Raw genomic sequence first — 338,261 nt, 5'->3', positions numbered from 1 at the left:
ATTGATGTGATTGTAGGGTTTGTTAACCAAGTGAAAGGAGGCGGTGGCGTAAAAGGATATATTTTTGGAAGTTTGGATTTGTCTGGCATTCAAGTTGGACTTAATTCAAACGTTACTGTCAACAATACGCTTGGAAGAAGACTTGGAGATTGTACATCAGCCAACAAAACATTGACGGTTACATTTGAAGATGGAACGATAAAAAACATTGTTTTTGCTTCAAATTATACTAATACATCTAATGCTACAATTATTGCGGAAATCAATAGTGCCTTAGGAAGCTCAGGTATTTGTGATGAGTATAATCCTGCTCTTGAATATTATCCAGAGGTGCTTGATAAGCAAATTACGATTCAAAATAATACAACTCAGGGAATTGCTCGCTTTTCGGCAGTTGCGTATAATTCATCGAAACGTTATGGAAGGCAAATGACAACGACTGATTCAGCCGCCGATTTTGTTGGTATTGCACTGCAACAAATTGCACCTGGCGAATGTGGCAGAGTATTAGTTGAAGGAATAATTGAAAATATTCAATTGTATAATCTAAGTGGTACGATTAATTATGATTCTTCAGTTAGCATAAGTTCATCGGTTGCAGGTGGTTTTGTTGTTGATTCATCAAAACAAATAGGAAAAGGAGTTGCAACCAATTGGTTTGAGTTTCAAGGAAAAAAATAAACGCATAATTTTTAAAAGGCTCGAAGGAATTATTCTTCGAGCCTTTTTTTGTATAAAAGTTTTGTCCTGTGCGACTCTAATCGCTTCCCCTAAGTTCGTATCGTGATTTTCTACACAATACCGAAATGATAGCGAACTTAATTACAAAATCCTGGGCATTAGAGCCTACTTATCACGACCGAATTGCTGCACTCGTTTTGGCGGGTAAGGTTGATTTTGCTGTGCATACCCAAGGGCGAAAAACACCATATTTTGAAGAAATTGCTGACACAAAAGCTGTTGGAATTCATGCTGAAATAACTGCAGAAAGTTCAGGATATAAGTATGTTGTTGGTAAGGCTCGTGCTAAAAGTGGCTTTGTAGCTATCATTCCCATCATTGGCACTATGAGCCGATACGGTGATTATTGTTCGTGGGGGACGGAAGATATTGGCACTTGGATACTTGAAGCAAATGCCGACGAAAATGTTTCGGCGATTGTACTGGAAATTAATAGCGGTGGTGGTGAAGTTGATGGTACGGCCATGCTTGCCACGATTGTTAAGCAATCGAAAAAGCCTATCGTTGCGTATGTGGCAGGAATGGCGGCTTCTGCGGCTTATTGGGTTGCAAGCCAGTGCCGTGAAATCGTGATGGAGTCGAAAACTTCAAGCGAAGTTGGCTCAATTGGCGTATTGGCTACTCACATCGACGCCTCAGGATTCTACGAAAAAGAAGGCTACAAAATCACAATTATCCGCTCAAAAGGCTCAGAAAGCAAAGCTTTGTTCAACTCGGTTGAGCCGCTTACTGAACAAATTCTTGCCGAAACTCAAGCTACCATGGAACCAATTCGCAACGAATTTGAGGCCGTGGTTAGAGCTGGTCGCCCTGATATTTCTGATACTGTTTTTGAAGGAAAAATGTACAACGGTAAGGAAGCTTTGAAACTCAAAATGGCTGATAGAATCGGCTTTTTGGGCGATGCAATCGACCGAGCAGATTTCTATGCTCGCCAAGCCGCTTAATCTCGCACTAATATTTTTTCAATAATGAGCACTCAAAAAACTCCAACATTGGCATCGCTTAGAAAAGATGCACAAAATCCAAAGCCAGGCGAAAAACCTGCTGCTGAAACACCTGCAAAACCAAAAGGTGAAGAACCAAATGAGCCTGAAACGCCTGAGCCTGCTACGCCCGAAACACCTGAGCCTGCTACGCCCGAAACGCCTGAGCCTGCTGCTGCTGCTCCGACAACTCCAACAGCTCCAAATGCTTCGGTTGAAATGGTTAGTATTTCGGCAACTGAATTAGGCACACTGAGAGCAACTGAAAAAGAGCTCAGTATCATGAAGCCTCAGTTTGAAATGCTTGACAAGTGGCACAAAAACATGAAGGAAGCGGGTGCAACTGGTGGACAGGATGCTTCGGAAGCTACGCCGACCAAAAAAAGAGTATCAAAAGCCACTCAGAATGCAATTGATATGAAAAAATCGCAACAAGCTTAGTCTTTTTTGCTGCTAAAGCACACAATCACAATTATAAAAAATTCACTCAACTTTTAAATTTTAAGCAATGCCTCCTGCAACTGATGCAATTTCAATGGCCGATATTTCGACCGATTTGCAAAATTACTCTCTTGACCACCAAGAGCACCTGATTCGCTCGATTAGTTCGATTGGATTTGGAGCTGTGGCTGGTTCTCCCATCGCAGCTTTAGATAGCTACGTAAATTTCTTACCAACTTCGGGGGAAGTTGTCTTGACTGACTTGCTTGTGGGTGACCCTTTGCAGCCCGGTGGTAAGGATTCGTTCGACCCAAAAAACAATGTTGTGAAGTATAAAACTCGTAAAGCAAGCGTGCGACCGATTAAGGTTGACTTGAAGTTTGCTCACACGAAGATTTTGGCGATGTACAATACGTATTTGGGACGTGTGAAAACTCAGAAAATTGACCCTGAGACGTATCCTTACGAACAGTACGTGATTGAAAAGATTCTTGAATCTGTGAAAAAACACATGCGTTTGGGTATGTGGAAAGCCGTTGAGAATGCGAGTGACCCTTCGTTTTTGGGTTTGTTCAATGGTTGGATTAAGCAAATTACGGATACTATTTTGAATGATCCGACTCATATCAATGTAGTTGACATCAATCCGCTTACTGGAACTAATGCAGTTGCAGAGTTGGAAAAAATGGTAAAAGCTTTGCCAGAAGAAGTTCGCTATTCGGGTGAAGGTGTTATGATTTTGAGTACAGCTCACATGGATGCTTATAATGCGGACTACCGCACGAAGTTTGGAGCATTGCCGTATAATACTGCTTTCAACAAAAGTTTTGTTGATGGCTCTAACATCGAAATGATTGTTGAGCAAGGTGTTGCATCGTTCAACCGCCCAATTATCACTACTCGTGAAAACTTGGTTTATTTGTACGATGATGAAAACAAGCAAGCAAACATTGACTTTGACTATCAAAAACGTGACCGCTCGCTTGCGTATTTGATGGATTTCTTCTCAGGTTGTGGCATCTGTGCAACAGAGCAAATCTGGGTTGCTGACGCAGCTTAATCCACACAAACTATAATTGTTGCCCTGCTTCGGTGGGGTAACTTTTTTCAACATTTTAATTTTTACAAAAATGTCACAAAATTTTGCAAGCCTTGCGGCTGATAATAGCCAAGGAGGCAACCCAGCAGGTTCATTGAAAATCGTTCCGATTTTAGCAAAAAATTTTAATGGAAATTGGCCGATCGAGGCTGATATAACTGCGGGTGAAATTACAGTAGCCCCAAGATTGCCTGCCAATACTTTGCTTCCAGTTTATGAAATTCCAGTAAACACAATCGATATCAATTCTGAAACGGTTGGACCTGCTGGTTTTCACTCTGAAAAACATATGGTTGAATTTATGACTGCAGGTTTTTCAAAAACAATTACTGCAGAGTTGAGAAAGTATACAAATGCAGGAGCAGTCTTTTTATTCCTTACTCCAGATTTGAAATGGGGAGTTGCAGGCACTTCGTATAAACCAATTTTTGCCTCGAAAAGTCAAAAGTTTGGCAAAAAAGGTGGTGAGCAAAGAGGGACAACATTGAAAGGTGAAGAAGAAGGCTATTTGTGGGGCATTGTAAATTTAGCTGATAGCGTAGTATCAGAGCTTGATTTTGCAGCAGCTCAAGTACCTGCTTAATCAATTTTTCCAGTTTACAGTTATGAAAAAATTTCAATACATAGCAGGTTTTCGTGTTGGCAAAATACAAAAGTTTTTGCCCGGAATCGGCTTAACAATGTTGGATGAAAACGTTAGTGACGAGATAGCTGAGTTAGCTATTTCGTCAGGCGTTACCAATATTTTCGAGCCTAAATCTGCTGAAAATCAAAATCCTACAAATGGCAACGAATCAACAAACAGCACCGAAGCAACCCAAGGAGCCGAAGCAACCGGTGCAAAAGCAGTTAGCTCAGGAGCAACTCCAAGCAGCTCAAAATCAAAGTCAAAATCCTCAGGATCAACAGCCACAGGAGCAAACTCAGCTAACTCAGGAGCAGATCCAAGCAGCTCAGGATCAAAATAATGAGCAGCTCGGAGTAACTCAAGAGCAAACTCAGGAGCAGCTCGATGCGGCTCAGGATCAAATTAATGAGCTGCTCGAAGTAGATCAGGAGAAACCTAAATTAACTCAGGATCAGGTCCAAGCAGCTAAGAAATCCAAAGATGAGCTAATCAAATCAATTCAAGGTGATGAAAGAGTTAAACTTGTTTTAGATGTTATTAAAGAAATAAAGTCTAAATTGAGAGTGGAGCCTACTCCAGTTCGTACAGGTATTCAGGGTTTTTACGATAAAATGATGGCTGAAAGTGAACAACGTGCAGCTGATGCCTTGAAAGCAAAGGAAGAATCTGATGATTCTAATGTTGTTAGTCGAAGAAAGTAATTTGAAGAAATTTAAAAATCACCGCTGAACGTGGTGATTTTTTTTGTAGGTTTGTAACGCAGACAATTATTACAGTACATTTATAGCATACTCGACGGCAAAGATATTGCCGGTAGGGAGGGGTTGAAAGTGCCCTACGAGTATGCTATCTTAGTGTAATTGTCTGCAGCTACTACCGGCATTTATATGTATATCAGGCCTGCAAAAACACCCCCCGTTATTGAAGCCTTGCTGTTTGACTGCGAGGATGTTGACGTCTTGATTAATACTCTTCAAAATTACCTTCAAAGTTTCCCTGAAATAGATCATTTCAACAATCCATTAGATTATGTTGATGCCACTTTCTACAAAAATAAGGTAAAAGATTTTTATGAAATTTTGATACATGAACGAGAACGATATTAAGCGAAAGCAGGCAAAGCTAAGGCTTGAAATGCTTGAACAGGAATTACGCACAGGTCGTGCTACGCTTCAAGATATTGAAAATGCCAGGAAAGAATATGAAGCTTTGCGTGATGGCAAAGTGATTGAAACACCTGTTGCAGTTGTCGAGCCTACATCGAGCGTGCCAACACGGAAATTTGATGAACAGCCGGTGCAGTTATCCGATTCTACCAAATTGATTTTGGACGGACTTAATAAGGAGCTTAACACCTTAGATACAGATAAGGCAGCACTATCAAACAGTCTCAAAACTGTTCCGAAAGATGGTAATGCTAAGCATATTACTGACCAGATTTTGAACCTACGTGACCAGCGTGCAAATTTGATGGACACTATTAGGTATGTACAGGTGAAAGGTTGTTTGCCTTCTGCTCCACCAGTTGTCGAAGTCAATTTTGAAAGCTCACTTCCAAAAGATAAATTTACTCTCGATAGGATGATAAAAAATCTTAAAATCAACTTATCGAAATGGCAGGATAAAAGAAATGCTGCCAAAACCCTGGCAAAGATTCAAGAATATGAAACTAAGCTTGCTAAGGGTAGTATTGAACTTGAAACAATGATTAGATTGTTTCAATCGCTCTAATTTTTTGTCGTGTGTCATATAGATACCTCGTTGCATCTTGCAGCGAGGTATTTTTTTTGTACATAAATTAATTGTCTGCAAAATGATTAATGAATTATTCCGAACCGAAAAGGTTCGAGTGGCTGACCTTGTGCCATCGGTGAAAAATCCAAGAAAAATAAAGGCAGAAGAAAAACGCAAGCTGTGGGAGCGACTTCAAAAATTTGGGCTTATCTCTATTCCCGTTAGGGACTTCGATGGTACTATTCTCGGTGGCAAACAAAGGTGTGAATTGATGATGCAGTTTGGCATGGGCGACTCTGAAATAGATGTTCGTTGTGCTATTCGTAAACTTACCGAAGATGAACTTCGTGAGGTGATGATTATTGAAAACCATCATGCAGGTGAGTGGGATATGGATCAGCTCCGTCGGGAATTCGATAATGTTCTTAGCCTTGAAGATTTCGGGATACAGTTGCCTTCGCTTGATGATTTGCAAAAGCAGCTTGAGCCTGATGCAGAGCCTGAGTATCCTATCGTACCGAAATTTTCGGAAAAGTATTCGGCTGTTGTGATTGTGATTGAAAACTCGATCGACGAAAATTTCGTTCGTTCGGTTCTCGGTCTTGAAGTTTGTAAGGACTATAAGACCGAAAATGTTGGTGAAACCTATGTTTTGAACGCTAAACAATTCACCGAAAAATGGAACAACAGAACAGCTTAATTCCCGTATTGATTGCGAGCCACAAGAGAGCTGGCACCATCACCACCCACAAAAAGGTTGCTAATTCGATTATTTGTATTCCTGAATCTCAGTACGGTGAGTATCGGGAGCGATGCCCCGATACTGAAATTGTTTGCCATCCTGATAGCGTGATTGGTCTATCTTGGAAAAGACAATGGATGTTTGACCACTTCGGTGATGCCTTTCACCTCGATGACGATTTGATGTTTGCCAAAAGAATTTATACAGAACCTGGGGAAAAGGATAAGCTTACACCGACTGAAATCTACGACTTGATTCAGTCCACAGCTCGTGCGGCAAAGCAGGCTGGTGTTTACTTATTCGGCTATAATACGAGTGGTAAGCCTTTTACTTACAGCTCGCTGGCTCCAATACAAGTTTCAGGATATGTGAACACCTGTGCTTTTGGTCTTTTCAAAGGTTCAAAACTATTCTTTCGACCAGAGCAACGCTATCAGGAGGATTATTGGATTAGTGGTTTGAATGCTTATTACAATCGAAAAATTTGGCGAGATAACCGATTCTACTTTCATTTCGGTGAAACTTGGGTCGGAGCTGGTGGACTGGCTGAGTTCCGAAACCTTGAAACCCTTGAAGCTACATTGAAAGAGCTTCAAGGATTTTTCGGCAAAGAAGTGATTTCAGTTAGGAAAACAGGTACGAGGAATCACCAATTTCAGATGAATTATAAGACGCCTTTTTAGCCTTTAGCCTGTCAATAAGACAGGCTTTTTTTGTCATATTTTCTGTGGAAAACTTGCCAAAAAATTAAAGTTTCATGCTTTTGGCTACTTGGAAATCAGTCGTACGTTCGCATTATCAAATCACAATCAAACACCAAAAAAGATGTTTTATTTCTTACAAAAAATTCAGCTAAAAGGTAGAGAAGGCTACTTTATTTTTGTCAAAGAACTCAATGGAAATTTGATTTTCAAGCATGAAAATGGAATCATAGAGTTTGACAAAGAAAGTTTCAAAAAAGATGATGTAATCGAATTGTATGAAACCGTGAAACTATTCGGCGGTACACCAATCAAAAGAGTTTTAAGAGCAATTAATTAATTATTCATAGCAATCAATCACAAAAATCATGTCAAACAGAACAATCAAAATCGGATCAAATTGTGAACGCCACATTGGCAAGTATGGTACCTCAGTAGAAGATTATGTAGAGTTTTCAAAACGCACAGCTCGGAAAGTAACTATTAGCAAAAATGATACTGACATCTGCACAAAGTTCAGAATATACACTATTAGTCACTTGACTAATTTTCCAACTGAGCTTCCAGACCTCGGAATTTATGAGCAGGAGTACGCAGATTATTTGTTTAAGAATACCAAAAACCCCTACGAAATCGCAAAACTTTGGATACAGGTAAAAGGTGATTCAGAAGGTTTTGTAAGTAATGAAACAATAATTGCAGAGCATTTGCCAGCATTTCCGAAAGAAGATTTTGAAAGATGGGGTGACAAAAATTGGCTTACTGATGTTTCTAAGTCTTGGTTCAAAAAAGATTCAATCAATCTCGATGTAAAGGTTGAAGAAATCAATACTCAGGTTGGCTGTTCAATCACAATTGATGAATGTATTGAGTTTGTGAAGAAATATAGACCAAATACTTACAAAAATCCAATGCAGCTCAAAAAGGAGGAATTGGAAGCCAGATTTAAGGAAATAACTGGATTCAATATCAAAGATTATTATGCAGAGCATTTGATTAAGTCTTGTGAGTTTAGCATTCTTGATACAACCGAAGTTCCATTTTAAGCCATGCCCCGAAAGGGGCTTTTTTTGTTATGTCATATCTCTCTCAAGAATTGCCTCGTGAGCTCAAGGAGTTCGGCAAATTATTCGATAACATGGTTGGTCGTTTTAGTTATAACGATATTTTTTATGACTTCGTAGATTATCAAATTGCCTGTTGGTTGATTACAGGCGATAAAGAAGTTGGTGAAAGATTAGAGAAAAAATATGAGAAAAATTACCCTATGATTCGTGAGCTTTTTGTCAGCTTGATTCTCGCACATCAAAATGCCTTGCATCGCACCGAATGGTATGATGGTTTGGGAATTGTTTACGAAACGATAACCAGCAAATGGAAAAGTAGTGCAATGGGTCAGTTCTTTACTCCACCATCGTTGGTTGATGTAATGACTCAAATTACTCAAGGCGAACTAAAAAAAGGACAAGGAAAATTGATTACAGACCCTGCCTGTGGCAGTGGTAGGTTTTTGATTGCTTCTCATGCTCACGCACCAGGTAATTATCAATGTGGTCAGGACCTTGACCCTGTTTGTGCGAAAATGTCAGCTATCAATATGCTTATGCACGGTTGCATTGGTGAAATTTCATGTATGAACTGTCTAACAATGGATTGGTATTTTGGCTATGAAATCAACCCACATTTGACTTATCATAGTTTCCCAAGTCTGCGAAAAATAGAAAAATTTGAGGATAGCATTTTCTATGTTGATTATCAAAAATTCAAATCAAAGTCAGAAAATAAGAAGGAAACTTCTCAAAATTCAGAAAAAGTAAAAGTTGAAATCATCGAGCAAAAAATCAATAAGAAAGGTCAATATAGTCTATTTTGACTGTGGAAAACTTGCCCAAAAAATAAAGTTTTATGCTTTTGGCTACTTGGAAATCTGTCGTACGTTCGCATATCAATCAATCACAAAACAATAAGAAAATGTACACTATCAACGATTTACCGACAGGCAAGGCAATTATCAATTTAGCCGAAGGAATCTACATCAAAAAAGTTAAAGATGGCTATATAGCTGGCAAAAACGCTCCTAATATGTCTTTTTTTATCAAATCAATCAAATACATCGGCAAGGAGGATAAAGAGTCTCTAAGCTTTCAAAATGCCCAAAAATTCGATGATTCTGAATCACTTTTAAACTTCTTAAATGATATGTCAAAGCCTAAGAAATTCAATAAAAATAAGCATTTACAGAAAAGTTTGAATGCTCTTCCTGCCGACCAAAAGCAAGCAATTATCCAGGGAATTATGGAGCAGCCAACTTTGAAAATTGGAGTTCAAAAAAGTATGACCTTAGGATTTACAGACCTGCCACTTTTTGGAGGTCTTGAAGATAGACAACAAAAACTATTTTAGCAGAAAAGCCCTGATTGCTCAGGGCTTTTTTTCTTTCAGCAATCAATCACAATCAACTAAAAGAATGAAGCGTAAAAGTATGGAAAAATTAAGAAGAACCAAAATTTCTAAGAGGTATGTTCGAAGCACATGGAATGCTAAGTATGTACCAGCTCTCAATTTTCAAGGTGAATATTTGAGAAAAGCAGGTTTCAAAATCGGCACTGAATGCAGTGTAAAAGTAGAAGAAGGACAGATAACAATTTTAGCATTATGACACAGTACGAAAGTAAAACAACAAACGGCTACGACTTATTCGAGGTTGTCTCAGCCTTTCAAAAATGTATAAGAAGAAACCTCGAAGATGATGCAATTTTTTGGGCAGTTGAATTGAGCTTGAGTAATTATCAGGAATATGCTTGGAAACGCCTTAGAATAATAAGCAGTGAAGATATCGGTTTAGCTGAGCCAAATATAAGTAGCGAAATAGCTGCTTTATACGAAATGCACAAAGACTTGGCTAAAAAGAAGGACGATAAGCATTTTCCCGAACGACTTTTTCTGATTCATGCTGTAATTAAACTTTGTCGGGCCCGCAAGTCTCGGCACATAGATTGGCAAACGGTTTATGCTTTTGGTTGCCACTCTAATCGATTACGACCAATTCCAGATTTTGCATTGGATAAACATACAAGGAAAGGTAAAAAGTTAGGACGTGGTTTTGGTCACTTCATCGAGGAAGGTTGTAAGCTCGAACCATTCCACCCCACCGATGGAGAAGATGAATCACTCGAAAATGCAAAAAAGGCATTGACAGGAGAATGTCATGGAGGGTTATTTGAGTAGAAGTTTTGTCCTGTGAATGTGTGATTCCATGCTACAATTTCGTAGCATGGAAATCCACACAACTTATGAATCTTGCAAAGACAAAATTAAAATCTAAGATGGTTCAGAAGTTCCTCAAAATTGAGGAATCTGACATTGATGTCTATTATCGGTTTTATCTTAATGAGATTGCTTATACCGACCTTACGAAAATGCAACAAGAAAAATTGGAGCGTTATCGTAAGGCTTGGTCATGGTACTCTCAAGGTAGGACCAAAGAAATGATTATTTCTGCATTGACGAAAGATTATGATATAGAGGCTCGACAAGCAGAATATGATTACAATACTTCAATTAAAATTCACGGAGCCAAAGATATCGTTGACAAAGATGGTCGAAGAGTAGCATCAATGCACTATTTCGATATGCTAAGTCAAATGGCTCTTGCTGATAAAAACTTTCATGCTGCTACGATTGCCCGTGAAAAAGCGGATGATGCTGCAGGTCTAAATGACACAGAACTCGAAGGAATTAATCCACTTGATTTCATGAAGCCATCGAAAATTATGTTCGTGGCTGAGTTTGATAATGATTCTTCTCAAACTGTAACCTTTGAATTAGATGAGTAATACAAAGGCAGAAAAAGACATTTTTCTTAATAAGAAAGGTGAGAAGATAGTTAAGGTTAGACCAAACCGCAAGCAATGGAAATTACTCAAGAGTCGAGCAAAACGAAAATCTTTCATTGGTGGTCGTGCTTCTGGTAAGTCTATTAGCCTTGGAATGAAAGTCGGTGCTATATTCAACGATTTTCCAAGAGCTACTTTTGTAATTGCTGGTCTTACTTACGTTCAGCTTGATTCTATCGTAGTCCCATCACTTCGAGACGCTCTCGAAAAAATGGGCTATTACGAGTATGACCCCAAGGTTTGCCCTTGGGGTGTATATGTAATTGGAAAAGTTCCTCCTGAGCGATGGGCTCGGCCATACAAAAGACCAGGAAAAAAAGTTATGCAGTACTGCATGACTTTTATCAATGGTCTTACCATTCGTTTTGTTTCTCAAGATAATCCTGATAGCCATCGTGGTCTTAGTATTGAAGGCATTTTGATTGATGAATCTGCTACAATTTCTTACGAATTTGTCAAGCGTGTATTAATCCCTGCTCTTCGTGGAAATGTCATGGCTCCTTACCATGGACATCCTTGGCAATTTGGTTTCTTTGATTTCTCGTCAGCATCATGGACCACCGAAGGGAATTGGATATATGATACTGAGGAGAAATACAAAAAAATGCTTGAAGAAAGGTCAAAAATGACCAAAGAGCAATTGAAGGCTATTCCACCTGAGTTTCTATTTCTTGAGTCAACCTATCACGACAATCAAAAATACTTGCCAGCTGATTATGGCAAGATGCTACAAGATACACTCGACCCACTTGAATTCGAGGTTGAAGTTTTGAATAAACGTTTGGTCCAAATTCCAAACGCTTATTACCACGGTTTTTCTACTACAAGACATAGCTACAAAATAAGCTATGATTATAGACCGAATGACAAGGGCGTAATTACTTGGTCATCAAATGACTATGATCGTGATAAGCCACTCGAACTCTCTCTTGATTTCAATACCGATATCTGTTGGCTCTTAGTATGTCAAGAGCTTGGTCGTGAGTTTCGTGTGGTCAACAGTATGTATAAGAAACCTCATGGTACTAAAGAGCAACAGGAATCTAACATATTGATTCAGTTAGCTGATTGGTTCTGTGAAACATATCAGTCGCATGAAAAGAAAGATGTATTCATTTACGGTGACCCTGGTGGTAATTCAACATCTGCTACAACATCTGCAGATAACCTGCCATTCTTCGATCAGTTCTGTAACAAACTCAAATCGAAAGGCTTCAACATCTTTCGTCGTGAACTCGTGTCATATCCTAAGCACAAAGATAAGTTCATATTAGTAAACTATCTGTTAGGTGAATCGAACGAGCGTGCACCCAAGATTAGGATGAATATGATCAATAACAAAGCATTCATGATAGCCTTACAGAATACAAAGGTCAAGACTGATAAGACATTCAAAAAGGATAAGAGCAGTGAGAAATCGGCAAGGCAACGTGAGTATGCAACCGATGGCACAGATGCGTTTGACTATATCATTTGGGCTAAGTACAAAAACCTAATGCCTCGTGAAGGCTGGCAGAGTACTGGCGTCATAACCATCAGTCGCTAACTATATTCCTCTTTTTGGTATTGGCAACTGCCAATTCCGTTATGGTGCGGGGCAGAGAGTTGAGATAGATTTATAAAGTGAAAGCCTGATTTTTGGGCTAATGGATTAGTAATTAATTGATTAACGAAAAAAAAATTGCAAAACACTTAAAAACTTTTGTCCTGTGGTGGGGGCAGTTGGCAAATTATACTTGTATTATGATAGCAATTAGAGGAGTTCTTTCGGAAATGAATAGACCGAACTCGGTTTTTTCGCTTGAGTACTGGAAAGTTGACGGCACTTATGGCGAGAAGAAAAGGCTCGCTCTTCGGAGAAGTGGCAATGATTTGAGCGACCGCAAAAAAATGAATAATAGCGGAACACTTAAACTGGTTGACCTTTCGAGTGGTGTGCCGATTGAATTGTATATAGATTTTTTAGTTGGTTTTAATGGGGTTGAAATTAATCACGAGTTATGAGAAAAATCGGACATAATGTTTATGTGCATCAGAATACCAAGGGGGTTTCTACTGTAATCACTTTTGGCAAAGATGCTGATAAGGTGGTTGATGGCTCGGTGTATTCGGAGAATGAAGGGAAGGTAAAAGGTCAGTCAGCGAAATATATTAAGCGTGGAAATAATGACGACAAACTTTTGAAGATGCACTTGATTGCCAGCAAGAGCGTGAACAAATGGCAGTTGATTTCTACGAAAGCGAGTTTTATTGCTGGGTGGGGGCTTGGGATGTTTACGCCAAAGCTGAAAGACTTTCAGGAATTTTATGAGCCGTATTTATCTAACGAATTTCGTGATTGGTGTGATAACCTTGATTTGTTTGAATATCTGCAGGCGGCTGCCTATCAGTTGGCATTTAGCAACGAATTGAATGTGAGGGTTTCGATTGGAATGGATGGGAAGGTTTCGGGCTTGCAAGTGATTGACAATAACGAGATTCGTATTGATGAACTGAAAGGCAACGAAACGACTGTCAAACGATTTTTGATTTCGGGGAAGTTTGGTTTCTCGAAATCGGTTAAGCGTGAGGATTGTTTGGTTTTGCCTGCGTTTGACCCTAAAGACCCAACGAAATATCCTGAGTCGGTGATTCACTTGATCAAGCGAATACCGATGCAAAAATTCACTGGCCTTGCTGAATGGTGGGGGACGGAAGATTGGGCAAATATTACGAATACGGTGCCTGATTATTACGAGTCGCTTTTTGCTAATGGTACTTTTATTACTCACCAAGTGAGTTTTCCGGATGACTATTTTGAAGTTGAAGGATTGACAGAAGAAGAAAAGAAAGCAGAGAAGGAAAGGACTTTATTTGATTTGGCTGATACGCTGAGCGGTATTGAGAAAGGTAATAAGATAATTGTGACGTTTTCGAGGGTTTCGGCTGATGGGAAGACTACTAAGGAGGTGAAAATTACACCACTCGAAAACCCGATTAATGACGAAGCATTTATGAAGATGTTGGCAATTGCCAATCAGATGCAGGCAAGTGGACACGGTGTGCAGGGTGCTTTGGCGGGTGTGAGTTTTGGCAACGAGATGGGAACGAGTGGCAAAGAAATGATTGTTTCGGCTGATTATATGCAGGATTTCTTGACATTTTTTGATAGAGGTATTTTGCTCAAGCCGATTCGATACGCTCAGAAAATTGATGGTTTTGAGGTTGATAAGGTGATTATGGTTAAGCGTATTCAATCTTATACTTTTGATTCGACCCCAAAAAATAAGGACACAACTCAAAAATAATAGCAGCTATGTTGATCAAGGATATTGATGACTTCAAGTCGGTGTATGGTGGTGTGCAAACTACGATGTATTGGGATACTTGGAGTCCGTTTGTGAATGAAGCCGAATTGGGCATTATCATTCCGGCGATTGGTGAAGAATTTTATGACGAGCTGAATGAGCTTGTGATTACGAATGCTACATTGAATGGGAAGCAGGCTCGATTGCTTGGGCTTTTGAAAATATCGTTGGCGGCTTACGCTGATTTTGTTGGATGGTTTAGGATTTCGGCAAGCACTGGCGACGCTGGTAAGGTGATGAATACGCCTGAAAATACGCAAGCCCCTGCGAAATGGTTTACTGCGGCTGGCAGACGTGATGCCCAGAACCGTGGTGATAAGTTTTTGGAGCAGGCATTGGTGTATTTGGAAAAGAATGCGGATGAGTTTGAGACTTGGAAGGATTCGGATGCGTGTACGCTTTATGATGGTCAGTTTATTTCTTCTGCCTCGGAGCTTACGAAGTATTTTCCGCAAGCTAAGCACAGTAGAAGGGTTTTTCTGCAATTGAAAGAATACATTAGTTCTGCTCAGGAGTATTTGGCAAAAGTTGTGGGTAAGGCTCAGTGCAATGCTTGGATGGAAAAGATTAGTGATGCCAATGCTACTATTAGCCCATTGGAGGATGATGCGTTTTTGTTGGTGCGGGCAATGATTGCACGAAAGGCATTTGCGGATGCTTTGCCATACTTGAATATTTCGGAAGATTGGCGATTGATCAGCGAAACTGATGGTGTGGTGAATGAAGATATTTTGCCTCAAGACCGCAGAGATGAATTGGCGGGTTTGGAGTCGATGAATGCTGAGAAGTATCAGAATGAGCTTATCAGATTACTGCAGGCGAATGCTTCGGACAATGTTTTTCCTGAATACTTCGGTTCGGGATTGTATGAGTCTCGTATCGAGACGAAGAGTTTTTCAAAGTTTCAAAATAAACCAGAAAATAAATTTGCAGTACTATGAACTTCAGCACAACTTCGACATTGCCACCACCAAGTGGTATGCATGTCTTTAAAGACAATATTCCTGATTTGGATGCTCAGGAGCAGGAATTGAAACAAAAAATGAATGAGATTGCAGAGCAAAGACAAGCGGCAGCAGCTCAAGCAGCCATTGCAGAAAAAAAACGCTTGGAAGGGCTGAGAGCAAAACGCAAGGAATTGCTTGATAAGTCAAGAAAGTATGATGAGATGAGTTTGAAGGCAACGACTGCCGATGACAAAATCTTGTATGCTGACGAAGCTTTGCAGGCAAAACAGGAGGCGTACGAAATTGTATTGCCAGAAGATTCGCAGGAAGCACCGGTTGAGATTGCGGAAAAGCCTGGCGTGTTTGAATGGATTTTGAGTAGCGTTGGAACTGGTTGGTTTGCGATGATTTTGTTTGTGGCGTTGGCATTGCTTTCGTACCACAATGTGTTCAAGATTGCTGAAGAGATTAATGAAATCAACAAGATTGCTCAGGATACGGGCAATATGTCGCAGATGTTGCCTCCGAGCATTGGCAAGATGTCGTTTCAGAAAGGTTGGTTTAATTGGATGACGATTTCGCTTGACTTTTTGGCTTTGATACTGATTATGGCGGTGATATCGCCCGATAAGCTTTATTTCTTATTACCATTCACGAAAAACCCCGTTAAGGCATGGAAACCTTTCAACAATCAATCGGAAGAGCAAAAACAATGGCAAAGCTTTGCTTATGTTGCTTTAATCTTATTGTTTTTGTGTATTTCCCATCTTGGGGGCAAATAAACAAACGCACTGAGAAGGAAGCCAGGAAGGCGGTATTTGATACTGCATTTTATTACAGTGGTTTTGTGAGAGAGCCACTGAAAAAGGGCATGGGGAACAAACATTGGGCGATTGCGAAGTTTAATAAGGCTTTGAAATTGCCGCCCACGAGTGCGTATTGTAGCAGTTTCGGGGCTTATGTTTTTCGGGCTAATGGGTATGTGATGCCAGGAATAAATGGCATGGCTTATTCGTGGAAAAAATCGACACGGTTGGCGTGGCATCGGGGCTTGCTGCAGATTGATAGAGAGCTGTGGCCAAGGCTGAATTTGATGGATGCGGTGGTGTGTACGTGGTCGCATGTGGAATTTATTGGACCTAATGCAGATGGAAATATTGGCTACGGTTTGGATGGAATAACGACGATTGCGGGTAATACGAGAGGTGGGAAAAATAGGGGCGAAGGTGTCTATTATCCGATTTATCGGCCTTTTTGGATGGTTTCGGGTATTTATAATCATTTTTCACCATATTTTTCTACACTTAAATGAATCAGAATGAATTGAGCATTTGGCAGCGTTTGACGGCTCCAGCTCCCAAATTATTTGCTATTATTTCAAAACTTGCCATTGTAGTGGGTGCGTTGGCTTTCTCGTTGGCCAATTTTAATACGCAACTGGTAACGTTGGGTATTGTGGTCCCGGATTTTCTTGTGAAAGCTGCTTCGATTTTGCAATGGATTTCGGCGGGTGCGTTGGCGATCAGTCAGCTTACGGTTGATTTTGAGAAGTATAGGAAGGATAATGCACTTTAACCCCCAACCCCTAAAGGGGAGCTACTAATACTATGAAAGAATTTTGGAAGGCTCGGCGAAATGACATTGTATTTGTTTTGGCTCTGATTATTGGAATTTTCTATACGATTCATAATCACAGAGTTAGAGTGAGATACCTTGATGAGATTGAGGTTTTGAGTGATTCGCTTGATGAATATCAGGTTGAGCATCGAGTTTTGCGGAATCGGATTGATACGCTGACGGCTCGGAATGTGAAGCTAAATATTGAGCTTATTTTGAATGATTGTAACCAATATAAAATTCATGAAAAAATTAATTCTATACCTCGTGATAGCTTGTTGTTTTACGCTGACAGCATTTTGTCAAAGCCCATCAATCGAGAAACTGGAACCAAAAAAGGTAAAAATGGAGGTTTCGGAAGTGCAATTAAGAAATTGCTTGGAATACAGAGACCTGTATCTGGACCTAAGGGTGAAAGTTGTGGTGGCGACTGTGGGTAGGCAGACAGCTGATAGCTTGGTGAATGTGAAACAGCAGGCTTTGGTTGTGGCCGATACGAAATTCAAATTAGCCAGGAGCGAACTTTGGATTTGGCGTGGTACTGCTGCACTGGCGATGGTTTTGTTATTTTTTAAATAGATTTTATCGGATGTTACCAAAAAGCTACAAGGATTTAAGCGAAAAGCAGATTGTGAAGATATTGCCGGTGGTGATACAGATGCACGCACACAAGGATAATTTTGCCTACATAAGAAACTGTTGTAGGAAAATTATGGTGATTCTTGGCTTTGGTAATTCTGATTTTTTTGTTGCACTCAAGAAGTTATCTTGGATATGGACGAGTAAGATTGCACACAAGCCTTTTCGGAGCTTTCGTGTTGGTCTTACTCGTTATTATTTACCAGAAGAAAATTTTGAGAATACGAATGGTATTGAGTTGGCGATGGCAAACATTTATTATTTGAGGTTTGCGACGACTCAGGATACTGCGGCATTTAATGAGCTGATTGCGATTTTTTGCCGACCACGAAAATGGAACTGGTGGTGGTATAGACTGACTGGAAATTATAGTGGTGATGATAGGATTGCGTACAGCTCTATGAAAACGGCTAAGGTTGCGAAGGTTTTTAGGAAGAAGCTGCCAATTGGGTATTCGTTTGCGATGCTTCAGTATTTTGAGTCGATGAATAAGCAATTTATGGGCTTCTATAAGGAAGTTTTTGAGAAGGATGAATCTACGAAGCAGCTGTTTGCCAATGGCGAAGGCTGGATAGCGACATTGGAAGATGTGGCAAAAGATGGTGTGCATGGGGAGTTTGAGAAGGTTTGTGAGCTGAATGCCCACACGATTTGGATGTATTTGAAACATAATAAAATTAAGACTGACGAGCAGATTCGTCAGCTTGAGAGAAACAGAGACTAAGATGCTGCAGTCAGGAGATTTAGAAAATTATTTAGATTATTTTGAGGGTTGGGCGGATAATGACCCAGATGTGAAATTTTACCTGTATGGTGGGGTTGAATTTGGGATTGCTCATGCTACTGGAAATAAGAATTTCGGGTATCCGTTTGTTTGGCTGGAGCAGCCAACGATTGAGACCGAAGATAATGAGGCTGGACAGTATATTGAGCGATATATTACGGCTATTTGCTTTATTACGAAGGCAAAGCAGGATGATTTGGAGGCTCAGAAATTGGCTACGATTGAGATGTATAGGCTTGCTTGTAAGTTACAAAAGAAGCTATTGAAAGATAATAAGACTGGCAATTTTATTGATTTGTCGGTGAAAATGAGAAAAAATGAGGTGGACAAAGGTTGGGCGAAAAACCATTGTGGTTGGAAGCTTGAGTTTGAAGTTTGCCTGAATGGAAACCCTAATTTGGTATAATTATGCCTGAATTAATTGCACCTCCGGTTGTTTCGGAAGAAGCTACGCCAATAAAAGTTGATTTGGCGAATAACAAGATTGTTGTGAATATTCCGGCATACGACCCGGTGGCAGTTCCTGATAGAACTGGACTGGAGTACTTTTTGGAAGTTTGGGTGCCAGATACTTATCTATCAAATAATTATGTGCTATTGGATACGCTGGAAGGGCGTGAAGCACCAAAAAAAACTTATGGTGGGGCGGATATTTACCCTGGGGCTTTTTTTGAGATTGATTCGCTTTTGAGAGGCATGCTTGAGAGTACCGCTCCGGATTATAAGCAACAGGTGATTAGTGTTTGTGTTGGATTGATTACGCCCTATTTCTGTAAGGCCATTGTGAAAAATAATGGTGATATAGTGAGCAGTGCTACATATACGAGTAGATATGCGATGAAATCGGGTATTGCTGAGAGTGATTTTGAGGCTTACGGCTCGAATTTTTTTGATATGTATATTGGAGCTAACAAAAAGTTTTTGACTTATAAGCCAGATAATTTGATTGTGACGAAGAATCAGCCTGAGTATTTGTATTTTCTGACTAATTATACGAAGAATATCGGTGAGATTAGGTTGAAGTGCAAAAAGTTTGGGTTTGATGGAAATGTGTTGGAGTGGATGCCAAGAAAGCTTGAGAATACTTCGGCCATGCAGGTTTATTGTGTGCCGGTTGGCATGAGTGTGATTGGGATTGGTGATGATGTGAAAAAGTATAGTGTTTGGTTGGAGAATCAGGATGGTGATGTGATATCGGAGGTAAGGACTTATGTGGTGGAGCAGAAATATAGGCGATTTGAGAAGTATTTGTTATTTGAGAATAGCCTTGGGGTGTTTGATGTGTTGGTTGTTGGTGAGACTGAAACGAGTAAGAAAGTTACGAAGCAGAGCGGTGAAAAATTTACTGGATACGATTATTTGGCAAGTGCCAGCGAAACGGTAATTACTGAAAGATCGGCAGTTAAGGAACTGAAAGTTTCGTTTGGCTGGAGCAATAAGAGAGTTGCGAGTTATTTGACGGATTTTGTTTATAGTAGAGCGATTTTTCTGCAAACAGATAGAGGTTTTTTAGCTATGGAGTGCGTGACTGATACGCATTCGATATCGGACAAAAACGACTATTATGGGGTTTCGGTTAGCTTGAGGTATGGACAAAAAGAAACGAATTTTTCGGAATTGCCAGCGATTGGTAGTATTGTGGATAGACCGACTGGATGGCGGGCTTTGACAACTGCTTGTCAGCTTGATGAGCGGGGGCGAAGGAATGGTATGACGACAGTACTGACCTTGGAAAAGTATTATTTGGATAATAATACGCTGTTTTTGCCGAGAACGATTAAGCCAAATGTGGTTGGCAAAGAAGGGTATTTGCCACCGGCACCGACTGAATCGTGCGGGTTTGTGAGTACTCCTTTTTTATCGGCCGAGATTTCGAGAAAGGGTACTTTTGTGCGGCAGAATTGTGGTGATGCGTTGGTTGGGGGCTATGCTACGATTGTGATACCGGCGGGAGCTTGGGGCAGCACGATAAATCAGGCGGATGCTGATGCGAAGGCAGAAGCTGAGTGGCAGCAGCTTAATACTCAGGCGTATGCAAATGCTAATGGTACTTGCTCACCATTTCCGTGGGCGTATGTGGTGGCTGGGATTCCGGAGGGGAGATTTTGGGTTAGATTTCAAACAAGTAACCAACAGGCTACGAATAATAGTGGGTGGTCGTCGGGAGAAGTGCCTTATAGACCTGGCAATATGTGGTTTTGTAAGCCTGAATTGCAGCCTAACCAAACGGATGTTTATGCTCCTAACACTTGGGATGTGAGTTATCCAGTGCGGACGATTTGGACATTTTATGTGTATAACGACAATACGCCACGAACTTGGAGGTATTATTTGAATGGTGTGCTAAAGCAAACTGTGGCGATTACGGGTGTGAATACGACTATAAGTTTGACGGAGCTGCCTAAGAGTGGTGACCGTGTGTTTTTTTCGATTGAATAGCAGCTATGGAAGAAGAAGAAATACAAGCAGCTATAAAGGAGCTGACTCAGGAGCTGACGGCTGATGCTGTGATGTATTTTCGGAAAGCGATTGAAAAAGCCAACTTGGTTTTGACGGGAGATTTGATTGAAAGTATTGACTATACGGTACAGCAAGAAGTTGGAATGATGGGGGCGACGGCAGAGATATTCTTTCGGGAGTATGGGCGGTTTAAGGATATGAGACGGGTACAGTATCCGAATTATATGGACGTGGATGCGATATCGGAATGGGTTGAGAAGGTTGGAATTGAGAAGTTTGCTTGGGCAAATGGCTATGAAAATAAGAGCAGTGTGCCGACGGTGAAAAATGCGAAAGCCAGGATTGTGGCCAGTATTATTTTTGCGAGAAAGAAAGTGCCCGTGGTGGTGCAAAACTCGAAAAAACAATGGTATAACCGAACCAAAATGGCGTATTTTAATGTGATGGGTAGGCGGTTGAATTCGAGACTTGCTGAAATATTGCCGAAATACATGAAGGATATTATTGAAAATCAGGCTTGACGGCCTGATTTTTTTGTTTGATGGGGATTTAAAAGAAAATGTTTCTGTATATTTGATAAAACTAAGAAAATATTTCTTTTATGAAACCAATTTTTGTACTTGTGGCATTTTATGTCTTTGTGCTGTTATTGCTTGCTGGCACCAGCTATTTGGTGTTTATATTGAAAGTTACTCCAGAATGGTGGTTTTTTCCTGTCGCTTCATTAATTGTTTTTTGCAAACCTAAGATTGTAAATCATATAAACTTAAAATCTCCTGAATAATTTACCATAATTATGATAATTGCCCTAATTGTAATTCTGCTTTGTATCATGCTCGACGTGATGGTTTATGTTATTGGCTCGCTTGTTAGCCTGATTTTGAAAAAACATAAGTATTATCTGGAGCAAATTAAAGATGAAAGAAAGTTTCATAAGGCGGAATTGGCTTTACTGAGAAATGCTATGACTAATGATTTTTTGATGAAAGCTGAGTTGCTGGAAATGAACAAAGACCCGAAAATTGCGATTCCGCTTAGTAAAGTTGATGTTGTGAAGATTCCGATTGAGAATCCGTTAGTTATGAGGGCTTATTTTAGAGATTTACGGCCTGATTCTGTGAGCTTTTATGAGAGAACTTTGAGAGGAGAAACATTGGAAGGTAGCTTACAGGTTTCGCCTACTGTTCTTCGTCAGCCAAAATCAAAAGAACATTTTTATTCGGCTGTTGCTGATAAGGTAGCTGAATTTCTGATTAAGCATAGGTTGATTGAATGGGCAATTGATGAGCGTAATATGGTAATTAATTTTAGAATTAATGTTTTGGAATGATACCAATAAACCGATAGATAGAAAATAGCCTTCGTTGAAAATCGTGAGGTGTTTCGGCAAGTACAGTAGAGAGAATTGCCAAATTTGCTTAGGTTGGTCAGCTTGTGAGTCTGAGAATGTGGCTCTACCCGATTTGAAGGCGAACGATGACGACCGCCCGAGCTTTATGGCTCGGGCATTTATTGCCAAATTTTATTCTGTTCTGGAATTGTGGCTATACCAGGTTTTCCAAATTATATTTTGTTATGAACGAGACACAAGACCGACTACTCACTAAAATTGAAGAAGCAGCTAAGAAATTGGCTGAGTGTACTCAAGGAACTGATGCGATGAGAGATTTATCGAAGGCTTTTCGGCAGTTTGGAATTATTGGTGGTCGGGCATCGGGGAAAGCTTTTTCGATGCTTGATTATTTTATGAAATCATATCAGCCAAAACGGAAAATGCCTCGTAAGCAAAAGAAGGCATATATTAAGGAGCATGGTAGAGCTGCTTATTATAATTGGCAACGACCTAAGTTTAAACGGCCATCATTAAGCCCTTGGGCTATGCCTGTTTTTGAGCCACTACAGTTTACTTTCCCAGAGCCTCAGTTGCGAGAAAGAAATTTGTTGCTTTTGATGGATTTGTGGCCTGAAGAATATGGATTTGAGGCTGTAACAAATCGTATTTGGCAAGGCTATAAGCCTGTGGTTTATGTTAATCCTAATTCTTTACTATGAAAAACTTCAATTTTCTACTTTGGTGTGCCTTTGAGCTAAAAACTGTCAAACTATTTTAGTTGTATACGCTAATTATCTAATTACTTTTTCATCAAATAGCCTTTAGAATCAATATATTTCTCAATTAAGATTAGAATTTCATACATTAAATTTTCAACTAAAAGAGAAAACTCATCAATATCTTCCCTCTTTACTTTAATTGAATTTTCTCCATGGGCAATTTTGTTTCTAAATAATAACAATCTATCTAAAGGTTTTTCATATTTATTATCCATTGATTGAATGCAAAATCTTTCTAATACTCTGTTTGTTACTTTGAAATTTACATTTGATTCTGTTGGGACACCTTGTTCTATCCTAAAAGGTTCTTTATAAAATTGTGTTAAAACACCAACTAATTTCATTTTTTTATCAAAATGTTTGCGTTCATTTCCCAAATTGCATCTGTTCTCAATTGCATGCGTTAATAGGTTAACGTTTACGGTACTATAATCTAACTCTAATTTGTTTATATAATTTGTCAACAATTCAAATGAGTTCTTTAAATATCCTTCCCAAAGAGCATAATACGCAGGAATTGAATAAATAATTATACTATTTTGATGGTTATTTTGTAGATTATACCTCAAAGGAATTGTTTTAAGTGTTGTTATTTCATTAACTCTCCATTTGATGTCTTCTTGAATTTCAGATATTATAATTTCCATAAATCAATCTTTTTCAAAAAGTTCATTTGCTACTACAAGTCTTTTCAGAATTCGAGTTTTACTATTGGAAGCAGAACCAGATGCTTTTTTAAATTCATCATCAGATTTCAATTTATTAATTTTTTCAATTAGATATGGAGTTGGAAGAAGTTCAAGTTTATCAATATTTTGAGCTATTCCAATAGTAATACCGTCATATAAGCTTGTTGATAAGACATTATTTGTCCCTCTAAATGCTTCTTTCCCAATAGGCTTAATTAAGTTTATAGTTCTATTAAAAATATTTTTAAAATCATCTATTTTTTCAGGCTGACTAACTATATTCTTCATGAAACTAGTCATGTGTTGTGATATGTTCTCCCTAATATTATCAGAATTTTTATAGAGTGAACAAAATCTTAAAACTAACTCATCAAGATATAGCTCCTCAATTTGTTTTTCTGTTGGTCCTATTAAATCTATAAATCCTTGATTATGAGCTTCTTCACTTAGGAATAAGTTAAATTTGTTTGAAATACCTCTAAAAATACAATTTCTAATTTCTTGGTCTGTTAAACTTGCACCACCTGTGTTTAATCTATTGAATAGTTCATATCTCATATCATATTTGCTATTCCACTTAACTATTTCAATTCTACAAACTGCTCTTTTGATATTTAACTGTAATTTCAATGGTAAATCCTTACACGCAAAATTTTCAAATTCGGGAATTAGTTCACCTTTTTCTAAAATCCAGTCGTTTTTGTCAGGTAAACTTTTTAATATTCCAAAAAAAGAAAATATTGTTGAAATTCTCTGTAAACCATCAACTAATTCCCACCTACCATGTTCGTCTTCAGCAACAAAAATTGGAGGAATTGGAATACCTAATAATAGGGATTCAATAAATCTTGTTTGTTGATAAATGCTCCATCTAAATAGTCTTTGAAATTCTGGGTCGATAATTATTTCGTTTCTATCATACATACTCATTATCTCACCAAAAGACATATCAAGTCTATCTGTACTTAAACTGTTTCTAGTATATTCTAATTTGTTTAATAAACTTTCTTGACTATTCATGTATGTGTTTTATTGAAATTTATACTGCTCCTTTGCATTGTTCACTTCCAACGACCATTATGGTGTGATGCTGGGGTTTGATTTTTGTGTTAAATTTTATAATATCAAGTGTTTCCGCCATATTTAGCGTTGGAATTTCGGATTGTTGAGTACCACGATTTCTGAGTGTCACCAAGATAGAAAAGTGCTAAGGACAAAAAGATGCGTAGAATTTGCTCATTCATCCTGTCGGTGACCAAATCTGCAAACTAATGTCTGAAAAAAGAAATAGAAATGCAAGTAAATTTATTTGTCGGAACGAAGTTGATTGAATACCACGCATTGGAAATGTCGGCAAAAACTTGGCACATAATTCGCTAATTATAACAGTTTGATAGTTAGGTGTTAAATATTGTTATCATAAATCAACTAAAGAATGGTTTAATTTAACCGTTTACTAACATTTTCTCTTAATTTTAGTTAAATATTTTGCATAGTAGTTAAATTGTGCCTTAATTGCAAAGGCAAATATTAGGATTATTAATCTAATGAACAGAACGCCAAAAAAAATTACACCCGATAGAATCAAAGATTCTATATTGCTTTTAAATTATACTTCTAATATACCATATCAAATCTTATTGGGGAAATTCTATGATATTTTAACAAAGAAAAGTAATTACATATTACCTTTAACACCCCCTAATCCGCAGAATCCAGTAATTGAGTTTACAGAACAACCATCTGGTAACGGAGTTACATTAGGTTTTGGTTCAGAAGAATGGGTACTTTTTAACAATGTCATTAAAATACAACTAAGACCATATACAATTATTTTCAACTGCCTTGATTCATATCCTTCTTGGGATATTTATATGCCAGAAGTTAAAAAAGTATTAGAGCTATTTTCTGAATTAGGTCATATTATTAGATATAACAGTATTCAATTAAGATATATTAGTCATTTTCAGAATATTGATTTAACTGACATCGTAAGAGTTGATTTAACAAATCATTTCGACTTTCAAGATATTAGTTCAAATTACAGAAAAGTTTTACATTCTGAGGTGTATAACATTATCATTAATATTGCCAATAAGTTATCTAATGCCCAAAATCCAAATAGCAATGAATTTCTATCTGTAATAGACATTGCTGTTACAAATGACAAGATAAGAACAAATAATTTATATTTCCTTTATGAATTAATTGATAATGCACATACCTTAGAAAAGAAAACTTATTTTAAGACATTGACTCAAGCGTACATAGATAGTCTCAATCCTATTTATTAAAATCTATATACACAAATGATAGCAGCAGACATTCCTCAAACTTTTGATAATCTCGAAAGAGATTATTTTCGCAATACCATTAGTATTGCAAAGGTTTCCTGTGCAAGTAAAGAAGAGGTTTGGAAAGATAATAGTATTTTAAACTCTAAATATCCTGTCCAAATCAAAAATAATGACATCTTTGAAGAAGAGATTATCCATTATTTAAATGAAAGTAAGATTCATAATAAAGCTATTTCTTTAAGAAAGAAATTCGATTCATTATATAGCCTTAAAAGTAATTTTTTAAAGGGAATTGATTACGAAACTATTGAATTTTGTGTGTTAGCTGTAATTTCAAATATTGTTGAATGCGACCCACATGGAGTTAGTATTGAAATAACAGAAGATAAGAGTATTTTATTTACTGCAAAATGCACAGATTTTAATTTATACATTGATTTATTTTTTGAAAACGAAATAGATGATTACGCAGAAACAGTCATCAACATATACAAAGACAAGAAAAATATATATTCATTTGGTGGTAACTTTTCGGATACTATTAAAGACTTTAAGCAAAATTTTATTCAAAAAGGACAGCAAGCATAATGAATATCCTCAGATATTGTTACCAAAAAGAAGTTTCAAGAAAATAACATCATTAAGTAATTATTATTTAGTTCGTCATACAAAAACTTCGGATTATCTTGATACAGAAACAGGTCATTTAAAAAGCGAAGAAGTTCCGAGTGGACACATGCAAGATTTGTCCACTAACTTACTTGGGACTTTCAAAATAAAAGACTTGCAAATAGAATTTAAAAAAGAATGTGAAGATTTTTCTTACTTTATAGATTACTGGGTTGAGAATACCGATGTAAAGATGCCTGTTTTTGAGAAAGATTTTAGTTACAAAACTGATAGGAGCTATTTTTTTCTTAAAATTAGTGATTTAGATGGTCATGTAGTACCATATAAAAAGAGCAATGATAATTTTCAAGCCTTTTGTAAAGTTCTTCATACACCCACAAACTCAAACTTTTGGCATTGTTCCGTAAGATGGTTCGATGAAAACGGAATAGACATTTCCAAGCAAAGTGGACAATTCAAAAATCGTTTGTTCTCGCAAACACGCTCCACCATTTCAGAATTTATTAAGCAAGATATTCCAGAACACAAAGAAATTAGCAAAGAATTGTATATGTAGTTTTCTTTTTCCAACCAGTAGTTTGACGAAATTCAAGGGAGTGCGTGCTAACAACGTGAGCCGCTCCCGCAGACATTTCGGCTAACGAAAGTTGGAACCCCAGATATTTGAACGCCCTCCAAATATGACGTTGGAGGGCGTTTTGTGTATAAACTTCTGTCCTGTGAGACTTAAAAGGTACGGTGCAAATTCGCATCGTACCTTTTTTTGTAAAATCCACATGGCAGGTCTTAACGATGTAGCCCGATTACGGCTCGAAATTTTGGGCGATGAAGCCGAAAAATCTATTGTTTCTCTCAAATCGGGGCTAAAAGATGTAAACTCCGAACTCAAATTGCTCGAACTCAACGGTCAAAAAGGCACCGATGAATGGCGAGAATGGAAAAAACTTCAGCGTGATGTGAATGTAGAAATCAAGGACCAAACGAGAAATTTGGACCTTGCGAATGCTTCATTGAACGAAATGAAAGCTTTGAAAACTTACCTTACTCGCCAGTTGGGGGACTTGAAAACGGGGAGTGATGAATGGATTGCGAAGCTCAAGGAAATTGCGGATGTAGAAGTTGCCATGGATGCGACTTCTAAAAATATGGACAAAATAAAGGGGCAGGCAAAGGAGCAAGAAGGTGTTTGGACATCTTTCAAAGGTGCTTTTGCGGGTGCTTTTGCAGCTGTGACGCTCGAAAATGCAATTGAAGAAGTTGTAGATTTTGGTGTAAAATCAGTCAAAGCCGCAGCCGAAGCCAGCGATGCGATGAGCGATATTGAGAAGGCTGCAAACATGACAACCGATGAAGTAAAGGAGTTATCGGATAGTATAGATGATATTGATACTCGAACAGCCAAAGAAGCTTTGCTTGATATTGCAAAAGTTGGTGGACAGCTTGGTGTGGCAAAAGACGAAGTTTTGGGGTTTGTGGAATCTGTTGATAAGGCGGTTGTTGCCTTGGGTGATGAGTTTAAGGGTGGAGCAGAGCAGGTAGGAAAGGAATTGGGTACACTTCAAAAGTTATTCAAGGAAACGAAGGATATGAAGGCTGGTGAAGCCATCAACGATATTGGTTCAGCCCTTAATGCATTAGGGTCATCAGGCTCGGCAACCGCTCCAGTGATTTCGGATTTTACCGCACGTATGGGACAACTCGGTGACCTAAGCCCACAGATTACTGAAACGATGGGCTTGGGTGCTGCATTTGAGGAGCTTGGACTTACTGCGGATATTGCTGCCAGTGGTACGAGTAATATTTTATTGACAGCTTCAAAAAGTGCTAAGGACTTTGCTAAGGAAATGGACCTAAGTACCAAGGAAGTGAAGCAGCTCATTAATACTAATCCTAATGAATTTTTATTACAACTTGCTCAACACTTCAAAGGGCTTTCTAACACTGAATTGGCAAGTAGGCTTGATTCGATTGGTATTAAGTCACAAGAAGCTACAAAGGTTATGTCTTTGCTCTCGAATCAAACTGATATCGTAAGGCAAAAGCAGGAATTTGCAGCAAAAGCAATGGCCGAAGGTACGAGTTTGACAGAAGAATTCAACAAAAAAAATCAGAATGCTGCTGCCGAATTGGCGAAGGTGGAAAAGGTTGTGACTCAGTTTTCTGTGGAACTGGGTACAGCTTTATTGCCGATAGTTTTGGCAGTTGTGAAAGGTTTGATGGGGCTTGGTGCGGCTTTGGTTGCTTTGCCGAAATTTATCATCGAGAACAAAGAACTTTTCATCGGTTTTGGTGTGGCTCTTGTGAGTTTGAATGCTGCCAATATTGCTGCTGCGGCTTCGGCTCTTGCTCATGCAGCTGCCGAAGAAGGTCGGTCGATTGCTACTAAGGCATCGGCAGCGGCTCAATGGTTGCTTAATGCGGCCATGAGTGCGAACCCGATCGGGTTGGTTGTAGCTGCTTTGGCGGCTTTGGTTGGTGGGCTTGTCTGGGCATATAATAAATTTGAGAGTGTTCGGACCACGGTTGGATTTTTGTGGGGAGCTTTCAAAGGTTTAGTTTCGTTGATTTGGGATGTAAGTAAGGCAGTTTTGGACCTTGATTTCTCAACGGTTTGGAACAAAATCAAGAATGGTTTTTCGGATGTTGGCAAATCTGCGATGCAAGGCTATAACGATGCTCTCAAATCTGGACATAAGGAGGCTGAAACTCAGACGAAAAAGCATACCGATAATGTAACCAAGACTACTCAGCAAAGCACCGACCAGCAAAAACAGATGGCGGATTCGCTTACTAAAGAGCAGATAAAACAGGCAAAAAAGAGTGCTGACGAGCGGGCAAAGGCAAATTCTGAGCTCACTACTAAGATAGAAGATATGCAGATAGCTGCTATCAAAAACGAAACTGATAGGCAAGTTGCAGCAGAAAATGCCAGGTATAGACGTGAGGTTGCGGGTATAGAAAAATCTAAGGCAAATAACGCTTTGAAGCAGCAATATTTTGAAACTGCAGAAAAAAACCATCAAGCCAAACTTGATAAAATTAAGGAAGATGCTGATGAAAAAGAGCGTAAACGCCAGGAAGAATATCAGAAGTTTTTGGAGGAGCTGGACACTGATGAACGCACTCGTGAGACCAGGAGTTTGCAGGCGAAATATAATGCGAAGTTTGAGCAGCTCAAGAAGCTGACCACCGACCAAACGAAATTTGCCGAAGGCTTGAAAGTGATTGATTTGTGGTATGATGCTGAGCTGAAAAAGATTCAGGATACGGCAAAGGAGCGTGAGAAAAAGAACAGTGAGGATATAGAAAAGATGCTTACTGAGTCGAAAAAACGCACCATTGAAGATGCTTTGAAGCAAGAAAATCTTGGTAATACTGCTCGATTGATTTTGCAAAGGGAATTGCTTCGCATCGAGTATGAAGAAGAAGTGGCAAATCTTAGAAAGATTGCTACTGAAAAGCTCAGCAATACAAATCTGACTGCTGCACAGATTAAGCAAATAAAAGAATGGGAAATTGCGGAGAAAAAGCGACTTGATGAGAAGTACTCGGCGGATTCTAAGGCGATTGACAAAGATTTAGAGCAAAGTAAGCTCGGAGTTTTTGGCAATTTGAAAGCTGCTTGGAAATCGCTGATGGATGCGAATACCGAAGAAGCAAAAGCAAATGCCCAAGCCGCCAGTGCGGCCATTGCGGATTTTGCCTCGAATGCCTCGAATGCTATTAAGGCTATGCTTGAAGGGAATTACCAAGCTTTTAGTACGAGCATGGTGAATATGTTTGCGGGGACTGACGAGAAAATGAAAAAATCGGCGGCTGAGTTCAATGCTGTAGCTGTAGCAGTTATGCAGATTTTTGATTCAATGGTTGAAGCCGTTGGCAATTATTACAAAACTCAGAGTTTGGAAGCCGAAGTGGCTTTCAAGAAGGAAGAAAAGCGTATAAATGATAATAAGAAAAATCAGCTTGCGGCTTGGAAAGAGAAATATGACCAGGGTTTGATTTCTAAGGCAGAATATGAAAGTGGTGTTAGTGCAATTGAAGCTTCTGCGAATGAAGAATTGAGAAAAAAGAAACTTGAGCTTTGGTATCAGCAGAAAAAAGCTTCGATAAAAATGGCAAGATTGGAGGCTGGAGCTGCCTTTGTGAAAACCATGGGAACGATGGGTATTTTGGGTTTGCCTTCTGCTTATTTAGCTCAGAGGTATGCCGACGCAAAAATTGAATTGATGGAAGCCGAAGAACCACCCGCTGAATTGGCTGGTTCGGCTGCCCCTTCTTCTCCGCCTCAGGTGAATCAGGAGCCGGTGAATAATAGTGGTGGTGATGGTGGACCTCAGTTTGAAAAAGGTACGATTATCAAAAATGCGGGTGTGCCTGAGGGGTCGTCGCACGCTGATGGTGGAATTGGTCTTTGGGATAAACGCACTGGTGAATACCTGGGCGAAATGGAGGGCAAAGAACCGATTATGATTTTGAGCAAATTGACGTATGCTAATAATAAGGATGTGATTGATCAGCTGATGCACAGCTCGCTGCACAAAAACGGTGCAAGGATATTTAAGTCGGGTGGGGTGTTTGGCGAAGGTGGTTCGTACATCAATTATTTAGAGCCTTTTAGTTTGCGTGGATACTACGCAAATGGTAATGGCGACCCGAACTATAATTTTGGCTCAGGCATGGACGAAAGTAGGGCGGTGACGGCTCGGAGCTTTCAGCTATTTGAAGAAATGAAAGAAAATCAGGCAAATACTGCGATGGCAATTACGCAACTAATAGAGCTGATTGCGAGCACAACCAACCCGATTTTGAGCAGTATTAAGGAAAAACCTACGGGGGTTTCATTACATGAAATTCAGGATGCAGTTGCCGCAGCTTTTGATGCAGAAGAAAAATCTAACCTCTAATTATTATGTTCAATCTAACAATCGACGGTAAGACTGCAGTAATTAGCCAGGGAAAAAATTACTTACTGCAAAGGTATAATCCCATGCTTGATTTTGATAGCGTGCGTGGGGCAAAAATGCTTGATTTTGTACTGCCATGGTGCGATGCGAATAATAAGATTTTCAGTAATTATGGGCATCCGCAAGTAAGGTATAATTTCAAAAAATATTACGCTGAGCTGAGTTTTGCGGGGCGAGTTATCGAGAGAGGATTTGTTCAGCTCAAGAGTGTTTCGAGCTCAGGTTTTGTGGTATTCTATACTCAAAATTTGGGTGAGATTTTTGGCGATTATCAGAAAACGACTCTTAATATGCTGCCTTTTGGGAGCGAAGCAATACCAGGTGTTTTGAATGCCAATCCTGACCCGATGACGGCCAAATTTTGTTTTCCGACGATTGAAAATCCTGCATTTTATGGCACAAATGGTGGCTCTATTAGCTATTTGGGTTTTGTGAATAACTACGTTGATGGTGCCTATACGGCTGGCCCGAAAGTGCCGATGATGTTTTTGAGGTATGTTTTGAAGCGAATTGGTGAGATTTGCGACATAAAAATAAAGGGCAGTTTCTTTTCGGATTTGCGAGTTCAAAGGTTGATTTTGTATAATACTTTCTCGCTCGATGGAGCTACAAACATTAGTTATGCTAATCATTTGCCAGAAATTTCGATTCCTGATTTTTTGAAGGAGCTACGAAAGATGTTTAATCTTGCTTTGTTTTTTGATACAAACAAGCGAGAACTTTCGATTGAGTTTGTAGATGTAATGCTGGCTCAGGCGGTGGTAAGGGATTGGTCGAATAAGTTTCCGAGATTGACAAACAAAGCACCTGTGCTCGATAACAGAATTGAGCTTGAGTGTGAGTTGGACACTAATGATGCTTCTTTGAAGCCAGTTCCGACATTTTTTGAGAAGTACAGCTCGGCGATTGGTAGTGAAGGTGAGCAGCTGTTTCCGATTAAGACTAAGTTTTCGAGCTTGCTGATGAACGGAGCGGTGCCTAAAACTGAACAGGTTGGGATTTCTCCGCAGTTTAATCAAGGAAATAATAAGTTTGCTCCAAGGCTTTTGTTTTTTGAAGGCTTGGTTTCGGGAAGCCCGAAAGCGAGTAATACATACGGGGGTGTGAGCTTGAGCATGGCAAGTTTGGCGGCGAATTTCTATGCCAGATATGAGAGATTTAGGAGAAATACGCACTCGACGACCACTCCAGCGACGCTATCGGCTTATGATATTTCGGTTATAGATAGCCACAGAAAAGGCTTTGATGCGGCTTTTGCGATTCATGCTCAGGGGAATAATTATTTGATCGGGAATCAACAGATTCAGCTACCGAATAATAAAGTAATTTTGGATTTGTGGAAAATGTAAAATTGGTTGTGTAAATTGCCAGCTAACTAAAACTAAACACAATATGCAAAAGTTACTTTCTACGCTGCTGGTTATTTCTTTTTTAATTGGATGTAAAGGGGAACAAGGAGAAGTTGGACCGGAAGGTTCACAAGGTCCAAGAGGTGCTATTGGGCCGGCAGGACCAATAGGTCCTGCTGGTCCTGTCGGTCCTGCTGGTCCTGCCGGTCCTGCTGGTCCCGCCGGTCCCGCCGGTGTGAATGGAAAAGATGGCAGAAATGGAGTTGATGCACTTGGTGCTACTTACGAGGATTTTACGGAAGATATTAGTGTTATCGGAATTTATTCACCTAAAAGCAGAATAGCTCCTGATGAATTTGTATTTTTATTTATCAATAGTAATGGAATAATTTCACCATTACCATTTCGAGGATATTCATATACGACCGATAAAAAAGATTTCGTAAAGCTTGATTGTAGTTACAATTATTTATCATCTACACTGTATATTGAGAATGAGACTGTTGTTCCGCCGGGAGCTACGTTTTCATTCCGATTAGTGAAGGTAAAAGGAATAAAAGCTGGAAGGATAAGAAAGGATGTGTCTTGGGAAGAACTTAAATCACTTTGTAATTTGTAAGAAAAAGGGGCAATGATGCCCCTTTTTTATGCCGCTTTCAATTTTTCAATGAAATGTTTATATTCTTGATGCACAATATTAGTTTGTGTATCGGAGGCTTTAAACATTTCGTGGATAATTTTGCCACCTTGAACAGTACTGTAATTGTTTAGCTGCCTTTCGTGCTTGTGACCCATCATAAATTTTATGAGTTTACGATCAAGCATGAATTCGTTTTCGAGCATTGAAGCGAAGGTTTCACGAAAAACTGAGGATGAAAGTGAAAAACCAACTGTTTTTTCGTGTATTTTGGCAAAGTCTCCTAAGTGTTTCAAGCCCTTGTTTAGGTCTGAAATGTGGTATTTTGGGAGCTTGCTGATGCCTCCATACTTTTCGATGATTTTTGCAGCCTGCGGAAAAAGTGGTGGTAGGGCATAGATATCGGATTTGTCTCGTTGTACTTTCCAACATAGCCCATCAAGCGAGTCTTCGGTTAAAGCCATATAATCTACATAACTGAAACCAGTGTACATTAGGAAAATTGCAACATCTTTGATACGCTCGACTGAGGGAGCATCGCAGTTCTCAATTATAAGCCTTTCTTTTCTTCGTAAATAATTTGGTGGCTTTGGGGTGCTATACTCCAGCTGCAGTTTTGCGACTGGCATTGTGGGTAGATACTCACGGTTGACGGCAAAGTCAAGCACGGTTTTCATACATGTTGCGTGTTTGTTTCGGTGGTCTTGACCATAGAGCTGATTATTTTGTTCGTCAGTTTGGAGGTCCATCCAGTCGATCAGCTCTTCGATGTGTTTGTATTTTACTTCGGTGACGAGCAGTTTTGAGTACCTTTTTGCTTTGAAAAAGGTTTCGATGTTTTTTCTGCGGATTTGATAGTTTTTGAATGTGCCTTTGTCCCACCTGCGTTTTTTGTTGTAGGTAACAAGCATTTCGTCGAGCACTTCGAGGAATCTTGGTATAATCTTGCGTTTGACACCTCGGTTTTCGTGGTCGTACATTTCTCTGAGCTGATAATAAGAGGGGTTGTCGTTGCTGAGAATTTGCAGGGATGCAAAGATTTCTTTGTACGCCTGACGGATTTGCATCAACTTTTTGTTGATGTGTTCGGCCTCGAAATAGGTGTTGATGACGAATTGAGGCTGACCGTCGTCGCTGATGGGAGGTGCTTCGAGCTGGTTTGGTTTGTAGGCCCACCAAAATTTGTGAGGGATTTTGATACTTGTTGAGATTGAGGTATCTCGTTTTTGTCCTTCGATTTCGAGCTGATACTTGATTGTGAGGGCTTTGTCTGGATTTTGATTTGACTCGGCGTTGAGCAGAAAGAAATGCACATTTAGCATTTTTTTGTGTTTCATTTTTGTTGTATGTGTTTGGTGAGCCAAGTCCATTACAACATGTGAGCAAGAAGCCAAAAATGTGAGCAACTTTCGGATTTATTTATTAATCGGTACTATTGTGAAAAAATTGCTCAAAAACATAAAAAGCAGGCCGTTGAGCCTGCTTTTCCTACTAAATGACTTAGAATAAGATTTTTATTTGTGATTCCAATAGGATTCGAACCTATGACCCACAGATTAGAAATCTGTTGCTCTATCCAGCTGAGCTATGGAACCGTAATCATGGTGCAAAGATAGTGTTTTAGATTTTAAAAGTCAAATATCATCTGGAAAAAACATCAAGAAAAAATGAAAAATGCTGATTAGAAGCTAAAATGCTTTGAAACTTTAATATTTAAGCTGAACTTTGGATATAAAATCAGCAATCAGATACTTATCAGCATTCAATGTTATTCAATTCGCTACAATTTATTTTTTTCTTCATAGTTGTTACTTTGGCTTATTTTAGTCTGCCACATCGTGGACGAATCTGGCTTTTACTTTTAGCGAGTTGTTATTTTTATGCGGTTTTTCAACCAATTTACATTCTTATTCTATTTGTCACGATTGTAGTTGATTATTATGCAGGAATTTGGATTGAAAATGCCGAAGGTAGCCGAAGAAAATGGCTTTTGGTGCTAAGTTTAATCTCAAATATCGGTTTTTTGGCTTATTTTAAATATTATAATTTCTTCATCGAAAATATCAACAATGTTTTCTTTCATTTAGGGTCATCAACCCAACTTGAATTATTGAAGATATTATTGCCAATTGGGCTGTCATTTCATACATTTCAAGCCATGAGTTATACGATTGAGGTCTATCGTGGCAATGAAAAAGCTGAAAAAGATTTTGCGATCTATGCCCTTTATGTCATGTTTTACCCGCAATTAGTTGCAGGCCCAATCGAACGGCCGCAAAATGTACTTTGGCAGTTTCATAAGAAATTTGAGTATGATTTTGAAAACTTGAAGGCTGGTTTGATGCGAATGGCTTGGGGAATGTTCAAAAAAGTAGTCATTGCTGACCGCCTTGCGATGGTCGTTGATTATTCATACGATAACCCCTATGACCACAATGGACTTACGCTTTTGGTGGCCACAATTTTCTTTACATTTCAGATTTATTGCGATTTTTCAGGATATTCAGATATTGCCATTGGTGCGGCTCGTGTGATGGGCTTTAGGCTAATGGAAAACTTTGAAGCCCCGTATTTTGCCAAATCAATCAATGAATTTTGGCGTCGTTGGCATATTTCGCTGTCGGGTTGGTTCAGAGATTATTTGTATATTCCGCTCGGTGGAAATCGGGTAGGAGAGTTTCGCAAATACTTTAATCTTTTCTTTGTATTTATGATGAGTGGTTTGTGGCATGGTGCTGCTTGGACATACATTGTTTGGGGAGCATTACACGGAATTTATTTAGTTTTGGCACAAATTCGCAAGAAATATACTCCTTTCAACGCTGAAAAATATTTCTCAAAAAACATTATCAGTACCTTCAATTTAGCTTTTACTTTTTTATTAGTGATGCTGACTTGGGTATTTTTCCGTGCAAAAGGTATGAGTAATGCAAAGATAATTTTATCAAAGATTCTACATATCAATACTTACAGCTCAGTTGCAACGCCGTTTGGTGTCAACGAAATGGCATTTTGTTGGTTTTTGATTGCGGTTTTGCTCTTAAAAGATAAATTTATGATGCAAATACGCACTCAAAACACTCCTCAGTTTTACTTGAAATTTACAGTTTTATTAGTGCTTTGCTACTTTTTGGGTGTATTTACCTCAAATCAGTTTATTTATTTTCAGTTTTAATCTGTGGCAAGAATCGCAGTTTTCAATTCGATTTTTATAATGAAAAAGATATTTCGTTTAGGAGCATTAATAGTATTTTCGCTACTTTGGTACTTAGGGTTTTCGGGTTCTGTGGCTAAGTGGCTGCATGAAAACGGAATTACTCAAGATGATTACCGCTATGGTGATTTATACCGTATGTCGAATTTGGCACAGTTTAAAGCACCGTTGGAGCAATGCTCTGTTCCACAAAAAACGCAATCTGGAAATACTTCGCTGATAATTATGGGTGATAGTTTTACAGAAAAAGAACGCATCGAAAAGAATCATTTTAAAGGCTTAGACAACTACAATAGATATTTTATTACTGATACAGTTAATGTAAAATTGGATACTTCAAAACGAAATATTTTAATTATTGAAACTGTTGAACGCCATTTCCGAGAACGATTTGCAAAACCTTTTACTAATCTACAAGTATCTGTAAATCAACCTATTTTGAAAAAAAACAAAGAAGAAACTCTGAAAGAAAAGGTTTTAAATTATGAGGTGCCATATAATACCGAACGCCACGAATCAATACTTTTTTCATCAGATTTTTTCTTGACCTTTAAAGAATGGAAGGCTTGGCTAAACTGGAAATTATTTAACCGACTTGATGAAAAAGTGATGCTTTCAAAAGATGAAAAATACCTTTTATATAAAGTAGATGCCCAGCCTTCGGGGATCAATTCGTGTTTTGATGAAATTTCTGAGGAAGAAATAAAGTTGATGGTTCAGAACGTGAATGAAACTTATCAATTCTACAAAAAAACAGGTTTTGATGAAGTTTATCTATCTATTATTCCAAATAAAACTTCGATTCTCGGGACGGATTTAGGAGAATATAATCACTTAATTGAAAGAATACATCAACATTCAGATTTAAAAACTCCTTTTCTTGATATTTATACACCTTATCATAAATCAAAGAAAGTTCTTTACGAAAAAGGTGATTCGCATTGGAATTGTGAAGGAAAACAAATGTGGTTGGATTTGGTCAATGCCAAATTGTAGTTTTGTTTTGTAGAAATTTGGTAGAGACGTTGCATGCAACGTCTCCGTATAAAAGAAAAATTATTTCACAAAATCCAATATTTCCGAAATAACAAACGCTTGTTCTTCAGTAGTCAATGTTGGGTATATTGGAATACTCAAACAATGCTCATAATACTTCTCAGCATTCGGAAAATCTCCCGTTTTACTTCCCAAACCTTTATAATAAGGCATCAAATGAACAGGAATATAATGCACCTGAGCAAAAATTTGTTTTGTGCGTAAGTAATCGTACAAACCTTTGCGGTCTTCAATCTGAATCACATAAAGGTGATACGCATGACTCACATTATTAGGCGGAATAATAGTTTTTACACTCGTTCCAGCAAAGGCTTCATCGTATCTTTTGGCAATTGCTTGGCGTTTTTCAAGACCTTCTTCAGCTCTCTTTAGCTGCGAAATTCCCAAATTACACAGAACATCAGGCATACGATAATTATAACCCAACTCTTGCAATTCCATGTACCAACCACCGTGATTTTCAATCAAAGCAGAGTCGCCTTGATAAACCATTCCGTGTGAACGATATTGCTTAAGCTTTTTATATAGTTCTTCGTCATTGGTTGTCACCATTCCGCCTTCTCCAGTTGCAATGTGCTTCACAGGATGAAATGAAAAAATGGCTAAATCGGCCAAAGAACTATCTCCACATCGATGATTTTTGCCCGAATTATCAATAAAACTTCCGCCTGGAGCATGACAAGCGTCTTCTAAAATCCATAGATCATATTCATTGGCCAGTTTTCTAAATGCCTCTAAATCAACGGGATAGCCAGCAAAGTCAACAGGAATGATTCCTTCAAAAGTGCCTTTCGGATGTTGTTCGAGTATGTTTCTTACCTTGTCAATATCCAATAAAACTGTATCGGGATTAATATCAGCAAAGACAACTTCACCGCCACAATAACGCACACAGTTAGCAGAGGCTGAGAAAGTTATAGGTGTAGTTATAACTTTCGATGAAGCATTTACACCCAAAGCCATGCAGGAAATATGTAGGGCTGCTGTGCCATTTGCTACCGCAACGGCATATTTACAGCCGATATATTGGGCAAAAGCTGCCTCAAACTCAGCAACTTTTGGGCCTGATGTCAAAAATGGAGATTTGAGCGTTTCTATAACAGCGGCAATATCTTCATCGGTGATGTGTTGTTTTCCGTATGGAATCATTAATAAAGTGTTTTTTGCTGTAAAGTTACGAATTAAGTAGTCAATGGACAAAAAACGATTTGGCTTAGTTTTCGAGTGGGAAGTAAAATGCCTAAATAAGAATCGCCCGCTATATTTATCTTCATGAAAATATGGCGAGCGATTTCTAAGCTACTTGTCAACTACAAAAGTGTGCTTGGACAAACGTAAGCTGTTTTAGGAACATCGGTTTTTGAGATAGCAGCAAAGCCTCCACGAACGTCAACAAAATTATCCCAGCCTCTTTGCTTTAGAATTGAAGCGGCAATCATGCTTCGGTAGCCACCCGCACAGTGCAAAATAAATGGCTTCTCTTTTGGTATTTCGGCCAAATGTTCATTAATCGCATTGAGCGGAATATTGATGGCATCAATGATATGTTCGGAATCATATTCGCTTTTCTTTCTTACATCAATTACGAGTGGTTGTTCGTTTTTGTATCTTTCAACAAATTCATCTACCGAAATTCTATCAACAGTTTCAATATCTTTTCCTGCTGTTTCCCACGTTTCAAAGCCTCCTTTCAAGAAACCAATGGCGTGGTCGTAGCCCACACGAGCCAATCGAGTGATGGTTTCTTCTTCTTTTCCTTCGTCAGTCACAAGCAAAATTTCTTGCTTAATATCAGGAATTAATTCACCCACCCACATCGCAAAGTTGCTATCAAGACCGATATTAATGCTATTCGGAATAAATCCTGCCGCAAAATCATCGGTTTGGCGGCTATCCAAAATTAGTGCATCGGTTTCGTTGGCAACTACTTCAAACTCACTTGCTGAAAGTGCTTTTTCGCCTCTATCCAAAACCGTATCAATACTTTCATATCCTTTGATATTCATCAAAACATTTTTCGGAAAATAGGCTGGCGGATTGGTTAGGCCTGTCAAAACTTCTTTAATAAATTCCTCTTTGGTCATATTGGCACGTAAAGCATAGTTAAATCTTTTCTGATTGCCGAGTTTGTCAGTAGTTTCTTTGCTCATATTCTTACCACAAGCACTGCCCGCACCGTGATTTGGATAAACAATCAAATCATCAGACAAAGGCATAATTTTATTACGAAGAGAGTCGAAAAGATGGGCAGCCAGTTTTTCTTGTGTCAAATCGGCAATGACGTGCTGAGCCAAGTCTGGACGACCAACATCACCGATGAAAAGTGTGTCGCCAGTAATTAAGCCATGTTCTTTGCCATTTTCATCAATGAGCATATAAGTTGTACTTTCCATCGTATGTCCAGGTGTATGAATGGCTTTTACTTTACAAGCACCTACTTCAAAAATCTGATTATCTTCGGCAATTATAGCCTCGAAAGCTGGTTTGGCTGTTGGGCCATAAACAATCTTTGCTCCAGTTTTTTGTGCTAAATCAAGGTGACCGCTCACAAAATCGGCATGGAAGTGGGTTTCAAAAACAAATTTTATTTTTGCTCCATCTTTTTCGGCCTTATTGATGTAGGGTAGTACTTCACGAAGTGGGTCGAAAATAGCAGCTTCTCCGTTACTTTCAAGATAATAGGCCGCGTGTGCCAAACAACCCGTATAAATTTGTTCGATTTTCATTGTTTTAATATTTTTTGGATGATTGTTTTGAATGTTTAAATGATAATATTTTCATATAGATGGAGAAAATAAATTCATTTACGGGCAACGGTTAGAGCAAAGATTGTTCATCGTGATTCGAGTGTTTTGTTGAATTAATGAGTCAAAGTTTGCAGAATGTTACCACCAAAAAAATGATGAAAATCATGTTCGATGATTTATACTATAAATGCAGTAAAAAGTGAGAAAGAAAGAATAAAGTAGTTGTTAATGTTTTGAATATCAGTGTTTTATAAATAAGTAAGGAGCGTATTTTGTTTACACTCCTTTACAATAACATTATTTTGCCCCACGTTTTTCGGGGTCATAACTATTAAAAAAGTTAAGCCAAATTGTGCGTGAAAGTCGATAATAAACGGGCATTAAAATAGCAGTCAGCGAAACGTAAATTATCATAAGCGTAGTGCCGCTGATGTATTGGTCAAGTAAAATAAAATAAGCTACTACTGAAGTAACGAAAAGTGCAATGTTGAGCATATAACTCACATACATTGCTCCGTAGAAAAAGCCCATTTCCTTTTCATAACGAAGCCCACAGTGCGAGCAAGTTTCTTTAACTGCGGTCATTTTTTTATAAGGATTTTGGGTTTCAAAAACGTCACCCTCGTGGCATCTTGGACATTTCATCGCAAAAATGCTATATAATTTCGAACCTTTGCCAAACATATATTTAATGTGATTATTTACTATTAGAATTAAACTTCGGTGCAAATTTCGGTAGAATTATTTACTTTTTTGTAGGCTTTTCCATTTATTATGTAGTACTTTTTAGCTATTTTGGTATTTGTTTATCCGTAAAAAGTCCTAAATCTGATATTGGAAATGTACTATTTGCGAAATTTAACAAATAATGCTCTAAATAGAAGCACAAATGGAAATCCATGTTGAACTAAATCGAGCCAATCAATGGGTTTCATGCCTACTGCACCACCCATGAGCCAACGAAGTTTGCCAACTATATGAGGTTCAGGAACGAATGGGGCTAAACCGAGAGTAAGGCTTACAACGAGCCATAATTTCCAATTATCGAGGGTTGGTTTCATATTTTTAGCGATTAATTAAGCGAAATTGTTCGGGCGTTGAACCCACTTCTTTTTTGAAGACTCTGATAAAATAAGAACAATCGTCATAGCCCAAATGATAAGCCATTTCACAAACCGAAATCGAAGAGTGCAACAAAAGACGTTTTGCTTCGAGTACTATTCTATCTCTAATAAGTTCACCCGCCGTTCGTCCAACGGTTTTTGTACAAATGGCATTTAGGTAATTTGCCGTAATATTGAGTTTATCAGCAAAATCTTTTACTGATTTGTATTCCTTAAAATGCTTTTCGATGAGCATCTCAAAATTTCTAATTTTTGATACATTAAGCTCGGTAGAATCGCCTTTATAAAATGGCTCGTAAACTCTAATCGAATGTATCAAAATCATTTTGAGTAATGATTTTATAAGCGTGTCTCGGTGCGGTTGATTAGCCTTAAATTCGTAAATAATTTCTTCAAAAAGATTTTCAATGCGTTGGCTATATTCTTCCGAAAATACAATCATCGGAGCATCATTAGTGCTATTATTGAAAAATGGTAATGCTTGTAGCGAAAGCCCTTTTTCGATGACTTCATAAAATTCTTTTTTGAAAAAAAGTGTATAGCCGATGGTATCAGGGCTTAAATTCCATTCATGTACTTGCCCATCGTTCATGAAAAATAGTTGATTCGGCTCAACGATAAACCGCTTAAAATCAATGTCATGAGTGCCGCTTCCTTGTTTGATATAAATCAGATTATAGAAGTCATGCCTGTGCGGAAAGTCAGCCGAAGAAAGTGTTTTTAAATGGTCTTCTAATCGACGAATATCAAGTTTCATCAAGATATTTTTATCGCACGCATTTAGCTGTTCGATGGTGATGATTGGAATCGACTTTTGCATGATTTCTCTGTAATTTTCGTTCAAAACTGTTGAATGTGCTGAGTAAAGGCAATAAAAAAAGAGGTTAGACTAATCATTTCTCTAACCTCAATCTTTTAATGCTATTGCTCAATGAGGCAGTTTGTTTTTGAATGCACCATAAAGCCATGTACCAGCTACGGCACTGGCGAAAGTTACAGTAATGGCTAAAAATCCACTACCGATTTGAGCAAATAATGGCCCAGGGCAAGCTCCCGTAATTGCCCAGCCAAGTCCAAAAATCAGTCCACCGTAGATTTGTCCTTTATTGAATGTTTTGTCAGGAATCGAAACCGTTTCTCCAGCTAAAGTCTTGATATTGAATCGTTTAATCAGTTGAACTGAAATCAGACCAACCACAACGGCTGTGCCGATTACGCCATACATGTGAAATGACTGCAGACGAAACATTTCTTGTATTCTGAACCAAGAAATAATTTCGGCTTTAACGAATACAATTCCGAACACAGTTCCAACAATCAAGTATTTGATATTGCTCGCAAGACTTTCTTTTTTTACTTGATTATTCGGTGCTTCACACACAAATTCTTCGATTACGGTATTATCTATATTTGCTTTTGTCATGATTAGAATAATTTAAAGATGTAAGGCATAATTAAGTGCGTCATGGCGAAACCTCCAACCATAAAGCTGATAGTTGCAATTAATGAAGGTAATTGCAAATTCGATAAGCCCATGATTGCGTGGCCAGACGTACAACCGCCAGCGTAACGAGTTCCGAAACCGACCATCAAACCGCCCACAACGAAGAAAATCAAGCCTTTTAGCGTGAAAATATTTTCTACGCCAAAAATATCATTGGGCATCATGGCCGAAAAATCAGTCACGCCCAATGCTTTTAAATCCTTTACGGTATTTTCATTAACAATAAATTCATTCGGATTTGATAAGAATTGATTGGCGATGATTCCACCTAAAAGTACACCTACTACAAAAAACAAATTCCAGATTTCTTTTTTCCAATCGTATTTGAAAAAAGGAATATCAGCAGGAAAACAAGCGGCACAAATATGGCGAAGCGATGAAGAGATTCCGAAAGTTTTATTGCCAATGAGCAGTAAAATCGGAACTGTTAGGCCAATCATCACACCTGCTACTGCCCAATGCCACGGTTGTTTGATGAGTTCTATCATATTTTTTTGAATTTTAACTTTATACTTTTGATGTTGATGAGACTATATTTTATCATTAGGGCATTATAGAAAGGTAAGGTATAAAATTGACCTTACCTTTTTTGTTTATTCAACCCTAAGCATTACTTATAATTATTAAACTTTCAGCTTTGATTGACAAATAAAGTTTGAGCGAGGCACATCTGTCTTTGCTATCGCAGCAAAACCTCCTGCTATATCTACGATATTATCATACCCTCGGGATTTCAAGATTGATGCTGCAATCATTGAGCGATACCCACCCGCACAATGAATATAATTTGTTTCATCTTTCGAGAAAGCTGCCATATTATTGCTTAAATATGCCAACGAAACGCATTCGGCTTCTTCTACGTGTTCGGCACGGTATTCGGTTTCTTTTCTTACGTCTTTTACCAAAAGTTTTCCTTCATTTTCGACGTATTTATTAGCAAAATCTTCAGCAGAAATTGATTCGATTGTATCAACTTCTTGTCCTGCTGCTTTCCATGCTTCAAAACCACCAGCTAAATATCCTACAATATTATCGTAGCCAACTCTTGAAAGGCGAGTAATTACTTCATCTATACTTTCTTGGTCAGCAATAAATAAAATCGGTTGTTCAATATCGGTGATAAGCGTACCAACCCACGGAGCGAAGTCACCTTTGATGCCAATATTGATAGAATTTGGTATAAATCCATCTTTGAAAGTTTGAGCCGCACGAGTATCAAGCATTACAGCACCGAGTTCGTTGGCTGCCACTTCAAATGCTTCGGGCGAAAGTGCTTGAATGCTTGTTTTTACATCGTCAAGTGTTTTTGCCCCCGTTTTATTTATCATTACGTTTTTCGGGAAATAGTAGGGTGGCGGCGTAAGTCCATCCGTTACTGCCGCAATAAACTGTTCTTTGCTTTGTGGTTGAAGTGCATAGTTTACTTTTTTCTGGTTTCCGAGCGTGTCATAAGTTTCTTTGCTCATGTTTTTGCCACAAGCCGAACCCGCACCATGGGCAGGATAGACAATCAGATTATCGGGCAAGGCCATGATTTTTGTGTGTAAAGAAGTATATAGATAACTCGCTAAGTCTTCGATAGTAAGATTTGATTTTTGTGCCAAATCTGGGCGACCAACATCACCTATAAATAAAGTATCGCCAGTGAAAATGCAATTTTCAACACCATTTTCGTCGATTAGCAAATAACACGACGACTCCATTGTGTGGCCTGGTGTGTGAAGTACCTTTATTTTGATTTTTCCAACCTCAAAAATTTGTTCGTCTTCGGCAATAATACACTCAAATGATGGTGTGGCGTTTGGGCCATAAACGATGGATGCACCAGTTTTTTGAGCCAATTCAACGTGACCTGAAACAAAGTCAGCATGGAAATGCGTCTCGAAAATATACTTGATTCGGGCATTATTTTTTTCTGCTTTGTTTACATAAGAGTGAACTTCACGAAGTGGATCGATGATGGCTACTTCGCCGTCTGACTCGATATAATAAGCTCCTTGAGCGAGGCATCCTGTATAAATTTGTTCTACTACCATGGTTCTAATATACTTTACTAATATTGGTTCAAAGTGCGTTTAAATGTTTGGTGTACTTGCTGGAAATGTACTGTATTGTTGATTTACAACTAAATTTATGATATAAAAGTGCCTGTTTCTGCAATAAATTGCTTTTTATGGTTATATGATAATGTTTTCATATAGTTACTAAAAAAAATTACATATTGCAACTACAATTTTCGATACAAGTCAAGAGATTGGTAACCTCTCTTTCTTTCAGCGAATAATATACGTTTAGCCCATCTTTATGTGATTGGAGAATACCACGCAATTTCATGTTTATCAGGTGGTGCGAAATCAGCGATTGTTCACATTTGAGTGTTTCACAGATTTCGTTGACCATGAGATTTTCTTGTGCATCCAATAATTGAATAATAGCCAAACGGGTAGGATGAGCCACCGCTTTCAAAATATAAGCTGCTTTTTCAAACTTCTCTTTGTTGATTATTATGTCGTTTGCTTCTGCTATCATTTCTTGTTTTTGATTTCAATACAAATATATGATACTATTTTCATATAGTGCAAGTAGTTTTTGGGAAATCGGTAAATTGTTCGGTTTGTTTACTAAATAGTATCATTGAATTGTACATCAGGCATCAAGCATTTGTTTGGTAAGGGTTGTATAGCAAGCGAGCCAAGCTTCTTCGAGGCTGGGATTCCAATCTTTTCCAAGAGCGTTTTGCAAGGTCCAAATTAAAGCATTTCCCACTAAGGCATAGTGCTTGGGTTCAACACCATAGCCAACATGCCGTATGGCCATTGCTTTTATTTCATCCGTAAACTCGCTGAGGCGTTCGAGGTTGACGATAATTGAGTGAAGCATATCAATTAGTTTTTTTGCTTGTTCTTCTTTAGATGATTTAAACATTTTTTTTAGTTGAGGCGAATCTAAAAAAAGTTTGGTGTAGAATACATCACCGAGTAGGATAGGGCTTATTCCATCTAATTTTCTCCAACTTTGCCTAACTAATATTATTTGTGCTTGTGTCATTTGGTGGTTTGTTGAGTTGTGCAACAAAGGTTGCCAACTTAATACTTTTTTACAAAAAAATAAGGTTGAGATGTAAAAAAAACGATTTGAATAGTAAAAATTATAGAACCATTCGTTTTTGTTTTCCTACCATTCATTTTGAATAATCTGCTATTGAAATACGAATTTTTGCAATTGAGTGATTTTAAAAATAAATTTGATTAGTATTTTAAATCTACGACAGTAAACAAGAATTAGCCATGAATGCCATTATAATTGAAGACGAAAAGTTAGTTGCGAAGGAGTTAACCTTCAAAATAGCTGAAATTGATGCTGATATTAAAATTTTGGAGGTTTTACCAAGTGTAAAAACTACCCTTCGATGGCTGGGTGAAAATGCCGAACCTGATGTGATTTTTGCAGATATACAGCTGGCAGATGGAGTAAGTTTTGAGATTTTTGAAAAATTTACGCTTTCGTGTCCAATTATTTTTACTACTTCGTATAACGAATATGCAATCAAGGCTTTCAAGGTAAACGGGATTGATTATTTATTAAAACCTGTCGAACCCGAAGATTTAGAAAAAGCCATTCAGAAAGCAAAGAATATCAATAAAAGCCAGTCGAAATCCTCACTCGACATCAATCGCTTGGTTGAAATGTTGCAGTCGGGTGGCTCGGCAAAACCAGTGTATAAAGAACATTTTTTATGTAGCCATCGAAACGCTTGGGTGCCAATAAAAACTTCTGAGATTGCCTTTTTTAAGTATGACTCATTGGTGTTTATTCATACAAAAGCCAACGATAAGTATGTTGTAGATGGTGATACGATGGATGAAATAGAAGCCATGCTCGACCCCGACCGATTTTATAGAGTCAACCGTCAGTACATCGTAAATATTGATATAATTAGCCGTGTTTGGGGTTTAGAAAATTCTAAACTTATGCTAAAACTGAAAGAGCCTTATCAAAGTATTGAGATTGATATTAGTCGCCAAAAAGCCCCAATTTTTAAAAAATGGTTGGAAAAATGATAAAAGATTTCGGATTTCGGATTTCAGATTTTGGATTTAAAAATATTTACTTTCAACAAAGTCTAAAATTTAATTTTGGATTGGTAAAATGTACTTTTTTTATACTATTGGTTTTCAAAATATTCTCTACAAAAGGGCAGCAAAAACCTTTTTTCTTTTCGCATATTAAAGAAAAAGATGGATTGAGTTTTAACAATGTTAATTGCTTTCTAAAAGACAGTAAGGGTATCTTGTGGATAGGTACTTACAATGGGCTGAATCGCTATGATGGTAAGCACTTTTATACTTATTTCAACACCAAAGACAAAAACTCTCTGCCTCATAGTGCTGTTCACGAACTGTTTGAAGACGATAAAGGGAATATTTGGGGCGGCACAGATAAAGGCGTATTTTGTTTGAATACGGCCACTGGCAAATTCAAACGGTATCAAGTTCCGAAACAGCAAGAATATCCCGTAATATTTAATATTTGCTATGACAGTCAGAAAAGAATCTGGGCTACAAATGATTTTTATGTTGCAGTTTTAAATGAAAAGACCGATTCGTTTGAGCTACCTCCTGCCTTGAAGAATAGTTTTGAAGGCGGCATCAGGAAAAACGGTTTTGAAGAAAGTCCAGATGGAAAAGGGTTTTGGATAGCAACACGAAAAGGGCTGAAATACTACGACAAAAATGAAAAAAAAATTATTTCGGCAGTCAATTCGCCTAACTCTACACTTTTCAATAATCACAGTGTTTCTGCTCTCTGCAAAACCCCTTATGGACATTATTGGTATATGGATAATGAACTCAAAAAACTAATTTGTTTTGACCCAAATAACAAGAAAATTAAGTTTTTGATTGATTTAAGCACTCAAAATCCCAATCTGACCGGAGGCACGTTATTTGAAGATAAAGAGCACAATTTATGGCTTTCTACTTGGAGTTATGAATTGTATCTGATTGATTATTTGCATGGAAACAAAATCACTCGTTTCAAACATGATAATGGCGATATTACGACAATTGCAGGGGATTTCTTCTGGACAATTATGCAAGAAACTGACGGTACTTTGTGGTTTGGTAGTGTTGGTGGAATCTCAAAATCTAATATTTCTGGTTCTTTTTACAAGGTTTATAATTTGAATGTGAATACCGCCAATGAGCAAGCCAATTCGATAATTTATGTTACAGAGAATCCCAAAGATAGTACTTGGTGGTATGCTACTTCTGATAAAAAATTGGTAAAATTTAATAGTAAAACTACAAAATCAGAATCATGGGATTTGCAAAATTCTGTACCTAATAAATCAAAAAGCACACCAGAAGATGTAAATAGACTAATTTTTTTAGATAATCAGGTATTTCTTTTGGCTTCTAACGGTTTGTGGACGAAAAGAGGTTCGGGAAGTTTCAAACCAGTTGAATGGACACCCCCATTTGATAAACTGATAGTCAGCGATGCTGTCATTGAAAAAGGAATTTTTTATGGAATTGCACCAAAAAGTATCTTAAAATGGAACCTAAAAACACAGCAGTTAGACAGCATATTTTTTGAATCTGCTGAATTAAAAAAAACGGTTTCTCTTACAAAGCCTACATTTGTAAAAGATAAATTATGGGTGATTACTGACAATGGACTTTTATTTACTACTGATAAAAACAAACTCAAAAAGGTTCGGATGAAAAATAGTGATGAAGACGAATCAATTGATGCTTTTTATTCCAATTTTACAGCCGACCGAAAAGGCAATCTTTTGATAGCAAAAAAAGGAGATGGGCTTATTTATTATAACACCGTTAGTGATTCGAGTAAGCAAATCAAACAGCAAGATGGACTGATAAATGACCATGTGATGGCTGTAACTGAGGATAAAAACGAAAAAATATGGACTGCCTGCTACAATCAGTTTTCGATTTTCAATCCCAAATTAAATAGTTTTTACAATTTTACGTTGCCTTTAAGCGAAAATAATCATGCTTACATCAATCAATTAATGACTTTGAGCAATGGAAATATTATCGGAAACGTAAGAGACATTATTGTTGAGTTTTATCCGGATAAGTATAAATTCCGACCTCAAAAAGATAAACCTTTGGTAAGTATGATTGCCGTCAATGGCATAGAAACAAGCCTACATCATCAAAAAAATATTAACCTGCAACCCCACGAAAATAGCTTACAAATAAAATTTGGAATGCTAACTGATAACGCCGCTTCTCCGTATAACATCCAATATTTTTTAGAAGGAGCAGACGGAAAATGGACTGTTTCGAGTAGTTTTGAAGCAAATTACAACAGCCTTCGGTCGGGGAGTTATACGTTTAGATTGAAGGCAATAGCCAAAGATAAAAGTTGGGAAACCGAAGAAACATCGTTCAAAATATTTATTGCTACGCCTTTTTATAAGACTACTTGGTTTATTATTTTGTGTATTTTAGCTGTGGCTGGATTGATTTATGGCTATGTTCGGTCTCAGAATAATCAACGTAAAAAAATCCATCACCTTCAACTCCAATCTACACGTTTAGAAAAAGACAAAACCGAGATTCAGTACCAAAATCTCATTAATCATCTCAATCCTCATTTTTTGTTTAATAGTCTTACTTCGCTCAATAGTTTGATTATTACAGAACCCAAAACGGCATCGAAGTTTTTACAAAAATTATCTGCTATTTACAGATATATTCTTCAGAGCAAAGAAAAAGAAACTGTTCAACTTGAGCATGAATTAAATTTTGTAAAAAACTATATTGACCTCCAAAAATCAAGATTTGAGGATGGTTTACAGATTGAGATAAATATTGATGAAGATTATTTGACTTATGGAGTTGTACCTGTAACGCTCCAAAATCTCTTTGAAAATGCCATCAAGCACAATATAATAGAAGACGAAAATCCTTTGAAAATTGATGTGTTTATCGAAGAAGATTATTTGGTTGTTAAGAACAATCTCCAAAGGAAAGGTTTTGTTGAAACATCAAACAAACAAGGGCTTGACAGCCTAAAGAAACTCTATTCTTATCTGACTTTCAAGCCCTTTGAAACGATTGAAACGGAGACGGATTTTATTGTGAAAGTGCCATTGATTTGATACAAAAATGCGGAATGCTACATCTAAACTACCCTTGAAAATGCCAACTTTTTTTGCAAATCGTCAACTCATTAAAACCGTTGTTATTTTTCTGATATATCTTCTTTCTTACAAAGGATTCGCACAATTGAACCTCGAATTTAAGCACATTCAAGAGAAAGACGGGCTTTCAAATAATGTGGTAACCAATTTATTAAAAGATAAAAATGGGTTTGTGTGGGTTGGTACTTACGATGGACTGAATCGCTTCGACGGTAATCATTTTTTGAAATTTAAAAAAAAGCGAAACGAAGCTAACTCACTGATTGATAATGCTGTATATGATTTAGCACTTGATGCTGATGGTGATATTTGGTACGCAACCGCAGCAGGGCTTGGTTGTTATCATCAAAAAAACAACACTTTCGAAAATTTTGATACTGATGGAAAAGCTCCGTTAGGGCAAATATTTAATATCCTATGTGATAAAAAAGATGATGTATGGTTTACAGCTGGCTTAGGGCTTTTTAGGTTAGATAAAAAGACCCGAAAACTTGAATTATTCAAAAATGAAACCAACAAAGCCAGCTCTATGCTGGAAGGGATTGTTTCAAGAAATGGGATGATTGAAGATGCTTCAAGAAGTGGGTTTTGGCTCACTTCAACCGCTGGACTTATGTATTTTGACCTTCGTTCCAAGCAGTTTTTTCACCATAAAAATAATCCAAAACAATTAGAAATTTTTAAAAATGAATATACTTCGGCTATTGTCAGAAGTAGCCAAAACCAAATTGCTTTTGGTACAAATAAAGACCTAATTATAATTTTTGATGGTGCGACAGGTAAAATCACGAAGAAATATGAACTCAAAAGTAATCGAGTCGTAATGATGGGTATGACTGCGAGTTTGTTTTTTGATAATCAACAAAACCTTTGGGTGTCTTCGTGGGTTTATACGCTTTTTTTTATCAATACTAACACCCAGCAAATTACCGAATTCTTTAATGACAAAGCTGATAAAAACTCTTTTTCAAGCGATTTTTTCTTTGCAGGGTTGCAAGATAGTGATGGTACATTAATGTTTGGCACCATGAGTGGGATTTCGTACACAAATCCAGAAAGGGCATTTTATAAAGTCTATAAAATTAATAAAAAACAGCCAAATCTTGAGTTTAATTATGGCATTATGTGTGTTGAAGAAGACAAAGAACACTGGTGGTGGTTGGGTACACATAAAGATGGTCTTTTGCATTATAATACTCTTACTGACTCACTTGAAGTATATTCTTTTCAACATAGCGTAAATGCGGTTAAAGAATTGCAAAATCGGCTTTATATTGCCAGCAATGCAGGGTTTTATAGCTTTGACAAAAAGAGCAAAAAGTTTACTGAAATGCCTTTCCCAGAAGAAGTACTTAAAAACCAGCGTAATATTATCAGTTTTTTTAGTCCCAACGATTCCACATTATGGATTTCGGGGTATGGTAAATACGTTTTGAATTTCAATGTAAATTCGAAACATTTTGACTATTACGACCTCGAAAAAAATATCGGAACACAAAAGTTGAAAGGTAGTGTATCTATTTTTGCTGATAAAAATAAGGGTATTTGTGCAAGTAATTGGGGTGGCGTTTTGCTTCAGTTTTCCGAGAAAAACCAACAGTTTTTTCCTCAGAAAAGCTTTAATGATACCAAGTTTGAGGCAAATTTTAATTTGCCAGTAGCCGATAAAAATAATGATTTTTGGATTGCTGCTCCAAACAAAGGCTTGGTCAAATATGACTCAAAGCATCATAAATATGAGTATTGGAGTGAAAGTGAAGGTTTGGTTTCGGACATCATTTGGTCGGTGAATGTGGATAATTTTGGTCAAGTTTGGTCTGCAATCACTAACAAATTTTCTATTTTCAACCCTAACAAAGAGAGCTTTCTCAATTTCACCTTACCTATCAACGAAATCAATTATAATTATTATAATGAGCTTTTCCGCCTCAAAAACGGACATATCGTTTCAACACAACAATGGTATTTAGTCGAATTTTTCCCCGAACGAATCAACCAATATGCACTCACCAAAGCTCCGTTGATTAATCATATCTATTTTGCTGATGCACCGATGATATATACCGCAAACGGTCAATCGGTTAGCTTGGATGTGGGACAAAATGGCTTTTCAATTGGCTATGGCTATCTACCGCTTTCGCCCATCAATAAATATCAATATATGTACAAATTGGAGGGGTTTGACAAAAATTGGGTAAAAGCAGGAGAGGAAACTTCTGCCAATTATGCGAATTTGGAGGGGGGCGATTATACCTTTATGGTCAAAGCCATCAACGGTGATGCTGTGTCCGAAATCGCCCAAATTAAGATACATATTAGTACAGTTTTTTACAAGTCTTGGTGGTTCAGATTATTAGTGTTGATAGCATTTGCTACGATTCTCTATCTTTTTATTAATTATAGAGCGAGCCAAAGGGCAAAAATTCATCATCTGCAAATCCAATCAACACGCCTTGAAAAAGACAAAACCGAAATTCAGTACCAAAATCTAATTAACCATTTGAACCCACATTTTTTGTTTAATAGTCTTACTTCGCTCAACAGTTTGATAATCACAGAACCCAAGGTAGCATCAAAATTCCTGCAAAAATTGTCGGCAATGTATAGGTATATTTTGCAAAGTAAAGACAAAGAGACCGTAACGATTGAGCAAGAAATTAATTTCGTAAAAAATTATATTGACCTGCAAAAGTCTCGATTTGAGGAGGGCTTACAAATTAACATTGACATTGATGAAGACTACTTAGATTATGCGATTGTGCCTGTTACGCTCCAAAATATGTTTGAGAATGCTATCAAACACAACATCATAGAAGACGAACGGCCTCTTGTAATTAATGTATATGTTGAAGATGATTTCTTGATGATTAAGAATAATCTACAAAAAAAAGGTTTTGTTGAAACGTCAAACAAACAAGGACTTGACAGCCTAAAGAAACTCTATTCTTATCTGACTTCCAAGCCCTTTGAAACGATTGAAACGGAGACGGATTTTATTGTGAAAGTGCCATTGATTTAAGATTAATAAACCGAAAGTGTATTAAGAATAGCTTCTTGACAAGAAACCTTGAAGCTATTTACACATTGTTTGATGATTTTTAATACTTTCGACATTTCAACTTCAGTTCCGATGGTGATTCTGATACAATCTGTAATCGGGAAACTCACTGTGATATTTTTTGCAGCGAATATTTCTTTTATTTCATTCAATAATGAAGTATCATTGAAACGAAGTAGTAAGAAATTGGACTGGGAAGTATTCACACTAAAAGTGGTTTTATCAGCTATTTCGGAAAGTTCGTAGCATGAAAAGTCTCGAAGGTTTTTGATTCTTTCTTGATTGGTTTTGATAATGCGACTGAAAGAATTATTTGTCAGAGATTCACGAACAATCAATTCACTAAAAACATTGATGGTAAACGGGATGGTATGTTTTCTGAGCAAATCTATCAAAATTTTACTTCCTGCAACATACCCAAAACGCATACTTGGAAGGCCAAATCCTTTTGAAAAGGTTTTGAGAACCAATAAATTTGAATATTTATGAATTAATTCAATCGAAGATTCATTCGCAAATTCGCCGTATGCCTCATCAACTAAAAAAATACATTCAGGGTATGTTTGTAAAAGGGTTTCAAGCTCGTTTTTTGGCAAAACTGCTCCAGTTGGGTTGTTTGGCGAAGTAATGATGACGATTGATGGTTCGCTGACTGTGGGGAAATTTTCGATGCAGAACGAGCCATTTTCGTTTAAATGCCATTCTTTATAATTTAATCTTTCGTTTTGACAAATCTGATGATAAAGTGTAAAAGTTGGATTTTCTATAATTACTTCCGAAACAAACTTTGAACAACAGTTAATGATTTGTTGTATTAGCTGTGAAGAACCATTTCCAAGTAAGATATTTTCATTTTTTAACCCAACTGAATGGGCTAAAAGTTCGACCAAATCAGTTTGTTGAAAATCAGGATAACGATTCCACGATAATTCAGCCATTTTAGAGGTAATAGTATCTTTCAGTGTTTGTGGCAAATCGAACGGAGACTCATTGCAATTGAGTTTGATAGGTTTATCGGTTTCGAGTAATTGATGAAGTTGATTTTCAATGGCAGTTAAATTGGCAAGCGTTTTCATGTTAGCTATTTTGTTTAAAGGTATTTTGTAGGTTATTTTGCCCAAAAGAGGCTGGTTATTTCTTCGCCTTCAAACGCTGTCGAATAGCGATTCGAAAGGTTTTGTTGTAGAATGGTTCCGTTTAAGGTGGTATAATCGAACTTAGCTTCTTTTTTTTCGAGCGTAAAACCAGTTTCTTCAAAGAGTTCAATCCATTGCTCGGTGGCGTAATGTTTTTCTACTCTTACGTCTTCGGTATTGCCCAGAACATCATCAATTTCACGGCTGAAGAAAAGTTTTAATGCTGCTTTTTCTTTGTTTGTAATTACAAGTGTATCAATAATTTTAAATAATGTGCCGTAATGATTGACGCAGTTTTTGAAACGCTGAGCATAAGACTTTTCGTAGTGGTCTGAGTTGGGTTCGCTCAATGCAAAAGCATCAACTTTTAGACGTTTAATAGTTTCAAAAACTAATTTTCTGTCTTCGGCCGTTTGAATGTGATGCAAGGCAAATGAAGCATTGACATATAAGCCATCGTAAGTAGCTGGCAATAGTTGTTGAATTTCAGACAATGCCATTTTTTCAATAAAAGCTTCTTTCGTTATCAAACCAATGCTAAATGGTGCATTCGGGGATATTTTATTAATATTCTGCTCAGTAACTTTAAGAGCTTCGCCGTAGGGCTCAATGCCTACAATCGTAAGTTTTTTGATTTGGCAGTTTTGATTGCCAATGAGTTGCTCAATAATAGTACAAACTTGCATACCTGTACCTATACCAATATCCATCAATACTGGATTTGAGTGCTTGGCTAACTCGTTGGCCAGTAAGGTATTGATGCAATGTTGGCTAAGATTTGCCAAAGGAAATTGTTGTATAAGCAGCTCGAATAAGCGTATTTGCGGAATCTCGAATTTTTGAAGATAAATATGCTCTTTTGACTGGACGTTTTCAAAATGCTTTCTCATTGCTTTTGTAATTGAGTAGGTAAACATAGAATCAGCATCTTCTAAATCTTCAAGTGCTTCTGTGTAGATTTGGTTTAATAAGGCTTTATCTTCATCGTTAAGAAGATTCGGCATTTTGCTTGTTAAAGCATGAATTTGTGTAAGTGTATCAATTTCAATAGTTTTCATGTAGCGAATTTGTTTTTGTTTTGATGATTCAAATTTCAGCCTATTTATTCGATTCAAAAAATATGATTGAACAAATAGTATAAAAAAGGAACTGAATAGTATAAAATCTAAACTGAATAGTTTAAGCTGTGAAGTTACACTATGATACTTTTGAAAGATTGAAATAATTAAGAAGACAAATCAAAAAAAAATCGGCACTTTGAAAATTCTAAGCCACCGATTTTAATACTTGAACTTTGTTGAATACTCAATTTAACCAATTTGGTTAAATTGAGTATTCAACAAATCTTTTTATTTGGAGTGTTTGATTTAATAAAAACTCCAATTTTATTTTATTTGACTATCTCTTGTGTTTTTCTGAACTGCGATTGCTCCAAAAAGCGATAACAAAAAAGCAAAAGCATAAAACCCTTTTTCGCTTGGTAGAAGCGTCGCATTCCACAAGCCAACTGCTAAAAGAACGATTGAGACTATTGTACAAACCCAACAAATACTGTAATAAATATCTGTAACAGGTATATTCTCTAAGCGGTCTCTGACGCTTTTTTGAAGCGAAATTACGGCAAATAAGCCTAAAATAAGGATTGTAAAATAATAGCCTTTTTCGTTGAGAAGCATTTCCGAACGCCAAAGCCCTATGATGTAGCCGAGCATCCCTGCACCCATAGCTACCCAAGAAGCACCGACAAATGCGGCAGATGGTTTTTGATTCATGGTTATATAAAAATTAAAAATTTAAGCTAAATTTAGTTACATTTCAATGCAAAATCGTTTGAATTTTGATTGTTTTCACTATTTGCAATGCGAAGTTGATTAAATTTTCCCTTGTTTCTTGGTGTCGGGAGGTTAAATGCTGCTTCTATCCTGCTTCGCATGACGGTTACTTGGTCGTAGGTAAAATAACCTCTCAAATCGGAAGACATATAGTTCATCAGGTTTCTTTGTACAAACTTAATTCCATCACAACTTGTGTCATAATTGGCACTTACTTGTCGTGGAGTATCAAAAAGCCCATCTGAATGATAGCTATCGTTGCAATTCTCTTGTAAACCAAATGTATGCTGTAAGCCTAACGCGTGGCCAATTTCATGAGCTAAGGTGCTACTTACATACAATCTTCCATCAACTCCTGGGGTTTGAGTTAGCAGTTTGATGGCTCCTTGCAGACGAACGTGGTCTGAGAAAATGCGTGTATTTGTATTTCCCCAAGCCAATTTGTCAATGGTTGTATTGATATAAGGTAGGTTGAAAAATTCCTGTGGTACAAGCGATTTTCGGTTATTATCCATCATAGGCATTTTGGCGATTCCAGCATAATTCCAATTACCGAAGTTTTCAACAACGACATTGAAATACGCATTCGGATTCCATTTAGATAATTCATTAGCAAGTTTGATTTCATATTGGCGTTGAGCCTCATCGTACACGTATGGAGACTCAACAGGAATGTACGGACGAGTAAAGTTTAGGCGATTAATACCTTTTTCTTTTAATGGATTGCCTTGTGGGTCTTTGTCGGCTAAGTAAAATTCGATAAATGTATCGGCGGCGTTAGGGTCGAGTTCTTGTAGGTTTTTTACAAATTGATTGCGGAACATCGCATTGAGTTGCTCTAAGGCTTTGCCATTGTTGAGCTGTTCGATGCCTAATTCTATAAATTGAGCATCTGTCTGCTTGGTTGTAGGATGGGTATAGGGGCTTGGTTGACAAAAATGAAACATTATCGGAATTCTGACCACATCAAAAGTACGTGGCTGACGAACCTCAAAGGTGGTTTCTATTTGCTTTCCGTAAGCATTCATTACAATTTTTTGAGTACCTGCTTTCTGAAATGCGAAGTTTTCGAGGTTTACTGACTCGTTTCCAATGGTGGCTTTTAAACCCTTTTGTACAGGTATTTCGGTATTGTTTTTGTCAAACCCTTTCAATGCAAGATTCGGAGTTGTACCTACCAAAGCATGTAAAACTGAGTATTTTGAATAAAAAGTATTACTCAAAACCAATTTTTCTAATTCTTTCGCAGGGTTTTTAACTAAATATTTAGCTGAATTGGTGCTTTCGACCTCATTGATTTTGGCTTTAAATTCTACTTCGCCTTCTTGTGCAAAATCGTATTGATTGCTTGAAAGTTCTACACCATTGGCAAAATACGAAACCTTGCCCGAGTAGTTTGAATAAACCTTTCCTTGTTCGTCTTTGGCATCTACCGATAGTTCAAGTGCATCAGATTCATTTATCCAGAATGTACCTGCTGGTTTTGAGATTTTTAAACTAATCGAACTAATTTTAACATTTGATGGTACTATGCTTACGTTTTCTTTTTGGCAAGAGAAATTTAGAAAGATAATTGTTAGAAGAAATAGTTTGAAATTAGTTTTCATGGCTTAAATTTAGTTTTCTGGCGTTGACGATTTAAATTTCAATCTTTTTGCTTTTATAGTAAAAAATGATTGCATGAAGTGTAGAAAAGAGAATTTGAATGGCGGAGATTGGTAATTAAAATGAGTTTCCAATCGAAATTAACGAATAAGTAGTGCTATTAACGGATGTTCCTCCTCCTGTATGATTACAAAATCTTACAGTACCACCACTTGCTGTAACACCTTCGACTGTGATAACTATCCCTTCGTCTGTTCCGCCTCCTGAAGCTGTCTTCTGCCCAACAGCTACTGCTGGTGCTGAGCTAAAACTTGCAGCAGGGAATGTAAATCCTGTAGTACTACAAGCATTATTTGCAATAAAAAAAGTGCTGGGGGTTGTTACACTACTAATTACCAATTTAAGCTGAGGAGCTGTTGAATTATAGACAGTTCCCTTGCCTTCAATAGTTAAGTTTCCATTAAAATTTACATTGCCAATTACATTTAATTTATCCGAGCTTGGAGAACCTCCAATACTGACATTTCCGCCATTTGCAACTTGTATTTTCCCAGTTCCCGCCTCAACAAACTCAAACTTATCAGCAGCATCAATGTATCTAAAACGATATGAAACTGCATCTGCTGTGCTGCTAAATGCAATTTCTCTATCTTTCAATTCTACACTTTCTGTTGGGGTTGATGTACCGATGCCCAATTTTTGAGCGATAAAATTAGTTGATTTTAGTTTCCCATTGCCACTTATATCGAGGTCATAAGATGGAGTACCAGTTCTTATACCAACTTTACCAGTATAATTGATGGTATTTCCATTCAAATTCCAAAATTCTTTTGCCGATTCGGTACTGAATGTACCCTTACAGTACACTGCGTTGTTATCATTAGTATTATAAAATATTTTACCAATATCAGAAGCTGGACAAGGATAATTTGTTATTGTAGCTAACTGAAAAGTTTCGGGCTGTATAACAATAAATTGGGCCATCAGTTTTGATGAGAAAAAGAATATTACGAGGAATGTTTTTATGGTTTTCATGAGAATAATTAATTATTTACGCTGATTTTGAGGGGTTAGTCGGGATAAAATTAGGTTTTTGCATTACTAATAAACTTTACTTTTTGAACTTGCAATCTACAAAACCTCATCCTTGCTTTCCCTCTCCAATTGGAGGGAGGCTATTAGATTTGAAAATATAATTTTGAGTAAAAGTATAAGCCCTCCCTATCGGGGAGGGTTGGGTGGTGTTACTATTGCCCCACCACTAAAATATTATAGATGGCATTTGACAATGTGATATTGCTTGCGGTATTGTTGCAGAATCTGACAACTACCTGCGTAGCAGTTGTTGATTGTACCTGAGCTATCAACTGACCAAAATTGCCTGTACCCGAAACAAAATTACCCACGTAAGCAGTAGGTGCAGCCGAATAAGCAGCCGAAGTGATATTGACGTTAGAAGTTGCACAAAGACCCGTATTTACAGTAAAACTTGTACCTAAACTATGTGCTACCGTATGTAATTTCATCGAATTGGCGGAGGTTGTTCTGACAATTCCCTTGCCACTGTTTACGGTTAGATTACCTGTAAAATAACCTGTTCCATCCACCTGGAGTTTAGCGGTTGGGTTTGTACTACCGATACCTACATTTCCGCCATTCGCAATGACCATGCGAGTTGTTCCGTTTTCTTGCAAAGCCAACCAATTATTGGCATCTTCATAATTGAACTTCCATGTTTTGGCATCAGCCGTGCTCGTAATGGCAATATCTCCATCAGTAACTTGTAGGGCAAAACTGGGTATGGCGGTTGAGCCAATACCAATTTTAGTTGAATATAAATCTCCACTCACACGAATAGTACCATTCACATCTAACTCGTATTGGGGTGTTGTAGTATTGATTCCCACATTTCCAGAATAATTGATTGTATTTGGTAATGATTGGTTATCATTCCAAAGGCTTGAAGCTGGTAGCCATGTAGTGCCATTGCATATCATCATAGCTTTGGTGGTGGTATTGTAATACATTTTGCCCTTATCGGCTACTGTACAAGTAGGAGCCGTAGCTGAATTAGGAATGATGAATCCATCGGGGAGCATAGTGCCGGATTGGGCAAAAATATTTAACGAAATAAATGAAATGAGAAATAACGTAATTACTGTTTTCATGGTTTTATATAAATTAGTATAAATTATTAAGATGCCACAAATTTGAAAATTGAGACTTTATAATGAAATATTTTCTAAATGAATAGCTGAAAAACGCATTCGAAATGTTGTAGATGAAAATTGATTGGTTTTACTTAAAAACCGTAAATCTCATATTTAGATTTTGTAGTAATACTGTATTTGAATTTCCGATGTTGCAAAACTTCACCTCTACCTGATTTGCCCCCGAAGCTCGTACATTAGCAACTACAAGTGTTGAGAAGGCAGATTCCATATTCAAAATGACAGCATCGCCAGTATTTACGCCTGCTACTGCATAGTAGTTTAGGTCGCAGGTATTATTAACAACCCCAAAAATTTGCTGACCAGTCAGTGCCACTTCCAAATATTTATTGATTGTGCTGCCCCCTCCGATACTCAGTGTACCTGCCGATACCAAGCCGTCAGAGTCCATATTGCCTGTGATATAGGTATTACCAACTACATGGAGTTTTTGGGACGGGGTTATAGTACCCATACCAATTTGCCCAGCAGTGGTTATTGTCATGTGGGCAGGACCATTATTGGTAGAAAAATGCAATGGATGATTGGTGTGAGTTTGTATATAACCAGAAGCAGACTGGGCAAACGTACCAACTCCTACAAGTCCATTTGGATGGCGATGGTCCAAACCAATCCCGACTTTTGTAATTGATTGGATTGGATTTTCCACTAAAGATGTGGGGGAAATCGTAACCGACTGACAAAAAGTGATAGCTGATGAAAGCAAAAAAGAAAATGTAATAATAAGTTTTTTCATAGCCTTTAAATTGTTTCAATGATTTGATGATTCAAAATTGGCAGATGAAAATAAGTAGTAGAAAAATTTTCAAATGAAAAGTCGAATAAATAAAATGAATGGTTGAAAAGACTGTATTGACTTGTTTTTTCTATAAAAATGTCTAAAAATGCATAAAAAACGCTTCGTTTTTGATTTTATACCATTCGTTTTTGATTTTGAGCGGTTGGTCGAAAAAATATTGAAAGTTATTTTTCGATACTCCAAATTTGAAGCATCAATTAGCCAGAAAACACATTTGTCATTTATTTTATAAGCCATGAAAACTATAATTAGAAAACCTCATAAGCGTCACCAAAATTTATTGCAACGAGCTTCTACTGATATTATCAGATTGGAAGGAAATCTTAATTACACATCTTTTATTTTGCTTTCTGGCAAAAAAGAGTTGATGTCGTACACTTTAGCAATGTATTCTCAGATGCTACCTGAAGGTTTCATTCGTGTAAGTAAATCATGTATTGTTAATAAAAAATACATCAAGAGTCTCGACCAATTGGAGAAAAAGGTAATTATGACAGACAAAGTCGAACTAATAGTTTCGAGAAGAAGATGGAATATTGTTATTCAAAGCTATGCGGCCTAATACCATGAAACTATTTTGGATTTTCTTTATTGTAGATGTAATTACCACTGTAATATTTCTATATTTTTCTTTGTTGGAATCATCGATACATCGGTGTCAAGCACTAATATTGGCCTTTGGCTTCTGATTTTACTTATTTTAGGAGGTATTATGATTGCAGGATATTTCTTAAAATCAAACGGAAATATCAAAATTGCCAACCTTATTTTAGGTATTGAAGCTATTCCTGCCATTATTTTCGGATTATGGCTTTTGCTGATACTCATTACCAATCCTCGTTGGAATTAAACATTTTTAGCCATAAACATTTAAACTTACTCTTTTTAGCTATGGAAGCATCATTTTGGTTCAAATCTTGGGATTTAGGCGGTTTTTATACATCTTTTCATCGCCATGACATTCACCCTTATGTATTGCAGTACATGAGTCCAGAAGAAATTGAAGGGAAAAACATTCTTGTTCCACTTTGTGGGAAAACAGTCGATATGTTGTATTTATCGCAGTTTGCCAATAAAGTGATTGGTGTAGAATTAGTTGAAAAGGCAATAATTCAATTTTTTGAAGAAAATAACCTAAAATACGAGCAAATCGATGAAGAAACCTTTATTTCGGGAAATATAACAATTCTGAAAACTGATTTTATGGCTTTAACAAAAGAGCGAATCGGTAGAATAGATTGGGTTTTAGACCGTGCCTCATTGGTTGCTCTCCCATATGAGATGCGAAAGGATTATATTCGAACGCTTGATAGAATAACTGATGTAGGAACCAAACAATTAATAGTTACTTTAGAGTATTTTCCTTTGATAAACTCTGCTCCTTTTTCAATCCAACCCAATGAAGTAGAAGATTATTATGGTGCGGGCCATATAATAAACCATGTAGAGCAACCGAATTTGCCCAATCATGGAATGGTTAGAAAATGGGGTTTGGAGTATTTAATTGAGCATGGTTTTGTAATTATCAAATATGCCAATAACTTAGTTTTAGAAAAATTGAAAGTTGAGAATATACTTGTGTAAAACAACAAAAGCCTTACTGAAGAATCATCGGTAAGGCTTTTGCATTTTTTATGCGGTCAGGATTTATTTTCCTTGAGCTTCTACAACTGCAATTGCAACCATGTCCACAATTTCACGCACTGTACTACCTAATTGGAGTACGTGAACTGGTTTTTTAACACCCAATAAAATCGGTCCGATTTTATCAATATTTGCTACCTCTTTCACAATATTGTAAGCAATATTTGATGCCGACAAATTAGGGAAAATCAATGTATTGGCACGACCATCAACTAAATCGCTGAATGGGTGATTTTCTTTCAATAAATCAATATCAAATGGTAAGTGTGCTTGCATTTCGCCATCGACAATCATCGTTGGGTGTTTGTCTTTCAAAATGCTCACTGCTTTTTGCATTTTTACCGCATCTTCTCCATCGGCACTACCGAAATTTGAGTAGGTGAGGAGAGCAATTCTTGGCTTAATATTAAATTTCTCTACTTCTTTAGCTGCCAATTCGGTAATCTCAACGATTTCTTCGGCAGTTGGATTGAAGTTTACAGTTGTATCGGCCAAGAAAAGTGGGCCAAAACGACTCATCAAAATATACATACCCGAAACTTTCTTCACACCATCTTGACGACCAATGATTTGAAGTGCTGGACGAATAGTTTCTGGGTAATTTCGAGTCATACCGCCAATCATAGCATCGGCTTCGCCAGTTTCTACCATCATTGCACCGAAATAATTTCTGTTTTGCATCAACTGCATCGCCTCGAAATGATTATAGCCTTTTCGTTTGCGTTTTTCGTAGAAAATTGCACCAAATCTTGCCAAACGCTCTTCTTGGTCAGTTGAACGAGAGTCTATGATTTCGGCATAAGGTAAATCAATGTTATTTTCTTCGAGTAATTTAGTGATTTTAGCTACATTTCCGAGCAAAATTGGTGTAGCAATTTTTTCGTCCTGTACTTCTTGGGCAGCTTTCAGAACGGCTAAATTTTCGGCATCGGCAAAAACTACACGTTTTGGATGTAATTTTGCCTTATTTGTAATTACTTTTTTGAGCGAGTTATCTTGTCCTAAACGCTTTGCCAACATAGTATCGTAGGCTTCCCAATCGGTAATCGGGAATTTAGCCACACCACTATCCATAGCTGCTTTGGCTACTGCTGGAGCAACGGTTGTAAGTAAACGTGGGTCAACAGGCTTTGGAATGATATAGGTGCGGCTAAATGAAAGATTGGTTTCGCCATACGCTAAATTTACTACATCGGGCACTGGTTTTTTCGCCAAATCGGCCAACGCAAGCACGGCTGCCAGCTTCATTTCTTCGTTAATAACTTTCGAGCGAACGTCTAAAGCACCACGGAAAATATAGGGGAAGCCAAGTACGTTATTCACTTGATTCGGGTAATCAGAACGTCCAGTTGCCATGATAATATCTTCACGGGCGGCAATTGCATCTTCATAAGAAATTTCTGGAGTTGGGTTGGCCATTGCAAAAACAATTGCATCTTTTGCCATTGATTTTACCATATCTTGGCTCAAAATGTTGCCTTTTGAAAGTCCAACGAATACATCCGCTCCAACTAAGGCTTCGGCCAATGTGGTTTCGGCTGGCATATTATCGTTGGCAAATTCGATTTTCTTTCCATCCAAATTCGTGCGACTTGGGTGAATTAAGCCCTTACTATCGAACATGAAAATGTTCTTTTTATCAGCTCCCAACGAATTATACAAACGAGTACAAGAAATTGCCGAAGCCCCCGCACCATTGATAATTATTTTTACTTGCGATATATCTTTTTGTACTAATTCGAGAGCGTTCAATAATGCCGCCGACGAAATGATGGCTGTGCCATGTTGGTCATCATGCATTACTGGAATATTCAATTCTGCTTTTAGGCGTTCTTCGATTTCAAAACACTCTGGAGCAGAAATGTCTTCGAGGTTTACACCACCAAAAGTTGGTTCGAGAATTTTCACTGTTCGTACAAATTCGTCAACATCTTTGGTGTTTAACTCAATATCAAATACATCAATATCTGCATAAATTTTGAATAAAAGCCCTTTTCCTTCCATTACTGGTTTTCCAGCGGCTGGGCCAATATCGCCTAAACCCAAAACAGCCGTTCCGTTTGAAATTACAGCCACAAGGTTTCCTTTTGCCGTATATTTATAAACGTCTTCGGGATTTTCAAAAATAGCCATGCATGGGTCGGCTACCCCAGGAGAATACGCCAAAGATAAGTCTTTTTGGGTAGCATACTCTTTACTTGGAACTACTTCAATTTTACCTGGACGACCTTTTGCGTGGTAATGAAGTGCTTCTTCTTTTAAATTTTGTTTACTCATTTTCGAATAAAAGATTAGTTTGATGATGCGAAGGTAAGACTGAATACTTTTAGAGTTAAAGAAAAAAAGTCTTTTTTTGTGTAATTAACTGTTTTTGCTTAGGAAAATAGCTTTTTGCATACTTTCTTATTTGTTCTGCAAATTATCTTTCACAATATCTTCATAGTCAGCCACGTGAGCAAAGGCTGCTTCCATTTTAGCACGGTCGAATTCATTTTCGTTATTTGAAATCCAAATAGTTGCTACACCGTTTCCGATAAAGTTGGTAATCGCACGAGCTTCAGACATGAATCGGTCAACGCCCAAAAGCAAAGCCAAACCTTCAACGGGAATCACTTTTAAAGCCGTCAGCGTTGAAGCCAAAACAATAAAACCACTACCAGTTACGCCCGCTGCACCTTTCGATGTTACCATCAAGATACCGATAATTGTTAGAATTTGTTGAATATCGAGATGCACATTGAAAACTTGAGCTAAGAAAATAACTGCCATTGAAAGGTAAATTGTCGTTCCATCAAGGTTGAACGAATATCCCGCAGGAACAACCAAACCAACCACTGATTTTGAACAACCCATTTTCTCCAATTTTTCCATCAACGAGGGCAAACCTGCTTCTGATGATGATGTGCCAAGTACAATCAATAATTCTTCACGAATAAATTTTAGAAACTTCCAAAGACTGATTTTATAGTATCTCAGAATAAAATAAAGCACCACAAATACAAAAATAGCCATTGTTACATAAACCGTTCCCATTAATTTAGCAAGCGGGAGAAGGGTTTGAATACCATATTTGGCAATAGTGAAAGCCATACCACCAAACGCTCCGATTGGTGCAAAAAGCATGACTTTGTGTAAAGCCCAAAAAACTTTTTTGGAAATCGGTGCAAGAAAATTAACCACTTTTTGACGGCCAGAATAATTACTCAAAGCAATTCCCAGCACTATTGCCAGAACCAACACTTGAAGTGTGACATTATCTAAGAAAAACTTTAGCCAACTAAATTCGGTAGCACTTTTGGTGTATTTTGAAATATCTCCACCCTTGATAGCATCTGTGACAACGCCATCACCAGGGCGAATAACATTTGCTACTATAACACCCACAAAAAGAGCTATGGTTGTGACTACTTCAAAGTAAAGGAGGGCTTTTGCTCCAACTTTTCCAACTTTTTTCAAATCTCCCATCGAAATAATTCCGAGTGTAATTGTGAGAAAAATGATTGGATTGATGAAAAGTTTGACAAAACTGATAAATAAACTGCTCAGAAATTCGGCAAATGTATTTTTAATTTCAAATTCAGAAATGAAAAGATTTTGCTTGAAGCCTTTTTCAAAGATTTGTTGTAGGGCAAACTCGGGATTGTAATGGCCGAGCAAAACACCACAAACGATGGCCGTAAGTACCCAAAAAGTAAGGTTAGTAAAGAGTTTTTTCATTGTAAAGTTTTATTATTCGGAATTTTGTTAGGGCTATATTTGGAAAAGTGTATTTCAGAAAAAAATCAATAAATAGTGCCAAAACAGAACTGTAATCAACGATAATGGAATACTGATGCCAATCATTAAACTTGCCAGCGGCGGATTTAATTGATGATTGATGGCAATGATAGAAGCCGTATTCATCGAACCCAAAGCTGCTCCAACTACGCACATTTGGCCTATCCACGCATTTTCATGCACAAAAAAGTTTTGTTGAAGCAATATAAGGTATAATACAAAGATTATCAACGGGGCAACCAATAGTTTGAAAAATAAGCCTAACAAAAATGGTTTTTGTACAAGATTACCTTGAGATAAGTTGATTTGCAAACCAACTGATAATAAGGCCAGTATCGTAAATGGGCTACCCAGTTTTTGTAAAATATCGCTCACCGAACTCGGAAAATGAAAATCAAGGATATTTAAACATACAGCCACGCAAAAGGCTACGAATGGCGGAAAGGTAAAAATACTTTTAGCGATAGATTTTACCGATGGCTCGGACGATGAATAATAAGAGGCCGTCATGATTCCGAGCGTGCCACAAACAACAAATGAACCTGCCTGACTCATCAAAATACCCATCTGAACGCCTGCTTTACCATATAATAATTCAAAAATCGGAAATCCTACAAACGAAATGCTGCTGATTCCCGCCGTGATTGTTAAAGCTCCGGTGGTACTTCTGTCGAAGCGGAGACTTTTGGCAACGATTTTGAAAAATATAAACGAACTTATGAATAAAACGTAGGGTGTAAGAATTACGAGTAACTGATTTGGTTTAAACGAAATTTCGCTGGTATAAAGGAGTGTTAGTGCTGGTAAACAAATATTAATGATAACTGCATTCAGACCCAAATACGCATCTTTTGGAAAGCCTTTGGTTCGTTGGAGGAGTACCCCCAACGAAAGGCAAATTATCAATAAAAACAGGTTAGTCATTGCTTAAATAATTGACATGAGACAAAAGATACGAGATTTTGACAAAGTTCACGGTCAATAAAATTTCAACCAAATATTTTAAGAGATATTAGTAAACAATTTAATTTCTCTCGTCTCATATCTTTTGTCTATAATCTGCTAAAAATTAATGGTAGCATTAGCATAATAGAATGCTCCATTAAATCCAAATTGGTTAGCATTTCGGGTATATGGTATTTGTCCATTGGTATAACCCGCAAAGTTTGTCAAAACCTTGTCAGGATACACATCGGTTATGTTATTGCTACCCAAAGTAAGTGAAAACTTAGGAGAAAACGCATACGTTAATGCTACATCAATGAGTGTTTTTCCGCCAAATGTTTGTGTAATATGTGGTTTTCCAGTAGGTTTTTCCCATGCGGTTACTGGTCCAAAATACGATGCTCTCACATTAGCATTGAATTTATTGATTTGATAGCCCACCGATGCCAATATTTTCTGACGAGGTTGTGCTGTTTCAATCAGACTAATACTTACGGTATCAATCATCAAAATCTTGGCCGTTGTACCTGCCTGTAAAAGACTTGGTGTTGCTTTCTGCGAAGTAAATTTGGTTTCGTTGAAAGTCAGAGCAACACTGGCCGTTAGCTTACTTTTTGGAGTAAATTTATGATTGAAAGTTGTCACGAAGTCAATTCCTCTGGTGCGTGTATTGATATGATTCGTGAAAAAGCGAATCTCGCTAATGCCGGGAAACAAAGGCTTGAGCGAAGCAATGCTATTAACAATCATACGCTCTGAAAGTATAATACGGTCGGTAATATCAATCTGATATGCATCTAACGTAAATAAAAACTTATCGCCTGCCTTTGCTGTAATACCTAAATTATAGTTGAGCGAGTTTTCGGCTTTTGGTTTTTCAATGCCAAGTTGTGCCAGACGAGGGTCAGAGTTTGGTAATTGTTTGGTCTGAATAATTGCTCCTGCTTGCACAGTCGAAGTCGTAACGCTGTTATAAGTCTGCTGTAATGATGGTGCTCTAAAACCTTTATTTATCGAACCTCTGATTGAAATACTTTCCGAAAGTTTCAAACGAGCGGCTAATTTTCCCGAAACATTACTACCAAAATCGCTATAATTTTCGTAGCGAAGGGCGGCTGCTACTAAAAATTTGTTTGTAATATCGCTTTCTACGTCAGCATACAAACCAATGTTGCTACGAGTGGCATCGGTTTCGTCGGTAGGGGCAATTCCTGGGCGGCCACTCGAACCTGGTGCTTTGTTTTTGGTGGTTGCCAGCGGCCCAACTTGATACGATTCGGCACTGCCTTGTTTCAAGATAAACTGTTCGGCTCTGAACTGGCTACCAAAAGCGACGTTGGTATTTTTTGTGCCAAGTAAACCTTTATAATTCTTCGAAATATTGGCTTCAATGGTCGTTTGACCAACGGCACTACGGCCAACATAAAATTCGGTTGGAGAATTTGCTCCCATTGAAGGGTTTACAGTATTATTTGCCCATAAATCCAAGTAATTATGGCCATATCCTGCACTAAAATCAAGATTCCAACCGTCTGATACTTTTCTGTTGAGGCCCACAACTGATGAATAATCAATGGTTTTCCCCGGTAATTGAGGCGTAAAACCATCAGGGAAAATCTCTGGAGTTGAGTTGGCGTTTGATGGATTGGCTACTCTGAAAAAACCAAAAGCCAATACATCTTTCATCGAAACACCACCGAAGCTATACACATTCCATTTTTCATTTATCGGGTACCCAAAATTATAAAATCCTTGATAAGCTGTATTCTGATTACTACCATACTTTGTTACTTTGAAAGTACCATAATCTCCCCAAACTCCTCTTGTTTTGAGCGTTGCTTCATCGGTTGCCTGAGTTGATGAATAAATACCTGTATAAGTTCCACCAGCTACTGGTCTTGGATTATAAAAATCTGAGCGGTCGGTACCATTGGCGTGCTGGTAATGAAGCGTCAGATTAAGGTAGCTTTTTTCTTTACCCAGCTTAAAACCATAGTTTAATGCACCCATGTACGTTCCACCGTCACCCATTTTCGTGATTCCGTACTGAGTTTTGAATGTGCCTTTTCCTACGCTTTTATTTAAGCCTAAGTTTACAATACCAGCAATGGCATCAGAACCATATTGTGCAGCTGCACCATCACGCAAAACCTCAACACGGTCGAGTGCCAACGATGGAATCGAGTTCATATCGGTTACGACGGTTCCTAAACCAACGGTTACGTTAAGATTTAATGCCGAAAACTGATGACGACGCTTGCCATCGACCAATACCAACACTTGGTCGGGCGAAAGTCCACGGAGGGTGGCTGGGTCGGCATAATTGGCTACACCATTGATACCAGTTTTGGCCGAATTGAACGAAGGAGAGTTAAACTGCACCATTTGTCCAAGTTCAACTTGACCAGTTGCTTGTAATTCTTTCGCACTTAATACATCAACAGGTACTGGACGCTCAACATCGGTGCGGGGTTGCCCACGAGAACCAATCACTACCACTTCACTTAGTTGAGATGTTGCTTCGGCTAAGGTGATATTTACAATGTTATTCTCACCAACTGTAATTTCTTGATTTTGATAACCAATAAATGAAAACTGTAAAACTTCACCTTTATCGGCATTTATCTTGAAACTTCCATCTACTTCGGTGCTTGTTCCACGTTTTGTGCCTTTTACTACAATACTCACGCCTGGTAATGCTTCACCTTTTACTGAAACTACTTTTCCTGTAATTGGGTCAGCAACGGGGAGGGCAGGTATGTCTGTATCAATGGTTTGTGCTTTAGTTTCTTCGGTGGCAGCGTTTAGAACAATTTGATTGCCATATACTTTATAAGATATATGTAGTGGCGAAAATAATTTGCTCAGAACTTCCGAAAATTTCTGATTTTGTACTTGTAAACTGATTTTTTTGTCGGACAAAATGACTTTTGAACTGTAAAAAAACTTTGCATCAGCCACTTTCCCGATTTCAGAAATGGCATCTTGCATGCTTACATTTTGCAGATTGACCGAAACATTTTTTTCGAGTAAATCTTGTGCTTTGCCATCGTGGGCCAAAGACTGCAACACAAGTACAAGTGCAAGAAAGCATTGTGTTAGCGAAATTTTCATCATTTTAAGCAAAAATGCTTGATTGAATAGTGGTTTTTGCATAGGTTTACAAAGGTTTTGTTTGATTAACTAAACTGAATGTGTTGCCTCAGAAGACATTTGGCGATGGAACTGAGGTGATTGTAAGCCGAAAGTGTTTCCAGCACTCTCGGCTTTTTTGTAAAAAATTGGTTTTTGGTTTTATATGAAGTTTTGAAAATTAATAGTCCACGGTCGATGGTCAATAATCCACAGTTAAGATTTTATGTTTTATGAATTAGGTATTCAAATTATTCTCTGTTCTCATTCACAACCAGCTCCGCTGACTAAAATACTTGTTCCTTTAACTTGATAAGTGGCATTGAGTGAACGTGTAATGATATCGAGTTTGGTGAAAAGTGGCATTTCGGTTAAATCTCCGTTGAGCGTACATTTTCCGAGTGATTCTCGCTCTAAAACCATTTCTATGCCGTAGGCTTTTTCGAGAGCAGTTAGCACTTCATTGAGTGGGGCATCTTGAAAATTAAAACTCAGGTTTTCTTTATTGATAGTTGTAAGAACTTCGGGCTTTTCGACCAAACCAGTTACAAAATGCTCTTCTTCATCAAAGAATGTTACTTTTAAGTTCGGAGTCAGAATTACACCGTTGTTTTGTTTGTCTTCTGCATCTTTTTCAAAAACCGTTACCTTGCCCGATACTACTGAAACTTCCGATTTTTTCATGCTCGGATATGCCTTCACCGAAAAACTTGTGCCGAGAACCTTCGTTGTCATTTTTCCTGTATAAATCAAAAAGGGGCGAGTAGCATCGTGCATCACATCGAAGAATGCTTCGCCTATCAGATTTACTTCTCTAAATTTTGTATCTGATTGATTATAAGAAAGTTGTGTCTTAGGTTTCATCACAACCACGCTTCCATCAGGCAATGTAATTTTCAGTTCTTTTGCAGAAACATTCTCGTATTTTGCCCAACCCGAAAACGGAATCCCGCTTAAAGATTGAATATTTTTGGCCGATTTATTATAAGTCCAGATTCCAAAAGTCAATAAAAACATAGCCGCCGCACTGCTCAAATACCAAACCCAATTTATTTGTCGAGTAGGTGTTTTTTGGACTGGTGCTATTTTTTCTTTGATTTTGAGATAAAGTTCATTTTCTAAATCAAGCTGTTCTTCATCTGTCAGTTGGCTAATTCCATCAAGATTGTTTTCAAACGAGTAATACCATGTTTCTACTGCCCGACGTTCTTGGTCGGTGCTTGTGTTTTGTAAAAAACGTTCAATTATTTCTTTGTTTATTTTCATTTTTTATTGCTTTCATAGACTAAGTGAAACGAGCAGAAGATTTCCCCTACGTGAGAATGAAAAATATTTCAGAGAGTTTTTGTTGCGTGAACTTACCCCGAATAAATTCGAGGTCTAAGGTAACAAAGGATGTTATTTTATTCTACCAAACCGATTTAAATTGGTTTTACTGTACATCATTTCCGTTGTTCTTTAAGGCTGTGATTTTAATCACAGATTGGAATCAAATTTTGAGTAAGTAAGAGTTTAGTTTACCCGATTGTAAAAAATAGAATGCCCAGTGCAGTATAGTCTTTCAATGCCTCACGCAGAATTTTGAGGGCTTTGGTCATTTGATTTTCAACGGTTTTCTCCGAAATATCAAGTCTTTCCGAAATCTCTTTTTGAGAAAGTCCACTTCGTTTTAGTAAGAAAACTTCACGACATTTTTCGGGTATTGTTTGAAGAGCTTGCTGATAAGCATCATTCAATTCGTCGAAAGCAACGGCTTGTTCCGTAAAATTATCGTCATTCTCATCAAGCATTAAAGTTGATGAATATTTCTCAAAAAGTGTATTTTTTTTGAATTGAGCAATGACAAGGTATTTGATGGAAGTAAAAAGATAATTTTCGATATTTTCGATGGGAAGCGTTTCACGACGTTCCCAAAGCGAAACAAATAATTCTTGAACCACCTCTTCGGTCAGTTCTTTGTCTTGCAGGCGTTTGTAGGCAGCTCCATAGAGTTTTGAAAAGTATCTTCGATACAAAATCTCAAAAGCCCGACTATCACCAGTGGCAATATCAGCAAGGAGTTCTTGGTCAGTATCGAAGGGGAGTTTTTTCATTTTGGTACAAAAGAAAGATTTATTTGTAAGAAAACATAAAAAAAGCTGTTGCTTTTGTTGATATTCTGTTTTATACTGAACCCAAATCTTGATTCGGAAGTTAAATGAATGATAAATCTGACCGAAACCTAATGGCTCGACCAATTATTGATACATCTGAAACAAAACCCAATATCAAAGAACGTCTAAAAGCATTGGGTAATTTACCTGCTTTTTTGCGTGAAGTCTATCTTACTTCGCCCGTCTTGACTATCAGTAATACAGTTTTACGTCTCCTTCGTTCGGCTATTCCGATTTCTATTTTATACATTGGCAAACTTATTATTGATGAGGTTTTGGTGCTTAGTGCGAGCAAATCAGAAACCCTCAATCAAATTTATTTATTGATTGCCGCTGAATTTGGTTTAATGATTATCAGCGATTTGCTTTCTCGTGGTATTGCTTTGACTGATAGTCTTTTAGGTGATTTGTTTGCTAATAGAACGTCGATAAAACTAATGAATCACGCTGTTTCGCTTGATTTAGCTCAGTTTGAAAACGCCACTTTTTATGATAAACTCGAACGAGCCAGACAGCAAACTAACGGTCGAACAGCTCTACTTTCGCAGATTTTGGCACAAGGACAAGATGCCATCACGATGGGGCTTTTGCTCGTCGGACTCGTCACTTTTAATCCGTGGTTGATTGCCTTGCTTTTGGTTTCAGTCATTCCATCTTTTATTGGTGAATGGCATTTTAACGCCAAAAGTTATTCGCTACAAAGAGGTTGGACGCCGCAACGCCGTGAGTTAGATTATTACCGTTTTATTGGTGCGAGTGATGAAACCGCCAAAGAAGTAAAACTTTTCGGACTTTCAGATTTTATTATTGAACGATTCCGAAATTTATCAGACCGATATTTCAAGGAAAACAAAAAGCTGGCAATAGAAAGAGCATCGTGGGGAAGTTTATTGGTGGCAATCGGTACTTTGGGGTATTTTGCTGCATATACCTTAATCATTGTAGAAACCATCAAAGGAATCGTTACGATTGGGAGCTTGACTTTTTTAGCGGGTTCGTTTCGGCAGTTAAAATCTTTGTTGGAGGGTATTCTTGGGCGATTCACCAGCATTTCGCAAGGAGCTTTATATCTCAATGATTTGTTTGAATTTTACCAGATTGAGCCACAAATTATCTCGCCCACTCAACCCAAACCTTTCCCAAATCCAATTAAAGTAGGTTTTAGTTTTGAGAATGTTGGTTTCAAATATCCAAATTCTGATAAATGGGCAAATCGAAATCTGAATTTTACATTAAAAGTAGGAGAGAAGCTGGCTTTAGTTGGAGAAAATGGTTCAGGAAAAACAACTTTAGTAAAATTGTTGGCAAGATTATATGACCCCGACGAAGGCCGAATTTTATTGGATGGTGTTGATTTAAAGGATTATAATTTGGCAGAATTGCGTGAACACATCGGTGTCATTTTTCAAGATTTTCAGAAATTCAATTTTACCGCAGGCGATAATATTGCAGTCGGTGATATTGAGTCTCGTGAGGAACTTCCCGAACTTGAAAGAGCAGCTAACCAAAGTTTGGCCGATACCGTTATTGAAAAATTACCACTGAAATATGAACAGCCTTTGGGAAGGAAATTTGCTAAAGGAATTGAACTTTCGGGCGGAGAATGGCAAAAAGTTGCTTTGGCGAGAGCTTATTTGCGTGAAGCCGAAGTTTTGATTCTGGACGAACCAACGGCTGCTCTCGATGCCCGTGCTGAATACGAAGTTTTTCGACGTTTTGCCGAACTTACCAAAGGAAAAACTGCTATTTTGATTTCACACAGGTTTTCAACAGTAAGAATGGCAGATAGAATTTTGGTTCTTGATAAAGGAAATCTGCTCGAAATCGGCACACACGAAGAACTTTTGGCTAAAAATGGACGATATTCCGAGTTATTTTACTTACAAGCAGAAGGGTACAAGTAGTAAAATTTTCTGAATTCTGTAAAATTGCCACGCCTTTAAAGTTCGTGGCAATTTATTTAGCATAATTTTAGTAAATGAATAATGCATTGAGTTGTAATTCTTCCGAATCATAAACACCAGTTTCCCAATCTAATTCTTTATATGTAAGTTTTGATTTTTTGATAAGCGGAATCGTATCAAATCCTTTTTTGGGTAGTCGTAGAAGATAACTCTTTGGCAAGAAAATAGAATCAATGTTTTTCGACTCCATGAAATCTTCGATTAGTTTTATACGATACCCATGAAATATTTCATAACTAATTGACTTAATGCGAGTTTCGAATCTGTTTTTGAGAATCGAGAGGGCTTCATCAAATTCTTTTGTTCTAAGCGATTCGACAACTTTTTTTGGATTGTAGAAAAGTAGTTCTGTAATAGAGTTTCCCAAATCTTCTGAATACATTAAAACTACATCAACCTCATAGGTTTCTAAATGATTCATCGCCAATTTGAGCGTATTGAGAGATTCTACATGAAAATCAGTAGGTATTAATATTTTAGTTGTCATACTCCAATTATTTGATACATGAAAAATTAAAGTACAAAGTTGTTTTAGACAGATGAGAGAGGTTTAAGAGGTAGATTAAAATCGGATTAGAATTTTAAGATTTGCAGAAATTTGGCTTTTTGGCAGAAAATTGATTTTTTTTGAAGTATTTCTGTTGACTATCGACTGCTGACAGTGGACTATTTATGACTTTTGGATATTGGCCAGCGGGAGTTTAATCTGAACAGTAGTGCCTTCGTTCACAACCGAGGTGACGTTTAGTTGTCCATTATGAATCTTGATGATATTCCGGGTAAGTGGCAAACCAATGCCATAACCCTCGAAATGACGAGTATTTGATGCTCTAAAAAACGGGTCATAGATAAATGGCATTTCAGATTCTGGAATGCCTATTCCTTGGTCTTTTATTATCAAAAAAACTTGACTGTCGCTCGAAGCAATACTCACATTTACGGGTTTATTGCTTGAATATTTGCAAGCATTGCTGAGCAGATTCGTAAAAGCAAGCGATAAGAGCTGTTTATTACCCATAACTTTTAGTTTAAATGGGTTTTCGGGCAACAGACTAAAGTCAATGATAATGTTGTTTTTGGGGTTTAGCTTATCAATTATCCCTTTTGCTTGCCATAGGAGTTCATCCGTACGTAGAATTTCAAAGTTTACTTTTTTATTGCTATATCCAGTCTGAGCTAAGTAAAGCAATGTTTGAGTAATTTGATTGAGACGTTCGGCTTGTCCTAAAATACTGGTGAGCGACTGCTGATACTCTTCGGGCGTGCGTTCTTTCATGAGCATTACTTCGGCTTCGCCCATGATAGAGGTAAGCGGAGTGCCAAACTCATGCGAAGCATTGCTCACAAAGTTCTTCTGTGTTTCAAAAGATGTTTCAAGCCTGTTCAGTAAATCATTGAAAGTCGAAATCAACTGACTAATTTCGTTATCATTATATTTTTCTTCAATTCTTTGATGAATGTTTTCTGTACTGATTTGTTTTACGCTATCTGTAATACTCTTGATAGGGTCGAAAATATGTTTTGAGAAATAAAACGATAGCGAAGTAATGAAAATAACTATCAGAAAAACCGCTACCAAAATGATATTCCGCATGAAAATCAAGTGATGCGAAGCATAGTAGTTTTTTGCCGATACAATTACTATATATTGTTTGTCATTACTATTATATCTGATACCAGTATAAAATGTTTCGTTGAGTTGAAGTGTCGATTTTGTCTTGTTCAAAATCTCTTCCAAAAAACTAAGTGGCAAAGTGGTTTTCTGAGCAATTGCAGGCAAATCTTCTTCTGATTCAACTTCAAAACGATAATCTTTTTCTTCGCTGAGTTTTTCGAGGTTTTCTTCTCTAATTTTCTTAAACGATTGAGCATCAATTTTATCGGCATCGTAATTATACTTTGCCGAAATCTTGGCTCGGGTTTCTAAGCGTTTATAAAAGTCAGTGTATGAATAATTGTATAAAAAATAGTAGATGCTGCCACCCAAAAGTAATAACATTATTACGTTTGTCAGGATGAGTACCAAGGCTATTTTTAATTGAGTTTTCATGCTTCTTTTAATACATATCCCATTCCAATTACAGTATGTACGAGTTTAGGTTCGTAGTTTGAGTCTATTTTTTTACGCAAGTAATTTATGTAAACATCAACCACATTAGTTGCCAAATTAAAATTAATATCCCAAGCACTTTCGAGCAAATCGACTCTTGATAAAACTCGACCTTTGTTTTTAATAAGAGTAAATAGCAGGCGGTATTCGGTAGCTGTCAGCGATATTAACTCGCCATTGCGTTCAACGGTTTTGGCATCATCGTCCATTTTTAAGTTGGCAATCGTGTAGATATTTTCTTTGGTTTTTATCTCATTTCCTGTGGCTGAACTTCTACGGAGTAAAGCCTTGATTCTGGCAACTAATTCAATAAATTTAAATGGTTTTGCCAAATAATCATCCGCCCCAGAGTTTAGACCGAGAGCGATATTATCAGCAGTATTGAGAGCCGTCAGAAACAAAATAGGCGTTTGAATATTTTTATTGCGTAGAATTTTACAAACCTCAATGCCGTTTGTATCAGGTAGCATAATATCCAAAATAATCAAATCGAAATCATTGTCAGAAGCCATCTGAGTGCCACTACTGCCATCAAGAGCGACCGAAACCTCAAAATCTTCTTCGGTTAAGCCTTTTTTAATGAAGCTAACCACATTTATTTCATCTTCTACCAATAAGATTTTCTTCATTTCATTATCTACTTAAAAAGTACAAAACGATTTATTTGACAAATGTTGTACTATTTTCCCCAAATCGCTAAGGCAAGCCTTATTTTTCCATAATCATAAACTCCTTCGAGTGCTTCAAACAATGGTTTGATTGCATCGCCTTTTTGAACATTCAACTTCATGGCTTCGGCAATGATTTGGTTATATTCATAAGTGGCAATGTATTGTTTGAGGTCGATGTCTTGACCATCTTGCTTGAGTTTTACCAAATGACTAATAATCGTAACAGGATTTAGGGAGCGTTTAGCGGCCATTTCATCAATCGAAAGTCCAGCTTTATACATTTCAAAGGTTTCCAAAAATGTCATGCCTTTTTCTTGCTTTGCTCGCCCAATACCTGGGTTTTCGCCCGTAAATGATAGAATTTCATTGATAAATTCATCGCCATATTGCCTGAATTTCTGTTCACCAACACCCGAAACTGACATCATCTGAAAACGATTGATTGGTCGTTTCTGAGCCATGTCCGAAAGCGTAGCATCTGAGAAAATCACAAATGGCGGAACGCTTTGTTCATCGGCAATTTTCTTGCGGAGAAGTCGAAGTTTTTCAAACAAAGCATCTTTTATAATTTCTCGCTTCGTTTTTTCTTTCGGAGCGGCTTCTTCTTGTCGTGCTTTCTTAATATCGTAAGCCTCAAATCTTACTAAATTTACTTTTTTGCCTTCATATAATATCTGTCTTGAAACTGCATTTAATTTCAGAGCATGACGCTCATCATAGGCAATATCACAAATGCCCGAATTGAGCATTTGCGTAATATAGTCGGCCCATTCTTCGTATTTTAGTTCTTTGCCTACGCCAAATGTCTTTAAAGTCTGATAACCTCGGTCATAAATTGCCCTATTCTGCGAACCCCTCAAAATATCAATCACCATACCCATTGCTGCTTTTTCTTCGGTGCGAGAAATGGCCGACAATGCTTTTTGAGCAAAAATTGTGGCATCGAATTTTTGTGGAGGATTCTTACAAACATCGCAATTCCCACAATCGTTTTGGGCTTCTTCATTAAAATAACTCAACAAGATTCGTCTTCGGCAAATCTCTGACTCGGCATATTGTTTCATGCGGTCGAGTTTTGCAAACTGCACTTCTTTCATCTCATCGGGCAGTTCAGAATTTTGAATCATGTCTTTGCGGGTCATGATATCAGAATAACTATAAAACAACAGCGTGTCTGATTTCATACCATCACGCCCAGCACGACCAATTTCTTGGTAATAACTTTCAACATTCGATGGTAAACTATAATGAATCACAAATCGCACATTCGATTTATCAATACCCATTCCGAAGGCAATCGTTGCGACCATTACCTGAATCTCATCCTTTATAAAAGCTTCTTGAACCTCCGAGCGGGTTTTGGCATCAATGCCTGCGTGGTAGTGCATCGCTCTGATACCAACTTTGCGTAAACCTTCGGCAACGTCTTCGGTATTTTTTCTACTCAAACAATAAACAATTCCCGATTGATTGGGTCGCTTGCCAATGTACTCCTGCATTATTTTCAGTCTATTTCTTCCACCCAACACATTCAAACCTAAATTTGGTCGGTCGAAAGAAGAAATAAAAACCTTTGCATCTGGTACACCCAATTGAGTTAAAATATCTTTTCTCGTTACACGGTCGGCGGTTGCAGTTAGGGCAACCACAGGCACATTCGGAAACGTTTCTTTCAAAATATTTAGCTTGGTGTATTCTGGTCTAAAATCATGACCCCAAGTCGAAACACAATGAGATTCATCAATAGCAATCTGATTGACCGAAAGAGTTTTAATGAAACTTATATAATTATTATGAAAAAGTTTTTCGGGCGAAATGTAGAGTAATTTTATTTCACCAGACTTACATTTTTCTTCAAGCGTTCGTTGCTGTATCGAATCTAATGAGCTATTCAAAAAAGCCGAAGGAACACCATTGGCTTGCAAAGATTGCACTTGGTCTTGCATGAGGGCAATTAGGGGCGAAATAACCAAGGTAATGCCTTCCATAACCAAAGCAGGTACTTGGAAACAGATTGATTTTCCACCGCCAGTAGGCATCAGTACCATGCAATCTTGTTTTGACAGAATCGTATCAATAATCTCAGCTTGTAGTGGACGAAACTTATCGTAACCGAAGTATTTTTTTAAAACTTGCTCTTTAGTCATTTATGTCAGAAAAAGTAATTTAAGCAAAATTATGAGTAAAAGATGAATCTAAATTGAAAATCATTTATTTTTACTGAAATTATTTTCAACAAACCAACCATTATACATGAAAAAAACGCTGGTTTTATCATTACTTTTTTCCTCAAGTCTGTTTGCACAAGATAACAAATCTACCGAATTTGCTTCCACGATTTCAGCACAAGATTTAAGAAAACATTTGACTTACATTGCCTCTGATAGCCTCGAGGGGCGAGATACAGGCTCAGAAGGACAGCGAAAAGCAGCCGATTACATCGCCAAGCATTTTGCCAGTTTGGGTTTGCAAGCAATCGCACCGCAAAAAGATGGTAGTAAAGGTTATTTCCAAAAATTCAACCTTTATCAAAAAGGCTGGAAAGATGCCTATATAAAGATAGGTAACAAAAAGAAAGAATTCTTCAAAGATTACTATCCTAACGGGCTAATGAGTATTCCCGAAGAACAATCAATGTCGGTTGTTTTTGTAGGTTATGGAATAGAGCAAGAAGGAGGCGGTTATAACGATTATAAAGATATTAATGTAGAAGGAAAAGCCGTTGTCTTTTTTGATGGCGAACCAAAAGACAAAGAAGGAAAAAATCTTTTCACCAAAGCCGATGAAAAATCCGAATGGACTGAAAGAACAGGGCTTCAAAAGAAAATCAATATTGCGTTGAATCACGGAGCGAAAATGTTTTTTGTGATTTCGGCAACCGATGCTCAGAAATTCACTTCACTGGCTGCCGAGCGTAAAGCAGTTTTGTCAAGATTCAATCAATTAAGTTTTAATGCTGCATCATCGGCTGAAAAAGCAACTTCCAACCCAACCTTTTTCGTCTCTCAAGAAATGGCGGCCGAAATGCTTGATGTGAAGTCAAGTAAACTAACCAAAATAGTGGAAGAAATCAGCGATAAGAAAGAAAGTTCGGCAAGTAAAATAAAACCTTCAACGGTTTCGGTGAAAGCCGAGAGGGGAGAAGTGCCAGTAGAAACGGCAAATATTTTAGGATTTTTGGAAGGAACAGACAAAAAAGATGAAGTTGTATTAATAACCGCTCATTACGACCACGTAGGAATCCAAAACGGACAAATTCACAACGGAGCTGACGATGACGGTTCTGGCACGTGTGCGGTTCTCGAAATTGCTGAAGCATTTGCCAAAGCAAAGCAAGCAGGAAATGGTCCACGCCGCAGTATTTTGTTTATGACCGTTACAGGTGAAGAGAAAGGTTTGCTCGGTTCTCAATATTATACTGACAAAGACCCGATCATTCCATTAGCAAAAACAGTATGTGATTTGAATATAGATATGATTGGCCGAATAGACAAACAACATGCACCCAAAGAAGAATATGTTTATTTGATTGGCTCAGATAAATTATCTTCAGAATTACACCAAATAAGCGAAGACGTAAACAAAAAATTCATCAATTACGACTTAGATTATACCTTCAATGACCCTAAAGATCCTAACCGTTTTTACTATCGTTCAGACCATTATAATTTTGCTAAAAACAAAATTCCAGTCATTTTTTACTTTACTGGCGTACACGAAGACTATCATCGTCCGGGAGATGATGTCGAGAAAATTCTCTTTCCAAAATACCAGCAAATTACACGCTTAGTTTTTCAAACAGCTTGGGAATTGGTAAATCGTGAAGAACGAATAAAGGTAGATAGTAATAAGCAATAGACTATTTTGTTGAATATTGCCTTTTAAAGGCAATATTTAATAGAAAAAAAATATCAACGAAAACTTTAGTTTTATGGATATTAAGACTCAAATAAAAAAAAGGCTAAATACTTGATAGCTAAAATGTTAAGACACTCTATTGTATCACTTTGATACTAAGCAAATCTTAAAAAAGTTCAATAATTCAGTTTTTGAGTAAAAATTAATTGTATTTATACTTTTTTGTTTCACGGTTTTTCTATAAAATTGTCAAAAAATTAAAAAGAATACATTAACTGGATTGGCAGTATTTTCTTTTGAAATAGCTCGATTTTTTAATTTTTTAAACTTTTATTTAACAAAAAAACATTTTTAACTTTTTAAAACCCTAAAATTTTCTAATCTAATGGAAAAAAAGACAGCAGCCCCTGCAGCTAAACCAGCAGCAAAACAATCAACTGGTGGTGGATTAAATCCAGCGTTAACAATTCCTGTACTTCTTGCAATCGCAATCGCAACTTACGTTTTCATCTTAGGTGATGCAAGTCACTTCCTTGATGCCGAAAAACACAAACCAAAACCAGGTGACTTCTTTGGCCTTATCCACAGTGGTGGTGTTGTCGTGCCTATCTTGATGACATGTTTCCTTTGTGTATTAGTTTTCTCAATTGAGCGTTTCTTCACTATCAACAAAGCTTCAGGTACAGGTAATATCGATGCTTTCGTTCGTAAAGTTCGTTCGTTATTAGATTCAAACAATGTTGCTGATGCAATCAAAGAGTGTGACAAGCAAAAAGGTTCAGTAGGTAATGTAGTAAAAACTGCATTAGGCAAATACAGTTTGTTGACAACTGATGGTTCTTTAGACAAAGAACAAAAATTAGCAGCTCTTCAAAAAGAAGTAGAAGAAGCAACTTCATTGGAGCTTCCAATGCTTGAGAAAAACCTTACAATTCTTTCTACTTTGGCAACTGTATCAACTTTGATCGCCTTATTAGGAACTGTACTTGGTATGATTCGTGCGTTCTCAGCTCTTGGTGCTGGTGGTGGAGCCCCAGATGCAGCAGCTCTTGCAACGGGTATCTCTGAGGCCTTGATTAACACAGCCTTAGGTATCGGTACTTCTGCAATCTCAATCATCATGTATAACTTCTTTACATCTAAAATTGATGATTTAACTTACAAAATTGACGAAATCGGTTTGAGCATCCAACAAAATTTTGCAGCTCATAACTAATCTTAATTAGCAAGTTAAGATTGTTTCTAAAAATAAATTACATAATTAGATAACAATCTAAATTTGTTTTCGTTATATTTGTAAAATAAACTAAATCATTAAGGAGTTATGCCAGCAGTAAAACCTAAACGAAAGAGTCCTGTCATGGATATGACAGCGATGTGTGACGTGGCATTCTTGTTATTGTCGTTCTTTATCATGACTACCCAGTTTAAAGGTCAAGAATCAGTAACAATCGATACACCTTCGTCAATTTCGCAAACAAAAATCCCTGAAACGGGTGTGGCTACCATAAGTATCGACCCAAAAGGAAAATACTATTTTGGTATCGCAGATGCAAAGCAACGTGGTGAATTGCTTCAAAGAATGGCTCAAAAATATGGTGTATCAGTAACTACTACCGATATGAAGAGCTTCGAGAAACTATCAGATTTCGGAATCAGTATTGCTGGTTTAAAGCAATACTTGAATTTGCCGCCAGAAGACCAAATTAATGTAGTGATGGCAGGTATTCCGAATGATAGCACTAAAAGTGAATTAGGAGATTGGGTTTCGACTTATTTAAAAGAAGTAAATCCTTCAGCTAAACTGGCGATCAGAGGTGATGCCTCAACTAATTATCCAGCAGTAAAACAAGTACTTAATGAACTTGGAAAAAGAGACATTAACAAGTTTCAGTTAATTACTGGTGTTGAAAATGCACCTAACTAATATTTTAACGAATCATCTAAACATTGTAAAACAATGGCAGAAATAGACACCTCCAGTGGTGGTGGCAAAGGTGATGGTAAAGTACGGGCCAAAAAGCAATCCGCAAGAGTTGACATGACTCCCATGGTAGATTTAGGATTCTTACTGATAACATTCTTTGTTTTCACCACGACGTTCAGCAAGCCTAATATGATGAAACTGAATATGCCAGAAAAGGAGAAGGATGAAAATAAACCACCTGAGACGGCAGAAATCAAAGAATCGAATACGATTACGATCATAATGGGTAAAGATAATCGTGTATTCTATCACCAGAAGTCATCAAAAAACTTGACTCCTGAGTTATTGAGCGAAACTGATTACTCTAAAGATGGTATCCGTACCGCAATTTTGAAGGCAAGAGTTAATGCAATCGACCAAACTAAGTTCACTGTTGTAATTAAACCAACTGATGATGCTACTTACAAAAATACAGTAGATATTTTGGACGAAATGTCAATCACCAAGTCTGAGTTATATGCGATTGTTGACCCTTCGAAAGAAGAGTTGGATATCTACAAGCAGAAATCTGCTGCTCCGAAACAGTAATTAAGTAAACTCGTTAAGTATTCCATATTTAATGATAAAAAAAAAAAAAATGGACCCTAAAAATAATGTCAATATTACCTTAGATGACATGGTGTTCGAGACCCGTAACAAGGCCTATGGAGCATATGATCTAAGAAAGACATACAAAAAGACGGTAAACCGCTCACTTTTGTATGGTTCGATTGCATTTTTGGCTGCTGTGGGTGCTCCAATGCTTTATGCGTCTATTACGCCAAAGGCAAAGAAAGAAGTTGCGGTAGAAATCGACTTAGCTAAGTTGAAAGAAGAAAAAGTGGAGGATAAGCCCCTTGATCTTCCACCACCACCGCCACCTGAGCAAAAGCCACCTGAAGTTGCAACAATTAAGTTTTTGCCTCCTGAGCCAAAACCAGATGAAGAGGTGAAAAATGAAGAGCCACCACCACCTGCTGAGCAGATTGAGAAGGCGGTTATTTCAAACGAAACTAAAGAAGGTATTGAGTCTGACGAAATCGCAGCCGCTCCACCTCCAGTAGTTGAAGCTCCAAAAGCCGTTGAAATTGAACAACCAAAAGAAGATGAAATCTTTACAACTGTTGAACAACAACCTGAGTTTCCAGGTGGTATCAAAGAAATGTATGGCTTCATCGGTAAAAACTTGAAATACCCTTCGGCTGCTCAAAGAGCAAACGTATCTGGTAAAGTTTTTGCAAAATTCGTTGTTGAGAAAGATGGTAGTTTAGGTGATGTTCAAATTTTGAAAGGAATCGGTTTTGGTTGTGATGAAGAAGCACAACGTGTATTGAAATCAATGCCAAAATGGAATCCTGGTAAACAAAATGGACGTAACGTAAGGGTATTCTTTACTATGCCAATTTCATTCGTTCTTGAATAATGTTGCAGAATCGTAAACCAGAAGGTTTCAGTCAAATTACACTATATATTAGAGCATTTACTGCAATTGCATATATTGTAATGGGTATATATGTTTTTATGAAGCGTTCGCTTCTTCCAGTATCTGATGGTCTTGCCATGATAATGAGCGTTTTTATCATTATTTATGGTGTGTTTAGAGCTTGGGGAGCATATAATGCTTATAAAAATAGTCTATAAATGACTGATATTATTAAAAGGCCACTTCCGAAACGAAGTGGCCTTTTGATTTGATATAATTATGATTTTAATGATAAAAATATTTTTATATTTTTTGTAACTTAAAGAATTTATTTGAATATATTTGTGTTTATATATTTAGCAAATAGTCTAAATATTAATAAAGGGTACTTCCCCAAATAAAGTGTTGAGTAATCTTAACCACCAAAGAGATGAAAAAAGTAATTATTATATTAATAGGGGCAATAACATTGTGGCAATGCTCATCACAAGAAAAGCAAGATTTACCAAATGAAGGCGAAATAACCATAGCTGCTGATGAATCGCTGCAACCTATCGTTGACGCAGAAATTATGGCATATAATGCTCATTATCCCAAAGCAAAATTAAATGTAATTTACATGCCAGAACAACGAGCAATGTCGTTGATGATGAATGACTCAGTGAATATCGCAATTGTTACCCGTGAGGCAACCGCTGGAGAACAATCTGTTTACACGAGTAATAATATTCCATATCTTCCTGCGAAAATGGCTTTAGATGGAGTAGCAATTATAAGTAATCTGGGTAGTTCGATTAAAAACCTTTCGATTGCAGATTTGAAGGCAATGTTTGAAGGTAAAAAAAACACCGATATTAAATTAGTTTTCGATAATAGTAGTTCAAGTAATTTGAATTACATGATGGGTAAACTTGGTATCAGTGATATTAAGAAAGCTAATATTTTTGCAGCTGATGGCAATAAAGATGTAATAGAATACATTAAGAAGAATAAGAATGCTATTGGTGTAATTGGAGGAAATTGGATAAGTGATATCGATGACTCGAAAAGTCAGAATTTTATAAATAGCGTTCATGTTGTCGGAATTTCTGATGTTAAAACACCCAATGATTATTACACGCCAACAACTGCAAGTTTGAAAGCTCGAAAATATCCATTTGAGCGAAGAGTAATTTTACATACTAAGAAGGGGTATGGACTGACAAGTGCTTTTATCAGATTCTGTTGTGCCTACGTTGGACAATTAGTAGTTGAAAAGTCGGGTTTATTACCTTATTATGTGTACGAAAGAGAAATAATCATTGAGAAAAAACCGATTGGAAGTGTACAATAATTTTCTTTTTTCTTGTGAAGTTATCGAAAAATTTAACGAATTATTAACAAATTTTTAGATAACTTTCCAAACAAAAAACTGTCTAATCAACAAATAGCAAAAGAATAAATAGTTAAGAAGGAAAAATATTTTTTTATCTAAACGACATTTTATTTAACTTTGCTTACTTTTAATTAAAACAAAGGATCTGTAAACCTAACTTTTAGAGTGAAAATGAACAAGATTTTGAAATCTTTGGCAGTGGCAGCAACGGCTGTGCTGACGTTGTCGTTCCACACAATGGCACAAACTGTGCAGGACGGACTGAAAAATTTGGATGCTGAGCGATACAATGCTGCTGAAACCATTTTCAAGCAATTAGCATCTTCTGCACCAACGGCAGAAAATTACTACAATTTGGGTTATTATTACCTAAATCTACAAGATGGTCAAGTTGATTTAGCAAAAGCCACTGAGGCTTTTACAAAAGGTGCTGCAACTAACGAAAAGAAACCTGACCCTCTAAATCGAGTTGGTTTAGCAACCGTTAAGTTATTATCTGGTGATAGGGCTGGGGCGAAAGCAGACTTTGATTTGATTAAGAAAGATACTAAAAATAAAAATGCAGATGTTTTGTTTCGTATCGGAGAGGCCTATGCTTTATCAGAAAAAGTAAACGATCCTGCTGAAGCTGTTACAAATATTCAGGCTGCGTTAGATTTACAAAAAGTAAAGAACAATCCAGATTATTATATTGCGATAGCAAAGGCGTACTTGATCAAAAATGATGGAGGTGCTGCAATGACTGCATTGGAAAATGCCGCAAACATGGGTCAAAAGTTAGCGAAGATCAAAACTTTGATGGGTCGTGTGTGGTATCAAGGAAAGCAATATCAAAAAGCTGAAGGATTCTTCAATGAGGCAATTGTTGCTGATCCAGAGTATGCCCCAGCATATTATTATTTGAGTTTGCTATATACTACGTACGGAAAATTCAACAAAGCTAAAGAAAATGCATTATTGGCACTGAAAAAAAGTGAAGCAACTCCAGCAGAAAAACTACGTTATATTAAGTTAGCATTTGCGAGTAAAGATTATGACGGAGCATTAAGCGTTTTAAATGAAATCTTTGATGCAGAAAAAGACCCTATCAAGTATCGTTTGAAAGGTTATATTCAAACTGAGAAAGGTGATTGTGCGGAAGGCGTAAAGAATATTACAGAGTTTTTGAATAAAGCCGAGAAAGAGCGTCATTTAGCTTCTGACTGGGGAATGTTAGGTCGTGCTTATGGTTGTATCAAAGATGATGCGAACAAAAAGTTGAACGACTCATTATCTATCATCAACATGGATATTGCAATCGAGAAGGGTGATTCTACTTTTGATTACAATGGAGCTATCATTAATACGTATAAAGTAGCTAAAAACTGGCCTAAAGTTGCAGAGCGTTACGAAAAGTATATCTCTACTTCTAAAAAGGGTGGCAATGCAACTGATTACTATAACTTAGCTGACGCTTACATGCGTTCAAGAAATTTTGTGAAAGCTGATACTGTTTATTCAAAAGCGATAGAGTTATACAAAGACACATGGATGTTCCCGTATATTCAAAAGGCTCGTGCAAAACAATATGCTTTAGGAAATACAGTTGATAGTACATTCTCGGCAGCTCCAATGTATGAACAATACATAAATAAATCAACTGATGCGATGAAAGCCGATGTGAAAAATGCTAAGTATTTCTCAGAAGCTTACGGCTATTTAGGATACAAAGCATTATTAGTTGAGAAAAACCCTGCCAAAGCAACTGAATACATGAATTTTGCTTTGAAGTATGACCCAACTAATACAAAAGCTCAGCAAGTATTGCAAAGCATTAATGGTGGAACTACACCAGCAGCTGGAACTACAACACCACCAAATAATAACTCTCCAAATGGAGGAACTGGAGGTGGTGTCCAACCAAAAAATTAATATAAATTTCATAGTAATAAGAAAGCCTAACTGGAAATCGGTTAGGCTTTTTTGTTATTGTTTGATAATTTATTTACATGAAAAGATACAATTTCTAAAAATTGCTTTTATTTTTGCCGTTAATACTCTTTTAACTAAGAATTTTAATAGAACTAAACCTCTTAATTGTTTAAGAATCAGCAAATATGTTTAATTTAGTAATATTCGGTCCTCCAGGAGCAGGAAAAGGTACTCAATCGGCAAAGATTATTGATAAATACAAATTAGCCCATATCTCGACAGGTGACATGTTCAGAATGCATATTAGTCAGAATACGGCTTTGGGGCAAAAAGTAAAACAAATTTTGGCCGATGGGCTTTTGGTTCCTGATTCAATTACAATTGATATGCTGGAAGAAGAAGTGCAAAATAATCCAGATGCGACTGGTTTTATCTTTGATGGATTTCCACGCACAGTTGCACAAGCCGAAGCACTGGATAAATTTTTAGAAGGAAAGAACGAAAAAATTGATTTGGTTTTACAATTAGACGTTACAGAAGCTGAAATAAAAAATCGTATTGCTGAAAGAAAAAAAGTAAGCGGTAGAGCTGACGATGACGAAGATAAGTTAATCAAACGAATTGATGAGTATTTTACTAAAACTATTCATGTCTTACCTTTTTATCAAGGACAAGGTAAAGTAGTGAAAATCAACGGAATAGGAGAAGTAGAAAGTATATTTGGCATGATTTGTGCCGCAATAGATGAAGCAAAAAAGTAATTTTTTTCTTGTAAAATAGAGAAAATTAGGGTATTTTAAACTAATAATATCATTTAAAATACCCCATATTGTACATTGAGATATTGAATTAAGCTATGACGAGTAACTTTATTGATTACGTAAAAATAAACTGTGTTTCAGGAAATGGTGGTGCTGGGTCGAGACACTTTAGACGTGAAAAGCACGTGCCTAATGGTGGCCCTGACGGTGGCGATGGTGGAAGAGGTGGACACATAATTTTACGTGGAAATTCTCAGTATTGGACACTCTTACACTTAAAGTATCAAAAACACATTAAAGCCCAACACGGTGTTGCTGGTGAGGGTGGACGTAGGTCTGGTCGACAAGGAGAAGACCATATTATTGAAGTGCCACTTGGTACAATTGCAAAAGATGCCGAAACTGGCGAAATAATGGGAGAAGTTACCGAAGATGGGCAACAAATCATATTATTACCGGGAGGTAGAGGTGGTTTAGGAAACTGGAATTTCAGAAACTCAACTAACCAAGCACCCGAATATCATCAAACTGGCGACCCTGGTCAAGAGTTATGGATAATTTTAGAATTAAAAGTTTTGGCAGATGTGGGGCTTGTAGGCTTCCCAAATGCTGGAAAATCAACACTGCTTTCTACGGTGTCGGCTGCTAAACCAGAAATTGCCGATTACCCTTTTACAACTTTAACCCCAAACCTTGGAGTTGTAGCTTATCGAAATTTCAAGTCGTTTGTAATGGCCGACATTCCAGGAATTATCGAAGGAGCATCTGACGGAAAAGGACTTGGGCTTCGCTTCCTAAGACACATCGAAAGAAACTCAATTTTGCTGTTTGTAGTTTCGGGCGATGCTGAGAATCCAATGAAAGAATACAAAACCCTTCTCAAAGAATTAAAATTGTATAATCCAGAATTGCTGGACAAAAAAAGAGTACTGAGTATTTCAAAGATTGATTTGATTGATGAAAAGCAAATCAAGAAAATAAAAACTAAAATCCCAGAAGATTTGCCTTATGTTTTTTTCTCGGCGGTTACCAATCAAGGAATTGACGAATTGAAAGACTTGATTTGGCAAAACTTAGAAAGATAATTTAAATAAACATATATGAAGTCATATATGTTTTTGTTTGTTCAACACACAACTCCGATTAATAATCTGAGTGAACCTTTATTTAATGATTTCGCCATGAAAAAAACTTTTTTAAGTTTATTTCTCTTGGTGCATACAACTGTTTTTGCTCAAATAGCAATTTCATTTCCTGTAAATAGGGCGGTTTTCCAAAGAAATGCCTCAAATACAGGGATGATTCCTATTGCAGGAACGTTTCAGTCCCGAGTTGAAAGAATTGATGCACGACTAACTCCAATCAATGGTGGTAATTCCGTTGACTGGACGGCAATTGCCGTAAATCCCAATTTCGGCACTTTTACAGGAAATATCTTTGCCCAAGCGGGTTGGTATAAACTCGAAGTGAGGGCATTGAGAGGTTCTGAGATAATTGGTATATCTACCGTTGATAAGGTTGGAATTGGTGAAGTTTTGATTATTTCTGGGCAGTCAAATGCCCAAGGATATGAAAATAGAGGGAATCCGCCTGCGGTAGATGATAGAGTAAATTGTGTCACAAATTTCTTTTCTTATGGGCAAATAAAAGAACCTCCTTTTCCTGTTATAGCTCAGATTACTGAAAATGTTAAAATAGCTCCATTTGGCAACGGTTCATGGTGTTGGGGAAAACTTGGTGACTTATTGGCTGCAAAATTGAATGTACCAATTTTGTTCATTAATTCAGGTTTTGAATCAATGGGAATTGAGGCTTGGAGAAAAAGTGCTGATGGCGAAAGAGGACAGGACTTTTATTCTGGAAATTTTGCTCTGCCCGGTTATCCGTATGAGAATCTAAAAAAATCACTACATTATTACGCCAATATGTTTGGTGTGCGAACAGTTTTGTGGCATCAAGGCGAAACAGATAATGACAAACGCACAACAACTCAGAAGTATCGTGAATATTTGGAGTATGTAATTTCAAAAAGTAGAAGTGACACTGGAAAAAATATTAACTGGATGGTTTGTAGAGTTAGCCGAGTGAGTTCGGGAACTTACCAGCCTGTGATTGATGCTCAAAATCAAGTAATACAAAATTTTCCAAATACTTTTGAAGGCCCTGATACAGACCAGATTGGTGGTAGAACTGATGGGGTACATTTTTTTGGAAGTGGTTTGGTAGAATTGGCCCAAGCTTGGAATACAAAACTGGATTTGAACTTCTTTTCAAAGGCAACACCAATACCTCCATCGAGTCCGCTGTATTTTGATTTAAGATGTAATGTAGAAAACTCCCAGAATCCGCTCAGAATATTCATGCCAAATGGGTTTAAGGAATATTATTGGACAAATGGTTTTAGTGATTTATCAAATAATATTGCCCTTGAAACTTCAACTGGCTTTTATCGTGGACGAGCAGTCGATTATCTTGGAAATGTTTATTATACTCCTTTGGCTAATTACTCTTCACTTTCAATTAATAGTAGACCAAACATTCGAGTAGAAGGAGCGACCAGTTTCTGTGAAGGAGGGAGTGTTCGACTAACTTCAAATGTTGAACAAGATATTTTCTGGAGTACAGGAGCAAGTTCTAAATCAATTAATGTGAGTCAAAATGGTTTTTATACGGTAAGTCAGGTAAATTACTTAGGTTGTTTTGTACAGTCTGATGGAGTTTCAGTTAATATTTTGCCAAAACCAGATGTGCGTATTTCAGCGGAAGGAGAAACCACATTCTGTGCTGATAGGTCAGTAAAACTTACTTCAAATGTGAATAATAATCTAATATGGAGTAATGGTGAAACAAATACAACAATAACCGTCAATCAAGCTGGAGATTACTTTGCCCGTGCAAAAAATGAATTTGGTTGTGAGGGAATTTCACCAAGTATAAAAATAACTGTAAATCCTTCTCCAGCAAAACCAGTTATCATTCCAAACGGACCTATTGTATTTTGTTCTGATAAATCGGTTAGGCTTACATCAGATATAACAAACAACATAACATGGAATACTGGCGATAAAAATTTTAATTTGCAGGTAAGTAAGTCAGGTGAATATTTTGTCACTGCACGAAATGAATTTGGATGTCAGGCATCGTCAAATATTATTCCAATAAAAGTAAATCCTCTGCCGCCCAAGCCAACAATAATGGCAAGTGGTCCAACTATTTTTTGTGATGGAGATAATGTAAGCCTTTCCGCTCCTGAAAGTCAAGGATACCAATGGAGTAATGCTAAGACCTCAAAAGAGCAAACAATTTCATCTTCTGGCTTTTTTACAGTAAAAACGGTTGATCAAAATGGCTGTGTATCACCTCCATCAGATGAGATGGAAGTAGTAGTTAAGCCATCACCGATAGGAATTAGTGTTTTGCAGACAGGCACTTTTACACTTGAAGCACTGGCAAGTGGCCTTTTCGATGTCAAGTTTGAGTGGTATAAGGATAATGTATTACTTCAAAACTCAAATCGTACCTTAAAAGCAAAAACTGATGGTATTTATGCGGTAAAAGGTTCGATTTTATATCAATTAGGTGGTGGAAGAACCCTCCGATGTTTTTCACCTCTTTCGAATACCTATCGATTCAAGATAGACCCATCAATGCAAGGAATGAGTGTCTTTCCGAATCCAGCACCAAAGTCTATAATCAATATAGAGACCCAAGAAGACTTGAAAGATGCAGTAGTAGATATTTATGATTTGAAAGGTGTGAAATTGAAAAGCTTTGATGTAACAAGTTTTGAAACCAGAAAAACTTTCGATTTGTCAGAAATGCAAAGAGGGGGAATGTTGATTAACGTTAAAGCCGATAATTTTAATGTAATTAAACGAGTTTATATTGAATAAAACGTAGATTTTTGCCATTAAATAATTTTTTTATTCAAGATTATCTAATCCATATTGATTATAGCTGTTGTCTGTTGTAAATTTGTAAAGGCAATGAACCTTAATCCGTTTAAGAATGAATTATTTAAGGAATTGGTTAATTTTGTTGATGAATATTGTTCTTTTAGATTCTTATTCACAAATACAAATTACCTTCCCCGTTTCACGCATAGTTTTCCAAAGAAATAACCAGAATCAAGCCAATATCAACATAGCTGGCAGTTATTTCCAACAACTTGATAGGATAGAGGCAAGAGCAGTACCAGTTTGGGGAGGGCAAGGCTCTGAGACTGGCTGGAACGCTGTTCAAGATTTTCGTAATAATGGTATTTTTAGTGGAACTCTTCAGCTAAGTGGCGGTTGGTATAATATTGAAGTTAGAGGGTTTCTCAATGGTAATGTAGTGACGAGTACAACGCTCGAACGAGTTGGGATTGGAGAAGTTTTTATTGTAGCTGGGCAGTCTAATGCCCAAGGAGACCAGTCTTACTCAGGTGCAACAATCGGAGCATCAGATGATAGAGTTTCGGTTATTAACTATTATGACCCAAATCTGAATGAAGAGGCACTACCTTTTCAATTTTCTCAGATGGGTAATAATACCAAGATGGCTCCTTATAACTATGTTCCATGGTTTTGGGCCAAACTTGGCGATAAACTTGTGCAAAAGCTTAATGTCCCCGTTTTATTTTATGGTGCTGCTTTAGGAGGGTTGAGCTGTGAGGTTTGGCGACGCTCTGCTGATGGGCAAGATTTAAGAACCGAATTACCTACATTTGTAAGAGTAGAAGGTATGCCCTATAGAGGTATGAAAGCTGCACTTCAGCACTTTGCAACACGAACAGGAGTAAGAGGTATTTTATGGCAACAAGGCGAGAGTGATGGTAATTCAAGTGCAGAAAATTATTATAATAATTTACGGACTGTTATCGAAAAAAGTAGATCTGACTCAAAAAAAGGAGATTTAGCTTGGGTCGTTGCTCGTTCTTCAAGAAATCCTACACTTTTACCAACAGTTATTGAAGGACAGAACTTAACAATTCAACGTGTAGCAAATGTATTTGCTGGCCCCATGACCGACGAAATTGTTGGTTCAAATCAAAGAGCAGATGGCATACATTTTCATAATGACGGATTATGGTCGGCCGCAGATTATTGGAATAACTCTTTAGATGGTAATTTCTTTGCTAATTCACAACCGTTGGCTCCAAGAAATCTACCACCTGTCAATATTATTTGTAACCCAAATACTACTATTAATAAGTTTACTGTCACAACAAGTGGTTATTCTGCTTATAAGTGGAGTAATGGTGGCACTGCAAATTTTATAACTGTCACGAATGGAACATTTTCATTTAAAGCTCAAGATGATGTTGGGAATACCGTTTTTTCACAGCCTATCACCCTTTCAACCAATAATAATGTAAGTCAACCTACTATTACTGCGAATGGAAATACTACTTTCTGTGATGGACAAGGGGTTGTTCTGACTTCAAATGTAAATGGAGGAAACCTCTGGAGTAATGGAGAAAGGGGACAATCAATTGTTGTCCGTGGGGCAGGAAATTACACCGTAGTAAATTATTCAATCAACGGTTGTGTTTCACCAGCGTCTAATCCTGTGAACGTGAATGTTTTGCCATCACCCTTTAATGTCATTAGTGTAAGTAAATCTTTACCTATTTGTCCCGATGAATCGGTAGAACTCTTTACAACAAATAATGATGGTATTTCCTATCAATGGAGTACAAATGAAAACACAAAACGTATAACAGTAAATAAAGCAGGCTCATATAACCTACGCATAAGAGGACAAAATGGATGTGAATCACAATCTTTCATTGATATAAATTTTCGTCCACGCCCGTCTTCATCAATTGTAGCAGATGGTGAGACAACTTTTTGTCTCGGAAAGAGTGTGAACATTTTTCCTGAAAATGACTTTCCTTCTTACCTATGGAGTACGGGTGCTACAAGCAAAACAATCAATGTACGTACAGATGGTATATATACATTGCGTGTGAAAGATAGTTTTGGTTGCAGTTCGGAATTGATTTCGAAGAAAATTACTGTAAATGCACTCCCAATAGTGAAGATTAAAGCTGATGGAGTTGATAAATTTTGTGAAGGTAATGTTGTAGGTTTATCTCCTCAGGTTGAGTCAGCTCAAGGCTACCGATGGAGTACTGGAGAATCAACAAGAGAAATATTTGTTGTAAAAGAAGGTATATATAGCTTATCTATTAGAGATAGAAATGGGTGTGAATCCTCTCCTGATACAATTAAATTAAGTCATATTCCATCTCCAATTGCAATAATTTCAACAAGTGATGGAATTAGTACGATTTGTGAAGGTACAAGTTTATCCTTAATTGCGAATGATGCCGTAGCATATACATGGAGTACAGGTGCTATTTCAAAAGGTATTGCTGTTGATAAAGCAGGGATATATACTCTACGTATAAAAGACGATAAAAATTGTTTGTCTAAACCAACATCATTTGAGGTGACAGTCAAAGCAACGCCTCCGGTGCCAAGTATTAGTATTGATGGTACTTTTCAACTTTTAGCGACTTCGCAAAATAATAATTCAGCCCAGTTTTTCAATTGGAAGAAAGATAACGAAGACCTTTCTACGGTTTCAGCCATTTTAAAAGCCAGTACATCTGGAAATTATTCTGTTCGGATGGCAATGAAATATTCGTTAGCAAATAATAAAGAATTAGTATGCTATTCACAATTTTCAAATCCTGTAAATGTATTCGTCCCTTATCTCGATAAAGGATTCCGAGCTTATCCAAATCCGAACTCCAATGGACAATTTACAATTGAGACAATTGCTGACAACCCAAATGCCGAAATAGCGGTCTTTACACTTACAGGGCAAAAAGTGTATTCGGGGATAATCAGCGATTTAAAAGAAAAACGCCCGCTTGATTTACGACATTTAGAAAAAGGTATTTATATCATTCGTTTGGTAAGTGGTTCTTATGAAGCATCTTTACGAGTAATCATTAAATAAAAACGGGGGTGAAAATATTTTCGCCCCTTTTTTATTTTGTTTCTAAGCATAACAATAGTAATTTTGGAACATAAAAGATGGGAAGTAGTAAAAAGCCGTTAATAACAAATTTTGAAAACCTTTGACTACTGTTAATTATTGATTTATGAAAGAATATTTGCCTTCAGATTTCCTCCCAATTTTGGTGCTTATCATAGCAGCTATCGGGTTTATTGTCACAACGATGATTGTAACCCACGCAATTGGCCCAAAAAGAAACAGTGAATTAAAAGATGCTCCGTTTGAGTGTGGTATTGACTCCGAAGGAGATGCCCGTACACCGATTTCAATCAAATATTTCCTTACTGCCATTTTGTTTGTACTTTTCGATGTTGAAGTGATCTTTATGTATCCTTGGGCAGTAAATTTTAAAAAACTCGGCTGGTTTGGCTTTACCGAAATGGTTGTATTCCTAACACTTTTGATGGCTGGTTTTTACTATATCATTCGCAAAGGCGTATTAAGCTGGGAAAGAGATTAATAATTTGTTTTTACTAAAACAAATTAACTTAACACATAGTTGAAATAATAGCAATTGTAGGACTACAATTATACTATTGATAATCAGAAAACATGAGTAATCAAATAAAAACAATAGAAGCTCCCGAAGGATTTGAAGGTTCTGGCTTTTTTGCAACTTCATTTGAAAAAGTAATCGGAATTGCCCGTAGTAAATCATTATGGCCACTGCCATTCGCAACTTCTTGTTGCGGAATTGAGTTTATGGCAACAATGGGTGCTCACTACGATATTTCTCGTTTTGGTTCTGAGCGTCCAAGTTTTTCACCACGCCAAGCCGATTTATTGATGGTTATGGGAACAATTGCCAAAAAAATGGCACCTGTTCTAAAGCAAGTTTACTTGCAAATGGCAGAACCTCGTTGGGTGATAGCTGTTGGTGCTTGTGCTTCCAGTGGCGGAGTTTTTGATACATATTCAGTGTTGCAGGGCATTGACCGTGTAATACCGGTAGATGTATATGTTCCAGGTTGCCCACCACGTCCAGAACAAATCTTAGATGGATTAATGCAAATTCAAGAATTGGCTGTCAATGAGTCACTTCGCAGAAGAAATACTTCCGAATATCAAGCTTTATTAGAATCTTACAACATTCAGTAAAGTATAGATTTCTTATTGAAGAAAGTTTAAATTTTAGAATTAGAATGACTAATCAACAAATAGCTGAAGATATAGTAGCAAAGTTTGGAGAAAATACCCACTCTTTTGAAGAGCCTTGGGGTTTACTCACATTTACTACCAATCGTCAGAATATTATCTCGCTTCTTGAGTATTTAAAAAAGCACGAAACTTTTCGTTTTAACTTCTTGACAGACTTAACGGGTATTCATTTGCCAGATAATCAAGGAGCTGAGTTTGGAGTGATTTATCACTTGCATAGCCTCGAAAACAATGTACGAATCCGTATTAAAGTTTTCTTATCGCAAGATGATTTACATATCCCAACTGCCACTACTCTTTGGCCAACAGCCAATTGGATGGAAAGAGAAACTTATGATTTCTTCGGAATTCTTTTCGATGGCCACCCGAAACTTATCAGAATTTTGAACATCGAAGAAATGGACTACTTCCCAATGCGTAAAGAATATCCGCTCGAAGATGCCACTCGTGAAGATAAGATTGATGCTTTATTTGGAAGATAACACACCCCCAGTTAATGGGTAATATACAAAAATAAATACTTTTCATTATTAGTCTCATTCAGGAGATAGGGGTTTTATGGAAGACTTACTAATACCAAAAAATACATCTGATGCTTTGGCCTTAAATAGACCAATAGTTGAGGATACCGAATTTACTACATTAAACCTAGGGCCAACTCACCCAGCTACTCACGGTATTTTTCAGAATATTCTGAAGATGGATGGTGAGAAAATCGTTTCGGGCGAACAAACAATCGGTTATATTCACCGTGCGTTTGAAAAAATTGCCGAACGTCGCCCTTTCTACCAAATTACAACTCTTACTGACCGAATGAACTACTGTTCGTCGCCCATCAATAACATGGGATGGCACATGACAGTAGAAAAACTTTTGGGCGTCACCGTACCAAAAAGGGCAGAATATATTCGTGTAATTATGATGGAGTTGGCTCGTATTGCTGACCACATTATTTGTAATTCAATCTTAGGTGTTGATACAGGTGCTTATTCTGGTTTCTTATATGTTTTCCAAGAACGTGAAAAAATATATGAAATCTATGAAGAAATGTGCGGTGCTCGTCTAACAACCAATATGGGTAGAATAGGCGGAATGGAAAGAGATTTATCTCCAACAGCAATCGCTAAGATTAAGGATTTGATTTACAATAGTTTACCAAAAGTATTGACTGAGTTTGAAAAGCTTTTCAATCGTAATCGTATTTTTGTTGATAGAATTGTAAATGTTGGAGCAATTACTGGCGAAAGAGCATTAGAGTATGGTTTTACTGGGCCAAACTTACGTGCTGCTGGTGTTGATTATGATGTTCGTGTGATGGAGCCTTATTCTTCGTACCAAGATTTTGAGTTTGATATTCCAGTTGGTCACAATGGAGATACTTATGACCGATTCATGGTGCGTAACCAAGAAATGTGGGAAAGTATGAAGATTATTCGTCAGGCACTTGAAAACCTTCCAGAAGGACCATACTACGCCAACGAAAATCATTATTATTTGCCTCCAAAGCAAGATGTTTACAAAAATATGGAAGCCTTGATTTACCATTTTAAAATTGTAATGGGTGAAATTGATGCTCCTGCGGGTGAAGTTTATCATGCAGTAGAAGGTGGGAATGGTGAACTTGGCTTTTATTTGGTAAGTGATGGCGGTCGAGCTCCATATCGTTTACACTTCCGTCGTCCGAGCTTTATTTATTATCAAGCATACCCAGAAATGTGCAAAGGCGTGTCGATTTCTGATGCCATCGTAATTATGAGTAGCTTAAATGTAATTGCTGGAGAGTTAGATGCTTAATAAAAGATTATACAATGACTGAGAATAATAATATAGTTTTTACGCCCGAAAGACTGGCGAAAGTACAAGAAATAATAGCACGATATCCAGAAGGAAGACAAAAATCAGCCTTGTTACCCGTTTTGCATTTAGCTCAAGAACAATTTGCCTGGATGAGTCAAGGTGTAATGGATTATGTAGCAAGTTTATTGTCTATAAAACCAGTTGAAGTATATGAAGTTGCATCGTTTTATACGATGTTTCATTTAGAACCAGTTGGTAAGCATGTAATCGAATATTGTCGTACAGGTCCGTGTGTATTAATGGGTGGAGAAGAAGTATTCGGACACCTTCAACAGAAATTGGGTATTAAGAAGGGTGAAACAACGGCCGACGGTCTTTTCACTTTGAAAGAGGTAGAATGTTTGGCTGCTTGTGGTTGGGGACCATGTTTCCAAATTCGTGAAAAATATTATATGCACTTGAACAACCAGAAAGTTGATGAAATTATTGAAGAACTTTCTAAGTAACAAAGAGATATGTCACTAAAAATATTAACCGAACATTGTAGTACACCAGGAATTGAGACTTTTGAAGTTTATCGTAAGAAAGGCGGTTATACCGCCGTTGAGAAAGCCTTGAAAAAAATGACTCCTGATGAGGTTGTAGAAGAAGTCAAGAAATCTGGCGTTCGTGGCCGTGGTGGTGCAGGTTTCCCAATGGGAATGAAGTGGTCGTTTTTAGCTAAACCAGAGGGTGTGCCACGTTATTTAGTTTGTAACGCTGACGAATCTGAGCCAGGTACATTCAAAGACCATTATTTGATGAAAACCATTCCTCACTTATTAGTTGAGGGGATGATTATTTCAAGCTATGCTCTTGGTGCAAATAAGTCATTCATCTACGTGAGAGGTGAGTTGATGTACGTAATTCGTATTCTTGAAAAAGCCATCGAAGAAGCAAAAGCTGCTGGTTTCTTAGGTAAGAATATACTTGGAAGTGGTTATGATTTAGAATTAGTAGTACAACCAGGTGGTGGTGCATATATTTGTGGAGAAGAAACTGCCCTTTTAGAATCACTCGAAGGAAAGCGTGGAAACCCAAGAAATAAGCCACCTTTCCCAGCTGTAAAAGGGCTATACCAAAGTCCAACCGTAGTAAATAACGTTGAATCGATCTCAACGGTATCTTGGATTGTTAATAACGGTGGCGAGGCTTATGCCGCTGTCGGTGTGGGCAAAAGTACTGGCACAAAATTAATCTCAGCATCAGGTCATATAAACAAACCAGGTGTTTATGAAATCGAACTCGGACTTTCTTGTGATGAATTCTTAAACTCTGATGAATATTGTGGCGGTGTTCGCACAGGTCACCGTTTGAAAGCGGTTGTTGCTGGTGGTTCATCAGTGCCAATAGTTCCAGGTGCATTATTCTTGAAAAATGCGAATGGTGAAGATAGATTAATGTCTTATGAATCTTTGTCAGATGGTGGTTTCGCAACTGGTACTATGTTAGGTTCAGGAGGTTTCATCGCTTTTGACGAAACCGCTTGTATCGTTCGTAATACTTGGAATTTTTCAAGGTTTTATGAGCATGAATCTTGCGGGCAATGTTCACCATGTCGTGAAGGAACAGGCTGGATGCAAAAAGTATTAAATCGTATCGAACATGGTAAAGGTTCTATGAGTGATATTGATTTATTAGTTGATGTATCGAAAAAAATTGAAGGAAATACCATTTGTCCACTGGGCGATGCAGCCGCTTGGCCAGTTGCCAGTGCAATTCGTCACTTCCGTGATGAGTTTGAATGGCATATAAAACATCCAATAGAAGCTACTAAAGCAGGTGCTGTTTATGCAGGTGCAGTTTTAGTCTAATTCGATAACCAAAGCAGTTTATTTTTAGTAGAAAAGAAGTTTATTATCAGAAAAACTGATGGAAGATATAAAACCAGTAATGTTTAAAGTCACTGTTGATGGTGTGGAAGTAGAAGTTGCTCCAGGAACAACTATTATGCAGGCTGCTCGCCAGATTGGCCCAGAAGTGGCTCCACCAGCCATGTGCTACTACGAACCACTCAAAGGTTCGGGTGGAAAATGCCGTGCTTGTTTGGTGAAAGTTGCGGCTGGTTCAGCAAAAGACCCACGTCCGATGCCTAAATTGGTTGCTTCGTGTATCACACATGTACAAGATGGTATGGTGGTTGAAAACTTCACCAATTCACAAGTAGTAGAGGCTCGCAAAGGAGTAGTTGAGTTTTTATTACTCAATCACCCACTTGACTGCCCGGTGTGTGACCAAGCAGGTGAGTGTCATTTGCAAGACTTCGCTTTTGAAAATGGAACGAGCACTACACGTTATCAAGAAGAGCGTCGTACATTCGAGAAAGAGGATATTGGTCCGTATGTACAACTTCACATGACACGTTGTGTGTTGTGCTATCGTTGCGTTTACACGGCTGACCAAATCACTGATGGTCGTGTGCATGGGGTGATGGGAAGGGGTGACCATGCCGAAATTTCAACTTACATTGGTCGTGCCATTGATAATGATTTCTCAGGAAATGTGATTGATGTATGTCCAGTAGGTGCTTTGACCGATAAAACTTACCGTTTCAAAAACCGTGTTTGGTTCTCAAAACCAGTTGATGCACATTGTGACTGTGATAAATGTAGTGGAAACGTGCAATTATGGTATCGTGGAGACGAAGTAATTCGTGTAACAGCCCGCAAAAATGAGTGGGGTGAGGTGAAAGAATTCATTTGTAATACTTGTCGATTCGAAAAGAAGAAAACAAGTGATTGGGTAATTGAAGGGCCAACGAAAGTAAATCGTGCTTCGGTTATTTCGGCAAATAAATATGGAGCAAATTTGATTAAAAAGCCAGATTTTGCCTTGAAACTTGCTGAATCTCAATTTAAAAAGATTGATGATTCTCGTCCGTACGTCAATGAAATGGCCGAAATCAAGCAATCTGAAGATTACAAAGCATTACAGCAAAAAAATGAAAGTTATTTCAAAAAGTAATTTGGAATAATTTAATTGACTATTGATTTATTGGTAATGAAATCGAAATATTATTTCTTTGATAAAGGTTCGTATTTCGTAAATCGTAAATAATTTACTATGAGTTCTTTTGTACAATGGCTGACCGAAAGTATGTTTCTTTGGAAAGCTCTTATTATTATCGTAATTTTTGCAATTACACTTGGTATTGCAGCATATTCAACGTGGGCTGAACGTAAAGTTGCCGCTTACATTCAAGACCGTCGTGGTCCGAATCGTGCTGGTTGGGGTGGTTTATTACAACCGCTCGCCGATGCTGGAAAAATGTTTTTCAAGGAAGATTTTATTCCAGCACAAGCCGATAGATGGTTATTTATATTAGGGCCTTGTTTGTCAATGTTCACTGCTTTGATGTCAAGTGCTGTTGTACCTTTTGGCAATTCATTTATTATTGGAGGTAAAGAAGTTTTCGTTCAAGCTATCGAAATCAATATTGGAATTTTATACGTTTTCGGAGTTGTTTCACTCGGAGTTTATGGAGTAATGATTGGTGGTTGGGCTTCTAACAACAAATTCTCGCTGTTAGGTGCTATTCGTGCTGCTTCACAAAACATTAGTTACGAATTAGCTATGGGCATGTCAATCATTGCAATCTTGATGATGTCAGGTACATTATCTCTTCGTGAAATTGTCGCTCAACAACACGGTGGAAACTGGAATGTATTCTATCAACCGCTCGGATTTTTAATATTTACCGTTTGTGCTTTTGCTGAATGTAACCGAACACCTTTTGATTTACCAGAGTGTGAAACAGAGTTAGTGGGTGGATATCACACAGAATATAGCTCAATGAAATTAGGGTTTTATCTTTTTGCAGAATACATCAATATGTTTGCTTCTTCAGCAGTAACAGCTTGTTTGTTTTTCGGTGGATATAACTACCCAGGAATGGACTTTGTTGAAAGTCAGTTAATATCTGCTCTTGGAGCAAATGCTGGTCATAACGTAGCAACTTTGGTAGGAATTGGCTCAATGTTTACAAAAATCTTATTTGGTATTTTCTTCTTCATGTGGGTTCGTTGGACGGTTCCACGTTTCCGTTATGACCAACTAATGAATCTTGGTTGGAAAGGCTTAATTCCATTGGCTGTTGGTAATTTGGTAGTAACGGCAGGTGCTATTCTCTCAGGTTATAAATTAGTTGGAATTTGGATTGGATTAGCATTAATGGTTGTGCTTATTTCAGTAGGCTGGTCAATGCGTCCGAAAAAGAAAAACGCTATTATGGGAGCGTAAATCAATTAACAATTATCAATTAATGAGAGATTTTGAACAATGAGTTAAGATAAGCTCATTCGCTCATTCACTCATTCACTCATTAAAACTATGCAGTTAACTAATAGAGCAAAAAAAACTGATAAATCCGAATTAAGTTTGTTTGAGAGAAGTTATTTACCTTCTCTTGCTACAGGTTTAGGTATTACGATTAAACACTTTTTTCAAGCGAAACCTACAATCGAATATCCTGAACAAAAACGTTATTTGGGGCCAGTTTTTCGTGGACATCATATCTTAAAAAGAGACGAAGAAGGACGTGAGCGTTGTACAGCTTGTGGGCTTTGTGCAGTAGCGTGTCCTGCTGAAGCGATTTCGATGGTTGCACAAGAGCGTGTGAAAGGTGAAGAACATCTTTATCGTGAAGAAAAATATGCGGCGGTTTATGAAATCAATATGCTACGTTGTATTTTCTGTGGTCTTTGTGAAGAGGCTTGTCCAAAACAAGCTGTTTATTTACGTCATGATAAATTTGTGCCAGTATTTACTGACCGTTCAGATGTAATTTATGGGAAAGACCAATTGGTAGAAGACATGAATCAACGCTACCAGAGAGATGCTTGGACCAAAGAAGATGCCATGAAGCTTTGGAAGTAATTTTTTTAAGCCTTAGATTTTAACCAGAATATGCAAAATATACTTAGTTTACCTCCAATTTTTTATACATTCGCCATATTATCAGTATTAACTCTTTTTGGAGCTTTAGGTACTATAATGTCGAAAAATCCAGTGCATAGTGTCATTTATTTAATTGTGACATTCTTTTCAATTTCGGCTCACTATATCTTATTAAATGCCCAATTTTTAGCAGCGGTAAATATCATTGTTTATGCAGGTGCTATCATGGTATTATTTCTATTCGTGATTATGTTCTTGAATATGAAACAGGAAACGGATGAAATGAAGAATAATAAATTGATTACAACTGCTATCGTGACAGCTCTTTTGTTGGGAGGAATTTTGATTATTTTCCTAAGAAGAGCAGGAAAAGAGAAAATAGATGCTACGAGTTTTAATTCACAAACTGGTATGGTTGAAATTTTAGGACAGTCTCTTTATGGTGAATACTTATTGCCGTTTGAGCTTATATCTGTATTGTTTTTGGTGGCAATGGCTGGTGCTGTGATGCTGGCTAAGCGTGAACCTGGCGAAAGACATTTCTAAACAGAATTACTCTAAATATAAAAAGCGTCTCAAGAATTATTTTTTGGACGCTTTTTTCTTTATTCTAACTTAGAAAATCTCTTATTTACTATTAATAATAATTGGATTTTTTTTATTAAATCTCTCCATAAATTCATTAAACGTACTTTCTCTTTTCAAGAAATAGCGATAAAACCAAATAATGGTAGCACTCGGAATAATGTCTGTGAATGGAATTATTTCTTCTAAGAAACCTGCAATAGCACCAAATGTAGTTCGATGAACTGCATAAATTAAAACCGAAATAATCGGTGCAATTACCACATCGGCTGCTTCGCCCAATGCAGGAATGAGATAGGTTACCATCCCTAAAGCATCAATAGCCAAACTTGCCATTAAATCTTTACTTTTTTTTTCATCGAAACTCTGTGAAACGTTATCACTGTTATTTGTCATTGTTGATGCGAATGAAGGGTGTTTTTTCATTCATTGTATTAAACGTTAATTGAACTAAAAAGTATCAATTTTTATGAAGAATTTTATGAAAGGTCTAAAACAGTGCCAAAAGTCGCAAAATTTGAATAAATATTGGAAAATATTCAAAAAACAGTGGGTGTACTAACAAAATCTATGCCAAAAAATGGTTTAAATTAAAATTGATTGATAACTGATTGATATGATATGAAAATGTAGCGAATTTAAAAATTATCCATTCAGTAGCTATTTGGCACGATTTTGGTTTAAGTTAAGTGTTCGCAAAAGATGCACACAGATAAATAATAGCGTAAGAAAACACTTAGCTGTTATTACAAAAATATTCAAAAAGGTTCACTCAATAGACTTAAAGTCATCTGATATTATTGGATGACTTTTTTATTTTTATGGCATATTGAGCTAAAAAACTCTGATGAGATTGCTCCCCGCGAAGTCCTCGAAATCACTCAGTAATTTGTTGAATTAAAAGGTTCACTTTTCCAAACTATCATTTTAGGTGACTTCTAACTTTAGACTCCGAAAGCGTTGCTTCGGTCACAATTCATTAATTATTTTTTTCAATTTGTTTATTTTAACTCGTTTTATACAATATTTGAAACGAAACTGATATTTTTTACAAAAAAAGGTTTATTTTACCAAAAAATATGAGAATCCCAAAATTTCATCAATGATAAATTTAAGTGCTAATATAGTAAATGTGTTTGATGGTACTGTTTCCTATGGAACGTTGGTTATTGAAAATGGAAGAATCCATCAAATAAATCTACAAGGAGCAGAAAGAGAAGGAGAAAAATATATCCTACCGGGTCTGATTGATGCTCACGTACATGTGGAAAGCTCTATGCTTACACCCGCACAGTTTGCTCGATTAGCAGTTGTTCACGGTACTGTCGGTACCGTTTCTGACCCTCACGAAATTGCCAATGTTTTAGGGGTAAAAGGCGTAGAGTTTATGATTGAGGACGGGCGACGAGTACCTTTCAAATTTTGCTTTGGAGCTCCATCTTGTGTACCAGCAACAGGCTTTGAAACCGCTGGGGCCGAAATTACAGCAAAGGATATTGCTCATTTATTTACATATAAGGAGGTTGGTTATTTGGCCGAAATGATGAATTTTCCTGGGGTTTTGCATGAAGACCCATTGGTAATGCAGAAAATTACTTTGGCACAAGCATTCAATAAACCTGTTGATGGTCATGCACCTGGATTAAGAGGTGCGGCAGCAAAAAAATATATTGAAGCAGGTATAGAAACTGACCACGAATGTTTTACAAAGAGTGAAGCATTAGAAAAGCTTAAACTCGGCATGAAAATATTGATTCGAGAAGGTAGTGCTGCCAAAAACTTTGAAGAATTGATTCCATTAGCTGATGAACATTTTGCCAATATGATGTTTTGCTCCGACGATAAACATCCAGATAATTTGGTTGAAGGTCATATCAATCAACTTGTTAAAAGAGCAATAGCCAATGGAATAGATAGATTTAAAGTACTTCGGATGGCAACTATTAATCCGATTTTGCATTATCGAATGAATATTGGTTTATTGAGAGAAGGTGATTGGGGTGACTTTATTTTGGTTGATAATTTGGAAGATTTCAATGTCGAAACGACGTATATAAATGGTCAAAAAGTAGCAGAAAATGGTATTTCGTTGATTGAAAATCTACAAAGCGAAATAATCAATAATTTTGATTGTGAACTGATTCAGCCCAAGCAAATTGAAATTGTTGCTCCAGAAAATGTTCATCGGATGCGTGTAATACAAACCATTGATGGACAATTGATTACGAATGAAATTTTTGTAGAACCTAAAATAGAGAATGGTTTTGTAGTACCTGATTTAGAAAAAGATATATTAAAGATAGTTGTTCTGAATCGCTATAAAACTGCTCCACCAGCCATCGCTTTTATCAATAATTATGGCTTAAAAGAAGGTGCAATCGCTTCTTCAGTTGGCCATGATTCTCATAATATTATAGCGGTTGGAGTGGATGATTTTTCTATTTGTGAAGCGATTAACCTGATTATCAGAGAAAAGGGGGGAGTTTCTGCCGTAAGCAATACTAAACGTGGTGTATTAGGTTTACCTGTAGCTGGCCTGATGAGTAGTGATGATGGTTATAAAGTAGCAGAGAGCTATACCATGATTGACCGATTTGTGAAAGAGCAGCTCGGTAGCACACTTATTTCTCCATTTATGAGCCTATCATTTATGGCTTTGTTAGTAATTCCTGCTCTCAAAATCAGCGATTTAGGGCTTTTTGATGGAGAAAAATTTGAGTTTATAGATTTATTTGAATAATAACAAAAATAGGTAAGTTTCACAGACTTACCTATTTTTGTGTCTATTTAAAAAGGAAGTTTCCCTAAATCAATATTTCCACCTGTTAGAATAATACCTACTTTTTTTCCTGCAAATCTTTCTTTTTGTTTCAGCAAAGCTGCAAATGGAACAGCACACGATGGCTCAATAACAATCTTTAGGCGTTCCCAAATTAATCTCATTGCTGCAATTATTTCATCATCACTTACTAAAATAATATCTTTCACATACATTCTGATAATTTCCAGCGTTTTGTCGCCCAGATTTGTCATCAAGCCATCAGCAATGGTATTTATATACGGTGCTTTCTCAATTTTACCACTCTTAAATGATAAAATTGCATCGGCCGCTCCTTCGGGCTCACCTGCAATTACTTCAGCATTAGGTAATAGATAATGCGTTGCAAGAGCTGTTCCACTCAAAAGTCCACCTCCACCAACTGGAGCCATTATTACTTGCAAATTCGGAATTTCAGCAATCAATTCAACTGTCGCAGTTGCTTGTCCAGCAATTACATCATAATTATTGAATGGGTGAACAAACGTTGCTCCAGTGCGGTCAATTACTTGTTGAACTGTTGATTCACGTGCCTCAAGTGTTGGTTCGCACTCAATAATTTTACCATCAAGAGCTTTTACACCATTTTTTTTGATAATAGGTGCATTGCTTGGCATCACAATATAAGCTTTTGTTCCGACCGTTTTAGCTGCCAAAGCAATCGCTTGAGCATGATTGCCCGAAGAGTGAGTTGTGATGCCCTTTTCTTGCTCTGCTTTCGATAAAGACAAAACAGCATTCATACCACCACGAGCTTTAAATGCTCCAATTTTTTGAAAGTTTTCGCACTTAAAAAAAATCTCGCAACCTGCCAGTTGGTTGATACTTGTTGAAGTTAGAACAGGAGTTTGATGAATAAACGGTTTAATACGTTCGTGAACTTCTTTGATGTCGTCAAGGCTTGGGATATGATTCATATTTGTTGAATTGTTTTTCTTTAGCGTTAAAAATTTATCTTACGTAAAGAATAAAATCGGTTGTTGGTAATTCTTCTATTTTACCTTTAAGCAGTAAAACTACTTGTCCTCGATGATAGGAAGCGTGCAGAGCCAAATGGCTTAGAATTTGGTTGACTGTACTCGTAAAATGTTGACCAGTTGAATTTTGGTAAGCAATCAATTGCTCAAAGTCTTGATTATTAATGATTTTATTAATGTCGGCATAATTGATTTCCAAAAGTTCAAGCATAATTTTTGTGTCAAAAACTTCCCAAACTTTTAATTCAGTCACATTACCATTTATTCGATCAAGCCAAATGCGTTGAGCTGCAATTGTGTGCGAAAAGATCTCAATCACACGTTGTGGAATTTCAGAAGCACAAATCATACTTTCAAGTACTTTTAGATTTGCCCAATGTTCATGCTCAAAAATTTGTTTAAAATATTCTTTCATCTAAAATTTATTGTCTAACAAATCAAAAGCTGTTGACTGTTGAGCAGAACGCCGCCCACCATCGACTACAAACTACTTTTATCTTCTTAATTTTTCTACTTCGACCAAGACTTCAGCAATGCCTTTGAGCGGAATTTTTACCCAACTTGGGCGATAATTTACTTCATAGCCAATTTCATAAACTGCTTTTTCGAGTAAATGGAAGAGTAAAAGATAGTTGATTTCATTATTATCCTTAAATAGCGGGTGTGGATTACCGAAAACAGACAGATATTCTTCGAGATATGTATCTTTAATCAATTTATACCAACGGTCGGCTGCACGTTGGAGTTGTAGCTCATCTATTTCGCTGGTTTCGGCTGAGTTATAAAGTTTTGCAGAAACAGCATAGTGATAGGAGCGAATCATACCTGCTACGTCTTTCAGTGGCGAATGTTTTATTTTCCGCTCAGAAATTGTACTTTCTGGCTCTCCTTCAAAATCTATGATAACTAAATCGTTTTCGGTTGCCAAAACTTGTCCTAAGTGATAATCGCCATGAATACGAGTACGGTATGAAAAAAGTGGACGGGTAAGCACTTGATCAACGAAATCAAGAATCAAATCTTTAGCTTCCATAAATTTCCACGCCAAAGTTTGGGCCTGCTCGTCGAGACGTAGATAGTTGTCAGTCAATAAGTTATATCGACGTTCGAGCAGGTTTTCCATTTTTTGGTGCAAAAATCTCCGATATTGGCGGTCGAAAGGTTCAGCATTGAAGGCATCCGCTCCTCGCAAGGCAAAAAGAGCTTTGTGCATTTCGGCTGTTCGGTGGGCAAGCAAAGCAACTTTCCCGAAAACCGATTCTTTAATCTGAAAATTTCCATCGACAAAAGCCAGCAAGAAGTCATTCAGATAATCTCCCGTCATACTCCAATCGTCCTTTTCGCTCTTGATAACTTCTACCATCACGGCAAACGTAATTTCAGAAATATCGGCACGTTTCCAAGTGATACTACCCGCAAATCTCGGTATATTTCGGAAGTCAGAATGTTGAGTCATAAACTCAACCATTTCAGCCTCTGGATTTGTTTCGGTGAAAAGTTTACGGTAGAGTTTGAGGAAATACTTGCCTCCAAAAATCATTGCCGAATTTGAAGAGTCAATATTGGGCAAAAATGAATCAATAACATCAGATTCAGCTATGAAAGCTTTACCGTTGAAGAAAACAAGCTTATCATCATTGATTTGATTGTAAGATTTTTTATGGTAAATGCTTGAAAATAAAGTATTTCTGAAATTGACATCATAAATAGCATCTATCAAATGCCCGATTTTATCATCCATGCTGGCTTTACTCAAAATTCCTTTCGATAGAATTTCTTGTGTACCTTCTTCTACAAATGAGAGCGGCAAAAGATATAGTTCGTTATCACCTTCTTCGTATTTTGCTTCAAAAGTCATGAAGATAAAATCTTCTAAATGTACTGCATCTTTTACTTTTAATTGTTTGATTTGACGAGCTTTTCCCGCAAACCAACGACATTGAGCAATATATGGAGGGAGAATATTATCTTCTAAAACAGTGTGAACATACTTATCTTTTTCAAACCCTTGCCATTCAATCGCTAAAACAAATTCGGTCATCGTATTTTCGTTTTTTTGTTAGGTTACCGAATTTATAAACTCCCGATTGAATATGCAATGTTTTTGTAGTAAATGTTTTGATTGCAAGAAAAAAGCCCCAACTTATGAATCTAAGTCGGGGCTTTTTGGGCTGGCATTTTATTGGTTATTCTTACAAGATGCCATCAAAAACCTTTATGGCTGGCCCTATTAGATGCACATCTGTAAAATCTTCGTTGAAAGAAACTTGTAAATTCCCACCTTTCGTAATCACATTTACGGGACTTTTCATACCATGACGCAAGTAAGCTGATAGGGCAGAGGCTGTAACTCCTGTACCACACGAATATGTTTCGTCTTCTACGCCACGCTCATAAGTTCGCACATAAATTGTGTCATCACTCAAGATTTCTACAAAGTTTACGTTTGTACCACCACGAGCTACCCATTCGGCCGAATATCGGATTTTTTTTCCTGCTGTAAAGACATCAAACTTCTCAATATCCGATACATACGCCACATAATGCGGCGAACCTGTATTCATAAAATCATAAGCTTCATGACGCTCAAGGCTGTGAACTTCGCCCATTTTCAAAGAAATTACTTTTTTACTGGTTTGGGCAGTATGTTCGCCATCGACAGCTATAAATTTTGTAGTTTCTTTAAAAACACCTAAATCTTCGGCAAAACGAACGGTGCAACGTCCACCATTTCCGCACATACTTCCTTCACGACCATCAGCGTTGTAATAAACCATTCGGAAATCATATTCAGCATCATTTTGCAGTAAAATTAGTCCATCAGCTCCAATTCCAAATCGGCGATGGCAAAGGTGCTCAATGTATTCTTGGCTGGCAGGAAAACCACCGTCACGGTTATCAATCATCACGAAGTCATTGCCAGTGCCTTGATATTTATAGAATTTTATGTTGTTCATTCCAAGTAGTGATTAGAAATTGGTTACTTGTTATTAGTGAATCGGGTTGTGTAGATATAAAAAAAGCCGCTCCAATGGGGCGGCCTTTTCCTACACAAAATTATGAAAAAGCTATTACTTTTATCTTTAGACAATTTTGAGAGTAAAAAGTTAATTTTTTGTATAACTTTTTTTTCAAAATGTTCTTATTTTTTCTTTAATTCCTTGATACGTGCTGCTTTACCTTGTTTTCCACGTAAGTAGAACAATCTTGCACGACGTACTTTACCGTAACGCACTACTTCGATTTTATCAACGCTTGGTGAAAGAACAGGGAAAATACGCTCAACACCAACACCGTTAGAGATTTTACGAACTGTAAAAGATTCTCCGTTTGTACCAACGTTACGACGTTGAATTACAGTACCAGTATAAACCTGAATACGTTCTTTATTTCCTTCAACAATTTTAACGTGAACGCTAATTGTATCTCCAGCCTTAAATTCAGGCTGTGTTTGTCTCTTGCCAGCAAATTCTGCTTCGACTAACTTAATCAAATCCATTGGTTTGTTATTTACTTGATTATCAAATGTTTATACGGTTAGTGAAGCGGCTGAACCGTACAAAGCCCAGCATTCTCCTAATCGGACTGCAAAGTTAATAAATCTTAATCGTAAATCCCAAACAACGAATGAAATTTTCGTTTGTTGTATTTGCCGTGACTAAAGTATAAAAAAAATATTTACTTGTAAAGTTTTATTGTAAAATTTACGAAAATATTTTTATTCAGTCAACGATTCGCCTGCATACCATCTTTTCTTGAACCAAAAAGCCACATTGACTAATAAGATTAGAGCAGGTACTTCGACCAACGGACCGATTACACCCGTAAAGGCTTGTCCGCTATTAATGCCAAAAATACCGATGGCAACAGCTATCGCCAGTTCAAAATTATTGCCTGTTGCTGTAAACGAAATGGCTGTATTTTTTGAATAATCTGCTCCGAGTTTTTTGCCAAGAAAAAAACTTACCACAAACATTATCAAAAAGTAAATAACTAAAGGCACTGCAATTTTGAGTACATCGAAAGGAATTTGCACGATTAACTCACCTTTTAAGCTAAACATCAACACAATTGTAAAAAGCAAGGCAATGAGCGTAATCGGCGAAATAAATGAAATATATCTGGTATTGAACCATTCTAAACCTTTCCATTTAATTAAAGAGTACCGACTGACGATGCCCGCGAAAAAAGGAATTCCGAGATAAATAAGCACACTTTCTGCTATTTGACCAATCGTGATATTGATTTCGGTGCTTTTTATGCCAAAAAAAGGGGGTAAAACCGAAATGAACAAATAGGCATAAACGCTATAAAATAAGATTTGAAAAATACTGTTTAGGGCCACTAAACCTGCTGCATATTCTCGGTTGCCGTCGGCGAGTTCGTTCCAAACAATGACCATTGCAATGCAGCGAGCAATACCAATCAGAATTAATCCTATCATGTATTCGGGCTGGTCACGAAAGAAGATTATCGCTAAGAAAAACATCAAAATTGGCCCAATTACCCAATTAAGTAAGAGCGAAACGGATAATATTTTGGTGTTTTTGAAAACTTCACCCATTTGTTCGTAACGCACTTTTGCCAATGGTGGGTACATCATCAGAATTAGTCCAATTGCCAACGGAATATTTGTTGTTCCGCTGGAAAATGAATTGATGAATGCAGAAGAATCTGGTATAAAATAGCCAATACCGACACCAATAAACATAGCCAGAAATATCCAAAGTGTAAGAAATCGGTCGAGAAAGCTGAGTTTTTTTCTCTGCGTTGGGTTACAATTATTTGCACTCATAATGTTTTTTATTGTCCGTATTTTTTTATAATTGCCATTTGTCCTGCATGGTAAGTTGTATGCGAGACAATCCGACCAAAAGCTTCGGCTTTGGTTTTTGTTCCAAATTCTTGAGTCGAAATACTCGTTTCCCAATCTTCATTGCTTTGTTTTTCGATGATTGATTTTAATGTTGCGAATGATTGATTGACGTAATCAACTAACTCTGTCAAATTTGTCCATTCACCAGTATCTTTTTTGTCGATAACTGTTTTTGCAGTGACTTTTACTGTTCTATCGCCAAAGACATTTTTTGCAAAAAGCAATTCCACATCACCTATGTGTCGAATCAGAAAACCAATACTATTGGGCGAAGGATTTAGTTTTTTTGTTAAATCTTCTGATGTTAGATTTTGTAACTGATTCGAGAATCGAGTGCGGGCCTCTATCCATAATTCGAGTAAAATTGCTGTTTTGGTTTTCATGTCTTTGCTCTTAGTTTATTTCACCAACGAAAAAGCGTAAAGCGTTTCAGTGGCAATTTGTTTGAATCTTGTTAGATAAGTTTCATCTTGTTGCGGAGTTCCATCCGATTTCTTTGGGTCTTCGTAGGTTGTACCAATTCGTAAAGCAACTCCAGCAATAAAAGGACAATTTTGTTCGGCATCTGAGCAAGTCATAATGGCTGCAAAATCAGCTTTTGGATTGGCTTCGTGGTCGTAAACTTTTGAAAAACAAGTTGTACTTAGATTGTTCCCGAACTTAACTTGGTAAGTTGGATTCACCTCTTTTTCATCAGAAATTATATTGAAACCAAGTGTTTTTAGTGCATTAATGGCATTCGGATTGAAGGCCGTTGCTTCCGTTCCTCCCGAAAAAGTAGCCACTTTATCAATATTATAATAAGCCGCTGCAATGGCTGCCGCTACTTGCCCAAAATGGCTTCGTCGAGAGTTGTGGGTGCAGATATAAACAAGATTGATAGGTTCATTTTTATCGTATCTTGCTTGAATGTAATTGCTTATTTTTTGTAATAACTCCTTTCTTGCGTCTGGAATTGTCGCAAAATCTTGCTCAATATTTTTTAATAAACTTCTAATTGATTGATACATATTTGAATTTTGGGTCAAAAGATTAGCAACATCCACCACCTGGCGTGCAACAAGCACTCGCAGCCGCTACTTGCGAAAGGTTTACTTTTAATTTTTCGGCAGGAATACCGCACGAATCTTGTGCCAAGCAGGCAGTTTGTTTGCTCAAAAGCATGAAATCTTTGCCATTAAAGCCCAGTTCGTATTTTCCGATTGTTTCAGCTTGATATTCTACTTCGATTTCAAGGTCTTCCATTCCTAAAACTTTTTCTGAAAGTGCGATGATGTCGAGCAATTTCTTGGGTTTGAGGCGGTGTTCGGTATCATTGGCATTCCATAACTGGAAGTTAGCTACTTTTTCGTTGCGAACGGTTCCACCACAATCAATAAAATGTTTGGTAATTACACCAACTTCGGTTACATGAAAGTGTTCTGGAACTTGTGAACCATTTTCGAGTTCAAAATTTACGCTATCGAGTGTTGGGAGTAGTGATTTTACTTCTGAAAGTTTCATTGTATTTGAGATTTAAGTTTGATTAACAACAATTATTTTGAATAGGCTGCATTGGACCAAATAAGCCTTTGATTTTACTAAAAATTGGCTCATTGATGCAGTAGCAAATGGCATTTCCTTCGATATTACCTTTGATGATTCCTGCGTTTTTTAATTCTTTCAAATGCTGCGATATGGTTGGTTGTGCCAATGGTAGTTCGTTAACGATATCGTTACATATACAAGCATTTACTTTCAATAAATATTCAATTATCGCTACACGAGCTGGGTGAGCGATAGCTTTAGCAAGCATCGCTATTTCATTTTGGTTTTCGGTAAAAAGGTCGGTTTTTGTAAGCCCCATTTGAAAGTATATTTTTATATTGCAATATTACGATATAGTTTTTAATTAAAAAAGAGAAATTTACGATTTCTCTTTTTTAGTATAAGTTATCTCAATCTTTTTAGAATTAATAAGAGCTTTATTCATTCCATATAACTAATATCTTTATTTTCTATTTCTGACGTTTAGGTTCGCTTTTAAATGTCCAAGCCACAATTCTGCTAATTTTTTGCCCTTGTGCCATATTTATGGTTTTTACTTCAACTGCATTTACTTTTTTTAGGTAATAATAAATACTCGGCAAATGTTCTTTTTTGGCAATGAGGCTTGTAAACCATGTAATTTGCTGACCAATTTCTTTACTTTCAAAAATCATATTTCTGACGAATGCTACTTCTCCACCTTCACACCAAAGTTCAGCATTTTGTCCTCCAAAATTGAGTTTGTTTTTGTCTTTCAGACCTAAATTTTTAATTTTTCTTTGGCTTCCAGCCGCAGCTTCTTCAGCAGAGGTATGGAATGGCGGATTGCAAATCGAAACATCGAAAAATTCATTGGGTTTTAAAATACCCTCAAAAATATGTTTGTTTGAAGGCTGCAATCTACATTCAATCTTGTCGCTTAGAACGCTATTGCTTTTAATGATATTTTGAGCAGATTTGATGGCAATTGGGTCAATATCAGTTCCAACAAAATCCCAGCCGTAGGCTTGTGAACCAATGATTGGATAAACACAATTTGCTCCAACACCAATATCTAAAATCTTTATTTTTTCGCCAATTGGAATTTGCTTTTGATTTTCATCGGCCAATAAATCGGCGATGTAATGGATATAATCAGCACGCCCTGGAATTGGTGGACAAAGGTAGTTTCGAGGAATATCCCAAAGAGAAATTTGATAAAAATGCTTTAGAATGGCTCGGTTGAGCATTTTTACGGCATCAGGGTTGGCAAAATCAATGCTTTCATCGCCAAATCTATTGACTGAAACAAATTTCTCTAAATCGGAACATGAAGCAATCAAAGCTTTGAAATCATAGCGAAAACGGTGTGGATTTCGTGGATGAAGTCCTGATTTTTCGGTTGAATCTTTTGGCTTTTGCTCTTTTTGCTTTCCTTTTTCTTGCATACGCTCAATTTTTGAACAAAGTACGGCTATAATTTTCAGAAACAAAAATAGCACACTCCCTAAGATAGAGGTGTGCTATGCTTTTTTCACTAACCCTAAACTAATGAATTTTTTAACTTTTTATCTTTAATATGCTTGAGACTTATTCAAGTAAAAGCCGACTCCGCAGAGCCGACTTTTGGTACTTACTTATTTCATGGCTGCTTAGTAATTACAAAGTTAGTGGCTTTTAATGAACTTGCATAGCGTTAAAATACTTTAATCAATAGGGGTTTTTACTTGATTTTTAAGTTTAATGCGAAGCTGGGAAAATGTTTTTGGGACGAGATGATATATTCGTATATTCACGGATAAAAATAATATAAGCAGTGCAACAAACTAACGACTGAAAATGAATATTCAAGGAAAAGCAAAAGAGAAAATGTTCTATGATGCGATTGTGGTAGGTTCGGGAATTTCGGGGGGCTGGTCGGCAAAAGAATTATCAGAGAATGGACTCAAAGTTTTGATGCTTGAGCGTGGCCGTATGATTGAACACGTGAAAGATTATCACACGGCTATGACACCTCCGTGGGAGTTTCCGCATCATAATTTAAAGATGTCTGATAAAGAATTAGAAAAATATCCAGTTCAAAACCGCACAGGTTTTGCTGTGACGGAAGCCACTGCTCATCATTTTGTGAATGATTTGGAAAACCCATACATAGAAGAAAAGCCTTTTGATTGGATTCGTGGCTATCATGTTGGCGGACGTTCGTTGATGTGGGGAAGATACTCGTTTCGTTTTTCGGATTTAGACTTTGAGGCAAATGCCAAAGAAGGCGTTGGCGTAGATTGGCCAATTAGATATAAAGATATTGCACCCTGGTATGATCATGTGGAGCGTTTTGCAGGAATTGCAGGAAACCGTGATGGTTTGCCACAATTACCCGATGGGATTTTCCAGCCAGCAATGCCTGATAATTGTATCGAAAGCCATTTTAGAGGTACAATTAATGGTAAATTTAATGATAGAAAAGTGATTTCGGCACGAGCAGCACATTTGACTGCTCCAACCGAAGAACAGTTGGCTTTAGGACGTGCAAAATGTCAATACCGAAATCTTTGTATGAGAGGGTGTCCGTTTGGAGCTTATTTTAGTAGTCAGTCGGCTACTATTCCTGCGGCTCGCAAGACTGGAAATTTGACAATTCGCCCACATTCGATAGTAAATTCGATAATTTATGATGAAAAGACAGGGAAAGCTTCGGGCGTAAGGGTGATTGATGAGCAAACTAACGAATGGTTGGAGTTTGATGCAAAAGTGATTTTCTTGAATGCTTCGGCTTTAGGTTCGACCTTTATTTTGATGAATTCAAAATCTAATCGTTTCCCGAATGGTATGGATGACAGTGGGCAACTTGGCCATAATTTAATGGACCATCATTTTCATGTAGGAGCAAATGGCGATTATGATGGCGATTTAGATAAGGTTTATTACGGCCGTCATCCAGCGGGGCTTTATATACCACGTTTCAGAAATGTGAATGGTGATAAGCAAAGTTTCAAGCGTGGTTATGGATTTGAGGTTTATACTTGGCGAGAAGGTTGGGGAAGTGCCGCCGAAATGGAAGGTTTTGGGGTAAATTTTAAAGAACAAAATACCCAATTTGGCAACTGGAAGATGATTTTAGATGCTTTTGGCGAATGTCTGCCTTATTACGAAAACAAAGTTTCGTTGACTGATGAGAAAAAAGATAAGTGGGGGCAACCTGTTTTGAAATTTGATGCCCAACATCGAGACAATGAACTTGCGATGCGAAAAGATGCCCAAGAACAAGCAGTTGCGATGATGGAATCGGCTGGTTTTAAGAATATTGAAGGCTTTGATGCTAAAGCTACGATTGGATTAAGTATTCATGAAATGGGAACTGCACGTATGGGAAATGACCCAAAGACCTCAGTTTTTAATAAATTTAACCAACATCATGCCGTGAAGAATGTTTTTTGTACCGATGGTGCTGCCATGTCATCTTCGCCTTGTCAGAACCCATCTTTGACTTATATGGCTCTTTCGGCACGAGCGGCTAATTATGCGGTAGAGGAGTTAAAGAAGATGAATTTATGAGTTCAGTTTTTGAGAAATAAAAATGGGCGTTACAAAATGTAACGCCCATTTTTATTTCAGTGTTTTACAATTCGATAGGTTTGGGAAAACTTATCGGTATTGATTTTTATTAAATAAACACCGGAATGATATTGGCTAAAATCTAAACTTTGTTTTTGCTGTGTTTGGCTTTGCGTATAAGTTCTACTATCGAGTAGTTGGCCCATACTATTATAAGTTTCTACGACTGTTGAGGTGTTTAGACTTGTTAAATCAATATTTAATTGCTTAGCGGTTGGGTTTGGATAGATTTGAATGAAATTTTGAATGGGGTTTTCGTTGGCTAAGATTAAATCAACGGTGAATTCACCAGCGATTACTTTTCCAAACTCGCATGCCTCATTAAATACCTTTGAAATTCTATAAACATTTGATTTTTCTGGCTTGAGTTCTAAATTAAATTCGTTTGTGTAAATTAATTTAGGCTTATAGTTTGTAAAATTCTCAGTACTATCGATTTTAGTTGGTAATCCATTATAAGCAAAATTTCCATCTTTATCAATAACCGAAATCGCCCAAGGAGCATTGCCAGTGAGTTTTACGACAGCGTTTATCTTTTCACCGTTTGTAAAGGTTGTATTACCTGTTAATGATGCAGTAGGTAATTCGTTAATAATACCAGGAGTATTCAGTGGTGTACTAATAATGCTTGCATCATCGGCTACTCCTTTAATCAAATAGTTTGTTCCTGCAACGATGCTTTCTGGTAATTCATACCATAAACGGAGAATCTTGTATTCCTCAAGGTCTGATGATAGTTTAAACTTAGTTGTTTTTATAGGTGCATAGTTCTTTCCATCTTTATCAGATAAGAGTACTTTGTATTTTGAAAAATCACTTTTGCTATCAATACCAAATAGCCTAATGTCTAATGAATCTTTTGTGCCTGAACAAGCATACAAGTAATCCTCAAGGTAAGAGTTGTTTTCGCTTCGCTTTCTACTATATCCAATAGTTTTAATTCTTTTATCTGATTTTGGATAAACTACTACTGTGGCATTGCCTGTGGCTTTTCCTACTCCACAAGCATTTTTGGTGTTTGTGATTGTAAATGTTTCGGTTTTAAGTGGTGATACTATCAGTGACGCATAATTACTGCTGTAAGTATTGCCATCACTGAGTGTAAAATAATTAGTTACGCCGTAAATAAAGGAAATCGTATCTTGAGATATTTTTGGATCTTCTCCTTTTTGATTTAAGAGTTTGACTGTTAAGTTTGTCGAGTCTCCCACAAATATTTCGGAATTTCCGCTTAAATTTAACATTAGAGGAGTTGTGATACTTATTGTAATAGGCTCTGCATCTAAATTAAGTCTGGCATTGGTTTTTGTTAGTGAGTCTAATTCATGGAAATAACCTTTCGTGTAAATTTTACTTCTACTTTTTTTACGAGTTTGAATGTAGTAATAACCTGAATTGATATCGCTCGGAAGTTTGATTGAAATTTTGTTTGGTTTATTTTTGAAGGTAATTAATTCTTGGTTTAATGACGCTTTAGTGTATGAATGTAAGTAAATGCCCATGAGTGTATCTGTCGGGAATGCTCCTAAATAACTCAAATCTATGGTTAAGCTATCACCATTACAAAATGATTGACTAATAGTACTTGCTGAAATTTGGTTTTTAATCGAAGGTGGGATATTAATTGTAGCATTTCCTTCAACTGTACCCAAACCGCAGGTATTATACGCTGATTTTAGCGAGTAAGTGGTTGTTTGGTTGGGTTGAAACTCTTTTCCAAGATTCTTAACCTTTCGTTGTACACTACCATTATTATCAAGAAAAGCATCATAATATAGACCGAAGTTATATGAATTATGCTTTGTGCCGTCATTCATTACGATATTAAACTCTGTACTTTTTTCAAAGTTGGAAATTAAATAAAGATTGGCACCCGGTAAGCCAATTACATCTTTACCCGTTGCGGTACTAAGTTTTACATTAGGTTTTTGATAAAAATAATAATCGTAACCATCATAATTTATATTTGAAGTCAGGTTGTTCACTAAGGATTTTATACGATAGGCATAGTAACCAAAAAGGGTGTCAGGAATAGTAAATGTTAAAGCGGTTTCGTTTCTTATTGCTGGCACATCAAAAAAAGATAATTTTGTGAAGTCAATGCTATCTATATCGTCATATTTGGCGAGTTGAACAACCAAAGAATCTTTGCTTGGAGCTAATCCAAGATAACTATAAGTAATAATTCTTTTTGTGCCGACACATTGAGACTTTTTTATGAAATACTGTTCGGTTGTATTATCATTTCCTGTAAGGATGGTAGGTACTCTCACTACCTTTACTTTTCTATTTAATTCTACAAGACCACAGATATTTGAGTAAGAATTGATTGTAAAAAGGCTGTCGTTTTTTCTATTTAGAGTAATAGACGTTTCCGAGTAGTTGCCTGATTTATAGACATTTGTAATCTTCTTTCCATCTATCGTAAAGTCTAAATTTCCACCATATCCAGAAAAGTAGAGAGAGGCATCGGTTGTATTTAATAAGTAAACCGTTTCTTCATTATTTGTGTAGGTTACTGATTTCTCATTTGTACTTGCATTTATTTTGAAGCCATAAGGCAATTTTTCCAAATCAATAATAATACTATTCGATTTAATATTTGTTCCTACGGCTTCAACCCAAACTTCCATTTTCGCATCATAAACTTTGTTTGAAGCTATTATTGAAACAGTCGAACCTGTAATAACTTGCGGACTTAAATCATAGCTTCCACTACCATAGTAGTAAACTTTGCTTTGTAGTCTGAGGTTTGGCTCGCTGTTCCACTTTCCAAGTTTTTGAAAAGTGACATTTATTGTACTTCCTTTACAGGCTCTTTTAGCAGTTTTACTTTCATCAATTAATAGTGCTGGCCTATCAGTATTTACAATGATAGATGTTTCACCCTTGAGTGATGCCAAAGCACAAGTATTTTCGGCTGTTACTATTCTGATTAAACTATTTTGATCAGCCAAAACTCTTATTGATGTTTCGCCCCCATTTAATGGTGAACAGCTATAACAGGTACTCCTTTGATGGTTGATAACTCCAGTTTGCCCATTAGAAAGTGTATAACTAATTTCACTTCCCCCAGTAAATTTTACGGGAATATCTACATATCCACCGCCGCCATCAACTTCAATTTTAGGAGCAGTTAGGGTTAGCTTCGGAATGAGTTTTAATGGAGAAGAACTGAAATTAGAACCAACTGATAAAGATGAGTTGCCACTTCGATAAGCATACATTTTAAGGCTTAGTTCTTGTATGTTTACTCTACGATTACCAAATTGTTTTTGAAGTTGTTCATCTAAATCGCTCGGTATTGTTACCGAGACTGTCTTCTTATCTTGGTTGATTAAAGTTTTTAAATTGTAAACATAGGCTGTTACATAAGCTCCCGAAAAACTATTGTTAGCTTGGACATACTCTAATCCATTTGCCGATATATAGGCGTAAAATGCAACATCATTTGCCTTAATAGGATTTGAGATAGTATAACTAATTTCAGCCGTTTTGCCTTGGCAGGTAGCTTCGAGTTTATTCTGAAAGTTAATAAAAATAAAATTTTCTGCTTTAATACTGACTGAAGGGTTAGTTATTGATAAATTCCCGCACGAATTACTAATTTTACTGAACGTTAGTACGGTATCTTTTTTGGGAAAAGGAAATCTCCAACTCGCACCACTTATCTCATGACTAATATCTTTGCCGTTGACAATTACCTGAGAGAGATAAGTTGTATAGTTAATATTGTTCGCATTATATTGTTCAAATGAAATGTAGAGTTCATCAGCAGTATCTTGTATAAGCCTCGGAATAACCATCGTTGTTTTTTCGGTAGCATAAATAAACAAAACTTTGCTAACCATTTTGGGAGCTTCTGTTTTTACTCTAAAATAGACAGATTCACCTGTTTTTACGATTGAAGGTAAACTCACTATAATTTTATTGTTGTGAGTGAGCGTTGCATTTGTAGAAACAACGCCAGAAGTAAAGTCATAATTCTTTGAGAATTCTACTTCAAAAGTTGTCTTTGATGTCAATGATTTTGAAGTTACATCAATACTCAATTGTGAACCATCGCATACAGTAGGTACATTAGCTGTTAACGAAATATTCAGCATGTCAATAAATTCTTTACGAGTCACTTTTGCTTCGCCAATTATTTCTCCTTTAGTTCCGCATGAATTAACTATTTCAGTAAGTCTATAAACGTTTACCGAATCCTGAGGTACTACAGAAAATCCAGCATTTGTGGGCAAATTGTAGATGTATATGTTATCATTTATACCATTTGATGTTTTTATCTGATACCCAATGCCGTTTTCAATGTAGAGATTAGTAGCACCACTACCACTTTTTAAGTTTATTTCATACGAAAGTGAGACTTGTGGAGAGGACTGAAAAAAGGTCTTTTCTTGACTAAAATTTACGGTATATGGCACTAAACCTATACCAAATTTTAGCTTGTAAGGTGTTCGTGAAACCAAAGCTGGATTTGTAGAACTCATTCGTAACAAATAGTTACGTCCTATTTTTAGGGTGTCTGGTAATAGAAACTGTGCTTTGCCCGATACTGCAATGTCGATTTTCTGAGCCTGAATTCTTACATAGTTACTGGAATCATCCGTAGCAATTTCAAGAAAAAACTTATTATCTTCGCCATAAATAATAGTTTCGTTATGTGTTTGATTGAAATTATTGCCATCATACAAATGTCCTATTATTACATTACCACCGCAAATAAGGGAGGTATTGTCAATAGAATAGAATTTTGCAAAAGAATTAGGTGAAGAAGTTTGGGCAAGGAGAGAACTTGATACGATAAATAATAACAGAAAAAGTGTAGATTTTAATTTCATAAACAGTTGGATTGATTTTATGCCTCAAAGTTATGAAATAAAGGAATTTAAAAAAAGACGCCTCAAAAATTACTAAGAATTATTGAGGCGTTTAAGAGAATTTATTTTCCAATCTCCTCAACCTCCAAAACCGCACTTTTATTCAATCTACCAAATAAATGAGGGAAGTATTCATTATTTGTAGCCTGTTCATACTTCAACTCAGCTGAAAGCTTTTCAGTATCTACATGAAGTTTTAGTAAATCAGTTTGCCCAGAATAGTATCTTTCCAAAACTCCCGAAACTTGATCGACCGTACTTAGATGAATGAAGGTTTCTTCATTGAAAGTTGGACTTTCATAATAATCTAAATCTTCAAATTTTGCCCACCATTTTTTTGTCGTGATATGATATATTATTGCCATTTTTTTATTATCTATACAAAAAACGCCCAATTTTGGGCGTTTTTGCTTTATTTATTTTATGCTTTTACTTTTCCCCAACCCATCGTCGAAACCATCCAATCGGGTAGAGGTTTTTGAGTTTTACGTTTTTTGAGGTTCAGATACCAACCAATTTTCTTCAAAATCGGTACTCGGTGTGTTTCTACAAATTCAATCAAGGTGCCATCGGGGTCTTCTAAATAAGTAAAACGTCCGCCTGCTTCGCCCATATCGAAAGTTTCACCATTATCATTACTATCAACAGTAAATGGAAAACCACTTTTTGCACATTTTTCTTTCAAAATATTCATGTCAAGTGTATCAAAACACACGTGAATGAAACCTAAATCGCCCCAACTTCTACCTTCAAATATCGTATTTGTTGTGCCTTCGAGTGCTTGTACTAATTCAATTTCAACGTTTCCGAGTAATCTACTAAATGCACCAGTATTATTCATAGACTTTTTCAGTAAAACCCTGCGAAATTGCTTTTTATCGGCATTTAGTTCTTTCAAATCTTCAAATGTGCCAGTTTTATCATAAGCTAACTCATTTATTTCCAATACATCTCTATATAATTTGAGAGCTTTGTCAATATCGCTCACGCCAATGATTACGCCCAAAACTCCACCCGTGATACTCTCTTTGGGTTTAAACCATGAATCATCTTGAACAATTTGGAGTTGATTGCCGTAGCTATCTTTGAGCCAAGCGGTTGGTTTACCTTCGGGCGATTGTGTTGTTGAGATTTTCTGACTACCAGCAAATTGCTTTACATCAGAACATTTGATTTTTACGGCAAAAATACCCAAATCTCCAATTTGTGGTTCGAAATCTGCTGCTAATGGTTCGGGGCGATTCGATTGCCAGATTTCGGCACCACCACCACCAGCCATATTGAGTGCTAAAATTGCTCGACGTTGGCGAATATTGCCTTTTGTGTAGCGAGTCATGAGGGTTGCTTCTGCAACATCATCAAAGAGAGGAACATTCAGCCCCAGAGTTTTATTATACCAACTAAATGCTTCTTGGGCATTTCGCACACCAATTCCAACTTGCTGAATTCCACTAATCAATTCTGACATAAAATATTAAATAGGAGTTTTTAATGATTTTTACTCTATGACATCCTGAGAGTAAATTTCCCCTACACATATCATATTTCATCATCGGTAATCTAACATTTTGCGGTATGTTTCTGTCATTTCTTGCTGAGAAGCCTTTCCACTCAGAAACATTCGCATGACCTTAAAATTTGCTTTCTGAACCCGAAGATAGGAATTAGTTTTGTATTTTCGGGCAGAAACGATTACATTTTTAGGAATAATCTTAAATTTCAGCACTTTATTTGCTCGGATAATAAATTCATAATCTTCCATGATTTGGTAATCTTCTCTGAATTTTCCAACTTTCATGAAATCTTCTTTGCGAATAAAAAGTGTTTGGTCGCCACCCCTGCACCAAATAAATGGTAGGCGTGTAAAGAAAGCATTGACTTTTAATAGCCAATCATCGGCATCAAACTGATAGCGATAACAGCCAAAATCATAACCTGTGGAAATTGCCTTCGCAATATCTGAACAATAATCAGGATTTACTTTTGTATCGGCATGAACAAAATAAAGAATATCACCCGTTGCAACTGAAGCCCCAAAATTCATTTGAGCTGCTCTGCCTTTTTGTGGAGATTTTATTGAAATTGTACTTAAATTTTGAGCAATTTCATTGGTATTATCGGTTGAATTTGGAGAATCAACAATTATGATTTCATGCAGATTTGAGTCTCCGAAATTTTTTAGGGTTTCGATGAGGCAAGCTATATTGTCAGCTTCATTGAAAGTTGGTATGATAACGCTTATTTTCAATGTTTTGAAAATGGTTTATGTAACAAACAAAAAAGTTAATTACGATATTTACGAATTAAATACATTTTAAGATTTTAAGAAAGGAAATCCATGAAAATATTATCGGTTGAACAAGTTAGAGCGGCTGATGCTTACACGATTCAGCACGAACCAATCGCTTCGATTGATTTGATGGAACGAGCTTCAAGAGCATTTGTCAATTGGTTTTGTAAGCATTTTGAAACTGGAAACTTCAAAGTAAAAATCTTTTGTGGACTCGGTGATAATGGGGGAGATGGCTTGGCAATTGCCCGAATGCTTCAACCTTTGGGTTATGACTTGGAAGTTTTTGTGGTAAAATATTCCGAGAAATCTTCTGAAAACTTTCAGACTAATGTAAAACGTTTAGAAAGCCAATTAACGATTAATTATATTGAAAATGAACAATTTATGTTCGGTTTTGCTGAAAATGATATAATTATTGATGCACTTTTAGGCTCTGGACTTTCTCGTTCGATTGAGGGTTTGCTGAAATCAGTAATTGAAAAAATAAATTGTAGTGAAACGACTATCATTTCGGTTGATACGCCTTCTGGTTTGTTTGCAGATAAGTCAAATGATTCAACCGATGCTATTATTAAAGCTACTTACACAGTGGCTTTTCAATTACCAAAATTAGCTTTCATGTTGCCACAAAATGAAGAATTTGTAGGTGATTGGTACATTGTTGATATTGGTTTGCACCCAAATTTTATTCAAAGTACTGAAACGCAATTTTATTTTTCAACACCAAAAGAAGTTGAGAAGTTGATAAAGCCACGGAAGAAATTTTCTCATAAAGGAAGATTTGGTCATGCTTTGTTGATTGCAGGAAGTCACGGAATGATGGGTGCGGCTGTACTTGCAGCTCGTGCATGTATGCGTTCGGGTGTCGGGAAACTTACCGTACACTCTGTAAAATCGGGCTTGCCAATTATGCAAACGCTTTTGCCCGAAGCGATGTATTGGGAGGCTTGGAATAACAAAAGTGCTGATTTTATTGCTACCAACTTTCACGTTGATGATTTTAGTAATCATTTTCAAGCAGTTGGAGTTGGGCCAGGGATTGGAGTTAACGGAATCATTAGAACGTGTTTAGAAAAGTTATGCGAAATTTGTCGAGATTTAGCAATTCCGATGGTGTTAGATGCTGATGCTCTTAATAATTTTTCGACTGAGAAAGGGCGGTCAGCAATGAAGAAAATTCCAGAAAATTCAATTCTAACTCCACACCCAAAAGAATTTAGAAATCTTATTGGTAAATCTTGGAAAGACGATTATGAAAAGTTAGAATTTTTACGAGAGTTTTCTGTAAGAAATAAGCTAATTGTTTGTTTGAAAGGAGCAAATACTGCCGTTGCCATGCCCGAAGGAACAATTCATTTTAATTCTTCAGGAAATGCAGGAATGGCTACCGCAGGCAGTGGTGATGTGCTTACTGGAATAATAACGGCGTTATTGGCACAAGGTTATGAACCAAAAGAAGCAGCAATATTAGGCGTTTATCAACACGGAGTGGCAGGCGACCGTGCCGCCGAAAAATTTGGCATGACAAGCATGATGGCCAGCGATATTATTGAGAATATTAGATTTTAATAAAGAACAGGCTTCACAGTTTATCAAAGATACAAATTAAAGAATGTAGGTTTTAGCATTGCAGGTTTCTGTATCGAAAATAATAAATCCCTCAACTTTATTATCAAGTTGTATCATCATTTGTCCTTTGTTATTCCAAACAGCAGAGTTTCCTGTACTTACAAAATCATCAGCAGGGCCAACCGAATTTGCCATCAACACTATCATATTTAGATTTTTGGCAATTGTAGGGTAATGAAAATTAGCTTTTTCAACGCCTTTTGCAGATTTTGCTACACTTGCCAAGTATATATTTGCTCCATTAGTATTGGCATTTGTTGAATGTTCAATTTGTAGAGATTCATAACAAATTGCTGGAGCAATTTTGTGGTTTTTGTATGAAATAAAAACTTGCTGTTCTCCATTCACAAAATACGGATATTCATCAGCATGAAGAATTTGCTTTGAATAAGTTTGCTTTGAAGTGTGCGGCTGGAAAATTACCATACTGATACAAATGTCCTCTTTGTATTGAGTTGGAATTCCAACGCAAATGATAATCTTTTTGGAATCGCTCATTTCTTGAAAAATAGCGAGTCGGGTATCTTCTTGAGTAGTAGCCAACTCATTTGCCAAAGCAGGTTCGTAGCCAGTCAATGACAATTCAGGAAAGAAAATCAGGTCTGCACCATTTTCGAGAGCAAAATTAATGAAAACAATATGTTTTTGGATATTGCTTTCAATATCGCCTTTAATGGGTTGTATTTGAGCAGAGCAGAGTTTCATGAGTGTAAAAATATAAAGACATCACGAAAATAAGTATTTCGAGATGTCTTTATACATAATTATGATATTTTTCTACAAAATCACAAACTCAACTCTACGATTCATCTTGCGACCTTCTTCTGTATTATTATCGGCAATCGGTTTAGTATCGCCATAGCCTTTGAATTGAATTCTGAAACCTGCAATTCCCTTGCTAATCAAATACTCACGCACATTATAGGCACGCTCAAGCGAAAGACGTTTATTTTGAGTGGGGTCGCCTACATTGTCAGTATGACCTTCTACAACAATAGTCATTTTAGGGTCTTCTTTCAACAATTTCAAAAGCCCATCGAGTTGTTCGTACGAATCTGGTAAAAGTTTCGATTCACCAATTTCAAACAAAACTTTATCAAGTCTAAATTTATTTTCTTCAATTTTTACAGGACTACTTTCTTTGGGTTCTTCTTTCGTAACCTCAATTTTTGGTTCTGACTTCGGAGCTTCTTCTTTTACAGGCTCTGGTTTTTTGACTACTTTTTCAACTGGATTCAGATAAATGCTCTGCGAAAACTGTTGGCTTTTGCCTATTTTAGATAAATCCATGCTTTCTTGAGCATTCTCATAGCCTTTAGCTGATGCCACAAAAGTATAGGCTTCTGGTTTAATCTTGAACGAATACTCGCCTGTTGCACTGGTTTTTACTGAATCAGCTTTTTGTACATCAAAATCAAAACGATATAAAACTTTTCCTGCGATTGGTTTATTAGTTTTCGCATCAATTAATTTACCTTTAATTGTAACCAATATTTCCGCTTCTTTTTCTGGTTCTACATTTTTCTTAGCAACTGCTGGCGGAGGCGTTAGTGGATTGTTGATATGAACACCGTAGAAATTCCAATATTTATGGCGTTCTTCGGGGCGATTTTTCCCTTCAATCAAATTGAAAGTTTCGATACCAGCATCGAGTTTTTCGAAATAAACCGTAAAACGGTATTTTTCACCTGGAAATACTTGCTTTTCTTCGGGAAGTTCTGGAATACCGGTACATTTAATATATTTGAAGCGTTTACCGTTTCCATTCAAATAACTTTTTGGGTTAAATGAAATCGTGTAATTTGAGCTTGGTTGACTTTGATTAGGGAATGGAAATTGAAATTGATAAGAATTGTTTCTCTGCTGAGCAACTTGATAACTAAACGAAACAATGGTATAACTGCCACGAATTTCGACCTTCGTAATATCAGTTTCGTAGCTCGTTTGGTCGTCTATTTCGGGCATTTTTGTGATTAACTGACCAAAAGTATTCAAAAAAGATAGTGTAAAGATTGTTATGAATAAGTTTTTCATTGTGTTTAAAATTCGATTTTATTGCACCGAAAAAACGAATGTAGGTATTTTTTAGTTTATTTGTGGGTGTTAATTTTTGTTAAATCAATTTCGATGAAAAAACTAAACGACTTACTCCAACTCGGCGACCCTCGGTTATACGAAGTTTGTGAGCCTGTGTATGAGCATGAATTGCCTCAAGTAAAAGAATGGGTAGCTGATTTACACAATGTAATGGAAGAAATTCGGGCAAAATATCAATTTGGACGAGGAATTGCCGCCCCACAACTCGGAGTAATGAAACGCTTGATATATTTGAATCTCGACCGTCCGATTATAATTATCAATCCAGTTTTTGAAAATCTCAGTGAGGAAATGTTTGAATTGTGGGATGATTGTATGTCGTTTCCTAATTTACTGGTAAAAGTTAAACGCCATAAACAACTAACAATCAAATACTTAGACGAAAACTGGCAACCACAAACTTGGCAAGTGGAAGATGCCATTTCCGAACTTCTCCAACACGAATACGACCATCTCGATGGCATCCTTTGCACCATGCGAGCCATTGATAATCAGTCTTTTAAATGGCGACCAACACCTAATGGGAATTAAGAATTAAGAATTAAGAATGAGAAAATCCCCCTTGTGCGTTAGCCCGTGCAAAATCCGAAGGGGGCAGGGGGATGTCAAAACGACTGCAAAAGCACCAACCAAGCCTCCTTTACTTTATTTTCATTCAATAATTTAGCGGCTTCAGCGTGCAAAAGATTATCAAGAAATGCACAACCATACATTACTTGTTCGATGATTTTTTGCATTGTTGGCGTTGCTTGATATGCTTCAATTTCTGCTTGTGTTGGTAGGTTTTCTACATTGCCGAGTTGGCCTAAATGATTACCAGTCAATATTTTAGATAAACGAATACTTCCAGGAATAGCATCATAACCAATACCGATTTTTGTTGTAGGTTTTTCTACTTCAAACATTGAAATTTCATTTGCCCGAACATACCAATCTCCGCCCATGCGTGCGACCCAATCGGTTTTTTGTTGGTCTATTTTTCCATTTTCTCCGATAATTTCTTCCGAAAAATGAGCCAAAATAACCTCGCAAATTGCCAGATTCATTGAGCCAAACTGCTTGATTTCAAGAACTTTACATTCAAATTGTGCTTTTGATTCTTTCACTCTCGAAGGTTCCACAAAAACAGATTTTTCTTCCGTAAAACCCGCCTTGATAAATTCATTCGTGCCGCGTGGAAACTCCACACTCGAAAGCGACATTTGTTGCACCATTGCGTAATCTACCATATTGATGACTACTTCTGGCACTTCTTCTAAATTGAGAGTCGTATCTTTTTTTGAGCCATCTCGCCCTCGATTATTGGGTGCAAAAACCAAAATTGGAGGATTAATACCCATGATATTGAAAAAGCTAAATGGGCTGAGATTTACATTGCCCAGTTTATCAACTGTACTCGCAAAAGCAATCGGTCGAGGAGCAACTGTACCAGTCAGATAACTATAAAAAACTCTTGAGTCTAATTCTTTGGGATTGAGTGTTAGCATCTTATATAATGAAGAATGTAAAATAAACAATTAAAAAAAGAGTTTTTACAATCATAAAAATCTAAAAATCATTTAAATCAAAGTTTAGACAATCATTCCAGTAACCTCGCCAAAACCAACTTTTTTTCCATCTTTTTCACAGAAACCAGCTAAAGTTAGAGTATCTCCATTTTCGAGGTAAGTGCGGGTATCTCCGTTTTTGAGTGTAATTTGATTTTTTCCTGCCCAAGTAAGTTCTAAAAGAGAGCCATAAGAACCAACTTCCGAGCCGCTTATTGTTCCCGATGCCAAAATATCACCGATTTTAAGGTTACAACCGTTGACTGTGTGGTGGGCAACTTGCTGGGCGATATTCCAGTACATATACTTGAAATTTGTATTGGTAATTGTCGTTTCGTTAAGTTTGGCCGAAAGTTGAATATCAAAATTTCTAATTCCCTCAACTTGCAAATAGGGCAACGGCTGAGGGTCTTGTGTTGGGCCTTGCACTCTGAATGTCTCCAAAGCTTCGAGCGTAACGACCCACGGAGAAATAGAAGAAGCAAAGTTTTTGCCCAAAAAAGGCCCAAGTGGTAACGTTTCCCAACGTTGAATATCTCGTGCCGACCAATCATTGAAAAGTACCAATCCGAAAACATACTCTTCGGCTTCTGAGGTGTTTACACATTTTCCATGTTCCGAATTTTTACCGATGATAGCACCAATTTCTAATTCAAAATCTAATTCTTTGGTGAAACCAAAAACTGGATTTTGCGAGTCCGAAGGTTTGAATTGCCCTTGTGGGCGATGAATTAGAGTACCCGAAACTACAATCGAACTTGCTCGACCATGATAAGCAATTGGAATGTGTTTCCAGTTTGGATAAAGTGGGTTGTCGGGGCGGAAGATTTTTCCTGCATTAGTTGCATGTTCGATGCTTGAATAAAAATCGGTATAATCGCCAATTTTTACGGGTAAGTGCATTTTTACATTCTCAATTTTATGAAAAATGTGGTCAAAATGCTTTTTTAATGGGGAATTTTCTTGTGTTAGCCACTCTTGTAATTGAAGCCGAACTGTATTTGTCCGTTTTTTGCCAAGTCCGATAAACGGATTTAGGCTCGACTGATTACAAATATTTTGAGGAATATTCAGTAAGCCCAGCTTTCGAGTTTGTTCTAAATCGATGACATAATTACCGATTCTGACACCCACTTGTTGCTTTTTTTTGTGTGTACTAAAAATTCCGAATGGAAGATTATATATCGAAAAATCGCTATTTTCTGCTATTTCAAGCCAAGTATTCATTTTAATTTTGGTTTGCAAAAATGGTTTACAAAGTACAGTGCTGTAAACTGATTTTGCAAACCATCAATTATTTGTCGCTCACATTTTTGTGAATCGTATCCATGATTCTGACCAAATGGTCGTAGTCTTCATCGGTCAAACTACCCCACGATTTACGACGAATTTCGGCAATTACTACCAAGGCATTTTCGTGGAGTTTTTCGCCTTCTTCGGTCAGATAAATATTAAATTTTCGGCGGTCTTCGTCGGCCATTTGGCGTCTGACTAAGCCTTTTTCTACCAATAAATCTAAGATTCGGGTGATGGTTGGGGCATCTTTTGCGGTATCAACCGCCAAATCATTCTGACTAATTCCTGCTTTCGGTTTGATGTGGTCAATGACCACCCACTGGTCAACAGTTAGGTCGATACCGCCATCGGTCAAGCCTTTTTGCATAAAACTGCGAATACGCTTGATTGTAGTATCAATCTTGAAATAGTACGAACGTTTATCTAAGTGTGTCATTTATTTAAAATTCAGTCTTTATCTACTTTTTTGAGCGGTTAGCAATTGGCTATTAGCTTTTAGCAAAAGAATTTTGAAAAAAAATGGATTCTATATTCAGGTGAATTATCAACAGAATTTTATTGATAAAAGAAAAGAATGCCAAATTTATCTGATGCTAAAAGCTATTAGCCAACAGCTAAAAGCTTTTATATTACAAAAGTAGAAAAAACCTTCAATTATTGATACACTAATAATTGACGTTCTAAAATTTCTTCAAAATTTTTGAGTGATTGAAAGAGCTGTTCGTAAGATTCTATTACAAAATATTTTTTCTGATAGGCATCAATTTTTACTTCGGTTTTCAGGATTTCTTCGATTGAATACGGCACTCGTTCGGGTATTCCACTACAAAGACTATAAACACTTTCGCCACTTGAAGAAATGATTCCTCCACCATAAATTTTTAGTTTATTTCTTTCACGAATCAATCCAAATTCAACTGTAAACCAATAAAGTTTTTGTAGGAATTTTACCGCCTCTTCATCGTTGATATATTTGAGAGAAATTATACTAAACTCTGCCAAAAAATCACAAAAAGATTGATTGGTTAGCAACGGCACATGTCCGAAAGTATCATGAAACATATCAGGTTCTTCTAAATACTCTAATTGTTCCATCGTGCGAAGCCAAGTTGAGGCAGGGAATTTTTTGTCAGCTAAAAGTTCAAAAAACTCTTTGATTGGTACTAAACCCTCACAAGCTACCACCGACCAGCCCGTCAGTTCCTGCAAGCGATGGTTAGTTTCCCTCTCAAAATCTGGAATGTGGTCAGCCACAAAACCAGCTTTTTCAATCCCTTCCAGATAAGCCTCACTGGCAATTGCAGGTAACTTCTGCATTTGCCGCTCAAAAAGCACCTGCCAAACTTCATGGTCGGCAAGTGTGTATATGTTATAGTTTTGATTCATGGAATTAATGATTGAATGAGAGATTGATAGAATGAGTGAATGATTTATTACTTTATCATTCACTCATTCTATCATTGAAAATTAATTCAGAGCGTTCCTCTCAAAACTTGTTCACGTTCTATTGCTTCAAAAAGAGCTTTGAAATTGCCTTTTCCGAATGATTTTGCTCCTTTTCTTTGAATAATCTCAAAAAACATAGTCGGACGAGGTTCGATTGGTTTTGTGAAAATTTGAAGCAAATAGCCTTCTTCGTCACGGTCAACCAAAATGCCGAGTGGGCGTAATTGTTCGATTTCTTCTTCAATATCACCAACACGCTCTTTTAAATCTTCGTAGTAGCTGTCTGGAACTTGCAAAAACTCAACTCCGTGATTACGCAAGTGCGTTACGGTTGTAATGATATCGTCGGTAGCTACTGCCAAATGCTGCACGCCCGCACCGCCATAAAAATCAAGGTATTCTTCAACTTGTGAGCGTTTTTTACCTTCGGCTGGCTCGTTGATTGGGAATTTTATTCGTCCGTTTCCATTCGACATCACCTTACTCATTAGAGCCGTATATTCAGTCGAAATATCTTTATCATCGAAACTTACTAACTGATTGAAACCCATTACTTTACCGTAGAAATTTACCCATTCATTCATGCCGTTCCAACCCACATTTCCTACAATATGGTCAATGTATTTCAAGCCAACGGGTGCAGGTTTGTAGGCAGGGTTCCAAGCACGGAAATTTGGCAAGAAAACGCCTTTGTAATTGCTTCTTTCTACAAAAATATGCACTGTATCACCGTAAGTATGAATGCCCGAACGCACCACTTTTCCGAATTCGTCTTCTTCTTCAATTGGCTCGAAATATGGTTTTGCTCCACGAGAAATGGTTTCGTAATAAGCATCACGGGCATCATCAACCCAAAGAGCTACTACTTTTACACCATCGCCGTGCTGGTCGATGTGACAACCAATTTCTGTGCCTCCATGAAGTGGTGAAGTGAGTATCAAACGGATTTTTCCTTGTTGAACAACATAACTTTCACGGTCACGCAGACCAGTTTCAAGACCAGCATAAGCCAGCGGCTGAAAACCAAAAGCAGTTTGATAATAATGTGCTGCTTGTTTGCAATTTCCTACGTATAATTCAATGTAATCTGTGCCATTGATTGGTAGGAAGTCATTTTTTTGTTCGATAATATTTTGTGTTTCTTGAAGTAACATTGTTGTATTTTTTGAATGTTGATGTAATATTCTATGCACCGCTAAGTGAAACTACCTGTTCTTAGTGTCTTAGTGGTGACCGACTACTCTTTCCAACTCTGAAAATATTTTCCATCGTCGTATTTTAAAGCATTTTCTGTAATCATCAATGGACGGAAAGTATCGACCATTACTGCCAATTCGTGTGTTTCGGTTTTTCCAATACTGCGTTCCATTGCCCCAGGATGCGGACCGTGTGGAATTCCGCCAGGGTGGAGCGTGATGTGGCCTTTTGCAATATCATTTCGGCTCATAAAATCGCCATCAACGTAGTAAATAACTTCGTCGGAGTCGATATTTGAATGATTATATGGTGCTGGAATAGCTTTTGGATGATAATCATAAAGTCTTGGGCAAAATGAGCAAACCACAAAAGTATCGGTTTGGAAAGTCTGATGAACAGGCGGCGGCTGGTGGATTCGGCCAGTGATTGGTTCAAAATTATGAATCGAAAACCCCCATGGATAATTGTAGCCATCAAACCCGACGACATCAAAAGGGTGATATTGATAGATTAATTGATGAAGTTGATGTTGCTTTTTTATTTTTATCAGAAACTCGCCTTTTTGGTCGTAAGTTTCTAAAATTTCGGGAAGTTTATAATCTCTTTCGCAGTAAGGCGAACTTTCGAGTAATTGTCCGAAATGATTTCGGTAGCGTTTGGGCGTATATATCGGCGAATGAGATTCTACATAAAAAATCCGATTATCATCTGTGTCAAAATCAATTTGGTAAATCATGCCTCTTGGAATCACCAAATAATCGCCATATTCAAAACTAATATTTCCAAGTTGTGTGCGAAGCGTTCCTGAGCCTTTGTGAATAAACAATAGTTCATCAGAATCGGCATTTTTATAAAAATATTCTCGCAAGGATTGCTTAGGTGCGGCCACACCAATAATACAATCTTTATTGAACATCATCGGTACTCTACTTTCCAGAAAATCATCTTTTGGCTCCACATCAAAACCAATAAACTTCCGCATCATCATATTATGAGCATTGGCCGATTTTGGTGTAAGGTCTTGGCTTTCAAGAACTTGCATTACCTGCGTAGGGCGATGAATGTGATACATCAACGATGCCATACCATCGAAGCCAATTGTTCCAAAAAGCTGCTCATAATACAAACCACCCTCAGGTTTTTCAAATTGAATATGGCGTTTTGCTGGAATCTTTCCGAGTTTATGATAAATAGGCATAGATTAACGAATAATATATTTGTTGTACTAACTATTGTTAAGCATACAAAATTATAAATAATATTTGTTATGACAATTAAAATATGATTATTTTTTTGATTGATTGAATTAAACGCAGGGAATAGAACAAGTTTCAAACTTGTTCATAAGGAAAATGAGACTGAGGAAAGAAGGAATGGGCGTAAGCAACTACGCCCCAAGAAGAAATAAATTATGCTAAATTATTCAACCAAAGAATGATTTTCTTGAAAACTTCACGTTTTTCGGGTTCGTTGTGTGTTTCGTGATATAAGCCTTCGAGAGAAATAAAGGTCACGAGCTTACCTGCTTTTTCGGCAAAAAGCTCGCTACCATGATGCGAAGTAAGTCGGTCGGCCGTGCCGTGATAAAGTAGCGTCGGAATACTTAATTTATCAGCATTATCAATTGCCCATTGGCCTGTTTCTATCATTTCTATGCCCATTTTGGCAGAAACTTTGTCATGTACGAGTGGGTCTTCGTTGTATTTTTTTACTTCTTCTACATCACGAGAAATAGCCGAAGAATCTAAGCCACTGCTCAAACTCAACGAAGGAAAAATCCCTTTCATCATTCGACCAATAGTAAGCGTAATTGGTGAAGGTTGAAAAGCCAGTTGAAAATAGGGAGATGAAAGAATTGCTCCAGCTATTTTAGGTTGACGACGAAGCAGGTAATTTGATACCAAATTTCCACCCATGCTATGGCCGTAAAGAATTTGTTTCGCATCAGGAAAATGAGTGGAGACTGCTTTCAAAAGTGCATCTACATCATTCAAGAAAGTATCAAAATCGGAAAAATGCCCACGTTTCCCTTCAGATTTTCCATGTCCACGTTGGTCGCAGCCAATCACGGAATAGCCATTGGTCGTAAACATTTCCGCCACATGGTTATAGCGATTGATATGCTCGCCCATGCCGTGCATGAGGCAAATGACAGCTTTTGTGGGCATACTGGTTTCCCACTTTTTGCCGTAAATATTGAGTCCATCGGAGGTTTTCCAAGATAATTCGGTAGCGTTCATAAGGTTTTTGAATAGATTTTATGCCTAAATATAGCAAATTCTTATCATAAACAACCGAGAGTTTGTGGCTTGGGTTGGTTTCTTTATATTTGTGGATATGTTTAATAGATATAAAATCATATATCTAAAAATAAAGAGTAACATTTAGAAATGATTACACAAGAACAACTCACGAAAATGCTTTCTACTATTGAAACAGAAAGCGTTGAAAAAACAATATCAAAAACAGATACCAATAAATTGGGGGACGCGATTTGTGCTTTTTCCAATGATTTACCAGCTAAAGGACGACCTGGATATTTATTAATTGGTGTAAATGATAATGGTTCATTGAATGGTTCTACTTTTGACGAAGACTTTTTGCAGAAACTTTTATCTTTTAGAACTGATGGCCGAATTGTGCCTCCTCCAGCAATGGTTGTAGAAAAAATCGTTTTTCCAGAAGGAGAAGTTGCAGTGGTTGAAGTTCAACCATCAAGAGTTCCTCCTGTACGATTCAAAGGTAAAGTATGTGTAAGAGTAGGTTTGAGGGCTGATATTGCCAATGAAGCGGAAGAAAGAATATTAAGTGAGAAACGCTCAACATTTGCAAGGTCATTCGATACTCAACCATGTTATGGAAGCAACTTAAATGATTTAAGTTTAGATATTTTTAAAATTATATATTTGCCTACCGCAATTGATGAAGAAACCTTAATTGCTAATGGTCGAGAAATTAAGTCACAATTATCATCACTAAAATTTTATGATTTATCTGCCGACTGTCCGACAAATGCAGGAATATTGATGTTTGGCAAAAATCCAAGATTTTATATGGCTGGTGCGTATGTACAGTTTGTCAGATTTGTTGGTGAAGATGAAATAAGTAATTTTGAATATGAGCATAGATTTGAAGGAGATTTGACTACTCAAATGTCAGTTATGGAAGAGTTCATAAAGTCTCAAATTATTAAGAAAGTTCAATATAATCTTAGCGAAGAGTATCAGTATTCGTATCCGCTATCTGCAATAAAAGAACTTCTTTTCAATGCTATCATTCATCGTGATTATCAATCAAATGCTCCAATTAAGTTTTATGAGTTTAGTGATAGAATCGAAATTACAAACTCAGGTGGCTTATTTGGTGATGCAAGACCAGAGAACTTCCCCAATAAAAATGATTATAGAAATCCAACCTTAGCAGAGGCAGCTAAAAATTTGGGATTTATTAATAGTTTTAATGTCGGTGTAAAAAGAGCGATAGCCGCATTGTTGAAAAATGGGAATCCAGAACCCACCTTCATAATTGACCAACCAACCAGTTTTGGAGTTATAATCTACAAAAAATAATATGAAAACTATTGCATTTTTTAATAATAAAGGAGGGGTTGGAAAAACAACTTTAGTTTATCATTTTACATACATGCTTGCTGAACTTGGACATCGTTGTTTAGCAGTAGATTTAGACCCACAAGCTAATTTAACTTCGATGTTTCTAACTGATGAAAGGTTGGAAGATATCTATGATAATGAAAACTCAAGACCAACTATTTTAGAAGCAATTAAGCCACTAAATAAAGGAATAAGTGATATTTTACCAGCACATGTAGAAAGAATAAATGATAATATTGGCCTCATTGCAGGTGATTTAGAGTTATCATTGTTTGAAGACAAATTGAGTAGTAGTTGGGAAAATTGTTTGAATAGAGATGAAGCTGCATTTAGAATAGTTTCCTCGTTTTCAAGAATAATAAGCGAAGCAAGCAAAAGATTTAATGCCGATTACAATATAATAGACATTGGACCAAACTTTGGAGCAATTAATAGAGCTACATTAATTGCTGCAGATTATGTAATTGTTCCTATGTCCACTGATTTATTCGCTTTGCAGGGGCTGAAAAACTTAGGCAATAGATTGGAAAATTGGCATTCTGAGTGGGAATATAGGGTTAATCGTAATCCAGAGCCTTCATTAATTTTACCAGATGGCAAAATGGCACCTCTTGGCTACATCGTAATGCAACATGGAATAAAAGAGAGTCGACCTGTAATTTCATACTTAAATTGGGCAAATCGAATTCCAAAGATATTTAGACAATATGTTTTAAAGGAGTCAACTACCAATAGTATAACAGTTGAACATGATGATAATTGTATTGCATTATTAAAACACTATCATAGTCTGATACCAATGGCTATGGAAGCACGAAAACCTATTTTTTTATTAAAGCCTTCAGATGGAGCAATAGGGGCTCATTTGGGAGCTGTGAGGAGTTCATATGCTGATTTTAAACAGTTTACTCAAAGAGTTATAAATGATATAAGCATTCGAGAGTCCAAGTAATAAATACACTTCAAAAAAACAACAAAACCAATGAAACAAGTATTAAAAACACTTAAAATCAAGTCACTGAACAATGGCGTTAGCACGGGTGTTGAAAGCTGGGCAGGAGGCGGAAAAGTGCTTAGTTCCTATTCGCCTGTTGATGGGCAATTGATTGGAAAAGTACGTCAGGCAAACCGTGAAGATTATGATAAAGTAATAGAAAGTGCCAATGCAGCTTTTAAAGTTTGGCGAGCAGTGCCTGCACCAAAACGTGGCGAAATTGTGCGACAAATGGGTGATGCTCTGCGTGCCAACAAAGATGCTTTAGGTCGCTTAGTTAGCTACGAAATGGGCAAAAGCCTACAAGAAGGCTGGGGAGAAGTACAAGAAATGATTGATATTTGCGATTTTGCGGTTGGACTTTCTCGTCAATTATATGGCCTTACCATGCACTCAGAGCGTCCGCAACACCGTATGTACGAGCAATGGCACCCGCTGGGTATTGTCGGAATCATTTCAGCATTCAATTTTCCAGTTGCCGTTTGGTCGTGGAATAGTATGTTGGCATGGGTTTGTGGCGATGTTTGTGTTTGGAAACCTTCCGAAAAAACACCTTTAACTGCCATTGCTTGCCAAAATATCATTCAGGATGTACTACGCAAAAATGATATTCCCGAAGGCGTTTCTTGCCTAATTGTGGGAGATAGAAAAGTAGGAGAGTGGCTATCGAATGATACGAATGTTGCTTTGGTTTCGGCCACGGGTTCTACTCGCATGGGTAAAGCCGTTGGCCAAGCAGTGGCAGCTCGTTTTGGTAAAAGTTTGTTAGAGTTGGGCGGAAATAATGCGATTATTGTTACACAAAATGCTGATTTAGAGGTAGTTATTCCTGCGGTAGTTTTTGGAGCAGTCGGCACGGCAGGGCAACGTTGCACTACAACTCGTCGCTTATTCTTGCACGAAAGTATGTATGAAGAAGTGAAAAATCGTTTAGTTAAAATCTATGCTCAACTCCGCATCGGCGACCCACTCGATGTCAATAACCACGTTGGGCCATTGATTGATGTCGATGCCGTAAACAACTATAAAACTGCCGTCGCCAATATTCAAAATGAAGGTGGCAAGGTGCTTTATGGAAACGAAGTTTTAGCAGGAACTGGCTATGAATCCGGTTGTTATGTAAAACCAACGATTGTGGAAGTAGAAAACCAAAGCCCAACGGTTTGTCACGAAACATTTGCACCGATTCTTTACGTTAAGAAGTTTTCAACCCTTGATGAAGCCATCGAACTACAAAACGCCGTTCCGCAAGGACTTTCTTCTTCAATCTTTACACTCAATATGCGTGAAGCAGAGCAGTTTTTATCTTATGCCGGTTCAGATTGCGGAATTGCCAATGTAAATATTGGTACATCGGGAGCAGAAATTGGTGGAGCTTTCGGTGGAGAAAAAGAAACAGGCGGAGGCCGTGAAAGTGGTTCAGATGCGTGGAGAAACTACATGCGTCGTCAAACAAATACTATCAATTATAGCACTCAACTACCTCTCGCTCAAGGGATTAAGTTTGATTTGTGATTTTAGATACGAGATTTGAGATATGGGATTCGAGATTTTTTCTTAAAACTTTTCTCGAATCTCATATCCAGTATCTCATATCTAAATATCCAACCTCGTTTCGTTCTTAATCTCGCTCATCACAAAAGTGCTGTGAGTGCTGCCGATGTTTTCGAGTGAAGCCAATTTGTTCATCAAGAAACTTTGGTATTCACGCATATCTTCCACCACTACTTTTATCATAAAATCGTATTCGCCCGAAATATTGTGGCATTCAATCACCTCATCTAACTTCACAATTTCCTGCACAAATTTCTTGCCTGCCTCTTGGGCGTGTTCTTTCAGACGGATATTACAAAAAACCATCAAATCTTTGCCCACTTTCTCACGGTCGATGAGGGCTACGTATTTCTTTATCACTCCCTCATTTTCGAGTCTTCGCACACGCTCGTACACGGGCGTGGGTGAAAGATTTAATCGAGAGGCCAGTTCTTTAGTGGTCAGGTGTGCATTTTCTTGAAGCGACTTCAAAATTTCACGGTCAGTACTATCTAATTTTTGCATAGATAAAATGTCGTTTTTATCAAATATTTATGTCAAAATTAAAAATAAAAACCGTATCAAACAATCAAGTTTTAGATAATTTATCTATTTTTTGTAAATTATTTAAAAAATCAATCTTTAAATCGTACTTTTGTAAGATAAATTTTGTTGTTTGACAGTGCCGCAATTTTCTAAATTGCAAAATTATTATCACCAAAAAATAAGGTTAAGAAGTGGCTAACATCCGAGAAATACTAAAAGATAGAATCCTTGTGCTTGATGGTGCAATGGGTTCGTTGATTCAAGAATACAAATTATCTGATGCAGATTATCGTGGCGAGCGTTTCAAAGATTTCCCGCATGAAGTGAAAGGTAATAACGATATGCTTTCTATCACGAAGCCAGAGGTTATTAAAGAAATACATGCCAAGTACTTTGAAGCTGGGGCCGATATTGCCGAAACTAACACTTTTTCGGGAACATCAATCGCCATGGCTGATTATCACATGGAAGATTATGTGTATGAATTGAATTATCAATCTGCCAAAATTGCTCGTGAAGTAGCTGATGAATTTACAGCCAAAAATACTGCGGGCGGCGTTCCGCACAAGCCTCGTTTTGTTGCTGGTTCAATCGGGCCAACGAATCGTACGCTTTCGTTATCGCCCGATGTAAATGACCCAGGTTTTCGTGCCATTACTTTCGACGAACTCGTAGATGCTTACTACGAGCAAATTCAAGGTTTGGTTGATGGTGGTGCCGATGTTCTTTTGGTAGAAACTATTTTCGATACTCTAAACGCTAAGGCGGCTTTATATGCTATTGATTTGTTTGCTCATGATGTAAAAAACGGTACGGTTCGACCATTACAAAGTGGCTCGATACCGAAACAAACGAGAGCAAATTTATCGGAATTCGTGCAAAATAATATTCCTGTAATGGTTTCGGGAACAATCACCGATGCTTCTGGGCGTACGCTTTCGGGACAAACAACTGAAGCCTTCTTGACTTCGGTTTCTCATATAGATTTATTGTCGATTGGGTTAAACTGTGCTTTGGGAGCCGATTTGATGCGTCCGTACGTACAAATTTTGGCCAACGAAGCACCATTCATGGTTTCGGCTCACCCAAATGCTGGTTTGCCAAACGAAATGGGTGAATACGACCAGTCGCCAGCCGAAATGGCTGTAATTGTTGAAGATTTCCTACAAAATGGCTTCATGAATATTATTGGTGGGTGTTGCGGAACAACGCCAGCCCACATCAAAGCAATTGCCGAAGTTGCTTCAAAATACAAACCTCGTGTCATTCCAACATTCGAACCGATTCAAAAAGTATCGGGTTTAGAGCCTTTGAAAATGACAAAAGAAACAAATTTTGTGAATGTTGGCGAACGCTGTAATGTAACAGGTTCAAAGGCTTTTGCTCGTTTGATTCGTGAAGGGAAATACGATGATGCCCTTTCGGTTGCTCGAAATCAGGTTGAAAATGGGGCTCAAATCATCGACGTCAACCTTGACGAAGGTATGATTGACGGCGTTGAAGCCATGACAACTTTCTTGAATTTGATTGCTGCCGAGCCAGATATTTCTCGCTTGCCAATCATGATTGACTCTTCGAAATGGGAAGTGATTGAGGCAGGTTTGAAATGTGTGCAAGGAAAATCAATCGTAAACTCGATTTCATTGAAAGAAGGTGAAGCGAAGTTTAAGGAATCGGCCGAAAAAGTAAAACGTTACGGTGCCGCAACGGTCGTGATGGCTTTTGATGAAGTTGGACAGGCGGATTCTTATGAACGTAGAATTGAAATCTGTAAAAGAGCGTACGATATTTTAGTAAACGAAGTTAATTTCCCTCCGCAAGACATCATTTTCGACCCAAATATCCTGACCGTTGCGACTGGTTTGGAAGAACATAATAATTATGCCGTTGATTTTATCAATGCTACTCGTTGGATAAAGGAAAACCTTCCTTACGCTAAAGTTTCGGGTGGGGTTTCAAATATATCTTTCAGTTTCAGAGGAAACGAGCCTGTTCGTGAGGCCATGCACACGATTTTCTTATACCACGCCATCAAAGCAGGTATGGATATGGGAATCGTAAATGCTGGACAACTGGGCGTTTATGATGACATCCCGAAAGATATGTTGGAGCTTTGCGAAGATGTATTGCTCAATCGTCGCCCTGATGCTACTGAGCGATTGGTAACTTTTGCCGAAACCGTAAAATCGAAAGGAAAAGAACAAGTAATAGATAATTCGTGGAGAGAATTGCCAGTTGGAAAACGTTTGGAACACGCCCTCATTAAAGGTTTGACCGAGTTTATTGACGAAGATGTAGAAGAAGCTCGTCAAGGATTTGAAAAGCCTTTGCAGGTTATCGAAGGTCCTTTGATGGACGGTATGAACGTGGTCGGAGATTTATTTGGCGAAGGAAAAATGTTTTTGCCGCAAGTAGTAAAATCAGCAAGGGTAATGAAAAAAGCCGTTGCCTATTTATTACCATTTATTGAAGAAGAAAAATTACAAAATAGAGTTGAAGGTGACGCCGAAACTTCATCGAATGCTGGTAAAATCTTATTGGCTACGGTAAAAGGTGATGTGCATGACATCGGTAAAAATATCGTAGGCGTAGTTTTGGCTTGTAATAACTACGAAATCATTGATTTGGGTGTGATGGTTCCGACCAATAAGATTTTGGAAGAAGCCAAAAAGCACAACGTTGATATTATCGGTTTGAGTGGTTTGATTACCCCAAGTCTTGATGAAATGGTTGGCGTAGCCAAAGAAATGGAGCGTCAAGGTTTTAAAATTCCATTGTTGATAGGTGGAGCAACTACCTCACGTATTCACACGGCGGTGAAAATCGACCCACATTATTCTGGACCAGTAATTCACGTTTTGGATGCCTCGAAAAGTGTGCCAGTAGCTGGACGTTTGATGCAAAATGAGCAAACCAATCAAGAGATTTTTGATGAAATCAAGGCTCAATATGCTCAATTAAGAATCGACCATGCCAGCCGTCAGAAAGATAAAAACTTTATTCCTATTGAGAAAGCCAGAGAAAATCATGTAAAAATTGATTGGTCGAATTATAAAGCTAAGAAACCTAAGTTTTTGGGTACAAAAGTTTTTGAAGATTATGATTTAGCCGAAATTGCCAAATACATCGACTGGACACCATTCTTCCAAACTTGGCAGTTATCAGGAAAATATCCAAAGATTTTTGATGATGAAACCGTAGGAGCTGAAGCTAAAAAATTATACGATGATGCCCAAGCAATGCTCAAAAAAGTAATTACCGAAAAATCATTACAGGCTAAAGCAGTTGTTGGTTTTTATCCAGCCAATTCGGTAGGTGATGACATTGTTTTACATAATTTTGAAGCCTACGAATACGATGCTGCTGGACAAGGAGCGTTGAAAAATACTGGGTACAGAATTTTGAGCGAAACGGCTGTTTCAGAAACTGGTGAATTGGTAGAAAACCCTCCTTTGGCTATCTTGCATCACCTTCGTCAACAAAATTTAAAGGCACAGAATTTGCCAAACCTTTGTTTGTCAGATTATATCGCACCCGCAGAGACAGGGCATGATTACATTGGCGGTTTTGCTGTAACAGCAGGTTTAGGTATCGAAGCATTGCTCGAACAGTACGAAAAAGAACACGATGATTATAATTCAATCATGCTCAAAGCTATCGCCGACCGTTTGGCCGAAGCATTTACCGAATTGATGCACGAGCGTGTGAGAAAAGAGTTTTGGGGCTATGTTTCAGACGAAACATTGAGCAACGAAGAATTAATTGCAGAAAAATACCAAGGTATTCGTCCAGCACCAGGTTATCCTGCTTGCCCAGACCATACCGAAAAAACAGCTTTATTCAATTTATTAGATGCAGGCCGCATTGGAATAGAACTGACTGAAAGCTTTGCAATGTACCCAGCAAGTTCAGTGAGTGGTTGGTATTTTGCTCATCCAGAAAGTAAGTATTTTACCATCGGGAAAATTGCCAAAGACCAAGTGGTTGATTATGCCAAACGCAAAAATATGCCACTCGATGAAGTTGAAAAATGGCTCGCTCCAGTTTTGAATTATGATTGAGAATAAAAATGACATTCCCCAAGCGTGAAATAGCCGAATTTGCTACACTTTTTGTGGTAGCCTTTTTATTCAAAATAGTGTTTGCACAGGCATGGTTTTCTGTGCAAACACTTGCTGTTTTTATCACAATTTGGGCATTTTTGAAGAGTATTTACTTCATTTTTGAAAATTCTACCCAATTGCTCATTGCCACTTCTGAAGATATTGCCTATCACCGATTTTTGTTTCTAATGACCTACAATATCGGACAAATGACGCTTTCTTTTGCCGTAGATTTTTTCTGTTTGTATGAAGTTGATACACGTAGCTTTGTTGGTGTAATGCCCGAATTTGGCACTTTTGAAAAAGCTTTTGAGTTTTTTTATTTTAGTGTACTGAACTTCACATTTTTCGGCTACGGCGATTTAATGCCCGCCACAGTTCCTGCTAAAATCTTAGTTTTGATGGAAGTAATCATCGCTTTTTTGACGATAATTTTTATTCTTTCAGATTTTATTTCGATGAAAGATTCACTTAAAAAATTGAAGAAATAGGATGAACAATTCAGAGAATTGTTCTACAAAAAACGAGCGTGCTATCATTGATAACACGCTCGTTTTTTGTAGAACGTTTCTGATTTTAGGCCATTTTCAAAGCTTCAAAACGTTTTTGTAATAAAGCAAATCCACCAAACAATACTCCCGAAAAAAATAAATCACCTAAGATTTGGTTTTTCAAGAATGGCAAACCTGCTGTATATGAAGACATTAAGCCTTCAAATGTATGAGGATACGAAATCATTGTTGGGTCGATAACTTCTGGTACTGGGTAGAAAAAAGCACAATTAGTAATCAAAAAGAAAACCAATGAACTTGCCAATGCAGTTGAAATTACTTTCAATGGACTAACCTTTTTCAAAGCTACCATTCCCAGAATAGCTACAATTGCAAAAGCTCCATAGACCATTACTGTACCTGAGTGGAAGCCCATTTTACCTTGTAATTCGATAATAGTATCGCTCAAAAGCATTGCACCCATAGGAACTGCAATTGCTTGCCAACGATTAGTAAAATATGCACCACCAAATAATGCAATAGCTGCAATTGGTGTAAAATTAAATGGGTGTGGAATAAATCTCGACAAAGCTGCCAAAACCACAATTGCCACTAATGTTGAAAAACGTGTAATATTCATGTTATAATGCCTAATGTTAATTGCTTAATGATGAATTAATTAAAAAGTTGGTAGAATGAAATTTAATGCAAAAATACAACTCATTAACCATTCATCATTAATAATTCATCATTATTTTAAGACCCAAGTATCTTTACTTCCACCACCTTGCGAAGAATTTACTACTAATGAGCCTTTTTTCAAGGCAACACGAGTAAGTCCACCTGGGGTTACGTGAATTCCATCTCCATAGAGGATGTAAGGGCGTAAGTCAACGTGGCGACCTTCGAGTCCATCTTCAACCAAGCAAGGGCTGCGTGAAAGAGAGATAGTTGGTTGTGCAATATAATTTCTTGGATTTGCCTGAATCAAACCCCTAAATTTGTCATGTTCTTCTTTGCTGGCTTTCGGGCCAATCAACATTCCGTAACCACCTGCTTCGTTGGCTTCTTTTACAACTAATTTCTCGATATTTTCAAGAACATACTTCATCGAATCTGGTTCACCGCAAAGGTAGGTTTCTACGTTTGGAATGATGGCTTCTTCTCCTAAATAATACTTGATGATTCTTGGAACGTAAGCATAGACTACTTTGTCATCAGCCACACCAGTACCAGGGGCATTAGCCAATCCAATATTTCCTTTTCTGTAAACATCAAACAACCCTGGGATACCAATCAACGAGTGAGGATTAAATGTTTTTGGGTCGAGGAATGTATCATCAATTCTTCTGTATAGAACATCAATAGTTTTAAAACCTTTAGTTGTTCGCATTTTTAGATAATCGCCAACTACAACCAAATCACGGTAATCTACTAATTCAACACCCATTTGCTGAGCTAAATATGAATGCTCAAAGTAAGCTGAATTATAAATCCCTGGTGTTAAAACTGCCACAGTTGGGTCAGGTCGCCCAGAGGTATAACGCAAGACTTCAAGTAATTTTGCTGGATATTCTGAAATTGCTCTAACATTAGTTTGTGAAAGCACATCAGGAAAGGTTTGTTTGGATAATTCACGGTTTTCAAGCATATATGAAACTCCCGAAGGACAACGGAGGTTATCTTCAAGAACTGTAAAAACGCCATTATTATCTCTGATAAGGTCAGTTCCTGTTATATGAATCCATACACCTTTTGGCGGAGTTAGTCCTTTACATTCAGGCAAAAATCCTTTGCTTGATTCAATGATTTCACGAGGAACGATGCCATCACGAATAATTTTCTGCTCATTATAAACATCTTGTAAAAACATATTGAGTGCAGTAATTCGCTGTACTAAGCCTTTTTCAAGATTGTCCCATTCTTGAGAGTCAATTACTCTTGGCACAATATCAATCGGAATGATTCGCTCTGTTCCGCCATCTTCTGAGTAAACATTGAATGTAATACCCGCCGAGACCATCGAACGTTCTGCCGCTTTTTGTTTATTCTTCAGATTCTCAAAAGCAAGACTTTCTATTGTGTTTTTAAGTACTTGATTTCCTGTACGTGCATTAGCATCAGGAGTAATCATCTCATCGAAGAAATTATCGGTTTTGTAGGTACTAAAATTGTAATTCATGTGTTTTCTTTGGTCTTTGAGTAAATGAAATTCTAAAATAGGATTAATCTCTTTAAAAACAAAAGCAATTGAGTATAATTATTTACTTTTGTAGGCCGTTTATTTTAATTGAGTGAGCCTAATCCTAAACTGTCCTTTTCTACAAAAAAATGCGAATACTTTTTTCTCTTTTTTTTATCCCTTTTCTTTCCACTGCACAACAATGGCTCGGAATCTCAACGAGTAATTACGCAGGAACTTATACTATTGCGGCAAATCCTGCTAATATTGCTGATTCTCGCTATAAATTTTTCTTAAATGTTGCAGGAGTAAATACTGAATTTATAAATAATTATGCTGCTTGGGCCGCACCATATTCTTTTATTGGATTGACTACAAATACAGTCCCCAACCGTTATAGAGCTCCCAATGGCTTGCCGGGTTTTCGACCAAGCTATATTAAGGAAGCAATAGGAAAAACAAACAGTGTTGCTTTTGCGGCAGCTGATGTAAAAGGACCTTCAATGATATATACTTTTGAGAAAGTAAAATTTGCAATCGGTTTTACTTCTCGTGTGCGTGTACTAACGAACTTAGATAATACAAGCTCTGATGTTGCTCATATTATGGTCAAAGGAACTGTCATACCTGATTTATATGGAATTACGCAAGACAATAATAATTTATTGTTAAACCTTAATGGCTATACAGAACTGGGGTTTACACTTGGAGCAGTTGTAAGAGAACAAGATCAAGATTTTTTTAAAGTGGGCCTGACTGTTAAACGCCTGAATGGTTTATTGAATATTCATTACAAGGGCGAAAATTTAGACTTTACAGTTGATGCGAATGCCGTAAGACCACTTCGCCAAGATGTTTTTTTCAGAACTGCCAGTGGTACTTATGGAACTACAACAAGCGATGCAATTCGTTCGGCAAGTTTTAGTACTGATTGGATATTTGGAAATTTAGCAGCTGGCACTGGCTACGGTTTCGATATTGGAGCAGTTTACGAATTTCGCCCTGAATTTGATAAATATGATATGAAAATGAATGGGAAGTTGAGAATGGACGGCACTAAAAATAAGTATTTATACCGAATCGGAGTAGCTTTAATTGATGTTGGAAATATTAATTACAACAATCCTAATTATGTAAGTATTGCCCAGATTAATCAAACAAATATATTGGTTCAGCCAGGAACTTTCAATAAAATTGATTCGCCCGATAGATTATATAATCAAATGAATGTTGCTTTTAATTTGAATGATGCAGATTATCAGCAGTCATTCAGATCGGCTCTACCGATGGCTCTTTCTACCAATTTTGATTATAAGTTTTCTGAAAAAATCTACTTTAATGCTACTTGGATTCAGAGTTTGAGAAACCCAAAAGCAATTGGAATGAATCAGCCTTCGATGTTTGCAGTTACGCCTCGCTATGAGTCGAAAATGTTTGATGTGGCTGTACCAATTGCGTTACAAAATGGGTATCGAAATCTAACAATTGGACTTACAGGAAGGGCAGGCCCATTCTTTATCGGAACTGAAAATTTAGGTGGAGTCTTAAATATTGGAAATCCAAAAGGAATTAGTACTTACTTTGGATTATTTCTGCCAATTTTCAGAAAGCTTCCAGATGCTCCAAATGCTTGTTATGTTGAGCAAAAGACTACAATCCGAGATAATTTGCGAGATATTCTCAAGAAAAGAAATAAACGAAGACGCTGGAATGGAATTCGTTAGTTTGCGGTTGTTTTTAATCAAAATTTAATCTTATTTTTAAAACAGGCTATACTCTGTTTTTCAATTTTGCACTTGAAAAGTATAGGTTAGATTAAATGTTTTTAAAATGGCAGCAATTAAAGTTTTATTGGTTGAAGATGAATTACGATTGGCAGAATACGTAAAAAAAGGCTTAGAGGAAAGCGGTTTTGCAGTTGATGTAGCCTATGATGGGCAAGTTGGCAGAAGTATGGCTTTATCGAATATCTATGATTTAATGGTTTTTGATGTAAATCTTCCTAAAATCAGTGGTATTGATTTAACAAAAAAACTGCGTGGTGAACAAATCAAGACCCCTATTATGATTCTGACCGCCATGGGAACAACCCAAGATAAATTGCTGGGTTTTGATTCGGGGGCAGATGATTATTTAGTGAAACCCTTCGACTTCTTAGAGCTGATTGCTCGGCTTAATGCACTGTATCGTCGCTCACATGAGAGTGCCGAATTAAAGCGGAATCTTCAGGTGGCAGATTTAGTGTTAGACCTCAACGAAAAAAATGCTCGTCGAGATGGACAACTGATTCCGCTTACTTCCAAAGAATTTATGTTGCTTGAGTTTTTTATACGTAATAATGGAAAGGTAGTTTCGAGAACGGAGATAGCCGAGAAAGTTTGGAATCTTAATTTTGATACTGGTACAAATACCATTGATGTGTATGTGAATTTTTTACGCAAGAAAATCGACCAAAACTTCCCCATTAAACTCATTTATACGGTAGTAGGTAGAGGCTATATGCTGAAGGGTTAATTATTAAATGCCTTTAGTTTTAAGCTTGAGTAACAACTACTTATTGACGCTAATTCTGCTGTTTTTAATCAAAGTTTTAAAGCTTTATTAGAGTATTTTTGAAAGAATAATGAGAAATATAATCATAAAATATCTACTATTGGTGTGGATTCTTTTATTGGGTGTTGATAGTCGAGCGAATGAATTTATACAGAATGAACGTCCGATAGTTGCATCTTCTGAAAGAAACATCATTGTTGAGCATTTGTCTGATGTAACGACATCCTGCACACACAACGATAATTTATGTGCAATCGAGTTTTTTTTCGAAAATATTGAAGATGAAATTGAAGAATTAGAATCAAAAAAAATACATTATTCCACACAAACACAAAATTATAAACCATCCTTCAGCCACGCTGACTTGCTGTCAAATTCCATCTACTATTATTTATTTTATCAAAATCTTAAAGACAACAAGAAGTATATACTAAACTGTGTCTATCTGCTATGAGATAGTTTATACTTTATTGCATTCTCGAACCTGTCTAAATAGAGATTCAGTATATTTTGCTGAATATCTCGTTCATTCAGAATTATAATCAAACGCAAAATTTTATGCTCTTGGAATAGGCTTTTCGGCCTAATTGGCATCGCTTTGCCCGATTTTCAATAGCACTTCGACCATATAAATTTTAATCCGAAGAAATCTCATTATGAAAAAATCACTCATGTTTCTGGGTTTGACTGTTTTGCTATTCAACGCAAGTTGCAAGTCAGAGGAAAAAGAAGAAAAAAAAGAAGAGGGTAAGTTGGTTGTTACTTCGCCTATCCGTAAAGATACATTAATTACGACTGACTACGTTTGTCAGATTCGCTCCATCAACAACATCGAACTCCGTGCCTTAGAAAAAGGGTATCTACAAGGCATTTTTGTTGATGAAGGGAAGTACGTAAAAAAAGGCCAATTGATGTTTCAGGTTATGCCGAACCTCTATCAGGCAGAAATGAAAAAAGCAGAAGCAGAAGCCAATTATGCTGAAATTGAATACAAAAACACCAAATCGTTGGCTGATGGGAATGTTGTTTCGGCCAATGAGTTGGCATTGGCAAAAGCAAAACTTGATAAGGCCTTAGCCGAACTTTCTCTAACGAAAGTACATTTAGGTTTCACCGAAATTCGAGCTCCATTCGATGGTATCATGGACCGACTCAAGGTAAGAAAAGGAAGCCTCGTAGATGAAGGAGATTTGCTTACTACTTTATCGGATAATAGTAAAATGTGGGTTTATTTCAATGTGCCAGAAGCACAATATTTGAATTTTAAAACACACGCCAGTACTAATAATAGTATGTATCAAGTAAAGCTCAAAATGGCCAATAATGAACTGTTTAAACATACAGGTATTGTTGAAACCATTGAAGGTGAATTTGATAACGAAACAGGAAATATTGCTTTCAGAGCAACATTCCCGAACCCCGAAGGTCTCCTCAGACACGGCGAAACAGGAAATATTCAAGTGACCGTCCCTGTTAAAAATGCCTTGCTTATTCCACAAAAAGCAACATTTGAAGTGCTTGATAAAATATACGTTTATGTGATTGATAAAGACAATATCGTAAGGTCTCGCCCAGTGACAATTGCTTCCGAATTACCGCATTTATATGCCATTTCTTCGGGGCTTTCAGCTGGTGATAAAATTCTTTTGGAAGGTTTAAGAAAGGTCAAAGAAAACCAAAAGATTGAATACAAATTTGAAGAACCTTCGCAGGTGATTTCTCACCTCAGCTTATACGCCGAATAGTTTTTATCCACCAAAACCCCAGAAATCTATGTTTAGTAATATCATAAAACGACCCGTTTTAGCTATTGTTATTTCGGTATTGATAGTCTTTACAGGTACGTTAGCCATTAAGCAACTGCCAACATCGCAGTTTCCCGAAATTGCTCCGACCACCGTTAATATTTTTATTGCCTATCCAGGTTCAAGTGCCGATGTACTTGTAAAATCGACACTCGTTACTCTCGAAAATGCCATTAATGGTGTTCAGGGAATGCGTTATCTCGCCACTGATGCTACCAGTGCGGGTGAAGCAACCCTTCGTGTGATTTTTGAACCTGGAACTGACCCCAATCAGGCCGTAATTAGGGTAAAAACACGGGTTGACCAAGTAATGCCTCTGCTTCCCGAACTTGTTCAGCGAGAAGGTGTTGTGATTACTCCTATTCAGCCAAGTATGTTGATGTATATTAACCTTTACGGAACAGGTAAAAATTTTGATGAAAAGTTTTTGTACAACTATGCCAACGTCAATCTTCTGCCCGAAATCAACCGTATCAACGGAGTTGCCAGAACTCAAATTTTGGGTAGCCGCCAATATGCCATGCGTGTGTGGTTGAATCCTGACCGTATGCGTGCCTATAATATTTCGGCAGAAGATGTCATGAAGGCTTTGGCCGAGCAAAGTATCATTGGCCGTCCTGGGCGTATCGGACAAAGTTCGGGTATTGAGGCTCAATCGTTAGAATATGTTTTGACCTACAAAGGACGCTACAACAAACCCGAAGAGTATGAAAATGTGATATTACGAGCAAACCCTGCGGGTGAAAGTATTCACCTAAAAGATGTAGCCAAAGTAGAATTGGGCAGTGAATTCTTCGATATATATTCAAATCTTGATGGACATCCTTCGGCGGCAATCGTTTTAAAACAAAACGTTGGAAGTAATGCCAGCGAAGTAATTCAACAGGTAAAAGATAAAATGGAGGAATTGAAAGCAACTTTCCCTCCAGGGGTTGAATACAAATTAAGCTACGATGTATCTAAATTTTTGGATGCTTCTATTGAGCAAGTGCTTCATACGCTGAGAGATGCCTTTATCTTGGTGGCATTGGTTGTATTCCTTTTCTTGGGCGATTGGCGTTCGACCCTCATTCCGATTATTGCTGTGCCAGTTTCTTTAATTGGGTCTTTCTTCGTCATGCAACTTTTCGGCCTTTCTATCAACTTAATCACGCTTTTTGCATTGGTTTTAGCAATTGGTATTGTGGTCGATGATGCCATCGTGGTAGTCGAAGCTGTTCACGCCAAGATGGAAGAAGAACACCTCTCCCCATTCAAGGCGGTTAAAAAAGTAATGGGCGAAATCAGTGGAGCAATCATTGCCATTACGCTCGTCATGGTGTCGGTATTCTTACCCATTGCTTTCATGTCAGGGCCTGTGGGTACTTTTTATCGTCAGTTTTCAATTACGATGGCAAGTTCAATCATCCTTTCGGCCGTGGTAGCTCTAACGCTTACCCCTGTGCTTTGTGGTATGATTCTCAAAAACAATCACGGAAAACCACGTAAAAAATCGCCAATTGACTGGGTAATTGACCAATTTAATAAAGGATTTGATAAACTGACAGGTAGATATGTAAGTCTTTTAAGATTAATCGTCAACAAAAGATTACTCACATTTTTAATCTTAGTTGTTTTTGGCGTGGGCATTGTTTTCGAAAATAAAATTCTACCCGCAGGTTTTATTCCAAGCGAAGACCAAGGAACTATCTATGCTATCATTCAAACTCCGCCAGGCTCGACACTCGAAAGAACCAATGAGGTGTCAAAAGAATTACAGAAAATTTGTAAAGAAGTAGAGGGTGTAGAGTCGGTTTCATCGTTAGCTGGTTATGAAATCATGACGGAAGGCCGTGGCTCAAATGCAGGAACATGTCTGATTAACCTAAAAAACTGGTCGGATAGAGACAAAGACGTACATGAAATAATCGAAGAATTAGAAGAAAAAACAAAAGATTTAGGGGCAATCGTCGAATACTTCGAACCACCTGCCGTACCAGGTTTTGGTTCATCGGCTGGTTTTTCGATGCGTATGCTTGATAAAAATAATACGACTGATTATCAGGAGTTTGACAAAGTGAATAAAGAATTTATGGCTGCTTTGAGCAAGCGTAAAGAGCTAACAGGTTTGTTTACTTTCTTTGCGGCCAATTATCCGCAATATGAACTGGAGATTGATAATAGTGCAGCGATGCAAAAAGGTGTTTCTATCGGCAAAGCCATGGAAAACCTAAATATCATGATTGGTAGTACATACGAACAAGGCTTTATCCGTTTCGGGCGATTCTTCAAAGTTTATGTACAGTCTTCGCCAGAGTTTAGACGACTTCCGTCCGACATCATGAATATGTTTGTGAAGAACGACCACGGTGAAATGGTACCTTATTCGGCCTTTATGAAATTAGTGAAAAAACAAGGGCCGAATGAAATTACACGCTATAATATGTATAATTCATCGTCTATTCAAGGGCAGCCGGCCAAAGGTTACACCACTGCCGATGCCATTAAGGCCATACAAGAAGTAGCAAAAACACTACCAAAAGGCTATGATATTGCATGGGAAGGATTGTCTTATGATGAAGCCCGACGTGGCAATGAGTCCATTTATGTTTTTGTGGTCGTATTGATATTTGTTTACTTCGTTTTGGCAGCTCAATACGAAAGTTTCTTGTTACCAATGGCGGTAATCTTCTCGCTTCCAGTGGGTGTATTTGGTTCGTTTTTCTTGCTTAAAGCAATGGGCATGGCCAACGATGTATATGCACAAGTAGGTCTAATCATGTTGGTAGGACTTTTAGGAAAAAATGCTGTATTAATTGTTGAGTTTGCTGTGCAACAGCGACAAAAAGGTATGTCTATCCTCGATGCTGCCATTGAAGGTGCGAAAGTACGTTTCCGACCAATCTTAATGACATCGTTTGCTTTTGTGGCGGGGCTTATTCCGTTGGTACTTTCTCACGGTGCTGGGGCAATCGGTAATAAGACCATCGGTGGTTCGGCAATGGGCGGTATGCTTTTCGGAACTATTTTCGGGGTAATGATTATTCCAGGGCTTTATTACATTTTTGGCACTTTGTCAGATGGTAAGCATTTAATTAAAGACGAAGATGACTCTCCACTCTCTGAAAGTTTTGTTGAAGCCAGCGAAGAAAACAACAGAATCTTGAAGAATATCAGAAAAGCGAATGAAAAATTGAAGAAACTATTAAACCGAAGCGACGAAGATGAGACGAACTAACATAAAAAGGCATATTCTGTATATAGTTTTGGCCATTTCTCCATTAGTTTTCAATGCTTGTAAAACACCTGCCATTGTTGGGAAAAATGCAAAAAATGGCTTACCTGCGAGTTATTCGGCTACGCAAGACACCATAAATTCGGCTCAAAAAAAATGGAAAGTTTTCTTTGATGACCCCAATCTGAATGCACTCATTGATACTGCTCTTCAAAATAATCAAGAGCTAAACATCACGATGCAAGAAATCGAAATGTCGAAAAACGAAATCATGGCACGAAGAGGAGAGTACCTACCCTTCGTAAGATTAGGTGGTGGCACGGGTGTAGATAAAGTTTCTCGTTTTACGAGTAAAGGAGCAAGCGATGAAATTACTGAAATAAAACCTGGCAAGCATACGCCAGTAGTTTTACCCGATTCTTATCTTGGTGCTTTTGCAAGTTGGGAGGTGGATATCTGGCATAAATTGCGGAATGCTCAAAAGGCCGCTGCTGCCAATTATTTAGGCACGATTGAAGGAAAAAACTTTTTGGTAACCAATATCGTAGCCGAAATAGCCAACTCGTATTATGAATTGATGGCATTGGATACGCAATTGGATATTGTGAAAAAGAATATCGAAATTCTGAATTCAGCTTTATTGATTATCAAGCAGGAAAAAGAAGCTGCAAAAGTGACTGAGTTACCAGTTCAACGCTTTGAGGCTGAGGTATTTAAGACAAAAACGCTTCAATACGAAATTCAGCAAAAAATTGTTGAAACCGAAAATCGAATTAATTTCTTAGTTGGGCGTTTTCCAAGACCCGTTCAGAGAAGTTCGCAGCAATTTGCCACGCTCATTCCAACAAAAATATCAGCGGGACTTCCTGCTCAACTTTTAGAAAAACGACCAGATATTCGCCGAGCCGAACTTAGTATCGAAGCCGCTAAACTCAATGTAAGTGTGGCAAAAGCCAATTTTTATCCATCTTTGGGTTTATCGGCTTCGTTGGGAATTCGTTCATTCAATCCTCTTTTGCTGGCCAATATTCCGCAATCGTTGATAATGTCATTAGCAGGCGATTTAGCAGGGCCTCTGATTAATAAAAATGCAATCATGGCTACTTACAAAAATGCGAATGCTAAGCAAATTCAAGCAGTATATGACTATGAAAAAACGGTGTTGAATGCCTATATTGAAGTCACAAATCAATTATCAAATATTCAAAACCTCGAAAATAGTTATGCGATGAAGAATAATCAAGTTGATGCCTTAACAAAATCGACCGATATTTCATTAAAGCTTTTCAAAGCGGCTCGTGCAGATTATATGGAAGTATTATTAACTCAACGGGATGTGCTTGAATCGAGAATGGAACTGGTCGAAACTCGGATGAAACAATTGAACGCCGTTGTAAATACTTACCGAGCTTTAGGCGGAGGCTGGAATTAATGTGCCTGTTGCTTCATCGTTTCATTTAAAGAAAAGATGAGTTTTACCACCGAGAACACCAATGAAGGTTTACAAAGTTCACAACTATAAATTTGGAAACTTTGTATCCTTTTTAGTGTTCTTGGTGTTTATTGTAAATAGCCGTTAAGTTTATTTACTTTGTAGTATATCACTGCGAAGTATCGCTTGATTTGATTTATAAAACAGCTCTATGAAAATTGTTGATAAACAAACCATCCGAATTCCATCTATTTTGAGTGTTGCCCTCATTATATTTTCGGCCAATATCTATCTTTTTTATAGTAATTTCCGAGAAAACGAGTTTTATCTTTATCTCCGAAACAACGCCATTACCTTAGAAAAAATGATTATCGACAAAGGTCTGAGCGGCGAAGATGTTCAGACTTTAGATGATATGAAAGAAAACATCTATACCCAAGAGCAATTTATTATCTATGATTCGACAGGAGCGATAATTTTCAAATCGAGGTATGCCGTTACTCATCTAACTGATAAAATACGAAAAGAGCTTTTTAAGCACGAAATAGAATTTAAAAAAGATGGTTACGAGCGAACTTTGTTTTTAAGTAGAAATAATAAAAATAAGCAATTATTAATCATAGAAGCGGCTGGCTACGATTTGTCGGGGTTTAATAAACAACGAAATCTCTTATATATTTTAATCATCAGTTCAGGGCTGCTCATCACGCTCATCACACTCATTACTCGTTTTTATATTCGCAAAGACTTGTATCCGATTGGACAAATTGCCAAACGTATGAAGAAAATTTCGAGTAAAAATCTTCAATCCCGTATTCCAGAATCTAATTTAGATAATGAAATTGGCCAAATGGCACATACATTCAACGATTTGCTCGACCGCCTTGATTATGCTTACAAACAACAACGAAATTTTGTTTCTTATGTCACACACGAACTTCGTACACCCTTATCAATCCTGCTCGGAAATGCCCAAGTAACTCTTATGAAAGAGCGAAGCGTGGATGAGTATATACAAACCGTCGAGAATTTTCAAGTGGATATCAATAATATGATAAGTTTAGTAAACAGCTTGCTTGAACTGGCTCGAATGAACGCCGATGCTCAATCTGTGCCTTTTGCCGAACTCAGGGTTGATGATGTGCTTTGGGCAGCATCTGATTTGGTAAAAAAGAACCAACCCGATTACCATATTTCTATCGAGTTTCATGAAATTCCCGAGAATGATGAATTGATGATTGTCAGCGGAAATGCCGAACTATTAGTGTTGGTTTTTAGAAATTTAATGGAAAATGCCTGTAAATACAGCAGCGATAATAGGGTAGAAACCAAGATTTCGTTTAATAATAATAAAGTCAAAATAGATTTTATCGACAATGGTGTAGGAATGTCAAAACAAGAAACTGAACATATTTTTGAGGCATTTTATCGAACCGAAAAAACAAAAGAAATATCAGGACATGGAATCGGCCTACCACTCACACAGCGAATTGTAGAGATTCATTCTGGCACAATCACGGTTCAATCACAGGAAGGCTTTGGCTCGATATTTACGGTAGAGTTTCCCACAAAAACTATCTATTGAACTTTAACAGCGTTTTAATTTGGGTTTGAAATTCTTTTAAGCATCATAAAATACCTTTAAATCAGAAAGCCAAACAGGTGTTTGGACGAAAGAATTTTTAAACTTTTAAAGGTATGAAAAAGAAAATTTTGTTGGCAGCAATGATAGCCATTTTCGCTACAACCGCATTTGCACAAACTACTCCCGAAACTTCTAAAAAAGCAGCAAAACTTGCTAAAAAAGAAGACCGTATCACGAAACATCAAGCTGTTATGGAAGTGAAGAAAGAGCATAAGGCTTCCCAAAAAGAAGAAAACAATACTCGTCATGTAGCCGCAAAGCAACAAAAGAAATAAAGCAAACACACGAATACGTTTTTTGTTGATTAACTTTGTTGTTAGCTCACAAAACCCAGAGCAAGGTATGTCGCATGTACCTTGCTTCGTTTATTTTTAAGTTATGAAGATACTGATAGTAGAGGACGAACTTCGATTAGCTGAATTTATAAGACGTGGTCTTGAAGAACATGCACATTTAGTAGAGATTGCAAAAGATGGTGAAATAGGCCTAAAAATGGCTTTTGATAATGAATATGACGTCATAATTATGGATGTGAATATGCCGAAAATGAATGGTTATGACGTAACGCAATCAATTAGAAACGAAAATCAGAATACCCCGATTCTGATGCTTACGGCTATGGGAACACTCAACGATAAAGCATCTGGTTTTGATGCAGGAATTGATGATTTTTTGGTCAAACCCTTTCAGTTTCAGGAATTACTTATGCGGCTAAATGCCTTGCATCGCAGGAGTGCTTTAGTACAGCACCAATTAAAACGGAATAGTATGAAAGTGGCCGATTTAGAACTTGATTTGACCGCCCGTATCGTTAGTAGAGCTGGAAAAAATATACAATTAACTGCCAAGGAATATGCCTTACTCGAATACCTCATGATTAATCATAATAGGGTGCTTTCGAGAGTAGATATTGCTGAAAAAATATGGGATATCGACCTTGACCCTGCCAGCAATACGATTGATACGTATATTAATTTTCTAAGAAAAAAAGTGGACAAAGATTTTAGCCCAAAACTCATTCATACAATTGTTGGTATGGGATATATACTAAGAGAATGATTTTTTTAGATACTTATAATGTGATTATTACGAAGTTTTTGAGACGAAAAGTTAAATTTAATCACTATTTAATTTAATTTTAAGATACCATCAAGGTAATATATCTATTTTTATGTCAAGAAACAGTAATAGTGAATTTTCATAAAGGAATTTTAGGTTTTAAAGCTCTGGTTTCTAATTAACCAGAGCTTTTTTTATGACAAGGTTTTAATTCTCCAGTATAGGTTTAGTTAGGGTTTTAGTTCTCTGATTAAAACTTGATTTTTAATCAGAGACTTTTATACCAAAAGCTACTTTTCATTTGTATATTGAATCAAGTCAGCTACCAAGCCAGTCCAGCCGCATTGATGAGAAGCACCGAGTCCTTCACCCGTATCACCATTGAAATATTCATAGAAAAGATGCAAATCTTTGAAATGCGGGTCGGCATCAAATTTCTCGAAATCGCCTGTATTAGGTCTGCGATTTTCGGCATTTATCTCAAAAATATTAATCAAACGTTCGGCTACTAAAAGAGCGGCTTCTTTGATTGACATCACATTTCCCGAATTTGTTGGATATTCTACTTCAAAATCATCGCCATAATATCCATAAAACTTTAATAATGAGTCGATTAGCAAGAAATTAATCGGAAACCAAATTGGCCCACGCCAGTTTGAATTTCCTCCCATAATACTTAAGTCAGATTCAGCTGGCGTATATTTTACACTCATAATTTCGCCGTGAAGATTAAACTGGTAAGGTGTATCTTTATGAGATTTTGATAGTGAACGAATACCATAATCAGATAAAAACTCAGCTTCATCAAACATTCGCTTGATAACCATCTTCATACGGTGGCCACGTAGCAATGAAAGTAGATGGGTTTCACCTTTACCAGGTTCATTCCAACGAGAAATCAAAGATGCCAAATCTGGTCGATTGGTAAGTACCCATTCCAGACGACGTTTGAAATCAGGTAATTTTGAAAGCATTTCATCATCAATCACTTCAACCGCAAAAAGTGGAATTAAGCCCACATAAGAGCGAATCTTCATAAAGATGGTTTCGCCATTAGGTGCGTGAAGTTTATCATAATAAAACTGGTCTGCCTCGTCCCACAACCCTAAATCATTACCTTTGATTGGCTTATTAATGGCAGCCGCAATATGCAAGAAATGCTCAAAGAATTTCGATGCCATATCTTGATATACTGGTTTTTCAATCGAAATCTCGCACGCAATACGTAGCATATTGAGTGTGTACATCGCCATCCAACCTGTTGCATCTGCTTGTTCGAGTTTTACGCCTGGAATCTGTGCATTTCTGTCAAAGACGCCAATATTATCAAGCCCCAAGAATCCACCGCCAAAAATATTGTTTCCTTCTTCATCTTTCTGATTGACCCACCATGTGAAGTTAATAAGTAATTTATGGAAGATTTTTTCTAAGAAAGCTAAATCACCAACACCATTATTGTTTTTCTTGTCAATTTCATATACTTTCCAAGTGGCCCAAGCGTGTACGGGCGGGTTTACATCAGAAAAATTCCATTCATAAGCAGGAATTTGTCCGTTGGGGTGCATGTAATATTCTCGAAGAACAACCGCCAATTGCCGTTTCGCAAAATCGGCATCAATGCGGGCGAGTGTGAGCGTATGAAAAGCTAAATCCCATGCCGCAAACCACGGATATTCCCACTTATCGGGCATCGACAAAATATTGGCCATGTAGGCGTGTTTCCAAGTATTATTTCTGGGGAAAGCCCTTCCTTTAAACTCAAAAGGCATTTTTGGGTCGCCTTTGAGCCATTCGTTGATATTATAGTAGTAGAATTGCTTATTCCACATCATTCCAGCAAATGCTTGTCGCTGAATGTTGCGTTGCTCTTCTGACTTTATATCTTGCTGAATATGGTCGTAAAATTCATTGGCTTCTTTGATTCTTAAATCAAAAATTTCGTCGAAATCAACAAATGCCTTGTGGTTTTGTGAGTTCTGACTGAATCGAAGCCTTATTGTTTGGCTTTCACCGCCATCAATCTTTTTGGTATAGCGTGCCGAGGCTTTCGTGCCTATTTTGTTTGGATTTATCGTTGTTGGCTTGCCTGTCAATACATAATTGCTGATTCCATCCTTTACGAACATGGCTGTATTAGGTTTCCCGAAAATACGCTCCATATTGGTTTCATTTTCGCAAAAAACGAGTTCGTCAGCACCCTCAACATATAGTTTGTATTTGCCCAAAAGCTGATGCGAAACTTCAATTTGATTGTTGGCAATGCCAGTCATCATTGGACTTTTCTTATATGCTTCGTAGCCCCAACTCCAAGTATTTCTAAACCAAAGTGTAGGAAGCATCGTCAGGATTGCGGCTTTTTTATTACGGTTATGTGCCGTAATTTTTATCAATATGTCGTTTTCGTCAGCTTTGGCGTACTCGATAAAAATATCGAAATATTCATTATTGTCAAAAACTCCTGTTTGTTCAATTTCAAATTCCGTGTGTTGGCGGTTACGTTTTTGATTTTCCTCAACAATTTGGCGGTAGGGGAACTCATTTTGAGGATACTTGTAAAGCATCTTCATATAAGAGTGCGTAGGTGTGCTATCAAGGTAATAGTAAAGTTCTTTTACATCTTCGCCATGATTTCCTTCTGAGCCAGCAAGCCCGAAAAGGCGTTCCTTGATGATTTTGTCTTTATGATTCCAAAATGAAACCGCAAAACAGATATGTTGTTTATTGTCAGAAATTCCACCGATACCATCTTCCCCCCAACGATAAGCACGAGAACGAGCCATATCATGCGGTACGTAGTCCCAAGCATTTCCATATACACTATAATCTTCCCTTACCGTTCCCCACTGTCTTTCCGATAAGTAAGGTCCCCATTTTTTCCATCCTTTATTGTCTTTCCTTTCGCTAAGGCGAATCTTTTCTTTTATCTCGGTCATACTCGTAATATCTAATCTAAAAGGTTTAGGTTATAAGTATTTTGCTCAACTCTAATCAATCTATTTCACCTGATAATAAGCTCAATATAATTTTAGTTAAAGTTGTAAACAGGTTATTCGCAAAAATATGAAAAATAATAAACGATGAAAGTTGAATTAATGAATCGCTTATAATAGTAATAAAAGTTATTGAAATAATGATATTAAATTCTATGAAAATAAAAAGAGCCGCTCGAAGCTAATCGAGAGGCTCAAATAGACATAGATTTATTCTACTTACTTAATGCGAGTTTTTACTACGCTTGCTGCTTTTTGTTTTTCTTCGAGAGCAATGCGGGCATTTTCTTGGTCTTGCTTATTGCTTGTCTGGTCTTTCAAAAGTTTTTCGAGTTCTACTCTGTTTTCTTCGATTTCCTTTAAAAGTTTTTCTTTTTCTCGCTTATTTTTTTCGATGTCACGGGCAATTCTGTCTCCTGTTTTATTTACTCGGTCGAGGTTTTTCTGAGATTCTTCGGCATCACGCTCGGCCAATCTTACATCTTCGTTTTGCATTGCAAAAGCATAAAAATCTTTTAGGATTTTTTCTACACCTTTAAACTCTTTGTTATTGTCAGAAACCATATTTCCGCCGCCTAAGTCAAACGATGCAAAAACCTTAGTTTTCACTTTTTGGTCAGAGGTAATTTTAGTCATTAGATTAATCGGGTCAGATGATACTTCTGAAATATTTGCAGCTGCAATATTGAAAGTTTCTCTGTTTTGTGCTACACCACCATATTTTGAAATAAAAAGCGACCATTCTTTCTCAATAAATTTTTTCTCAATATTGAGCGTCATGTAGAATCCTTCTTTACGGTCTTTGCCGAAAACCTCTGAGCCACTCAAAATCGTTTGTGCAAAACTTGCAACGCTGGCTACTAACAAAATGCCTGTCAAAAGTACTTTTCTCATAATAATAATTTTAAATTGTCTGTTTATGACGCTGTGAATGGAAAATTGTAACGTGTTTAAAATCAAAAAAATCATGCCTGACCAATTTTTCTGCAAATCAACACAATCTTTTGTTTTTCAGAGCTTTCAGTAGCAAATAAATAGTATTCGCCGCCATCTTGCAAACCCAATTTCTTTTTTATTTCTTCGGGCTTCATCGGAAAGTTGCGTGTGCTGATATTAACCTTGGGGCTTGGTAGTTTTGAAAGTATTTCTTTCTTATCAAATTTACAAACTGCTTCACAAATAAAACTCCGACCTACAAAGTTTTCAACCAAACTTTCAGAAGTATATAAATGACTATTAGGTGCAATTTTGGCTAAATTAAAGTGTGTGGCAATGCTCTTAAAAGCACCGGCTTTCAGAATTGTGGCATTGGGTTCGTAGATGTAAGTACTTGGTTTTGAATATTTTACTGTACTTTTTTCTTCAGCTTCGAAGTCAAACTCGAAAACTTGTTGTACATTATTCGAGGCAAAGTTGATACAATGAATGACCGTTTTATTTATTATCAAGGTACTTGGCTTTTTACTCACAAAAAGTAATTCTTTTACCTCATTTTCAATAGCCACAATATGCACTTCCGCAATGTTTTGAATTTGTTCAATGGCCAGTTTTATATCAAGCATAGGTGAAAATTTTACCATAAAATTGGGTAATAAATGCTTGATTTCTAATAGATTAGGCTCACAATCTTCTATTTTAAAAACTTTATTTTTAGCATCATCTCGGCGGTGTGGGTCGATGTAAAAAGTTTTGAATGGTTGAATGAATGAATGATTGAGTTGTGTTGCATTTTCATTCAATACTTCAATGTTGTTTTGTGCTAAAACCTCAAAATTATACTTTGCTACGAGTGATAGAGTGGTGTTTTGTTCAATATATGTTACAGAATCAGTTACTTTTGCTAAAGCCCAACTATCAAGCCCCATACCGCCTGTAAGGTCGACACATTTTTCGTTTCCGAAATTTCTTGCAAAAATCTCGGCTTTATAAATGGCTGTAATCTCAGAAGAAGCCTGTTCGACCGAAAGCGGGGGTGGGAAAATAACTTTCTCGTTAGCAAACCAGGATGGCAATTTGTGTTTAGCTTTTTGTCGAGCAAGCCACTGGTCTGCCACCAAACGCAACATTTCTGCATCTAATTTTTGAGGATTCTTTAAAATGTATTTCTGAATCTCAGTTTCTTGAATTTGCTGGGCAATTTGGCTGGCTTGTTGTAGTTTTTCTAACATTATTATGGGCAAATGAAATTAATTTCATTCATCATTCTTGATTCTCCTTTCTTAATTCTAATTTTGCTCAATTAGAAACCACAATATTATGCTTAGTTTTTGGGAAAAGGATGTTTTTTTGAAAAAATATGATGTCATTGTAGTTGGAGCAGGGTTTTCGGGGCTTTGGTTAGCTTATTTTTTGAAAAAATATCAACCAAAAATTGAAATTGCTATTCTCGAAGCTGGGGTTTTACCAACTGGAGCAAGTACCAAAAATGCAGGTTTTGCATGTTTTGGAAGCCCAACCGAACTGATTGAAAATATCGAAGTTATGGGGCTTGACCAAGCGATGTTTTGGGCTGAAAAACGTTATAAAGGAATCAAGATGATTAGCCAATATTTCGGTTCGGAGATCGAATATGACGATTGTGGAGGTATTGAGTTATTCAGTGATAAAGCAATTTTTGAAGATACAATAGAGCAGTTAAATGCCCTAAATCAATCTATAAAGAGTATTGTAGGAAACGATGACCATTTTTTTGTCGATGAAAGTGTCATTCAAAACGCAGGTTTTTCGGGTTTTGAGTATGCCATCAAAAATACGGTTGAAGGTTCAATTCACAGTGGCAAACTCATCAGTGCGATGACTGAAACTGTGCAAGCCATGAAAGTACGCTTGTTTAATGGTGTTAAAGTGCAAAGGTTTGAAAATGAAGGTAATAGCGTGAAAATTTACGCCGAAAATGGTTTGGTTTTTGAAGCCAAACATTTGAGTATCACAACTAATGCTTTCACAAAACAGCTTTTGCCAGAAGTTGATTTATACGCTGGACGTGGACAGGTTTTTATAACTGAACCCATTGAAGGACTCAACTGGAGAGGAACTTTTCATTTCGATAAAGGCTATTATTATTTCAGAAATTATCGAAATAGGGTTTTATTTGGAGGTGGACGAAATTTAGATTTTCAGTCTGAAAACACCGATGAATTTGCCTTGACCGATTTAGTGCAGAATCGTCTTGAACAACTTCTTTACGAAAATATTATTCCGAAACACAAAAACATAAAAATTGACCAGCGTTGGAGCGGAATTATGGCTTTTGATGAAACTAAAACACCTCTAAGTAAATGCTTAAACCCCCATATTTCATTAAGTCTTAGAATGAATGGAATGGGTGTGGCTTTAGCTCCGACTTTATCGGAAAATTTGGCGAAAGAAATTATAGAATTAATTGATAATTAAAAATGGGAATTAATAATGTTTATTCTTGGATTCAAAGGCCTTGATGAAATTTTTTACTCCAAAAAAGCTTCTTTGTCGATAATAAATGGTTAATAGTAGAATTCTTGGAATCATTTATAGGGTATTAAGGTTTAATTATTACTTTTGCATTAACAATACTTATTATTTTTATAAAAATAACTTATTGATGCTCCAGCGAATCTTAGTATTAATACTTTTAATGATGGTTGAGTTTTCGACTGTAAGGGAGTGTTTTTCTGATTGCAAGCATAAAGTTGAAGTACAAGATATTGAAGATAATAATGAGACAGAGGATACTTCAAAAGAAGTTTCAATCGAAAAATATCTCGTTGAAAGTTTATATTTTCAATTTATTATTAGTCATATCCTGACAGAGAACATCGTATGTGATGAAGCTTCTACAAGCATCACAAATCCATTTCGGGTCATAGATGCTCCTCCTCCGAAACGATAATCTCTTTTATCTCTCTTTTAATCAAATCATTTTACTCCAAAATTGACAGTAAATACTGCCTTTAATGGCTAATACGTTTGTTTTTCAGTTTTTCCAATAATCTCGATTTCATACCGTTTGCTGTTTTAGGATATTTGCATGTCTTTTTAAATTATATTATGAAAAACTTTAATTTCAAGTATATTAAATCGGATATTTCTGCTGGTTTAGTAGTTTTTTTGGTCGCACTGCCGCTCTGTTTAGGTGTTGCTTTGGCCTCAGGAGCTCCGTTGATTGCGGGCGTTATTGCTGGAGTTGTAGGCGGAATTGTAGTGGGAGCATTGAGTGGTTCTCAGCTCGGAGTCAGTGGTCCTGCTGCGGGTTTAACTGTTATCGTTTTAAACGCTATTACCGAAATTGGTGCTTATGATTCATTTTTACTGGCTGTTGTTTTAGCTGGTTTTATCCAAATAATTTTAGGAGCTGTAAAAGCAGGCGTAATTGGCTACTATTTTCCATCATCGGTTATTAAAGGAATGCTTACCGCTATTGGTATTATTATTATTTTAAAACAAATTCCTCACGCAATGGGAATTGATTTAGATTATGAAGGCGATGAAAGTTTCTTTCAAAATGATGGTCAAAATACATTCTCTGAATTAGCGAGAATCTCTGAGCTGTTTAATGAAGGTGCTTTAGTTATTGGCTTGATTTCGTTAGCAATTATGATTTTGTGGGAACAAACGTTTATCAGACGAAATGCTGTTTTAGGGATGATTCCAGGAGCTTTGATGGCAGTAATTGCTGGTATTATTCTCAATAATGGTCTTACTGTATTGCCTTCTTTCTTTCATCTCGAAAGTAATCATTTAGTGTCATTGCCTGTAACAAGTTCGGTAGGCGACTTTGTTAATCTCTTCCAAATGCCTAATTTTTCGGCCATTACCAATCCTGTGGTATGGAAAATTGCGGTAGTAATTGCTATTATTGCGAGCCTCGAAACGCTTCTAAGCGTAGAAGCTACTGACAAACTTGACCCAGATTCAAGAATTACCCCAACCAATCGTGAGTTATTGGCACAAGGTGCTGGAAATATTGTGTCGGGTTTCTTGGGTGGGATTCCACTTACACAGGTAATAGTTAGAAGTTCGGCCAATATTCAGGCAGGCGGAAAAACAAACTTAGCAACCATTTTTCATGGTCTAATTTTATTGGTCTGTACACTTGCCATACCAAATGTTCTGAACCAAATTCCATTGGCTTCACTGGCTATTGTATTGATCATGGTTGGTTATAAATTGGCAAAACCTGCCATTTTTAAGGATGTTTTCAAGGAAGGACAAGACCAATTTGTGCCTTTTTTGGTAACTGTAATTGCAGTTGTATTTACCGATTTATTAAAAGGAATTGGCATTGGGGTTTTTGTAGCAATGCTTTATATTCTATATACTAACTATAAAGGCTCAATGTCGTTTATGCGTGATGGGAAAAATGTTTTGATTCAATTCAATAAAGATATTTTCTATTTTAATAAGTCAGAATTAAAGCAAAAACTGCTTTCACTTCAAGAAGGCGATTATCTTTTTGTTGATGGTGCAAAAGCATCTTTCATTGACCACGATATATTTTTGACCTTAGAAGAATTTCAAAAAGAGGTTAAAAACCGAAATATAACAGTAGAGTTTAAAGGAATTTCAAGAAAAAAAATAAACTATAGAAAAAGCAATGCAATCGTATCAAAAACTCTTACTGGCGAATAAAGCTTGGGCTGCCGAAAAACTACGTGTGGATGAAGGCTATTTTGAAGAACTGGCTTCACATCAAAACCCAGAATTCTTATGGATTGGTTGTGCGGATAGCCGTGTGCCTGCCGACCAAGTGACAGGCACTCAACCTGGTGATATTTTTGTTCATCGTAACGTGGCCAATCTGGTTGTGCATACCGATATAAATATGTTAAGTGTTCTACAATATGCTGTTGAAGTACTTAAAGTAAAGCATATTTTGGTGGTTGGTCATTATAATTGTGGGGGAGTAAAAGCCTCAATGGACAATAAAGACTACGGTCTTATCAACAAGTGGCTCAGAAACATCAAAGATGTAAACGTTAAGCACCACGAAGAACTAAGCAAAATCGAAGATTTTCAAGCAAAATTTGATAGACTCGTTGAGTTAAACGTAACCGAGCAAGTACGTAATTTGGCTAAAACAACAATCGTACAAAAAGCGTGGGCAGCAGGCGACTATCCGCATCTTCACGGTTGGGTTCTGGATTTGAAAACAGGGCTCATGAAGACCATCATGGAGATTTTACCTGATGATTTGGATTCGATTGAACCAGTCTATCGTTATGAAGTAAAACTACCCGAAGGTGTTTTATCAGAAACAATGAAGCCGTAAATTATTTTAAAAGTGAAGGCCATCAGTCGTGAGATTGATGGCCTTCTTTATATACTGTGTGGCTTAAATTGTATGAATTTAGTTAGTAAGTAATTATTTCTCTGAAATTGGGAAACTTACACCTACATTTAAGTTGAATGCTAAGTTATTATAAGTTGTGTTAGATGTTTTTGTGATATCTGCAAAGCCTCTATTAAAACCAGCGTCAACATTTAACCAAGTACGAGATTTTAGTCGGTAATTGAAACCTAAACCAGCCAAGCCGCCAAAATCAAGATTGTTATATGCTTTTTGTCCATCAGGTTGTATAACTATATCGCCATCGGCGTTATTAGCTTGTAGCAAAGCCCCTGCGTAAAGTCCAGCGAATAGTTTAGGCCTAAATTTATCTCCTTGCTCTCCAAAATAATAAACTCCTGTTACAGGTACTTGGATATAGTGCAATCTTGTGTGATTATCAACAGTTTTGCTCTTATCACCGAGTTGTGAATAAAGTAATTTTGCCGATAAACCCCAGTGGCTGTCAATACTATAATTTAAGAATCCGCCGAGATTTAAGCCTGGAAGATATTTACTCGTAGGGTCATCTACAATTGTTGAAACATTTACACCCACCATTGGGCCTACTGATAATGTTTGAGCTGAAACAAGCTTTACATTCATTAAAATTACAGCGAGTACAAAAACAATTTTTTTGGTCATTTTAATTAAGATTTTGTTTAGAATAACTCTTCAAAATCAAGCTACTGTTAAGCATCTGTAGATATTGAGAGACATTTGAAAACCTAAAAAATACGTACCTTAGGCATTCTGATAGCAAAGTGGGGAAGTTTGAGGAAAAATATCAACATAAAGCCCGAAAGAGAGATAATCGGGAATTGGAAAAACTTTTCTTCAATTTCAAAATGAATAAAACATCAACAGATAAATTTTTTTTGAAAATAAAGTGAAATAAAATCTTGAAATAATCTATATTTGCTAATAAAGTATATCTTTGCTAAAAATATATAGATACTATGAGCCTACCAAACTGCCCCCAATGTGATTCAAACAATATCTCACGAAATGGTATAATCAAAGAGCGTCAACGCTTTAAGTGTAAAGATTGTGGCTATAATTTCACCGTCGAAAAGATGGGAAAAAGCATTGAAAGTTATTATGTAATCAAAGCACTTCAATTATACATTGAAGGGGTAAGTTATCGAGAAATCGAGCGTTTATTGGGTGTAAGTCACGTTTCTGTGATGAATTGGGTGAAAAAATATCAAGTAAAGATACCTAAACAAACACTTTATCATCCGACATATAAAGTGATGAATCATAAGGAGTTAGCCGAATTTTATGCCAATCGAGATAACCTAAAAGGAGCAGGGATGGTAGTAACTGAGTTGGGCGATAAGTTTATGCTTATCAAATGGGAGAGATTCAAAAAATAGATAGATTATTGTTTAATTTTAATTAAACAATAATAAAAAATATTGAAATAGTGCAATTTTTATACAAATATCTCTACTAAAATAGTATTTTGAAAATATTCTGAATTTGTAGCATATTATTGTTTTGAAGTTATTTATTATTTTGTTTTATGTAAATTCATAGAAATAAAATTTCGTAAAATACAAGTTTAGTGTTCTAATATTGTGGTTTTTAAGAAATTTTAAAGTACAATGAATTCTATCTGTTATTAGCAAAGCTATATCAAGGATTTGCGAAACGTGTCTTTTTATGAAAGTTTTGTATCGTCTTAAACGGACGTACAACAAAACCATAATAAAAGACCTAATATGAAAAAATTACTATTCACCTTATCGCTTTTTTTATTTAGCTATAGTGTTATACAAGCTCAAGGTTCTGCTGATTACGGTGGTGGAATCAAATTGAATGTCAACCCAGAAGGGTCGAAATTTATTCGTTTGCTTACTTGGAATCAGATTTGGTTTAGAGGCACACAACTAAATCCCGGTACAACAATTGCTGGTGAAGCTGCCAAAACAAATTTTGATATTTCGGGCCGTCGTTTACGTATGTTGGCCTACGCACAAATCAGCAAACGCTACATGGTACTTGCCCACATTGGTATTAATAACCAAACGTTTATCAACGGTGGAGCTTCAGGAACTTCAGGAACTGGTGGCTACGGAAATGGTAAGAAACCTCAAATTTTCTTTCACGATGCTTGGAACGAATATCACGTGGTTTTACCAACCAAAGAAAACAAAAATTCGAGTTTGAGCATAGGGGCAGGTTTACACTATTTCATGGGAATTTCTCGCATGACAATGGCCTCAACACTCAATTTCTTGACAGTTGACTCTCCGATTTTCTCGTGGGCAACTATTGATAATGCCGACCAATTTGCTCGTCAGTATGGTTTTTTTGCCAAAGGTAAATTGAATAAATTAGAATACCGTTTGGCAATGAATAAGCCTTTCAGTACAAGTTTAGCTCCGACTAATGTAACCGATGCTTCAAAAGCTGCTGCGGTTGATAATAATGGAAAAAGTAATTGGGCAAAAACTGCTTATTTGGAATATCAATTCCTCGATAATGAATCAAATTTATTACCTTTCAAAGTTGGTACATATTTGGGTACAAAGCGTGTCTTTAATATCGGAGCAGGTTTTTACAGCCAAGGTAATGGTACTAAGTCTTCAGTAAACGGAAAACTCGAAAGCCATAACGTAAACTTGCTTTCGGTTGATGCTTTCTTAGATATGCCATTTGGCGATAAAGCAAAAAATACGGCTGTAACTGCTTACGCTGGATATTTCAATTATAATTTTGGGCCAAATTATATCCGAAATATCGGTATTATGAATGAAGGTGTCGTGAATGCCGCTTATGAAGGAAGTGGTAAATTGATGTCGGGTGCAGGAAATGCCCAACCAATGATTGGAACAGGTGATATTTTCTATACACAAGTGGGTATCTTGATGCCAAAAGGAAGCGAAAAACCTAAAATGAGAGTGCAACCATTTACAGCATTTACATATAAAAACTTTGATGCACTTCCAAAAGCAGTTACAAACTTTGACTTAGGCGTAAACTGGTTGATTGATGGCCATCATGCAAAAATCACAACGCAGTATTCGTTGCGTCCAGGAATTGAAACTGCAACAACTAAGCAAAAGCATTTTGGCGAATTTATTGCTCAATTACAAATCTATTTATAAAACTCAACTCTAATATTACTTAAACCCTTAATTGATTAGCACTATGTCTGAAAGTAAAAAAAGTTCGATGTTCTCCATTATTGGAGCATCATCAGTAGGAACGATGATTGAGTGGTACGACTTCTATATCTTCGGAAGTTTGGCGACCATTATCTCTACAAAATTCTTCCCAGCAGGCCCTGGAAGCGAAACACTCTCGTTTCTTTCAACCTTAGCAACATTTGCAGCTGGTTTTGTTGTTCGCCCATTTGGTGCATTATTCTTTGGTCGTCTCGGAGACTTAATCGGTAGAAAATATACCTTCATGGTAACTTTATTGTTGATGGGAGGTGCAACTTTCACCATCGGTATTATACCTGCCTACGAAACCATCGGTGTGGCCGCTCCCTTGCTGGTCTTATTGCTCAGATTATTACAAGGTTTGGCTCTTGGTGGCGAATACGGTGGTGCTGCAACCTACGTTGCCGAACACTCACCTGCCAACGAACGTGGGTACATGACTTCATGGATTCAGATTACGGCAACGGCAGGTTTGATAGTTTCATTGATTGTTATTGCACTTACCAAAGCAATTTTAAGCAAAGAAGATTTTGATGCCTATGGTTGGAGAATTCCATTCTTAGCTTCAATCTTGATGGTTGGTATTTCTTATATCATACGTCGTAATATGCACGAGTCGCCTTTGTTTTCAAAGGCAAAAGCTGATGGAAAAACTTCCACTAATCCTTTAAAAGAATCTTTCGGAAATAAATTGAACTTCAAATTTGTATTGTTGGCACTATTGGGCGTAACTATGGGGCAGGGTGTTGTTTGGTACACAGGACAATTTTATGCGATGTCTTTCATTGAAAAAATCATGAATGTACCAAAAGAGCAAGTTGATAGCATTATGATTTGGGGGTTGTGTCTCGGAACGCCTTTCTTCGTAGTATTTGGTTGGTTGTCTGACCGCATCGGTCGTAAGTGGATTATGATGGCGGGTATGTTGGTAGCTATTCTTTCTTACCGCACAATCTACTCAAAAATGTATGATACCGTTGACATCAAAGGCAAAACTGAAATCGTAGAAAAAGCAACATCAGTATCTGAATTGAAAGAAAATGCTAAAAACAAAAATGGTGGTGTTGACTCAGTTTATACCGTAACAAAAGCATATACTGACGGAACAACTTATAAAGAAGTTAAAACTAAAACTTTGAAAAATGGTGTAGTTGAAATCAGTGAAAAAGATGGTAAACCAATTGTTGAAACCAAAAAAACTGTTACAATCAATGATACCGATAAGTGGACACTTACTTGGTTAGTTTTTATTCAAATGTTGTTCGTAACAATGGTTTATGGTCCAGTTGCTGCATTTTTAGTTGAAATGTTCCCAATCAAGATTCGTTATACATCAATGTCGTTGCCTTATCACATCGGAAATGGTATCTTTGGTGGACTACTTCCTGCAATTGCAACTTTCTTGGTATCGAACGCACAGAAAATAAACAGTGTAGCGGCCGAGTCGGGTTTAGCTCCAGTTATCGAAAAACCTTATCTCGAAGGTCTTTGGTATCCGATAATTCTTGCAGGTATTTGTTTCGTTATTGGAACAATCTATTTAGATGGAAAAGATAACAAAGTAAATGATTGATTTTTACTCATATGAACGTCCAAATTGGACGTTCATATATAAATGTTGAATTTTTAATACATAAAAACATTAATACAATGAATGCTATAAAACGAATTTTAGGAATAGTTTGGATATTAATCGGAATTGGTGCGGTTTACTATCTAATTGTGAATCAAGCGATTATGCTCTGGAATAAAGGTGGCGAAAACGTAATTCCAGCAATTATTTACACAGTAATTCTTTGCCCGATGATTGCAGGAGCTTTAGGAACATTCGGTTTGTATTCTCTACAGGGAGAATTCGACTCAAAAGATTGATTTTTGAAAAATAGTTGATTTCTAAGCCATTCGACTATCGAAAAGATAATAAGTGAATTACCATAATAAGTAAGGCTTAGGGTTTAATAGAGCAATGTATGCCAGTTGAGGAAAACTCCCATTGGCATACATTCTTATTTTAGGGGTGTGTTCTTATTATTTCCCCCGTGCAACGGTCGCTCCTTTTTTCAAGGAGGGGCGACCGTCACTACGGTGTCCTGACGAAGTCGGACGGGGTGGTTCTTGGTCTATAATTGTTTTAAAATATGGATAGTTGGAACTAACCACCCCGTCAAAATTCGACTTTGTCAGAATTTTGCCACCCCTCCTTGAAAAGGAGAGGAATTTTTTCCCGAAGTAAATTTTTAACTATATTTATTTAGCAAAAATAGCTAAATAAATCTTTGAATAGTACCATGTTAGTCGTAGCTTAGTGCAATAAATCAGAAACCCTACATGAAGCAGCAAAGAGCCATTGCAATAACGATTTTCTTGGTCTGTTTACTCAATTTTCCGTTATTATCGTTGTTCAATAAAACCGTTTTTATATTCGGTATGCCGCTTGTTTATGTATATGTGTTTAGTGTTTGGGCGGTGGGAATTATCGTGATTGCCATCATTGCTGAATCTAAAAATGTAGAAGAAACACAAGAACATGAATAGCTACATTTTAGGACTTATCTCGATTTATTATTTGGCGTTTTTGTTTATCGTAGCTTATCAGGCCGAAAAAAAATCAAAGAATGCCAAGAGTATTGTTAGTAACCCTAACATTTATGCACTTTCGTTGGCGGTTTATTGTACAGCATGGACTTTTTACGGAAGTGTAGGGAGAGCTTCAACCGATGGACTTGATTTTTTAGCTGTTTATATTGGCCCAACTTTGGTGATGTTCTTGGCTTTTCCGATACTCTTGAAAATCATCCGTATATGTAAAACTCAACGCTTGACGAGTATCGCCGATTTTATATCGTCACGTTATGGCAAAAATCGTTCTTTGGGAGTCTTAGTAACCATAATATGCTTACTATCAGGGATTCCGTATATTGCATTACAACTAAAAGCCATTTCAAATAGCTTCGGAATTCTAACAAGAAGCCTTTTAAATAGCAATATTTTAGTTGACCATACTTTTTATATTGTCATTTTACTGATTCTGTTTACCATCTTATTTGGTACTCGAAACGTAGAAGCAACCGAGCGACACGAGGGAATGGTAACAGCTATTGCGGTGGAGTCAATTATTAAACTCATCGCTTTTTTAGCTATCGGAATGTATGTAACCTACTGGCTTTTTGATGGTTTTGAAGACATTTATAACAAAGCAAAATTACTTCAAGCTGCTAAAAAGAATTTTGTGGTCGAAAACGAAAGTGGAATGTCGATGTGGTTTTGGCATACGTTACTGGCCACAATGGCCTTTTTGTTTTTGCCACGCCAATTTCAGGTGACGGTCGTAGAGAATGTTGATGAAAAATACATCAATCGAGCGATGTGGATGTTTCCACTATATATGTTGCTCATCAATATTTTCGTAATGCCAATTACCCTTGCGGGAGGAATTATTTTTAATGGGCAAGCGGTCAATTCTGATATGTATGTCTTGTCGATTCCGCTGCATTTTTCTGATGAATCATTAGCGATTTTGACTTATATAGGTGGTTTTTCGGCAGCAACGGGCATGATAATCGTAGAAACGATAGCCATAAGCGTAATGGTGAGTAATAATTTACTGATGCCAATTTTCTTGGGAATTCCAGCATCAAAAGACCTTATCAATCTAAATCCGAGTCGAGTGATTCAGTTTATGAGACGTTTTTCGATCGCTCTCATCATATTTTTAGGGTATTTCTATTTCAAATTTATTACCGAAAAATACTCTTTAGTTTCAATTGGAATGACAGCCTTTGTTGTTGTAGCTCAGTTTGCACCGTCAGTTTTGGGAGGTATTTTCTGGAAAAGAGGCACACAAAAAGGTGCAATGGCGGGATTAGTTGGTGGAACAGTTATTTGGTTTTTTACCCTAATTATTCCATCACTCGTTAGTTCAGGAGTAATATCTGATAAAATTATGACAGAAGGTTTATTTGGTGTTTCACTACTAAAACCTTACGAATTATTTGGTATGACGGGCATGGATAATATTTCTCATGCCACATTCTGGACGTTGTTTTTCAATATAGTTCTTTATTTTTTCGGTTCCTTGTGCAGTAAACAAACCTCTATTGAGCATAATCAAGCCGTGTTGTTTGTTGATGTATTTCAGTACTCAAAAGGTATCGAAAACTCAGTCGTCTGGCGGGGAAAAGCATTGGTGAGTGATATTATGAATTTGCTCGAAAGTTTTCTCGGAACAAGCCGCACCGAAAGAATAGCAAGAGTTTTTGCCACTCGCAATAATATCAATCTAAATACTCGCTATGCCGATGCTCGTTTTGTGAATTATTCAGAAAAATTACTTTCGGGCATCGTCGGAACTGCCTCGGCCCGTATGATGGTTTCGTCGGTGGCAAAAGAAGAGGAAATTTCATTGAATGAAGTCGTTGAAATTTTGAAGAAATCGCAAGAATTGATGGCGGTAAATAAGGAGTTAAAACAAAAATCGCAAGAATTAAAATTACTCACCGAGCAATTACAAGCTGCCAACGAACAGTTGAAATTTACTGATAAACTCAAAGATGATTTTTTAGCTACAGTTACGCACGAAATTCGTACACCGTTGACTTCGATAAAAGCTCTGTCTGAAATTTTATACGATAATGAAGACATTGAGCATTCGGAAAGACAGCATTTTTTGAATACCATCATCAAAGAATCTGACCGATTGAGTCGTTTGATAAATCAAGTGTTAGATTTAGAAAAGTTTGAATCTGGAAAGGTGAAAGTAGCTAAGGAAACCCTCAACCTCGAAGAAATTATTATAGATTCTATAGAATCTATTGAGCAACTGGCTAAAGATAAAGGGATTTCTATCATAACGAAAATTGATAAAAAATTGCCCAAATTTGAAGGAGATAGAGACAGAATTATGCAGGTTATGCTCAATTTACTCTCAAATGCATTGAAATTTACTGAAGGTAATAAAGGTACAATTACCATTACAGCGTATAAGCAAGATGATAATCTGTACGTAAATGTGATTGATGATGGAGCTGGAATTGCAAAACAATATCAAGAGCTAATTTTTGATAAATTTTATCAAGCTCACGACCAAACCATTAAAAAACCAAAAGGCAGCGGACTTGGATTGGCAATTTCAAAACGGATTTTAGAGTTGCATAACGGAGAAATTTGGGTAGAAAGTGAAGTTGGGAAAGGTTCAAAATTCTCCTTTTCTATTCCCATTGAATAAATAAAACTAAGTAAAAAATAAGAGAAAGTCTATTACAACAAATACTACGACCATGAATATACAGAAAAATATAAAGGTATTAATCGTTGATGATGAACCAAATATCTTGCTTTCGTTAGAATTTCTAATGAAAAAAGAGGGTTTTATTGTCTTTATCGCCCGAGATGGCGAAGAGGCCTTTGACATCATCAAAAGAGAGCATCCAAAAATCGTATTGCTCGATATTATGATGCCCAAAGTAGATGGCTACGAAGTTTGTCGATTTATCAAAGGTGGAAATGAAACCAAAGAGACAAAAGTGGTCTTTTTGAGTGCCAAAAGCAAGGAGGCAGATATTGAAAAAGGATATAGTGTTGGGGCAGATTTGTATATCCCGAAACCATTTTCAACCCGTGATTTAGTGAAAAAAGTAAATATGATGGCTTCGGGGGTAGTGAGCCAATGATAGAATGAGTGAATGATAGAATGAATGAATGTTCGTTGAGTAAAAATTATTCTATCATTGAAAACGGGCCGCGTTCCGCTTCACTCATTCAAAATTAAAAATGTACAACAAAACTATAATAAAAGTAATGAATTATGACTCATTTTACAGGCGAAGCATTGACCAACCCGAAGTATTTTGGGCGGAACAAGCTGATAAAATAGCATGGTATGAAAAGCCGCAAACGATTCTTTCGCAGGATAAAAATGGTTTTTACCGTTGGTTTGAAGGCGGGTTGATGAATACGTGCTACTTGGCGATTGACTATCATGTCGAGCAGGGTAGAGGAGATAAAATCGCTATCATTTACGACTCGGCAGCTACAAATAAAGTCGTCAAATATACTTATTTACAAGTTCAAACGGAAGTTGCAAAAATTGCGGGAGCTTTAAAAGCTTTGGGTATAAACAAAGGCGATACCGTTGTACTGTATATGCCCATGATTCCCGAAGCTGCATTTTCGATGTTGGCTTGTGCGAGACTGGGGGCTGTTCACTCGGTAGTTTTCGGTGGATTTGCTCCACACGAACTCGCCATCAGAATCGACGATGCTCATCCAAAAGTAATCATATCTGCTTCTTGTGGTCTCGAATTCGACAAAGTGATTCCGTATAAACCTTTGCTCGATGAAGCCATTCATTTGGCAGAACATAAAGTTTCAAACTGCTTAATTTTTCAAAGACCGATGCTTCAAGTAAGCATGGTTGATGGTCGAGATATTGATTTTGTTTCTTATGTAAGTAATTCAAAATCAGCTGATTGTGTGCCAGTGAATGCCACCGACCCACTTTATGTACTTTATACATCTGGCACAACAGGAAAGCCAAAAGGAATCGTTAGAGATAATGGTGGACATGCCGTTGCCCTTAATTTTTCGATGGAATATATTTATGATGTGAAGCCTAATGAAGTTTTTTGGGCGGCATCAGATGTGGGTTGGGTTGTGGGGCATTCATACATTGTTTATGCTCCGCTAATTTACTGTTGTACAACAGTATTTTTTGAAGGAAAACCAGTCAGAAACCCAGATGCTGGAACATTTTGGCGAGTAATTGAAGAACATAAAGTAAATGTTTTCTTTACCGCACCAACTGCTTTCAGAGCCATTAAAAAAGAAGATGCTGAGGCAAAATTGAAAGAAAAATACGATACTTCCTCTTTGAAATCTATCTTTGTAGCTGGAGAGCGTTGTGACCCACCAACGCTGGAATGGCTACAAGAAATTGCTAAAGTACCAATTATTGACCACTGGTGGCAAACCGAAAGTGGTTGGGGAATTGTGGCTAATATGATGGGAGTAGAACAGTTTCCTGTGAAAGCAGGTTCGGCAACAAAGCCAGTTTGTGGTTTTGATGTGCAAATTTTGGGTGAAAATGGTCAACAACTCGGTGCAAATGAAGAAGGTTATGTGTGTATAAAATTGCCACTTCCGCCAAGTTGCTTACCTACGCTATGGAATGATGACGAACGTTTCAGAGCTTCATACCTCAACAAATTTGACGGTTATTATCTCACAGGAGATGGTGGCTACATCGACGAAGATGGCTATGTTTTTATCATGGGTCGGGTTGATGATGTAATTAATGTAGCAGGACACCGCCTCTCTACGGGTGAAATGGAAGAAATCGTTGGTTCTCATAAAGCTGTTGCCGAATGTGCCGTAGTTGGCATTGCTGACGAACTTCGTGGACAACGCCCAATAGGTTTGGTAGTGCTGAAAGATGGAGCAAATTTCACGCAAGATGAAATGGAACATGAGTTGGTTCAACTCATTCGTGAGCAAATCGGGGCGGTTGCATTTTTCCGCAATGCCGTGGTTATTAAGCGTTTACCAAAAACTCGTTCGGGAAAGATTTTAAGAAAAACAATTCGTCAAATTATTGATGGTGAGCAATTTACAGTTCCTTCAACGATTGATGATGTAAATATTTTAACAGAAATAGAAGAGTGCATCAGAAACAGAAAAATTGGAGTTTTTCAATCTGAAGCAAAACAAGCAAGATAAATAATGCCCAAAGTAATCTGGATTTCAAATTTGAGAGTTTTTGCAACCCTGACCGTAATCTTGCTTCACTGTGCAGCAGGAGGGATTTACTTAATGGGGAAAATACCGAATAGTTGGTGGTGGATTTGCAATGCTTCAAATGCTTTCGGTCGGTTCGCTGTGCCAGTTTTTGTAATGCTTTCGGGGTATTTGCTCTTAGGAAAATACAAAAATTTAACAGACTTTTTATCGAAAAGATTTTCCAGAATATTCATTCCTTTTTTGCTTTGGACAATCATTTTTATGCTTTGGGGAAATTATTTTGGACTCATTCCTGCCGAAAAAACAAAGTTTGAATTTCTTGATATTCTAAAAAAAATACTAACTGGTGGAGCTGGCGGTTCGGGGCATTTATGGTTTGTTTATATGCTTTTGGGGATTTATCTTTTCTCGCCAATTGTGAGTCGATGGATTACACAAGCAACTAACCAAGAAGTAAAGTTTTTCTTAATCATGTGGTTTGTAGCCTGTACGGTTTATCCATATTTTGATAAGTTTTTAGGTATCAAAATCAACTTTGAGATTCGGTACTTTTCGGGTTATTTAGGATATTTTGTTTTGGGATATTTCTTAGGAAACTTACAAATGAATTTTCCACCGAAAAAAGTTGGTTTAATTGCATTGGCAGTTTTTCTGATAAGTTGGCTGATAACTTTCGTAGGAATTTATTTCTCGACTGTATCCAACAACAAAGTCTATGAATCAAGTTTATTCGATTACCTAAGTCCGTCGGTTATTTTGATGTCAATTTCAGCATTTCTGACTTTTAAGAATTTACTGAATATTGAGATTTTACCAACATTAACGTCTCAATTAGATAGATTTAGTTACGGAATGTATCTGATGCACTTGATTCCGATGAAAACTTTATCTCGTCAGTTTCAGATAAATTTCAAATGGATTCATCCAAGTATCGGCATCGCAACGCAGTTTATTCTGACAACTATTATTTGTTATGTAGTCATATTTATATTAAGTAAAATACCCAAAAGTAGCTGGATTACTGGATAGATTTTGGTTAAATTTTATTGGCAGTCCGTCTATTTGACACTTCAAAATTGAAGTTAAATTACTCTTTACAAATTCATTGCCGTCTGCTTTAGCTGACGGATACTAAAAACATCCAAATAGGGCTTTAGCCTAAATCGAGTATATTTTGGCTAAAGCCAATTTGATTTTGTACAATTTTACCGTCAGCTAAAGCAGACGGCAATGAAATTAAAAATCAGTTTATTTAGAATTATATCATTTATTCAATTTTAGTACCTTTTTAATATTACCTCAAATGAAAATCAACTCTTTCCAAGAATACGAAGAAGCTTACAAGAAGAGCGTAGAGAATCCCGAAGATTTTTGGGGCGAAATTGCAGCCAATAATTTTGAATGGAGAAAGCCATGGAGAAAAGTGCTGAACTGGAATTTCAGCGAACCAAAAGTAGAGTGGTTTGTGGGTGGAAAACTCAATATTACAGAAAACTGTCTGGACCGCCATGTAAAAGATAAACCAAATCAGCCAGCTATTATTTGGGAACCAAACGACCCAAATGAAGAAAGCGTAACACTTACATACCGTCAATTATTTGAGCGTGTGTGTCGCTTCGCTAATGTTTTGAAGCGTAATGGCGTACAAAAAGGCGACCGAGTTTGTATTTATATGCCAATGATTCCCGAATTATCGATTGCGGTGTTGGCTTGTGCCAGAATCGGGGCGATTCATTCGGTAGTTTTTGGTGGGTTCTCGGCAACTTCAATCGCTGACCGTATCAATGATTCGCAATGTGTGGCAGTTGTAACGACTGATGGTGCAGTGCGTGGAAACAAAGCTATTCCGATGAAAGATACGGTTGATGATGCCATGATTGGTTGCCCATCGGTGAAGAAAGTCATTGTGGCTACTCGTACTCGCACGCCTGTAAGTATGATTAAAGGCCGTGATGTTTGGTGGGAAGAAGAAGAAAAACATGTAACAAGCGATTGTCCAGCCGAAGAAATGGACTCCGAAGACCCTCTTTTTATTCTTTATACGTCGGGTTCAACTGGAAAACCAAAAGGTGTGGTACAAACTTGCGGGGGCTACATGGTTTATGCGGCATATACTTTCCAAAATGTCTTCCAATATAAGCCAGGCATGGTGCATTTCTGTACGGCAGATATTGGTTGGATTACTGGGCACTCATACATCGTTTACGGCCCATTGGCATCGGGTGCAATTTCGGTATTGTTTGAAGGTGTTCCGACTTACCCAGACGCTGGACGTTTCTGGGATATTGTTGAAAAACATAAAGTAAATATTCTTTATACTGCTCCAACTGCTATTCGTTCACTAATGGGTTTTGGTTTAGAATATGTAGAAGGAAAAGATTTAAGCTCTTTGAAGGTGTTGGGTTCGGTGGGCGAACCAATCAACGAGGAGGCTTGGCAATGGTATTCAAAAAATATTGGTAAAGATAAATGCCCAGTTGTGGATACTTGGTGGCAAACCGAAACTGGCGGAATTATGATTTCTGCATTGGCGGGAATCACGCCATTAAAACCAGCTTGGGCATCGTTGCCGCTTCCAGGAGTGCAAATGATGTTAGTTGATGAAAATGGGAATGAGATTTTAGGTGGAGATGTCAGTGGAAACCTTTGCATTAAATTCCCGTGGCCATCAATTTTGCGTACTACTTGGGGCGACCATGAGCGTTGTCGTACTAATTATTTTTCGGCATATCCAAACCTATATTTTACAGGTGATGGTGCCATGCGTGATGAAAATGGCTTCTACCGAATCACAGGTCGTGTTGATGATGTATTGAATGTTTCGGGACACAGAATTGGGACTGCCGAAGTAGAAAATGCCATTAATATGCACACAGGCGTAGTTGAAAGTGCAATTGTGGGTTACCCGCACGACATCAAAGGTCAAGGAATTTATGCGTATGTAATCTGTGAAAGTATGATTCATGACGAAGATTTGACTCGCCGAGATATATTGGCAACGGTTTCTCGTGTTATAGGGCCAATTGCAAAACCTGATAAAATTCAGTTTGTAAGTGGCTTACCAAAAACTCGTTCGGGTAAAATTATGCGAAGAATCTTGCGTAAAATAGCTGAAGGCGAAACCTCAAATTTGGGTGACACAACAACTCTCCTTGACCCAAATATTGTAGAAGAGATTAAGAATGGGGCTGAGGCTTTGAAGTGATTAATGAAAAATGCAATGGCCAAGCTTTCTTTTGAGGGCTTGGCTTTTATTATATCTTCGGCTCAATCCACAAAGCACCTAAAGCCAAAACAAACATCAAAAACCATAACCATTCAGGAAACTCAACTGAAAGTTTCTGGGTTTCACCAGATTTTGTTGGACTGGCGTTTAAATAAGGTTGTAAGAGATGAGATTTAGCAAGCTGTGTCTCTGAATTTTCAACAAAAACCTCAACTGAATCACCCAATTTTTGCCAACCAGTTTCTCGGAAAGTATAATTGACTTGACTTGAAAATGGATTTATGGCTGATTTTTGAGCGTTAACTGTATCTTTTTCTACTATAATTTTTGCTAAAGATTCAGCACTATTAATGGTGATTTCAGTAGGTGAATCTTTGAAAACTGGTGCTGAAAGCGAAACATTTGTTGCGTTGGATGGGCGATGTAGATGCAATGCACCTTGCCAAATTTTCATGTAGCTGAGGCTATCGCCACTTAACATCAGCGGAAACGTTTCATTCAATAAACTAACGCCAACAGTTCCAGTTTTTTTCTGAATAGCAATCGGGAAATCTCCAATACTTTTCTGAAAATCATGGGCTTGAATCGAATACGGCAAGGCCGTTAAGTCTGCCGAAATAGGGATATTTTCTTGGGTGCTAATTCTTTTAAAAATCCAATTTGTGCCAAGTACTTGATTAATACTTTTAGCGGCTAAATCAGCCTGTGAAAGATTAATAAAAAATATACTTTTTCCTTCCGAATATGCTTTTTTTACAAGGCTATTTGCCGCATTCGATGGGTCAGTAATGATAATATCAGGTGTAAAATTAGAATCAATTTGGTTGATTGAAACTGCACTTTGTGTATTCTTGGCTACTGTACTAATTATTTTTACTTGAGTACCATTTCTGCCCAGCCAATCGGCCAAAGTTTTACTTTCAAAATCAGGGTTTGTGAGTATCATCAACACTCGAAACGCCTGGTTTTTTTGAGCAAAAAACTCAATACTTCGTAATTTATCTTCACTGAGAAATAAGTCAAAAGAACTTACTCCAAGTGTAAAAACTGGAACCTTTAGGCTAAAATTATTAAAACCTTTACTCAGTTTTACGCTATCAATAGTCTGTTTTCCCCATTTTAGATACAAAATACTATTTTCAGTAAGGTTTATCTTTCCCGATATTTCTTGCATATCACCTTTTCGCAAGACCGCCGACCAATGTAATTCTTGTAATTCATTTTCTTTAAAACTCGGAATCCACTCAATTGCATGACCAGCAACTTTACTCAATATTTCTGGCTTAGCTTCTTGTCCAACAAGATAAACTTTACCAATTTGATTCGCAAAATTCGGGTTTTCTATCAGACTTTTATCAAAAGATTTCCGAGAAAAACTTTCTTGAATTTTAAGGCTATCTTTCAGTTGATTAACAACGCTCAATGGCACATCAGTGCTATAAACCAAAATCCGATTACTATTAGTCGATATCTCCCATTTAGGATTGATGATGAATAAACAAATTGAAATCCACAAAACTAAGTTTAGTGCAATTTTTGTCTTGAATCGCTTACTTGATTTTTGTTTGCGTAAAGTGAAAAATTGAATACCTGACATAGCAATTAAAGCAATTGCCAAAAGCCAATCGTAAATCGTGAAATTTTGTATGTGTTGAATCAAGTTCATTTATAATAGTAGAGCGAAATTCTATTTTGCTCGTAAAAAAGGATATGTTTGTGCTAAAAATTCAGAACTATAAAGATATTATCTCAGTGAAAAATATTAGAACGCAGATGACACTGATAAATAACTTTAACGCAGATAATCGCTGATTTTTTAAAATCCGTATAATCAGCGTTGGTACATCCGTTTCATCAGCGAGCCATAAGATTGCGACACTATCCTTATAATCGCGAAAATTTATAGCTGCACATGCTTCCAATAGGCTTTTTCTAAGCGTTTTTCGCCTTTGTAAGATTGTGTTTTGGGATTTTTATTACTCGATAAAGTCTTATTAATTAGCCCAAATAATTTAGTTTTTAGTGTCAGTTTATCATCTTCCGATAAATCTTTACCATTGATAAGCTGTTGCAATGAACCTAAAATACTCCAATTGGATAAACTACTATTCACTACTTTATTACTAATGGCCGAACTCAGTTCCATTAACTTCAATTTTTGGGAATTATTTAATGCTTTATTATCGTCTTTGCTCGAAATAATACCCAAAACCTCGGCCATCAATGCCTCAATTTGTTGCTGACTGTATGATTTTTGATACTTGAAAGCAGTATTGAACTTGGTCAATTCACCCGTCATACGTTTTTCTTTTTCTTTAATTGGCGGCGGGTCAAAGCTTGTTTTTTTGACAAAAGTTCGGGCTTTTTGCTGTGCAGATTTCAGTAATTCCAATGCTTTTTTCTCGTACGGAATCGCTTTTTCGGGTTCGTAAAGTCTCAGATGTAATTCCGATTGCCACATTTGTTCCAAAGCACTTTTCAATAAGCTTCTTGTTGATTGCTCGTAAAAAGTATTGGCTTCTCCATCATCGTGCGAATGCACATAATCGGCCAAAAGGCTCGCAACTGGGTCACTTTCATTACTATTTTCCGCCCCGTGCGAGTGTTCGTGTTCGTCATGTTTTTCGCCATCTTCGTGGTCGCCTTCACCCTCATCGTGGTCATGTCTGAAACCTTTCAGCATATCACCATCGGTTTCTACATCGCTCGGTAAGGCATTCACACCGCCAATCGAACCTTCATTTTCTTCGCCTAAATATTGTCCGTAGCGGAGGCGGAGAGCCTTTTGGTCGAAGCCAATTTCGTTGGAAGTGCTATTAAATGCTTCCTTTGAAAGTTTTTTTCGTTGGGCAATCAGTTTTTCGGTATCAATAATTATTTGGCGTTGACTTCTAAAATATTCGGGCATGATATTCATAGCTATCGTTGCCAAATCAGCCTCTTCGGTTTGTGAAGTGTCTTTATAAACAATAAAATAAGTATCCGATTTCGTGAAATTTGGCGTTGGTCGTTTATTATCAAGGGCTGCCCAATAATAGTAAAGTTCATCGCCAGGAGTAAAGTTAAGTGCCTTTAAATCAATGTTTTTACTCACAGTGGTCGATTTGAAATTGGCCTGTGAAATAGGAAATTTCACTTCTCTAAACTTCACATTTTCGCCCGAACCACGAGCCAAAGTTGCCACAATAAATGCTTGATTTACCAAAAAATCATCGGAGATTTTGGCCGAAACCTGTATGTTTTTCGGGTCTTTCAAAAAATGTAATTGATATAATTCTTTTGAAGCAGGTTCAATTTTTGGAGCCAAATCAGGAATTGCTTCGAGTCGATAAAAATCAGATTGATAAATGAGCGAATCGTGCCAATAGGCTTTGAAAGCATACAACCCAGAGCTAATAAGTTGGTCGGAATATTCAAAATTTTCTCCCGATTTTTTGAAACCTACTTCATCTCCTCGATTATTGCTTAGTTTTACGGTCAAATCGTTTGAATGACTAAATTTTAATTGCCATTTTAGCAACGAACCGCTAATGGCCGAAATATTCATATTATCCGACTCATTGCTTGATAAACCTGTGTAAGTAGGAGGAGTGATGCTTAAAGTTGCTGATTCAAATTCGGGTTTTGTGATTGGATTAGTAGGCGAATTTTGTAATAAACTACTTATTTTGGCTTGATTCTGACCAAATTTTAATGATGGGGAGAAAATATAGAAAGCTATGCAACTGACGAAAAGGCCTAAAAACAAAAATAGTTTTTGGTCATAAACCAGCGGTGTTTGATAAGTATTTTTTGAAAAAAGGCGTTCGAGTTGCAGTTGTTCTGCCAAATTAGGTTGCTCGACATTCAGCAGGTCGAGACTGTATTCGGTATCGCCCAACTTTTGGTGAATGAGCTTGATAGCTTCCGTTTTTTTACTTTGAAAAAGCTTTTGTTGAAAAGCCATACCCACAAAGGCAAGCAGCATAGCCACCAAAGCCCAAAGTATAGAATGACTGACCAAAAGCACCAATAAATAAGCCGACCCAGCCACCAATAAACATATCAGAGCAGCAATGGCATAAAGCTGCAAATTAACTTTTGCTATGATTTGTCGGAGTTGATTCATGCGTTTTTCGTAATTGCGAGCCATCGCTCAAGGCCTACTAATAAAATAAAAATCAATAAAAGGCTTTTTGAAAACCACTCGTTCGATGATTTTTGTGGGTATTCCTGAATTTGAAAAATTTTATTTAACTCATTATCAGTCAATGGTTTACTTGATTGTAAGTTGTAAAATTCAATGATTTTGTTGCCTAAAAATTCGGGTAATTGCCCATTAAAAACCCATTCGTTGGTTTGGGGTTTCAATAATTCTTCGAGATAAATTGCGTTTTGGGTATTTTGAACGGTAATCTGTTTCCAAAACTTTGTTCCTGTGAAAATATATAAACTATTTTCCGAAGTTGGCAATGGTTTATCCGAGAAAACTATATCGTATTTTTTATCATTTTTTGCTTCATTGATAATCTCAAACTCCCATTCGTAAATTTCTTTTAGCGTCATTAAGGCGGCTAAAATTTGTTTTTTTTCGTTGGCATCAGCATTGAAAATACCGACTTTTAAAGCTCCATTATTTGCACTTTCTCCTGTTGGTTGAGTTGCATTTTTTGATGTTTTTAAGAGATTGGCTTCATCAACGTAGCTTTTTTTATTTTCTGAAAAAGATAAAAACTTTGTCTGTTTTGATGAGTCAATTACCGAATGAATCCTGAAATCTGTCGGAACAAATATGGCAGGTAATTTTGTCAATGATTGCTGATTGACAAAGTATAGTTCGAGTGTTTGGTTGTTTATTTCATGGCTTATTTCATTGAGTGCAATTTGCATATTCGTTGCGGCAATACTTTTTAATGCTTGCGATGGAATATCATTCATGTCATCAAACTGAACGGGTTTTGATGCTAACCAATAGCATTTTTCTCCTTTTTTGAGTGCTTCTTCAATCTCGAATTTATAATTTTCTACAACTAATTGATTGGGCTGAATAAGATGAATCTTTGCTTTTTCGGTAGAAGATTTTGCCCATTTAATTAAGGGTTTTGATAGAATAAAAACCAAAAGCAGCAATAGTAAACACCTGATAATCAGCAATAAAATATTATCCAGTCGGATTCCTCTCGACTGTTGAAGGTTTTTCTCGCTCAACCACTGAGTGGCCGCCCAAGCAATTACTTTACCTTTTTTTTGATGCCAAAAATGAATGACTATCGGAATAGAAATTGCTAAACTTCCCCACAATATGTATGGATTCAAAAACTCCATTTTTAGAAATTTCTCTTTTTAATTGATTCCAAAATTACGCTCGCTATTGGTGTTTCTAAATTTGCTCTAAACAAATGCACAAACGGCTTTTGCAGAGCAGTTTCAATGTTTTTAAGGTAAGTTTCAGCGTTTTTTCTTACCTCATCTTTTATGGCTTCTGCCTCCAGCTCAATTTCCTGCCCAGTTTCTAAATCTTTGAAGCGATAAAACCCTTTGAGGTTAAATTCCTGCTCATGCTTACCCAAAATCTGAAAAATCAGAATCTCTCGGTGCGGGTTTGCTAAACTCGAAATCAAGCGAATCCATTCATCATCTACTTGCAGTAAATCTGATGCCAAAATCAGTACCTCTTTTTGTTTAGCAGAACTCAATGCAGGAAATTTCGGGTCTTGATTTTGCCATTTTCCATTGGCCTCAGCCTTTTCGAGCGTATATAAAATTCTCTGAAACGATTGTTTACCTGAACTTACTAAAGTCTGTAATTCACCATTTTGAAGACCATATAAACTCATTAAATCTCCTTGTCTGTACCCCAGATATGCCAGCGATGCCAATAAAATTTTACAATATTGTAATCTACTTACATTCTTTTCGGTATAATTCATTGACCCTGATAAATCAATCATAAACTTGAGGTGAAAATTACTTTCGGTCGAAGATTCTCTTACCAAATGTTTATCGGTGCGGGCATATAATTTCCAGTCGATTCGCTTGGGGTCATCGCCAGGTTCGTAGTGTCGGTATTGCTCAAATTCAATGCCGTAGCCATAGCGTTTACTATGGTGAATGCCCAACATCAGTTGTTCACTCACCAGTTTTCCCGCCAATTGTAGGTTATTGAGTTTGATTAGTTCAGTTGTAAGCATGGTCGGATTTTATTTCTTCAACAAATCCTTAATTACATCGTCGGTTGAAATCCCTTCGGCTTCGGCTCGGAAATTTAGTGCAATTCGGTGCCTCAAAATCGGATAGGCGAGGGCTTCAATATCTTCGGGTAGCACCGAAAACCGTTCGTTTAATATCGCTCTGGCTTTTGCACAAAGTACCAATGCCTGACCCGCACGTGGGCCTGCACCCCATTCACACCATTCTTTTACGTAGTTTGAATTTGTTGTAGCTGGGCGAGTCGCTCTTACAATTTGATTGATTTTTACAATTAATTCTTCGCTGATATGTACTTGGCGAGTAAGTTTTTGCAAATCAATGATGTCATTATCGGTCATGATAGTTTGCAAAACTGGTTTGTTTGTGCCAGTAGTACTTTTCAAAACATCTAATTCTTCGTTTTCGGAAGGATACCCAAGCTTAATATACAACAAGAATCGGTCGAGTTGAGCTTCTGGAAGTGGATACGTTCCTGCCTGTTCGATTGGGTTTTGAGTAGCAATAATCAAAAATGGCTTCGGTAAATCATAGTTTGTACCAGCATACGTTACCTTATATTCTTGCATGGCTTCGAGCAAAGCCGCTTGCGTTTTTGGCGGCGTTCGGTTGATTTCATCGGCCAAAACGATATTGGCAAAAATTGGCCCTTGATTAAATTTGAAGAATTTTTTGCCAGTTTCGTGGTCTTCTTCCAAAATTTCAGTACCAACAATATCTCCGGGCATTAGGTCGGGCGTAAACTGAATTCGCTTGAATTTCATATCAAGTGCTTTTGATAAAGTGCTTACCATCAAGGTTTTGGCAAGTCCTGGTACGCCTTCGAGCAAACAATGTCCACCTGCCAAAAGGGAAATCAAAATTTCGTCAATGGCCGTTTGTTGACCGACAATAACTTTGGCAATTTCTTTTTTTAGTAGTGGTAATTTGGCTACTAATGTTTTGTAATGATGAAGTTCTTTGGTTTCCAATTTTCTTTGAATTTTTTCCGTAAGCTAAAGCAGACGGCAATGAATTTTAAATTACGGCTGAATTTTAGACCTAAACCGTCAAGGCATAATTAATAATATTTACTCCAAATTTAGTATTGTCTTCGGCGAGCCAACGTTTGTTTCTGAAATCGTAGTCCCATTCGCAGCCGTAATCTTTATTGCTGTATAAAACCCCGATTCTACCATTGATAATAATTGCTTTTAAGTAATCATGCACGAGGTCATCCCCCCAGCCATTTAGCTCAAAAGTGGTAGTAGGAGGACCATCAAACTGAAAAAAACAATTATAAATTGGATGCGTATTCGGAATTTTTTGAAGGGCTTTTGCTCCGAAAGTTCGAGACATTTCTTGCTCAAATGACTTCGCAAAAAGTCCATCAATATCGTGGTTACAATCATCCACAAATACAAAACCGCCATTTTCGATATATTTCCGAAAATGGTCACGTTCTTGACTCGAAAATTCAACCAATTTATGTCCACTCAAATAGCAAAACGGACTTTTGAAAAGCTCATTACTGCTCAAAAGCACCACTTTTTCTTTTTCATCAATCGGAATAGTTGTGTATTCGACCAAAGAATTAAGAATATTTGAAGGCATTCGCTGGTCGGTATCCCAATCTCCAGAGTTATATTGTATTCTTGTAAAAATAAATGGTTTCATAAAGCCCAGTTAACAGTTGGCAGTTGACAGTGGGCAGTAATATGGTGTGTACTGCCTACTGTTAATTGCCAACTGTGTTTTACACCGCATCAGATAAACTCGAAAATGTAAATTCTCGAATTTTCATGGGTGGTACCATATAATTTTGGTTCGATTCGGTGCTGACCACACGCTCAGTTTTTCCCAACATTTCGAGATTATTGAGCATGATTATTGGGCTTTCATTGAATCGGAAGTTTTTAATTGGATATTTGATTTTTCCATCTTCAATATAAAAAGTTCCATCACGGGTAAGACCAGTCTGTAGAAGCGTTTGTGGGTCAACTGAGCGGATATACCAAAGTTTAGTCACTAAAATGCCTCTTTTTGTGCTTTTTATCATTTCATCGAGTGTTGCATCGCCACCAAGCATAATAAAGTTTGTCGGCGAAGGAATTGGCTTAACACCTTTTTCTTTCGCCCAAAAACGAGAATATGATAAGTTTTTAACTACACCTTTTTCAATCCACATACGTTTTTCTTGAGCTTGTCCATCGCCCGACCACGGAGATGCTGGTAAATCGGCATAAGCAGGGTCAGAGAAAATCGTTACTCGTTCATCGACAATTTTTTCGCCCAATTTTGTTTTTCCACCTTGTTTGCTGAAAAACGAACGACCTTCGTCTGCACTACGGGCATCCATATCGAAATAGATATTTTCGAGCAAAACAGCCGCTGCGGTTGGTTCAAGAATTACAGTATATTTACCTGGTTCGAGTGCTTTGGCATTTTTCGACCCGACTGCTTTCTGAATTGCAATTTTGGTAGCGGCAGCAGTATCGAGTTTATTTACATCGCTAAAACCTTTGATTACATAACCCGAACCTGTGCCGTCTTCGGTGCGAACTGTTAGTGAATAATTGACGTTGGTGCTTTTGTAATAAGCAAAAAGACCTTTCGAGTTCATCATGGCCGAATAGCCTTTCGAGTCTTCCAAAAAACCTGCGGCTATTAATTTTTGCTCACGAGTAAGTTTCAGACTTTTCATCACGGCTTCGGCACGAACATCAGGATTGATATTGCCCGTTGAATCAAAATAACCTTCTGATTTCATGTAGGGTTGAGGCTCCAAAACGCCCATGTATTCAGGATTTTCGGGAGCAAGACGAGCTAATTCCTCGGCACGACGCACCACTTTTTCGAGCGAAGCATCATCAAACTCATCAATTGTAGCTACGCCTACTTTCTTCCCAAAAGCAGATTGAACTTGTAGGTTTTGATTGGTTAATGCACCGCTTGTCGAAACTTCGTTTCGTGCATAACGGATGTTTCCATTAATATTGCCTGATAAATTAATTTCACATTCATCGGCTTTTGAATAGCTTAAAACCTTTTTTAGCAAGATTTTAGCTTCATTTTCTGTTAATATGACTGACATAAATAATTAATGTTGAATGAGTGAATGATAGAGTGAGTGAATAGTGAATTAGTCAAGAATTGGAAATTTGGGAGATTTTATCCAAAATTTTCAATTCGTAACCTCGGCTACGCTCGGTTACCGAAATCGTAATTCGACTTTGTTACACTTTCCTTGCCGTATTAATAACGTTTACGCCATTAAAACGAGCGGTTGAACTTCCGTGCGAAACTGCACTTGATTGCGAAGGTTGTCCTTTGCCATCGAAGAATGAACCTCCCAAACGATAATCACGTTCGTCGCAAACTTTTACGCAAGAATTCCAAAACTCTTGGGTATTAGATTGATACGCCACATCTTTCAACATTCCTGCAATTTGTCCATCTTTTATCTCATAATATAATTGTCCGCCAAATTGGAAATTATAACGTTGTTGGTCAATCGAGAATGAACCATCACCGATAATATAAATTCCTTTTTTCACATCCTTAATCATTTCAGCTACCGAAAGTGGTGTTTTTCCTGCTGCCAACGAAACATTGGCCATGCGTTGGAATTGTACTGACGACCAACTATCGGCATAACAACAGCCGTGCGATTCTTTCTCGCCGATGATGTGTGCTTGGTCACGAATGGCTTGGTAATTGACCAAAGTTCCATCTTTTACCAAATCCCATTGCTTGGTTTTTACACCCTCATCGTCCCAGCCAACCGCACCGAGCGAGCCAACTTGGGTTTTATCAGCAAATAGTGTTACTTCTTTACTACCATAATTAAAGTTTTTGCTTTGCCATTTATCAAGCGTAGCGAAAGAAGTTCCCGCAAAATTTGCTTCGTAGCCTAATACACGGTCAAGTTCGAGTGGATGACCAACTGATTCGTGAATCGTTAACCAAAGGTGCGAAGGGTCAAGCACTAAGTCGTACTTTCCTGCTTCAACCGATTTAGCTGTTAGCTTTTCTTTGGCTTGTTTGGCTGCGGCGGTTACGTCTTCGAGCATATCGTAACCCTTGTTATATCGAGTCGTGATACCCGTAACTTTATCTTTTGGATTTGTCTGTAAATACTCATAACCCATACCAACTGGGGCAGAAAGTGCCTGACGAGTTTCAAATTTACCCGTTTTTGGGTCGATGGCAGTTACAGCGGCAATCGGCCAAATACGGTGAATATCTTGGTCGATGTATGAACCATCCGATGAAGCAAAGTACTTTTGCTCATTGACCATAAACAATACCGAATTGACATAATTTGCCCCATTTTTCAAGGCAGCATCATTTACTCCAAGAAGTAAATCAACTTTTTCTTTGATTGGCACTTCAAACGAATTTCGTTGAATTGGTGCTTTCCAACTTACCTCGCCGTAGCCACTTTGTGGAGCAAGGATTACGGGCTGAGACATAAGTTTTGCGTTGGCTTTCGCAATCGCAACGGCTTCTTCGGCAGCACGAGCAGTGTCAGCTTCAGACTTGGCATCAACTACTGCAGCAAATCCCCAACAACCATTGGCTATTACTCTTACACCTACGCCATAAGACTCGGTATTGACAATGTTTTGTACTTTGTCTTCACGAGTAACCACAAATTGATTGAGATAACGACCGATACGAACATCGGTATAAGTAGCACCTTTGGCTTTTGCTGCATTAAGGGCAGCATCGGCAAGGCGTTTTTTGAGGGCAATATCTATTGCACCATCAATTAATGCTTCTTGCGAAACAGCGTTTCCGATAATCGGAATACCTCCAGTTGGCATATTTGGTATCATGAGTCCACCAAAGCCTAAGCTGGATAACTGGATAAAATCTCTTCTTTTCAAAGCTTTTTCAGTTTTTGTGTAAAATAATAAGTTGATAAAATGAAGTCTAATATAAAAAATAATCTTTCAGCTTAAAAATTGTATTGTTGGATTTTGATAAATGGTAAAAGGTATTGTTGAATGGAAAGCGTTTTCTATGTTAGATGATGAATGTTTGATGTTAAATTTTAAGTTTCCTTAATTCAACATCAAACATTCATCATTCAAAACCTTACACTGCATCAGATAAACTACTAAAAGTAAAGTCTCTGATTTTTAATGGTGGAACTAAACACCCTCCAATTCGAGTCGGAACGCCCATTGCTTCAAGGTTATTAAGCATAATAATTGGGCTTTCGTTGAAACGGAAGTTTTTTACAGGAAATTTAATTTGTCCTTTCTCGATATAGAAAGTTCCGTCACGGGTAAGTCCTGTGTAAAGCAATGTTTGTGGGTCAACGGCACGGATATACCACATACGAGTTACCAAAATACCTTTTTCTGTGCCTTTTATCAAATCGGCCAAAGACTCAGTACCGCCAGCCATAATAAAACCTGATGGTGGTGGAACAGCCTTTACGCCTTTTTTATCTGCCCAAAATCTTGAATAATAGACATTTTTTACAACTCCGTTTTCAATCCAAGAGATTTTTTCTTGCGGACGACCGTCGCTTCCGCCGCCCCCCATTCGGCCTCCGCCGCCCCCACCAAAACCTGAAACTGGAATTTCGATATTACTTGGGTCAGAATAAATATTTACTCTTTCATCAAAAAGTTTTTCGCCTAAACGAGTTCCACCGCCTTTCTTGCTCAAAAAACTACGACCTTCGTCTGCATTTCGGGCATCCATACTACGCATCATGTTTTGCAATAAATCAATTGAAGCGGCTGGTTCGAGAATAACGGTGTATTTCCCAGGTTCGAGAGCTTTTGCTGCACTCGAAGCCAAGGCTTTTTGCATCGCAATTTCGGTAGCTTGTTTGGTACTAAGTTTCGATACATCATTGAAATCACGAATGGCATAACCAGAACCAAGACCATCTGCTGTACGAACTGTAATTGAAAAATCAACCGATGTTGATTTATTGTAGCCAAAAAGTCCTTTGCTATTACCAATTGCCGAATATCCTGCCGAATCTTCCAAATAACCTGCGGCAGTTAAACCTTTTTTCGAGCAAGGCTCGATGCTATCGAAAGCAGCCTTAGCACGATAATCAGGGTCGATATTGGCCGTTGAATCTGCAAATGTTGGAGCTTCAATATACGTTTGTGGCCCGAGCATTGGCATATATTCTGGGTTTTCTGGAGCAAGACGAGCAATTTCCTCGGCTCTTCTTACTGTTTTTTCGAGCGAAGCGTCATCAAACTCATTGATGGTGGCTGTGCCAGAGCGTTTGCCAAAAACTGCCGTAACTGCCAAAGATTGGTCGTAAGACTCACCGCTGGTCGAAACTGAATTTCGGGCATAACGAATATTTCCTGTGCGGCCTCCGCTGAGAGCCACACTCATTTCATCAGCCTTTGAAAATGCTAAAACCTTATCTATTATCTTTTTAGCTTCTTCTTTTGTTAATATTTTATTCATTTGTTTAGTTTTTTAGAAATGAGGTGCAAAGGTTCAAAGGCACATAGTTTTTTTTAATTAATCTTCATTACCATAATCCACTTTCAACTGAATTACTCTGTGCCTCTGTATCTTTGTCACTTTGTGCCTCAAATATGCCTCATAGTTTAAATCTTTCTTCCAGTATTGATTACATTGACACCATTGAAACGAGTGGTTGCACTTCCGTGAGAAACGGCACTAACCTGCGAAGGCTGACCTTTTCCATCGAAAAACGAACCAAAAGTACGGTAATCGTCTTTATCGCAAATCTGCACACATGAGTTCCAGAACTCCTGTGTATTTGATTGATAAGCCACATCATCGAGCATTCCTACGAGTTCTCCGTTTTTGATTTCGTAGAAAAGTTGTCCGCCAAATTGGAAGTTATATCGCTGCTGGTCAATCGAATACGAGCCACGACCGATGATGTAAATACCTTTTTCTACACCCTTAATCATATCAAAAACACTCAATTTTTCTTTACCTGGGCGAAGTGAAACATTTGGCATACGTTGGAATTGAACCGAGTTCCAGTTATCGGCATAGCAGCAACCGTGCGAAGCATTTTCGCCCAAGATATTCACTTGGTCACGAATTGCTTGGTAATTCACCAAAACGCCATCTTTTATTAAATCCCATTCTTTGCAAGGTACGCCTTCGTCGTCATAACCGACAGTTCCGAGCGTGTAAGGTTGAGTTTTATCCGCTACTATATTTACTTGTTTGCTACCGTAGTTGAAAGCTTTTGTTTTCCATTTATCAAGCGTTGCAAATGATGTTCCTGCATAGTTGGCCTCGTAGCCTAATACACGGTCAAGTTCGAGTGGGTGACCAACCGATTCGTGGATTGTTAGTCCGAGGTGATTTGGGTCAAGCACTAAATCGTATTTGCCCGCTGGAACAGATTTTGCAGTGAGTTTTTGTTGGGCTTGTTTCGATGCCATGATTGCATCTTCAACCATGTCGTAAGAGTTACGATACCCAATCAGACCATTTGGAGCGGAAATTTTTTCGCTGGCCAAACCATCCAAATATTCATAACCCATGCCCATTGGCGAGCTGATAGCATCACGAGTTTTGAATTTTCCAGCGGCTTTATCAACGGCCGTAACGGTGAAAGTTGGCCAAATACGGTGTACATCTTGGTCGATGTATGAACCATCAGAAGAAGCAAAATACTTTTGTTCGTTCACAAAAAATAGGTTTGATGTTACAAAACCAGCACCATTTTTCATGGCTTCGCCGTTTACGTTCATCAATAAATCTATTTTTTCTTTGATTGGCACTTCAAACGCATTTTTTACGATCGGAGTTTTCCAAACTACTTCACCAACACCTTTTTGTGGAGCAAGAATGACTGGCTCTTTCTGAATTTTGGCGTTTGCTTTAGCGATTGCTACGGCTGTTTCGGCACATTTTGCGATACCTTCGGGCGTAACATCGCTGGTTGCGGCAAAACCCCAAGTTCCGTTGGCAATTACTCTGATACCTACGCCGTAAGATTCGGCATTGGTGATGTTTTGTACTTTAGTTTCACGGGTGAAGATAAATTGTTGCAAATAGCGACCGATACGAACATCGGTGTAGGTTGCACCTCGTGATTTGGTGGCATTGAGAGCAATGTCGGCCAACCGCTTTTTGGTAGCAATATCAGCTCCAGGCTCAAGAAGATGCTCGGCAGATACCATATTCCCCAATACGGGAATCGAAGAACCCATCATTGCACCCAAACCCATACCCGATAATTGGATAAAATCCCTTCTTTTCATGTTAGGTTGTTGATTGAATTAAAAATGAAATTTATTGTAAAAATGAACAAATATTCGGTGATAAGAAATTTTTTGTCGAAAAAACGATTCATACAAGAACTAAAACTAATGAATAGCGTAGATGTTTGAATGGTTTGATAGACAAATCGGAGTTTTTTAGCGACTTTCTTGAAAGAATGTTTGGTTACTTATATCAAATACCGAAATTTTTCTATAACTCATTTTTACCACGGAGTTAAAATTGAGTATTTCACGGAGTTGCACGGAGTTAGTTAGTCCGTATAACTCCGTGCGAACTCCGTGGTAAAAATTAAAGTCTAACATGTTCATTCCGAAAGTATTTTAAAAAAGATTACGTAGTTTTGCCGAATCAAATCTTTACAATTCTACAAATAATCAACTATAATGAGTATCGAAAAACAATCTTTTGGGAAACTTCCCGATGGCCAAGAAACAAGCCTTTATACCTTAAAAAACACCGCAGGAATGGAAGCCCGAATCACTGATTTTGGTGGAATAATTGTATCATTAACCGCACCCGACCGAGATGGGAATTTTGCGGATGTTGTTCATGGCTGCGATTCATTAGAAGTTTACCTGAAAGGTGTGCCATATTTTGGAGCAATTATCGGTCGTTTTGGCAATAGAATTGCTAAAGGTAGCTTTGAGTTAGATGGTGTAACGTATTCATTACCAATTAATAACGGTGTAAATGCTTTGCATGGTGGCTTGAAGGGTTTCGATAAAAAATTGTGGAATGCAAAGCTAATTGAAGGCGAAGAACCAGCTCTTAAATTAAGCTATTTAGCAGCCGATATGGAAGAAGGTTACCCTGGGAATTTGAGTATTGAAGTGATTTATACTTTACAAGCCGATAATACACTAAGAATTGATTATAAAGCTACTACCGATAAAGCTACGGTTTTGAACGTAACCAATCACTCCTATTTTAATTTGAGCGGAGCAGCCGACGTTCTTGACCACGAGGTAATTTTGCACGCAGATAAATTTTTGCCAGTTGATGCGACTGTAATTCCAACAGGTGAGTTGCGACCAGTAGCAGGAACGCCTTTTGATTTTACTGAAAAACACACAATTGGTGAGCGAATCAATGATACTACCTATGAGCAAATCGTTTTGGGAAGTGGCTACGACCATTGTTACGTATTGACAGATACAAGTTCAGATTTGAGACTCGCTGCGGAGGTGTATGAACCAAAAACTGGACGAGTGATGGAGGTTTTTACAACCGAGCCAGGAATGCAATTTTACTCAGCTAATCACTTAAAAGGTGATATAATTGGCAAAGGTGGAGCTACTTACGGTCGTCGTTCTGCTTTTTGCATTGAAACCCAACATTTTCCAGATTCGCCAAATAAATCGCATTTTCCAACTACGGTTTTAAGACCTGATGAGGTTTATCAATCTACTACTTCGTATAAATTCTCTGCGAAATAATATAGTTTGGGTGGTCAGAATTTACTTGGCCACCCAAAAATCACTTTCTCTTGATAATGCTTTCAGATGCTTCACATAAATTGCTTTTCAAGCAAACCGTTGACGGAATTTATTCGTTATCTGAGGATGATTTTGATGCCTTTTTTGAGTTATTCAAGCCTTTTTCTGCCAAAAGAAAGGAAATATTGACATACAACGGTGCGGTCGAGAAAAACCTATATTTTATTATTGATGGTTTGCAACGAATGTATTTTTCTGATGAAAATGGCCGTGAAGCAACCATTTTGTTTTCTTATTCGGGGAATTTTGGTGGCGTTTTAGATTCGATGATGAATAAAACACCATCGAAGTTTTATTACGAAGCACTGAGTCCATCAATCATTTTGCGAGCGTCATTTACCCAAATCGAACAGTTGATAGAAACAAATCCTAAGATTGAAATTTTATTGAGGAAAGGCCTTATAAGTGCATTTTCGGGCGTTTTAGAAAGGTTGGTCGAGCTTCAATGTTTTTCTTCCGAAGAAAAATTTCGACAATTACTCAAACGTAGTCCACATATTCTGCAAATCGTTCCGCATAAATATCTCGCCAACTATATAGGTATTGATGCCAGCAATTTTAGCAAACTAATAAACTCGGTGCAGATATAAATCTTGGTATTTACCAACATTTTCTAAGTTAATTTAGTCCAATTTTGCGAATGAAAATAAAACATTCTTAGCATCATGGAAAAGCTATTATTACTCAATCAATTAGAAAATCAAGTTGAACGCCATTTACAACAGGCTATTCAGAAATATCAAAATCTTCCTGATGAAATTTTATTAAAGCCTTCCTCATCAGGCGGTTGGAGCATTGCCCAGTGTTTAGAACATTTGAATACTTACGGAGATTATTATTTGCCCTTATTTGAAAAAGGTTTAGTCGAAGGCCAAGATGATTTGAGTATCGAAACAATAAAAAGCACTTGGTTGGGAAAATTGGCCATTGATTCGATGAATCCCGAAAAAGGCAAGAAAAAGTTTAATGCCATGAAAGGGCATATTCCCGAAGTTTCATTAGATGCAAAAGCGGTTGTTGCCGAATTTATCAATCAACAAGAGCAGTTATTACAGATTTTGAGAACGGCCAAAAACAAGCGTATTCAGCAAATAAAAATTCCGATTTCGATTGCTAAGTTTTTGAAATTGCATTTGGGTGATGCCATACGGTTTTTGATAATTCATAACGAACGCCATATTCGGCAGGCAAATCGAAATCTGTAAAGAATAGTTGTTTTTGCAGATTTTTACTCATATTTGTAGTCAATACCGATTTCAAATATGAAAAAAACTATCCTAACAAGCATCCTCATTTTGCTCATTTCTTCACTTTGTATCGCTCAAAGCAAAGTCGATTTAGCAATTACAAATGCAAATATTATTGACATTAGGACAGGGAAACTGACTAATAATAAGGTAGTTATTGTCGATAAAGGCGAGATTATTAATGTTTGCTCATCTTCCGAACTGAGTAAATACAAAGCCAGTCAGACGATTTCGGCAAAGGGAAAATTTGTAATGCCTACACTTTGGGATATGCACGTGCATTTTGGTGGTGGCGATAGCCTGATTCAAGAAAATAAAGATTTGATGAATCTGTATATTGCGATGGGAATCACGGCCGTACGAGATGCAGCGGCTGATATTTCGCCAAGTGTGCTGGAATGGCGTAAGGCAGTGAATGATGGCAAACTTCTGGGGCCAACAATTTTTACTTCTGGGCCAAAACTCGAAGGCTATAAGTCGATTTGGTTGGGTGATATTGAAGTTGGCACAATGGATGAAGTAAACAAAGCACTTGATTCACTGGATATGCTAAAAGTCGATTTTGTGAAGATTACCGACAATACTATCAAGCCCGAGATTTATCTGGGTAGTATTAAAGAAGCCAGAAGAAGAGGATACAAAACATCGGCTCATATTCCGCCTGTATTTACGATTGAGCAAGTGAGCGAAGCGGGTTTGAGCAGCGTTGAGCATATTACATATTTATTGCGTGCGGGACTCAAAAACCAGAAAGAACTAAGCGACCAAGTTGCCAATGGCACATTAACTGCCCGAGATTTATCATTAAAAGCCCTCAACGAATTTGATGAAGCAACTGCCGAAGCTGCATTTAAGGTTTTAGCAAAAAATAAAACTGCCGTAACTCCAACATTATCCATTAGTTATGCAACGGCATTTTTAGATGTAAACGACCATCAAAATGATGAGTTTCTGAAATACATTGGGCCTGGTTTACGCAAAACTTACGATTGGCGAGTGCAAAGAGCTGCCAAAGATTCAAAAGAGGCTATCGAAATTCGTCACCGAACCATCGAAAAAGCAGCGTCTTTACTACCATTATTGCAGCGTTCGGGTGTGAAGATTTTGGCGGGTACTGACGCTGGATATTTAAATAGTTTCGATTACCCAGGTTTGGGGCTTCACCAAGAATTGGAACTGATGGTTAAAAATGGACTTACGCCTTTACAGGCTTTGCAGGCATCAATCATCAATGGCCCTGAATTTTTGAATAAATTAGAAAAATATGGAAGTGTAAGTAAAGGCAAGAAAGCAGATATTTTATTGCTCAACGAAAACCCGTTGCTCAATATTTCGGCTACACAAAATATATATGGTTTAGTAGCTCACGGAGAATATTTGGATGCTGCCAAACTTAAAAGTCTCCTGATTGCGAAGTAATTGATAATGGAGAATTGATAATGGAGAATTGAAAAATCATTATTCATTTTCAATTCTCCATTCTCCATTATCAATTAAAAATTATACTTATTTCTATACTCAATCGGTGACATTCCGACCAGCTTTCTGAAAACATCACGGAAGGCCTTTAAATCGGTATAACCCACATCATACATTACTTCGTTGACGGTTTTTCTGCCGCCTTCGAGTTGTTTTTTTGCGGATTCTATTTTTACTCTTTGTATGTATTCAATAACTGTATTTGAAGTCGCTTTCTTAAATCTTCTTTCAAATGTTCGTCGGCCAATGCCAAATCTATCTGCCAAGTCTTCAACACTAAGTTTTGTTTGGTAGTGTTTTTCGATAAACTCTTGTGCGTTCAAAATCTGCGTATCTTCATGGTCTTTTTGCCCTTGAAACATCACAAATGGAGATTGGCTGTTTCTGCCCATTTCGAGCAAAAAGAATTTTGAAGCCATAATTGCCATCTCACGATTCGTGTATTTTTCTACCAAATAAAGTAGTAAATTCCAATACGAAGTAGCTCCGCCGCTCGAATAAATGCCATTTTGCTCGGTAATAACCTTGTCATCAGCGAGATACACTTCTGGAAACATCGTTCTGAATTCATTCGCATAAAGCCAATGAGTTGAGCATGATTTTCCGTTTAAAAGCCCAGTTGAGGCCAATAAAAATGCTCCCACACACAGACTGGCAATTTCAGCTCCTTTACGATGTTGGTCTTGAATCCACGGAATAAATCCTTCGTTTTGTTTTATGGCCTGTGCCATATTTCCGCTCAAGGCAGGAATAATTATCAAATCAGCTTTCTTGACTTCATTCAAGAGAAAATCAGGGTGAAACGAAATCAAACCATCACTTAACTTGACTTCTTTGCTCATTCCTACTAATTTTATGTTGAAAGCGGGTTGGAGTTCCATACTTTTATAGAACTCATTAATGGCGGAAAACATATAGCGTGGGTCAACGATGGCCGCAGGAATAGCTGTTTCGGGAACTAATATCATGACGTTTTTCATGGCGTAAAACTATAAAAAAAGTTTGTCGCAATCAACCCACTAAATTGTCGTTTTTACATATTTCTAATCTCAACTATTGCCCGTAGTTTTGTGGCATTAAATCTTACAAAAATTATGAGAAAGCTAAAATTACAAGTTCAAATGTCGGTCGATGGTTTTATTGCTGGTCCAAATGGTGAAATGGATTGGATGGTTTGGAACTGGGATGATGCCCTAAAAAATTATGTTTCAGCCCTTACTGATGATGTCGATTGTATCGTTTTAGGCCGAAAACTGGCCGAAGGTTTTATTCCACATTGGGCAGGTGCAGCACAAATCGAAAACGAAGAGCAAGGGTTTGCCAAAAAAATGAGTGAAACTCACAAAGTAGTTTTCACAAAAACACTTGAAAGTGCTGATTGGTCGAATGCTATTTTAGCGAAAGGAAATCTTGTTGATGAAATCAATGCCTTAAAAAATCAAGAAGGCCAAGACATAATCGTATATGGTGGAGGGTCATTTGTTTCTTCTCTAATAAAAGAAGGCTTGATTGATGAGTACCATCTTTTTGTAAATCCTTCGGTTTTGGGCAAAGGAATGCCTATATTTCAAAGTTTATCTGCTAAACAAGGACTTACATTGAGAAAAGCACAAGGTTTTGATTGTGGAATTACACTTCTTTGTTATGAGTTTAACAAAGATTAACCCAGTTTTTAAATTATATTAATGACCATAAAAATGAAACTGGGCTTTATATTTCTACTAACTTTTTTCTTTACAAATGCTTTTGGGCAAACAATTTCACAAAAACCGTTTGAAAGTTTTTCGTTAAAAGGCAGTACAACAATTTTTGACCTAAAAAACAAAAAATGGTTGTATTCGGATAGCTCTGACACGGAAAAAGAAACTTTACCCGCTTCGACTTTCAAAATCTTAAATTCATTAATTGCTTTAGAACAAAAGGTTGTAATCGACGAAAGCCAAGTGATTAAATGGGACGGTACGGAAAAAACATTTTTTGGAGCAAGAGTTGAAAGTTGGAATAAAGACACCGATTTAAAAACTGCCTTTAAGAATTCTACCGTTTGGTTTTATGTAGAAATGGCGAAGAGAATTGGAAGGAAAAACTACAAGAAATACTTTCGAAAATGCGATTATGGCAATGGTAATTTAACAGAAAAAGGAGTGGATTTTTGGAATTATGGCAATTTTGCGATTACTCCGAGAAATCAAATCGAATTTTTAGTGAAATTGAACGAAAATAATTTGCCTTTTTCTAAAGAAACCATTGAAAAAGTGAAGAAAATAATGATTTCTGAGGAAACAGAAAATTACATTTTAAGAGACAAAACAGGTTGGACAAAGCACAACGGAGGTGATATTGGTTGGCACGTGGGCTATTTACAGACCAACGAAAATGTCTATTTTTTTGCGACCCGAATAACCAAACCAGTCGATGAAAGTAATCCAAACTTTTCAAAGGCAAGAAAAGAAATTACAAAAGCTATTTTAAAAGAGCTAAAAGCATATTAAAATTATGAAAAACTATGAATAATGAAATTTCTCTTTGCCTTTGGTTTGATGGTCAAGCTAAAGAAGCAGCCGAGTTTTATTGCTCGGTTTTTGAGAACTCAAAAATCACTTCCGCAAATCCTATGATGGTCACTTTTGAGTTGAATGGCCGAAAAATGATGGGACTCAATGGCGGCCCTCAATTCAAATTCAACGAAGCGGCTTCACTCGTGGTTAATTGCGAAAGTCAAGAAGAAATTGATTATTATTGGGCAAAACTCACCGAAGGTGGCGAAGAAAGTCAGTGCGGTTGGTTGAAAGATAAGTACGGACTTTCGTGGCAAATTGTGCCTACAATTTTAGGAAAATTGGTTTCAGACTCTGAAAAAGGGCAACGAGTTGTAAAAGCCTTTATGAAAATGAAAAAATTTGATATTCAAACACTCCTAAACGCATAAATCGAAATGAAAAAAGACAAAATTATTTATTGGATTAGCACGGGCATCATCGCACTTTTCATTATTCCTGGAATCTTTTACTTAAATAGCCAGATGGCACTTGATGGTACAAAGCATTTGGGTTTACCAATGTGGTTTCACTGGGAATTAGGGATTGCTAAGTTTATAGGTGCTATTCTAATTGTGTTACCTTTTACTCCAAAACGTATCAAAGAATGGGCTTATGTGGGTCTTGGAATTGATTTTCTTTCAGCCACAATCGCTCATATTGCGGTCGATGGTGTTTCGGGAATGGCATTTTTTCCGCTCTTAATGTTTGCTATATTAGCTGTTTCATACATTTATCACCATAAGTTGGTTAAAGAATGACTGATGCCGAAAAAGTAGCAACTTATATGCAAGAATTGGAGCATCCTTTGAAAGCCGAAATTGAAGCTTTGAGAGTAATTATCAAAGAAACAGATGCCAGAATTTCGGAACAAATCAAGTGGAAAGCTCCAAGCTATTATTGTAAAGAAGATTTTTTGACATTCAATCACCGAATGCAAGATAAAGTACATTTAATTTTTCATAATGATGCCATTCCGAAAGTAAGTTCTGCCATTTTGGAAGGCGATTATAAAGACCGTAGAATGGTATATTTTAAAGATATGGCTGATATTTTGGCTAAAAAAACTGAATTACAGAGAGTTATAGCCGAGTTATTAGAATTGATTGAAAATTAAGGATTTACCAAAGATGCTAAAGATTTGCGAGAAAGGTCATCAATTTTTCAAAAGTAGCGAATGTCCAACTTGTCCAGTTTGTGAGCAAGATAGTAAGCCTAAAGATGGCTTTTTAAGCTTACTTCCTGCTCCTGCACGGCGAGCGTTAGAAAACAGGAACATTCATACTTTAGACGAATTATCAAAATTTAACAAGATTGAAATTCTGAAACTTCATGGAATGGGTAAGACCTCTATTCCCAAACTTCAAAAAGCATTGACCGAAGCAGGATTAAGTTTTAGATAAGAGTTAATTGTATTAGGTAAACAAAAACATGATTGAAGTTTTTAAGACTGATATTAGGAATAAAACTACGGCAAAAGCCATTTTAAATGTATTGAAACTAAGCTTTCCATCTGCAAACTTTAATTTTGACCTCAATGATTGTGATAAGATTTTAAGAACAGAAAGTAGTCAAAGTATTTCGAATCAAGTCATTGAAGTTGTTAATAGTCAAGGTTTTAGATGTGAGTTTTTAGAAGAGTAGCTTATTCGGTAAGCTACTCTTTTTATTTCGATGGATTAATAACAAAAAAATAATGCTCTAATTTTTAAAAATATTTAATAAAGCAGTATTTTCGGTGAAAATTCAGAGACTATTCAACCCTAACATGGAATCCAGAAGAGACTTCATCAAGAAAGCAACTTTATTAGCCAGTGGAGCTGGTCTGATGGGCGTTTTGCCTCCATCAATTCAAAAGGCATTGGCCATTAATCCTGCCGAGGGCAGTACCTTTTGGGATGCCGAACACGTAGTAATTTTAATGCAGGAAAACCGCTCATTCGACCACAGTTATGGCACACTTCAAGGCGTGCGTGGTTTCAATGACCCACGAGCCATTAGTCTGCCAAACAAAAATAAAGTTTGGTTGCAATCAAACCCCAAAGGAGAAACTTTTGCCCCGTTCAGACTCAATTTAAAAGATTCCAACGCTACTTGGATGAGTTCGTTGCCGCATTCGTGGGAAAACCAAGTCGATGCCCGCAATAATGGCAAATATGACAAATGGCTGCACGTGAAGCAGTCGGGCAACAAAGCCTACAAAGAAATGCCACTGACTTTGGGGTATTATAACCGTGAAGATATTCCGTTTTATTATGCTTTGGCCGATGCTTTTACGGTATGCGACCAAAATTTCTGTTCGTCATTGACAGGCACAACGCCCAATCGCTTGTATTTATGGACAGGAACAATTCGTGAAAAAGCTGATTTTGGTGCAAAAGCCAACGTAAAAAATGAAGACGTTGATTACGGAAAATGGGCAAAATGGAAAACTTTCCCCGAAAGATTGGAAGAAAATGGTATTTCTTGGAAAATCTACCAAAACGAAATCAGTTTACCAGTCGGTTTTGAAGGTGAAGAAGAAGGTTGGCTTGCTAATTTTACCGATAATCCGATTGAATGGTTTGAGCAGTATGCCGTGAAATTTTCGCCCGAATATTACAAATACATTCAGAAAATGAATGATATTTTGCCGAAAGATATTGCTACGCTCGAAAAAAATCTGGCCTCGCTCAATGGAGCGGAACTTGAAAAAGCAAAAACAGAATTGACTCGTAAGAAATCATATTACGAAATTTTGAAGCAAGATTTGGTACAATATACGCCCGAAAACTTCGAGAAATTGAATGATTTTAATAAAAATCTACACCGAAAAGCTTTTACCAATAATCGCAACGACCCTCATTATCATGAATTGACTACGCTCGAATACGATGATAATGGCACACCAAGAAAGGTAGAAGTTCCCAAAGGAGATGTTTTGTATCAATTCAGAAAAGATGTTGAAAATAAGCAATTGCCGATGGTTACGTGGTTGGTTGCTCCCGAAAACTTCTCTGACCACCCTGGGGCCCCGTGGTACGGTGCTTGGTATGTTTCGGAAGTGATGGATATTCTGACAAAAAATCCAGAAGTTTGGAAAAAGACCATTTTTATTTTAGCTTATGATGAAAACGATGGCTATTTCGACCACGTTCCGCCATTTGTGCCGCCACATCACACAAAACCAAATACGGGCAAAGTTTCTGCTGGAATTGATACTTCAGTTGAGCAAGTAAACTTGGTTCACGAAAAACAACGTAAATACAAAGACCCTGAAAAAGACGCCCGTGAAGATGCAATAGGTTTAGGTTTTAGAGTACCATTGGTGATTGCTTCACCGTGGAGTAGGGGCGGAAACGTCTGCTCAGAAGTCTTTGACCATACATCGATTTTACAGTTTTTGGAGAAGTTTTTAAAACACAAAACCAAGAAAGAAATCACAGAAACCAATATCAGCGATTGGCGTAGAACCGTTTGCGGTGACCTCACTTCAACTTTTAAACCATATAACGGTGAAAAGATTGCCTTGCCAACTTTTGTTGCCAAAGAGCCATTTATTCAAAGTGTTCATAAAGCAAAATTTAAGAAATTACCATCTAATTTTAAACCACTAACTGCCGAGGAAATTAGTAGCGTAAACTCGCAAAATGCAGATTATGAATGGCTTCCGAAACAAGAAAAGGGGATTCGTAAGGCAACATCAATTCCGTATGAATTGTACGTTGATGGGCGTTTGAGTGATGATAAAAAATCTTTTGAAGTAAGTTTTGGGGTTGATAATAAAGTATTTGGAAAGAAAGCCAAAGGTTGTCCTTTTGTGGCATACTTTACTGATAATGAGCTGAAAACTCGTAATTATGCTGTAAAAAGTGGCGATATGCTTATTGATACTTGGGCTTTAGATGCATTTACTAATAAAAATTTTAAAGTAGAAGTTTTTGGCCCAAATGGCTTTTACCGCTCGTTTGCTGGTAACGAAACTCAGCCACAACTCGAAACCAAATTGAAATACCAAGCCAGCGATGCCGCCAAAAAAAGTTTGACTGGTAATGTGGTGATTGAATTACAAAACAAAGATAACCGAAGTTTGAAAGTTGAAATCAATGATTTGTCTTACAAAACGGGCAAAAAGGTGCTGGACTTACCAAAAGGCGGAACGGCAAATTTGGTTTTAAACTTACAAAATAGCCACCAATGGTACGATTTTTCGGTGAAAATTGAAGGAAATGATACCTTTGAGAAAAGATATGCTGGCCACGTAGAAACGGGCCGAGAAAGTTTCACCGACCCTGCGATGGGGAGAGTTATTTAAGAGTTGTTTTATAAGGAAGTCTTCGTTTCAAACGAAGACTTCCTTTATCTTTAAGGTATTTGAAATATGATTTTGCTCAGGTTTTAGTTTATAAAATTAAAATGTTTTATACTCGAAATTCATGGTTTGAATTACGTTATAGGTAAAATAATTTCTAAGTACTTTGGTTGGTAAATTTTGATTATTCGTACTAACCTCATAATCCCAAGTGGTATTTCCGCTTACTGTTTTCTTTGGATAAAATTTACTGATCAAACCAAAGCCAAAAAGATAAGGGTCTTCAATTATTCTGCTAACAATTATTTTTTGAGCATTAGAAAAATTAGCTATAGGGTTGAGTACATTTTCTTGATACAACACTTCAGTTTTTGATGTAGCAAAAAAGTTTGTTGAAATGTGGACGTCATTTGTGTAATTATAAGAAGACCTTACTATATTCTCCATTGAAGTTGAAGTTAGTTGGCCTTTATTATTATAATTAAAGATAAGTATTTCTGAGGATGCTTTCTCAATTCCATTCTGCAATGAAAAAGACCGTATTTCTGCAACTTTATCTTTATCATATATAAATCTATCAATATTTATACTTTCGGTTCCATCACTGATTTTATTTAGCGTTTTCACTTCTGATGCTAAATTTTCAGAATTATAAGAGATAAAGGCCGTAGATTGATTTTTACTTGAAACTGCTCCTGTGTTTAAATCATAATAGATATGGGTCTGAGCAATGCTCTCAAGTCTTCCTTTGGAATCGTATGAAAAACTGAATTCTTGGTCACGAGTTTTTTTATTATTGTAGATTTCGTTGACTGTCAATTTTGAAATATAACTTTTGGGAGTTGGAGGAGGTGCTGTTGTAGCATCTATTTCGGTTTCTTTCTTACACGAAATTATAGTCAATGTGATGGCTATAGTAATTATAATGAGTTTTTTCATTTAGTAGTAAAATTTCAAAGTGTTTATTTTCTGCGAATTACTTGTGATAATTGCCTCAACGGGCAAATTGGCTTTGTTATATTTGTAGCTAATGATGTAATCTTTTTTGTCTTGCGAATAGCTTTTTAATGAGTTTTTAGAAAAACCATTATAGTAATTTAAGAAAATTGAATTTCCGAATTCGGACATTATAATGAGTTTGACGTCATCTGGTAAATAGTAAAATGGATTATTAGTTGTGTCAAATTCATTTTTTTGAATATTACCAGACCTATTTATCGAAACCATGTTTTCATCTTTAACTTCAAAATCGTAAAAACTACTAAAACTAAATCTAATTCCACTCACTTTTAGGGCGGTATTGTATCGAATGGAAAATGTGCTATTCGGAGATACAATACTTTTTAGAAGATTATCACTATCGTATTCTACGGTTATGGTTGAGGATGTATTATTTTTGATGGAACTTACTGATTGAATTTTATTTTTGTTATAAACAAAATTTAAACTCTTAACAGGACCTATGCTGTTTAGGTCATATTTGTAATGGGAAGTTGCTCTACTTATTAGACCATTGTTATATTCAAGTAAAACCGAGTCTCGTACATTTGAAATATTAAACTGATTTGCCAAAATTGTATAGGATTTCAACGGGTATTTTGCTGGATTTGTACTTTCTTTTTTACACGAAGAGATAAACAAATAACAGCCTAATAGATATAAGATTACTCGTTTCATTATTTATTGTTGTATGAAAAATTGAATTTTCTGTAAAAACTCGAAGATGTATCTCCAATTGAAATTTCAGTTACATAACCAGCTTGATTTGCGGTAGAACTTAAATCAATAGTGGTGTTCATTGCACCCGAAGATATAATTTTAGAAGGCACATTTTTACTCATGATATTTAGATGTTCAATCGAAAAATTGAAAATCTGAATAATATTTTCGGTGCAGTAAAATACCTTCTGCATATTTGTTGGCAAGGCATAAAATGGACTTAATTTGGTCGCACTATAGCCTTGATATTCAAATGTTATAGGAGAGTCTTTTTCGAAATACTTACTTAGATTTTCATCAATAAATGTATTCTCTACTCGTAAAAAACCATTTCTTAATTGATTAAATCCTTTGTCTGTATCTTCTAATTTTGTAATAAATTCTGAATAATTGCCGCTTTGATATGCACCATTAACTTTATTGAGTTTATTGGTAGCCTCATCATATTCAAACTTAAATGTTGCAGTAAACTGATACTCAAGGTCAATAGTTTTACAGTCAGTTAAATTACCTTTACTATCATAGATAAAAGTGGTTTCGTATTTTTTTATGAACCGATTTGTTGCACTTGAAGACCCTGAGCGGAACTGGTAATTTGTGGTATTAACTATTTTTTTATTGACATCGTAGTTTACTAACAAAGAGTCTTTTTGTAGATAACTGTAATTTTTGAAGGTACTAATTATTTTTGTTAAATATTGATTGTCTCTTTGTGAACCATTATAGCTAAGTTTTTGTACGGTTGGAGTTGTACCAGTTGGTTGTGGTTCGGCAGCTTGCTTTTTTTTACAGCCAAGAATGCAAAGTAACAGTGAAAATAAAACAAATAGTTTGTTCATTGAAGAATTGAATGGTTGTATGAATACGCTTTTTGAAACTCAAATATAATAAAAAGGGCTTTGAAAAAACAAATTTTCAAAGCCCTTTAAACTTTTTTTTATTCAATTCTTCAACCGCTTCAATTTCTCCAAATTCAAAATCGTAATTTTTCCAGATTCAATTTCTATAAGCTTTTCGTCTTTGAAGTCAGAAAGTGTTCGGATGGCAGTTTCGAGCGAGGTGCCAGCTACGTTTGAGAGGTCTTCACGACTGATTTTCATATTATTGCTGGCCGTACCTTCTTTTACTAAATGGCTATGGAATTTCAATAATGCTTCCGAAATACGTTTTCTTACCGAATTATAGGCCAGTTTGAGTAGCTGTTCCTCGTTGGCTTTAACATTGTTGGAAAGTAGTTGTATAAATTTCTGAGCAACTTGGCGGTTTTTATGAACGAGGTTATAAAAATCATTTTTCGGAATGAGGCAAATTTCACAATCTTCCATCGCTGCTGCTGATTCGGTGTAGTTGCTTTCTTGTAGCAAATCTACATAACCTAAATAATCATTTTTGTCGTAAATATTAATTATTAGTTCTTTACCATCATCGTTGGTTTTGAAAGTTTTGATTTTGCCTTTGATAATGCAGAATAAATAAAGTGGATAATCTCCTTCACGATAAATCTCACTTTTCTTTTTGTAGCTTCTCACCTCACGACTTTCGAGTAGTTTTTTTAGTTCTTGGTCGCCACCTGCATCACTGATTAGTTCGTCGAGTCCGCCTAAATCTTGTGTGTAATTTTTTTGTAAAAGCTCCACTTTTTTCAATCTACTTTCGATGGCATTCAGCAATTCTACATCATCAAAAGGTTTGGTTATGTAGTCATCGGCACCCATTTCCATGCCTTTTCTGAAATCTGATCGGTCGGCTTTAGCAGTCAGAAAAATAAACGGCGTGTTTGCGGTATCGGGCGTTTTTGAGAGTAAATGTAGTACACTGTAACCGTCCATGATTGGCATCATGATGTCGCAGATGATTAAATCTGGTTTTTCAGCGTGGGCTTTTTCAACGCCAACTCGGCCGTTTTCGGCAGTTACTACCTGATAATCAGCCAGTTCGAGAATCTCAGCTGTGTTTTCTCTGATTTCGGTATTATCTTCAATGAGCAATATCTTTTTCATGCGATTCTAAAAATTTCGAGGAAGGTTTATAAAAAATGTTGTGCCTTCGTTTTCTTTGCTTTTAAATGTGATTGTGCCTTTCAGCAGATTTACGTAGTGAGCCACTATGCTTAAACCCAGTCCTGTACCTTGAATTTCTCCTGCATTGCTCGAACGGAAAAAACGCTCAAACAAATGTTTTTGGTCAACTTCGGGAATTCCAATGCCTTGATCGGAAACGCTTAGTTTAATTTCATTTTCTGATAAATTGGCACTAATTGTAATATTTGTGTTTTCGGGCGAAAACTTAATGGCGTTTGATACTAAATTTATGATAATGTTTCGGATAAGCGTTTTATCGAGGTTTACCAAACAACTGCCGTTATTTGAACATAAAAGAATAACTTTCTGCTCTTTTTTTGTGATTCCCTGTAATTCTTGCAGCAGATTTTCAATCAAATCATGCAGATTGAAGGCTTCGATGTTTAGCATTACTTTGCCCTCTTCGAGTTTATTCAATGACAAGAAATCATTCAAAATGTCAGTCAGATTTCGTACCGAAGATTTGATTCGACCTATGTGCTTCATTCGTTTTTCTTCTTCTTGCAAAGTAGAGTATTTCTCAACCAACGAAAGCGAAGACAAAACCGTGGCCAATGGTGTGCGAAATTCGTGCGAAGCAATCGAAATAAATCTTGACTTCATCGAATTTACTTCTCGTTCACGTTTCAATGAGTTATCGAGTTCGTCTTTGGTTTGTTCGAGTTTCTGAATCGCTTCCTTAAGAATCATTGTACGTTCTTCCACTTCTTTTTCAAGCTCTGCCTTATAGGCAATGAGTTGATTTTCAGCCTTTTTCCTGATACTAATATCAATAATAAAGGCAATTACAAAACTTCCTTGACTATTTGTATATGGACTCAGACTCACTTCAACAGGAAATTCTGAATTGTCTTTCCGTTTCGCAAACAAATCGAAATTTGCTCCCATCGAACGAGCGTGCGGACATTCAGAAAATTGTTGTCGATGTTTTATATGCCTTTCAGTCAGGCGGTTAGGTATTAATATTTCAATCGGTTGACCTATAAATTCATCTGCTGCGTAGCCAAACATTATTTCGGTGCTTGGATTTACTTTGATAATTTTCCCTTCGTTATCCGTAATAAGAATGGCTTCTGTAGCAAATTGAAAAATAGCTTCTACCTGATTCAGCATGTCGTTTTCAGCAATTGAAATATTGGTTGCAATCATCGGGCAAGTTAGGATAATAGTGAGGTGCGAAAATATGACTTTCGTCATTATTTGCAAAAATACTTAGGGTCAAAGATAAAAATTTCTCTTCGGAAGTGTAGCGTTTTATTAATATCATATTTGCTTATGACAAATGTCATAATAATTGATTGATAAAACCCCAAAATTTGTATCGTAGAAATTATAGAATCAATATCTAAAAACAAGCTACGTTATGAAAACCATCGTATTTGCAACTGATTTTTCGAGAGGTTCAAGAAAAGCTGCCCAAACGGCCGCCCAAACTGCTATTAAAACTGGAGCAAAACTTATTCTTTTTCATGCGTATCGCTATTTAATGCCGCTTGATTCGGAAATGAGTATGTTGGCGGTTTCGGCTCAAGATTTAGAAAAACATAGCTTGTATATGCTCAAACGCCTAAAGACTCGCTTGATCAAGAAGTTTTCGCCAGTCTTAGAGATTGATATTTTAGTAAAAGAAGGTTTAGTTATTGATGCTCTTTGCGATGCTTTGACAGAAACGAGTGCCGATTTATTGATTATGGGAAGTGTGGGTGATTCGCCATTGGGAAGTAGATATTTTGGCAGTTTAGCAACTTCGATGGTTCATCATACCAAAGTTCCAATGCTGATTGTACCGCCCAGAGCAAAATATTCTACATTTCAGAATGCTGTTTTAGGACTTGATTTTAGGTATGATATTGATGCTGAAGTTTTGGGTAAAACTGTAAGTATTCTCCGAGATTTAGATGCAGTTGTAAATCTTTATACTGTTACTGAAGAGTCAGATTTTGCCAAAGATAGTGCCTTGAAAATCAGAGAGTTACTGAAAAATGTGCCGCATACTTATACAATTGTCGAAGGTGGAGATTTCTCGAAGGCTGTTTTAGGTTTTTCTAAGTCAACGCATGCCGATTTGATAATTACGTTTCCGAGAAAACACAATATTTTCGAGCGATTCTTTACCGATACCAATACTGAACGGTTGGCAAAAAATGATACTATTTCGATTCTGACGGTTGTCTGATATAAATTACATAAGTGCTAAGAACCAATCCATTGTAAAATTAAACTATTGTAATTTGTTGATAATCAGCATTATCCATTTTTAATTATACATTCTCAATTGTGCGTAGCACTTAGTTCCCCAACTTTCAATCTCTAATAATGGAACACCGATGATACTTTTTGTAAAACCTGACATAAATGCAACTGATTTGATAAGGCAGTTCAATGAAATCTATCCATTTCTTCGCCTCGAAATTTATTATCGTGGCGAAGAGATGAGCGATGCCTATCATAATTGTCAGTTGAGTGATATTGTGCATAAAAAGACAGTTGAAAGTTTTTCGATTTCGCCTGAAATGAAAGTTTCAGAGGTGGAAAGGCTTTTTTGGGATAATATGGGAATCCAAATCTCAATATTTAGAAAGTCAGGCAAAACTTGGCTCGAATCGTCTTTTACCAATTATTGGTCGCTCGAACGACAAAATACGTTGGGAAAAGGTATGAATGATTTTATGAATAGCGAACCACAAAAACTGATGCAATGAATATGATAGCCGAGGTTGAAGAAAAATTGGTGTGTTATCATTGCGGAGATGAATGTCCTGATGATTCGATTGCTTTTGAAGACAAACATTTTTGTTGTCATGGTTGTCAAACGGTGTTTGAAATTTTGCAGGATAATAATCTTTGTGCCTATTACGACCTCAACAATAACGCTGGAATTAGTCTAAAATCCAAAAACTTCGAAGGGAAATATAGCTATCTCGATGAAAGAGATATTGTTGCTCAATTGCTTGATTATCAGTCGGGTGAGTTGAGTAAAGTTACTTTTTATGTGCCAGCCGTTCACTGCAGTTCGTGCGTTTGGTTGCTTGAAAATTTTAATAAAGTTAAAAAAGGTGTAATTACCTCCAGGCTTAATTTTATCAAGAAAGAACTTTCTTTGAGTTATAATCCTGTTGAGGTTAGTTTGAAAGAAATTGTTGAATTGTTGGCTACATTGGGTTATGAGCCATTGCTTAATTTGGAAAGCTCCGACAAACCCCAACAAAAAAACACCGCACAGCGAAGTTTGATTCTGAAAATCGGTGTGGTTGGTTTTTGCATGGGAAATATCATGATGATGAGTTTTCCTGAATATTTTCACCTCGACCTCAAAAATAGCATTGATGCTACTTACCAAAAGTTTTTTCTCTATTTCAATTTCATGCTTTCGTTGCCCGTTTTCTTTTACGGAGCTTATGATTATTTGAACGGTGCGTGGATTTCAATCAAAGAGAATTTCAAGAAAACCACTGATGTTTTCAGTGTCGATATTCCGATTGCGGTTGCTATCATAACACTTTACGGACGTAGTATTTACGAAACATTCGTTAATAATTCGGCGGGTTATTATGATAGTTTGGCGGGTTTAGTTTTCTTTTTATTGGTCGGGAAATGGATGCAACAAATTACTTATAACTATCTTTCTTTTGAGCGAAACTATAAGTCATATTTTCCGTTGGCTGTTAAGGTTTTACGTGGAAATGCAGAGTCATTTATGAATGTGATGGAACTCAAAAAAGGTGATACTATTTTTATTCATCACCAAGAGTTGATTCCTGCCGATGCCATCATTTCAAAAGGAAAAGGAATGATTGATTATAGTTTTGTAACTGGTGAATCTGACCCCCTAAGCAAAAATGTTGGCGATATACTTTTTGCGGGTGGACGCCAAAAAGGCGAACGTTTGGAGTTGATTGTGCAGAAGCCAGTTTCGCAGAGTTATTTGACCCAACTTTGGAATAATGAGGCATTTATGAAAGAAAAAGTAATGCCTACAACCGAATTAGCTAATTTGTTTAGTAAATATTTTACAGCTATCACTTTTACAATTGCAACCATTGCAGGTGTATATTGGGCGTTTTTTGAACCAAGTCTTTTCTGGAATTCGATAACTGCTGTTTTGATGGTGGCTTGTCCGTGTGCCTTGACGCTCTCGATGCCCTTCACGATGTCAACAACGATGGCAATTTTCGGGCGAAATAAATTTTATGTAAAAAATCAAGGTGTAATTCAACTGCTCAACGAAGTAAACGAAATCGCCTTTGATAAAACAGGAACTTTGACCGAAAGTAACTCTGAGAAGGTGATTTTTATTGGTTCTGAATTAAGCGAGTTTGAACAAAAACTCGTAAAAACTCTAACCATGCAATCGGCTCATCCATTGAGTAAAATGATTGCTAACTCGTTGAATATCAAAGAATTCAAAGCTTTGCCGATTGTTTATTTCCAAGAATTTCAAGGAGAAGGAATTGAAGCAAGTATAGCTGAAAATTTGGTGCGACTCGGAAAAGGAGGTTTTGTGAAATCCGCACTCAATAAAGAAGTAAAACATACACATTCATTTCTCGAAATTAATGGCATTTTGATTGGCTATTTTGTAGTTGAAACTGTTTACCGCAAAAACTGGCAAACGATTCTGACAAACCTAAGCAAAAGTTTTACACTCTTCATTCTTTCGGGCGATAACGATGCCGATAAAGATAAACTCGGACCTTATTTCAAAGAAAATGCGGTTCATTTCAAGCAAAAACCGCAAGATAAACTCAATTTTATCAACCAAGAGCAACAAAAAGGCAATCACGTTTTAATGATTGGTGATGGCCTAAATGATGCGGGTGCTTTGCGACAAAGTAATGTTGGAATTGCCATCAGTGAAGATATTAAAGTGTTTTCGCCCGCTTGTGATGCTATTTTGGATGCTTCAAAATTCGGTCAGTTAGCTGATTTTCTGAAATTTAGCAAGACATCACTCAATATCGTGAAAGCAAGTTTTGTGCTATCGTTGGTTTATAATTTTATTGGTATCGGTTGGGCCGTAACTGGCGAACTTTCACCAGTTTTAGCAGCTATTTTTATGCCGTTAAGCTCGATTTCGGTGGTACTTTTTGCGGTTGGGCTTACGCATTTATTTGCACGTTTTAGGAAACTTTAGTGGAACAAGTCTCCCGACTTGTTTGGACAAACCGTGAACAAGTCGGGAGACTTGTTCTACATTAAATACAACTATGAGCATTATCTTATTTTTAGCAATAGCCGCAATTTTAGTTGCAGGTGGTTTTTTAGGAGCATTTATTTGGGCAACCAAAGATGGGCAGTACGACGATACTTACACGCCATCGGTCAGAATGTTGTTCGATAACCCTGTTCAGAGTCCTGAATCGAAAAAAAAGAAAGATGAGTAAGGTCATCTTTATCTGTGATATTTCTCAATAAATTTTGTTCGGCTTTTGAAGACTTTTGTTTCATAAATCAAGGCTATTTATGAAACAAACAGGTTCGAAGTGCGTTTACACGATAGCACTAACCACTATGATGTTAGTGCTATTTTTTTCTTATTCGGAAGCATCGGCACAGAAGCACAGTGCATTTTTGAATGTTCCCGAAACTCAAATCTTCAAGAATAAAAACACATCAATTTCGGTCAAAAACGTAAAATATACCGAGTATTACAAAGAATTTGACTGTAAATGGGAAACCAGCCATGCAGTTATTAGTGGTTTGAGTGATACTACGGTTCAGAATTATATAAATGATTGGCTTTCAGGAATGACTTTTTTTGGTACGTGTGATGGCGACAACGAATGTCTTGATATTGCATCGTTTCATTATTTCTACAAAATGACGTATGTCACGGCTGTTCAAAACGACCTTCTCGGATTTTTTCAGAAAGCAGGAAACTGTAAAACCTCCGAAACGCCTTGTTGCGAAACTCAAGATTGGGAAATTTATGATTTGAAACAAAAACGTTTTCTGCTCGAATCAGATATTTTCAAGCAAGATGAGGCTTCTCAAAAACTATTCTTTAAGGCAATCGAAGAAAAAGTTTCACAACGACACTTGAAATTGATTGCAGATTGGAAAGCATTTGATCGCCAAATTGGTATTGAAAGCAAAGCAGGAACTACCAAAGTGATTATTTTCCTGCTTGAAGATGTTGTGGGGCAACCCAAAGGCTTAAAACTCGAATTTTCTGCTCAAGAAATAGCCAGAACGCTCAATAATGAGATTGCAAAGAGGTTTTTTTAGGTTTCATTTCAACAAACTGATTTCTATCATATTGTCCCCAAATGCAGGTCATGCTTTGAGTAGAAGTTGATATTTAAATTTGTTTAATCAATCTAAAATTAGCTTCACCATGAAAAAGATTCTGCTTCCAACTGATTTTTCCAGAGCATCTGAAAGAGCTATTCACTATGCCTTGGCAATGTTTAGCGATACAGCCTGTGAGTTTACGTTGTTAAATACCTACACAACCAATACTCAACCCGAAATAGCCATGTATGTCTTAGATGATTTGAAAGTAAATGCCGAAAATCTGATGGGAGGTTTCATGAAAGGGTTGAAACAGTTTGATAATGAGTCTCTTCATACATTTCGGGCAGAGTATATGCCAGTTTCAACAGCGAGTGCTATTGAGATTTTGAATCAGACAAACCAATACGATTTGGTAGTTTTGGGAGCAAGTGGTGTAGGGAATAATCTTTTATTTGGGAGTGTAGCTACTGATGTTGTACGCAATGTTAAGGCAAATACACTTATTATTCCTAACAATACGCCAATTACCCCAATTAAAAATGTGGCAATGGCCGTTGATTATAATGAAGTGAGTGATTTGAAAGTTTTTGATAATCTCAAAGATTTGCTCGCACAAAAAGATGCACAATTAACACTCTTGACTGTCTTAAAAGATAATCAATCGGCAGACGAATTCGATGGCTTGGCAAAATACGAATACCATAATTATTTCAGCGATGTAAAAGTCAATGATTTTTACATTAAAAATGCTGATGTAGAGAAAGGTATTAAAGAGTTTTTGGAAATTCACCGTGCCGACCTGCTGGTGATGGTTTCTCGTCATCATTCATTTTTAGATGTTATTTTCAATCGAAGCGTCACTCGCAAGTTTGCTTATCATCCATCAGTTCCTTTGCTTAGTATTTATGATGAAGTGCCAGCACCATTTATCAATGAAGCAGAGATTGTTACTTTCTGATAAAAATTTATAAAACCTATGTGGTTGCGAAACATCGCACCGTTCAAAACCTTATAGGTTTGGTCATATTGAACTCAAAACAGATAAAAATATTATGACAACTTCTAAACTAAATCAATTGAATCACGCTCATTTTGAGCATAAATTATGGCGAAATGAACTCGAATTAGTTGCACAAGAAGCCACTTTTTTCTTGAAAACCCTCGACGAATACAAAACCAAAACTATTTCTCAATCGCGTGATTCGCTTATGGTAGCAGAATTTGTGAAACAGTTTCACCATTTTCAACGATTAACCAAACGTTTACTTGAAGAATTAAGTGTTATTGAAAAAGAAGTTGCTCAGGGTGTAAAAGAAGATAATATTTTGGATGGAGAGCAACGAAAAGACCGTGCTTATCTCAACGATGAAATGAAATATTTTGAGTCAGATTATCGTGAAACAAAGTTTAGTTTCCGCAAATTTATTGCTACTTATGAGCCAGCTCCATCGCTCAACTGATATTATGATTTTAATCATGTTTTCTTCAGACCTCAGTCATGTTTTTGGCTGGGGTCTGCTTGTAATTTTACACCATGATATTAAAAGATATAAGAATTTCAGAGAGTAGAATTTAGAATGAATTAATGATTCTCATATCTCAAGTCTCATACCTCAGTTTTTAACTATCTACCATAAACCAAATCTTATGCGATTATTTGCCAAACCTTTTTTCAGTAGCGACTCTCATTCAGGGGGTGGGGGTGCATTAGAAGGTTTTTATTACGACAATAAAGTTGTAAAAGCCTTTATGATTGCGGCCGTCATTTTTGGTGTTGTCGGAATGTTGGTTGGTCTTACAGCGGCTACCCAATTGTTTTGGCCAACTGCCAATTTCGGAATTCCGTACACCACTTTTGGTCGTATTCGTCCGCTGCATACCAATGCCATCATTTTTGCATTCGTCGGCAATGCCATGTTTGCGGGTATCTATTATTCAATGCCAAGATTATTGAAAACACCGATGTTTAACCGACTATTAAGTTGGATACACTTTTGGGGTTGGCAGTCAATTATTTTGGCGGCAGCAATTACTTTACCACTTGGTATCACCACATCAAAAGAATATGCCGAGTTAGAATGGCCGATTGATATTGCGATTGCCTTGATATGGGTAGTTTTTGGCATCAACATGATTGGTACAATTATCAAACGCCGTGAGCGACACATGTATGTAGCAGTTTGGTTTTATATTGCTACTTTCATCACTGTTGCGATGCTTCACATCGTAAACTCGTTTGAATTACCAATCTCTTGGACAAAAAGTTACTCGCTTTATGCGGGTGTACAAGATGCCCTCGTTCAGTGGTGGTATGGCCACAATGCGGTTGCGTTTTTCTTGACCACTCCGTTTTTAGGTTTGATGTACTATTACATGCCAAAGGCAGCTAATCGCCCAGTTTTCTCTTATAAATTATCAATTATTCACTTCTGGTCACTTATTTTCTTATATATCTGGGCTGGACCTCACCACTTGCTTTATTCTTCGTTGCCTGATTGGGCTCAAAGTTTGGGTACAGTGTTCTCAATCATGCTCATCGCTCCATCTTGGGGTGGTATGTTGAATGGTCTCTTGACACTTCGTGGTGCTTGGGATAGGGTGCGTGAAGACCCAGTTTTAAAATTCTTCGTGGTTGCGGTTACTGCTTATGGTATGGCAACTTTTGAAGGCCCATTGTTATCGTTGAAAAACGTAAATGCAATTTCTCACTTTACTGACTGGACAATTGCTCACGTTCACGTAGGTGGTTTAGGCTGGAACGGATTCATGATTTTTGGTATGCTCTACTGGATGGTACCAAGAATGTGGAAAACCAAAATATACTCATTATCACTCGCAAATACGCACTTTTGGGTAGGAACACTCGGTATTTTGTTCTGGACATTGCCAATGTATTGGGCAGGTTTCACGCAAAGTTTGATGTGGAAAGAGTTTACAAAAGAAGGATTCTTGGCTTATCCTAACTTCTTAGAAACCGTAACTCAATTGATTCCGCTTTACGCCATGCGTGCCTTCGGTGGATTACTTTATTTGATTGGTACATTCATCATGATTTATAACTTAATCAAAACCGCTGGTCAAGGAAGTTTTGTAGCTGACGAATATGATGAAGCTCCAGTGTTGGTTAAAAATGTTACGATTACTGGCGAAGGATGGCACTCAGTTGTTGAGCGTAAACCAGTGATGTTCATGTTATTATCTTTAGTTGCTGTTATCATTGGTGGGGCTGTTGAGTTTATTCCAACGTGGTTGGTTGAATCAAACATTCCGACTATTGCATCAGTAAAACCATACACACCGCTCGAACTCGAAGGTCGTGATATTTACATCCGTGAAGGTTGTTATACTTGTCACTCTCAAATGATTCGTCCATTCCGTTCTGAAACTGAGCGTTACGGAGAATACTCAAAAGCAGGTGAGTTCGTTTACGACCACCCGTTCCAGTGGGGTTCTAAGCGTACTGGGCCAGATTTGCACCGTGTTGGTGGTAAATATCCAGATAGCTGGCACTACAACCACATGATGGACCCACAAACAATGTCGCCTGGTTCGATTATGCCTACCTACCCTTGGTTATTATCAGATAAATACAATAAAAATCAATTACCGGATAAAATAAATGCCATGCGGACTTTGGGTGTTCCATACCCAGAAGGCTTTGAAGATGAAGCAATCGCTAATGCCGAAGCTCAAGCAGAAGGTATCGTAAAATCTTTGGCCGATGCCAAAATCACAGCAAAAGGAGACAAAGAAATCATCGCTTTGATTGCCTACCTACAACGTATGGGTACTGACATCAAGAAAGAGCAAACAGCAGTAAAATGACTTTAGTCAATAGTCCACTGTCAATAGGGAAATAAATTCGATGACTATCAACCATCGACAGTGGACTAATAAACAAATAAAACTATGTTCAGAAACGCATTAAATAGCATAGAAGGGGTTTCAATATTTCCCATCTTCTCATTAGTTGTATTTTTTGTTTTTTTTACTGCACTCGGTTTTTGGGTTTTTAAAGCAGACAAAAAATATGTAAAGCACATGGAAAACCTTCCTTTCGACAACGAAAAATAGGTTTTCAAGAATCGGGGTCTGGACTAAACTATCGACTTTCGTCCGTGGACCATCGACTAAAAACAAATTATTAATCATTAAAATTGTCATAAATGAACTTATCATTCAAAACAGGAGATGAATTGATTCTATTCTTGGTATTGGTAACTCTCGTCATTTTTGCAATCGTCATTTTGTTTGTAGTGTTCGGAATTTTCCGTGCCTTAAAACAAATTGATGCCGAGCGAAGTGGTAAAATCATCGAAGCATTTAGCTTCAATACTTGGTGGAAAGGCTTAACAGGGGCAGTGCCTTTGGAAAAAGAAGAAGTGATTTTATTGAATCACAATTATGATGGAATTAGGGAGCTTGACAATCACCTTCCACCTTGGTGGAAATATCTTTTCTACGCTACGATTGTATTTGCTGTTTTCTACCTGCTCGATTATCACGTTTGGTATTCAAGCCCTTCACAGGAGGAAGAATATTTAAATGAAGTAGCCGTGGCTGAGAAGCAAATAGAAGAATACCAAGCTAAAAATGCGAATAGTATTGACGAAAAAACGGTAAAACTCTTAGTTTCTGATGCAAAAGTTGTAGCCAAAGGCAAAGAGATTTTTACAGGAAAATGCGTCGCTTGTCATGGTGCAGCGGGTGAAGGTGGAGTTGGACCAAACCTTACTGACGAATACTGGTTGCACGGTGGAACTATCAGCGATGTTTTCAAAACCATTAAAAATGGTGTTCCAGAAAAAGGTATGATTGCTTGGAAAGCTACCTTGAAACCAAACGAAATGCAAGATGTATCGAACTATATAATGTCGATTGCGGGTACAAATCCGCCAAATGCAAAAGCTCCGCAAGGAGACAAAATAGCTACTGATTCGTCAGCAGTTAAATAAAACCTACTCCCAACCCTTTGCTTGTAGGTAAAGGGTTGGGGTTTTATTCGGCACAACAAACGCAACGCCGAACCTCTATAAAAACAAAATGAATACATCATCAACTATCGAAGAGTTTTATGAAGAAGAATTCCGTGATACAATAGCCACGGTAGATGCCAACGGAAAACGCATTTGGTTACATCCTAAAAAACCAAAGGGAAGTTTTCATAACAAAAGAATCATTGCTACAATTATTTTTCTAACGATTTTCTTTTCTGTTCCTTTCATCAAAATTGGTGGTCAACCGCTTTTAATGATGAATATTTTTGAGAGAAAGTTTGTGATTTTTGGTCAACCTTTCTTTCCTCAAGATTTTGTGTTGTTTGGTATAGGAATGATTACTTTTTTTGTATTTATCATTCTCTTTACGGTAGTTTATGGCCGTTTTTGGTGTGGCTGGGCTTGTCCACAAACAGTTTTCTTGGAAATGATTTTCCGCAAAATAGAATACTGGATTGAGGGTGACGCACGTCAACAACACAAACTCGACAGCGGTCCGTGGACTTCCGAAAAAATTAGAAAGAAGACGCTCAAGCATTTTATATATATTGTTTTTTCGGTGATTATTGCCCATTTCACAATGGCTTACATCATCGGAATCGAAGAAACCATCAATATTGTAAAGGTTTCACCCGCTGAACACTGGTCGGGCTTTATCGGAATCATTGTTTTTACTGCTCTATTTTACTTTGTTTTTACTCGTTTGCGTGAGCAGGTGTGTATCGCCATTTGTCCGTATGGTCGTTTGCAAGGGGTTTTGATGGGTCGTAGTACAATGGCCATTATGTACGATTTCGTGCGTGGCGAACCAAGAGGTAAGCTTACAAAAAATCCTGAAAAAGTTAATGGTCAAAAACACGGAGATTGCATTGATTGTGCATTATGTGTGCAAGTTTGCCCAACAGGAATTGATATTCGTAACGGAACTCAGCTCGAATGTGTCAACTGTACAGCTTGTATTGATGCTTGCGATGAAGTAATGATAAAAGTTGATAAACCAACTGGGCTTATCAAATACGCATCTCAAGAAAGTATTGAAAAACGTACACCATTCAAAATGTCGGTCAGGGCTTATGCTTATTCGGTTGTTTTGGTGCTTTTGGTTGCGGTTGAAGCATTTTTATTGATAAATCGCTCAATGGTCGAAACCACAATTATGCGTGTACCTGGGCAAATGTATCAGGAGCAACCAAACGGAATTATCAGTAATTTATATAATGTTCAGTTTATCAATAAAACTTCTGAACCAATTCAACTGACACTCAAAGTGGCTGATAATAAGGGTACTATACGCATTCAAGGCGGGATACTCAATGTGCCAATGCAAGGCCGAACTGATGCCGTATTTTTCTTAGATATGCCAAGAAATAAGGTCACAGAAATAAAAACGCCACTAAAAATTGAAGTTTATAACGGTAATACGCTCGTAGAAACCGTAAAAACCAACTTCTTAGGGCCAGCGGAGTAGTTTAATTAATTAAGAATTAAGAATTGAGAATTAAGAATGATATGTTTTTTTGCACTCGGAAGTTCAAAAATTTAACGATTTTTCTAATTTTTAATTCTTAATTCTCCATTCTTAATTCAAAAAAAATGAACTGGGGAAAAAAAATAGCAATCGTTTATTTAAGTTTTGTTGGTTTTATGGGCTTTTTAGTCTGGAAATGCCTTCAACAAGACGATATTCATTTGGTTAGTCAAGATTATTACCAAAAAGAATTGGCGTATCAAGATAACATCGACCAGATGAATAACACAAATCAACTTTCTACACAATTGAAATTTGATTATGTATCTGAAAGCAAGACTGTTAAGTTAGATTTTCCGAAAGAGTCAATTGGCTCAACGGGTAAAATTAATTTCTATCGCCCAGCCGATGCACGTAAAGACTTTTCTTTAAATCTCGACATTGCCAATACCGAAAGTCAATCAATTCCAGTAGCAAATCTCGACCGAGGTTTGTGGGTGGTAAAAGTATCGTGGAATAAAGACGGCAAAGGATATTACAAAGAAGAAAAAATGACTTTGTAATCAGAAATGATACAAAAGACAAAAGATTTTTTGAAATGCGTTCTCTTGTCTTTTGTCTAATATCTTTTGTCTAATATATCTTGTCTAAAAATATGTTTTACTCAGCATTCATAATGGGCTTTATTGGTAGTTTGCACTGCGTTGGTATGTGCGGGCCAATCGCCATGATGTTACCCGCCGATACTTCCAAACGCTGGAAATTTATCGCAGGAAGAGTATTATATAACGTTGGGCGATTGTTGACTTATTCGATTCTTGGCTTATTTGTAGGTTTTATAGGTGAAAGTACCACTTACTTTATGTCGCAAAAGTCACTCTCTATACTTTTGGGTGCTTTGATTTTGATTGGCGTATTTTTACCCAAAACTTGGCAGCAAAAACTCAGCCTGAATAATTATGTATTTGGCTTTACAAACTATATAAAAGGGACATTATCAAAGCTTTTAAAAAAACATTCACTGACTACACAATTCTCGTTTGGTGTTTTAAATGGCTTTTTGCCTTGTGGATTGGTTTATGCGGCATTAAGTGGAGCATTTCTCACTGAAGCACTTACTGATGGAATGTTATTTATGTTTTTGTTCGGTTTAGGTACATTACCGATGATGTTGGGGGTGAGTTTGGGGGCAACTTGGCTAAGAAAAACATTCGGTTCAAAACTTCCAAAACTAATTCCCATTACGTATTCATTAATCGGCTTATGGTTAATTTTTAGAGGCTTAATTATTTCGTTCCCACATATTATTAAGCAGAATATTGATTTATCAAATATTCCGTTTTGTCATTAGAATTTATTAGGTTTAGGTTGGAAAAAGCAAGAGATTTTCTCTTGCTTTTTTTATTTTATCCCAACTGTTCGTTAAAAAATAATAAGGTTTTAGCAAGATGTTCTGTCCAATATTCCCAAGTATGGCCGCCCGAAAATTCTTCATAAATGTGTGGTACTCTGTGGTTTTCAAGTTCGATGTGTAATTGCCGATTGTATTCTATTAAAATATCATCAGTTCCACAATCAAATCGGAAAGTAGGGATGAGGTTCTGATTTCTCAAAATCCATTCTAAAACACCATCTTGCACTAAGGCATCTTGTTTTAATTGCTCAAAATCAGCCACAAATTCACCGATTTGATTGAAATGAGTGATGGAAGAAAGTCCAGAAAAAGCCCTAAATACGTTAGGATATTTCGCTCCCAAACGCAAAGCTCCAAATCCACCCATCGAAAGTCCAGCAATAAAAATTGGAGATTTATCAGTTATTTGTGGATATTGTTCTTTCATTACTTTAATCACATCTTCTAGAATCCAGCGTTCGTAATCAGCAGTTTTATGTGTAATATAACCGCTTCCGTCGGCATAGAGTCCATCCGAAGGCATTGCCAGAATCATCGGTTTTATTTTCCCAGTTTCTATGAGACTTTGGGCGGTTTTGTGGGCATTACCCTTCATTACCCACGCCCAATGACTGCCATAAACACCATGCAACAAAATAACAAGAGGAGTTGCTGATTTTCCTGAACCAGACGGAGCATAAACCGTAATATCAGCACGTTGTTTTAGGGCATTACTTTTTACTGTAATGAAATCTAAGCCTTGAAAAGTAGCTTTTTCGGTGGTGAAAAATTGACTCATATTCTATTTTTTAAAACACAATAACACCCTTAGCATTGCGGCCTGCGTGCATATCGGCAAAGGCATTGGGTAAATCATTGAGCGAATACGTTCGAGTAACCATTTTATCCAAAATCAATTCGCCTTTGGCGTAAAGGTCTTGTAAAATCGGGAAATCAATTTGCGGACGAGTTTTGCCGTAGAGTGGATTGATATAGATTTTGTCCCATTCAAATAAATTCATATCAATGACAATCTCTTGTTCGATTCCGCTCACTTGAACGGCCATACCAGCATTGCGAACCATTGCCAATGGAGCAGCCCCAAGTTCGGGAATGGCAGTACACTCGAAAGCATAATCGGCCCCTCGTCCATTTGTCATGGACTTTACAACTTTGGCGGCTTCGGTCAAGCCTTTATCGCTTTTTTCTGCTAAAACAGTGTGCGTTGCACCATATTCTTTCGCCATTTCGAGTCGTAATGGATTAATATCTACGGCAATGATTTTCCCAGCACCCGAAATTCTCGCTCCTTGAATCACATTCAAACCAACGCCTCCCGTACCCAAAACCACTACCGAACTACCCGATTTTACTTTGGCGGCATTTACTACTGAACCATAGCCAGTCATTACACCACAACCCACAATAGCCGCTGACGAAAATGGCATTTCGACGTGCATTTTCACACAAGCAGCTTCTCGAACGAGTGTGTATTCCGACATTGTTCCGAGACTAAAAGCCCTTTCGATAGCTATATCTTTAAAAGTAGTCGAAGTAAAAGTGGCATGTCCTTCGCTTACTTTATTTCCTGCCGTTACGGCCGAGTTTCTCTCGCAAATGTGTTGGTTTCCCTCTTGACATTGAAAACATTCATAGCACGGAATTGCCCAATTGAGCATGACTTTATCACCAACTTTAAGCGATTTTACGTTTGAGCCGACTTGTTTAACAATTCCTGCTCCTTCGTGACCCATTACTAAAGGTTTGCCCCACGACTGAGAGTCCCAGTCGGTATGGCAGACTCCAGCGGCTTTGATTTCGACCAAAACTTCATCACCTTGTGGTTCGGCGATTGATATTTCTTGAATGGAAAAACTACCTTTTCCATTGGCAACTGCGGCTTTGCAATGTATCATTTGCTATAAATTACAGGGTTCAAATAAGTCTCAATCACTTCTCCTACTTTTGCTCCTGGACACCAAACTTCCCAGTCTTTTTTCTGATTTTCGTTTTCGGGTTCTTTCAAAATCATATCTCTGTCCATATAAATCATCGTCATAACCTTACGGATTTGGTCTGTGTTATTAGCACCTGCACGGTGGAAAACCCAGCCAGAATGAAAGCTTACTTCGCCCAAATCGAACGGTTCGATTACATGCTTAAAGTCGGTTACTCTTAGTTTTTGCTGAATCTTTTGTTCGCTATCGTCGCTGATAGCCAATTCACGCCCTTCGACAATGGCATGGCTTCCCGCACTAAATTCTAAGGGACCCATTTCGAGCGGAACAGGCTGCAATGGAATCCAAGCCGTTATAGTTTTATCGGTGCTTAGTGGCCAATAATATTGGTCAGCATGCCACGGTGTTATTCCGCCTCCTGCTTCTTTAAAAAGAGCTTGGTCGTGGTAAAGTCTTGCTCCTTCTGCTTGCATCAATTCGGCGGCAATTTGCCCCAAACGTTTGCTCAAAACAAACTCTTTACATGTGTCATCTTCACGCCAAAGATTAAAAATTTGAAGAAATGCCTTTCCATAAGTATCTCTTTGGTCGATGGGCTTATCTTGCTTATTGATTTCGTTTACTTTTCGAGTGATGGCCTCGCCATAGTATGCCAGTGTTTCGGCATCTAACACATTTTTTAGCTTAATATAGCGATTTTTTTTATAAAACTCAATGGCATCGGCTGGCAGTTGATAAGTTTCGTTTAACAGACTTTTCATTGCTTAGATTTGTTTAAATAGATTTGATGCAAAGTTGAATATATTTTACGTGGTGAGATTTGAGTTTTTTTTCATATAATTGTCTTATATTATCATAATTATAAGAAATTAAATAGTGGAATGAGAAAATGAAACTATGAAAGCAGTTTTTGAGCAATTAAATACAGAACAGTCAAGTTCATTTATTTTCCGAAAATTCGATGTCCCGAAGTTCGACGCACCTTTTCATTTTCATCCAGAATACGAATTAACTTTAATTTTAAAAGGAGAGGGGCAACGCTACGTTGGGCAACAAGTGAATGATTTTTTTGCGGGTGATTTAGTTTTTTTAGGAGCGAATTTGCCTCATTGTTGGGTTAATCAACCAATAGAAAATAAAAATGCCTCTGCTATCGTGATACAGTTCGGTGACTTATTTTTAGGAAAAGGTATATTAGATTTACCCGAAATGAATAAAATGAAAGCTTTTTTAGAAAAATCAAAATCGGGTTTTGAAATAGTGGGTAAAACAAAGGAAATATTAACAGAAAAAATAGTAACCTTACAACTAAAAACACCTTTACAAAAAATTGCTGGCTTATTAGAAATCTTTGATATTCTGGGTAATTCAACGGAAATTGTTACAATTGATGATTTCTTTTTCGAGCATCAATACAACCAAGCAGAGACGGCACGTTTTCAAAAGGTTTTTTCGTATTTGATTGAAAACTTTAAAGAAGAAATAACTCTCGAACAAATTGCTAATATTGCCGATTTATCGCCAACGTCGTTTTGTCGATATTTCAAAAACATTACTAAGAAAACCTTTGTTGAGGTTTTGATTGAGTTTAGGCTACAATTTGCTTGTCAGTTACTCAACAAAACTGACTTGCCAATTCAGCAGGTAGCGTTTGAGAGTGGGTTTGGTGATGTTCCGTATTTTAACAAATTGTTCAGGAAGCACAAAAACTTAACTCCAAAAGAATGGCGAGGGAGATAACTCATTTTTGTATTGAAAAATATTAGAACAAATGGCTAACGAAAAGATTAATTTACAAGCCCTCGAAGGAAAATGGTATATAATTTTATCTAATTTCCCGATGTGGTTGAAAGGTGATAAAATCAATCCGACTTTCAATTACAAGGTGGCTGAAAGAGATGGAGTTATGGGTTTGATTGATGAAGTGAAATACACTCAAAACGGTCGAACTAAATCAATCAATGGTTTTGATAAACCTTTAAATAGTGAAAATACTTCGTTTGAATGGCGTGGCAATGGCTTGCTCTCACTTTTATCAAGCAAATGGCAGATTTTATACTTAGAAACTGCCGAAAATTGGGCAATCATTTACTTTGAAAATACACTTTTTACACCCAAAGGATATGATGTAATTTGCAGAGAAAAACAGCCAAATGGCCTGATAATGAGAAAGATAGAAGAAAAACTAAGAGAATTGAAAATCAGTGAAAAGGTAAAAAAAATATCGTGATAGATTTTCGATTCTATCACGATATTTTTTTTCTCCTTTTAGAAATAAGGTCGGTTAGTTGGTATAACCTTCATGCTAAAAGTTCTATGCCTATATTATAGATTAGCGATTGATGATTACAAATTGAAGAATTTTCAGAATTATGGTATAATATTCAAAAATCTTCAATCATCATTCCTTAATCTGCAATTTCTAAATGGTTCGGTGTTTTACTTCCTATAATCTAAAGCTGGTTTTCTATCGCCAACCATTGCTTGGTATTTGAATTCTTTCGTACCACGAGCTTTTTCGAACTCTGCTTTTGCATCTTTCAATGTTTGCGGACTTTCAAATAGGTCAGTCACAGTCAAAGCCATTGTTTTTGCCGCATTTACCATTCCTTTTCTTCCGATACTCATGCCACCAGCGGCCACCGCTTGCCAGCTATGGGCAGGCGTGCCAGGAACCCAAGTTGCAGTTGTTAAGCCAACAGTCGGAACTGTCCAACTCACATCACCAACGTCAGTTGAACCACCACCACCTTTTTCAGCAGTTAAAGGTTTTACGCCAGTTCCATCTTCAAATTTTACACTTTCAATACCCAAACTTTTGCTAATTTTTTCGGCAAATGCTTTTTCTTCTGTTGTATAAGTTAAGCCACCAACTTTTGATAGGTTTGCGTGCATAACTTTTGCAAGTGTTTCGTTGGGCAATAATTCATAAGTTCCGCCTGTCAATTCCCAATCCACACGAGTGCCAGTTCCCATGGCTGCACCTTTTGCCGCATTTTCGATTCTCGACCAGACGTCCATCACATCGGTTCTACGTGGACTACGAGCGTAATAATAAACTTCAGCAAAATCAGGTACAACATTTGGTGCTTTTCCGCCATTCGTGATTACGTAGTGAATACGAGTATCAGAAGGTACGTGTTCACGAAGCATATTTACCATATTGTCCATTGCCTCAACACCATCGAGTGCCGAACGACCTTTTTCGGGTGAAGCCGCCGCATGAGCTGAAACGCCATAAAAACGGAATTTCCCAGATTTATTGGCCAATGAAGTGCCAAAACTTGCACTATTCGATGAACCTGGGTGCCAGTGAACTACGGCGTCAACATCGTTGAAAAGTCCTTCACGAACCATATAAACTTTTCCCGATCCACCTTCTTCGGCTGGTGTTCCGTAAAAACGAATCGTTCCTTTGATATTATTGGCTTTCATGTATTCCTTTACAGCAATCGCTGCGGCTGCCGATGCAGTGCCGAATAAATGGTGTCCACACGCATGGCCTGCAATTCCACCAACTGTTTTTTGATCAGCCGTCGAATCTTGAGACAAGCCTGGAAGTGCATCAAACTCCCCCAAGATTCCAATAATTGGTTTACCTTCACCAAAAGTTGCCGTAAATGCTGTAGGAATTCCTGCGACACCTTTTTCGATTTTAAAACCTTCTTTACTAAGAGTTTCCTGCAAAAGTGCCGAACTTTTAGTTTCTTGATAGCCCACTTCGGCATAATTCCAGATTTGTTTGGCAATTCCGCCATAATACATTTCTTTTTTACCGATACTTTCGAGCATTTTATCTTTGGGCGATTGGGCAAAAATACTCACACTAACGAGAGAGCATAAAATAAAGAGTTGCTTCATGATATTGAAGAAGATTGGTTAATGGTTAGTTTTTTAGTCAAAGGTCAGTAGGCAATTGTACACAGTAAATAACTTTTGACAATCGACTATCGTCTGTTGGCTACTTAAATATTTCTTTTTTCACCAAATCGGGTCTTGAACTTGAAATCAAGTGACCTGATTCGGGAATAAATATAAATTTAGCATTTTTTCCGATAAGCATCTTTTTTGCGAACGAAAAATTTGTTGTGTCAACAATCCAATCTTTTCCACCGGCCATCACAGTGACCTCCGAATTAATTTTTTGCCAATCATTTTTAAGTATTTTTAACTCTTTTATGTGTGCGTATTTTTCATCAGTGGCAGTGTTCATGCGTTCTGGAAGAAACCAACGAACTAAGAAAATTTTTCCAAATTTAGAAAACCACCAAAATTTTTCAGTATCTGGGTCTATTGCTGGTGAAAGTAATACAATTTTTTCGATTTTATCGGGGTACATTGCCGCCAGTTTTGCTGCTACTGGGGCACCATACGAACGTCCGATTACAATTGCTTTTTTGTTTGAATGATTACTTTTTAAAGCCCAAATAATACTTTTTGCTTGTTCTTCTAAGCTATAAACTTTCTTTTTAGGGCGTTTTTGAGATTTTCCGTAACCAGGGCGGTCAACTGAAATAAGATGAAAATTTTGTTGAAGCAAACTATCGTCCAGTAAATTCAGATAACCATCCCACGAACCTGGAGCTCCATGAACAAATAATACAGGTTGAGCGGTTTCAACACCAAAAGTTACGTAATGAAGTTTTGTTGAATCATTTTCTATGATGTGAAATAAGGGTTTTGAAATCCGATTGGCATAATGAGCTTTTAACTCCTTTTCGGTCAAAATCCAACGACTAAAGCACGAAACGAATACTACACTAAGAGTCAGAAATACAAAAATAAGTTTTAGACGAGATTTCACTTTGATAGCTAATTGACTGATTATAAACAATGATTACAGTCATATAAACGCAGTTTGAGGATAAAACGTTTGATAAGAAATGAAATTTAACATTACTTTAAGCCAAACTTTTTCCCAGGCATAGCCTTGATGATGCCTTGAAATTCGAGATTGAGTAGGAGCGAAGCCAATCGGTTGAGTGGTACTTGTGTTTGCCAACTAAGTTCATCAATTTGCATTTCGCCGTGAGTACGTAGATGCGAAATCACTTGAGCTTCCTCGTCGGTAAAGATGCTTAAATCATCATCGTTTTTCTTGAATTTTATAGTATCAGGATTTTCGTCTAAATCCCAATTAAGAGCTTCAACGAGGTCATTTATCTGAGTGTAGATACTCGCTTTATTTTTCTGAATAAGTTTATTACAGCCTTCCGACACTTTATTGGCCAACGTACCTGGAACTGCAAAAACTTCTCGATGATAATTATTGGCGAACTCGGCTGTTACCATTGCTCCACCTTTGGCAGCAGACTCAACTACAATTGAGGCATCACTTAGCCCAGCAATGATTCGATTACGGGCCAAAAACATATTCCTGATGGGTTGTTTGCCAAAGGAATGTTCGGAAATAATACCACCATTTGTTACGATTTGTTCTATATATTTTTCGTGTTGAGAAGGATAAATTACATCAATTCCACTGGCCATTACTGCAATTGTAGGTAAACCAAAATCAATTGCGGCTTTATGTGCTGTAATATCAATTCCATAAGCTAATCCGCTCACAATCAGTGGATTGTAGTTTTTTGATTGCTCGACAATACTTTCGGTTACTTTTTTGCCATAATCTGTAGCTTGACGGGTGCCAACAATTCCAATCGAACGAAAATGGTCTAAGCTTGCAGTTCCTCTGTAATATAAAACTGCAGGAGCATCATAAAGAGGTTTTAGGCGTGAGGGGTAATTTTTATCGGTAGAAAAGAAAAGTTGAACTCCCAGTTTTTCGGCGTCTTTTAAGGTTTTTTCGGCATCAGATAGCAAATCTTTCTTCTTTAAGCCCTCAATTACAACTCGACCAACGCCCGAAATCTTTAGTAATTTATCAGTTTTTGCTTTGAAAACATTTTCTGCTGAACCACAATAGCTAATTAATTGTCGGAAAAATACGCTTCCAACACCTTCAACATTTGATAATGCAATCTGATAAATTTTTTCCATGTACAGCAAAAGATAATAATAAGTGTTTACCCAAATTTACTTCAAAATATATTCTCCCCAAATTGGGTAGTGGTCAGAATAGGGTGTTTCTGAGAAAGTTTTGAATCGTTTCACTTCGAGTTTTTTTTCGTCATAAAATAAGTTGTCAATTCTCAGAAAACCAGGTTTTCTGTGATACGTAAAGCCAAACCCTCGTCCTGCATCTTCAAAACTATTTCTTAAATATTTTCTAATTTTTCCATAAGCGAAACCATACGGCAATTCGTTCAAATCTCCACAAACCATCACTGGGTATGGACTTTCTTCAATCCATTTTTCTAATTCTTTAACTTGAATAGCTCTATCTTCAAAGCCCCCTTTGAGTTGATGATATATTGTTTTGGCTTCTTTTTTTGCGAGTTCTTTGTCTTCTTTTGCTTCAATTACCTTCTGTACACGTACCCCCATTGAGCGTAGTTGTACATTTATGACCCGAATAGTATCTTTTTTTATGATAATATCGGCAGAAAGTAAACCATTATGATTGATTGACCAATGTTTTTCTTGTTTTCTAATAATCGGGAATTTAGAGAAAATCGCTAATCCAATGTCACCTTGTCCTCGGTCATTGCCAGGTGTTGAGTGAACGTAAGTATAATATTTGTGTGTACCTCTAAATTTTTTGATGGTACTGAATTGCGGAAAATCGTCCCAATTGTATAGTTCTTGTATACATTTAATATCAGCATCGATATCAACAGCTTTTTTTACTAAATTAATGGCATTTGTTGTGTCGTGTTCGTGAATATAAGTAAAAGCGTCGCACCACATTATATTATAGCTCAACACACTAAAACCACTTCGAGCATCTCGATTATCAATATTGTGCCATGTGATGGTGCGTAGGATAAAAGGATATCCAATGATTAATAATGTAAAAGACATTAATGCTCGTGGAGAAAGTCGTATCAGCCAGATCAATAAAAAAATTCCGTTAGCTACCAAAACAAAAGGCATCGACATCATCAAAAAACCCGCCAACCAATGTTTTACACTAACCGAATAGCTTAACTGATATACCAATAAAGTATAGACTGCAAGCAATATATTCTGGAAGAACAAAAAACGTTTAATTATTTCTTTTATCAACTGCATTATTGGGTTGAGGAGTGGCATTTATGCCTAAAATTACTACCTAAACTCGACTTTCTGAAACATATTTGATAAAAAAGCGGATATTTCCAGTTTTTTGTTCGTTTTAAAGCCTAAAAAGGTAGAAATTTGTATGTTCAAAATACAAGAAATTTGTGAAAAATAAAGCAAAAGAATGGATAAAACGCTACTTACCAGCCGAAATAATTTCGATTGTCGTGACACTTGTTTCATCAGTTCTGACCTATAAATTAACCAACAGTAATATTTCAACAGCTTTAGTCGGAACATGGGTTGGGAATATTGGCTATTTCGGAACAATTCTTTTGAGTGATGTTTATGGCACAAGTAAAGAGTTAAAGCTCAAAAATAAACCATATACATTCAAAACTTTCGGACTTAATGCCCGAGCTTTGTTTATTGAGTTTGGTATTGCTGAGTTTTTTGATAGTCTGTTCGTTCGACCTACACTCATGTATTATTTTCCTATTTGGGTTAATGATATTTCTTTGGGAGTTATTATTGCAAAATTTGCTGCCGATATTACATTTTATGTGCCAGCCATCATTGCTTATGAGTTGTCGAAGAAAAAACTTCGCAGTTTTGAATAATAGTTTCTTCATTAGCATCTTATTCTGTGTGAAAATTTGCAAAATATTGAAAAAATATCTATATTTGCATCAGAATTGTGAAAAAGGAGGAGCGAAGCCCTCCTTTTTTGCTTGTAAATTCATACCATAATTAAATATTTGTAACCCAAACAGGTAGTTTTAGCTCCATTTGCTTACTAATATTTGAATATATAAGTAAAACAAGGTAGCCGCACGGGCGGCCCCACAGTTTGCCAATAACCATTAATATGAATACCAATAACGAAGTAAAACAGAAAATCGAACAACTTTTAGAGCCATTACTCGAAAACGATAAATTTTTTATAGTAGATATTAAAGTATCGTTGTCGAAAGTGCACAGTAAAGTTACGATTCTGCTCGACTCCGATGAAGGTATCAAAATTGATGAATGTACAGCCATCAGCCGCCAACTCGGTACAGATATTGACGAAATGATGCCAGAAAAATATACACTCGAAGTCTCTTCACCAGGTGTAGATTTTCCGCTGAAATCTGAGAGAATGTACCGTAAAAATATTGGCCGTAGTCTTAAAGTTATCCAAAAAGATGGTTCTGAACTAAAAGGAAGTTTAGAAAGTGTTGAAGCCGAACAAATTACAATCATCGAAGAGAAAAAGCGTAAGAAAAGCGAAGAGATTGTGCCAGTTGTAATTCCGTTCAGTAATATCAAAGAATCAGAAGTAATTATCTCTTTCAAATAATATTAGTAACTAAAAATATTTTGAACAAAAATTAAGGTGTTTAATTTGATTTTGTAAATCATTCTACATTCTTAATTCTTAATTGAATACTAAGCTATGCATAGTGGAGAATTAATAGCATCGTTCTCAGAATTTGCTCGTGAGAAAAACATCGACCGCCCGACCATGATTAAGGTTTTGGAAGATGTTTTCAGAACAATGATTCGTAAGAAATTTGGCTCAGACCATAATTTTGACGTTATCATTAATGCCGATAGCGGTGACTTAGAAATGTGGCGTACGAGAGAAATCGTTGACGATAACTCCGAAGATATTTGGGATACTGACAAAATCATGCTTTCAGAAGCTCAAAAAATTCAACCTGACTTTGAAATCGGTGAAGAAGTAGCCGACGAAGTTAAGCTTGAAGATTTTGGTCGTCGTGTAGTACAAACTGCTCGCCAAACTTTGATTCAAAAAATCAAAGATTTAGAGAAAGAAATGCTCTACATTAAGTACAAAGATTTGGTTGGTGAGCTTATAATCGTAGAAGTCTACCAGATTCTTGGTAAAGAATTAGTTTGTTTAGATAGTGAAAGCAATGAATTAGTACTTCCAAAAACTGAACAAATTCCAAAAGATAGACCAAGAAAAGGAACAAGCATCAAAGCGGTGGTTCATAAAGTTGAAATGAACAACGGAACTCCTCGCATTACGCTTTCTCGTACTTCACCAGTATTCCTTGAACGTTTATTTGAGCAAGAAATTCCTGAAATCTTGGACGGTTTGATTTCGGTACGTAAAATTGTACGTGAACCAGGCGAAAGAGCTAAAGTTGCCGTAGAATCTTATGACGACCGCATTGACCCTGTAGGAGCTTGTGTGGGTATGAAAGGTTCAAGAATTCATACAATTGTAAGAGAATTAGAAAACGAAAACATTGACGTTATTCAGTGGACTGATAATCTTAACTTGTTGATTTCGAGAGCTTTAAGCCCTGCTAAAATTAGCAACATTCAGGTTGACAACGAACGCAAGCGTGTGGCCGTTTACCTTAAACCAGACCAAGTGTCATTGGCTATCGGTAAAGGCGGTATGAATATTAAGTTGGCTGGTAAACTCGTTTCGATGGAACTTGACGTGTTCCGTGACATCGAAGGAGAAGAAGACGAAGAGGATGTAGATTTATCAGAATTTGCTGATGAAATCGAAGATTGGGTACTCGACGAATTCCGTAAGATTGGTCTCGACACTGCAAAATCTGTATTGGCTATCTCGAAAGAAGATATTGCCCGTCGTACAGAGTTAGAAGAAGAGACAATCGACGAAGTTTTAGGAATTTTAAGTCGAGAATTTGAATAAATCGAATACAAATCTGTGATTTAAAACGAAATAAGCAACTATAAACCATATATTCTTGATAGTCAAGAATATATGGTTTACATTTGTAGTATTGAATTCAAAATCACAAATAGAGAAATTCTCCGAAGGTTTTGGACTTTGGAAAAAGAGTAATTAATCCCGCAAAGGATAACAAAACAGATTTTTAAATCATTTTATGACAGAACAAAAAGAAATGCGACTCAGCCTTGCGGCAAAGAAACTCAACGTTGGTATTGTAACTATCGTTGAAAAACTTGCTGGGAAAGGACATCGTATTGAAAATAATCCAAATGCCAAACTCAACTTTGAGTTATTGACTATTCTTTCAAAAGAATATAACAATAATTCTTTGCTTGAAGATGGAGGTTCGCCTAAACCAGTGGAAGAGGTAAAAACTACTTCGGCTGGGAATTCTGATATTTTATATTTCCGCCAACAAGCTAAAATAGAAGACAAGAAAGACGCCGAACCTGCCAAACCTGCTGAGCCCGAAGTGATTCGTGCCGAAAGCAAAACGCAAGGTCTTACAATCTTGGGTAAAATTGATTTGGATAAAAAGCCAACTCCACCACCAGTTCCAGCACCAGCCCCTGTTACACCAGTAGTGGTTTCTGAACCAGTGAAAGAGCCTGTAGTTGAGCCAGTTAAACCAGAGGTGGTCGAGAAACCAGTTGAGGTAAAAGCTGAACCTAAGGTTGAAGTGATAGTTGAGCCTAAACCAGTAGTGATTGAAGCTCCAAAAGTAGTTGAGCCCCAGCCACCAGCACCACAACCAGTAGTTGCTCCAGTAGTGGAAGCTCCTAAGGTTGTAGAGGTTGCAAAACCTGAGCCACCAAAGCCAGAGCCAATTAAAACTGAGCCAAAACCTCAACAACAAAATCGTCAGGATTATCCTCCTCGTCAACAAGGAGGTCAGCAACGACAACAGCCAACTGAGCGACTTGACCCTCGTCAACCGTACAAGGCCGATCAACGCCCACCTCATAAGGCAGGTAATTTGGCTACACCACCTGCTCCAGCTCCTGTCAAACCAGTGGTTGTACCAGAAATAGAGATAGAAGAGATATTCGAACCAGAATTGATTCAAGCAAGAGGAGAGAAACTTCAAGGCTTGAAAGTTTTGGGTAGAATAGAACTCCCTGTTGAGAAAAAGTCAACCGTAGCTGAAGATAGAGATAAACGTAAGCGTAAACGTAAACGTGTAAAACGTGGTGAAAAAGTGACTGGAGCTGATGCTGCTCCTACGCCAAAACCAAAGGCACCAGCAACCACAGGTACAACTGCCAACACCAATAATAATACAACTGCCAAAAAAGGTGGTGACCCTAAAAAGAAGAAAGAACGCAAAGAAGAGGTTTCTCAGGTTCAAGTAAAAGAGCAAATCAAACAAACGATGGCTCGTATGCAAACCAAAGGCCCTGACTTCGGAGCAAAATATAGAAAAGATAAGCGTAGGTCACGTGCCGATCAAGAGGAGCAACGTGTATTGCAAGAACAAGAAGAAAGCAGCACATTGAAAGTAACCGAGTTTATTTCGGCAGCTGAATTGGCATCATTGATGGATGTATCGGTTACAGAGGTAATTTCGGCGGCAATGAAAATGGGTATGTTTGTATCCATCAATCAACGCCTTGATGCTGAAGCAATTCAAATGCTTGCCCTTGATTTCGACTTTGATGTTCAGTTTATTACAGCCGAAGAGGAAGTAAAAGTTGATACGATTGAAAAAGAAGATGCCGAAGAAGATTTATCTCCGAGAGCTCCAATCGTTACAATCATGGGTCACGTTGACCACGGTAAAACGTCCTTGCTCGATTATATCCGTCGAACTAAAGTTGCATCGGGTGAAGCGGGTGGTATCACGCAGCACATTGGTGCGTATGACGTTGAAATCAACGAAGGCCCGAATAAAGGTAAAAAAATCGCATTCCTTGATACTCCAGGTCACGAAGCCTTTACTGCCATGCGTGCAAGGGGAGCAAAAATTACTGACGTTGTAATCGTCGTAGTTGCTGCCGATGATAGTGTGATGCCTCAAACTCGTGAAGCTATTAATCACGCTAAAAATGCGGGTGTTCCGATTGTATTTGCGATTAATAAAATTGATAAGCCAGGAGCAAACCCTGAGAAAATCCGTGAGGATTTATCGAAAGAAAACATCTTAGTTGAAAGTTGGGGCGGTAAATACCAAGAACAAGAGATTTCTGCTAAGAAAGGATTGGGTATCAACGAATTACTTGATAAAGTTTTACTCGAAGCCGAATTACTTGACTTAAAAGCTAATGCTAACCGTACTTCGGTTGGTTCAGTTGTCGAGGCTTCACTTGATAAAGGCCGTGGATATGTAACAACTGTCCTTGTACAAAATGGTACATTGAAAGTTGGTGACGTTATTTTGGCTGGTCAGTATTTTGGTCGTGTAAAAGCGATGGTAGATGCAACTGGTGCAAGAATTAAGGCTGCTGGGCCTTCAACACCTGTTCAGGTGCTTGGTTTGCCAGGTGCTCCACAAGCGGGTGATAGATTTAATGTAATGGATTCGGAGCGTGAAGCACGTGATATTGCAAACAAACGTGAGCAAATCAACCGTGAACAAAGTATCCGTGCGAAGAAACACATTACACTCGAAGAAATTGGTCGCCGTAAAGCCATTGGAAACTTCCACCAATTAAATGTTATCGTAAAAGGTGACGTGGATGGTTCGGTAGAAGCACTTTCTGACTCATTATTGAAACTTTCTACAGAAGAAGTTCAAGTAGCAATTATTCACAAAGGAGTTGGACAAATTTCGGAATCAGATGTATTGTTGGCGTCAACTGCCGATGCCATTGTGATTGGTTTCCAAGTTAGACCATCGAATAACGCACGTAAAATTGCAGATAACGAAGAAATCGAAATCAGATTGTATTCTATCATCTACGATGCCATCAATGAAATTCGTGATGCGATGGAAGGCTTGTTAGCACCGAAAGTAGAAGAAACTGTTGTGGGTACTATCGAAGTTCGTGAAGTATTCAAAATTAGTAAAGTTGGTACAATTGCTGGTTGTTATGTAACGGATGGTAATTTCAAACGTAACAATAAAGTTAGATTAGTTCGTGAAGGAATTGTTCTACACGAAGGTGAGATTCAGCAGTTGAAACGTTTCAAAGACGATGTAAACGAAGTGAAGTACGGTTTTGAATGTGGTTTGAGCTTAAAAGGCTTCAACGACATCGAAATTGGTGATACACTCGAAAGCTTTGAAGTGAAAGAAGTAAAACGTAAGCTATAAGGTAGCTATCAAGCATAAATAAAATGCCTCTCGAGACCGAGAGGCATTTTTTATTGATTTATTTGCTAATATGCTGTACTAAGGTTCGTTTGGCTATTGGTAAGAGCGTTTCTTCCAACGGAAAAGACAACTCGGTTTCGATAGAATATACAGCAGGGTTTGGTAAGCTTTTCTGTTGTTTTATCAGATTGATCTTAATATTTTCGTAGCTATTAACAAAATTGCGTTCCCATTCTGAAATAAAAGTTGTACTTAACGAACGGTATTTTTCGCTGTGTCGCTCAAATAGTGTTAGGCGGTAGGAATATACTCTTGTGCTACGTTTTTGTCCATTACATAAGAAAAAATATCCTTCATCAAGTTTGAGCGGTATTATGCCAACTGGACTAATGGAGAGTTTACTTTCAACAAAATCATAAATTTCGCTTCCAACCGAAATCGCATTTTGGAATCGCTGACTGGCGTAATGAATAATCTCTTCAATTTCTTGCATAAGATTATTATCAGCAATCATTTCTTCATAAATCAACTCTAAATTTTCAATCTGAATTCCAGAAAGTTTTTTAGGAAAATGGTCTTTTAGGAAATTTTTATTGTTTTTAAAAGAAACCAAATTGTTGTGATGAAAAAATAAATCAGAGAGTTGAGGATAGACTTTCGTGTTATCGAAGCACTGTTTCACTTTTTGTAGATATGCCAAAAGCGTGTATTTTTTGGCTTCAAAATCAATCACACCATCTACCATCCAAGTTTCAGATAATTTATCCATAGTATTTTTGAAATTGTTTACACTCCAAATTTAGTAGAGATTCTGAAATCACCAAGAGTTTATGAAAAAAAAGTTTTTTATTGCTCAGTTAGTGAAAAGGTTGATATAATCGACAATTTCTTACATAGGTGTATATAAACCCATTACCTTTTTGCGGACTTGTCTTTTATTGGCCTTAGACTATTTATTGAGGTTTCAAATTACATTTTTGTGTCCATTTATAGCTATTTCTTCCTGTGTAAATGGTATTTTTATTTTGTGTTTATTGAATTTCTCAAAAATACTGAATCGTATTTCACTGCATATATTTTCTACTTTGAATAAATCTTTTGTCCAGAAAAAAACAGAAAATGACATCGTAGATTCACCAAACTCGGTGAACCTCACAAAGGGTTTCGGTTTTGTTAGAACTGATGAATTTTTGCTTACTAAATTTAGCAGTATTTCTCTGACCTCCCTAATATCAGTTTGGTAGTCAATATTTGCCTGTACTTCAAATCTTGAGGTATCGCTTAAGTGAGTCCAATTTTGAATCTGGCTTGATGTAAGCATTGAATTGGGAAGAATAATATATTTATCGTCACGAGTGATTGCGGTAGTAGTACGAAGCTTTATTTCTTTAATTTGGCAAACCAAATCATTGACAACAATCACATCGCCAACTTTTATTGAAGCATCAATCAACAAGATAATTCCTGAAACAAAATCTTTGAAAAGAGTCTGCAAACCAATACCTAAACCAACTAAAAGGGCTGCCGAACCCGCTAAAATCACCGAAATATCAAGTCCAACAACTTGTAAGCCATTTGCTACGGCAAAAGTTATAATGATGTATTTGAAAAGATTATAGAGTGAATATTTTTTACCTTCTTCAATTTTTTTTGTGCGATAAATCGTTCTTTTTACTAAATAAAGAGCAATTATCGCAAAAATTATCAGTAGGAAAATGCCAAGAATGGAAGAAACTCTAAAATCGAATGAACCAATTTTGATAATTGAATAATTTAGTATTTCCTGAAAATTCATTTTAATCATATTTCTTAATGTTTTGATAATGAGCTATTTTTCATAGTTGTAAAGCTCCAATAGACTCAATATGTTTCTAATAAATATATTGTACTTGTTTTCGCTTGAGTTTTCTTTCCATTGATGATACAGCTCTGGTGATACTTTCTTCAAACGAAAGGCTGTGTTTCTTTATAAATTTATTTTCGGCTGGGAGTGTTACTACTATCTCGCACCATTGATTGCTGATGTCGTGTTTTGCACCAGTTCGTAGCACAACTTTTACTCCTATTATATTGGATTGATGATTGCTTAATTGATTTATTTTCTCTTTCACAAAATTATAGAGATGCTCACTTGCTATAAATTGAGGTGTTTGAATTATAATATTCATGCTTTTCTATTAAAATAAATAATTGATAACTTCTTGAAAATCAGGCCTTTTTATTACATAATCGGCTACTCGGTCGAGTCTTTTATCGGTTGAGCAAAAAGATATTCCTACACTTGCTTTATCGGTTAGGCAGATGTCATTTTCGCCATCTCCAATCATCATTGTATCAGTGAGCGAAATGTTATAATATTCACAAATATGAGCCAGTGCATGACTTTTACAGTAATCATGTTTACAGATACTGTGCTGATGCGGTAGAAAAAATGAAGGAATTTTTACTTCACCAGTTGCATGACTTTTCGAAAATTCGAGTTCGTTGGCAAGGCTGAAATCTACACCCAGCTTATTTTTCAGGTGATTGGTGATACAGTCGTAGCTATCAGAAATGATTCCAACGATATATCCGCTTTGCTTGAGATTTTCGACCAATGCCAATGCATTGGGCGTAATTTTTATTGAATCTGCTACATCGAGTAGCTCTTTTAGAGATCTTCCTCTCAATAATTTTGCTATCTGTTTCGTACGAAGCATCGGATTGGTTTGCGTTCGTCCAATTTCCTGTAATTGTTCATTAAAGTCGAAAGCAAGGGCGGCTGTACGGATAAAACTTCCCCTTGTAATTGTATTATCCATATCCAGAATGGCAATTTTTTTCAATTTCCTTAGATTTTCGCTTAGAGCAAAATCCATTTGCTCACGTATAACCTGAATGTGTTCGTAGGTTTTTAGGTCTTGAAAACCCATATTTTTTGACTTCTTCAGAATCACCGAAGCTACTTGGCGTGACATCCGCCCAAGGGCTTCTACGCTTTGCATGCGGTTTTCTATATGCCCGATATTTACTTCATCAATTTTTACATTCATCTGAAACATGTCGAGTAAAATCCCAATATCAACACCGTAACCATCTTCAAAATCAATCTTAGAGAAATGTTCTTTCTTTCCAGCAATCATTCCGCTTAGAGGCTGCTTAAAGACAGGGAAGTTTGGGTAAAGTATTGATAATAAGGGCTTTGCTACAAGTTCAGTTACTCTGCCTGCTTGGCGTGTGAAATAAGATTTTACGAAGTCTGCTTGATTGTTGATAATTGGTAAGGTTAATAAATCAATGATATTGGCACAATAAGTAGTAATATCAGCGTCTAAAAAGGCAATGATTTCGTTCTTTGCAACCATCACACCATCTTTCATCGAAGTTCCTTTGCCAAGTTTTGTACTTGTAATTACCTTACAACCGTGTTTTTGGGCAATATCAACTGTCTGGTCTTCTGATTTATCATCAACCACAATTATTTCGGAGACATTTGCCGATTTTTTTGCAGTTTCAATTACAAAACCGACAGTCTTCTCTTCATTAAGAGCAGGAATTATTACGGTTATCATATATGGCTATTTTAAAATTAGACTAAATGTTTACAATCGGTGGAAGTATAAATTCATAGGGATAAATTGAATTGACTTGTTCAACTTCCTGAGATTCAGTGGCATTCGACACGATTTGCGGTTTTATACTTAGCACAGGGCATTTAGCATTTTTAACGATCTTTTGGGCGTAAGTACCCAAAAAATGCTGTTTCCAATCTGAATCAATATTGACATTGATTACCAGTAAATCCGATTGATTGAAGTGAGCATACTCTAAAATGAAATCTGCAATATGATTACAGTACACATTCCGATAACTGGTTTCGATTCCTCGATCCTCCATTTGAATAATTAACTCGTGTGCTTTGGCTGAAACAGCATCAAAAGACTCAATATCATAAAAGTTTATTACACCGAGTAATTCAACTTTTGATCTCTTTGGTCTTAAAAGATGAGAGATTGCATGATATTTTTCATCTACTCCTGCCTCATTACGGACAGGAAATAGCACATTCAAGAACTCATTTGTTTTAAATTCAGCAGGAATGGTAAGTACGGGACAAACAGCGTTTTTAATAGTTTGATAGGTATTGCTTCCCATCAATAAATCTTTGAATAATGAAGAACCATGCGTACCCATTATGATTAGGTCAATATCTTGCTGATGCGTCGTTTTTTCAATCGTATCGGCCACATACCCTATTTTAGTATGAATGGTTACTGAAATTCGGTGTTTTTTTCGGAGTGATTTGGCTAAATCCTCAAGATTTTGCTTGTTTATGTTTTCAAGGTCAGCCCAAGCATCATAGGTTGTTCCGAATGGAATTTCGCCAATCATTGATACATATTGCGGAATTGTGACATGAAGCAAATGTAAATGTGCATTGTGCAATTTGGCAACTGAAACTGCTACACGTAGAGCATTGGATGCATTCTCCGAAAAATCGGTTGGGAATAAAATATTTTCAATTTCTCTGAACATAACTTTAAGGCTTTGGTGAGAAATAATTTGATACTGCAAAGTTCAGCCAGACTATTTAGAGACTACTTTGAAAATAATTAGAATTTAATTAGAGCCAGTTTGAATGGAGAGAAAAGAATACCCCAACGATGAGTTGGGGTTCTAAGGCAAATGAAAAGTCTAATAAACCGTTCATCGTATAAATACTAAATTTAAATACCAAATTGAAATCGAATAGACCATTTTCAACTTTGTACTACATCAAAGGTCAGCCTCAATACTTAGATATTCCTTAAACAAAAATTAGAAATTTATTAGATGTTTTTTTTATGTAAAAATGCTATTTACTTTTGGGTAAACTATTAAGAATATCGGATGAAGATTTTAGTCGTTGAGGATGAATTAAAAACGCTACAAGCAATTCAACAAGGGCTTATGGAGCATTTTTACGAAGTAGATATTGCTTATGATGGTCTGATTGCCAAGCAACTGGCTATGCGAAACTCGTATAATTGTATTATAACTGATATTATTATGCCAGGTTTGAATGGTTGGATGCTCGTGCAAGAACTTCGACAACATGGAATTCAGACACCTATCTTATTATTATCTGCTTTGGGAGAAAGCGAAGATAAAATTTCAGGTTTTGATGCTGGAGCAGACCAATATTTAGTAAAACCATTTCAGTTTGCCGAGCTTTTAGCGAGAGTAAGAGCTTTGACTAAGCGAGGCACAGAAACTTTGATAACAAATGACATTTTGAAATTTGCTAACCTCGAAGTAAATCTGGATACGAAAAGAATTACTCGTGCTGGGCAGGATATTGAATTGACGGCATTGGAGTTTCGGCTATTAGAATACTTTTTGCGTAATCAAGGGCGAGTGCTTTCTAAAAATCAGATTGCCGAAAATGTATGGGATGTGAATTTCGATAAAGGCACTAATTATATTGAAGTTTATATTAACTATTTAAGAAAGAAAATTGATAAAAATTTTGATAAAAAATTGATTCATACGGTTTTTGGAATGGGCTATGTATTGAAAGAAGAATGAAATTAAGACAAGAAATAACGCTTAGGTTTCTGATTGTTGTAATGGCTATTCTTAGTATTACGATGTTTTCTGTGTATTTTTTTACTTCTTTTTTTCTTAACAAAAACTTTTATAGACGGCTTAATAATAGAGCTGAAACGGTTGTCGGTTGGTTGAATCAAACCATCGAAAGTAGAAAAGATATTGCTTTTTTAGAAAGTTTGCTGAAAAATAGAAAAGACCAGATTACCGCTGAAGAAATCATAGTTTACGATAATTTCAATAGAGTCGTTTTTGTATCTAATGCCGCACAGGTGAAAGCTATCGAATCAATAATTTTGGATGAAATAAAACAAAAAAATAGGATTGAGTTTGTAGAAAATGGGTTTGATGGAGTAGGGATTGCCTATAAAAAGTATATTGTGATTGCAATGGCAAAAAATCAATATGCCGATGAATTTCTTCAACAAATGCGGTGGATGATGATTGGGCTATGGACTTTCTCAATTATTTTTATTGGACTCATTGGCTGGTTTTATGCAAAAAAAACGCTCGAACCGATTGAAAAAATTGGAACTGAACTGAATAATATTTTTCCGAAAAACCTCAATAAAAGACTTGAATATAGTCAGAATAAAGATGAAATAAATAATCTTACGATTACAATTAATCAGTTATTAGATAGAGTAGAAGAAGGGTTGGGGCTGCAAAAAATGTTTATTGGCAATGTTTCGCATGAATTACAAAATCCGCTTACACGGATTAGCTCACAGTTGGAAGTGAGTTTATTGAAAGAACGCAGACCTACCGAATACCAAACTACTATCAACTCAGCTTTAGAAGATATTACTGATTTAGTGAAACTCACCCAAAATCTGTTGAAGTTGTCGAGAATCACAGCTGATAATAATGAACTATTGGCCGAATCTGTGCGGCTTGATGAATTGTTGTTTGATACTAAAGCGTTTGTTTTGAAAAATAATCCTAATTATAAAATTGAAATAGCTTTTGATGCTCTACCCGAAGAACCCGAACACCTTTGTATAGTAGGGAATAGTTCATTACTAAAAATCGCTTTCATTAATTTGGTGCAGAATGCTTGTAAATTTTCGTCGGATAATCAAGCTTTAGTCAACTTATCGGCCACCGATTTTTATAAAGTGATTCATATTGAAGACAAAGGAATTGGAATCGAAGCACAAGAAATTGAGTATATTTTTCAGCCCTTTTATCGCTCTTCTAAAATATCAGAAACGAAAGGTTATGGCATTGGGTTATCATTGGTTGATAGAATCATAAAAATGCACAGTGGTAAGATCAAGGTAACTTCTCAGATTGGAGTAGGAACTAAGTTTTCGATTATTTTCTAATAAAAAAGGCGATACATCACTGCACCGCCTTCTGAATTTTAATTCAATTTATTTTGCATAAGCCACGCTTCTCATTTCACGGATAACAGTTACTTTGATTTGGCCTGGGTATTGCATTTCTTTTTCAATTTTCTGCGAGATATCAAATGATAATTTGCTTGCAATCTCATCCGTTACATTTTCAGAGTCAACAATTACTCGTAATTCACGACCTGCTTGAATGGCGTAACACTTCTCTACTCCATTATAACTCAGAGCTAAGGCTTCCAAATCACGGAGACGCTGCACGTATGATTCCATCATTTCACGTCTGGCTCCTGGGCGAGAACCCGAGATAGAGTCACAGATTTGAATGATTGGCGAAATCATAGAAGTCATTTCGATTTCATCGTGGTGAGCACCAATAGCATTGATTACTTCTGGGTGTTCTTTATACTTCTTGGCCAATTCCATTCCCAAGAGTGCGTGTGGCAATTCTTGCTCTTCGTGCCATACTTTACCAATATCGTGTAGTAATCCTGCACGTTTCGCCAACTTTGCATTCAAGCCAAGTTCTGAGGCCATAGTGGCACACATCTTAGCTACTTCACGAGAGTGTTGGAGTAGGTTTTGTCCATAAGATGAACGGAAACGCATTCGACCAATCATTCTAATTAATTCGGGGTGTAAACCGTGTACGCCCAAATCAATTACAGTACGCTCACCAATTTCATTGATTTCGTTTTCGATATCTTTCTTGGTTTTTGCCACAACTTCTTCGATACGAGCAGGGTGAATACGTCCGTCTTGTACCAAACGGTGCAATGACAAACGAGCAATTTCACGACGAACCGGGTCGAAACTCGAAATAACGATTGCTTCTGGCGTATCATCAACGATCACTTCAACTCCTGTTGCGGCTTCTAATGCACGAATATTACGTCCTTCACGGCCAATAACCTTCCCTTTAATTTCGTCACCTTCGATATTGAATACCGAAACGCAGTTTTCGATGGCTTGTTCGGCAGCCGTACGCTGAATCGTTTCGATGATAATCTTCTTAGATTCTTTCGTAGCGGTTAATTTTGCTTCTTCGATTGTTTGCTTAATAAAACCAGAGGCTCGAGTTTCGGCTTCACCTTTGATAGCATCAATCAATTGTTGTTTGGCTTGGTCGGCAGTCAAGTTGGCTATCTTTTCTAAGGCTTCTACTTGTTGTGCCAGCATAAATTCGGCTTCTTCTTGGCGTTTACGAGCTACATCCATCTGCTTCTTGGCGGCTTCGGTTTGTTCGTTAAGCTTTGTTTGAAGAGCTTCAAGTTCTTTTTCTCTACGGATATTTTGTTGTTCTAATTGAGCAGCTTGGTTCTTTGTTTGCAAAGCCGTTTGCTCCATTTGTTTGACACGTTGCTCATTTTGTAAGATGATATTTTTACGTTTATTTGAATCATCTTCAAACTCAGTCTTTAACTTCAAAAAATGCTCTTTTGCTTCCAACATTTTATCTTTTTTGATGTTTTCAGCGGTTTGTTGGGCATTTTTTAGTACTTCGTTGGCTCTTATTTCTGCATCAGCATCTTTGCTTTGGAATGTTTTTTTGAGTAATGCTCGACCCACAAAGAACCCAATTGCCAAAGCAACTAAGTCGGTGAGGAGCATCATTAAAATATTCGACATTTGATAGTTTTGTTAAAGAATTTATAAATAATTAGGGAATAATAAGTTCAGAACTTTTAATTGACATACCTAATTTGGTTAATACCATAAAAAGATACTAAGAAATCACAGGAAGTCAAACAGTAAATGAACTGATTACACATTTAAGCTCGAATAGCTTGAAGGCAAACCGACAGGTAAAAACAAGAAGAAGTATGTGAAAAGCAAATGAAGAATAAATCTGAAACCAGTAGAGGTATTTTCAACTGGTGTTTTTTTATTTTAATTTACTCTCAACCAAGAGAAAGGCGTTGGTCTATATCATCAAGCCTTTGTTTGAGCGATTGTTGCAAAAGTTTATATTTATCTTGGTTTTTCTGAGATTCGACCATACCCTCTATGGCCACAGTCAAATAAAAATCCATAGAATCCATTTCTCCGCCACTGTAGCTTTTACTAAACGTATCAAGTCGTCGGTTAATGACAACGGCTGCTCTTCTAAAATATGGCTCCATTTCGGGATGAACCTTGAGTGTGATAACACGATTCGATACTTTCAACCCAATTTCTATTTTTTCAGCTTCTGCCATTTTACAACCAATCTTAAATTGTCAATTTCAAAAAAAATGATTTTATGTTTTATAAATTAATAGATGTTTTCGTCTAAAGTGTTTATAATCAAATCATTTTTATTATTCATTTTACGACCTCACTTGACTATTCTTCGTTTAATAAAGCAATACACGCATCAATCTCTTGTATTAGTTCAGTGATTGTTTTCTTTATTTCTACGCTGTCTGCTGACTTTTTAGCTTTATTCGCTACAATTTTAACACTTTCTTTTTGAATTTCTTTACTTTTTTCAAGAAATTCTTGTTTTTTTAGTCTCTCATTCAGAATTACTATCTCTTTTTTGTATTCGGAGATACTTTTCTGCAAAGTATTGACTTGCGATTTTAATGCCAAGATTTCTTCTTGAGCCTCTGATTTTTCAGAAAATAAATTATTGACAAGTTTACTGAAGCGAGCAAACACCAAAGCGTTTTCTTCCTTCATTATCACTTCCATATATTTTTGCTCAACGGTCTCACTCATTGTCTCAGATTATATTAGTAGTCCATGGCTAATAGTAGGCAATCCATCATAAATAAAAGTGTTAATTATTAGATTATTATGAGAATTGTCGAATATGTAATGATAACTACTTAGTTAATGATTTTTTTGCTGCTTGCTTAAAATCAGCAATTAAATCTCTGATATCTTCCAATCCGACCGAACAACGGATAAGGCCTTCGGTGATTCCGAGTTTTGCTTTGTCTTCTTTTGGCAATTTAGAGTGTGTTGTGGTATTCGGATTAGTAATAATTGTGCGTGAATCACCTAAATTTGATGAGTTTGAAGCGATTTTTACCAGTTGTGTAAATTTTTTCACTCGCTCAAAACCACCTTCCAGTTCAAATGTTACCATTGCTCCACCAGCCTTCATTTGTTTTTTTGCCAATTCGTATTGCGGGTGAGTTGTTAAATGTGGGTATTTTACATTCGTAATACCTTCCATTTTTTCTAAAGCTTTGGCCAATTTTATTGCGTTTTCGCAGTGACGAGCTATACGGATTTCGAGGGTTTCGAGACTTTTCGATAAAACCCAAGCATTAAATGGTGACATCGAAGGCCCTGTATGACGGCAGAAAAAACGAATTGGAGCAATAAGTTCTTTTGTTCCTGTAATTATTCCACCCAAAACACGGCCTTGGCCATCCATAAATTTGGTGGCAGAGTGTACAATTAAATTTGCACCAAAATCGGTTGGGGTGTGTATAATTGGCGTTGCGAAACAATTGTCAACGTAATAGATTAGATTATGCTTTTTTGCTAAACGGCCTATCATCTCCATATCGACCAGTTCAAGTCCTGGATTTGAAGGGGTTTCGAGATAAACCATCTTCGTGTTCGGTAAAATTGCGGCTTCCCAATCGCTTTCGGGAGCGGTTGCATCAAGATACGTATGACTAATGCCCCATTTTGCTAAGATTTGGGTTAGGATTTGGTGAGCCGAACCAAATAATGCACGAGAGGCTACTACGTGGTCACCCGATTTGAGGTGAGCAGCAAAACCAGCAAAAACAGCCGCCATACCAGTTGCGGTTGCGATGCCTTCTTCACAGTTTTCAAGCATACAAACCTTATCAACAAATTCTTGAACTGACGGATTTGAGAAACGGGTATAGATATTGCCTTCGAGCGTTTCGTCAAAAAGGGCTTTTCCTTGTTCGGCATCTTCAAAACAAAAGCTACTGGTCAAAAACAGGGGAGTTGAGTGTTCTCTGTATTGTGAGCGTTTAGTTTGAATTCTTATAGCTTTGGTTTGTTTTTCCATGGTTATATTCAATCAAATTTCTTTGGTGTTTGGGTAAGATATGACATCAGACCTTTTTATTCATCAAATTTTCCAGCTTTATAATTTTTTATCCAATCTTTATCAACTCCGCCGACTGTTTCAAAGAATGGAATGAAATACTGCTTCATATCAGCTTCAAAATTGCCAGTTGTTAAGAATGGTTCTGCAAAAATAACTGATTTTCGAGGGTAATCAAAGCCCGACATAATAATTGGTACTTTTGCTTGATGAGCCATGTAATAAAAGCCTGTTTTTAGCTTACTTACGTTTTTGCGAGTGCCTTCGGGAGCGATGGCGACTAAGAGGTTTTCGTGCTTCTTAAATGTTTCAGCTACCTGTTGAACAAAATTAGTGCTTTTGCTTCGGTAAACTGGAGTTCCTCCCAATGCCCGAAAAAGCCAGCCAAATGGTGGCTTGAAAAGCTCTGCTTTACCTAAATATTTTATATCTAAATTTATGGTTGGTCGAGTACAAAGACCCACAAAGAAATCTGAGGTTCGGGCGTGCGGTGCAACCACAAAAAGACCTTTTTTCAAGTGGTAAGGTGTATTGATGACTTTCCAACCCAATAGACGAAAAGTAGTTTTGAATATCCAGTTTAGCATAGCATTTGGATTTACGAATGACGATTTACGAATGACGATTTACGAATGACGATTTATATGTAATACTAAACATTACTATCGTGATTTATTCGTCATCGCTACGGCGAACCGTTCGTAAATCGAATAATTCATCATTTCATTAATTATGGTAAATTTTGAATGATAATAAAAGGTTTTGGGCTAAAGCAAATAACAAAAATTATAAGGGCCAACCAACCTAAAATTTTTCTTTCGAGGGTAAGTGGCTGCTTATCATAAGTTTTTGGGTGATAAACGCCTAAAAAACGACCAATCATTAGTCCAAATGCCAAAAAACCTGAATAGCCCTCTACGGTAGGGAAAAAATATGAAACTAATAACTGAATTGCCACTACCGAAAGAGCAATGAGCCAGTTAGTAATAGGGTTATCAGTTATTTTTGAGAAACATAAATAATTGAAAAATATGAATACCGCAAACTTACCAATTAACTCAAAAAACATTTGAGTGTCTTGAGTCGTAAATTCGTGGGCATTGAAAAAGCCTAATCCTGCGTAAAAAACAAACCCTCCAAATAGAATCGGCGAAACGATATTAAAGGCACGATCGCCAATTAGACCGTAAAGTATATGTCCGCCATCAAGTTGTCCGATTGGGAAGAGATTGAGAGCTGTAAAAAATAAAGATAAATATCCCGCAAAAATAATTGGGTAGTTGGTGTAGAGATAAGGATGCGGAAGTTCGCCCGTAGAAACGTATTGTTCAAAGAAATTAAAAAGCAAACTATCGCCCAACTTGATTGAAATATAATCAGGGCTTGTTTCGAGAAATTTTCCGTATTCGTTGCCGTATTGTTTGAAAATTGGGAAAAGCTCAAATACATAATCGAGTGGCGGTAGGTGTGTGAAACCGTACCAAAGCACAAATAAAGCTGCTATAAAACCCGCCAGTGGGCCTGAAATACCAATATCAAAATACTTTACACGAGATTCAAGGCGTTCTTTGATTCTAATAAAGGCACCGAGTGTTCCGAAAGTTGAAGTGATTCCACCTAACCACAATGGAATATAGAAAGGGAGTGTTACTTCAGTTTTATGTTTTCTTGCAGTAAAGTAATGCCCAAATTCATGAATCGTGAGAACACCCAAAAATGGAACTGAATATTTTAATCCTTCAAAAAACTCGTGCCAACCGAGGGTGTTTTCTCCGAAAAAAAAAGGCCTTCCATAAATCCATTCAGCACCTGTAAGTGTGGCAGAAATAAAAGTAATGATAAATAAAAGTATTTGTATTAGGAGTGTACGCTGTTGATTCATTAGTTAGGTTTGTTGTATGCCACAAAGTAACAACTTAAAATATGTTTTTACAATATTCTACGATAGAAGTAGGTGGCTCAACTAAAATTGTTTGCATTCCGATCGCTTTGGCTGATTCGATGTTGTGATGGTTGTCATCAAAGAATATAACTTCGTTGGGTTGGAGTTTATTCGCACGCAATACTTCAAGATAAATTTCGGCATCGGGTTTCCATAAGCCCATTTCGTAAGAAAGATAGAGTTTATCGAATAATAAATCCAAATTATTTATACCATGTGCTTTTTTGAGATAGTTGTTGGAAGCTGTAATGTGGATATTATTGGTATTGCTGAGTAAATATACAGGGTATTTTTGGCGAATATTATGAACTAAATCAATTCTATCGCTTGGAATATCAAGCAGAATTGCGTTCCATGCGGTGTCAACTTCGTGGTCGGAGAGGGGAAATCCAAGGGTTTGGCGGATTACCTCTCTGAACTCTTCATCGGTAAACTGCCCACTTTCATATCTTCTAAAGATTTGGTCTTCGGTAATTTTTTTTTCGATGTAAGCAGGTGACTTTGATGTAAATTTGGCGAATGTCTGATAGATTCTCTGAAACTCGATATTGATAATGACGTTTCCGAAGTCGAAGATTACGGCTTTGAATTTCATACAGATTAAGAAATAGGATTGTTAGTGTTTATGTTTAGTGTCGGATGCTTAAATGAAACGTCACGCTTGAAAGAATATTTTATAGAAATAAAAATAGCAACCAATTTTGGCTGCCAAAGGGCATTCGCAATGATAAGATGGAATTCGTTTTTCAGAGCTCTCCGCTTTTCAACATATTGTAAATTGTTGATTTTCCGATGTCAAGTTTATCGGCTACAAGAAGTACATCATCATCGTATTTATTCAAAAAATGACGGATGATTCGGCGTGTGTATTCTCGTAAAGTTACTTCTTCGAGTAAAAATGCCCCTTCGGGTTTAATAGAGTTGAATGTAATATCTTCTGAAGCAATCAAATCATCGGATGCCATCACGCAAGCCAGCTCAATAATTGCTTTCAATTCACGGACATTTCCAGGAAACGGATAACTCATGAGTTTCTGTGATGCTTCATTGGTCAGACCCAATTTTGGAAGTCGGTTTTTCTTACAATAATCTTCAATAAAGAATTTTGACAGTAAAATAATATCATTTCCTCGTTCACGGAGTGGAGGGAGGGCTACATTCAGACCAAGCAAACGATAATATAAATCTTCACGAAAATTACCTCTTTGAACCTCTTCTGCAAGGTTTCGGTGGGTTGCTACAATAATTCTGCAATCAATTTTTACAACTTGATTGCCTCCAATTCTTGTTATTTCTTGCTCCTGAAGTACTCGTAAGATTTTCGCTTGCATGGTTAGTTCCATTTCTCCAATTTCATCCAAAAATAATGTTCCGCCAGTTGCTTCTTCAAATTTTCCGATTCGGCGGTTCATCGCTCCTGTGAAAGCTCCTTTTTCGTGTCCAAATAATTCACTTTCTACTAAATCTTTCGGAATTGCAGCCATATTTACAGCTACAAATGGTTTTTTGTTTCGAACCGAATTATGGTGAATCGCTTTAGCCACGAGTTCTTTCCCTGTACCAGTTTCGCCATAAATCGAAACATTGATATTGCTTTTTGATGCTTTTTCCATCAAATTAAAAACCCTTTGCAGAGCCGGACTATTACCTTTGATGGCTTTATCAAATTCATATTTCTCACGAACTTCTTCCCGTAATTGAGAAATTTCTTCTCGTAATTGTTGGGTTTCTTTGACTTTTAGAATTGCATTCCACAAACGCTCTTTTGTGTTTTCATCTTTTACTATGTAGTCATAAGCTCCATTTTTGAGTAATTGGACAGCCGTCGAAATATCTTCCTGCCCCGAAATAATAATTACTGGAATATCTGCATATTCTTTCTGGATACGCTTCAAGACCGTTTCGCCGTCCATATCTGGCAAAGAATAATCGAGCGTAATAGCAATTGGCCTTCTGTAGAGGTTATCCAAAAAACTTTTACCCGTTTCAAACCTTTCAACGGTGTAGTCAGGGTTTAGAGTTAGATGATATTCGAGCATTGCCCCATAAAAAGCATCATCTTCTACGATAAAAATAGTCTGAGTATTTTCCATAATTATACGAATCCAAATTTTACTCAATTTCCATAAAATATTATTCATTTCCAAATTATGGAAGTTATGAGAAATAGTTGATTTGGTAAGTTATTGATAGTAAGTGTTTTATGTTTATTGCTAAAGTTGGCAAAGGAATTGAATGATAATATTCAGCCTTAACAAATATAAAGTCAATGAAAAAACGACTCCTAATAATCGATGATAACAAAATGCTTTTGAGTTTAATGAAGCACTGTTACGGTGAAATGTTTGAACTCTATTTATGTCAAAGCATCAAGGCAGCTAAAGCTCTACTAAAAAATGGCTTGTTTCCAGATGCTATCGTGACAGATCTGAATTTACCAGATGAAGATGGAAAAGGATTTATAAGCTATTTGAAAACGAACCCGCTTTATATAAACATCCCCTTAATCATTTTAACGGGAGAAGGCAGAAGTCAATACCGTATTGAATGTCTTAGATTGGGGGCTGATGACTATGTGGTGAAGCCTTTTCATCCAGAAGAGCTGCAACTACGTATAAAAAAACAGTTAAAATATATACCAGCTTCTGCGGCTTCATTTAGTTTGAATTTTGAAGGAAACCGTAGGAATAATTCTGATAATGGAAATTTCTTAACACCAAAATCTTCTTTTCGCAAACGTGCTTTCGATATTTTCGTAGCGGGTTCAGCTTTACTTATACTTTCTCCAATTTTACTGATAGTTGCTATTTTAATTAAGTTAGATTCTAAAGGCCCCGTATTTTTCTTATCGAAGAGAATCGGGGCTGGTTACAAAGTTTTTGAGTTGTACAAATTTCGCACAATGCGAACGGGTGCCGAAAAAGAAATCAAGGAGATGGCACACCTAAATATGTATGAAACTGAATTTAAAATAGAAAATACTGAAATCGACGGAGATTTGATTGATGATTCGGGCTGGAAAAATGAGAAAAAGTTTTTAGATGCACTAAATCAAAAATCAGCTTTTTTGAAGTTTAGGAATGATCCAAGAATTACCAAATTGGGAGCTTTCTTGAGAAATACAAGTATTGATGAAATCCCACAATTAATCAATGTCATTAGAGGAGACATGTCGTTGGTTGGTAATCGACCACTTCCAATATATGAGGCCGAAAAACTGACCAAAGATGAGTCAGTAGCCAGATTTTTAGCCCCTGCAGGTCTAACAGGACTCTGGCAAGTAACCAAACGAGGTAAGGGTGATTTATCGGCTAAAGAACGTCAGGATTTAGATAATATTTATGCTCACAATCATGATTGGAAATTTGATTTGACACTCATAGCCAGAACTGTCCCAGCTTTATTTCAATCGGAGAAAATGTGATACATCCAGAATTGATATTTGTTTAAAGTAGGTCGTTAGATAAAAAATAAAGTATGAGTATTTTGAACCAGTAGCCCACAGTTAAAAAGAAACTATTTAAGAATTAGAGAGGGGAATTGGTAGAATGAAGTGTTTGATTCATTCAAATATGGAGCTACACATTTCGGTTTATATAAGGTTATGTTCCAAAAAATAGATAAAATTCCAAATTTTGGACATTTTTTTTGTAAATAGTCTTGATAATCAATAGTTTATCTTTATGGTATGGTTTCTGAGTAATAATAACTACATGTGAACCCCTCAAAAAATGTATTTTAAAAATATAAATGAAATAACTCAGGGTACGATTGATGATTTTAAACTGAGTAAAAATTTTTTACTAATTTTTGTTGCTGAAAAATCGGCATCTGAACTTGGGAGTTTGATTGACCTCTTCGATAAAAATGCTTTGAAGTTTTTTGGTGGAGTTTATCCCACAATTATTCATGACATAAACAATTATCATGATGGAATTTTGATACTTGAACTGCCTCTTGTACAAGAGGTTATTAAGTTTTCGATGAAAGATGAATCTACTTTCAAAGAAATCAAAAATCTTGAAGCTGTCAATACAGCAATTTTGTTGATTGACGCTATGGTCTCAGCTACCGATTTATTGCTTAAAAAAGTGTATGGTTTGCTCAATAATCAAATAAATATTGTTGGAGGTGGAGCAGGATTTATGAGTTTCGAGCAGCAACCGTGTATTTTTACTCAAGAAGGAATGTTTGAAGATGGTGCAATTTTAGCACTCATGAATAATAAAAGTAAAATTGGTGTAAAACATGGTTGGGAAGTGTTTGCGGGGCCATTTATTGCTACTTCGACCGAAAAAAATATTGTAAAGGAACTTAATTGGCGACCAGCTTTTGAGGTTTACAAAGAGGTGATTGAGGCAAATTCTACAAACGAATTTACCGAAAATAATTTCATTGACATTGCTAAAATTTTTCCATTTGGAATCTATAAAGAAGGAGCTGAATTTGTCGTACGTGACCCTATTGCTATTAATGAAGATGGAGAGATTGTTTGTATTTCGGAAGTTCCCGAAAACTCAACCTTACAAATTTTAACTGGTGACCCCGAAAAATTGATTCATGCGGCACGTGATGTCGCTAATCAGACTTATAATGAAGATAGTGCAGCTGACTGTTTGATGGTTTTTGACTGTATTACCCGTGTAATGTATCTCGATAAACAATTTGAGGATGAACTAAAAGCTATGCGAGATGTCTATCAGAAAAAACAATGTAAAATAAGAGGGGTTTCAACCTTGGGAGAGATTGCGTCTTCGGGTATGGGATTTGTAGATTTCTACAATAAAACAATTGTAGCAAGTAGCCTTTACAGATAGATGGAAGCAGGAAAAAAAATAGATATTGCCCGTGAGATTTCACTTTTATACGAATTATCACTTTCGATTGGTAATTCGCTCGATTTAAAAAAAAATTGTGCTGACTTTCTAAACGTATGGATGCGTCAGAAAAATATTGATTTTGGTTCTATTTGGCTGAAAAACAGCATTTTAAATTTGCCAAATTCTGAAAATTTTACTTTAATCTATGCCAATCCTGAGTTTAGTACAGACAAAAAGGAGATTACACTTAACCACTATTTTATGAGTCATCTCGAAGGGAATGGCGGCGTATGCATCAAAAGTGGTACGCCCCATTTTCAAGAGATAATTACCGAAAAAAACATTACTGACGGTTGCTATTGGATTTTACCTTTACCACAGTTGGGCTTTATAAAATTTTATTTTAGCCCTAAAAATCTCTCTCAAGTTGCTTTTGACCCAAGTGAAGTAAAAAAGGCAAGCAAAGTAATACGTAAATTTGGTGTTACTTTGCAATCTTGCCTTCTGCACAATCGTGTGATCGGATACCAAGAAGAACTCAAAAAACTTGCTGTCGTAGCAGAAAAAACCGATAACGCTATCGTAATTTCTGATAGTGAAGGTCGAATTGAATGGGTAAATGAAGGTTTTAGTCGTATTTCTGGGTATCTTTTAGATGAAGTAAAAGGCCGTAAACCTGGTGAGGTTTTGCAAGGTAGCGAAACAAGTCTCGAAACTAAAAAATTTATAGGTGAGCAGCTTCGCCAGAGAAGTAGTTTCAGAACTGAAATATTGAACTATTCTAAGACAGGACAAAAGTATTGGGTCGAACTTTCTATTCAAGCAATTTATGATAATGAAGGTAAGCTTACAAATTTTATTGCCGTAGAATCAGATATTACCGAACGCAAGAATTACGAATCAGAACTCCGTCAGGCCAAAGAAAAAGCTGAAGAAGCCAGCCGAATTAAGCAAGAATTTATGGCTGTTGTGAGCCATGAGATTCGTACACCACTCAATGCCATCATGGGCATGACAAACTTAATTCAGAAAACAAGTCTCAGCCCATTACAATCAGATTATATCAATACAGTACAGATTTCGACCGATAATTTACAGGGAATCATTAACTCGATTTTAGATTTTTCTAAGATAGAGGCAGGAAAAATGACTTTGCAGAAGATTCCTTTTAATCCTAAAAAAATCCTACAAAATATTATTAATAGTAACGAGTTTAAAGCCGAACAAAAAGGTATCGGATTGTTTATGAAGTTCGATGAAAAACTCAATGTTACACTTCTCGGCGACTCAATTCGACTCTCCCAAGTATTATTAAATTTAGTAAGTAATGCTATCAAATTTACTGATACAGGAAGAATTAGTTTAGAGGCAAGAGTCGTAACAAAAATGAATAATGCTTTGGTGGTAGAGTTTGTTGTGTCTGATACTGGAAAAGGGATTTCTCCCGAAAATCACAAGTTAATTTTTGAAAGTTTTACGCAAGAAGACTCAAGTATTAGCAGAAAATATGGTGGAACTGGCTTGGGGCTGAGTATATCTAAGCAGTTAGTTGAACTAATGGGTGGAGATTTACGAGTAAAAAGTGAATTGGGTGAAGGTGCAACATTTTCATTTGTTGTTGGTTTTCCGATTAGTCAAGCTCCAATTGAAGAAACTAAGCAAAATAATATTTCGAGTAATGTACTAATTGGGAAAAAGATTTTATTGGTCGAAGATAATGCCATGAATCAATTTTTTGCCCAAAAATTACTCGAAGGTTGGGGAATAAAAGTAGAAATAGCCAAAAATGGTTTAGAAGGTGTCGAGAAGTTCAGAGCAAAATACTACGATGGCATTTTGATGGATATTCAAATGCCTGAAATGGATGGTTTTCAGGCAACAAAAATAATTAGAAGCGAAAATACGCATATTCCAATTATTGCACTTACAGCTTTAATAGTGGATGAAGAAATTGACCACTTTAGTGCTGTTGGTATGAACGATTACATAGGTAAGCCGTTTGTAGCCGATGAATTGATGCAGAAGTTGATAAAATATATCACCGTTCCTCAAAAATACTCACTTTTATCGACAAAGGTTAAGGTTGAAGAGTCAGAAAAACTTTATAACAATCAGCTTTTGAGCCAAATGATGAAAGGAAATACGGTGCAGATTCGTCAGATGGAAAAACTGTTTGTGCAGCAGTCACAAGATACTTTACGCCAGTTTGCTGAATATTATACACAACAAAACTACTCGCAAATTGGGCATTTGGCTCATAAAATCAAAGCTTCAATAGATATGTTGCAGATTTTGCCACTTAAACAGCCAATCAGACAACTGGAAGCACTCGGAAAACAAGAAAAAGATTCGGCCGAAATGGTAAATTTGATAAAACTTACAACTGATATTCTACAAAGAGTTTGTGAGGAAATCCAACAATCACATCAATGACACAGCCACTTGTTTCTATCATTACGATTAATAATAGACAAGCAGAAGTAACTTGTGAACTTCTTGCATCGCTCAAACAAATTTCATACAAAAATATTGAAGTTTGGGTAGTTGATAATCATTCTGATGGTACACTAAAAACAAGAATAAGGCAATCATTTCCACATGTACATATCATCGAAACCAAAGCTAATTTAGGTTTTGCTGGTGGAAATAATCTCGCTATTACCCAAGCTAATGGTGAGTTTTTGATGTTTTTGAATAATAATACCGAGGTGCATACAGACTTTCTCGAACCCTTAGTTGAGGTAATGCAAACCAATCAAAAAATTGGCATTTGTGCCTCAAAATTACGTTGTTTTCATCAACCAGATACTATTCTTTACGCAGGGGCTTCTGATTTACATGCATATAAAATTCAAAGTTCTACCATTGGTTATGGGAAAAAAGATAATGGACAGTATGATACTCCTACGCAAACAGCCTTAGCTAATGCAGCAGCAATGATGGTGCGGCGTTCGGTTATCAGAGAAGTTGGCCTCATGCCTGAGGAGTTTTTTTTGTATTACGAAGAAATAGACTGGTGTTTGAAAATTAGAGAGGCGGGTTTTCAGATTTATTTCGTACCACAATCTTTAGTTTTGCATAAAGAGTTAACGAGTATTGACAGAAAAAGTGCGATTCAGATATATTATATAACCCGAAATCGTATTTTATTGGTTCGTAAATGGCGTAAAGGATTTGGAAAGTGGCTATCGCTTTCTTATCTCGGTGTGATTGCTCTCGGAGATTTAACTAAGTTTTTGATCCAAAGAAAATTCTTGTTTTTGAGTATGTATTGGGATGCCCTATTTTGGAATTTGAAAGGTAATTTAAAATGAGAAATCCAAAAAAAAAATAAAATTCCAATTAATGGAATTTTAAGAAAATTGGCACAATTGTAAGTGCTTGATAATTAGTGTTTTATGTGTTTTGTTTTGAATTGGCCTGACTATTGAAGTATTACAATTAAAAGTAAATCATTAATAATTCAATGAAAAAGTAATTTTATTTATCACTTCGGATTTCTCAATTTATCGTTTCTTATTGATTGAAAAATGATGCAATGAAATGAAAGAGCAAAAAAAGAAATGATTTTCTCTGGAAGGATAAATAGATATATTAAAATAAGGCTGGAAATAGGAGTAAAGTAAATATTTATACGAAATATATTTTAAAAAACGCCCGAACTTTTGGGCGTTTTTTTTATTGTAATTCATCAAACTCTTTCTCTACTAAGCTGATTTTTCTATTAAAGATATTTTCAATTTCATCAAATGTTAGTCTCATTGTTTCATAATCTTCCTTGTTTTTAGCCATTTTTTCTAACATTAGAAGGTTTTGAGTGATTTCTGGCAGACCAACCATAGTGAATGATGGTTTGAGTTGATGTGCCAATTTACTAATTTCATCTACTTTTTGTTCTTCAATCAAAGGCTTTAATAATGCAAATTGTTCAGGAACGGTTTCTAAGAAAAGCCCAAACATATCGGCTGCATATTTTCTATCATGTCCATACACCTTTTCTAAATAATCGCTTTGAAGTGTTTCTTTTTCTTCTATTGTAACCGAATTAGATAAAGTTGCTCCTTCTTCTTGCATTAATACCTGTCGATTCGAATTTAACGTAAGTTTTTTTTCCAAAACTTTTCGAAGTTGATCGGGGGTAAATGGTTTAGTTAGGTAAGAATTCATGCCAATTTCGAAAGCATAATCAATTTCATCGCTTATCGCCGAAGCCGTTAGTGCAACAATAGGTATATGCTGATTGGCGTTTCCTTCAAGCTTTCGGACTTCAATAGTTGTTTCGTATCCATCCATTTCGGGCATTCTGATATCCATCAAAATTATATCAAAATTTTCTTTTTTTACTAAATCTAATGCCTCAACCCCATGATTGGCAATTTTATACGACATTTTCCATTTTAATAGTAAACCTTCAACGTATTTTTGATTGATGTGATTATCTTCAACAACCAAGACATGGTAGTTTTTCCAATCTTCCGAAACAGCTTCTGAAAATGATTGTAATTTTTTTGATTGCTGTTTACTATCTTTTAATGGAAGCGTGAATGTGAAAGTTGTTCCTTGATCAAGTGTACTTTCTGCTGAAATTTCTCCTCCATGAAGGTTGACTAATTGCTTTACAATTGCCAAGCCAAGGCCAGTTCCACCATATTTTACTTTTACGTCTTGGTCAGCTTGTTTGAAGCTATCGAAAATCCTACCCAAACTTTGTGGGCTTATACCGATTCCAGTATCAAAAACTTTTATCTCGGTCATTAGAAAATCGCCCAACCTACATAGAAGTGATACTTGCACACCGATTTTTCCTTTCTCTGTAAACTTCACAGCATTGCTCAAGAGATTCATTAGAATCTGAGTCAGAAACGTTGAATCTCCAATTACGTCGTTTTCGATTTCATCATCAAAATCCAGAACTAATTTTACATCTCTTCCTTGTAAACGTAGTCTGAAAGTTTGTAATGTGCTGTTTATGAGGTCTTTAAGGCTAAAAATTTGCTCGGAGATTTTCATTTCTCCTGCTTCAATCTTTGAGATATCCAATACATCAGAAACTAAGTTGAGCAATAAATCAGCCGAGTAATTAATAGCACTCAAATATTCAACTTGTTTTTTGTTAGGGTTTGTATCATAGAGTAAATGGGTCATACCAATAATGGCATTAATTGGCGTACGAATTTCATGGCTCATATTTGCCAAAAAACGCTTTTCGGCACTACGGGCATCTTCTGCTACTTTTCTGGCCTCTTCGAGGGCTTCTTGCGTCCGTTTGCGTTCGGTAATATCAAGGTGAATGCCAACAGAACCAGTAACTCTCCCATTACTTTCAATAATTGGGGCTCCACTCACAATTACCCAAATAACTTCCCCATTTTTCTTTTTTAAAGGTACTTCATAAACGCCCGTTTCACCATCTAAGCGATTGGCATTTTGTTCGGCAATTAGTCTCCTGAAATCTTCATCAGGAAGTAAAAATTCGGCAGCTTTTTTACCAATTAATTCATGCTCTTCATACCCAGTCAAGTCGCAAAAACGTTTGTAGGCTCTTTTAATTATATCTTGATTATCGACTTCTATTAGGCCTAAATCCATGTTTTCAAGAATCCCACGGTATTTTTCTTCACTGTACTGAAGAGCTTCCGTTCGTTCTTCTACTTGTCTTTCAAGCGATTCATTAAGCTTTTTTAGATTTTCATTGGCCTGATATAAATCCAATGCTTTGGCTTCCAACAACTTTTCTGCTTGTTGTCTGGCTTTTTTTTCACGCTCAATTTTACGTTTCAGTACCTCAACTTCGTCACTCATATTTTACTAATGATAAATTTGACCAAAGAACCATCTTCATTCATATTTTTCTTTTCTACCGTGGCTGCTTCTTGGAAGTATTCAATTGCTGCTTCGATGAGTCCATCTGCTAAATCTGCCATTTTGCGGTCTGACTGATAGAGCATTTCAAGAGTATCGTCAGTTCGTAGGGTATCAAATTTTGGAAGTTCAGCATCTGGGTAGAGTTTTTGAACCTCAACATGAATATAACGGTCGATTTGTTCAAAAAAATCAAAAACATTATCAATATTCTTAAAGAAGTGAGAATAGCTCGTGGTGAATACCCTAAACAAGTGTTTGCCATAAGTTTTTAATAATAGATCAACCGGAATTTCAGTACGTTTGCTGAGCCCGATCACCAATTGCACCATTTCGGTGTGGTCATAAGTTCCTACTGCTGTGTAGATGCCGCCAGATGGTAAATTAGCAGATTCTATGATGTCGTCCATCATATCAAAACCAAACTTAGATTCTACCATTTCGATAAATTCAGTGAATACAATTCCTTTCATGTGCTTAGGGTTTAGAAAAACGGTTGCCTGTAAAATTAAGCAAAAACCGTGCGAAATCGTTTCAAAAAAGTATGTTTTTTTAAGAAAATATTGTGATTTATTTGTAGAAATAAACTGAATTATCTTTTATGTAGAAGTAAAGTTGTTATGTTGATCAAAAAACTCATTGGTGTAAGTTTTAACCTATGAATCAGAAAGAAAAAATGTAAATAAAAAGGGCGAACATTTTGTTCGCCCCGATTATCAAATAAAACTTTTCCCTTTTTCAATGGCTCGTTCGAGTCCGCTGAGGTCGCTGCCGCCTGCGGTTGCGAAATAAGGCTGGCCACCTCCACCACCTTTCATTTCTTTGGCGAGTTCTTTTACAATATTTCCTGCATGAAGGTTTTTCTCTTTCATCACATCTTCGTCAATAATGACTGCAATTTGTGGTTTCCCGCCAAATTCTGCACCAATGACACCGTAGAAACGCTCTACTTTATTTTTCAAATCGAAGCAAAGTTGCTTTAACGCCTCAGCCGATGGAACGCTAACTTTGGCCGTAATTACGTTTACACCATTGATATTTACAACTGTTTTAGCTAACTCATTCTTCAATTCTTGAAGTTTTTCGTTTTCGAGAGCCTCAACTTTTTTCTGTAAAGTTGCCTTTTCAGCCAAAAGGTTTTCAACGGCTTTAATCAAATCGTTGTTTCTAAGAACTTCTTTCAGTTGCGTATTAATTGATAATTGCTCATTGATAACTGAAATGGCTTTACCACCTGTCAAAGCTTCCACACGGCGTACACCAGCAGCTACCGAACCTTCAGAAATAAATTTGAATAAACCAATTTTACCTGTCGATGATGCGTGCGTTCCACCGCAAAGCTCAACTGAGAATTTTGGGTCAAAAATTACTACTCTCACAAAATCGCCGTATTTTTCACCGAAAGTTGCAGTTGCCCCCAAAGCAATCGCATCAGCAATTGGAATATTTACTTTGGTTTCGAGTGGGATATTCTCACGGATTTTCTCGTTGACAATATCTTCGATTTGTCCTAATTCTTCATCGGTCACTTTAGCAAAGTGCGAGAAGTCAAAGCGAGTGATGTTGTCATCTTGATACGAACCTTTTTGCACAATGTGCGTACCCAAAACCTTACGCATAGCCGCCAACATTAAGTGTGTAACGGTATGGTTTGTTCTGATTTTCTCACGACGCTCTTCGTTGATATGTGCTACAACTGTTCCTGCATTTTGCAAGATTTCGTCAAGGTTTTTATCAGTCGAAATATGTATAAAAAGGTCGTTTTCTTTCTTTGTGTCTTTGATATTTATCGAATGGTCGCCGATCATGAGATGACCAGTATCGCCCACTTGTCCACCCATTTCGGCGTAGAAAGGTGTGCGGTCAAGCACAATGTGATATTCTTCACCAGCTTTTGTTTTTACTTTGCGGTATTTGATAATTTGAGCTTCGGTTGAAACTTCGTCATAACCCACAAATTCAAAATCACTGCCTTCATTCAATTCAACCCAGTCTGTTGCTTCTTTGGCTGCATCCTTTTTAGAAAGGTCTTTTTGTTTTTGTAATGCTTTTTGGAAACCTTCTTCGTCGATTTTCAACCCTTTTTCTTTAGCTAAAAGAGCAGTTAAATCAACTGGAAAACCAAACGTATCTGATAATTCAAAAACAACATCACCACTAATAATTCCATTTTCTGGATTAATTGCCTCAAATCTCCTGATACCCGTTTCGAGCGTACGTAAGAAAGATTTTTCTTCTTCCTCAACTACACGAGTCACGAAATCTTGTTGAGCTTTCAATTCTGGGAAAACATCGGCAAATTGCTCAGCCAATACTGGCACAAGTTTACTCATAAATGGCTCATTAAAACCTAAATATGAATAACCATAACGAACAGCACGACGTAAAATACGACGCACAACATAGCCCGCTTTTGCATTGGATGGCAACTGCCCGTCAGCAATCGTAAAAGCAACTGCCCGAAGGTGGTCAGCAATTACACGCATCGCAACGTCGACGTAGCTATTCGATGAAAGCGTACCGTTTTCGCCATATTTCAAACCTGACATTTGCTCAATTACTTGAATTGTATTTTGGAAAACGTCAGTATCATAATTCGATTTTTTGCCTTGAATCGCCATACAGAGACGCTCAAAGCCCATACCGGTATCAACGTGTTTGGCAGGAAGCGGAACTAATGATTTATCAGCTTTACGCTCAAATTGCATAAATACGTTATTCCAAATTTCAACTACTTGCGGGTGGTCGTTATTTACCAATTCTTTTCCGCCAATAATATCAATTTCAGCTTGGTCACGTAAATCTATATGGATTTCTGAACAAGGCCCACATGGACCAGTATCGCCCATTTCCCAGAAATTATCTTTTTTATTGCCAAGAATAATACGATTTTCATCGCCAATTAAGCCTTTCCAAATATCAAATGCTTCTTGGTCGAAAGGCACTCCATCTTCATCACTTCCTTCAAAAACCGACACATAAATTCTGTCTTTAGGTAATTTATAGACTTCTGTCAACAGTTCCCACGACCATTCTAAGGCTTCTTTCTTGAAATAATCGCCAAATGACCAGTTTCCGAGCATCTCAAACATGGTGTGGTGATAGGTATCAAAACCTACATCTTCCAAGTCATTATGCTTACCACTTACACGAAGACATTTTTGTGTATCCGCAATACGCTTTGATGGCGGCGTGCCATTTCCCAAGAAAAAGTCTTTGAATTGAGCCATTCCTGAGTTATTAAACATCAAAGTTGGGTCGTTTTTGGCCACAAGCGGTGCAGACGGAACGATTAAATGTTCTTTACTTTTGAAGAAATCTAAAAAAGCTTTACGAATTTCGTGCGAAGTCATTTTGCTGTAAATTGGTTACTGGTAAATTGGTTACTGGTTGCTGGTTATTAGAAAACTTGTTACTGGGAACTGGTCATGCGAGATTTCGACCAATAACTAATATTCTGATAACGAATCACCAAAATTGAGGTGCAAAAATAGTTTAAAAATTGGACTTTTTGAAGAGTTATCTAATAAAAAGGTTTTTTGCCTATAGGTCAGATTTACAATCTATCACTTCTACTGAGGGTATTTAAACAAATGGAAGTGACATAAAAGTTAGCTTATAATTTTACTTAAATGCCTTATAATCTCAGGTAAAACTTCTGCTAAAGCACCTTTTGGCAGTTCATGCCCCATGCCTTCAACCATCAAAAGCTTTGAATTGGGTATCAAAGGAGCATAAATTTCAGCATGTTTTGGGCTAACGAGTGGGTCTGCCGTGCCGTGAATGACTAAAGTTGGTGCTTTTATTTGATGGAGTTTTTTTAGGCGAGAACCAGAAGCTACAATAGCACAAAATTGCTGGTATCTTGCTCTTGGGTTTTGCCCTTTTCGACGTTCAATGCTTTCAGTAAAAACTTGACGGAAATAAGATTCGTCAAATTCAAATCTTTTACCACGCAGAAGACGATAAGTAGCAACATAGCTACCTACACTAATTTTATGGTTAGAATATTTATTTTTTATGTAAATCCTTTTGATGAGAAAAGGTATTAATTTCATTAGTAATTTGTGGGTCAACTTGCTGGCCACTTTGGGGTTTAGTGTATATCCTGATGACATAATGGAAGTCAAACTCAATACTTTTTCAGGAAAATCAATTGCAATATGCTGTGCAATCATTCCGCCCATCGAAACCCCAACGATATGAGCTTTTTCGATTTGTAAAAAATTAAGCAAACCGACACTATCTTTCGCCATATCTTCAAGCGAGTAGGGGCGACTTCTGTGCCAAGTCTCATTCATCCAAGTTGAAAGTCCAATATCACGATTATCGAATCGTATGACATAAAAGCCCGCCTCAACCAAAGGTTCAATCACGTTTTCGCCATAAATCACGCACTGTGCATCAAGCCCCATGATGAGCAAAATCGTTGGATTTTGTTCATCTCCAAAGGTTTCGTAATAAAGTTCTATGCCGTTTACGGGGGCTTTACCTGACTGATTGATTACTAACATTGATATATTGATACAAAAGCATTTCAAGTATTTTGCAAAAATACATCAGTTAGATATATTTGGAGGAATTAAAGTGTATTTTTATCAAAAGTAGGAATGATTCCAGTTTTTCGCTTGATAAAACGACTAAATTCAAGCATTACTGGTGGTATGATATAATTTTTAATGACTACCTTTATATTTTTGATTTTAGGGTATGAATAATAGAAATATTTTAATGCCACGATAAATTGACTTATATATTTGTTTTGTAGTTGTTTGGAATCAAGCATTAAATAATAGTAACCCGAAAGTATTTGTTTAAATCTATAATCATATTGAAATTTGGTTTCTGAATTTAACATTTTGTACATATAAATGCGATTTTTTAGAAAAATAGCGTCGTTTTTATGATCGGTCATACTCATCCCCTTACTATGTTTTTGATAAGTTGCCATCAAATCGGGTAAATATTTTATATGCCCATTTCTTGCTGCTAACATAATAATAGGAATATCTCCACTTTTTGATTTTAATACCCAATCAGGAATTGTTTGAAGACTTTCGTGTCTTATCATTAGGCTTGCTGTAGCCATAAACCAAATTTCTTCTTCACCAATTAGATCATCTATTGTAAATATGTCTTTTTCTATATTCTCATTGAGAATATAATTTTTTTCATTAATATCAATGTATTCAACATTAACGTTATGAAAGCAAATAGAGAATTGTGGATGTGAATCTAATACCTCAAATTGTTTTTGTAATTTCGAGTCGATAGTCCAGAAATCGTCTCCTTCGCAAATGGCTATGTATTTTCCATTAACTTGGGAATAGGCATTTATCCAACTCGCCATTACACCAATATTTTTCTCATTTCTTATGTATCTAATACTAACTTTTGATTCATGATTTTTAGTGATAATGTCTTGGATGATTTCCTTAGTTTTATCTGTCGAAAAATCATCGGCAATGATTACCTCATAGTCAAACGTTGTTTTTTGCATCAAAACACTTTCAATTGCTTTTTTGATGTATTTTTCTTGGTTGTATGTTAATATAATAACACTAACTTTAATTTCAGTTTGTAAAACCATGGATTTGAGTTTTAAGATATATCGAAAAACTTATTTTGAGATTTTAATCAAAATCTTTCAAACTTAGAATGATATCATAGTTTGCTTTTCCTTCATGCACCATATTTATCAATTCCAATACTCTCAAAGAGTCTTTTTTATTTCTAAATTGGCTGTTATCTCCCAAAAGTGTATTACCTGCATAGTATGAAAACACTGAGAAAACCTGTTTCTTATTTTTTGAAAGTTGAGCGATCTCTGACCAAATAAGTAATTGTTCATCAGTTAATTTGAAATCATCAAGGTTTGAATGATATTTCTGATACAAGAAATCGTAAAATTCATTATAAACTTGATATTCAAATACCAGATCAGTAATGTCTTTAAAATACTTGATAGTTTCTTTGTTATCAAATTTGTTTAGTGTATTGAATGCTTCTATATAATTTTTTCTTTCAAGTAAGAAGCGTGTTTTGAGTAGAATTGCCTTATGGTTATAATTTTGTTTTTGGATCACGTTATCAATCACGTCGAAACTTTTGCTTATTTGGTTATTCTTAAATAGTAGCCAAGCATAATCATGGTTATTGATAAGTCTATTAGGCGACATTTGATTCATTTTTTCAAAAATCAATATACTTTCAGCTGATAAGCCATAATCAGACTTTAGAAAGCCTAATTGGTTCAGTAAAATCGGGTTATCGGTGTGAATGTTTAGAGCTTCATTCAGCGTTTTGTTTGAACTTTTGAAGTACTCTTCTCTCAAGTTTGGTGGTATCGTTGTGTTTAGAAAGAGGTTTCTTTGTAAAGTAAACTGTAAGGCGACATCATATTTACCGATAATTGCATTATCAAATGATTGGTTATATAATTCTATTTTTTTTTCAGCTATCTTTTCAGAATAAGCCAACGACAGCGTTTTATTTGTAATTATGGTTTTGTAGATACCAAAATAAATTATCATTATTAATGGAATGATTACTCCAAACTTTAGCAATGGTTGTTTTTCGTCAAAAATAGACTTGAGGTAAATAGGAGAAAAGTTTTTATTTATAATGATAAAAACTGTAAAAAAAGCAATTAAACTAAAGAGGCTATCGAAGCCAAAAAACATAAAAACAATGTAAGTAATAAGGAAGCTACTCAGAATAAGCTTCTCAAATTGTGCCAAATAATTACTGTTTTTTTTCCAAATTCCGTAAAAAACCACAAAAATTAGCCATAGGTAGCTCAAGAAGCCAATATAGCCCGTACCAATAATTTTATCAACAAATTCATTATGTGCTGAATCATACCAAAAACCCGCATCGTTTAGATCACTTGTGAAGTTCTTAAAGTAGAAATAAATAAAAGAACCTTGTCCCCAGCCTAAGAAAGGTTTTTCAAATGAATTATTCAAGCACATTTTCCAAAGTTTCAATCGCACCCATATCGTATCTTCTTTGATGTTAAAATCTGTGAAACGGCTAAAAATAGAGATTTCACTGTAATAACTCAATGCCAACAGACCTGATAATATGACCAAGCCCAGAGTCATATATAAAATAAATCTGATTTTCTTTTCAGATTTTAAAAAGTAAAAAATAGCAATGAATGAAAGTCCAGCCAATAGTGATACTATTCCAGCACGTGTCTGAGTCAACGTCAGGCTTATGATTGTGATTAAAATTAGTAATGTGAGAAGAAATTTCGCTGGATAGTTTTTCCAAATAGAGAACGAATATATAATTAGATAAAACTGGATAATTGCATAAATGGATAAGTGCATTGGGTTAGCTAAAATAGATTCAGCACGAAAATGAGTTCCATTTAACACTTGACTGATTCCAATTAAATTGATAATTAAACCAACACTTAATATAGCTAAAATTACCATATTTAACTGCTTTTTGCTCAAATCAACCTGACTAAACAAATAGAAGTATAATATAAGGTGTAGCATACTTAGGAAGCCTGACATTCTTTCAAAATTAGAAAGAAGATTGAGTCTTATATCATGTCCAAAAATTGCAGCAAGAAAATTAATAGTTAAATACGCCAATAACGAAATTTGTAGCTGATTGAGGTTGATGGTACTTTTTTTTGAGAGTAAAATGTAAACTATCAATGATATATCAATGATAGTCCAAAAATAAACAGTTGAGTAAACTGTTGTTCCATAGATAGCAGTCTTAGAATGGATTAATGGCGAGAGAGCAATTAAAAGTGCTGAAGGAAAATATATATATAGATTTTTCATAGTTGGATGGCTATTTTAAAAAATTATATAAGATTTTAGAAGATGAGAATATCCTGAGTTTGCTTTTTGGTGCAGAGTAAACGTCGTTATCTTTAGTATCCTTCGTAATATTACAGCCAACACCAATGATATTGTTGGAGCCTATATTTACATTTTGATTTACCGAAGTATTCATGCCGATAAATGTATTTTTACCTATTTTTACACTTCCTCCTATGCAGCATCCGCTGAGTGTCGAGTTTTCAGCAATTTGACAATGGTGCCCTATTGTGGAAGCAAAAATAAGTGTATTATTGCCTACACTAACAAATGGTTGTATAACACAGCCTTCACCAATGAATACATTGTTCCCATACTTACAATCCTGCCAATATTGAGCTTTAGAAGAGATATAGTTGGCAAATGAATAACCTATTGTTTTTACTTTCTCGTAAATATCGTTTCTTATCGAATTATTACCTACTGCAATAAAGATGTCGTGGTTAGCGACTGAGAAATATTGAGAAATTCTCTCAGAGTCATAAACCTTAATATTGAATAAAGTTTGTTCTGTTTCTTTTATGAACCTACTTTCAACACAAAAGCCTACGACCTCATAAGGGCTATCATTCATGAATACGTAATAAGCATATTCGGCAAGCTTGCCTATACCATAAATAATGAGTTTTTTATTCATCGGTTATCAAATGAAATTGTGATAGACTAATAAAAAAGTAAAGTATAATCACGTTGTGTTTGAATTTTTTTGAGTTTATCAATTTAATAAATTGTTGAGTATCAATTTGATCATTCACAGCTAATTTTCCTAAGATTTTTTATTAAACGGTATGTCCAGTGCGTAATTTGCGTTATATACCCTGATTTGGAGGTTATCTCGAAGTATGTCAACTGCTAATGAAGAAAATATGTAAACAAACGCAATTTCATAACTAAAAAATTAGTTATATTTGTGTATCTCCAACTAAATCTAATCAAGCACATGAAAAAGCTATTATTATTATTATTACCGTTTTTATCGGTTACTTTGTTTGGACAGCAAAAAGTCTATCGTCCAGAAAGATTTGAACAGGATGTAATGAATGTTAAACGTATTAGAGATGTTTATAAACCTTACTCTGTGGTTCAATTAAAAGATGGCAAAGAAGAGTCCAAAGATTTTGAGATTGAAACTAAGAAAGTTATTTACGATTTTAATCAATTTGCACGCAGTAAAAATGTAAAGTTTGAGGAATTTGCATTTCGGCCTTACCGATTTATTCCTGTTCAAATATTAGCCCAGCCCGATGGTAGCATAGATTATTTCATCTATGGATTTCAATATGGACTTTACGGTGGTGGAATGAGAATGGCAAATGATAGCCTTAATGCAGAAGAACAAAAAATATTTGTTGGCATAGCTGATGAATTTTGCAAAAATTATAAACTGCCTGTAAACGAATATAATAAAAAATACAGTATCAATTTTAATATTTCGCTTGGAAAAGAGCCTCGAAAACTAAGTAAAAAAGGTATTTCTACTATCGAGTTAGCTCAGAATTGCGACCAGCCTGACACCGTTAAAAACTTGATTTTGAATAAATTAAATCTCGAAAAATTTCCAGAAGTAGTTTTTAGATTTAAGAATTTGGAAAAATTAGATTTATCGGCTAATTACATTCAACAAATACCACAAGAAATTTGGAGTTTGAAAAAACTAAAGTTCTTGAGTTTAAGCGGAAATAGGATTGATTATTCAAATTTTAAATTTAAACGAAATAAACACCTCAAAGACCTAAACTTGCAGTTTACTGAGATGGCTAAGATGCCCAAATCTTTGAAAAAAAATAGAAAATTAGAAATTCTTTTTGTAGGTAATAATCCTATAAAATTTGCTACAAATGATTTCAAACGAATGTCAAACCTGAAAGCTCTTAATTTATACAATGTCAGAACTTCAACACTTCCAAAATCAATCGGAAGATTAAAAAATTTAGAAGAACTCGACCTTTATCACAACGAATTACAGTTTTTACCGAAAGAAATTTGTCAATTGCCAAAGCTAAAAACGCTGGCAGTAGCCAATAATCAACTGTGGAATTTGCCTGAAGAAATTAGTAAAATGTCAAATCTTCAAACCCTATATGCCCATCATAATCGCTTGAATACTTTGCCAAGTTTGCCAAATCTTAAACTTTTAGATATTGGTTATAATCTTTTCAAGGTTTTTCCTGAGCAGGTTTATCAATTGAAAGATTTAGAAGAATTTGATATTACACACAATGAAATTATGGAAATTCCTGAAGGTTTGATTGCTCTAAATAAACTGCAAAAAGTCTTTATTCGTGGTAATGAATTTTACAAAACTGATAAACCAGATGAAAAATTAACTAAACTCACTGATAGTTTAGAAAAACGCCAAGTAATGGTCAGGTAAGAGTGATGCTGTTTTTTTTGAGGAAAAAAGTTTAGTTTTGGAAAAAAACGTATCACGCAAAATTTCATACTCTATGTTTGGCACGATTAGCTTAGAAAAATAAATTTTCAAATAACCAATGACTAAACTCTATTATAGCACTTCGGAAGTTGCGGAAATGTTGGATGTGAATGTATCTCGCATTCGCTTTTACGAGAAAAAATTTAATTTGAGGTTTAAAAGAAATGGCCAAGATCGCCAAATTACAGAAAAAGATATTGAGACTTTACGAGATATTATCGTAAATGCCAATAAAGGAGGCTTAACTCTAAAGGGTGTAAAACGTAAAATAAGTAGTAAGAGCGACCAAAATAAAACTAAAAATGCCCTAAAAGCTAAATTATTAACTATTAGGGCATTTTTGGTTGAAACACTCAAAGAGGTTTGATTTAGAAGAATGTTCCTACTGAAATTACAAAACTTCTTTGGTTGTTTGTAATATTAGCCGATGCGTAATTGGCAGTATTTGCCAATTCATAAGGCGTATAAGCGGTTTTAAATGTATTAAATACACCTGCTAAATCTACGAAAAACTTAGCTGAACGATAACCAACACCTCCTGAGAAAATCAATTGCGAGCGGTCAAGGTCATCAATTCTTTGTTTGTATGGATCTGGCATATATTTAGCACCAAGTCTCAATCTGATATTTTCGATCCGATATTCACCACCTACTTTTAAGTTTACGGCATCTTTGAAAGTATTCTTAATTCTACTATCTTCTCGCGTTGCTTTTTCATAGCCACTTACAAAACCGTTATTGTCATAATTAGCATATTTAATACTCATACCCGAATAACCTACATATTCGGCATCGGCAGTAATAAATCCTTTTTTGCCAGGTAAAAAGAATGTCGCACCACCACTGGCTTTGAGCGGAGTTGTAATTTTATACGAAAACTCATTTTCACGAGTTCTCACTTCCGAATAATCTGGAGTAAAGAATGTTGTTTTAATTGAAATACTTGAATTAAACACCTCATTGACGGTTATCCATGATGGAGAAGTTATGTTTGCACCTAAGCTGATATTGTCTGAAACTTTAAAAATACCACCAACACCTAAATTAATACCACCACCACTCGAAATCAAGTCATCTCTGTAATCAAAACCATTGAAAACGGTTCCTCTTGGAAATTGTTCTGAGTAATTATTCAAGTTTTCGTAGTTGAGTCTAACAAAACCGAGCGTAAAACCTAAATAAGTTTTATCATCAAAATTTACACCGTATGCCAAATTCCACTGACTTTGGTTGCCCGTACTTGAATTATTTCCTGTCTGATTGACTGGTAAACTTGTTTCTGCTTGTGTGTATTTGGTGTCATTATTTGCTACGGGGTCAATCATATATGACCAATAATACATTCCTTCGGGGTAGAAGGCCGTTGCAGTATTTTCATCAAATTCGTCATCGAGAGTTTTGGCACTTACGTTTAGAGAGTTTGCTTTTTCGGTAAAATAATTACCCATTGAACTCTTATTATTAGTACCTGCATAACTAAAATTAGATAATAAACTTACCTGTTTTGAATAAGTTACGGCAAATGTTGAGCGTTTTTTACGTGTTCCTCTACCATTACTACTCATAATTAGGCCTAACTGACCGATGTTAGCATTTGAAGTATTAGCTTTACTCATTGAACCAGCGTAAAGCGACGAAGTATTAAGCGAGTTGAAAATAGGAGTGATGCTTAACTCCGAACGATTGTAAAATCCTAAACCAGCAGGATTAGCAGAGGCATTACCAGCATCAGCTCCGAGTGCAGTGTAACTCCCCCCCATACCTTGCATACGAGCTGACCCTGATACTTTCGACTGCGAATATCTGAAAGCATCTTCTCCATAAAAATGGCCACCCAAAGTTAGTTGTGCTTGGGTTTTTATTCCTCCCAAAATCAAAGCAGAGGCTATAAAAAATCGTGTAAGTTTCATTGTAGTAATACTGAAGTTTGAAGAAAAATAAACCAGATTTTTAGTCTTTCGTATAATTACTTCATAGAAAAGGTAATGTTTACTTAGGTTAGTTCTAATAGAAAACCTCGCCAAACGCTATGATTCAGCGAGGTTTTCAAATGGATTCTTAAAATATCTCAATGAAGAGTCTGAACAAATCTTAAACTAATTATCTTGGTCCACGGCTACTTCCACCGCTGCTACTTCCACCGCCGCCGCCAGACGAGCCTCTTGAAGCTCCTCCACTGCTTGAAGAAGAACTACCGCCCCAGCTCGATGAGCTTGAAGATGACGAACCTCTCGACCAGCTATCTGATGAACCTCTTGATGAAGAGTTTCCACTTCCACTTGACCAGCTATTGTTTGTGCTACGAGTTGTTCCTGATGGACGAGAGTAATTGTAACCTCCATTATTAGTGCTACCAGAACTTGAGTATGAACCGCCTTCAGTTGCACCGTTTCTGCGAGGGCGAGCATAATAAGTATCATTTGAAGTGCTTGAACTATTTGTGTTTCCACCATACGTTCTCGAATTTCCTCTATTATACTCATTGCTTGCCGAACTTCCGTTCCATGAGCTACTGCTGTTGCTTCTTCTTGGTTGATAATCAGAATTACTACTTCTACCAGTATTAGCAGTTCTACCATTCATAGAAGCATCACGACCGCCATTATTTACTGCTGAGTTAGTAAAACCACGGTTGTAAGTCCCTGAACCACTTCCGCCATCGCGAGGACCATAAGTACGGATACGACCACTACTTACACCATTTACACCCGAAGTAATATTTCCATAATAGTTGTTTACGAATATATTATTTCCAAATCCTCTATCATAGAAGGCATAAGAGTTAAATCCATAAGGGTTATACCAAGAATTACCGTACCATGAATTGAAACCACCCCAAGAGTTATATCCGCCCCAGAATGGGTCATAAAAACGATTGAATCCATAACTACCCCAGAATGGATCGTAGAAACGATTGAAGCCACTACCCCAAAATGGGTCATAAAAACGATTGAATCCTCCGAAACCAAGACCTAAACCAAATCCAGTTCCAAATCCATTTCCATAACCAAAACGGTTAAATGGACTTGCCCAACCGACTGGTTGACTCCAAGCGTAGTCGTTCCAACCTGATTGATATCCATTAGCAAAACCTGAATCGTAGCCAGCATCACCATTGTTATTACGATATACTTTACGAGAGTTTAAATAGTTCTCGTCGTAGTATTCGTCAGTGCCAGTGGCATTTTCTTGGCTTTGTATTGGCTCTTCTGGTTGATAACGTTGGTTTTCAACATATTCAGGCGTTTGTTTCGGTGTGTAAACAACTTGCGGAGCATCTTTCGATGAGCCGTAAGTATCGTCATATTCACCTTTGGTAGTGAGTTGCTTGGTTGAAGTACATCCCCATGCACTCAAAAGCACTGCTACCGATAGATATTTTATTGATTTGAAAGTGTTCATTTTACTATAATTTAAATGTGGGCTTTAAACATTTCTATGTATATGATGCGACAGGGTAGGAAATGGTTGTACGTTCTTTAAAATATTTTTTTCATTTCCCGAAATCAAGCTTTTTTATAAAATCGTTATTTATATAAGCAATTATTGAATAGTAACATTATTTTACAAACTTAATATAAAAACCTATCTTTGCAATCTGTTTAAGCATTAATATCTCATTAGATTTTGACTTAAACAGAGTCAGAATTGGGTTTTTCTAATAATAAAACGAAAAACCGCTATCAAAAATTCAATTTTATTAAAATAACTTATTGAAATACGAAGTGAAGACCTGAATGGTTGTAATTGCCGATTCATTCTTCATTCTAAATTCTTCATTTTACATTAAAAAAACATGAGTAAAGGACTTCCAAAACGTAGTGAAAACTACTCGGAGTGGTATAACGAACTGGTAAAACGTGCAGATTTAGCTGAAAATTCGGCGGTTCGTGGTTGTATGGTTATCAAACCTTATGGATATTCTATTTGGGAAAAAATGCAAAGAGCTTTAGATGATATGTTTAAAGAAACAGGTCATACAAATGCTTATTTTCCGCTTTTTGTGCCGAAAAGCTTATTTGAGGCCGAAGAAAAAAATGCCGAAGGTTTTGCCAAAGAATGTGCAGTTGTGACTCACTACCGTTTAAAATCAGACCCAAATAACCCTGGTAAACTGATGGTTGACCCTGAAGCAAAATTGGAAGAAGAATTAGTGGTTCGTCCAACGAGTGAGGCTATTATTTGGAATACTTATAAAAATTGGATTCAGTCGCACCGTGATTTGCCAATTTTAATAAATCAATGGGCAAACGTCGTGCGTTGGGAAATGCGTACTCGTATGTTTTTGCGTACGGCTGAGTTTTTATGGCAAGAAGGCCACACAGCACATGCTACTGAAAAAGAAGCAATGGACGAAACTAAACAAATGCTGGATGTTTATGCCACTTTTGTTGAGGAGTGGATGTCAGTGCCAGTAATCAAAGGTTTCAAATCGGCCAATGAGCGTTTTGCTGGTGCAGAAGAAACTTTATGTATCGAAGCAATGATGCAAGATGGAAAGGCTTTACAAGCAGGAACATCGCACTTCTTAGGTCAAAATTTTGCTAAAGCTTTTGATGTAAAATTCCAAAATAAAGAAGGAAAACTTGAAAACGTTTGGGGAACTTCTTGGGGCGTAAGTACACGATTGATGGGAGCTTTGATTATGGCTCACTCTGATGATTTGGGCTTGGTACTTCCACCAAAATTAGCTCCAATTCATGTTGTAATTGTGCCTATTTATAAAGGTGATGAAGATTTAGAAGCAATCAAGGCAGTTATTATGCCAATAGTGAAAGAATTGAAGTCGTTGGGAATTACAGTAAAATTCGATGATAATGATGCTTATCGCCCAGGTTGGAAATTTGCCGAATATGAATTGAAAGGCGTACCTTTGCGTATGGCAGTTGGCATGAGAGATTTGCAAAATGGTGTAATCGAATTGGCTCGTAGAGATACTTTAACCAAAGAAACTCGCCCGATTGAAGGCATTGCAACTTATATAAAAGATTTATTGGATGAAATTCAAACAGCTATTTATCAAAAAGCGTTGAACTTCCGTCAGGAAAATATGTTTAAGATAGATACTTGGGCAGAGTTTGAAGAACAAATCGAAAAAGGTGGATTCTTACTTTGTCACTGGGATGGAACTTCGGAAACCGAAGAGAAAATCAAAGAATTGACAAAAGCAACCATTCGTTGTATTCCTTTAGATGCGGTTGAAGAAGAAGGTGTGTGTGTATATACAGGAAAACCTTCAAACAAAAGAGTAGTTTTTGCGAGAGCATACTGATAGAGTTGTGAATTTTGAGTTGAAAAACATCAAATCTCTATTTAAAATAATGAAATTAAACATTAATCATTAAACATTCATCATTAAAAGAAGATGGTAAAATCAGGCGATAATGTAGCGGTACATTATAAAGGAACGCTAACCGATGGTACGGTGTTCGATAGTTCGGAAGGGCGTGAGCCTTTAGAGTTTCAAGTAGGTAGTGGTATGGTTATCGCAGGATTCGATTCGGGCGTAACTGGTATGGCTATTGGTGAAAAGAAAACAGTCCATATTCCAGTTGATGAGGCTTATGGCCCAGCTTCTGATGAAATGATTTTTACATTTAATCGTTTGGATATTCCTGCTGATATTCCATTGGAAGTTGGCGGAACGCTCAACATGCACAATGGTCAGCAATCAATGCCCGTGATTGTACGTGAGGTAACTGCGACGAAGGTTATCCTTGATGGCAATCACCCTTTGGCAGGTCAAGATTTAATTTTTGAAATTGAATTAGTTTCGGTGAAATAAAATTTTTCTTTGCCCAAAACAAAAAACGCAATTCTGATTATCTCGGAATTGCGTTTTTTATTGGCTTACTTTATTCGTAATGTCCCCAAATAGAATGAACAATGATTTCATTGTCGGTGACTGTATAAACTAATCGGTGTTCATCATCAATTCGTCTTGACCATTTGCCTTTTAAGTTTCCTTTGAGCGGTTCTGGTTTTCCTGTACCAGCGAAGGGTGTTCGACGACATTCTTCAATTAATTTTGCGATTCGTACGAATATTTTCCGATTTATAGCTTCCCATTCTACAAAGGTTTGCAAAGAATCTTTATCAAAAACAATTTTTCTCATTTTTGTCGAGAATAAAGATTAAGCTCTAATTCTTCTCTGTTTAGTACTTTTTGTGTAAACTTTTCAAACTCATCTCCCTCGAAAACATATTGATTATCCGATTTTTCGCTATTCAATATTTTCTCTTCAAAAGCTTCCTTCGACATTTTGTAGGGACTTTCTTCTGCTTTTATCGAAAACTCAACATTAACTTTACCTTTCAATGTCTTTTTTAAAGCTTTGAAAAACTCATAAGTTAATTCTTCTTCATTTAATTGATAAGTGATTTGCATGACTTTATCTGTTTATAATGTTGCAAATATATCAAAAAACACGTTTAAACTTCTTCAAACTCGCCCATTGCACAGAATTTATCAATTCTGGCATCAATGCGTTCTTGTGGAGTCATTGCCTCAAGCGTGGCAATTTCGCTCAAAATTCTTTTCTTCAAACGGTTCGACATATCGTCCCAATCGAGTTGAGCTCCGCCGAGTGGTTCTTCAATAACTCCATCAATCAATTTATTTTGAAGCATATCTGCCGATGTTAATTTCAATGCTTCGGCGGCTTGTTCTTTATAATCCCAGCTTCTCCAAAGAATCGACGAGCAAGATTCTGGTGAAATTACTGAATACCAAGTATTTTCGAGCATTAAAACTCTGTCTCCAATGGCAATTCCTAAGGCTCCACCCGATGCTCCTTCACCGATAATGATGCAAATGACAGGAACTTTCAGCACCATCATTTCTTTCAAGTTGCGAGCAATGGCTTCACCTTGTCCACGTTCTTCTGCTTCCAAACCTGGAAATGCACCAGGGGTATCAATCAACGTAACGATTGGTTTATTGAATTTTTCGGCCAATTTCATCAAGCGGAGTGCTTTTCTGTATCCTTCAGGATTTGGCATACCAAAGTTGCGGTGTTGACGCTCCTTCGTTTTACGACCTTTTTGTTGTCCAATAATCATTACCGACTGACCATCAATCGTAGCAAAACCTCCAACAATAGCTGGGTCGTCTTTTACCGTACGGTCGCCGTGCAATTCGTGGAATTCTTGACAAATACGTTCAATATAATCAAGCGTATAAGGGCGGTCGGGGTGACGAGAAAGCTGAACTCTTTGCCAGCGAGTAAGATTGGCAAAAGTTTCTTTTTTCAATTGCTCAATATTGTCATTGAGTGTACGAACGGCACCGCTAACATCAACGTTGTTTTCGTTAGCCAGTCGTTTCATATCTTCGAGCTTAGATTCAAGCTCGGCAATCGGTTTTTCAAAATCTAAAAGTGTTCTCATCCTAATTTAATGAAGAATGAAGAATGAAGAATGAAGAATGGAAGTCCAGTTTTTGAATTTCTAATTCTCAATTCTTAATTCTTAATTCAAATCTGAAATGTTTGTCCTTTTTCTGGAATTACTACTTGATTATAACCAATTTCAGCAAGTGTATTTTTAAAGTTTTGCATGGTGTGTAGTTCGCCATGCACTAAAAAAATATTCTTGGTTTTTTCTTTATTCTGTGTTTTTATGAAATCTATTAAATCGTCTAAATCACCATGCCCCGAAAATACATCAATCTTTTCGATATTGGCGTTTACTGGTAATTTCTGACCTCCAATGCTCAATTCTTTGCGTTCGCCATTGAGTAATTTCCAGCCGAGTGTGTTTTCGCTGGCGTAGCCAACCATCAAAATAGTGGCATAAGGATTACTAATATTGGCTTGAATATGATGCTCAATACGTCCGCCCGTAACCATTCCTGATGCCGAAATGATGATGCAAGGCTCAGAATGATTAGAAACTGCCTTACTTGCCTGATTCGACTCCAAATATACTAAATTTTCAAAATCAAACAGCGATTCGTTTTCTTCTCTGAATTCTCTTGCTTCTTTATTCATCAAACGCACGTTTCGCTCGTAGATGCGTGTGCTGGCTTTGGCCAATGGACTATCTGTAAATACTTTGATTGGTGTAAAACCTCGGTCGGTATATAGTCGATTGAGGGTATAAAGCATGGCCTGAGTACGACCAACGCTGAATGATGGAATAATCAAACGACCTGGAATATCGATGCAGGCTTTTTGAATAATATCGCCTAAAAGTTCTTCTGGCTTGTTTTCGCTGATATGATGGCGATCACCATAAGTAGTTTCTGTGACCAAATAATCGGCTTGTGGAATTGGGTATGGGTCAACCAAAAGTGGGTAATCTTTTCGTCCAACATCGCCCGAAAAACATATTGTTTTCTTTTCGTTATTCTCCCAAAACTCTAAATAAACATGTGCCGCACCGAGCAAATGCCCTGCTGGATAGAATGTTACGAAACCATCATCTTTAAACTTGAATTTTTGGTCGAACGGAATTGGTACAAAATTGTCAACTGCTTCTTTTACTTGGCGTTCGAGGTAAAGTTCTCTCGAATCAACATCTTTTCTTTTCTTTGAACGTTTTTTGCTATCGTGAATTGCCTTGTATTTCTTTTGATTAAGAGTTGCCGAATCGAGCAATAAAATTTCGGCCAGTTCCATTGTTGCTTTAGTGCAAAGTACCTGTCCTTCAAAACCTTCTTTGTATAAGTTAGGGATTTGTCCCGAATGATCAATGTGTGCGTGTGTGAGAATTATTAAATTGATGAGTGATGGGTCAAAGGGGAAAATACCGTATTCAGACTTGGGAGTCTCTTCGCTGCGTTCACGTTCCAAATCAGTACCACAATCTATCAAAACTCTGTATTCATCGTCAAATTCGAGCAGGAACATACTCCCCGAAACTTGCCTTGTTGCTCCCCAGAATGTTAATTTCATATAAGTTTATCAAATGATTAAGAATATTAAAGCATAAATCACATTAACTTAATATTCATGGTACAAATTACGGAAACATTTCTTTTTTTAACTAAGCATTTTAGTTAAAATTGTATAAGTTTAAACTCAGATAAGATTCAGAATGTTATAAATGGTTTGATAATCAGAGTTTTAGTAAAACTAAAAAAGAACCAAAGATTTCCCTAAAATTAATCATAGTTTTTGCATGAAATTACTTTTATTTATCCTTTTACAGATTTCTAACCCACTCGAACGCCTGCAAAAACTGGTCGATAGCGTACAAAATGACCCCGAAATTCGCAATGGAGTGGTGGCCGCATCTATTCGTTCGACCCAAACTGGCGAATATAAACTACAATTTAATGCCCATAAATCGGTCAATTCGGCATCGGTTCTGAAGTTAGTTTCTACTGCTTCGGCTTTGTCTGTCTTGGGGGCAAATCATCGTTTTCAGACTTTTTTAGAATATGATGGAGCAATTGTAGATAGTGTTTTGCAAGGAAACATCTATATCAGAGGAACGGGTGACCCTTCGCTTGGTTCAGCAAGAATTGGGTCGAGTGCTGAAGAAATATCGAAGTTTTTTGCTCAAAAAATCAAAGATTTCGGAATTAAGAAAATTGAAGGTTACATTTTGGGCGATGGTTCGGTTTTTTCCGATAATACTTTGGCTGATTCATGGATTTGGGGCGATATAGGCAATTATTACGGTGCAGGAATCAACGGACTAAATATACACGAAAATCTTTATTCTGTTTATTTTAAACAGAGTAAGCGAGTAGGAGATTTTGCCCCAATTACTAAAACAGTTCCCGAAATTCCGAATCTTAAAAATATCAATAAAGTAACGGTTGCCGAGCGTGGTTCGGGCGATAATGTATTGCTATACAGCACGCCATTTAGTACAACGGTACTTTCAGAAGGCACTATTCCTGCGGGAGAAAATGAGTTTTCGGTGAAAGGTGCAATTCCTGACCCGCCAACATTTTTTGCTTATCAAGTGCAGAAAAATTTTGCTTCACTTGGAGGGATGATTGAAAAACCTACGATTTCGTTGCAACACTACAAAACTTCTGAGGGGTATTATCCTAAGCAGAGAAATGTAGTTTTTACCTATGATTCTCCGCCATTATCAAGTTTGGTCAAAGATTGTAATTTTCATAGCATCAATCTTTATGCCGATGCTTTTCTAAAATCAGTTGGCTATCATTTGTCGAAAGATGGTAGTTTTGATTCGGCAGTAAAGACCCAAAAACAATTATGGTCGCAGAAAGGTGTTGATTTACAGGGTTTTATGATTCGTGATGGAAGCGGGCTTTCACCTTCTGGCGTGCTGACAGCTAATAATTTAACGGATATTCTTTTCACAATGAAAACTGATGCTGCTTTTCCTGAATACTATTCTTCGATTCCAATTGTAGGAATAAACGGAACGGTACAGAATTTGGCCAAAGGCTCAAAAGCAGCAGGAAATGTGCGAGCAAAAAGTGGCTCAATTAGCAATACAAGGGCATTTTCAGGGTATTTCACTGCATCAAATGGCGAAATGATGTCGTTTACATACATAGTAAATCGTTATGCCGATGGTGCCGACCGAAAAGTAAGACGTTATTTAGAAGAAATGATGAAATTGATGGTGGAAATTTAATTGTGAATGGTTAATTGTAAATGATAAATTTCGATTTTACAATTAACCATTTATAATTACGCATTAAATTTAGCGTTCATAATTTGCCCGATTTCGAGGGCTTTGCTTTTTACAAAGTCGGCTTTTTCGCCTGCAAAAAGCGAGTCGGTGGTAAGAAACCAAAGGGCTAACCATTGTTCAAAACGCTCAGTTGTAAGTGGGTGCTTTTCGTTGGCTTGTAGGTGTACCCACATCATTCCCCCATTATAACTTCCTGTTTGAAATAGCCAATTCTCCCAAAAATTTACCACTCTTGTAATGTGTATATTCCAATGCTCGGCTGGCATCTCAAAAACTGGTGCGAGATTTGGCTCGTTATGTACTCTTTCGTAAAAATTATTAACCAATAATTCTATATCTGTTCTATTCTGAATATCGTCCATTCTTTCAACTTGTCATTTTCTGGTACAAAAGTAATTCTAAATCATAAAAGCTGAATATGATTTTTCTCATAGAAAAAAAATATGTAAAAATATTTTGATATAATGTAAAGTTTATTTTACATTTGTTGCGTTAAAGTTTACATGAAAAAGCTATTACCTTAAAACATTTTCAAATTATGGAACCAAGATTCTTATTCCCGCATCGTTTCAAAGTTATCGGATGGCTTATCGCCATCCCTTCAATTATTTTAGGTTTATTTGTATTAATTAATGATTTAAGTTTTGATTTTCTGACTGTCAAAGTGCCTTTTAACTATTTGTTTGCCGATGAATTCCTTTCATCCGACGACAAAGGAAATGAGTTTTCAGTTTTCAATTTTACTGATGAAATTGCTGTAATCGGCAGTATAATCGGTTTACTTTTGATAGCTTTTTCAAGAGTAAAAATTGAAGATGAATATGTGTCTCAAATTCGTTTGGAGTCACTTCAGTGGGCAATTTATTTGAATTTTGCACTCCTGATTATTGCCACATTATTAGTTTATGGCCTTGCATATTACATGGTTGCTATTTATAATATGATTACGCCATTATTGTTTTTTGTGATTCGTTTCCACTACATACTCTTTTTTAAAAATAACGATAAGGGTACTGAACACCGCCCGATTCGCCCCACAGAATTATGAAAAATAGAATCAGAATCGAAAGAGCCATTTTGGATATTACTCAAGCTGATTTGGCCGAAAAAATAAATGTGAGCCGACAGACCATCAATGCCATTGAAAGTAACAAGTATGTACCTTCAACGGTGCTGGCTTTGAAGATAGCACGTATCTTTGGCAAGAGCGTTGAAGAAGTTTTTGAGCTTGAAGAAAACGATTGAAGCACAATGTTCGTTATATGTGTAGCAATTCTGATAAATATATTTTGAATTGCTGCATATTTCCTTAAATTTGAATCTTTTAGAAACAAAACATTGATGAAGAAAGCAATTATTTATAGCTTTTTGGTAGTATTAGCTGCTTGTACAACAAATAAGAAAGTTCAGAAAGCTCAGAAGGAGATAGATAAAACATCGGCAGTTAGGCCAACGCCTGTGGCAAAACCATTGGTTGTGGCTATAAAAAGTCGATATTTATTGAAAGATTCGTCAGCAGTCAGAATCTTTATGGAGTTGGATATTGAAAATCTCAACAAGGAGCAGGTTGTTCAGCAATTGAATGAAAATTTCAGATTCAACTGGCTTTTGCAGCCTGACTACGGCGTACGTGAAAGACTCGGCTCTGGAAAAATTGATTTAAACGAACAAAATGTTTTGCTGAAAGAAGGCAAAGTTTTATTAAGTTTTGAGATTCCACGTCCGAAAAATTTACCGAAAGGCTTACTTTTAACAGAAGTTTTTCAGTTAGAAGATAGTAAGAAATCAAACAATGATTTGGTAATTGATTTTAACGGAACTCGCATCAATGACCGATTCGGAGTTTATATTGGTAATTTTTCGATGCCGATTTTCCGAAATTTCATCAATAAAACCGATTCATTTCAAGTGAAAAGTGTCATGAATCATTCACGTGAATTGTATTTGATTCGCTATAAAAATGATTTTACGCCTGCACAATCGCCGATGGCAACTTCGATTCGCCCAAGTATAGCAAGCTTGACCATCGAAGAAACCATTAAAGTCCAGACCAATACATCAATAAAATTATCGCAAGAAGGACTTTACCAGATTGTTGAAGATACAAATTCTACCAGCAATGGCTTTGGATTTATGCTCGTTGATGAGCGTTACCCACGAATGACTCGCCCAGAAAACTTGGTAAAACCTTTGATTTATATGAGTACGAGCCAAGAATTGAAGGCTGTAAACGATAATCCCAATTCTAAACAAGCTTTGGATAAGTTTTTCTTGGCTATTACTGGTGGAAATCAGATGGTTTCTAAGAAAATTATTAAAAATTATTATCATCGAATAGAAGAAGCGAACCGCCTTTTTACATCTTATAAAGAAGGCTGGAAAACCGACAAAGGCATGGTTTATACAATTTTAGGCCCGCCAAATAAAGTGCAACGTAGCCGTGACCGTGAGGTGTGGGTGTATGCACAAAATACCAATTTTTCAGAAATTATATTTACATTTAATAGAAAACCAAACCAATTTACGGAAAACTATTATGAACTGGTTCGTTATCCCGAATATCAGGCATATTGGTTTCCATTTGTAGAAGCATGGAGAACAGGAAACGTAGTGGATTAGGCCGCAGTTCAGAAGGCGGTTATCGTAAGCCCGAAGACGATAATAAAACTGGATTTAAGAAAAAATACTTTGCAAAACCAACTCCCGCTGGCTTTGAGAAACCCTCGAAGCCAGATATTGTTTTTGGCGTTCAGTCTGTTTTGGAAACGCTCAAAAGCACCAAAGAAATAGAAAAAATATTACTTCAAAGAGAATTTGGACACGCTGAAGTTGAAAAACTGGCTCGTGAACGTGAAATTCCTGTGCAACGAGTGCCACTCGAAAAACTCAATCGAGTAACGATGAAAGTGCATCAAGGCATTATTGCATTTGTGTCGGCGGTAAATTATGCCAAGATGTCAAATGTGGTGGCTGATACTTTCGAGCGTGGCGATGTGCCATTGATTTTGGTTCTTGACAGAATAACTGACGTAAGAAATTTTGGAGCGATTTCTCGTACTGCCGAATGTGCGGGCGTAAACGGAATCGTTGTGCCAGCTCGTGGTGCTGCTCAAATTAATGCCGATGCCATGAAAACTTCTTCAGGTGCATTGACTCACTTGCCCGTTTGTCGTGAAAATAGCTTATCGCAAGTAGTAAGCGAATTGCAACAATCGGGTATTCAAGTGGTGGCTTGTACCGAAAAAGCAACTGCCGAATTATATGATATTGATTTTTCGTTACCAACTGCCATTTTGATGGGTTCGGAAGAAGATGGAATCTCAGATAATTTGCTCGAACAAGCGGATTACGCCACAAAGATTCCTATGGTTGGAAAAATTGGTTCATTGAATGTTTCGGTTGCAACGGGCGTTATTTTGTACGAAGCTGTTAGACAGAGACAGACTAAATAATCTATAAAAATACAAATAAGCCTTTGCTATTTCTTCATCGAATTTGGCAAAGGCTTTTTCTATTTAATATGAGACACATAGTTTTATGCTTGATTTTATGCTCAATTTTCTCAGTAAATGCTCAGAAGTATGATTCTACATTCTCTGAAGAAGTACAGACTACTCGTGATAAAGCACTACTTTTTTTAGTGGAAAGTCAGATAGATTCAAGCATTGCCAATAAACAGTTTAAAGGCGAATGGCATGGGACTATGGAGTTGACTGAGCCGTATTTTTTCATCGGGAAAAAACAAAAACATAAAGATTCTAATGGTTTTACGGTTTCGGCCATTCATAATTTCTTGGCGGAGGTTTATTTGACTGATACATCATTGATTTACTTAAAACCAACTTTAAATAAAGCTTTTCAAGATATTCTTACCTATCGAAACGGACAGAGATTTAACTTTTGGAAAGCACTTCCACCCAATAGGAAACTCAAACTTTTTGGTGAACCCAATCCGCAGCCACTTGTACATCGCCCTACCGAATATAGGCTTCGTTCAAGATTTATCAATAATGCTGCTAATGTTCCCGAAGATGCTGATGATACTTCGCTCGGTAATTTGGCCACGATGTATCATAATCAAATCTTTGCTGATACGCTGCCAATTATCGCCAGTGAAGAATATGATAAGTTTCTTGACTTAAATCGTAGAAATAGAAATTGGTACAACCATTTATTTGTTCGTTACCCAAATTCAGGGGCTTTTCTAACTTGGCATTCGCAGGAGTTTCGTTTTTGGTTTTTGAAAACTCCACTTACATTTTTGAGTACATTATTTATTTTTATGCCAGGAAGTTCGGCTCGACCAAAAGCGTACAAACCTTGGATTCCATTTGGTGCAAATGATGTTGATGTGGTTGTTAATTCAAATGTCCTTACCTATTTGTCAGTTTCTAATCAGTTGGATAAAAGTCTTGGGAAAAATGGAGCAATTGCCTATATTGAGTTTTTATTGAAACAGCCCCGTTGGTATAATAATGCAGTTTACTACCCAAATCTTTATCACATACATTATGGTGTAGCTCGTGCGTATGCAGCAGCGGTTGTGCAACTTGCTCCTGCTTGTCAAACAATCTTAGAGAATATCATAGAAACTCAAAATCAAGATGGTAGTTTCGAGAGTCAAGATTGGCTAAATAAAAAAGATTTGGTGCAGTCAACGGCTTATGCTTTGCACGCTATGTTAGATTTGAAATCGAAGGGAATGAAAATTGAAAACGAAAGAATTGAGCGAGCAATAAAATTTTTGATTGAAAAATCATTGAGCGAAAGCAATGGAATAAAATGGGAGGGAGGAATTTTCTTTTCGGGCGGAACAGCTCTAAGAAATATATTAGTTTGGAAATCAGATGCTTATACCACTGCTTTAATTGCCAATTCTCTAACAAAATATTTGAAAATGATACAAAAATAGGAGTTTGATTATTCAAACTCCTATTAATCGCATTAATCACAACCACTAACCGTTTTACACCATTTTATTTTTTTCTTGAAAATTCTGCATCAATTATCCAAAGGATGCTATCGGGATCGGTGTCGCCCTCAACTGTAATATCGGCTTTCTGATAAATCGGCAGGCGTTCGTTGTACTTTTCTGAGATAGTATCTAAAAGTGATTTACTTTCCAAATCAAATAAGGGGCGTTCGTTTTTCTTAGAAACTTTCATTCTTTCAACCAACATCGCTGGTTTTACATCTAAAAAAATACTGATACCGTTTTCTTTGATATACTCAAGTCCATCGTGGAAGCATGGAGTTCCTCCGCCAGTGGCTACCACCATTTTGCTATCTTTTTGTATTTTCTTTAGTTGTTGGTTTTCTACTTTTCTGAAATATTCTTCGCCATTTAAGCTAAATATTTCTGCAATTTTTTTGCCTTCTGCAATCTCAATTCTCAAATCTAAATCTATAAATTCATAGCCAAGACTTTTTGCAATTTGTCGGCCAAGTGTACTTTTACCCGACGAAGGCATTCCTATTAAAAAAATATTTGTGGTCATTCTTGCTTTGGTTCTTCTATCTTATTTTAAATTTTCGGCTAAACTTTCAATTTTCGGAATACTATGATTGCCCCATTTGCCTTTTACTACACCATTTTGTAACAAAATCACACACGGATTTGTTCGTGCCATTGTTTTTAATACTGTTGCATCGGCTGAGAAATATGGTGTTGAAATACCATTTGCCTCGCTAAACTTTTGATAATCAGCTTGAATCACTGACGTTAAAATCATTGGAGTAATTCCCTTTGCTTCAGCAGCTTTTATCAAAGATTTCAATTCGTTCACTTGTTCTGTATCAGTATTTTTTACGTCCTTGAAAATCACTAACAATTTATTGCCAGCGAAAGTCGAATCGGTATAATTGTTTCCTTGTTGGTCTGCAATCGAATAATCCGTGATTTTTGGTTTGATTTTATCTTCATTGAGCGTCACCATTGATACGTATTTGTAAGTAAGCGTATCCATCAAAAACTCTTTTGCTACAATTTCTTCGTTGGTTTTCTTATTCAAAAACGTAAATTCCATGATTGGTTTTACACCCGTTGGTTTCATTTGCTCAGGAATACTTTTTCCGATTGCGTAAGGCAAGAAATCAATCGGAGGAAGGTAACGAATAGCATAAATACCGATTCCAAACGAAATGGCCGTTACGATGGCCATCACTATGTTTTGATTCGAGTTTGTGTATTTGTTTCTGAAAACAAATATGACCAAAATAAAGACTGTCAAGAAAATATCTTTGTTGAACGATGTCCAAGGTTTGAGTTTCAAGAAATCTCCAAAACATCCGCAGTCGGTTACTTTATTGAAATATGCCGAATAGAAAGTTAGAAACGTAAAGAAAACAATAATAATGAGCAATAACCATGAAGTAATTTTCATGCGGTAGGATAGGAGTGTAGCTACACCCAAAATAACTTCTAAAGCACAGAAAATCAATGATAATGCCAAAGAATTATGGGCAAAAAACATAAATAAACCCTGCAAAGAAGGCAAATCTTGAGCAAAAACCTCGAAATATTCTTCGAGTTTGATGCCAGTTCCCACAGGGTCAACAACTTTTACGAAGCCCGAAAAAGTAAATATTACACCAACTATGATGCGGGCAATTTGTGAAAATAGTTTCATAAATCTAATTTTGAATGATAGAATGAGTCAATGATAGAATATCAAAAATAATACGCATTTTCATTCTGAAAAGTTAATGGTATGTTAAAATAAGTAAAATTTACGATGATAGGGATTATAAATCGAGAAACAATTTGTCATTCGTCCTTCTAAAATTCGTAATTCCCCTTTACTGCTGTCCTTGAGCTTGACCCAATTTTATCATGCAAAAAACAGCGTAATTGATAATGTCTTGATAGCCAGCCTTGATGCCTTCCGAAACCAATGTTTTGCCTTGATTATCTTCAATTTGTTTGATTCTGAATAGTTTCATCAAAATAATATCGGTCATCGAACTTACACGCATATCACGCCATGCCTCGCCATAATCATGGTTTTTATTGAAAAGTAATTCCATAACCTCCGCAACTTGCTTATTATACATGGCTTGTAATTGCTCAAACGGAATTTCGAGTTCGGTGCTATTGACCAAATCAGCTTGTATGAGAGCCATTACGCAATAATTGATGATACCGATAAATTCGGGTACTTCGCCTTCATCGACACGGCTAAAACCATTGTCTTGAATCGTGCGGATGCGTTGAGCTTTAATGAAAATTTGGTCAGTGATGCTCGGTAAGCGTAAGATACGCCAAGAAGTGCCATAATCTTTGTTTTTCTTCTCGAAAAGGTCTTGACAAATCTTAATGACTTGGCGGTATTCAGTTTCTGTTTGATTCATTGAATTATGTAATTGCCTATTGGCTTTGGGTTCGGTATTCAATTTAGAAAAAATTAATTAAGTTCAATAGATTGAATTATCTTTGACTCAAAAATTAATGAAATTGGAGATAAAAGGCGGAACCACCTTTATACTTGCAAAACTATAAAACTTCGGCTCTATAAGCAAATGACATTTATAAGTATCAATCATAAATACACCCCCAACGAGCCTGTAATTGGCCAAAAACTCATTGATTTGTCGAAACCTTCGGTAATGGGAATTCTGAATATTACGCCCGATTCGTTTTTTTCGGGAAGTAGATATACACCTAATTGCAATCAAATAACCGACCAAGTTGGTAAAATGATTGCCGATGGAGCACTATTTATTGATATTGGGGGCTACTCGACTCGCCCCGATGCCAGTGATGTAAGTGTAGCCGAGGAAATTGACCGAGTTTCGCCAGTCATTGAAGTAATTGCACAAAATTTTGCTGATAAAGTAGCCATTTCGATTGATACTTTCAGAAGTAAAGTTGCTCGTGAAGCCGTGAAAGTTGGGGCAACAATCATCAACGATATTGCAGGGGGAAATCTGGACGAAGATATGTTTCAGACCGTAGCCGAATTGCAAGTGCCGTATATTTTGATGCACAGCCGTGGAAATCCACAGACGATGAACAAACTCAATGATTATAAAGACCTGACACTCGATGTAATTACTGAATTGCAAGAAAAAGTGGCTCAACTAAGAGCTTTAGCCGTGAAAGATATTATCATAGACCCAGGTTTTGGATTTGCCAAAAATGCCAAACAAGGTTTTGAAATGATGCGAAATTTGGACGCCTTTAAAGTTATGGATTTACCACTTTTGGTAGGAATTTCAAGAAAATCAATGATTTGGCGAACGCTCAACATTACCGCAGACGAAGCACTCAATGGGACAACTGCACTTAACATGTACGCTCTCATGCAAGGAGCGAAAATCTTGCGTGTTCATGATGTGAAAGAAGCTATGCAGACTGTGAGGTTGTTTGAGGAGTTAATTATTAGATAAAAAATTTTGTAAATTTTATGGAAGAACATAAGAACAAGTTGGTGATTATTGGAAATGGGTTTGATTTAGCTCATGGATTGAAGACGAGTTATAATGATTTTATAAAGTGGTATTTATTAAACATTTGTGAATTTATTAAGAGAGAAGCTTCCAAATTTGAAGATGAATTAATAGAGGTAAAATTGAAGAATATTCAGCAGATGCCTGATTTTATAAGACGAAGAAGTGAAGACTTTAAAATAGAATGGTTTTATGAAGTATATAGCAGTGGTGTTTTTAATGTTAAATATAAGGCTCCACTTTTAGGTAAATTATTAGATAATTATAGAACTTACTCATGGATAGATATAGAAACTGAGTATTATGAATCATTGATTGAGATATTTTATGAAGGCAATAAACCATATAATAATTCCAAAGAATATCATATTTCGGAAGTTAGAAAATTAAATTCCGAATTTGAATTTTTTAAAAAGAAACTTGAAGAATATTTGAGTACTATAGAGTGCAATAATGTAAATCAAGATATTAATAGTTTATTTCAGTCAGATTATTGTGACGGATACTCTGAAGAAGATAAAAAATCTAAAATTGTTCATTATTTAAACTTTAATTATACTGATACAGTAGAGAAATATATAGTTCCCCAAACTAATCATAGGAAGAATTACATTCATGGAAAATTGAAAAATCAAGATAATCCCATAATTTTTGGATATGGTGATGAAATTGATAGTCACTACGAAAAGATTCAGAACCTAAATATCAATGAATTTCTCAATAATTTTAAGTCTTTTGGGTACTTCAAAACTGATAATTATTCAAATCTTTTGCGGTTCATAGAATCTGAACCTTTTGATGTTGAGATATTAGGTCATTCTTGTGGTTTGTCAGATAGAGTATTACTAAATACTATTTTTGAACATGATAATTGTGAATCTATCAAGATTCATTATTATCAAAAAAGCGAGACTGAGAATGATTTTCTTAGCAAAACCCAAGAAATATCAAGACATTTTAAAGATAAAGCCAAAATGCGAAAGAGAATTGTGAATTTTAAAGATTGTAGTCCTTTGGTGAAGTTTAGAAAATAGTATAAATGAAAGAGATGCACTTATAAACATTGATATTTCCAGAATTTTTGATGTAATTTTAGATAGTAAATAAAACTTACACACAAGCTAAATCTTCATTTGGTTTTAATTCAATTAATCGAATGTTGAGTGTTTTTTCAATTTTATTGATAGTTTTGAGTGTCAGATTTTCGTTTCCTTTTAAGATTTTATTGATTTGTTGCGAACTTATGCCCATCAATTCAGCGAGCTGTTTTTGAGAATTTGGGTATTTACCATTTGTTTTGTTTGCTCTAAGGGTACTTAAAATTCTGATGGCAATATCAGCAGATAGTTCAAGCCAATCTTTGTTTTCCTCATAAAAAACAACATCTTTTTTCCAAGAGTTGTCTGTTTGAGCAATTTGATTGAGTTGCTTGATAAGGGGTTCATTTTTCATAATCATTCCTCTTTAAATTCTATAAAACCATAGTCAGATTCATCAGTAAGGCCATTTTCGATTAGATACTGTCTGGTCATATCCAATTTTTTAAGTTCTAATTGTAAATGTGGTCGAGTATTCATCGTTTGGGTGAGTTTAATGCTTCCGCCCGATACAACATAAGTATTTTCACTAATCCTTATTGCATAAATTCTAAGCCAATCTACTTTTGATTTTTCTCTTAGAAGTTCTTTTAATTGATAGTCTGAATTGTGTAGTGGTCGAAAAATTGCCTGTAATTTTAAATTTGAGTTTTGCTGTTTTTCAATCAATTGATAAAATTTTCTGCGAAATTCGATAGCTTGTTTTCGAGTTCTTCTAACCGCATCTTCAATACTTATAGCTCCGTAGAAACTACTATTCAGATCACTACTATTTTCTTGAAAGAAATCAAATAAATACTCAAAATCATTTATCCAAAGATTAAATAAACGACTAAATTCCATCTCTTGATTATCATAAGCGACAGAATAAAGAGTAAATTCTTCAACAGCAAAGATAGCAGTAATTTTCATAAAATCAACTTATAAGTTTACTTTTATCACATCCACTCCTTAATCGTCTCAGTCATCGCTTCAAATTCAATTAAAAAACCATCATGTCCGTACATTGAGTCAATGAGAGCGTATTTTGCGTTTGGAATATGCTTTGAAATAAACTCTTGCTCTTCGGGTGGAAATAGCACATCAGAAGTAATTCCAATTACCAAAGTTTTTGCTCTGATGAGTTTGAGAGCTTCTTCTACTTTCCCACGCCCACGACCCACATCGTGGGAGTCGAACATTTTTGAGAGTGTCCAATAAGAGAAAGCATTGAAGCGTTTACCGAGTTTTTCTCCTTGATAGTTTTGGTAAGTATTTGCCCTAAAAAAATCGACTTGCCCTTCATCACGAGATTGTGTGCGGCCGTAAGTAGCATAATTTCGGTAAGATAAAAGAGCAATTGAGCGTGCCACTTTCATGCCGTTCATTCCCGCTTTTGGGTGGCGTTCGGTCCAAGTGGGGTCGGCTGCAATTGCCATTCGTTGCGATTCATTAAAAGCAATTCCCCACGGAGAGTGTATGGCGTTTGTCGAGAAAAGAATCAAGTTTTCAATTAAGTCGGGCTGTAAAATTGCCCATTCGAGTGCTTGTTGGCCACCCAACGAGCCACCGAGCAAGGTATCTATTTTTCCAATACCTAAATTAATGCGTAATAAATCAATTGCCCGAACTACATCACGAATGCTGATAAAAGGAAAATCATGAAAATAAGGCTCGCCCGAAATCGGATTTTTGCTCAGTGCATTGGTCGAACCATAATGCGACCCCAAAATATTAGCACAAACAATAAAATGTTCGGCAGGATTATAAAGACGTTTTTCGCCAATCAAACCATTCCACCAGTCGGACGGATTGGCGTTTCCTGTGAAAGCATGACATACCCACACTACATTATCTTTGGCTGCGTTGAGAGTTCCGTAAGTGGTATATGCTAAATCAAATTCAGGCAGCCAAGCCCCCGATTCAAGTTTGAAAGGTTCGTCGTGATGAAATGTCTTATTTTCCATTAATGCTAAGCGTACTTATTTGGTGATTTTTCGTATAATTTTGTTGATTACTATTTTTGTTGTTTTCTTAGCCGTTCGGCCAATTCTACTACTCTTTTTATTCGAGTTTCGGTTTGTTTGGCACTGCCAATCCATGACCTGTAATCTTTTTGTTTCGATGCAGAAAGTTGTTGATACAAAGTGGCAAATTCCTCATCAAAATCTATGGCTTCCTGCAATTCAACCGGCATCGAAATTACTCTTTCTTCAAAATCTTCTTCAATTGAAACCGAAATTTCTTCGTGCAATTTTACCCCTAATTCTTTTTGTAATTTCAACGGCAAGGTCATGGCATGAAAACCATTGCCTTTCGGAAAAAGGTTACTTTTAAACGCTTTATTATTGATGTAACCTTTAACTTTCACGAATCCTTTTTTGCCAAACACTTCATGGATATTTTCAGGAAAATCAATGTAGTTCCACGAACCCGCAGGATTCGGTGGCATTTTTTTTATAATGTCTTTGAAATGAATGATTTTGTTGGACATAAATTTTATTCTTATAAAACAAGGTCGAAGATAAAACTCACTCGAGCCAATCTTCGACCTTGAAAAATTATGCTAAAGCCTGTGTAATATCCGCCTTAATATCTTCGATATGTTCGTATCCACACGAAATTCTCAATAAATTAGGGTCAACACCTGCCGAAAGCTGCTCACTTTCTGATAATTGCGAGTGAGTGGTTGATGCAGGGTGAATTATCAAAGTTTTGGCATCGCCAACATTGGCCAAATGCGAAATAAGTTTTAGACTATTCACAAATTTCTCAGCTCTTTCACGTCCGCCTTTGAGTTTGAATGAAAGAACACCACCAAAACCACGTTGTAAATATTTTTTTGCCAGTTCGTGGGTTGGATGATTGGCGAGTCCAGGGTAATTTACTGACTCTACTTCTGGATGTTCCGATAGCCATTTTGCCAAAGCTGCGGTGTTTTCGCAAGTGCGTTCAACTCTTAAAGTAAGCGTTTCAAGACCTTGAAGCAATAAGAATGAATTGAATGGCGACTGGCAAGCACCCCAATCTCTCAGTCCTTCAACACGACAACGAATGATATATTGGATATTACCAAAAGGGCCTCCAATACCAAAAACATCATTCAAAACTAAACCATGATAACTTGGTGATGGCTCAGTAAACTGCGGATATTTGCCATTTCCCCAATTGAAAGTACCCGCATCAACAATTACACCGCCCATAGTCGTACCATGTCCGCCAATCCATTTCGTAGCAGATTCTACCACAACGTTTGCACCATGTTTGAGAGGTTGGCAAATTGCTCCACCAGCACCAAATGTATTATCTACAAAAAGAGGTAGGTCATATTTTTTTGCTAAAGCAACCAATGCTTCAAAATCAGGCACGTGTAAGCCTGGGTTTCCGATGGTTTCTACATAAATTAATTTTGTTTTTTCGTCAATCAATTTTTCAAAACTTTCTACATTGTTTCCTTCGGCAAAACGAGCCTCAACGCCAATGTTTTTGAACGAATTCTTAAATTGATTGTATGAGCCACCATAAAGAAAAGAAGTCGTAACGAAATTATCTCCAACGGTTGTTACATTATTAATGGCAATAAATTGAGCGGCGTGTCCTGATGAAACCGTAAGAGCCGCAACACCACCTTCAAGAGCCGCAATGCGTTTTTCAAAAACATCATTGGTTGGGTTCATGATTCGGGTATAGATGTTGCCAAATTCTTTCAAAGCAAAAAGATTTGCACCGTGAGCAGAATCTTTAAACTGATAGGCGGTAGTTTGATAAATAGGCACAGCACGAGACTGTGTTACTGGGTCAATTTCCTGTCCAGCGTGTAGCTGAAGCGTTTCGAAGCGTAGTTCTGACATTGGTTTTGTTGTTTTAAATTTTAATAAAAAGTGAATTTTGTAGCGAAACTTGAGTATGGCAAAACCATTGTGATTTGCCACACAAGAAATAAAACCAATTTGAAAACGATTCTCGTATGATTGGTTTATAAGTCCGAATTGTTTCGCCATTTCGGTAGGTATTGGCACCTTATCGCTTGAAGCGGGACAGGTTGCCCGAGGTTCGTAGAGCCTATTCTCTCCCCTCGTCTGTATAAATCAATCAATCAGCTACTTGAGTAGGATAATTGAATTGATGTTGCAAAGATGCGGTGTGATTTGTTAAAAAACAAATGATGTAGAACAATTTTCTAAATTGTCCGGCGGAAAAATCTATTACATTGTTCTACCAAAATATTCATTAATATCCTTAAAACCTTTATTCCAGTCTCGTTTTTCGGCCAAAATACCTGACATCAGAAAATCTTCGATGAGGACGTTTGCTCCGTTGATGCCTGCGGTATCGTTATCGAAACTTATCAGAATCTTATATTTCTTGAAATATTTCATCCACTCTTTCTTGAAAATTTTGGCACTTCCCAGACTTACTGCCATCATGCCATGCTTCACCAAAGTCATGCAATCGAATGCTCCTTCGGTGAGATAGACCTCGGAATTTGGGCGAAGTTTTTTGATGGAATCAAGGTTAAAAATACTACGAGGAACTCCTGAAAGAAATTGATATTTGCTCGCACCATCTGGTGGGTTGCCGATAGTACGACCTTGTAGATAAACGATTCTCCCATCTTGGTAATAAGGAATCACAATCGGATGGACGAAAAAAACTAAATTACCTTTGTCGTTGACAATTCCACAAGCTTTTAAGTCTTCAATTGAATAGTTTGATTTCAGAAAGTCATTGGCAACTACATAGTTTTTTATCACAAAAAGTTTGAAATGTCTGATCGTCCAGTCATCAATTCCTCGGCCACGCAAATATTCAGCCGCTTTTCGAGCTGATTCGGTTGCAGGCTGAGTGATACAAAACTGCTGAAAACGTTCGTAGATTTCGCTGTAAATTGGCTTGAATTCAAACTGTTTTTCGGGAAGTGGCTTGTTGCTGTAAACACTTTTAATGTCGAGCTTACGAACAGTTTTGTGTTGAACGCCATCATAAGCTGGAATATAACGAGTAGCGAGTTCTTCGAGGGCGGTTTTAAAGTCAATCTGACAGGCATCAGCATAGAGATTGATCACATCACCGTGTTTGCCACAGCCAAAACAATGAAATTCGTTTTGTGGTGGAGGATAAAAAACTAAAGAAGGTGAGTCTTCAACGTGAAATGGGCAATTCATGCGTCGGCTTTGGACAATCTCAAAGCCCAAGTCACGAGCAACTTGCCGAATATCAATTTCTTTTACATGTTGAAGTAGATTATCCATTTTGAGATATGAGATTTGCGATATGAGATTCGAGAAATGTATAACGGTCCCGAATCTCGTATCCCGTATCTGAAATCTTATTTTCTATGAATCATAGTTGGGGCGGCTTGGGCTTTTGCATAAAGCACAATATCAGCAATCGTTACACGGTCAGGTGTATTGATAGCGTACAAAATTGCATCTGCTACATCTTCTGGCTGAATTGGGTCGAAGCCTTCATAAACTTTCTTTGCACGCTCTACATCACCTTTGAAACGTACTAACGAAAAGTCAGTTTCTACCGCACCAGGAGCGATATTTGTTATTTTTATGCCATATTTTGTCAAATCATGACGCATTCCTTCACTAATTGCCTCAACTGCTGATTTTGACGCACAATAGACTGCTCCGTTTGGATAAGTATATTTTCCAGCAACTGAACTTAAATTGATGATATGTCCTTTTTCATGTGCTATCATTATTGGCATTACGGCTTTTGAAACATACAGAAGCCCTTTTACATTTCCATCAATCATTGCATCCCAATCTACAATGTTCCCATCTTGAATTGGTTCAAGTCCATGAGCATTTCCCGCATTGTTTACTAAAATATCAATATTTCCCCATTCTTTGGGTAAAGATTCAATCGCAGTTGCAACATCTGTCTGATTACGAACATCAAATGCGAGTGTTGTGACTTGTACTTTTTTTGAAAAATATTCTTTTAATTCATCTAAAACTTCACGACGACGACCGCACAGAACCAAGTCAATTCCTGCATTGGCAAAAGCCTCGGCCGTTGCTTTTCCAATTCCTGATGTTGCACCTGTAATAAGGGCTATTCTTTTCATTTGTTGATTCGTTACTGGTTAGTAAGTAGTATTTTTTAATTTAATTCTATTGGTTAAATTTTGTCCCATAAGAATGTCCAATTTGGACGTTCAATTCATGGAATCAACCAATAACCTTCGGCCCATCTTGATTAATGCCTGAAACGTACGCATTTGCATAAATCCCAACCTTTTCAAAGCTATTTTTCATAGCGATTGCCACTTTTTCAGCTGTATCACGTCCTTGGCTGAATGCAAAAATCGAAGGGCCAGCTCCCGAAATACTACAACCCAAAGCACCTGTTTCTAAAGCTGCATTTTTTACTTCCCAAAATTCTGGAATCAATATTGCCCGAACAGGCTCAATAATAAAATCAACCATCGAACTGGCAATAAGTTTATAATCGGCTTGCATTAAACCCGCAATCATACCAGCCACATTTCCCATTTGAGCAATGGTGTTTTTCATCGAAACTTCATTACGCAGAATATGACGTGCATCTTTTGTATTAACTTCAATATCAGGATGAACGATAGTTACGTATAGTTCATCAGGTGTAGGTACTTTGAATACATCAAGAGGTTGATAGCTTCTTACAACTACAAAACCACCCAGTAGGGCAGGGGCAACATTATCAGCGTGAGCCGAACCACAAGCGATACGCTCACCCTCCATCGAAAATGGTAATAATTCTTTGGCAGAAAGTGGTTTACCAAGTAATTCGTTTACCGCAAAAACTCCCGCCACCGAACTCGCCGAGCTACTTCCCAGTCCACTACCGAGTGGCATTTTTTTGTGTAATTCAATCTCCAGACCTTGCGTACTGCCCGTTTGTTCGAGGTATTTGATAATCGGAACCGTTACTGCATTTTTAGAAACATCGTAGGTAAGTTTTCCTTCTTCGCCTGTAATATTGGTGATAATTATTTGACTATCAGAGCGTTTACGAACAATAACTTCATCGCCTGGTGCATCTACGGCAAAGCCGAAAATATCAAATCCACAGGCAACATTGGCAACAGTAGCAGGGGCAAAAATCTTGATTGAGTCCATCAATAAAAATAGGTGTGTTTTCTTTGGTTATGTTCGCCAAATTTAGTCCTTTTTAGGTAAAATTCGGAATCTAAATTTAGAAATATTAAGTTTTTGTTAGAAATACCATAGTAAATCGAAAAAAAAGTTGTTTTTTAGTTACTTTTTATTACTTTTCCATTCGTAAATAGAGTAAAAAAGTTTTTTCCCTAAACCTCAAACAAATCAAACAATGAACAGATTTCTATTACCCCTTCTGATTCTGCTTTGGTCTTTGTTGTACACTGGTTGGTGGAACTGTAACCGTAAACCCTTGTGTTCGGGCGAGCCAATCGTGACCGATACGACATCAATGGTAGTAGCAGCCACGCCAATGATTGACTCAACCAAACTGAGAGATTCTTTGAAAGTAGATACGGTTAAAGTAGCTGCTACTCCAGAAGAACAAATCTTGTTTACTCCATTAGATGTTTATTTTAAAGTCAATCAATCGGGCATTGAGAAAACTGCCGAAGTTGAAGCTTTCATCGAGACAGCTAAAAAGTATTTTGAGAAATACCCTGATAAATTACTCTTAATAACTGGTCATGCTGATAGCGACGGATCTGATGAATTAAATCAGCGACTTTCAGAAAACCGTGCGAAACAGACTAAATCTTTCTTATTGAAAGAGGGTTTTAAAGCATCACAGTTGATAACTGAGGGTAAAGGTGAAAAAGAACCAATTGCCTCAAATGACACTCCTGAAGGTAAAGCTAAGAATCGTCGTAGTACGATCAGATTGAAGGAGTAAGAAAGCCAAAAGTTGATGGTTCGTACTCCAGAGTAGATTCAATCTACCTATGTTGCAAACGATTCAAAATCATTAGTTTAAGAAATTTTATAACTTTTAAAAAATACAAATATGGACTTTTTTCAATATATGAAATGTTGGTTAACTGATTTTCCATGGGGAGTTTTTCTTGGATGTTTATTGCCACTTTTATTACTTTGGTGGTGGCTAAACCGTGAAATTAACCGTTGGAAAAATCATTCAGCCGAATTGCAAGATAGAATCAATTTCTTGGAAGGCGAACTTGATGCTTGCCGAAAATCAAAAGTATCAACAAATGTAAATGTTGATGCTGGTGGAAGTGTTTCGGCTGGAACTGGTGGGGCTGGTATTGCTGCTGGTGCTTTAGGTTTAGCGGGAGTTGCGGCCGCTGCTGTACCAACCAAAAAAGATGATTTGAAAATTGTTGAAGGTATCGGCCCGAAAATCGAAGAATTATTCAACAATGCAGGTATTTATACTTTTGCCGAGTTGGCTGAAACATCGGTAGAAAGAATGAAAGCTATTCTTGATGCTGCTGGACCTCGTTTCCAAATTCATAACCCTGCCACTTGGGCAGACCAAGCTGCTTTGGCTCGTGATGGCAAATGGGATGAGTTGAAAAAGTGGCAAGATGAACTCTATAAAGGGAAAGCCTAATTTCAATGGTAAATGATTAATGGTGAATTCTTAATTACATTTTTGGTAATTAAACTCAACCAACAAAAAAGTCTCTGCAACTTTTTGCAGAGACTTTTTTGTTGATTTAAAACTGGCTTTTTGAAAAAAAATGCCGTGATTCGCATACCAATTAATTTTGAAAGAGTGAATTTTGAATGATAGAGTAAAATTTTTTGAGAATTTATATCTAAAAAAACAATTTGCTTTTTTATTCGCTCGTTCACTCATTCACTCATTGAAAATTGAATAAATGAAACGAATTGCTATTTTTGCTTCGGGTTCGGGAAGTAATGCCGAACGAATAACTACCTATTTTGCTGATAACAAATCAGTTAGTATTGAATTGTTTTTGTCAAATAACCCAACAGCGGGCGTAATTGAGCGTGGACGTAGATTGGGAATTCCGACAGTTTTATTCGATAAAAAAACGTTTTCCAAAACCGATAAAATTGTCGATTTATTACAAAAACAACAAATCGACTTGGTGATTTTGGCTGGTTTTCTGTGGCTAATTCCCGAAAATTTAGTGAAAGCATTTCCTAATAAAATTATTAATATTCACCCCGCATTGCTGCCAAAATACGGCGGAAAAGGGATGTGGGGACATTTTGTGCACGAAGCTGTGGTGGAAGCTGGGGAAAAAGAGTCGGGAATTACAATTCATTATGTAAATGAGTATTATGATGAAGGAAAAGTAATTTTTCAAGCAACATGTGAGGTGGTTCCGACCGACACGCCCGATGACGTTGCCAAAAAAGTACAAGCACTGGAGCACATACATTTTCCTGAAGTAATCGAAAAATTGATCGAATAAGACTTAAAATTGCGGTTAGGATGGTAAGGATATTTTATAAACACGGTAAGCAAGTAATGAAAGAAACCGATGTGAGAGAACTCGGTTTACTCAAAAACTTGATGTGGGTAGATTTGCAATCAGCCACCAGCGATGAAGAAGAATGGGTTGAAACTAAATGCAATATTAGTTTTCAAACGCCACAAGAAATTGTTGAAATTGAAAGCAGTGCAAGGTATTTTGAGCAGAATAATACCATTAATGCCAACTCTAACTTTCTACTTTCCGAGAATGATGGCTATTCGTTTTACCCAGTTTCTTTTTTAATTCGTGATAATATCTTGTTTACTTTTCGTCAGGGAGATTCAAAAACATTTGCCGATACCGTAAAAAAAATCAAAATAGGAGAAGAGGTTTTTAAAGATGGAATTGATATTTTATTAGTTCTGCTCGAAACCCGCATCGAATCAGATGCTGATTTGCTGGAGGCGATGTCGAAAGAAGTGAAAAACATCAGCCGTACGCTTAGCCGAGAAAAGAAACCAAAGCAAGATTCTTTGCTCAGAATCAATAATTTACAAGAAAATACAATGATGATTCGTGAAAGTATTATTGACAAACAACGAGTACTTTCGCAAATACTAAGAAGTATGTATTTTCCCGAAGACCGTAAAGAACGTCTGCGAATTGTCTTAAAAGATATAAGCTCTTTGCTCGAATACACTACCTTTAATTTCGAACGTTTAGAGTACCTCCAAGATACTTTTATGGGTTTGATCAACCTTGAACAAAACGAAATTATTAAGATTTTCACGGTAGTAACTATTTGTTTTCTTCCTCCAACCCTTATTGCGGGCGTTTTCGGAATGAATTATCCTTTGATTCCGACCACCGACCATCCTTATGGCTTTTGGATTGCAGTAATTTTGATGGTTACCTCTTCATTAGGCTTTTTGTTTTTCTTCAAACGGCGAAAATGGATTTAATTAATTTGATCTTCTGAATACTATTATATAATTACACGAATGCCAGTTTTATCAACAAATACCGAATATAAACCACCCAAATGGCAGTTTAATGCCCATATTCAAACAATTTATCCAAGTCTTTTTCGTAAAATTCCTGTGGATTATAAGAGAGAGCGTGTCGAACTTCAAGATGGCGATTTTATCGACTTCGATTGGTCATTTGTGTCAGATACTCGTGCAAAAAAATTAGTGATAGTTACGCACGGCTTAGAAGGAGACTCTACCCGCCACTATGTAACGGGTATGATTAAGAAATTTAATGATAACGGTTACGACGGCTTGGGCTGGAATTGCCGCAGTTGTAGCGGAGAAATGAATCGTTTACCACGTTTTTATCATCATGGCGATGTTGATGACATTCGTTTTGTGGTCAATTATGCCATCGATACTTACAAATACGAAGAGGTAGTTTTGATAGGTTTTAGTATGGGTGGCAGCATGACTATTCGACTTTTGGGGCAAAATCCCGAACTTTTGCCATCGCAAGTAAAGTTTGGCGTAGCAGTTTCAGTACCACTTGATTTATACACTTCGGTCTATGAACTTTATAAACCTGGCCGTAGGTTCTATATGAAACGCTTTATCAAGAAATTGGGCGTAAAAATTAAAGAGAAGTCAACGCAACATCCGAATAATAAATTAGTTAGTTATGAAGGATATGAGCTAATCAAGAATTTTGAGCAGTTTGATAGTCGTTATACCGCTCCAATGTTTGGCTTTAAAAATGCTCACGATTTCTATCAGAAAGCCGCTGCTAAGCCTTTTTTGAAGTCTATAAATGTACCTACTTTGGTTATTCAGGCCATCAATGATCCGTTTTTATCTCCCGAATGTTTGGATTTAGGCGATGCTGAGAATAACCCGAATGTTAGCTTGCAACTCTTGAAATTTGGTGGGCACGTAGGTTTTATGATGTCAAACTCTAACGAAACTTGGGTTGAGCGTCGGGTAATAGAGTTTATTAAAGAGCAAAAGTAGTCCACAGTTCACGATCGTCCACTGTACTTGCCAATTGATTTGGCTATTCATTTTTTACAACTTATATCGAAAGATTTTAGATGAATAATTTAGACAAGATTCTACACAAGAGTTTTTTATATAATCCAGTTGAAAACTGGCTTTGGTTTTTGGGTATTTTACTGGTAGGATTTCTTTTTAAAAGGATATTTTCGGTTTTGGTAAGTAAAATCGCTTACCGTCTTATTAAGCAAGAAACCCAAAATGTACCAGTGTCCAACTTCGTAGATTTACTCAAACGCCCAGTTGAGTTTATCTTCACTTTACTTATACTTTACTCTGCTGTTGATGAAATTTCGTTCCCACGTAAATGGAGAATTATTCCATTTGGCAAAATGCGAGTAAGCGAATTTGCCGATAAACTTCTTGATACGCTTTTTGTGATTGCCATTACTTGGATAATCATTCGTTTGGTAAAATTCTTTGCTCTAGTTTTTTTGAAAAAAGCCGAAGAAAACGATATCAAAACTGACGAGCATCTTGTGCCATTTTTCCGAGATATTATCATTGCTTTGATAGTTTTTTGTTCGTTTTTCTTGATTTTGGGCTTTGTCTTTCGCCAAGATGTCATTAGTCTAATCACAGGTTTGGGTATTGGTGGAGTTGCCTTAGCTTTGGCGGCACGTGCCACACTCGAAAACCTTTTCGCATCTTTTACGTTATTTACAGAGCAACCTTTTATTGTTGGCGATGATATTGAGCTGGGAAGTATGGTCGGGAAAGTTGAAAAAGTGGGCTTTCGTAGTACTCGCATCCGTCACGTTGATGGTAGTCTGATTGTTGTTCCTAACCAAATGTTGGTTTCACAAACACTCAATAATTTGACACAACGCAAAGATCGCCGACACAAGTTTTTTCTCAAATTGAAACTCGATACTCCGATTGTAAAAATTAAAACAGTAGTTGATGAAATTCAACATCTGATAGATATTCATGAACAAACCAAAGACCACGAAGGACATGTGAAGTTTGATGCTATAGGCGAATATTCAATTAATTTATTGGTTGTATTTTTTGCTGCAACACCTGATTATTGGGAAAGTAAAGGCATTCGACAAGAAATAAATTATATGATAAACCAAGTTTTGGACAAAAATGGCGTAGAATTGGCCAGCCCAACTACTACTTTATTCGGTATCACCGATGATAAAAATATTGATGATGATTATTGAAAATGTAAAAGGAGATAACCTGAAAATATTTTTTTATTTTTTGTAAAATGCTTGTGAATACAAAAATAAAGTTTTATTATTGCATGCAAATCCAGCAAAACACTTCAATCGGCTCATCTATTCTCAAAAGAAAATTCTTGATTTAGCCAATTGTATCCGAGCAAAGTTTTCGTTTTTTTCGAGTAATTTCATCGAGTGAACTCTTCGAGAAATCTCCGAGTATTTGATTAAATGCTAAAATTCTTGGAAGTGTCTTTTCCAAAATACATCTTATTTTAAAAATCTAACCGCTAATCTTTAGCAATTGTAACGTCTTGTTAATTCTCTCGTATGTACACATCAGAAGAACTGAATCTTAAACTTCTATCAGAGTTAAGGAAAATTTGTATAGAATTAGGCATTAAAGATGTCCGAACGGCCTCTAAAACCGAATTAGTTGAAAAGATTTTAGAGAACCAAAGTTCAGCTTCTATCTTTAATACCCCCAAAGGTGCAGCCACTGATTCTACTGCAAATTCACCAATCGAGCAGCCTCTCTTTAAAGAAGATAAAGGATTAAAAAATAGAAAACGCTTACCTAAAACTGACGAAAAACCAACTGAGCCAGCAACTGTTGCTTCTCCAGTGGTTGAAGTTCAGCCAATTACTGAAAAACCTCAGGCCAAACCAGTAAATTTTAAGAAGAATGACAACAAAAAGTCATTTGATAAACAAAAACCAGTGCCTGTACAACCAGAGACTTTTTCTGATATGCAAGTAGCTGATGAAGAGCCTGTCTTGAATTTGGAAGAACCTGCAGATTTTGATTTAGCTGCAATCGATGCCGAAATGAGTGAATTCGCAAGATTGACTGACGAGATTATTCCTGAAATACCAGAACCAAAAGAAGACAAACGCTACGTCGATACTTATACCAAAGACATTAAAAAGCAATTCAATAATCTCATCAAAGAATTTGATGGAATTATCGAAAACGAAGGTGTTTTGGAAATCATGCAAGAAGGTGGGTACGGTTTCTTGCGTTCGGCTGATTATAATTATTTGGCCAGCCCTGATGATATTTATGTTTCACCATCACAAATTAAATTGTTTGGTTTGAAAACGGGTGATACTGTAAAAGGAGCAATTCGCCCACCGAAAGAAGGAGAAAAGTATTTTGCTTTATTGCGAGTGCTTTCAGTCAATGGAAAAACTACAGAAGAAATTCGTGACCGTATTCCGTTTGAATATCTCACTCCACTCTTCCCCGAAGAACAAATCAAATTAAGTAGCCGACCTGATGTATATTCTACTCGTGTGCTTGATTTATTTGCACCAATCGGAAAAGGTCAGCGTGGAATGATTGTAGCACAGCCAAAAACTGGTAAAACTGTTTTATTAAAGGAAATTGCTAATGCCATCACTCGCAACCATCCAGAGGTTTATTTGATTATTTTGTTAATTGACGAACGCCCTGAAGAGGTTACTGATATGCAACGTAGTGTGCGTGCCGAAGTAATTGCTTCAACTTTTGATGAAACTGCCGACCGCCACGTAAAAGTTTCCGGAGTGGTTTTGGAAAAAGCAAAACGATTAGTAGAGTGCGGACACGATGTAGTTATCTTGCTCGATTCAATCACTCGTTTGGCTCGTGCTTATAATACTGTGATTCCATCATCAGGAAAAATCCTTTCGGGTGGTGTTGATGCCAATGCACTTCACAAACCAAAACGTTTCTTTGGTGCAGCCCGTAATGTAGAAAATGGAGGTTCGTTAACGATTATCGCAACCGCCTTGATTGATACAGGCTCGAAAATGGACGAGGTTATCTTTGAAGAATTTAAGGGTACGGGTAATATGGAACTCCAACTCGACCGTAAATTATCGAACAAACGTGTATATCCTGCGATTGATATTTTGGCCTCAGGTACACGCCGTGAAGATTTATTGATGGATAAAGATTCGCTACAAAAAGTATGGTTATTGCGTAAATTCATGGCAGATATGAACCCAATGGAAACTATGGAATTCTTACTCGACAAAATGAAAGGAACACGTAATAACGAAGAGTTTTTGTTGACTATGAATAGATAATTTGGGATAAATATCACTTACTAAGAAAGGTTTGCAATTTTGGTTGCAAACCTTTTTTCTTTTACAAAGTTTTCAGATATTCAATCAAATTTGTACGTTCTTCTGGGCTTAGTTTATCTCCAAAAGTATGTCCAGCATTGCTATACCCTGGTAGTTTAGTATCGTAGATTCTATTTCCTTTATTCTTTGTAGGTATCGTATATTTCCAGCCAATTTTTTGGTAGTCATAATCATAACTGGACGGGCTTCTCTGCCATTTTATTGGGCGTTGAGAGCTATTCAATAAATCATCAAGCGTTGGTACAGAACCGTTGTGTAAGTACGGTGCAGAAGCCCAAATTCCATCCAATGGCGGAGCAACATATCCATCTTCGGCTTGAAGTGTTGATTTTGGAGTAGAATTTGCAAACCAACTTTTGTTATACCATTCAACCAAATGTGAGTTTTGACTAAAATATCGGGCATAAAGTGGGTCGGTTTTTACGATATGTAAAGCTACAAGTTTATTTGGAAATTTGCTTTTATTGCTATAAGTGCCATGACAATTGCTACAATTTTTTTCAAATACTGTTTGACCAGCTATAAGTTTAACATTATCAATTTCTTGCGGGTAGGGAGGCGGTGTAATTGATTTTAGCCATGCCAGTATATCATCAAAATTCTCGTTTACTTTTCGAGCGGCGGTTGTATCTGGAATGCCTAAGAGTGATGCTTGCATCAATAATTTAGTCATACTTCCACGCCCCATACCGTTATAATAAAGAGCATTTTTCTTAGTGATATTCCAAAGTGGGGGGATATCCGACGCCAAGGTATATTTAATTGGTTTGAAATTGGCTTTCTTTTGGTGTAATAAATCAACTGGATTACGATAAATGGTGCAAGCTTCTTCTAACCTAAATGCAGGGTTTACTCCCGAGTTATTGGTGATAATATAAGTTGGTAAAACTTTTATTGAATTCCCGTAAGGTTTGAAAGCTTCTCTTTCTGGGCTATTTTTTTTGTATTTTAAACTAACCAAGAGTCTCAAAAGTTTGGTTGTTTTAGCCTGACTTTTTTTGAAATCAGCAAAGCTATTTCCCAAACCCAGAACAACTTTGCCATTTAGTGCTGAAGAATGGCACGTAAGACAATTACCTGCAAATACTTTTGTGCCGTTGGTAGTTTTAAACACATTGCCCCAATAAAAGGCAAATTGATTATCGCCACTTCGAGCTAAAACGGTATCGGGCTTTTTTAGCATTTTATTTTTCATTATCTCAAAGGGTGTACCACCCCCAATATAATCACCTTCGGTCAGATATTTATAACCCGCTTCTGCATTTCCAGTATTGGCTTGTGCTGTGGCAGGAATTTCTTGAGTTTTCCAAGCTGGGTTTTCGGTGAAAGTTGGCAAGTCTTTATAAGAATTGCAGGAACTAAATAGAAGTGTTGAGATAAAAATTAAATAGTATTTTTTCATTATTATAACTAAGCAAAAATCTCATTAACTTTTACTTCAAATTCAGGCAAAACTGGTGCTGCTGAGCAAATATCATCATCCATACAAATCTGCACTTGCTTGCGAGAGGTATAGACATAAACCAATTCAGGTTCTGGATAAATATTCCAAACTACTTTTACCCCTGCTTTAAAATATTCAGTTGTTCTTTTTTCAATTTGAATAATACTATCATTTTCTGAAATAACCTCAATAATATATTCAGGAATAGTATCTTCTTCATTTTTTAGTTTGAGAATTTGTTCCTCAGAATAAAATGCGATATCAGGTCTTCGTAGTTGTGTTGGTGTTAGCATAATATCAGGCTTTGAAATGCACATTCCATTTTCATACTCCAAATCATTCAACAACTTACGTGTAATATTTGCATATATTGAAATAGTGTAGCGATTTAAACCTCTAAATTGTATTATTTCCCCGTCATGCCACTCATATTTAAAGCCATCTTCGGGTTCCCACTCCAAAAATTCGGCAAGAGTTTTTGGCAATTCCGTAGAAATTGGGCTTTGAATTTCGCTTATTGCTGCCATAATCGTAATATTTTAAAACAAATATAAGTTTTTTCTACTGCAATCAATCCAGATTCCTAATAATCTTCTTCGACCGAATGACGTCATCTTGGTTGACAATTACGAAGTAAATTCCTTCGGGAAGACCCGATAAATCGAAATCATGCAAGGCTTTTTCGTGGATGGCTTCTTGCAAGATTTTACCCGATAGGTTTGATAATTGATAGTGCGTTTCCAGCCCTGCGGGTACTTTTACATATACCTTTTCGTCGGGTTCGTTATAGAAAATTACTAATTCGTCTTTGGTCATTTTACTTCTATATTTGTTCTCCGCAACGGACGTATGCGATACGTCCGTACGCTGAAATTCTAATTTTTAATTATTTTCGTTGTTCGAGCTTTACCTTTTTGAATGGTACGAATAAAATACATTCCTGACGAATAACCCGATAAATCTATACTTGGTTCGATTTCTTTGGTTTCGGTCTGCAACAAAGTTCTGCCCCAAATATCTTCTACCGAAATCTTCGTTTTTTCTCCGTTTAGTTTCAAAGTTATTTTGTCAGTTGTTGGGTTTGGATAAATTTGAAATTTTGAGTTATTCGATGAAATCTCGTTGGCCGTTATTGTAAAATCACCTTTCCACGGCACTAAATTGGCTTCGGGTGTAGGTAATTTTACATTCGTGAAAATATGAAATTCTCCCGCAGCTAAATTGATACGAGGTGTAACCTCATTTACATTGATTTCTTGACCCGTAAAATAATCATACCATTTGCCAGTCGATTCAAAGTTGACATTGGATGTTTCGCTGTTAATACTCAAATTAGCAATGATTCGTACATTCATCGAACTGTGATTCAAGGCTACTTGTTTCACTACACTACCCGTTGATTCATTAAAATCTTTTGAGCTAAAGGCTGCTTGCGTGGTTTTAAGTTTGATTAACTCGGCATACACTTTAAATAATTTCAGTCGGTTTTCATCTTTGAGATATTCCCATTTTTGTGGTTTTATGCCCGTTCTTCCGTTGAAATCAATGTTTACATCGTAGCCAAACTCGCCAAATTGCCAAAGCATTTTTGGGCCAGGGTAGGCAAAAAACATGGCTGCTACGGCTTTCGAGCGTTCAAGAACTGTGGCTAAATTCTTTACTTCGTTTCGGCCATTATTGAGAGCATCATATACAATTCTCTCCTCGTCGTGACTTTCTATGTAACCAACCAAATTTGGTTCGTTCCAACCTTTAAATTTATAGTTTAGTCCGGAAAAACTATTATTCGTGCCTTTTATATTATTTCGAGCAGAACCGTTCTGATTTCCCCAAAGCATAAAACCGAAGTTTGCCAGTTCAGTTTCTTCGGTATTATCGGCAAAATGTTCTAAAATCAAGTACGAATCTTTATCAAATGCCCTGATTTTATCATAAAAATGTTTCAAAGTCTTTATTCTATTCTCATCATAGGCGGACATCTGAGAATCGGTCAATGATTTTCTTTGTGTAAACCCTTTCGATAAATCAAAGCGAAAGCCATCGACTTTGTATTCTTTCAACCAAAATTCCAGAACTCTATCGAAATAGTTTTGCGTAGCAGTACTTTCATGATTAAAGTCAAAAAATACCGAATACAAATGCGGAGCAGTCGGATTTTGAAATGGACTATCAGCCGCGGGTTGTGAGCCTCCCCAATAAGCTTTTGTATAAGGAAACTCATAATCTGTATGATTGAAAACCACATCAAGAATAACAGCAATGCCATTTTCGTGGCATTTATCTATCAAATATTTCAAATCATCTTTTGTTCCGTAAGCTTTATCAGGTGCAGTATAATAAGTCGGATTATAGCCCCACGAATTATTTGCAGTAAATTCATTGATTGGCATCAATTCGATGGCATTTATGCCCAAACGCTTGAAATAGGCAATCGAATCGGCTACTTCTCGGTATTTGCGAGAGTTAATAAAATCACGCACCAGAAGCTCATAGATAACTAATTTATCTTTAGCAGGGCGTTTGAAATCTTTTACTTTCCAGTTATAGGGAGTTTGACCAGTTTGAAGTACTGAAACTGTACCACCATAAGTATTTTTTGATGGATAAAGTTTTAGATTCGGATAAGTACTTGCCGAAATCTCAGAATCAAATCTTGGGTCGAGGATTTTTTCGCAAAATGGGTCACCGACCGCTGTTTTTGCATCAATCAAATATTGAAAAGCATATTCTTTTCCCTTTTCTAAGTTATTGATTATCAGCCAATAACGCTCGCCATCAGGTGTTTGATTCATCAAATATCTTGGGTCGATTTGCCAATCATTGAAATCACCGATGAGGTAAACAAAACTTTTTTTAGGAGCAAAAAACGAAAACGTGACGGTATTATCATTGATATAATTGATGCCGTCTTTGATGTTTGGCGGAAGATTCAAGATGTTAATTTTAGGTTTGATTTTAAATTTAATTTCGTCAATTATTTCCTCATTGCCACTTTTGATTTGAAGAAACATATTTTTAGGTGTGGGAGTCATAGAAATAGTTACCGAATCTTTATTTGTAACAAAGGAATTATATAAATCAACCTGAGTAGTAAAAGCGTCACTGGTTGTATTAAATCCAAAAGTAATTTTATCAGCTTTTTTTGAGGTTTTTATGCTGATTTTTAATGACTGATTTTCTTCAAAAAAGTATTTAAGTCAGGTTCAATGAGTTTGTAATAGAGTTTGTCATCATACAAATCCAAAATAAAATCCTCAGTTTGGGCTTTCCCATCACCACTTTTGAGCAATAAACCAAGTTTTTTGATAGTTCGTCCAACAGGAACTTTATAATAGTCACGAGGTTTTAGTTTGATGCTCCAACGGTCATTGCCCAGTGAAGTCATGCGTCCCATTTCAAACGGAACGCCAAAATTTGTTTGTCCAGTAGGTTGAAATTCAAAGGCGTTGTCGGCCGTTCCAGCACCTGACCATAGGAAAACATCGGAGGTTTTGCCGAGTAAACCAGCCACCCGAACATCCTTAGCTTGTTTTAAATCAAAGATTAGTGTAATTTCTTTATCCCCATTAGGAAAGAAAGAATCGGTCGTAATTACTTGACTAAAAGACTGTTGTAAAACAAAAAGCAGCAGTGTGCATTGTAGTAAAATGCGTTTCATTGTCGTATAAGGTTAAAGTATTTCGTAAAAATACATCTAATTTCTGAGAACATACTTTTCCAGCACCTCATAAACCCGATGAATTGGCAAGCCCATAACTGTATAAAACGAACCTTCGATTTTTGGGATTCCAATCATACCAATAAAATCTTGCACACCGTAAGCACCTGCTTTGTCGAAAGGCTTGCAACGCTCAATGTAATAATCAATTTCCCAGTCGCTCAAATCCTTAAAATGGACATAAGAAGTATCAGCAAAACCAATGGTTTCTTCGGCAGTCATTACACAAACGCCCGTAATAACTCGGTGTACACATCCACTTAATGTTTTAAGCATTTCTTTAGCTTCGGCATGGTCGGCTGGTTTATTTAAGATTGTACTCGGCCTGACAAGGCTCTTTTTATTTTCTTGGTCAATAACCACAACTGTATCTGCACAAAGAATGATTTCGTCTTGAAGATTTTCTCTGAAACATTCGGCTTTTGTGCGAGCCAAGAAAACTGGTACTTCTTCAACGGGCATTTCTTCCGAAAAACTTTCATCCGTTGGTATCACTTTTACCGTAAATTCATAGCCAGCATTTTGCATGATTTCTTTTCGGCGTGGAGAATTTGATGCTAAAACTAATAGTTTTGATAATTTCATAAAGTTTCTTAGATTTTCAAGGAGCGAAATTCGTTATTTTTAGCCAATTATCAGTCTTAATTTTAAATTTAAGTCCGAATTAATGAAAAATCACTAAATTGAAACATGAAGTACTTGTTCATCATATTTGTTTTGGTCATTAATGCAGCTTTTGCTCAAAAAAGCCTCTCCGATAGCCTTGACAGCGGAAAGTCGGCAGAGGATAGCATCATGTATGCGAAGCTAAAGCAAAAAATGAATAAGAGTAAGGTTGGTAAAAGTATCTATGGAGCGGTGTTTCGAGATGTTTATAATTCAAGACAGAACAAAGAAATCAAAGAAATTGAGGTAAATCCATTTGAAAAATACGATGGAAAAGTAATTGGTAAAGTAATCATTAAAAAACTCGAAATTTTCGGACCGAGTGTCAATGATACTACTCGAAAAGGTTCAAAAATTGAACATTTTGCCAGTAAAAGTTTCCATTACAATACCCGAGAAAAAGTAATTCGACAATCTTTTTTACTCTTCAAAGAAGGTGATAAACTGAATCCCCAAACTTTAAAAGACAACGAACGTCTGCTTAGGGCTAACCCGATTATTCACGATGCTCGAATTTATATTATTGAGCGTCCAAATGTAAATTGGATGGTTGATGTGTTGATCCTTACACAAGATGTTTGGTCGATAAATTTTGATGTGTCGGGCGATAGTTTCAGCAATTTTGGTTTTGGCGTAGAAGAACGAAACTTTCAAGGGCGTGGCCATTCGTTTCTGAATAAAGTCACGTGGCGTGCTGACGACCCATATCAGCGTTTTGGTTGGCGTAGTATTTATTCAATTCCGTACATTGGAAGCAGTTTTGTTTCAGGGCAATTGAAACTCATTAATGAGCGAGATTTAGCTCAATATTCAGTACAAATTTATCGACCTTTTTTGACTGTAGAAACTCGAAACGCTGGTTCTGCCGAATTAGGTTATACACGCGTTCGTGAGTATAAAAAATTGATTATCAACGATATAGATAGTGCGTTGACTTATAAAGTAAGCTATTTTTATTCAGATGTGTGGTACGGTCGTGCATTTAGACTTGACCCAACGCAACGAAATAAACAATTAGTATTAGCCCTCAGAAGAAGTAGTTTTGAACACCGTAAACGCCCCGAAGTAAGTGCTGATACCAATAAAATTTACTGGAATCGTACGAACTGGTTAGCCAGTATTGGATATTCTAATCGAAATTATCAGCGAGATTTCTTGATTTATGGTTTTGGCCGAACCGAAGATGTTCCCGTCGGAAATTTATTTGCCTTTACGCTCGGAACTGAAAATACCGAATTTGGAAATCGTGGATATGCGGGCTTCCAGTTTGCTAAAGGGAAATATCTACCATCTGATAAAGGTTATTTGTACGTTTTGGCTAATGCAGGTACATATTTGAAGCAAAAGCAAACCCAGCAAGGAGTTGTAGGACTTCAAGGTTTCTATTTTAGCCCATTGATACGAGTCGGAAAATCGCAAACTCGGCAATTTCTTAATCTTGGTTTTACTTATGGTATCAACCGAGATGCCCTTGATTACCTCAATATAAGTGGGAGAGAAGGTATCTTAGGGGTGAATAGCGAAGGGCTTCGGGGGGATAAAAGATTAACACTTGGCTATGAAACTGTTTTGTTTTCTCACAAGAGTATCTTTGGATTTAGGGTTGCCCATTTTGCTTTTGTGAATCTGGGTATGGTGAGTTTGAAAGGTAAACTATTGATAGACAGTAAGATATATCAAGGATATGGCATCGGATTTCGTCTAAGAAACGAGAATTTGGCAATCAATACTTTTCAAGTTCGTCTTGGTTATTATCCTAATATTCCTGATATTTCTTCTGCTTTCAGGTATGCTTTTGATGCTTCGCAACCGCTCAAACTACGAGATTTTGATATTTCTGCCCCTTCAATTATTCCATTACGTTGATTTTGTTTCATTCCAGTTGATTATTTTCTATTTTTTATTTTTTTGAAAATATTTTTTTCTGTGTAACATCCTCTCTATCAGTCATTTTGTTATCAAAATAGCCCTGTTTTGCATTGTTTCATAGATAACAGTGAATTTTTTTTCTGAACTTTTGAACTAAAAATAATCAGTTGTTGTATTATATGTATAGACATATATTGTTAATGTATTATATTTGCATTGAACTAAATAAAAAATATAATTATGTCAATCGAAAAAGATATAAAACAGCAAAAACCATTTAAGAGTGCATACCAAAAAGTGGTTGTAAATATTATGTACACATCCAATTGGATGAACTCTGAACAGCAAGGTTTATTAAAGCCGTTTGATTTATCTGCTCAACAATATAATGTTCTTAGGATTTTACGTGGGCAGTTTCCGAACCCAATTACAGTAAACGGAATCATTGAGCGAATGCTCGATAAAATGTCGAATGCCTCTCGATTAGTTGATAAACTTTTATTGAAAGGTTATGTTTCGAGATGCGATAATGCCGCTGACCGCCGTGCGTGTGATATTAGAATCACCGACGCAGGCTCTCAAGTATTAAAGCAGATTGACGAAATTCAAGCAAGTTGGGAAAATGGAAAACAGTTTCTAACCGATGAAGAAGCCGAAACATTAAGCAGACTTTTAGACAAGCTGCGTGGAAGCAGAGATTAATTGTGCAATTTATTATTTAATTATATTTTTTTAATCCAAATTTAGTTCAAAAATGAAAGTTGTTAAAAATTTGATGGTTGTAGCGTTTGCTGCATTAGTGAGTGTTTCAGCAATGGCTGATGGTGGAAAAAATGCTGCTCCAGTGGCATTAAAAGTGAATACAAGTGCAAGTACTTTTAACTGGCTTGGTAAGAAAGTTACGGGAGAACATAACGGAACAGTAGGTATCCAATCAGGAAGTTTGGTTGTAAATGCTGGGAAATTACAAGGTGGAGAGTTTACGATTGATATGAAATCTATCAAATGTTTAGATTTGACTGATGCTGGTTACAATGCAAAATTAGTTGGCCACTTAACAAGCCCAGATTTCTTTGATGTAGCAAAATACCCAACTGCAAATTTGAAAATCAAAAAAGCAACTTCAAAAGGCAATGGTAACTATGATGTAACTGGCGATTTAACTATCAACGGTGTTACACAGCCAATTACATTCCCTGCGGTTGTAACAGTAGATACAAAAGGTGCTACTGCAACAGCAAAATTTGAAGTTGACCGTACGAAATTTGGTAGCAAATATGCTTCTAAATCTTTCTTCGAATCAATCGGCGATAAAATGATTAATGATACTTTCCAAGTTGACGTTAAAATCGTAGCTGCAAAGTAATTGATTTAGTGATATTTTTTCTTAAAAAAGCCACAGATGATAGAATCATTTGTGGCTTTTTTGTTTTAGATTTACGCATTAATCATCATCAAAAATCAAATAATAATGGCGTATAATGAACCTATGCTCAGAGATGGAGCTTTAGATGGAAAAACTTTTATTGTAACTGGCGGCGGAACAGGACTTGGTAAATCAATGTCAAAATACTTTCTCGAACTCGGTGCAAATGTAGTGATTACAAGTAGAAAATTGGCCGTTTTGGAAGAAACTGCCCATGAACTCAGACAAGCAACTGGAGGTAAAATTCTGCCAATTGCCTGCGATGTAAGAGATTACGGGGCAATCGAAGCCATGAAAGATAAAACTTTGGCTGAGTTTGGACAAATCAACGGTTTGCTAAATAATGCCGCAGGAAATTTTATTTCGCCAACCGAACGACTGTCACACCGAGCCATTGATACAATTGTTGATATTGTGCTGAAAGGAACATACTACACAACGCTCGCTTTGGGCAAACATTGGATTGAAAAAAAACAAGCTGCAACTGTGCTGAGTATTGTAACTACCTATGCCTCAACTGGCTCGGGTTATGTTGTTCCATCGGCAATGGCAAAATCTGGAGTTTTGACAATGACCCGAAGTTTGGCCGTTGAGTGGGCAAAATACGGAATTCGATTCAATGCCATTGCACCTGGCCCCTTTCCAACCAAAGGTGCTTGGGATAGACTTTTTCCAGTTGAAGCTTTTCCTCCACATTTAAGAGAACGCTTCTCAGACCATGGAAATGTGCCAATCAAACGAGTAGGCGAGCATCAAGAATTGGCCAATCTGGCGGCTTATTTGATGTCAGATTTTTCTTCGTACATCAACGGCGAAGTAATTACGATTGATGGTGGAGAATGGATAAATGGAGCAGGAGAGTTTAATCATCTCAATGAAATTCCAACCGATATGTGGGATGTAATTCAGGCTGCTATTAAATCGAATACACGAGCTAAGAAAGAGTAAAATTAAATGTTTGATGTTGGGTGTTTGATGTTTTTCAGACATTAAACACCCAAAGTTCATCTAAACCACAGTCAATTTTTCATCACCAAATCGTTCAAATTCCTTAGTTTCTACGATTTTTTTGATGCGAATAACCGTCTGGAATATTTCTTCAAAAGTATTGTAAAGTGGTGCAATACCAAGTCTAATATTATTTGGCGGACGAAAATCTGGAATAATACTCTGCGAACCGTCAATTGGTTCTATCATAGCTCGGTTGATTTTATATCCTTCTTGATGTTGGATCGAAATATGTGAACCTCGTGTATCGGTATTCAATGGCGAAGCAATCTTAAAACCGAGTGGTTCTAAAAGGTTTTGAACTAATTCTATCAAAAAACTACTTTGGGCAATACTTTTTTCTCTTAGATTTTGAATTCCCGCTTCAATCATTACATCTAAACCTGCCTCAATCGCTGCCAATGAAAGCACCGAAGGAGTTCCTGCCGCAAAACGTTGAATATCATTCTTGGCTTCATAATCCAGCGTAAAATCAAAAGGTTTGTCATGGCTAAACCATGCCCAAATGGGGTTGGCAAGTTTTTCTTGCAACTCTTTTCTAACATATAAAAATGCAGGAGCTCCCGGCCCACCGTTGAGATACTTGTAAGTACAACCCACAGCCATATCGGCACCAGATTCGTTGAGGTTTACTGGCACAGCTCCCGCCGAATGACTCAAATCCCACAAAACCAAAGAACCTTTTTTGTGTGCTAAGTCATTGATTTTCTGCATATTATATTTGTAGGCACTCTTGAAAACTACATGACTTAGTGTCAATAAGGCTGTATTTTCGTCTAAGGCTTGCTGTATGGCTTCATCACTGATGCTTATTTCATCATCACTTTTGATAATTGAAAGTGAGTGATTCTTGAATTGCTGTTCAATCAAACCTTGCAAAACATAAATGTCAGTCGGGAAATTGATTGAATCAGTGATGATTTTGGTTCTATTCTCTTGAAAATTGAGGGCTGCAAAAGCGAGTTTATAGAAATTGATGGAGGTACTATCGCCCACAAAAATTTCATCGGGTCTTGCTCCTACAATCTGAGCAATTTTAGCTGCAACTTTATTCGGAAGTTCAATCCAGTGTTCGTTCCAGCTTCTTATCAATCTTTTTCCCCATTGATTTTGAATAAGATTAGTGCTGAGTTCGAGTGTTTTCTTGGGTAATCTTCCCAAAGAATTTCCATCTAAATATATTTCATCGCCGATTTCAAATTGATTTCTGAAATGAGCGAGTTTATCATTTTTATCGAGTTCGAGTGCTTTTTGCTTAAAATTTTCTATTGTCATTTCTTTATTTTCTTCAATAATTCGGGTGAAATTTTTTCAACCCATTGCTGATACATTTTTCCAGAAGGATGAAGAGCATCTGTGGCGATAAGCGTTGCGTCGTTTAGTGCTTGGCGAGAAATCGGTGTAATATCAACATACAAAATTCCCTTTTTCTCGGTTTCTTCTTTTTTTACTTTATTGAAGAAATCAATTTCTTCAGAAATCGTTTTATTTTGTCCCTTTCCACCAAATGGCGTTACACCCCAATCTGGAATTGATACCACAAAAAGTCGCTCAGGTTTATTTCCTGCAAACTTGAGAGCTGTTTCGAGTAAATCAATAAACTCAGTTCGGAACTGCTCGACGCTTCGCCCTCGATATTGATTATTTACACCGATTAAAAGAGAAACCAAATCATAAGTTTTAGTGATATTTTCTGAAACAATTTTTGCTTTTAATTCATCAGTTGTCCAACCTGTTCGGGCAACTATTTGAGGTGAAGCTACTTCTACACCACTTTTGGTGAGACTTTTACTCAATTGAACAGGCCAACGGTCGTTCTCTGTAACACTTTCACCGATTGTGTAGCTATCGCCCAGAGCTAAATAGGATAAGCCGTTTGTCATATTGTTTGATTGTGAATTGATATTCTGTGAAGAGCTTTCACACGAAAAAAGAATAAATAACAGAATTGATATAAAGTATTTCATAAGTTGATGATTCGTTTTTTATACAAACGAATATCAATACCAACTTAGATTTCAATCTCCTTGTTTTTCTTTTTTCCGAAAAAGGTAATTAAATAATAAATTATTGATAAGACCACCAAAAAAATAGCGAGACTGCTCACTTCTTTGATTGCCAAATTAGATAAAAACCACAGAATAGAAATTGCTGCCAGAATAGGAATAGTGATGCCCGCAGGAAGTCGGAAATCATCAATCTTACCATTTTCATTGAGTCGAAGCTTGATAGTTGCCAAAACAACACCCAAATAGACAGTCAATAACGAAGCACTCGCAATAATGGCCAATTCTTTAAAGCCGCCCGAGATGGAGAAAATAAAATCTAATGCAGCATAGGTGATGATTGCTATATACGGGGTGGCAAATTTGGGGTGAACTTTGGCCATGATTTTGGGCATCCAACCTTTGTTTGCACCTGCAAAAATCACTCTTGGATAAGACAAAACCGAGCCGCTCAATGCAGCAAACATCGAAAACGCTGCTCCAATTATCATTAAAGTTGAACCAAACGAACCGATAACCTTATTTGCTACGGCTGCTAATGGAGCTTCACTTTGGTTGACTAAATCAGCTCCAAGCACACCTTGTGAAACGGTTTGGATTAAAATATAAAATAAAACCACCGCTCCCATGCCCGAAAGGATTCCCAAAGGCACAACTCTCTTCGGATTTTTGAGTTCACCACTGACATTTAATGAAGCTTCACCACCAGCAAATGCAAAAAATAGTAGGAGAGACGCTTCCCCCAATTTTGAGATTGTGGGTAATGAATGCCATTTTAGGTTTTCGATTGACGTGCCAAAAAAGCCTGCTAAGATAAGAATTACCAATGGAACAAGTTTGATAAGCGTGTTTATTTTTACAGTATTGTCGCCGTGTTTTACGCCAAGAATGTTGACATAAGTAAAAAGTCCAAAAACTATTAAAAAGAACAATGCTCTAAAGGGAAGTTCGGTCAAAATTGGTAAATAAATACTAAGAGTATCGGCCATGGCATTGGCAATAGCGGCATCAGCTAAGATTCCAACAAACCAAAACATCGTATTGGCCAAGAAACCTGCATAAGGCCCAAATGCAGCGTGAATGTAGGCATAAGCTCCCCCCGTGACGGTAATTTTACTGCCAATTTCTGAAAAGCAAAGCATGATGAGCATCATCAGAAATCCACAAAAAAGGTAGGCTAAAATACTGGTTTCGCCCAAAAAACTGGCGACAAAGGCAGGTAAGACGAAAATTCCTGCTCCGATAGTTCTGTTGAGTGTGTTGGCTGCTAAGCCCAAAATACCGATTTCACGGCGTAGTCCTTCGTCGTTGGTTGATGTCATTTTTTAGGGTTTGAAGTGTAATAGTTTTGTCTAAACCACAAAGTGGTTCAACTTTAATAGCCGTAGGTGAAACCTATGGGCGTTTATATTGAGTAATAATTTTAACTCCTTCGGGGTTGAACTTTTAAAAACTCTTATTACCATAGGTTTCACCTATGGCTATTCATATTTAATCCTTTCAGGATTTTTATATTTGGATTAAATCTTACTTCAGTGTGAAAAGTTTAATATCCAAAAAAATTAACCCAAATCTAACTGATTTATCGCCAACAAAAAAGCCTTCAATGAATTTTGAAGGCTTTTGAGCGAATTAGAATATATTATTTCACAATTTGAATTCCGTGGCAGCCACGAGGCATGAAAAGTTTGAAATCCTGTTTTTGTAAACTTGGTTTATCTCCGTTTTTTACTTTCCAAAATTCAATTCCACCGAAATGTTTTCCAAAATTAAAATAATCGAAAACTGTTACGGCAATGTTTTCTCCTGATTTGTCAAACACAATATTTTTTGGTAAAATTCCTTCAAATTCATATTCGGCTACATTATTCAATGAGCCATCAGAAGTAAGTTTCAATAAAGAAATTGACGCTTTTTTTGAAGAATCATTGTTTTCCCACGGAAAATATGACTTTTTGGCATTGGTTACAGCTACCAAACTTCCATCTGGACTTATCGCAAAACTTGTGGGTGTTTCGCCAAGTTTAGTTTTTGTGATTAAGTAATGCTCGCTTGTACCTTCTAAATTAAATTTTAGCACAAACATATCGCCAGAAGTGTCGCTACCTGATTCTGATTTGCTGGCAATATTCGATTTTAAGTCAGGAACAAGGTAATATTTGCCATCGGGTGTGAACTGCCCAGCACTTGGTAAATTTCCAACTTTTAGGGTGCGACCGACCACATCTAATCGAATGATTTTTGTCGTTGGGCCATCACGAGTAACTTTCATTAAACCAACTTCTTTTGATTCTTCCATCGTGAAAACCAAAAAGTTATTGTTTGGATGCCAAGTTATATCAGTAATTTTTCCTGATTGAAAATCCTGCGGTTTATTGATAATTCTGATTGGCTTTCCCGTTGGGTCAAGTTCCAGAACTTGCAATTCTTTGCCATATTCTTCGCTACAAAGTGCTAAATATTCACCATTCGGGCTAATATCAATTGCCGTAGGGTTTTTGCCAGTCGGGAATTTATATAAAACCTTTGGTTGAGATAAATCGCTAATGTCAACAACTGAAATAAAGCCACCTGCTGGTAATTCTGTATTGAGATTACGAATTTCGGTTGTAGTTTCGGGCGTTGTGCCACGAACTTCTACTACATAAGCAATCGGACGATTGGGCGAAATAACAATGCTTTTTGCCGAATTGATAGCCGAGTTAGAGACAACTAAACTTCTGATTTCGTCGGAATACTTCTCAATTGGAAGTTTCACAATCGACATGTAATCTTTGTTGCCACGCTCTTTAAATAGCTTACCATCAACAAAAGCGGAGGCTGCCATATCGGCATCTGAAATAGCAATAATCCCTTTAGCATCAAAACTTAACTTCTGTGAATAAGCAAGTGTTGTAGCCAAAGTAAGTATAGATAAAAGTATTTTTTTCATGGGAAATCAAGGACAATGCGAATCTTGTTCGCAGTAATGGACTGCAAATTTCTGAAAAAAACAGCAAAGTTGGGCAAGATTTCGTTAAAAATTAACTTTCGGCATCATAAACTACTACTTTTTCCCAAAGAGAAGAGCAGTTATTGATAAATACATAATGGTCAGGATGTACTTGATATGCGTCTTGATCAGCGGCATTATCGAACACAAAAGTCAAAGAAAAACTGTATGAAGAATCAATTACTTCACGGTTGGTATTGGCTGGGCGGCCAACATAAGCAGTCTTGATTAAATCAATTTTTGAGAGTTCTTTCAAACCTGCGTGAAGAGCCTCTTGATGCTCTTTGTTATCTTTTTCTTTTAACCAAAAAAATACTGTGTGTACAACACCTGATTGTAAGTTTGCCATAGAAAATTGAGAATTGAGAGTTAGGAATTAGGAATTAAGAGTTAAGAATGGGTAACTCTTAACTCTTAATTTTTCATTATTTAACATTTCCGAAGAAAGAAAGTGTTCCGAGTAAATAATTTTGGATAGATGAACCGTGGTCGCCACCAGTTATGGGAATCAATTCGACATTGCTTGCACCACGTTGTTTCATGGCATCGAAGGCTGTTTGAGAATTGAAATACGGTACATAAGTATCGGCTGTTCCGTGATAGAGCTGAGTTGGCGTTTTTGGTTTCCAGTCAAAAATATCGTTGTCTTTTACTGCATTTAGTAAAGCTGTATCTGTTCCGTTAGCTACTCCTTTTTTTACAGCATCGCTTAAAAGTGTTGTTAAACTGCCCGAAATTCTGGCATTTTGTTGTTCTTTCTGAATCTGTGCCGCATAAGCTGCCGCAAAATAATCGGTCATTGGGCGGTTAAGTTTGTAGATTCTATCATACGTCAACAAAACCCAAATGTAAGAAGCATTGTGCTGAGGATTACCACTCGAAGGTGTAGAAACCAGTGTCTTGAAACTCAAAGTTTTGTTGTATGCACCAGCACCACAACTCGAAGCCTTCAAATTAAATTCTGAGCCAGTTTCTTCTTCAATTTTTTTCTGTAAAGCCAAAGTTGCAAATCCACCTTCTGAATATCCAGCGATTAGTAAGTTATTATTCCAACTGATTTTTTCTTTCGCAATTACTTCTTTCGCTGCTCGAAGCATATCGAGACTTGCAGAGGCAAGTCCTTCACGGTGTTCGTAGGTGTGAGGAAGTGTGTTTGAAGCACCATAACCAATATAATCGGGAGCAACTACGATGTAACCAATCGTTGCAACAACTGAAGCAAGTGTACCTTCGCCCTCGGCAGTAAAATATGAAGGTGCTTGTTTATCATCGAAGATTGTTCCGTGTTGATAACTAACCAACGAAAGAGGAGTTGTGGAACCAGTAGGAACAATTAAACCACCAGATGCTTGAATTTCAGTGCCATCAGTATTTTTGGTTTTGTAAACAATTTTATATTGCTTAACTCCAGAGCGAATAAAAAGTGCAGCTTGAGAACCCAAGCTCGAACCAAGTGCTGCAATGAGCTGCTCTTTTGTTAATTCTTTAACGAGCGTGGAACTCACCAAAACTTGTGGTTGAGGAGTTTCGGTAGTTGATTTATCGCATGACCAAGTAACAAATGCAAGCGTAAAGGAGACGATGAAGTACTTAAATAATTTTGTTTTCATGATTTTTTTGGATGTTACACAAAAGTACAAATTCAGACGGATTGTCTGTAATTTTAGCAACGTTTTTTAGTGAATGAAAATTTTGGATTTGTGTGGAATATAAGTAAAGTAGCTTGGTAACCTTGTTTTTTGCAAAAACTTGAAGACCTAAAATAAAAAAGCTTGATAATCGCATTGATTATCAAGCTTCAAAGTGGAGGAGATGGGATTCGAACCCACGACCCCTTGCATGCCATGCAAGTACTCTAACCAGCTGAGCTACACCCCCGTTTTTTGTTGTGGTGCAAAGATGCTATCTTTTGTTTGAACAACAAAATTTATCTATTAAAAAATTACCAACCAGGAATCAAGAAATTTACTCCCGAAACCATGTTTTGGCGTTTTCCATTGTAAATCGGTACTGCTAAGTATGGCTCTACAATCAAATATCCCATCAGATTTACTCGTAAACTAAAGCCTGTCATTATCAATGGTAGGACTTTAAAACTTATTTCGCCAGTGGACGTTTTATAAAAATTATCACTTTTTATTTTTCTATCAGCTGACCAAACCATGCCACAATCAAAGAAAAAATTGAGGTCGCTCGGTACGTAAGCAAAATCTATCAAAGCCAATTTCTTCGGGCCAGTTAGTGGTAATCTGACTTCAAGATTTGTCACCAGAAGTTGTTCGCCTTGCAGGGCTTCTTGTGTAATCAGTCCCAAATTTTGCTGTTTTGTGAGTGCACTTCCATAAAAACCGTGCATATTCCACGGAAAACCTAAATAAAGTGGGTTAATTTGATTCAAATAATCAAGATTCGATGCATTCAAACGACCGTTATAGAGGAATCGTCCTGCAATCGTGAATGGTTTTACATATTGATATTTGCGTGCATCAACCAAAATATTTGTATAGCTGGTTGAACCAAAATATCTTCCCGCCTCAAATCTATAACGATAGCCCTTGATTGGTGCAGTAGTTCCAAAAATTGTGTTATCTCCCACAAAAGCTACGTATAATTGACTCAAACTAAAGGCATTGAACCCTTGCGATTTTAAATAGGACTGTGAAAGTTTGGTGCGTGTACTATTATTTAGTACAAAGGATTGTCCAGTTGTGGGGTCAAAGGTTGTGTAATCAGTATATTCATCGCCCGAAAAGCCATACCAGTTGCCATTGATACCACCCTCAATTCGCTGATTGGTATTAAGTGGATAAAAAGCAAATACGCCTATTTGGTTGATAGCCAGTCTATTAATTAAATATTTATTAGCAATCAAAGAATCATTTGTTGGTACGCCAAGCGATGATTTTACTTTGGCATCAGTCACATAATTGCTTTTGAAAAAGCTTGCCGTTTTTGTAGTGCTATCGGTGTAAGTTCCTTGAAAGCGGTATGGAATACGTGCAAAAGTCACTCCCCACTGCAAAGGTTTCTTTTGATTAAGGTACATGAGTTGTCCACCAAAATCTTGGATTTGACCATTGATAGAAACCGCTCCAGCCAATTGATTATGGTTAAGCATATCACTGAAAAGTCCAACTACGCCTCCGCCCAAGCCAGTTCCCCAACGACTTGCCGAAACGCCAACGCCCGAACTGCCGAGATAATCTAATTTGAATTTGGGTTGATAATTTAGAAGTTTCAATTTCTTTTCTGGAACTCTAACTACAAGGTTATTTTGCTCTAAATTTTTTTGAACAATATCTCGTCCTTCTTTTTGAACAGCCAGATTTGCTGCCGATTTATTGACTTCATTTCCAACGACTTGTTGCTGAAACGCCCCGTAACTTGCTAAATATAAGTTGTATTTGCCGTTTTGGAAGTAGTTATAAATCAGCTGTCCCGTTTTTGTAGCAATACTGACTGCGGGAGAATACATCGTAATTCCACTGATGCCAGTAAAATAATTGGTTAGTTTTTCAATTTGTTTCGAGGCAATATCGTAACGATAAAGATTTCTAAAACCATCGGCATCGGATAAGAAATAAATTGCTTTTCCACTAGGTGCAACCAAAGGGTTTAGATTATCAGCTTCTTGGAAAAAGTCAAAATTCTCAACTGCCAGCGTTTCTATGTTTATTCTTGAAATTCCATTGCTCGCTTTTTCCAAACGAACATTTTTACTACCTCTGTCTGAAACAAAATAAATCCATTCACCATCGGGCGACCAAGTTGGTTGTAAATCAGAAAAGTTGTCTTTTGTTAGATTTTTGACCGTTTTTTCTTTCAAATTATATAAATATAAATCGCTTTCGCCATTCATCAGCCCAGAAACTACAATCGAATTTCCATCGGGTGACCACGCAGGGTTGGTAAAAGAATCAACGTCTTTCAGTTCAAAACTATCTTTGTTTCCGTTGGCAATATCTATGATTGAAAGTTTATTTCGACCTTTAGTTTGAATCACCAAAGCCAACTTTTGACCGTCTGGCGACCACGTTCCTGCGGTTTCCAGAAAACTATACGAATCAACGTGCGAACCAAACGAACTACTTTCTATCTTGCGAATGATTCGCCCAGTAAGTGTTTCTACAATAAAAATATCAAGTGAAAGGACATTTTTTGATGAAATATAGGCCACATATTTGCCATCTGGACTAATTGACGGTGAAATATTCATTTCGCCCGCATTGCGTTGAGAAGCAATTTCTTTTCCAATCGGTTGAATAGAAGTGCCTGCTCGCATGGTCGTATAAGTATCAATCAAAGCCTGTTTCCACTTTACCGAAAATTTATCAATACTTGTTTTGAGGTTTCTTGTGAAAGCTACTTCAATGCCATATTTGGCCGTTTCTCTGAAAAGTGGACGAATAATATCATCACCATAAGTGGCGGTCATGTATGCCCAAAAAGCTTGTCCCCAACGGTACGGAAAATATTTATATTCTTTGGTCACTAAATCTCTAATTGTTGGAATGTCGTTGCTCAAAACTGCATCACGCATCCACATGGCCGTATGGGCGTCAACTCGCCCCAACGACATATATTCAGCCAAACCTTCCACCATAAAAAGTGGTAGATTCTGTATATTGCCAATTTGTGTAGAGTCGCCAGAAGTCATTAACTGATATTGAAACGCATGCACCAATTCATGCCCCAAAACGTGGTCGGTTTGGCGTTTAGAAAACATCATCGGCATTACTACTCGATTTCTGAGTCCTTCGGTTACGCCACCTGTTCCTTCTCCAATTTGTCCACCAATGGCGGTAGTTTCTTGAAAATCAGGGTGATTTTGGTAAACAATTAGCGGATTTGGCTTAATAAATGCCAGCTTGAAAACTTCTTGATGAATTTTATACCAATGTTCGCTATTAACGATGATGTCGTTGGGAATCTTATTTTCGTTGAAATAATGGTATAACTCGAAGTGAGGGCTTTGCAGAACTTTAAATCCGAAGGTTTTATAGCGAGGTTTGTTTTGTCCAAAATATTGCGACTGCGAAATAGCTAAATTGCTGATAATCAATCCAATGGTTAATAAACAAAATTTTCTCATACCTTCGTGCGAAACGTTTACTGCTTTGACTTTACTAATAAGAACGTAAAAATAGGCAAAATAGCTTATTAGTAGTTTAGAAAATTATTGTTTTGCTAAATCAGCGTATTGTGGGCGGCAAACTCGAGCGAAGCGGGATTTCCAGTAGCTAGTCATCATGTTGTCTTCAATAACCCCTTTGCTCGATGAAGCATGAATAAAACGAATGTCGTTTTCGTTTTTTACTTCTGTAACTATTCCCGAATGACTGATGTTTTTACCAACTGTTACGAAGAAAACTAAATCGCCTTTTTGGATATTGGGTAAATTGATTGCAGGAAAATATTCGGCCTGCTGCCATGAAATGCGGGGCAGTTTTACACCTATTTCTTTAAATGTTAAACAGAGTAAACCCGAACAATCGAGCCCTTTTTCATCATTGCCACCACTTTTATAAGGTACTCCCGTGTAATTTCGAGCAGCAGAAATAATTTTTTTTGTATAAATATTTTCTCGAGCTGGCGTATTTTCAGGGGCTTTACTACGTAAAATTTTGCACGAACTAACATTCATCATGCAGAACATGATTAAGATATACGTTTGGTATTTTTTATAGTGTAGCACTTATGATGGTTTTTTCATAATCACAACGAGAAAATGATGCCAAACAAGCAATTTTTCAAAACTTTTTTGTTACTTAATTCGTAGTTAATACAAAACATCTCTAAATATAAAAAGATTATGAAGAAAATAATGCTGTTATTAATGCCATTTGTGTTTTTGGCTTGTCAGAGTTATTCACAAAATGGTAAATCGAAAAAAGCTGATTGTAAAATTGAGGTTATAAAGAAGACGGATGCTGAATGGAAAAAGCAATTGAGCCAAGAACAATATTATGTAACCAGAAAGGCTGGCACTGAACGAGCTTTTACTGGAATTTATTGGGATAACCACGATAAAGGCATATATAAATGTATCGGTTGCGATTTAGAGCTTTTTACATCAGACACAAAGTTTGAATCTGGAACTGGTTGGCCAAGCTTTTGGAAACCAATCAATGAATGTAATGTAGAAGAACGTGCCGATAATGCTTACGGAATGGTCAGAACTGAAGTCGTTTGTAATCGTTGCAAAGGTCATTTAGGTCACGTTTTTGACGATGGTCCAAAACCAACGGGCTTGCGTTATTGCTTAAATTCTGCTTCCTTGAAGTTTGTGAAGAAGTAATTTAGGCACAGAGAGGGAAAGGCACAGTGAGACAAAGTATTTAAAAGTTGAAAGGGAATTGAGTGAAAAAAGGCACAAAATGATAGAATATTTTCTACGCTTTGTGCCTTTGCTACTTTGTATCTCTGTGCCTTCTAAACCAAATAACTACTAATACTCATAATATCAGCAAACACACCTGATGCGGTTACTTCTGCACCTGCACCTGGGCCTTTTACTACCAAAGGATTGTATTTATAGCGTTCGGTTGTGAACGAAATAATATTTTCAGAACCAGCCAAATTAAAGAATGGATGTGAGCGACCCACTGTTTTTAGGCCAATACTTGCTTTATTGTCACTATCAAGTGAAGCGATGAATCTTAAAACTTCATCGTTGGCTTGTGCGTTTTGCAAAAGTTTCTCGAATCGGTCATTGTCTTTTTCGAGTTCTTCAAAAAACGCATCAACCGAAGGGGCATTTAAACAAGCATCATTCAACAAATTAACGATTGTCACATCTTCTGGTTCGAGTTTTAAACCTGCTTCACGAGATAATATCAGGATTTTGCGAGCTACGTCTTGTCCACTCAAATCGTCTCTTGGGTCGGGTTCGGTGTAGCCTTTTGCTTTTGCTTCTTTCACTACATCAACAAATCTATCGCCCACTTTAAAGTTATTGAAAATATAAGCCAATGTTCCCGAAAGTACCGCTTCAATCTTATTGATTTTATCTCCACTCGTTATCAATCCTTGCAGTGTATTGATAATCGGTAAACCTGCACCAACGTTTGTTTCGTACAAAAACTTCACACCGTGTTTTTGGGCGGCTTTTTGGAGCATAAAATACTGTTCATATCTGCCCGAATTGGCTACTTTATTTGGCGTAACGATTGATACACTACTGCTTAAAAGCGAATAATAATACTGCACAATATTTTTATCGGCCGTGCAATCGACAAAAACGCTGTATGGTAAATTCAAATCTTGTACATCAGAAACAAACGAGCCGATATTGGCAATTTCGCCTTTTTCGAGCAACTCTTCTTTCCAATTTCCGAGACTAATTCCGCCCTCATCTAACAACATCTTTTTTGTATTAGTGATGCCTACGAGTCTGATATTGAGGTTTTTACGTTGTTTTAAGTATTCTTTTTGCTCTTGAATTTGTCTTAAAAGTGTACTTCCAATTAAGCCTGTTGCACCAACTAAGTATAAATTGAGCGTCAAGCCATCCACTTGAAAAAAAGTTTCGTGAATGGCATTGAGAGCTTTCGTAATATCTTTTTTATAGATAACTACCGAAATATTTAACTCCGAAGAACCTTGGGCAGTTGCAACCACATTGATACCGTTTTTACCAAGTACAGTAAATAATTTACCCGAAGTACCTGTACTTGATTTCATACCCTCACCCACGACGGCAATGACCGAAAGGTTTTGTTCGATAGAAATATTATCAACCAAACCTTGCGAGATTTCGGTAGCGAAACCTTCTTCCAATATTTCTTTTACGCCATAAGCTGTTTTTGGGTCAACCGCAAAACAGATTGAATGCTCGGAAGATGCCTGAGAAATCAAGATAACGCTGATTTTATTGGCTGCTAAAATCGAAAATAATTTGGCTGAAACCCCGGCAACACCCATCATACCGCCACCTTGCACATTCACCAAAGCAATATCATCAATCGAAGAAATCCCTGTGATGGAATATTCTTTAGTGCTGGCAGTTTTGCTAACGAGCGTACCTTCGTGGTGATGATTGAAAGTATTTAATATGCGTAAAGGAATGTTTTTCTGAAAAGCAGGAGTGAGGCTCGGCGGATAAATAACTTTTGCCCCAAAATGCGATAATTCCATTGCTTCAGCATAAGTAATTGTCGGAATCGTGAACGCATTTTTTACTTTGCGAGGGTCAGAAGTGAGCATTCCATCAACGTCTGTCCAGATTTCTATAACAGTTGCGTTGAGTGCTGCACCAAAAATTGAACCTGTATAATCAGAACCGCCACGGCCGAGTGTGGTTGTTACGCCATCAATCGTTGAGCCAATAAAACCCGTGATACATTGTAGTTTATTGGTTTGAGCAAAATGCTTTCTGATTAGTTCATTCGTTAAATCTCCGATTACTTCGGCATAACCAAAATGGTCATCAGTTTTTATGACTTTTCTTGCATCTAAATATTCAGCATCAATTCCTCTGTTTTTGAGTGCTTCGGTAACAATTGTTGTAGAAAGTCTTTCACCAAAACTCACGATAAAATCATTCGTTCGTGCCGAAAGTTCTTTTATCAAGAAAACACCACGCAATAAATCTTCGAGTTCATTTAATAAACCCTTAACTTTTGCAATAGCACTGCTCTGATTTTTAACATCAATCAAACCTCTAACGGCTGCAAAATGACGGTCTTCTACCGATTTTAATAATTGTAAATATTCTAAATCAGAAGTAGCGGCCAATTTACCAATTTCGATTAGGCGATTCGTAACACCACCCATTGCCGAATAAACTACTGCAATTTTGCGTCCTTCGTTGAGATTTTCTTGTAAAATCTGTATAACCTGATTGATACTTTCAACCGTTCCGACCGATGTTCCACCGAATTTTAATACTTTCATAAACCCCAATACCCCCCCGCCCCTAAAGGGGAGCTAAAATTTAGATTCTTACAAAAATCCCCCTTTAGGGGTTGGGGGTGGTGCAAATATAACAATTTATATACCAATGTCTGAAAAATGATGATAAAATTGTGTTTTTCTAAGAAACCATTAGGAAGAACTGTGTGTTGTTTAGAAGATTATCTAAATATTTAATGGAAAATTTGTATTTCTGAATCAGAAAACACATATTTGTATTTATCAATTGATATAAGTGAAAAATTATGAATAATTTATTTAGAGCATTGAATGATGCTACTCGCCGTGAGATTTTGGAGTTGCTAAAAGATGGAGATATGACTGCTGGCGATATTGCCGATAAATTTGATATGAGCAAACCCAGCATTTCGCATCATTTGGATTTGCTTCGCCAAGCTGATTTGGTGGCTTCGGTGAAGAAAGGTCAGTTTGTGCTTTATTCGCTCAATATGACCGTCATGGACGAAATTATGGTTTGGTTTATGCAATTTAAACCCAATGCGGCACAACAAGCTGAAAAACCAAGGATTCGTCTGCACGCTGGAAAGTAGAATGCTTCAAGGCTTTCACGCAATAAACGAGGTTAAATCAATGAGTAAATATAAAAACTTGTTGTCTGTAGCCCATTGACCGTGAACTAAAATAATCTACACCGATGAAAAAAAATATTCCGTTTGAATTGCTGATTTTAACAATTATGATACTTCCGTTTGCCTATATTTATATTAATTGGCAACCCAAGTTTTCGCTTAATCATCAGAATAAGTTTGATTATTACTTGTACGCAGTGGTGTTTTTCTACATTGTGCCGCTATTGATGCAGTTTTTGGATAGTCGAAAGCCTAATGCAGAATTATTACTTAAAAGTGCCAAACGAATTCGTTTGATTTGGTCTGCTTATCTTTCGGCTTTGGGGTTAATATTATTTTATTATTTACTCAATGATTATGAGTATGATAAACCCCGACTTTTGGGAGTTGCTCTTTCACTTTTTTTATTTGCCAGTGGAAATTTTAGACAAAATATTCATCCATCAAGCATTTTTGCAGGAAATGGTATTTTCTCGAATAAAGCAAGTTTACAAGCAGCAGAGGAGAGGAATAATAGAAAAAATCAACGATTTATGGCCAAACTTTTCTTTTGGGTCGGAATCGTCGGAACTGTTTTCTTTTTATATTTCAAAGAATCGATGCTTACTTCTTGGGGATTGATATTTGTAGGAATGGTGATTTTTTATGGAATCGCTATTCGTTTGATTCGTGGGGTAGTTTGATGGATTGTGTATTTTTAAGGAAGATATCGCTTTAAGCGAACGTCGCCCGGCGAAGTCTTCCTTTCTATTTATTATTTAAAACTTTCTCAACTTCTTTCACTTCAGTAATTTTAGTTTCACCATGCCACTCGTTATAAATGTAGGTAACAACTTCGGCAATATCCAGATTGGTGAGTTGATTATTGGCTGGCATTGGTTGGTTATATTTCTTACCATTGACCAAAATTTCACCTGCAAGCCCATTTTTAATAATATAAATAACTTTTTCTTTGTCTTTCAGATAATCACTGCCTGCAATTGGTGGATAAAGGCTTTGAAGTCCTTTTCCATCTTTTTGGTGGCAATTAGCACAATTTTGCTCGTAAAGTTCTTTTCCTCCGATATAATACTGCTCCAGTTTTATCTTTTCTTCTGACTGACACGAAGTAAATGAAACGACAGCTAAGATGAGCACAAATAGCTTTGAAAGCAATCGTTGGAGAAACTTATAGATGACTTTTAATGATTTGATGAAAGGTATATTATCTTCATCATACCTCATATCTCTGATTTGTTGTCTCATTTTATTTTTCGTTTAATAGAACCTCCATGTCTTTTATCAATTTAGTCACGTCGGTTTCTTTTGTGCCATCATAGATACCTCTTACTCGACGTTTAGTATCAACTAAAATAAATGCTCCACTATGAATAATCCCACCCGCAGCCGTTGAGTCTTCGCCAGCCGTTACGTAATAAGATTTTTCGCCAATTTCATAAATCTTTGCCTTTTCTCCCGTGACAAAATTCCACATTTTACCGCTGATTCCGAGTTGAGAGGCATATTCTTTCAAAACCTTTACTGAATCATGCCGAGGGTCGATTGTATGCGATAAAATACCAACTTTAGGGTTTTCTTTGTATTTTTCATAAACTCTCAACATTTGTTTTTTCATGACGGGGCAAATGGTAGGGCAGGTCGTAAAGAAGAAATCAGCCACGTAGATTTTACCTTCGTATGTTTTATTAGTAATAATACTACTATCCTGATTTACAAATGAAAAATCGGGAATTGTATGATAAACCGAATCGCCATTTACGAAGTCTCGCTCGCCCATGATTGGCAATTTTCTTGAAGAATTATCGCAAGAAATGATACTTATGGTGGCAATACAAAATAGGATGACAGGAATTAACTTTTTCATGTATAAATTAAGCCTGCAAGCAGTAAACTTACAGGCTTTATTAAGTGTGTAATCTGATTTTATTTCAAAAACTCATCGGCTTTTTTCTTGGCATCAAGCGTAGCTTGCTTTAATTGCTCTCCTTCTGTTTTCAATGTCGTTAGTGCTTTTACTTTTTCTTCGCTATCTTTCATGTCGGCTGCTTCACCGAGTTTTGGCATCCAAGTTTCCATATCAGTATAGGCTTTATCAAGAGCCAACGAAATATCCAGAGCAGTTTTTTTCAATGTTGTATCAGCTTCAGCTTTTTTCATTACGTTTGCTTTCAAATCTTCCAGATTCATGCTGATTGGCATTATTTCATCATGCAATTTAAAAGTTTCTTCTTTTAATTTAGCTGATTCTTCGGCGGCTTTATTACTGCAAGCCAATGAAAATATAATAAGAACTGATGTTAGTAAATTTTTCATTTGTTATGTTTTGTGTAAATATTTAGATGAACTGATTATATAGAATGTCGTGGTCTGTTGACCGTGGACTTTTTTAAATATTGATTCCAAGCATCTCTATGGCACTATGAATTGCATTTTCGGAAGGATGTTCGCCACCAATCATTTTTGCAATTTCAATAATGCGTTCGTCTTGACTTAACGTTTTGATACGGCTAACTGTTTTGGCTGATGAATTATCTTTGTAAACATAAAAATGCGATGACCCACGACCCGCAATTTGGTGCAAGTGTGTAATAGCAATTACCTGAATACTTTGAGCCATTTCTCGCATCATTTTTCCAACTTTTATGGCTACTTCACCCGAAATACCCGTGTCGATTTCATCGAAAATAATGGTTGGCAATGAGCGTTTATCGCCTAAAACATATTTAATCGCTAACATCAATCGAGAGAATTCTCCGCCCGATGCTACATCCTTTAATTGTCGAGGCGTGACTCCTTTATTGGCACTAAACAAGAAATTAATTTGGTCGATTCCTTCGCTGTTTAATTGAATATTTTGGTGCTGAATTTTGAGTATTGCATTGGGCATACCTAACTCTATTAGCAAACCAATTACTCGTTTTTCGATTTCTGGTAAAACTTTTTGGCGGGCTTTTGAAAGTGATTCTGCTACTTTGGTTGCGGCATCAAATGCTTTGTTTACACGCTCCTTAGCTGCAGCAAGGTTTTCACTAAGATTCAAAACTTTACTAACTTTTTCTTCCAAAATTGCTTGAATTTCGAGCAATTCACCATTCGATTTTACGGCATGTTTTTGGTGAAGTTTATAAAGTAAATTCAGTCGGTCTTGAATCTCAATGATTTTCTGACCATCAAGCTCGATATTATCTTCTTCTGACTCAATATCACGAGATACGTCTTTTAACTCCAGTAAACAACTCTGTATTCTGTCTTTATATTGCTGATAATCAGGTGAATAGCTCGCAATCGGTGCCAGTGAACTAACCGTTGATTGAAGTACTGAAAGGATAGACTGTTCAGAATTATTGAGGTATTCGTAAACAGTTTTGAGGCGAAGTTTTACTTCTTCGGCGTGTTCTAAGATGTTGAGTTCTTGTTCGAGTTGCTCTTGTTCGTTGGGGTCAAGTTTGGCTTTTACAAGTTCTTCGAGTTGAAAATTATTGAAATCAAACTCTTTTTTATTCTGGTCAGCTTCGATTTGTAGCTGCTGGTACGCATCTTGTAGTTTTTTGTATGTACGATATTTTTCTTGATACTCAA

303 protein-coding genes, 2 tRNA genes and 1 riboswitch (1 of these 306 only partly in view) are annotated in these 338,261 nt (G+C 36.8%); of the genes, 161 read left to right on the top strand and 144 right to left on the bottom strand.

The window, feature by feature from the left end; genetic code table 11:
* The 31 genes from ABR854_RS09215 to ABR854_RS09065 form a co-directional block, all read left to right on the top strand.
* The coding region (locus ABR854_RS09215; protein ID WP_350265114.1) for a hypothetical protein at positions 1-681 on the top strand (681 nt) is incomplete at its 5' end.
* Positions 682-806: 125 nt separating this feature from the next.
* On the top strand, positions 807-1,688 hold the full coding sequence (locus ABR854_RS09210; RefSeq protein ID WP_350265113.1) for a S49 family peptidase: 882 nt from the start codon (positions 807-809) through the stop codon (positions 1,686-1,688).
* A 24-nt stretch (positions 1,689-1,712) separates the two neighbouring features.
* Positions 1,713-2,168, top strand: a complete 456-nt coding sequence (locus tag ABR854_RS09205) for a hypothetical protein (RefSeq protein WP_350265112.1) — start codon at positions 1,713-1,715, stop codon at positions 2,166-2,168.
* Between the two features lie 67 nt (positions 2,169-2,235).
* Positions 2,236-3,228: a hypothetical protein gene (locus ABR854_RS09200; RefSeq protein ID WP_350265111.1), complete on the top strand. Its 993-nt coding sequence runs from the start codon at positions 2,236-2,238 to the stop codon at positions 3,226-3,228.
* 70 nt (positions 3,229-3,298) lie between these two features.
* The gene (locus tag ABR854_RS09195) at positions 3,299-3,850 is read left to right on the top strand and encodes a hypothetical protein (protein WP_350265110.1); all 552 of its coding nucleotides are present in this window, start codon (positions 3,299-3,301) and stop codon (positions 3,848-3,850) included.
* A gap of 200 nt (positions 3,851-4,050) precedes the next feature.
* On the top strand, positions 4,051-4,596 hold the full coding sequence (locus tag ABR854_RS09190) for a hypothetical protein (protein WP_350265109.1): 546 nt from the start codon (positions 4,051-4,053) through the stop codon (positions 4,594-4,596).
* A 385-nt stretch (positions 4,597-4,981) separates the two neighbouring features.
* Positions 4,982-5,626 (top strand): hypothetical protein, encoded by a 645-nt coding sequence (locus ABR854_RS09185; RefSeq protein ID WP_350265108.1) that lies wholly within the window; start codon positions 4,982-4,984, stop codon positions 5,624-5,626.
* Positions 5,627-5,708: 82 nt separating this feature from the next.
* A complete protein-coding gene (locus tag ABR854_RS09180; protein ID WP_350265107.1) occupies positions 5,709-6,329 on the top strand; it encodes a ParB N-terminal domain-containing protein in 621 nt (206 codons plus the stop codon).
* On the top strand, positions 6,308-7,054 hold the full coding sequence (locus tag ABR854_RS09175) for a GREB1-related protein (protein WP_350265106.1): 747 nt from the start codon (positions 6,308-6,310) through the stop codon (positions 7,052-7,054). The genes ABR854_RS09180 and ABR854_RS09175 overlap by 22 nt, the downstream gene beginning before the upstream one ends.
* A 142-nt stretch (positions 7,055-7,196) precedes the next feature.
* Positions 7,197-7,412, top strand: coding sequence for a hypothetical protein (locus ABR854_RS09170; protein ID WP_350265105.1), 216 nt, complete (start codon positions 7,197-7,199; stop codon positions 7,410-7,412).
* A 28-nt stretch (positions 7,413-7,440) separates the two neighbouring features.
* Positions 7,441-8,118: a hypothetical protein gene (locus ABR854_RS09165; protein WP_350265104.1), complete on the top strand. Its 678-nt coding sequence runs from the start codon at positions 7,441-7,443 to the stop codon at positions 8,116-8,118.
* A 29-nt stretch (positions 8,119-8,147) separates the two neighbouring features.
* Positions 8,148-8,945, top strand: coding sequence for an N-6 DNA methylase (locus ABR854_RS09160; RefSeq protein ID WP_350265103.1), 798 nt, complete (start codon positions 8,148-8,150; stop codon positions 8,943-8,945).
* A 32-nt stretch (positions 8,946-8,977) separates the two neighbouring features.
* The gene (locus tag ABR854_RS09155) at positions 8,978-9,475 is read left to right on the top strand and encodes a hypothetical protein (protein WP_350265102.1); all 498 of its coding nucleotides are present in this window, start codon (positions 8,978-8,980) and stop codon (positions 9,473-9,475) included.
* Between the two features lie 64 nt (positions 9,476-9,539).
* Positions 9,540-9,731 carry a SymE family type I addiction module toxin gene (locus ABR854_RS09150; protein ID WP_350265101.1) on the top strand — a complete coding sequence of 64 codons (192 nt, stop codon included), beginning with the start codon at positions 9,540-9,542 and terminating at the stop codon, positions 9,729-9,731.
* Positions 9,728-10,300 (top strand): AAA family ATPase, encoded by a 573-nt coding sequence (locus tag ABR854_RS09145; protein ID WP_350265100.1) that lies wholly within the window; start codon positions 9,728-9,730, stop codon positions 10,298-10,300. Before ABR854_RS09150 ends, ABR854_RS09145 begins: the two co-directional genes overlap by 4 nt.
* A 65-nt stretch (positions 10,301-10,365) precedes the next feature.
* Positions 10,366-10,908, top strand: a complete 543-nt coding sequence (locus ABR854_RS09140; RefSeq protein WP_350265099.1) for a hypothetical protein — start codon at positions 10,366-10,368, stop codon at positions 10,906-10,908.
* A 154-nt stretch (positions 10,909-11,062) separates the two neighbouring features.
* Positions 11,063-12,514 (top strand): hypothetical protein, encoded by a 1,452-nt coding sequence (locus ABR854_RS09135; RefSeq protein ID WP_350265098.1) that lies wholly within the window; start codon positions 11,063-11,065, stop codon positions 12,512-12,514.
* 197 nt (positions 12,515-12,711) lie between these two features.
* On the top strand, positions 12,712-12,972 hold the full coding sequence (locus ABR854_RS09130) for a hypothetical protein (RefSeq protein ID WP_350265097.1): 261 nt from the start codon (positions 12,712-12,714) through the stop codon (positions 12,970-12,972).
* On the top strand, positions 12,969-14,255 hold the full coding sequence (locus ABR854_RS09125; RefSeq protein ID WP_350265096.1) for a hypothetical protein: 1,287 nt from the start codon (positions 12,969-12,971) through the stop codon (positions 14,253-14,255). The genes ABR854_RS09130 and ABR854_RS09125 overlap by 4 nt, the downstream gene beginning before the upstream one ends.
* A gap of 8 nt (positions 14,256-14,263) precedes the next feature.
* On the top strand, positions 14,264-15,256 hold the full coding sequence (locus ABR854_RS09120; RefSeq protein ID WP_350265095.1) for a DUF6712 family protein: 993 nt from the start codon (positions 14,264-14,266) through the stop codon (positions 15,254-15,256).
* The gene (locus ABR854_RS09115; protein ID WP_350265094.1) at positions 15,253-16,044 is read left to right on the top strand and encodes a hypothetical protein; all 792 of its coding nucleotides are present in this window, start codon (positions 15,253-15,255) and stop codon (positions 16,042-16,044) included. The genes ABR854_RS09120 and ABR854_RS09115 overlap by 4 nt, the downstream gene beginning before the upstream one ends.
* The gene (locus ABR854_RS09110; RefSeq protein ID WP_350265093.1) at positions 16,017-16,574 is read left to right on the top strand and encodes a hypothetical protein; all 558 of its coding nucleotides are present in this window, start codon (positions 16,017-16,019) and stop codon (positions 16,572-16,574) included. Before ABR854_RS09115 ends, ABR854_RS09110 begins: the two co-directional genes overlap by 28 nt.
* A complete protein-coding gene (locus tag ABR854_RS09105) occupies positions 16,571-16,837 on the top strand; it encodes a hypothetical protein (protein WP_350265092.1) in 267 nt (88 codons plus the stop codon). The genes ABR854_RS09110 and ABR854_RS09105 overlap by 4 nt, the downstream gene beginning before the upstream one ends.
* Before the next feature lie 32 nt (positions 16,838-16,869).
* Positions 16,870-17,319: a hypothetical protein gene (locus ABR854_RS09100; protein ID WP_350265091.1), complete on the top strand. Its 450-nt coding sequence runs from the start codon at positions 16,870-16,872 to the stop codon at positions 17,317-17,319.
* Entirely contained in the window at positions 17,312-17,458 is a 147-nt protein-coding gene (locus ABR854_RS09095) for a hypothetical protein (protein ID WP_350265090.1), read from the top strand. Before ABR854_RS09100 ends, ABR854_RS09095 begins: the two co-directional genes overlap by 8 nt.
* Before the next feature lie 10 nt (positions 17,459-17,468).
* Positions 17,469-18,242 (top strand): hypothetical protein, encoded by a 774-nt coding sequence (locus tag ABR854_RS09090; protein WP_350265089.1) that lies wholly within the window; start codon positions 17,469-17,471, stop codon positions 18,240-18,242.
* A gap of 1 nt (position 18,243) precedes the next feature.
* Entirely contained in the window at positions 18,244-18,708 is a 465-nt protein-coding gene (locus ABR854_RS09085) for a hypothetical protein (RefSeq protein WP_350265088.1), read from the top strand.
* A gap of 2 nt (positions 18,709-18,710) precedes the next feature.
* Complete coding sequence (locus tag ABR854_RS09080) at positions 18,711-20,741, top strand: DUF5977 domain-containing protein (RefSeq protein ID WP_350265087.1); 2,031 nt, start codon at positions 18,711-18,713, stop codon at positions 20,739-20,741.
* A gap of 5 nt (positions 20,742-20,746) precedes the next feature.
* Entirely contained in the window at positions 20,747-21,283 is a 537-nt protein-coding gene (locus ABR854_RS09075; RefSeq protein WP_350265086.1) for a hypothetical protein, read from the top strand.
* A 275-nt stretch (positions 21,284-21,558) separates the two neighbouring features.
* Positions 21,559-22,092 (top strand): hypothetical protein, encoded by a 534-nt coding sequence (locus tag ABR854_RS09070; RefSeq protein ID WP_350265085.1) that lies wholly within the window; start codon positions 21,559-21,561, stop codon positions 22,090-22,092.
* A 245-nt stretch (positions 22,093-22,337) separates the two neighbouring features.
* Positions 22,338-22,814 carry a hypothetical protein gene (locus ABR854_RS09065; RefSeq protein WP_350265084.1) on the top strand — a complete coding sequence of 159 codons (477 nt, stop codon included), beginning with the start codon at positions 22,338-22,340 and terminating at the stop codon, positions 22,812-22,814.
* 80 nt (positions 22,815-22,894) lie between these two features.
* On the opposite strand, the gene ABR854_RS09060 is transcribed toward ABR854_RS09065, so the two are convergent.
* Both ABR854_RS09060 and ABR854_RS09055 read right to left on the bottom strand, forming a co-directional pair.
* Positions 22,895-23,521: an MAE_28990/MAE_18760 family HEPN-like nuclease gene (locus tag ABR854_RS09060; protein ID WP_350265083.1), complete on the bottom strand. Its 627-nt coding sequence runs from the start codon at positions 23,519-23,521 to the stop codon at positions 22,895-22,897.
* A 3-nt stretch (positions 23,522-23,524) separates the two neighbouring features.
* A complete protein-coding gene (locus tag ABR854_RS09055) occupies positions 23,525-24,583 on the bottom strand; it encodes a DUF262 domain-containing protein (protein ID WP_350265082.1) in 1,059 nt (352 codons plus the stop codon).
* A gap of 527 nt (positions 24,584-25,110) precedes the next feature.
* Between ABR854_RS09055 and ABR854_RS09050 the strand changes: the two genes are divergently transcribed.
* The 6 genes from ABR854_RS09050 to ABR854_RS09025 all read left to right on the top strand — a co-directional run bounded on the left by ABR854_RS09050 (position 25,111) and on the right by ABR854_RS09025 (position 33,425).
* Entirely contained in the window at positions 25,111-25,857 is a 747-nt protein-coding gene (locus ABR854_RS09050; protein WP_350265081.1) for a TIGR04255 family protein, read from the top strand.
* Between the two features lie 15 nt (positions 25,858-25,872).
* Positions 25,873-26,448, top strand: a complete 576-nt coding sequence (locus ABR854_RS09045) for a hypothetical protein (protein WP_350265080.1) — start codon at positions 25,873-25,875, stop codon at positions 26,446-26,448.
* Between the two features lie 16 nt (positions 26,449-26,464).
* Positions 26,465-27,046, top strand: a complete 582-nt coding sequence (locus ABR854_RS09040) for a hypothetical protein (RefSeq protein ID WP_350265079.1) — start codon at positions 26,465-26,467, stop codon at positions 27,044-27,046.
* 220 nt (positions 27,047-27,266) lie between these two features.
* Entirely contained in the window at positions 27,267-31,397 is a 4,131-nt protein-coding gene (locus ABR854_RS09035; protein WP_350265078.1) for a phage tail tape measure protein, read from the top strand.
* Positions 31,398-31,402: 5 nt separating this feature from the next.
* Positions 31,403-32,806, top strand: coding sequence for a hypothetical protein (locus ABR854_RS09030; protein WP_350265077.1), 1,404 nt, complete (start codon positions 31,403-31,405; stop codon positions 32,804-32,806).
* 43 nt (positions 32,807-32,849) lie between these two features.
* Complete coding sequence (locus tag ABR854_RS09025) at positions 32,850-33,425, top strand: hypothetical protein (RefSeq protein ID WP_350265076.1); 576 nt, start codon at positions 32,850-32,852, stop codon at positions 33,423-33,425.
* A 26-nt stretch (positions 33,426-33,451) separates the two neighbouring features.
* On the opposite strand, the gene ABR854_RS09020 is transcribed toward ABR854_RS09025, so the two are convergent.
* Together ABR854_RS09020 and ABR854_RS09015 are read right to left on the bottom strand one after the other, a co-directional pair.
* Positions 33,452-34,780 carry a phage integrase SAM-like domain-containing protein gene (locus tag ABR854_RS09020; protein ID WP_350265075.1) on the bottom strand — a complete coding sequence of 443 codons (1,329 nt, stop codon included), beginning with the start codon at positions 34,778-34,780 and terminating at the stop codon, positions 33,452-33,454.
* 184 nt (positions 34,781-34,964) lie between these two features.
* A tRNA-Arg gene (locus ABR854_RS09015) sits at positions 34,965-35,038 on the bottom strand.
* Positions 35,039-35,208: 170 nt separating this feature from the next.
* On the opposite strand from ABR854_RS09015, the gene ABR854_RS09010 reads away from it, so the two are divergent.
* Positions 35,209-36,618: an MBOAT family O-acyltransferase gene (locus tag ABR854_RS09010; protein WP_350265074.1), complete on the top strand. Its 1,410-nt coding sequence runs from the start codon at positions 35,209-35,211 to the stop codon at positions 36,616-36,618.
* Between the two features lie 39 nt (positions 36,619-36,657).
* Positions 36,658-37,653 (top strand): hypothetical protein, encoded by a 996-nt coding sequence (locus ABR854_RS09005; RefSeq protein ID WP_350265073.1) that lies wholly within the window; start codon positions 36,658-36,660, stop codon positions 37,651-37,653.
* A 60-nt stretch (positions 37,654-37,713) separates the two neighbouring features.
* Here ABR854_RS09005 and pseC read toward each other — a convergent pair whose 3' ends face one another.
* The 10 genes from pseC to ABR854_RS08955 all read right to left on the bottom strand — a co-directional run bounded on the left by pseC (position 37,714) and on the right by ABR854_RS08955 (position 46,136).
* Positions 37,714-38,862: a UDP-4-amino-4,6-dideoxy-N-acetyl-beta-L-altrosamine transaminase gene (pseC, locus tag ABR854_RS09000; RefSeq protein ID WP_350265072.1), complete on the bottom strand. Its 1,149-nt coding sequence runs from the start codon at positions 38,860-38,862 to the stop codon at positions 37,714-37,716.
* Positions 38,863-39,023: 161 nt separating this feature from the next.
* Positions 39,024-40,439, bottom strand: a complete 1,416-nt coding sequence (locus tag ABR854_RS08995; RefSeq protein WP_350265071.1) for an MBL fold metallo-hydrolase — start codon at positions 40,437-40,439, stop codon at positions 39,024-39,026.
* A 318-nt stretch (positions 40,440-40,757) separates the two neighbouring features.
* Complete coding sequence (locus ABR854_RS08990; RefSeq protein WP_350265070.1) at positions 40,758-41,045, bottom strand: DUF983 domain-containing protein; 288 nt, start codon at positions 41,043-41,045, stop codon at positions 40,758-40,760.
* A gap of 260 nt (positions 41,046-41,305) precedes the next feature.
* Positions 41,306-41,521 (bottom strand): hypothetical protein, encoded by a 216-nt coding sequence (locus tag ABR854_RS08985; RefSeq protein WP_350265069.1) that lies wholly within the window; start codon positions 41,519-41,521, stop codon positions 41,306-41,308.
* Between the two features lie 4 nt (positions 41,522-41,525).
* A complete protein-coding gene (locus ABR854_RS08980; protein WP_350265068.1) occupies positions 41,526-42,404 on the bottom strand; it encodes a helix-turn-helix domain-containing protein in 879 nt (292 codons plus the stop codon).
* A 108-nt stretch (positions 42,405-42,512) separates the two neighbouring features.
* Positions 42,513-43,007, bottom strand: a complete 495-nt coding sequence (locus ABR854_RS08975) for a DUF6691 family protein (RefSeq protein ID WP_350265067.1) — start codon at positions 43,005-43,007, stop codon at positions 42,513-42,515.
* A 2-nt stretch (positions 43,008-43,009) separates the two neighbouring features.
* A complete protein-coding gene (locus ABR854_RS08970; protein WP_350265066.1) occupies positions 43,010-43,576 on the bottom strand; it encodes a YeeE/YedE family protein in 567 nt (188 codons plus the stop codon).
* Between the two features lie 135 nt (positions 43,577-43,711).
* The gene (locus ABR854_RS08965) at positions 43,712-45,124 is read right to left on the bottom strand and encodes an MBL fold metallo-hydrolase (RefSeq protein ID WP_350265065.1); all 1,413 of its coding nucleotides are present in this window, start codon (positions 45,122-45,124) and stop codon (positions 43,712-43,714) included.
* A 178-nt stretch (positions 45,125-45,302) separates the two neighbouring features.
* Positions 45,303-45,617: an ArsR/SmtB family transcription factor gene (locus ABR854_RS08960; protein WP_350265064.1), complete on the bottom strand. Its 315-nt coding sequence runs from the start codon at positions 45,615-45,617 to the stop codon at positions 45,303-45,305.
* Between the two features lie 117 nt (positions 45,618-45,734).
* Complete coding sequence (locus tag ABR854_RS08955) at positions 45,735-46,136, bottom strand: globin domain-containing protein (RefSeq protein WP_350265063.1); 402 nt, start codon at positions 46,134-46,136, stop codon at positions 45,735-45,737.
* A 239-nt stretch (positions 46,137-46,375) separates the two neighbouring features.
* Here ABR854_RS08955 and ABR854_RS08950 point away from each other — a divergent pair, with 239 nt between their 5' ends.
* From ABR854_RS08950 to ABR854_RS08940, 3 genes are read left to right on the top strand one after another with little or no spacing between them, the layout of a single operon-like run.
* The gene (locus tag ABR854_RS08950; protein WP_350265062.1) at positions 46,376-47,149 is read left to right on the top strand and encodes a LytR/AlgR family response regulator transcription factor; all 774 of its coding nucleotides are present in this window, start codon (positions 46,376-46,378) and stop codon (positions 47,147-47,149) included.
* The gene (locus ABR854_RS08945) at positions 47,146-50,223 is read left to right on the top strand and encodes a ligand-binding sensor domain-containing protein (RefSeq protein ID WP_350265061.1); all 3,078 of its coding nucleotides are present in this window, start codon (positions 47,146-47,148) and stop codon (positions 50,221-50,223) included. The genes ABR854_RS08950 and ABR854_RS08945 overlap by 4 nt, the downstream gene beginning before the upstream one ends.
* A 40-nt stretch (positions 50,224-50,263) precedes the next feature.
* A complete protein-coding gene (locus ABR854_RS08940; RefSeq protein ID WP_350265060.1) occupies positions 50,264-53,284 on the top strand; it encodes a ligand-binding sensor domain-containing protein in 3,021 nt (1,006 codons plus the stop codon).
* 2 nt (positions 53,285-53,286) lie between these two features.
* On the opposite strand, the gene ABR854_RS08935 is transcribed toward ABR854_RS08940, so the two are convergent.
* The 7 genes from ABR854_RS08935 to ABR854_RS08905 form a co-directional block, all read right to left on the bottom strand.
* A complete protein-coding gene (locus ABR854_RS08935; RefSeq protein WP_350265059.1) occupies positions 53,287-54,399 on the bottom strand; it encodes a pyridoxal phosphate-dependent aminotransferase in 1,113 nt (370 codons plus the stop codon).
* A gap of 32 nt (positions 54,400-54,431) precedes the next feature.
* Positions 54,432-55,517: a GRAS family protein gene (locus ABR854_RS08930; RefSeq protein WP_350265058.1), complete on the bottom strand. Its 1,086-nt coding sequence runs from the start codon at positions 55,515-55,517 to the stop codon at positions 54,432-54,434.
* Positions 55,518-55,844: 327 nt separating this feature from the next.
* A complete protein-coding gene (gene yiaA / locus ABR854_RS08925) occupies positions 55,845-56,231 on the bottom strand; it encodes an inner membrane protein YiaA (RefSeq protein ID WP_350265057.1) in 387 nt (128 codons plus the stop codon).
* Between the two features lie 32 nt (positions 56,232-56,263).
* On the bottom strand, positions 56,264-57,898 hold the full coding sequence (locus ABR854_RS08920; protein ID WP_350265056.1) for a M43 family zinc metalloprotease: 1,635 nt from the start codon (positions 57,896-57,898) through the stop codon (positions 56,264-56,266).
* Between the two features lie 115 nt (positions 57,899-58,013).
* Positions 58,014-58,931, bottom strand: coding sequence for a hypothetical protein (locus ABR854_RS08915; RefSeq protein ID WP_350265055.1), 918 nt, complete (start codon positions 58,929-58,931; stop codon positions 58,014-58,016).
* Positions 58,932-59,143: 212 nt separating this feature from the next.
* On the bottom strand, positions 59,144-60,064 hold the full coding sequence (locus ABR854_RS08910) for a hypothetical protein (RefSeq protein WP_350265054.1): 921 nt from the start codon (positions 60,062-60,064) through the stop codon (positions 59,144-59,146).
* A gap of 130 nt (positions 60,065-60,194) precedes the next feature.
* Positions 60,195-60,863 (bottom strand): hypothetical protein, encoded by a 669-nt coding sequence (locus ABR854_RS08905; protein ID WP_350265053.1) that lies wholly within the window; start codon positions 60,861-60,863, stop codon positions 60,195-60,197.
* A gap of 298 nt (positions 60,864-61,161) precedes the next feature.
* Between ABR854_RS08905 and ABR854_RS08900 the strand changes: the two genes are divergently transcribed.
* The 3 genes from ABR854_RS08900 (at position 61,162) to ABR854_RS08890 (ending at position 62,510) form a co-directional block, all read left to right on the top strand.
* A complete protein-coding gene (locus tag ABR854_RS08900; RefSeq protein ID WP_350265052.1) occupies positions 61,162-61,488 on the top strand; it encodes a LytTR family transcriptional regulator DNA-binding domain-containing protein in 327 nt (108 codons plus the stop codon).
* A gap of 93 nt (positions 61,489-61,581) precedes the next feature.
* The gene (locus tag ABR854_RS08895; protein WP_350265051.1) at positions 61,582-61,776 is read left to right on the top strand and encodes a hypothetical protein; all 195 of its coding nucleotides are present in this window, start codon (positions 61,582-61,584) and stop codon (positions 61,774-61,776) included.
* A gap of 41 nt (positions 61,777-61,817) precedes the next feature.
* Positions 61,818-62,510: a class I SAM-dependent methyltransferase gene (locus ABR854_RS08890; protein ID WP_350265050.1), complete on the top strand. Its 693-nt coding sequence runs from the start codon at positions 61,818-61,820 to the stop codon at positions 62,508-62,510.
* Between the two features lie 63 nt (positions 62,511-62,573).
* Here the strand turns inward: ABR854_RS08890 and ABR854_RS08885 are convergent, their stop codons facing one another.
* The 6 genes from ABR854_RS08885 to ABR854_RS08860 all read right to left on the bottom strand — a co-directional run bounded on the left by ABR854_RS08885 (position 62,574) and on the right by ABR854_RS08860 (position 72,517).
* The gene (locus ABR854_RS08885; RefSeq protein ID WP_350265049.1) at positions 62,574-64,847 is read right to left on the bottom strand and encodes an NADP-dependent malic enzyme; all 2,274 of its coding nucleotides are present in this window, start codon (positions 64,845-64,847) and stop codon (positions 62,574-62,576) included.
* A 126-nt stretch (positions 64,848-64,973) separates the two neighbouring features.
* Complete coding sequence (locus ABR854_RS08880) at positions 64,974-66,287, bottom strand: cation:dicarboxylate symporter family transporter (protein WP_350265048.1); 1,314 nt, start codon at positions 66,285-66,287, stop codon at positions 64,974-64,976.
* Between the two features lie 54 nt (positions 66,288-66,341).
* Positions 66,342-67,271: an AEC family transporter gene (locus ABR854_RS08875; RefSeq protein ID WP_350265047.1), complete on the bottom strand. Its 930-nt coding sequence runs from the start codon at positions 67,269-67,271 to the stop codon at positions 66,342-66,344.
* 138 nt (positions 67,272-67,409) lie between these two features.
* Positions 67,410-70,448 (bottom strand): TonB-dependent receptor domain-containing protein, encoded by a 3,039-nt coding sequence (locus ABR854_RS08870; protein ID WP_350265046.1) that lies wholly within the window; start codon positions 70,446-70,448, stop codon positions 67,410-67,412.
* A gap of 240 nt (positions 70,449-70,688) precedes the next feature.
* Positions 70,689-71,690, bottom strand: coding sequence for a FecR family protein (locus ABR854_RS08865; RefSeq protein WP_350265045.1), 1,002 nt, complete (start codon positions 71,688-71,690; stop codon positions 70,689-70,691).
* A 251-nt stretch (positions 71,691-71,941) separates the two neighbouring features.
* Positions 71,942-72,517 (bottom strand): RNA polymerase sigma-70 factor, encoded by a 576-nt coding sequence (locus ABR854_RS08860; protein ID WP_350265044.1) that lies wholly within the window; start codon positions 72,515-72,517, stop codon positions 71,942-71,944.
* Positions 72,518-72,621: 104 nt separating this feature from the next.
* Between ABR854_RS08860 and ABR854_RS08855 the strand changes: the two genes are divergently transcribed.
* Positions 72,622-74,481: an ABC transporter ATP-binding protein gene (locus ABR854_RS08855; protein ID WP_350265043.1), complete on the top strand. Its 1,860-nt coding sequence runs from the start codon at positions 72,622-72,624 to the stop codon at positions 74,479-74,481.
* A gap of 67 nt (positions 74,482-74,548) precedes the next feature.
* Here ABR854_RS08855 and ABR854_RS08850 read toward each other — a convergent pair whose 3' ends face one another.
* The 4 genes from ABR854_RS08850 to recQ all read right to left on the bottom strand — a co-directional run bounded on the left by ABR854_RS08850 (position 74,549) and on the right by recQ (position 79,469).
* Entirely contained in the window at positions 74,549-75,028 is a 480-nt protein-coding gene (locus ABR854_RS08850) for an adenine nucleotide alpha hydrolase family protein (RefSeq protein ID WP_350265042.1), read from the bottom strand.
* A 183-nt stretch (positions 75,029-75,211) separates the two neighbouring features.
* A complete protein-coding gene (locus ABR854_RS08845; protein WP_350265041.1) occupies positions 75,212-76,591 on the bottom strand; it encodes a sensor histidine kinase in 1,380 nt (459 codons plus the stop codon).
* Positions 76,588-77,280, bottom strand: coding sequence for a response regulator transcription factor (locus ABR854_RS08840; RefSeq protein WP_350265040.1), 693 nt, complete (start codon positions 77,278-77,280; stop codon positions 76,588-76,590). The genes ABR854_RS08845 and ABR854_RS08840 overlap by 4 nt, the downstream gene beginning before the upstream one ends.
* Positions 77,281-77,330: 50 nt before the next feature.
* Positions 77,331-79,469 (bottom strand): DNA helicase RecQ, encoded by a 2,139-nt coding sequence (recQ, locus tag ABR854_RS08835; protein ID WP_350265039.1) that lies wholly within the window; start codon positions 79,467-79,469, stop codon positions 77,331-77,333.
* A 106-nt stretch (positions 79,470-79,575) separates the two neighbouring features.
* Here recQ and ABR854_RS08830 point away from each other — a divergent pair, with 106 nt between their 5' ends.
* The 22 genes from ABR854_RS08830 (at position 79,576) to ABR854_RS08725 (ending at position 104,066) form a co-directional block, all read left to right on the top strand.
* A complete protein-coding gene (locus tag ABR854_RS08830) occupies positions 79,576-81,180 on the top strand; it encodes a M28 family peptidase (RefSeq protein WP_350265038.1) in 1,605 nt (534 codons plus the stop codon).
* A gap of 385 nt (positions 81,181-81,565) precedes the next feature.
* Positions 81,566-82,396, top strand: coding sequence for a MotA/TolQ/ExbB proton channel family protein (locus ABR854_RS08825; RefSeq protein ID WP_350265037.1), 831 nt, complete (start codon positions 81,566-81,568; stop codon positions 82,394-82,396).
* Positions 82,397-82,504: 108 nt separating this feature from the next.
* Complete coding sequence (locus ABR854_RS08820; RefSeq protein WP_350265036.1) at positions 82,505-83,107, top strand: ExbD/TolR family protein; 603 nt, start codon at positions 82,505-82,507, stop codon at positions 83,105-83,107.
* A 33-nt stretch (positions 83,108-83,140) separates the two neighbouring features.
* A complete protein-coding gene (locus ABR854_RS08815; RefSeq protein ID WP_064196755.1) occupies positions 83,141-83,695 on the top strand; it encodes a biopolymer transporter ExbD in 555 nt (184 codons plus the stop codon).
* A gap of 31 nt (positions 83,696-83,726) precedes the next feature.
* On the top strand, positions 83,727-84,569 hold the full coding sequence (locus ABR854_RS08810) for an energy transducer TonB (RefSeq protein WP_350265035.1): 843 nt from the start codon (positions 83,727-83,729) through the stop codon (positions 84,567-84,569).
* Positions 84,569-84,787 carry a hypothetical protein gene (locus tag ABR854_RS08805; protein WP_350265034.1) on the top strand — a complete coding sequence of 73 codons (219 nt, stop codon included), beginning with the start codon at positions 84,569-84,571 and terminating at the stop codon, positions 84,785-84,787. The genes ABR854_RS08810 and ABR854_RS08805 overlap by 1 nt, the downstream gene beginning before the upstream one ends.
* A 212-nt stretch (positions 84,788-84,999) precedes the next feature.
* Positions 85,000-85,902 carry a PstS family phosphate ABC transporter substrate-binding protein gene (locus ABR854_RS08800; protein WP_350265033.1) on the top strand — a complete coding sequence of 301 codons (903 nt, stop codon included), beginning with the start codon at positions 85,000-85,002 and terminating at the stop codon, positions 85,900-85,902.
* A gap of 213 nt (positions 85,903-86,115) precedes the next feature.
* Positions 86,116-87,855, top strand: coding sequence for a tetratricopeptide repeat protein (locus ABR854_RS08795; RefSeq protein ID WP_350265032.1), 1,740 nt, complete (start codon positions 86,116-86,118; stop codon positions 87,853-87,855).
* A gap of 185 nt (positions 87,856-88,040) precedes the next feature.
* A complete protein-coding gene (locus ABR854_RS08790; protein WP_350265031.1) occupies positions 88,041-88,616 on the top strand; it encodes an adenylate kinase in 576 nt (191 codons plus the stop codon).
* Between the two features lie 95 nt (positions 88,617-88,711).
* Positions 88,712-89,701, top strand: a complete 990-nt coding sequence (obgE, locus tag ABR854_RS08785) for a GTPase ObgE (RefSeq protein WP_064196749.1) — start codon at positions 88,712-88,714, stop codon at positions 89,699-89,701.
* Between the two features lie 96 nt (positions 89,702-89,797).
* Positions 89,798-92,509: a sialate O-acetylesterase gene (locus ABR854_RS08780; protein WP_350265030.1), complete on the top strand. Its 2,712-nt coding sequence runs from the start codon at positions 89,798-89,800 to the stop codon at positions 92,507-92,509.
* A 148-nt stretch (positions 92,510-92,657) separates the two neighbouring features.
* On the top strand, positions 92,658-95,570 hold the full coding sequence (locus tag ABR854_RS08775) for a sialate O-acetylesterase (RefSeq protein WP_350265029.1): 2,913 nt from the start codon (positions 92,658-92,660) through the stop codon (positions 95,568-95,570).
* Positions 95,571-95,715: 145 nt separating this feature from the next.
* Entirely contained in the window at positions 95,716-96,090 is a 375-nt protein-coding gene (locus ABR854_RS08770; RefSeq protein ID WP_064196746.1) for an NADH-quinone oxidoreductase subunit A, read from the top strand.
* Positions 96,091-96,182: 92 nt separating this feature from the next.
* Positions 96,183-96,728, top strand: coding sequence for an NADH-quinone oxidoreductase subunit B (locus tag ABR854_RS08765; RefSeq protein WP_064196745.1), 546 nt, complete (start codon positions 96,183-96,185; stop codon positions 96,726-96,728).
* Positions 96,729-96,772: 44 nt separating this feature from the next.
* On the top strand, positions 96,773-97,270 hold the full coding sequence (locus tag ABR854_RS08760; protein WP_350265028.1) for an NADH-quinone oxidoreductase subunit C: 498 nt from the start codon (positions 96,773-96,775) through the stop codon (positions 97,268-97,270).
* A gap of 76 nt (positions 97,271-97,346) precedes the next feature.
* Complete coding sequence (locus ABR854_RS08755) at positions 97,347-98,582, top strand: NADH-quinone oxidoreductase subunit D (RefSeq protein ID WP_350265027.1); 1,236 nt, start codon at positions 97,347-97,349, stop codon at positions 98,580-98,582.
* A gap of 14 nt (positions 98,583-98,596) precedes the next feature.
* Positions 98,597-99,091 carry an NADH-quinone oxidoreductase subunit NuoE family protein gene (locus tag ABR854_RS08750; protein ID WP_064196743.1) on the top strand — a complete coding sequence of 165 codons (495 nt, stop codon included), beginning with the start codon at positions 98,597-98,599 and terminating at the stop codon, positions 99,089-99,091.
* A gap of 9 nt (positions 99,092-99,100) precedes the next feature.
* Positions 99,101-100,438 (top strand): NADH-quinone oxidoreductase subunit NuoF, encoded by a 1,338-nt coding sequence (gene nuoF, locus ABR854_RS08745; RefSeq protein WP_350265026.1) that lies wholly within the window; start codon positions 99,101-99,103, stop codon positions 100,436-100,438.
* Between the two features lie 58 nt (positions 100,439-100,496).
* On the top strand, positions 100,497-101,588 hold the full coding sequence (locus ABR854_RS08740; protein ID WP_350265025.1) for an NADH-quinone oxidoreductase subunit G: 1,092 nt from the start codon (positions 100,497-100,499) through the stop codon (positions 101,586-101,588).
* Between the two features lie 99 nt (positions 101,589-101,687).
* Positions 101,688-102,863, top strand: a complete 1,176-nt coding sequence (gene nuoH, locus ABR854_RS08735) for an NADH-quinone oxidoreductase subunit NuoH (protein ID WP_350265024.1) — start codon at positions 101,688-101,690, stop codon at positions 102,861-102,863.
* Positions 102,864-102,953: 90 nt separating this feature from the next.
* Positions 102,954-103,499, top strand: coding sequence for a NuoI/complex I 23 kDa subunit family protein (locus ABR854_RS08730; RefSeq protein WP_064196738.1), 546 nt, complete (start codon positions 102,954-102,956; stop codon positions 103,497-103,499).
* A gap of 30 nt (positions 103,500-103,529) precedes the next feature.
* The gene (locus ABR854_RS08725) at positions 103,530-104,066 is read left to right on the top strand and encodes an NADH-quinone oxidoreductase subunit J family protein (RefSeq protein ID WP_064196737.1); all 537 of its coding nucleotides are present in this window, start codon (positions 103,530-103,532) and stop codon (positions 104,064-104,066) included.
* Between the two features lie 81 nt (positions 104,067-104,147).
* Here the strand turns inward: ABR854_RS08725 and ABR854_RS08720 are convergent, their stop codons facing one another.
* Positions 104,148-104,501 (bottom strand): hypothetical protein, encoded by a 354-nt coding sequence (locus ABR854_RS08720; RefSeq protein ID WP_350265023.1) that lies wholly within the window; start codon positions 104,499-104,501, stop codon positions 104,148-104,150.
* Between the two features lie 706 nt (positions 104,502-105,207).
* On the opposite strand from ABR854_RS08720, the gene ade reads away from it, so the two are divergent.
* Positions 105,208-106,845, top strand: a complete 1,638-nt coding sequence (gene ade, locus ABR854_RS08715) for an adenine deaminase (RefSeq protein WP_350265022.1) — start codon at positions 105,208-105,210, stop codon at positions 106,843-106,845.
* 47 nt (positions 106,846-106,892) lie between these two features.
* Here the strand turns inward: ade and ABR854_RS08710 are convergent, their stop codons facing one another.
* From ABR854_RS08710 to rlmF, 11 genes are all read right to left on the bottom strand, one after another.
* Positions 106,893-107,840 (bottom strand): threonine ammonia-lyase, encoded by a 948-nt coding sequence (locus ABR854_RS08710; RefSeq protein ID WP_350265021.1) that lies wholly within the window; start codon positions 107,838-107,840, stop codon positions 106,893-106,895.
* Positions 107,841-107,874: 34 nt separating this feature from the next.
* Complete coding sequence (locus tag ABR854_RS08705; protein ID WP_350265020.1) at positions 107,875-108,315, bottom strand: DinB family protein; 441 nt, start codon at positions 108,313-108,315, stop codon at positions 107,875-107,877.
* A gap of 78 nt (positions 108,316-108,393) precedes the next feature.
* Positions 108,394-109,941 (bottom strand): putative maltokinase, encoded by a 1,548-nt coding sequence (locus ABR854_RS08700; RefSeq protein WP_350265019.1) that lies wholly within the window; start codon positions 109,939-109,941, stop codon positions 108,394-108,396.
* Between the two features lie 151 nt (positions 109,942-110,092).
* Positions 110,093-110,857 (bottom strand): diaminopimelate epimerase, encoded by a 765-nt coding sequence (dapF, locus tag ABR854_RS08695; protein ID WP_350265018.1) that lies wholly within the window; start codon positions 110,855-110,857, stop codon positions 110,093-110,095.
* Positions 110,858-111,042: 185 nt separating this feature from the next.
* Positions 111,043-111,399: a 50S ribosomal protein L19 gene (gene rplS, locus ABR854_RS08690; protein WP_119364402.1), complete on the bottom strand. Its 357-nt coding sequence runs from the start codon at positions 111,397-111,399 to the stop codon at positions 111,043-111,045.
* 219 nt (positions 111,400-111,618) lie between these two features.
* Entirely contained in the window at positions 111,619-112,695 is a 1,077-nt protein-coding gene (arsB, locus tag ABR854_RS08685) for an ACR3 family arsenite efflux transporter (protein ID WP_350265017.1), read from the bottom strand.
* A gap of 8 nt (positions 112,696-112,703) precedes the next feature.
* Positions 112,704-113,159 carry a DinB family protein gene (locus tag ABR854_RS08680; RefSeq protein ID WP_350265016.1) on the bottom strand — a complete coding sequence of 152 codons (456 nt, stop codon included), beginning with the start codon at positions 113,157-113,159 and terminating at the stop codon, positions 112,704-112,706.
* Between the two features lie 15 nt (positions 113,160-113,174).
* A complete protein-coding gene (locus ABR854_RS08675; protein WP_350265015.1) occupies positions 113,175-113,786 on the bottom strand; it encodes a low molecular weight phosphatase family protein in 612 nt (203 codons plus the stop codon).
* A gap of 22 nt (positions 113,787-113,808) precedes the next feature.
* Positions 113,809-114,279 (bottom strand): DUF6428 family protein, encoded by a 471-nt coding sequence (locus ABR854_RS08670; protein ID WP_350265014.1) that lies wholly within the window; start codon positions 114,277-114,279, stop codon positions 113,809-113,811.
* A gap of 22 nt (positions 114,280-114,301) precedes the next feature.
* A complete protein-coding gene (locus ABR854_RS08665) occupies positions 114,302-114,622 on the bottom strand; it encodes an ArsR/SmtB family transcription factor (protein ID WP_350265013.1) in 321 nt (106 codons plus the stop codon).
* Between the two features lie 151 nt (positions 114,623-114,773).
* On the bottom strand, positions 114,774-115,730 hold the full coding sequence (gene rlmF / locus ABR854_RS08660) for a 23S rRNA (adenine(1618)-N(6))-methyltransferase RlmF (RefSeq protein ID WP_350265012.1): 957 nt from the start codon (positions 115,728-115,730) through the stop codon (positions 114,774-114,776).
* A gap of 391 nt (positions 115,731-116,121) precedes the next feature.
* On the opposite strand from rlmF, the gene ABR854_RS08655 reads away from it, so the two are divergent.
* Positions 116,122-117,837 (top strand): GMC oxidoreductase, encoded by a 1,716-nt coding sequence (locus tag ABR854_RS08655; protein WP_350265011.1) that lies wholly within the window; start codon positions 116,122-116,124, stop codon positions 117,835-117,837.
* Positions 117,838-117,893: 56 nt separating this feature from the next.
* On the opposite strand, the gene ABR854_RS08650 is transcribed toward ABR854_RS08655, so the two are convergent.
* The 4 genes from ABR854_RS08650 to ABR854_RS08635 form a co-directional block, all read right to left on the bottom strand.
* Complete coding sequence (locus ABR854_RS08650) at positions 117,894-122,741, bottom strand: T9SS type A sorting domain-containing protein (protein WP_350265010.1); 4,848 nt, start codon at positions 122,739-122,741, stop codon at positions 117,894-117,896.
* Positions 122,742-122,842: 101 nt separating this feature from the next.
* On the bottom strand, positions 122,843-123,145 hold the full coding sequence (locus ABR854_RS08645) for a DUF952 domain-containing protein (RefSeq protein WP_350265009.1): 303 nt from the start codon (positions 123,143-123,145) through the stop codon (positions 122,843-122,845).
* A gap of 56 nt (positions 123,146-123,201) precedes the next feature.
* Positions 123,202-124,248, bottom strand: a complete 1,047-nt coding sequence (locus tag ABR854_RS08640; protein ID WP_350265008.1) for a VOC family protein — start codon at positions 124,246-124,248, stop codon at positions 123,202-123,204.
* 81 nt (positions 124,249-124,329) lie between these two features.
* A complete protein-coding gene (locus ABR854_RS08635; protein ID WP_350265007.1) occupies positions 124,330-125,028 on the bottom strand; it encodes a TIGR04283 family arsenosugar biosynthesis glycosyltransferase in 699 nt (232 codons plus the stop codon).
* 90 nt (positions 125,029-125,118) lie between these two features.
* Between ABR854_RS08635 and ABR854_RS08630 the strand changes: the two genes are divergently transcribed.
* Complete coding sequence (locus ABR854_RS08630; protein ID WP_350265006.1) at positions 125,119-126,642, top strand: NAD(P)H-hydrate dehydratase; 1,524 nt, start codon at positions 125,119-125,121, stop codon at positions 126,640-126,642.
* A gap of 36 nt (positions 126,643-126,678) precedes the next feature.
* On the opposite strand, the gene ABR854_RS08625 is transcribed toward ABR854_RS08630, so the two are convergent.
* Positions 126,679-127,407, bottom strand: coding sequence for a carbon-nitrogen hydrolase family protein (locus ABR854_RS08625; protein WP_350265005.1), 729 nt, complete (start codon positions 127,405-127,407; stop codon positions 126,679-126,681).
* A 72-nt stretch (positions 127,408-127,479) separates the two neighbouring features.
* Positions 127,480-128,736, bottom strand: a complete 1,257-nt coding sequence (locus tag ABR854_RS08620; protein WP_350265004.1) for an OmpA family protein — start codon at positions 128,734-128,736, stop codon at positions 127,480-127,482.
* A 93-nt stretch (positions 128,737-128,829) separates the two neighbouring features.
* Between ABR854_RS08620 and ABR854_RS08615 the strand changes: the two genes are divergently transcribed.
* On the top strand, positions 128,830-129,330 hold the full coding sequence (locus ABR854_RS08615; protein ID WP_350265003.1) for a peptide deformylase: 501 nt from the start codon (positions 128,830-128,832) through the stop codon (positions 129,328-129,330).
* 74 nt (positions 129,331-129,404) lie between these two features.
* On the opposite strand, the gene ABR854_RS08610 is transcribed toward ABR854_RS08615, so the two are convergent.
* The 7 genes from ABR854_RS08610 to ABR854_RS08580 all read right to left on the bottom strand — a co-directional run bounded on the left by ABR854_RS08610 (position 129,405) and on the right by ABR854_RS08580 (position 136,525).
* Positions 129,405-130,286 (bottom strand): flavin reductase family protein, encoded by an 882-nt coding sequence (locus ABR854_RS08610; protein WP_350265002.1) that lies wholly within the window; start codon positions 130,284-130,286, stop codon positions 129,405-129,407.
* 84 nt (positions 130,287-130,370) lie between these two features.
* Complete coding sequence (fahA, locus tag ABR854_RS08605; protein ID WP_350265001.1) at positions 130,371-131,573, bottom strand: fumarylacetoacetase; 1,203 nt, start codon at positions 131,571-131,573, stop codon at positions 130,371-130,373.
* 67 nt (positions 131,574-131,640) lie between these two features.
* Positions 131,641-132,078, bottom strand: a complete 438-nt coding sequence (locus ABR854_RS08600) for a MarR family winged helix-turn-helix transcriptional regulator (RefSeq protein ID WP_350265000.1) — start codon at positions 132,076-132,078, stop codon at positions 131,641-131,643.
* A gap of 218 nt (positions 132,079-132,296) precedes the next feature.
* Positions 132,297-133,028 (bottom strand): phenylalanine 4-monooxygenase, encoded by a 732-nt coding sequence (locus ABR854_RS08595; RefSeq protein WP_350264999.1) that lies wholly within the window; start codon positions 133,026-133,028, stop codon positions 132,297-132,299.
* 86 nt (positions 133,029-133,114) lie between these two features.
* Entirely contained in the window at positions 133,115-134,242 is a 1,128-nt protein-coding gene (gene hppD, locus ABR854_RS08590; RefSeq protein ID WP_350264998.1) for a 4-hydroxyphenylpyruvate dioxygenase, read from the bottom strand.
* An 83-nt stretch (positions 134,243-134,325) separates the two neighbouring features.
* Positions 134,326-135,483, bottom strand: coding sequence for a homogentisate 1,2-dioxygenase (locus ABR854_RS08585; RefSeq protein WP_350264997.1), 1,158 nt, complete (start codon positions 135,481-135,483; stop codon positions 134,326-134,328).
* A 211-nt stretch (positions 135,484-135,694) separates the two neighbouring features.
* A complete protein-coding gene (locus ABR854_RS08580; RefSeq protein ID WP_350264996.1) occupies positions 135,695-136,525 on the bottom strand; it encodes an alpha/beta hydrolase in 831 nt (276 codons plus the stop codon).
* A 150-nt stretch (positions 136,526-136,675) separates the two neighbouring features.
* On the opposite strand from ABR854_RS08580, the gene ABR854_RS08575 reads away from it, so the two are divergent.
* Genes ABR854_RS08575 through amaB form a run of 3 tightly spaced genes read left to right on the top strand, consistent with a single transcriptional unit; the run spans position 136,676 to position 140,405 of the window.
* Positions 136,676-137,854, top strand: coding sequence for an RNA/DNA-binding domain-containing protein (locus tag ABR854_RS08575; protein ID WP_350264995.1), 1,179 nt, complete (start codon positions 136,676-136,678; stop codon positions 137,852-137,854).
* A gap of 1 nt (position 137,855) precedes the next feature.
* Positions 137,856-138,848 carry a ParA family protein gene (locus ABR854_RS08570; RefSeq protein WP_350264994.1) on the top strand — a complete coding sequence of 331 codons (993 nt, stop codon included), beginning with the start codon at positions 137,856-137,858 and terminating at the stop codon, positions 138,846-138,848.
* Positions 138,849-138,878: 30 nt separating this feature from the next.
* Entirely contained in the window at positions 138,879-140,405 is a 1,527-nt protein-coding gene (gene amaB / locus ABR854_RS08565; RefSeq protein ID WP_350264993.1) for an L-piperidine-6-carboxylate dehydrogenase, read from the top strand.
* 81 nt (positions 140,406-140,486) lie between these two features.
* Here the strand turns inward: amaB and ABR854_RS08560 are convergent, their stop codons facing one another.
* Positions 140,487-140,948 (bottom strand): Lrp/AsnC family transcriptional regulator, encoded by a 462-nt coding sequence (locus ABR854_RS08560; RefSeq protein WP_188766371.1) that lies wholly within the window; start codon positions 140,946-140,948, stop codon positions 140,487-140,489.
* Positions 140,949-141,214: 266 nt separating this feature from the next.
* Here ABR854_RS08560 and metH point away from each other — a divergent pair, with 266 nt between their 5' ends.
* Complete coding sequence (gene metH / locus ABR854_RS08555; protein ID WP_502881190.1) at positions 141,215-145,030, top strand: methionine synthase; 3,816 nt, start codon at positions 141,215-141,217, stop codon at positions 145,028-145,030.
* 8 nt (positions 145,031-145,038) lie between these two features.
* Positions 145,039-145,563: an ion channel gene (locus ABR854_RS08550; protein WP_350264991.1), complete on the top strand. Its 525-nt coding sequence runs from the start codon at positions 145,039-145,041 to the stop codon at positions 145,561-145,563.
* 85 nt (positions 145,564-145,648) lie between these two features.
* Here ABR854_RS08550 and ABR854_RS08545 read toward each other — a convergent pair whose 3' ends face one another.
* Positions 145,649-146,203, bottom strand: coding sequence for a DUF6580 family putative transport protein (locus ABR854_RS08545; protein ID WP_350264990.1), 555 nt, complete (start codon positions 146,201-146,203; stop codon positions 145,649-145,651).
* 111 nt (positions 146,204-146,314) lie between these two features.
* Positions 146,315-147,745: a circularly permuted type 2 ATP-grasp protein gene (locus ABR854_RS08540; protein WP_350264989.1), complete on the bottom strand. Its 1,431-nt coding sequence runs from the start codon at positions 147,743-147,745 to the stop codon at positions 146,315-146,317.
* Between the two features lie 149 nt (positions 147,746-147,894).
* Between ABR854_RS08540 and ABR854_RS08535 the strand changes: the two genes are divergently transcribed.
* The 8 genes from ABR854_RS08535 to ABR854_RS08500 all read left to right on the top strand — a co-directional run bounded on the left by ABR854_RS08535 (position 147,895) and on the right by ABR854_RS08500 (position 159,453).
* Positions 147,895-149,469: a DUF5723 family protein gene (locus ABR854_RS08535; RefSeq protein WP_350264988.1), complete on the top strand. Its 1,575-nt coding sequence runs from the start codon at positions 147,895-147,897 to the stop codon at positions 149,467-149,469.
* Between the two features lie 106 nt (positions 149,470-149,575).
* Complete coding sequence (locus ABR854_RS08530; protein ID WP_350264987.1) at positions 149,576-150,259, top strand: response regulator transcription factor; 684 nt, start codon at positions 149,576-149,578, stop codon at positions 150,257-150,259.
* Between the two features lie 695 nt (positions 150,260-150,954).
* Entirely contained in the window at positions 150,955-152,043 is a 1,089-nt protein-coding gene (locus tag ABR854_RS08525; protein ID WP_350264986.1) for an efflux RND transporter periplasmic adaptor subunit, read from the top strand.
* Between the two features lie 28 nt (positions 152,044-152,071).
* Positions 152,072-155,320, top strand: coding sequence for an efflux RND transporter permease subunit (locus ABR854_RS08520; protein WP_350264985.1), 3,249 nt, complete (start codon positions 152,072-152,074; stop codon positions 155,318-155,320).
* The gene (locus ABR854_RS08515) at positions 155,307-156,749 is read left to right on the top strand and encodes a TolC family protein (RefSeq protein ID WP_350264984.1); all 1,443 of its coding nucleotides are present in this window, start codon (positions 155,307-155,309) and stop codon (positions 156,747-156,749) included. Before ABR854_RS08520 ends, ABR854_RS08515 begins: the two co-directional genes overlap by 14 nt.
* Positions 156,750-156,960: 211 nt before the next feature.
* A complete protein-coding gene (locus ABR854_RS08510) occupies positions 156,961-158,334 on the top strand; it encodes a HAMP domain-containing sensor histidine kinase (RefSeq protein ID WP_350264983.1) in 1,374 nt (457 codons plus the stop codon).
* Between the two features lie 113 nt (positions 158,335-158,447).
* On the top strand, positions 158,448-158,669 hold the full coding sequence (locus tag ABR854_RS08505) for a hypothetical protein (protein ID WP_350264982.1): 222 nt from the start codon (positions 158,448-158,450) through the stop codon (positions 158,667-158,669).
* A gap of 103 nt (positions 158,670-158,772) precedes the next feature.
* On the top strand, positions 158,773-159,453 hold the full coding sequence (locus ABR854_RS08500) for a response regulator transcription factor (protein WP_350264981.1): 681 nt from the start codon (positions 158,773-158,775) through the stop codon (positions 159,451-159,453).
* A gap of 290 nt (positions 159,454-159,743) precedes the next feature.
* Here ABR854_RS08500 and ABR854_RS08495 read toward each other — a convergent pair whose 3' ends face one another.
* The 3 genes from ABR854_RS08495 to ABR854_RS08485 form a co-directional block, all read right to left on the bottom strand.
* On the bottom strand, positions 159,744-162,386 hold the full coding sequence (locus tag ABR854_RS08495) for an MGH1-like glycoside hydrolase domain-containing protein (protein WP_350264980.1): 2,643 nt from the start codon (positions 162,384-162,386) through the stop codon (positions 159,744-159,746).
* Between the two features lie 276 nt (positions 162,387-162,662).
* Positions 162,663-163,337 carry a hypothetical protein gene (locus ABR854_RS08490; RefSeq protein WP_350264979.1) on the bottom strand — a complete coding sequence of 225 codons (675 nt, stop codon included), beginning with the start codon at positions 163,335-163,337 and terminating at the stop codon, positions 162,663-162,665.
* A gap of 71 nt (positions 163,338-163,408) precedes the next feature.
* Complete coding sequence (locus ABR854_RS08485) at positions 163,409-164,611, bottom strand: THUMP-like domain-containing protein (RefSeq protein WP_350264978.1); 1,203 nt, start codon at positions 164,609-164,611, stop codon at positions 163,409-163,411.
* 88 nt (positions 164,612-164,699) lie between these two features.
* Between ABR854_RS08485 and ABR854_RS08480 the strand changes: the two genes are divergently transcribed.
* The 4 genes from ABR854_RS08480 (at position 164,700) to ABR854_RS08465 (ending at position 168,690) form a co-directional block, all read left to right on the top strand.
* Positions 164,700-165,836 carry an NAD(P)/FAD-dependent oxidoreductase gene (locus tag ABR854_RS08480; RefSeq protein WP_350264977.1) on the top strand — a complete coding sequence of 379 codons (1,137 nt, stop codon included), beginning with the start codon at positions 164,700-164,702 and terminating at the stop codon, positions 165,834-165,836.
* Between the two features lie 187 nt (positions 165,837-166,023).
* Positions 166,024-166,311 (top strand): hypothetical protein, encoded by a 288-nt coding sequence (locus ABR854_RS08475; protein WP_350264976.1) that lies wholly within the window; start codon positions 166,024-166,026, stop codon positions 166,309-166,311.
* 158 nt (positions 166,312-166,469) lie between these two features.
* Positions 166,470-168,050, top strand: a complete 1,581-nt coding sequence (locus ABR854_RS08470) for a SulP family inorganic anion transporter (RefSeq protein WP_350264975.1) — start codon at positions 166,470-166,472, stop codon at positions 168,048-168,050.
* Complete coding sequence (locus ABR854_RS08465) at positions 168,016-168,690, top strand: carbonic anhydrase (protein ID WP_350264974.1); 675 nt, start codon at positions 168,016-168,018, stop codon at positions 168,688-168,690. Before ABR854_RS08470 ends, ABR854_RS08465 begins: the two co-directional genes overlap by 35 nt.
* Positions 168,691-168,783: 93 nt before the next feature.
* Here ABR854_RS08465 and ABR854_RS08460 read toward each other — a convergent pair whose 3' ends face one another.
* Positions 168,784-169,392, bottom strand: coding sequence for a porin family protein (locus tag ABR854_RS08460; RefSeq protein WP_350264973.1), 609 nt, complete (start codon positions 169,390-169,392; stop codon positions 168,784-168,786).
* 314 nt (positions 169,393-169,706) lie between these two features.
* Here ABR854_RS08460 and ABR854_RS08455 point away from each other — a divergent pair, with 314 nt between their 5' ends.
* The 10 genes from ABR854_RS08455 to acs all read left to right on the top strand — a co-directional run bounded on the left by ABR854_RS08455 (position 169,707) and on the right by acs (position 182,862).
* The gene (locus tag ABR854_RS08455; protein ID WP_064196667.1) at positions 169,707-170,126 is read left to right on the top strand and encodes an IS1/IS1595 family N-terminal zinc-binding domain-containing protein; all 420 of its coding nucleotides are present in this window, start codon (positions 169,707-169,709) and stop codon (positions 170,124-170,126) included.
* A gap of 348 nt (positions 170,127-170,474) precedes the next feature.
* A complete protein-coding gene (locus tag ABR854_RS08450) occupies positions 170,475-171,863 on the top strand; it encodes a porin (RefSeq protein ID WP_350264972.1) in 1,389 nt (462 codons plus the stop codon).
* A 43-nt stretch (positions 171,864-171,906) separates the two neighbouring features.
* Complete coding sequence (locus tag ABR854_RS08445; RefSeq protein WP_350264971.1) at positions 171,907-173,496, top strand: MFS transporter; 1,590 nt, start codon at positions 171,907-171,909, stop codon at positions 173,494-173,496.
* A 77-nt stretch (positions 173,497-173,573) separates the two neighbouring features.
* Complete coding sequence (locus ABR854_RS08440; protein WP_064196665.1) at positions 173,574-173,795, top strand: DUF6814 family protein; 222 nt, start codon at positions 173,574-173,576, stop codon at positions 173,793-173,795.
* Positions 173,796-174,251: 456 nt separating this feature from the next.
* Positions 174,252-174,458: a hypothetical protein gene (locus tag ABR854_RS08435; RefSeq protein ID WP_350264969.1), complete on the top strand. Its 207-nt coding sequence runs from the start codon at positions 174,252-174,254 to the stop codon at positions 174,456-174,458.
* On the top strand, positions 174,451-177,147 hold the full coding sequence (locus tag ABR854_RS08430) for an ATP-binding protein (RefSeq protein ID WP_350264968.1): 2,697 nt from the start codon (positions 174,451-174,453) through the stop codon (positions 177,145-177,147). The genes ABR854_RS08435 and ABR854_RS08430 overlap by 8 nt, the downstream gene beginning before the upstream one ends.
* A 52-nt stretch (positions 177,148-177,199) precedes the next feature.
* Positions 177,200-177,592 (top strand): response regulator, encoded by a 393-nt coding sequence (locus ABR854_RS08425; RefSeq protein ID WP_350264967.1) that lies wholly within the window; start codon positions 177,200-177,202, stop codon positions 177,590-177,592.
* Between the two features lie 100 nt (positions 177,593-177,692).
* Positions 177,693-179,636: a propionyl-CoA synthetase gene (locus ABR854_RS08420; protein WP_350264966.1), complete on the top strand. Its 1,944-nt coding sequence runs from the start codon at positions 177,693-177,695 to the stop codon at positions 179,634-179,636.
* Positions 179,637-179,639: 3 nt separating this feature from the next.
* Positions 179,640-180,686, top strand: coding sequence for an acyltransferase (locus tag ABR854_RS08415; protein WP_350264965.1), 1,047 nt, complete (start codon positions 179,640-179,642; stop codon positions 180,684-180,686).
* A 274-nt stretch (positions 180,687-180,960) separates the two neighbouring features.
* Positions 180,961-182,862 carry an acetate--CoA ligase gene (acs, locus tag ABR854_RS08410; protein WP_350264963.1) on the top strand — a complete coding sequence of 634 codons (1,902 nt, stop codon included), beginning with the start codon at positions 180,961-180,963 and terminating at the stop codon, positions 182,860-182,862.
* A 49-nt stretch (positions 182,863-182,911) separates the two neighbouring features.
* Here the strand turns inward: acs and ABR854_RS08405 are convergent, their stop codons facing one another.
* From ABR854_RS08405 to ABR854_RS08360, 10 genes are all read right to left on the bottom strand, one after another.
* Positions 182,912-184,549 (bottom strand): hypothetical protein, encoded by a 1,638-nt coding sequence (locus ABR854_RS08405; RefSeq protein ID WP_350264962.1) that lies wholly within the window; start codon positions 184,547-184,549, stop codon positions 182,912-182,914.
* A 234-nt stretch (positions 184,550-184,783) separates the two neighbouring features.
* Complete coding sequence (locus ABR854_RS08400) at positions 184,784-187,015, bottom strand: hypothetical protein (RefSeq protein WP_350264961.1); 2,232 nt, start codon at positions 187,013-187,015, stop codon at positions 184,784-184,786.
* Positions 186,988-188,178 carry a BatA domain-containing protein gene (locus tag ABR854_RS08395; protein ID WP_350264960.1) on the bottom strand — a complete coding sequence of 397 codons (1,191 nt, stop codon included), beginning with the start codon at positions 188,176-188,178 and terminating at the stop codon, positions 186,988-186,990. Before ABR854_RS08395 ends, ABR854_RS08400 begins: the two co-directional genes overlap by 28 nt.
* An 11-nt stretch (positions 188,179-188,189) precedes the next feature.
* Complete coding sequence (locus ABR854_RS08390; RefSeq protein WP_350264959.1) at positions 188,190-189,053, bottom strand: DUF58 domain-containing protein; 864 nt, start codon at positions 189,051-189,053, stop codon at positions 188,190-188,192.
* A gap of 9 nt (positions 189,054-189,062) precedes the next feature.
* Positions 189,063-190,040 (bottom strand): AAA family ATPase, encoded by a 978-nt coding sequence (locus tag ABR854_RS08385; RefSeq protein ID WP_350264958.1) that lies wholly within the window; start codon positions 190,038-190,040, stop codon positions 189,063-189,065.
* Positions 190,041-190,110: 70 nt separating this feature from the next.
* The gene (locus tag ABR854_RS08380) at positions 190,111-190,725 is read right to left on the bottom strand and encodes a DUF4159 domain-containing protein (RefSeq protein WP_350264957.1); all 615 of its coding nucleotides are present in this window, start codon (positions 190,723-190,725) and stop codon (positions 190,111-190,113) included.
* A gap of 79 nt (positions 190,726-190,804) precedes the next feature.
* A complete protein-coding gene (locus ABR854_RS08375; protein WP_350264956.1) occupies positions 190,805-192,142 on the bottom strand; it encodes a TldD/PmbA family protein in 1,338 nt (445 codons plus the stop codon).
* Between the two features lie 142 nt (positions 192,143-192,284).
* Positions 192,285-193,889: a TldD/PmbA family protein gene (locus ABR854_RS08370; RefSeq protein WP_502881188.1), complete on the bottom strand. Its 1,605-nt coding sequence runs from the start codon at positions 193,887-193,889 to the stop codon at positions 192,285-192,287.
* Positions 193,890-194,151: 262 nt separating this feature from the next.
* Positions 194,152-195,504, bottom strand: coding sequence for a TldD/PmbA family protein (locus ABR854_RS08365; protein ID WP_350264954.1), 1,353 nt, complete (start codon positions 195,502-195,504; stop codon positions 194,152-194,154).
* A 146-nt stretch (positions 195,505-195,650) separates the two neighbouring features.
* A complete protein-coding gene (locus tag ABR854_RS08360; protein ID WP_350264953.1) occupies positions 195,651-197,294 on the bottom strand; it encodes a TldD/PmbA family protein in 1,644 nt (547 codons plus the stop codon).
* A 405-nt stretch (positions 197,295-197,699) separates the two neighbouring features.
* Between ABR854_RS08360 and ABR854_RS08355 the strand changes: the two genes are divergently transcribed.
* The 4 genes from ABR854_RS08355 (at position 197,700) to ABR854_RS08340 (ending at position 201,478) form a co-directional block, all read left to right on the top strand.
* Positions 197,700-198,752: an aldose epimerase family protein gene (locus ABR854_RS08355; protein ID WP_350264952.1), complete on the top strand. Its 1,053-nt coding sequence runs from the start codon at positions 197,700-197,702 to the stop codon at positions 198,750-198,752.
* Between the two features lie 56 nt (positions 198,753-198,808).
* Positions 198,809-199,402: a Crp/Fnr family transcriptional regulator gene (locus tag ABR854_RS08350; protein ID WP_350265116.1), complete on the top strand. Its 594-nt coding sequence runs from the start codon at positions 198,809-198,811 to the stop codon at positions 199,400-199,402.
* A gap of 75 nt (positions 199,403-199,477) precedes the next feature.
* On the top strand, positions 199,478-200,017 hold the full coding sequence (locus tag ABR854_RS08345) for a DinB family protein (RefSeq protein ID WP_350264951.1): 540 nt from the start codon (positions 199,478-199,480) through the stop codon (positions 200,015-200,017).
* A gap of 57 nt (positions 200,018-200,074) precedes the next feature.
* A complete protein-coding gene (locus ABR854_RS08340) occupies positions 200,075-201,478 on the top strand; it encodes an amidohydrolase family protein (protein WP_350264950.1) in 1,404 nt (467 codons plus the stop codon).
* 74 nt (positions 201,479-201,552) lie between these two features.
* On the opposite strand, the gene ABR854_RS08335 is transcribed toward ABR854_RS08340, so the two are convergent.
* Positions 201,553-202,518: a GlxA family transcriptional regulator gene (locus ABR854_RS08335; RefSeq protein ID WP_350264949.1), complete on the bottom strand. Its 966-nt coding sequence runs from the start codon at positions 202,516-202,518 to the stop codon at positions 201,553-201,555.
* Positions 202,519-202,632: 114 nt separating this feature from the next.
* Here ABR854_RS08335 and ABR854_RS08330 point away from each other — a divergent pair, with 114 nt between their 5' ends.
* From ABR854_RS08330 to ABR854_RS08295, 8 genes are all read left to right on the top strand, one after another.
* On the top strand, positions 202,633-203,202 hold the full coding sequence (locus tag ABR854_RS08330; protein ID WP_350264948.1) for a dihydrofolate reductase family protein: 570 nt from the start codon (positions 202,633-202,635) through the stop codon (positions 203,200-203,202).
* A 21-nt stretch (positions 203,203-203,223) separates the two neighbouring features.
* On the top strand, positions 203,224-204,030 hold the full coding sequence (locus ABR854_RS08325; protein WP_502881187.1) for a penicillin-binding transpeptidase domain-containing protein: 807 nt from the start codon (positions 203,224-203,226) through the stop codon (positions 204,028-204,030).
* A gap of 14 nt (positions 204,031-204,044) precedes the next feature.
* On the top strand, positions 204,045-204,467 hold the full coding sequence (locus tag ABR854_RS08320) for a VOC family protein (RefSeq protein ID WP_350264946.1): 423 nt from the start codon (positions 204,045-204,047) through the stop codon (positions 204,465-204,467).
* Positions 204,468-204,473: 6 nt separating this feature from the next.
* Positions 204,474-204,836, top strand: a complete 363-nt coding sequence (locus tag ABR854_RS08315) for a DoxX family protein (protein ID WP_350264945.1) — start codon at positions 204,474-204,476, stop codon at positions 204,834-204,836.
* Positions 204,833-205,192: a DUF1801 domain-containing protein gene (locus tag ABR854_RS08310; protein ID WP_350264944.1), complete on the top strand. Its 360-nt coding sequence runs from the start codon at positions 204,833-204,835 to the stop codon at positions 205,190-205,192. The genes ABR854_RS08315 and ABR854_RS08310 overlap by 4 nt, the downstream gene beginning before the upstream one ends.
* A gap of 13 nt (positions 205,193-205,205) precedes the next feature.
* Entirely contained in the window at positions 205,206-205,478 is a 273-nt protein-coding gene (locus tag ABR854_RS08305; protein WP_350264943.1) for an RNA polymerase alpha subunit C-terminal domain-containing protein, read from the top strand.
* Positions 205,479-205,506: 28 nt separating this feature from the next.
* On the top strand, positions 205,507-205,719 hold the full coding sequence (locus ABR854_RS08300; RefSeq protein WP_350264942.1) for a hypothetical protein: 213 nt from the start codon (positions 205,507-205,509) through the stop codon (positions 205,717-205,719).
* Between the two features lie 124 nt (positions 205,720-205,843).
* Positions 205,844-208,369 carry a phosphocholine-specific phospholipase C gene (locus ABR854_RS08295; protein WP_350264941.1) on the top strand — a complete coding sequence of 842 codons (2,526 nt, stop codon included), beginning with the start codon at positions 205,844-205,846 and terminating at the stop codon, positions 208,367-208,369.
* A gap of 96 nt (positions 208,370-208,465) precedes the next feature.
* Here the strand turns inward: ABR854_RS08295 and ABR854_RS08290 are convergent, their stop codons facing one another.
* From ABR854_RS08290 to ABR854_RS08270, 5 genes are all read right to left on the bottom strand, one after another.
* Positions 208,466-209,305 carry a hypothetical protein gene (locus tag ABR854_RS08290; RefSeq protein ID WP_350264940.1) on the bottom strand — a complete coding sequence of 280 codons (840 nt, stop codon included), beginning with the start codon at positions 209,303-209,305 and terminating at the stop codon, positions 208,466-208,468.
* Positions 209,306-210,043: a hypothetical protein gene (locus ABR854_RS08285; protein ID WP_350264939.1), complete on the bottom strand. Its 738-nt coding sequence runs from the start codon at positions 210,041-210,043 to the stop codon at positions 209,306-209,308.
* On the bottom strand, positions 210,043-210,924 hold the full coding sequence (locus tag ABR854_RS08280) for a hypothetical protein (protein ID WP_350264938.1): 882 nt from the start codon (positions 210,922-210,924) through the stop codon (positions 210,043-210,045). Before ABR854_RS08280 ends, ABR854_RS08285 begins: the two co-directional genes overlap by 1 nt.
* A gap of 102 nt (positions 210,925-211,026) precedes the next feature.
* Positions 211,027-212,085, bottom strand: a complete 1,059-nt coding sequence (locus ABR854_RS08275) for a response regulator (protein ID WP_350264937.1) — start codon at positions 212,083-212,085, stop codon at positions 211,027-211,029.
* A gap of 6 nt (positions 212,086-212,091) precedes the next feature.
* The gene (locus ABR854_RS08270; protein ID WP_350264936.1) at positions 212,092-213,363 is read right to left on the bottom strand and encodes a PAS domain-containing sensor histidine kinase; all 1,272 of its coding nucleotides are present in this window, start codon (positions 213,361-213,363) and stop codon (positions 212,092-212,094) included.
* Between the two features lie 166 nt (positions 213,364-213,529).
* On the opposite strand from ABR854_RS08270, the gene ABR854_RS08265 reads away from it, so the two are divergent.
* The 12 genes from ABR854_RS08265 (at position 213,530) to ABR854_RS08210 (ending at position 226,219) form a co-directional block, all read left to right on the top strand.
* A complete protein-coding gene (locus ABR854_RS08265) occupies positions 213,530-214,342 on the top strand; it encodes a universal stress protein (RefSeq protein WP_350264934.1) in 813 nt (270 codons plus the stop codon).
* Positions 214,343-214,493: 151 nt separating this feature from the next.
* Positions 214,494-214,868, top strand: coding sequence for a hypothetical protein (locus tag ABR854_RS08260; protein ID WP_350264933.1), 375 nt, complete (start codon positions 214,494-214,496; stop codon positions 214,866-214,868).
* Complete coding sequence (locus ABR854_RS08255) at positions 214,865-217,300, top strand: heavy metal translocating P-type ATPase (protein ID WP_350264932.1); 2,436 nt, start codon at positions 214,865-214,867, stop codon at positions 217,298-217,300. The genes ABR854_RS08260 and ABR854_RS08255 overlap by 4 nt, the downstream gene beginning before the upstream one ends.
* Positions 217,301-217,373: 73 nt before the next feature.
* Positions 217,374-217,550: a cbb3-type cytochrome oxidase assembly protein CcoS gene (gene ccoS, locus ABR854_RS08250; protein ID WP_350264931.1), complete on the top strand. Its 177-nt coding sequence runs from the start codon at positions 217,374-217,376 to the stop codon at positions 217,548-217,550.
* Positions 217,551-217,629: 79 nt separating this feature from the next.
* Positions 217,630-218,394, top strand: a complete 765-nt coding sequence (locus ABR854_RS08245; RefSeq protein WP_350264930.1) for a hypothetical protein — start codon at positions 217,630-217,632, stop codon at positions 218,392-218,394.
* A 109-nt stretch (positions 218,395-218,503) separates the two neighbouring features.
* The gene (locus tag ABR854_RS08240; RefSeq protein ID WP_350264929.1) at positions 218,504-219,361 is read left to right on the top strand and encodes a universal stress protein; all 858 of its coding nucleotides are present in this window, start codon (positions 218,504-218,506) and stop codon (positions 219,359-219,361) included.
* Positions 219,362-219,455: 94 nt separating this feature from the next.
* Positions 219,456-219,863 carry a hypothetical protein gene (locus ABR854_RS08235; RefSeq protein WP_350264928.1) on the top strand — a complete coding sequence of 136 codons (408 nt, stop codon included), beginning with the start codon at positions 219,456-219,458 and terminating at the stop codon, positions 219,861-219,863.
* Between the two features lie 187 nt (positions 219,864-220,050).
* Positions 220,051-222,228 carry a cytochrome-c oxidase, cbb3-type subunit I gene (gene ccoN / locus ABR854_RS08230; RefSeq protein ID WP_350264927.1) on the top strand — a complete coding sequence of 726 codons (2,178 nt, stop codon included), beginning with the start codon at positions 220,051-220,053 and terminating at the stop codon, positions 222,226-222,228.
* Between the two features lie 341 nt (positions 222,229-222,569).
* Positions 222,570-223,358: a cbb3-type cytochrome c oxidase N-terminal domain-containing protein gene (locus ABR854_RS08225; RefSeq protein WP_350264926.1), complete on the top strand. Its 789-nt coding sequence runs from the start codon at positions 222,570-222,572 to the stop codon at positions 223,356-223,358.
* Between the two features lie 88 nt (positions 223,359-223,446).
* On the top strand, positions 223,447-224,868 hold the full coding sequence (gene ccoG / locus ABR854_RS08220) for a cytochrome c oxidase accessory protein CcoG (protein WP_350264925.1): 1,422 nt from the start codon (positions 223,447-223,449) through the stop codon (positions 224,866-224,868).
* A gap of 125 nt (positions 224,869-224,993) precedes the next feature.
* Positions 224,994-225,431, top strand: a complete 438-nt coding sequence (locus ABR854_RS08215) for a FixH family protein (protein ID WP_350264924.1) — start codon at positions 224,994-224,996, stop codon at positions 225,429-225,431.
* A 92-nt stretch (positions 225,432-225,523) separates the two neighbouring features.
* Positions 225,524-226,219, top strand: a complete 696-nt coding sequence (locus ABR854_RS08210) for a sulfite exporter TauE/SafE family protein (RefSeq protein ID WP_350264923.1) — start codon at positions 225,524-225,526, stop codon at positions 226,217-226,219.
* 55 nt (positions 226,220-226,274) lie between these two features.
* On the opposite strand, the gene ABR854_RS08205 is transcribed toward ABR854_RS08210, so the two are convergent.
* Genes ABR854_RS08205 through ABR854_RS08195 form a run of 3 tightly spaced genes read right to left on the bottom strand, consistent with a single transcriptional unit; the run spans position 226,275 to position 228,980 of the window.
* Positions 226,275-227,060: an alpha/beta hydrolase gene (locus tag ABR854_RS08205; protein WP_350264922.1), complete on the bottom strand. Its 786-nt coding sequence runs from the start codon at positions 227,058-227,060 to the stop codon at positions 226,275-226,277.
* 10 nt (positions 227,061-227,070) lie between these two features.
* The gene (locus tag ABR854_RS08200; RefSeq protein WP_350264921.1) at positions 227,071-228,177 is read right to left on the bottom strand and encodes an alcohol dehydrogenase catalytic domain-containing protein; all 1,107 of its coding nucleotides are present in this window, start codon (positions 228,175-228,177) and stop codon (positions 227,071-227,073) included.
* Complete coding sequence (locus ABR854_RS08195) at positions 228,174-228,980, bottom strand: phytanoyl-CoA dioxygenase family protein (protein ID WP_350264920.1); 807 nt, start codon at positions 228,978-228,980, stop codon at positions 228,174-228,176. The genes ABR854_RS08200 and ABR854_RS08195 overlap by 4 nt, the downstream gene beginning before the upstream one ends.
* Before the next feature lie 136 nt (positions 228,981-229,116).
* Here ABR854_RS08195 and ABR854_RS08190 point away from each other — a divergent pair, with 136 nt between their 5' ends.
* Together ABR854_RS08190 and ABR854_RS08185 are read left to right on the top strand one after the other, a co-directional pair.
* A complete protein-coding gene (locus ABR854_RS08190; RefSeq protein ID WP_350264919.1) occupies positions 229,117-229,959 on the top strand; it encodes an AraC family transcriptional regulator in 843 nt (280 codons plus the stop codon).
* A 31-nt stretch (positions 229,960-229,990) separates the two neighbouring features.
* Positions 229,991-230,449 (top strand): hypothetical protein, encoded by a 459-nt coding sequence (locus ABR854_RS08185; protein ID WP_350264918.1) that lies wholly within the window; start codon positions 229,991-229,993, stop codon positions 230,447-230,449.
* 209 nt (positions 230,450-230,658) lie between these two features.
* Here ABR854_RS08185 and ABR854_RS08180 read toward each other — a convergent pair whose 3' ends face one another.
* The 4 genes from ABR854_RS08180 to ABR854_RS08165 form a co-directional block, all read right to left on the bottom strand.
* Positions 230,659-232,080 carry an amidohydrolase gene (locus tag ABR854_RS08180; protein ID WP_350264917.1) on the bottom strand — a complete coding sequence of 474 codons (1,422 nt, stop codon included), beginning with the start codon at positions 232,078-232,080 and terminating at the stop codon, positions 230,659-230,661.
* Positions 232,081-232,180: 100 nt separating this feature from the next.
* Positions 232,181-233,023, bottom strand: a complete 843-nt coding sequence (locus tag ABR854_RS08175; protein WP_350264916.1) for an alpha/beta fold hydrolase — start codon at positions 233,021-233,023, stop codon at positions 232,181-232,183.
* A 92-nt stretch (positions 233,024-233,115) separates the two neighbouring features.
* Positions 233,116-234,219, bottom strand: coding sequence for a DNA-processing protein DprA (dprA, locus tag ABR854_RS08170; protein WP_350264915.1), 1,104 nt, complete (start codon positions 234,217-234,219; stop codon positions 233,116-233,118).
* Between the two features lie 36 nt (positions 234,220-234,255).
* On the bottom strand, positions 234,256-235,374 hold the full coding sequence (locus ABR854_RS08165) for an endonuclease/exonuclease/phosphatase family protein (RefSeq protein WP_350264914.1): 1,119 nt from the start codon (positions 235,372-235,374) through the stop codon (positions 234,256-234,258).
* 131 nt (positions 235,375-235,505) lie between these two features.
* Here ABR854_RS08165 and ABR854_RS08160 point away from each other — a divergent pair, with 131 nt between their 5' ends.
* From ABR854_RS08160 to infB, 4 genes are all read left to right on the top strand, one after another.
* On the top strand, positions 235,506-235,961 hold the full coding sequence (locus ABR854_RS08160) for a hypothetical protein (protein WP_350264913.1): 456 nt from the start codon (positions 235,506-235,508) through the stop codon (positions 235,959-235,961).
* Between the two features lie 248 nt (positions 235,962-236,209).
* A complete protein-coding gene (rimP, locus tag ABR854_RS08155; RefSeq protein WP_082892919.1) occupies positions 236,210-236,683 on the top strand; it encodes a ribosome maturation factor RimP in 474 nt (157 codons plus the stop codon).
* A gap of 96 nt (positions 236,684-236,779) precedes the next feature.
* Positions 236,780-238,024: a transcription termination factor NusA gene (gene nusA / locus ABR854_RS08150; RefSeq protein WP_064196612.1), complete on the top strand. Its 1,245-nt coding sequence runs from the start codon at positions 236,780-236,782 to the stop codon at positions 238,022-238,024.
* A gap of 196 nt (positions 238,025-238,220) precedes the next feature.
* Entirely contained in the window at positions 238,221-241,319 is a 3,099-nt protein-coding gene (gene infB / locus ABR854_RS08145; RefSeq protein WP_350264912.1) for a translation initiation factor IF-2, read from the top strand.
* A 58-nt stretch (positions 241,320-241,377) separates the two neighbouring features.
* Here the strand turns inward: infB and ABR854_RS08140 are convergent, their stop codons facing one another.
* From ABR854_RS08140 to ABR854_RS08120, 5 genes are all read right to left on the bottom strand, one after another.
* Entirely contained in the window at positions 241,378-242,088 is a 711-nt protein-coding gene (locus tag ABR854_RS08140; RefSeq protein ID WP_350264911.1) for a hypothetical protein, read from the bottom strand.
* Positions 242,089-242,283: 195 nt separating this feature from the next.
* Positions 242,284-243,123 (bottom strand): mechanosensitive ion channel family protein, encoded by an 840-nt coding sequence (locus ABR854_RS08135; protein WP_350264910.1) that lies wholly within the window; start codon positions 243,121-243,123, stop codon positions 242,284-242,286.
* Between the two features lie 67 nt (positions 243,124-243,190).
* Positions 243,191-243,487 carry an HPF/RaiA family ribosome-associated protein gene (locus tag ABR854_RS08130; RefSeq protein ID WP_350264909.1) on the bottom strand — a complete coding sequence of 99 codons (297 nt, stop codon included), beginning with the start codon at positions 243,485-243,487 and terminating at the stop codon, positions 243,191-243,193.
* Between the two features lie 9 nt (positions 243,488-243,496).
* A complete protein-coding gene (locus ABR854_RS08125) occupies positions 243,497-244,870 on the bottom strand; it encodes an HAD-IB family phosphatase (protein ID WP_350264908.1) in 1,374 nt (457 codons plus the stop codon).
* Between the two features lie 22 nt (positions 244,871-244,892).
* The gene (locus tag ABR854_RS08120; protein ID WP_350264907.1) at positions 244,893-245,834 is read right to left on the bottom strand and encodes a universal stress protein; all 942 of its coding nucleotides are present in this window, start codon (positions 245,832-245,834) and stop codon (positions 244,893-244,895) included.
* A 354-nt stretch (positions 245,835-246,188) separates the two neighbouring features.
* On the opposite strand from ABR854_RS08120, the gene ABR854_RS08115 reads away from it, so the two are divergent.
* Complete coding sequence (locus tag ABR854_RS08115; RefSeq protein ID WP_064196606.1) at positions 246,189-246,866, top strand: response regulator transcription factor; 678 nt, start codon at positions 246,189-246,191, stop codon at positions 246,864-246,866.
* Positions 246,863-248,215: a sensor histidine kinase gene (locus ABR854_RS08110; RefSeq protein ID WP_350264905.1), complete on the top strand. Its 1,353-nt coding sequence runs from the start codon at positions 246,863-246,865 to the stop codon at positions 248,213-248,215. Before ABR854_RS08115 ends, ABR854_RS08110 begins: the two co-directional genes overlap by 4 nt.
* 48 nt (positions 248,216-248,263) lie before the next feature.
* Here the strand turns inward: ABR854_RS08110 and rny are convergent, their stop codons facing one another.
* The 8 genes from rny to ABR854_RS08070 form a co-directional block, all read right to left on the bottom strand.
* Complete coding sequence (gene rny / locus ABR854_RS08105) at positions 248,264-249,871, bottom strand: ribonuclease Y (protein ID WP_064196604.1); 1,608 nt, start codon at positions 249,869-249,871, stop codon at positions 248,264-248,266.
* Between the two features lie 272 nt (positions 249,872-250,143).
* On the bottom strand, positions 250,144-250,440 hold the full coding sequence (locus ABR854_RS08100; protein ID WP_350264904.1) for a cell division protein ZapA: 297 nt from the start codon (positions 250,438-250,440) through the stop codon (positions 250,144-250,146).
* Positions 250,441-250,567: 127 nt separating this feature from the next.
* Positions 250,568-250,945, bottom strand: a complete 378-nt coding sequence (locus ABR854_RS08095) for a hypothetical protein (protein WP_350264903.1) — start codon at positions 250,943-250,945, stop codon at positions 250,568-250,570.
* A gap of 106 nt (positions 250,946-251,051) precedes the next feature.
* On the bottom strand, positions 251,052-252,227 hold the full coding sequence (locus ABR854_RS08090) for a trans-sulfuration enzyme family protein (RefSeq protein ID WP_350264901.1): 1,176 nt from the start codon (positions 252,225-252,227) through the stop codon (positions 251,052-251,054).
* A 56-nt stretch (positions 252,228-252,283) separates the two neighbouring features.
* On the bottom strand, positions 252,284-252,853 hold the full coding sequence (locus ABR854_RS08085) for a 1-acyl-sn-glycerol-3-phosphate acyltransferase (protein WP_350264899.1): 570 nt from the start codon (positions 252,851-252,853) through the stop codon (positions 252,284-252,286).
* 143 nt (positions 252,854-252,996) lie between these two features.
* A complete protein-coding gene (locus ABR854_RS08080) occupies positions 252,997-254,148 on the bottom strand; it encodes a site-2 protease family protein (RefSeq protein ID WP_350264898.1) in 1,152 nt (383 codons plus the stop codon).
* A gap of 34 nt (positions 254,149-254,182) precedes the next feature.
* Positions 254,183-254,803 carry an HAD family hydrolase gene (locus ABR854_RS08075; RefSeq protein ID WP_350264897.1) on the bottom strand — a complete coding sequence of 207 codons (621 nt, stop codon included), beginning with the start codon at positions 254,801-254,803 and terminating at the stop codon, positions 254,183-254,185.
* Positions 254,804-254,954: 151 nt separating this feature from the next.
* Positions 254,955-256,301, bottom strand: a complete 1,347-nt coding sequence (locus ABR854_RS08070) for a sigma-54-dependent transcriptional regulator (protein WP_350265115.1) — start codon at positions 256,299-256,301, stop codon at positions 254,955-254,957.
* A gap of 176 nt (positions 256,302-256,477) precedes the next feature.
* Between ABR854_RS08070 and ABR854_RS08065 the strand changes: the two genes are divergently transcribed.
* From ABR854_RS08065 to ABR854_RS08050, 4 genes are all read left to right on the top strand, one after another.
* Positions 256,478-257,632, top strand: coding sequence for a sugar transferase (locus tag ABR854_RS08065; protein ID WP_350264896.1), 1,155 nt, complete (start codon positions 256,478-256,480; stop codon positions 257,630-257,632).
* 307 nt (positions 257,633-257,939) lie between these two features.
* The gene (locus tag ABR854_RS08060; protein ID WP_350264895.1) at positions 257,940-259,025 is read left to right on the top strand and encodes an FIST signal transduction protein; all 1,086 of its coding nucleotides are present in this window, start codon (positions 257,940-257,942) and stop codon (positions 259,023-259,025) included.
* Positions 259,026-261,461, top strand: coding sequence for a PAS domain-containing hybrid sensor histidine kinase/response regulator (locus ABR854_RS08055; protein ID WP_350264894.1), 2,436 nt, complete (start codon positions 259,026-259,028; stop codon positions 261,459-261,461).
* Entirely contained in the window at positions 261,458-262,342 is an 885-nt protein-coding gene (locus ABR854_RS08050) for a glycosyltransferase family 2 protein (RefSeq protein ID WP_350264893.1), read from the top strand. The genes ABR854_RS08055 and ABR854_RS08050 overlap by 4 nt, the downstream gene beginning before the upstream one ends.
* Positions 262,343-262,706: 364 nt before the next feature.
* On the opposite strand, the gene ABR854_RS08045 is transcribed toward ABR854_RS08050, so the two are convergent.
* The 7 genes from ABR854_RS08045 to ABR854_RS08015 form a co-directional block, all read right to left on the bottom strand.
* A complete protein-coding gene (locus ABR854_RS08045; RefSeq protein ID WP_350264892.1) occupies positions 262,707-264,830 on the bottom strand; it encodes a PAS domain-containing hybrid sensor histidine kinase/response regulator in 2,124 nt (707 codons plus the stop codon).
* A complete protein-coding gene (locus tag ABR854_RS08040) occupies positions 264,827-265,363 on the bottom strand; it encodes a heme NO-binding domain-containing protein (RefSeq protein WP_350264891.1) in 537 nt (178 codons plus the stop codon). The genes ABR854_RS08045 and ABR854_RS08040 overlap by 4 nt, the downstream gene beginning before the upstream one ends.
* A 243-nt stretch (positions 265,364-265,606) precedes the next feature.
* Positions 265,607-268,243: an alanine--tRNA ligase gene (alaS, locus tag ABR854_RS08035; RefSeq protein WP_350264890.1), complete on the bottom strand. Its 2,637-nt coding sequence runs from the start codon at positions 268,241-268,243 to the stop codon at positions 265,607-265,609.
* Between the two features lie 258 nt (positions 268,244-268,501).
* Positions 268,502-269,404 (bottom strand): alpha/beta fold hydrolase, encoded by a 903-nt coding sequence (locus tag ABR854_RS08030; protein ID WP_350264889.1) that lies wholly within the window; start codon positions 269,402-269,404, stop codon positions 268,502-268,504.
* A 68-nt stretch (positions 269,405-269,472) separates the two neighbouring features.
* Positions 269,473-270,480, bottom strand: coding sequence for a glycosyltransferase family 2 protein (locus ABR854_RS08025; RefSeq protein ID WP_350264888.1), 1,008 nt, complete (start codon positions 270,478-270,480; stop codon positions 269,473-269,475).
* A gap of 43 nt (positions 270,481-270,523) precedes the next feature.
* Positions 270,524-272,698: an O-antigen ligase family protein gene (locus ABR854_RS08020; RefSeq protein ID WP_350264887.1), complete on the bottom strand. Its 2,175-nt coding sequence runs from the start codon at positions 272,696-272,698 to the stop codon at positions 270,524-270,526.
* 10 nt (positions 272,699-272,708) lie between these two features.
* Positions 272,709-273,374, bottom strand: coding sequence for an acetyltransferase (locus ABR854_RS08015; RefSeq protein ID WP_350264886.1), 666 nt, complete (start codon positions 273,372-273,374; stop codon positions 272,709-272,711).
* A gap of 303 nt (positions 273,375-273,677) precedes the next feature.
* Between ABR854_RS08015 and ABR854_RS08010 the strand changes: the two genes are divergently transcribed.
* Together ABR854_RS08010 and ABR854_RS08005 are read left to right on the top strand one after the other, a co-directional pair.
* Positions 273,678-275,111, top strand: coding sequence for a leucine-rich repeat domain-containing protein (locus ABR854_RS08010; RefSeq protein ID WP_350264885.1), 1,434 nt, complete (start codon positions 273,678-273,680; stop codon positions 275,109-275,111).
* A gap of 118 nt (positions 275,112-275,229) precedes the next feature.
* The gene (locus ABR854_RS08005) at positions 275,230-275,538 is read left to right on the top strand and encodes a MerR family transcriptional regulator (protein ID WP_350264884.1); all 309 of its coding nucleotides are present in this window, start codon (positions 275,230-275,232) and stop codon (positions 275,536-275,538) included.
* A gap of 1 nt (position 275,539) precedes the next feature.
* Here the strand turns inward: ABR854_RS08005 and ABR854_RS08000 are convergent, their stop codons facing one another.
* Together ABR854_RS08000 and ABR854_RS07995 are read right to left on the bottom strand one after the other, a co-directional pair.
* Positions 275,540-277,081 carry a hypothetical protein gene (locus ABR854_RS08000; RefSeq protein ID WP_350264883.1) on the bottom strand — a complete coding sequence of 514 codons (1,542 nt, stop codon included), beginning with the start codon at positions 277,079-277,081 and terminating at the stop codon, positions 275,540-275,542.
* A gap of 190 nt (positions 277,082-277,271) precedes the next feature.
* Complete coding sequence (locus ABR854_RS07995) at positions 277,272-278,573, bottom strand: hypothetical protein (RefSeq protein WP_350264882.1); 1,302 nt, start codon at positions 278,571-278,573, stop codon at positions 277,272-277,274.
* Between the two features lie 394 nt (positions 278,574-278,967).
* Here ABR854_RS07995 and proS point away from each other — a divergent pair, with 394 nt between their 5' ends.
* Both proS and ABR854_RS07985 read left to right on the top strand, forming a co-directional pair.
* The gene (proS, locus tag ABR854_RS07990) at positions 278,968-280,443 is read left to right on the top strand and encodes a proline--tRNA ligase (RefSeq protein WP_350264881.1); all 1,476 of its coding nucleotides are present in this window, start codon (positions 278,968-278,970) and stop codon (positions 280,441-280,443) included.
* A 93-nt stretch (positions 280,444-280,536) separates the two neighbouring features.
* The gene (locus tag ABR854_RS07985; protein ID WP_350264880.1) at positions 280,537-280,956 is read left to right on the top strand and encodes an FKBP-type peptidyl-prolyl cis-trans isomerase; all 420 of its coding nucleotides are present in this window, start codon (positions 280,537-280,539) and stop codon (positions 280,954-280,956) included.
* A 70-nt stretch (positions 280,957-281,026) separates the two neighbouring features.
* Here ABR854_RS07985 and ABR854_RS07980 read toward each other — a convergent pair whose 3' ends face one another.
* From ABR854_RS07980 to ABR854_RS07965, 4 genes are all read right to left on the bottom strand, one after another.
* Positions 281,027-281,287, bottom strand: coding sequence for a Txe/YoeB family addiction module toxin (locus ABR854_RS07980; RefSeq protein ID WP_350264879.1), 261 nt, complete (start codon positions 281,285-281,287; stop codon positions 281,027-281,029).
* Positions 281,284-281,559, bottom strand: coding sequence for a hypothetical protein (locus ABR854_RS07975; RefSeq protein ID WP_350264878.1), 276 nt, complete (start codon positions 281,557-281,559; stop codon positions 281,284-281,286). The genes ABR854_RS07980 and ABR854_RS07975 overlap by 4 nt, the downstream gene beginning before the upstream one ends.
* A 44-nt stretch (positions 281,560-281,603) precedes the next feature.
* The gene (locus tag ABR854_RS07970; protein ID WP_350264877.1) at positions 281,604-282,560 is read right to left on the bottom strand and encodes an acetyl-CoA carboxylase carboxyltransferase subunit alpha; all 957 of its coding nucleotides are present in this window, start codon (positions 282,558-282,560) and stop codon (positions 281,604-281,606) included.
* Positions 282,561-282,646: 86 nt separating this feature from the next.
* On the bottom strand, positions 282,647-284,068 hold the full coding sequence (locus tag ABR854_RS07965; protein ID WP_350264876.1) for an MBL fold metallo-hydrolase RNA specificity domain-containing protein: 1,422 nt from the start codon (positions 284,066-284,068) through the stop codon (positions 282,647-282,649).
* Positions 284,069-284,294: 226 nt separating this feature from the next.
* Between ABR854_RS07965 and dacB the strand changes: the two genes are divergently transcribed.
* Positions 284,295-285,737 carry a D-alanyl-D-alanine carboxypeptidase/D-alanyl-D-alanine endopeptidase gene (dacB, locus tag ABR854_RS07960; protein ID WP_350264875.1) on the top strand — a complete coding sequence of 481 codons (1,443 nt, stop codon included), beginning with the start codon at positions 284,295-284,297 and terminating at the stop codon, positions 285,735-285,737.
* 56 nt (positions 285,738-285,793) lie between these two features.
* Here the strand turns inward: dacB and ABR854_RS07955 are convergent, their stop codons facing one another.
* On the bottom strand, positions 285,794-286,159 hold the full coding sequence (locus tag ABR854_RS07955) for a group III truncated hemoglobin (RefSeq protein WP_350264874.1): 366 nt from the start codon (positions 286,157-286,159) through the stop codon (positions 285,794-285,796).
* 176 nt (positions 286,160-286,335) lie between these two features.
* On the opposite strand from ABR854_RS07955, the gene ABR854_RS07950 reads away from it, so the two are divergent.
* From ABR854_RS07950 to ABR854_RS07930, 5 genes are all read left to right on the top strand, one after another.
* A complete protein-coding gene (locus tag ABR854_RS07950; RefSeq protein ID WP_350264873.1) occupies positions 286,336-286,845 on the top strand; it encodes a hypothetical protein in 510 nt (169 codons plus the stop codon).
* Positions 286,842-287,042, top strand: a complete 201-nt coding sequence (locus tag ABR854_RS07945) for a helix-turn-helix transcriptional regulator (RefSeq protein WP_041693647.1) — start codon at positions 286,842-286,844, stop codon at positions 287,040-287,042. The genes ABR854_RS07950 and ABR854_RS07945 overlap by 4 nt, the downstream gene beginning before the upstream one ends.
* 96 nt (positions 287,043-287,138) lie before the next feature.
* On the top strand, positions 287,139-288,416 hold the full coding sequence (locus tag ABR854_RS07940) for a GWxTD domain-containing protein (protein ID WP_350264872.1): 1,278 nt from the start codon (positions 287,139-287,141) through the stop codon (positions 288,414-288,416).
* Entirely contained in the window at positions 288,389-289,249 is an 861-nt protein-coding gene (gene rlmB, locus ABR854_RS07935; RefSeq protein ID WP_350264871.1) for a 23S rRNA (guanosine(2251)-2'-O)-methyltransferase RlmB, read from the top strand. Before ABR854_RS07940 ends, rlmB begins: the two co-directional genes overlap by 28 nt.
* 68 nt (positions 289,250-289,317) lie before the next feature.
* Positions 289,318-290,709 carry a prenyltransferase/squalene oxidase repeat-containing protein gene (locus tag ABR854_RS07930; RefSeq protein WP_350264870.1) on the top strand — a complete coding sequence of 464 codons (1,392 nt, stop codon included), beginning with the start codon at positions 289,318-289,320 and terminating at the stop codon, positions 290,707-290,709.
* A 64-nt stretch (positions 290,710-290,773) separates the two neighbouring features.
* Here ABR854_RS07930 and ABR854_RS07925 read toward each other — a convergent pair whose 3' ends face one another.
* The 3 genes from ABR854_RS07925 to ABR854_RS07915 all read right to left on the bottom strand — a co-directional run bounded on the left by ABR854_RS07925 (position 290,774) and on the right by ABR854_RS07915 (position 293,147).
* On the bottom strand, positions 290,774-291,295 hold the full coding sequence (locus ABR854_RS07925) for a shikimate kinase (protein ID WP_064196572.1): 522 nt from the start codon (positions 291,293-291,295) through the stop codon (positions 290,774-290,776).
* Between the two features lie 21 nt (positions 291,296-291,316).
* Positions 291,317-292,426 (bottom strand): BT_3928 family protein, encoded by a 1,110-nt coding sequence (locus tag ABR854_RS07920; protein WP_350264869.1) that lies wholly within the window; start codon positions 292,424-292,426, stop codon positions 291,317-291,319.
* A gap of 169 nt (positions 292,427-292,595) precedes the next feature.
* Entirely contained in the window at positions 292,596-293,147 is a 552-nt protein-coding gene (locus ABR854_RS07915) for a DUF1599 domain-containing protein (RefSeq protein ID WP_350264868.1), read from the bottom strand.
* 168 nt (positions 293,148-293,315) lie between these two features.
* Here ABR854_RS07915 and folP point away from each other — a divergent pair, with 168 nt between their 5' ends.
* Together folP and ABR854_RS07905 are read left to right on the top strand one after the other, a co-directional pair.
* Positions 293,316-294,185, top strand: coding sequence for a dihydropteroate synthase (gene folP, locus ABR854_RS07910; RefSeq protein ID WP_350264867.1), 870 nt, complete (start codon positions 293,316-293,318; stop codon positions 294,183-294,185).
* A 17-nt stretch (positions 294,186-294,202) separates the two neighbouring features.
* Positions 294,203-295,279 (top strand): AbiH family protein, encoded by a 1,077-nt coding sequence (locus tag ABR854_RS07905; RefSeq protein WP_350264866.1) that lies wholly within the window; start codon positions 294,203-294,205, stop codon positions 295,277-295,279.
* Positions 295,280-295,355: 76 nt separating this feature from the next.
* On the opposite strand, the gene ABR854_RS07900 is transcribed toward ABR854_RS07905, so the two are convergent.
* The 8 genes from ABR854_RS07900 to ABR854_RS07865 all read right to left on the bottom strand — a co-directional run bounded on the left by ABR854_RS07900 (position 295,356) and on the right by ABR854_RS07865 (position 302,436).
* Positions 295,356-295,697 (bottom strand): helix-turn-helix transcriptional regulator, encoded by a 342-nt coding sequence (locus tag ABR854_RS07900; protein ID WP_350264865.1) that lies wholly within the window; start codon positions 295,695-295,697, stop codon positions 295,356-295,358.
* 2 nt (positions 295,698-295,699) lie between these two features.
* Positions 295,700-296,254 carry a hypothetical protein gene (locus ABR854_RS07895; RefSeq protein ID WP_350264864.1) on the bottom strand — a complete coding sequence of 185 codons (555 nt, stop codon included), beginning with the start codon at positions 296,252-296,254 and terminating at the stop codon, positions 295,700-295,702.
* 26 nt (positions 296,255-296,280) lie between these two features.
* Positions 296,281-297,288, bottom strand: coding sequence for a homoserine O-acetyltransferase family protein (locus ABR854_RS07890; protein ID WP_350264863.1), 1,008 nt, complete (start codon positions 297,286-297,288; stop codon positions 296,281-296,283).
* Positions 297,289-297,338: 50 nt separating this feature from the next.
* The gene (locus tag ABR854_RS07885; RefSeq protein WP_350264862.1) at positions 297,339-297,815 is read right to left on the bottom strand and encodes a YdeI/OmpD-associated family protein; all 477 of its coding nucleotides are present in this window, start codon (positions 297,813-297,815) and stop codon (positions 297,339-297,341) included.
* Between the two features lie 67 nt (positions 297,816-297,882).
* Positions 297,883-299,172 (bottom strand): O-acetylhomoserine aminocarboxypropyltransferase/cysteine synthase family protein, encoded by a 1,290-nt coding sequence (locus ABR854_RS07880; RefSeq protein ID WP_350264861.1) that lies wholly within the window; start codon positions 299,170-299,172, stop codon positions 297,883-297,885.
* Positions 299,173-299,294: 122 nt separating this feature from the next.
* Positions 299,295-299,411: riboswitch (SAM riboswitch) on the bottom strand.
* Between the two features lie 115 nt (positions 299,412-299,526).
* On the bottom strand, positions 299,527-300,573 hold the full coding sequence (locus tag ABR854_RS07875) for a CHC2 zinc finger domain-containing protein (protein WP_350264859.1): 1,047 nt from the start codon (positions 300,571-300,573) through the stop codon (positions 299,527-299,529).
* Between the two features lie 77 nt (positions 300,574-300,650).
* Positions 300,651-301,403: an SDR family NAD(P)-dependent oxidoreductase gene (locus tag ABR854_RS07870; protein ID WP_350264858.1), complete on the bottom strand. Its 753-nt coding sequence runs from the start codon at positions 301,401-301,403 to the stop codon at positions 300,651-300,653.
* A 103-nt stretch (positions 301,404-301,506) separates the two neighbouring features.
* On the bottom strand, positions 301,507-302,436 hold the full coding sequence (locus ABR854_RS07865) for a homoserine kinase (RefSeq protein ID WP_350264856.1): 930 nt from the start codon (positions 302,434-302,436) through the stop codon (positions 301,507-301,509).
* 211 nt (positions 302,437-302,647) lie between these two features.
* Between ABR854_RS07865 and ABR854_RS07860 the strand changes: the two genes are divergently transcribed.
* The 7 genes from ABR854_RS07860 to rho all read left to right on the top strand — a co-directional run bounded on the left by ABR854_RS07860 (position 302,648) and on the right by rho (position 309,990).
* Entirely contained in the window at positions 302,648-303,208 is a 561-nt protein-coding gene (locus tag ABR854_RS07860; RefSeq protein ID WP_350264855.1) for an OmpA family protein, read from the top strand.
* A 129-nt stretch (positions 303,209-303,337) separates the two neighbouring features.
* Positions 303,338-303,886 (top strand): helix-hairpin-helix domain-containing protein, encoded by a 549-nt coding sequence (locus ABR854_RS07855; protein WP_350264854.1) that lies wholly within the window; start codon positions 303,338-303,340, stop codon positions 303,884-303,886.
* 271 nt (positions 303,887-304,157) lie between these two features.
* A complete protein-coding gene (purN, locus tag ABR854_RS07850) occupies positions 304,158-304,721 on the top strand; it encodes a phosphoribosylglycinamide formyltransferase (RefSeq protein WP_350264853.1) in 564 nt (187 codons plus the stop codon).
* A 20-nt stretch (positions 304,722-304,741) separates the two neighbouring features.
* On the top strand, positions 304,742-305,686 hold the full coding sequence (gene corA, locus ABR854_RS07845; protein ID WP_350264852.1) for a magnesium/cobalt transporter CorA: 945 nt from the start codon (positions 304,742-304,744) through the stop codon (positions 305,684-305,686).
* Positions 305,687-305,725: 39 nt separating this feature from the next.
* Positions 305,726-306,706: a YheT family hydrolase gene (locus ABR854_RS07840; RefSeq protein ID WP_350264851.1), complete on the top strand. Its 981-nt coding sequence runs from the start codon at positions 305,726-305,728 to the stop codon at positions 306,704-306,706.
* A gap of 80 nt (positions 306,707-306,786) precedes the next feature.
* Positions 306,787-307,917, top strand: coding sequence for a mechanosensitive ion channel family protein (locus tag ABR854_RS07835; RefSeq protein WP_350264850.1), 1,131 nt, complete (start codon positions 306,787-306,789; stop codon positions 307,915-307,917).
* A gap of 330 nt (positions 307,918-308,247) precedes the next feature.
* Complete coding sequence (rho, locus tag ABR854_RS07830) at positions 308,248-309,990, top strand: transcription termination factor Rho (RefSeq protein ID WP_350264849.1); 1,743 nt, start codon at positions 308,248-308,250, stop codon at positions 309,988-309,990.
* Between the two features lie 61 nt (positions 309,991-310,051).
* Here rho and ABR854_RS07825 read toward each other — a convergent pair whose 3' ends face one another.
* The 6 genes from ABR854_RS07825 to ABR854_RS07800 form a co-directional block, all read right to left on the bottom strand.
* A complete protein-coding gene (locus tag ABR854_RS07825; RefSeq protein WP_350264847.1) occupies positions 310,052-311,452 on the bottom strand; it encodes a c-type cytochrome in 1,401 nt (466 codons plus the stop codon).
* 8 nt (positions 311,453-311,460) lie between these two features.
* Positions 311,461-312,021: a Uma2 family endonuclease gene (locus ABR854_RS07820; RefSeq protein WP_350264846.1), complete on the bottom strand. Its 561-nt coding sequence runs from the start codon at positions 312,019-312,021 to the stop codon at positions 311,461-311,463.
* A gap of 43 nt (positions 312,022-312,064) precedes the next feature.
* Positions 312,065-312,310 carry a T9SS type A sorting domain-containing protein gene (locus ABR854_RS07815; RefSeq protein ID WP_350264845.1) on the bottom strand — a complete coding sequence of 82 codons (246 nt, stop codon included), beginning with the start codon at positions 312,308-312,310 and terminating at the stop codon, positions 312,065-312,067.
* A 59-nt stretch (positions 312,311-312,369) separates the two neighbouring features.
* Positions 312,370-314,505, bottom strand: a complete 2,136-nt coding sequence (locus ABR854_RS07810; protein WP_350264844.1) for an alpha-amylase family glycosyl hydrolase — start codon at positions 314,503-314,505, stop codon at positions 312,370-312,372.
* A 152-nt stretch (positions 314,506-314,657) separates the two neighbouring features.
* Positions 314,658-315,152 (bottom strand): hypothetical protein, encoded by a 495-nt coding sequence (locus tag ABR854_RS07805; protein ID WP_350264843.1) that lies wholly within the window; start codon positions 315,150-315,152, stop codon positions 314,658-314,660.
* Between the two features lie 36 nt (positions 315,153-315,188).
* Complete coding sequence (locus ABR854_RS07800; RefSeq protein ID WP_350264842.1) at positions 315,189-315,797, bottom strand: Maf family nucleotide pyrophosphatase; 609 nt, start codon at positions 315,795-315,797, stop codon at positions 315,189-315,191.
* Between the two features lie 105 nt (positions 315,798-315,902).
* On the opposite strand from ABR854_RS07800, the gene ABR854_RS07795 reads away from it, so the two are divergent.
* The 4 genes from ABR854_RS07795 to ABR854_RS07780 all read left to right on the top strand — a co-directional run bounded on the left by ABR854_RS07795 (position 315,903) and on the right by ABR854_RS07780 (position 320,121).
* On the top strand, positions 315,903-317,744 hold the full coding sequence (locus ABR854_RS07795) for a BamA/TamA family outer membrane protein (RefSeq protein WP_350264841.1): 1,842 nt from the start codon (positions 315,903-315,905) through the stop codon (positions 317,742-317,744).
* A 243-nt stretch (positions 317,745-317,987) separates the two neighbouring features.
* Positions 317,988-318,449 (top strand): MarR family winged helix-turn-helix transcriptional regulator, encoded by a 462-nt coding sequence (locus ABR854_RS07790; RefSeq protein ID WP_350264840.1) that lies wholly within the window; start codon positions 317,988-317,990, stop codon positions 318,447-318,449.
* A gap of 52 nt (positions 318,450-318,501) precedes the next feature.
* Positions 318,502-319,113 (top strand): YceI family protein, encoded by a 612-nt coding sequence (locus ABR854_RS07785; RefSeq protein ID WP_350264839.1) that lies wholly within the window; start codon positions 318,502-318,504, stop codon positions 319,111-319,113.
* Positions 319,114-319,218: 105 nt separating this feature from the next.
* Positions 319,219-320,121, top strand: a complete 903-nt coding sequence (locus tag ABR854_RS07780) for an SDR family oxidoreductase (protein WP_350264838.1) — start codon at positions 319,219-319,221, stop codon at positions 320,119-320,121.
* 60 nt (positions 320,122-320,181) lie between these two features.
* Here ABR854_RS07780 and kynU read toward each other — a convergent pair whose 3' ends face one another.
* From kynU to ABR854_RS07735, 9 genes are all read right to left on the bottom strand, one after another.
* Positions 320,182-321,456: a kynureninase gene (gene kynU / locus ABR854_RS07775; RefSeq protein ID WP_350264837.1), complete on the bottom strand. Its 1,275-nt coding sequence runs from the start codon at positions 321,454-321,456 to the stop codon at positions 320,182-320,184.
* Complete coding sequence (locus ABR854_RS07770) at positions 321,453-322,064, bottom strand: SGNH/GDSL hydrolase family protein (protein ID WP_350264835.1); 612 nt, start codon at positions 322,062-322,064, stop codon at positions 321,453-321,455. Before ABR854_RS07770 ends, kynU begins: the two co-directional genes overlap by 4 nt.
* Positions 322,065-322,192: 128 nt before the next feature.
* Positions 322,193-323,509 (bottom strand): APC family permease, encoded by a 1,317-nt coding sequence (locus ABR854_RS07765; protein WP_350264834.1) that lies wholly within the window; start codon positions 323,507-323,509, stop codon positions 322,193-322,195.
* A gap of 320 nt (positions 323,510-323,829) precedes the next feature.
* Positions 323,830-325,119: a YncE family protein gene (locus tag ABR854_RS07760; RefSeq protein ID WP_350264833.1), complete on the bottom strand. Its 1,290-nt coding sequence runs from the start codon at positions 325,117-325,119 to the stop codon at positions 323,830-323,832.
* Positions 325,120-325,210: 91 nt separating this feature from the next.
* On the bottom strand, positions 325,211-325,528 hold the full coding sequence (locus tag ABR854_RS07755; RefSeq protein ID WP_350264832.1) for a Dabb family protein: 318 nt from the start codon (positions 325,526-325,528) through the stop codon (positions 325,211-325,213).
* 76 nt (positions 325,529-325,604) lie between these two features.
* The gene (locus tag ABR854_RS07750; RefSeq protein ID WP_350264831.1) at positions 325,605-326,789 is read right to left on the bottom strand and encodes an alpha/beta hydrolase family protein; all 1,185 of its coding nucleotides are present in this window, start codon (positions 326,787-326,789) and stop codon (positions 325,605-325,607) included.
* Positions 326,790-326,983: 194 nt separating this feature from the next.
* Positions 326,984-327,057, bottom strand: a tRNA-Ala gene (locus ABR854_RS07745).
* Between the two features lie 64 nt (positions 327,058-327,121).
* Positions 327,122-330,271 carry an LpqB family beta-propeller domain-containing protein gene (locus ABR854_RS07740; RefSeq protein ID WP_350264830.1) on the bottom strand — a complete coding sequence of 1,050 codons (3,150 nt, stop codon included), beginning with the start codon at positions 330,269-330,271 and terminating at the stop codon, positions 327,122-327,124.
* 84 nt (positions 330,272-330,355) lie between these two features.
* Positions 330,356-330,874, bottom strand: coding sequence for a C40 family peptidase (locus ABR854_RS07735; protein WP_350264829.1), 519 nt, complete (start codon positions 330,872-330,874; stop codon positions 330,356-330,358).
* Between the two features lie 117 nt (positions 330,875-330,991).
* On the opposite strand from ABR854_RS07735, the gene msrB reads away from it, so the two are divergent.
* Positions 330,992-331,477 (top strand): peptide-methionine (R)-S-oxide reductase MsrB, encoded by a 486-nt coding sequence (gene msrB / locus ABR854_RS07730; RefSeq protein ID WP_350264828.1) that lies wholly within the window; start codon positions 330,992-330,994, stop codon positions 331,475-331,477.
* Between the two features lie 134 nt (positions 331,478-331,611).
* On the opposite strand, the gene thrA is transcribed toward msrB, so the two are convergent.
* Positions 331,612-334,074, bottom strand: coding sequence for a bifunctional aspartate kinase/homoserine dehydrogenase I (gene thrA, locus ABR854_RS07725; protein ID WP_350264827.1), 2,463 nt, complete (start codon positions 334,072-334,074; stop codon positions 331,612-331,614).
* A 263-nt stretch (positions 334,075-334,337) separates the two neighbouring features.
* Here thrA and ABR854_RS07720 point away from each other — a divergent pair, with 263 nt between their 5' ends.
* Positions 334,338-334,643, top strand: a complete 306-nt coding sequence (locus ABR854_RS07720) for an autorepressor SdpR family transcription factor (RefSeq protein WP_350264826.1) — start codon at positions 334,338-334,340, stop codon at positions 334,641-334,643.
* A gap of 104 nt (positions 334,644-334,747) precedes the next feature.
* On the top strand, positions 334,748-335,365 hold the full coding sequence (locus ABR854_RS07715) for a hypothetical protein (RefSeq protein WP_350264825.1): 618 nt from the start codon (positions 334,748-334,750) through the stop codon (positions 335,363-335,365).
* A 64-nt stretch (positions 335,366-335,429) separates the two neighbouring features.
* Here the strand turns inward: ABR854_RS07715 and ABR854_RS07710 are convergent, their stop codons facing one another.
* From ABR854_RS07710 to recN, 4 genes are all read right to left on the bottom strand, one after another.
* A complete protein-coding gene (locus ABR854_RS07710; protein ID WP_350264824.1) occupies positions 335,430-335,927 on the bottom strand; it encodes a c-type cytochrome in 498 nt (165 codons plus the stop codon).
* 1 nt (position 335,928) lies between these two features.
* Positions 335,929-336,546, bottom strand: coding sequence for an SCO family protein (locus ABR854_RS07705; protein WP_350264823.1), 618 nt, complete (start codon positions 336,544-336,546; stop codon positions 335,929-335,931).
* A 59-nt stretch (positions 336,547-336,605) separates the two neighbouring features.
* Positions 336,606-336,995, bottom strand: a complete 390-nt coding sequence (locus tag ABR854_RS07700; RefSeq protein WP_350264822.1) for a hypothetical protein — start codon at positions 336,993-336,995, stop codon at positions 336,606-336,608.
* A gap of 73 nt (positions 336,996-337,068) precedes the next feature.
* Positions 337,069-338,261, bottom strand: partial view of a DNA repair protein RecN gene (recN, locus tag ABR854_RS07695; RefSeq protein WP_350264821.1) — the 3' portion only. 466 nt of this gene lie beyond the right edge of the window; 1,193 of the gene's 1,659 nt are visible here — the last part of the coding sequence; its start codon lies beyond the right edge, outside the window; the stop codon is at positions 337,069-337,071.

This window comes from Emticicia sp. W12TSBA100-4, from assembly GCF_040253585.1.
GTDB lineage: Bacteria > Bacteroidota > Bacteroidia > Cytophagales > Spirosomataceae > Emticicia.
This window is presented reverse-complemented; position numbering and strand designations above follow the sequence as displayed.

Excerpts from the sequence above, each read along its gene's own strand:
- ABR854_RS09090 (WP_350265089.1), top strand. The coding sequence starts at position 17,469 with ATGTTACCAAAAAGCTACAAGGATTTAAGCGAAAAGCAGATTGTGAAG.
- ABR854_RS08705 (WP_350265020.1), bottom strand. The coding sequence starts at position 108,315 with ATGAAAGAATATTTTAAACAAATTTTTGAGCATGAACATTGGGCAAAT.
- ABR854_RS08920 (WP_350265056.1), bottom strand. The coding sequence starts at position 57,898 with ATGAAAACTAATTTCAAACTATTTCTTCTAACAATTATCTTTCTAAAT.
- ABR854_RS08080 (WP_350264898.1), bottom strand. The coding sequence starts at position 254,148 with ATGAATCAACAGCGTACACTCCTAATACAAATACTTTTATTTATCATT.
- ABR854_RS07880 (WP_350264861.1), bottom strand. The coding sequence starts at position 299,172 with ATGTCAGAACTACGCTTCGAAACGCTTCAGCTACACGCTGGACAGGAA.
- ABR854_RS08375 (WP_350264956.1), bottom strand. The coding sequence starts at position 192,142 with ATGTCAGTCATATTAACAGAAAATGAAGCTAAAATCTTGCTAAAAAAG.
- ABR854_RS09140 (WP_350265099.1), top strand. The coding sequence starts at position 10,366 with ATGAATCTTGCAAAGACAAAATTAAAATCTAAGATGGTTCAGAAGTTC.
- ABR854_RS08400 (WP_350264961.1), bottom strand. The coding sequence starts at position 187,015 with ATGGCTCGCAATTACGAAAAACGCATGAATCAACTCCGACAAATCATA.
- ABR854_RS08625 (WP_350265005.1), bottom strand. The coding sequence starts at position 127,407 with ATGAAACTCTGCTCTGCTCAAATACAACCCATTAAAGGCGATATTGAA.
- ABR854_RS07705 (WP_350264823.1), bottom strand. The coding sequence starts at position 336,546 with ATGAAAAAGTTAATTCCTGTCATCCTATTTTGTATTGCCACCATAAGT.
- ABR854_RS08000 (WP_350264883.1), bottom strand. The coding sequence starts at position 277,081 with ATGAAACTTACACGATTTTTTATAGCCTCTGCTTTGATTTTGGGAGGA.
- ABR854_RS09145 (WP_350265100.1), top strand. The coding sequence starts at position 9,728 with ATGACACAGTACGAAAGTAAAACAACAAACGGCTACGACTTATTCGAG.
- ABR854_RS08610 (WP_350265002.1), bottom strand. The coding sequence starts at position 130,286 with ATGCTAACACTCAATCCCAAAGAATTAGACTCAAGAGTTTTTTATAGT.
- ABR854_RS09195 (WP_350265110.1), top strand. The coding sequence starts at position 3,299 with ATGTCACAAAATTTTGCAAGCCTTGCGGCTGATAATAGCCAAGGAGGC.
- ABR854_RS07925 (WP_064196572.1), bottom strand. The coding sequence starts at position 291,295 with ATGACCACAAATATTTTTTTAATAGGAATGCCTTCGTCGGGTAAAAGT.
- ABR854_RS08130 (WP_350264909.1), bottom strand. The coding sequence starts at position 243,487 with ATGAATATTATAATTCAAACACCTCAATTTATAGCAAGTGAGCATCTC.
- ABR854_RS08190 (WP_350264919.1), top strand. The coding sequence starts at position 229,117 with ATGAAAGCAGTTTTTGAGCAATTAAATACAGAACAGTCAAGTTCATTT.
- ABR854_RS07890 (WP_350264863.1), bottom strand. The coding sequence starts at position 297,288 with ATGGAAAATAAGACATTTCATCACGACGAACCTTTCAAACTTGAATCG.
- ABR854_RS08915 (WP_350265055.1), bottom strand. The coding sequence starts at position 58,931 with ATGAAAACCATAAAAACATTCCTCGTAATATTCTTTTTCTCATCAAAA.
- ABR854_RS08820 (WP_350265036.1), top strand. The coding sequence starts at position 82,505 with ATGCCAGCAGTAAAACCTAAACGAAAGAGTCCTGTCATGGATATGACA.
- ABR854_RS08305 (WP_350264943.1), top strand. The coding sequence starts at position 205,206 with ATGCTAAAGATTTGCGAGAAAGGTCATCAATTTTTCAAAAGTAGCGAA.
- ABR854_RS08430 (WP_350264968.1), top strand. The coding sequence starts at position 174,451 with ATGAATAGCTACATTTTAGGACTTATCTCGATTTATTATTTGGCGTTT.
- ABR854_RS09200 (WP_350265111.1), top strand. The coding sequence starts at position 2,236 with ATGCCTCCTGCAACTGATGCAATTTCAATGGCCGATATTTCGACCGAT.
- ABR854_RS08445 (WP_350264971.1), top strand. The coding sequence starts at position 171,907 with ATGTCTGAAAGTAAAAAAAGTTCGATGTTCTCCATTATTGGAGCATCA.
- ABR854_RS09175 (WP_350265106.1), top strand. The coding sequence starts at position 6,308 with ATGGAACAACAGAACAGCTTAATTCCCGTATTGATTGCGAGCCACAAG.
- ABR854_RS09105 (WP_350265092.1), top strand. The coding sequence starts at position 16,571 with ATGAATCAGAATGAATTGAGCATTTGGCAGCGTTTGACGGCTCCAGCT.
- ABR854_RS07995 (WP_350264882.1), bottom strand. The coding sequence starts at position 278,573 with ATGAACACTTTCAAATCAATAAAATATCTATCGGTAGCAGTGCTTTTG.
- ABR854_RS08700 (WP_350265019.1), bottom strand. The coding sequence starts at position 109,941 with ATGACCGAATTTGTTTTAGCGATTGAATGGCAAGGGTTTGAAAAAGAT.
- ABR854_RS08450 (WP_350264972.1), top strand. The coding sequence starts at position 170,475 with ATGAAAAAATTACTATTCACCTTATCGCTTTTTTTATTTAGCTATAGT.
- ABR854_RS08620 (WP_350265004.1), bottom strand. The coding sequence starts at position 128,736 with ATGAAAAACTTATTCATAACAATCTTTACACTATCTTTTTTGAATACT.
- ABR854_RS09020 (WP_350265075.1), bottom strand. The coding sequence starts at position 34,780 with ATGAAACACAAAAAAATGCTAAATGTGCATTTCTTTCTGCTCAACGCC.
- ABR854_RS07755 (WP_350264832.1), bottom strand. The coding sequence starts at position 325,528 with ATGGCAAACTTACAATCAGGTGTTGTACACACAGTATTTTTTTGGTTA.
- ABR854_RS08720 (WP_350265023.1), bottom strand. The coding sequence starts at position 104,501 with ATGACAAATAACAGTGATAACGTTTCACAGAGTTTCGATGAAAAAAAA.
- amaB (WP_350264993.1), top strand. The coding sequence starts at position 138,879 with ATGAAACAAGTATTAAAAACACTTAAAATCAAGTCACTGAACAATGGC.
- ABR854_RS08300 (WP_350264942.1), top strand. The coding sequence starts at position 205,507 with ATGATTGAAGTTTTTAAGACTGATATTAGGAATAAAACTACGGCAAAA.
- ABR854_RS08490 (WP_350264979.1), bottom strand. The coding sequence starts at position 163,337 with ATGAGAAAAGTACTTTTGACAGGCATTTTGTTAGTAGCCAGCGTTGCA.
- ABR854_RS08740 (WP_350265025.1), top strand. The coding sequence starts at position 100,497 with ATGGAAGATATAAAACCAGTAATGTTTAAAGTCACTGTTGATGGTGTG.
- ABR854_RS08125 (WP_350264908.1), bottom strand. The coding sequence starts at position 244,870 with ATGATAACCGTAATAATTCCTGCTCTTAATGAAGAGAAGACTGTCGGT.
- ABR854_RS08140 (WP_350264911.1), bottom strand. The coding sequence starts at position 242,088 with ATGGATAAATTATCTGAAACTTGGATGGTAGATGGTGTGATTGATTTT.
- ABR854_RS08575 (WP_350264995.1), top strand. The coding sequence starts at position 136,676 with ATGATTACACAAGAACAACTCACGAAAATGCTTTCTACTATTGAAACA.
- ABR854_RS08165 (WP_350264914.1), bottom strand. The coding sequence starts at position 235,374 with ATGCCACTCCTCAACCCAATAATGCAGTTGATAAAAGAAATAATTAAA.
- msrB (WP_350264828.1), top strand. The coding sequence starts at position 330,992 with ATGAAGAAAATAATGCTGTTATTAATGCCATTTGTGTTTTTGGCTTGT.
- ABR854_RS08875 (WP_350265047.1), bottom strand. The coding sequence starts at position 67,271 with ATGACTAACCTGTTTTTATTGATAATTTGCCTTTCGTTGGGGGTACTC.
- ABR854_RS09030 (WP_350265077.1), top strand. The coding sequence starts at position 31,403 with ATGTTCAATCTAACAATCGACGGTAAGACTGCAGTAATTAGCCAGGGA.
- ABR854_RS07780 (WP_350264838.1), top strand. The coding sequence starts at position 319,219 with ATGGCGTATAATGAACCTATGCTCAGAGATGGAGCTTTAGATGGAAAA.
- ABR854_RS08615 (WP_350265003.1), top strand. The coding sequence starts at position 128,830 with ATGAAAAAACTAAACGACTTACTCCAACTCGGCGACCCTCGGTTATAC.
- ABR854_RS08815 (WP_064196755.1), top strand. The coding sequence starts at position 83,141 with ATGGCAGAAATAGACACCTCCAGTGGTGGTGGCAAAGGTGATGGTAAA.
- ABR854_RS08980 (WP_350265068.1), bottom strand. The coding sequence starts at position 42,404 with ATGCAAAAGTCGATTCCAATCATCACCATCGAACAGCTAAATGCGTGC.
- ABR854_RS08020 (WP_350264887.1), bottom strand. The coding sequence starts at position 272,698 with ATGAAAAATCTATATATATATTTTCCTTCAGCACTTTTAATTGCTCTC.
- thrA (WP_350264827.1), bottom strand. The coding sequence starts at position 334,074 with ATGAAAGTATTAAAATTCGGTGGAACATCGGTCGGAACGGTTGAAAGT.
- ABR854_RS07835 (WP_350264850.1), top strand. The coding sequence starts at position 306,787 with ATGAATAATTTAGACAAGATTCTACACAAGAGTTTTTTATATAATCCA.
- ABR854_RS08485 (WP_350264978.1), bottom strand. The coding sequence starts at position 164,611 with ATGTTAGAAAAACTACAACAAGCCAGCCAAATTGCCCAGCAAATTCAA.
- ABR854_RS09180 (WP_350265107.1), top strand. The coding sequence starts at position 5,709 with ATGATTAATGAATTATTCCGAACCGAAAAGGTTCGAGTGGCTGACCTT.
- ABR854_RS07915 (WP_350264868.1), bottom strand. The coding sequence starts at position 293,147 with ATGAATCAAACAGAAACTGAATACCGCCAAGTCATTAAGATTTGTCAA.
- ABR854_RS08325 (WP_502881187.1), top strand. The coding sequence starts at position 203,224 with ATGACCATAAAAATGAAACTGGGCTTTATATTTCTACTAACTTTTTTC.
- ABR854_RS08010 (WP_350264885.1), top strand. The coding sequence starts at position 273,678 with ATGAAAAAGCTATTATTATTATTATTACCGTTTTTATCGGTTACTTTG.
- ABR854_RS07895 (WP_350264864.1), bottom strand. The coding sequence starts at position 296,254 with ATGAAAATTACTGCTATCTTTGCTGTTGAAGAATTTACTCTTTATTCT.
- ABR854_RS09100 (WP_350265091.1), top strand. The coding sequence starts at position 16,870 with ATGAAAGAATTTTGGAAGGCTCGGCGAAATGACATTGTATTTGTTTTG.
- fahA (WP_350265001.1), bottom strand. The coding sequence starts at position 131,573 with ATGAATACTTGGCTTGAAATAGCAGAAAATAGCGATTTTTCGATATAT.
- nuoH (WP_350265024.1), top strand. The coding sequence starts at position 101,688 with ATGAGTTCTTTTGTACAATGGCTGACCGAAAGTATGTTTCTTTGGAAA.
- ABR854_RS08940 (WP_350265060.1), top strand. The coding sequence starts at position 50,264 with ATGCCAACTTTTTTTGCAAATCGTCAACTCATTAAAACCGTTGTTATT.
- ABR854_RS08780 (WP_350265030.1), top strand. The coding sequence starts at position 89,798 with ATGAAAAAAACTTTTTTAAGTTTATTTCTCTTGGTGCATACAACTGTT.
- ABR854_RS08520 (WP_350264985.1), top strand. The coding sequence starts at position 152,072 with ATGTTTAGTAATATCATAAAACGACCCGTTTTAGCTATTGTTATTTCG.
- ABR854_RS08870 (WP_350265046.1), bottom strand. The coding sequence starts at position 70,448 with ATGCAAAAACCACTATTCAATCAAGCATTTTTGCTTAAAATGATGAAA.
- metH (WP_502881190.1), top strand. The coding sequence starts at position 141,215 with ATGGGTTCGTTGATTCAAGAATACAAATTATCTGATGCAGATTATCGT.
- ABR854_RS08950 (WP_350265062.1), top strand. The coding sequence starts at position 46,376 with ATGAATGCCATTATAATTGAAGACGAAAAGTTAGTTGCGAAGGAGTTA.
- ABR854_RS07715 (WP_350264825.1), top strand. The coding sequence starts at position 334,748 with ATGAAAAAAAATATTCCGTTTGAATTGCTGATTTTAACAATTATGATA.
- ABR854_RS08235 (WP_350264928.1), top strand. The coding sequence starts at position 219,456 with ATGACAACTTCTAAACTAAATCAATTGAATCACGCTCATTTTGAGCAT.
- ABR854_RS08420 (WP_350264966.1), top strand. The coding sequence starts at position 177,693 with ATGTACAACAAAACTATAATAAAAGTAATGAATTATGACTCATTTTAC.
- ABR854_RS08315 (WP_350264945.1), top strand. The coding sequence starts at position 204,474 with ATGAAAAAAGACAAAATTATTTATTGGATTAGCACGGGCATCATCGCA.
- ABR854_RS07750 (WP_350264831.1), bottom strand. The coding sequence starts at position 326,789 with ATGAAAACAAAATTATTTAAGTACTTCATCGTCTCCTTTACGCTTGCA.
- ABR854_RS08295 (WP_350264941.1), top strand. The coding sequence starts at position 205,844 with ATGGAATCCAGAAGAGACTTCATCAAGAAAGCAACTTTATTAGCCAGT.
- ABR854_RS09075 (WP_350265086.1), top strand. The coding sequence starts at position 20,747 with ATGGAAGAAGAAGAAATACAAGCAGCTATAAAGGAGCTGACTCAGGAG.
- ABR854_RS08435 (WP_350264969.1), top strand. The coding sequence starts at position 174,252 with ATGAAGCAGCAAAGAGCCATTGCAATAACGATTTTCTTGGTCTGTTTA.
- ABR854_RS07825 (WP_350264847.1), bottom strand. The coding sequence starts at position 311,452 with ATGAAAAAATACTATTTAATTTTTATCTCAACACTTCTATTTAGTTCC.
- ABR854_RS08550 (WP_350264991.1), top strand. The coding sequence starts at position 145,039 with ATGACATTCCCCAAGCGTGAAATAGCCGAATTTGCTACACTTTTTGTG.
- ccoN (WP_350264927.1), top strand. The coding sequence starts at position 220,051 with ATGCGATTATTTGCCAAACCTTTTTTCAGTAGCGACTCTCATTCAGGG.
- infB (WP_350264912.1), top strand. The coding sequence starts at position 238,221 with ATGACAGAACAAAAAGAAATGCGACTCAGCCTTGCGGCAAAGAAACTC.
- ABR854_RS08770 (WP_064196746.1), top strand. The coding sequence starts at position 95,716 with ATGAAAGAATATTTGCCTTCAGATTTCCTCCCAATTTTGGTGCTTATC.
- ABR854_RS08135 (WP_350264910.1), bottom strand. The coding sequence starts at position 243,123 with ATGATTAAAATGAATTTTCAGGAAATACTAAATTATTCAATTATCAAA.
- ABR854_RS08850 (WP_350265042.1), bottom strand. The coding sequence starts at position 75,028 with ATGACAACTAAAATATTAATACCTACTGATTTTCATGTAGAATCTCTC.
- ABR854_RS08795 (WP_350265032.1), top strand. The coding sequence starts at position 86,116 with ATGAACAAGATTTTGAAATCTTTGGCAGTGGCAGCAACGGCTGTGCTG.
- ABR854_RS07760 (WP_350264833.1), bottom strand. The coding sequence starts at position 325,119 with ATGAAAAAAATACTTTTATCTATACTTACTTTGGCTACAACACTTGCT.
- ABR854_RS07865 (WP_350264856.1), bottom strand. The coding sequence starts at position 302,436 with ATGGACTCAATCAAGATTTTTGCCCCTGCTACTGTTGCCAATGTTGCC.
- ABR854_RS08910 (WP_350265054.1), bottom strand. The coding sequence starts at position 60,064 with ATGAAAACAGTAATTACGTTATTTCTCATTTCATTTATTTCGTTAAAT.
- ABR854_RS08680 (WP_350265016.1), bottom strand. The coding sequence starts at position 113,159 with ATGAAAACCAAAACAGCAATTTTACTCGAATTATGGATAGAGGCCCGC.
- ABR854_RS08465 (WP_350264974.1), top strand. The coding sequence starts at position 168,016 with ATGCAATCGTATCAAAAACTCTTACTGGCGAATAAAGCTTGGGCTGCC.
- alaS (WP_350264890.1), bottom strand. The coding sequence starts at position 268,243 with ATGACTTCGCACGAAATTCGTAAAGCTTTTTTAGATTTCTTCAAAAGT.
- ABR854_RS08470 (WP_350264975.1), top strand. The coding sequence starts at position 166,470 with ATGAAAAACTTTAATTTCAAGTATATTAAATCGGATATTTCTGCTGGT.
- ABR854_RS07920 (WP_350264869.1), bottom strand. The coding sequence starts at position 292,426 with ATGAAACTATTTTCACAAATTGCCCGCATCATAGTTGGTGTAATATTT.
- ABR854_RS07710 (WP_350264824.1), bottom strand. The coding sequence starts at position 335,927 with ATGAGACAACAAATCAGAGATATGAGGTATGATGAAGATAATATACCT.
- ABR854_RS08110 (WP_350264905.1), top strand. The coding sequence starts at position 246,863 with ATGAAATTAAGACAAGAAATAACGCTTAGGTTTCTGATTGTTGTAATG.
- ABR854_RS07905 (WP_350264866.1), top strand. The coding sequence starts at position 294,203 with ATGGAAGAACATAAGAACAAGTTGGTGATTATTGGAAATGGGTTTGAT.
- recQ (WP_350265039.1), bottom strand. The coding sequence starts at position 79,469 with ATGACTAAAGAGCAAGTTTTAAAAAAATACTTCGGTTACGATAAGTTT.
- ABR854_RS08790 (WP_350265031.1), top strand. The coding sequence starts at position 88,041 with ATGTTTAATTTAGTAATATTCGGTCCTCCAGGAGCAGGAAAAGGTACT.
- ABR854_RS08955 (WP_350265063.1), bottom strand. The coding sequence starts at position 46,136 with ATGACACAAGCACAAATAATATTAGTTAGGCAAAGTTGGAGAAAATTA.
- ABR854_RS07740 (WP_350264830.1), bottom strand. The coding sequence starts at position 330,271 with ATGAGAAAATTTTGTTTATTAACCATTGGATTGATTATCAGCAATTTA.
- ABR854_RS07795 (WP_350264841.1), top strand. The coding sequence starts at position 315,903 with ATGAAGTACTTGTTCATCATATTTGTTTTGGTCATTAATGCAGCTTTT.
- ABR854_RS08370 (WP_502881188.1), bottom strand. The coding sequence starts at position 193,889 with ATGATACCAAATATGCCAACTGGAGGTATTCCGATTATCGGAAACGCT.
- ABR854_RS08560 (WP_188766371.1), bottom strand. The coding sequence starts at position 140,948 with ATGCAAAAATTAGATAGTACTGACCGTGAAATTTTGAAGTCGCTTCAA.
- ABR854_RS09130 (WP_350265097.1), top strand. The coding sequence starts at position 12,712 with ATGATAGCAATTAGAGGAGTTCTTTCGGAAATGAATAGACCGAACTCG.
- ABR854_RS09115 (WP_350265094.1), top strand. The coding sequence starts at position 15,253 with ATGAACTTCAGCACAACTTCGACATTGCCACCACCAAGTGGTATGCAT.
- ABR854_RS09185 (WP_350265108.1), top strand. The coding sequence starts at position 4,982 with ATGAACGAGAACGATATTAAGCGAAAGCAGGCAAAGCTAAGGCTTGAA.
- ABR854_RS08275 (WP_350264937.1), bottom strand. The coding sequence starts at position 212,085 with ATGAAAAAGATATTGCTCATTGAAGATAATACCGAAATCAGAGAAAAC.
- ABR854_RS08225 (WP_350264926.1), top strand. The coding sequence starts at position 222,570 with ATGAACTTATCATTCAAAACAGGAGATGAATTGATTCTATTCTTGGTA.
- ABR854_RS08350 (WP_350265116.1), top strand. The coding sequence starts at position 198,809 with ATGCTTTCAGATGCTTCACATAAATTGCTTTTCAAGCAAACCGTTGAC.
- ABR854_RS08580 (WP_350264996.1), bottom strand. The coding sequence starts at position 136,525 with ATGAACGCTACCGAATTATCTTGGAAAACCTCCGATGGACTCAATATT.
- ABR854_RS07950 (WP_350264873.1), top strand. The coding sequence starts at position 286,336 with ATGGAACCAAGATTCTTATTCCCGCATCGTTTCAAAGTTATCGGATGG.
- ABR854_RS08270 (WP_350264936.1), bottom strand. The coding sequence starts at position 213,363 with ATGACGAAAGTCATATTTTCGCACCTCACTATTATCCTAACTTGCCCG.
- ABR854_RS07870 (WP_350264858.1), bottom strand. The coding sequence starts at position 301,403 with ATGAAAAGAATAGCCCTTATTACAGGTGCAACATCAGGAATTGGAAAA.
- ABR854_RS08200 (WP_350264921.1), bottom strand. The coding sequence starts at position 228,177 with ATGATACATTGCAAAGCCGCAGTTGCCAATGGAAAAGGTAGTTTTTCC.
- ABR854_RS09125 (WP_350265096.1), top strand. The coding sequence starts at position 12,969 with ATGAGAAAAATCGGACATAATGTTTATGTGCATCAGAATACCAAGGGG.
- ABR854_RS08440 (WP_064196665.1), top strand. The coding sequence starts at position 173,574 with ATGAATGCTATAAAACGAATTTTAGGAATAGTTTGGATATTAATCGGA.
- ABR854_RS08355 (WP_350264952.1), top strand. The coding sequence starts at position 197,700 with ATGAGTATCGAAAAACAATCTTTTGGGAAACTTCCCGATGGCCAAGAA.
- ABR854_RS08825 (WP_350265037.1), top strand. The coding sequence starts at position 81,566 with ATGGAAAAAAAGACAGCAGCCCCTGCAGCTAAACCAGCAGCAAAACAA.
- ade (WP_350265022.1), top strand. The coding sequence starts at position 105,208 with ATGATAAATTTAAGTGCTAATATAGTAAATGTGTTTGATGGTACTGTT.
- ABR854_RS08040 (WP_350264891.1), bottom strand. The coding sequence starts at position 265,363 with ATGAAAGGAATTGTATTCACTGAATTTATCGAAATGGTAGAATCTAAG.
- ABR854_RS08810 (WP_350265035.1), top strand. The coding sequence starts at position 83,727 with ATGATAAAAAAAAAAAAAATGGACCCTAAAAATAATGTCAATATTACC.
- ABR854_RS08090 (WP_350264901.1), bottom strand. The coding sequence starts at position 252,227 with ATGGAAAAACAAACCAAAGCTATAAGAATTCAAACTAAACGCTCACAA.
- ABR854_RS07790 (WP_350264840.1), top strand. The coding sequence starts at position 317,988 with ATGTCAATCGAAAAAGATATAAAACAGCAAAAACCATTTAAGAGTGCA.
- ABR854_RS09160 (WP_350265103.1), top strand. The coding sequence starts at position 8,148 with ATGTCATATCTCTCTCAAGAATTGCCTCGTGAGCTCAAGGAGTTCGGC.
- ABR854_RS07700 (WP_350264822.1), bottom strand. The coding sequence starts at position 336,995 with ATGAAAAATTTACTAACATCAGTTCTTATTATATTTTCATTGGCTTGC.
- ABR854_RS08360 (WP_350264953.1), bottom strand. The coding sequence starts at position 197,294 with ATGAAAAGAAGGGATTTTATCCAATTATCGGGTATGGGTTTGGGTGCA.
- rlmF (WP_350265012.1), bottom strand. The coding sequence starts at position 115,730 with ATGCAAGAAAAAGGAAAGCAAAAAGAGCAAAAGCCAAAAGATTCAACC.
- ABR854_RS08570 (WP_350264994.1), top strand. The coding sequence starts at position 137,856 with ATGAAAACTATTGCATTTTTTAATAATAAAGGAGGGGTTGGAAAAACA.
- ABR854_RS08340 (WP_350264950.1), top strand. The coding sequence starts at position 200,075 with ATGAAAAAAACTATCCTAACAAGCATCCTCATTTTGCTCATTTCTTCA.
- ABR854_RS08845 (WP_350265041.1), bottom strand. The coding sequence starts at position 76,591 with ATGAAAACTCAATTAAAAATAGCCTTGGTACTCATCCTGACAAACGTA.
- ABR854_RS08115 (WP_064196606.1), top strand. The coding sequence starts at position 246,189 with ATGAAGATTTTAGTCGTTGAGGATGAATTAAAAACGCTACAAGCAATT.
- ABR854_RS08840 (WP_350265040.1), bottom strand. The coding sequence starts at position 77,280 with ATGAAGAAAATCTTATTGGTAGAAGATGAAATAAATGTGGTTAGCTTC.
- ABR854_RS07820 (WP_350264846.1), bottom strand. The coding sequence starts at position 312,021 with ATGGCAGCAATAAGCGAAATTCAAAGCCCAATTTCTACGGAATTGCCA.
- ABR854_RS07985 (WP_350264880.1), top strand. The coding sequence starts at position 280,537 with ATGGTAAAATCAGGCGATAATGTAGCGGTACATTATAAAGGAACGCTA.
- ABR854_RS07930 (WP_350264870.1), top strand. The coding sequence starts at position 289,318 with ATGAGACACATAGTTTTATGCTTGATTTTATGCTCAATTTTCTCAGTA.
- kynU (WP_350264837.1), bottom strand. The coding sequence starts at position 321,456 with ATGACAATAGAAAATTTTAAGCAAAAAGCACTCGAACTCGATAAAAAT.
- ABR854_RS08475 (WP_350264976.1), top strand. The coding sequence starts at position 166,024 with ATGCTCCAGCGAATCTTAGTATTAATACTTTTAATGATGGTTGAGTTT.
- acs (WP_350264963.1), top strand. The coding sequence starts at position 180,961 with ATGAAAATCAACTCTTTCCAAGAATACGAAGAAGCTTACAAGAAGAGC.
- ABR854_RS08855 (WP_350265043.1), top strand. The coding sequence starts at position 72,622 with ATGAATGATAAATCTGACCGAAACCTAATGGCTCGACCAATTATTGAT.
- ABR854_RS09025 (WP_350265076.1), top strand. The coding sequence starts at position 32,850 with ATGCAAAAGTTACTTTCTACGCTGCTGGTTATTTCTTTTTTAATTGGA.
- ABR854_RS08880 (WP_350265048.1), bottom strand. The coding sequence starts at position 66,287 with ATGAAAAAACTCTTTACTAACCTTACTTTTTGGGTACTTACGGCCATC.
- ABR854_RS08800 (WP_350265033.1), top strand. The coding sequence starts at position 85,000 with ATGAAAAAAGTAATTATTATATTAATAGGGGCAATAACATTGTGGCAA.
- ABR854_RS08390 (WP_350264959.1), bottom strand. The coding sequence starts at position 189,053 with ATGCTTACAACTGAACTAATCAAACTCAATAACCTACAATTGGCGGGA.
- ABR854_RS09120 (WP_350265095.1), top strand. The coding sequence starts at position 14,264 with ATGTTGATCAAGGATATTGATGACTTCAAGTCGGTGTATGGTGGTGTG.
- ABR854_RS08650 (WP_350265010.1), bottom strand. The coding sequence starts at position 122,741 with ATGAAATTAAAATCTACACTTTTTCTGTTATTATTTATCGTATCAAGT.
- ABR854_RS08330 (WP_350264948.1), top strand. The coding sequence starts at position 202,633 with ATGAGAAAGCTAAAATTACAAGTTCAAATGTCGGTCGATGGTTTTATT.
- ABR854_RS08095 (WP_350264903.1), bottom strand. The coding sequence starts at position 250,945 with ATGAGTGAGACCGTTGAGCAAAAATATATGGAAGTGATAATGAAGGAA.
- ABR854_RS09060 (WP_350265083.1), bottom strand. The coding sequence starts at position 23,521 with ATGGAAATTATAATATCTGAAATTCAAGAAGACATCAAATGGAGAGTT.
- ABR854_RS07840 (WP_350264851.1), top strand. The coding sequence starts at position 305,726 with ATGCCAGTTTTATCAACAAATACCGAATATAAACCACCCAAATGGCAG.
- ABR854_RS08290 (WP_350264940.1), bottom strand. The coding sequence starts at position 209,305 with ATGAAAAAACTCATTATAATTACTATAGCCATCACATTGACTATAATT.
- purN (WP_350264853.1), top strand. The coding sequence starts at position 304,158 with ATGAAACGAATTGCTATTTTTGCTTCGGGTTCGGGAAGTAATGCCGAA.
- ABR854_RS07815 (WP_350264845.1), bottom strand. The coding sequence starts at position 312,310 with ATGACCAAAGACGAATTAGTAATTTTCTATAACGAACCCGACGAAAAG.
- ABR854_RS08265 (WP_350264934.1), top strand. The coding sequence starts at position 213,530 with ATGAAAACCATCGTATTTGCAACTGATTTTTCGAGAGGTTCAAGAAAA.
- ABR854_RS09005 (WP_350265073.1), top strand. The coding sequence starts at position 36,658 with ATGAAAAAGATATTTCGTTTAGGAGCATTAATAGTATTTTCGCTACTT.
- ABR854_RS09045 (WP_350265080.1), top strand. The coding sequence starts at position 25,873 with ATGATAGCAGCAGACATTCCTCAAACTTTTGATAATCTCGAAAGAGAT.
- ABR854_RS07860 (WP_350264855.1), top strand. The coding sequence starts at position 302,648 with ATGAACAGATTTCTATTACCCCTTCTGATTCTGCTTTGGTCTTTGTTG.
- nuoF (WP_350265026.1), top strand. The coding sequence starts at position 99,101 with ATGTCACTAAAAATATTAACCGAACATTGTAGTACACCAGGAATTGAG.
- ABR854_RS08600 (WP_350265000.1), bottom strand. The coding sequence starts at position 132,078 with ATGACACACTTAGATAAACGTTCGTACTATTTCAAGATTGATACTACA.
- ABR854_RS08730 (WP_064196738.1), top strand. The coding sequence starts at position 102,954 with ATGCAGTTAACTAATAGAGCAAAAAAAACTGATAAATCCGAATTAAGT.
- ABR854_RS08645 (WP_350265009.1), bottom strand. The coding sequence starts at position 123,145 with ATGGCAATAATATATCATATCACGACAAAAAAATGGTGGGCAAAATTT.
- rny (WP_064196604.1), bottom strand. The coding sequence starts at position 249,871 with ATGTCGAATATTTTAATGATGCTCCTCACCGACTTAGTTGCTTTGGCA.
- ABR854_RS08995 (WP_350265071.1), bottom strand. The coding sequence starts at position 40,439 with ATGAAAATCGAACAAATTTATACGGGTTGTTTGGCACACGCGGCCTAT.
- ABR854_RS08025 (WP_350264888.1), bottom strand. The coding sequence starts at position 270,480 with ATGGTTTTACAAACTGAAATTAAAGTTAGTGTTATTATATTAACATAC.
- ABR854_RS08255 (WP_350264932.1), top strand. The coding sequence starts at position 214,865 with ATGAATATGATAGCCGAGGTTGAAGAAAAATTGGTGTGTTATCATTGC.
- ABR854_RS08180 (WP_350264917.1), bottom strand. The coding sequence starts at position 232,080 with ATGAAGCAACTCTTTATTTTATGCTCTCTCGTTAGTGTGAGTATTTTT.
- ABR854_RS07785 (WP_350264839.1), top strand. The coding sequence starts at position 318,502 with ATGAAAGTTGTTAAAAATTTGATGGTTGTAGCGTTTGCTGCATTAGTG.
- ABR854_RS09210 (WP_350265113.1), top strand. The coding sequence starts at position 807 with ATGATAGCGAACTTAATTACAAAATCCTGGGCATTAGAGCCTACTTAT.
- ABR854_RS08535 (WP_350264988.1), top strand. The coding sequence starts at position 147,895 with ATGCGAATACTTTTTTCTCTTTTTTTTATCCCTTTTCTTTCCACTGCA.
- ABR854_RS08455 (WP_064196667.1), top strand. The coding sequence starts at position 169,707 with ATGAGCCTACCAAACTGCCCCCAATGTGATTCAAACAATATCTCACGA.
- ABR854_RS07975 (WP_350264878.1), bottom strand. The coding sequence starts at position 281,559 with ATGCAAATCACTTATCAATTAAATGAAGAAGAATTAACTTATGAGTTT.
- ABR854_RS09080 (WP_350265087.1), top strand. The coding sequence starts at position 18,711 with ATGCCTGAATTAATTGCACCTCCGGTTGTTTCGGAAGAAGCTACGCCA.
- ABR854_RS08985 (WP_350265069.1), bottom strand. The coding sequence starts at position 41,521 with ATGAAACCAACCCTCGATAATTGGAAATTATGGCTCGTTGTAAGCCTT.
- ABR854_RS07955 (WP_350264874.1), bottom strand. The coding sequence starts at position 286,159 with ATGGACGATATTCAGAATAGAACAGATATAGAATTATTGGTTAATAAT.
- ABR854_RS08975 (WP_350265067.1), bottom strand. The coding sequence starts at position 43,007 with ATGACAAAAGCAAATATAGATAATACCGTAATCGAAGAATTTGTGTGT.
- rimP (WP_082892919.1), top strand. The coding sequence starts at position 236,210 with ATGAATACCAATAACGAAGTAAAACAGAAAATCGAACAACTTTTAGAG.
- ABR854_RS08100 (WP_350264904.1), bottom strand. The coding sequence starts at position 250,440 with ATGGCAGAAGCTGAAAAAATAGAAATTGGGTTGAAAGTATCGAATCGT.
- ABR854_RS07855 (WP_350264854.1), top strand. The coding sequence starts at position 303,338 with ATGAAATGTTGGTTAACTGATTTTCCATGGGGAGTTTTTCTTGGATGT.
- ABR854_RS08765 (WP_064196745.1), top strand. The coding sequence starts at position 96,183 with ATGAGTAATCAAATAAAAACAATAGAAGCTCCCGAAGGATTTGAAGGT.
- ABR854_RS08530 (WP_350264987.1), top strand. The coding sequence starts at position 149,576 with ATGGCAGCAATTAAAGTTTTATTGGTTGAAGATGAATTACGATTGGCA.
- ccoG (WP_350264925.1), top strand. The coding sequence starts at position 223,447 with ATGAATACATCATCAACTATCGAAGAGTTTTATGAAGAAGAATTCCGT.
- ABR854_RS08405 (WP_350264962.1), bottom strand. The coding sequence starts at position 184,549 with ATGAACTTGATTCAACACATACAAAATTTCACGATTTACGATTGGCTT.
- ABR854_RS08495 (WP_350264980.1), bottom strand. The coding sequence starts at position 162,386 with ATGACCGAGATAAAAGAAAAGATTCGCCTTAGCGAAAGGAAAGACAAT.
- ABR854_RS08335 (WP_350264949.1), bottom strand. The coding sequence starts at position 202,518 with ATGAAAAACGTCATGATATTAGTTCCCGAAACAGCTATTCCTGCGGCC.
- ABR854_RS08585 (WP_350264997.1), bottom strand. The coding sequence starts at position 135,483 with ATGCCTATTTATCATAAACTCGGAAAGATTCCAGCAAAACGCCATATT.
- ABR854_RS09170 (WP_350265105.1), top strand. The coding sequence starts at position 7,197 with ATGTTTTATTTCTTACAAAAAATTCAGCTAAAAGGTAGAGAAGGCTAC.
- dapF (WP_350265018.1), bottom strand. The coding sequence starts at position 110,857 with ATGAACAACATAAAATTCTATAAATATCAAGGCACTGGCAATGACTTC.
- ABR854_RS08755 (WP_350265027.1), top strand. The coding sequence starts at position 97,347 with ATGGAAGACTTACTAATACCAAAAAATACATCTGATGCTTTGGCCTTA.
- ABR854_RS08990 (WP_350265070.1), bottom strand. The coding sequence starts at position 41,045 with ATGACCGCAGTTAAAGAAACTTGCTCGCACTGTGGGCTTCGTTATGAA.
- ABR854_RS08670 (WP_350265014.1), bottom strand. The coding sequence starts at position 114,279 with ATGAAACTTTCAGAAGTAAAATCACTACTCCCAACACTCGATAGCGTA.
- ABR854_RS08365 (WP_350264954.1), bottom strand. The coding sequence starts at position 195,504 with ATGAATAAAATATTAACAAAAGAAGAAGCTAAAAAGATAATAGATAAG.
- ABR854_RS09065 (WP_350265084.1), top strand. The coding sequence starts at position 22,338 with ATGAACGAGACACAAGACCGACTACTCACTAAAATTGAAGAAGCAGCT.
- ABR854_RS08260 (WP_350264933.1), top strand. The coding sequence starts at position 214,494 with ATGATACTTTTTGTAAAACCTGACATAAATGCAACTGATTTGATAAGG.
- rplS (WP_119364402.1), bottom strand. The coding sequence starts at position 111,399 with ATGGATTTGATTAAGTTAGTCGAAGCAGAATTTGCTGGCAAGAGACAA.
- ABR854_RS08050 (WP_350264893.1), top strand. The coding sequence starts at position 261,458 with ATGACACAGCCACTTGTTTCTATCATTACGATTAATAATAGACAAGCA.
- ABR854_RS08935 (WP_350265059.1), bottom strand. The coding sequence starts at position 54,399 with ATGAAAACGCTTGCCAATTTAACTGCCATTGAAAATCAACTTCATCAA.
- ABR854_RS08060 (WP_350264895.1), top strand. The coding sequence starts at position 257,940 with ATGTATTTTAAAAATATAAATGAAATAACTCAGGGTACGATTGATGAT.
- ABR854_RS08345 (WP_350264951.1), top strand. The coding sequence starts at position 199,478 with ATGGAAAAGCTATTATTACTCAATCAATTAGAAAATCAAGTTGAACGC.
- hppD (WP_350264998.1), bottom strand. The coding sequence starts at position 134,242 with ATGTTACTTCAAGAAACACAAAATATTATCGAACAAAAAAATGACTTC.
- ABR854_RS08240 (WP_350264929.1), top strand. The coding sequence starts at position 218,504 with ATGAAAAAGATTCTGCTTCCAACTGATTTTTCCAGAGCATCTGAAAGA.
- ABR854_RS08890 (WP_350265050.1), top strand. The coding sequence starts at position 61,818 with ATGGAAGCATCATTTTGGTTCAAATCTTGGGATTTAGGCGGTTTTTAT.
- ABR854_RS08510 (WP_350264983.1), top strand. The coding sequence starts at position 156,961 with ATGAAAATTGTTGATAAACAAACCATCCGAATTCCATCTATTTTGAGT.
- ABR854_RS07720 (WP_350264826.1), top strand. The coding sequence starts at position 334,338 with ATGAATAATTTATTTAGAGCATTGAATGATGCTACTCGCCGTGAGATT.
- corA (WP_350264852.1), top strand. The coding sequence starts at position 304,742 with ATGGTAAGGATATTTTATAAACACGGTAAGCAAGTAATGAAAGAAACC.
- ABR854_RS09035 (WP_350265078.1), top strand. The coding sequence starts at position 27,267 with ATGGCAGGTCTTAACGATGTAGCCCGATTACGGCTCGAAATTTTGGGC.
- dprA (WP_350264915.1), bottom strand. The coding sequence starts at position 234,219 with ATGGAAAAAATTTATCAGATTGCATTATCAAATGTTGAAGGTGTTGGA.
- ABR854_RS09190 (WP_350265109.1), top strand. The coding sequence starts at position 4,051 with ATGGCAACGAATCAACAAACAGCACCGAAGCAACCCAAGGAGCCGAAG.
- ABR854_RS08710 (WP_350265021.1), bottom strand. The coding sequence starts at position 107,840 with ATGAATCATATCCCAAGCCTTGACGACATCAAAGAAGTTCACGAACGT.
- ABR854_RS09010 (WP_350265074.1), top strand. The coding sequence starts at position 35,209 with ATGTTATTCAATTCGCTACAATTTATTTTTTTCTTCATAGTTGTTACT.
- ABR854_RS08775 (WP_350265029.1), top strand. The coding sequence starts at position 92,658 with ATGAATATTGTTCTTTTAGATTCTTATTCACAAATACAAATTACCTTC.
- ABR854_RS08120 (WP_350264907.1), bottom strand. The coding sequence starts at position 245,834 with ATGTTCAGAGAAATTGAAAATATTTTATTCCCAACCGATTTTTCGGAG.
- ABR854_RS08760 (WP_350265028.1), top strand. The coding sequence starts at position 96,773 with ATGACTAATCAACAAATAGCTGAAGATATAGTAGCAAAGTTTGGAGAA.
- obgE (WP_064196749.1), top strand. The coding sequence starts at position 88,712 with ATGACGAGTAACTTTATTGATTACGTAAAAATAAACTGTGTTTCAGGA.
- ABR854_RS08900 (WP_350265052.1), top strand. The coding sequence starts at position 61,162 with ATGAAAACTATAATTAGAAAACCTCATAAGCGTCACCAAAATTTATTG.
- ABR854_RS07945 (WP_041693647.1), top strand. The coding sequence starts at position 286,842 with ATGAAAAATAGAATCAGAATCGAAAGAGCCATTTTGGATATTACTCAA.
- ABR854_RS08185 (WP_350264918.1), top strand. The coding sequence starts at position 229,991 with ATGGCTAACGAAAAGATTAATTTACAAGCCCTCGAAGGAAAATGGTAT.
- ABR854_RS07970 (WP_350264877.1), bottom strand. The coding sequence starts at position 282,560 with ATGAGAACACTTTTAGATTTTGAAAAACCGATTGCCGAGCTTGAATCT.
- ABR854_RS07765 (WP_350264834.1), bottom strand. The coding sequence starts at position 323,509 with ATGACATCAACCAACGACGAAGGACTACGCCGTGAAATCGGTATTTTG.
- ABR854_RS08960 (WP_350265064.1), bottom strand. The coding sequence starts at position 45,617 with ATGATAGCAGAAGCAAACGACATAATAATCAACAAAGAGAAGTTTGAA.
- ABR854_RS08830 (WP_350265038.1), top strand. The coding sequence starts at position 79,576 with ATGAAAAAAACGCTGGTTTTATCATTACTTTTTTCCTCAAGTCTGTTT.
- ABR854_RS08415 (WP_350264965.1), top strand. The coding sequence starts at position 179,640 with ATGCCCAAAGTAATCTGGATTTCAAATTTGAGAGTTTTTGCAACCCTG.
- ABR854_RS08500 (WP_350264981.1), top strand. The coding sequence starts at position 158,773 with ATGAAGATACTGATAGTAGAGGACGAACTTCGATTAGCTGAATTTATA.
- ABR854_RS09085 (WP_350265088.1), top strand. The coding sequence starts at position 18,244 with ATGCTGCAGTCAGGAGATTTAGAAAATTATTTAGATTATTTTGAGGGT.
- ABR854_RS08665 (WP_350265013.1), bottom strand. The coding sequence starts at position 114,622 with ATGGGGCTTACAAAAACCGACCTTTTTACCGAAAACCAAAATGAAATA.
- yiaA (WP_350265057.1), bottom strand. The coding sequence starts at position 56,231 with ATGAATCAAAAACCATCTGCCGCATTTGTCGGTGCTTCTTGGGTAGCT.
- ABR854_RS08865 (WP_350265045.1), bottom strand. The coding sequence starts at position 71,690 with ATGAAAATAAACAAAGAAATAATTGAACGTTTTTTACAAAACACAAGC.
- ABR854_RS09055 (WP_350265082.1), bottom strand. The coding sequence starts at position 24,583 with ATGAATAGTCAAGAAAGTTTATTAAACAAATTAGAATATACTAGAAAC.
- ABR854_RS08655 (WP_350265011.1), top strand. The coding sequence starts at position 116,122 with ATGAATATTCAAGGAAAAGCAAAAGAGAAAATGTTCTATGATGCGATT.
- ABR854_RS07885 (WP_350264862.1), bottom strand. The coding sequence starts at position 297,815 with ATGTCCAACAAAATCATTCATTTCAAAGACATTATAAAAAAAATGCCA.
- ABR854_RS07875 (WP_350264859.1), bottom strand. The coding sequence starts at position 300,573 with ATGGATAATCTACTTCAACATGTAAAAGAAATTGATATTCGGCAAGTT.
- ABR854_RS08195 (WP_350264920.1), bottom strand. The coding sequence starts at position 228,980 with ATGAAAAGTCTGTTAAACGAAACTTATCAACTGCCAGCCGATGCCATT.
- ABR854_RS08905 (WP_350265053.1), bottom strand. The coding sequence starts at position 60,863 with ATGAAAAAACTTATTATTACATTTTCTTTTTTGCTTTCATCAGCTATC.
- ABR854_RS08280 (WP_350264938.1), bottom strand. The coding sequence starts at position 210,924 with ATGAACAAACTATTTGTTTTATTTTCACTGTTACTTTGCATTCTTGGC.
- ABR854_RS08320 (WP_350264946.1), top strand. The coding sequence starts at position 204,045 with ATGAATAATGAAATTTCTCTTTGCCTTTGGTTTGATGGTCAAGCTAAA.
- ABR854_RS08630 (WP_350265006.1), top strand. The coding sequence starts at position 125,119 with ATGAAAATATTATCGGTTGAACAAGTTAGAGCGGCTGATGCTTACACG.
- ABR854_RS08675 (WP_350265015.1), bottom strand. The coding sequence starts at position 113,786 with ATGTATCAATCAATTAGAAGTTTATTAAAAAATATTGAGCAAGATTTT.
- ABR854_RS08085 (WP_350264899.1), bottom strand. The coding sequence starts at position 252,853 with ATGCTAAACTGGATATTCAAAACTACTTTTCGTCTATTGGGTTGGAAA.
- ABR854_RS07900 (WP_350264865.1), bottom strand. The coding sequence starts at position 295,697 with ATGAAAAATGAACCCCTTATCAAGCAACTCAATCAAATTGCTCAAACA.
- ABR854_RS08070 (WP_350265115.1), bottom strand. The coding sequence starts at position 256,301 with ATGGAAAATACTCAGACTATTTTTATCGTAGAAGATGATGCTTTTTAT.
- nusA (WP_064196612.1), top strand. The coding sequence starts at position 236,780 with ATGCATAGTGGAGAATTAATAGCATCGTTCTCAGAATTTGCTCGTGAG.
- ABR854_RS08065 (WP_350264896.1), top strand. The coding sequence starts at position 256,478 with ATGAAAAAACGACTCCTAATAATCGATGATAACAAAATGCTTTTGAGT.
- ABR854_RS08750 (WP_064196743.1), top strand. The coding sequence starts at position 98,597 with ATGACTGAGAATAATAATATAGTTTTTACGCCCGAAAGACTGGCGAAA.
- ABR854_RS08205 (WP_350264922.1), bottom strand. The coding sequence starts at position 227,060 with ATGAGTCAATTTTTCACCACCGAAAAAGCTACTTTTCAAGGCTTAGAT.
- ABR854_RS08210 (WP_350264923.1), top strand. The coding sequence starts at position 225,524 with ATGTTTTACTCAGCATTCATAATGGGCTTTATTGGTAGTTTGCACTGC.
- ABR854_RS08045 (WP_350264892.1), bottom strand. The coding sequence starts at position 264,830 with ATGAGTGACGAAGTTGAGGTACTGAAACGTAAAATTGAGCGTGAAAAA.
- ABR854_RS08310 (WP_350264944.1), top strand. The coding sequence starts at position 204,833 with ATGACTGATGCCGAAAAAGTAGCAACTTATATGCAAGAATTGGAGCAT.
- ABR854_RS08005 (WP_350264884.1), top strand. The coding sequence starts at position 275,230 with ATGACTAAACTCTATTATAGCACTTCGGAAGTTGCGGAAATGTTGGAT.
- ccoS (WP_350264931.1), top strand. The coding sequence starts at position 217,374 with ATGAGCATTATCTTATTTTTAGCAATAGCCGCAATTTTAGTTGCAGGT.
- ABR854_RS08075 (WP_350264897.1), bottom strand. The coding sequence starts at position 254,803 with ATGAAATTCAAAGCCGTAATCTTCGACTTCGGAAACGTCATTATCAAT.
- ABR854_RS07805 (WP_350264843.1), bottom strand. The coding sequence starts at position 315,152 with ATGAAACGCATTTTACTACAATGCACACTGCTGCTTTTTGTTTTACAA.
- ABR854_RS09050 (WP_350265081.1), top strand. The coding sequence starts at position 25,111 with ATGAACAGAACGCCAAAAAAAATTACACCCGATAGAATCAAAGATTCT.
- ABR854_RS09070 (WP_350265085.1), top strand. The coding sequence starts at position 21,559 with ATGATAATTGCCCTAATTGTAATTCTGCTTTGTATCATGCTCGACGTG.
- ABR854_RS07965 (WP_350264876.1), bottom strand. The coding sequence starts at position 284,068 with ATGAAATTAACATTCTGGGGAGCAACAAGGCAAGTTTCGGGGAGTATG.
- ABR854_RS08945 (WP_350265061.1), top strand. The coding sequence starts at position 47,146 with ATGATAAAAGATTTCGGATTTCGGATTTCAGATTTTGGATTTAAAAAT.
- ABR854_RS08285 (WP_350264939.1), bottom strand. The coding sequence starts at position 210,043 with ATGAAACGAGTAATCTTATATCTATTAGGCTGTTATTTGTTTATCTCT.
- ABR854_RS09165 (WP_350265104.1), top strand. The coding sequence starts at position 7,441 with ATGTCAAACAGAACAATCAAAATCGGATCAAATTGTGAACGCCACATT.
- ABR854_RS08885 (WP_350265049.1), bottom strand. The coding sequence starts at position 64,847 with ATGAGTAAACAAAATTTAAAAGAAGAAGCACTTCATTACCACGCAAAA.
- ABR854_RS08245 (WP_350264930.1), top strand. The coding sequence starts at position 217,630 with ATGAAACAAACAGGTTCGAAGTGCGTTTACACGATAGCACTAACCACT.
- dacB (WP_350264875.1), top strand. The coding sequence starts at position 284,295 with ATGAAATTACTTTTATTTATCCTTTTACAGATTTCTAACCCACTCGAA.
- ABR854_RS08030 (WP_350264889.1), bottom strand. The coding sequence starts at position 269,404 with ATGTTAGTAATCAATCAGTCAGGTAAAGCCCCCGTAAACGGCATAGAA.
- ABR854_RS09155 (WP_350265102.1), top strand. The coding sequence starts at position 8,978 with ATGCTTTTGGCTACTTGGAAATCTGTCGTACGTTCGCATATCAATCAA.
- ABR854_RS08480 (WP_350264977.1), top strand. The coding sequence starts at position 164,700 with ATGCTTAGTTTTTGGGAAAAGGATGTTTTTTTGAAAAAATATGATGTC.
- ABR854_RS08460 (WP_350264973.1), bottom strand. The coding sequence starts at position 169,392 with ATGACCAAAAAAATTGTTTTTGTACTCGCTGTAATTTTAATGAATGTA.
- ABR854_RS07800 (WP_350264842.1), bottom strand. The coding sequence starts at position 315,797 with ATGAAATTATCAAAACTATTAGTTTTAGCATCAAATTCTCCACGCCGA.
- ABR854_RS08215 (WP_350264924.1), top strand. The coding sequence starts at position 224,994 with ATGAACTGGGGAAAAAAAATAGCAATCGTTTATTTAAGTTTTGTTGGT.
- ABR854_RS08425 (WP_350264967.1), top strand. The coding sequence starts at position 177,200 with ATGAATATACAGAAAAATATAAAGGTATTAATCGTTGATGATGAACCA.
- ABR854_RS08595 (WP_350264999.1), bottom strand. The coding sequence starts at position 133,028 with ATGAATCAAAACTATAACATATACACACTTGCCGACCATGAAGTTTGG.
- ABR854_RS07940 (WP_350264872.1), top strand. The coding sequence starts at position 287,139 with ATGAAGAAAGCAATTATTTATAGCTTTTTGGTAGTATTAGCTGCTTGT.
- rho (WP_350264849.1), top strand. The coding sequence starts at position 308,248 with ATGTACACATCAGAAGAACTGAATCTTAAACTTCTATCAGAGTTAAGG.
- arsB (WP_350265017.1), bottom strand. The coding sequence starts at position 112,695 with ATGAGTGCAAATAATTGTAACCCAACGCAGAGAAAAAAACTCAGCTTT.
- proS (WP_350264881.1), top strand. The coding sequence starts at position 278,968 with ATGAGTAAAGGACTTCCAAAACGTAGTGAAAACTACTCGGAGTGGTAT.
- ABR854_RS08505 (WP_350264982.1), top strand. The coding sequence starts at position 158,448 with ATGAAAAAGAAAATTTTGTTGGCAGCAATGATAGCCATTTTCGCTACA.
- ABR854_RS08970 (WP_350265066.1), bottom strand. The coding sequence starts at position 43,576 with ATGATAGAACTCATCAAACAACCGTGGCATTGGGCAGTAGCAGGTGTG.
- ABR854_RS08525 (WP_350264986.1), top strand. The coding sequence starts at position 150,955 with ATGAAAAAATCACTCATGTTTCTGGGTTTGACTGTTTTGCTATTCAAC.
- ABR854_RS08515 (WP_350264984.1), top strand. The coding sequence starts at position 155,307 with ATGAGACGAACTAACATAAAAAGGCATATTCTGTATATAGTTTTGGCC.
- pseC (WP_350265072.1), bottom strand. The coding sequence starts at position 38,862 with ATGATTCCATACGGAAAACAACACATCACCGATGAAGATATTGCCGCT.
- ABR854_RS08860 (WP_350265044.1), bottom strand. The coding sequence starts at position 72,517 with ATGAAAAAACTCCCCTTCGATACTGACCAAGAACTCCTTGCTGATATT.
- ABR854_RS09135 (WP_350265098.1), top strand. The coding sequence starts at position 11,063 with ATGAAAGTCGGTGCTATATTCAACGATTTTCCAAGAGCTACTTTTGTA.
- ABR854_RS07770 (WP_350264835.1), bottom strand. The coding sequence starts at position 322,064 with ATGACAAACGGCTTATCCTATTTAGCTCTGGGCGATAGCTACACAATC.
- ABR854_RS08055 (WP_350264894.1), top strand. The coding sequence starts at position 259,026 with ATGGAAGCAGGAAAAAAAATAGATATTGCCCGTGAGATTTCACTTTTA.
- folP (WP_350264867.1), top strand. The coding sequence starts at position 293,316 with ATGACATTTATAAGTATCAATCATAAATACACCCCCAACGAGCCTGTA.
- ABR854_RS08015 (WP_350264886.1), bottom strand. The coding sequence starts at position 273,374 with ATGAATAAAAAACTCATTATTTATGGTATAGGCAAGCTTGCCGAATAT.
- ABR854_RS08930 (WP_350265058.1), bottom strand. The coding sequence starts at position 55,517 with ATGAAAACTATTGAAATTGATACACTTACACAAATTCATGCTTTAACA.
- ABR854_RS08965 (WP_350265065.1), bottom strand. The coding sequence starts at position 45,124 with ATGGTAGTAGAACAAATTTATACAGGATGCCTCGCTCAAGGAGCTTAT.
- ABR854_RS08380 (WP_350264957.1), bottom strand. The coding sequence starts at position 190,725 with ATGAAACCATTTATTTTTACAAGAATACAATATAACTCTGGAGATTGG.
- ABR854_RS07980 (WP_350264879.1), bottom strand. The coding sequence starts at position 281,287 with ATGAGAAAAATTGTTTTTGATAAAGATTCTTTGCAAACCTTTGTAGAA.
- ABR854_RS09150 (WP_350265101.1), top strand. The coding sequence starts at position 9,540 with ATGAAGCGTAAAAGTATGGAAAAATTAAGAAGAACCAAAATTTCTAAG.
- ABR854_RS07810 (WP_350264844.1), bottom strand. The coding sequence starts at position 314,505 with ATGTTTCTTCAAATCAAAAGTGGCAATGAGGAAATAATTGACGAAATT.
- ABR854_RS08640 (WP_350265008.1), bottom strand. The coding sequence starts at position 124,248 with ATGTCAGAATTGATTAGTGGAATTCAGCAAGTTGGAATTGGTGTGCGA.
- ABR854_RS08805 (WP_350265034.1), top strand. The coding sequence starts at position 84,569 with ATGTTGCAGAATCGTAAACCAGAAGGTTTCAGTCAAATTACACTATAT.
- ABR854_RS08725 (WP_064196737.1), top strand. The coding sequence starts at position 103,530 with ATGCAAAATATACTTAGTTTACCTCCAATTTTTTATACATTCGCCATA.
- ABR854_RS09205 (WP_350265112.1), top strand. The coding sequence starts at position 1,713 with ATGAGCACTCAAAAAACTCCAACATTGGCATCGCTTAGAAAAGATGCA.
- ABR854_RS08540 (WP_350264989.1), bottom strand. The coding sequence starts at position 147,745 with ATGAATTACAATTTTAGTACCTACAAAACCGATAATTTCTTCGATGAG.
- ABR854_RS08545 (WP_350264990.1), bottom strand. The coding sequence starts at position 146,203 with ATGAATATTACACGTTTTTCAACATTAGTGGCAATTGTGGTTTTGGCA.
- rlmB (WP_350264871.1), top strand. The coding sequence starts at position 288,389 with ATGGAGAACAGGAAACGTAGTGGATTAGGCCGCAGTTCAGAAGGCGGT.